Source organism: Luteimonas yindakuii (assembly GCF_004803715.2).
Taxonomy (GTDB): Bacteria; Pseudomonadota; Gammaproteobacteria; order Xanthomonadales; family Xanthomonadaceae; genus Luteimonas; species Luteimonas yindakuii.
In genome coordinates, this window is sequence record NZ_CP039383.2 from 2104165 (window position 1) to 2555174 (window position 451010).

The window sequence follows — 451010 nt, forward strand, 5'->3', positions numbered from 1 at the left end:
CGGTCGTGCACGTCAACGCGCACGCGAGTCCGCGGGCCTGCGCATGCGCGACCCGGGTCTGATACGTGCTTCGAACGTGCCGGTGGTGCCGGGCTTCGATCGTCCTGACCAAGTTGTCCCCTGTCCCTGTGATCGTCGCGGCTTTCCCCAAAGCGTGACGACCGCCCGATTGTTCAACCGGACGTGGGCGGAGTCAACGACGGGGCGCGGGCCGGCTTGATCGGGATGGCGCGAACACCATCCCCACCCAACCCTCCCCTTGAAGGGGAGGGCTTGAAAGCCGGACGCTGCAGGCGGACTTGCGCAGGGCCAGGCTGCGGATCCTGCCCGAGCGGACGGAAGAGAAGCCTGGCTTTTAGCCAGTCCGAAGGTGCTTCACACCGACGAAGGTGCCACTTCCCGCAACTTGCCTTCGTGCAGTTCCAGCACGCGATCCAGCCGACGGGCGAGGCTGCGGTCGTGGGTCACCAGCACCAGGCTGGTGCGCTGCGCGCGGTTGAGGTCGAGCATCAGGTCGAACACGGTGGCGGCAGTGCGGTCGTCGAGATTGCCGGTGGGCTCGTCCCCGAGGACGCAGGCCGGGCGGTTGACCAGCGCGCGCGCCACCGCGGCACGCTGGCGTTCGCCGCCTGAAAGTTCGCCGGGCTTGTGCTGCAGGCGATGGCCAAGGCCGACGGATTCCAGCAGTTCGCGCGCCTTCGGCTCCACTTCGGCCACGGTCGGCGGCTTGCCGCGCTTGTCGCCATCCACGGCCTGCCCGGTGAGCAGCGCCGGCAGCATCACGTTCTCCAGCGCGGTGAACTCGGGCAGCAGGTGGTGGAACTGGTAGACGAAGCCGAGCGCGCGGTTGCGCAGCGCGCCGCGGGCGCGGTCGGACAGCCTGCTCATGCGGTGGCCGTCGACATACACCTCGCCGGCGGTGGGCACGTCCAGCCCGCCCAGCAGGTGCAGCAGCGTGCTCTTGCCGGCGCCGGAGGCACCGATGATCGCCACCGTCTCGCCGGCGTACACGTCCAGGTGCAGGCCGTCGAACACCGGCGTGTTGAGCTTGCCTTCGCGGTAGGTCTTGCCGAGGCCCTCGGCGCGGATGACGGAGTCGCCCTGCGCTGCAACGGCCTCGTCGCGACGCGGCTTCAACGTGGCGGGCACGGGATCGTGATGCTCACTCATAACGCAGCGCCTCCGCCGGGGCGGTGCGCGATGCACGCCATGCCGGGTAGATCGTGGCAAGGAAGGCCATCGCCAGCGCCACCAGCGCAATGATGGTGACGTCGTCGGCGCGCAGCTCGGTGGGCAGGCCGGTGATGTAGTAGACGTCGGGCGGGATCAGTACCACGTCGAACGCGGATTCGATCGCGCGCAGGATGTGCTCGAGGTTGAGCGTGAGCAGCACGCCGCCGACCACGCCGAGCACGGTGCCGATCACGCCGATCAGCGTGCCCTGCACGATGAACACCCGCAGGATGCCACCGGGCGGCATGCCGAGCGTGCGCATGATCGCGATGTCGGCCTGCTTGTCGGTGACCAGCATCACCTGCGACGACACCAGGTTGAACGCGCCCATCGCGATGATCAGCGACAGCAGGATCGCGATCATGGTCTTCTCCAGCCGCAGCGCGCGGAACATGTTGGCGTTCTCGCGGCTCCAGTCGCTTACCCGGTACGGCCCCTGCAGGGCGATGGCGAGGTCGCGGGCTACATCCCACGCCTGGTTCATGTCGTGCAGGCGCAGGCGCACGCCGGTGACGCCCTCGCCGAGCCGCTGCACGCGCTGCAGGTCGGCCATGTTGACCAGCGCGAGGTTGCGGTCGAACTGCTGGTGGCCAGCCTCGAACAGGCCACTCACGGTGTAGCGCTTGAGCTGCGGCACCGCGCCCATCGGCGTGGTCTGGAAATCGGTGGTGACCACCACGCGGTCGCCCACGCGTACGCCCAGCCACAGCGCGAGCTCGCGGCCAAGGATGATGTTGAAGCTGCCGGGTTCGAGCGATGCAAACTCACCCTCGACCATCTTGTCGGCGATCACCGACACGTGCCTTTCCTGCTCCGGCAGCACGCCCTGCAGCAGCGCCGGCTGGCGGTTGGGGCCTGCGATCAGTGCCTCGCTCTGCACGTACGGGGCAGCACCGGCCACGCGTGCATCGCGTTCGGCGATGTCGACCGCGTAGCGCCAGTTCTCCATCGTCCCGCTGTCGGCGCTGACGGTGGCGTGCGCCGACATCTGCAGCAGGCGGTCGCGGATCTCGCGCTGGAAGCCGGTCATCACCGCGAGCGTGGTGATCAGCGCGGCGACGCCGATGGCGATGCCGAGGATGGAGGCGAGCGAGATAAAGGAAATGAAGCCGTTGCGTCGTTTGGCGCGCAGGTAGCGCAGGCCAATGGAGGCGGACAGGGGTCTGAACATCGGGGCTCGCGAGGGACGCCGGCGGTCTGCACCGGCACAAGAGCCTTATGGTGCCATCGACGGCGCCCTGCGCGCAGTGTGCGTGGCCGGTGCGGCCAGTCGGAGTTCACGGCGCGCGACGGGCGGCAGGGTGTCGGGCCACCAGGCGATGCGCTCCACGCGGCCATCGGCATCGCGCCAGCGCGCGAATGCCAGCGGCCCACGCCACTGCAGCGCGAAATCGTCGACGCCCTGCCCGTCCACCTCGACGCGGCCGTTGGCGGGGAAATGCAACGTGCGTGCCGGCCGGTTTGCTTCGCGTCGCACGACGCTGAGGCCGTACGCGCAAGCAAGCAACGCAAGTGGCCAGGCGGCGAGGCGTGGCATTTCCGAGGCGAGGATGGCGACCGGCGCGAGCGCGGTCAGCAGCAATAGCGCGGCCAGCAGCCAGCGCGAAGGCGCCCAGGCGACGGTGCTGCCGTCAGCGCTGTTCCTGGAGCGACCGCATGCGTTCGACGAGCCCTCTGAGGCTGGCATCCGGGACCTCCTCGTAGCCCATGAACCAGCGCCAGAGCCTATCGTCCTCGCAGTCCATCAGCTGTAGGAATACCCCGCGTTCCTCGTCGGACGCGGTTGGCCATGCACGGTCGAGCCAGGCGTTGAACAGCACGTCGAGCTCGCGCATGCCACGGCGGCAGCGCCAGCGCAGGCGCTTGAGTTCGGGGTCTTCGTGCGCGCTCATGCCTGTGCGAGCTGCCAGCCGAGGCGGATCCAGAACGCCAGCAGCACGGCGGTGCCGAGCAGGAACACCCGGAAGCGGTGCATCACCTTGTTGTAGCTGCACTGGATGGCGCTGTGCGCGATGCGCAGGACGACGAAGCCCCACGCCAGCCCCACCACCCACGGGTCGCGCACGCCGGTCGCCAATGTCACCGCGACGCCGAAGTAGAACAGCACCGGCAGTTCGAACAGGTTGCGGTAGTTGTCGGATGCGCGGCTGTCGCTCAATCGCTGTGCGAGCTGTCCCGACAGCGCGACGGACTGCGGATGGATGCGCTCGCGCACCATCTCGCCGATGCGGCGGCGGTACATCACCACGGTCACCGCGAAGGTCAGCGCGACCAGCGCGAGGCCGGGCCACAGGATCGGGTTGCTCGTCACCATCGTTGCCCCCAAACGAAACGCGCCGGCGGATGCCGGCGCGGAGTGATCAACCGTGGCGCGCCAGCATCAACTGCTTGATCTGGCCGATGGCCTTGGCGGGGTTCAGCCCCTTCGGGCAGGTCCGCGTGCAGTTCATGATGGTGTGGCAGCGGTAGAGCTTGAACGGATCTTCCAGATCGTCGAGGCGCGCGCCGGTGTCCTCGTCGCGGCTGTCGATGATCCAGCGATAGGCCTGCAGCAGGATCGCCGGGCCGAGGTAGCGGTCGCCGTTCCACCAGTAGCTGGGGCACGAGGTGCTGCAGCAGGCGCACAGGATGCACTCGTACAGGCCGTCGAGCTTGGCGCGGTCTTCCTTGGACTGCAGGCGCTCGCGGTCCGGCGGTGGCGCGCTCTGCGTGCGCAGCCATGGCTTGATCGACGCGTACTGGGCGTAGAAGTGCGTGAGGTCGGGCACGAGGTCCTTGACCACCGGCATATGCGGCAGCGGATACACCGGCACCTCGCCCTTGCCCTTGCCGCAGTCGTCGATGGCCTTGGTGCAGGCCAGCGTGTTGGTGCCGTCGATGTTCATCGCGCACGAGCCGCAGATACCTTCGCGGCAAGAGCGACGGAAGGTGAGCGTCGGGTCGACTTCGTTCTTGATCTTGATCAGCGCGTCGAGAACCATCGGGCCGCACCTGTCGAGGTCGACCTCGTAGGTGTCGACGCTCGGGTTGCGCCCGTCGTCCGGGTTCCAGCGGTAGACCTTGAAGGTCCGCACGCGCGTGGCGCCGGCCGCCGGGAAGTGGCGACCCTGCTGGATCTTCGAGTTCTGCGGAAGGGAGAATGCGGCCACGGTCAAATCTCGGTATTGGCGGGCGCCTTCGGCGCCAGCTGTGGGACTCGGACGGTACGGAGCGGCAGGTAGACGACCAGCGCGCCCAGAGGGGTCGCGAAGATCGTCAACAGCACCCAGAACAGGACTTGGGCGAGGTGGGCGTTGCGCGCGTAGAGCATCCGCAACACCAGCGCGCCGGCGATGACGCCGAGCGTCCAGAGCATCATGAACTGATCGCTGATGACCATACCGGACCCGCTCCTCGTTCGGCCACCCGGTCAGTAGACGCGGGCGACGGGTGGGACGACCTGGACCTCGTCGTCGAGCGTGTACATGTGCACCGGGCGGTAGTCGATGCTGGTGTTGCCGGCCTCGTCCACCCAGCACAGCGTGTGCTTCTGCCACTCGGTGTCGTTGCGGTCGGGGAAGTCCTCGCGGGCATGCGCGCCGCGCGACTCCTTGCGGTTCTCCGCCGAGACGATCGTCGCCAGCGCCTGGCCGAGCAGGTTCTGCAGCTCGAAGGTCTCGATCAGGTCGGAGTTCCACACCAGCGAACGGTCGCTGACCTTGACGTCGGCGAACGAGGCATGGATCTCGCGGATCTTCTGCACGCCTTCGGCCAGCGTCTCGCCGGTGCGGAACACCGCGGCATCGATCTGCATGGTGCGCTGCATGCGGTCGCGGATCTCCGCGGTCGGCGTGGTGCCGGTGGCGTGGCGCAGGGCGTCGAGGTTGGCCAGCGAACGGTCGCAGGCATCGTCGGCCAGACGCTTGTGCGGGGCGCCGCTCTTGATAGTCTCGGCGCAGCGGTTGGCCACCGCGCGGCCGAACACGACCAGGTCGAGCAGCGAGTTGGAGCCCAGGCGGTTGGCACCGTGCACCGACACGCAGGCGGCCTCGCCGATCGCGTACAGCCCCTGCACCACCGCATCCGGGTTGCCGTCCTTGAGCTGGACGACTTCGCCGCGGTAGTTGGTCGGGATGCCGCCCATGTTGTAGTGGACGGTGGGGATGACCGGGATCGGCTGCCGGGTCACGTCGACGCCCGCGAAGATCCGCGCGCTCTCGGCGATGCCGGGCAGCTTCTCGTGGATGTCGTTGGGATCGAGGTGGGTCAGGTCGAGATGGATGTGGTCCTTGTCGGCACCCACGCCGCGGCCTTCGCGGATCTCGATGGTCATCGAGCGGCTGACGACGTCGCGCGAGGCGAGGTCCTTGGCGTTGGGCGCATAGCGCTCCATGAAGCGCTCGCCCTGCGCGTTGCGCAGGATGCCGCCTTCGCCGCGCACGCCCTCGGTGATCAGGCAGCCCGCGCCGTAGATGCCGGTCGGATGGAACTGCACGAACTCCATGTCCTGCAGGCCCAGGCCCGCGCGCAGCGCCATGCCGCCGCCATCACCGGTGCAGGTGTGCGCGGAGGTCGCCGAGAAGTACGCGCGGCCGTAGCCGCCGGTCGCCAGCACCACGCCGTGGGCGCGGAACAGGTGCAGCGTGCCCTCGGCCATGTCGAGCGCGAGCACGCCGCGGCAGGCGCCGTCCTCGTCCATGATCAGGTCGAGCGCGAAGTACTCGATGAAGAAGCGCGCGTCATGCTTGAGCGACTGCTGGTACAGCGTGTGCAGCATGGCGTGGCCGGTGCGGTCGGCCGCAGCGCAGGTGCGCTGCGCGGTGCCCTTGCCGTAGTGCGTGGTCATGCCGCCGAACGGGCGCTGGTAGATCTTGCCTTCCTCGGTGCGCGAGAACGGCACGCCCTGGTGCTCGAGCTCGATGATCGCGGGGATGGCCTCGCGGCACATGTACTGGATGGCGTCCTGGTCGCCCAGCCAGTCCGAGCCCTTGATGGTGTCGTAGAAGTGGAAGCGCCAGTCGTCCTCGCCCATGTTGCCCAGCGCGGCGGAGATACCACCCTGCGCCGCCACGGTGTGCGAGCGCGTCGGGAACACCTTGGTCAGGCAGGCGGTCTGCAGCCCCTTGGCGGCGAGGCCGAAGGTGGCGCGCAGGCCGGCGCCGCCGGCGCCGACGACGACCATGTCGTACTTGTGTTCGGTGATCTTGTAGGTCGAGGTCATGCTGGGTCTCTGGTTGCGCGGGGCACCGCGTCAAGCGCCTGGCCCCTGCCCTCACCCCATCCCCTCTCCCGCTCGCGGGAGAGGGGCGATGGTGCCGGCGGGAATCGCATCCGGTCGTGCGCTGCGGATTACCGCTGCGCGGGCTCCGGATGCGATCGATTCATACGAGCGCGATGCGGGCGATCGCGTACAGCGAGGCCAGCGCGCCGAGCGTGCAGACCACGATCGCGAGGAACTGCAGCGCGATCTCGAGCGAACGCGTGTGGATGTAATCCTCGATGATCGTCTGCAGGCCCATCCGGGTGTGCCAGAACATGGCCACCGCGAACAGCGTCAGCAGGATGGCGTTCCACGGCCGCGCGATGGTCTCGCGCACGCTGTCGAGGTCGGCGCCGATCATCGACACCAGCAGGCCGACCAGCCATGGCACCAGCAAGGCCAGCACCACCGCGGTCACCCGGATCCACCAGAAATGCGAGGTGCCCGATTTGCCCGACCCGAGGCCGCGTGCGCGTGCCAGCGGCGTGCGGAGGTCGCGGCGCACCGGTGCGCCGTTCGCATTCGCCTTGACGTCGTTCATGCACCACCCCACAGCACGACGAACCAGATCGCTGCCGTCAGCACCACGGTCAGCACGACCACGGCGTAGCCGGAACGGTAGACCTCGGGAAGTTCAAAGCCCCAGCCTGCGTCCCACAGCAGATGGCGGATGCCGGCAAGCAGGTGGTAGACCATGCCCAGCGAGAACAGGAACAGCGCGACCATCCCGACCGGCGAGGCCAGGCACGCCGCCGCGCGCTCGTAGGCGTCACCGCCCTGCGCCACGGCCAGCAGCCACCACGCGAACACGAACGCGCCCACGGTGATGCCGATACCGGCGATGCGGAACAGGATGGACAGCAGCGACGTCAGCTGGAACCGGTACGTCTGTCCAAGCATGAAGGGTGACAAAGGGCGTTCGCGATTCGCCATCGCTGGCAATCTCCTCGCTGGCGGCGGTGCCGCGTGGCTGGAATCAGAAGTCGATACAGCGGCCGTTCTTTTCCCAGTCGCCGTATCGGGTGGGTTCGGGCCCGTCGCGTCCGCCGATTTCCACCGGCCTGGGCGTCGGTTCCGTGGCGGGCGTGGCCGCCGGATCCGGATCCGGGGTCGGGACGCTTTCGCCTATCATGGCCGGGTTATTCACCGCACGGATTCTAGTTCCCACGCCCATGCACGACAAGTCGGACGCCCTCCCTGGCGATTTCTTCGCCATCCCGGACATCCACGTGATCCGCATGCACGGACGCGACGCGATCGCGTTCGCGCAGGCGCAATTCATGAACGACGTGGCGGGCCTGGCGACGGGCCAGTGGCAGTGGAACGGCTGGCTGACGCCCAAGGGTCGCGTGGTCGCGCTGTTCGCCCTGGTGCGCGTGGACGACGGGACCCTGCGCCTGCTGCTGCTCGATGCCGATCCCACGGGATTCATCGCGGGCCTGCAGCGCTTCGTGTTCCGCAGCAAGGTCACGCTGACGCCCGAAACGGATGTGACCGTCGCCGGGGCGTTCGCAACACCCGCTACCGCCCGCGGCGCGTTGGCCGCGGTGGATGCGGAAGGCGCGACCGAACTCGATCTCGGCGGCACGGCCGATCCCCGCACCCTGCGCGTGGGCGGTGGCCCGGCCACCATCGACCCCGTCGCCCATGGCCGCTGGCGCGCACTGGACCTCGCCCACGGGCTGCCGCGGCTCGAGCCGTCCCAGCTGGAACAGTGGACGCCGCAACAGCTCTCACTCGACCGCCTGCGCGCCTTCAGCGTCAGGAAGGGCTGTTACCCGGGCCAGGAGATCGTCGCGCGCACGCATTTCCTCGGCCAGGTGAAGCGCGGCCTCGCCCGGCTGCATACCGGTGCCACGGTGGTCTCCGGGGGCGACGAGGTGACCGCTACAAGCGGCGGCGGTCGCATCGTCTGCAGCCAGGGCGCGGAGGCGCTGGCAGTGCTGCCGCTGGACCCGGCGCCGGCCGGATTGCAGGTGGGCGGCGCGACCGCCGAGGTCCTGCCGCTGCTGGACGGCCTGGCGCGCTGACCCCCCGCGCTTGATCCGGCGGGGCGGCGCGGCCCATATTCGCGCACGGTCATCGTTGTGGCGCCCGGACCGCAGGGGCATCGGGCAGGACGCCATAGCGGTTTCACGCAGTCGATGTATAGACACCGCATCCAACGGAAGGGGAACCACCATGCGCTTCGCACCGACCGCCGCCGCCGCGGCGCTTTCCACGCTGTTGCTCGCCGCCTGCGCCAGCCAGGCACCCGCACCCGAACCGGCGCCGGAACCCGTTCCGCACCTGCCATCCACGTTCCTCGAGCGCCTCTCGGCCGACGGGCTGTTCGCCTTCGGCCGCGCCAGCATCGATGACTTCAGCGCGGATGGCCGCGCCGCGCTCGATGACCTCGCAGTCCGGCTGGCGAGTCGTCCGCTCGAGATCGTCCACGTGATCGGCCACAGCGATCGCATCGGCAACGACCGCGCGAACGTGCGCCTGTCGGAGCAGCGCGCGAACGCGGTGCGCGAGTACCTGGTCGAACACGGCGTCCCGGCCGACCGCATCACCGCCGTGGGCCGTGGCAGCGTCGAACCGGTGGCCGAATGCGAAGGCGAACGCGGTGATGCGCTGCGCGACTGCCTGGCACCGAACCGCCGCGTGGAAGTGCGGGTGCAGTTCGCGGATTGAGTCTGACGAACCCTCTCCCGTGTGGAGAGAGTTCGCCGCCACGCAGGCGCCCTCATCCCGCTCTGCAGGCCACCTTCTCCCGCACGCGGGAGAAGGGTCTGGAAGCGCCCGAGCGGGGGCTGCTACTGCGCTGCCAGCTCCGCTGCAGCGGCGACGATATCGTCGTCCGACGGAATCACCAGGAACGCCGCGCCCGCCAGCGGTGTGAACGTATCCGCGCCGACCACGCGCCGCAGCGGCTTGTGGCCCAGCCCTGCTTCGGCGATCGCGGTGATGATCCCCTCGCCTACCCCGGCGCTGCGACGGCCCTCGTCGACCACCAGGATCCGTGCGCACTCGCCGGCATGACGGGCGATCGCCGCTTCGTTCAAGGGCAGCAGCCAGCGCAGGTCGACCACGCGCACCTTCCAGCCGTGCGCGGCTTCGATCGCGCGCGCGGCGCGCAGGCTCATCGGCACGCCGTTGCCGAAAGTGAAGACAACGAGATCGGCCGCATCGGCGTCGTACACGCGCTCCTCGCCCAGCGGCATCGCCTCGTCCGGTGACGGGTACGTCGTCAGCCAGCCGCCATCGCCCGGCTCGTGCAGGTCCTTGGCCATGTACAGCGCGATAGGTTCCAGCAGCGCGCAGACGCGGCCGTCCACCTTGGCCAGCGCCATCAACGTGCGCAGCATCGTCGCGGCATCGTCGCCGCGGCTCGGACAGCCGATGACGAGGCCGGGGATGTCGCGCAGCGCGGTGATCGAGTTGTCGTTGTGGAAATGCCCACCGAACCCGCGCTGGTAACCGAGCGAGGCGATGCGCATCACCATCGGGTTGCGGTACTGGCCGTTGGAGAAGAACTGCAGGCTCGCCGCTTCGCCACGGATCTGGTCGCAGGCGTTGTGGAAGTACGCCAGGTACTGGATCTCCGGCAGCGGCAGCAGGCCCATGTTGGCGTAGCCCTGGGCCATGCCGAGGATCGTGGTTTCGTCGAGCAGCGTGTTGAACACGCGGCGCGCGCCGAACGCCTTCTGCAGGCCCTTGGTGACGGTGTAGACGCCGCCCTTCTGCGCCACGTCCTCGCCGAACAGCAGTGCTTCCGGGTACTTGGCGAACAGGTCGTGCAGCGCGGCGTTGATCTGGATCGCCAGATGCTTGGGGCCGGCATTCTCCGGCAGCTTGGTCTCGCCACCGAACGCCTGCAGGCGGCGCTCGGCGTGGTCGACACGCGCGGCCTCGGCCTGCACGGCATCGGGGGTATACGGCGCCAGCGGGGCGACCACGTCCTCCAGCGTCGACAGGCGCGGGCGGCCGTCGGCGTCCTCGGCAGCGGCGAAGCAGCGCTCGCGCGTGGCCTCGTACAGCGCGAGCACGTCGTCCTTCGTCATCAACCCGGATTCAAGCGCGATAGCCGCCGAGCGCAGCAGCGGGTCGGTCGCCTCGACCGCGCAGAGCTCTTCGATGGAGCGCCACTCGATCTCGAAATCAGTACCGGCGTGGCCCATGATCCGCGTCGTGCGCAGGTGCAGGAAGGTCGGCCGGCGGGTGCGCCGGCAGTGCTCGACCGCGCGCTGCACGTCGCCGTAGCCCGCGGCGAGGTCGAGACCGTCGGCGGCGAAGTAGTCGAGGTCGGTGCGGTTGGCGAAGTTGCGCGCGATCCAGCCATCAGGCGTCTTCACCGAAATGCCGATGCCGTTGTCCTCGCAGACGAACAGCACCGGTGCCGGCAGCTTCTGGTAGGCCGTCCACGCCGCGGCGTTGAACGCGGTCTGCGCGGTGGCATGGTTGCTGGACGCGTCGCCGAACGAGCACACCACGATGCTGTCGTCGGGCACCGGCAGCGCGTGGCCGATGCGGCGGCCATGCTCGATCGCGATCGCGGTACCGAGCGCCTTGGGCAGGTGCGAGGCGATCGTGGAGGTCTGCGGCAGCACCCACAACGGCTTGCTGCCCCACACCTTGTGGCGCCCGCCCGAGGCCGGGTCGTCCTGGCTGGCGGCGAACGACAGCGCCGAATCCATCACCGGATCCATGCCGGGCAGCTTGCGGAAGCGCTCCGCCATGAAGCCGCCGCTGCGGTAGTGCAGGAACGCCGGATCGGTATGGCGCGTCAGCCGCGCGACCATCGCGTTGCCCTCATGGCCGCTGGAACCGATGGTGTAGAAGACCTTGTTCTGCACGCGCAGCACGCGTGCCATCAGGTCGAGGTGGCGGCTGATCAGCTGCGATTCGAACAGTTCGCGGAATCCCCGCGCATCCAGCGCGCTGCCGTCGAGGACAGCTTCGTCGGCGGACGGGCGCGCATCGGCGCGGCCATTCCAGCCACGCACGAACTCCTGGAAATTGACGTCGCAGATTTCCGCGCGGTTGAGCCCCTTCATGCGGGCGGGGATCGGACTGGGTACGGCTGCGAACATGTCGATGGAATGCCTGGTCGGGTGGTTGCGGATGCAGTGCGGTCAGCCGCGCTGCCTGCGGGTGTCCTGCCACTGCGTGCGGGTCTGGCCCCAGACCTCGCAGGGCGAATCCTGGTAGGGCGGCGGCAGCGTGGCCATGCCGAGGAAGGTCGAGCCGAGACGCGACGCGACCTTCTTCGAGGCGCTGTTCTCCGGCGCGATGCAGTGGACGAAGTCGTCCCAGCCGAGTGTGTCGAGGGCCCAGTCGATGGCCGCCGTGAGCGCTTCGGTCGCGTAGCCGCGGCCCCACGCATCGCGGTGGAGCATGTAGCCGATCTCGTTGCCAGGCCAGCCATCGGGCTTCCACGGACCGCCCTGCCCCAGCCACTGCCCGCTGTCGCGGTCGATGATGGAGAACATGCCGAAGCCCTGGATCATCCACGCGCCGGGCTGCTGCAGGAACTTGCGCCACGCCGCCGCACGCGGCAGATGGCCGCCGATCCAGCGCGCGGCGTCCTTGTCGCCGATCAGTTCGGCAAAGCGGTCGAAGTCCGTGGCCTGCGGCAGGCGCAGCACCAGGCGCGCGGTTTCGATACGGATATCCGGAAGCGACATGCCAGGTCCCCAGGGCTCGATTGCAACGAGGCGGAATCCCGCGACTGCAGCGGATGGCAGGCCCCGGCGGGCGCCGGGGCCCGGCACATCAGAACGCGTTGATCCCGGTCAGCTCGCGACCCACCACCAGCTGGTGCACCGTCTCGGTGCCCTCGTAGGTGATGACGGACTCGAGGTTGAGCGCATGGCGGATCGGCGAGTGCTCGGTGGTGATGCCGGCGCCGCCGAGCAGGTCACGCGCCTCGCGGGCGATGTCGATCGCCATGCGGCAGTTGTTCCATTTCGCAAGCGACACCTGCGTCGGCTGCATCTTGCCGGCGTCCTTGAGCCGGCCGAGCTGCAGGCTCAGCAGCTGCGCCGAGGTGATGCGTCGCGCCCAGTCGGCCATCTTGATCTGCGCGCTCTGGGTGGCGGCCACGGGGCGACCGAACAGCATGCGCTCCTTGGAATAGTTGAGCGCCTCGTCCAGGCAGGCGATGGCTGCACCGATCGGCCCCCAGGTGATGCCGTAGCGGGCCTGGGTGAGGCAGCCCAGCGGACCCTTGAGCCCCTTCACGTTCGGCAGCCGGTTGGCTTCCGGCACGCGCACGTTGTCGAAGAACAGCGCGCTGGTGACCGACGCGCGCAGGCTCATCTTGTGCTTGACCTCCTGCGCGCTGAAGCCGGCGAAGTCCTTCTCGATCACGAAGCCCTGGATGCCGTCGTCGGTCTGCGCCCAGACGATGGCGATGTCGGCGAGGTTGCCGTTGGTGATCCACATCTTGGACCCGTTGATCACCCAGTCCGCGCCGTCCTTCTTCGCGTGGGTCTTCATGTTGGCCGGGTCGGAACCGCCGTGCGCCTCGGTCAGGCCGAAGCAGCCGATGGTCTCGCCGCGCGCCATCGACGGCAGCCAGCGCATGCGCTGCTCTTCGGTGCCGTAGGCGTAGATCGGGTACATGCACAGCGAGGACTGCACGCTGGCGAAGCTGCGCAGGCCGGAATCACCGCGCTCGAGCTCCTGGCAGATCAGGCCGTAGCTGACGTAGTTGAGCTCCGCGCCACCGTACTGCGCTGGCAGCGTGGCACCGAGCAGGCCGAGGCCGGCGATCTCCGGGATCAGCTCCTTCGGGAAGCGGCCTTCGTCGAAGCACTCGCCGATGATCGGCAGCACGCGTTCGTCGGTGAAGCGCGCCACGGCGTCCTGGACGGCCTGTTCCTCCTCGGTGAAGAGGGAGCGGGTGTCATAGAGATCGTACGGATTGAGGGCCATGGCGTTCGCGCGTGCGGAAAGCCGCGATTGTATCGTTCCGGCTGCGCGGGGCCATGGCTGGCGGACCCGCGTCCGATTCTTCGTGGGCGCGTCAGGCTCCGCACGCAAAGGAAAGGGCCGGACATTGCCCGGCCCTTCCTGTCTCCTGGACCCGCCGGGCGCACCGGCGGATCGGCTTACTGCAGCCGCGCGTCGTCGACCGCAGCGGTCTGGGTCACGACCTGGCCATCCAGCACCGGCAGGCGCTCGCCGGCCGGGCGCTGCTCCATGCGCACGGTGCGCTCGCGACCGTCGAAGCGGTAGGTGACGTCATACGCCACCGGCACATCCTCGGCACCCAGGCGGATCTGCCCACCGGGCTTGCTGTCGGTGCGCAGCGTGCCGGTGCTGCCATCCGGGTTGCGATAGGTCACGTCATAGGCGACCACCCGCGACGACTGCGAGGAATCCTGCACCGTGCGGCACTGGCGATCGACACGCTCGACCACGCGGCCGCCGACATGGTTGCGGTCGACGCGGTTGCCGATCAGGCCACCCGCCGTCGCACCGGCAGCGGTCGCCAGCTTGCGGCCGTTGCCGCCGCCGACCTGGTTGCCGACCAGGCCACCGATCACCGCACCCGCCACGGTGCCGCCGACATTGCCATCGCGCTCGGGCAGGCGCTCCTGGACGACCACGTCGTCGCACACCTGTCGCGGCGTGCTGCTGGTGGTGGTCTCGTGGATCGGCGCGCTGCCGATCACGCTCGCGTACAGGTCGCGGCGTTCGGTGATCGGCTCCACGCGCACCACGTCGGCGTACTCCACGCGACCACCCACCGTGATTGCATCGGCGGCCAGCGCCTGTTCGCCATCGACCGTCTCGAACACGCCCGACGACGTACCGGTGGCCGGCACCTCGTCGCGATTGCTCTGGAAGGCTGCGACAGCGACACCGCCGACCAGCAGCGATGCCAGGGCGATGGCGAGCGTGTTGTTCTTCATGGTCTCTCTCCTTGCTTGCGTGTCGCGGGTGTCGCGAAGCGTCGACCCGGATTCGAGCATTTCCTTCCTGAACGGATGCCGTGAAGAAAACGCTTACTCCAGTCGCGCCCTGAACGCGGCGTTGAACCGTGCGTGATAGCGTGACCGCGAACCGCTTACGGCCGGCCCGACGGAGACCTCCATGCGCTACCTGCTGCTCGGCCCCATGCTGCGCTGGCTCGGACGCCTGAGCTATCCGCGCCTGTTCGCGGTGACCGCCGCGCTGTTCGCACTCACCCTGTTCGTGCCCGACCCGATCCCGCTGGTGGACGAACTGCTGCTCGGACTCGGCACGCTGTTGCTGGCCCGGGTGAAGCGCACGGATGCACCGTCGCCGGATGGCCGGCCGCCGATCGACGGCCAGGCACAACGCCGCCGCTGAGTACGGAACCCGATGCTGGTCGACACCCACTGCCATCTGGATGCCAGCGAGTTCGACGGTGATCGCGAGGCCGTCATCGCCCGCGCCCGCGATGCCGGCGTGACCCGACAGATCCTGCCCGGCACCCACGCGGACGAATGGCCACTGTTGCGCGACGCCTGCAGGCTCGATCCGGGCCTGCATGCGGCATACGGCATGCACCCGACCTTCCTCGAACACCATGCCCCGGAACATCTGGACCTGCTCGGCGAGTGGGTGCGGCGCGAACGGCCGCTGGCGATCGGCGAATGCGGCCTCGATTACTACGTCGAAGGCCTCGACCTCGATGCCCAGCAACGTTACTTCGATGGCCATCTCGAACTGGCACGCGAGACCGGCCTGCCGCTGATCGTGCATGCGCGACGCGCGGTGGACGCGGTGGTCCGGTCGATCCGGCGCTTCGGAAACGTGCGTGGCGTGGTGCACAGCTTTGCCGGCAGCGAAGAACAGGCGCGGCAGCTGCACCAGCTCGGCTTCCTGATCGGTATCGGCGGGCCGGTCACCTACGAGCGGGCGAAGCGCATGCACCGGGTGGTGGCCGCCGTACCGCTGGACCAGCTGCTGCTGGAGACCGACGCACCCGACCAGCCCGACAGCGGGCACCGTGGCCAGCGCAACGAGCCTGCGCGCCTGACCCGGGTCTGCGATGCGGTGGCGCAACTGCGCGGCATGTCGCCTGGAGCGCTGGCGGAAGCGACCACCCGCAACGCCTGCAGGCTGTTCAACCTTCCGCAGTAACTGGCGACCGGCCGACGCCGGTCACGGCCTCACGCCGCGGCGCGGGCTTTCTCCGCCTGCTTGAGCAGCATCTCGATCGCCTTGCCGGCAGCGGCGAAGGCGAACGTGCCGGTGATATGGGTGGCAGCGCCGAGGCCCGCACCGCAGTCGAGCTTCAGTGCGGCCTCGCCATCGACCTTCGGGCGCAGTCCACAGACAGTGCCGTCGGCCTGCGGGTAGCGCACGTTTTCCAGCGAGTAGACCGCCGGCACGCCGAAGTAGCGCTTCGGCCCCTTGGGGAAGTTGAACTCGCCACGCAGCTTCCTGCGCACCAGCGCCAGCATCGCGTCGTGCTCGGTGCGCGAGAGGTCGCGGATGCGCACCAGCGTCGGATCGATGCGACCGCCGGCCGAGCCGACCGTCAGGATCGGCTGCTTGCGGCGACGGCACCAGGCGATCGCCTCGACCTTGGCGCGGAAGCTGTCGAACGCATCCACCACCAGGTCATAGCCCGGACCGAGCAGCTGATCGAGGTTGCCGGGGGTCAGGTAACTGGCGACCGCGGTCACCTCGATCGCCGGGTTGATCGCGCGGCAGCGTTCGGCCATCGCCTCGGCCTTGCCACGGCCGTATTGCCCGGCGATCGCCGGCAGCTGGCGGTTGGTGTTCGAGACGCAGAGGTCGTCGGCATCGATCAGGGTCAACCTGCCCACGCCACTGCGCGCCAGCGCCTCCACCGTCCACGAACCCACCCCGCCCAGGCCGATCACGGCCACGTGCGTGCGTGCCAGTGCGGCAAGCGCGCCCTGGCCATAGAGGCGGTCGATGCCGCGGAATCGATCGGTCCAGTTGCTGTCCATGGCCGACATTCTAGGTCTGCGCGCCACGGTGCGTCGGCGAACGCATGCTATGTTCCGCCCCGCCCGCCACGGAGACCGCGATGTCCACGCCCGCCGACAAGCCCGCGCCACGCCAGCCGTCCCCGCGGGTCGCCGCCGCGCAGCGCTACCTGTTCCTCTTCGTGCTGGGCCTGGTGCTGGGCGTGGTGGCGACGGTGATGCTGATGCGCGCATTGCAGGCGCGCGCCGACCATTTCCCGGCGAGCGTCATGCACGTGCAGCAATGGCACCTCGACCAGCTGCGCGCCAAGGTCGAACAGAACCGCTGCGAAGCCACCGACACGCTGCCCCACCTGCGCGCATTGCGGGTGATGGCCGACGACCTCGAGCCCGCGTTCCCGGACCTGCGCGACGACCGGCGTTTCGCCGGAGCGGCGAGCCAGATGCGCCGCACGCTCGATGCCAACCTCGCGAGCCCGCCGCTCAACTGCGGCACGCTCGGCACCGCAGCGCGCGACATCGGCAATGCCTGCCGCGCCTGCCACCAGGATTTCCGCGGCTGAGGAATCTGCCGCGGATGAACGCCGACCGGTTCCGTTGAGGGCCGGCGGATGCCGACATGGCCGGGTTGTCGGCCTGTTCACAAGCCGGCTCCTACTTTCGGCTGCGTGCGCGCACCTGCCGCGCATCACCATCCGAAGCGGAGACATGCCATGAAGACCCCGTTGCTCCTCACCACGGCCGCTGCTGCAGCCCTCGCCCTGGCCGGCTGCGCCACCTCCCCCGGTTACGGCTCGGGCTATGGTTCCGGCAGCAGCTACGGCGGCTACAACAGCGCGAACTGCCGCGACTGCGGCACCGTGACCCGGATCGAGCGCCGCCCCGACAGCAGCCCCAACGTCGCCGGCCCGCTGATCGGCGGCATCGTGGGTGCGGCCGCCGGGCGCGAGATCGCCCGACGCAACTCCGACAGCGACGGTCGCCGCAACGTGGCCACCGGTGCGGGCGCCGTGGCCGGTGCGGTCGCCGGCAACGCCATCCAGAACCGCACGGGCGGCGGCAACTTCTATGACGTGCATGTACGCCTCAACGATGGCCGCACGGTCGTGATGGTGCAGGAGGATGTCAGTGGGCTGCGCGAGGGTTCGTCGGTGCAGGTCCGCGATGGACGTGCCTGGGCGCTGTAACCCGGCTGCACGGGCAAAGAAAAACCCGGCCGATGGCCGGGTTTTTTTGTCACGCTGGTGGCCGGTCAGGCTTCCTGCACCGCGTCCGCCTGCAGGCCCTTCTGGCCCTGGACGACGGTGAAGCTCACCCGCTGGCCTTCCTTGAGGCTCTTGAACCCCTGCATCTGGATCGCGCGGAAATGCACGAACACGTCCTCGCCAGTCTCACGGCTGATGAAGCCGAACCCCTTGGCGTCGTTGAACCACTTCACGGTACCCGTTTCACGATCTGACATTGCGCTTGCTCCCTCGAACGGAGTGCCTGGACCTCATTGATGGGTACGCCGTCGCCGGCGGCTGGTTGCAAGGGGGAAGCGCAGAGCGTTCGATGTAGCGGACCGGGTGGAACCACGCGGGTGCATCCAACACGAATCGACTGCATCCGGGCCACGTTTCACGTGACCTTGACAAACACAGCGCGGCCAACTTATCGCGGGTTCAGGGAGAATGCAATCCGGGCACGACGGTGCCGTGAACGTTCTCCGACCCCCACTTTTCCGGATTTTCCATGCAGACCGAACCGCTCCTCTACGCCCTCGCCATCCTGCTCGTCATGGTCGGCCTGCTGGGCACCGTGCTGCCCGCCATCCCCGGCATCCCGCTGATCTTTGCCGGCATGCTGCTGGCCGCATGGGCCGATGGCTTCGTGCATGTCGGCGGACTGACACTGGGCCTGCTCGCGCTGCTCACCGTGCTGTCGCTGCTGGTCGACTTCTGGGCCACGGCGATGGGCGCACGCCGCGTGGGCGCCAGCCGCAAGGCGCTGGCGGGCGCTGTCATCGGCACCTTCGCCGGGATCTTCTTCGGCATCCCGGGTATCTTCGTCGGCCCCTTCGCGGGCGCGATGGCCGGCGAACTGCTGCATCGGCGGCGCATCGGTGCCAGCGATCTGGGCGCGGCCACCCGCGTGGGCGTCGGCACGTGGATGGGAGTGGTCGTCGCGGTCGCATTGAAACTGATGCTGGCGTTCGCAATGATCGGCGTCTTCGCGCTGTCCTGGTGGACTACGCGCTGACCCGCGCCGCCGGCGCTCCGCGACCACCGACCACTTCGACGAAGCCCATGCCCAACATCCTCGCGCCGAGCCTCCTCGCCACCGCCACCGCCATTGCCCTGGTGCCCGCCCTGTCGGTGCGGGCGCAGGAGGCCGCGCAACCGGTCATCGCCGCGTGCGTGGCCGTGGAGAACGATGCACTCCGGTTGCAGTGTTACGACCGTGCCGCCGGCCGCGGCCAGCAGGGGCCCGCGCAGGCGGATGCCGCCGCCGCGGAGGCCCGGACCGTCGTCGCTGCCGAGCCTGAAGTCGTCGACACCCTGACCCCGCTTGGGGAGGTGTTCCAGGCCAGCGCCGACCGCCAGCAGCTCGACGCGATCGCCAATGTCGGCAAGGGCTCGCTGCTGGACACGCGCTGGGAACTGGCGAGGGACTCCAAGCTTGGCCTGTTCAACTTCCGCGTCTACAAGCCGCTGTACCTGCTCCCTGCGTTCTGGACCAGTGACGTCAACGACACGCCGTCCTCGCCCAACCCGGACAACACGGTGGACATGCCGCAGTCGCTCGACAGCCTGGAGACCAAGTTCCAGATCAGCTTCAAGACCAAGGCACTGGAAAACCTGTTCGGCGACAACGGCGACGTCTGGATGGGTTACACCCAGAGCTCTCGCTGGCAGGTCTACAACACGGACGAGTCCCGTCCGTTCCGCGAAACCAACTACGAACCCGAAGTGCTGCTGGTGTTCCGCAACGGCTACGGCCTGCCGGGCGGATGGCACGGCCGGATGAGCGCGATCGGCATCAACCACCAGTCCAACGGCCGCGGCGGCGAGCTCTCGCGCAGCTGGAACCGGGTGGTGTTCAACTTCGGATTCGACCGCGAGGATTGGGCGCTGGTGGCGCGGCCATGGGTGCACCTGAAGGACGGCAGCGACGACGACAACCCCGACATCGCCGACTACATGGGCCGCGGCGACCTCACCCTGATGCATGTGCGCGGCGACCATCGCCTGACGGTGATGGGTCGCCACTCGCTGCGCGGCGGCGACGAATCGCGCGGGGCGCTGCAGTTCGACTGGGGCTTCCCGATCCACCCGGGCTTCCGCAACTTCCGCGGCCACCTGCAGCTGTTCCACGGCTATGGCGAGAGCCTGATCGACTACAACCACAAGGCCACCTACATCGGCCTGGGCATCTCGCTGCAGGACTGGCTGTAGCCGTCAATCCGGCAACGCGCGCGCCAGCACGATGTCGGTGTCGTGCCCTGCCGGCAGGGTGCCCAGCGCGAGGCCATGGTCACCCGCCAGGCGGCTGCAGCAGAACATCCGCGCCAACGGGTTGCCTGCACCCAGCAGCACCGCCGCCTGCAGTTGCAGCGCGAGCCGTTCGACCAGCCGACGCGCGGTGAACTCGCGCGTCTGGGGGTCTGTCGATGCATCGATCTCCGCAAGGAGCGCCGCCAGCGCGATGTCGTAGCTGTCGTCGCGTCCCGCCCCGGCCTGCAGTTCCGCGCGCAATGCCGCGCCTGATGCGGGCTCGCGGGCGAGCGCGCGCAGCACGTCCAGGCACTGCACGTTGCCGCTGCCTTCCCAGATCGAGTTCAACGGCGCCTGCCGGTACAGCCGCGGCAGGATCGACTCCTCGATATAGCCGGCGCCACCCAGGCACTCCTGCGCCTCGTTGACCACCGCCGGTGCGCGACGGCAGATCCAGTACTTGCCGATCGCGGTGGCGATGCGCGCGAACGCGGCTTCGTCCGCGTCACGCGGCGCCGCATCGACGGCGCGCGCCACCCGCAGCGCCAGTGCCAGCGCCGCTTCCGCCTCCAGCACCAGGTCCGCCAGCACGTTGCGCATCAGCGGTTGTGCCACCAGTTCGCGGCCGAAGGCGTGGCGATGGCGCACATGGTGCACCGCATGCGCCAGTGCCATGCGCATCTGCGCCGCCGCGCCGAGCATGCAGTCCAGCCGCGTCAGCATGACCATCCCGAGGATCGTGGACACGCCACGCCCTTCGTCGCCGATGCGTACCGCCCAGGCATCATCGAACTCCACTTCGCTCGACGCGTTGGCCCAGTCGCCGAGCTTGTCCTTCAGGCGCATGAGGCGGAAGGCGTTGCGGATGCCATCCGGACGCCAGCGCGGCAGCAGGAAGCAGCTCAGCCCGCCGGGCGCCTGCGCCAGCACCAGGAAGCCATCCGACATCGGCGCGGAGAAGAACCATTTGTGCCCCTGCAACAGGTATTCGCCATCGGCCTGCAGCGGCATCGCCCGGGTGAGGTTGCTGCGCACGTCGCTGCCGCCCTGGCGCTCGGTCATGCCCATGCCGACGGTGAGCCCGCGCTTGTGCGTGGCGGGCACGTCGTCCGGGTCGTAGGCGCAGGCGCGGATGCCGTCGACCCAGGGCTGCAGTCGCGACTCGCGGGCCAGCACCGGCACCGCGGCGTGGGTCATCGTCAACGGGCAGCTGGTGCCGGCTTCGGCCTGGTGATGCAGATAGCTCAGTGCCGCGCGCGCGACATGCACGCCATTCGCGGGCTCGCGCCACGACAGCCCGGCGACACCGCGGCCGATCGACGCGTCCATCAGCGCGTGGTAATGCGGATGGAATTCGACCCGGTCGATACGATGGCCGAAACGGTCGTGCGTGCGCAGGCGCGGGCGGTCGCGGTTGGCGTCGAAGCCGAGCGCATAAAGACGATCGCCGGCAAGCGCGCCGTAGTCGGCCACGCTCGCCTGCCACGCACCGCCGCCCTCGCGCTGCAGAGCCTCGCGCAGGGCGACATCGTCGTGCCACAGGTCGCGCGGCGCGAACTCCGGCGGCTGGTTCCAGGCATCGGTATTCATGGCGGCCTCCATGTGGGCAATGGCGGGACAAGAGGTTCTTCTCCCAGTCTCCGGGGCAATGAACCACAACTGGAGCGTCCGCGGGCCCGCGAGCCGCTCTGTCGTGTTGCGTGCTGCCCGTCGCGCGCACCGGGGGGTGTGCTCCCCCGGCCGAAGTCCGCGTCCAGCTACCACGGCCGGCCGCCGGCCATCCATGGCCGGCTGTCCGCACGCCCCCCGGTGCACGCGACGGGCTCGGGCGTTCGACGGCTTCGGTGCGGAGATCAGGAGCGGCTGGCGCCAGACTCCGCTGCAACCGATCAGGTACACGCTCTTGCCGTGGACTTTGTCCTGTTCCAGACGCGACGACAGGTCGGAGCCCGCCGCGGTCGCAGGGGGATGTCCAGAGCCGGCCATGGAAGGCCGGCGGCCGGATGTGGTAGCAGGACGCGGAGATATCCGGCTGGGCATCCCCCTGTGGCCGCGGTGGGCCGCCCGGACTGGCCCGGGACTGTGCCCGGACCGCTCCCTCAAACGGGAGAACAACCACAAAAAAGCCCCGCACTGGGCGGGGCTCGAGGTCACCGTGGTCCGTGGCTCAGGCGACCGGCGCGACGCCCGTTGCCTGCGCGCCCTTCGGGCCCTGGGTCACTTCGTAGCTCACGCGCTGGCCTTCCTGCAGGCTCCGGAAGCCCTTCGAGTCGATGGCCGAATAGTGGACGAATACGTCCGACCCGCCGTCTTCGGGAGCGATGAAGCCGAAACCCTTGGCGTCGTTGAACCACTTCACTGTGCCGTATTGCATAACCCTTCCACCTTCGTCTGGATTCGATAGCGCGCGCCAGTCGGCGCACGGGGGCGAGTATCGAAGCAAACGGTCGCGGTTTGCAATCTCAGGACGTCAGGAAGCGACGCAGGATGGCGGGAATGGACGCGGACACGGCGGCGACGTTGTCCAGCACTTCCTGGAACGTGATCTCGGCCGCATCCGCACAGCCGGCGGCCCAGTTGGCGACGATCGCCAGGCATGCGTATTCCAGCCCGAGCTCACGCGCCAGACCGGCCTCGGGCATGCCGGTCATGCCGACGAGATCACAGCCGTCGCGGCGCAGGCGTGCAATCTCGGCTTTCGTTTCCAGGCGCGGGCCCTGGGTGGCCCCGTAGCAACCGCCATCGACCACGTCGACCCCGGCCGTGCGCGCCGCGGCCAGAAGCTGCGTCCGCAGCGCCGGGGTGTAGGGATCGCCGAAATCCACATGCAGGACCTCGCTGCCCTCCTCCTCGCAGAAGGTGGAAACGCGACCCCAGGTGTAGTCGATCAACTGGTCCGGGCAGGCGAGCACGCGCGGGCCGAAGCGTTCGGTGATGCCGCCGACGGTGTTGAGCGCGATCACCCGGCGCGCACCGAGCGCCTGCAGCGCGGCGAGGTTGGCGCGGTAGTTGATCCGGTGCGGCGGCACCGAATGGCCTTCGCCATGACGGGCCAGGAACGCGACGCGTCGACCTTCCAGCGTGCCGATGCGCACCGGCCCGGACAGCGCACCATGGCGCGTCGGCGGCTGGTGGGTTTCGACATCGTCGAGTTCGGCGATGCGGTAGAGGCCGGTGCCGCCGATGACGGCCAGGTCGATGTCGCTCATCACAGGTCCAGGGAAGGGGTCGGGGTCACTCGGCTAGCGCGTAGATCGCCGGCAGGTTGCGGCCCTGCTCGTGGTAATCCATGCCGTAGCCGAACACGTAACGGTCGGGCACCTCGACACCGATGTAGTCGGCGGTGATGCCTTCGACGCGGCGGTCGTGCAGCTTGTCGGCAAGCACCGCCACGCGCACGTCGGCGGCGTTCTGGTCCTCGCACCAGCGGGTGACCGCGTGCAGGGTGTGGCCTTCGTCGAGGATGTCGTCGACCAGCAGCACGCGGCGGTCGCGCATCGACGTCGCCGGCCGGTGCAGCCACGCCAGCCCGGAACCGCGGGTCTGCCCACGGTAACGGGTGGCATGGAGGTACTCGAACTCGACGTCCAGGCCGCGCTCGCCGAGTGCGAAGGCAAGCTGGGTCGCGAACGGCATGCCGCCATGCATGATGGTGACGAACAGCGGCGGCGTGGCATCACCGGCGTAATCGGCGTGGATCGCGTCGGCCATGCGCGAAATCACGGCGTCGATGGCCGCGCGGTCGTGCAGGCATTCCGCGCCCTGCAGCGCGTTGGCAAGTCTGGGCGTCATGCGATGAAGCCTCCGGGCATATCGCCGCGTACGGCGTTGTAACGCTGGTCCGCAAGCAGGCCATCCCAGCCGAGCGCACCGCGGCCGATCAGGCCGGTCAGCGCCATCGTGTTGAGCGCGCGGCCTTCCACCGCCGCCAGCGACTCGGGCACCAGCTCCGGATGGCAGACCAGCACCACGTCGCAGCCGGCATCGAGGTGGGCGTCTATCCGCGCCTTGACGCCGCCGACGCCGTGCGCGGCGGCCATGCCGATATCGTCGGAGAACACCACGCCACGGAAGTGCATCTCGTGGCGCAGGATGTCGTTGATCCAGCGGCTGGAATAGCCGGCGGGCTCCGGTGCCACCTGCGGATACACCACGTGCGCCAGCATCACCGCGTCGGCACCGGCGTCGATGCCGGCGACGAACGGCACCAGGTCCTGCGCACGGATCTCGTCCAGCGGCCGGTCGTCGATGGCGTTGTCGAAATGGGTGTCCTCGCGCACCGAACCGTGGCCGGGGAAGTGCTTGAGGGTGGCGGCCATGCCGGCATCGTGCATGCCTTCGACGTAGGCACGGGTGAGTGCCGCCACGACCTCGGGATCGGCATCGAACGCGCGGTCGCCGATGGCGAGGTTGCCGCGGTGCAGGTCGACGACCGGGGCGAAACTCAGGTCCACGCCGGTGGCCCGCACTTCGCTCGCCATCAGCCAGGCATGCTCGCGGGCGGCGGCCATCGCACCTTCGCGATCGCTGCGGTAACGCGCACCGAAGATCTCCAGCGGCGGCAGTGCCGCATAGCCCTCGCGGAAGCGCTGCACGCGTCCGCCTTCCTGGTCGACGCAGACCAGCTGCGGCCGCGGCGCGGCTTCACGGATCGCCTGCGACAGCTCGGCCACCTGCGCACGCGAGGCGAAGTTGCGGGTGAACAGGATCACGCCGGCGCAGGCATCGTGCTGCAGCCAGTCGCGCTCCTGGGCGGTGAGTTCGGTGCCGGCGACGCCGATCACGAGCATGCGGGAATCTCCAGGTGGCACGTCATCGTGCCCACGCGGCATTGTCGCAGAACCGCCATCGCGCGCACGGACACGTTCCGGCCGATGGCAACACCCGGCCGACGCGCCTCAATGCCCGACGCGTTCGTCCCTGCTCCAGTCGCGATACGGACGGTCGGCCAGCGCCAGGTTGTAGTAGCGCTGCAGTTGCGTGACCTCGTTGCCGAGCCAGTCCGGCCGCTCGAACAGCTCGTGCTCGTCACCGAGTTCGATTTCCGCGACCACCAGTCCGGCGTTGTCGCCTTCGAACTCGTCGATCTCCCACAGGTGCGCGCCATGGCGCACCAGGTGGCGGCGCTTTTCGATCCGGCCACCCACGCACAGTTCCAGCAGCGCACGCGCATCCTCGGTCGGCACTGGATATTCGAACTCCTGCCGGCTCAGGCCCACTTCGCGCGACTTGATGTTGAGGAACGCCACGTCGTCCTGCAACCGCACGCGCACCGACGCCCGCTGCTCGCCGCGGGCAAGCGCCGCCGCATCGTTGAGATAACCCTGCGCCATCGGCACCGAGCGGTGCACGGCATTGCGCCAGCTGTCATCGCGAAGCAGGAACTTGCGCTCGATCTCAACGGCCATGCGGTGCCTCCGGCAGTGCTGTGCTCAGGGTTCGAACAGCGCGATGGATTCCACGTGCGCGGTATGCGGGAACATGTCCATCACCCCTGCCGCACGCAGTTTCCAGCCGCGTTCGTTGACGAGATAGTCGGCATCGCGTGCCAGCGAGCCCGGATGGCAACTCACATAGACGATGCGCTTGAGGCCCTTCAACGACAGTTGCCTGAGCACGGCATCGGCACCGGAGCGCGGCGGATCCAGCAGCAGGCGATCGAAGCCCTGACCCGCCCACGGCTTGCCGTCGAGGGGCTGGGTGAGATCGGCGGCATGGAATTCCGCATTCGCGAGGCCATTGAGCGCGGCGTTCCCGCGCGCACGCGCCACCAGGCCGGCATCACCCTCGACGCCGATCACCTCCGCGTTGCCTCGCGCGAGTGGCAGGGTGAAGTTGCCCAGCCCGCAGAACAGGTCGAGCACGCGCTCACCCGGCCGCGTGTCGAGCAGCTCCAGAGCGAGCGCGATCATCTTCCCGTTGAGGCCCTTGTTGACCTGGATGAAGTCGAGCGGTCGGAACTTCAGCTCCACATCCCACTGCGGCAGGCGGAACGACAGCGGCGGATCCCCGGGCCACAACGCGTGCACCGAATCGATGCCGCCGGGCTGCAGGAAGATCGCGAAGCCGTGGTCCTGCGCGAAGGCCTGCAGGCGCTCGCGGTCGGCGGGCGACAGCGGCGCGAGATGGCGGAACACCAGTGCCACGGTGTCGTCGCCGGCGATGAATTCGATCTGCGGGATCTCGCGGCGCCCGTCCATCGCATCGACCAGTGCCGACAGCGCCGCGACACGCTCGCCGATGGCCGGGATCGCGGTGTAGCAGATCGACAGGTCGGCGACGAAACGCGGGTCGAGCTCGCGGAAGCCGACCAGGGTCCTGCCCTTTTTCTCCACCCGGCGCACCGAGAACCGGCCCTTGCGGCGGTAACCCCACTGGCGGTCGGTCAGCGGCGGCAGCACCTGCTCCGGCACGACGTGGCCGATGCGTTCGAAGTTCTCCAGCAGCACGCGCTGCTTGGCGAGGATCTGCTTCGACTCCTCCAGGTGCTGCAGCACACAGCCGCTGCACACGCCGAAATGCGGGCAGCGCGGCTGCACGCGATCGGGCGATGCGCGCTCGACATCCAGCGTGACCGCCTCGTCGAGGCTGCGCGAGCGCGCCGTCTGGCGCACCAGCACGCGTTCGCCCGGCAACGCACCGGTGACGGACACGGGCTTGCCGTCAGCGCGGCGGGCAACGCCGCGGCCGTCATGGCCGAGGTCGAGGATGTCGAGCTGGAACGGGGTCTGGTCGAGTCGAGCCACGTCGCGGAAATGGTGCGGGGGAAGCGCGCCATTGTCGCAGACCCCGCAGGGCGTCGCCCCGGCGAACGTGCCGGGGTCGGCTTTCGCTGCGCCCGCGAGCGCGCTGGCGCCGATTCACTGGCACCGGGTCGCAAGCGTCCAGGCGCGCGTGCTTCCGATCGAACGCGAGCAGGGCCCTACTTCTGCCGCCAGCCGCCGCCTGCGTCCTGGTACCACCAGCCGCCTTTCGCCCGCTGCACCCACTGCTCGGCGAACACCTGGCGGATGCGCGGCTCCCAGTCCGGCTGCCCGTTGGCCACCGCGATCTCGCGGTAGACCGCACGCGAATCGCGGTTCTGCTCGGCGACGGCCTGGTTGACCTGCGCACGCTGCGCCATCGGGATGCTGCCCGCATCGCGTATCGAGACTTCGCCGGTGTTGGTGAACCCCAGCGCGCCGGAATCGAAATGTGCCGACAGCGAGGACTGGAAACGACTGGCCATGCGCGCGCGGATCGCCTCGATCGCAGGCGTGCGGATGGTGATGTCCGGGGTCTGCGCATGCGCGGTGGAAATGCCCAGCAGCATCAGCGGATGGAAGCTGCCGCCGCGTGCCATGCCACCCGGCGGCGTCGTGCCTTCCGGCGCGGCCTCGCGGCCGATCACGTCGTCGACGAATTCGCGCGCGGCCTCGCGGGCTTCGGCGGCGGGGAAATACACGTTGATGGTGACGCAGGCGGTCAGCACCAGCGCGGTGGTGAAGATGGCGAACCAGCGGATCATGGAGGTCTCCTGACGGGGAAAAGGGCGCTCACTCCACCACCGGTGCGACGTCGCCACCGACCGCCGCCGCGACGCGCTCCACCAGCGTGGGCCAGTCGACGTTGCGGTTGTGGCCGACGACATCCAGCCGCGGCAGGCCGGAGCCTTCGACGATAGTAAAGGTGTTGCCCGCTGAACGCAGTCCGCCCATCTCGCAGACCTCGTTGCGCAGGCGGCAGCTGATGCCGATGCGGCGGTAACCGAAGTCGTCGAACAGGCCGATGAGCTGCGCCTGCAGCGAGCCGGCGAACGATGCATCGCCGACACTCGAGATGTCCTGCACCGCGCGCTGGCTGATGCGCTGGCGCACGCCACGCCGTGGTTCGGTATGCAGCTCGCCATCGAACGCCGCGAGCTGCCAGTCGACCAGCCGCAGGCCGTCGAAGCGGCCATGCAGACGCCCGTCGATCTGGCCGATGTCGAACACCTCGGTCAGCGTGGTGAGATCCAGATCCTCCAGCTCGATGTCGGCCGACAGCGACGGCGCCACCCCGAACGGCCGTTCCAGCGACAGCGAGCCGAAACGCACTTCGCCGTCGAATACATGCATGGCCAGTCCGCCGTCGAAATCGAGGCGGTGATCGGCATAGCGCATGCGCGGAATCTCGCCGCTGAGGGTGCCGGCGAACGCCGGCCAACCGAACGCGGCGGCGAGTTCGCCAAGATGCAGCGCCTCGACCGCCAGGCCCGACTCGATCCGCATGCCCTGGCCCTGCGCCGGCAGCAGCAGCGACAACCCGGAAAACCGCAGTTGACCGTCGAGCACGTCGATGGCGACGTCCTCGCGCAGGTCCAGTCGCCCGCGGGCACTGCGGAACGGCAGCCTCGCCGGGCCGAATTCCACCGCCTGCAGGCTGCCACCGCGCCAGGACAGCACACTGTCGACCGTCGCCCCTTCGGAAATGCGCAGCTCGCCGTCCAGCCCGGTGAACGCGAAACGATCGCGGCCATCGACGATGTCGACACCGCGCAGGCCGGCGTCGATGCCCGCGAGCGCGCCATCGGCCACCCGCACGTGTGCATCGAAGGTGCCCGCCAGCCTCAACCCGGAGAGACCGGCGACGCCGAGCCAGCCCGACAGGTAGCGCGACGGCAGCAGCGCGGCATCGTCGCTGTGCAGGCGCAGGTCCAGCGCGCGCAGCGATGCGTCCGCGCCCAGCGCCACCGCACCCTCCGCGCGCAGGGCGGCGCCGTCGTCCCAGCGCAGGTACGGAAACCGCCACCCGGCGCCCGGCCCCTCACTGATGGCATCGAGCGCCAGCGCGATCGGCGCGGTCGGCAGTTCGAGGTAGGCAGCGCCGAGCAGCAGGTTGGCCCCGCGCAGCGTCCCGCGCACCGCAAGCACGTTGGCCTCGCCCGGCTGCCGGTAGTCCACGTCGACCGCAAGGTCGATGTTCTCGCCCGCAAGCGCGCCATCGTCGGAGTCGAAGGCCAGCCCACGCCCGTGCAGCCCGGCCTCGATGCGCAGTGGTGCCGACTCGGCGATGTGCACGTCGACGCGGCCCTCGAGCGTGCCCTGCTGCGGCTGCAGCGTGGGCGCTGCCTGCTGGATCAGCGCGGTGGCCCAGGCCAGCGGCACCCGTGCGAGGTCGATCCGCACGAGGTCGGGCGAATCCGCAGCGCGATGCAGCGCCAGCGTCGAGCCGCCCCGCGCGAGTCGTGCCGAGACCACCGAGGCGTCCAGCACCACTGCCAGCGAGAACGGTGCATTACGTCCCGAACGCAGCGTGCCGGCGCAGTGCCATGCGCCCATATCGGGCCGACGCAGCGGGCAACGCCAGTCGAGGTCGCGGAAGCTGTAGCCCAGTGTTGGCGATTCCGCGCGTTCGGCCCGCAGGTGCAGCTCGCCGGCATCCGCACCTTCGGGCCAGTGCAGACGCACGCGCACGCCATGCAGCTCCGCCACTGCGGTCTCCACCCGCTCGATCGTCGCCTCCGCGGTACGCGCCATCGCGAACCCGGGCAGTGAGCACCCCGCGGCGACCAGGAGTAGGATGAGGAGGCGACCCATCCAGGAAGGATACCCATGGACCGTAGCGGCCCGAGCACGCCCCGTCTGCTGCTGGTCGAGGACGAACCCGCAAGCCGCCTGTTCCTGCAGGCCGCTGCCGCCGCGCTGCCGGCGCAGGTGGATACCGCGGCGCGGCTGTCCGAGGCCTACGCGCTGGCGCAGACACGCGACTACGCACTGTGGATGGTCGATGCCAACCTGCCCGATGGCGATGGTGGCGCCCTGCTGCGCCGCCTGCGCGAACATGGCCTGGACACGCCGGCCATCGCCCATACCGCGGCCTGCGACGAAGCCGAACGCCAGCGCCTGCTCGCGGAGGGCTTCGTCGACGTGGCGATCAAGCCGCTCAGCGCCGCCGCATGGCAGGACGCGATCCGTGCCGCGCTGGATGGCCGTGCAGCCGACGATGGCCGCGGCTTGCCACAGCCCGCCAGCGCCAGCGCGCCGGTGTGGGACGATCTCGCGGCGACGCGTGCGCTCGGCGGCAACCCGACCCACGTGACCGCCCTGCGCGACCTGTTCCTCGCCGAGTTGCCGGTGGTGCGTGAGCAGGTGGTGGCGGCGGCACGCATCCATGACCACGACCGTCTTCGCGGCGCGTTGCACAAGCTGCGTGCGAGTGCCGGCTTCGTCGGCGCTGCACGGGTCGACCGCGCGGTGCAGGCGTTGCAGGCGATGCCCGACGACGCCTCCGCGCTGCAGGGCTTCCTCGAAGCCACCGACCAGACCTTCGCCACGCCGCAATCGGCCCACACGGCCTGACCCGCCCACGGGCGCGCGCTCCCCCCGGGGCGGTCAGTCCGTTGCGGGGTGCGGCGGGTGCGGCGGACGCGCAGGCGCGTTGACCGGTCCGGCGAGCCGGCCGAGATCGGCCATCAGTTCCCATGACTTCAGCCCGCGCGGCCCGAGATGGTGCACGAGCACGTCGCGCAATACACGGCGCAGGCCCGGCAGGTCGTCGACCTCCGGCGTTTCGTCGGCCGCGAGCGCAAGCAGTGCACGCCCCGTCGCCGCCCGGCTGCGCTCGCCGTCGCGCTCGCTGAACACCCGGCGCGCGCCGTGCTCGGCGTCGAGCCGGTAACGCGCGGCGGGATCGATCGGCGCGCCGTCGCCGTCGGTATCCCAGCCCAGACCGAAGCCAAGCGCGTCGAGCAGGTCGCGCTCGAAACGCCGCAGCGTCCAGGCCAGGCCGGGCGCTGCGAGCCGTCCGCGAACCTCGGCATAGAGGTCGAAGAGCCCCGCATGCGGATCCTGTCGCGGGGCCAGCCGCAGCACCAGTTCGTTGACGTAGAAGCCGGCCAGCACCGCATCGCCGGTGAGCGCCGGCGCGCGGTCGACCGCTTCGGCACCGGTCAGTGTCGCCAGCTCGCCGCGCTGCACCGCATCGAAGCGGATGTGCTGCAGCGGCTGCAGTGCGGCACGCAGCGCATGGCGGCGTGGTGACTGCACGCCACGCGCCAGCAGGCCGAGCCGGCCCTGCGACAGGCTCAGCACCTCGACCAGCAGGCTGGTCTCGCGCCAGCGCCGCGTATGCAGGACGAAGGCGGGCTCGCCGGTGTATCGCATGGGCTGGGTTCCGGAAGGCGCGGACGCCGGCGGCGATCAGCGGTCCGGGCGGCCCGGATCCTCGTAGCCGAATGCACGCAGCGCGGCCTCGTCGTCGGACCAGCCCTCGCGCACGCGCACCCAGGTCTCGAGGAACACCTTGCGGTCGAACAGCCGTTCCATGCCCAGCCGCGCCTTGCCGCCGATCTCCTTCAGCCGCGTGCCGCCCTTGCCGATCACGATCGCCTTCTGGCCCTCGCGCTCGACCCAGATCACCGCGGAGATGCGCGCCATGCCGGCGTCGTCGACGAACTGCTCGATCTCCACCGTGGTGGCATACGGCAGCTCCGCGCCGAGCTGGCGCATCAGCTGTTCGCGCAGCAGTTCGGCGGCAAGGAAACGTTCGCTGCGATCGGTGATCGCGTCCTCTTCGTACAGCGCGGCCTGCTGTGGCAGCAGCGGCAGCACCGCAGCCACCAGCCCGTCCAGGCCCTTGCGCTTGAGCGCGGACACCGGATGCACGTTGGCGAACTCGCGGCCTTCGGACACCTTTGCGAGGTAGGGCAGCAGCGAACCCTTGTCCTTGATGCGATCGACCTGGTTCACGACCAGCAGCACCGGCACGCCGCTGGAGTGCAGCAGTTCGTAGGCGGCGGTGTCCTCGTCTTCCCACCGCCCGGCCTCGATCACCAGGAAGGCCGCGTCGACGCCCTCGACGGCACCGCGCGCGGCGCGGTTCATCCAACGATGCATCGCGGTGGCGCTGGCCTTGCCCTGCTCGCGGTGCAGGCCGGGGGTGTCCACCAGCACCAGCTGGCCCTCTGGCAGCGTGGCCACGCCGAGCAGGCGATGGCGCGTGGTCTGCGGCCGGTTGGAGACGATGCTGACCTTGGCGCCGACCAGGGCGTTGATCAGGGTGGATTTGCCCACGTTGGGGCGGCCGATCACGGCGACATGGCCGGCGCGGTAGGAGGTGTTTTCTGTCATTCGCGCATTGTATGCGTCGCTGCGGCAGCGGCGGGCGAAGACTCCGGTCCGCGTGGGAGCGCAGGCTATTTCCTGCCACGGATCCACGCGGATCGGGATGCGTGGGACCGTCGTCTCCCATCGAGCGCCTCGCGATCACGTGCTACCGACAGCGGCATCGATTTCGGGGTCAGGTCCCCGGCGCGTTTTGCGCCGGCTTGATCGGGACTCCAGGCGCGCTCCGGGGCCGCCCCGCCAGCTCCATTGACCCGCCTGATCCGCGTTGATCCGCGCGGATCCGCGGCAGAAAAACGGGAGCGCCGTCAGCGCGGCCCTTCCAGCTGCTCGAGGATTGCCGCCGCCGCGGCCTGCTCGGCGGCACGCCGCGAACCACCCTCGCCCTCGCTGGTCAGCGCCGGCTCGGTGATCCGGCACGCGACGACGAAGGTGCGCGCGTGCTCGTCGCCGCTCTCGCCCAGCAGCTCGTAAAGCGGCAACGGCCGCTGCCGCCCCTGCAGCCATTCCTGCAGGCGGGTCTTGGCGTCCTTGCCGACCTTGTTGATCTCGAAGCCCTCGAGCTCCGGTTCCAGCCAGGCCAGCACCGCGACGCGGCAGGCAGCGAAGCCGGCATCCAGATAGATCGCCGCGATCACCGCTTCCAGCGCATCCGAGAGGATCGAATCACGGCGATGGCCGCCGGACTTCATCTCACCCGGGCCCAGCATCAGCCGCGGGCCGACATCGAGCCGGCGGGCAATGCGCGCCAGCGTGGATTCGCGCACCAGTTCGGCGCGCGCGCGCGTCAGCGCACCTTCGTCGGCACGTGGGAAACGCTGGTACAGCGCCTCCGCGGCGACCAGGCCGAGCAGCGCATCGCCAAGGAACTCGAGCCGCTCGTTGTGTGGCGCGCCGGCACTGCGATGGGTCAGCGCCTGCGCGAGCAGGCCCTGGTCGGCAAAGCGGTGGCCGAAGGGGTCACCGCCGGCCATCGCGTGCACGCACCGGCATTATTCGCCGGCGCCCGAGCGTGTCAGCGCCTGCGAGGCGTTGAACTTGCCGACCACGTCGAGGTTGCCCACCAGCGGGCGGCGGATCTCGTAGTTCACGTCCATCTGCCAGCCATTGTCGATCCGGCGCAGCTTGACGTGTTCCTTCTTCACGTTTTCCGAGTAGCTGATGTACAGCCGGCGGAAGAACAGGTCCTGGATCCGCGCGGGATCCTGCGTGGCGATGCCGGGCTCCTGCGCCAGGCCCTTGAGCGCCTGGCGCACGCTGTAGTACTCCGAATACATCGGGAACAGCTTCATCAGGATGTAGGCGGCAAACCCCACCACCGACAACACGATGACGAACCCCAGCAGGGTCATCCCCTTCTGCTTCTGCTTCATTGCCCTTCTCCCCGAAAGGTGCATGTCCGGCTGCGATCCTAGCGGCAGGCCCGCCCCTTGGACAGAGCCGGATCGTGTGGTCAGCGGATGCTGCGGCCGATGCGGTCGAAGCCGACACCGCCGGCAGCACCGTCCCAGTTCATCCAGATCAGGAACGCCTTGCCGCGCAGCTGGCTCTCGGGCAGCTCGCCCCAGAAGCGGCTGTCGTCGCTGCGGTCGCGGTTGTCGCCCATCACGAAGTAGTGCCCCGGCCGTACCGTCCACTCGCCTTCGCCCGGGTCGCGGAACGGCAGGCCGGTGATCTCGAGCACTTCATGGCTGCGCCCGGGCATCTCCTCGCGCAGCAGCGTGGCACCGGTCATTTCCTGGCCACGGCCACGGCCCTCGTAGGCGCCGCCATCGCTGTAGTCGAAGGCCTCGCCGTTCACGTACACCGTGTTGTCGCGGTAGGCGATGGTGTCGCCGGGCAGGCCGATGACGCGCTTGATCCAGTCCTGGTCGGGATGGTGCGGCGGGCGGAACACCACCACGTCGCCGCGCTCGGGTTCGCCGATGGCGATGACCTTGTGGTTGTTGATCGGCAGCCGCAGGCCGTACGAGAACTTGTTGACCAGGATGAAGTCGCCGATCAGCAGCGTCGGCATCATCGAACTGGAGGGAATGCGGAACGGTTCGGCGATGAAACTGCGCAGGATCAGCACCGCCGCCAGGATCGGGAAGAAGCTGCGCGCGTAGTCCACGAGCACCGGCTCGCTTGCCTCCAGCAGGCCCGCCCGGCGCGCACGGCGCTTTGCGAAGACCAGGCGATCGAGCAGCCAGATCAGGCCGCTCAGGAGGGTCAGGCTGACCAGTCCGATTTCAAACCACTTCATTGGCGCTCCTTTGGAGCCGTGCTGCGCGATGGCAGGCGGGCGCAGGGCGACGCGCGCGGATGCGCGACGCCGGAGCCGTCGATGGGGCGTCCACCAGCGGGATCACGAATCGCGGCTGGTGTTGAGCACGGCGAGGAAAGCTTCCTGGGGAATTTCGACGCGTCCGACCTGCTTCATGCGCTTCTTGCCTTCCTTCTGCTTTTCCAGGAGCTTCTTCTTGCGCGAGATGTCGCCACCATAGCATTTGGCCAGCACGTTCTTGCGCAGTGCCTTGACCGTGGTGCGGGCGATGATCTGCGAACCGATCGCGGCCTGGATGGCGACGTCGAACTGCTGGCGCGGGATCAGGTCCTTCATCTTCTCGGTGAGCTCGCGACCACGCCGGTCGGCGTGGCTGCGGTGCACGATCACCGACAGCGCATCGACCTTGTCGCCGTTGATGAGGATGTCGACGCGCACGAACGGACCGGCGTCGAAGCGCACGAAGGTGTAGTCCAGCGAGGCGTAGCCGCGGCTGACCGACTTCAGCTTGTCGAAGAAATCCAGCACCACTTCGGCCATCGGCAGCTCGTAGGCGACCTGCACCTGGCTGCCCATGTAGGTGATGCCGATCTGGCTGCCGCGCTTTTCCTCGCACAGGGTGATCACCGCACCGACGTAGTCCGGCGGGGTGAGGATGTTGGCGCGGATGATCGGCTCGCGGATCTCCTCGATCAGGTTCACCGCCGGCAGCTGCGCGGGATTGTCCAGCGGCAGGATCCCGCCGTCGGTCCTGAGGATCTCGTAGATGACGGTCGGTGCGGTGCTGATCAGGTTGAGGTCGTATTCGCGCTCCAGGCGCTCCTGCACGATCTCCATGTGCAGCATGCCGAGGAAGCCGCAGCGGAAGCCGAAGCCCATCGCCTCGGAGCTCTCGGGCTCGAAGCGCAGCGCGGCGTCGTTGAGGCGCAGCTTGTCGAGCGCCTCGCGCAGGTCCGGGTAGTCCTCGGCATCGACCGGGAACAGGCCGGCGAACACGCGCGGCTGCATTTCCTGGAAGCCGGGCAGCGGCTCGGCCGCCGGGTCGGCCATCAGGGTCAGCGTGTCGCCGACCGGTGCGCCGTGCACGTCCTTGATGCTGGCGTTGATCCAGCCCACCTCGCCCGCGCGCAGTGACGGCATTTCCTTGCGCTTCGGCGTGAACACGCCGACCTTGTCGACCAGATGCCAGCGGCCGGTGGACATCACCTGGATCTTGTCGCCGGCCTTGATCTCGCCCTGCATGACGCGCACCAGCGACACCACGCCCAGATAGTTGTCGAACCACGAGTCGATGATCAGCGCCTGCAGCTTGTTGCTGCCGCGGTCGGCCGGCGGCGGGATGCGATGCACGATCGCCTCCAGCACGTCTTCCATGTTCAGGCCGGTCTTGGCACTGACCGCCACCGCATCGGAAGCGTCGATGCCGATCACCGCCTCGATCTCGCCCTTGGCACGGTCGATATCGGCGGTCGGCAGGTCGATCTTGTTGAGCACCGGCACCACTTCCAGGCCCTGCTCGATGGCGGTGTAGCAGTTCGCCACCGACTGCGCTTCCACGCCCTGGGCGGCGTCCACCACCAGCAGCGCGCCTTCGCAGGCGGCCAGCGAGCGGCTGACTTCATAGGAGAAGTCGACGTGGCCGGGGGTGTCGATGAAGTTGAGGAAGTAGGTCTCGCCGTTGCGCGCCGTGTACGGCACCGAGACCGACTGCGACTTGATGGTGATGCCGCGCTCGCGCTCGATCGGGTTGTTGTCGAGGACCTGCGCTTCCATCTCGCGCGCGGTGAGGCCACCGCACAGCTGGATGATGCGGTCGGCGAGCGTCGACTTGCCGTGGTCGACGTGGGCGATGATGGAGAAGTTGCGGATATTCCGCATCGAATGGGTCATGGAAGGCGCGTCGGCGTCGGGGGCGAAAAACACGCCATTGTCGCACAGGGGGCACAGCCCCCAGGTGCGCGCTTTGCAGGCGGATCGACGACCCGGGCCCGCTCCGGCTGCCCGCCGGCACCAGGCGACAGGCGGCTGCGGGCCGCGGCGTTGGCGGCAGCCCTGCGCCGGGTGGGGCGCAGGGGCCTGGCCGACGGGTTATTCCCCGTCGGCGCGCGGAGTGACCGCGATGAACTGGCTGCCGCGTGGGTTGCGCACCAGCAGCATCACCGTGTCGCCGGCCTTGACGTCGCGCAGCGCGCGATCGAGTTCCGCGGGAGTGTTGACTTCATCGCGGCCCACGCGCAGCACCACGTCGCCTGGCTGGATGCCCGCGCGGCGTGCAGCCACTCCTTCGACCCGGCCGATGCGTACGCCCTTGCCGGCATCCACGCCCAGCGGTCGACGCTCGGCGTCGGCCAGCGGCTGGCCGACCAGGCCCAGCGGGTTCGACGACGCCGATGGCGCTGCACCCGGCTGCGGGTCGGCGCTGCCCGGGCGCCCGCCGAGCAGGCTGCGATCGAGCGGTGCGAGGGTCAGCGTGTAGTCGCGCTCGCGGCCTTCGCGGAACACGGTCAGCTTGACCCGGGTGCCCGGCGCCTTGTTGCCGATCAGCGGCGGCAGGTCGCTGGGCTGGTAGATGCGGGTGCCATCGACCGCGCGGATCACGTCGCCGGGCTCGATGCCGGCCTTCTGCGCGGGGCTGTCGGGCGCCACTTCGTTGACCAGCGCGCCCAGCGTGTCGGGCAGGCCGAAGCCGCGCGCCTGCTCCTGCGTCATCGGCACGGCATTGAAGATCACCCCGACCTGGCCGCGCTGCACCGACCCGGTGTCCTTGATCTGGTCGGCGACGTTCATCGCCATGTCGATCGGGATCGCGAAACTCACGCCCTGGAAGCCACCGGTGTTGGAGAAGATCTGCGAGTTGATGCCGATGACCTCGCCGCGCGTGTTGAGCAGCGGGCCACCGGAGTTGCCGCGGTTGATCGCGACATCGGTCTGGATGAAGGGCACGTACTGCTGCCCCGCATACGGATTGGAGCGGCCGGTGGCACTGACGATGCCGGCGGTCACCGACTGCTCGAGCCCGAACGGCGAACCGATGGCCACCGCCCACTGGCCGGGCTTGACCAGGCTGGCGTTGCCGGCGCGCAGCGCGGTCAGGCCGCTGGCGTCGATCTTCAGCAATGCGACGTCGGATTCCTGGTCGCTGCCGACGATCTTCGCTTCGAACTGGCGGCGGTCCTGCAGGCGCACGGTGACCGTCTGCGCGTTCTCCACCACGTGGTGGTTGGTGAGCACGTAACCGTCGGCGGAGATCACGAAGCCGGTGCCGGTGGAGGTGCCGCGAGGCATCCCCGGATCGGCGTCCGGCGCACCCGGGGTCCCGGGGAACGGAAAGCCCGGGCCGAAGAAGCGACGGAAGATTTCCGGCAGCATCTCCTCGTCAGGCACCTGGCCCGGGCCGCCGCGCTGCGCGCGAGCCGCCGGCGCACCCACCAGCACCTCGATGCTGACCACGCCGGGCGCCACCTGCTCGACGAGACGGGTGAAATCCGGAAGCCCGGTGACCAGTTGCGGTGCGGCGGGCGCGGACTGCGCGGGCGCAGCGGCGGCCGCCTGCGGCTCGGCCGTGGCGACGGGCAACACGATGGCGGTGGTGGCCGCGGCGGTCATGGCGACCACGGCGACGATCGGCAGCACTTTCTTCATCGGGGGAACAATCCTCGACCGTTTCGGTGTGGGGTGTGCACGCGACTGCGTCGCGCGCCGGGTCATTCGGCGCCGGGCGTCGTCGGCGTACCGCCTGCATCCGGCAGCCCGGCCCCGAGGCTGCCGACCGGCGTCGGCCATACCAGCGTCGGGCGGGGACGTGGCCGCGCATCGATCTGCGGCTCGAACGGGTGGTAGGTGCGTACCTGCATGGTGTCCAGCCCGTAACCGGCAGCGAACGGGTTGTCGGTCCCGACCGCGGCACGCGGCCACGGGCGTGCGACACGCGCGTCACCGCCCAGCGCAGGCTCCACAGCGGCGATCGCCGGAAGCGGTGCAGGCACGTCCGGGACGACCGGTTGCGTGCGTGCCGGGGCGGCGACCGCAACCTGCACCTGCCGCTCGCGCCGGGTCGACGCCGGCGCACCCGACCTGCCGGTGCCGTTGCGCGCTTCCCGCTCGCCGCGACGCGGCACTTCCGCAACCGCCAGCGCCGCGGCGCTGGCCAGTGCGAGCGTGCTGGCGTCCATGCCGGTCGTGTCCGCGCCGGTTTCGCCAGCCAAGGGGGTCTCCGTGCCCGGCGCGGCGGCGGTCGCGGCGATGCGCGATGGCAGTTCCGTTTCGACCGGCGGCTGCATCTGGCGGCCGACGAAGAGCGCCGCCACCGCCACCGATGCCGCCAGCGCGGCACCACCGCCCCAACGCATCAGGCCGGCGCGGCGTGCCGCCGGAGCCGCCGGCGCGGTGGCCGCGTCTTCCGGCAGCCGCGCACCCGCATTGATCGCCAGCGCGATGCCGGCGGCGAAGTCCGCCGGCAGCGGCGCCTCGTGGCGGCCACGCAGCACGTCGCCGCAGACCTGCCAGCGCTCCCAGCAGCCGGCCAGCTCCGCATCGTGCTCGAGCCGGCGCAGCATGAAGCGGGCCTGGTCCGGCGACAGTTCGCCATCGAGCATCGCCGACAGTTGCTGGCGGTGATAGCGATAGAGCTTGTCGGGATCGGGCTGCAGCTGCAGCGCGTCGCTGTCGTCTGGAAGCATCATCGGATCGCGCGCTCCACGGGGGTTTCGTTGTCCATCAAGGGTCTCAGTTCCTGGTCGATCGCCTCGCGGGCCCGGAAGATGCGCGAGCGGACGGTTCCGATCGGGCAGCCCATGCGCGTGGCGATGTCCTCGTAGCTCAGGCCGTCGACCTCGCGCAGCGTGATCGCGACCCGGAGCTCCTCGGGCAGTGCTTCGACAGCGCGCATCACCGTTTGTTCCATCTGCTGTCGCATCAGTTCACGTTCGGGTGTGTCGCTGTCGCGCAGGCGGATGCCGGAATCGAACTGTTCGGCGTCGGAGACGTCGATGTCGTCGGTTGGCGGGCGCCGCTTGTGCGCGACCAGGTGGTTCTTCGCGGTGTTGACCGCGATGCGGTGCAGCCAGGTGTAGAACTGCGCATCGCCACGGAAGTTGCCGATCGCGCGGTAGGCACGGATGAAGGTTTCCTGCGCGACGTCCTGCACTTCGCTCCAGTCGGCGATGTAGCGGCCGATCAGCGCCGCGATGCGGTGCTGGTACTTGCGCACCAGCAGGTCGAAAGCGGCGGTATCGCCGCGCTGCACGCGGCTGACGAGTTCCTGGTCCAGCTGTTCGGTATCGATATCGGCCATCGGCCGGCAGCTCCTGTAGCCCGGCCGTGGTGGCTGGGCGGTGTGACCCGTGATCGGGCAGGAAGTTCCGTGGTCTGAACCCTTTGACGCATCTGGGGGCAGGCGTCGCGTGCCACAAGGCAGGTGCCGGCGAAGCGGCCTTGCAGAGGCGATAGGCGGCCGTCGCAACGCCGGCGGATTTGACGCAGGCGAAACAACCTCTGGATCATAAGGGCCTCTCCCGTACCCTATCGGATGGTGCCGCATGCTTGCAGGCCTCGACGGACTGCGCCTCAGTCATTGGAAAGCCGAGCAGCGCGATGACGGCGTGCTCGTGCTGGCCTTCGACCGCGCGGGCGAATCGGTCAACACGTTCGCGCAGGACGTGCTGATCGAACTCGATGCCGTGCTCGAGCGCCTGGCGCTGGAGCCGCCGAAGGCCGTGGTGGTGGCCTCGGGGAAAGCGAAGGGGTTCATCGCCGGTGCCGACATCCGCGAGTTCGCCGAGTTCGATGCGAAAGGCACGATCGGCGATTCGATCCGCCGCGGCCAGCAGGTGTTCCAGCGCCTGGCCGACCTGCCCTGCCCCACGGTTGCCGCCATCCACGGCTTCTGCATGGGCGGCGGCACCGAGATCGCGCTCGCCTGCGACTACCGCGTTGCCAGCAGCGATGGTTCCACCCGCATCGGCCTGCCGGAAGTGAAACTCGGCATCTATCCCGGCTGGGGCGGCAGCGTGCGCCTGCCGCGGCTGGTGGGTGCGCCGGCGGCGTTCGACATGATGCTGACCGGCCGCACGCTGTCGGCCAAGGCCGCGCGTGGCATCGGCCTGGTGGACAGGGTGGTGGAGCCGGCGCTGCTGCTCGATGCCGCGGCGTCGCTCGCGCTCAAGGGCACGCAGCGGCAGTTCAAGCAGCGCGCGCTGGGCTGGGTCACCAACACCTGGCCGGCGCGCCAGCTGCTGGCACCGCAGATGGTGAAGCAGGTGTCGCGCAAGGCGCGCAAGGAGCACTACCCCGCCCCGTACGCGCTGATCGAGACCTGGCGTCGCAGCGGTGGTTCGACCCAGCAGCGGCTGGCGGCCGAGCGCAAGTCGGTGGTCGGGCTCGCGGGCACGCCGACCGCGCGCAACCTCACCCGGGTGTTCTTCCTGCAGGAGCGCCTGAAGGCGCTCGGCGGCAAGCACCACGGCACCGGTCACGTGCACGTGGTGGGCGCCGGCGTGATGGGCGGCGACATTGCGGCGTGGTCGGCCTACAAGGGCTTCGAGGTGACCCTGCAGGACCGCGAACAGGCCTACATCGACAAGGCGCTGGCGCGCGCGCAGGAGCTGTTCCAGAAGAAGGTCAAGGACGAGGCGCAGCGGCCGGCGGTCTCGGCGCGGCTCCGTTCCGACCTCGCCGGCGAAGGCGTGGCCACCGCCGACCTGGTGATCGAGGCGATCATCGAGGACACCGATGCCAAGCGCGGCCTGTATGCACAGGTGGAGCCGCGGCTGAAGCCATCCACGCTGCTGACGACCAACACCTCGTCGATCCCGCTCGACGGGCTGGCGCAGGGCCTTGCCCGGCCTGCGCAGTTCGCCGGACTGCACTATTTCAACCCGGTGGCGATGATGCCGCTGGTGGAGATCGTTCTCCATCCGGGAATGGACGCAACCACGCAGCAGCGGCTGGCCGCGTTCTGCCGCGCCATCGACAAGCTGCCGGTGCCGGTGGCGGGCACGCCGGGGTTCCTGGTCAACCGGCTGCTGTTCCCCTACATGCTCGAAGCCGCGACCGCGTATGCCGAGGGCATTCCCGGGCCGGCGATCGACCGCGCCGCGGTCCGGTTCGGCATGCCGATGGGGCCGATCGAACTGATCGACACCGTCGGCCTGGATGTCGCCTCGGGCGTCGGTCGCGAGCTTGCGCCGTATCTCGGCCTGCAGATCCCGGCCACGCTGGCGATACCGCCGGAGGCCGGCCGGCGCGGCAAGAAGGACGGCCAGGGCCTGTACGCCTGGGAGGACGGCAAGCCGAAGAAGCCGGAGCTGCCGAAGGACTACAGGGCGCCGGACGACCTCGAGGACCGCCTGGTCCTGCCGCTGATCAACGAAGCGGTGGCCGCGCTGCACGAGGGCGTGGTGGCCGATGCCGACCTGCTGGATGCGGGGGTGATCTTCGGCACCGGCTTCGCGCCGTTCCGCGGCGGGCCGATCCAGTACGTGCGCGAGACCGGCGTCGACACCGTGCTGGCCCGGCTGCGCGCGTTGCAGGCGCGTCATGGCGACCGCTTCGCGCCGCGGCCCGGTTGGGACAACCCCGCACTGCGCGGCTGACCGCCGCCACGGATATCCCGCCGCGACCCGTGTCGGCGGGCGTGCCTGCCCGGCGGAACGGCCCATCGCGACGATGGGCCGCGACCACGCCACACGCGGCCGCACTTCAGAACCGCGACGCCGCCAGTTCCACGTCGGCATGCCGCCAGGCGGCGGCAAGATCACGCTGCACCGCGGCCGCTTCCCTGCGTTCGCCCTGCGCCTCGAGGCTCATCGCCAGACCGCGCAGCGACCAGCCGTTGCCGGGATTGCGGCGCAACTCCTCCCGGTACACCTGCTCGGCCTCGTCGGCATGGCCGGCGTCGAGCAGCACGGCACCGAGCGTATGCCGCACCGGCGCATGCCAGCCCGGTGGCTCGTCGTAGGGAATGCCATCCTCGATCGCGACCGCTTCGCGCAGGGCGGCGATCGCCGCGTCCGGCCGACCACGAGCCGCTTCGAATTCGGCCGCGAGCATGCGCTCGGCGATGCGCGCCGAATACGCCAGCGGGTAACGGTCCCAGACCATCAGCGTCTCCATCACCGGATCCGCTGCCAGCGGCCGCAACGCGGCGAGATGGCGCCCGGCGTCGTCGAGACGTCGCTGCCGGACCGCGGCGATGCCCTGCGCGTAATGCCAGATCGCGGTGACGTAGGGCAGGTCCGCCGCCGGGTTGGGCTCGCCTGCGATCTCGTCCCAGCGGCCGAAGCGCACGCGCTCGAACCACGGCGTCATCCAGTAATGCTGCAGTCCGGCGAAGCCGGGCTGGCGCATCAGCTCCGGAAGGTGGGTGCGTTCGGCGGTCAGCCGTGCCGCCTCGTGCGCGACCGCACTGTCGCCCTCCATGCTGGCGGCAAACCACAGGAAGTGGTGGTTGTGCGGCACGTAGCCCAGCGGATACACGCCCTGGGCGTTGCCGCGGCATATCGCCAGGTAGGCGTCGTCGGCCTCGATCGCGCGCTGGTTGGCGATCACCGCATCGTGCCAGCGCCCGACGCGGGCGTAGATATGCGCCGGCATGTGCACCAGGTGGCCGGAGCCTGGAATCAGTTCGCGCAAGCGGTCGGCGGCGACGGCACCACGTTGCGGGTCGGCCGAGGCTTCGACGGCGTGCACGTAGAGATGCAGCGCACCGGGGTGGTCAGGGTGGGCGGCGATCACCGACTCCAGCACCGAGACGATCTCGGCGGTATGGCCGACGGGCCGTAGTTCCGCGTCGTAGTACGCCCATGGCTGCAGGTCCATCAGGGCTTCGGCATGGAAGGCCGCGGCGTCGGGATCGCCTGGCAGTTCCTGCATCAGCCTGCGGGTGGCCACCGCATAGGCCTCATCCAGCGGCTGGCGCTCGGCGGGCGGATGTTCGGCATAGCGCGCAGACAACGCGCGGATAAAGGCCTGCTCGCGCGGCGTGGCCGAGGGCGCCAGCGTCACCGCGCGTTGCAGGCGCCCCCAGGCGCGGGCGTTGCTCGCCGGATCCATGCCGGCGTTGACGTGCGGCCCGAGCACCAGCGCGGCACCCCACCAGCACATGGCGCAGTCGGGGTCGAGTTCGGTGGCCTTGAGGAAGGCGCGTTCGGCGGCGTCGTGGTTGAAGCCGTAGGCGAGGATCAGGCCCTGGTCGAACCAGCGCTGGACCTCCGGATGGCGGCTGCTGACCGCGAAGTGGTGGTCGCCGAGGCCTTCGAGCAGGTTGGCGCCGAGCGCCATCTGCGGGGGCGACACCGCCGGGGTCGCCTGTTCGCTGCGCGGGACCGAACAGGCGACGGCCAGGGCGATGGGGATGCAGAGCGTCGCGATGCGTGCAGGGGATCTCATGGCCTTCTCCCGGAAAGCCCCCTGCGTCCCCGTCAACGCGGCGTGGTCCGGGTTGCGGCCACCGCGTCGCCGCGGCTTGCGGCCACATCGCCTTACATCGTGTGGGTCGACTTCTCGGAGTTGAGCGTCCCGGCCAGCAAGGTCTCGATCTTGCCCTTCACGTTCTCGCCTTCCTGGGTGTCGGCGAACTGCACGCCGATGCCGGCCATGCGGTTGCCCTGCGCGCCCGGCGGCGTCACCCAGATCACCTTGCCGGCGACCGGCAGGCGCTCGCTGGATTCCGGCAGCACCAGCAGCACGAACACTTCGTCGCCGATGAAATAGCGCTTGGCGGTCGGCACGAAAATGCCGCCCTGCTTCAGGTACGGCATGTAGGCGCTGTAGAGCTGGGCCTTGTCCTTCACCGTCAACGACAGGATGCCCTGCCGCGCGCCGCCACCGGTTGCCGCCATTCGCTATCTCCTCGTGCCGCGCCCGCCGGCGCTCCTGCTGTGTCCGGATTCGCCCATGGCCTCGCGCCAGGCCAGCAGCAGCTCCCCCACCGCGAGGTCCGCGCGCACGGTCGTGCGCAGCAGGTCCCGGGTGCGGTTCGCATGCGCGAACCAGGTGGTCAGCCTGCGGGTTCGCGTGGGGTCGGTCAAGCCGGTCGCGCGCGTCGCGGCGAGGTCGGCGGCGTGGCGCAGGCGCGCGTCGGCATCGTCATCGGCGGTCCAGCGCTTCGCCGCTTCCGACGGCGCCAGCGTGCCGGCCGCGACGGCATCCAGATCAGTGGCGACGCCGGCGCGCAGGGCCATCCCGCTTTCGCGCAGCCAGTGGTCGGCAATGCCGGGATGACCGCGGGCGGCATCGAGTGCCTCCGCGGCGGCGTGGCCCGCATGGCCCTGTGACTGCAGCCAGTCCAGTGCTTCCTCGCGCGGCGGCAGGCGGAACTCCAGGCGCTGGCAGCGGCTGCGGATGGTCGCCGGCAGGCGCATCGGATCGGCCGCCACCAGCCACAGGTAGCGCCCGGGCTGCGGCTCCTCGAGGGTCTTCAGCAGGGCGTTGGCGGCGGCGTGGTTGATCACGTCGGCAGGGTCGACGATCGCCACCCGCGCCTGTCCGTACTGCGCGGTAAGCGCGAGCTTGCCGGTCAGGGTGCGGATCTGCTCGATGACGATCTCGGTGCGCAGGCGCGTGCCTTCGCGGTTCGGCTCCAGGCCCACCGCGAGCAGGTCCGGATGGGTGCCGGCGGCGATAAGGCTGGCCGCGCGTGCGTCGTGGTCGGCACCCAGCAGGTGGGATGCCAACCGGTCCGCCACCGCGCGCTTGCCGAGCCGCGCCGGGCCGCACAACAGCATTGCGTGGCCCATGCGCCCACTGTCGAGCGCATCCACGGCGCGCTCGAAGGCGCGCTGCTGCCACGGCGCAAGCACCGGTGCGGGACTCACGCTGGGGCCCTCCAGCCACGCAGCGCCGCGACCGCGGCCGCCGCCACCTTCTCCGCGGGCGGCGCGGCGTCGATCACGCGGAAGCGTCCGGGGTTCGGCATGGGCACGCGCCAGGTAGGCCGCCCGCACGCGCTCGAAGAACTCGTCGCGCTCGCCCTCGATGCGGTCGGGCACCAGGTCACGCCCGCGGGTGCGTTCGCGGCCGCGGGCCACATCGATATCGAGCAGCAGCGTCAGCCCCGGGCGCAGGCCGACGAAGCCACGCTCCAGCAGTTCGATCCGCGCGGCATCGAGGCCGCGGCCACCGCCCTGGTAGGCATAGCTGGAATCGGTGTAGCGGTCGCACAGCACCCAGGCGCCGCGCGCCAGCGCGGGTTCGATCAGCTCGCGCACGTGCTGCACGCGGGCGGCGAACACCAGCAGCAGTTCCGCCTCGGCGATCGCGGGCGCGCCACCCGGGTCGAGTACGAGTTCGCGGATGCGCTCGGCCAGCGGCGTGCCGCCGGGTTCACGGGTCACCACGACCTCGGCGCCGTCTTCGGCCAGCGTCGTACGCAGGGCCGCGAGCACGGTGGTCTTGCCTGCGCCCTCCCCGCCTTCCAGCGAGACGAAGCGCGGATGCGTAGCCATATGCCCGGGCACGGCGGCGCCCGATGCCGACGACCCGGCAGGTGCCGTCGAACTGCCCATCACTGCGCCACGCGCGCGCGGTAACGGCGCACGTAATCGCGTACCGCCAAGTTGTGCTCGGCATAGGTGCGCGAGAACACGTGGCGCCCGCTGCCATCGCCCACGGCGACGAAATACAGCGCATCGCCGTCCGCGGGTCGGGTGGTCGCGCGCAAGGCGGCCATGCCGGGCATCGCGATCGGCGTCGGCGGCAGCCCGTCGCGGGTGTAGGTGTTGTAGGGGGTATCGGCCTGCAGATGGCTGCGGCGGATGTTGCCGTCGAAGTCCGCGCCGATGCCGTAGATGACGGTGGGATCGGTCTGCAGGCGCATGCCGATCTGCAGGCGACGCACGAACACGCCGGCGATCCGCGCACGTTCCTCCGCGATGCCGGTTTCCTTCTCGACAATCGAGGCCAGCACCAGCGCTTCCTCGGCGGTCTTCAGCGGCAGGCCGTCGGCGCGTTGCGCCCAGGCCTCGTCGAGCGCGCGTTCGAGCGCGCGGTTGGCACGACGCAACACGTCGAGATCGCTGTCGCCGCGGGTGTAGAGATAGGTTTCCGGCAGGAACCGGCCTTCCGGATGCACGCCGGGCCGTTCGATGGCGGCCATCAGCGCGGCGTCATCGAGCTCGGCACTGTCGGCGGTGAGATGTTCCGCACGCGCCAGCGCGGCGCGCAGTTCGCGGATGTTCCAGCCCTCGACGATGGTGAAGCGATGCCGCACCACCCGGCCATCGCGCATGTTGGCCAGCACGTCACGCGCGCTCATCCCGGGCTCGAGCGCGTATTCGCCCACCTGCAACCGCCCCGCGGCGCCCAGCTGGCGGGCCAGCAGCTGCCATTCGAGATCGCTGCCGTCGCGCACGCCGGCCTCGCGGATCTTCTGCAGCACGCGGGCATAGGAATCGCCGCGCTCGACGACATAACCATCACCGGCATCGATGCCGGCCAGTGGTTGATGCTGGAAGTCCTGCCAGCGGTCCCAGCCCCAGTACAAGGCGCCACCGGCGAGCAGAGCCAACAGGGCAAGAAAGGCGCCGATGCCGCGCCAGCGTCGGGATGCGGCCATCAACGCGCGCCGCGTGCGGGGTGGTGACAGGTCATCGCGCAAGGATAGCGTGGGCGCCGTCGTCGCGTGCCGGCGCAGGGTCGGCCGCGAGCGCCTGCAGCATGCCGCGCGCCTTCGCCCGGGTTTCGTCGAGTTCACGCTGCGGATCGGAGTCGGCGACGATGCCGGCACCGGTGCGGAAACAGACGCGATCGCCTGCCACCTCCGCGCTGCGGATAAGGATGTTGAGGTCCATGTCGCCGTCGCGGTTCAGCCAGCCCATCGCGCCGGTATAGGCGCCGCGACCGACGCCTTCGAGCTCGGCGATCACCTGCATGCAGCGCACCTTCGGGCAGCCGGTAATGGTGCCGCCGGGGTGGACCGCGGCGATGACGTCACCGGGTGTCGCGTCGGCGCGCAGCAGGCCGCGCACATTGCTGACGATGTGGTGGACGTGGGCGTAGCTTTCCACCGTCATCAGTTCGTCCACCTCGACGCTGCCCGGCCTGCAGACACGACCGAGGTCGTTGCGTTCGAGGTCGACCAGCATCACGTGCTCGGCGCGCTCCTTGGCGTGCCCGACCAGCTCGCGCACCCGTGCGGCGTCGTCGTCGCCCGGCAGGCGCGGACGGGTACCGGCGATGGGGCGGGTCTGCACCACGTCGCCGCGCACGTTGACCAGGCGCTCCGGCGAGGCGCTGACGACGGTGCCGCTGCCGCTGGCGAACAGGCCGGAGAACGGTGCCGGGCTCATCGTGCGCAGGCGCGCGTACAGCCGCGCCGGATCCAGCGCTGCGTCGAAACGTGCCTGCCAGCCCCGCGAGAGGTTGACCTGGAACACGTCGCCGGCGGCGAGGTAATCGAGGATGCGCCGGACGCCGTCGAGGAAGTCCTGTGGCGCGTCTTCGCCCAGCGCCGCCGGACCTGTCCACGGCGCCCATCGGGACGGCGCCGGGCCGGCGAGGTCGGCCTCGACACCTGCGATCAAGTCCGCGCGCCCGGCCTCCGCCACCACGATGCACTCCCCGGTCGCGTGGTCGCGCAGCAACGCCGCGGGACAACGCAGTGCCTGCGCGACGGGCAGTGCGCCACGCGCGCGTGGAAGTTCGAGCACCGGTTCGATCTGCGCGCCGAGTTCATAGCCCAGCAGCAGCGCCCAGCCGCCACGGAACGGCCAGCGCAGTTCCTCGCGCGGCTGCCGCAGCGCCTGCCAGCGCGCATCCAGCACGTCGAGGAAGCCGCCTTCCAGCGCCCCACCGTCGGTGTCGCGGACGATGCCATCGGCGTCGAGTGCGAAGCTGCCGGCGTCGTCGGCAACCAGCAACAGGTCCCAGCGCGACTGCGCGGTGCCGTGGGCGACCGATTCCAGCAGCACCGGGTAGCGCTGCGGCGATCGCCGGTGCAGGGCGAGGAAGTCGGTGTCGGTCGCGAGGGTCTGGGTGATCAGCACGGGGCTGCCTGCAGGTTCGTGGGGGTCGTGGCCACTGCCGCCGAATGACGAAGCCACGTCCATGGATAACGAGCCATTCGGCTGTCAGGAGCCCGCATTTGCGGGATCACGGCGTTCGGGCGCAACGCGCCATCCGCGCGTGCTGTGTCGGTCCAGGCCGCGCTGCCCCGTGAGGCAACGCGACCGAGCGGGCGTTCCGCGTCAGACCCGGGCGAACACCAGCGTGCCGTTGGTGCCGCCGAAGCCGAACGAGTTCGACAGCGCCACCTGGACCTGCGCCTCGCGCGCGGTGTGCGGGATGTAGTCGAGGTCGCAACCTTCCGACGGGTTGTCGAGGTTGATCGTCGGCGGCAGCACGCCGGTGTGCACCGCCATCGCCGAATACACCGCCTCGATGCCGCCGGCCGCACCCAGCAGGTGTCCGGTCATCGACTTGGTCGAGCTGACCGCCACCGTGCGTGCGTGATCGCCCAGCGCCCGCTTGACCGCCATCGTCTCGGCAAGATCGCCGGCCGGCGTGGAGGTGCCGTGCGCGTTGATGTAGCCGATGCGCGAGACGTCGATACCGGCGTCGTTGATCGCATTGCGCATGCAGCGCGCCGCGCCTTCGCCGTTCTCGCTCGGCGCGGTCATGTGGAAGGCATCGCCGCTCATGCCGAAGCCGATCAGCTCGGCATAGATGCGTGCGCCGCGTGCCTTGGCCCGCTCGTATTCCTCGAGGACCACGATGCCGGCACCGTCGCCCATGACGAAGCCGTCGCGGCCCTCGTTCCACGGGCGCGACGCGCGGGTCGGCTCCTCGTTGTGGGTGGACAGCGCCTTCATCGCGCAGAACCCGCCCAGGGAGGTCGGCGTGGTCGCGTATTCGGCACCGCCGGCGATCATCGCGTCGGCATCGCCGTACTGGATCATGCGCATCGCCAGGCCGATGTTGTGGGTCGCCGTCGTGCAGGCGGTGACCGCGGCCACGTTCGGGCCCTTGGCGCCGGTCATGATCGACACCTGCCCGGCGATCATGTTGATGATCGTGCTCGGCACGTAGAACGGCGACACCTTGCGCGGGCCACCTTCGTGGTACTTAATGGTGGTGTCCTCGATGCCCTTCAGGCCACCGATGCCGGCACCGATCGCCACGCCGATGCGCTCGGCATCCGCGGCGACGTCGATCCCGGCATCCTCGATCGCCATCATCGAGGCCGCCACGCCGTAGTGCACGAAGGTGTCCATCTTCTTGATGTCCTTCGGCGCGATCCAGCGGCTGGCGTCGAAGTCCTTGACCTCGCCGGCGATGCGGGTCGGGAAGGCGGAAGCGTCGAAATGGGTGATCGGGCCGATGCCCGAGCGACCGGCAATGATCGCTTCCCAGTTGGAGGCGAGGTCGTTGCCGACCGGTGACAGGATGCCCATCCCGGTGATCACCACGCGTCGCTTGGACATGGGAAATGCTCCTCAAACGGTTCTGGATCGCGGCGACACGTGTACGCCGCAAACGCACGAGGCCGCGTGAGCGGCCCCGGGCTGGTCATGAAGCGGCCGGATGCACGAACGGCCCCGGCCGCCAGGCGGTCAGCTCTTGACGTGCGCCTTGACGTAGTCGATCGCCTGCTGGACCGAGGTGATCTTCTCGGCGTCCTCGTCCGGGATCTCGCACTCGAACTCTTCTTCCAGCGCCATCACCAGCTCGACGGTATCGAGCGAGTCCGCGCCCAGGTCGTCCACGAACGAAGCGCTCGGGTTGACTTCCTCTTCCTTCACGCCGAGTTGCTCGACGACGATCTTCTTGACGCGCTCTTCGATGGTGCTCATGGATGTGCTCCGCTCAGGGCCCTGATTCGGCCGGTAGTGTAAGGGAAAGGCCGCCGGGCAGCGATGCGCGCCGGCAGCCGTGAAGCTGGGGGAGTGTCCCCCGGTTGGTGTCACGGCATGTACATGCCGCCGTTGATGTGCAGGGTCTCGCCGGTGATGTAGGCCGCGTGCGGCCCGGCCAGGAAGGCCACCGCATTGGCGATGTCGGCCGGCTCGCCGAGGCGGCCGAGCGCGATCTGCCCCAGCAGCGCGGTCTTCGCGTCCTCGGGCAGCGAACGCGTCATGTCGGTATCGATGAACCCGGGCGCGACCACGTTCACCGTCACCCCGCGTGAACCGATCTCCTTGGCCAGCGATTTCGAGAAACCGATCACCCCGGCCTTGGCCGCTGCGTAGTTCGCCTGGCCGGCGTTACCGGTCACACCGATCACCGACGCGATGTTGATGATGCGGCCCTTGCGGGCCTTCATCATGCCGCGCATCACCGCCTTCGACATCCGGTAGACGCTGCTGAGGTTGGTGTCGAGGATGGCCTGCCAGTCCTCGTCCTTCATCCGCATCAGCAGGTTGTCGCGGGTGATGCCGGCATTGTTGACCAGGATGGTGACCGCGCCGAATTCCTTCGACACGCCGTCGACCAGCGCCTCGACGGAAGCGGCGTCGGCCACGTCGAGCACGCGGCCGTGGCCGCCGGTTGCCTGCAGGCGGGTGCCGATCGCCTGCGCACCGGCGTCGCTGGTCGCGGTGCCGATCACCGTCGCGCCCTGCGCGGCCAGCGTGTCGGCAATGGCGGCACCGATGCCGCGGCTGGCGCCGGTGACGAGTGCGATCTCACCCTGCAATGGTTGCGTCATGGGGTCTTCTGCTCCGGAACAGCGTCCTTCGCCGCGGATTCTCGCGGATGGACGTGGATAAACCAACACGCCGGGGTCGCACGCGACCTGCCGCACTGACAGGCGCCGCGCGCCCGGTATCGATGACGCCTGCCTATCCGCGGGATCCCATGTCGACCCGGGACCGGCTCACGATTTCCACTCGGCCAGCGCGGCGTCGAAATCGTTCGGCGTGCCGAGCGCGCGTGCATCGAACGCCTTGTCGATGCGCTTCGCCAGCCCGGTCAGCACCTTGCCAGGGCCGCATTCGGCAAAGCGGCTCGCACCGCGCGCGCCCAGCGCCTGCATGCAGGCCGTCCAGCGCACCGGCAGGTACAGCTGTCGCACCAGCGCGTCGCGGATCGACTGGATGCCGTCATGCACTTCGCCATCCGCGTTCTGCACCACCGGCAGCGACGGTTCGCGCCACGCGGTACCGGCCATCGCCTCGCCAAGGCGGTTCGCCGCCTCGCGCATCAGTGGCGTGTGCGACGGCACGCTCACGGCCAGCTTGACCGCCTTGCGCACGCCGCGTTCCGACAGCAGGCCGAGCGCGCGGTCGACGCCTTCGGCTTCGCCACCGATGACGATCTGGCCGGGCGAGTTGTAGTTGGCCGGCACCACCACGACGTTGCCTGACAGCTCGCGGCAGACCTCTTCCACCAGCGCATCCTCGGCACCGAGGATCGCCGCCATCGCGCCCTTGCCCGCGGGCACGGCGGCCTGCATGAGCTGCCCGCGCAGGCGCACCAGGCGCGCGGCGTCGGCCAGGTCGATGGCGCCGGCTGCAACCAGAGCGCTGTACTCGCCGAGGCTGTGGCCTGCCAGCGCGGCCGGGCGTGCACCGGCTTCGGCCTGCCACAGCCGCCACACCGCGACGCTGGCCGCCAGCAGCGCGGGCTGGGTGAACTCGGTGGTATTGAGCTGCTCCTCGGGCCCCTGCTGGCTCACCGCCCACAGGTCGACGCCGGCGCCTTCGGACGCCTCGGCGAACGTGTCGCGGATCGACGCATGGCGCGCCGCGAGTTCACCCAGCATGCCGAGCGACTGCGAGCCCTGGCCGGGAAATACGAAAGCAAGCTGGGAATCGGTCACGCGCGGGTCCGGCTGCAAAACAAGCGCGGCATGATACGGGCTGTGTCGCCGGGTCGTCTGTACGACGGCGTATGTCGCACGTTCGGCGACGTTCGCGGATACGACAACGCCCCGGTGGCCGGGGCGTCGCGTGGTACGGCGTGACCGGGCCTGCGCCCGCTGCTCAGTAGCGCAGCAGCGCCGAGCCCCAGGTGAAGCCGCCGCCGAACGCTTCCAGTAACAGCAGCTGCCCGCGCTGCACGCGACCCGAGCGCACCGCCACGTCCAGCGCCAGCGGCACCGAACCCGACGAGGTGTTGCCATGCTGGTCGACGGTCACCACCACCCGCTCCATCGGCATGTCCAGCCGCTTGGCGGTGGCCTCGATGATGCGCAGGTTGGCCTGGTGCGGGATCAGCCAGTCGATGTCGTGGCGGTCCAGGCCATTGGCGGCGAGGGTTTCCTCGACCACCGAATCGAGCGCCCTGACCGCATGCTTGAACACCTCGTTGCCGGTCATGTTGATGCGCACGCCGGCATTCGGAGCGTTCTCGTCGAAGCCGACCGAGACGCCGACCGGGTTCCACAGCAGCTCCTTCTTGCCGCCATCGGCGTGCAGGTGGGTGCTGAGGATGCCGGTCTCGGTGTCGGCCTTGAGCACCACCGCGCCCGCGCCATCGCCGAACAGCACGCAGGTGGCGCGGTCGTTCCAGTCGATCATCCGGGTGAGGGTCTCGGCGCCGACCACCAGCACGGTGCGCGCCGAGCCGGCACGGATGAACTTCTCCGCGATCGACAGCGCGTAGATGAACCCCGAACAGGCGGCGTTGACATCGAACGCCCCACAGCCCGCAACGCCGAGCCGGTGCTGCAGCAGGCAGGCGGTGGAGGGAAAGATGATGTCCGGGGTGGTCGTGCCGAGCACGATCAGGTCGAGCTCGGAGGCATCGACGCCCGCGGCCTCGAGCGCACGCACGGAGGCGTGGTAGGCGAGGTCACAGGTGGTCTCGCCTTCGGCGGCCACGTGCCGGTTGCGGATTCCGGTGCGCGACGCGATCCACTCGTCGCTGGTGTCGACCCGCTTGGCGAGCTCGTCATTGCTGACGGCGTTCGCCGGCAGGTAGCTGCCGGTGCCGGCAATCCGCGCATACACGCGGGGCATCGCGCCCGTATCAGTCATCGTGTGCCGTCATCCTTGCAACCGCCGCCCGGGAAGCGGGCGGCCAGGACGCGCCACGCGACGGGGTAAGCCCTGCGGCCGCGAGGCGCTGGAAGCCGCCGCGCCCGGGGGCGCAACGGCACTCGCCGTCAATCTTCTTCGGCGACCTTGATCTTCGGCTGGATCACCTGCTTGCCGCGGTAGTAGCCGTCGGCGGTGATGTGGTGGCGGATGTGGGTCTCGCCGGTGGTCGGATCGGTCGACAGCTGCTTGGCCTGCAGCTTGTCGTGCGCGCGGCGCATGCCGCGGCGGGACGGGGTGACTCGGGATTTCTGCACAGCCATGGGATTGCTCCAGCAAACAGTTCTGAGATCTTTGGGAGTCCGGGCCGCCCGGGGGCGACTCAGGTGTTCTTTTTCAGCGCCTGCAGCGCGGCGAACGGATTGGCGCGTGTCTCTTCATCGGCCGATACCGGCCAGTCCCGCTCCACCGCTTCCGAACCCGGCGCCACCGGCACCAGCGGCACGGCAAGCAGGAGCTCGTCCTCGACCAGGTCCGCAGGCCGCAGGGTGCCGTCTTCGGGCACCAGCAGGGCTTCGTATCCGGGCGGAAGCGCGGCCTCGTCGGCCTCGTCGCGGATCACGCCGTAACGCTGTTCCAGCTGCACCGGCTCGCTGAACACCTGCAGGGTGCGCTGGCACTGCAACGGCAGCCCGGCTTCGACCCGCAACGCAACGAATGGCACCTGGAACGCGTCACGACCGAATTCCATGACGTAGTCCGCATCGCCTTGCGTCGACTGCAACACCTCGCCAAGACGGGGCATCGCCGACAACGGCAAGCGTCCTTCGAACACCCGCCGTGCGACGACAAGGCGCCAGACGTCGACGGTTTCGGGAAGATCGGCGGACATAAGAGGCGGAATGTTAGGGCTTCGCAAAGGTCGCTGTCAAATTGGAAGTCTGCGGAAAAGTCCAGTCGCCGCGGGGGATTTGCCGCCCGCGACCGCCCGCGGCAGACTGCCCCTCCCTTTCCGGGCGCCGCCGGCTTGATCCTGTCCGCAACCCTGTTCGCCGCCCTCCTTCTGTGCACCGCCTGCTGGTTGCTGTTGCGCCGTCGTGGCGGCCGCCGCCAGCAGGCGCTGGCCGCGGTCCTCGATGCCGCCGATGCCTTCGAGGACCGGCTGCGCGTGGCCCGCGCCGAGATCGAGGCGGTCGCCGGGAGCGACGAGAACCCGGTCCGCGAGGCCATGCAGGAAATGCTGCGCCAGCGCCTGTGGCTGCAGCAGCATGGCCATGCCGCCAACACCGAGCAGCTCGACCAGGTCCGCGCTTCGATCGACACCGCACGCGCGCGCATCGAACAGCAGCTCGAGCGTATCGAACAGGCGCGGACGACGTCGGCGTGAGCGGCCCGCTGATCCTCGCCTCGACCTCGCGCTACCGGCGCGAACTGCTCGAGCGCCTGCAACTGCCGTTCACCACCGGGCGGCCGGATGTCGACGAGACCCCGTTGCCAGGGGAAGCGCCGGCCGTGCTGGCCACGCGGCTGGCCGGGGCGAAGGCGCGTGAGGTCGCGCGCCTGCATCCGGGGGCGTGGGTGATCGGGTCGGACCAGGTCGCGACCTTCGATGGCCGTGCGCTGGGCAAACCCCGCACCCGCGACGCCGCGATCGCCCAGCTGGAATCGATGTCGGGTTCCAGCGTGCGGTTCCTCACCGCGGTCGCGCTGTGCCGTGGCGGCACGCTTGCCGGTGAGGGGCTGGACACCACCACGGTGAGGTTCCGTCGCCTCGAACGCGCGGCGATCGAACGCTATGTCGATGCCGAGCAACCGCTCGATTGCGCCGGCAGCTTCAAGAGCGAAGGGCTCGGGATCGCGCTGTTCGATGCGATCGAAACAAGCGATCCGACCGCGCTGGTCGGCCTGCCGCTGATTGCCACCGCACGCCTGTTGCGCGACGCCGGGTTCATCCTGCCCTGAGCCACGCGGCTCTCCACGCGCGCCTCAGCGCAGGTGGATCCGCCGCTCGCTCCAGACCTCGACGCTGCCGTCGGCGCCTTCGATCTCCATCCCCAGCCAGTAGTCGCCGGCCGGCAGCGCGGAGGCATCGACCTGCGCCGAAAACGCGACCGCCGGCTGCCCCGGGTCGTTGGAACGACCGTGCAGGAATTCGCCGACCCAGCTGTTTTCCTGGCCGTAGTCGGCGGTGGCGACCACCGTGCCGTCGAGCGTCAGCCGGACCTCGCGCACGCCGACGCCATCCTTCACCGCCCAGCCGTAGACGCGGAATTCGCGGTCGACCGCCGTGCCCGCGGCGGGTTCCTGCAGATGCGCCACCACGGGCGTCACGCAAGGCCCGCTTCCCCCGGGTGAGGGGCCATCGAAACGCAGCAGCAGGAACCGCCGGCCGCCGTGGTCGATGTTCACCGCCTCCGCATGCGGCAGCCGGCCAAAGCGGGCGCACAGGCTCTGGTAATGCGCGAGCAGTTCGCTGAACTTGACGTCGGTCGCGCCGACGACCAGCAGCACCGACCCCTGCGCCACCTCGCGCGCGCCTTGCGCTTCCAGGCCCCACAGCCGCAGTTGTGGGGCACGGCCATGGTCGCGGTTGAGCGGATGGTCGAGTACCGCGATGCGCGGGTTGCCGAGGGCGAAACCGAGTTCGGCGCCGATCTTGAAATTGTCGGCAACGATGCGGGTGCCGGCGGGCATCTGCGCATGCGCGTCGGCAACCGCGGCGGCCAGTTCGTCCCAGCCGGCGAAGTTGGACGGATACCACTTCGCCGCGGCCGCCTGCTCGCGTAGCGATGGCGCAGAGACCGCGGCGTAGTAACCCAGGAACGCGACCAGCCCGGCCGCGGCCAGCGACCAGGTGGCCGTGCGCAACCAGCGCGGCCAGGCATCCAGCAAGGCCGGCAGCAACGGGATCAGCGCGATATAGCCGGGCAACGGCCAGTGGAAGCTCACCCGCTCGACATCGGCAAAGAAACCGAGCAGGAAGAACCCTGCCACCAGCAGTCCGCCGAGCAGCGCGAACAAACGGCGTACCGGCTCGCGGCTGCGCACGCCGTGCCACGCCGCGACCAGCAACGCGACGAACAGCAACGGCGTCACCACGCCGGCCTGCACCGGCAGGAACAGCAGTCCCTCGCCATGCAGGGCCCACGGATGACGGTCGACCAGCTGGAAGCGCAGGCCGGCTTCGGCGTTGTCGAAGTTCCATGCCAGCAACGGTGCCCATGCCGCGGCACCGAAGGCGATCGCGATCCACGCGCGCGGATCACGCAACGCGCGCCGGCCACCCTGCAGGCACAGCAGCGCGACGAAGCCCACGCCGACCACGGCTGCGAAGCGGTAGTGGCTGAGCGCACCGACCGCCAGCCCGAAAGCAAGCAGGGTCGCGCCGCCGGCATCCACCTTGCGCACCAGTCGCGCGGCGGCGTCCACGCAGGCCAGCGTCGCCAACGCCATGGCCACGTCGGGCAACGCCAGCAGGCCCAGGGTGCCGGCCAGAGGCAGCAACAGGACCGCGATGCCGGCCACCCACGCGTGGCGCTCGTCGAGTTCGCGGCGCACCAGGTCCACCATCCACCACGGCAGCAGCGCGGCCATCAGCAGGAAGGGCGCGCGCACCGCCAGCACATGGTGGCCGCCGATCTCCACGCCTACGCGGATCAACCAGGCCGTCAGTCCCGGCAGGTCGGAATACGCCCACGCGGGATGCTGGCCTTCCTGCCAGTAGAAGGCCTCGTCGACGAACAGCGGAAGCCGCGCGGCGAGCACGATCTTGATCAGCGTCACCGCCACCCACAGCGCGATGAATACATGTCGCGGATTCCAGGCGCGCACGCCGGCACTCCGCATGTCGATGTCAGTCGGCATCCGTATGCGACCCAGTTACACTCGATTGATTGACGTTGGCGCCCGCAGAACGGGGAGACGCGGGCCATCGCGACACGCCATACCGCCCCGTTTCCGGAGACCCGCATGGCCGATTCGCCCACCCACGCCGACATGCTACCCGACGCGCTTTCACGATCGCTGGGCGCCGCTCAGGTCCAGGTGAATTCGCTGGTGCTGGGCAAGGCACACGAGGTGCGGCTGGCATTCGTCGCCCTGCTGTCGGGTGGCCACCTGCTGATCGAGGACCTGCCTGGCCTCGGCAAGACCACGCTTGCGCATGCGCTGGCGGCAACGCTCGGGCTGGAGTTCCAGCGCGTGCAGTTCACCTCCGACCTGCTGCCGTCGGACATCGTTGGCGTGTCGGTGTACGACGCGCAGGCGCGCAGTTTCGAATTCCACCCGGGGCCGGTGTTCACCCAGGTGCTGCTGGCCGACGAGATCAACCGCGCGCCGCCGCGCACGCAGAGCGCACTGCTGGAAGCGATGGCGGAGCGCCAGGTCAGCATCGACGGCGTCACCCATTCCCTGCCGGACCCTTTCTTCGTCATCGCCACCCAGAACCCGCTCGATCTTGCCGGCACCTATCCGTTGCCGGATTCGCAGCTAGACCGGTTCCTGATGCGCCTGAGCCTCGGTTATCCCGGCGCGGACGCCGAACGCGCGCTGCTGGCCGGCAGCGATCGCCGTGACCTGATCGCACGTGCGATGCCGGTGCTGGGTGCCGATGACGTGCTGCAGCTGCGCGAGGCCGTGCAGCGCGTACATGCCAGCGATGCACTGATCGACTACGTGCAGGCGCTGGTTGCGCGCAGTCGTCATCACGGCGGTGTGCGCATCGGCCTGTCGCCGCGTGCAGGCATCGCGCTGCTGCGCGCAGCGCGCGCGTATGCACTGCTGCTGGGCCGCCGCCACGTGGTGCCCGAGGACGTGCAGGCACTGTTCGTCGCCGTCGCGGGACACCGGCTGGTGCCCGCCAGCGACGGCGGCGATGCCGCGGCGCTGGCCAAGACCATCCTGCACGCGGTGGCGGTGGACTGAGCGAACAATGGCTGCGACCGTCCGCGCACCGGCGCGCATGTTCCAGCGCCTGCAGCAGCTGGCGCGCCCGCGTGCGCCCGAGCCGCTGCCCGCTCGTCTGGACCGCCGACGCATCTACGTGCTGCCGACCGCGTTCGGGTTGTTCTTCTTCGTGCTGCTGCTGACGATGGGCGTGGGCGCGCTCAACTACAACAACAATCCCGCACTGCTGCTGTGCCTGTTGCTGGCCGGCACCGCGCTGGCCAGCCTGCTGCACGCGCACCTGCAGCTGAGCGGACTGGCGGTGCAGGCCATCGATGCCGAGCCGGTGCCGGCCGGACACCCGCTCGCACTGCGCGTGCATGCGCGTGCGGACGTGGCTCGCCCGCGCCGCGGGCTCGAAGTGCGCGCGGGTGACACCTCGGCCGCATTGCACCTGGACGATGGCGCCGGCGAGGCCGTGCTGGAGCTGCCCACCGCGCAACGTGGCTGGCTCGACATCGGCCGCCTGCGGATCTCCACCACGCGCCCGCTGGGGCTCGCCCGTGCCTGGTCGTGGGTATGGCCGGACACCCCGCTGCTGGTCTATCCGGCACCCGAAGCGCATGGCCCGCCGTTGCCGGAGGGCGCCGGCGACAACGTCCAGGCGCGCCTGCATGCGGCCGGCGACGACGTGCACCACCTGCGCAACTGGCGTCGCGGCGATTCGCGTCGTGCGATCGCGTGGAAGCCTTCGGCACGACGCGACCAGTTGCTGGTGCGCGAATACGAGCAGCCGCAGGGCGCCGACGTGGTGATCGACTGGCGCGGCACCGCGGAGCTGCCGTACGAGGCGCGCATCCGCCGGCTCGCTCGCTGGGTGGACGAGGCCGAACGCGACCAGCGCCGCTACGTGCTGCGCCTGCCGGGGCAACCGGCGCTGGGCCCCGCGCGTGGGGCGCTGCATCGCCATGCCTGCCTGCGCGCACTGGCGCTGCTGCCGGAGGCGACGCATGGCTGAGGGCATCGCGACACACCCGCGCATGCGGAAGCCCGCGCGCGCTGCCGTCGTTGATCCACGCAGCCTCCCGGTCACGGCGCGTGCGTGGTGCCTCGCGGCCTCGTTCGCGTGCCAGTTGCCGCTGCTGTTGCAGCTGCCCGGATGGCTTGGGCTGGCGGTCGGTGCCCTTGCTGCCGTCGTGGCGGCGATCGCCTGGAAACGGCGACTGCCGGCGCCGTTGCGCGCCGCAGTGGCGCTGGCCGCCGTCGGCCTGGTGCTGGCCGGCAGCGGCTTCTCGTTGGGTCGCGACACCGGCTGCGCCCTGCTCGCCGCGATGCTGGCGATCAAGCCGGTCGAACTGTTCAGCTGGCGCGATGCGCGCAGCCTGCTCGGCTTCGCGCTGTTCGCGCCGTTCGCGACCTTCCTGCTCGACCAGGGGCCGCTGTCGCTGCTGCTCGGCCTCGCCGGTGCGCTGGTGGCACTGGCGGCGCTGTGGCGACTGGCGGAACTCGACGCGGCAGTGCCCACCAACCCGCTGCCTCCGGTGCACGCGGTGGGCCGGCGGTTGTGGCTGGTGGGCAGGCTGGCACTGGTGGGGCTGCCCCTGGCGCTGGCGGCATTCTGGTTGTTCCCGCGCATGGCATCACCGATGTGGGGCGTGCCCGAACGCGCCATCGCCAAGCCGGGGCTGTCCGGGGAAATGGGCCCGGGCGACTGGCTGGACCTGATGGGCGACGACTCGCCGGCCCTGCGCGCGCGCTTTTTCGGCCCGGTGCCGGAGCGCATGCAGCTGTACTGGCGCGGTCCGGTGCTGACCGACTACGACGGCCGCCGCTGGTCGCGCGCCGAGTGGACGCAGGGCCTGCCGCCGGCCGAGGTGCGCGTCGGTGGCCCGGTATGGGACTACGAACTCGAGCTCGAGCCCACGGACCGCCGTTTCGGGGTGACCCTCGACCTGCCGTTGGCCGAGCCCGACGGCACCCGCCTGGGCCACGACCACAGCACCACGTCCTGGCGCCCGCTGAGTTCGCTGCGACGCTGGCGGCTGCAGTCGGCGGCGCCTGCCGCCTATGAAACCGAACTGCGGCCGATGCTGCGCACGATGGCGCTGCGGCTGCCGGCGGGCTTCAATCCACGCACCATCGCACTGGCCCGGCAGTGGCGCGCCGAGGCCGGTCACGGCGTGGCCGCGGACGAAGCGGTTGTACAGCGCTTCAACGACTGGGTGCGCAGCGACTTCGCCTACACGCTCGCCACCAACCTGCCCGGCCGCCACGCCGTCGACGAGTTCCTGTTCGACGAGCAGGAGGGCTTCTGCGAACACTATGCGGGCGCGTTCGTGGTGTTCATGCGTGCCGCCGGCATCCCCGCGCGGGTGGTGACCGGCTACGTCGGCGGTTACTACAACCGGTTCGGCGACTACTGGCTGGTGCGCCGCGAGGACGCCCACGCCTGGGCCGAGGTCTGGTACGAGGGCCGCGGCTGGGTGCGTGCCGACCCGACCGCCGCGGTGGCGCCGGAACGCATCTACGACACCATCGCCAACCTGTCCGACGATGGCGGCGCCGGCCTGCGCGGGCTGGCCGACATGTGGGATGTCGGCGACTGGATGCGCCGCGGCTGGAACGATTTCGTGCTCGGTTTCGACGCCACCCGCCAGCGCCAGCTGCTGCAGCCGCTGGGCATCCGCGACCTCGAAATGCACCAGCTGATCGTGCTGTTCGCGGCACTGGCGGGCTTGGCGCTGGCGTGGATGCTGTGGCTGGTCGCGCGCGGCGAACGCGAGCGCGACCCGGTGCTGCGTGCCTGGCATGCGCTGGGCGCACGTTATGCGCGCCTGGGGCTGGCACCCGCACCGCACGAGCCGGCACGCGACTGGTCCGCGCGCGTGCTGGCCGCACGGCCGCAGGACACCACACTGGCGACACTCAGCGCGCGTTTCTCCGACTGGCGCTACGCTGCCCACCCGGCCAATCCGGCGGCCGCACGCACGCTGATTCTCGACCTGCACCGGTACCGACCCGCGGAGACCTCACGATGAAACGCGTCCATCTGCCCGCAGCCCTCGCCTGCACCCTGCTGGCCGCATGCGCCACCGCTCCGGCGCCGCTGCAGGGCAGTTACGCCACCGTGTCGCCCGACCAGGCCGCCACCGCCGCCGCCACCAACGGCACCGCGGTGCGCTGGGGCGGGCGCATCGTGGAAGTGACCCCGCAGGCCGACCGCACCTGCTTCCAGATGCTGTCGGCACCGCTCGATGCCAGTGGCCGGCCGAGCTTCAGCGGCAACCGGACCGGCGGTCGCTTCATCGCCTGCCGCACCGGCTTCTACGATCCGGCATTGTTCGCCACCGACCGCGATGTCACCTTTACCGGCCGGATCGCCGCGACCGAGCAGGTCCGTATCGGCGAGTACGACTACCGCCTGCCGCGCATCGACGCCGACGTGGTCTACCTGTGGCCGGAACGCGCCGACGTGCAGGTCATCCGCTACGAGCCGTATCCGTGGGGCTGGGGCCCGGGTTGGTGGTGGTAACCGGGTTTCAGGGCGTACCGAACCGCCCCAGCGGCGCGCCGGCCAGCAGGTGCAGGTGCATCTGGTAGACGGTCTGCCCGCCGTGGTCGTTGCAGTTCATCACGATGCGGTAGCCATCGGCGGCAAAACCTTCCCTGCGTGCGTAATCGGCCGCGGCCAGGGCCAGCCGGCCGATGGTCTCGGCCTGCGACGGGGTCGCCGCGTCCAGCGTGGGAATCGACTCCTTCGGCACGAACAGCACGTGCACCGGCGCCTGCGGCGCGATGTCGCGGAAGGCGATCAGGTGCTCGTCCTCGTGGACGATCTCGGCGGGAATCTCGCGACGGATGATCTTGTGGAAGATGGTGGGCATGGCGCGACCGGGCGATTGAGGTAGGCGGAGCCTAGCCTCGCACACGCTCGCGGCGCGCGGCGACGCCGCTTTCAGCCGGTGATGTCGCTGCGGCTGCCGAAGGCGTGCGAGAGCGTGCCGCGATCGACGTATTCGAGCTCGCCACCCAGTGGCAGGCCGTGTGCCGGCCTGCTCGGCCGCACGCCGTGCTGGCGCGCCAGCTGGGCGAGGTAATGCGCGGTGGCTTCGCCCTCCACCGTCGGGTTGGTGGCGACGATCAGCTCGCGCACCTCGCCCTCGGCCAGCCGGGTGCCGAGCCCGTCGAGTCCAAGCTCGCGCGGGCCGATGCCATCGAGCGGGCTGAGCCGCCCATGCAGGACGAAGTACAGGCCGCGGAAGTCGGTGGCCTGCTCGATCGCCAGGCGGTCGGCCGGCGTCTCCACCACGCACAGCACCTGCACGTCGCGCGATGCACTGGCGCAGACCGGGCACACCGGCGTCTCGCTGAAGTCGCGGCAACGCCCACAGTTGCCGATCCGCGACATCGCCGCCTCCAGCGCTTCCGACAGCCGCCGTCCGCCGTCGCGCTGGCGCTCCAGCAGGTGGTAGGCCATCCGCTGTGCCGACTTCTGGCCCACGCCCGGCAGCACCCGCAGGGCGTCGATCAGTTGTTCGAGTAGCGCTGACATCGAGACCTGCCCAGGTGCTTGCGGTTGCGGAGAGCCTGCAGCACCGTCCTCAGAACGGCAGCTTCATGCCCGGCGGTACCGGCATGCCGGCGGTGGCCGCGGACATGCGCGCCTGCGATTCGGTATTGACCTTGTTGACCGCGTCGTTGATGGCCGCGGCCACCAGGTCCTCGGTCATCTCCGCATCCGACATCACGCTGGGATCGATGCGCACCTTGCGGCATTCCATGCGCCCGCTGAGGGTGACGCTGACCATGCCGCCACCGGCGCTGCCGGTGACTTCCAGCCCGGCAAGCTCTTCCTGCGCGCGCTGCATGTTTTCCTGCATCTTCTGGGCCTGCTGCATCAGCTGGGCGATGTTTCCACGCATGTCGGTACTCCTGTTGGGGCCGCGCCGGCAGCGGCGCGGAGAAGGTTCAGCGGTCGTCGACCGGGCGGATCGAGTCGGGCACCAGGCGGGCGCCGTGCTGGGACATCATCCGCTTGACGTCCGGATCGTCGAGGAACGCGCGCTCGGCGGCCTGCTGGCGGGCATCGCGCTCACGCGCATGACGCTCGTGCAGGGTTTCGCCGCCGGCCGCCACCTCGAAGCGGAGCGTCGGCGCGGCACCAAGATGCGGTGCGAGCGCGGCGGCGAACTGGCCGACCAGCAGCGGGGTCTGCAGGTGGTCATCGCTGGCGGGCAGCGACAGCCGCAGCACGCCGTCGGCATAGCCGAGGAAGGCGGTATGTGCGGCGAGTTCGCGCACCGGGCCGCGCAGGCCCAGCCGCACCACCAGGTCCGGCCACCCGTCGGCGTCAACCTCGACCAGCGTGCGGACGTGGTCGGCGACATCGGCCGCGGCAACGACGGCTGCAGCCGTCGCCACGGCACGGTCCGGCGTCACCGCGGGCGGGACACGCCGGTCCTGCTGCAGGTCGTCCGCCCACGGGGCGCGGTCGACGTCCGTGGCGGGTGCCATCGCGGAACTCGGCGCGGCGGCCGTCGCGATCGCGGGGGCGGCGGCCGCTGCGGTCATGCGGATCTCTCCGGCTGCCGCAGCGGCCGGGGGCGCGGCGCGGCGCGGCGGGACTTCGTCCGACTCCAGCGCGGCGCGCGCCGCGGCGGCAGCATCGCGCCCGCCACGCGCTGGCGTACCTGCACCCTGCCCGCGTGCGGGCGCGGCTGCGCCTGCATCACCGGCGTCAGCCGTAACGCCATCGAGCGGACGGAACGCCAGCATCCGCAGCAGGCTCATCTCGAAGCCGGTACGCGGACTGGGCGCCAGCGGCAGTTCGCGACGGCCGTCGAGGGCCATCTGGTACCAGAGCTGGACCAGCTCCGGGCGCACGGCCGCGGCCAGTGCGTCGAGGTCGACGCCCTCGCCGTCCACACCGGCACCCGGCACCAGCTGGCGCACCTGGATGCGATGCAGCGCCTCCGCCAGCGCGTCGAGCACGCTGCCCCAGTCGGGCGAGAATTCCGCGAGCGTGCCGACTTCGTCCAGCAAGCGCTCGCCATCGGCCGACGCCAATGCTTCCAGCAGCGCGCCCACGCGGGTGCGGTCGACGGTGCCCAGCATCGCGGCAACGCCGGCATCCTCCAGTCGCCCCCCGGTGTAGGCGATCGCCTGGTCGAGCAGCGAGAGTCCGTCGCGCAGGCTGCCATCGGCCGCGCGCGCGATCTGGCGCACCGCGCCGTCGTCGAACGCGATCTCCTCGGCTTCGAGGATGCGACCGATCTGCCCTTCGATCTGGCCGAGGTCCAGCCGCTTGAGGTTGAACTGCAGGCAGCGCGACAGCACGGTGACCGGCAGCTTCTGCGGATCGGTGGTCGCCAGCAGGAACTTCACGTGCCCCGGCGGCTCCTCCAGCGTCTTCAGCAGCGCGTTGAACGCCGACTTCGACAGCATGTGCACCTCGTCGATGAGGTACACCTTCACCCGGCCCCGCGACGGCATGTACTGCGCGTTGTCGATCAGCTCGCGCACGTCGTCGACGCCGGTGTTGCTGGCGGCGTCGATCTCGAGCAGGTCGATGAAGCGCCCGGCATCGATCGAGCGGCAGGTCTCGCACTCGCCACAGGGATCCGACGAGGTTCCCGACTCGCAGTTGAGGCTCTTGGCGAAGATCCGCGCGATCGTGGTCTTGCCCACGCCGCGGGTGCCGGTGAACAGGAAGGCGTGGTGGACGCGGCCGGATTCCAGCGCATTGGTGAGCGCGCGGACCACGTGCTCCTGCCCGACCAGTTCGGCGAAACGCTTGGGGCGCCACTTGCGGGCGAGGACGAGATACGACATGCCGCCATTCTGCCACGCCGGTCGGCGTAGCCGCCCGCGGCGCGCGGTGTGCCGCGTCGCCCACGCCACGCAATCGGGCCGGCGAGATGTTTCTTGTCGGCACCGCGGCCGAAGGCTTAGAATCACGGCCCCCGTGCGGCCGCGCCAAGGCAGGCAAGGTGCGCGGGGGTCAGGTGCGGAGAGGTGTCCGAGTGGTTGAAGGAGCACGCCTGGAAAGTGTGTAAGCGTCTAAACCGCGCTTCGGGGGTTCGAATCCCCCTCTCTCCGCCAGTTCTGCCTGCTGCAACGGCAGGTGTACGTCTCCATGGTGGCCCCGTCGGCCCCTCGCGACGCTAGATCGAAAATCCCGCCAGGGCCGGAAGGCAGCAACGGTATCGGTTGATGCGGGCGACGAGGTCAGTCGGCGGGGCCATCGCCATTGGCGCCAGCCCCTTTCGTTCGCTGCTCAGTCCGCCGCATCGGGCAGGATCGCCAGCGCGTCGGGTTCATCGCCGGTGGTCCAGCGCCCGATCACTTCCCAGCGCGCGGTATCGACCACCGCGACCTCGTTGCCGCCGCTGATCGCGACATAGACGCGCGGGCGCTGCGGGTCGGCGATCACGCCGATCGGCAATGCCGCCCGTCCCAGCAGGGTCTGCCGGTACTCGCGTCCGGGCTGGGCCAGTGGCACGGTCGACACCGACTGCCGGCTGGCGGCATCGAACACCGACAGCGTCGCCGCGCGGGCATTGGTCACCAGCGCATGCCGGCCGTCGGGGGTGAACACCACCCGGATCGGAAATCCGCTGCTCGCCAGCGTGGCACGGATGGCCAGCGACTCCGGATCGTGCACGGTGACGGTGTCGGCGTCGCGGTTGGTCACCCAGACGTTGCCATCCGGCGCGACCTCGATCCCTTCCGCCCCCGCCCCTGCCGGGCGTTCGAGCACCCCGCCGCTGGTCAGATCGACGCGCACCACCGAGCCCGCACGGATCTTGCTGACGTACGCGACGGTGCCGTCGCGCGACAGCGCCACCATGTGGCCGACGCCATCGCCGATATCGAACGCACGTTCGAGCACGCCCGTGGCTGCATCCAGCATCAGCAGCGAGCCGCTGGCCTCGGTGGTGACCAGCAGGCGCTGTCCATCCGGACTGAAGCGCACCCCATGCGGCCGCGCGTGCGTGCCGAGATCGAATGTGCGGGTCTGCGCACCATCGCGGTCGATCACGGACAGGCTGTTGCCCGGTGCCTGGTGGCCGTAGTTGGTGACCACCGCCGTGCGGCCGCCCGGCGCCACCGCGATCTCGTGCGGCGCCGCACCGGTGGCGATCTCCGCACGCCGGGTGCCGTCGTCCAGCGAGATCCGCCACACCGTGTCGGCGGACTTGTTGCCGACCAGCAGCTCGCCCGACCATGCCGGCATCACCGCCAGCAAGGCGCCCGCCAGAACCAGTGTCCTGCCCATCACCGACCTCCTCTGCCTTCTTCGGGATGCAACCACGCGGCGCCGCCATCGGCGTAGCGTTCGCGCTTCCAGATCGGCACGTCCTGCTTGATGGCGTCGATGATCGCGCGACAGCCCTCGAACGCGGCGTCGCGATGGGCGGCGGACACCCCGACCCAGACCGCGACCTCGCCGATGTCCAGCGTGCCGACCCGATGCACGCACAACGCACGGTGCAGGCCATGGCGTTCGCGGATCGCATCGACGATGCGCCTGCCCTCGGCCTCCGCCAGGTCCGCATAGGCCTCGTACGCCAGCCCGAGCACGGCGCGGCCGGCGTGGTGGTTACGCACCCGGCCCTCGAAGACCACGCAGGCGCCCGCGGCCGGCTCATCCAGCCGGGCGTGCAATGCCGCGGTGTCGATCGCATCCGCCGACAGCCGGAAACCGGTGGTGTCGTGCATGCTCAACCTCCACTCACCGGCGGGATGAAGGCGACCTCGCTGCCGGCGCGCGGCACATCGGTCCAATTCGCAAACGCACCATCCACCGCCACCCGCAGGCGTTCGCGCGGCAGCAGGAAACCGTGGCGGGCACGCATCTCCCCGTACAGCGCGGCGAGGTCCGGCGCCAGCGTATCGACCGTTTCCTGCGCGCTGCCGGCAGCGTCACGCAGGCTGGCGAAATACAGCACCGTCAACCGGATCATGGCGACGCTCCGATATCACGCCTGCCACCGCGCTTGGCCATCAGGCGCGCCGGGCCGATCGTGATTGCGTGCGACAGCGCCTTGCACATGTCGTAGATGGTCAGGGCCGCCACGGTGGCACCGGTGAGCGCTTCCATCTCGACGCCGGTCCGGTGCACGGTGTGCACCGTGCATTCGATGCGCAGGGCGCGCTCGCCTTCCCAGTCGATCGCGATGCGGATGCCGTCGATCGGCAGCGGATGGCAGAACGGGATCAGCTCATGCGTGCGCTTGACCGCCATGGTGCCCGCGATCACCGCGGTGTCTACGATGCCGCCCTTGGCGCTGCGCAGGCCGGACGCATGCAGTTGCGCCGCCACCGCCGCTGGAAAGCGCACGTCGCAGCGCGCGGTCGCGCTGCGTGCGGTGGCCGGCTTGGCGGATACGTCGACCATCGCCGGTCGCCCCTCGGCGTCGAGGTGGGTAAGCGCCGGCGCCGCGGTGGGTGGTTTCGTGCGGGATCGGGAATCAGCCATGTCGGACCGGTTGAACGTCGCTGGATCCGACCGTGACGCGCCTGGCGCGCGGCGCGATCGGATGGGAAACGATGGTACCCGTGCCGCGGTGGATGCCAACGCTGACCGACGACGCATGGCGCCGTCGGCCGTCGCACTCACCCACCGACCAGGAACATCTCCACCCGCTGCCGCGGCGAATGCCCGGCGCTGCCGCGCAGTTCGCTGTAGCGGTCGGCGCGATGCATCCACAGCGCACGGATCTCGTCCATCAAGCGGTCCTCTCCGTGTGCGAGCAGCGGCCGCAACGGTCGGCCCGCGCCTGCAAACAGGCAGCCGTAGAACGCACCGTCGGCCGCCACCCGGGCGCGGTTGCAGTCGCCACAGAACGGCGCGCTCACTGAACTGACGAAGCCGATCTCGCCACCGCCATCGGCGAAGGCATGGCGTGCGGCGACTTCGCCGCGGTAGCGCGGCTCCAGTGCGCACAGTGGCCAGCGTGCGTGGATGCGTGCGCACAGCTCTGCCGACGGCACCACGCGATCCATGCGCCAGCCGTTGCAGGTGCCGACATCCATGTATTCGATGAAGCGCAGCACGTGGCCGCTGTGGCGGAAGCGCCCGACCAGCGGCAACACCTGGTCCTCGTTGACGCCACGCTGCACCACGCAGTTGAGCCTGAGCACGCCGAAGCCGGCCGCCTCCGCCGCTTCGATCCCCGCCAGCACGTCGGCGATCCGCCCACGCCCGCCCGACAGCGCGTGAAAGCGCGCCGGATCGAGTGCATCGAGACTGATGGTGATCCGATGCAGCCCTGCTGCGCGCAGCGCGCGCGCATGTCGCGCCAGCAGGCTGCCATTGGTGGTCAGCGCGAGGTCGTCGATGCCCGGGATGCGCGCCAGCCGCGCCACCAGCGTCGGGAGGTCGCGGCGCAGCAGCGGCTCGCCACCGGTCAGTCGCAGCTTGCGCACGCCCAGCCGTGCGAACGCACGCACCAGCGTTTCGATCTCGTCGAAATCCATTCGCCCCGCCGCGTCGAAGCCGTGCCCGTCCGGCACCCGGTCGGCGGGCATGCAGTAACCACAGCGGAAGTTGCAGGCCTCGATCACCGACAGCCGCAGGTCATGCAGTGGCCGGCCCAGGCGGTCCGACAGCGGCATGGGCGCGGGCTGCGGCACGTTCACCCCGCCAGCGCTCCCGGCAACGGATCGGCCAGCGCCAACACGTCGTCCTGGCGGGCGACGCGATGGCCCAGCGCGCGCAGCGCGTCGCCATCGGCCGCGCTTGCGTAGTGGTAGAGCACGCAGCGCGCCAGCAGTTCGGGCGGGTACTCGCGCACGAGGTCGTCGATGCCGCTGTGCGAGGGATTGCCGTGCAGCCCGCAGTCGTGGGCGATGAGTTCGCCTTCGCCGGCGTAATGCGCCAGCAGTTCCGGAATCGGTCGGGTGTCGCCGCTCCACAGCAGGCTGCCGGGCAGGCGCAGGCCGAACGCGGTGCCCGGCCAGTGGTGGCGCACGGCGAACGTTTCCAGGCGTACGCCGTCATGCCAGAACGCCCCGCCGACCGGCACCAGCTGGAAGGCATCCCAGAAGTTGGCGCCGCCCTCGGCGAGCACGTTGGGGTAGTCACCGACGCGCTGGTGCAGCAACGGCACCACCGGCGCGGGCACGTACACCGGCATCTGGCCACGTCGCGCCGCGTCGAAATACTCGGACACGAACAGGCGTTCGAAGCCGGCCACGTGGTCGAGGTGGGTGTGGGTGATGAACAGCGCGCGGGGCGGCCGGGCGTAGTGCGCAAGGCACGCGCTGAGTCCCTCGCCGCCGCAGTCGATGGTCAGCCACGGCGCACCATCGCGCTCGATCGTCGCCATCGACGACCCGAGTTCGATCGCCGATGCGTTGCCGACCCCGTGGAAGCGCAGGCTCCAGGCCATCAGGTCCCCTTCGCCCAGCGCGCGTCGTAGGCCGCGCGCAGTCGGGCGAAATCGGCGCGCACGTCCGCCTCGCTGCGTTGCGCGCGCAGCTTCAGCAGCGACCGTTCAAGCCGCGTCAGGTTGCGCGAACGCCAGCCGGTTTCCGGAACGCGCAGGCGTCCGCGGTCGAAATCGATCAGCCAGCCCTGGCCCGTGGCGTCGAACAGCACGTTGTGGGCGTTGAGGTCGGCATGGTCGAGCCCAGCCCGATGGAACCGGGCGATGAGGCGCCCCGTCTCCTCCCATGGTGCATCGACACCGGCCACCGCCATGCGGTCGGCCAGCGTGCGCACGCCGTCGATCCGACGCACCAGGATGGCAGCGCGGTAGGTCGGCCCCTGGCGCAGGTAGCGCGCCGCGATCGGTTCCGGCGCCGGAAGCGACTGCAGCCGCAGGTCGCGGGTCAGGCGGAACTCGGCGAAGCTGCGCGTGGCCGCGGCGCTGCGCCACCAGTAGCGATCGCGACTGAGCTGCGCGGCCAGCCCGCCGCGCAGGTACAGCCGCAACACGGCGTCGCCGAACGGACCACGCACGAACCAGGCACCACCCCGCCCGCCGCTATCGACCGGGCGCGCGCGCTCGCCCCACCAGGCGGGGTCGAACCAGCCCGGCTCCGCCTGCCTGATCCACGCGGAATCACCGAGGATCGCGCCGCGTCCGCCGGCATCGTCGCCGAACGGAACCAGGCTCTCGTTCGCATCGAATCGCACCATGCCGCGAGTGTAGCGGCCCGCGGCGACGCCGTCGGCAACGCATACACTCGCCGCCTGGTGCCATCGACCGAGTCCCGCAATGCCGTCTTCCGCCAGCCCCGTGCCCTCCGCGCCCACCTCGATCTGCCTGCTCAGGCTGTCCGCGCTTGGCGACGTCACCCATGTGTTGCCTCTGGTCCGCACCCTGCGCGCGGCGTGGCCGCAGGTGCAGCTGGACTGGGTCATCGGCCGCGGCGAACAGAAGCTGCTCGAGGGCTTGCCGGGCGTGGAATTCCACGTCTATGACAAGAAGAGCGGGGTCGCCGGCATGCGCGCATTGCGGCGCGGCTTCGACGGCCGCCGCTTCGACGTGCTGCTGCAGATGCAGGTGGCCGCGCGCGCGAACCTGCTGTCGGCGTTCATCCCCGCGAAGCGACGCATCGGCTACGACCGCGCGCGCTCCAAGGACCTGCACGGCCTGTTCGTCAACGAGCGCATACCCGACCGCCCGGGCATCCATGTGCTGGATGCGATCGGCAGCTTCTGCGAGCCGCTGGGGCTGCGGCAACGCGAGGTCGTGTGGGACATGCCGGTGCCGGCGGAGGCCCATGCGTGGGCGGCGGCGCAATGGCCGGAAGACGAGCGGCCGGCGCTGCTGATCTCGCCCTGTTCCAGCCATGTGCTGCGCAACTGGCGCGCCGAGCGTTACGCGGCAGTGGCCGACCACGCGCTGTCGCGCGGTTGGCGGGTGGTGCTGTGCGGCGGCCGCAGCGCGCTGGAGCGCGAGACCGCCGACGCCATCCTCGCCGCGATGCAGGGCCCCGCGCTCGACCTGGTCGGCAAGGACACCCTCAAGCAGCTGCCGGCGCTGCTGGCACGCGCTGCGCTGGTGATGACACCCGACTCCGGCCCGATGCACATCGCCAATGCGATGGGCGCGAAAGTGCTGGGCCTGCACGCGGCCAGCAACCCGGCACGCAGCGGCCCGTATTCCGACCGCCGCTACTGCGTGGACCGCTACGACGACGCCGCCCGGCGTTTCCGCGGCAGGCCCGCGGCCGCCCTCAAGTGGGGCACCAAGATCGAGCACGAGGGGGTCATGGACCTGGTCACCGTGGACGACGCGGTGGCCGCGTTCGAGCGCTATTGCGCCGATCATCCCGGCAGCGACAGCGGCGCTGGCCGATGAGTGCCCACGATCGCGTACGCGCGTTGATCCTCGGGGCCGGCGCCGTAGTGGCGCTGGCCACCCTGGGCATCGCCGACATGGACCGCCCCGATGCGGATCTCGGCCAGTGGCTGTTCCTGTTCGGCCTGGCGGTGTTCGCGTTCCTGCCCTACGCGGTGCTGGCACTGGCGGCACGCACCGGACCGGCGTGGGTGCCCCTGTTCGCGGCGCTGATCATGCTGGGCCTCGACCTCGGTGCCCGCATCCGCGTGCGCTGGTTTCCGCAGGACGCGCAGGACGGCCTGCTGCTGATGTTCCTGCCGCTGTGGCTGTTGCCGGCCAGCCTGCTGTTGTGGATCGCCCTGGTGGCACTGCGCGGATGGCGCGCACGCCAGCGCTGAGCGCACGGCCCGGGTGGCTCAGCCCGCGTCGGGCGCCGCGCCGCCGCGGTAATCGCGGTAGGACTTTTCCTCGACATAGCCCGAGCCGAGCAGCAGGTTGATCTCCTTCTTCACCCGCGCGCGTTCGTCGTTCTCGAGGTAGACACTGCGTGCGAGGCGGACGAAACCCGCGTCGAACTCGCCGGCCTTGTCTTTCAGGCGGATCGCGTCCTCGATGTCCCACAAGCGCTCGTTGACGGCCTTGAGCTCGGCACGAAGCGCCGGAAGGCCGGCGGCCCCGGCCTCGAAGCCGGGGGTCCGCGCGGGGGCCGGGTGCGCCATCCACGTCCGCTCCAGCGCGGACAGTTCCTGGCGCACGTTGGCCAGCTTGGCCGGATCGGAGATCCGCTCGGCCTTGATCTGCAGGATGGCGATCTTGTCGAGCAGTTCGCCGAACGAGACGGGGACCAGGATTTCGGACATCGGCACGCGCAAATGAGGACAGCGGACCGCAGTGTAACGCGGCGTCCCGGGAGCCATCGACCACGCTTGTCGGCCGCAGGGCGCGCCCGTATCATGTGCGGCCCGCGGCGCATGCCCCGGGCCACCGGAGAGGTGGCAGAGTGGTTGAATGTACCTGACTCGAAATCAGGCAGGCGTTTATAGCGCCTCGGGGGTTCGAATCCCCCCCTCTCCGCCAGATACGCAAAACGCCCCGCAAGGGGCGTTTTGCGTATCTGGCGAGAGGGGAAGTTTGATCCGAACCCCAGGTTCGACCCGGAGGCGCAAAGCGCCGCAGGGCGCGTGGCCAAGGCCACGCGATCCCCTGCCCCTGACGCAGCACTGTGACGCGTTTTGCGTATCCGCCCGTCAATGCCATCATCCGACCACGCCATACGCGACCCGACGGATTGCATGCCCGCTGACCTCACGCCGCCAGTCCCGCCGTTGTTCCCATCGGCCCCACCGGCAATCGCGGACCACGCATGATCGAGTTCGGGCATCTCACCCACGCCGGCCTGCGGCGCGAACTGAACGAAGACACCTACTACGGCGATGCCGAACTCGGGCTGTGGCTGGTGGCCGACGGCATGGGCGGCCACGAGTACGGTGAGGTCGCCAGCGCGCTGGCGCGCGAGACCATCGTCCGCGAGGTCCGCCAGGGCACGCCGTTGGCGCAGGCCATCCGCATCGCCGACGAGGAGATCATCCGCGCGTCGCGCCGTCGCCACGACGCCCTGCCGATGGGCACCACGGTGGTCGCGGCGCGGGTCGAGGGCCGGCGCTTCCAGGTGGCCTGGGTCGGCGACAGTCGCGCCTACCTGTGGCGCGACGGCAAGCTGGTGCAGCTGTCGCAGGACCACAGCTACGTGCAGGAGCTGATCTCGCAGGGCGCGATCAGCATCGACCAGGCCCGCCATCACCCCCACCGCAACGTCGTGACCCAGGCGCTGGGCGTGACCGAGCCGGAGGCCCTGAAAGTGGAGACGCTGTCCGGCGAGCTGCAGTCGGGCATGCAGCTGCTGCTTTGCAGCGACGGCCTCACCGAGGAAGTCGACGACCGCGGCATCGCCCGGGTGCTGGCGCACGACGAATGCAGTGCTCAGGAATGTGCGGACGGGCTGGTGGCCGCCGCGCTCGACAACGGCGGCTCGGACAACGTCACCGTGGTGCTGGTCCGCAGCCAATAACGCATCCCGTCCGGCGCGTAACCGCCGGCCGGGATGGGCCGAGCGGCAGACCGATCTCCGCGTGTGCGGAACCCGTCACGTCAGGCGGTGGTTTCCACGCCTGCCGACGATGCCGGCATCGTCTCCCACACGGTCCTGCCGCCGGCACGCCTGCCGATCGCATCCAGCCGCGCCGCGTGCGCCGCCAGCTCGTCCGCCAGCACCACCACCCGCGGACGCGGCCCCAGCCGCAGGCCGGCCAGTGCGATCGCCGCGCTCGCGGCTTCGGCCTCGTCCACCTGGCCGAAGCCGATCTCGCCCTGCCCCGCCGTCAGCGCGAGATAGACCTCGGCCAGCAGCTGCGCGTCGAGCAGCGCGCCATGCAACTGACGGTGGGCGTTGTCGACGCCGAGGCGCCGGCACAGCGCATCGAGCGAGTTGCGCTGGCCCGGGTAGCGCTGGCGGGCCATCTCCAGCGAATCCAGCACCCGCACCCGGTCGGCGAGCCTGCCCGCACCATCGCAGCGCGCGAATTCCGCCTCGAGAAAGCCCATGTCGAAGGCGGCGTTGTGGATCACCAGCTCGGCGCCGTCGACGAATTCGATGAACTCCTCGATGACGTCGGCAAACAGTGGCTTGTCGGCGAGGAACTCCAGCGTCAGCCCGGTGACCTCCTGCGCCCCGATCTCGAATTCGCGCTGCGGGTTGAGATAGCGATGGAAGGTGCGCCCGGTCGGGCGCCGCTCCACCATCTCGACGCAGCCGATCTCGACTACGCGGTTGCCCTTGCGCCACTCCAGGCCAGTGGTTTCGGTATCGAGAACGATCTGTCGCATGCGGAGTCGGTTGCCGTCTGCCATGGCCTAGCGCACCAGTGCCGCCGCGCGCTGGCGCACGGCTTCGTCGCGGGCGAGCACGTCCACGCGCTCGTTGTCGGGATCGCCGTTGTGGCCCTTCACCCAGCGCCAGTCGATCTCATGATGCCCGGCGGCCGCATGGAGGCGCTGCCACAGGTCCTGGTTCTTGACCGGCTCACCGCCCGCCGTGCGCCAGTTGCGCCGGATCCAGTTCGGCATCCATTCGGTGATGCCCTTGCGCACGTACTGGGAATCGGTCTGCAGCATCACCGTGCACGGTTCGGTCAGCGTTTCCAGGCCGCTGATCGCGGCCATCAGTTCCATGCGGTTGTTGGTGGTCAGCGGCTCGCCGCCGACCAGCTCGCGCTCCTTGCCGCGATAACGCAGCAGCGCGGCCCAGCCACCCGGACCGGGGTTGCCGAGGCAGGCGCCGTCGGTATGGATCTCCACAGCCTTGCGCGTCATGCCGCCGGCAACCCCCGCGGCAATGCCAACCGTGCGGCGGGCAACGGCGTCAGCGCAGCCACGCGCTTCTCCGCCCGCAGGGCGTAGGCCGCACGCAGGCCGGGGCCGGATTGCAGGACATCACTCGCTTCGAGCTTCCACTGCGGGCCGATGCCCTGCGAGACCGGCTCGGGTTCGAGGCCGGCGCGGCGCAGGCGCCGACGCCAGCCCAGCGGCTCGCCCGCGCGCAGGCCCTGGCCGCGCCAGCGCCAGCGATACGGTGAGAGGGGGTTGAGGGTGAACAGCCACAGGCGCCCACCCGGCTCGAGCACGCGCGCCGCCTCCTCGAGCAGGCCGTCGTCCTCGCCACCGGCGCGCACCACGTGCTGGAGGATGACGACGCCCATCGTGGCGCTCGGGAACGGCAGCGCCAGGCCGCAGCGCACCGCGCCCTCCCAGCCATGCCGGCCACGCCACAGCCCCAGGCCGCGTCCGCAGGCCGCGTCGAGTTCGGGCCGGGGCACCGGGCCCAGCCACAGCCAGGGCGGCGACGGACGTTCCGCCAGGGTCCGCTGCAGCATCGCGTCCTCGCCGTCGAGCAGGACCCGACCGGCGGGACTGGCGAACCAGGTGGTCACCCCAGGTTGACCGTTCAGGGAGGTGGAGGGCATGGTCACGCATTCTACAGACCCAAGGGGGCCGGCCGAGTGCACCTGCAGCCGATCCCGGCACTGTCGGACAACTACATCTGGTGCCTCGCCGACGACGACGGTGCGCACGCGCTGGTCGTCGACCCGGGCGTTGCCACGCCAGTGCTCGAAGCCCTGCGCGGGCCGCCGCTGGCGATCCTGCTGACCCATCACCACGGCGACCACATCGGCGGCGTCCCGGCGCTGCTGGAGCGCTGGCCGGGCACGCCGGTGATCGCTCCGGTCGATGAGCGCATCGCGCTGGCTACGTGCCGGGTCACCGATGGCGAGCAGGTCACCATCGGCCCCTGGTGCTTCGACGTGCTCGCGGTCCCCGGCCACACCCGCAGCCACCTGGCCTTCCACGGCCACGGGGTACTGTTCTGCGGCGATACCTTGTTCAGCCTCGGTTGCGGCCGGCTGTTCGAGGGTACGCCCGCCCAGATGCTGGCCTCCCTGGACCGCCTTGCCGCTCTGCCGGGCACGTCGCTGGTCTGCTGCGGCCACGAGTACACGCATTCCAACGCCCGCTTCGCGCGTGCGGTGGAACCGGACAACCCGGCGCTGGCGCGCCTCAGCGAGGAGCTGGACACCATGGACCAGACCGGCAAAGCGACCCTGCCCACCCGACTGGCCGACGAACTGGCCTGCAACCCGTTCCTGCGCATCGATGTGCCTGCCGTGCGTGCCGCCATCCGCTTGCGCGCACCGGTCGCGCCGGCGGCGGATGCCCCCCGCGACGCCTGGTTCGGCGCCCTGCGCGCCTGGAAGGACGGATTCGCCGCATGAGGGCGCGGCGCCCGGCGATGCGGCGGCTGGCCATCGTCCTCGCCTGCCTCCTGCCCGCGGCTGCGGTGGTCGCGGCCGACGCTCCGGTCGGCGCGACCGAGGCACGCACCGAGCGGCAGGGCCGGGAGATCTACCAGAGCTTCGTCGACGGCCTTGCCGATCGTGACTGCAGCGCCGATTCCAGCGAGCGCTGGCGCCGCCATTTCGCCCATGTCCCGGCTGATCTCGCCCGCACGCCGGACCGGCTGCTGCCGCTGTTCGGCTACGTGGTCGACCAGCTGCGCGCCCAGCACCTGCCCACCGAGTACGCGCTGATCCCGTTCGTCGAGAGCGGTTACCGCCCCGGCGCACGCAGCGCGTCCGGACCGGCCGGTCTGTGGCAGTTCATCGCGCTCACCGCACGCAACCACAAGGTGCCGATCCGCCCCGGGTATGACGGCCGGCTGTCGCCGGTGGATTCCACCCAGGCGGCGGTGCGCTACCTCAAGACCCTGCATGGGATGTTCGCCGGCGACTGGCGGCTGGCGGTGATGGGCTACAACGCCGGCGAATACCGGCTGTTCGGCGCGTTGCGCCAGGCCGGCCAGCGCGCCGCCGATGCGCGTCCCGAAGAACTGCCGATGCCGCAGACCACCCGTGCCTACGTGCGCAAGCTGCAGGCGCTGTCGTGCCTGCTGCTGGAGGCCGGCGAACGCGAGGAGTGGCTGCAGGCGATCGACCACAGCGTGCCGGTGCTGGTGCCGGCGCCGCTGCCGCGCGGTGCGAACCACCTCGACAGCTGGGCGGCCCGCGAGGGTCACGACCCGGAACAGATCCGCCGCTTCAACCCCGCGTTCCCGGACGGCCGCGTCGCCAGCGCCGACCGTGCCCTGCGGGTGCTCGCGCCCGCGCGTGCCGGCCGGGCCGGAAGCGACGCCGCGGCCATGACCGCGATTGCCGCGGTGCCGGCCACGGCTGCCGGTTCCGGCAGCGCGCCGCCCACAGCCGCCGTGGCCGTAACCACGGCCCGCGCGCCGGTGGAACCGGTGCATTACGCGCAGGCGGTCGAGCCGCCCCGCTCGCATGTCGTTGCGCGTGGCGAGTCGGTATGGCGCATCGCGCGCCGCTATGGCATCGGCGTGGCCCAGCTCCTCGCACGCAACGGCCTGAGCGGCAACAGCGTGCTGCGTCCGGGCATGACCCTGCTGATCGACGACGTGCTGCCGCAGACCGCGGGCGTGGACACTGCGCAGGGAAGCCCCTGAATGCCGCTCCACGAGGAGGGTGTTGACCGGCACTGCGATCGGCACTGCACGGGCGCGCCCGACCCTGGGAGCCGCCTGGACCAACACGCGAATGCGCGCCACGCCCCGGCCATAGAGAACGGGCGCAGACGTTGCCGCCCGCGCCCGCTTCGACCGTCCGCTACGCCGGTTACAGGCGTGCTTCGTTCACCGTGACCTTCATCCGGGCGCGCAGCGTGCGCACCAGCGTCTGCGCGGCCTCGCCGCCGGCGAGCATGGTCAGCTGCTGAATCAGCATCTGGCGCTCCTGTTCGCTGGCTTCCGCCGGATTGCCCGGGGTGACAGCGCTGACCGCATACACCACCACGCTGCCATCCTCGAGGGCGACATGACCCGGCGACACCGCTCCTTCGGCCGGCACCGGCGCACGGAAATAGGCTTCGACCGCAGTCGGGTGCGGCACCGGCGTACCACGTGGCACGCCCGGCACGTCCTGCACCGGCAGGTCGCGCTCGGCCGCGACCTCGGCCAGCGTCGCGCCGTCCGCCACCCGGCCGACCATCGCCTCCGCGGCGGCCGTATTGGCCCTGCGCGCACGGTCGGCACGCACCGCGGCGATCACCCGGTCACGCACCGCCTCCAGCGGCAGCGCACGTTCCGGGGAGTGCTCGATCACCCGCAACATCACGGACTGTTCCGGGCCGGTTTCGACCGGATCGCTGACCGTGCCGTCCTCCACCATGGCCGGACTGAACGCCATGCGTTGCACCGCCGGGTGCGCGAGTACGCCCGGGGCCCCGCCACGCGGGAACGGTCCGGCCTTCTGCACCTGCAGGCCGGCTTCCTCCGCCGCAGGCGCGAGTGATGTCGGGTTGCGGTAGGCGCGATCGACGACGCGGTTCACGAGTTCGCTGAAACCGCGCTCGCGCGCACCCTCGCCGAGCTCGCGCTGGAGCTGCTCGCGCACTTCCTCGAACGGGGTCTGCGTGCCGGCCTGCAATTCGCGCAGCTGCAGCACATGCCAGCCGAATTCGGTACGGGCGGTGCTGACGTCGCCGGGCTGCATCTGCGCGAGCGCGGCATCGAACGCGTCACCCATCGTGCCGGGCTCGACCCAGTCCAGGTCGCCACCGGCGTCACGCGAACCGGGATCCTCGGAATGCTCACGCGCCAGCGCGGCGAAATCCGCGCCCTGCTGCGCCTGCCGGGCGAGGTCCTTGGCCTTTTCCTCCGCTGCGCGCCGCGCAGACGCGTCGGCATCGGCGGGAACCTCGATCAGGATGTGCGAGATCAGCCGGCGGTCGGGCTCGGAGTAACGTGCGCGCTCCTTTTCGTAATGCGCGCGCAGCTGGGCCTCGTCCACCACCTCGTCCTGCAGCCCGCTGCCGTCGAGCACGATGTACTCCACCGTCACAATCTCCGGCGCGCGGTAGTCGGCCTGGTTGGCCTGGTACCAGGCCTGCAGGTCCGCGTCCGACACCGGCGCCTCGTCGGTCATCGGCGGCAGTACCGCGAACGACACGTCACGGCGCTCGCCGAGCAGCACCATCAGGCGATCGATCTGCGCCGGGGTCACGAAGGCCGACTGCGCGACGTGCGTGGGCAGCAGCGACTGCTGCATGCCTTCGCGGACGCGCTCGTCGAACTGCCGCGGCGTCATCGGTGGATTCTGCGACTGCAGCGCCAGCTGGTAGCGCTGCGGGTCGAAGCGGCCCTCGACCTGGAACGACGGGATCTGCTGGATCTCCGCCGCGACCTGCGCGTCGCCCACCGCGATGCCGCGATTGCGCGCGGCGAGGCGCAGCACCGCCTGGTCGATCAGCTGTTCGAGCACCTGCCGGCGGTTGTCCGCGCTCTCGAATGCGAGGCCGTCGAAAGCGTCGCCCTGCTCCTCGCGCTGGCGCTGCCGCTCCTGCTCGAATGCGAAGCGGAAGTCTTCCGGCGACACGTCCTCGTGCACCCATGCCAGTTTGCGAACAGGCCACCAGTCCGGCGCCGTGCGCCACCACGAGGGTGCGGACTCGACGCGCGCGACATGGTTGCCGCCGCCCTGGAACAGATACTGCTCCATGCCGAAGAAGGCGAACGGAATCGCCAGCAGGATCACGATCGCGACCGCGATCCAACCGCTGGTTTTCTCTCTCAGGGCTTGCAGCATGGCGACAACCGGGGTTCGACGTAGCCGCGCAGTTTACCCGGAATGCCGAAGGTCGACAGTCCGGCGCAGACGTACGCACGCAGCCCGCATCACAACGGCGGGCGCAGCCGGACGAACCACGTCGCACAAAAAACGAAGGGCGCCGTTACGGGCGCCCTTCGGAAACAAGATGGCGGAGCGGACGGGACTCGAACCCGCGACCTCCGGCGTGACAGGCCAGCATTCTAACCAACTGAACTACCGCTCCGCGTTTGAAACTGTTTCGTGTGCATCCGGGCGGGATTCGACATCCCCTACCCTTTGAAGAAAACAAGGGCGCCGAAGACGGCGCCCTTCGAGATCAATGGCGGAGCGGACGGGACTCGAACCCGCGACCTCCGGCGTGACAGGCCAGCATTCTAACCAACTGAACTACCGCTCCGCGTTGAAACTCTTAAAACCTTGGCGTGGTGGGTGCTGAGGGTTTCGAACCCCCGACCCTCGCCTTGTAAGGGCGACGCTCTACCGCTGAGCTAAGCACCCCCGAAGGAGCCGCTTAATTTACACCGTCCTTGAGCGCTTTGCCAGCCTTGAACGCAGGGTTCTTGGTGGCGGCGATCTGGATCTCTTCGCCGGTGCGCGGGTTGCGGCCGGTACGTGCAGCGCGCTCGCGGACCTCGAAGGTGCCGAAGCCGGCAATGGCGACGTCCTCGCCCTGCTTCAGGCCGTTGGTGATCGCCTCGAACACGGCGTCGACGGCGCAGGTGGCCTGGGCCTTGGTGAGGTCGCACTTGTCGGCGACGGTCGTGATCAGATCGGACTTCTTCATTTAGGAACGCTCCTGTGCGACTGCGAGGTCGCGATGATGACAACCGGCCCGCCTCGAGTATCGACGTGCTTGCCTGGCCGGTTCGGACGATGCGATGCGCGACGTGCGTCGCACATCGCGGACGCGGGTTTTATAACAGCGCCCCCGGTGCGACGCAAGGAAAAAGCCCACAACCACGCGGATTTACGCGCACTAACGCAGGCTGTGCGGGCGTGTCAATGCTTGACGCCGGCCTGCGTTCCCGACTTCTTCGAGCGCGGCTTGGCGATGACCGGCGCGACGTCCTTGCTCGGCTTCACCGGCTTGATCGGGTACTCCAGCGCGAGGTCGAGCACCTCGTCGATCCACTTCACCGGCACGATCTCCATCTGCTGCGTCACCGACTTCGGCAGGTCCGTCAGGTCCTTGCGGTTCTCCTCGGGGATGATCACGGTGCGGATGCCACCACGCATCGCGGCAAGCAGCTTCTCCTTGAGGCCGCCGATCGCGGTGACACGGCCACGCAGGGTGATCTCGCCGGTCATTGCCACGTCGGCGCGCACCGGGATCTTGGTCAGCGTCGACACCAGCGCGGTGGTCATCGCGATGCCTGCGCTCGGGCCATCCTTGGGCGTGGCGCCGTCTGGCACGTGCACGTGCACGTCGTGCTTCTGCAGGAAATCCATCGCAACGCCGAGCCGTTCGGTGCGCGAACGCACGATCGACAGCGCCGCCGACGCCGACTCCTTCATCACGTCGCCGAGCTGGCCAGTGAGGATCAGCTGGCCCTTGCCGGGCACCAGCGTCGACTCGATCTGCAGCAGGTCGCCGCCGACCTCGGTCCACGCAAGACCCGTGACCATGCCGATCTCGTTGTCCTCCTCGGCGCGGCCGAAGTCGTACCGGCGCACACCCAGGTACTTCTCGAGATTGCGCGCATTGACGGCCACGGTCTTCGTCGCCTTCTTCGCCTGCGGGCCGGCCAGCGCGATCTCCTTGACCACCTTGCGGCAGATCTTGGCGACTTCGCGCTCGAGGTTGCGCACGCCCGATTCGCGCGTGTAGTAGCGCACGATGTCGCGGATCGCGGCCTCGGCGATCTTCAACTCGCTGGCAGCAAGCCCGTTGGCCTTGAGCTGCTTCGGCACGAGATAGCGCATGGCGATGTTGAGCTTCTCTTCCTCGGTGTAACCCGGGATGCGGATCACCTCCATGCGGTCGAGCAGCGGGCCGGGGATGTTGAGCGAGTTCGAGGTGGCGACGAACATCACCTCGCTGAGGTCCAGGTCGACCTCGAGGTAGTGGTCGTTGAACGCGCTGTTCTGCTCGGGGTCGAGCACTTCCAGCAGCGCCGACGACGGATCGCCACGGAAGTCCATCGACATCTTGTCGATCTCGTCGAGCACGAACAGCGGGTTCTTGGTGCCGGCCTTGTTGAGGTTCTGCACGATCCGCCCCGGCATCGAGCCGACGTAGGTGCGGCGGTGGCCACGGATCTCGGCCTCGTCGCGCACGCCGCCCAGCGACATGCGCACGAACTTGCGGTTGGTGGCCTTGGCGATCGACTGGCCGAGCGAGGTCTTGCCGACGCCCGGCGGGCCGACCAGGCACAGGATGGGGCCGCGCAGCTGCTTCACCCGCGCCTGCACGGCGAGGTATTCGAGGATGCGCTCCTTCACCTTTTCCAGGCCGTAGTGGTCGGCGTCGAGCACGTCCTGCGCGACCTTGAGGTCCTTGCGCACCTTGCTGCGCTTCTTCCACGGCACGCCCAGCAGCCAGTCGAGGTAGTTGCGCACCACCGCGGCTTCGGCCGACATCGGCGACATCTGCTTGAGCTTGTTGAACTCGTTCTTCGCCTTGGTCTCCACCGCCTTCGGCATACCGGCCTCGGCGATCTTGCGCGCGAGTTCCTCGATGTCGTTCGGCGCGTCGTCCATCTCGCCGAGCTCCTTCTGGATCGCCTTCATCTGCTCGTTGAGGTAGTACTCGCGCTGCGACTTCTCCATCTGCGACTTCACCCGGCCGCGGATGCGCTTCTCCATCTGCTGCACGTCGATCTCGCCATCGACGAGGCCGACCAGGAGCTCCAGGCGGCTGCCGGTCTCGAAGGTCTCCAGCAGCTTCTGCTTGTCGGCCAGGCGCACGCCCAGATGCGCGGCGATGGTGTCGCCGAGGCGGCCGGGCTCGTCGATGCCGGCCAGGGTCTGCAGCAGTTCCGGCGGCAACTTGCGGCTGGTCTTGACGTACTGCTCGAACAGGCTCATCAGCGAGCGCGCGATCGCCTCGATCTCGCGTTCCTCGCGGCCGTCCTCCGGCTCGACTTCATGCCCGCGCGCCGCCAGCGTGCCGCCACGCTCCAGCACGGCGTCGACGCTGGCGCGCGCCACGCCCTCGACCAGCACCTTGATCGTGCCGTCGGGCAGCTTCAGCAACTGCAGCACCTGCGCCACGGTGCCGACCTTGTACAGGTCGTCCGCAGCGGGATCGTCGGTCTCGGCCGACTTCTGCGCCACCAGCAGGATCCGCTTGTCGGCCTCCATCGCCATGTCCAGCGCACGGATGGACTTCTCGCGCCCCACGAACAGCGGGATCACCATGTGCGGGAACACCACGACGTCACGCAGCGGCAGCACCGGCAGTTCGAAAGCGGCGGTTTCGGGGGTAGCGGTCATCGGGACTCCGGGGGAAACGGTCGGGCAGGATCGCCCGCAACTGGCTTCCAGTTATGGGGCTCGCGCGGGGTGCTTGCAAGCGGACGCTGCGTGCCATTGCGGCGGAGGTCATACACGCCGGCGAATCAGTGGCTTGCAACGAAAATGCCCGCGCCCAAGGGGAGCGCGGGCACTGGATCCGGCCGGCCGCGGCGGGGTTATTCCCCGGCGGCGACCTTCGGTGGCGCCGGCGGCGCCTGGTAGATCAGGTACGGCTCGGACTTGTGCTCGATCACCGATTCATCGACCACCACCTTGCTGACGTTCTCCAGCGACGGCAGGTCGTACATGGTGTCGAGCAGCACCGATTCGACGATGGTGCGCAGCCCGCGCGCGCCGGTCTTGCGCTTGATCGCCTTGCGCGCGATCGCGGCCAGCGCGTCCTCGCGGAACTCGAGCTCCACGCCCTCCATGTCGAACAGGCGCTTGAACTGCTTTGTGATGGCGTTCTTGGGCTCGGTGAGGATCTGCACCAGCGCCGGTTCGTCGAGCTCTTCGAGCGTGGCGACCACCGGCAGGCGACCCACGAACTCCGGGATCAGGCCGAACTTGATCAGGTCTTCAGGCTCGACGTCCGCCAGCACCTTGCCGGTATCGGCCTTGCGCTCGCTGCTCTTCACCTTGGCCGAGAAGCCGATGCCACCGCCATCGGCGCTGCGCTGCTGGATGATCTTCTCCAGCCCGGCGAACGCGCCACCGACGATAAACAGGATGTTGCTGGTGTCGACCTGCAGGAACTCCTGCTGCGGATGCTTGCGCCCGCCCTGCGGCGGCACGCTGGCCATCGTGCCTTCGATCAGCTTCAGCAGCGCCTGCTGCACGCCTTCGCCGGACACGTCGCGGGTGATCGACGGGTTCTCGCTCTTGCGCGAGATCTTGTCGATCTCGTCGATGTAGACGATGCCCTGCTGTGCCTTCTCGACGTCGTAGTCGCACTTCTGCAGGAGCTTCTGGATGATGTTCTCGACGTCCTCGCCCACGTAGCCGGCTTCGGTCAGCGTCGTGGCATCGGCCATGGTGAACGGCACGTTGAGCAGGCGCGCCAGCGTTTCCGCGAGCAGCGTCTTGCCCGAACCCGTCGGGCCGACGAGCAGGATATTGGACTTCGCCAGCTCGACGTCGTCGCTCTTCTGCCGGCTCTCGATGCGCTTGTAGTGGTTGTACACCGCCACTGCGAGCGTGCGCTTGGCGCGGTTCTGGCCGATGACGTACTGGTCCAGGACCTCGAGGATCTCCTTCGGCTTGGGCAGCGAACTGCGTGCCGACTGGGCCTTTTCCTCGAGTTCCTCGCGGATGATGTCGTTGCAGAGTTCGACGCATTCATCGCAGATGAACACGCTCGGGCCGGCAATCAGCTTGCGGACCTCATGCTGGCTTTTCCCGCAGAACGAGCAGTACAGGATCTTGTTGCTGTCGCCGGAACGGCCCTGGGCGTCTTTGCTCATGTGCTTCGGTTTACCAGATGAAACGGTCCGCCGGAGCGGAGAGACGGACCGAGAATAGCATAGCGGCCGCGGGGCGCGTTCGCGCCTTCCGCGGGGATGGAAACGCAAGCGGCGTCAGACAGTTACCGCATATGGCCGCGGTCGTGCCGCGGCTGCGTGGCGAATCGTTCAGGACGGCTGGATCGACTCGTCCGGGCGGCGCTGGAGCACCTCGTCGATCATTCCGTATTCCTTCGCGCCTTCTGCACTGAGGAAACGGTCGCGCTCCATGTCGCGCTCGATCTGCTCCAGCGGCTGGCCGGTGTGGTCGGCGTACAGCTGGTTCAGGCGCTGGCGCAGATACAGGATCTCGCGCGCGTGGATCTCGATGTCGGTGGCCTGGCCCTGCGTGCCGCCGGAGGGCTGGTGGATCATCACCCGCGAGTTCGGCAGCGCGTAGCGCTTGCCCTTGGCACCGGCCATCAGCAGCATCGAACCCGCACTGGCCGCCTGGCCGATGCACATGGTGCTGACGTCGGGCTTGATGAACTGCATGGTGTCGTAGATCGCCAGGCCCGCGGTCACCACGCCGCCGGGCGAGTTGATGTACAGGCTGATGTCCTTCTCGGGGTTCTCCGCCTCGAGGAACAGCATCTGCGCCACCACCACGTTGGCGACGTGGTCGTCGATCGGCCCGACCAGGAAGATGATCCGCTCCTTGAGCAGGCGCGAATAGATGTCGTAGGCGCGCTCGCCGCGGCTGGTCTGCTCGACCACCATCGGCACCAGGTTGAGGGCTTTGGTCACTTGGTTCACGCGCGGAACTCCTGCTGATGTGGCGCCCGCGCAGTGGTGCACGGGCATCCGTTACGTCGCATTGCCACCCGCGGCTGCGGGCCGGCCGGCTCAGGCCTGCTGCGAGATCGCATCCTGGAAGCCGATCGCCTGCTCGGTGTGCTGGGCGCGCTCGGCGATCCAGTCGATCACCTGCTCTTCCATCACCCGGTTCTGCAGTCCCGACATCAGCTGGGGGTCGTTGCGGTACAACTCAATGACCTGCTCCGGTTCCTCGTAGGTGGAAGCGATCAGGCGCAGCGTCTCGTTCAGGCGCTTGGGGTCGAGTTGCAGCTTGTTGATGCGCGCGACCTCGCCGACCAGCAGGCCCATCAGCACGCGCTTGCGCGCCGCGTCCATGTAGCTCTGGTGGGCATCGGCCGGCACGTCGCCGACGTTGCGGCCCTGGCGGCGCGCCTGTTCGACGGTCTGCGCAAGCATCGCGCGGGCCTCGTTCTCGACCAGCTTCGGCGGCAGTTCCACCTCGGCCCATGTCGTGGTGAGCTGCTCGCCCACTTCACGGCGCAGCCGGTTCATCAGCGCGCCCTTGAGCTCGCGCTCGAGGTTGGCGCGGATTTCCTTGCGGAACGCTTCTTCCGTACCGGCCTTGACGCCGAAGCTCTTGATGAAAGCGGCGTCGACCTCGGGCAGCACCGGCTCGGACACGCGCTCCACGGTGAGGTGCACCTGTGCCTTCTGCCCTGCCAGCTGCGGCACGCGCCAGTCGGCGGGAAACTCGACTTCGACGGTCTTGTCTTCGCCTTCCGACATGCCTTCCAGCGCGGCGTCGAGCGCCGGCAGCATGCCACCGGCGCCGAGCACGGCGGTGCCGTCCTCGCTGCCTTCGGCCGGCATGCGCTCCTCACCCACCTGCGACCAGGTCTTGAGATCGACCGCGTCGCCCGCCTGCGCCGGACGCGTCACCACCGTCCAGCTGCGGCGCTGCAGGCGCAGGTTCTCGATCATCCGCTCGATGTCCTCGTCGGTGACCTCGGCGGTGTGGCGCACGACGTTGAGGCGCGACATGTCGAGGTCGCCGAAGTCCGGCACCACCTCGAAGGTCGCGACGTAGGCGAACTCGTCGCCACCCTCGAACTGCGGCTCGATGCGCGGCTGGCCGGCGATGCGCAGTTCGTTCTCGCGCACCGCCTGGTCGAAGCCCTCGCGCAGCAGGCGGTCGAGCACCTCGGCGCGGACCTGCGGGCCAAAGCGCTGTTCGATCACTTTCGCCGGCACCTTGCCCGGGCGGAAGCCCTTGATGCGCGTGGTGCGCGCGATCTCGCGCAGGCGCCCACCGACGTTGCTTTCGAGGTTCTCTGCCGGGAGCCGGAAGGTCATCCGACGCTCGAGGTTGCCAACGGACTCGACCGAAACTTGCATATCCACTCCTGGGGTCGCGGCTGTGCCGCGAGCGATTCTCAAAGACGGTTGTAGGTGGCGACCCGGGCGCTGGCGCATCCGCGGATGCGGCGCCGGAGAGGCAGAACGCGACATTTTGGCGGATTCCGGGGGTGACCGCCAGCAGCACACGCCGTCCGGCAAGCGTAATCGCGGTCGCCCGGTGTGCCTGGGCGTGCAGCCTGCCCGCGCCACCGCCTGGCAGACGCCATGTCGAGGGCGGCACACGTGCGCGGCCGTCCTGCCGGACGCGGGGCCGGAAGCCATTCCCCACGGGGCTGGTGCGGAAGGGGGGACTCGAACCCCCACGCCTCGCGGCGTCAGAACCTAAATCTGGTGCGTCTACCAATTCCGCCACTTCCGCGCGGCGTCATTCTAGCGCGGCCTGCGGCGCTGTCCGCCGCCCCGCGGACGCCGTCCGCGCTTTCCACCGATGCGTGAAAAGCAGAACGCCCGGCAAGCCGGGCGTCTGGGACTTCATGGTGGGCCGTCAAGGATTCGAACCTTGGACCTACTGATTAAGAGTCAGCTGCTCTACCAACTGAGCTAACGGCCCGTGAAGCGGGCGCGCAGTGTACAGGCACTGTGCGCGGTGGGCAATCATCGTGATGCACGATCGCCGCGAAAGATGGGGTGGCTGAGGGGATTCGAACCCCCGACCACTGGAATCACAATCCAGTACTCTAACCAACTGAGCTACAGCCACCATTGGAACGCGGTCCTTCCTGGACGCTGCACCCATGCGGGTGCGTGGTTCTCCTCGACCGCCACCGGGCTGGCGCGCCCGGCAGGACTCGAACCTGCAACCACCGGCTTAGAAGGCCGGTGCTCTATCCGGTTGAGCTACGGGCGCTCGGACCGAAACCGCACGTCGCGTATTGCCGGATGGTCGGGGTAGAGGGATTCGAACCCCCGACATCCTGCTCCCAAAGCAGGCGCGCTACCAGACTGCGCTATACCCCGCCGACGTCGTACGGATTCGACCCATCACGCCTGCGGCGCGAGGGGCGGTCATTGTGGTTAGCGCGGGCGCCGGTGTCAATTCTCCATTGCGCTTTGCCTGCATGGCCACGCCGCCTCCACGGCAGGCTCAGGAAGAGGCCTGTTATCCTCGGCCCAGGCAATCAGACAGCACAGGGGACCACCATGCGCAGCGCCAATCCCGCCCTGAAGGAGTCGACCTTCCTCGACCTCGGCAGCGGCACCGTCGTCTCCCGCGACGGCGACACGATGTCGATCAACGGCACGGTCAACAAGACCGCCTTCCTCCTGGTGCTGACCGTGCTCACCGCCGCCTTCGCCTGGAGCCAGGCGGTTGGTGCCGACGGCCAGCCGGCGCCGGGCTTCGGCATCTACGCCTGGGGCGGGGCCATCGGCGGTTTCGTCATCGCCATGGTCACCATCTTCAAGAAGACCTGGGCACCGGTGACCGCGCCGCTGTACGCACTGGTGGAAGGCTTCTTCCTCGGTGCGATCTCGGCGCTGTTCAACGCCTACTACGAAGGCATCGTGATGCAGGCGGTGCTGCTGACCTTCGGCACCCTGTTCGCGATGCTGTTCGCCTACCGCAGCGGGCTGGTCCGGGCCACCGAGAACTTCAAGCTCGGCGTGGTGGCCGCGACCGGCGGCATCGCGCTGGTGTACCTGGCCACCATCGTGCTGGGCTTCTTCGGCATCCAGATTCCGATGATCCACGAGTCGGGCATCGTCGGCATCGGCTTCAGCCTGTTCGTGGTGGTGATCGCGGCGCTGAACCTGGTGCTGGATTTCGACTTCATCGAAAGCGGCGCCGAGCAGGGTGCGCCGAAGTACATGGAGTGGTACGGTGCGTTCGGCCTGATGGTGACGCTGGTGTGGCTGTACGTGGAGTTCCTGCGCCTGCTGGCGAAGCTGCAGGGTCGCGACTGACCGCAAGCCGCGAATGCAACGAAAAAGGGCGCTTCGGCGCCCTTTTTCGTGTCCCCGAACCGGCGGCTGCGCCCGATCCGCGTGACTCAGCGGGAAGACTGCCCTGCCCGCTCCGCCGACGCCGCCGTGCGCCGCGTCGGCCACAGGATGAAAGCCAGCGCCACCACGGCAAGGATCCAGCAGTAGTAAACGCTGCCGGCAAGCGCCAGCGGCGAGACCGCGGCCAGCGACGCCGCCAGCAGGATCTGCGCGCCGTAGGGAATCACGCCCTGGGCAACGCACGCGAAGATATCGAGCACGCTCGCCGAGCGGCGTGGGCTGATGCCATGCCGCTGGGCGATGTCGCGCGCGACGCTGCCGCTGACCAGGATCGCCACCGTGTTGTTGGCGGTGAACACATCCGCGGTCGCCGACAGCGCCGCGATGCTGAGCTCGCCGCTGCGCTTGCCGCGATGGCCACGCGCGAAGCGGGCGATCAACCGCGCCAGCCACTCCAGCCCACCGCCCGCCTGCATCAGCGCGCCGAGGCCGCCAATGAGCAGCGACAGCAGCAGGATCTCGGTCATGCCCTCGAAGCCGATCCAGACATCGCCCGCCAGCTGCACCAGGTCATAGCCCTCGCCGAGCACGAGGCCGAAGCCGCCGGCCAGCGCCAGGCCGATGCCGAGCACCAGCAGCACGTCGAGTCCGCACAGCGCCAGCACCAGCACCAGCACGTACGGCAACGCCAGCCATGGCGAGGCACCCTCGATGGACTCCACCGGTGCGGACTCGCCCAGCACCAGCAGCAGCGCGATCGTGGCCAGCGCCGCCGGCAGCGCGATCCTGAAGTTCTCGCGGAACTTGTCGCGCATCTGCGCGCCCTGCGTGCGGGTGGAGGCGATGGTGGTGTCCGAGATCATCGACAGGTTGTCGCCGAACATCGCCCCGCCGATGACGGTGCCGATCACCAGCGTGCGGTCGAGGCCCGCGGCGTCGGCGACGCCGATCGCGATCGGCACCACCGCCGCGATCGTGCCCATCGAGGTGCCGATGGCCAGCGAAATGAACGACGCCAGCACGAACAATCCCGGCAGCAGCAGCGCCGCCGGCAACGCACCGATGCCGAGCGCCACCACCGCATCGACCGCCCCGATCGCGCTCGACACGTGGGCGAAGGCACCGGCGAGCAGGAAGATCAGGCACATCAGCACGATGTTGGGATCGCCCATGCCGCGCAGCAGGATCGCACCCGGGCGCTGCCCGCCACGCCAGGCAAGCCAGGCCGCCAGGGCAACGGCGGGCAGGATCGCTACCGGTGCGCGCAGCTGGTAGAAGCCCATCGCCTCGCCCTGCGCGGTGAAATACAGCCCGGCGCCGAAGAACAGCGCGAGGAACAGCAGCAGCGGGGTCAGCGCGAGCGCACTGGGCTGGACGGGCGCCTCGGGGGCGTCCTGCACGGTTGAGGTCATGACGGGGGCTGCGGGGGCAATCCGCGATTCTGCGTCGCGGCCCCGGCCGCGTCACGCGTATGGCCGGGATGCTCGGATGCCGCAAACAGGACGCCCACCCGTTGCGGGGTGGGCGTCGATCGTCGCTGCGGTGCGGGCCGCAGCGGTGGCTGAGCGGTGGCTGATGCGCGCGACGTAGCGCCGCGCTGCAGTGACGGCTCAGAGCCGCGCGGCGATCGCCCTGGCAAACGCCATGGTGTTGCCGCTGCCACCGAGGTCCGGGGTCAGCGAATCGCCGGCGGCGAGCGTGGCGACGATCGCCTCGCGCAGGCGCGTGGCCTCGTCCGGCTTGCCGAGGTGGTCGAGCATCTGTGCCGCGCCCAGCAGCAGCGCGCAGGGGTTGGCCTTGCCCTGGCCGGCGATGTCCGGTGCGGTGCCGTGCACGGCTTCGAAGATCGCAACGTCCTTGCCGATGTTGGCACCCGGGGCCAGGCCGAGGCCGCCGACCAGGCCGGCACACAGGTCGGAGATGATGTCGCCGAACAGGTTGGTGGTCACGATGATGTCGAACTGCTCGGGACGCATCACCAGCTGCATGCAGCAGTTGTCCACGATCATCTCGTTGGCCTCGATGTCGGGATACTCCGCCGCCACCTCGCGCGCCACCTTCAGGAACAGGCCCGAAGTGCTCTTGAGGATGTTGGCCTTGTGGACGATCGTGACCTTCCTGCGGCCGGTCCGGCGCGCCAGCTCGAACGCGTAGCGCACGATGCGGTCCGAGCCCTTGCGGGTGATGCGGGTGATCGACACCGCGGTCTCGCCGTCGGCCGACACTTCCTGGCCTTCGCTGATGTACGAGCCTTCGGTGTTCTCGCGGATGGTGATCAGGTCCACGCCGTCCGGGAAACGCGAGCGGGTGTTCGGGAACGAGGTCGCCGGGCGCACGTTGGCGTACAGGTCGAACTTCCGGCGCAGCTCCACGTTGATCGAGCTGAAGCCACCGCCGACCGGCGTGGCCAGCGGGCTCTTGAGCGCGATGCGGTTGCGCTGGATCGATTCGAGCGTCGTGGCGGGCAGCAGTTCGCCATGCTTTTCCAGCGCCACGAGGCCGGCGTCGGCGTCCTCGTAGCGCAGGCCGAGGTTCATCGCGTCGAGGACGTGGAGCGTGGCATCCATGATCTCCGGGCCGATACCGTCGCCGCGGATGACCGTGATCGTCTGGGTCATGTGGGGGATTTCCATGCAAGCGGGCGCCGCGCGGAGGCGGCGCCGGGGGCTGAAGTAAGCGCGCCATTATGCCATGCCGGACCGTACGGCCCGGCAGGCAGGTCATCGCGCGGGTGAATCGCAGCGCCGCGCCGGCGTGCGATCCCGGGACAATCGCGACCGCGAACCGGTCCCCGTCAGCCGTGGTCGTGCGCGGCCGGGGCCGCTGCGTCGCCCTGTTCCAGCTGGTCGAGGAAGTCCACCGCCCGACGCAGGTGCGGGATCACGATCGACCCGCCGACCACCAGCCCGACCGAGAATGTCTCGAACATCTCGTCGCGCGACACCCCTGCCTCGCGGCATTGCGCCACGTGATAGCTGATGCAGTCGTCGCAGCGCAGCACCAGCGAGGCCACCAGGCCCAGCAGTTCCTTGGTCTTCACGTCGAGCGCGCCGGCCTGGTAGGTCTGCGTGTCGAGCGCGAAGAAGCGCCGCACCACCTGGTTGGGCTCGGCGAGGATGCGCTCGTTCATGCGCTTGCGGAACGCGGTGAAGGCCGCGATGCGATCGCCTTCGTCGGCACCTGCGCTCACGATGTCTCTCCGCCCAGCAGCGGCTCCAGCTTGCCGGCGCGGTGCAGCGCCATCATGTCGTCGTAGCCGCCGACGTGGGTCTGGCCGATGAAGATCTGCGGCACGCTGGTGCGGCGCGTGGTCTCGACCATGCGCTGGCGCGCATCCGGATCCAGGTCGATCCGGACCTCGGTCCACTCGAGCCCCTTGCTCTTGAGAAAGGTCTTCGCGGCAACGCAGTAGCCGCACATCGCGCTGGTATAGAGGGTGATCTCGGGCGAACTCACATCGGACTCCGGGAAACTTGCAGGCGCAAGGATGGTCACAGTGTGTGCGCGGGCACCGGGCTTTTCCAGCGCGCGTGCGCGCGGCCGACCGCGCATGGCCGGTTGTGATTAACCGCCGATTCACCCCCGCCGCGCACCCTCCTCCATGCCCCGGAAGCCCCGGTTACGATGCCACGCATGCGCAATGTCCTGACTGCACTCCTCGTTGTCCTTGGCCTCGCCGCGTCGCACGGCGCCGCACAGGAGCGCTTGCCCGACATCGGGTCGTCTGCCGGCACGGTGCTGAGCCCGTCGCGGCAGGCCGAATACGGGCAGATGCTGCTGGCACAGCTGCGCCACTACGACATGGTGCTGGAGGATCCGCAGGTCAACGACTGGCTGCGCACCACCGGCGCGCGGCTGGCGTCGGCCAGTGACCAGCCGCAACAGCCGTTCACCTTCTTCGTGATGCGCGACCGCGGCGTCAACGCGTTCGCGACGCTGGGCGGGCATATCGGCCTCAACGTCGGCCTGGTGCTGGCGGCGCAGACGGAGGACGAGGTGGCGGCGGTGCTGGCCCACGAGGTCGCCCATGTCACCCAGAACCACGTGCTGCGCGGCGTCGAGCGCGCACAGCGCGACAGCGTGCCGATCCTGCTGGCGATGCTGGGCGCGATCGCGGTCGCCGCGGGCTCGTCCAGCGATTCATCGGGCGAGGCCGCGATGGCCGCGCTGGCGGGTGCGCAGGGCTGGGCGATCCAGCGCCAGATCGACTACACCCGCTCCAACGAGTCCGAGGCCGACCGCCTCGGCATCCGCACCCTCGCCCGTGCCGGTTACGACCTCGAAGGCATGGCCAGCATGTTCGAGCGCATGCAGGCGATGTCACGCACCAACCAGGGTGGCGAACGCGAGCGCCTCCCCGACTACCTGCGCACCCACCCGGTCACCACCACGCGCATCAGCGAGGCACGCCAGCGCGCCGAGCAGATCGCGCGCGACTCCGGGGCCATCGTCGGCATCGCGACCACGCCGGAGGGCTCGCGCACCGACCGGATCATCGTCGGCAGCCCACTCGGCAACGTCGGCACCGGCACCCGGAATCCCCTGCTTCCCGCGGCGCTGCGCCTGCCTGCCGGCGCCGCGGCGCCGAGCGGTGGCGATCCGGTGGTGTTCGGCTGGACGCGCGAACGGATGCGCGTGCTCAGCGCGGAAACGCCCGCCGCCGCGATCCGCGAATACGAGGCCCTGCGCCGCAACGGCCTGCTGGGCGACGACCAGCGCTATGGCCTGGCCCTGGCCCGGTTGCTCAGTGGCGACTACGCGGTAGCAGCCACCCGGTTCGCCGAACTCCTCGAGGAATACCCCGGTGACCTGTGGCTGGGGGTCTCGCTGGCCGAGGCCGAAGTGCGGGCCGGCCGCGTGGCCGAAGGGGACCGCCGCTTCGAGGCGCTGCTCCAACGCATGCCCAACCATCGCGCCACGGTGCTGACCTACGCCGGCCTGCTGGCCGAACGCAACACGCCCGCGGCCGGACGCCGGGCACAGGAACTGCTGCGGCCACTGCTGCGCACCGCTGCCGACGACCCGACCTTCCAGCGCACCTTCGCCCGCGTCAGCGAGATCGCCGGCGACCCGGTCCGCGCCGGCGAAGCACACGCCGAAGCGGCGTTTCTCGGCGGCCGCGCCGAGCAGGCCCTGGTGCAGCTCAACACGCTGAAGAAGCGCGACGACCTCGACTACTACGCACGGGCGCGCATCGACGCACGCATCGCGGCGATCACCCCCACCGTGCTGGAACTGCGCCGCCAGGGCGTGCGCGACGAGGATCTGCGCCGGCGCTGAGCCCAGCAAGGGTGTCACGCCAATGTCATGAATCTGTCGTCTAATGCGGTAAATCCGGCGGGAACCCCACCGTGCAGAAACGCATCCTGATCGTTGACGACGAACCGGCCATCCGCGAGATGGTGGCCTTCGCATTGCGCAAGGGCGAGTTCGAACCGGCCCATGCCGGCGATGCGCGCGAGGCGCAGAGCGCCATCGCCGACCGCGTGCCCGACCTGATCCTGCTCGACTGGATGCTGCCGGGCACCAGCGGGCTGGAGCTCGCACGGCGCTGGCGGCGCGAGGAGCTCACCCGCGAGGTGCCGATCATCATGCTCACCGCCCGTGGCGAGGAGAACGATCGTGTCGGCGGGCTGGAAGCCGGCGTCGACGATTACGTGGTGAAGCCTTTTTCGGCGCGCGAACTGCTGGCACGCATCCGCGCGGTGATGCGCCGCTCGCGCGACGACGACGAGGACGGCAGCGTGCAGATCGGCGCGCTGCGCATAGACGGCGCCGCCCACCGCGTGTTCGCCGGCGACACGCCGGTCACCATCGGCCCCACCGAATACCGGCTGCTGCACTTCTTCATGACCCATGCCGAGCGCGTCTACTCGCGTGCGCAGCTGCTCGACCATGTCTGGGGCGGCAGCGTGTACGTGGAAGAGCGCACCGTCGACGTGCATATCCGCCGCCTGCGCAAGACCCTGGAGCCATTCCAGCTCGATGGCATGGTGCAGACCGTGCGCGGCGCCGGCTACCGCTTCTCGGCATCGATGTGACTGCGACGATGGCCGCCGTCCACCCCTGCCCGCCTGCGCACTGAGCGCATGCCACCGCGACTCGCCGCCGGCTGGGCCCGTACGCTCGGGCGCCAGGTCCTGGTCCTGGCGGCCGCGCTCGTCCTGGGGCTGATGGTCGACCAGGCCTGGGCGGCACTGGCGCTGGCCGCGCTGGGCATCGTGGCCTGGCAGCAACTGCGCCTGCGACGCCTGCTGCTGCGCCTGCAGTCACGCCGGCACCTGCCACTCGCACGCGGGGCGGGCGCATGGAACGAGCTCGACCGCCTGCTGCACCAGTACCAGGACGAAACCCGCAACCGCAAGCGCCGGCTGGTGGAGATGCTGCGCGCCTACCGCGCGGCCGCCGCGGCGCTGCCCGACGCGGTGGTGGTGCTGGACCGCAACAGCCAGCGCGTGCAGTGGTTCAACGAGGCGGCCAGCCATCTGCTCGGCCTGCAGTACCCGGCCGACCTCGACGCCCCGGTCGGCGAGCGCCTGCAACCGCTGCCCATCGCCCACTGGCTGGCCAGTGGCCGTTACGCCGAACCCCTGCTCGATGCGCCATCGCCGATGGATGCCGACGTCCGCCTGAGCCTGCGGTTGATTCCGTATTCGGACAGCCTGTGGCTGATGGTCGCGCGCGACGTGAGCAAGCTGATGCGGCTGGAACAGGTACGCCGCGATTTCGTCGCCAACGTGTCCCACGAACTGCGTACGCCGCTGACGGTCATCCATGGCTATCTCGACATGCTCGAGCCCGACGAGCAGCCCGACTGGGCGCCGATCCTGGCCGAGATGCGCACGCAGTCGCAGCGCATGACCCAGCTGGTGGAGGACCTGCTGACGCTGTCGCGGCTGGAGGCGCAGGAGGCGGTGTCCGACGAGAACGTGCCAATGGCATCGCTGCTCGCCACCCTGCGCCGCGAGGCCGAAGCACTGGGCAAGGGCCGCCACGAGATCCGCGTCGAGGACCGAGCGGGCGTGGACCTGTGGGGCTCGATCAAGGAGCTGCACAGCGCGTTCTCCAACCTCGTGTCGAACGCCGTGCGCTATACCCCCGCCGGCGGCCGCATCGACATCACGCTTGCACGCAGCGACGACGGTGGCGCCGTGCTGTCGGTGCGCGACAGCGGCTACGGCATCCCCGCCTCGCACCTGCCGCGCCTGACCGAACGCTTCTACCGGGTGTCCACCAGCCGCTCGCGCGAACTCGGCGGGACCGGCCTCGGGCTTGCCATCGTCAAACACGTGCTTCAGCTGCACCAGGCGCGGCTGGAAGTCGAAAGCGAGGTCGGCCGCGGCAGCATGTTCGCCTGCCATTTCCCCCCCGACCGCGTACATTCCCCGCGAGATCCCTTTATCGATGGAGCCCCGCGTGAACAAGCGCGCAACCCGGCCGACCGCGCACGCTGAGCGCCGGAGCATCGTGCGCGGACAACCGCTGGCGATGTCCGAAGGCGTGACCGCCGACGATCCGCTGGCCGACCCGTCGCTGTACTTCAACCGCGAACTGTCGCAGCTCGACTTCAATTTCCGCGTGCTGGCGCAGGCCCAGGACGAGTCGATCCCGCTGCTGGAGCGGCTGCGCTTCCTGTGCATCTCCTGCACCAACCTCGACGAATTCTTCGAGATCCGTGCCGCCACGGTGCGTCATGCACAGGACTACTCGGTGCAGACCGCGCCCGACGGGCTCGCACCGGCGACGGTGCTGCGCCGCATCCACGACCGCGCCGCTGAGCTGGTGACGGCGCAGTACGCGTGCTGGAACGACGTGCTGCGTCCGGCGCTCGGCGAGGCCGGCGTGCGCATCTTCGGCCGCGACAAATGGAATGCGCGGCAGAAGCGCTGGCTGCGGGCGTACTTCCGCAACGAGATCATGCCGGTGCTGTCGCCCCTCGGGCTGGATCCGGCGCACCCGTTCCCGAAGATCCTCAACAAGTCGCTCAACGTGGTGGTCGTGCTCAAGGGCAAGGACGCGTTCGGGCGCAGTGGCCACCTCGCCATCGTGCGCGCGCCACGCTCGCTGCCGCGCATCATCCAGTTACCGGAACGCGTGTCGGGCGGCGAATCGGACTTCGTGTTCCTGTCGGCGGTGCTGTCGGAATTCGTCGACGAACTGTTCCCGGGCATGGAGGTCAAGGGCGCGTACCAGTTCCGCGTCACCCGCAATTCCGAACTGCTGGTCGACGAGCAGGAAGTGGAGAACCTGGCGCTGGCGCTGCGCGACGAACTCGCCGGTCGCGGCTACCTGCGTGCGATGCGGCTGGAGATCGCCGGCAACTGCCCCAAGCCGATCGTTGCCACGCTACTGAAGAACTTCGACCTGCCCGACAACGCGGTGTACCGCATCGACGGCCCGGTCAACCTCAACCGCGTGATCCAGGTCTACGACCTGGTGCAGCGCCCCGAGCTCAAGTACCCGCCGTTCCAGCCGCGCCAGCTGCGTGGCATCGACGAGATCTTCCAGCGCGTCGACGACGGCGACATCCTGCTGCACCACCCGTTCGATGCGTTCACACCGGTGCTGGAGCTGATCAAGCAGGCCGCCGAAGACCCCAACGTGCTGGCGATCAAGCAGACGCTCTACCGCACCGGCAAGGACTCGGCCATCGTCGAGCACCTGGTGCAGGCCGCGCGCAACGGCAAGGACGTCACCGTGGTGGTGGAACTGCGCGCGCGCTTCGACGAGGACGCCAACCTCGGCGTCGCCGACCGCCTGCAGGAAGCCGGCGTGCAGGTGGTCTACGGCGTGGTGGGCTACAAGACCCACGCCAAGATGCTGCTCATCGTGCGCCGCGAGGGCCGCAAGCTGCGCCGCTACGTGCACCTGGGCACCGGCAACTACCATTCCGGCACCGCGCGTGGCTATACCGACCTCGGCCTGATCACCGCCGACCCGGCGATCGGTTCCGACGTCCACCAGATCTTCCAGCAGCTGTCGGGACTTGCACCGGCCATCCAGCTGCAGCATCTGCTGCAGTCGCCGTTCACCCTGCACCGGGGCGTCATCGAACGCATCGACCGCGAGGCCGACAACGCACGCGCCGGCCGGCCGGCGCGCATCGTGGCGAAGATGAATGCCATCAACGAGCCCGGCGTGATCCGCGCGCTCTACCGTGCCTCGCAGGCGGGGGTGCGCGTCGACCTGTTCGTGCGTGGCGCGTGCACGCTGCGCCCCGGCGTGGAGGGCGTGTCCGACAACATCCGCGTGATCTCCGTGGTCGGCCGCTTCCTCGAGCACCACCGCGTGTACTGGTTCGCCAACAACGGCAAACCGGAACTCTTCGGTGCTAGCGCGGACTGGCTGGAGCGCAACCTGCTGCATCGGGTGGAGACGTGCTTCCCGTTCCTCGATCCCGCGATCGCAGCGCGCGTGCGCGAGGAAGTCATCGACAACTACCTCGCCGACAACACCCAGGCCTGGGAACTGCAGGCCGACGGCTGCTACCGCCGGCTCGAACCCGATGACGACGCGATGCCGCATTCGGCGCAGGCATGGCTGCTGGCACGCATCAACGGCTGATCCACGCATGCATGCAGCGCGCGCTGCATGCATCGACGCCGGAAGCATTGGCCGGCCTGGCGTGGTGCGCGGGTTACACTGCGCGCCCCGCGGCATCGCAACTGCGCACAGCACGATGAGCCCAGCCCAGACGCTCGCCCTGGCGGAAACGCTGACACCGCCATTGGCCGACGGCGACATGCTTGCCGCAATTGACCTCGGCTCCAACAGCTACCACATGGTGGTTGCGCGTTACACGATGGGCCAGCTGCGCATCGTCGACCGCCTGCGCGAAACGGTGCGCATGGGCGAAGGCCTCGACGGCAAGGGCGGCCTGCGCGCGGACGTGCGCCAGCGCGCGCTGGAATGCCTGTCGCGATTCGGCCAGCGCATCCGCGACATCCCGCCCACCCGCGTGCGCGCGCTGGCCACCAACGCGGTGCGCCGGCTCTCGGCCCCGCACGCGTTCCTCGCGCCGGCCGAAGCCGCGTTGGGCCACGCGATCGAAGTGGTTTCCGGCCGCGAGGAAGCGCGCCTGATCTACCTCGGCGTCGCCCACGCGCAACCGCCGAAGCCCGGGCACCGGCGCCTGGTGATCGACATCGGCGGCGGCTCGACGGAGTTCATCATCGGCGAGGGCTTCGAGACCATCGAGCGCGAAAGCCTGCAGGTGGGCTGCATCTCGAGCACCCAGCGCTTCTTCCCGAACGGCCGACTGTCGCGACGCCGCTGGCGCGACGCGTTGACCGAGATCGAGGCGGAATTCCAGCAGTTCGCCAATGCCTACCGCGCACTGGGCTGGCACGAGGTGCTGGGCGCCTCCGGCACCAACAAGGCGATCGGCGAACTCTGCGCTGCGATGAAGCTGACCAAGGGCGCCGTACTCGCCGAAGCGCTGCCGCCGCTGCGCGACCGCCTGCTGCAGGCCTCGCATATCGACCAGATCGACCTCCCCGGCCTGTCCGACGACCGCCGGCCGATCATCGCCGGCGGGCTGCTGGTGCTGGAGGCCGCGTTCAACAGCCTGGGCCTCGGGCGCATGGCGGTGAGCAAGGCGGCGATGCGCGAAGGCGTGCTCTACGACATGCTCGGCCGCGGCGGCGATGACGATCCGCGCGAATTCTCGATCCGCAACATCATGCAGCGCTACGGCATCGACACCGGCCAGGCTCTGCGCGTGGAGCGCACCGCGGTGCAACTGTTCGACCAGGTCGCGCGCGACTGGCGCTTGTCCGGCGACGACCTGCTGATGCTGGCCTGGGCGGCGCGCCTGCACGAACTGGGGCTCACCATCGCGCACAGCGGCTATCACCTGCACGGCGCCTATGTCATCGAACATTCCGACATCGCGGGTTTTTCGCGCCAGGAGCAGCAGTTCCTCGCAGCGATGGTGCGCAGCCACCGGCGCAAGATCCCGCGCTCGGCGTTCGACGCCCTGCCCGACCGCCTGCTGGCCGCCGCACGCAGGTTGAGCCTGCTGTTGCGGGTGTCGGTGTTGCTGCACCGTGGCCACGAGAAGCAGACCATGCCGCGGCTGGAAGCGGTGGCCGCCGGCGACACGCTCACCCTCGTCCTCGACCGTGAATGGCTGGAGTCGCGCCCGCTGCTGCGTGCCGATCTGGATGGCGAGGAAGGCGATCTCCACGCACTCGGGCTGCGCCTGCAGGTGTCCACCGCCGACTAACCGGGCACGTCGCGGTGCTTGCTACCATCGGGCCCGGTGTTCCGTGGAGTCCGGCATGAAGCGTCTGCTCGTCCTGTCCGTCTGCCTGCTGTTCCTCATCGCCTGCGGTGGCGGCCAGGTGCGCCGCATCTCCGAACCCACTGCCAGCATCCAGCAGCTCACCGTGGCCGAGGATGGCGACTGGTCCGTCGTGCTGCGCCTGCAGAACTACAGCAGCATCCCAATGCGCTTCGACGGCCTGCGCCTCGACCTCGCCATCGGCGACACCGCTGCCGGCACGCTGGAGGCGGCGCCCGCGTTGCAGATCGGCGGCGAAAGCGTCGACATCACCACACTTGCGCTCGTTCCTTCGGTGCAGGCGCGCCTGCTGATTGCCGACGCGCTGGCCTCAGGGCGCGGTGTGTCCTACGTGCTCGAAGGCACGATCACCGCTGCGCCGGCGGACCGCGGTGGCGCACGTGAGTACCGCATCCGCCGCCCCGGTTCCCTCGGCCCCGCCCCCGGGTTGCCGGGCGTGTTGCGCTGACACCCCGGTTCTGCCCTACCGCACCCTTCCCGACGAGTCCCTCATGAGCCAATACCAGCCGCCGCTGTCCGACATCCGCTTCGCCCTGTACGACGTGCTCGGCGCCGAGCCCCTGCTCGCACGCCTGGGCTTCGCCGACGCCACCCGCGACATCGTCGACGCGGTGCTCGAGGAAGGCGCGCGGTTCACCGCCACCGTGCTCGCCCCGCTCAACCGGGTTGGCGACGAGATCGGCTGCAGCTACGACAAGGCCACCGGCGAGGTCGGCACGCCGCCGGGTTTCCGCGAGGCCTACAACCAGTACGTCGAGGGCGGCTGGCCCGCGCTGACCGCCGATCCGGCCTATGGCGGACAGGGCCTGCCGCACCTGCTGGGCGTACCGGTCAAGGAGATGATCGACGCCGCCAATCTCGCCTGGGGCAACTTCCCGCTGCTCTCCCACGGCGCCACCGAAGCCCTGCTGCACCACGGCGAGGACTGGCAGCGCGAGGCCTTCCTCAAGCCGCTGGTCGACGGACGCTGGACCGGCACGATGTGCCTGACCGAAGCCCATTGCGGCACCGACCTCGGGCTCATCCGCACGCGGGCGGTGCCGCGCGCTGACGGCAGCCATGCCATCAGCGGCACCAAGATCTTCATCACCGCTGGCGAGCACGACATGACCGAAAACATCGTGCATCTCGTGCTGGCCAAGCTGCCGGATGCGCCGGCGGGCAGCCGCGGCATCTCGCTGTTCGTGGTGCCGAAGATGCGGGTGTCGCGCGACGGCACCATGGGTGAGCGCAACGCGGTGCGCTGCGGCGCCATCGAGCACAAGATGGGCATCCATGGATCGGCCACCTGCGTCATCAATTTCGATGAAGCGGAGGGGTATCTGGTCGGCGAGCCCAACAAGGGGCTGATGGCGATGTTCACCATGATGAACACCGCGCGCCTTGCGGTCGGCCTGCAGGGGTTGGGCCTGTCGGACCGCGCGCTGCAGAACGCACAGCGCTATGCGCGCGAGCGCCTGCAGTCGCGTGCACCGGGCGGCGCACGACATCCGGAGAAGCCCGCCGATCCGATCGTGGTGCATCCCGACGTCCGACGCATGCTGCTGACCTGCCGCGCACTGGTCGAGGGCGGCCGCGTGCTCGGCTACCACGCCGCGTCGCTGGTCGACATCATCGGCAACGCCGCCGACGAGGCCGAGCGCCGCGATGCCGATGCGCTGCTCGGCTTCCTGACCCCGATCGTCAAGGCCTGCCTGACCGAGTGGGGCGTGGAATGCACCTATCACGCGCTGCAATGCTTCGGCGGCCATGGCTACATCCGCGAACACGGCATGGAACAGCTGGCCCGCGACGCGCGCATCACCACCCTCTACGAGGGCACCACCGGCATCCAGGCGCTGGACCTGGTGGGACGCAAGCTGCTGCAGCTGCAGGGCGAAGGGCTGCGCGTGTTCCTCGGCATGATCGAGTCGTTCTGCAACGAGCACGCCGCCAATCCGGCGCTGGACGCGTTCATTCCGCCGCTGCGCCAGCACGCACGGGACTGGGCGACGTTGAGCCGTGAGCTCGCCACGCGCGCGCAGGCCAACCCGGACGAGATCGGCGCGGCCAGCGTCGACTACCTGTTCTATTCGGGATATGTGGCGCTCGCCTACTGGTGGGCACGCAGCGTGGCCGCGGCGGAGGCCTCCACCCGGCCCGAGGACTTCAAGGCCGCCAAGCGCGAGACCGCGCGCTTCTACTACTCGCGGATCCTGCCGCGCACGCTGGCCCACCGCGCTGCGATCGAGGCCGGTGCCGAGACACTGATGGCCCTGCCGGACGAGGCGTTCTGACCTCCCCGTCGCCCGCACCCTGCCGTCCGGGGTGCCGGCGCCGCGTCGGCCCGCACGGACATATCCAATCCGTCATCCATCGGGTATAAGCTGTTTTTCCGATGAGGGACGACAGAGCACCGCTCCGTTTGATCCGCCCCGGCCAACGGCTGGAGTCGTCCGCGTCACCTTCCGATCTGCGCACCACGCCGTCCATCGCGCGGCTTGACCGGGTGCGTCTGCTGTCACTCGACGCGCATGGCCGCGTGCTCGACTGGATGAGCTGGCAGGACGCGACCTGCCTGTACGCGCGCGACGCGGTCGCCTGGACGCTCGGCGACCCCTGCCTGCAGGTGCATGGCGGCACCAACCGCCGCAGCGGCGAGCGCAGCATGCTCGAGCTGCACCCGATCATCGCCGCACGCGGCCATGCACGCACCAAGGCGCTCGACCCCACGCCGACGCTGACCAATGCCGCGCTGTTCGCGCGCGACCAGCACCTGTGCCTGTACTGCGGACAGGGCTTCACGCGCCCCGTCCTCACCCGCGACCACGTCAAGCCGCTTTCGCAGGGTGGGCGCGATGTCTGGGAGAACGTGGTCAGCGCCTGCTTCCCCTGCAATTCGCGCAAGGGTGGCCGCACGCCCGCGCAGGCCGGCATGCCATTGATCGCGGTGCCCTATCGGCCGAGCTGGATCGAACACCTGATCCTGTCGAACCGCAACATCCTCGCCGACCAGATGGCGTTCCTGCGCAACCACCTGCCACGAAAGCACGCCCGCGACAGCTGACAGCGCTGGCGAGGATGCCCGGCCGCCCGCCAAAGGCGGGCGTTCGTCGGGCCGCCAGCTCCCCCGGACGCTCGCAATCGCCCCCCCCTCACCCTCGCCGACCAGATGGCGTTCCTGCGCAACCACCTGCCGCGCAAGCACGCGCGCGACAACTGACAGCGCGCCGGGCGAGGATGCCGGTCCGCCGATGCCAGTTGTTCCGATGCGTCGCGGCGGGCTGGCGACGTGCAGGCAGAACCCTGGGCGGAACACGGCCCCGCTCGCGCTACACTCGCCGTCACCTGATTACGGCATCGACCCATGGCATTGACTGTTGGCCTCACCAGCATGGACAAGGCGACCGAAACCGCGTTGCGCGCGGCATTCGACGCCGCCAACAGCGAGCTGCAGGGACGCTTCCAACTGGTCGACGAGACCGCGGCCGATTACGTCGTGATCGACATGGACAGCATGTATGGCCCGATGGGCTGGCTGCGCCTGCACGCCGCGGGCAAGCAGGTCATCGGGCTGACCTCGGCACCGCGCACGCAGGCGGATTTCCGCCTCGGGCGGCCGTTCGACACGGTGGCGATGATCGGCATGTTGCGCGATGTCGCCACGCATGGCGGCGTGGACCTTGCCGCGCTGGCCGAATCTGTCCCACCCACGCGTGCCGGCACCGCGTCCGCGCCCGTGCCGCAGGTGTCGAACGTGGACGGGATCGGGACGCCAGCAGCCACCACCTCCGGGGCGGTCGACGCGCCATCGCCGCCTGCACCGCTGCCGCCGCCTGCGCCCATCCCCGCTCCGGCCCGCGCGACCGAGGCGGTGCCCGAACCGGTCACGCCCGAGGCCGTACCTGCGCCCGCGATGCCGGCAACGGCCGTCGTCGCCGAGCCCGAGTCCGCAGTGGGCAGCGTGGCCGCACGCCTGCAGCCCGCCGTGGAGGCGGCCAGCCATCGCAGCCTGTTCGAATGGCTCCTGGCCGACGGGCTGCGCGGCCGCGTACGCCTGCAGCGCGAAGGCAGTCCGGCGCTGTGGCTGGACATCGACGAACGTGTCTACGTTGGCCCGGCGCAACTGAAGCCGCTGGACGCCTGCTTCGCGGCGCAGCTGGAGCGCGAGGACTTCGAGGCGGTCGACCAGGCCGCGTGGAGCGCCGGCACCGCCGGCAGCGAAGCGCGGCCACTGTCGCGGCTCACCTGGTACGGCGGGCTGCTGGCCGGCAACGGCAGCCTGATCGCGGGCTTCGATCCCGCGGCACGCTACCAGCTGCTGAAATGGCCGCAGACCGAGCGCGAGTTCCCCCGCCACTTCCGCATCGCCACCGCCATGATGAAGGGCCCGGCAACACTTGCGGAGATCGCCGAGGGCAGCGGCACGCCGCTGTCGGAGGTGGTCGATTTCGTGAACGCCAACCTCGCTACCGGCTTCGCCGAACCGTGGGTGGAGCCACAGCCGGAAACGGCACCGCCGCCGCGCCAGGGCCTGTTCAGCCGCTTTATCCGCAAGTAGTCCGCACGGCACCGCGCGCCGCGCTTCCTTGCCCCTCACAGCAGGGGGGAGGACAATGTTGCGATGACTGATCCAACGCGCTTCCCGCGCCTGTCCCGCATCGATTCCCCAGCCGACCTGCGTCGTTTCGACGAGGCCGAACTGCCTGCCATCGCCGATGAACTGCGCGCCTACCTGATCGAGTCGGTGGGCCGCAGCGGTGGCCACTTCGGCGCCGGCCTGGGCGTGATCGAGCTGACCACGGCGCTGCACTACCTCTACGACACGCCGCACGACCGCATCGTCTGGGACGTCGGCCACCAGTGCTATCCGCACAAGATCCTGACCGGCCGTCGCGACAACATCCACACCGTCAAGCAGAGGGATGGCGTGGCGCCGTTCCCCAAGCGCGACGAGTCAGAGTACGACACCTTCGGCGTCGGACATTCCAGCACCTCGATCTCGGCCGCGCTGGGCATGGCGATCGCCAATGCGCGCGCCGGCAACGACCGTCGCGTGGTCGCGGTGATCGGCGACGGCGCGATGACCGCCGGCATGGCCTACGAGGCACTCAACCACGCCGGCGGCATGGAGCCCGAACCCGACCTGCTGGTGATCCTCAACGACAACCGGATGTCGATCTCGGAGAACGTCGGCGGCCTCACCCGCATGCTCGGCCGGCTGACCAGCAACAAGGCGCTCAACACCCTGCGCGAGGGCGGCAAGAAGCTGCTCGGCGACAAGAACAGCCCGCCGGCGAAGTTCGTGCGCCGTTGGGAGGAACACTGGAAGGGCATGTTCGTGCCGTCCACGCTGTTCGAGGAAATGGGCTTCCACTACACCGGGCCGATCGACGGCAACGATGTCGAACAACTGGTCGCGGCGCTGAAGACGCTCAAGGGCCTCAAGGGGCCACAGCTGCTGCACGTCATCACCACAAAGGGCAAGGGTTACGAGCTCGCCGAGGGCGACCAGATCGGCTACCACGCGGTGTCGCCGTTCGACCCCAGCAAGGGCCTGGTGGCCAAGGGCGGCGCGTCGAAGCCGACCTATACCGAGGTGTTCTCCGACTGGCTGTGCGATGCCGCAGCGACGGAGCCGAAGCTCATGGGTATCACGCCGGCGATGCGCGAAGGCTCCGGTCTGGTGCGTTTCAGCCGCGAGTATCCCGAGCGCTACTTCGACGTCGCCATCGCCGAGCAGCACGCGGTGACGCTTGCGGCCGGCATGGCGGTGGAAGGCGCGAAGCCGGTCGTGGCGATCTACTCCACCTTCCTGCAGCGCGGCTACGACCAGCTGGTGCACGATGTCGCCCTGCAGGAGCTCGACGTGCTGTTCGCGATCGACCGCGGTGGCGTGGTCGGTCCCGATGGCGCCACCCATGCCGGCAACCTCGACCTCAGCTTCCTGCGTTGTGTGCCGCACATGGTGGTGATGGCGCCGGCCGACGAACGCGAATGCCGGCAGATGCTGACGACCGGCCTGCGCCACCAAGGGCCGGCCGCGGTGCGCTATCCGCGCGGCAGCGGCACCGGCGTGGCGGCAGGCAACGATCTCGACACGCTGCCCATCGGCAAGGCCGAGCTGCGCCAGCAGGGTGCGCGCGTCGCCCTGCTTGCGTTCGGTGCGCTGGTTCCGGCGGCCGAGGCGGTGGGCCGGGAGCTCGGGCTGACGGTAGTCAACATGCGCTTCGTGAAGCCGCTCGACCGCGAGCTGGTGCTTGCACTCGCACGCGACCACGAGGGGTTCGTGACCCTCGAGGACAACGTGGTGATGGGTGGCGCCGGTTCCGGCGTGGCGGAACTGCTCAACGCCGAAGGCGTCGTGCGGCCGGTGCTGCACCTGGGCCTGCCAGATGCGTTCCAGCACCATGCAAGCCGCGAACAGCTGCTGGCCGAAGCCGGGCTCGACGTGGACGGTATCCGGTCCGCGGTGCTTGCCCGCTGGCCCGACCTTGCCGAGCCGCAGCGCCCGGTCGCGGCCGTCGGGGCCTGAGCACCAGCCCCATGCGCCGTTGCGCGCATGGGGCATCCATCGCGGGCGCTGGTCAGTACGGTTGCCCGGTAAGCGTGCTCGTCGCGCCGCCGCCCCGCGCCGGAGCGCGAGCGGCCTCGCAGAGGCTCAGATTTTCCGCTCGCGGGTGGGGCCCGCGGTCAGGCTGGGATCGTTGCCCTCGGCGCTGCGGTTGTTCTCGCGCCCGAACTCGTCGCCCTTGGACGCCTTGCGATCGTGCACCCCCTGCGCGCCGTCCTGGTTGAGGCTGGCGGCCGCTTCCGGGCGCGGATCGGCCCGCTCCGGCGGATCGTGCTTGTAAGGCGGAGCCTTGCCCACTTCGACGTCGGCATCCTGCCCGGGCTCGCGGATGGCGCCCTCGCTCTCGCCGGACGGCGCCCGCAGCGGAGGACTGCCGTCATCCGGATCCTCCTGCGGCGGGGGCGGCACTTCTCGACCTGTCGGCATTACCATGACGGACTCCTGGAAGGACATCCCGCCATCCTCCCCGCCGCGCCGTGAAGCGGGCGCAAGTGGCGATGAGCAGCTCGGCGCGGAGCCACGTCACGCGCCCGGGCCGCAGTCAGGGTGCCTCGATCGCATAGCCCTTGGCAGCCAGCCGCTCCAGCATGCCGCCATCGCCCAGCAGGTGCTGCATCGCCAGCATGCTGAAACTGGTCGGGTGCTGTGCGAGCGCCTGTTCCACGTTGTCCAGCCACGCCTGCGCCGCGCGTTCCTGAAGGTCGTCGAGCCCGAGCCTCCGCGCCAGCGCGCTGCCGGTCAGCGCGTCCATGCACGTTCTGTAGTGGTCCTCGTACGGCAGTGCGGCCAAGGCTTCGATATCGCCCACCGCCCATGCATTCGCGCGCGCGCGCATGTTGTCGAGATCGGTCTCGATCCGCGCCATGGTGCCTTCGAAGCATTCGCGGTCGGCGAGGTCGCTGCTGTTGAGCTCTTCCAGCACCCGCCTGGGATCCTCGACCGGCAGCCGCACCGTGGTATCGGTCACCGCTACCCCCGCCGACTTCGCGGCCGCGGTCACCACCGGCCAGATCACCCCGCTCATGCGCAGACCCGACCGGCGCAGCGCGGCCTCGTACAGCTCCTGCGCGGCCAGCAACGGGCGCCGGCGCTCGACGCCACGGTCGCGGCCGATGTAACGCGCCTTGAGCACTTCCCAGCGCGCGTACAGCTCGGGCGTGACCGCTTCCCGCAACGGACGCTTGCCCGGATTGTTGCGCGCGCGCAGCAGCGCGGGCACCAGCGTCATGCCACGGAAGAATCCGATATCGGTGCCCACCGAGATCATCGGCGGGGCGATCACCGCCTGCGAACGCGCCACCACGGCCTCGACTTCGGCGGATTCCCACTCCATCCGCCGCGGCAGTGGGGAGACCGTGCCCAGGATGTAGAGCGTGTTGTCGCCCCACGATACCTTCCACATGCCCGGGCCGGGCTGCGTCCCGGAGACCACCAGCGTCTCCAGGTCGACGACACGGTCGGCGGCTGTCTCCACCGGGGTGACCGGATCGACGGCGGCGGCGGTTCCGGATGCGAGGCCCAGCATCAGCAATGCGGCGAGCGTCCCTGCGTATGCAACGGCCATGCGTGCTCCATTCATGTGGAAATCGGAGAGCGTTCGAACGCGTTCCGGCCAGCAAGTTCCGCACCGCGGTCGATATCGCGGAGCCATCGTCGATCACATGAAGCGGCCACCGTCACCTGTCGGACGGATGCATGACAGACGACACGGACGCAGTACACCCCGGAAACAGAAAAACCCCGGAATTCCGGGGTTTCTCGTTGGGCCTGCCGCGCTGCCGCGGTGGCCGGATCTGGTCGGGGTAGCCGGATTCGAACCGACGACCACTTGTCCCCCAGACAAGTGCGCTACCAGGCTGCGCTATACCCCGATGGGTTCCGCCAGGGGCGGCCCGGCATTATAGCCACTTCACCTGCGGCCGTCGCGCATCCTGATGGCGACTGATGGAACCGCCGCCGCTCAGCGCTTGAGGACCTGCAGGATGTCCTCGAGTTCGGTGCGGACCTGCCGCACCACCTGGGTGGTGAGTGAGGAGTCCTGGCGCGCGGTGTCGCCTTCCAGCCGCAGGCGCGCGCCGCCGATGGTGTAGCCCTGTTCGTAGAGCAGGCCACGGATCTGCCGCACCATCAGCACGTCGTGGCGCTGGTAATAGCGACGGTTGCCGCGACGCTTGACCGGACTCAGGCCGGGGAATTCGGTTTCCCAGTAACGCAGCACATGCGGCTTGACGTCGCACAGCTCGCTGACCTCGCCAATGGTGAAGTAGCGCTTGGCGGGGATCGGCGGGAGTTCGCGGTTGCTGCCCGGATCAAGCATGACGGCCACCATAGGCTTCCACGCGTTCCTTGAGCTTCTGCCCCGGGCGGAACGTCACCACCGTGCGCGCGGAGATCGGGATCTCCTCGCCGGTCTTGGGGTTGCGGCCGGGACGCTCGTTCTTGCGGCGCAGGTCGAAATTGCCGAAGCCGGACAGCTTCACCTGGCGCCCACCCTGCAGGGCTTCGCGCAGGGCGTCGAAAAACGCGTCGACGAATTCCTTCGCCTCGCGCTTGTTCAGGCCGACTTCCTCATAGAGGCGTTCGGCCATTTCTGCCTTGGTCAGTGCCATGCCGTGCCCCGGTCAACTGCGAATACGCGCGCCGTGCGGTGCGAGTGCGGTGGTCACGCGGGCCACCACGTCGTCCACGTCGCGGTCTGTCAGGGTGCGCGAGTTGTCCTGCAGAATCAAGCCGGTAGCAAGGCTCTTGAATCCGGTTTCGACGCCCTTCCCCTGGTAACGGTCGAACAGACGCAGGTCGGCCAGCAACGGACCGGCTGCCTCGCGGATCGCGGCCTCCAGCGTGCCCCAGGGCATGTCCTCGGCCACCAGCAGCGCAAGGTCACGGCGTACCGAGGGGAAACGCGTCAGCGCGCCGGATCGCGGGAGCGCGCGCGCGCGCAGCGGCTCGAGTTCGATCTCGAAGGCCATCACGCGATGGTCGAGGTCGAGCCGGCGCAGCAGCGCCGGATGCAACTCGCCGATCCAGCCGATGCGCGTGCCGTCGCGGTACACATCGGCCGAGCGGCCCGGGTGACCGAACGCCGCCTGCGACGGGCGGAACTCGAGGTCGGCGCGGGCGAGCAGCGCCAGACTCCCGAGATCGCCCTTCAGATCGTGGAAATCGACGTCGCGCGCCGGTGCACCCCACTGCTCGGTACGCGCCGGACCGATCGCCACGGCAGCCAGCCGCGGGGTTTCCAGTGGCGACTCGCCGGCAGCAGCGGCGTGGTAGCTGCGCCCCAGTTCGAACAGGCGCACGCGCGGCTGCTGGCGGGCCGTATTGCGTGCAAGCGCATCGACCAGGCCCGGCAGCAGCGAGGTGCGCATCACCCCCAGCTCGGCGCTGAGCGGGTTGGCCAGCGGCACCGCACCCGCCTCGAGCTGCCATGACTGCAGCAGCCCGGCGTCGACGAAGGCGTAGTTGATGGCTTCCAGCCAGTCGCGCGCGACCAGATGGCGCCGCAGGTCCGCATCGGCCAGCCGGCCCTCGCCCGGCGCGCACAGGCGGGTGGCGCCGCCGGGCAGCGTGGTCGGGACGCGGTCGTAACCGTGGATGCGCGCCACCTCCTCGATGAGGTCTTCCTCGATGGCGAGATCGAAGCGGCGCGGCGGTGGCGTGACCGTCCAGCCATCGGCGGTCTCGACCACGGCCAGGCCGAGCGCGCCGAGGATGCGCGCAACCTCGGCATCGTCGATCGACAGGCCCAGCACGCGCGCCAGGCGCTGGCGGCGCAGGTGGATCGGCTGCGGCTGCGGCAGGTGTTCGGGCAACTCCGCGGCCACCACCGGTCCGGGTGCGCCGCCGGCATGGTCGAGGATCAGCCGGGTCGCGAGCTCGATCGCCTGCGCCGGAAGTTGCGGATCCACACCACGTTCGAAGCGGTGTGACGCATCGGTGTGGAGGCCGAACCTGCGCGCGCGGCCGATGATGGCGGCCGGGGCGAAATGCGCCGACTCCAGGAACACGTTGCGGGTCGCGTCGGTCACGCGGGTATCGTGGCCACCCATCACCCCGGCCAGCGCGACCGCACGGTCCGCGTCGGTGATCACCAGGAACTGCGCATCCAGCGTGACTTCGCGCTCGTCGAGCAGGGTCAGGGTCTCGCCGGCGCGTGCGTGGCGAACGCCGACGGGGCCCTGCAGCAGGTCGCGGTCGAACGCATGCATCGGCTGGCCGAGTTCCAGCATCACGTACTGGGTGACGTCGACCAGGAAGCTCAGCGGGCGGATGCCGCTGCGACGCAGGCGCTCGGCCATCCACACCGGCGTACGCACGCCGGCGTCGACGCCTTCGATCACCCGGCCGAGATAGCGCGGCGCGTCCGCACCGGCGTCCAGCGCGACGTCCAGCCGCGCATCGCAGGTCGCGGCGACGGGCGCGATTTCGTATGGCGTCACGGTGCTGCCGCAGGCAGCGGCCACGTCGAAGGCGATGCCGCGTATGCCGAAGCAGTCCGCGCGATTGGGGGTGAGCTTGAGCTCGAACGTGGCGTCCGGCAGGCCGAGATAGTCGGCGAGCGCGGTGCCGACCGGCGCGTCTTCGGGCAGCTCGAGCAGGCCCGAGGCGTCGGAGTCGAGCCCGAGCTCCTTTGCCGAGCACAGCATCCCGTTGGACTCGACGCCACGCAGCTTCGCCGCGCTGATCGTGAGCTCGCCCACCCGCGCACCCACCATCGCCAGCGGTGCGACCAGGCCTGCACGCGCATTGGGCGCGCCACAGACGATCTGCAGCGGCGCGCCGGTGCCGGCATCGACACTGCACACCTGCAGGCGGTCGGCTTCCGGATGCTTTTCGCAGGCGACGATGCGCGCCACGACGATGCCGTCGAGGCCCTCGCCCAGCACCGTGGTGTCCTCGACCTCGAGTCCGATGGCCGTCAGGGTGGCGGCAAGCCCGTCGCGGCTGGCGTCGGTCTGCACGTGCTGGCGGAGCCAGTTCTCGGAAAATTTCATGGATTGAAATCCGTGACTCGTGATTGGTGATTCGTGATTCGAAACAGCACCAGCACGCGACTGGAACTCGCGACGGCAACCCGCCTCTGCGAATCACCAGTCACGAATCACCAGTCACTGCCCTCAGGCGAACTGCCTGAGGAACCGGGTGTCGTTGTCGAAGAACGCGCGCAGGTCGTCGACGCCGTAACGCAGCATGGCGAAGCGCTCCACGCCCATGCCAAACGCGAAGCCGGTGTAACGCTCCGGATCGATGCCGACATTGCGCAGCACGTTGGGGTGCACCATGCCGCAGCCCAGCACTTCCAGCCAGCGCGTGCTGCCGTCGGCCTGCTGCCAGGCGATGTCCACCTCCGCCGACGGCTCGGTGAACGGGAAATAGCTGGGGCGGAAACGCATCTCGAAATCGCGTTCGAAGAACGCGCGCACGAACTCCGACAGCGTGCCCTTGAGGTCGGCGAAGCTCGCGTGCTCGTCCACCAGCAGGCCCTCGCACTGGTGGAACATCGGCGTATGGGTCTGGTCGGAGTCGGAGCGGTACACCTTGCCCAGCGCGATCATCCGCAGCGGCGGCTTCTGCTCGACCATGTAGCGCACCTGCACGCCCGAGGTGTGCGTGCGCAGCAGGCGCGGGACGCCACTGCCATCAGGGGACATGTAGAAGGTGTCGTGCATGGCGCGCGCCGGATGGTGCGGCGGGAAGTTCAGCGCCTCGAAGTTGTGCCAGTCGTCCTCGATCTCCGGCCCGTCGGCGAGCTCGTAACCGAGGCGGCCGAAGATCTCTGCGATGCGTTCCATCGTGCGGCTGACCGGATGCACGCCGCCCAGGCCCGCGTCGCGGCCGGGCAAGGTGATGTCGATGGCCTCCACCGCCAGGCGCGCGTCGAGCACGGCGGCATCCAGCGAGGCCTTGCGCGTGGCCAGCGCGGCGGTGATCGCATCACGCGCGCGGTTGATGCCCGCGCCCGCGGCCTTGCGTTCCTCCGCGGGCAATGCGCCCAGCGATTTCAGCTGCGCGGTCAGGCGCCCGCTCTTGCCAAGCAGCGCCACGCGCAGGGTTTCCAGCGCCTCGGGGGTCGCCGCCGCCTCGATGTCGGCCAGCGCCTGCGCGGAGAGGGTGTCGATGTCACTCATCGCGATGCCTCGTGGATGTTCCGGGACCGCAAAAGAACATGGGGAAGGACTTGCGCCCTTCCCCATGCGTGAACCGCCGGTACCCGGCCGGCATCACGCATTGCGCGAGCCGGTGGGACGGTTGTGTTACGCCGCCAGAGCGCCCTTCGCCTTCTCGGCCAGCGCCGCGAAGCCGGCCGCGTCGTGCACGGCGATATCCGCCAGCACCTTGCGGTCGAGGGTGATGCCGGCCTTCATCAGGCCGTTCATGAAGCGGCTGTAGCTCATGCCGTTGATGCGGGCCGCGGCGTTGATGCGCACGATCCACAGCGAACGGAAATTACGCTTCTTCTGCTTGCGGTGGATGTAGGCGTACTGCTGCGCCTTGATGACCGCCTGCTTGGCAACGCGGAACACCTTGTGGCGTGCGTTGTAGTAGCCCTTGGCGAGCTTGAGAACCTTCTTGTGACGGCGGCGCGCCTGCACGCCACGTTTGACTCGTGCCATTGTTCAGCCCTCCTCAGAGATACGGCAGCATGCGGTCCAGACGGCCTGCATCCTCGGCGCGGACGTGGTTCGTCTGCCGCAGGTTGCGCTTCCGCTTGGTCGCTTTCTTGGTGAGGATGTGGCTGCGGTTGGCATGACCCGCCTTGTACTTGCCGGAAGCGGTCTTCCGGAAGCGCTTGGCCGCCCCCCGATGGGTCTTGATCTTGATCTTGGACATTGCGAAGTCCCTTGTAGGATCTGTTTGCGACTGACACGGGCGGCGGCCGTCGAGGCCCGCGCTTTCCTTCCTGCCGATGCCGGTGGTTGAGCCATTGTCCCCTGGGGATCGTGGCCGGTCCTGAAGAACGGTAAAGCACCCGGACGAGCCGGCCGGCCATTATGCCGGGCGGGCGGTCGGCATGCAAACACGATCACTCCGTCCCCGGAGAACGGAAAAGGCGCCTTCCGGCGCCCTTTCCGTTCCGCAATCCGCGCGACTGCCGTCGCGCGCGCGGATCACTTCTTCTTGGGAGCGATCATCATCACCATCTGCCGACCTTCCAGGCGCGGACGCGATTCGATCACGATGTCCTCGCCGAGGTCGGCCTCGATGCGGGCGGCCATCTGCCGGCCCAGCTCCTGGTGGCTCATCTCACGGCCACGGAAGCGGATGTTGACCTTGATCTTGTCGCCTTCCTCGATGAAGCCGCGCATCTTCCGCAGCTTGATCTGGTAGTCGCCCTCGTCGGTGACCGGACGGAACTTCACTTCCTTGATCTCGACCTGCTTCGACTTCTTCTTGGCTTCGTTCGCGCGCTTCTGCAGGTCGAACTTGAACTTGCCGAAATCCATGACCTTGCAGACCGGCGGGTCCGCATTCGGCTGGATCTCGACGAGGTCGAGACCTTCTTCTTCGGCCATCTGCAGGGCTTCGTCCCGCGAGAGGACGCCGATCATCTCGCCGTCGGAGCCGATCACGCGCACGCGCGGGACACGGATCTCCTGGTTCCTGCGATTCTGCTTTTCCGGGGTGCTGATATTGCAATCTCCAAAGGATTTGAATGTCCGGCCCTCGACGGTGGGGCGCTACGGAAGGATCCGCACGCCCCGGCGGCTTCCTCAGCCACCGGGCCCGCGGGCGTGCCGGACCGTCCGGCGCACCCTGCGTTCAACCATCATGCTACTGCGCGCCGCCGGCGGCGAGACGTGAAGCGAAATCGGCGACCGGCATGCTGCCGAGGTCCTCTCCCGCGAGCGTCCGTACCGCGACTGCACCGTGCTCCTTCTCGCGGTCCCCCACCACGAGCAGGTACGGCACGCGCTGCAACGTGTGCTCGCGAATCTTACGGCCGATTTTCTCGTTCCGCAAATCCGCCTCGACCCGGAAGCCTTGATTGGCAAGGGTTTTCCGCACCTCTGCCACATGGTCCGCCTGGGCATCGGTGATGTTCATCACAACCGCCTGTACCGGGGCGAGCCAGGCCGGGAACTGGCCGGCGTGGTGCTCGATCAGGATGCCGATGAAACGCTCCATCGAACCGACGATGGCGCGGTGCAGCATGACCGGATGGCGACGCTGGCTGTTCTCGTCGACGTATTCGGCACCGAGGCGCTGCGGCATCATGAAATCCACCTGCATCGTGCCCAGCTGCCAGGTGCGGCCGATGGCGTCGCGGAGGTGGTACTCGATCTTCGGGCCGTAGAACGCGCCCTCGCCCGGCAGTTCCTGCCACTCCACGCCGGACGCACGCAGCGCGGAACGCAGGGCCTCTTCCGCCTTGTCCCAGGTCGCGTCGTCGCCGAGGCGCGATTCCGGGCGCAGCGCGATCTTGATCTGGATGTCCTCGAAACCGAAGTCCGCGTAGACCTTCAGCGCCTGGGCGTGGAAGTCGCGCACCTCGCCCTCCACCTGCGCCTCGGTGCAGAACACGTGGCCATCGTCCTGGGTGAAGCCGCGCACGCGCAGGATGCCGTGCAGCGCGCCCGACGGCTCGTTGCGGTGGCAGCTGCCGAACTCGCCGTAGCGGATCGGCAGGTCGCGGTAGCTGTGCAGGCCCTGGTTGAACACCTGCACATGGCCGGGGCAGTTCATGGGCTTCAGCGCATAGGTCCGCTTCTCGGACTCGGTGAAGAACATGTTTTCCTTGTAGTTGTCCCAGTGGCCGGACTTCTGCCACAGGCTCACGTCCAGGATCTGCGGACAACGCACTTCGCCGTAGCCGCTGTCGCGATACACGCGGCGCATGTACTGCTCGACCACCTGCCACAGCGCCCAGCCCCGGGGGTGCCAGAACACCAGGCCCGGCGCTTCTTCCTGCAGATGGAACAGCTGCTGCGCCTTGCCAATGCGGCGGTGGTCGCGCTTCTCGGCCTCCTCGATGCGCTGCACGTAGGCCTTGAGCTGCTTGTCGTCGGCCCACGCGGTGCCGTAGATGCGCTGCAGCTGCTCGTTGGCGGCATCGCCGCGCCAGTACGCACCGGAAATGCGCAACAGCTTGAACGCCTTCAGGAACCGCGTGTTCGGCACGTGCGGGCCGCGGCACATGTCGACGTATTCCTGGTGGTGGTACAGGCCCATCGCGGTGATGTCGCCGGGCATGTCCTCGATCAGCCGCAGCTTGTAGTCCTCGCCACGCGCGCGGAACACCTCGATCACCTCGTCGCGCGGGGTCATCTTCTTGACCACGTCGTAATCGAGCGCGATGAGCTCGCGCATGCGCTGCTCGATCGCCTCCATGTCCTCCGGCGTGAACGGGCGCTCGTTCCGGATGTCGTAGTAGAAGCCGTCGTCGATCACCGGACCGATGACCATCTTGGCGTCCGGGTACAGCTGCTTGACCGCGTGCCCGAGCAGGTGCGCGCAGGAGTGGCGGATGATCTCGACGCCCTCGGGATCCTTCGGCGTGAGGATCTGCAGGGTGGCGTCGTGTTCGATCAGGTCGCTCGCATCCACCTGGCGGCCATCGACCTTGCCGGCCACGGTGGCCTTGGCGAGACCCGGGCCGATCGACTGCGCGACCTGCATGACGGTGACGGGTGCGTCGAACTCGCGGTGGCTGCCGTCGGGGAGCGTGATGGTGATCATGGGGATGCCGGATTCGTCATTGATTGGAAGATGGAGGGTGCGAACCGCCTGCATTGCCACGCCAGGCCCCGCGCACAAAAAAGGCGCCACCAGGGCGCCGATCGGACCGGACCCCGGGTGCGCTAGCGTCGGCAGCGGGTAGTGCTCATGTCGCACGCTCGGCCGGCGTTGCCGCGGGCCACCCTCGTGTGATGTGGGGATCGGCCGGGATTCTAGCAGCGTTGCGATTCCCGGACAGCACGACGCCCGCGCGGGGCGGGCGTCTGCAGGAGGTCCGGCTCAGCTCTTGTAACTGAGCTTGCGGTTGATCGCGAGCGCCGCCGCCGTGGCCACCGCGCCGGACAGCAGGTACGCACCCAGCCATGCAAGCCCGAAGTTCGCGCACAGCCACAGCGCCACCAGCGGCGCGAACGCAGCACCGATCAGCCATGCGACATCCGAGGTCAGCGCCGCGCCGGTGTAGCGGTAGCGCCGGCCGAAGTTCGCGGTGACCGCGCCCGCGGCCTGCCCGTACGACAGGCCCAGCAGCACGAAGCCGATCAGCACGAACGCGGCCTGCCCGACCTCGCCACTGGCAAGGATGGTCGGCGCGAAGCCACTGAACATCGCGATCGCCAGCGCCAGGCCACCGAGGGTGCGTGCCCGGCCGACACGGTCGGCAATGAAGCCGGAGGCGACGATCGCACCGGCACACAGGAAGGCGCCGACGATCTGGATGACGAGGAAGCCGGGGATCGACTGCTCCGAGTACAGCAGGATCCACGACAGCGGGAAGATGGTGACGATGTGGAACAGCGCGTAGCTGCACAGCGCGGCGAACGCACCGATGAACACGTGCCGGCCCTTGGCCTGGAACAGCTCGCGCACCGGCGTGGGCTCGAGCTCGAGCTCGTCCATCTTGTTGCGGTACTCGTCGGCTACCGCAAGGCGCAGGCGGGCGAACAGCGCGACGACGTTGATCGCCAGCGCGACGAAGAACGGATAGCGCCAGCCCCAGGCCAGCAGGTCGTCCATGCTCAGGCTGGCATAGAGGAAGGCGAACACGCCGGCGGCGACGATGAAGCCCAGCGGCGCACCAAGCTGGCCGAGCATCGCGTACCAGCCGCGACGTTCCTTCGGCGCATTGAGTGCGAGCAGCGACGGCAGGCCATCCCACGAGCCGCCCAGCGCCACGCCCTGCAGCGTGCGGAAGAACGCCAGCAGCACGATGGCGAGCATGCCCAGGCTGCCGAAGGTGGGCAGGAAGGCGATGCCGGCGGTGGCGGTGCCCAGCAGGAACAGCGCGCTGGTGAGCTTCACACCCAGGCCCCAGCGCGACTGGATCTTCATGAAGAGGACGGTGCCGAACGGCCGCGCGATGAAGGCCAGCGCGAATACCGCGAACGCGGCGAGCGTGCCTTCCAGCCGGTCGAGGAACGGGAAGAAGATCGACGGGAAGATCAGCGCCGAGGCGATGCCGTAGACGAAGAAGTCGAAATATTCCGAGGCGCGGCCGATCACCACGCCGACCGCGATCTCGCCCGGGGCGATGTCGTGGCTGGCCTTGGTGCCGTGATCGTGGTCGGAAAGGGTTGCGTCGGGATGCATGGACATCGAACGTTCGACTCGCGGTATGAAGCGGGAAGTGCAGGCGAACCGGGGTGCAGTCCGGCCAGCGTTCGCAAGTTTCGCAGCCTTGGCCGCGGGACGCGATGGGACAAAACGTCCAATCGCCCGAACCGGGCGCCGGCACTAGAGTTGCCGCCATCGTGTCACCCGGCCGTAGAACCCCATGATCCGTCCCAGGTCCCTCCTGCGCTGTGTTGCCGCCCTCGGGCTGGCCGCGCTGCTTTCAGGCTGCAATTCCCTCCTGTTGCTCTCCCCTCCCGGCGACGTCGCTGCCCAGCAGGGCAACCTGATCGTCGTCGCCACGGTGTTGATGCTCATCGTCATCGTGCCGGTGATCATCCTGACCTTCGTGTTCGCGTGGCGCTACCGCGCCTCCAATCGCAAGGCCAAGTACACGCCGGACTGGGACCACTCCACCCAGCTCGAGCTGGTGATCTGGGGCGTGCCGCTGCTGATCATCATCGCGCTCGGCGCGATCACCTGGATCAGCACGCACCTGCTGGATCCGTACCGCCCGCTCGAGCGCCTGGATGCCAACCGCGCGGTGCCCGAAGGCGTCGAGCCGCTGGAAATCCAGGTGGTGGCGATGGACTGGAAGTGGCTGTTCATCTACCCGGAGTACGGCGTCGCCGTGGTCAACGAGGCCGCCGCACCGGTGGACCGCCCGATCCGCTTCAGCATCACCGCGTCCTCGGTCATGAACGCGTTCTACGTGCCGGCGCTGGCCGGCATGATCTACGGCATGCCGGGCATGGAAAGCACCCTGCACGCGGTGATGAACGAACCGGGCGACTACGCCGGGTTCTCGTCGAACTACAGCGGCGCCGGCTTCTCGCACATGCGCTTCCGCTTCCACGGCCTGGCCGATGCCGATTTCGACGGCTGGATCGCCAAGGCACGCGAGAGCGGCCAGGCGCTGTCGCGCACTGAATACCTTGCCCTGGAAAAGCCCAGCCAGCGCGAACCGGTGCGCTATTACGCCAACGTCGAGGACGGCATGTTCGACATGATCGTCAACCGCTGCGTCGACATCGACCGCCTGTGCATGGACCAGATGATGGCGCTCGACTCCGCCGGCGGCATGGGCCTGCGCGGGCTGGATGCGCTGGCGCTCCCGCTCCAGGGCGATGCCCGCAACGGTCCCTACATCTCGGCCGGCGTGTGCACGGTCGAGACCGTCGCCCCGCTGCTGTCGTCCGTCGTCGGCGGTCTGCAGGCGCCCTGACGCCTGCCCGCCGCTTCATCGATCTTCCGGAAACTCCTGATGTCCCCTGAACACGGCTTGCCCAATTCCCCCATCTTCGGTCGCATGACGTGGGAGTCGATTCCCATGCTGCACGACCCCATCGTCATGGCGGCGTTCGTCGGCACCGCCGTCGCCGGCATCGCGCTGCTCGCGGTCATCACCAAGTACCGCCTGTGGGGCACCTTGTGGAAGGACTGGTTCTGCACCATCGACCACAAGAAGATCGGCATCATGTACATGATGCTGGGCCTGGTGATGCTGCTGCGCGGCTTCGCCGATGCCCTGATGATGCGCCTGCAGCAGGCGATGGCCTTCGGTGACAACCTCGGCTACCTGCCCCCGCACCACTACGACCAGATCTTTACCGCCCACGGCGTGATCATGATCTTCTTCGTGGCGATGCCGATGGTCACCGGCCTGATGAACTACCTCGTGCCGCTGCAGATCGGCGCGCGCGATGTGGCCTTCCCGTTCCTCAACAACTTCTCGTTCTGGATGACCACCGCCGGCGCGATGCTGGTGATGGTGTCGCTGTTCCTGGGCGAGTTCGCCGCCACCGGCTGGCTGGCCTATCCGCCGCTGTCGGGCATCGGCTTCAGTCCCGGCGTTGGCGTGGACTACTACCTGTGGGCGTTGCAGATCGCGGGCGTAGGCACATTGCTGTCCGGCGTGAACCTGCTGGCGACCATCATCAAGATGCGCGCGCCCGGCATGGACATGATGAAGATGCCGGTGTTCACCTGGACCTCGCTGTGCACCAACGTGCTCATCGTGGTGTCGTTCCCGGTGCTCACCGCGGTCCTGGGCATGCTCACGCTGGACCGCTACCTCGGCACCAACTTCTTTACGTCCGACCTTGGCGGCAACGCCATGATGTACGTGAACCTGATCTGGATCTGGGGCCACCCGGAGGTCTACATCCTGATCCTGCCGCTGTTCGGCGTGTTCTCCGAGATCGTGTCGACCTACTCCGGCAAGCGCCTGTTCGGCTACTCGTCGATGGTCTACGCGACGGTCTGCATCACCGTGCTGTCGTACCTGGTGTGGCTGCACCACTTCTTCACCATGGGGTCGGGTGCGAGCGTCAACTCGTTCTTCGGCATCACCACGATGATCATCTCGATCCCGACGGGCGCGAAGATCTTCAACTGGTTGTTCACCATGTACCGCGGCCGCATCCGCTTCGAAGTGCCGATGCTGTGGACGATCGGCTTCATGGTGACGTTCGTGGTCGGCGGCATGACCGGCGTGCTGCTGGCGGTGCCGCCGGCGGACTTCGTGCTGCACAACTCGCTGTTCCTGGTGGCGCACTTCCACAACGTGATCATCGGCGGCGTGGTGTTCGGCCTGTTCGCGGCGATGACCCACTGGTTCCCGAAGGCGTTCGGTTTCAAGCTCGACGACTTCTGGGGCAAGCTGTCGTTCTGGTTCTGGCTGTCGGGCTACTGGGTCGCGTTCACCCCGATCTACATCCTCGGCCTGATGGGCGTGACCCGTCGCCTGAGCCACTTCGAGGATCCGTCGTACCAGATCTGGTTCCAGATCGCGCTGGTCGGCGCGGTGCTCATCGCCATCGGCATCGCCGCGTTCCTGATCTGCATCTACGTCAGCTTCCGCAAGCGCGATCAGCTGCGCGACGTCACCGGCGATCCGTGGGACGGCCGCACGCTGGAGTGGTCGACCTCGTCGCCGCCGCCGGACTACAACTTCGCGTTCACCCCGGTGGTGCATGACAACGACGCGTGGACCGACATGAAGGCGCGTGGCTTCAAGCGCCCGACCAGCGGCTTCACCCCGATCCACATGCCGAGGAACACCCCCGCCGGGGTGGTGCTGTCGCTGCTGGCCACGGCGTGCGGATTCGGCCTGATCTGGCACATGTGGTGGCTGGTGATCGCAAGCTTCGTCGGGCTGGTGGCCTATGCGGTCTGGCACAGCTTCAACTACGACCGCGACTACTACATTCCCGCCGACGAGGTCGCGGCGACCGAGCTGGCCCGCACCGAACAACTGAAGAACGTCCATGTCTGAATCCATCGCCCTGACCCGTGAGGACGGCTCGCCGGTCTTCCTCGACACCGGCAACAAGCACCACCCCGAGAACGGGACGCTGCTGGGTTTCTGGATCTACCTGCTCAGCGACCTGATGATCTTCGGCGCGCTGTTCGCCACCTACGGCGTGCTCGGCCGCTCCTACGCGGCCGGCCCGTCCGGTGCCGACCTGTTCGACCTCAAGCTGATCGCCATCAACACCGCGCTGCTGCTGGTGTCGTCGATCACCTACGGCTTCGCGATGATCTCGATGCAGCGCCGGCACGTGAAGGGCGTGATCGGCTGGCTGGCCGCCACCGGCCTGCTCGGCGTCGGCTTCCTCGCCATCGAGCTGTACGAGTTCTGGCACCTGATCTCGCTCGGCGCCGGCCCGCAACGCAGCGCGTTCCTGTCGTCGTTCTTCGCGCTCGTCGGCACCCACGGCCTGCACGTGCTGTTCGGCGTGATCTGGCTGGTGACGCTGTGCGTGCAGGTGAACAAGCACGGCCTGACCCGGGCCAATACCCGCCGCGTCGCCTGCCTGTCGTTGTTCTGGCATTTCCTCGACGTCGTCTGGATCGGCGTCTTCACCTTCGTCTACCTGATGGGAGTCCTGCCATGAGTGGCAAGAGCGGACACGCTGGAAGCGACCACGGCACCCTGGACCCGCCCGAGAACCACCTCGAGGACGGCATCCCCCACGTCACCGCCAGGGAGTACCTCACCGGCTTCGTGCTGGCGGTGATCCTCACCGCGATCCCGTTCTGGCTGGTGATGGGCGACGTGCTGCAGAACACCGCCGTCACCACCCTGGTGCTGCTGGGCTTCGCCGCGGTGCAGGTGGTGGTGCACATGATCTACTTCCTGCACATGAACCCGAAGTCCGAGGGCGGCTGGAACCTGCTGGCACTGATCTTCACCCTGGTGCTGCTGGTGATCGTGCTCGCGGGTTCGTTGTGGGTGATGCACCACCTCAACACCAACATGATGCCGGGGCCGCACGACATGGAAGAGATGCTGCGGAACCTGCAATGACCCCGCACCCGGCCGCCCCTGCCGCATCCGCGCGGCCGCGGCGGCCGGTGCTGCGCATCGTCTTCGCCGCCGCCCTCGTGGCGGCGTTCTGCTGTTTCATGGCGCTGGGCATCTGGCAGACGCAACGCATCGGCTGGAAGGATGCATTGATCGCCCGCGTCGAAGCGCGGCTGCATGCAGAGCCTGTGGACCCGCCCGCGCCTGCGCGCTGGAGTTCGATTACTGCCGAGGACGACGAATACCGCCGCGTGCGCCTGCGCGGCGAGTGGCTCGACGTCGCGCCCGCACGCACGCAGGCGGTGACCGAACTCGGTGCCGGCTGGTGGCTGCTGTCGCCCCTGCAGACAGGCTCCGGCGAGATCGTGCTGGTCAACCGCGGCTTCGTCCCCAGTGGTGCCGAACCGGTCGCGCTGCCGTCGGGACCCGCCGAAGTCGTGGGACTGCTTCGACTGCCGGAAGTAGGCGGCGGCTTCCTCCGCAACAACGATCCGGCCGCGGACCGCTGGCATTCGCGCGATGTCGGTGCGATCGCCGCCTCGCGCGGCCTGCCCGCCGGGCGCGTCGCCCCGTACTTCATCGATGCCGCGCACGATCCGGCGCGCGCCGGATGGCCGCGTGGCGGCCTCACCGTGGTGAAGTTCCGCGACCACCACCTGCAGTACGCACTGACCTGGTTCGGCATGGCGCTACTGACCCTCGTCGCGGGCGCCTGCCTGATCGTGCTGGAGCGCCGTTTCCGGCACCATCGCGGGCTGTCGTCCGAGGAGGCCTCCAATGACCAACCGCGTGTGGAACGGTGACGCGGTCGCGGACCTCCTGCCCCGCCCCACCGGCCTGACTGGCACCCCCGACCACGCCGGGCTGCGCAGCATGCAGCAGCTGATCCAGTTGCGCTGGATCGCCACCGTCGGCCAGGTCGCCGCCATCCTGGTCGTGCATTACGCGTACGGGATCACGCTGCCGCTGCAGGCGATGTTCGCGGTGCTCGGCGTGCTGGTGGTGTTCAACCTGCTGAGCCTGGCGTGGTGGCACGGCCGCAGCCGGATCACCGGCGTGGCGCTGCTGGTCGCCTTGCTGGTGGACGTGGCGTCGCTGACCGCGCAGCTCCATCTGAGCGGCGGCCTCAGCAACCCGTTCCTGTTCCTGTACCTGTTGCAGGTGGCGCTGGGCGCCGTGTTGCTGCGCTCGCCCTACACCTGGCTGGTGGCCGCCGCGACGGCGCTGGGCGTGGTGCTGCTGGTGATGTTTCCCGGGCCCACGCGAGTACCGGTGGATCCCGCCGACGGCCTCGCCGACCCGTACGTGCAGGGGCTGCTGGTGTGCTTCCTGCTGATGGCCGCACTGCTGGTGGTGTTCGTCGCCCGCATCGAGCGCATCCTGCGCGAGCGTGCGGCACGCCTGGCCGCGCTGCGCCAGCGCGCTGTCGAGGAAGAGCACATCGTCCGCATGGGCCTGCTGGCCACCGGCGCCGCCCACGAACTCGGCACCCCGCTGTCCACGCTGGCGGTGATCCTGCGCGACTGGCAACACCTGCCGCTGTTCGCCGCGGATCCGGAACTGCGCGAGGACGTGGCGGAAATGGAAGCGCAGGTGCTGCGATGCAAGGCCATCGTCACCAACATCCTGCTGTCGGCCGGCGAGATGCGCGGCGAGGCGCCACGCGAGACCACCCTGCACGCCTTCCTCGACGACCTGGCGGCGGAATGGCGAAGCTCGCGCCCGGTGCGCCGCTTCGAGTACCGCAACGGTTGCGAGCAGGATCCGCCGCTGGTCTCGGACCCGGGCCTGCGGCAGATGGTGTTCAACGTGCTCGACAACGCGCTCGAGGCTTCCCCGCAGCATGTCGCGCTCGACGTTGCCTGCCGCGACAGCGACCTGGTGATCGAGATCGCCGATTCCGGCGGTGGATTCGACGCCGCCATCCTCGAGCGCCTCGGGACACCCTACAACTCCAGCAAGGGTGAGCCCGGCCGCGGACTCGGCCTGTTCCTGTCGGTCAACGTGGCCCGTACACTCGGTGGGCGGCTGTCCGCCCGCAATCGTCCGCAGGGCGGCGCCGTGGTGACGATGGTGCTGCCGCTTTCGGCGCTGGCCCTCGAGGAACAGGACACCGATGACGAATGAAGCCCCGCGCAAGCTGCTGATCGTCGAGGACGACGCAGCATTCGCCCGCACCCTCACGCGTTCCTTCCAGCGTCGCGGCTACACCGTGCGCACCGCCGCCAGCCTCGACGACGTGCCGGGCGCGCTGCAGGAATTCGAGCCCACCCATGCGGTCGTCGACCTCAAGCTCGCCAACGGCAGCTCCGGCCTGGCCTGCGTGCAGGCGCTGCACGCGCACGACCCGGAGATGCTGATCGTGGTGTTGACCGGCTATGCCAGCATCGCCACCGCCGTCGAGGCGATCAAGCTCGGCGCCTGCCATTACCTGGCCAAGCCGTCGAACACCGACGATATCGAGGCGGCGTTCGACCGCGCACAGGGCACCGTCGACGTGGAGCTGACCGCACGCAAGTCGTCGATCAAGACGCTGGAGTGGGAACACATCCACAAGACCCTCGCCGAGACCGACTTCAACATCTCCGAAGCCGCGCGCCGGCTCGGGCTGCACCGTCGCACCCTTGCACGCAAGCTGGAGAAGCAGCGGGTCAAGTGAGGCACTGCAACCCGTCCCCCGCTTACCGGGGACGGTGGCCCGCAGGACCGGATGAGGGCCTTCTGCGTCAATCGATCCCGCGGAAGTCGCGCAGCACCTCCGCTGGCACGCCCACGCGACGACACGCGCGCGGCGCCACCCCATCCGGCAACGCCATGCGGAACAGCGGCGCCGCCGCGCGCAACGCGCGGGCGCAGGCGCGATGGCGCGCCCGTTGCAACGGCCCGATCTCCAGCAGGGACTCCGCCCACGGCGGCAGCAACGCCGCACCAGCACCGAGGAACAGCTCGCGCGACAGCGTGGCCCCCGGCACCGGCAGGCGCACGTCGCGCAGCACCCCGAGCACCTCGCGAGAGCGCGTGTCGTACCGCAGTTCCGGCCGCACGCGGGCGAAGAACGCCAGGACCTGCGCGCCGTCCGCCGGCACCTCGCGCGCGCCCAGCGCCTCGGCCACGCGCCGGGTCTCGTCGTAATAGCGATCCTCGAAGCCGGGGGGACCCGGCAGACCCGCATACGCGCGGAAGCCCTGCAGGAAGGCATAGGCCTCGGTGACATGGACCCACGCCAGCAATTCCGGGTCGTCGGCCGCGTACGCCACGCCATCGGCAGTCACGCCCCGCACGCGGGTGTGGATCGCGGACACGCGGCGGATCAACGGCTGTGCCTGTGCGGTGCCGGCGTAGGTGGTGCCGGCGACGAATGCCGTCGTGCGCCGCAACCGGCCGACGAGGTCGTTGCGGAAATCGGAATGGTCCCAGACGCCCGCCAGCGCGCGTGGATGCAGCGCCTGCAGCATCAGCGCGCACAGCCCGCCGGCGAGCATGCCGGGGAAGTCCGCATGCACGCGCCAGGTCACCGACCCGGGGCCGAACAGCCCGGGATCGCCCGGCGGATTGTCGTAGTCGATGCCGCTCTGTCCGCGCGGGAATACCCCCAGCACCCAGCGCCGGATGGCGGCAGCGGCAGGTGCGGCAAGCGGAAGCGACGGACGGGGCATGGGCCGATCCTAGCCGTGGGTGGCTGCCGTCGGCCGTGATCGCACGGAGGGCACCGCGTTCGCGGAGCCGCGAGGTGGATCAATGGCCCTGAAACCGAAAAACCCCGGCTTTCGCCAGGGTTTCGTCCAAAAACAACCTGCAACCTTTTGTTTTTGGTGGGCGGTACAGGGTTCGAACCTGTGACCCCTACCATGTCAAGGTAGTGCTCTACCGCTGAGCTAACCGCCCGATGCCTCGCCATCCGGCAAGGCCGCGAATTCTAGCCCGCGCCAGCGCAGCCGGCAAGCGGAATCGTCATCGCGCGGCGGCGGCTCCTCCCAGCGTGGCTTCCTTCAGTCGCCTGATCTGGTCGCGCACCTGCGCCGCGTCCTCGAACTCCAGGTCGCGTGCGTGCTGGTACATCTTCTGCTCGAGCTCGCGCAGCTTCGCCGCCGCCTGCGAGGCATCCAGGCGTGCGTAATCCTCGCCCTGCTCGGCCACCTTGCGACCTCGGCCCCGCCCTTTCTTCTCCAGCGCGGAATCGGCACGCGCGCCTTCCATGACGTCCATGATCGCGCGCTGCACCGACTTCGGGGTGATGCCATGCGCCTCGTTGTATTCGACCTGCTTCTGGCGACGGCGGTCGGTTTCGTCCAGCGCGGCCTGCATCGACCGCGTCACCCTGTCCGCGTACAGGATCGCCTTGCCCCGCAGGTTTCGCGCGGCACGGCCGATGGTCTGGATCAGCGAGCCCGCCGAACGCAGGAAGCCCTCCTTGTCGGCATCGAGGATGGCGACCAGCGAAACCTCGGGCATATCCAGGCCTTCGCGCAGCAGGTTGATGCCGACCAGCACGTCGAACAGCCCCAGGCGCAGGTCGCGGATGATCTCCACGCGCTCGACGGTGTCGATATCGGAATGCAGGTAGCGCACGCGCACGCCGTGCTCGCCGAGGTACTCGGTGAGGTTCTCGGCCATGCGCTTGGTCAGCGTGGTGATGAGGACCCGGTCGCCCATCGCGACACGCAGGTTGATCTCGCCGAGCACGTCGTCGACCTGGGTCGCGACGGGCCGGATCTCCACTTCCGGGTCGATGAGGCCGGTCGGGCGCACCACCAGCTCGACCACCTCGCCTTCCGATTTCTCCAGTTCGTACTTGCCGGGCGTGGCGGACACGAAGATCATCCGCGGCGCGCGCTCCTCCCACTCCTCGAAGCGCAGCGGCCGGTTGTCCAATGCCGATGGCAGACGGAAGCCGAAGTCGACCAGGGTCTCCTTGCGCGCGCGGTCACCGCGATACATGCCGCCGATCTGCGGCACGGTAACGTGCGATTCGTCGAGCACCAGCAGCGCATCCGGCGGCAGGTAGTCGAACAGCGTCGGCGGCGGTTCGCCCGGGCCGCGCCGGGTCATGTGCCGCGAATAGTTCTCGATGCCATTGCAGTAGCCCACCTCGGCCATCATCTCGAGATCGAACTGGGTGCGCTGCGCCAGGCGCTGCGCCTCGACGAGCTTGTTCTGCGCGTACAGCTCCTCCAGGCGCTCCTTGAGTTCGACCTTGATCGACTCGACCGCGGTCAGCACGCTCTCGCGCGTGCTGGCGTAGTGGGTCTTCGGGTACACGGTGAAGCGCGGGATTTTCCGCTGCACCTCGCCGGTCAGCGGATCGAACAGGCTGAGGTTCTCGATCTCGCCGTCGAACAGCTCGATGCGCAGCGCCTCCATCTCCGATTCCGCCGGGTGCACGTCGATCACTTCGCCGCGCACCCGATAGCTGCCGCGGCGCAGCTCGGTGTCGTTGCGGGTGTACTGCAGCTCGGTGAGGTGCCGGATCAGCGCGCGCTGCTCGATGCGCTCGCCGCGCGCCAGGATCAGCCGAAGCTTGAGGTAGTCCTCCGGGTCGCCGAGGCCGTAGATCGCCGACACCGTGGCCACGATCAACGCGTCCGGGCGCGACAGCAGCGCCTTGGTCGCCGAGAGCCGCATCTGCTCGATGTGCTCGTTGATCGAACTGTCCTTCTCGATGAAGGTGTCCGACGACGGCACGTAGGCCTCGGGCTGGTAGTAATCGTAGTAACTGACGAAGTACTCGACCGCGTTGTGCGGGAAGAACGACTTGAACTCGCCGTACAGCTGCGCCGCCAGCGTCTTGTTCGGCGCCATCACCAGCGTAGGCTTCTGCACCGCCTGGATCACGTTCGCGATCGTGTAGGTCTTGCCCGAGCCGGTCACGCCGAGCAGCGTCTGCCGCGCCAGCCCGGACTGGAAGCCATCGATCAGACGCGCAATCGCCTGCGGCTGATCACCAGCCGGCGAATACGGGGAGACCAGCTTGAAGGGTTCGCGGCTTGAGCTCATCGGGGGGGCGAGATCAGCGGAAACGGCCAGTTTAGTCCCCGCGCCCGGTGCGGACGTGACCGTGCCCGGAATGCCGGCAATGCGCGGCCACTTTTCCTACACCACATCACGCCGGCTGCCGATAGTCCATGCGCTCCCCTCACCACATCCTCCCCGCTCGACATGCGGCATGGAGGCCGGTGCGATGAAGCGCAGCAATGCGGGCGTGACCCTGATCGAAATGATGACCGTGCTGACGGTCCTCGCCGTTTCCCTGACCATCGGCCTGCCGGCCTTCGCCGACACTCTGACCCGGTTGCGTGTGCAGACCGCCATGCACCGCATCACTGCCGACCTCGCCGCAGCCCGCAGCACCGCCATCGCACGCCGCAGCCAACTGGTGGTCTGCCCACGCGACGCCGACCATCGCTGCCGCAACGACTCGGACTGGACCCAGGGCTGGATGTTCTTCCTCGACCCCGACGGCAACCGCCAGCCGGACGACACAGCGGACATCCTCGGCAGTCGCGAAGCCATGCCCCGCGGCCTGACCGTCACTACCACCCGCCGCTACCTGCGCTACCAGCACGACGGTCGCAGCGCCCACAGCAACCAGACCGTGCGGCTCTGCGCAGGCAGCGAGCTGGCCGGCACCGTCGTCGTCAACAACCTGGGCCGCGTGCGCAGCGCACGGCCTCCAAAGGCAACGGCGTGCCCGCAGTGATCCGCTGCGCAGGAACGCAGCAGCGGCAGCCGGACACGAGAACCGTCCGCATGCCGGCTCGCAGGCCTGAAGACGCACAAGCGCCCAGAACACCCAGTAGGACGGGCGGGGATCGGCGAGTGCCAGCCATCGGTCCTCGCATGCGCCGATGCCCCAAACGCGAAAGGCCGCGGAGATCCGCGGCCTTTCACATCATCTGGCGCCCGAAGTTGGACTCGAACCAACGACCCCCTGATTAACAGTCAAGTGCTCTAACCGGCTGAGCTATTCGGGCGGGGACGCGTATTGTAGTGGCTACGCAATGCCGGTCAAGCACCTAGGCCGGCTTAGATCAGTCCGATGGCGGGCCGACGATCCCGAACCCGCACTCCGCAGACTCCCCTCTTTCGTGGAAGCGCGCTCCAGTCGACAGCAGAGCCAGCGCACCGCACCGATCGGCAGCCTGCGCTGCGACGGGAGTGGCTGTCGCCGTATAGGTCCTCCCGCCATCGGCGATATCCAGCGCGACCGCATAAAACGAGGTCCCCGTACGGGGTGATCTATCGAATCCGGCAGGCAAGGAAAACCCGCTGTAGGTGCTGTTTACGGTCCGATAGCGTTCCGCGAGTTGGCCGACTTCCACCAGATCCGCTTTCGCCTGTCCCCTGCGACCTTTCCGCACCGAATCTTGGTAGGAGGGCAGTGCGATGGAGGCCAAGATCGCGATCACCGCAACCACCACCATCAACTCGATGAGTGTGAATCCCTTCGAACTTGGTCGCCTCATTTCAGTTGCCTCCACGACTGACGACCGCAGGGCCGCGGCAGCACAAAGCCGCCTGGATAGATGACCACCGAGCACTCTTCGAATGTGGGGCAGTCGACACCGGGGGTGCAATGCGCGCTGGTGATCTCCTTGAGCGTGTCGATGTTGCCAAGACCCATTGACGTGACCGGCGGGCGGGCACGGCTAGGATCCTCGGATCCAGGGCCGCCATCGTTGTTGTCGATCGACACTGCGCCGACGGCACAATCCGCCCCGGTGCAGATGGCGTTCCCGCCAGGCAATGTGCCGATATTGGAAAGCCCTCCTGCTCCTGACAAAAGATCCAGCCCGTAGACGAAATTCAGCCCACCCGGGTTGCAACTGTCTTCCATCGGTGTGTACGTGGTGAAGAACACCCGACCACTCTGGATCAACGGTGTTCCGATGAATCGCTCGCCCACGCCCCGGTAGCTAGGCGCGGCGGCGGTGCCTACGTTCACTGCCAGATCGATATACCAGCCGCGACGCGCTCCTCCTCCGAAATAACTGACCATATTGCGGCTCAGGCTTCGTATCAGCTGACCGTCTGTGGACGTGCTCTCACCCGTGATGGCCTGTCGTTCGAGCGCACCCCGCCCGCCGCTCACCGCAGTGCCATTATCGAAAATCCCGTAAAGCGAATGCACATCCGGGGTGGGCGGAACCGTATTATCGACGGTGAACACATAGCGCCCGGTGCCGAAATACACCATGACACCCGTACCGGGGCCGGCCGCGACCCGGATACCGCCGGTGATGGGCTGACGGATACTGTCCTTTTCCGCCACGAACAATGGCGTGCCGCTGTTGGCTACCGCCCAGTCCCAATCGTTTGACGAGCCCAGGTCGAACTTCCAGATGTTGCCCTGCAGATCGCCGCCATACACCGTATCGACGCGGCCATTGCCATTCTTGTCGATCGCCGTGACTTGGGCCATGCCATTGTACGGAGCTTCGCTGCGCGCGCAGAGAGAAGGCGCAACCCCACCGAAGAACCGGCAGATCCAGTTTTCCAGTGGCGTCCCCGGTGCCGTGGCGGGATTGCCATCATTCGCTGTGATCTTCCGAATGAGCTCGCCGGTGAAAGCGTCGAGGATATACAGGGACGGGTCGCTGTTGATGCCCCCGTAGCCATTGCCGACCACCACGCCCCAACTACCGTTCTCCAGCGGAACAATCATGGGCTTGCCGAAGATGTGCCCGATGTCGTAGTCAATCGTGCTGTTGCGCTCCCAGAGCACGTCGCCGGTACCAAATGACTGGGGGTTGGTGACGTCAAGTACGAACAGTGATCGACCACCCGCGCCGGTTGTTCCGGCCAGCAGGGTCTTCCATCCACTGCTGTGCCTTGCGTCGCTGACCGCGATCTGACCGTCCACGTAGTAGCGGTGGTTGTAGAGATCGTCAGGAAGCGGCAGTTCACCAAGACCGCCCAGCACACCGTGCGGGATGTAGGCGAACAATTCGTTGCCCGCGCTCGGCCCGGCACATGCCTGCTCCGGGTCGGCTGCACACGGCTGCGTCTTGGCATTGAACGCATGCAACATGCCATCGTTCGCGCCTACGAATACCGTGGACCTGTCAGCGGTCCGCTTGGCTGTCAGATACTCGGTGTAGTCCGCGAACATCGCATCCGAATAAAGGGAGTAGCCATAGTTCGCGCGCGGCGAGACCGCGACCGGCTCGGAGTTGATGATGCTGCCAAGCACATGGCTACGGTTACGCAGCGTGCCGCCACGTCCGTTCTCCCTGGACTGGTCTCCTTCAAGGTAGGAAATGATCTGATCGGAATTGTAGTTGGCACCGTAACGGGTGGCGACCTGTGCTGGATTGATCCCGAGACGACGCAACCTGTCGTCATTGTTACCCGGCAGCTCGCGCAGTCGACTCACCGTCTTCGAGGTACTTGTCAGGGTGTGTGTAGTGAAGATGTGGCTGCCACGCGTCGCATAACCCGGGATTCCCGCCTGTGCGTTCCACAGCGTCGAACCCAATGTGCCGTCCGCCCTGAATGAGATCGCTGTCAGATTACCCGTCCAGTCCTTGGCTTCACGATTGCGCTGGAAAGAGGGAACCAACGTGAATGACGAGGCGCCAATGCGCGCACCGCTGATGTTGGAGCTGCCCGCCGGCGGGCTCGCATTTTGCGCGCTGTCGAACGCCTTCGACAGCTGGGCTCTGAGATTTAGTGGGTTGGACACGAGGAAATAGTTCTCAGGTTCCCCATCGGAGCCCACGGCGACTCTGCCCGGCGTTCCATACTTCGCGGCATACCACAGGGGGTCGCGAAGCTGCTGACCGATGCCGGCCGAACCAACCGTGAACACGCGGCTTGACTCGAAGTCCAGACCTTGGCTACAAGGCGCACTCCCAGTCTGCCCGACGCATTCGCCGGCCCATCGGATGGGCGTTGTCATCGATGGTGTATTGAGTCCATACACCGAAGTGGACTTCTGCGAATCGGTATCACGCACCTCAAGATAGACGCCATCCTTTGTCGTTCCTGAAATCACATAACCGATGTTCTGGTTTGCCGAACCAGCAGCATACTCGGACCTCAACTTCACCGTGACGCTGTTAGTGCCTGCGGAGATCTCGTAACGCACGATCGCGTCCATGTCGTGATCGTTGCCTTGCTCGACGTCCTCGTAGTTGATGCGGAATACAGCGTGCGCACGCCCCTGATTCACCGTCGCCTGGAGCGGTTGTCCGGGGAAATTCGAAATACTTTCAACGAAGAAATCTACGATCGTATTGGTCGGCTTACGCGCGTTCTCACCGAATGTACCGCTCACGGTCTGCGCGAACGGCAGCAACTCCACCGTCCTGTCGCCAACGGGAATCAGCATACGCGGCAGTGGCGATGCCAGCGCTACCGAGTAGGTGGTGAGATACGGAGCGTTGGATAGACTGTTCAGGCGCCTGGAGGCCGCGTACCGCGCCACAGACGCAGAATAGTACGTACCTTCTTTGCTCGGCTCTTCCGGTGCCAGGCCTCGAATATTTCCGAAGCTGGACGCGGATTTGGCCGTCGGCGCCCAGTCGGTGTTTGCCCCCACCTGCCCAATGAATACGTTGCGCGAGCCGCCGCCGAACTCATCGGTCCAGATCGCCTGCCCCAGGCTGGCCGCATTGAAATCACCAAGGGTGGAGTCCGACGCCACGGTTTCGAACGCACTTCCAGGTAGATTGCCGTCATAACTGGGGTTGATATCACTGATCACGGTCATGACCGGCCGCGAGCAGCTTGCGTAACCTCCACCGCCGTTTTGCACGGACTTGTACGGGTCCTTCCACGCTGGCTCGGGCAGCGCGAGGTGATCATCCTCTTGCTTGCCGTAGGTGTTTGCCGTACTGATGAACGTCGCAGTTGGCTCAGAAGCACCGGCGAAATACCTGACCGCCTCGAACATCATTTCCGCGATGGGGTTACCCCACATACGGCACTCACCATTCGCGAGCGTGCGACCACCCTGTGAGACGCAGTTTCCACCCAAATTGTTTTCACGGTTGGCCCAATTCCAGTTCTTCTGACTGGAAGTGTTGTCACCGCCACCCGCGTAACCACCGCCAATCATCCGCAGGCGGTCGATGCTCTTGACGATGCCATTAACGTCGGTTCGGAACACGCCGGTCGATGCGTCGATCTCGTTGGCGAAATTATCGATGTTCCTACGCAACACACCGCCCTGCAGGTTGTTGCGCTGAGTGCCCGTCACGAGACCGAAGTACATCCGCTGGTTCTCGCCATACTCGTGCAGAATCCCGGTGGGCTTGTGGGACCCGGAAGGATACGTCTTGCACGAAGCATCACGCAGCGATTCCGTTGCAGGGCAGGCCTGCACCCTGACGAACCGATCACTGTCGAAGGAGCCGCCGGATTCTTTGACCAGTGAGTACACACTACGCTGCAGATCGAAGACCCCGCCCGAGCTGGAGCCGGGAACCACCGTCCAGTCCCCCCAGTTGTTGCTGTTGCCAGGAGCCGTCTGGTACCGCAGCACATAGTTGTCCGCGCCTGTGCCCTCCTCATGGCGGAACTTGATTGTGTAGGTCTGCCCACCTACCAGCGAAAGGATGCCGGTGTTATTGCTATCGCAATTGCAACGCCCGCCGGCCCCATATTTCCCAGCAGTTGCGACCACGACTCCGTTGGAATGCCGAATTTCGAAATCGACCGCGTCATCACCGTCAACTGAGATACGATATTGAGCTGTCCCGTTGGGGATCCGGATCCTGCCGGTGATGACCGTCATGTAATTGTCATTCTGCCCCGAGGCACCGCAGTTGCTACCGCATTCGATATTGGACGGCTTGTCCTGTCGCAACAGGTTGTCCGCGACTCCCCATGTGGTCTCGAGAGCGTCGAACTCGGCTCTATTCGACGGGTGCCCGGGATGGGCCGTGGTCGACCCGGTCACGCACAACGTGCCCTGCGTGCCGCAGCGATTGCCGGCAACCGGCCCCTCCATCGCCACCCAGTTCCAGATACGATGGGTGGTGTCTCGGAGAACCCGGAAGCGCGGTGCGTCGTAATTCGGGAATGAAGCAAAGTTTCCGGAGAACGTGGTTACGGCAAAGAGGTGGTACCGACCCTGGGCCGGCAGGCTGCCAATCGCGGTGTACTTGCGAATATCGTAGCCATCGCGAGCAATGCTCTGGTATTCCTTGCCCCAGCTGTGTGCATCCTGCGGGAAGAATGCGCCCTGCAACACCGTCTGCTCAGCCGTGTCAGTACGGCGCCAACCGCCATAAAGGACCCGTCGGAGCACGTCCATGCGGGACATGGTGGCGTAATTGAGGAAATCGCCGCTCCAGTTTCCATTGCAGGTTTTATCGTCGGTATGTCTCGCGGGAACGAACTTGTCGCCATCCCAGTCGTAGCAAACGTAGGAGTTGAAATATCCGTAATAGTCGATCTTGAACTTGGAACCCTCGGCCGGCACCGGATTCTTGCGCTCCCACCCCCGATAGCCAACGTCGACGATGCCATCCGCGTCGAGATCCGAAGCATCGTTGTACGCCTCGTAATAGATCTTGTGGTCCTTGCCCATGACCAGCATGTTCAAAGGTGGCACGGTATCCCGAATGTACAGCGGCACCTGGGAAATGGCAGGTGGGTTACCTGCAAAGAAAACCGTATCCGATTGGACCCCCGCGCTGCGCAGTGTCAACACCAGCGCGGCTGCAATGATCAGGCCGGAGCGAATGAGGAAAGTGGACGTCATTGTCTTGGTGTCCTTGGCGCCGATCAGGGAATAAAGACGGTGTCGACCACCGCTTCGGAACTGGCAAACAGGCCATCGCGGTCCTGTGCGAAGGAGGTGACCTGGTAGATCTGGTCGGTCCGCTCCGACTCGTCGCTGGGGTAATCCATGCCTCCCCACGAAAAACAAAGATCCAGCCGCCGCACGTGCGATGTATTGGAGTTCCATGCAGTCGCATCGTGGGATGCGGTGCAGTTCGTGGCGGCAATCTGGGTATCAGGCACCAGCCCTGCGGTCACCTCGGACTTCAATGCGCTTTCGGTATTCCTGGCAACGCCCTCGGCATTCTGGAACGCCATACTGCTTGCCTGGTAGTTGGCTGACATGCGTTCCTGCAGCCCCGCCACCTGCAACGCAACGATGCCGATCAGTGCCAGCAGGATCAGCAGGATCAGCGAAACATAGAGCGCAGCGCCGCGCTGATTCGGAGAGAAAGAGTTGCGCATGTGATGGGTGCTCAATTACCGAAAAGCCGGTTGCGCAATGCAACCGAGTCTTCGTAGACGGTGCGGTAGAAGCGATCACCAGGCGGAGTTACCCGGACGCCCACGATGGAAAGCGGCGCAACGCCCGTGTTATCGCTGGTGCTGCGTTGATCCACTGCTGCGGGTTCAGCACTACGCGCGACAAGGCCGACCTGGACCAGACCGACCCGCCTCCAGACATCGGCGTTGGCCACAGGGGAACCGCCGGTGAAAATGGGCGCCGAGGCGACGTGGCTGCGACCGATGTTTCCGGTGGGGCGGGCGAGCAGTCCGATCTCGCTGTCGACGCCGTACTGCAGCTGCATCGATTCGATGCCCTCCACGAGTTCCTCGTTGGCCGTCGTCAACGCGCCGATGCCGTTGAGGCCGAAGCGGGTGCGGTAGAGCGATGGAACACCCTGCTCGTTGACTCCCACGTAATAGACCAGGCTCTCGGCCCGGTACAGCATGGCTTGGCCGGTGACGAATGGCTGGTCGGTCAGGCTGCGCTGGCTGACACCCCCGGTCGCGACGGTAATCGTGCCGGTGTCCAGATCGCCTGCGGCTTCGAACACGGCGGCAGTCATGCAGTCGCCGATTCCTAGGAGACGCGGGCTGGTGACACCTTCGGTGAGCCGCGCAAGGTGCCCTGTATTGAATTGAATGGTGGCCGGAACGCCCGGAGTAAACGAAGTCACCTGTGCGCCTGCAGGCGCGAAATGCCGAAGGATCAGCACATCGCTTCCGCTGACCGGGCGAATCATCGCGGCCCGGACATCGGCCGGCAGTGCGGGAGTCCAACTGCTCCCATCCGGTGCCACCGCCGGAGTCGCCGCCAAGGTCAGGGTTTGACCCGACGCCGTGCCGTTCGCATCAAATCCCTGCACCATCTGGTCGAACCTGAGGGCAGATACCCCCACTGCACCGAAATTTCCATTGAATTGATCGGCGGCGCTGAGAAAGGTTGACACCAGGGCAGGGCGTGAGGGCGTGATGTTCTCCGGCAGGAATCGAGCCTGATCGTTGACACAGCCCATGTGACCGGCCACCCGCAGGTCGCGCTGCAACATGTCCATTGCGAAACGGCCGTTTTCCTGGGCACGTGCAAGACCCGAGGAGAGCTGATACGCCGTTCTCGATGCCGAGAACACCTGGACCAGGCCCATCACCAACAGCGTGCCGATCAGCAATGCAACCATCAATTCAATGAGCGAGACACCGCCCTGGCGTATCCGGCTCACAGAATGCTCTCCAGTTCGACGCGTCCGGCCTGATCAAGTGTCGGCAACCCGTCTTCTTCCCACGTGACCACCACCGTCGCCGTGGCGCCATTGAACGCAACCGTACCGCCTGCGCCCGGACCCAACGTTTCCACCACTTCACATATCCACCGGGTGCGGTTCTGGTTGACGCCGACCGCGTCCGGCGAGCCACATCCACTGGTCGCATCCACAGCCTGGAAGTCGTTGGCGGCTACCGTGTATGCCCCTGCCTGGCTACGGTTGCTGCGCATCATGTCCAGCATCGAACCCGCCAGATTGACGGCCTTGGTGCGTTGATCGGCACTCTTGGTGTAGCGCAAGTTCATGGTCTGCAGCAATGCAAGGCCGAGCAGGCCCACGGCCAGCACGACTAGCGCGATCAATACCTCGATGAGGGAGAAACCCTGTTCGGCCGCACGACCACCGCGACGCACACTTCCGAGCGGCTTCATTCGCATACTCCTTTCACCGTCTTGATCTGCCCTGCCAGCGTCATGCTGACCACCCGCACGTTTTCACTTCCCTGCGGACAATCCTCGGGCTGCACAGTGATCTGGACCGGCGAGGCCGCAGCAAGTGGACGGCCGCGCTGATCGAAACCGATTGCGTTGGCCATGCTTCCGGCCGTCGTGGCGCTCAGCTGCATCTGGCGATGCCCGTCGATGAAGCGCACCACCTCATCCACACCGGAGTTGAACTGTCCGGCATTGCCTCCCGGCCGATCAACCCATACCAGCCAGCCGTCGTCCCAAGTTCCGCTGCAGCTCAGGCCGTCATCGCTGGCGCACAAGCCCGCCCCGATAGTGCTTCTGGTTGCCTCACTGCGCACCAGCGACAGGCTCGCCAGGAGTTCGTTGGTCGTGGTGGCCAGGCGATTGCTCCGAAAAGACGCACGAAAACTCGGCAGCGCGATGGCTGCAAGGATTGCCACGATGGCAATCGTGACCATCAGCTCCACCAGCGTGAAACCCCTGTTGCGCATTACGCGCTCCCCTTGCCCGCATGGGCCCCCGGGTAGCCTAGCGGCGCGGTCGCCGGTCGCAAGCGGGGTGGGGATGAGCGGTCGGAATGGGGGGATGGGCGTCCGGAACAGGTGCGGGCGCGGGTTCAAGGCGTATGCCGCCTATGGGCTTGGACCAGTCGCCCCTCCCGGGGGTCTGCCCTCACCCGCCCCTTCGGGGCCCCCTCTCCCGCTGGCGGGAGAGGGGTTCAACAAGAACGACGTCGTCTTTCACCGGCAGACGGGTCTCTATAGCCCGGCTGGTGGCAGGGAATGCCTGTCAGACCACCACCTCGTAGCACGGCCGGTACTGGCCGGAGATCTTCATCCGGCGCTGGGCGACGAACGCCTGCAGAAGCGCATCGAGCGCCTGCATGAAGTCGGGGTCGCCGTGGATCTGGAACGGGCCGTGCTCCTCCACCCGGCGCATGCCGTCTTCCTTGACGTTGCCCGCGACGATGCCGGAGAACGCACGGCGCAGGTCGGCAGCGAGTTCGTGCGGCTTGCGGCCGCGGTGCAGGTTCAAGGACGCCATCGCCTCGTGGGTGGGCACGAACGGCTGCTGGAATTCCAGCGGGATCGTCATCGACCAGTTGAAGTAGAACGAATCCTTGTGCTCGATGCGATGCGAGCGCACGCGCTTGATGCCGGCGGCCATGCGACGCGCGACCTGCGCGGGATCGGCAACGATGATCTCGTAGCGCGATGTCGCCGCGTCGCCCAGCGTCAGGCGCAGGAACTGGTCGATCTGCTCGAAATACGGCGCCGACGCGGTCGGGCCGGTGAGGATCAGCGGGAACGGCACGTCCGCGTTCTCCTCGCGCATCAGCAGCCCCAGGAGATAGAGGATCTCCTCCGCGGTGCCCACGCCGCCGGGAAACACGATGATGCCGTGGCCGAGCCGGACGAACGATTCGAGGCGCTTCTCGATGTCCGGCATGATCACCAGGTGGTTGACGATCGGGTTCGGCGACTCCGCGGCGATGATGCCGGGCTCGGTGATGCCGATGTAGCGCGACTCGGTGCGGCGCTGCTTGGCATGCGCCACGTTGGCGCCCTTCATCGGCGCCTTCATCGCACCGGGGCCGCAGCCCGTGCAGATGTCCATGCCGCGCAGGCCGAGCTCGTAACCGACCAGTTTGGCGTACTCGTACTCGTCGCGATTGATCGAGTGGCCGCCCCAGCACACGACCAGGTTCGGGTCCGCCGGCTGCAGCAGGCGCGCGTTGCGCAGCAGGCCGAAGATCTCGTTGGTGATGCCTTCCGAATCCTGTTGCTCCTCTGCGCAATCGTCGAACTCGATCGCGCGATACGCGAGGTCGCGCACCACCGCGAACAGCAGTTCGGCGACGCCGCGGATGATCTCGCCATCGACGAAGGCCATCGCCGGCGCATCGATGAGCTCGATGCGTACGCCCCGGTCCTGCTGCAGCACCTGGATGTCGAATCCGGGATACAGCTCCTGCGCAGCGCGCGGGTCGTCACTGGCGCTGCCACTGGTCAGCACCGCCAGCGCGCAGCGACGCAGCAGGTCGTGCAGCCCGCCGCTCGAGGCATCCTTCAGCCGCGCGACCTCCTCGCGCGACAGCACGTCCAGGCTGCCGCTGGGATAGATCCGCGCATTCACCACCGGCATCGTCGATGCCTCGTTCCGTTCTGCCATGTCTCTCTTCTTGTCGTTTCGTCGTGTCAGCCGGCGAACTGTAGCGCAGCCCTGCGGCCAAACGGAAACGGCCGGGCAAGCCCGGCCGATCCGTATTGCAGCTATTGCGATGGATCAGAAGCGGTAGCGCAGGCCCAGCATGACCGACCAGCGCGACACGGCGGTATTGACACCGTCGTTGTTCACTTCCTGCAGGGACTCGTTGTCCGTCGAACCGGTGAAGTTGTAGACGTACTTGCCGGTGGCCGGATCGATACCCGCGTAGTTGGCCACGCGACGGGTGGCGAAGAAGCCGTAGTCGTTGATGTGGCCCCAGTCCTTGTTGAGCAGGTTGCCGAAATTCATGATGTCGAGCGACACCTCGGCTTTATGGCCGTCCATGAAGCCCGGGAATTCCTGGCTGATGCGGACGTCGAAGCTGTTGACCCAGCTGGCGCGGAACGCGTTTGCCGGGGCAACGCCGCCCTGGTAGCTCTTGAGCTCCGGGTTCTGGTTCAACCAGTCGAAGAACGACTGTTCCATGGCCGCACCGCCGGTGAACAGCACGTCGCCGTAGCCGTTGGGCACGTAGAACAGGTCGTTGGTCGTGGCGCTGTCGCCGTTGACGTCGTTGTAGAAGATGTAGCTGAACGGACGACCCGAGCGACCTTCATAGAACATCGAGACCGAGGTCTTGTTGTCGCCGAAGAACGCCTTCTGCCAGGTCAGCACGCCGGTGAAGCGGTCCTTGATCGCATAACGCGAGTTATAGGCCTCCGGCTGGTTGGTCTGGAAGACCAGGGTGTTGTTCCAGTTCGACGAGTTCTGCGAGCTGGTCGCCGGGCTGAAGTCGGTGGCGTGCGTGTAGGTATAGCCCACCGTCCACGACCAGTTTTCAACCATCGGCTTGTTCAGGCTCAGCGTGAACTGCTGGGCGCTGCCCTCTGAGTTGTTGCGCACTACGATCGCCTGGTTGACGTCGCTCGGCTTGTTGGCACGGTTGCTCACTGCGCCGCCGTGCTCGATGCCGAAGCGGCCGGCATTTGCCGGGTTTCGACCGGCTGCGTTCCAGTAGATCTGACGGCCGTCCTGGCCGATGGCGGTCGGTGCACCGACGTCCACGCGGTCGAACCACAGCGCATCATTGTTCTTGGTGAACAGCGCCTCTGCCGACGCCACGATGCCGTACCACGGCAGTTCGTGATCGAAAGCGAGGTTGGCCTTCCACACCGACGGCAGCTTAAGGCCCGGCTCCATGATGTCGGCAACCAGCAGGGCGCTGCCGCCCGGCGGGGTTGCCGGCGGAAGCGTCGGGTCGAACGCGGGAATCGCCGCGCCGCGCAGGTTGTACTCGACGAAGTTCAGGCCGGTGTTCTGGAACGCACCCGCCAGCCACACGTTCGGGCTCGCACCCTGGAACAGGCCCACGCCACCACGCAGCTGGGTGGGGCGGTCGCTGTCGAAGGTGTAGTTGAAGCCGAAGCGCGGCTGCAGGAGGCCATCATCGACGGTGTTGGAGTTGTCGAGACCGTACAGCTCCTGGATGCGCGGGTTGTAGATCGGACGGCCGCCGAACGACGGCTTGTCGTAGCGCAGGCCGAACATCAGGCTCAGGTTGTAGTTGACGAACCAGGTGTCCTGGAGGAAGAACGCGGTGTTCTTGATCTCGTAGTCCGCGGGGATGTCGGCCAGGCTGCCACCCGGACGCGGCGCACGCAGCTCGTACTGGTTCGGGCGACCCGCCTCGAAGTCGGCGAGGTTGTTGAAGGTCCACACGCCATTGAGGTTGCGGCCGTAGAAGTTCAGGACCTCGTTCTTCTCGTAATCGAAGCCGAACTTCACGGTGTGGTCGCCGATGTACCAGTTGGCCGCGCCGAAGGCGGTCAGCTGGTCGGTTTCGATGACGTTGACGTGGCGGTTCTGCTCGGTACCGAAGCGCAGGTTCGAGTTGTTGCCGAAGCCGTTGATGCGGAAGTACGGCAGGTTCGCATACGGGCTGGCAATCGAGTCGTACTGGCGGCGCGACACCTTGAGCTCGGTGGAGAAATTCTCCGACCAGTCGCTGAAGAGCTCACCGACCTGGCTCTCGAACGACTTCACCTGGTCGTACCAGTGGCTGCTCAGCGAGATGTTGCTGTTCTGGATGGCGGGGAACTTCGGCACCACCTCTTCCATCTTGCTGTAACGGAAGGTGGCGCGATGGTTGTCGTTGATATTCCAGTCGAACTTGACCGCGTATTCCTCGACGTCGGTCTTGTTGGCCGGACCAGTCAGGCCACCGGCGTCGAAGCCGTAGCGCTGGGCTGCAGCCTGCACGCGTGCGATGTCGGCATCGGTGATGTCGCCACGACCATAAGGCGTGCCGGCGTAGCTGGTGCCCGGCGCGCTGCGAGTGAACTTCTCGTAGTTGGCGAAGAAGAACAGACGGTCGCGGATCAGCGGACCACCGAGAGTCGCGCCCCAGGTCTCTTCCTTCTCGAAACCGGTGAAACCACCACCGCCGTTCTCGTCGAGGTCGTCGGCCACCCAGTCGGCATCGCGCATCGTGTAATACACGCTGCCGCCGAAGTCGTTGGTGCCCGACTTCGTCACGGCATTGACGACCGCGCCGGTACCACCAGCCACGGTTACGTCATAGTTCGCGAGGTCTACGCTGATTTCCTCGATGGCATCCATCGAGACGGGCTGGCGCGCAGTCGGCAGGTTGTTCGACTCCAGGCCGAACGGGTCGTTGGAGCTGATGCCGTCGATGCGGATCACGTTGTAGCGCGAGTTCTGGCCGCCGGCGGAGATCGAACCGTCGACCTTGTCGGTTTGCGCGATGCGCGGGTCGAGGCGGATGTAGTCCTGGATGTTGCGGTTGGCCGACGGCAGAGCCTCGATCATCTCGCGGGTCACGTTGCTGCCGGTGCCCATCTTGGTGGCGCTGAAGATCTCCGAGCCACCGGCGACGCCCACGGCGACAACGCGCTCAAGCGTGGTCATGTCACCACTGAGCTGTGCGTTGACCTGGTTGACCTGGTTGAGGTTGAGGTAGACGTTGTCTTCGGTCTTGGTGCCCTCGCCCGCCTTGTTGATCGTGATCGTGTACGGACCACCGACGCGCAGGCCGCGTGCGTTGTAACGACCGCTGGCATCGGTCGTGGCGCGGCTGACGGTGCCCGACTCGGTGTGGACGATGGTCACTTCCGCGCCGATGACCGGCTGCCCGTTCGGGCCCAGCACCTGGCCGCCTACACCGGCGGACGTGCTCTGTGCGAAAGCGGGCGCTGCGGCGAGGGCAACGAACAGACCGAGCGACAACCGGGACAGGCGGACGCGGTGCTTGGAACTCATGGTGTGGGCCTCGAGGGTACGTTGGGAAACGGAGCGGAGGTTGTGGCTGCGTACAGCCGACAGGGGAGTCCGGACGGGACCGAGACGGATGGAACAGATCCCCTGCAGTGCCCTGGGCTGGGAGCCCGTAGCGGTTAACAACAGATTAACATGCTAGTTGCGGAATGTGACAGTGCCGTGACCCGAAGGCGAGCTGCAAGTCGTTGACCCCGCACGCTTTTGCACTGGTGTCCCGTACCAGCCCATAGTGTTCGTCATGGTCCGTTCACCCGGCGGGACCAGCCACGCTGGTGAAATAACCGGCAATGCCGTCGAGCAGCATCTGAACCGAGATCGCGACCAGCAGCATGCCCATCAGGCGCTCGAGCGCGGTGAGCGCGCGGATGCCGAGCAGCTTGTAGAGCCAGGTCGACGAAAACAGGATGGCCGCCGTGGCGCCCCAGGCGATCAGCAGCGCCAGGCTCCACTCACCGAGCCGGTCCGGCTCGGTGCTGCCCATCAGCATGACCGCGGCCATGCCGGACGGGCCAGCCACCAGCGGGATCGCCATCGGCACGATGAAAGGCTCGCCGTCGGGGATCTCGCCCATCAGCCCCTGCGGGCTGGGGAAGATCATGCGGATGCCGATCAGGAACAGGATGATGCCGCCGGCAATGGAGACCGATTCCTGGCGCAGCCGCATCAGCTCCAGCGCGTACTTGCCACCCCACAGGAACAGCATCAGCACCGCGAGCGCGATCAGCATCTCGCGCGCCAGCACGATCCGCTGCCGCTGCGGCGGCAGGCGACGCAGCATGCTGAGGAAGACCGGGATGTTGCCCAGCGGGTCGAGGATCAGGAACAGCAGCAGTGCCGCCGACGCCACCGTCATCGCGACGGGCTCCATACCGTGCCGCGGTGTACGGCGCCCGCCGCCGACAGCAGCTCGACGCAGGACGGCGCGCAATCGGCCGGATCGCGCGCCAGGTGCTCGCCGTCGACATAGGCGCGCGCGCGCAACGGCGTGCGCATCGGGCCGGGGCGCAGACCACTGATGCGCACCGGACCGTTGGCGAGCTCGCGATGCAGCATCTCCACCATCGCCTCCTGGCCGCGCTGGGCGATGCCGTAGCCACCCCAGAACGCCTGGTTGCTGCTCTCCACGTCGTCCATCACGAACACCACGGCGCTGTCTTCGGCACGCCGCAACAGCGGCACGCAGGCCTGGGTGAGCCACCAGCGCGCGGTGAGGTTGACGTGCACCGCGCGCGCGAATGCGGCCGGATCGGCATGGTCGAGCGGCGTGAGCCCGCGGAATTCCGCGGCACAGTGCAGGACCCCATCGAGACGCCCGTAGGCGTCATCGACGCGCGCGGCGAGCTGGGCATAGTCATCGGCGCCGGCACCTTCCATGTCGAGCGGATAGAGCGAGGCGTCGCCGCCAGCCGCGACGATCGCATCGTGGACGCGGTTGAGCCGTGGCACCTTGCGGCCCAGCAGCACCACGCGCGCACCGGCATCGGCACACGCGCGCGCCGCGGCGGCGCCGAGCCCACCGGATGCGCCGGTGACCAGGACCACGCGATCGCGCAGCGGCAGGACCTGCGGCAGGGGCAACGGCGCGGGCGTGCTCACGCGCTGCGGACCTCGGCCACCATGCGCGCGAGCTCCCCCGATTCGTGCAGCTCGACGGTGATGTCGCAGCCACCGATGAGTTCGCCATGGATGAACAGCTGCGGGAACGTCGGCCAGTTCGAGAAGCGCGGCAGGTTGGCCCGGACGTCCGGGTCTTCCAGCACATTGACCACGTGCAGCTGCGCGTCATCGAGTCCGGCCGCACGCAGGGTCTCGACGGCGCGGCTCGAAAAGCCGCACATCGGATATTCGGGGGTGCCCTTCATGAAGAGCACGATGGGATGCGCCTCGACTGCGGACTGGATGCGCTGCATCACCGACATGACGGCTCCTGCGTCGCCTGGCACCGCGACGCGATCGCGGCGGCCACTGGCGGGGCGTGGATTAGAATCGCCCATTGTAAGCGCTGACGCCCACCGAGCACCCACGGCCGCCCCGGATGCCCATCGAACTCCCCGCCCTGCCCTACCCTCACACCGCGCTCGAGCCGCACCTGTCCGGGGAGACCGTCGAACAGCACCACGCCCATCACCAGCGCGCCGACATCGAGCGCGTCAATGCCCTGCTGGCCGGCAGTCCACTGGAAGACGCGACCATGGAGGACATCGTGCGCCGCGCCCAGGGCCGGTTGTTCGAGCATGCCGCGCAGGCCTGGAATACGGACTTCTACTGGCGCTGCATGGCACCGCCCACGGCTGGCGGCGGCGAACCACGCGGGCCGTTGGCATCGGCGATCGACGCTTCCTTCGGCAGCCTCGACGTACTCCGGCAGCAGTTCGATGCCGCGGCGCTGCGGGGGTTCGGTGCCGGCTGGGCGTGGCTGGTGCAGCGACGCGACGGGCGGCTGGGAATCGCCGCGACGCCCAATGCAGTCACGCCGCTGACCGGCCCCGACCGCCCGTTGCTCGCCTGCTGCCTGTGGCAACACGCGTACTACCTGGATTACCGCGACCAGCGCGAGCGCTACCTCGCCGCGTGGTGGCAACTGGTGAACTGGAATTTCGTCGCCTCGCGGATGGCGGTAGCCGGGTCCTAGGGCGGCCCAGGGCTCCGCGGCCGCTGGAGGAGTCCGCAGGTAGCGGGCTGACACACCCGCCGCCGCCCTGCGGACGTGCGCCACCTATCCGCGCAGCGTTTCGACCACCGGCTGCACCTGCGCCTCGCGCCCGAGCGCGGCACCGACACGGGCAAGCACCTCGGCCAGATCGGTGGCGCGATCGGTGCGCACCGTGGCATGGCCGACCTTGCGGCCATCGCGCGCCTGCTTGCCGTAGTCGTGCCAGTGCCCGCCGGCCTCCGCCAGCACGGGTCCGGCGTCGGGCATCGCACCGATCCAGTTCAGCATGCAGGCATGACCGCGCGCGGCCGTCGCACCCAGCGGCAGGCCGAGCACGGCACGCAGGTGATTCTCGAACTGCGAAGTCTCGGCGCCCTCGATGGTCCAGTGGCCCGAGTTGTGCACGCGGGGGGCCATCTCGTTGGCGAGCAGCTCGCCATCGCGACAGAACAACTCGAGCGCGAACACACCGACGTAGTCGAGCCGTTCGGCCAGCGCGCGGGCATGGGCCTGCGCCTGCGCCGTGAGCGCTGCCGGGACCTCCGCCGGCGCAAGGCTGGCCGACAGCACGCCGTCGACATGCCAGTTCGCGGTCAGCGGCCACGCGCGGAACTCGCCGTCGCGGCCGCGCACGGCGACCACCGAATACTCCTGGTCGAACGGCACGAACGCTTCGGCAATCAGGCCCACGCGCCGCGCCTGCCCGCCCAGCGCCTCCCACGCGCGGTCGAGATCGTCGGCGTCGCGGATGCGGAACTGTCCCTTGCCGTCGTAACCCAGCCGGCGGGTCTTGAGGATGCACGGCAGGCCGACCTCGGCCACCGCGACATCCAGCGCGTCACGTGAGTCGACGTCGGCAAACGCCGGCACCGGGATGCCGAGCTCGCGGAACAGCGACTTCTCCACCAGCCGGTCCTGCGCCATGGCCAGCGCCTCGGGACCGGGAAACACCGGCACGCGCGCTGCCAGCCTGCGCGCGCTGTCGGCGGGCACGTTCTCGAAGTCGAAAGTCGCCACGTCGATGCGGTTGGCGAACTCGGCCAGCGCGGCTTCATCGTCGTAGCCACCGACCAGCAGCGGCGCGCATTGCCCTGCGCAGGCATCGGCCGCCGGATCGAGCACCAGGAACCGCAGGCCCAGCGGTGCACCCGCCAGGACCAGCATGCGGGCGAGTTGGCCGCCACCCAGGATACCGACGGTCGTCATGCGAACCCGGTCGGTGGCGTGTCGATGCGTGGATCGTCATTGCGCGCGACCTCTTCGGTCTGGCGTGCGCGGAAGTCCGCCAGCGCCCGGGCGATATGCGGGTGGTCACCCAGCATCGCCGCGGCGAACAGTGCTGCATTGGCGGCTCCGGCCCTGCCGATGGCGAACGTCGCCACCGGGACGCCCGCGGGCATCTGCACGATCGACAGCAGCGAGTCGAGGCCGTTCAGCGCTTTGGACTGGACCGGAACGCCCAGCACCGGCACTGCGGTCTTGGCGGCCAGCATGCCCGGCAGGTGCGCGGCGCCGCCGGCGCCGGCGATGATCGCGCGCAGGCCACGCGCCTGCGCCTGTTCGGCATAGTCGAACATCGCGTCCGGGGTACGGTGCGCGGACACGACACGCACTTCGTGCGGCACGCCGAGTGCGGCGAGGCGCTCGGCGGCGGGCTGCATGGTGTCCCAGTCGGACCTCGAGCCCATCACGATGCCGACGAGCGGGCCGGGAGAATTGGCGGACATGGTGGATTCCGGACCGAAACGCGCATTCTAGGCGGTTCGCGTTGCGATGGAGACCCGCTCGCGATTGCAGCGCGGATCCACACGCGGCGCACCCGGCGGCCTTGTCCCGTCCAGCAACGCTCTGTGCGGAGAAAGCGCCGTCGCGGCAAGGTGTTACGCTTTTCGGCCTTCGATCACGCACCGGAATCGCCGCCCCATGGACCGCAAGCTGCTCGACATCCTCGTCTGCCCTGCCAGCCGCCAGCCACTTGCGCTGCTCGACAATGCGGGCCTGGACGCGCTCAACCGCGCGATCGCCACGGGCACGGTGCAACGTGATGACGGTGCAACACAGTCCACCCCGTTGCGGGCGGCACTGGTGACGCGCGACCACAAGCGCGTCTACCGGGTCGATGATGGCATCCCGGTGCTGCTGGTCGAGGAGGCCATCGCCACCGGCCAGGTCGAGGGTTTCCCGGCCGCACCCACACGATGAGCCTCCGGCTGCAACCGCCGGCAACGGCGGACGTCGATGCCGACGTCGCCCGTGCACTCGCGGAGGACATCGGCGACGGAGACGTCACCGCAGCGTTGCTTCCCGACGTGCCCGAGGTCGCCTATGTGCTGTGCAAGGAGGACGCGGTGGTCTGCGGCCGGCCGTGGTTCGATACCTGCCACCGCGCACTTGATCCGCAGGTCCGCATCGAATGGCGGATCGCGGAGGGTGACCACGTACGCGCGGGCACCGTGGTGGCCACGCTTGCCGGCCGCAGCCGCGCGCTGGTGACCGGCGAACGCAGCGGGCTCAACTTCCTGCAGACCCTCAGCGGCACCGCGACCACCACGGCCGCCTACGTGCGGGCGGTGTCAGGCACCGGGACGCGCATCCTCGATACCCGCAAGACCCTTCCCGGGCTGCGCCAGGCGCAGAAGTACGCAGTGCGTGCCGGAGGTGGCGACAACCACCGCATGGGGCTGTACGACACGGTGATGCTCAAGGAGAACCATGTCCGCGTGGCGGGTTCGGTGACCGCGGCCATCGCCGCCGCGCGCACGCAGTCACCCGGTCTTCCGCTGGTGGTGGAGGTGGAAACGCTGGCGCAGTTGCGCGAAGCGCTCGACGCCGGCTGCGAACGCATCCTGATCGACGATTTCGACACCCGCATGCGGCGCGAAGCCGTGCGGATCGCGCGCGGGGCACCCTACGAGGGCCGGATTCCGCTGGAAGTCTCGGGTGGCGTCGACCTCGACATGGTGCGCGCCATCGCCGCGGACGGCGTGGACGTCATCTCGATCGGCGCGCTGACCAAACACCTGCGCGCCATCGACCTCTCGATGAAGCTGGGGCCGCCGCCAGGCTGACGGGCATCGCCTGGCGCGTCTGCACGCTCCTCAGGCAACCGCCACGAGTGCAATGGCGGCCATGGCGACCAGCGCGGCAGCGGCAAGCACCCAGCGCACGCGGCCCACACGCGCGACCGGCGCGACTTCTTCTGCCAGCGCTTCGCTGCGGCCCGGCGCCAGCAGGCGGAAGCGCAGGCGGTCGAGGCCGATCTCGTCCCCATGGCGTGCAAGTGCCATCTGCACGCGTCGCCCGTTGACGTAGGTACCGTTGGTGGAACCGAGGTCCTGCACGCGCATGCCGTCCAGCAGCGGCTCCAGTCGCACATGCAGCCGCGAAAGGCCGTCCTCGTCGAAGCGCAGCGTGCATTCGGGCGCGCGCCCCACAACGGTGTCGCCAACGACCGGGAAGCTGCGACCGAACGTCCGTCCGGACACGCCACGCAACACATAGCGCGGCGTCGCCGGGCGTATCGCGGTGGCGGCGGGAGCGTCGTCGTTGGCTGGCATCGCGCCGGTCACCGCGGGCGCCGCACTGCCGGCAACCTCCAGCGATACCAGGCGCGCCTGCACCTCGTCGAAGCCGACCACATCGCCGGGCCGCAGCGCGATCAGTCCCTCGACCGGCCGCCCATTGACCTCCACCGCCACGCCGTCGGGCACGCGCAGCATCACGCCGTGCAGGTTGACCTGCAGTTCGCAATGTTCCGGGCGCACCCCGGGACGATCGATGACGATGCTGTTGTCGACGCTGGAGCCGATCCTGTTACGGCCAGGCGACAGCAGCACCTGCGGGTGCTCGCCGCCGGGGAAGACGAGTTTGAGGGCCTGGCTGCTCATGGATTGCGTGCCTGTCTTGCCGGCGTGCGCGGCGGTCGCCACATTAGCGGCATGTCCGATCTAATCTTCGTGATGATTGTGGGGGCCGCTGCGTTCGCCTGGTGGAGTGCCGCGCGTGCGGCGGCCGAACGTGCCGAGAGCATCGGCCGCGAAGCCTGCCGCCTGGCCGGCGTGCAATGGCTGGACCAGACCGTACATGCCAGCGGGCTGCGGCTGCGGCGTCGCGACGACGGCCGCCTGGGTTTCGAGCGCAGCTTCCGCTTCGAGTATTCGGAGGACGGAGTGGAGCGTTCGGTCGGCCGCCTGGTGCTGCGTGGCGACGAGCTGGTCGCCTTCGTCGGGCCGGTCGGCGGCGAGCAGGTGGTGCAGGCACTGCGCTGATCACCGGCTTGCCGTGGTCGCAGGCCGGCGCGCACGGCGCCGGTTACTTCACCACCCGCAGGTGACCACGCCGTGGCGGCGGATCGTCGTCCGGCGGCCCCGCCTCGCCATCGTCGGTGGGCGGGTCGGCGTCCTCCCCCGGCTCCGGGGGGTGGCCGGCGATGTCGTCGGGCAGCACCATGCCCTGCCCGGTCTCGCGCGCGTACACCGCCAACACCGCGGCGACGGGGACCAGCACCGACTGGCTCACGCCGCCAAAGCGCGCGGTGAAGCGCACGCTCTCGTTGTCCATCTCGAGCCGGGCGACGGCGCGCTCGGCGATGTTGAGCACCACACGGCCTTCGTTGACGGTATGCGGCGGCACCCGCACGCCCTGACCCGTGGCATCGACGAGGATGTGCGGTGTCATGCCGTTGTCCACGATCCACTCGTACAGCGCCCGCAACAGGTACGGACGATGGCTGGTCATGGCCGGCAACTGCGATTCGCTCATGGGTGCAAGTGTAGCGGCGAGCAGCCCGGATGTCGGCGCGACCCGGCACCCTGCGGCCCTCGATCGACGCACGCATCCGCGCGCAGCGCGCGCGCCACCCCTAGGCGGGCAGTTCGCGCAGGTTGCGTTCCTGTGGCGTCAGGCTGCGCGCGAATCCGGGGTTGCGGAAGATGCGGTTGCCGTAGTCCTCGATCGCCTTGCCATCCTTCGGCAGCGGCACGTCGAGCGCCTGCAGGCGCCAGATGATCGGTGCGATCGCGCAATCGGCCAGGCTCATCTCCGCGCTGAGGAAGAACTTGCTGGCCTTGAACAGCGGCACCGAGGCCGTCAGCAGCTCGCGCAGGCGTTTGCGGCCGGCATCGGCCTGCTGCTTGCTGCCGAACTGGATGGCCTGGATCTGCGGAACCCAGTCGTGCTCCAGCCGCAGCATCGCCAGGCGCAGGCGCGCGCGCGACAGCGGGTCGATCGGCATCAGCGGCGGGTGCGGGTAGCGCTCGTCGATGTACTCGCACACGACGGTCGCCGCGTACAGCACGAGGTCGCGCTCGACCAGCGTGGGCACCGAGTGGTACGGGTTCAGGTCGATCAGGTCTTCGGGCGGATCCTGTGGATCCACCGCGATCAGGTCGTAGGTGACGCCCTTGGCGGCGAGCACCAACCGGACGCGGTGGCACAGCACGTCGTCGACGGCGGAAAACAGGGTCAGTGCATGACGCATACGCAGGCTCGACGCCATCATCGTGTCTCCCAACGACCGGTATCCGCCGATCGCATCGACGCCATCCGCCCCGTGCGGAGGGTCGTCACGGTTACCGCGTCAGCCCGCTCCCCGCTCGGCTCACCCGGGCCCGCCCGCCATCGGCGGGCTGTCCGCAACCGCGCGTCAGTGGACGTCGCGCCAGTACTCCTTCTTCAGCAACCACGCGAGGAAGGTGAAGAACGCCAGGAAGAAGATCACCCAGACCCCGACGCCCTGGCGCTTGAGCGCGGCGGGCTCGGCGGCGTATTCGAGGAACGCGGTGATGTCGCGCACGGCGCGGTCGAACTCGACTTCCGACAGCCTGCCCGGCTGCGCCTGCTGCAGCGACTCCACCACCGGCTGGCCGATCGCATCCGGCGCACCGTAGACCGGGCGCTGGAGACCCTGCAGTTCCCACAACGCGTTGGGCATGGCGACGTTCGGGAACAGGCGGTTGTTCCAGCCCAGCACCGCCTCCTCGTCCTGGTAGAAGCTCTTGAGGAAGGTGTACACCCAGTCCGGGCCGCCGATCTTCGTACGCACCACCAGCGACAGGTCCGGCGGTGCCTTGCCGAACCAGCCATCGGCGTGGCTGGCCGGCATCGACGAGACGATGTGCTCGCCGAAGGCCGCGCCGCTGAAGTTGAGGTTCTCCATCACCTCTTCCTCGCTCAGGCCGAGGTCGTCGGCCATGCGCGAGTAGCGCAGGTACTTCAGCGAATGGCAGCCCGAACAGTAGTTCATGAACAACTGGGCGCCACGCTGCAGCGACCCGCGGTCGGTGATGTCGGTGCCCGACTGCTGCAGTGCGGTGCCGGGATCGGCCGCAAGCGCGCCGAGGGACAGCAGCATGCCGCCTGCAAGGACCGCGGCGCGGCGGAGGAAGGCGAGGGGCTGCTTAGTCATGCGTCGTCACCCGCTCCGGCACAGGCTTGGTCTTGTCCCATTTGGTCCACAACGGCATGGTGAGGAAGAACGCGAAGTAATAGAAGGTCAGGAAGCGGCCGATGATCGTCTCCACCGGATCGGTACCCGGGCCGGCGCCGATCTTGCCCAGCCACACGAAGGCGATCGCGAACAGGCCAAGCAGCACCTTCGACATCAGGCCGCGGTAGCGGTACGACTTCACCCGCGCACGGTCGAGCCAGGGCACGAAGAACAGGATCGCGATCGCGCCGAACATCACCAGCACGCCGGCGAGCTTGTCCGGGACCACGCGCAACATCGCGTAGTACGGGGTGTAGTACCAGACCGGCTTGATGTGCGCGGGCGTCACCAGCGGGTTGGCCTCGACGAAGTTGTCGTGCTCGAGGAACCAGCCGCCGAATTCCGGTGCGAAGAAGATGATGAAGGCGGCCAGCAACAGCAGGAAGCCGACGCCGACGATGTCCTTGACCGTGTAGTACGGATGGAACGGGATGGTGTCCGCCGGCGCGGTCTTCGACCAGCGGTTGCCCTTCGGCCCGTACTTCACGTCGACGCCATCGGGGTTGTTGGACCCGACCTCGTGCAGCGCTCCCAGATGCAGCACGACCAGCAGCAGCAGCACCAGCGGCAGCGCGATCACGTGCAGGGCGAAGAAGCGGTTGAGGGTGGCGTCGGAGGGCAGGTAGTCGCCCATGATCCACTCGGTCAGGCCGTTGCCGATCACCGGGAACGCACCGAACAGCGAGATGATCACCTTCGCGCCCCAGAACGACATCTGGCCCCAGGGCAGCACGTAACCCAGGAACGCCTCGGCCATCAGCACCAGGTAGATCAGCATGCCCAGGATCCACACCAGTTCACGCGGACGCTGGTAGCTGCCGTACATCAACCCGCGGAACATGTGCAGGTAGACCACGATGAAGAACAGCGATGCACCGGTGGAGTGCATGTAGCGGATCAGCCAGCCCCACTCCACGTCGCGCATGATGTACTCGACCGAGGAGAACGCCTCGGCCGCCGACGGCTTGTAGTGCATCGTGAGGAAGATGCCGGTCACGATCTGGTTGACCAGCACCAGCATCGCCAGCGAGCCGAAGTAGTACATGACGTTGAAGTTCTTCGGTGCGAAGTACTCCGTCATGTGCTTGCGGTAGGCCGGCATCAGGCCCGGCGTGCGGTCGTCGAACCACGCGCGGGCCGCCGCGATGACGGCGATGACCGGATTGTTGGGCGCGGAGGCCTTGTCGTCGACGTTGGCCATTTATGCGGCTCCCTGCGGATCGACGCCGATGACGATGGTGGTCTCGTCGGCGTAGTAATGCGGCGGCACGACCAGGTTGGTCGGCGCCGGCACGCCCTGGTAGACGCGGCCGGCCATGTCGAACTTCGACTTGTGGCAGGGGCAGAAGTAGCCGCCCTTCCAGTTGGCATCGAACGGTTCGGGGCGGATTTCGGCGGCCATCTCCGGCGAGCAGCCCAGATGGGTGCACAGCCCGACCAGCACCGAGATTTCCGGGCGCATCGAGCGCAGCGTCGGGTTCGCCGCGCGCACGTACTCCGGCTGCTGGTCGACGTTCTCCGAATTCGGGTCGCGCAGCTCGTCGTCGAGCGTGGGCAACGCTTCGAGGATCGCCTGCGAGCGCTTGACGATCCAGATCGGCTGCCCGCGCCATTCGAGGATCAGCCGCTGTCCTTCCTGCAATGCGCTGATGTCCACCGTGACCGGGGCACCCGCGAGCAGCGCGCGCGCGCTCGGGTTCCACGACTTGATGAAGGGCACTGCGACGCCGACGACGCCCACTGCGCCGACCACCGCCGTGGTGGCGGTCAGGAACCGGCGTCGGCCCGTATTGACTGATTCCTCGCCCGGGAGGGGCTGGATCACCGTTTCATTCGCCATCCGGTACTCCGCAAACCTGGATCGGTAGCTGTTGGGTCATTGGCTGCCGCGCGCGTTCGCCGCAACGGAACCGGTTGCATAAAGCCGCTGGAGTGTAGCGGAACGCTGAATCGGCCCACAACGCCTCCGACCGCTTCCGCATGCTCAGGGGGCACCTGCACTGGTGAGGTGGCCCCGGTAACGGTCGGACAGCACTGCGACGCGCTGCACGTAGCGCTGGGTTTCGCTGTAGGGCGGCACGCCGCCGTGGCGGTCGACCGCACCCTCGCCGGCGTTGTAACCCGCCGCAGCCAGCGTCAGGTCGCCATTGAAACGTTTCAGCAGCCAGGCCAGGTACCTCACCCCGCCGCGGATGTTCTGCGCGGGATCGAAGGCGTTGGAGACGCCGAACCGCTGCGCCGTCGCCGGCATCAACTGCATCAGCCCCTGGGCCCCGGCACGCGACAGCGCATTGGGATTGAACGCGGATTCGGCGTGCATGACCGCGCGCACGATCGCTTCCTCCACTCCGAACTCCTGCGCCGCGGCGCGGACCTCGCTGGCATAGGCATCGGTATTGAGGCGCACGGTGCCGAAGTTGACGCCCGGCCGCGCCGCGCAGGCGTGGCAGGTCTCCATGAAGCTGTACTGGATGGTCCGCATCGCCGTCGCGCCCGAACCACGCGCCGGTGGGCGGCTGGTGTAGTGACGCACGCCATCCTTGATGTAGGAGTACACCTGTCCCTGCACGAGGCGCGGCGTGGCCCTCGCCGTGGCGGGAGGTGCCGGGGCGGCGGTGGCGACGGTGGTAGGCGCGGACGCTGGCTGCGCCATGAAAGTCGCCGGGGCGCCGGCATTGATGGTGGCCGGCGAACCTTCCACCCGCCCCGCCTCGATCACCTTGCCGGCAGCGGCGGGCGCGGCCGTGGCCGCCGCGGGCCGGTTGCGCTCGGGCGCGTAACGGGTGACCACGCTGCACCGCGCGCCGGACACCCGCTTGCTGACGTATTGCGGCACGCCGTCGCCGGCGTCGCAACGGTACAGCGTGCCCGCAGCCACCGGAGCAGCCGCCAGCAGGCAGATGAATGCGAGTAACCCCTTGATCCCCATCGCGCGCAGTCTCGCCGCAAACACGCGGCTTGCCAAGGCCCCGTGAAATCCGGCGGCGTGCCGCGCTCGCCCGGTACACTGCGCGCCCGGCGACCGCCGGCATCGTCACCCGCCAATCCGGCCCGGACTCAGCGCCGCGCCCCCGGAACCGCCATGACCACGATCGAAGCCCGCCCCCAGGCCGCCATCGGCGACGTCCTGCCGCTCGCCACCCCGCGCCGCGCTCCGGCCGCGGGCGCCCCGGCCCCCAAGCGGCTCTACATCCAGACCCACGGCTGCCAGATGAACGTGTACGACTCGGACCGCATGGCCGACGTGCTCGCCGCCGCCGAGGGCATGGAGCTCACCGACCGCGCCGAGGACGCCGACGTGATCCTGGTCAATACCTGCTCGATCCGCGAGAAGGCGCAGGAGAAGGTGTTCAGCCAGCTCGGTCGCTGGAAGGCTCTGAAGGCCAACGGGCGCGACGTGATCATCGGCGTGGGCGGCTGCGTCGCTTCGCAGGAGGGCGAGGCGATCATCCGGCGCGCGCCGTTCGTCGACCTGGTGTTCGGCCCGCAGACCCTGCACCGGCTGCCGGAGCTGATCCGCGCACGCCGCGAGCAGGACCGGCCGCAGGTGGACATCAGCTTCCCGGAGATCGAGAAGTTCGACGCGATGCCGGAGCCGCGTGCCGAGGGCCCGACCGCGTTCGTCTCGATCATGGAGGGCTGCTCCAAGTACTGCTCGTTCTGCGTGGTGCCCTACACCCGCGGCGAGGAGGTCAGCCGGCCGTTCGAGGACGTGCTGGTCGAGGTGGTGCAGCTGGCCGCGCAGGGCGTGCGCGAGATCACCCTGCTCGGGCAGAACGTCAACGCCTACCGCGGGCCGATGGGCGCCGATGCGGTGGACGTCGCCGACCTAGGCCTGCTGATCCGCACCATCGCCGAGATCGACGGCATCGAGCGCATCCGCTTCACCACCTCGCATCCGCTGGAGTTCTCGGATTCGCTGATCGAGGCCTACCGCGACGTGCCACAGCTGGCCAATTTCCTGCACCTGCCGGTGCAGTCGGGCAGCGACCGCATCCTCGCGGCGATGAAGCGCGGCTACACCGCGCTGGAATTCAAGCAGAAGGTGCGCAAACTGCGCGCGGTGCGGCCCGACATCTGCCTGTCGTCGGATTTCATCGTCGGCTTCCCCGGCGAGACCGATGCCGACTTCGAGAAGACGATGAAGCTGATCGAGGAAGTGGGCTTCGACCAGAGCTTCTCCTTCATCTATTCGCGTCGCCCGGGCACGCCCGCGGCCGACCTCGAGGACGATACGCCTGACGCGGTCAAGCACGCGCGGCTGGAACGCCTGCAGGCGGCGATCAACGCCAACGCGCGGCGGATCAACGAGGCGATGGTGGGCAGCGTGCAGCGGGTGCTGGTGGAGGGCGTGTCGCGCAGGAGCGACAGCGAGCTCACCGGCCGCACCGAAAACATGCGCTTCGTGAACTTCCCGGCGCCGAAGCGGTTGATCGGCCAGTTCGTCGATGTGCTGGTCACCGAGGCGATGAGCAACTCGCTGCGTGGACGGGTGGCCCTACCGGTGGACGCGGCGACGCCCTGACCGGGGCGATCGGTCTCCCCACCGTCCCGTTCCCCGGCAGCGATCACGCACCCGACGCCCGCGCCGGTCATTGCACGGCGACCACATCGTCGGCTGTTATCTTCCCGCCATGCCAAGCCCAGCCCATTCCGATTTCGTCCTCGACCCTGCCGACAGCGAACGCCTCGCCAACCTGGCCGGACCTTTCGATGCCCACCTGCGCCTGATCGAACTGCGCCTCGGCGTGGAGATCGCCAACCGCGGCAACATCTTCCGCGTCAGCGGTCGCGATACCCGCACCGTCGAGCAGGTCGAACGCCTGCTGCGCGCGCTGTACGCGGAAACCGAGACCGAAACCCTCGACAACCAGGCGATCAACCTGCGCCTGTCCGACGCCAACGTGACCCGCTCGGCGGAGGAATACGTGCCGCAGGAAGTCGCGGTCAGGGTCAAGCGCGGCACGATCCGCGGCCGCGGTGCGAACCAGGCCAAGTACCTGCACGCCATCACCACCCACGACATCAACTTCGGCGTCGGCCCCGCCGGCACCGGCAAGACCTTCCTGGCGGTGGCGATGGCCGTCGAGGCGCTCAACGAGGCGCGCGTGCAGCGGCTGGTGCTGGTGCGCCCGGCGGTGGAAGCCGGCGAGAAGCTCGGCTTCCTGCCCGGCGACCTCAGCCAGAAGGTCGATCCGTACCTGCGCCCGCTGTACGACGCGCTGTACGAGATGCTCGGCGTGGAGAAGGTGCTCAAGCTGCTCGAGAAGAACGTCATCGAGATCGCGCCACTGGCGTACATGCGCGGGCGCACCCTCAACGATGCCTTCGTGATCCTCGACGAAGCGCAGAACACCACCATCGAACAGATGAAGATGTTCCTGACCCGGCTGGGCTTCGGCTCCACCGCGGTGGTCACCGGCGACCTCACCCAGATCGACCTGCCCAAGCACATGAAGTCGGGCCTGCGCGATGCCATCGACGTGCTGGAGGATGTGGAGGGCGTCAGCTTCACCTTCTTCGAGTCGCGCGATGTGGTGCGCCATCCGCTGGTGGCGCGCATCGTCACCGCCTACGACCGTCGCGATGCACGCAATGCGGAAACCGGCGCTGGCTGAGCGCGCTGGCGCCGCGGACGCGCCCGCCGGCTTGCGCCTACAATCGCGGCGATGACCAAGGGTCCTGTCCAGCTCGATATCGCCGTTGGCTATGCGGTACCACGCAAGGGGGTGCCGGCCGCGGCGAGCTTCCGCCGCTGGGCTGGCGCCGCGCTGGCGGGGCGCATCCTCCAGGCCGACCTCGCGATCCGCGTGGTCGATACCGCCGAAGGACAGGCGCTGAACCGCCATTACCGCGGCAAGGACTACGCGACCAACGTTCTCAGTTTCCCCGCGGACCTGCCCGAGGGCCTGCCGCCGGGGGTGCGGCTGCCGCTGCTGGGTGACCTCGTCATCTGTGCCCCGGTGGTGGAGCGCGAGGCGCGCGAACAGGGCAAGCCGCTCAACGCCCATTACGCCCACCTGACCGTCCACGGCGTCCTGCACCTGCTGGGTTGGGACCACGACAACGATGTCGAAGCCGACGCGATGGAGCAGCTCGAGCGCGAGATTCTCGCCGGCCTTGGCGTCGACGACCCCTACCGCGCGGATTCCTGACCGTTCATCCCGCTGCCAGAGGCAGTCGACCAGACCGCCGTGGATCGACCTGCCGCCCGGCAACGACACTTACAACGGTGCTTGGCCGGCCCCGGGGTACGGCGCCTGACGTCGCCAGCGCCGCACCGGCCGCGCCGCTGGACACCGCGCCAGACGGACGCGCTAGACTTCGCTTCGACGCCCTCCCCCCGGGCGCCCATGTCACCCCCCGAGATGTCAGAAGACGACAGTAGCAACGCCGCCGGCGAGTCCCAGGAAAAACGACGCAGCTGGCTGGATCGGATCAGTTCCGCGATCTCCGGCGAACCGACCACCCGCGAGGATCTGGTCGAGATCCTGCGCGATGCGCAGGCCGACGGCCTGATCGAATCCGACACCCTGCGCACGATGGAAGGCGCCATCAACGTCTCCGGCATGAGCGTGGCCGACGTGATGGTGCCGCGCTCGCAGATGGTCGCGCTGGCGCTGGATACCGACTTCACCGACATCATGCGCGAGGTCGTGGACTCCGGGCACTCGCGCTTCCCGGTGCATGGCGAGGACCGCGACGAGATCCTCGGCATCCTGCTCGCCAAGGACCTGCTGCGTGGCGTGGTGCCCGGCAGCCCGGCGGTGAACATCCGCGAGCTGCTGCGTCCGGCGGTGCTGATCCCCGAATCCAAGCGCCTGGACGTGCTGCTGCGCGAGTTCCGGCAGTCGCGCAACCACATGGCGATCGTCATCGACGAGTACGGCGGCGTGGCCGGCCTGATCACCATCGAGGACGTGCTCGAGGAGATCGTCGGCGAGATCGACGACGAGTACGACGAGGCCGAGGACCCGGGCGCGCTGATCGCCGCGCAGGCGGATGGCCAGTACCTGGTCAACGCGCTGACCCCGATCGGCGACTTCAACGAGCGCTTCGGCGCCGACTTCGACGATGACGAATACGACACCATCGGCGGCCTGGTCACCGCGGCCATCGGCCACCTGCCGGAAGCCGGCGAGGAACTGACGCTGGGGCGCTTCGGCTTCCGCGTGGCGCGCGCCGATTCGCGCCGTCTGCATGCGCTGCACGTGAGCGTGCACGCCGATCCGTTGCAGGACGCCTGACCGGGTGCGCGGCGCACCCCGCCTGGCGTCGCGACGCCTGCTGCAACTCGGCATGCTGCTGTTGCTGGCCTGCGCGTTCAGCGTGCAGGCGGCGCCGCGCATCGGCGTGGTGACGATGCAGCCCGGCGAGATCTTCTTCGAGCGCTTCGGCCACAACGCCATCGTGGTCGACGACCCGGCACTGCCGGCGCCGGTGTCGTACAACTTCGGCTACTTCGACCTCACGGAACCCGGTTTCGTCGGCAACTTCGTGCGCGGCGACATGGAATACATGCTGGTCGCGCTGCCGCTTGCGGAGGACCTGGCCTACTACCGTGATGTCGGCCGTGGCGTGTCGATCCAGTGGCTGGATCTCGACGCCGGCGAAGCCACCGCACTGGCCGCGCGCCTGGCGCAGAACGCACTGCCGGAAAACGCGCGCTACCGCTACGACTACTTCACAGACAACTGCTCCACCCGCGTGCGCGACGCACTCGACGGCGCGCTCGACGGCCTGTTGCAGCGGCATTTGCAGGGGCGGTCGCGCGGCAACACCTACCGCGGCGACGCGGTGCGGCTGGCATCGCCGGCCACTTGGATGTGGCTCGGTTTCGACATCGGCCTCGGCCCGCTGGCCGACCGGCCGAACGCGTTGTGGGAGGACGCCTTCGTGCCGATGCGACTGGCCGACGCGCTGCGCGGCCTGCGTCGCGACGACGGGCGGCCGCTGGTGGCGGAGGAGACGCAGCTGCTGCCGCATCGCCTCGCACCCGAACCTGCGGACGCGCCACGCAACTGGTGGCCCTGGGCGCTGGCCGGCCTTGCCGGTGCGATCGGCATCCACGCGCTCGCACGCCGGCGCCCGCGCGCGGCGGCCGCCACCGGGCTGGTGTTCTGGAGTCTCTGCACGGTGCTGGGCCTGGTGATGGCCTTCATCTGGCTGGGCACCTCCCACCGCTTCGGCTGGCACAACCAGAACCTGCTGCTGTTCAACCCGCTGTGCGTGCTGCTGCTGCCCGATGCCTGGCGGTTGCTGCGGGGCCGCGCGCCGTCGCGCCTGCTGCGGCCGCTGCTCGCGGTCATCGCCGCGCTGGCGGTGATCGCCCTGTTCCTGCACTGGCTGCCGGTGCAGCCGCAGCGCAACGTGCACTGGATCGCGCTGCTGTTGCCGCTGCACGCCGCGTGGTGGTGGGCACTGCCGGCACGGCCGGTACCGCCGGCGGTCTGATACCCGCCGGTCGTTGCCGGCGATCCGCAAGCGCAACGGGCCCGCGTCCGCTGTCGCGGCGCCGAGGCGCACGCGCGCTACGACCAAAGTCTATGGGGCTGCCTGCTCCGGCGTATTGACCCCCCGACGTGCGAGGCAGAGGCTGTCCGGGTCCATCCTGGAGACCGCCCCGCATGAAAGCCTTCTCGAAGCTGGCCTGGGCGGCGCTCGCCCTGCTCGGCGCATTCTGTCTCGGCACCGTTGCGCTGCGACGGGGCGAATCCATCAACGCGTTGTGGATCGTGGTCGCCGCGGTCTCGATCTACCTGGTCGCCTACCGTTTCTATGGCCTGTACATCGCCAGGCACGTGATGCAGCTCGACCCGACCCGGGCGACGCCGGCCCACGTCCACAACGACGGCCTGGATTACGTACCGACCAACAAGCACGTGCTGTTCGGCCACCACTTCGCGGCGATCGCAGGTGCCGGTCCGCTGGTGGGCCCGGTGCTGGCGATGCAGATGGGCTACCTGCCCGGCGTGCTGTGGCTGGTCGCCGGCGTGGTCCTCGCCGGTGCCGTGCAGGATTTCATGATCCTGTTCATTTCCTCGCGCCGCGATGGCCGTTCCCTCGGTGACCTGATCCGCGAGGAGATGGGGCCCGTCGCCGGCACGATCTCGCTGTTCGGCGCTTTCATGATCATGATCATCATCCTCGCGGTGCTGGCGATGATCGTGGTGAAGGCGCTGGCCGAAAGCCCGTGGGGCATGTTCACGGTGATCGCCACGGTGCCGATCGCGATCTTCATGGGCCTGTACATGCGTTACCTGCGCCCGGGCAGGATCGGCGAGATCTCGGTCATCGGCATTGCGCTGTTGCTGTTCACCATCTGGTTCGGCGGCAGGGTCGGCGCGCACGAATACTGGGGTCCGTTCTTCACCTTCACCGGCACCCAGATCACCTGGATGCTGATCGGCTACGGCTTCGTCGCGGCGGTGCTGCCGGTGTGGCTGCTGCTGGCACCGCGCGACTACCTGTCCACCTTCCTCAAGATCGGCGTGGTGGTGGCGCTGGCACTCGGTATCGTCATCGCCAGCCCCGAGGTCACCTCGCTGAAGATGCCGGCGCTGACCCAGTTCGCGGCCAGCGGCGAAGGCCCGGTGTGGCGTGGCCACATCTTCCCGTTCCTGTTCATCACCATCGCCTGCGGCGCGGTCTCGGGTTTCCACGCGCTGATCGCGTCGGGCACCACGCCGAAGCTGCTGGCCAACGAGCGCCACGCGCGCTACATCGGCTACGGCGGCATGCTGATGGAATCGTTCGTCGCCATCATGGCGCTGGTGGGCGCGGCGATCATCGAGCCGGGCATCTATTTCGCGATGAACAGCCCGGCGGCGGCGATCGGCACCGACCCGGCGCAGGTGGCGGCGACGATCAGCAGCTGGGGCTTCCACGTGACGCCGGAGATGCTGGCGAAGACCGCCGGGGATATCGGCGAGGCCTCGATCATCTCGCGCGCGGGCGGCGCGCCCACGCTGGCGGTCGGCATCGCGGTGATCCTGCATGACGCGCTTCCCGGCGGCGACGAGATGATGGCGTTCTGGTACCACTTCGCCATCCTCTTCGAGGCGCTCTTCATCCTCACCGCGGTGGATGCCGGCACCCGCGCCGGCCGCTTCATGCTGCAGGACCTGCTGGGCACGTTCGCACCGGCGCTGCGCAGGACCGAATCCTGGGGCGCCAACGTCGTCGGCACCGCGGGCTGCGTCGCCCTGTGGGGCTACTTCCTCTACCAGGGCGTGGTCGATCCGCTGGGTGGCATCAACACGTTGTGGCCGCTGTTCGGCATCGCCAACCAGATGCTCGCCGGCATCGCGCTGATGCTGTGCACGGTGGTGCTGTTCAAGATGAAGCGCGAGCGCTATGCGTGGGTGACCATCGTGCCGGCGGTCTGGCTGCTGATCTGCACCACCTACGCCGGCCTGCTGAAGATCTTCGACGACAACCCGGCGATGGGCTTCGTGGCGCAGGCCCGCCACTACCAGAACGCGATCGCCAATGGCGAACTGCTGGGTGCGGCGAAGACGATGGCGCAGATGCAGCAGGTCGTGATCAATGGGTACGTCAACGCCGGGCTGACCACGCTGTTCCTGTTCGTGGTGTTCAGCGTGCTGTTCTACTCGGTGCGCTCGATCATGAAGGCGCGCGGCATCGCGACGCGCACCGATCGCGAGACCGCGTACGTGGCACTGTCGGAAGAACAGCAGAAGGCGTGGCTGTGATGGGCACGCAACTGGTTCCGGTCTCGTTCTTCGCCACCCAGAAGCTGGTGTGGCGACGACTGGTGCAGACCGCGCGCCTGTGCTGCGGCATCCCCGACTACGACAACTACGTGCGCCACGTGCTGGCAAAGCACCCCGACCGCGAGCCGATGGACTACCCCACCTTCTTCCGCGAGCGGCAGGAGGCGCGGTACGGGGGGCGTGGCGGTTTCAGGTGCTGCTAGCCACGACCACGGCGGCGCACGTCGCCATGTGAGGCGGCCACCGACGGGCCGTTTCCGGCCCATCGCGCACCACGCAGGGACGCGCCTTTCCCGCCCTCATCCCGCGCTTTCGCCCACCTTCTCCCGCAAACGGGAGAAGGTGGCGCAGGTGGACCGCGCTACTGCCCGGCCATCATCCGCAGGATCTGCCCGGTGAAGTAGGCAATGATGGTGCCCGTCGCGTAGCCGACGGTGCCGAGCAGCACGCCCACCGGGGCCAGGTTGGGATGGAAGGCGGCGGCGATCACCGGGGCCGATGCCGCGGCACCGACGTTGCCCATCGAGCCCACGCCGGCATAGAAGATCGGCGCGCGCACCAGGCGCGCCGCGCCCCAGATCACCAGCACGTGCACCGCCATCCAGATCGCGCCGATGGCGATGAGCTCGAAACGTTCGAACAGGCGGGTGAAGTCCATCTGCATGCCGATGCAGGCGATCAGGAAGTACAGGCACACCGTGCCGACCTTGGAGGCGCCGGCGCTTTCCAGGTTGCGCACGCGGGTGAAGCTCAGCAGCAGCCCGGCCAGGGTGGACAGCAGCACCACCCACACGAAAGACGAGTCAAGGCTGAACTGCGCCGCGGATTCGACATTGGCCGAGAACCAGGCCGACAGCGGTTCGGCGATCGCATGCGCGAGGCCGACGAGCCCGAACGCGAGGCCGACGATGACCATCAGGTCCGTGAGCGTGGGAATGCGCGCGTTGGCCGCCTCGTACGCCGCCATCCGCTCCTTCATCTCGTCGAGCGCACGGGTGTCGGCCCCGCTGCGCGCGTCGATCTGCTCCGAGCGGTTTGCGATGAAGAGCAGCGTCGCCATCAGCGCGCTGGCCATGGCCACGTCGACCACGGCGAACTGGCCGAACAGCGTGGCGTCCACCTCATAGACTTCGCGCATCGCCACCATGTTGGCACCGCCGCCGATCCAGCTGCCGGCGAGTGCCGCCATGCCGCGCCAGGTGTCGCCGGCCACCGCAGGTGGATGGATCCACTCCATCACCTGGAACGACACGATCGCACCGAGGATGATGCCCACCGTGCCGGCGCAGAAGACGAACAGCAGCTTCGGGCCGAGCTTGAGGATGCCCTTCAGGTCGATGGAGAGCGTCAGCAGCACCAGCGCGGCGGGCAGCAGCACGCGGCTGCCCAACGGGTTGTACAGCGCGCTGTTCTCGCCGTCGATCAACCCGACCGTGTTGTAGAGCGCCGGCACGAAGTAGCACAGCAGCAGTGCCGGTATCCAGGCGAAGAATTTCTTCCAGAACGGCGTGGGCCCGCTGGCCAGCCAGAAGATGGCGCCAAGCGTGGCCGCGATCAGGCCGAAAACGACGATGTCATTGGTGATGAGGGCGCTATCGGTCTGGGGCATGCAGTCTGGGGCTGTGGGTCCGCGGAACCGCCTACCTTACTGCACCCGGCCGGCCCGTCGCCCATGTCTCAGGTCATCCGCCGGCGAGCTGGCGCAGCACCAGTCCGGTGACGTACGCCAGATAGGTGCCGGTGGCATAGCCGAGCGTGCCGAGCAGCACGCCGACCGGTGCCAGCGCCGGATGGAAGGCCGCCGCCACCACCGGCGCCGACGCCGGCCCGCCGATATTGCTCTGCGATGCGAGCGCGAAGTGGAAGAACGGCACCCGCAACAGCCGCGCTGCCAGCCACAGCAGCGCGATGTGGGTGGCGATCCAGATCAGCCCGAGCAGCAGCAACCACGGCCGGTCGAACAGTGCCGCGATGTCCATCTGCATGCCGATGCAGGCGATCAGCACGAACAGCAGCAGCGTGCCGAGCGTGGACGCACCCACGCCTTCGAGCCGGCGCAGCGGCGTGAAGCTCATTGCCAGTCCGGCGGCGGTCGCCAGCAACACCACCCATACGAATGACGACGTCAGGCTCAGGCGCGCCGCCCACGGCGCGTTGTCGCTGAACCAGCCGGCCAGGGGCGCACCCACCGCATGCGCCGCCGCGACCGTGCCGAATGCCAGCCCGACGATCACCATGAGGTCCGCCAGCGTGGGGATGCGCGCATGTTCCGCCTGGAAACCGGCGATGCTGTCGCGCAGGCGCTCGAGTGGCGCGGTGTCGGCGCCGCTGCGCGCATCGATCGCCGGCGCGCGGCCGGCAAGGAAGATCAGCACTGCCATCCACAGGTAGCCGATGCCCACGTCGACCACCACGAAGCGCGCGAACGTGGTGGCATCCACCGCGAACACCTCGCGCATCGCCAGCATGTTGGCGCTGCCGCCGATCCAGCTGCCGGCCAGCGCCGCCATGCCCGCCCATGTATCGCCGGCCACGGTCGCCGGATGGATGGCGCGCATCGCCACGAACGCCACCACCGCGCCGAGCATGATGCCGGCCGAGGCGATGGCGTACATCGCCAGCAGGCGCGGGCCCAGGCGCAGGATCGCGCGCAGGTCGATCGACAGGGTCAGCAGCACCAGCGCGGCCGGCAGCAGCGCGTCGCGTGCGATCGGGTCGTACAACTGCGAGTTGCGCCCGTCGATGAGCCCGATGCTGTTGTAGATGCCGGGCAGCAGGTAACACAGCAGCAACGCCGGCACCCAGGCGTGGAAGCCCTTCCAGAACCCGCGGGGGCGCGAGGACGTCCAGAACACGCCGGCCAGGGTGGCGGCGATCAGGCCGAACACGACGATGTCGTTCTGGATCAACGCGCTGCGTGGGGTCATGCCGACGGCCCGGGCGGGGAGCAACGCAACGCGCCGCCCGGAGGCGGCGCGCGAAGGTCCTGCTACTGGCCGAAGTGCTGCCGCAGCCAGGCGTTGACGGTGTCGTGCCAGAGCACGCTGTTGTGCGGCTTGAGCACCCAGTGGTTCTCGTCGGGGAAGTACAGCAGCTTCGACGGGATGCCCTGGCGCTGCAGCGCGGTGAACGCCGACAGGCTCTGGTCGATCGGCACGCGGAAATCGTTCTGTCCGGCCACCACCAGCATCGGCACTTTCCAGTCACCGACGTGGCGCGCCGGGTTGAAGCGCTCGTAGGCCTCGGGCTGGTCGTAGACGGTGCCGCCGTGCTCCCACTCGGTGAACCACAGCTCTTCGGTCACCAGCCCCATCGAACGGGTGTCGAACACGCCGTTGTGGTTGACGAAGCACTTCCACGGCCCGTTCCACTGGCTGGCGATCCAGTTGACCATGTAGCCGCCGTAGCTGGCGCCGAGCGCGCAGGCACGGTCGCCGTCGAGGAAGTCGTAGTCGCGCAGTGCCGCGGCCCAGCCCTTCTGCAGGTCCTCCAGCGGGCGGTCGCCCCAGTGCTGGCTGATGGCATCGGTGAACTCCTGGCCGTAGCCGGTGGAGCCGTGGAAGTCGATCATCACCACCGCCCAGCCCTGCCCCGCGTAGGTCTGCGGATTCCAGCGGTAGCTCCAGCCGTCGCCGAAGCTGCCCTGCGGGCCGCCGTGGATCAGGAACGCGACCGGGTATTCCTCGCCCTCGCGGTAGTTCCACGGCTTGACCACGTAGCCGTGCACGGTGTTGCCGTCCCAGCCGCGGAAGCTGAACTGCTCGTAGTCGCCGAAGCGCACGTCGGGCAGGCGCTCGGACGCGTCGGGGGTGATCGCGCGCAGCTGCTGCGCAGCGCTGTCACTGGTGTAGATGACGTCGCCGGTGCGCATGCTGTTGCGCGCCACCGCCAGCGTGTCGCCGGCGACATCGAACGACGACACCGAGCCGCCATCGACAAGGCGCGTCACCTCGCCACTGGCGATATCGACGCGGAACAGCGGGTACTGGCCGGTGTCCTGCGCGGTGGCGAACAGGCTGCGGCCGTCGGCGGAGACGGCGATCCGGCTCGGCGAGCGGTCCCAATCCGGCGCGATCTCCTGCACCTTCCCGCTGGCAAGATCGAGCGACATGATCGCGTAGCGGTCGGCTTCAAAACCCGGCCGCTTCATCGCGCGGTAGAACAGCGTGCCGCCATCGGCGCTGAACACCGGGCCGGCGTCCCAGGCGGGATTGTCGGCGGTGAGGTTGACCGGTTCGCCACGCCCGGACGGATCCAGCCGGTAGAGGTCGAAGTTGGTCGACCATGGCTCCTCACGACCGGCCACGCGCACGCTGGCGACCAGCGCGCTGCCATCGGGCGCCCAGGCGTAGTCCTCGGCGCCGCCGAATGGCCGCGAGGGCACGTCGCCGTCGAGTGCCTGGCTGACCACGGTGGCGGTGCGCACCGGCGCCGCGCCGTTGGCGGGCAATGCGGCGACGTGCAGGCGGTTGCGGCGGCCGTCGTTCCAGGTATCCCAGTGGCGCACGAACAGCTCGTCGTAGATCACGCCGCTGGTCCTGCCGGCCGTACGCGCATCCAGGCGCGTCTTGGTGCATGCGAACACGTCGCCATCGGAGGCCTGCGCGCAATCACCGAAGGTGGCCGCGCCGAAGGCGATCCGGCTGCCGTCGGGCGAGAGCCGGTAGCTGCCGATGTCGAGCGCGAAATCGGTGAGCTGGCGCGGCTCGCCGCCGCTGGCGGGCATCGCGTAGAGCTGCTGGTTGCCGTTCCTGCCGCTGAGGAAGTACAGCGTGCCGCCATCCGGCGAGAACGTCGGCGCACTGATGCTCCAGCCCTCGGGCGTGATCCGTTGTGGCGGACGCGCATCACGCGTGCGCAGGTCGCGCAGGTACAGCGCGGTGCCGGAGCCCTCGCCGTCGAGGTCGACCGTGCGCTCGACGAACACCAGCCGTCCCCCATCGGGTGACAGCGTGGGTGACGACACCCGCGTCAGCGCGACGAGGTCCTGCGGCTGCAGGCCGCGTTCGGCGAGCACCTCGCCCGCGGGCAACAGGGCGGCAAGGCAGAGGGGCAACAGGGCAGGACGGAACCTCATCGGACGATTCTCCACGGCAGATGGCATCGGCCGATGTTAGCCGATGCCATCCTGCCGCCGGAGGTGCCATCCGGCGTGTGCGCGGGGTCCGGACGCACCTGCCACCGCTGCTGCGGAGGCGGTGGTCAGGGTGCGGCCTGTTGCCCGCCGAGATGCCCGTGCAGGAAGCCCAGCAGGCGGCGATAGAACTCCAGCCGGTGCTCGGTGGTATGGAAGCCGTGGCCTTCGTTCGGGTAGTACAGCGTCTCCACCGGCACGCCTGCACGCCGCAGTGCGCGCTCCATCAGATGGGTGTGCTCGATCGGAGCGATGAGGTCCTCGCCGCCCGCGGCCAGGAACACCGGCACCGTGATCGCGGCCGCCAGCCGGTTGGGCGACGCGGCTGCCAGTGCCGTCACGTCGGTGCCGAGCCAGTCGCCGGTCCAGTTGCGCGCCCAGCGGCCCTGGCGACGGTTCTCCCCGGTCAGGCGCGGCAGGTCGTAGACGCCCACGTAGCCGACCGCACAGCGATAGAGCTCGGGCTCGCGCACCGTGCCCATCAGCGCCGCATACGCACCGTAACTCGCGCCATAGATGCAGATGCGCTGCGGATCGGCGATGCCCTGCGCGATCGCCCAGCGGGTCGCGTCGGTGACATCGTCCTGCATCGCCCCGCCCCACTCGCGGGCGCCGGCCATGCGGAACGCGCGACCGTAGTTGCCGGAGCCGCGGAAGTTCACCTGCAGCACCGCATAGCCGGCCGCGGCCAGCACCTGGGCATCGCGATCGAAGCCCCAGGCGTCGAAGACCCCGAAGGGGCCGCCATGCGGCATCACCACCAGCGGCAGCGCGCGCGCCTCGACGCCACGCGGCACGGTCAGGAAACCATGCAGTGGCAAGCCGTCCCGCGCGCGCAGTTCGACGCCGCGCATGGTGCCCATGCGTTCCGGATCGATCGCCTCGCTGCGCGCGAAAATGAAATCCGCGTTGTTGCGGGTGCTGTCGAACTCGAAGTAGCTGCCGGGGTCGACATCACTGCGCGCCTGGAACAACCGGCTCGTGCCGTCCGTCGTCGCCGAGGTCACCGACACCACCTGCCCCTCGAACACGGCCTCGAGGCTGCGCTGGAAGCGCGCCTCCGGCGAGGCCTCGTCGAAGAACGCGGTCCGCGTCTGCGCCCCGTGGAAGCGGACGCCAACCGGCACCCGTCCGGAGTCGTCGTAGACCGGCACCGGATCGACCACATCGTGGCGCAGCAGCTCACGGCGCTCGCCGCTGGCGATGTCGTAGGCGACGACGCTGTCCGGACCGTGGCGGTGCTCCATCCGCAGATAGGCGGTGGCGTTGTCGGGCGAGAAACCCAGCGGCACGACGATCCCGCCACTGGTGCGCTCGTCGTTGATCAGTTCCCACTCGCTGCGGTCATCCGCGCGCAGGTAGGTGCGCGACACGTTGTCCACGTTGGCGCCGTAGGCGAAGCGGACGGTGCCGCTGTTGTCGGTCACGTACTCGGCCGTGGAGACGGGTGCGCTTGTCACCCGGGTACGGCGGCCGGAATACACGTCCATGCGCTCGAGGCGAGTGATCGGATCGCGTGCCAGCGGGGCCACCCGGATCAGCACATGGCGGTCGTCCCCGGGCAACGTGTCGACCAGGCGCGCGGCCACCTGTTCCTCGCGCTTGCCTGTGGTCAGCCGGGTGCCGGTGTAGGAGCCGCGCACGCGCCAGCCGACCAGCAGGTCGCGCCGCGAACCGTCGGCGTTGATCGCGTACAGCTCCCCGGTGGGAAGCGGGTCGTCGCGGCTGCCGAAGGTTTCCGCGACCGCGATCAGCACGCGCTCGGGATTCACCCACCAGAAGTCGTGGATGTCGGTGCCCTTGGTGAAGCGGAACGACGCCGTGATCGCATGGTCGGAACGGCGCATGACCGCCAGCCCGTACTGCCCCTCCATCGGCACGGTTGCCGCGTAGTACTCGCCCGTCGGCGACAGCTTGAGGCTGCCGATCTTCTCCTCGGCAACGAACGGCGCCAGGTCCACCTGCGCGCGGGCGACGCCCGCGAACATGCAGGACGCCACGACCAGGCCGCTCACGGCCAGCCATCTGATTGGATGCATCGACTCCCCCCGGAGTTACAGGTCCCTGTAGCGTGCGTGGCCATCCCTGCCCTGCGCGCACTTTAACCGCCACTGCGCGGCCATTCCAGCGCAAGGCGCACACTTCACGTCGACGGTGCGCGGGGCCACCCAGACTGCGCGGCATGGCCAACGCCGATACCGCCCTGCTCATCATCGACATGATCAACCGCTTCGATTTCCCCGGCGGCGCAGCGCTTGCGCGCGCGTCGGAACCGGTATCGAAGCGGATCGCATGGCTGCGCAGCCGCTTCCAGGCCGCCGGTTGGCCGGTGGTGGTGGTCAACGACAACTTCATGGACTGGAAGGCGGACTTCCGCGAGATCTGCGCGGTGTGTTCGCACGACGGCATGCCCGGCGCCGCGATCGCGCGCCGGCTGATGCCGGTGCCGGGCGACTACTTCGTGCTCAAGCCGAAGCACTCGGCCTTCCATGCCAGCCCGCTCGATGCGCTGCTGTCGAGCCTCGAGGTGGACAGGCTGGTGATCACCGGCATCGCCGCCGACGCCTGCGTGCTCGCCACTGCGCTCGACGCGCACATGCGCGAATACGCGCTTGCGGTGCCGCGCGACTGCGTGGCCGCGATCAGCACCGCGCGGCGCGACCGGGCGCTGGCCCTGCTGCGCGAAAACTGCAAGGCCGACACCCGCGGATCACGCAGCATCGCACCCTGACGGGCGCTGCACGGTGCTGCACGAGGGCGCTGCGGCACAATGTCCGGCGGGCGGCGCATCGCCAGCGGTGACCGCGCATGCCATGCGACGACGCGCGCACGGCGTGCCACCCGCCATGCCTTCCACTGCGGCGCTGATGGCGCCGCGCACGTCTCCAGGATGACCCATGCTGCGCTGGTTCGAAAAACGCCTCGACCCGTTCCCGCCGATGCCGCCCGCGCAGCCACCGCGCGGGCTGGTGGCGTTCTGCCTGCACTACACCCGCGGTGCCGGCCCCTGGCTCGCGCTGATGGGAGTGCTGGGCGCACTGATCGCGATCGCCGAGCTGGGCCTCTACGTATACCTGGGCGCGCTGGTGGACCGCCTCGGCGAACACACCCCGGCGACCTTCCTCGCGGCCGAAGGCCCGCGCCTGGCGTGGATGGCCCTGCTGGTGGTGGTCGCGCTGCCGCTGCTGGTGCTGCTCGACAACATGGTGCAGATGCAGGTGCTGCTCGGGAACTTCCCGATGCGCATCCGCTGGAACGTGCACCGCTACCTGCTGCGGCAGTCCATGGGCTACTTCCAGGACGAGTTCGCCGGGCGCATCGCCACCAAGCTGATGCAGACCTCGCTGGCGGTGCGCGAGACCGTCATCAAGCTGCTCGACGTGGGCGTCTACGTCGGGGTGTACGTGGTCGGCGCGATGCTGGCCGCGGCCGCTGCGGACTGGCGCCTGATGCTGCCGTTCGCCGGCTGGCTGCTGGGGTACGCACTGCTCATGGTGTACTTCGTGCCGCGCATGGAGCGCGTCTCGCGCGAGCAGGCCGATGCGCGCTCGGACATGACCGGGCGCATCGTCGACAGCTACACCAACATCGCCACGGTGAAGCTGTTCTCGCATTCGCGCCGCGAGCAGGCCTATGCGCGCGAGGCGATGGATGGCTTCCTCGGCACCGTGTACCGGCAGATGCGCCTGGCCACGCGCGTAGGTGCGGGCAACTATGCCCTCAACATGGCGCTGGTGTTCGCCGTGGCCGGCATCGGCCTGTGGCTGTGGCTGGGCGGCATCATCGGCGCCGGCGCGGTGGCGGTGGGCATCGCACTGGCCTTGCGGCTTGTAGGCATGAGCCAGTGGATCATGTGGGAGCTGTCGGCGCTGTTCGAGAACGTGGGCACGGTGCAGGACGGCATCAATTCGATCTCGCTGCCGCCGACGGTGGACGACGCACCCGGTGCACCGGAACTGCCCGATGTCCGCGGCGACATCCGCTTCGAGGGCGTGGGCTTCCACTACGGCAAGGGCTCCGGCGTGATCGACCGCCTGGACCTGGACATCCGCGCAGGCGAACGCATCGGCGTGATCGGCCGCTCCGGCGCCGGCAAGTCGACGCTGGTGAACCTGCTGCTGCGCTTCCACGACGTCGAATCGGGGCGGATCCTGGTCGACGGCATCGACATCGCCAGCGTGCAGCAGGATTCGCTGCGCGCCCGTGTCGGCGTGGTCACCCAGGACACCTCGCTGCTGCACCGCTCGGTGCGCGAGAACATCCTCTATGGCCGCCCCGACGCCGGCGAGGCGGAGATGCTGGAAGCCGCGCGCCAGGCCGAGGCGCATGACTTCATCCGCGAACTGTCGGACTCGGCTGGCCGTCGCGGCTACGACGCCCATGTCGGCGAGCGCGGGGTCAAGCTGTCGGGTGGCCAGCGCCAGCGCATCGCGATCGCGCGGGTACTGCTCAAGGACGCGCCGATCCTGGTGCTCGACGAAGCCACCTCGGCGCTGGACTCGGAAGTGGAAGCCGCGATCCAGGGCAACCTCTACCGGTTGATGGAAGGCAAGACCGTTATCGCGATCGCGCACCGGCTCTCGACCATCGCCGCGATGGACCGGCTGATCGTCATGGACCAGGGCGCGATCGTCGAACAGGGCACCCATGCCGAGCTGGTAGCTGCCGGCGGCATCTACGCGCAGCTGTGGGCGCGCCAGTCGGGTGGCTTCATCGATCCGGGCGAGCAGACCGCGCCGGTCATCGCCGACGTCGAGCCCGCGCGCGGCTAGACCTCAGCCACCGCCACCCTGCCCGACCGCGTCGCTGCGCGTCGGGGGTGCCAGCACCAGGCCGGTGCCGACGTCGAATTCCGACAACGGGCTTTCCGCCGGACAGGTCTCGTCGGGGAACCCGAAGCGCTGGCGCAGGTCGAGGCCGCAGGCGTTGAGCGCATCGAGATCGGTGATCGGCGACTTGCACTGCAGGTCGAACGCGCGGGTGAACGAGTCGCGACGGGTGACGAAATCCTCGCCGCACTTGCGCATCAGCCGCAGGCGGTCGAGGTCGTCCTGCGCGGGATTCACGCCATCCAGGCCGAACAGCCGCAGCTCGTCGCCGGTAAGCAGGCGCAGGCTGCGGTTGGGCACGGCCATCATCGCGTCGGCCACCGCGACCGCGGCGCCGTTGCGCTCCAGATAGCTGCGGACACGGTCATAGACGGCGCGCAGTTCGGCATTGAGCTCGACGCGGGTGGTGGCGGTGGAACTCATGCGGATGATGCGGTGGATGCCGACCCGGCCGGTGATCAGGCGGGTGTCGCCGCCGGCAAGCACGAAAACACAGGCGCTGTGGCAGGACGAGCCTTCCCGCACCCAGATGGTCCAGCGCGACTCGGCGATGAGGTCACCAGCACGGATGGCTTCCTCGACCTGGCCGCCGATCGAGTTGATGTCGAGTACGCGCTTGCCGACGCCGCGCTCGTCGGCGACCGTGGCCACGCGCTCCACCAGCGCGGTGAAGTCGGGGGCGATGCGGCCGTCGTAGCGCAGGCGCATGACGCCGCGCTCCTCGCAGCTTTCGAGCGCCTGCTCGATGCTGGAGCGCGACAGGTCGGCCAGTGGCTCGCCGTCGCCGCGGGCAAGGTAGTCGAGTTCACAGCTGATCGACGCGGTGCCGGCCTCGAGCGGCAGCTCGCTCCAGTCGACGGCTGCCGGCGGCTCCGGCGCGGGTGGTGCATCCGCCTGCGGGGAGGTGTCTTCCTCCACCGGCGCCACGCTGAAGGCGCCACCGTCCTCAGGGCTTGCAACGGGCAATGTCTCCAGCAGTGGAGACGCATCGGGTTCGGAACGCAGGCAGGCTGCAAGGACCAGGGCGAGGGCCACGGTGGCGAGGCCGGCACCGACCCATCGGGAAACGACACGCATTCTGGGCAAGGCTCCGATAGGCGGCTCTGGCGCGCGCGGCAGGCGGCGACAACGTGCACCAGTCTAGGGCCGCCCGGGTTTCCCGATGGAACCGCGCGTGAACCGCGTGGAGCGACACCGCAACCGCGGGCGCGTGGCCTCGAGCCGCCACGCCCCGGCGGCACGGAACACTCCGCGCCGCGCGGTGCGCCAGGACCACGATGGGCGGCCGTCAGGCATTACGACCGGCCGCCGTCGCGAGCGCGGCATGGGCGCACCCCGCGGTGAGCGCGAGGCCCGACGGACTTCAGGCCAGCGGCCGTCGATAGACCGCCGCGTTGATGCAGGAGAACACGCTGACCACGAACCAGCCGAACGGCAACAGCGACAGGGTCAGCAGCCAGGTGATGACGAAGGCCACGCAGGCGGTGACGAACCAGCCGATGGCGGAGAGCACGCGGCCCTGCACGAGCTGGCCGAGTCCCGGAATGAAGAAACTGCAGATCGCGGCGATGACGTTGCCGGTCGAACCCTGTGCGCTCATCAAGCGTGCCCTCTACATATGTGAATGCGCAGAGTCTGGAGTCCCTTGCGCCATGTACATGTGAAGCGCCGCCAACTACTTGTCGTGGCCGCTGATGGACGAATGCGGCTCCCGTTGGCTCTGGCCGGACAGCTTGGGCAGCAGCGCCACCACGATGAACGCCACCAGGGTGGTGATGATCGCCACCCATTCCTGGCCCATGCCCGCGGCCATGCCGATCGCGGCGGTCATCCAGATGCCGGCGGCGGTGGTCAGGCCCTCGATGCGCTCGCCCTTGTCGAGTTTGAGGATCGCGCCCGCGCCAAGGAAGCCGATGCCCGACACGATGCCCTGCATCACGCGGGTCACTTCGTCAGCCGAGATTCCGTGGGTCAGCGGTGCCAGCACGAAGAGGGCGGACCCGATCGACACCAGGATATGGGTCTTGAGCCCCGCGGCGCGCCCCTTCTGCTCACGCTCCCAGCCGATGATGCCGCCCAGCACCGCGGCAACCACCAGGCGCGCGATCATGACCGTCATGTCGCCGGCATCGGGGATTGCGAACTCGTCGGCCAGCGCACGGCCGATCTCGTCGAACACGCTCATCGCGCAGTCTCCGGTGCCGACAACGCGAGGTTATCGGCCATGTGGACGAGGGTGATTGGTGGTCGTGGCATCGGCATCTTCATGCGGCGACGCTAGCGCCGGCGGAGTTGCCGCCAAGTGATGAATAGGCGCTGCCGGCTGTTCTGCGCGGACATGAAAATGCCCGCCTCGCGGCGGGCATTCCGTCTACGGACCGGTGCGATCAGCCGACCCGGAAGCGGTCCTGGTCGCGATCCTGATCGCCGCGATCGGCGGAGTACGAGCCATCGCTATAGCGGTCATGCGAGGTGAACGCGTCGCGCACGGCCGACTTGGCGCGCTCCCAGTCCAGCTTCGAGTTGCCGCGGCGGTTGCCCCAGTCACGCGACAGCTCCGATTCGAGGCTCTCGTCCCAGTCGCGGTCGGCGTACATGCTGCGCGCCTGCGTGCCGTAGCGGTAGGCGGGCTGGTAATCGTCGAAGCTGGCGTCCTGGTCGCGGTAGTCGACCTTGTCGAAGTTCTCCGCGAAGTAGGAATCGCTGCTGCGATAGGTCTGGTGGGTGCGGTCGGCACGATCCCAGGCATCGCGCACGGCCGGCTGCGCATCGTCCCAGGACAGGCGCGATTCGCCGCGAGCCTTGTCCCATTCGGTGCGCAGCGACGATTCCGATTCGTCCCAGCCACGCTCGAGGTTGGACTCGCGCGCCTGCAGGCCGAAGCCGTAGGCGGTGGAATAGTCGCGGTCGTAGTCGTAGTCGGACTTCACGTAGGGGCGATCCTTGTGCGCCTCGCGCCAGTAGGCTTCCTCGCCGGTCGGATCGATGCGTTCGGCAACGCGCTTGCCCACGGCAGCACCGGCGACGACGCCGATCGCCGCGCCGATCAACGTGCCGATCGGCCCCAGCACCGTACCGGCAGCTGCACCTGCGGCCATGCCACCAGCGGCCCCGCCAACACCAACGCCGACCGGGTGCGAGCCCGGTGCGCCGGTGATGGGATCGCGATTGGCGTCGCGGCCTGCGTGCTCAAGGCTGTCGTCGTGCTTCGAATTCATGGCGTGCTCCTGCAAGGGGGATGTCCGTCCACCCTGCGCCCGCCCGGGTTAAACCATCGTGTGCATCACGCCAACGCGCCTACGACGTTCAGCCGACGGCGCTGAATACGCGGCGGCTACGCCGCAACGGTCTCGCCGCGACCGAGCGGGTCCGCCAACGCATCGCCACTGCTCGCGAACGACAGCGACACCGAGTTGAGGCAATGACGCTCGTACGTCGGCGGCGGACCATCCGGAAACACATGGCCGAGATGGCTGTCGCAGCGCGCGCACACGACCTCGACGCGGACCATCCCGTGGCTGGTGTCACGCACGCGGGCGATATGCGCCTCGTCGTAGGGCGCGAAGAAGCTCGGCCAGCCGGTGCCGGAATCGAACTTGGTGCTGGAGCGGAACAGCGGCAACCCGCATAGCCGGCAGCAGTAGACGCCTTCGCGCTTGTTGTCGAGGAAGACCCCGCAGAACGGCGCTTCGGTGCCGTGCTGCAGGAGCACCCGGCGTTCGTCAGCGGAAAGGCCGGCGACCAGCGCGTCGCGCTGCTCGGCGGTGGGAGGCGTCAGGTCGAACTGGCTCATGGCGGCACCGGTGTCGGGAAGTGATTGCAACCTCCATATGGCGACGCCGGCGCGCAAGCACAACCGCCGTGCGGGGCCAGCGCCCGCTGCACGACGTCGCCGCCGTGGCGAGCCGACTCGGGCAACCTCAGTCCGCACCCGGCATCGGCAACTTCAGTCCCTGCTCGCGTGCGCATTGCCTGGCGATGTCATAGCCGGCATCGGCATGCCGCATCACGCCGGTGCCGGGATCGTTCCACAGCACGCGCTCGATACGGCGGTCCGCGGCCTCGCTGCCATCGCAGACGATCACCACGCCCGAATGCTGCGAATAGCCCATGCCGACCCCGCCACCGTGGTGCAGGCTCACCCATGTGGCGCCGCCGGCGACATTGAGCATCGCGTTCAACAGCGGCCAGTCGCTGACCGCATCGGAACCGTCGGCCATCGCCTCGGTCTCGCGATTGGGGCTGGCGACGCTGCCGCTGTCGAGATGGTCGCGGCCGATCACGATCGGTGCCTTCAGCTCGCCGTTGCGCACCATCTCGTTGAAGGCCAGCCCGAGTCTGTCACGCAGGCCCAGGCCCACCCAGCAGATGCGCGCCGGCAACCCCTGGTAGGCGATGCGCTCCGCGGCCATGTCGAGCCAGCGGTGCAGGTGCGGATCGTCGGGGATCAGCTCCTTGACCCTGGCATCGGTCTTCGCGATGTCTTCCGGATCGCCGGAGAGCGCCACCCAGCGGAACGGGCCGATGCCGCGGCAGAACAGCGGCCGCACGTAGGCGGGCACGAAGCCGGGGAAATCGAAGGCATTGGCGCAGCCTTCGTCCTTCGCCATCTGCCGGATGTTGTTGCCGTAGTCGACCGTCGGCACGCCCTGTGCATGGAAGGCGAGCATCGCGTCCACGTGCACGCGCATCGATTTCTTCGCCGCGTCGCGCACGCGCTCCGGGTTGGCCGTCTGCTCGGCCAGCCACTGTTCAACCGTCCAGCCGATCGGCAGGTAGCCGTGCACCGGGTCATGCGCGCTGGTCTGGTCGGTCACCGCATCCGGGCGTACCCCGCGCTTCACCAGTTCCGGCAGCACCTCGGCGGCATTGCCGAGCAACGCGATCGATTTCGCTTCGCCGGCGGCGGTGTATTTCGCGATGCGGGCCAGCGCATCGTCAAGGTCGTGCGCCTGCTCGTCGACATAGCGGGTCTTCAGGCGGAAATCGATGCGGCTCTGCTGGCACTCGACGGTGAGGCTGCAGGCACCGGCAAGCGACGCGGCGAGGGGCTGCGCGCCACCCATGCCGCCGAGCCCCGCGGTGAGGATCCAGCGACCCGTGAGGTCACCGCCGTAGTGCTGGCGGCCCATCTCGACAAAGGTCTCGTAGGTGCCCTGCACGATGCCCTGCGAACCGATGTAGATCCACGAACCCGCGGTCATCTGCCCGTACATCATCAGGCCCTTGCGGTCGAGCTCGTTGAAGTGCTCCCAGTTCGCCCACGCCGGCACCAGGTTGGAGTTGGCGATCAGCACCCGCGGCGCGTCGGCGTGGGTGCGGAACACGCCGACCGGCTTGCCCGACTGCACCAGCAGGGTCTCGTCGTCGCCCAGTGTCTTCAGCGTGTCGAGGATGGCGTCGAAGCAGGCCCAGTCACGCGCGGCGCGGCCGATGCCGCCGTAGACCACGAGATCCTCCGGGCGCTCGGCGACCTCGGGATCGAGGTTGTTCTGCAGCATGCGGAACGGCGCTTCGGTGAGCCAGGAACGGCAGCTCAGTGCGGTACCACGCGGCGCGCGCACCTGGCGGGAGGGATCGTGTCGGGAAGCTGCGGTCATGGTGGCCCTGCGGTGTCGCGGTGACCGGCGATTATCCACGATGCCCCGCGGCCCGAACGACGACGCCCGGCGCGATGGCCGGGCGTCGGGGAAAGCGGCTGGACCCGGATCAGCGGATCGACGGATCCAGCCGGCGCAGTGCATCGTGCAGGTCGACACCGCCGCTCTGCTCGATTTCCTGCCGCGTATAAACGCGGCCACCGGCATTGACGCAGGCGTCGCGCTCGCCGCGGCTGCGTGCCTCACGCGAAGCGGTGATACGCGAACCCGTCTCGCGGAGGCAGAACCGCTCATCAGCGGCGGCGCGTTCGGCGCGCGTCAGGCGCACCTCTTCCTCGGGCTCGGCCTGCTGCGCCGACGCACCGAAAGCCAGCCCGAGCAGGCCGGCGACAAGCATCAATCGCTTCATGGATCACCTCGCACGACATGTGTAGCCTCGACGATACGCGCCCGCGGGCAGGCACGCATGCGGATGCGGAAGCGGGTTCAGGAGGGCGTCACTGTGTGCATCCGCGGTCGATCATCGAAAGGCGCGGGCCTGCTCGCGTCGTTGCTGGCCCTGCTGACCGCCTTCGCCGCCGGCTGTGCTTCGGCGCCGCCCGTCGCACAGGCGAACGCACCGGAACCGCCACGGATGCTGGTGTTCACCCGCACCGGGGGTTACCGCCACGAGTCGATCGCCGATGCGGTGCGGACGCTGCGCGCCCTGGGCGCTGCCGAGGGACTGGCAGTCGAGCACACCGAAGATCCCCGGTTCTTCAACGCGGACACGCTGGCGCGCTACCGCGTGGTCGTGTTCGCCAACACCACCGGTCCCTTGCTCGATTCCAGCCAGCGCGTCGCCTTCGAACACTGGCTGCGCGAGGGCGGCGGCTTTCTCGGCCTGCACTCGGCTGCCGACACCGCGTACGACTGGCCGTTCTACGGCCAGCTGGTCGGCGCCTGGTTCGCCAGCCATCCACCGGGATTGCAGCGCGCGCGGGTCCGGTTCGAACACGCGGGCACCGACGCCACGCTGGGCCCGTGGTGGATCACCGACGAGCTCTACAATTTCCGCCGCAATCCGCGCCGCGACGTGACCGTGATCGCGACGCTGACGGCGCGCACGGACGGCGGCGGCATGGGTGACGACCACCCCATCGCCTGGTGCCACGACCGCTTGGGTGGCCGCGCCTGGTACACCGGCCTGGGCCACGATGCGGCGCTGTATCGCGACCCGGTCTTCCACGCGCTGCTGCGCAGCGGCCTGCGCTATGTACTGGGCGGCGATGCGCGCTGCGACGAAGTGTCATCGGCCCCGGCTACCATGGCGCGATGACGTTCCGATTCCTGTCTGCAGTCCTCGCCGCCTGCCTGCTGTCCGCCTGCTCCACTTCGCCGCGCACCACCCCGGGTGACGCCAGCGACGCGCCCACCCTGCTGCTGGTGTCGCTGGATGGCGTGCATCCAGACATGCTGGGCCATGGCGACACACCGCGTCTCGACCGCCTTGCACGCGAAGGGGTGTCGGGGTGGATGCGCCCGTCCTACCCCGCGCTGACCTTCCCCAACCACTACACGCTGGTCACCGGGCTGCGCCCGGATCGCCACGGTCTGATCCACAACTCGATGTACGACGAGGACCTCGGCCGGTTCGCGCTGAAGGACCGCGACGCCGTCGGTGACGGCCGCTGGTGGGGCGGCGAACCGCTGTGGGTCACCGCCGAGCGTGCGGGCCTGCCGACCGCGACGATGTTCTGGCCGGGCAGCGAGGCGCCCGTGCAGGGCGTGCGCCCGCGTCGCTGGTTCCCGTACGAGGAGGGCCTGGCACTGGAGGTCCGCATCGGGCGCGTGCTCGGCTGGCTGGCCGAGCCTGCCGCCACCCGTCCGCGGCTGGCCACGCTGTATTTCGAACATCCCGATCACGCCGGGCACGGCTACGGCCCCGACTCGCCGCAACTGCGCTCCGCACTGCGCGAGGTGGACGCCGCGATCGGTGATCTGCTCGATGGCATCGCGGCGGCGGGCCTGCAGGACCGGGTCAACCTGGTCATCGTGTCCGACCATGGGATGGCGCCGGTGCCGCCGGGGCAGGTGGTCGCGGTCGAGGACATGGTGGATCCCGCCGACGCCGAACCGGTCAGCACCGGGCAGGTGGTGGGCTTCCGCCCGCGCGCCGGGCGCGAGGCCGCCGCCGATGCGGCATTGCTGGGTGCGCATGAGCACTACGACTGCTGGCGGCGCGAAGCGCTGCCGGCACGCTGGCACTATGGCCGGCACCCGCGCGTGCCGCCGATCGTGTGCCAGATGCACGTGGGCTGGGATGCGCTGCCGCGGGCGCATATCGCCAGGCGCCCGGACCGCACCCGCGGTTCGCACGGCTACGATCCGGCGGCACCCGGAATGCGCGCGGTCTTCATCGCCCACGGCCCGGCGTTCGCACGCGGCGTGGAATTGCCGGGCTTCGACAACATCGACGTGTACCCGCTGCTCGCCCGCGTGCTGGGGGTGGCACCGGCCGAACACGATGGCGACGCGGCGACGCTGCTGCCGGCCTTGCACGACGGCGATTGAGTCCGCATCCATGTCCGGAAACGGCCAGTCGAGGCCGGGGCCCGGTGCTAGTCTGCGGCCATGTCGAATGCGCCCGCCCTTGCTCCGGATGTCTGCGAACGCGCACGACTGAGCCGCGATGCGCGCTTCGACGGGCTGTTCTTCACCGCGGTGCGCAGCACCGGGATCTACTGCCGGCCCGTCTGTCCGGCGCCACCGCCGAAGCCGCGAAACGTCGACTACTACCCGAGCGCCGCGGCGGCTGAATCCGCCGGCTTCCGCCCCTGCCTGCGTTGCCGGCCCGAGCTCGCCCCCGGCGCAGGCTCGTGGCGCCGTGGCGACGACACCCTCGCACGCGCGCTGCAGCTGATCGACGAGGGCGCACTGGCCGACGCATCGCTGGCGACGCTGGCCGCCCGCGTGCAACTGGGTGAGCGGCAGCTGCGACGCCTGTTCGTGGACCGCCTCGGCGCCGCGCCGGTGGCGGTGCACACCACGCGCCGGCTGCTGTTCGCCAAGCAGCTGCTCACCGAGACCGCACTGCCGGTGACCACCATCGCGATGGAATCGGGCTTCGGCAGCCTGCGGCGCTTCAATGCCGCCTTCCGCGACGCCTACGACCTCGCCCCGCGCGACCTGCGCCGCGAGCTTCCCGGCGTGTCCGCCGGCCCGCTGGTGTTGCGGCTGGGATACCGGCCGCCGTACGACTTTGCCGCGATGCTGGAGTTCTTCGCCGGTCGCGCACTGCCGGGGATCGAGCAGGTCGACGCGCACAGCTATGCGCGCGTCTTCGATGCCGGCGACGGCATGGGCCGACTACGCATCAGCCAGTGGCCGGCACCAGCGCGTGCGCCGGTGCATGCGCTGCGGCTGGAGCTGCACGGGGCGCCCGCCGGCAGCCTGCTTGCCATCGTGCAGCGCGTGCGGCGGATGTTCGACCTCGATGCCGATCCACGCGCGATCACCGCCGTGCTCGCCAACGACGCGCGGCTGGCCCCGCTGCTTGCGGCGCGACCCGGCCTGCGCATTCCCAGTGGCTGGGACGGTTTCGAGATCGCCGTACGCGCGGTGATCGGCCAGCAGGTGAGTGTGGCCGCCGCGCGCACGATCACCACCCGCCTCGCGATGCGCCACGGCAGGCCGGTTCCCATGGAGTCTGCCGCTGCCGGGTTCGCACACCTGTTCCCGGACGCGGCAACACTTGCCGGCGCCGATCTCGACGGCCTCGGCCTGACCGGTGCGCGAGCCACCGCGGTGCGTGCAGTCGCCACCGCGGTCCTCGACGGGCGCGTCGGCTTCAGCGTCGACGGCACGCTGGAGGATTTCATCTCGCGCTGGACCATGCTGCCCGGCATCGGGCCGTGGACGGCGCAGTACATCGCGCTGCGCGCACTCGGCCATCCGGATGCGTTCCCGGCCGGCGATCTCGTGCTGCAACGCGCGGTGACGGGCGACGGCAGTCGGCTTGCCGAAGCCGCCCTGCGTGCACGTGCGGACGCCTGGCGACCCTGGCGCGCCTATGCAGTGATCCAGCTCTGGCGTGCGGCCACCGATACGTCCGCCGCAACGCCCCCTTCCCTCCCCGCAGTACGCGGCGCACGCCGCAGGAGTGCGGCATGAACGTCCATTACACCCACGTCGACAGCCCCGTCGGCCTTCTGCTGCTGGCCGCATCCGATGCCGGCCTGCATGCGATCGGGTTCCCCGAGAACCGCCACCCGGTGCGGATGGGCGTCGACTGGCGCGAGGGCACGCATCCGCTGATCGAGGAGGCGCGGCGCCAGCTGGCCGCCTATTTCGCCGGCGAGCGCCGCTACTTCGACCTGCCGCTGGCGCCGCATGGCACACCGTTCCAGCGCAGCGTCTGGCAGGCACTGGCGGACATTCCCTACGGCGTGACCGCCAGCTATGCCGAATTGGCCACGCGCGTCGGCCGCCCCGGTGCCGCGCGCGCGGTGGGCGCGGCCAACGGTCGCAATCCGCTGCCGATCGTGCTGCCCTGCCATCGCGTCATCGGCGCCGGCGGCGACCTCACCGGTTTCGGCGGCGGGCTGCCGACCAAGCGCTACCTGCTGGCGCTGGAAGGTGCACTGCCACGCGCGCTGCTGTGATCGCGGCGCGCGCGGACCCGCCGCACTAGCGCCGTTCGCCACGCATGACATTGCCGCCCTGGTGCAGTTCCAATCCGACCACGGCACCGTCGGATGCGCGCTGGAAACGGATCTCGATGCCGAACGCGGGCGCGGCGAAGACGTCGGCCGCCGCCGTCGCCTCGAGCGCGAATTCGCCCTGGCCGGTGGCCTGTGCATACAGGCCGCCATCGCGTTCGCGCACGTCCAGCTCGAAGCCCGGCATCAGCGGATAGGTGCCTGCATATCCGCGCAGTACCTCCACGGCCGGCATCGGTTGCGACACGGCGTCCGGATCCAGCGGCCGCGCCCGCAGCGCGCCCCCGCCCTGCACCCAGACGAAGCCGTAGCGCCCGTCCGCGCCGCGCTGCGGGCGCAGCACCGCATCCACCTCGTGCAGGTGGAATTCGCCGGCGTCGTCGTAGCCCAGCGCCAGTTCCGGTTGCCCGGCTGCCTGCACCCGCAGCGTGTCGTCCCGCCGCGACAGCCGCAACGTTCCGGCGCCTTCGAGCAGGTAGTCGCCGGCCAGCGCATCCAGAAGTTCCGACGGCGGCTGTGCCGGACGCCGCGGGGTGCCGGGCGACGCCTCGACACCGAGCAGATGCATGCCGAGCTGCCTCAGGCCGCCCATGGTGTGCAGCGCTGTATCCGACAGCAGCACTACCGCCTGTCCGCCCTCGCGATCGAAGGCAACGAGCGAGGAGAAGCCGCCGGTGCCGCCCTCGTGACCGTGCACGCGGCGGTCGCCATGGTTGCCGATCATCCAGTTCATCGCGACGCCATCGCGCACCGGCTGCTGCGTGCGCGCCAGCGTTGCCGCGACCGGTCCATCGACCTGCCCGAGCTGTGCCTGCGCGTAGCGGACCATGTCATCGAGGGTGGCGCGCACGCCGCCGACGCCGGCCATGTCGACCGGGAACGTCCACCCCTTGGTGGGCTGCCTGCCCGGCAGGTGGCCCTGGACCGCCCGCACGCCATCGGGCACCTGCCGGATGTGCGCATCGCGCATCGCCAACGGTGCCAACAGCTCACGCTGCAGCAGCGATTCGAAATCGATCCCGGCCTGCCGTGCCAGCCCCCACGACAGCACCATCGAGGCGAAGTTGGAATACGCGAACTGCGTGCCCGGCGCCTGCGCCAGACGTACGTCCGCGAGCGAGCCGAGCAACGCGTCCTCATCCAGTGCGGCATAGGGATCGGCTGGATCGGTGACGCGCATCCGCGACGGCAGTGCCGGCAGGCCGGAGGTGTGGGTGACCACATGCCGCAGCAGGATCGGCTGGCCTTCGAAACCGGGCACCGCGGTGCCGGCCGGCAACAGGCTGGCCAAGGGATCGTCGAGCGACACCTCGCCGCGCTCGATCAGCGTCGCCAGCAGTGCAGCGGTCATGGTCTTGGTCACCGAGCCGATCTCGAAGGCCGCGCGGCCTTCGATGCGTGACCGCCGTGCGGGATCGGTGCACCCGTGCGCACGTACGACGCGCGGGCCGTCGATCACCGCAGCGGCAATGCACGCGCCGCTGCGATCGCCTTCCAGCCGCTGTGCAAGGGCACGCTCGAGACCGGCCTGGTCGATGGCGTGTGCGTTGGCACTGACCGTGATCAGCGCAAGTGCGAGCGAGGCATGTACATGGCGAAAGCGTTGCATCCGGGTTCCTCCTTGAATGGTCACGGTGACGGGCGCGATGTCGGGACCTGTTCCGCGTCGACGGCCAGTGTTTCGATCTGCTGTTGCAACTCGTCCGCATGGCGGCGGAAGCGGGTGCGGGCCACGCTGCGGCTCCACCAGGCGATGGCGACGCCGAGCGCCACGCAGATGCCTATATACCCCAGTGCGCCAGGCGTCGGCCCGGACGCCGCAAGCGTCATTCCGGCGAGGCCGACCATGGCGGGCGCGACGTACCACAGCCAGGCACGTTCCAGCATCCGTGCCTGCGCGAGGGCGAGGTCACGACGACACTGCAGGTGCTGCAGCAATGGCAGGCCTGGATCGGCCTGCAGCGAGGGCGCGCGGCCGCGACGCAGCCACACCGGGACCGAGATCGCCCACGCCACCAGCCACGCGGCGAACATCACCTCGAGCCAGGCACCGGCACGTACCGCGACCACACCGATCGCAGTGAACGCGAGGCCCACCACCACGGCCGCGACCGTCTCGATGCGGTCGCGGCTGCGCACCTGCCGTGCCAGCGCCTCGTCGCGATGGCGCAGGGCATCGATCGCGATCGCGCCCTGTTCCGCCGGCTGCTGCCGCCACTCGTTGCGGATCCGATCCCAGTCCATCTCAGTCCTCCAGGAAACGGGTTTCAAAGGCCTGCCGCAGCCGCGTCATGCGGATCGCCACCGCGTTGGGGGTCAGCCCGAGCACATCGGCGATCTGCTCGCGCGGCAGGCCCTCCAGGTCGAGCAGCAGCACGCTGCGCGCTAGCGGGTCGAGCCCGGCCAGGAAGGCATCCAGCACGTCCAGCGGGTCACCGGGCTGGCCGCTGTCACCGCGTTCGGCGATCTCCTCCAGCGGGCGGTGCGGTGGCCGCGGCCTGCGCACGTGGCTGAGCGCGGTGTTGAGCGCGACCCGGTACACCCAGGTCGATTGCTGCGCACGTCCATCGAAGCTGCCGAAGCTGCGCCACAGCTGCAGGCACATCTCCTGCAGCAGGTCCTGCCAGTCGTCGACGCCGGCATAGCGCCGCGCCAGCCGCACCAGTGCAGGGCGGCTTTGCTCCAGCATCCGCGGGAACCCGCTTTCGGGATCGGTGTGCACCAGCAGGCTGCTCTTCGATGGGCTCGAAAGGATTAGTTGCGCAGGCGGGCGGGAATTTTCAGGGCTTGCCGGAAAAAGCCGAGGCGTCGCTATCCGCACAGCGCGCCCGGGATGCCCCGCCTGGTCGGTTCATTGGCGTGGCTTCAACCGATACGGCAATCGAAGCACCGCCGTTCCCGTTTCAGGACCTTGCGGTGACCGACGCGACACGGCCCTAATCCGCCAGCAACGTCCGCATCGCGCGACGGTAGTCCTCGGCGATGGTTTCGGCCTGCAGATGGCGACCGTCGGCCACCAGGCGGCGATCGCCGATACGGGTCTCGCGCACCAGCGGGCGGTTGCCGCTGAAGATCCAGCGGTCGGCGAGATCATCGGCGTCCGCACCCGCCAGCACCGGGGCATCCGCGTCGAGCAGCAGCCATTCGTCGTCGGCATCGAACCCGGTGGCGCGATCGCCATCCAGCGCACCGGCCAGCAGGGTCTGGCCGACGCTGTCGAACGCACCGGTGGCGACGGTTCGACGACGGCCCGCAAGCCGCTGGCCGTATTCCAGCCAGCGCAACTCCTCCACCGGTGATACCGAGATATGCGAATCGGAGCCGATGCCCCAGCGTCCACCGGCATCCAGGTAGGCGCGCAGCGGGAACAGGCCGTCACCGAGGTTGGCCTCGGTGGTGGGGCACAACGCAACGGTCGCGCGGCTGCGCGCCAGACGCACGGTTTCGTCGGCGTCGAGATGGGTGGCATGGACTAGCGTCCAGTGCGCATCCACGGGTGCATTGGCCAGCAACCACTCCACCGGGCGCGCGCCGCGCACGGCCAGGCAATCCTCGACCTCGCCGACCTGCTCGGCGATATGGATATGCACCGGCGTGCGCGCCGGCAGCGCGGCCAGCACCTCGCGCATGGCGGCCTCGGGCACCGCGCGCAGGCTGTGCAGTGCGACGCCCACCTGCAGTTCATCGCAATCGCGCGCGCGCAGCGTCTCGAACAGGCGCAGGTATGCATCGACGTCATGGCCGAATCGCGCCTGCCGTGGCGACAGCGCGCGCCCGTCGAAGCCGCCGGTCATGTACAGCACCGGCAGCAGGGTCAGGCGGATGCCGGTCTCGCGCGCCGCCGCCACCAGCGCCAGCGACATCTCGGCGGGATCGTCGTAGGCCCTGCCGTCGGGGCGATGGTGGACATAGTGGAACTCGCACACGCGGGTGTAGCCGGCTTCCAGCATCTCGGCGTAGAGCTGCGCGGCCACTGCGTGCAGGGTGTCCGGCGTCATCCGCGCGGCGAAGCGGTACATCGTCTCGCGCCAGGTCCAGAACGAATCATGCGCGCCATCTCCGGTGCTGGTGCGACGCTCGGCCATGCCCGCCATCGCACGCTGGAACGCGTGCGAATGCAGGTTGGAAAGGCCGGGCACGCGCCAGCCGCCGGGCTCGCGGGAGATGTTCAGCGCTCGGGACATCGGCAGGCTCGCGGGGGCATCGGGAGAATGCGCTAGGCTACCTGCTCGTTCAGTTGTCCTGCATGCACATGGTCGAATCGCTGGTGGTCCTGGGTGCGCTGGTGCTCGGCCTCGCCGTCATCCTGCTCATCGCGCGCGAACGCCTGCGTGGCCCGGGCGCGCGTCGCAGCCGTCGCGGGGAAGCGCGGCAGTCGCCTGACGAAGCAACCGGCAACGATGAGCGAGGCACCGATGGGCGCTGACCGCTGGGACGGGCTGATCGTCGGCCCCACCCTGGTGACCCTGGCCGACGACACCGGTTACGGCCTGGTCGCCGACGGTGCGCTGGGCTGGAGAGACGGCGTGCTCACCTACGTCGGCCCCGCCAGCGGCTTGCCGGCCCCGCCGGAAACGCTGGCCCACGAAGTCACGGACGCCGACGGCTGCATCACCCCGGGCCTGGTCGATTGCCACACGCACCTGGTGTTTGCCGGCAACCGCGCGGGCGAGTTCGAACAGCGCCTGCAGGGCGCGAGTTACGAGGAGATCGCCCGCAGCGGCGGCGGCATCCTGTCCAGCGTGCGCGCCGTGCGCGAGGCCGACGGGGACACGCTGCTCGCGCAGTCGCTGCCGCGCGCGCGGGCGCTGGTCGCCGATGGCGTGAGCACGCTGGAGATCAAGTCCGGCTACGGGCTCGACCTCGACAACGAACGCAAGATGCTGCGCGTCGCGCGACGGCTCGGCGAAGCGCTCGGCATCAGCGTGCGCACCACCTACCTGGCGGCGCATGCGCTGCCGCCGGAATATGCCGGCCGCGCCGATGCCTATATCGACGCCACCATCGAGTGGCTGCCGCAACTCCACGCCGAGGGCCTGGTCGATGCGGTGGACGCGTTCGCGGAGCGCATCGGCTTCGACGCGACCCAGACGCGACGCCTGTTCGCATCCGCACGCGCACTCGGACTGCCGGTGAAGCTGCATGCCGACCAGCTCAGCGACGGCGATGGCGCAGCGCTGGTGGCGGAGTTCGGCGGGCTCTCCGCAGACCACGTCGAACACACCTCCGGCGCCGGCGTCGCCGCGATGGCCGCTGCCGGCACCGTGGCAGTGCTGCTGCCGGGCGCATTCCATGTGCTGCGCGAAACCCGGTTGCCGCCGCTGGACGCATTCCGCGCCGCCGGCGTGCCGATGGCGGTGGCTACCGACTGCAACCCGGGGACGTCGCCGCTGCTGTCGCTGGGCCAGGCGATGCAGCTGGCGTGCACGCATTTCCGCCTGACGCCCGAGGAAGCCCTGCGCGGCGCGACCGTCAACGCTGCACGTGCGCTCGGCCTCGATGACCGCGGCCGGCTGCGTGCCGGGCTGCGCGCCGACTTCGTGCACTGGGACGTGCGTGAGCCTGCAGAACTCTGTTACTGGCTCGGCGGCCGGCTCGCGCGCGCCGTGCATGCCGGCGGCCGGCCTGTCGCCACCCGCACCGACGATCCCGCACCCGCCCTGGAGGCTGTTCCATGATGCGTACCGCCCTGCTCCGCTCCGCCATCGTCCTGGCCCTGGCCTGCGCGGCAACCGCCGCCGCACAGCCTCCGGAAGCGGCACGCCGCCTGGCGCAGGACGCAGTGATCGTCGATACCCATATCGATGCGCCCGGCATCCTCGTCGGCGACTGGGCGGATCTTGGCCAGGCGGTGCCCGGACGCGAGTTCGACTATCCCCGCGCGCGCGAAGGCGGGCTGGATGTCGCCTTCATGGCGATCTACACCTCGGCCGCGCGCGACGAGGACGGCAGCGCACGACAGGTGGCGCATCAGCAGATCGACGCGGTCGAAGCGCTGGCCGCGCGCCATCCGGACAGGTTCGCGCTGCTCACCTCGCCCGGCGACGTCGAGCGCCTGCGCGCGGGCGGCCGCGTGCTGCTGGCGCTCGGCATGGAGAACGGCGGCCCGATCGGCGACGACCTCGCCGAGCTGGAGCGCTTCCACCAGCGTGGCGTGCGCTACATCACCCTCGCCCACAGCGGCAACAATCGCATCGCCGATTCGTCGTACACGCTGGAGAAGCGCTGGAACGGCCTGAGCCCGTTCGGCCGCGAGGTGATCGCGGAGATGAACCGGCTGGGCATCATGGTCGACGTCTCGCACATCTCGGACGCCGCCACCGCGCAGGCGGTGGAACTGAGCCGGGTGCCGGTGATCGCCAGCCACTCGGCGCTGCGCCACTTCACGCCGGACTTCGAGCGCAACCTCAGCGACGAGCTGGCGAAGGCGATCGCGGCGAAGGGCGGCGTCATCCAGATCCCGTTCGGCAACGCCTTCGTCAATCCGCAGGCGGCGGCGAACACGCAGGCCTACTTCCGCGCCATCGGCGAGTTCGACCGCCGCAACAACGAACGTGCCGCGGCCGGCGAGCCGCTGGAGGACCGCCGGGCGTTCGTTGCGAAGTGGGATGCGGAGCACCCGTCACCGCCGACCGCGATCGACGCGGTGCTCGACCAGATCGACCATGCGGTGAAGCTGGTGGGCATCGACCATGTCGGCATCGGCTCCGACTTCGACGGCGTCGACGGCAACCTGCCCGAAGGGCTGAAGAGCGTCGCCGACTTCCCGAACTTCATCGCCGGCCTGCAGGCGCGCGGCTATGCCGACACCGACATCCGCAAGATCCTCGGCGGCAATTTCCTGCGCGTGTGGGCGGAGATCGAGGCTGGCGCGGAGCGCTGAGCCGGGCACCGCGCAAGCGGCCTCTTTCGCGCACGGTCGAATCTGCTGAAGGAGTGCAGGAGTACCGTCGGTTTCCCGGCTGGCTTCGGTGGAATTCGCGCCGCCCGCCGCACGCCCCGGGGGATGTGCTCCCCCGGCCGGAGTCCGCGTCCAGCTACCACGGCCGGCCGCCGGCCATCCATGGCCGGCTGGGAGCACATCCCCCGAGGCGCGCGACTGGCTCAGGCGTCCGCAGGCTCCGGTACGAAGAGCACAGCCGGTGCCGCCGGGGTCGAACGCAACCGTTTTGGACGTTGATCTTCATCCCGACGCGACGACAGGTTGGTGCCCGCCGCGGCCGCAGGGGGATGTCCAGAGCCGGCCAGGGATGGCCGGTGGCCGGTGGCCGGATGTGGTAGCAGGAAGCGGAGATATCCGGCTGGGCATCCCGCTGCGGCCGCGGCGGGCGCCTTGGGCTTCGAAACCGCCTTACGACAACAGCCGGTCAGAGTCAGTAACCGCGTGGACGCAAACGCGGAAGACATCCGACTGACGTCCCCTTTCGTCCGCTGCGGACAGCGCGGACTCCGCAGATTCGCTCCCGGACCAGATCACCAGACACGAAAAAGCCCGCGCGATGGCGGGCTTCTCCACTCTGCCGCGGCGGCGGATATCACGCCTTGGCGACGGTCTTCTTGGCGACCTTCTTGGCCGGCGCCTTCACCACGGTCTTCTTCGCGACCGGCGCGGCGGCGGTGGCCGCGGCCCGGGTTGCCGCCTTGCGGGCGTTGCCGTAGCTGGAAATGTAGCGCTTGCCCTTGAGGGTCTTGCGATCGCCCTTGCCCATCGTCTAACTCCTGAATTCTGTGCCGGGATTGCGCGGCGCCGGTCGGCGCGCGGGACCGCAAATGCTATCACGCAGTGGTCGGCTGACTGCGCGCGTGGGTGAGCCGCAGGTTGACGAAGTGGGCAGCGGCAAGCAGCAGGCCACCGGTCGTCATCACCACCACGTGGGTCATCGAATGGTCGTGCAGGCGGGTGAATGCGCCGACCCACACCAGCGCCAGGCCGGGCACCAGCAGCAGCCATGCATGGAATGCGCGGTGGCGGCGCCAGCCCAGGGTCAGGGTGGTCGCGCCCAGCAGGGTGGCGAACACCACGAAGGCCTGGTCGAAGTCGATCCAGCCACCCACGCCGAGACCCAGCGCGGGCAGCAACGCGAGCACCAGCGGCAGCGCGGCGCAATGCACCGCGCACAGCAACGAGGCGGCGAAGCCCACCCGGTCGGCGCGGGCAAGGGTGGTGTCTGGTGCGGCCATGTCTTCCGGGGGGTGTGGCGACTTACGTAACATTATAACATTCCTGTCCCGTCGCCCAGTCTAACCCAGCCCCCGATGATCGATCCGTGCGCTTCGACCCCCTCCCGCGTTGCCCTCGCCATTGCCCTTGCCCTGTCCGCCGGCGCCGTGAACGCGCAGAACAGCGCCCATCCCACGACCACCACGCTCGACGCGGTGCAGGTCACGGCGGTGCCGCTGGGCGGTGATGCCGAAGACCTCGCCCATCCCATCGAAGTCCTGCATGGCGAGGCGTTGGACGACCGCAAGTCCGGCAGCCTGGGCGAAACGGTAGCCTCGCTGCCGGGCGTGCAGAACGGATCCTTCGGCGCAGGGGTCGGCCGGCCGATCATCCGCGGCCAGGAAGGCCCGCGCGTGCAGGTGCTGGCCGGCGGGATCGGCAACATGGACGCCTCCACGGTCAGCGCCGACCACGCGGTCGGCATCGAGCCGTTCCTTGCCGACCAGATCGAGGTGCTCAAGGGCCCGGCAAACCTTCTCTACGGCAGCGGCGCGATCGGCGGCGCGGTCAACGTGGTCGACGGCCGCATCGCGCGCGACGTCCCCGACCGTCCGTTGAGCGGACGCGCCGAACTGCGCGCTGCCAGCGGCAACGACGAACGCGCCGGCATGTTCCGCCTCGATGGCGTCAGCGGCGACAACCTGGTGCTGCATGTGGACGGCGTGATCCGCAACAGCGGCGACATCGACATTCCGGGCCACGCGCAGCGCACGCACGATCACGACGGCCATCGGCACGACGAGCATGAGTCGGCCTACGGCAGCCTGCCCAACAGTGCGATCCGCACCCGCGCCGGCGCGTTGGGTGCGACCTGGCTTGGCGAGCGCGGCCACCTCGGTGTCGCGCTCAGCACCTATCGCACCAACTACGGGTTGCCCGAAGGTGCGCACGTGCACGCCGGCGACGACGACGGTCATGGCCACGACGATCACGGCCACGATCATGAGCATGGCGGCCACGACCATGACGCCGGCCACGGCCACGACCATGGTCCGGTCCGCATCGACCTCGCGCAGAACCGTCTCGACCTCAAGGGCGGCATCTACAACCCGGCGCCGTTCCTGTCCGCACTCAACCTGCGCGCGGCCCGCAGCGACTACGAACACGTCGAGCTCGAGGATGGCCTGGCCGCCACGCGTTTCGTCAATCGCGGCACCGAGACGCGGCTGGAAGCGGTGCAGAACGCCGTCAACGGCTGGCACGGCGCGTTCGGCCTGCAGCTGGGACATGGGAACTTCGAAGCGCAGGGCGCGGAAGCGTTCGTGCCGCCGAGCGTGTCCGACACCGTCGGCCTGTTCGTCGTGCAGGAAAAGGAGTTCGGGCCAGTGAAGCTGGAACTCGGTGGCCGCCACGAACGCGTGCAGATCGACTCGGCCACCGGCGTCTCGCGCCGCTTCGATGCCAGCAGCCTGTCCGGCGCGGCGATCTGGCACCTGTCCGGGGTGTTCGATCTGCGCGTCGGCGCCGACGTCTCCGAGCGCGCGCCGACCAACGAGGAACTGTTTGCCAACGGCGCGCATATCGCCACCGCTTCGCTGGAAATCGGCGACGCGGATCTCGACACCGAGCGCGGCCAGCGGCTGGAACTCGGCCTGCATGCGCATACCGGGCGGATCGAGGCCAAGGCGGCCGTGTACCAGACCAGGTTCGACGACTACACGTACCTGGCGGCGACCGGGGTGGTCGAAGACGGCCTGCCGGTGCGGCTGTGGACGCAGGGCGATGCCACGTTCCGCGGCGCCGAGGTCGAGGCGAAGCTGCACCTGTCCGAATCCGACGCCGGTGATTTCGACCTGCGCGTGTTCGGCGACATCGTGCGCGCGACGCTCGACGGCAGCGGCACCCGCGAAGTGCACTTCGACGTACCGCACGGCGAACACGCCCACCACTACCACGCCGACATCGCGCTCGGCGGCAACCTGCCGCGCATCGCACCCTCGCGCCTCGGCGCCGACCTCAACTGGACATCCGGTGGCTGGCGCGCGCATGCCGGCGCCGTGCGTTACATGAAGCAGGACCGCGTCGCCGCGGGCGAAGCACCAAGCCCCGGCTACACCCTCGTCAATGCCGGCATCGCCTGGCGCGCGGACGACCTCGAAGGCACGCAGTGGGAACTGTTCCTCGACGGCCGCAACCTCACCGACCGCGAGGCGCGCCCGCATACGTCGCTGCTGCGCGATATCGCACCGCTGCCGGGGCGCTCGATCGCCGGTGGGATCCGCATGTTCTTCTGACCGCGCGATGCCAGAGCCGCGGCCCTTCCCCGGACCGGCGGTTCAGTCGCCGGCCGTTTCCGCGCAGGCCGCGCACAGCCCGTGCACTTCCAGCGTCTGCGCCTGCGGCACGAAGCCCAGCGCACGGGCGCGGCCGTCGAGGGCCGCGACGACGGCCTCGTCCTCCAGCTCCACCGCGGCATGGCAGCGGTCGCAGATCAGGAACGGCACCGAATGCTGCGCGGTGCTCGGGTGGTGGCAGGCGACGAACGCATTGACCGACTGCAGCTTGTGGATGAAGCCGTTGGCGAGCAGGAAATCCAGCGCGCGGTAGACCGTCGGCGGCGCCGCCGCGCCGGGGCCACCGCCGTCGCGCACCTGGTCGAGCAGGTCATAGGCCTTGAGCGGCCTGCCGGCGTTGGCGATGAGGCCGAGCACATGCGCGCGGATCGGCGTCAGCCGCAGCCCGCGCTCGCTGCAGGCACGTTCGACCGCGCGTACGAACGCCGCGGCGTCGTCGACATGGTGCTGCGGATCCGTGCAGGCGTGGATGTGGTTCATCACACGATGATGGCCGCGGCCCGCATGCGACTCAAGGCGACGCCCGGGACTCAGCCTTCCGCCGGCACCATCGCGAGTGCTGCATCGATACGCCGCAGTGCCTCCTCGCGGCCTGCCAGATACACGGTATGGCCGATATCCGGGCTGACCTGGGTGCCGGTGATCGCGACCCGCATCGGCTGCGCGATCCTGCCCATGCCCAGGCCGAGCGACTCCGCGGTGGCGTGCAGCGCGGCGTTGATCGCGTCGACGTTCCAGCTGTCGAGCGCGGCCAGGCGTGCACGTGCATCGTCGAGCGCGGCGCGCGCGTCCGGCTTCAGGTGCTTGGCCACTGCCTTGTCGTCGTAGTCGGTCAATGGCCGGTACCAGACCGCCGCGCGCTCGGCCATTTCCGCAAGCGTCTGCACGCGGTCGCGCAGCGCGAGCACCACGTCCGCCGGCGCCGGGCCGGCGGCGAGGTCGTAACCGGCGTTGCGCAGGTGCCATTCCAGGTGTGCGGCCACGGCGTCCGGTGTGTCGCTCTTGAGGTACTGCTGGTTGAGCCAGCCGAGCTTGGCCATGTCGAGGCGCGAGGCCTTGGCGTTGACGTCGGCGAGGTCGAACAGCGACTTCATCGCGTCGATCGAGAACACTTCCTGGTCGCCATGCGACCAGCCCAGCCGCACGAGATAATTGAGCAGCGCATGCGGCAGGTAGCCGGCATCGCGGTACTGCATGACGTCGGCGGCGCCGGTGCGCTTGGAGAGCTTGGCGCCCTGTTCGTCGAGGATCATCGGCAGGTGCGAGAACGCCGGCACCGCTGCACCCAGCGCGCGGTAGATGTTGATCTGGCGCGGGGTGTTGTTGACGTGGTCGTCGCCGCGCACCACGTCGGTGATGCCCATGTCGATGTCGTCGACGACGACGGCGAAGTTGTAGGTCGGGTAGCCGTCCGGACGGAAGATCACCAGGTCGTCGAGTTCGCTGTTGGCGATCTCGATGCGGCCCTTGACCTTGTCGTCCCAGGCGACCACGCCGTCCTGCGGGTTCTTCAGGCGGATGACGCGGTTGGGATCGTCGCGGTAGGCAGCACCCTGCTCGCGGTAGGCGCCGTTGTAGCGCGGCTTGTCGCCGGCGGCCATCGCCGCCTCGCGCATCGCATCGAGCTCTTCCTTCGACTCGTAGGCGTAGTAGGCATGGCCGCTGGCCACCAGCTGCTCGGCGACCTCGCGATAGCGCTCCACGCGTGCGGTCTGGTAGATCGGGCCTTCGTCGTAGTCGAGCCCCAGCCAGTCCATCGCCTCGAGGATCGCGTCGATGGCCGCCTGGGTGCTGCGCTCGCGGTCGGTGTCCTCGATGCGCAGCACGAACTGCCCGCCGGCGCGGCGTGCGGCCAGCCAGCAGTACAGCGCGGTGCGTGCGCCGCCGATATGCAGGTAGCCGGTGGGACTGGGGGCGAAGCGGGTGCGGACGGTCATTGGAGGCAGGCTGTGATCCGGGAATCGGGCATTTTAGGCCAGCGGGCGGGGCTCGGTCCGGATGCAACGTGCGCATGCCTGCAGGACTGGCGATTTACCGCCCCGGTATCATTCGCGCATGACCACCCTCTTCGTTTCCGACCTGCACCTCGACCCGGCGCGACCGGATATCACCCGCCTGTTCGCCGCGTTCCTCGACGACGAGGCGCGCGGTGCGGATGCGTTGTACATCCTCGGCGACCTGTTCGAATCCTGGGTCGGCGACGACGACCCGACGGAAGCCGGCGGCATCGTCGCCGACCGCCTGCAGGCGTTACCGGCCGCGGGGGTGCCGGTCTTCTTCATGCACGGCAACCGCGACTTCCTGCTGGGCAACGACTACGCCGGACGCGCCGGCATGCAGCTGCTGCCGGATCCTTCGGTGGTCGAGCTGTACGGACGCCGCGTGCTGCTCACCCATGGCGACCTGTTGTGCACCGACGACGTCGAGTACCAGGCGATCCGCGTGCAGACCCGCAACCCGGCCTGGCAGGCACAGATGCTTGCGCAGCCGCTCGCCGCACGGCTGGCGTTCGCCGCGCAGGCACGCGCCGCGAGCCAGGCGCGCCAGGGCGAGATGAAGTCCGCCGGCACGATGGAAACGATCACCGATGTCGCACCGGCCACGGTGGATGCGTTCTTCGCCGAACACGGTGTCGACACCATGATCCATGGCCACACCCATCGCCCGGCGATCCACGAGCTTGCCGGCGGCCGCCGCCGCATCGTGCTCGGCGACTGGTACGAACAGGGTTCGGTACTGCGCGCGGATCCGGACGGGCGCTTCGGGCTGTCGGCGCTGCGCTGACCAGCGGGTCCGTAGCCCGGATAGGCCGCCGCCGCATCCGGGGACTGCAGCGGCGCGGCGATGGCCGCCATTGCAATGACGCTCTCCCGTATGCGCTTCCCTTATCGGGGCGACAACCCGTCGGACCTATGCGCGCACCTGCGGATCCGACGCCGCCGCCTGCAACGCGGCAAGCTCGTCCGCGCTGAAACCCGCGGCCGCCCGTGCATCGACATTGAACGGACCGTGCAACACGGCGCGCGCGTATTCGGCCAGCAGTTCGCGAAAGCGCGGCTCCGGCGCAACGCCTGCACGCGTGCAATGCCAGCGGAACCAGTGGCTGCCGGCGGCGACATGCGAGACCTCTTCCTCGAGGATCACCTCGAGGATGTCGGCGGTCGCGTCGTCGCCCAGTGCGCGCAGCTTCACGATCATCCCGGGCGTCACGTCCAGCCCGCGGGCTTCCAGCACGCGCGGCACCAGCGCCATCCGCGCGAGCCCATCGTGCGCGGTCTTCTCGGCCATCTCCCACAGGCCGTTGTGCGCGTCGAAGTCGCCGTAATCGTGGCCGAGCGCCTGCAGGCGTCCGCGCAGCAGGGTGAAATGCCGCGCCTCGTCCTCGGCGATGCGCACCCAGTCGGCATGGAACTCCGGCGGCAGGCCACGGAAGCGGTAGGCCGCGTCCCACGCCAGGTCGATTGCGTTGAACTCGATATGCGCGATCGCGTGGATGAAGGCCGCGCGCCCGGCCGTGGTGCCCAGCCCGCGCCGCGGCAGGTCGCGTGGATGCACCAGCATCGGCCGTGGCGGCCGGCCCGGCATGCGGATCGGCTCCGGCGCCGGCGCGTCGGCCGGTAATGGCAATGTCCCGGCGGCGAACGCCCGCGCGTGCTCGAAGGTCAGCGCGAGCTTGTCGTCGATGGTCGTGGCGTCGAGACAGGCCCGCGCGGCCTCGAACAGCGTCGCGGCCATGCTCAGGTGCCGGCGCGGCGCTTGTTCTTGGCGTCGTCCGAGCGCAACTGCTGCAGGCGCTCGAAGTAGCCGGGTTCGATGCCGGTGACGTATTCGCCGCTGAAGCAGGAACTGTCGAATCGCTTGCCGGGGAACTTGTGCCCGGCCACCGCCGTTTCGAGGTCGGCGAGGTCCTGGTAGATCAGCCAGTCGCAGCCCAGCAGCTCCTGGATTTCCTGCTCGCTGCGGCCGTTGGCCACCAGTTCCTCCACCGACGGCATGTCGATGCCGTAGATGTTCGGATGCCGCACCGGCGGCGCCGCCGATGCGAGATAGACCTTGCGCGCACCGGCGTCGCGCGCCATCTGCACGATCTGCTTCGACGTGGTGCCACGCACGATCGAATCGTCGACCAGCAGCACCACGCGGTTGCGGAATTCCAGCGGGATCGGATTCAACTTGCGCTTGACCGACTTCGCGCGCTCGCCCTGCCCCGGCATGATGAAGGTGCGGCCGACATAGCGGTTCTTGATGAAGCCCTCGCGGTACTTCACCCCGAGCACGTGGGCGAGTTCCAGCGCGGAATCGCGTGAGGTGTCGGGGATCGGGATCACCACGTCGATGTCGTGGTCGGGGCGCTCGCGCAGGATCTTCTCGCCCAGGGTCACGCCCATGCGCATGCGCGCCTTGTGCACCGAGATGTTCTCGATCATCGAATCCGGGCGCGCGAAGTACACGTATTCGAAGATGCACGGCGCGCTGTCGCCGGGCTCGGCGCAGGCGCGGTGGTGCAGCTCGCCGTCGGCGGTGATCACCAGGCCTTCGCCCGGCGCGACATCGCGCAGGTGTTCGAAGCCGAGGATGTCGAGGGCGACCGATTCCGAGGCGACCGCGTACTCGACACCCGCCGCCGATTGGCGACGGCCCAGCACCAGCGGGCGGATGCCGTTGGGATCGCGGAACGCCACCAGGCCGAGGCCGAGCACCAGCGCCACCGCCGCGTAACCACCACGCGCGCGGCGGTGCAGGCCTTCCACCGCGGCCAGCGCGGCCTCCGGCGTCAGCGCGCGCTGGCGGTCGAGTTCGTGGGCGAAGACGTTGAGCAGCACCTCCGAGTCGGACTCGGTGTTGATGTTGCGGCGGTCGGTCTCGAACACCTCGCGGCGCAGCGCATCGGTGTTGATGAGGTTCCCGTTGTGCGCCAGGGCGATGCCGTAGGGCGAGTTGACGTAGAACGGCTGGGCCTCGTCGCTGCCCTCGCTGCCGGCGGTCGGGTAGCGGCAGTGGCCGATGCCGATGTTGCCGCCGAGCAGCTCCATTGCCGGCGCGTCGAACACCTCGCGCACCAGCCCGTTGCCCTTGTGCACGCGCAGCCGCGTGCCACTGGCGGTGGCGATGCCGGCCGCGTCCTGGCCGCGGTGCTGGAGGACGGTCAGGCCGTCGTAGAGGGCGGGCGCGACTTCCGAGGTCCCGACGATGCCGACGATGCCGCACATGGAGTTGTCACCTGTGTTGGAAGCGGAAACCCCTCCGCGCGCTCCGCGCGCATCCGGGCTGGATGGACCGTGTGGCACCGGTCCGGGGCGGGCCGCGCCGATGGCGTGGTCCCGTGCAGCACACCGTCCCCGGTGCCGGCGTCACGTGTCGCGTGGTGTCAGGGGTGCGGGCGCACGATGCCGTCGATGCCCGCGCGGCCCTGGATCTGGGTGCGCAGGCGGTCGGCTTCGGCACGGTCGATCACCGGCCCGGCCTTGACCCGGGTCAGCTGGCCACGATCGCTCTGCACGGTGTCGGTGAAGGCGCTGAAGCCCAGCCCGCGCAGGCGGTCGCGCATGGCATTGGCCTCGGCGGCATTGCGGAACGCGCCCAGCTGCACCACGAAGCCGGTGCCTGCCGCCGCGGCGGGCGCGGGCGTTGCGACGGGTGGCGCGGGCACGGGCTGCGCGGCCACGGCGGGTGGCGTGTCCTGGCGCGGTGCCGGCCGGTTGCGCGACGGCTGCGCCGCGGGCGCGGCAGGAGTCGCGGCCACGGCAGCACGCGGCGTACCGGCATCGGCATCGAGCGCGATCACCCGCGCATCGTTGGTGCCCACCTCGGCGGCGCCCACGCGGACGATTTCGGCCTCGGCGCGGGTCGCGTAGGGACCGATGCGCACCCGCCACACCGGCTTGCCGGCGGCGGCCGCTTCGCTGCTGGCGGCGGGAAACCCGGCCGCAACAAGACGGTTGACCACGGTATCGGCATTGACGCTGCTGCCGTAACTGCCGAAGTGCACGGCGTATGCACCGCCCGCGGCGGTGGCAGGCAACGCGGCGTCGGCGCGTGCAGGAGTCGGCGCGTCGCTGCGATCGACCGCGGCGGTGTCGACCGTGGGCAGTTCGCCATCGCCCGCTGCAGGCGTGGTCGGCTCGGCCACGGCCGCAGGCAGCACGGCGCTGTCATCGGCCGGCACAGGTGCCATCAACGGCAGGTCGCGGGTCACCACCGCGCCGGCGGGGGCGTCGGGCAGCTCAAGGGACAGCTCGGACCTGCCGCTTGCCGGGGCAGGTCCCTTCACCAGCATCGGCAGGAAGATCACTGCAAGCGCGACCAGCACCGCTGCGCCGATCAGGCGCTGCTTGACTCCGGAATCCATCGATATCTCGCGCAACGAGGGCGCGCGCATTATACGCGGGCGCCCGTGCGCCCTTCTGAGGCGCAGTTAACCTGCACCGAGCACGGCCAGCGCTTCCGCCGCGGTGTGGAAGGAGCCGAATACGACGATCCGGTCGCCGGGCGCAGCAGCGGCCAGCGCTGCGGCGAGCGCGTCGTCCACCGTGGCGGAGGGCGTGGCCTGCGCCGCAGCGGTGCCACGCAGGCGTTGCGCGAAGGCATCGACGGCAAGCGCACGACCACCGGCGCCGGCAAGACCGGCGATACGCCAGCCGTCGATGACATCGGCAAGCGCGGCCACCACGCCGGCAATGTCCTTGTCCGCCAGCGCGCCGTAGATCGCCAGCGTGCGCCCCTGCACCGGCTGGCCCGCCAGTTCCGCGGCCAGCGTACGCGCGGCCTGCGGGTTGTGCGCGACGTCGACCAGCACCTCGACACCCGACAGCGGTTCGAATCGCTGCAGACGGCCGTTGAGGCGCGCGGTGGCAACGCCTTCCCCGAATGCGGCTTCCGGCAGGTCCTCCGGCAGGGCGCGCAACGCGGCGATCGCCACCGCGGCGTTGCGCAGCTGGATCCCACCCGCCAGGCGCGGGCGTGGCAGGTCGAGGGCGAAGTTGAGTTCGCGCCAGCGCCAGTGCTCCGCGTCGACGGGATCGACGAAGAAGTCGCTGCCATGGACGATGGCCGGCGCACCGACGCGGTAGGCGTGGCCGATGACGCTCGACGGCGGCTGTGTCTCCCCCAGCACCAGCGGCTTCCACGGCCGCGCGATCCCGGCCTTTTCGGCGCCGATCGCCTCGCGGTCATCGCCCAGCCAGTCCTGGTGGTCGAGGTCGACGGTGGTGATCACGGCGACATCGGCGTCCACCAGGTTCACCGCATCCAGCCGCCCACCGAGTCCGACTTCAAGCACGGCGAGGTCAAGAGCCGCCGCGCCGAACAGCTGCAGTGCGGCGAGGGTGCCGAATTCGAAATACGTCAGCGCGACATCGCCGCGTGCGGCCTCGACCGCGGCGAAGGCTGCGACGAGGGCTTCGTCGGCGACCTCGACACCATCCACGCGCACGCGCTCGTTGTAGCGCAGCAGGTGCGGCGAGGTGTACACGCCCACGCGCCAGCCGGCGGCGCGCGCCATCGCCTCGATGAAGGCCACCGTCGAGCCCTTGCCGTTGGTGCCACCGACCGTGATCACCCGCCGTGCCGGCGCCGCCAGGCCCATGCGTGCAGCCACCGCGCGCACGCGCTCGAGGCCGAGTTCGATCGACCGCGGATGCTGGCGCTCGATGTAGTCGAGCCATTCGGGAAGGGTGTCGGGCATCGCGCAATTCTAGGCCGTGCGGCCGTCGATGCGTGGCGCGAGGCAGGCGCGGCGTCGCCGCCGCTACAGCGCCCGATGCACCGCTTCGCCGAACAGCGGCGTGTGGTGCGCGCAGTCATTGAGGCGCACCACGTCCAGGGTGTCCGGGGTGGCGCCCTCGAGCAGGTTCAGCGTGGTCGGGGCCTGGCGGAAGGTCCACAGCCGCGACAGCGGGATCCCGAGCACGCGGCACAGCAGCACGCGGTTGACCGCATCGTGGGCCACCACCAGCAGGGTGTCGTCGGCACCGAGCCCGTCCATTGCCCGAGCCAGCGCCGGCCACGCACGGTCGATCACATGCTGCAGCGACTCGCCTCCACCGGGCATCAAAACCGTGTCCGGCGCCTCGCGCCAGGCGCGCGACAGCTCCGGGTCGCGCTCGCGGATCTCGCCGGCCAACAGGCCTTCCCAGCTGCCGTGGCCGATCTCGCGCAGGCCGTCGTCGAGGGTGAGCATGCCGGCGCGCTCCGGCCCCAGCGCCAGTTCCGCCGTGCGTCGCGCCCGTTGCAGTGGCGACGCCACCGCGCGGTCGATGCGCACATCGGCAAGCCGGCGCCCGAGCGCCTGCGCCTGGCCGATCCCGACCGGCGACAGCGCGATGTCTTCCTGCCCCTGGTAGCGGCCTTCCGCGTTCCACGGCGTTTCGCCATGGCGGGCCAGCAGGATCCTCATGCGCGCGACGCCTTCAGGTGGTGGACGCCGCAGCGTAGCAAGCGCGCCAGGTTCACAGCCCCAGTTCCTCGAGCAGTGCCGGCGCCGGATACACCTCGCGCATGATCCAGCGCAGGTAGCGCTGGTCGAGCGAAATGGTGCGCGTCATCGCCGGGTCGAACACCCAGTTCGAGCTCACCGATTCCCAGTTCATGTCGAACAGCAGGCCGGTCAGGCGCCCCTGCGCATCGAGCACCGGCGAACCGGAGTTGCCGCCGGTGACGTCGAGATCGGAGAGGAAATTCACCGGCACCGTGCGCAGTCGGCGCTCGGCCAGCCCGGCATGACGACGCTCGGCGACCGCGTCGAGCAGCGCCTGCGGTGCATCGAACGGCTCCTGCCCGGTGGCCTTGGCCGGGATCTCGTCGATCGTGGTGAACGAGGCATGCTCGCGGCCGTCGAGCGCCTTGTAACCGGTGACATTGCCGAAAGTGATGCGCAGTGAGCCGTTGGCATCGGGATACACCGCCCCGCCCTGCGCGCGGCGCCAGTCGGCGACCGCGGCGAGATAGCGCGGGCGCGCCTGCAGCAGCTCACCGCCACGCGCCTTGCGTTCGATGTCCTGGCGCAGCATCGACGGGGTCACCGCGATGGCATAGCGGATCGCCGGATCCCGGCTGCGATCGAAAGCGTCGCGGTCGGCGGTCAGCCAGCGCATGCGCTCGTCGAGATCGCCCAGGCGGGTGCCGGCCAGCCGCTCGAGCGCGCGTTCGATCGCGGCGGCATCGTTGCCGCCCAGCCACTTGTCGATCGCGGCGTCGCGCTGATCGGCCGGCAGCTTGATGTACTCGCCCAGCCAGTAACGCTGCAGGATGCGGTCCATCTCCGGGTGGTAGCGACGCTCCATCTGCTGCAGCGAACCCTGGATGGTGGCCTGGTCGCGCTCCTGGTAACCCGGCTCGCGGTCGGCGTCGGGGTTGCTGCGTTCGATGGCATTGCGATACAGCGTCATCGCCACGCCCAGCGTGCCCAGCCGGTGCAGCTGGCCGGTGATCAGGTCGCGATCGCGGGTGGCGCTTGCCGCCTCGTTGACGCGTACCAGTTCCGCATGCGCATCCAGCGCCGCCCGCCCGGCCTCGCCCTGCTCGCGCAGCCATTCCAGCACTGCTTCCTCCTCGGTGAGCTTGCGCTGCGTGGCATCGATGCGGGCGAAGCCCTCCAGCTGGCCGTCGTAGTTCTTCGATGCGTTCTTCCAGCCGCCGACGGTGCTGGCGTAGCGCACCGCGATTTCCGGGTTGCGCGCACCCTCGGTCTCGACCAGCTCCAGCAGCCGCTTGTAGTGCGCCGACAGCGTCGGGTACATCCACTGCGCGGTCTGTTCGAACTCCGCGGCCAGCGCGTAGCGGTTGGTGCTGCCAGGGTAGCCCGCGGCCATCACGAAATCGCCGTCGCGCAGCGGGCGCTCGGCGAAGCGCAGCCAGCGCTTCGGCTGGTAGGGCACGTTGTCCGCGGCATGGTCCGCCGGCTGGCCATCCGGGCCGACATAGGCGCGGTAGAAGGCGAAGTCGCCCGTGTGGCGCGGCCAGGTCCAGTTGTCGACCTCGCCACCGAAGTTGCCGATGCCGCCCGGCGGCGCGTAGACCAGGCGCACGTCGCGGATCTCGAGGTTGCGGAACAGCCGCCAGGCGTTGCCGCCGTCGAAGGCGTACAGCCGGCAGCGGTAGCCCGGGCGGAACTCGCAGCTGGCGACGAGACGCTTCTCGATCGCTTCGAACGCACGCGTGCGGCCGATCGCATCCGGCGCGGCCGCCATGGCCTGCTGCACGTCGGCGGTGACGTCGCGGATCGAATCGAGCACGTAGATGCGCGCGTTCGGTCCCGCACTCAGCTCGCCTTCGCGCGCAGCGGCGTTGAAGCCGTCGCGCATCAGGTTGTTGTCGGGCGTCGAATTGAGCTGGATCGCGCCATAGGCACAGTGGTGGTTGGTCACCGCCAGCCCCTGCGGGGATACGAAGCCGGCGGTGCAACCGCCCAGCGAGACCACCGCGCCCATCGGGTCACCGGTGAGGTCGGCCAGCTGCGACGGCTGCAGGCGCAGGCCGGCACGCTTCAGGGCATTGCCGATCTCCGGCAGCTGCTGCGGAACCCACATGCCCTCGCCGGCGATGGCGGGCGCGGTGGCGGCGAGTGCGAGCAGCGCGGCGATCAGGCAACGGGTCATCAGGCAGGGCTCCGGTCATGCGGGGGGCCAAGTCTACCGGCCACGGCCGGGCACCATACCCCCGCGTCCGCGCTCACGCCGGCTGCCGTTGCCCGGCGGGACAGCCCCGGGACGTATAATTCCGCTTCTTTTCGCGACTCACGGACACCCCACATGCCCGACAGCAACCGGCCCACCACCATGCGCGCGCTGGTCAAGCGCGAAGCCAGCAAGGGCATCTGGATGGAAGAGGTGCCGGTGCCGGTGCCGGGTCCGAACGAGGTGCTGATCCGGGTCGAGAAGGCCGCGATCTGCGGCACCGACCTGCACATCTACCTGTGGGACGACTGGAGCCAGCGCACGATCACTCCGGGCCTGGTCATCGGCCACGAGTTCGTCGGCCGCATCGCCGAGCTCGGCCCCGGTGTCGAGGGCTACGTCATCGGCCAGCGCGTGTCGGCCGAGGGCCATATCGTCTGCGGCCATTGCCGCAACTGCCGCGCCGGCCGCCAGCACCTGTGCCCGAACACGAAGGGGATCGGCGTCAACCGCAATGGTGCCTTCGCCGACTACATCGTGATGCCGGCCACCAACCTGTGGCCGATCCCGGACCAGATCCCGTCGGAACTCGCCGCGTTCTTCGATCCCTACGGCAACGCCGCGCACTGCGCGCTGGAATTCGACGTGGTCGGCGAGGACGTGCTGATCACCGGCGCCGGCCCGATCGGCGTCATGGCCGCCGGCATCTGCAAGCACATCGGCGCGCGCAACGTGGTGGTCACCGACGTCAACGACTACCGCCTCAAGCTCGCCGCCGACATGGGCGCGACCCGGGTGGTCAACGTCGCCAACGCCTCGCTGCGCGACGTGATGGCCGACCTGCACCTGGAAGGCTTCGACGTCGGCCTGGAGATGAGCGGCAACCCGCGTGCCTTCAACGACATGCTCGACTGCATGTACCACGGCGGCAAGGTCGCCCTGCTCGGCATCCTGCCCAAGGGCGCCGGTGTCGACTGGGACCGCATCATCTTCAAGGGCCTCACGGTGCAGGGCATCTACGGCCGGAAGATGTACGAGACCTGGTACAAGATGACCCAGCTGGTGCTGTCCGGCTTCCCGCTGGGCAAGGTGCTGAGCCACCAGCTGCCTGCCAACGACTTCCAGAAGGGCTTCGACCTGATGGAGTCCGGCAAGTCCGGCAAGGTCGTGCTCGACTGGCATTGACCTCCGCGGCGCCGTTGCCTGCGCGACGGCGCGTGACCGGCATCAGGCGCGTCTGCGCCCCCACTTTTTGATGGAGACCCGCGCATGTCGCTGACCGAGCATTATTCCGCCACCCTCGAGGAGATCCGCGAGGCCGGGCTGTTCAAGGCCGAGCGCATCATCACCAGCCCGCAATCCGCCGAGATCACCCTGGCCGACGGCCGCTCGGTGCTGAACTTCTGCGCCAACAACTACCTGGGCTTGGCCGACCACCCCGATGTCATCGCCGCCGCCAAGGATGCGCTCGACAGCCACGGCTTCGGCATGGCCTCGGTGCGCTTCATCTGCGGCACCCAGGACCTGCACAAGCAGCTGGAGAAGACCATCGCGGACTTCTTCGGCACCGAGGACACCATCCTCTATGCCGCCTGCTTCGACGCCAACGGCGGTTTGTTCGAGCCGCTCCTGGGCGCCGAGGACGCGATCATTTCCGACGCGCTCAACCATGCTTCGATCATCGACGGCGTGCGCCTGTGCAAGGCGAAGCGCTACCGCTACGCCAACTGCGACATGGCGGACCTGGAAAAGCAGCTGCAGCAGGCCAGGGCCGACGGCGCGCGCACCATCATGATCACCACCGACGGCGTGTTCTCGATGGACGGCTTCGTCGCCCCGCTCGACGAGATCACCGCGCTGGCGTCGAAGTACGGCGCGCTGGTGCATATCGACGAATGCCACGCCACCGGCTTCCTCGGCGCCACCGGCCGCGGCTCCGCCGAGGTCAAGGGCGTGCTCGGGAAGATCGACATCTACACCGGCACCCTGGGCAAGGCCATGGGCGGCGCGCTCGGCGGCTTCACCACCGCCAGGCGCGAGGTGATCGAACTGCTGCGCCAGCGTTCGCGCCCGTACCTGTTCTCGAACTCGCTGCCGCCGCACGTGGTCGCCGCCGGCATCAAGGCGTTCGAGATGCTCGATGCTGCCGGCAGCCTGCGCGAGCAGTTGCGCACCAACACCGCCTACTTCCGCGAGCGGATGACCGCCGCCGGATTCGACCTCAAGCCCGGCGACCACCCGATCTGCCCGGTGATGCTCTACGAGGCGCCGCTGGCGCAGCGTTTCGCCGAGCGCCTGCTCGAGGAAGGCATCTACGCGATCGGTTTCTTCTTCCCGGTGGTGCCCGACGGCCAGGCGCGCATCCGCACGCAGATCTCGGCGGCGCACACCCGCGAGCATCTCGATCGCGCGATCGATGCGTTCACCCGCATCGGCCACGAGCTTGGGGTCATCGGCCGCTGAGCCACCCGCCCCCCTGCAACGCAGAAGGCCCGCTCGCGCGGGCCTTTTCGTTGAGCGGGCAGCGGTCAGTTGGTCGAGGTCGGCACCGGTGCGGGGCTCTCACCTTCGGCTGGCACCGGGTCGGCGGCCGGGACCGCAGCCGGCTGCACGCCACGCGCCACGCGCACGCCGCGGGCCTTCATCCACGCGTCGAACGCGTCGGCCGTCATCATCTTGCCCTCCTGCTGCATGTCGAAGCGCCAGGGGGTGTTGTCGAACTCGGTCTTGGGCTGGTAGACGGAAGGGTCGTTCGGGTCGACCGCCGTCGTCGAGGCGCTGAGGTTCGGGCAGCCTTCGAGCTGGATCCGCAGCAGGACCTGCTCCAACGACTGCGATGCATCGATGCCGGGGGCCAACACGCCGCCATGGGCGCCGGGGCGGTACGCAGGCGCCACCAGCTCCGGGGATACCGCGGTGAGGACCGTTGCCGGCAGCGGTGTCGCCGATGCCGGCAGGGAAATCGCGCAGTCCGACGCGAAGGACAGGACTGGGGCTGTCGCAAGCAGCAACGTGGCGATGGCCTTGTACATGGTGGATCCCCGACGAAAGTGCGGTGGAGTTTAATCAGCTTGAAGTAGGTGTCGCAAGTCTTTGTTCTGAAAAGACGTATTCAGCTGAGTGTGCCGGTGGGCGCGTCTCCAGCATCGCTGTATCGCCGCACCGCGCGCGGCCACTATGCTCCTTCCCACGCCGAAAAGCAGAAAGCCCGGCCAGGGCCGGGCTTTCTGGTTCAACTCGAGCGCGTCCTCAGTTCTGGACGTTCAGCTCGGTACGGCGGTTGCGCGCACGACCTTCCGGATTGTCCGAACCATCCGGGTTGGTGTTCGGCGCGATCGGGCGGCTCTCGCCGTAACCGGTCGGGCCCACCAGGCGGCTGGCAGCGATGCCGGCGCCGGTGATGTGGTCGTACACGGCGCGCGCGCGGCGCTCCGACAGGCTCTGGTTGTAGGCGTCGGTACCGACGGCGTCGGTGTGGCCGGCGACTTCAACACGGAGGTCCGGGTAACGGCGCAGGATTTCGATCGCCTCGTTGAGGATGGCGACGGCGTCCGGGCGCAGGGTGGAACGGTCGAAGTCAAAGTTCACGCCACGCAGGTCGATGGTGACCGGAACCGGGCAGCCATCCGGACCGACCGTGGTGCCTGCCGGGGTGTTCGGGCAGCGGTCGTCGCAGTCGTTGACGCCGTCACCGTCGGTGTCGCGGTCGGCGCAGTTGTCGACCGGAGCCGGCGGCGGAGCGACGATCGGAGCGACCGGCGGCGGGCCCAGCGGAATCACGACGCCGACCGAAGCCAGCAGGTCGGTGAAGTAGCTCTCCGACTGGTTGTGCGGGTAGCCCGCCCAGTCCTGCGAGCCGCTGGCGGCGTAGCTGCTGTCGTCGAAATCGCCACGCAGCGCGACTTCGGCACGGACCGCAACGCGGTTGGTGAAGGTGCCCTGCAGACCGAGGCCGACCTTGGCGGCAAAGTTGCCGTCTTCGCGCTCACCCGGCGAATCCGGGCTCGGGAAGTTGTCGAACTCTTCCTCGCTGCGCTGGTAGCCCACGCCGAACAGCGCGTAGGGGTTCCAGGTGCGGCCGTCCTGCAGCCAGTGGTAACGGAAGTCGAACGAGATGCCGTACTGGCTCCAGTTCAGATCCGGGTTCGAACCCTGGACCGAGCTGGCGCTGCGCAGGCCCGGGTTCTGGTAGTTGATCTCACCGTCGACCGACCAGTTCGGGCTGATGAACTTGCCCAGGCCGATGGTACCGAACGGGGCGTCGCTGGTGCGGCGGTCGTCGTCCTGGAAGTTGTAGCCGACGGAGCCAGTCAGATACCAGCGATCGTCGAACTCCTGCGCACTGGCAGAGTGCGCCAGGCCCAGGCCGCCGAGCAGCGCGGCACAGAGGAGTTTCTTATTCATTCGTTCAGCTCCTTGATCAAGGGGGAAAGCATTACGGCGTTTGTTGAGATTCCGTCGAGATCGCGTCAGGCAATCATCGCCGGCGTAGCCTAGAGTCAGGCCTGTGAAGACGCCGTTAACGCTAGCATAACAGTTGCCGAGTGCCAATCTGCGGCAACTCCGGACCCTCCCGCCACAGTCAGCGACGGAACACGGCAGACTTTTCACGCGCACGACGATGGAAGCGTGCAGGCAGTCGTGATGATGCGCGTTGTCGCGCGTTGCCATACGGGCGATTTGCCGTGACGGAACCTCGGCACGTGCGGTGCTCGACAAGTGCGCAGCACGGCAGACTGTCGACACCACTCCGTGTGCCGCAGCAGTCCCGAGGGAAACTCCGATGAGTGCAACGCTGCACCGCTATGTCGCCTTTGCCACGGATCCTGCAGGCGGCAATCCGGCGGGCGTGTGGTTCGGCGACACCTTGCCCACGGCAGCGACGATGCAACGCATCGCCAGCGAGGTCGGCTTCTCGGAGACCGTGTTCATCGCCGGCACCGGCCATGAGCGCATCGCGCGGTATTTCAGCCCCGAAGCGGAAGTTCCGTTCTGCGGCCACGCCACCATTGCCGCGGGCGCGGTGCTGGGCGAGACCTGCGGCGATGGCCGTTACCTGCTGGCGACGCCGGCGGGCGAGGTACCGGTCACGGTCGAAGTGCGCGATGGCGTGCGCATGGCCGCGCTGGTGTCCGTCACGCCCCGCCATGCAGCCGCTTCGGCGACACTCGTCGATGCCGCGCTCGCTGCGCTGGGATGGACGCACGCCGAACTCGACCCGGCCATCGCTCCCGCACGCGCCTATGCCGGCGCTTGGCATCTGGTGCTCGCGGTGCGCGAGGCGGCGCGGCTCGCATCGCTGGCATACGACTTCCAGCGACTGAAGGCACTCATGCTCGATGACGGCCTCACCACGCTGCAGCTGGTGTGGCGCGAGCGCGCGGACCTCTTCCATGCGCGCAACCCGTTCCCGGTTGGCGGCGTGGTGGAGGATCCGGCCACCGGCGCGGCCGCCGCGGCACTGGGCGGTTACCTGCGCGATGCCGGATTGATCGAGGCGCCGGTACGCATCCGTATCCGCCAGGGCGAGGCGATGGGTCGGCCGGGCCTTCTGGTCGTCGACATCCCGCACTCGGGCGGCATCATCGTGTCCGGCACCGCGGTGCCGTGGGCGCCGTGACCACGGCCGCCTGTCTTCCCACCCTTCGAGGAGTCGATGCCATGAAAGCCATCGTGACCACCGGGCCGCGTCCTGCCGACGATCCGCGCGCGCTCGAGGAGCGCGAGCTGCCGCTGCCCGCGCCGGGTCCGGGCGATCTGCGCGTGCGCGTCGAAGCGGTGTCGGTGAATCCGGTCGATACCAAGCTGCGGCGCGCCCCGCTGCCCGCCGGTGCCGACCATCGTGTGCTGGGCTATGACGCCGCCGGCGTCGTCGATGCGGTGGGCGGCGACGTGCGCGGCTTCGCTCCGGGCGACCGCGTCTACTACGCCGGCGACGTCACCCGCCCCGGCAGCAATGCCGAATACCAGCTGGTCGATGCGCGCATCGTCGCGCGCGCGCCCGCATCGATGGATGCGGCGCAGGCGGCCGCCCTGCCGCTGACTGCACTGACGGCGTGGGAGCTCATGTTCCAGCGCATGCCGTTCTCGATCGAGGGCGGCGGCACCGGCCGCACGTTGCTGGTGATCGGCGCCGCCGGCGGTGTCGGCTCGATGGCGATCCAGCTCGGCCGGCTCGCCGGATTCCGGGTCATCGCCACCGCGTCGCGGCCGGAGACCCAGGCCTGGTGCCACGAACTCGGCGCCCATCACGTGATCGATCATCGCCAGCCGCTGCAGTCCGGGCTGCAGGCGCTGGGCTTCGATGCGGTCGACGTCGCGCTCAACCTCGCCGATACCGATCGCTACTGGGACGCGCTGGGTGAGCTGCTCGCCCCCCAGGGACATGTGGGCCTGATCGTGGAACCCGCGGGACCGCTGCGCATCGGTGATCCCTACAAGGCGAAATGCATCGGCATCCATTGGGAATTCATGTTCGCGCGGTCGCGCTTCGGCACCCGCGATATCGCCGAACAGGGGCGCATCCTCGCGCGCGTTGCGGAACTGGTGGACGCAGGGCGCCTGCGCGGCACGCTGACGGAGACGCTGTCGCCGATCTCCGCGACCACCCTGTGCGAGGCGCATCAGCGGCTGGAGAGCGGGCGCAGCATCGGCAAGCTCGTCGTCGCCGGCTGGTAACCCGTCGCGTTGCGTCGCGGTGCGTGAACCGGCATCCTCGCCGATCCATACGCAAGCGTATCTCGCGATGCCCGCCCGCCAGGACGCCGCTGCCGCGGCACCGCACTACCCGCACCTGTTCGCTCCGCTCGACCTCGGCTTCACCACCCTGCGCAACCGGGTGCTGATGGGATCGATGCACACCGGGCTGGAGGATCGCGCACGCGATGCGCCGCGCCTTGCCGCGTATTTCGCCGAACGTGCCGCCGGCGGCGTCGGCCTGATCATCACCGGCGGCTACGCGCCGAACATCGAGGGCTGGCTGAAGCCGTTCGCCGGCAGCCTGGTCTGGCGCGGCCAGCTGCGCCGGCATCGCCTGGTCACCGATGCGGTGCATGCGGAGGACGCCAGGATCTGCCTGCAGCTGCTGCATGCCGGCCGCTACGCCTATCACCCGCTGCAGGTCGCGCCGTCGAAAGTGAAGGCGCCGATCAATCCGTTCACCCCACGCGCGCTGGGTGCCCGCGGCGTGGAGGGCACCATCCGCGCCTATGTGCGTGCCGCGCGGCTGGCGCGGGATGCCGGCTACGACGGCGTCGAGGTGATGGGCTCGGAAGGCTATCTGATCAACACCTTCGCCAGCGCGCGCACCAACCGCCGCGACGATGCCTGGGGTGGCGACCTGCGCCGGCGCCTGCGTCTGGCCACCGAGGTGGTGGCGCGGATCCGCGAAGCCTGCGGCCCGGACTTCATCCTGATCTACCGCTTGTCGATGCTCGAGCTGGTGCCGGATGGCTCGGCCTGGAACGAGATCGTCGAGCAGGCCCGTGCGATCGAGGCCGCCGGGGCGACCATCCTCAACACCGGCATCGGCTGGCACGAATCGCGGATTCCGACGATCGCCACTTCGGTGCCGCGCGCCGCGTTTGCAGGCGTCACCGCCAAGCTGCGTCCGCACGTGCAGCTGCCGCTGGTGGCAACCAACCGCATCAACACGCCGGACGTGGCCGAGGCCATCCTCGCCGCCGGTGGCGCCGACATGGTGTCGATGGCGCGGCCATTGCTGGCCGACCCGCAATGGGTGGACAAGGCCCGGAGCGGTCGCCCGCACGCGATCAATACCTGCATCGCCTGCAACCAGGCCTGCCTGGACCATGTGTTCGCCAATCGCACGGTGAGCTGTCTGGTGAACCCGCGTGCCTGCGCCGAAACGGAGCTCAACTGGGTGCCGACCACGACGGCGAAGCGCATCGCCGTGGTCGGCGCCGGACCCGCGGGCCTGGCCTGCGCCACGGTGGCGGCCGAGCGGGGTCATCACGTGACCCTGTTCGAGGCCGCGGACGCCATCGGCGGGCAGTTCAACCTCGCACGGCGCATTCCCGGCAAGGAGGAGTTCGACGAAACCGTGCGCTGGTTCGGGCATCGCATCGCGGAGACCGGTGTGGACCTGCGCCTGTCCACCGTCGCCGACCCCGGCACGCTCGACGGCTTCGACGAGGTGGTGCTGGCGACCGGGGTGCGGCCACGGGCAGTGGATTTCCCCGGCCACGACCACCCGAAGGTGGTCGGCTATGCCGACGTGATCCAGGGGCGGGTGGTGCCCGGGGCGCGGGTGGCGATCGTGGGCGCTGGTGGCATCGGCTTCGATGTGGCCGAGTTCCTCGCCCATGCCGGCGCGTCGGCCACCCTCGACCCGCAGCGCTGGATGCGCGAATGGGGCATCGATCCGACCTTCGAACGGCCCGGCGGGCTGCAACCGCCGCAGCCGCCAGCACCCGCCCGTGCGCTGTGGCTGCTGCAGCGCAGCCCCGGCAGGCCCGGTGCCCGCCTGGGAAAGACCACCGGCTGGATCCACCGTGCCGCGCTCAAGGCGTTGCAGGTGCGCATGCATGGCGGCGTCGAATACCTGCGTGTCGACGATGACGGCTTCCATGTCCGCATCGATGGCGTGGAGCAGCTGCTGCCGGTCGACCACGTGGTGGTCTGCGCGGGCCAGGAACCGCACCGCCCGCTGCAGAACACACTGGCCGGACGTACGGCCAGGGTGCATGTGATCGGGGGCGCGGACGTTGCCGCGGCGCTCGATGCAAAGCGGGCAATCGCACAGGGCACGCGGCTCGCGGCGACGCTGTGACCCGCATCCGCGCTGCCGCACAGGCATCACGCGCCTAGCTCGAAATACCTGAACAGGGCAACCCTAAAAGAAGTCGCCCATTCAGGAACGGTTGCGATTCGCGCTCTTACCGTGCGCCCACCTTCCGGAGCCATCCCGCCCCGGAACCGGCCCGGGTCGCGTTCGGCGACATCGGTGCCCGGGCAGAAGCGTGCCGCAGAGCCCGCTGCCCTTGTCGCGAATCCCTCGCGAGCGTCCCGGCTGATGCCGGACGTGCCTATCGCCATGCCGGAAACCGCTGCGACCGCCGTTCCCATCCGGGGATGACGCCGCCGGCCGGCGCAACGGAGCAAGGACCGGACATGCAACTGAGCTGGATTCTCTGGCTGGCCTCGATTCTTCCCCAGCCCGCCGCCGATTCGTTGTGCCTGAGCACGACCGTCTATCTGGAAGCCCGCAACCAGTCCGAGCGCGGCCAGAAGGCCGTGGCCGAGGTCGCCCTGCGGCGACAGGACAGCGGGCTGTGGGGCGAGTCGATGTGCGAGGTGGTCACCGCGCGCAAGCAGTTCGCCCCGACCATCGTGTCCCCGCGGACGCGGCTGAACAATGTCGAGGCCTGGTCGCAGGCGGTCACCATCGCCCTCGACGCGGAGCGCAACTGGTCGCTGCCGCCCGGCGAGCGCACCGAAATCGTGCCGGGTGCCAGCCATTTCATGGCGCATGCGATCGCCAGCCCGAGCTGGCGCAATGCCTACCAGGTGGCGCAGATCGGCGACCACACCTTCCTGCGCGTGCAACGGCTGACCCCGCGCCAGCGCGCGGGCGCCTCGGCCACCGCTGCCGCTGCGAAGGGCTGACGAGCCGCGTCCATCCGCGGCGCTCGGGTGTCCCGGTGAGTTAACGAAACAGGCCGCGCAATGCGCAGCCTGTCTGCGTTGATGTGTGTGCCCGGCTCAGCCGCGCCTGTCGAGCGGCACGAACTCGAGGTTCTCGGGGCCGGTGTAGTTCGCGCTCGGGCGGATGATCTTGCCGTCGATGCGCTGTTCGATCACGTGCGCGCTCCAGCCGCTGGTGCGGGCCATGACGAACAGCGGGGTGAACATCGCCGTCGGCACGCCCATCATGTGGTAGCTGACCGCGCTGAACCAGTCGAGGTTGGGGAACATCTTCTTGATGTCCCACATCACCGTCTCCAGGCGTTCGGCGATGTCGTACATCTTCATGCTGCCCTGCTCTTCCGACAGGTCCTTCGCCACCTTCTTGATGACGTCGTTGCGGGGGTCGCCGGTGGTGTAGACCGGATGGCCGAAGCCGATCACCACTTCCTTGCGCTCCACGCGCGCCTTGATGTCGGCTTCCGCCTCGTCGGGCGAGTCGTAGCGCTGCTGCACCTCGAACGCGACCTCGTTGGCGCCGCCGTGCTTGGGGCCGCGCAACGCGCCGATCGCACCGGCGATGCACGAATACATGTCGCTGCCGGTGCCGGCAATGACGCGCGCGGTGAACGTCGACGCGTTGAACTCGTGCTCGGCGTAGAGGATCAGCGAGGTGTGCATCGCGCGCACCCAGCTGGCCGGTGGCGGCTCGCCGTGCAACAGGTGCAGGAAGTGCCCGCCGATGGAGTCGTCGTCGGTCTCGACGTCGATGACCCGGCCATTGTGGCTCCAGTGGTACCAGTACAGCAGCATCGAACCCAGCGAGGCCATCAGCCTGTCGGCGATGTCGCGCGCTCCGGGGTGGTTGTGGTCGTCCTTCTCCGGCGTGACGCAGCCCAGCACCGACACGCCGGTGCGCATCACGTCCATCGGATGCGCCGAGGGCGGCAGTTCCTCCAGCGCGGCCTTGACCGCCGCCGGGATCCCGCGCAGCGACTTCAGCTTGGCCTTGTACGCGCGCAGCTCGGCGGCATTGGGCAGCTTGCCATGCACCAGCAGGTGGGCGATCTCCTCGAACTCGCTGGTGGTGGCGAAATCGAGGATGTCGTAGCCGCGGTAGTGCAGGTCGTTGCCGGTGCGGCCGACCGTGCACAGGGCGGTATTGCCGGCCGGTGTGCCGGACAGGGCCACGGACTTCTTCGGCTTGAAAGCCGGGGCAGGGGTCTCGCTCATGTCTGTTCTCCGTTCTAGAGCGTGTTGCCACGGATTCCCGCGGATCAACACGGATTAAAAGCTTCAGTCCGTTCTTGCCGATCCGCATCCATCAGCGGAATCCGCGGCGAGGATCATTTCTTCGACGCGAACTGCGCATCCAGCCGCTGCTCGAACGCGTGGTAGCCGATGCGATCGTAGAGTTCCTCGCGGGTCTGCATTGCATCCACAACCGACTGCTGGTGGCCGTCGCGGCGCACCGCGGTGTACACCGCTTCGGCGGCCTTGTTGGCGGCGCGGAACGCCGACAGCGGGAACAGCTGGATCGCCACGCCGGCGGCAGCCAGCTCGTCGCGGGTGAACAGCGGGGTCTTGCCGAACTCGGTGATGTTGGCCAGCACCGGTACCTTCACCGCGTCGACGAAGCGACGGTAGGTGTCGAGGTCGTACGCAGCCTCGGCGAAGATGCCGTCGGCGCCGGCCTCGACGCAGGCCAATGCGCGTTCGATCGCCGCATCCACGCCTTCCACCGCGATCGCATCGGTGCGCGCGATCAGGAAGAAGTCCGGATCGGTCTTCGCATCGGCGGCCGCCTTGACCCGGTCGGCCATCTCGCCCTGCGACACGATCTCCTTGCCGGGGCGATGGCCGCAGCGCTTGGCGCCGACCTGGTCCTCGATATGGCAGGCGGCGGCGCCCGCCTTGATCAGCGACTTCACCGTGCGTTCGATGTTGAACGCGCTGGCGCCGAAGCCGGTGTCGATATCGACCAGCAGCGGCAGCTCGCAGACATCGGTGATGCGGCGGGTGTCGATCAGCACGTCCTCGAGGGTGTTGATGCCGAGGTCGGGCAGGCCGAGCGAACCGGCGGCGACGCCGCCTCCGGACAGATAGATCGCGCGGAACCCGGCGCGCTGCGCCAGCAGGGCATGGTTGGCGTTGATCGCCCCGATTACCTGCAGCGGCGACTCGGCGGCAAGGGCGGCGCGGAACCGTGCACCCGGGGAAGCGGGGGCGCCGGCGGACGGATGGCTCATCGAAAACTCCAGTCGTGCCGGCGGTGCCGGCGGGAGTGGCGGGAGGCCCCGCCATGCACGCCACTCTTGCAGTTCCGGACCGGTTGATCAATCTTGATCAGGTTGATCAACCTGTCCAATGCCATGCCCACTGACGCCACTGACATACCGCCCGACCTGCTGACCGCGCGCGACGCCTGCGCGCTGCTCGGGATCAGCCAGGCCACGTTGTACGCCTATGTCAGCCGCGGGCTGCTGCGTTCGCGCCCCGGAGCCGACCATCGCAGCCGGGTCTACCTGCGGCAGGACGTCGAGCGCCTTGCCGGGCGCAAGCGCAGCGGTCGCGGTGCCGCGCAGGGTGCGGCGCAGAGCCTGGACCGCGGATTGCCGGTGCTGGAAACGCGGATCTCGCTGATCCGTGCCGACAGCCCCTACTACCGCGGGCATTCGGCAGTGGAAGCCGTGCGTGCGGGTGCGGCCCTCGAGGACATCGCGCGGCTGCTGTGGGACTGCGGTGCCGACGATCCGTTCGCGCGGCTGGCCACCGCGCCGTGGCCGGAGGATGCCGCGCAGCTCGCGCGCGCGACACAGCTGCCGCCGCTGGAACGCACGATGGCCGCGCTGCCCCTGCTCGCGCTCGATACCGTGGGCGCCTTCAGCGCCGCGCCGCGCGCGCGCCACGAGATCGCCGCCGGCCTGCTGCGCGATGTCTCCGCACTGCTGGTGGCCGCCGACCGGACCTCGGGCCCCGTGCACCAGCAACTCGCACAGGCCTGGCGACCCGGCGACGCCGCATTCGCGGAACTGGTGCGTGCCGCGCTGGTGCTGTGCGCCGACCACGAACTCAACGTGTCCGCGTTCGCCGCACGCGTGGTGGCGTCCACCGGCGCACACCTGCACGCCACTGCCTGTGCAGGACTGGCCGCGCTGTCCGGCCCGCGCCATGGCGGCGCGACCGCGCGTGCCTACGCTTTGATCGCCGAAGCCCGCGCCGCTGATCCGGTCGCGGTGATCGCCGGGCGCTGGCAGCGCGGCGACGACCTGCCCGGCTTCGGCCATGCGCTCTATCCGGAGGGCGATCCGCGCGCGGCCGAGCTGCTGCGGCTGCTGCGCGCGGGCGCCGCCGACACCACCGCGATGGGGGAACTCGACGCGATCATCGTCGCGGCCGAGGAGGTCAGCGGCGAGCGGCCGAACATCGACCTCCTGCTGGCGGCGATCTGCCATGTGCATGGGCTTCCGGCGACGCCGGCCCTGGTGCTGTTCGCCGCCGGGCGTGTCACCGGCTGGTTGGCACATGCGCTCGAACAGCAGGCCGACGGTCGCCTGATCCGCCCGCGCGCCCGCTATACCGGTGTCGAACCGGCGGTGGACGCCAGGGCCAACCCGTAGGCGCGGCCCATGGCCACGATCACGGCCGCGGCTGTTGCCCCGCTGACCTCCCACCGCACCACCTCGGGGCGATGCGCCGCTCCTACGCGGGATCGCTGCCGGCCAGCGCGCGCCGGACCTCGTCCAGCGCGCCCGGATCATCCAGCGTGGACAGGTCGCCCGGATCCTGGCCCTGCGCCAGCGCCTGCAGTGAGCGTCGCAGCAGCTTGCCCGAGCGCGTCTTCGGCAATGCATTGACGATGTAGACGCGTGACGGCCGCGCCACCGCGCCGAGCGATGCGTCCACTGCGCGCTGCATGTCGCGCGCGGCCTGGTCCCGCGCGCCGGCGTCCGCGGCCATGTCGCGCAGGGTGGCGAACACGATCGGCACCTGGCCCTTGAGTTCGTCGGCAACGCCGATCACCGCCGCCTCGGCCACCGCCGGGCACGACGACACCACTTCCTCGATCTCGCGCGTGCCCAGCCGGTGGCCCGCCACGTTGATGACGTCGTCGGTGCGCCCCAGGATGAAGGTGTAGCCGTCGTCGTCGCGGATCGCCCAGTCGAGCGAGCTGTAGAGCAGTTCGTTGAAATGGCTGAAGTAGCTGTCGATGAAGCGGCGGTCATCGCGCCAGATGGTGCTCATGCAGCCCGGCGGCAGCGGGGGCTCGATCACCAGCACGCCCTTCTGGTTGGGGCCGACGGTTTCGCCGGTGCCTTCGTCGATGACCTTCATCCGGTAGCCGAGGTTGGGAAACCCGGGCGAACCGAACCTGACCGGCCGCATGTCCAGGCCCGGCAATAGGGTGAGCGCCGGCCAGCCGGTTTCGGTCTGCCAGTAGTTGTCGATGACGGGCTTGCCGAGCGCCTCGCTGATCCACGTCGCCGTGGGCTCGTCCAGCGGTTCGCCGGCGAGGAACAGATAGGCGAGCTGCGACAGATTGTGGTCGCGGATGTGGCTGACGTCGTGCTTCTTCAGCACGCGGATCGCGGTCGGCGAGGAGAACAGCGTGCGCACGCCGTACTTCTCGCACAGCGACCACCAGATGCCCGGGTCGGGATTGACCGGAAGCCCCTCGTACAGCACCGAGGTGCAACCGCCGATCAGCGGTGCGTAGACGTTGTACGAATGCCCGACCGCCCAGCCGACATCGGAGGTGGAGAACATCACCTGGCCCGGTGCGCAGTCGAAGATCGTGCGCATCGATTGCGCCATCGCGACCGCGTAGCCGCCGACATCGCGCTGCACGCCCTTCGGCTTGCCGGTGGTGCCGGAGGTGTAGAGCAGGTAGCTGGGCTCGTTGGACTCGAGCCATTCGACCGGCACGTCGGCGTCGCCGACCTCCGCGCGCAGGGTCGCGTAGTCCACGTCTCGTCCATCGATGCGCGGCTGTGCGTCGTGCAGGCCACGCGAGACGATCAGCACGTTCGGCGGCGGCGATTTGGCGCGCGCGCAGGCCTCGTCGACCAGCGGCTTGTACGGGATCACCCGGCTGCCGCGACTGCCGGCATCCGCGGTGATCAGCAGTTGGGGTTCGGCATCGTCGATGCGCAGCGCAAGGTTGTGCGCGGCGAAACCACCGAAGACCACCGAATGCACGGCACCGATACGCGCGCAGGCGAGCATCGCGAATACGGCCTCGGCCATGTTCGGCATATAGATGACGACGCGGTCGCCACGCGCCACGTCAAGCCGCTGCAGCACGGCCGCGAACGCGTTCACTTCGCGATGCAGTTCGCGGTAGGTGATCTCGCGTGTGACGCCGGTTTCGGTGGACACCACCACCAGCGCAAGCTGGTCACCGCGTTCCTCGAGGTGGCGGTCGACGGCGTTGTAGCAGAGGTTGGTCCGGCCACCGACGAACCAGCGCCGGAATGGCGGGTTCGAGTAGTCGAGGATCTGCTGCGGCGGCACCTGCCAGTGGATGCGCTTCGCTTCCTCGGCCCAGAACGCTTCCGGCTCGTCAATGGAGCGGCGGTAGACCTCTTCGTAATCCATGGCGCGATCCGGCGGAGTTCGATTGCCGAGAATAGTCCGCCGCTACACGGTCCGTAGCTCGACCTTCGTCTTACTTCCCGGCATCCGAAGCTTGCGCGGGAGCCGGATGCGGATGACGTGTTCCAGCGCCCGTGAAGTGCGCTCCGTTGCGATGCGCGTTGCCCGTCGGGGGCGCAAGGGGATGCCCGGAGCCGGCCATGGATGACCGGCGACGGCCGTGGGAGCTGGACGCGGACTTCGGCCGGCTGGGCATTCCCCTGCGGCCGCGACAGGCCTTGGACTCCCATGGGGACCCGCCCGCGGCGAATACAAAAAAGGACAGCGGCATTCGCCGCTGTCCTCCTGTGCTCCGTCGCCGGCACCGAGCCGGCTGCTCCGGCATCAACCCAGCAGATGCGCCACGCCGCTGCGCTCTTCCTCGAGCTCGGCCAGCGTCCTGTCGATGTACGTCCGGCTGAAGTCGTCGATCGGCAGGTCACGGACGATCGTGTACTGGCCGTTCTCGGTGGTCACCGGGAAACCGAACATCACACCTTCCGGGATGCCGTAGCTGCCGTCGGAGGGCACGCCCATCGTCACCCACCTGCCGTTCGAGCCCAGCACCCAGTCGCGGACGTGGTCGATGGCGGCATTGGCGGCCGACGCGGCCGACGACAGCCCGCGCGCCTCGATGATCGCCGCGCCGCGCTTGCCGACCGTCGGCACGAAGGTGTTGGCATTCCACTCCTGGTCGTTGATCGCATCGGCGATCGACGCACCGTCGGCGGTGGCGAAGCGGTAGTCGGGATACATGGTCGGGCTGTGGTTGCCCCACACGACGAGCTTCTCGATGCCGCCGACCGGCTTGCCGAGCTTCGTGGCGAGCTGGCTCAGCGCGCGGTTGTGGTCGAGGCGCAGCATCGCGGTGAAGTTCTGCGGCTTCAGGTCCGGCGCCGATTTCATCGCGATGTAGGCGTTGGTATTGGCCGGATTGCCGACCACCAGCACCTTGACGTCGCGCGAGGCGACCTTGTTCAGCGCCGCGCCCTGCGCCGTGAAGATCTTCGCGTTCTCCAGCAGCAGGTCCTTGCGCTCCATGCCCGGGCCGCGCGGACGCGCGCCGACCAGCAGGGCGATGTCGGCATCCTTGAACGCGACTTCCGGATCATCGGTGCCGACCATGCCGGCCAGCAGCGGGAATGCGCAGTCCTCGAGTTCCATCATCACGCCCTTGAGTGCGGCCTGGGCCTTCTCCATGGGCAGTTCGAGCATCTGCAGGATGACCGGCTGATCCTTGCCCAGCATTTCGCCGGAGGCGATGCGGAACAGCAGTGCGTAGCCGATCTGGCCTGCGGCCCCGGTGACGGCGACTCGGACGGGGGTCTTCATTGCGTGGGAATCCTCTGGTTGCAGTGGGGAGTTGCAGTCGAAAAACGGGCGCGCGCGTCAGTACACGCGGTAGCCGAGTCGGGTGAGGCCGCGATCGAGCTCGGTGGTGTCGTAGCCGTGCACGACCTGCTGGCCGATGATGGTGGTCGGCACGCCGCGCACGCCCATCGCCTGCATCGCGCGGTCGCCTTCCGGCGTGTCGACGTCGAGCACGCGGTAGCGCACGCTGGCACGCTCGAAGTCACCCTGTTGCTTGCGGCAGTAGCCGCACCATTCGGCGGCCAACATCACGATGCGGTCGTCGCCGGTGGTGATGCGTGGATCATCAGGGTGCAATGCGGGTTCCGCATCGCCCTGGAAGTGGTGCCAGGCGCCGGCCGCGGCGAGCAACAGCAGCAGCACCGGCCAGCGCACCGATCAGCCCCGCAGCGGGCGCGCGGCCCGCGATGCGCCCGCACGTGCGTGGTGCGCACATGGGCGGGTGGCGATGGACGGAATCGGCTGCGGCATCGGGGGCCCTGGAAGCCAGCCGCGGCGGGTGCCGCGGGCCGGCGATTTTAACATCCGGCGGGGCGGGGACGCCCGGCCGGACCGGCGCACTCAGGCGGCGAGGATCTTGTTCCACTCGGCCACGCGGTCGGCCTTCGCCGCCAGCGCAGCGTCGGCATCGCCGTCGATCTTCACCGACTTGATGGCGTCGCCCTGCTTCACCGCATCGACCACGTCCAGGCCTTCCACGACCTTGCCGAACACGGTGTGCTTGCCGTCCAGCCAGTCGGTCTTGATGTGGGTGATGAAGAACTGGCTGCCGTTGGTGTTCGGGCCGGCATTCGCCATGGAAAGCACGCCGCGGTCGTGCTTCACGCCGTTGTCGGTCTCGTCCTCGAAACGGTAGCCGGGGCCACCGCGACCGCTGCCTTCGGGGCAACCGCCCTGGATCATGAAGTCGGCGATGACGCGGTGGAACGAGAGGCCATCGTAGAACCCGCGACGGACGAGGTTGACGAAGTTGGCGACGGTGAGCGGCGCCTTTTCAGGCAGCAGCTCGACCTTGATCTGGCCGCGGTCGGTATCGAACAGAGCGTGGAGGGACATGGGAGGATTCCTTCGGTGGGGTGGCGAGGGACGGCGGCGCTGGCCGCGCCCGGGTGAAAGATGAATGCCGCCATCGGGACGCCCTGCAGCATCGACGGCACTGCCGGTATATGATACCCGGCTTCCCTCCCACGAGCCCCGCGCCCTGCCCCGCAACGGCGCCCGCTCCACTGTGCCCGCCATATGTCCATCGAACGCTTGCGCAACATCGCCATCGTCGCCCACGTCGACCACGGCAAGACCACCCTCGTCGACCAGCTGCTGAAGTCGTCCGGAACCCTGGACGAGCGCGCGGTCGTTCCCGACCGGGTGATGGACAGCGGCGACATCGAGAAGGAGCGTGGCATCACCATCCTCTCGAAGAACACCGCGATCCGCTGGACCCATCCGCAGACCGGAGAAGTCTGGCGCATCAACATCGTCGACACCCCCGGCCACGCCGACTTCGGCGGCGAGGTCGAGCGCGTGCTGTCGATGGTCGACTCGGTGCTGGTGCTGGTCGATGCGATGGACGGGCCGATGCCGCAGACCCGCTTCGTGACCCAGAAGGCCTTCGCGATGGGCTTCAAGCCGATCGTGGTGGTCAACAAGGTCGACCGCCCGGGCGCGCGCCCGAGCTGGGTGCTTGACCAGACCTTCGACCTGTTCGACCGCCTCGGTGCCAACGACGACCAGCTCGACTTCCACACCGTCTACGCATCCGGCCTGCAGGGTTATGCGGGGCTGACCGAAGACGTGCGCAGCGGCGACATGACCCCGCTGTTCGAGGCCATCTGCGAGCACGTGCCGGTACCGCCCGTCGATCCGGACGGCCCGTTCCAGATGCGCGTGACCTCGCTGGACTACAACAACTACGTCGGCGTGATCGGCATCGGCCGCATCCAGCGCGGCAAGGTGAAGACCAACCAGCAGGTGACCGTGGTCGCCGCCGATGGCAGCCGCCGCAATGCCAAAGTGCTGCAGGTGCTCGGCTTCATGGGGCTGGAGCGCGTCGAGGTGGCCGAGGCGCAGGCCGGCGACATCATCGCGTTCTCGGGCATCGAGGGCCTGGGCATCTCCGACACCCTGTGCGATCCGTCCACGGTCGAACAGCTGCCGGTGCTCAAGGTCGACGAGCCCACCATCTCGATGACCTTCCAGGTCAACGACTCGCCCTTCGCCGGCGTCAAGGACCGCTCCGGCGGCAAGTTCCTCACCAGCCGCCAGCTGCGCGACCGCCTCACCCGCGAGACCGCGCACAACGTCGCGCTGAAGGTCGAGGACACCGCCGATGCCGACAAATTCAAGGTCAGCGGCCGCGGCGAGCTGCACCTGTCGATCCTGATCGAGAACATGCGGCGCGAAGGCTACGAGCTCGCGGTGTCACGTCCGGAAGTCATCGTCCGCGAGGTCGATGGCAGGATCGAAGAGCCCTACGAGGCGCTGGTCGTCGACATGGACGAGCAGTTCCAGGGCGGCGTCATGGGCCGCCTTGGCGAGCGCAAGGCGCTGCTGCAGAACATGGAACCCGACGGCAAGGGTCGCGTGCGCCTGGACTACATCATCCCGGCGCGCGGCCTGATCGGCTTCCAGACCGAGTTCAAGACGCTGACCGCCGGTACCGGCCTGCTCTTCCACGTGTTCGACCATTACGGCCCGAAGGCCGATGGCGACATCGGCCAGCGCAACAACGGCGTGCTGATCTCCAACGGCACCGGCCCGTCGCCTGCGTACGCGCAGATGGCGATGCAGGAACGCGGCCGGTTGTTCATCGAGCCGGGCGAGGAGATCTACGAGGGCCAGATCGTCGGCATCAACGCCAAGGACAACGACCTCACCGTCAATGCCCTGCGTGGCAAGCAGCTGACGAACTTCCGCGCCTCGGGCAAGGACGACGACGAAGGCCTGATCCCGGCGATCAAGTTCTCGCTGGAGCAGGCGCTCGAGTTCATCGACGACGACGAGCTGGTCGAAGTCACGCCGAAGGCGATCCGCCTGCGCAAGAAGCACCGCTCCGAGGTCGAGCGCAAGCGCGCCAGCCGCGCCGCCTGATCGCGGCGCCACGGCCGTGAGTGACTTCATCGCCTGGCTGCCGGATGCCGACACGCTCGATGCGCTGGAGGCACTGTGCGCGGCATTGCCCGGGGCGTTCCCGGCGATGCCGCCGCTGCAGGTGCGCCGGCGCGCGCAGCTGCACATGACGCTGCGCTACCTGGCCGAGGGTTTGCCGGAGGACCCGGCCCGGCTCTACGCCGCACTTGCCGCCGTGGCCGCGCGCGCGCCGCGGCAGGCACTCCAGCTGGAACGCGTTGAAATCTGGCCGGCGGCGGCGGTATTCGTGGCACGGCCCGCGCCGTCGCCCGCACTGGACACGCTGTTCGCCGACCTGGAGGCCGTTGCGGTGGCCTGCGGGCATGCGCCGGAACCGCGGCAGCCGATGCCGCACGTCACCCTGGCCTATTTCCCGCGCGGACAACACGACCAGGGCCTGCCGGAGGCGCCGGGCCTGCTGCCGTTGCCAATCGATGCCTGCCTGGGAAGCCTGTCGATCGCACGCACGGCGCACGGTGGCTACGACAACCTGCACTGGTGGCCGCTTGCGGAACCGCCCTGCCCGTATTCCGGACCGGAGGCATGATGGGTGCCGGATCGTCGGTGGAAGTGGGCGCTGGCACGACACCGGCATCGCCGGCGACGCAGTTGCGCGCGGTGGCGGTGTTCGAGGCCGGCAAGGGTGTGGTCGCCCTGCTCGCCGCCGGCGCGCTCGGCTGGTTCGGCGCGCCGCGGTTGCAACAGGGCGTGGAATCGGTGGCCGCGGGCATCGGCGCGCCACTGGACGGCGACCGCGTCGCCTGGCTCGCGCGCGCCCTCGACGGCGGCACCCTCGATCTGGTGCTGGCGGTACTGCTGGTCTACGCCGTGCTGCGCTTCATCGAAGCCTGGGGCCTGTGGCGTGCGCGGGGATGGGCGTCCTGGCTGGGCTGCATCGGCGCGGCGATGTACGTGCCGATCGAGGTGTGCGAGCTCTGGCGCCATCCCGGCTGGCTGCCGGCCATCGTGCTGGCGGTCAACCTCGCCGTGGTCTGGGTCCTTGGCCGCGACTGCCTGCGGCGCATGCGCGCCCTGCCCGGCTGACCATCCGCGCTAGGGCGCAGGCGACGCATGCGGCGAGCCTGCAGTGTCGTCGCCACCGGCCGCTCCCTCCTCCGCAGGCCCGTGGGCGTCCCGGTCGCTACGCGCCATCGCCAGTGAGCCGCCCAGCTCGGTGCGCCGCCGCGCCAGCGCCTGCGGGTGTTCGCGACGCAGGAACTCCATCATCCGTTCGCGCACCGCGGCGCGCAGGTCGTAGTCGTCGCCGGAATTGCGTGCGCTCACCAGCAGCCGCACCTTCATCGCATCCGGCAGCAGGTCGTCGACATGCACCACGCAGACGCGGCCGTCCCAGCGCGGGTCTGATTCGCAGATCCGCTGCAATTCATCGCGCACCGCCTGCAGCGGGGTGCCGTGGTCGAGCCAGACGAACACCGGCCCGAGGATCTCCGCGCTGGTGCGCGTCCAGTTCTGGAACGGGTTCTCGATGAACCACTGCAACGGCACCACCAGCCGGCGCTGGTCCCAGATCCGCACCACCACGTAGGCACTGGTGATTTCCTCGATGCGGCCCCACTCGCCTTCCACGATCACCACGTCGTCGAGGCGGATCGGCTGGGTGATGGCGATCTGCAGGCCGGCAATGAGGTTGCCGAACACCGGCCGCGCGGCGAAGCCCGCGACGACACCGAGCAGGCCGGCCGATGCCAGCAGGGCCCGCACCGACCTGGCGGATGGTCGGGAACGTCATCAGGATCAGCGCCAGGCCGACCAGCATGATGCCGATCTGCACCGCGCGGCCGATCACCCGGGTCTGGGTCTGGATGCGTCGGGCGTGCAGGTTGTCGGCCACGTCGACGGGGTGCCGCGCGACGATCCGGCGTTCGATGGCACCGACACCCCGCACCAGCGCCCAGGTCACGCAGGCCGCCCCTCCCACACCGAGCAGGTGCTGGATGCGCGCGATCCACTCGGCCGGCAACGGGGTCGCGGCGACGGCAAGGCTGAGGAACAGCAATGGCAACGCAAGGGCCGCCGGTGCCGCGATCGCGGCGAAGATGCGCGCCCATGCGCGGTCGGCACGCGCACGTGCCCGCCGCGCCGCGGCAAGCAGCAGCCGGCGCACGACCAGGCCGATCGCAAGCGCGACCACGACCGGCCATGCGGTCGCGGCAACAAGGTCCCAGTCGTAGTCAGGCATGCAGGATTCCGCGGCGGATCAACCGCGAATCATGCTTGCGCGTCCGTCGACGCAGGGTCGATGGCCCGGCGCAGCTGCGCGTCGCAGCCGGATTGACTCAGCGCACGATCGGCTGCGCCAGCGAGCCCTGCTTGCGCACGATGGCGATCGCGATTTCCAGCGCCTGCTCGTAGTTCAACCGCGGATCCACCGCTGAACGGTACGCACGGCCGAGGTCGACTTCGGTGAGCTCGCGCGCGCCACCGATGCATTCGGTAACGTCCTCGCCGGTCAACTCGAGATGGACACCACCCAATCGGGTGCCGGCGGCCGCGTGCAGGTCGAAGGCCTGCTCGAGCTCGTTGCGGATGCGTTCGAAGCGACGGGTCTTGTAGCCGTTGCTGGTCGATTCGGTATTGCCGTGCATCGCATCGCAGATCCACAGCACGCGCCGGCCCTCGCGCTTCACTGCATCCAGCAGCGGCGGCAGCTTGTCCGCGATCTCGCGATCGCCCATGCGATGGATCAGCCCCAGCCGGCCGGGTTCGTCATGCGGGTTGAGCACGTCGATCAGCCGCATCAGCTGGTCGGGGGTCACGGTTGGCCCGACCTTCACCGCGATCGGATTGCGGATGCCGCGGAAGTATTCGACGTGGGCACCATCAAGCGCGGCGGTGCGCATGCCGATCCATGGGAAGTGCGTGCTGAGGTTGAACCAGCCCCACTGCCGCGGCACCTGGCGGGTGAACGCTTCCTCGTACGGCAGCAACAGCGCTTCGTGCGAGGTGTAGAAGTCGACGCGATTGAGGTTGTGGACCTCGCTGCCCGACAGCGTCTCCATGAAGCGCACGGCGTCGCCGATGCTCGCGACCATGTGCTGGTATTCGGCGGCCAGCGGCGAATGCCCCATCCAGCCGAGGTTCCAGTATTCGGGGTGGTGCAGGTCGGCGAATCCGCCGTCGATCAGCGAGCGGGTGAAGTTCATCGTCAGCGCGGAGCGCGCGTGTGCCTTCACCATGCGCCGCGGATCGGGCGCGCGGTCCTGCGTGGTGAACGCCGGGCCGTTGATCATGTCGCCGCGATAGCTCGGCAGCGTCACCCCGTCGCGCGTTTCCGTATCGGTCGAGCGCGGCTTGGCGTACTGGCCGGCGAAGCGACCCACGCGCACCACCGGCAGGCGCAGGCCATGCACCAGCACCAGGCTCATCTGCAGCAGCACCTTGAGCCGGTTGGAGATGACCTCCGAGGTGCAGTCGGCGAAATTCTCCGCGCACTCGCCACCCTGCAGCAGGAAGCGCTTGCCGTCCTGGGCCTCGGCGATCTGCTGCTTGAGGGCGAGGATTTCCCACGACGTCACCAGTGGCGGCAGGGCGCGCAGCTCCTCCTGTACGACGGCGAGCGCCTCGGCATCGGCATAGCGGGGCATCTGCAGGCCCGGGCGCGCACGCCAGCTGTCGGGCTGCCAGTCGTCAGCCAGCTGCACCGGCATCAGGTTGCGTTCGGGGGGAGACATCGGAGGTCCGTCTTACATGGACACCCATGATGCCAGAGCGCGGCAGCGCGTCAATTTCGCCGGGAGCTGCGCCGCAAGGCGGCGTACAGCACCCACGCCGCCAGCAGGACGAACCACAGCAGGCTCCACGCCGGCATCGACAGGCCCAGGAAGGTCCAGTCGACGTTGCCGCAATCGCCGGTGCCGGTCATGACGCGGCGGATCAGGCTGGTGGTGGACAGGGTGTCGCGCAGGAACTCGAACGGCGGCCCGCAGGCGGGGATTTCCGGCGGATTGAGCTGCAGCCAGGTATGGCGGCCGGCGATTGCCGCGCCCACGGCAGCAGCGGCCACGGCGAGCACCGCCCAGACCCGGCGCCAGGCCGGACGCCGCGGCGCGGCCAGGCCACCCGCCAGCAGCACGATGCCGAGGGCGATGAAGGCGAACCGCTGGAAGATGCACAGTGGGCAGGGGTCCAGACCCCATTGCAGCTGCGAGAAGATCGCGAATCCGACCAGTGCAAAGCACACCGCGGATGCGGCGAGGAACTGGGCCCGGAACGACCAGGCGAAAGGATTGATGGCCATGGTTGCCCTGTTGGCGGGGACGCGCGTGCGCGGCGGAGGCCGCCAGCGAGGAAGCGCCGCACCATAACAAAAAACCCCGGTCGGGACCGGGGTTTTTCAGCAGTCAGCAGGCGGAGGCCTGCATCACTCCGCGTCGGCGACGGCACCCGCCTGCGGGCGGTCGACCAGTTCGACGTACGCCATCGGCGCGTTGTCACCGGCGCGGAAACCGCACTTCAGGATGCGCAGGTAACCGCCCGGACGGGCCTGGTAGCGCGGGCCCAGCTCGACGAACAGCTTGCCCACCGCTTCCTTGTCGCGCAGGCGCGCGAAGGCGAGGCGGCGGTTGGCAACGCCATCCACCTTGGCCATGGTGATCAGCGGCTCGGCGATGCGGCGCAGTTCCTTGGCCTTGGGCAGGGTGGTCTTGATCAGTTCGTTCTTGAACAGCGATGCCGCCATGTTCTTGAACATCGCCTCGCGATGGGCGCTGGTGCGGTTGAACTTGCGGCCGGCTTTCTGGTGGCGCATGGGTCGGATCCTTCAGGTCTGAATGTTGGGTCTGTGGGTTGCGTTGGCGCCGTCATGGCGTTGGAACCTGGACTGCGGATGGTCCGTGCCGGAACTCCGTCCCCGGCGGCGTCGCGTGCCTTGTGGCCGTCGACATGGTGTTGCGGTCTGTATCCGGCTGCGCCCGGAGGCACAGCCGCTGTTGCTTCGATGATCCAGCGGTGCCCGTGCCAGCACGGACGCCGCGTGCCCGGCCGATGCCCTGATCAGGCACCGGCTGGACGAGCCGATCAGCCGAGCATGCCGTGGCTGGCGACACCGGCCGGCGGCCAGTTCTCCAGCTTCATACCCAGCGAGAGGCCGCGCTGCGCCAGGACTTCCTTGATCTCGGTCAGCGACTTCTTGCCGAGGTTCGGGGTCTTGAGCAGTTCGACTTCGGTCTTCTGGATCAGGTCGCCGATGTAGTAGATGCTCTCGGCCTTGAGGCAGTTCGCCGAACGCACCGTCAGCTCGAGATCGTCGATCGGACGCAGCAACAGCGGATCGACGCCGGCGGTCTGCTGCTTCGCCGCACCGCGGTCGCGGTTGGTGAAGTCGCCGAACACCGAAAGCTGGTCGGTGAGGATGTCGGCGGCGGTGCGCACGGCTTCCTCGGCATCGATGGTGCCGTTGGTTTCGATGTCGAGCACCAGCTTGTCGAGGTCGGTGCGCTGTTCGACGCGGGCGGCCTCGACCTCGTACGCCACGCGGCGCACCGGCGAGAACGACGCGTCCAGCATCAGCCGGCCGATGGTGCGGGTCTCTTCGTCCGGACGACGACGGGCGGCGGCCGGCTGGTAGCCGAAGCCGCGCTCGATCTTCAGGCGCATGTTGATCGCTGCATCCTTGGTCAGGTTGCAGATCACGTGCTCGCCGTTGATGATCTCGACGTTGTGGTCGGTCTTGATGTCGGCAGCGGTGACGACACCGGCGCCGGACTTCGCCAGCGACAGCGTGGCGCTCTCGCCGGTGCCCATGCGGATGGCGACATCCTTGAGGTTCAACAGCACCTCGAGCACGTCTTCCTGCAGGCCTTCGATGGCGCTGTACTCGTGCAGCACGCCGTCGATCTCGACTTCGGTGATGGCGAAGCCGGGGATGGACGACAGCAGCACGCGACGCAGGGCGTTGCCGAGCGTATGGCCGTAGCCACGCTCCAGCGGTTCGATCACGACCTTGGCACGATTGCCGGCGAGACGCTCGATTTGCGGAGCGCGCGGGCGCAGGACCTGGTTGGCAGTAACCGTCATTAGATAGCTTCTCCTGCGGTGCCCGCGTCATTGCGACACGGACGAGGCTCTTGGAGCCCCCTTTCGACAAGGGGGCGGCCGGCGCCAAAGGCGCCGGCCGGGGGTGGGATTGCTTCGCGCCGGAGGAAGGCCACCGGCGCCGGTGGCGATACGCCCCGGGCTTACTTCGAGTAAAGCTCGACGATCAGCGCTTCGTTGATGTCGGCCGGCAGGTCGCCACGGGCCGGAACGGCCTTGAACACACCGGCGAACTTGCTGGAGTCGACCTCGACCCACGACGGCGACAGATCCATCTGCGAGGAGACCTCGAGGGCTTCCTTCACGCGAAGCTGCTTCTGGGCCTTCTCCGACAGCGCGATCGCGTCGCCGGCCTTGACCTGGTACGACGGCAGGTTCACCGGCTTGCCGTTCACCGTGACGCCGCGATGCGACACCAGCTGGCGCGCGGCCGGACGGGTCACCGCGAAGCCCATGCGGTAGACGACATTGTCCAGGCGGGTCTCGAGGAGCTGCAGCAGGTTCTCACCCGTGTTGCCCTTCTTGGTGGTCGCCTTCTTGTAGTAGTTGCGGAACTGACGCTCCAGCAGGCCGTAGATACGCTTGACCTTCTGCTTTTCACGCAGCTGGGTGGCGTAGTCGGACAGCTTGCCCTTGCGGGTGTTGGTCGCGCCGTGCTGGCCGGGCTTCTGCTCCAGCTTGCACTTGGAATCCAACGCACGCGTCGGGCTCTTGAGCGACAGGTCGGCGCCTTCGCGGCGCGCGAGCTTGCAGGTAGGACCGATATAACGAGCCATTTCTTATCGCTCCCTTAGACGCGACGCTTCTTCGGCGGACGGCACCCGTTGTGCGGGATTGGCGTCACGTCGATGATGTTGGTGATCTTGTAGCCGACGTTGTTCAGCGAACGCACGGCGGACTCGCGACCCGGGCCGGGGCCCTTGATGCGCACTTCCAGCGACTTCACGCCGTAGTCGAGCGCAGCGCGGCCAGCCTTTTCGGCGGCAACCTGGGCAGCGAACGGGGTCGACTTGCGGGAACCGCGGAAACCCGCGCCGCCCGAGGTCGCCCACGACAGCGCGTTGCCCTGGCGGTCGGTGATGGTGACGATGGTGTTGTTGAAAGAAGCGTGGACGTGGGCGACGCCATCGGTGATGACGCGCTTGATCTTCTTCTTGGTCTTGGTAGCAGCCGGCTTTGCCATGTCGATTCCTTACTTCCTGATGGCCTTGCGCGGTCCCTTGCGGGTCCGGGCATTGGTCCGGGTACGCTGGCCGCGCAGCGGCAGGCCGCGGCGGTGGCGCAGGCCACGATAGCTACCCAGGTCCATCAGGCGCTTGATCGCCATGCCCGTCTCGCGGCGCAGGTCACCCTCCACCACGTACTTGCCGATCTCCGAGCGCAGGCGCTCGACTTCCGGCTCGGTCAGGTCGACGATCCGGGTCGTCTGGTCGACACCCGCGGCGTCGCAGACCTTCTTGGAACGGGTACGGCCGATGCCGTAGATACTCTGAAGCCCGACCCAGACATGCTTCTGGGCAGGCAGGTTGACGCCCGCAATACGCGCCATGACGCGATCTCCAACTGGTTAGGCGGCCGGACCCATGCGGGCGCACGGCGCAGTGAACACGAAATTGTATCAAAGTCCCGGCTTGTCAGGAAGCCCAGGCCAACAGCGGCCAGGACTCCGGCATGGGGAGTGTGCCCATGCTCCGGCGAAGGCCCAGGACTGGTTGCCGGCGCAAGCGCCTGCGACCCTCCCTGCCACTCAAGCAGGGAACCGGCCCTGGACCACCCGTGCGCGGGACTGCCGCCGGGTCGCCCATCCGGACCGGGACGAAGCCCCGGTCCATGCAGGCCGCCGAAGCAGCCCGCGTGCGATCTGTGTTGCCGTCAGCGGGCGCTCAGCCCACCGCCGCGGCCACCCTTCAGGTTGGCCTTCTTCAACAGGCTCTCGTACTGGTGCGACATCAGGTGGGCCTGCAGCTGGGCGATGAAGTCCATCACCACCACCACCACGATGAGCAGCGAGGTGCCGCCGAAGTAGAACGAGGTGCCCAGCTCCGCCCGCAGAAACTCGGGCAGCAGGCAGACGATGACCAGGTAGGTCGCACCGGCGGCGGTGAGCCGCGTCAGCACGCCGTCGATGTAGTCGGCGGTGGCCTTGCCGGGGCGGATGCCCGGGATCAGCGCGCCCGACTTCTTCAGGTTGTCGGCGGTTTCCTGGCTGTTGAACACCAGTGCCGTGTAGAAGAACGCGAAGCCCGCGATCAGCCCGGCGTACAGCAGGATGTAGAGCGGCTCGCCCGGCGACAGCGCCTGCGCAGCACGCTGCAGCCAGTTGGCCGAGCCGGCCTGGCCGAACCAGGTCGACACCGTGGCCGGGAACATGATGATCGACGAGGCGAAGATCGCCGGGATCACGCCCGCCATGTTGAGCTTGAGCGGCAGGAACGAGCTCTGGTTCATGTACGCGTTGCGGCCACCCTGGCGGCGCGCGTAGTTGACCGTGATCCGGCGCTGGCCGCGCTCGACGAACACCACGAAGTAGACGAACAGCAGCACGATGGCCGCGATCAGGATCACCGCGATCGGGCTGATGTCGCCGTTGCGCGCCTGCTCGAAGGTGCTGATGATCGCGCCCGGGATACCGGCCACGATGCCCGCGAAGATGATCAGCGAGACGCCGTTGCCGATGCCGCGCTCGGTCACCTGCTCGCCCAGCCACACCAGGAACATGGTGCCGGCGGTCAGCGCGACGATGGCGGTGAGCACGAAGCCCATGCCCGGCTGGTAGACGACCTGGATGCCGCTGCCGGCGCCCTGCGACTGCAGCGCCATCGCGATGCCGGCCGACTGGAAGATCGCCAGCGGGATCGCGCCGATGCGCGACCACTGGGTGATCCGGCGGCGACCGGACTCGCCTTCTTTCTGGATCGCCTTCAGGCTGGGCACGATCTGCACCATCAGCTGCATGACGATCGATGCCGAGATGTACGGGATCACGTTCAGCGCGAACAGGCTGAAGCGCTCCAGCGCACCGCCCGAGAACATGTTGAACATGTCGACGATGGTGCCCTGCTGCTGCTCCATCAGGCGCAGCATGGCGTCCGGATTGACGCCCGGGACCGGGATGTAGCAGCCGATGCGATAGACCAGCAACGCACCGAGGACGAACAGAAGGCGCTGGCGCAGCTCGGTGAACTTGCCCATGCCCGCGCCGAGATTGCCCATTGCGCTACCGCTGCGTGACATCGAATGCTCCGTTGTGCCGATCTGACCGCACGTGACTGTGACTCGAAACTTGCATGCCCTCGGCCACGACGACGGCCGCCCTTACCGGGCGGCCGCGTTGCTGCGAGTGGCGCTGCCGGCTCAGGCCGACAGATCCTCGACCGTGCCGCCAGCGGCTTCGATCGCCGCGCGCGCACCGGCCGTGGCAAGCACGCCCTTGAGCACGAGCTTCTTCGAAAGCTCACCCTTCTTCACGATCTTGGCGCGCTTGGCCGTCGACGGCACCAGCTTCGCGGCGCGCAGCGCGGCGAAGTCGATCTCGCCTTCCAGGCGGTCGAGCTGGTACAGCATCACTTCGGCGGTGTCGCCCTTGGTGCGCGAGCGGAAGCCGACCTTCGGCAGGCGCATGTGCATCGGCATCTGGCCGCCTTCGAAGCCGGCCTTGATCTTGCCCTTGCCCGAACGCGCGAACGAACCCTTGTGGCCACGGCCGGCGGTCTTGCCGAGGCCGGAACCGATACCGCGGCCGACGCGCTTGCGGTCGGCACGGGCGCCCTCACCGGGCTTGAGTGTATTGAGCTTCATCTGGATTACTCCTCGACCCGGACCAGGTAGTGGACCTTGTTGATCAGGCCACGCACCTGGGGGCTGTCCTTGAGTTCGCGGACATCATTGAGCTTGTTCAGGCCGAGAGCCCGAACCGAGAGACGGTGCTTGGCCTGCGAGCCGCGCAGGCCCTTGACCAGGCGCACCTTGACGGTGCCGTTGCCGGCTTCGTTCTTAGCCATGGAAGATCTCCTCGACCTTCTTGCCGCGCTTGGCCGCGATCTTGCCCGGCGACTGCATCGACTCAAGGCCGCGGACCGTGGCACGCACGAGGTTGATCGGATTGCGCGAACCGACGGCCTTGGCCAGCACGTCCTTCACGCCAACGGCTTCGAGCACGGCGCGCATCGCGCCACCGGCGATCACGCCGGTACCCTCGGACGCCGGCTGCATGAACACGCGGGCAGCGCCGTGACCGGCCTTGACCGTGTGGAACAGCGTGCCGCCGTTGAGGTCGATGTTGCTCATGTTCTTGCGGGCGTATTCCATCGACTTCTGGATCGCGACCGGCACTTCGCGCGCCTTGCCGTAACCGAAGCCGACGCGGCCGTTGCCGTCGCCCACCACCGTCAGTGCGGTGAAGGTGAACTGGCGACCGCCCTTGACCGTCTTGCTGACACGGTTGACCGTGATCAGCTTCTCGATCATGCCGTCGTCCATCTCCTCGCGGTCGCGGCGGTCGCGGCCCCGGGATTCTCTTTCGTTTGCCATGTTCTATGTCCTGATTGGGGAATATGTACGGCTCGTGGCCGCTTATGGTTGTTGGGCTGGAGCGGTGCAGCACCTGTCCGTGCAGAAGACGGAGGGCGCCCGGCGTAGGACCACGCCGGCGGCGGTGGCCCGGGACAGGCCCGGGCCGGTGGATCAGAACTGCAGGCCACCCTCGCGGGCGGCATCGGCCAGTGCCTTGATGCGACCGTGGTAACGGTAGCCCGAGCGATCGAAGGCAATCTTCTCGACGCCGGCGGCACGCGCCTTCTCGGCGATCGCACGACCGACCTTGGCGGCGGCTTCGATGTTCTTGGCGCTGGTCAGGCCGTCGCGCACGTCGGCCTGGGTGGTGCTGGCCGCGGCCAGAACCTTCGAACCGTCGGCGCTGAACAGCTGTGCGTAGACGTGCTGGCCGGTGCGCAGCACCGACAGGCGCGGCATGCCGAGTTCGCGGATGCGCGAGCGGGTGCTCTTGGCGCGGCGCAGGCGGGCGTTCTTCTTGTCCATGGTGGTTTCTCTCTAGGAAGCGGATCGACGCGGCTTTTCCGTTGCAGGCCCGGCCTTGACAGGCGGGACGCTGCGCGGGAACCGGCTTATGCCTTCTTGGCTTCCTTGCGGATGACGGTCTCGTCGGAGTACTTCACGCCCTTGCCCTTGTAGGGCTCCGGCGGACGGAATCCGCGAATCTTGGCGGCAGCCTGGCCCACGGCCTGCTTGTCGGCGCCGCTGATCAGGATTTCGGTCTGGGTCGGGGTGGTGATCGACACGCCTTCCGGCGCCTGGAACACCACCGGATGCGAGAACCCCAGCGCCAGGCTCAGGTCCTTGCCCTGCATGGACGCGCGGTAACCCACGCCGACCAGCTCGAGCTTGCGCTCGAAGCCCTGCGACACGCCGTGCACCATGTTGGCGAGGATCGAGCGCAGGGTGCCGGTGATGGCCATGTGCGAAGACGGGTCGACCGGCGACAGCACGGCCTGGCCGTCCTCGACCCTGATCTCGACGCCTTCGGGCTTGGCGGTGGTCAGGGCGCCCTTCGGGCCCTTCACGCCGACGAAGTCGGCCTGGATATTGAGTTCGACGCCCTGCGGCAGGGCGATTGGCTTCTTGGCGACGCGAGACATGATCCGTTCTCCCTTATGCCACGAAGCACAGGACCTCGCCGCCGACGCCATGCTGGCGTGCCTGCGAGTCGGTCATGATGCCCTTCGAGGTGGAAATGATGGCGATGCCCATGCCGTTGAGGACCTTGGGCAGCTCGTCCTTGCCACGGTACTGGCGCAGGCCGGAGCGCGAGAAGCGCTGCATGCGCTCGATGACCGGACGGCCGGCGTAGTACTTCAGCTCGATCTGGAGATCGGCCTTCGCGCCGTTCTCGGTGACGCGGTAGTCGGCGATATAGCCTTCGTCCTTGAGGACCTTGGCGATTGCCGTCTTGATCTTCGACGACGGCATCTTCACCGTCGGCTTGCCGACCGCGGCCGCATTCTTCATGCGGACCAGCATGTCGGCGATGGGATCAGTCATGCTCATGAGTATTCACCTTTGAGTAGCACCGATATCCGCTTTCGCGAAATCTTGGGTTGTGCCCACCCCGTGCAACAGAGGCAGGGCCGGCCGCCTGCAAACGGCGGGTAGCCGGGCATTGTACAGCACGGAAACCGGTTGTGTACCGGCACCGTGCGATGACGCCAGTGCCGCCCGTCGCCGGACGGCCGTTGCGCTTTACCAGCTGGCCTTGCGCAGGCCGGGCACGTCGCCACGCATGGTCGCTTCGCGCAGCTTGTTGCGGCCGAGGCCGAACTTGCTGTAGACGGCGCGCGGACGGCCGGTCATGGCGCAGCGCGTGGTCTGGCGGGCCGGCGACGAGTCGCGCGGCAGCTTCTGCAGACGGGTGACCGCGTCCATCTTCTCTTCGTAGCTGGCCGTGTCGCCGGCGATGATCTTCTTCAGCTCATCGCGCTTGGCCGCGTACTTCTTCACCAGCTTGGCCCGCTTGACTTCGCGGTTGACCATGGAGGTCTTTGCCATAAGTGTTTCCTCAGTTCCGGAACGGGAAGCGGAAGGCCTCGAGCAGGGCCTTGGCCTCCGCATCGGTCTTCGCCGTGGTGGTGATGGCGATATCCATGCCGCGGATCGCGTCGACCTGGTCGAAGTCGATTTCCGGGAAGATGATCTGTTCCTTCACGCCCATGTTGTAGTTGCCGCGGCCATCGAACGAGCGGCCCGACACGCCACGGAAGTCGCGCACGCGGGGCAGCGAGACGTTCACCAGGCGGTCCAGGAACTCGTACATGTGGTTGCGGCGCAGGGTGACCTTGCAGCCGATCGGCCAGCCGTCGCGGATCTTGAACGATGCCACCGAGACGCGCGACTTGGTGACCAGCGGCTTCTGGCCGGAGATCTTCGCCATGTCGGCGGTCGCATTCTCGAGCACCTTCTTGTTCGCGGCAGCCTCGCCCACGCCCATGTTGAGCGTGATCTTGGTCAGCTTCGGGACTTCCATGATGTTGGCGTAGCCGAACTGCTCCATGAGCTTCGGCACCACCTCATCCTTGTAGAACTTTTCCAGACGCGTCGTCATTTCAACATTCCTCAGGCGTCAACCGCCTCACCGCTGGAGCGGAACACGCGAATGCGGCGTCCATCCTCCAGCACCTTGGTCCCGATGCGCTCGCCCTTGCCCGAGGCAGGATTGAACGGCATCACATTGGATACATGGATCGGCGCTTCGCGCTCGATCACGCCGCCTGGCTGGTTGGCCTGCGGGTTGGGCTTGGTATGGCGCTTGATGATGTTGACGTTGGACACGACGACCGTGTCGCCGATCACGCGCACCACGTCGCCTTTCTTGCCCTTGTCCTTGCCGGCGGTCACGATGACGTGGTCGCCCTTCTTGATACGGTTAGCCATTGTCTTGTCCTCCGCTCACAGCACTTCAGGTGCGAGCGAGACGATCTTCATGAACTTCTCGGAACGCAGCTCGCGCGTGACCGGCCCGAAGATGCGGGTGCCGATCGGCTCGTGCTTGTTGTTGAGCAGCACGGCGGCGTTGCCATCGAAGCGGATCAGCGAGCCGTCCGGACGGCGCACGCCCTTGCGGGTGCGGACGACGACGGCGTTGTACACCTCGCCCTTCTTCACCTTGCCGCGCGGGATGGCATCCTTGATGGACACCTTGATGACGTCGCCGATGCCGGCGTAACGGCGCTTGGAGCCACCGAGCACCTTGATGCACATCACTTCCTTGGCGCCGGAGTTGTCGGCCACGTCGAGGTGGCTTTGCATCTGGATCATGGTCAGCGCTCCTCGTTATTCCGCTGCGCGCGTGATGATTTCAACCACGCGCCAGTTCTTGGTCTTGGACATGGGCGCGATCTCCACCACGCGGACGGTGTCGCCCTCGTTGCAGGAATTGTCGGCGTCGTGGGCGTGCAGCTTGGTCGAACGGCGGATGTACTTGCCGTACAGCGCGTGCTTGACCTGCCGCTCGACCAGGACCGTCACGGTCTTGTCCATCTTGTTGCTGACGACACGGCCTTCGACCGTGCGCAGCTTCTTTTCGTTGTTGTCGGTCATCTCGGCCGTCCTCAGTTCTTCGCGCCAGCGTCGAGCTGGCCGATCACGGTGTGCACGCGGGCGATCTCGCGACGCACGCGACGGGCCTCGTGGCTCTTTGCAAGCTGGCCGGTGGCCTTCTGCATCCGCAGCGAGAACTGCTCCTTGTGCAGCTCGAGCAGGTGGGACTTGAGGTCGTCGACCGACTTCTCACGCAGTTCCTTGATCGTAGCCATCAGCGCACCGTCCGGGTCACGAATTGGGTGGTGACCGAAAGCTTGGCGGCGGCCAGGCGGAACGCTTCGCGCGCCGTCGCCTCGTCGATGCCCTCGATCTCGAAGATCATCCGGCCGGGCTGGATCTGGGCCACCCAGAACTCCACGCTGCCCTTGCCCGAGCCCATACGCACTTCGATGGGCTTCTTGGTGATCGGCTTGTCGGGATAGACGCGGATCCACATCTTGCCGCCGCGCTTGACGTGACGGCTGATGGTGCGGCGACCGGCTTCGATCTGGCGGGCGGTCAGCTGGCCGGTCTGCGTTGCACGCAGGCCGTACTCGCCGAAGCTCACGGCATTGCCGTTCCACGCCAGGCCGTCGTTGCGGCCCTTGTGCATCTTGCGGTATTTGGTTCGCTTGGGTTGCAACATGACTTAGTCCCTCGCCTCGCGGTCGCGGCGCGGGCCACGGCGGTCGCGGTCACCGCGATCACCACGCTCGCCACGCGGCGTGTCGTCCTGCTTCTCCTGGCCCACCTGGCTGAAATCGAAGATTTCGCCCTTGTAGATCCAGACCTTGATACCGATGACGCCGTAGGTGGTGTGCGCCTCGGCGAAACCGTAGTCGACGTCGGCGCGCAGCGTGTGCAGCGGCACGCGACCTTCGCGGTACCACTCCGAACGCGCGATCTCGGCGCCGTTGAGGCGGCCTGCGACGTTGACCTTGATGCCCAGCGCGCCGAGGCGCATCGCGTTGCCGACCGCGCGCTTCATCGCACGGCGGAACATGATGCGGCGCTCGAGCTGCTGCGCGATCGACTCCGCCACCAGCTGCGCGTCGAGTTCGGGCTTGCGCACTTCGGTGACGTTGATGTGCGCCGGGACGCCCATCATGTCGCTCACTTCCTTGCGCAGCTTCTCGATGTCCTCGCCACGCTTGCCGATCACCACGCCCGGGCGGGCGGTGTGGATCGTCACGCGCGCGGTCTTGGCCGGACGCTCGATCAGGATCTTGCTGATGCCGGCCTGGGCGAGCTTCTTGCGCAGCATTTCGCGGACCTTGAGGTCGGCGGCCAGGTAGTCGGCGTAATCCTTCTTGCCGGCGTACCACTTCGAGTTCCAGTCCTTGGAGATACCGAGGCGGATGCCGGTCGGATGAACTTTATGACCCATGTTACTTGCCCTCTCCGACGACGACGGTGATGTGGCTGGTCCGCTTCAGGATGCGGGTGCCGCGACCCTTCGCACGCGCCATGAAGCGCTTCAGCGTGGGACCCTCGTCGACCATGATGGTCTTGACCTTCAGCTCGTCGACATCGGCGCCCTGGTTGTTCTCGGCATTGGCGATCGCCGACTCCACCACCTTCTTGATCAGGTGGGCAGCCTTCTTGTCCGAGAACTTCAGCAGGTTGACGGCGCGCTCGGCCGGCAGGCCGCGCACCTGGTCGGCGACCAGGCGTGCCTTCTGGGCGGAGATGCGCGCACTGCGCAGGATTGCTTTCGCTTCCATTGTCATCTCCTTAACGCGACTTCTTGTCGCCGCCATGACCCTTGAAGGTCCTGGTCAGGGCGAACTCGCCGAGCTTGTGGCCAACCATGTTCTCGTTGACGAGCACCGGAATGTGGTTCTTGCCGTTGTGCACGGCGATGGTGAAACCCACCATCTCCGGCAGGATCATCGAACGACGCGACCAGGTCTTGATCGGCTTCTTGGTGTTGCTGCCCGCGGCTTCCACCTTCTTGACGAGGTGGTGGTCGACGAACGGGCCCTTCTTGAGTGAACGTGCCATGGCCGATTAGCTCCTGCGATCGCGCACGATGAACTGCTGCGTGCGCTTGTTATGGCGGGTCTTGTAGCCCTTGGTCGGAACGCCCCACGGGGTGACCGGGTGCGGGTTGCCCTGACCGGCCTTGGCTTCACCACCGCCGTGCGGATGGTCGACCGGGTTCATCGCCGCACCGCGCACGGTCGGCTTGACACCGCGCCAGCGCTTCGCGCCCGCCTTGCCCAGCTTCTCGAGGCTGTGCTCGTCGTTGCCGACTTCGCCGATGGTGGCGCGGCACTCGGCCGGCACCTTGCGCATCTCGCCCGAACGCAGGCGCAGCGTGGCGTAACCCTGCTCACGTGCGACCAGCTGCACGCCGGCACCGGCAGCGCGCGCGATCTGCGCACCCTTGCCCGGCTTCATCTCGATGCAGTGCACCGTCGAGCCGACCGGGATGTTGCGCAGCGGCAGCGTGTTGCCGACCTTGATCGGCGCATCACTGCCCGCGATCACCTGGTCGCCGGCCTTCAGGCCCTTGGGGGCGATGATGTAGCGGCGCTCACCGTCGACGTAGCACAGCAGCGCGATGTGCGCGGTGCGGTTCGGGTCGTACTCGATCCGCTCCACGCGCGCCGGAATGCCTTCCTTGTTGCGCTTGAAGTCGATGATGCGGTAGTGCTGCTTGTGGCCACCACCGATGTGGCGGGTGGTGATGCGACCGTGGTGGTTACGGCCACCGGTCTTGCTCTTCTTCTCGACCAGCGCAGCGTGCGGCGCACCCTTGTGCAGGTCGGGAGTCACCACACGGACCGCGGCGCGGCGGCCGGCGGAAGTGGGCTTGAATTTCATCAATGGCATGGGACTGGATCCTGTTTAGAGAAGTGCCGACGTATCGGACTTCGTCAGACCTTGGCCGTCATCACGTCGATCGACTGGCCTTCGGCCAGCGTCACGTACGCCTTGCGCCAGTCGCCGCGGCGGCCGGTACGAAAGCGGAAGGACTTGTTCTTGCCCTTCACGTTGACCACGTTGACCGCCTCGACCTTCACGTCGAAGAGCTTCTCGACAGCCGCCTTGATGTCGGCCTTGGTGGCGTCGACCGCGACCTCGAAGGCGTACTGGTTGGACACTTCCTGCAGTCGCGCGGTCTTCTCGGAGACGCGCGGCGCACGGATCACCTCATAGAGCTTGGCGTCGTTCATGCGAGCCACTCCTCGATCTTCTTGACCGCATCGGTCGTGATCAGCACCGTGTCCGCGCCGACCAGCGAGACCGGGTCCAGGCCCTGCACGTCGCGGACCTGCACGTACGGCAGGTTGCGCGCCGACAGGTACAGATGCTCCGACGCTTCCTCGGTGACGATCAGCGGGCGCTTGCCCAGATCGAAAGCCTTGAGCTTGGTGACCAGCGCGCTGGTCTTCGTCGCGTCGACGTCGAACGCATCAACGACCTTCAGACGGCCCTGGCGGTTGAGCTCGGACAGGATCGCCGACATCGCCGCGCGGTACATCTTGCGGTTGACCTTCTGCGCGAAGCTGCGCGGCTTGGCCGCGAAGGTCACGCCACCGCCGACGAAGATCGGCGCGGTCAGGGCGCCGTGGCGAGCGCCGCCGCCCTTCTGCTTCTTCGACTTCTTGGTGGTGCCGCGGACTTCGGAACGGGTCTTCTGGGCCTTGGTGCCCGAACGACCTGCGTTGCGGTAGGCGACCACAACCTGATGGACCAGGTCCTGGCTGAAGTCGCGTCCGAACACGTCGTCGGAGACCGACAGCTTCTCGTTGCTATTGGTGATGGTGAGTTCCATCGTCGTGACTCCTTAACCCTTGCTCGCAGGACGCACGATCACGTCGCCGCCTGGTGCACCAGGCACCGCGCCCTTGATCGCGATCAGGCCACGCTCGGCGTCGATCTTGATCACTTCAAGGTTCTGGGTGCTCTGGACGTCGGCGCCCATGTGGCCGGACATCTTCTTGCCCGGGAACACGCGACCCGGGGTCTGGCGCTGGCCCAGCGAACCGGGCGAACGGTGCGACAGCGAGTTACCGTGCGTCGCGTCGCCCATGCTGAAGTTCCAGCGCTTGATCGTGCCCTGGAAGCCCTTGCCCTTGGTGACGCCCTGGACGTCGACCAGCTGGCCGACCTCGAAGATGTCAGCCTTGATCTCGCCGCCAATGGCGAAGTCGGCGATGCGGTCGTCCTCGACGCGCAGCTCCCACAGGCCGCGGCCGGCTTCGACCTTGGCCTTGGCCAGGTGGCCGGCCTCGGGCTTGTTGATCAGCGACGCGCGCTTGTGGCCCACGGTCACCTGCACGGCGCTGTAGCCGTCGGTATCCGTGGTCTTGATCTGGGTGATCCGGTTCGGGGTTGCTTCGATCAGGGTCACCGGCACGGAGTTGCCGTCCTCGGTGAACACCCGGCTCATGCCGGCCTTGCGACCGACGATACCCAGCGAATATTTCTTCGCAGTCATCTCAGTGGCCTCAGGTCAGCTTGATCTGGACGTCGACGCCGGCCGCGAGCTCGAGCTTCATCAGCGCGTCAACGGTCTTGTCGTTCGGATCGACGATGTCCAGCACGCGCTTGTGCGTGCGGGTCTCGTACTGGTCGCGCGCGTCCTTGTCGACGTGCGGCGACGTGAGGATGGTGTAACGCTCGATCTTGGTCGGCAACGGAATCGGGCCGCGCACCTGGGCGCCGGTCCGCTTCGCGGTTTCGACGATCTCGCTGGCCGAGCGATCGATCAGGCGATGATCGAAAGCCTTGAGCCGGATCCGGATCTTCTGGTCCGTCATGACGGATTTTCCTCTGTTGGAAAGCACGCACCCTGGAATGCGGGCTTTTGCGAGGGGACTCGCAAATTTAAAGAGCGACGGGCTCCGCGGCTGGGTGCGCGGGACCCCATGTGATCGATGACGTGCCGGACCATTCACCCGCGACCCGGCAGTACCCCTGAACAAACAAAGCAGGCCGGTTACCCGGCCCGCCCAGACGAGAAACGCAGACGCGACAACTCGCTCTTCCCTGTGTGCTCCGGACATTTCCGGAACGGGGAGAGCACTGCCTCGCGACATGTCCCTGTCTGGCGAAGACGAGGCGCATCCTGCACCTCTTTTCGCTGTTTCCGGCTTGCTTGAAGCGGCCGCCGGAAGTGGTCGAACATTCTAGCGGCATCCGCACCCGACTTGCAAGTGCGGATATCGACCGGTTACGAACGCGAGTGCGCCTGCAACCAGCGTGCACCCGAAGGCGCACGCGTGGATCGTCAAGTTACTGGACCCCCGAGTGGAACACTCGGGGATGACGACCTGACAAAGCCGTGCGCCCTGGGGGCGCACGGGTCAGGGCGTCACTTGATGATCTTGGCGACGACGCCGGCGCCGACGGTGCGGCCGCCTTCGCGGATCGCGAAGCGCAGGCCTTCGTCCATCGCGATCGGGTTGATCAGCGAGACCACCATCTTCACGTTGTCGCCCGGCATCACCATCTCGGTGCCTTCCGGCAGCTCACAGGCACCGGTGATGTCGGTGGTGCGGAAGTAGAACTGCGGACGGTAGCCCTTGAAGAACGGCGTGTGGCGGCCACCCTCGTCCTTCGACAGCACGTAGACCTCGGCTTCGAAGTCGGTGTGCGGCTTGATCGAACCCGGCTTGCACAGCACCTGGCCGCGCTCGACGTCGTCACGCTTGGTGCCGCGCAGCAGCAGACCGGCGTTGTCGCCCGCCTGGCCCTGGTCGAGCAGCTTGCGGAACATCTCGACGCCGGTGACGGTCGTCTTCTGGGTGGCGCGGATACCGACAATCTCGATTTCCTCGCCCACCTTGATCACGCCGCGCTCGATGCGCCCGGTCACCACGGTGCCGCGGCCCGAGATCGAGAACACGTCCTCGACCGGCATCAGGAACGTCTTGTCGATGTCGCGCTCCGGCTCCGGGATCCAGGTGTCGAGCGCCTCGACCAGCTTGATGATCGCCGGCACGCCGATGTCGGACTGGTCGCCTTCCAGCGCCTTCAGTGCCGACCCGTGGATGATCGGGGTGTCGTCGCCGGGGAAGTCGTACTTCGACAGCAGCTCGCGCACTTCCATCTCGACCAGCTCGAGCAGCTCGGCGTCGTCGACCATGTCGGCCTTGTTCAGGAACACCACGATGTACGGCACGCCGACCTGGCGGGCGAGCAGGATGTGCTCGCGCGTCTGCGGCATCGGGCCGTCCGCGGCCGAGCACACCAGGATCGCACCGTCCATCTGCGCCGCGCCGGTGATCATGTTCTTGACGTAGTCGGCGTGGCCCGGGCAGTCGACGTGCGCGTAGTGGCGCGTCGGGCTCTCGTATTCCACGTGCGAGGTCGAGATCGTGATGCCGCGGGCCTTTTCCTCAGGCGCCTTGTCGATCGCGTCGTAGGCGTGGAACTCGCCGCCGAAACGCTCCGCGCCCACCTTCGTCAGCGCCGCCGTCAGCGTCGTCTTGCCGTGGTCGACGTGACCGATCGTGCCCACGTTCACGTGGGGCTTGGTGCGCTCGAACTTACCCTTTGCCATGTGTCTAACTCCGAAATTTGGGGTTGGGGAGGTACCGGGAATCCGGGGCGGCTGCCCCGGATCCACCGCGGATCCCTGCTCTTAGTTCTTCTTGACCACAGCTTCGGCGATGTTGGTCGGCGCCTCGGCGTAGTGGTCGAATTCCATCGTGTAGGTCGCGCGACCCTGGCTCATCGAGCGCAGCGTGGTGGCGTAGCCGAACATCTCGCCCAGCGGCACCATCGCGTTGATGACCTTGCCCGACAGCGTGTCATCCTGGCCCTGCAGGATGCCGCGGCGACGGCTCACGTCGCCCATCACGTCACCGAGGTAATCCTCGGGCGTCACGATCTCGACCTTCATGATCGGCTCGAGCAGCACCGGGCTGGCGCGGTTGAAGCCTTCCTTGAAGCCCATGGAGCCGGCGATCTTGAACGCCATTTCCGAGGAGTCGACCTCGTGGTACGAACCGTCGACCAGGCGGACCTTGACGTCGACGATCGGGTAGCCGGCCATGATGCCGTTGGCCAGCACTTCCTGGATGCCCTTGTCGACCGCCGGGATGTACTCCTTCGGCACGACACCGCCGACGATGGCGTTCTCGAACTCGTAACCGGTGCCCGGCTCCTGCGGCGAGATTTCCAGCCACACGTGACCGAACTGGCCCTTGCCGCCCGACTGGCGGACGAACTTGCCTTCCGACTTCACCGACTTGCGGATCGTCTCGCGGTAGGCCACCTGCGGCTTGCCGACGTTGGCCTCGACGTTGAACTCGCGCTTCATGCGGTCGACGATGATGTCGAGGTGCAGCTCGCCCATGCCGGCGATGATGGTCTGGCCGGATTCCTCGTCGGTACGCACGCGGAACGACGGATCCTCCTGGGCCAGGCGGCTCAGGGCGATACCCATCTTCTCCTGGTCGGACTTGGTCTTGGGTTCGACGGCCATCGAGATGACCGGCTCCGGGAAGACCATGCGCTCGAGAACGATCGGAGCGTCCTGGGCGCACAGGGTGTCACCGGTGGTGACGTCCTTCAGGCCCACGGCGGCGGCGATGTCGCCCGCCAGCACTTCCTTGATCTCTTCGCGGTTGTTGGAATGCATCTGCAGCAGGCGGCCGATGCGCTCCTTCTTGCCCTTGACCGAGTTCAGCACCTGATCGCCGGCGTTGAGCTTGCCCGAATAGACGCGGAAGAACGTCAGCGAACCGACGAAGGGATCGGTGATGATCTTGAACGCCAGCGCGGAGAACGGCGCGGTGTCGTTGGAGTCGCGCAGCAGCTCCTTCGATTCGTCGTCGATGTCGGTGCCGCGGACGGCCGGCACGTCGACCGGCGACGGCAGCAGCTGTACGACGCCGTCGAGCATCGCCTGGACACCCTTGTTCTTGAACGCGGTGCCGCAGAACATCGGCACGATCTCGGTAGCCAGCGTGCGCGCGCGCAGGCCGGCAACGATCTCTTCCTGCGAGAGCTCACCGCCCTCGAGGTACTTGTCCATCAACGCCTCGTTGGCCTCGGCGGCGGACTCGACCATGTAGGCGCGCGCCTCGGTGGCCTTCTCGAGGAGCTCGGCGGGGATCTCGCGATACTCGAAGGTCAGGCCCTGGCTGGCGGTATCCCAGTGGATCGCCTTCATCTTCAGCAGGTCGACCACGCCCTCGAAGCCGTCCTCGGCGCCGATCGGCACCTGCATCGGCACGGGGGCGGCGCCCAGACGCGACTTCAGCTGGTCACGGACCTTGAAGAAGTTCGCGCCGGTGCGGTCCATCTTGTTGACGAACGCGATGCGCGGCACCTTGTACTTGTTGGCCTGGCGCCACACGGTCTCGGACTGCGGCTGCACGCCGCCGACCGCGCACAGCACGAACACGGCGCCGTCGAGCACGCGCAGCGAACGCTCGACTTCGATGGTGAAGTCGACGTGGCCGGGGGTGTCGATGATGTTGAAGCGGTGCTCGGGCAGGGTCTTGTCCATGCCCTTCCAGAACGCGGTGGTGGCCGCGGACTGGATCGTGATGCCGCGCTCCTGCTCCTGTTCCATCCAGTCCATGGTGGCGGCGCCGTCATGCACCTCGCCGAGCTTGTGGCTCTTGCCGGTGTAGAACAGGATGCGCTCGGACGTGGTGGTCTTGCCGGCATCGATGTGGGCCATGATGCCGAAATTGCGGTAGCGGTCGATGGGAGTGGTGCGAGCCACGGTCGTCTCTCGTTTCTGGGCCCGACGCATGCGCCGAGCTGAAATGGCCGGACGCCGCCTTGCGGCGGCCTCCGGGTGCAGGATGCGGCGGCCGAGGGCAGCCGCGCCGGCGCCGACCCCTCAGGGTCCGGCTGTGCCGGGATGGGCACCCCGCGGGGCGCCCTGGGGAATCACCAGCGGTAGTGCGCGAACGCCTTGTTCGCCTCCGCCATGCGGTGGGTTTCCTCACGCTTCTTGATGGCGCCGCCACGGTTCTCGGAGGCGTCCATCAGCTCACCAGCCAGCTTGCGCGGCATGGAGTTCTCGCCACGCTTGCGCGCGGATTCGATCAGCCAGCGCATAGCCAGCGCACTGCGGCGCGACGCGCGGACTTCCACCGGCACCTGGTAGGTGGCGCCGCCGACGCGGCGGGACTTCACCTCGACCGACGGGGACACGTTGCCCAGCGCCTTCTCGACCAGCTCGAGCGCGTTGGGGTTCTTTTCGCCGATGACGTCCATGGCGCCGTACACGATCTTCTCGGCAATCGACTTCTTGCCGCTCTTCATGACCATGTTGATGAAGCGCGCGATGGTGTCGCTGCCGTGCTTCGGATCAGGCAGCACCGAACGCTGCGGAGTATTTCCCTTGCGTGACATGTCTTAGTCTCCTCAGCCCTTCGGACGCTTGGCGCCGTACTTCGAACGCGCCTGCTTGCGCTTGGCGACACCGGCGGCGTCGAGCGAGCCGCGCACGGTGTGGTAGCGAACGCCCGGCAGGTCCTTGACACGACCGCCGCGGATCAGCACCACGCTGTGCTCCTGCAGGTTGTGGCCTTCGCCGCCGATGTACGAGATGACCTCGTAGCCGTTGGTCAGGCGCACCTTCGCCACCTTGCGAAGCGCCGAGTTCGGCTTCTTCGGGGTGGTGGTGTACACGCGGGTGCACACGCCGCGACGCTGCGGGCAGTTCTCGAGCGCAGGCGACGCGCTTTTGTAGGTTTCCGGGCTGCGCGGCTTCCGCACCAGCTGGTTGATCGTTGCCATCGTGTCTTTGGTTTCTTTGGTTGGGGCTGGCGCCCGTGCGTGAAAACAAGGATAGGCCGCATGCGGCCTACCCAGACGGAAAAGTATAGCCCGCGCCGACGCAAAGCGTCAACGCGCACTATCCACCGGACGATCGCGCACTGCACGCCGCCGGAACTTCTGCGATCCCGCCCTTCCTGGGCCGAACACGAGGCGCGTCCGTGACGCCTCTTTTCGTGATCTGGGGCGACCCTGGGGTCGTCGAACTGCAAATTGTATCCCAACAGCGACCGGGAGGGGCGGCCGCGTGGCCGCACCTCCCGCGCCGCGGGCGATTACTCGCCCTGGCCGGCCTCCGGCGCGACCTCCGCCACGTCCTCGCGGACCTGGCTGGCGGCCGGCTCCACATCTGACGTGACGCTGCCCGACAGCGCTTCCATCTCCGACTCGGTGAGGCCCGAGGCGTCGCGACGGCGCTGGGTGTGGTACGCCAGGCCGGTACCCGCCGGAATCAGGCGGCCGACGATGACGTTCTCCTTCAGGCCACGCAGGCCGTCGCGGGTGCCGCGCACGGCAGCCTCGGTCAGCACGCGGGTGGTCTCCTGGAACGAGGCCGCCGAGATGAACGACTCGGTCGCCAGCGAGGCCTTGGTAATGCCCAGCAGCACCGGCTCGTACTTGGAGGTGAGCTCGTTGCGCTTGGCCAGCTTGGCGTTGTCCTCGATGGCGCGCTGCTTCTCCACCTGCTCGCCGACCAGGTAGCGGCTGTCGCCGGCGTCGGTGATCTCGACCTTGCGCAGCATCTGGCGAACGATCACCTCGATGTGCTTGTCGTTGATCTTGACGCCCTGCAGCCGGTAGACGTCCTGGATTTCCTTGGTCAGGTACGAGGCCAGCTCCTCCACGCCCTTCAGGCGCAGGATGTCCTGCGGGCTCGGCTCGCCGTCCACCACGGTCTCGCCCTTCTCCACGTGCTCGCCTTCGAACACGATGATCTGGCGGTACTTCGGGATCAGCTCCTCGTGCTCCTCGCCGTCCGGACCCTTGAGGATCAGGCGCTGCTTGCCCTTGGTGTCCTTGCCGAAGCTGACGATGCCCGAACGCTCGGCCAGCACCGCCGGGTCCTTCGGCTTGCGTGCCTCGAACAGGTCGGCCACGCGCGGCAGACCACCGGTGATGTCGCGGGTCTTGGACGCTTCCTGCGGGATCTTGGCCACCACGTCGCCCACGCCCACGGCCGCGCCATCCTGCAGGTTGACGATCGAACGCGGCGGCAGCAGGTACTGCGCCGGCAGGTCGGTACCCGGGATGTTGAGGTCGTTGCCCTTGCCGTCGACGATGCGCACGATCGGGCGCAGGTCCTTGGCGGCCGAGCCACGACGTTTCGGATCGGTGATCTCGCGCGACGCCAGGCCGGTCAGCTCGTCGGTCTTCTCGATGACGGTGACGCCGTCGACGAAGTCGATGAAGCGGATGAAGCCGGCAACTTCCGACACGATCGGATGGTTATGCGGATCCCAGTTGGCCACGGTCTGGCCGGCCTTGATCTCCGCACCGTCCTCGACACCGATGGTGGCGCCGTACGGCAGCTTGTAACGCTCGCGCTCGCGGCCGTGCGGATCGAGCACCGACAGCTCGCCCGAACGCGACACCGCAACGAAATGGCCGCTGGCATGGCGCACGTGCTTGAGATTGTTGAACTTGATCGAGCCGGTGGTCTTGACCGTCACGTTGTCGATGGCGGCCGCACGCGATGCCGCGCCACCGATGTGGAACGTCCGCATGGTGAGCTGGGTACCCGGCTCGCCGATCGACTGCGCGGCGACCACGCCGACCGCCTCGCCGTGGTTGACCAGGTGGCCGCGGCCGAGGTCACGGCCGTAGCACATGGCGCACACGCCGAACGGGCTTTCGCAGGTGATGGTCGAGCGGACGTTGATCGTCTGCACGCCGCCATCCTCGAGACGGCTCACCCACTGCTCGTCGAGAAGCGTGTTGCGGGTGACGATCGGATCCTCGTCGTTGCCCGGCAGGAACACGTCCTCGGCCACGACACGACCCAGCACGCGGTCGCGCAGCGGCTCGACCACGTCGCCGCCTTCCACGATCGGGGTCATGGTGAGGCCGGCCTGCGTGCCGCAGTCGGTCTCGGTGATCACCACGTCCTGCGCCACGTCGACCAGGCGACGGGTCAGGTAACCGGAGTTGGCAGTCTTCAGCGCGGTATCCGCGAGACCCTTTCGGGCACCGTGGGTCGAGATGAAGTACTGCAGGACGTTCAGGCCCTCGCGGAAGTTCGCGGTGATCGGCGTCTCGATGATCGAGCCGTCGGGCTTGGCCATCAGGCCACGCATACCGGCCAGCTGGCGGATCTGCGCCTGCGAACCACGCGCGCCGGAGTCGGCCATGATGTAGATCGAGTTCATCGACTTCTGCTCGACGGCGACGCCCTCGGCATTGGTGACGGTCTCGGTACCGATCGTGTCCATCATCGCCTTGGCGACGCGCTCGTTGGTGCGCGACCAGATGTCGACCACCTTGTTGTAGCGCTCGCCGGCAGTGACCAGGCCGGACTGGTACTGCTGCTGGATCTCCAGCACCTCGGTTTCGGCCTCGGCCAGGATGTCCTTCTTCTCGGCCGGGATGGTCATGTCGTCGATGCCGATCGACACGCCGGCGCGCGTTGCGAACGCGAAGCCGGTGTACATCAGCTTGTCGGCGAACACGACCGTGTCCTTCAGGCCCAGCTGGCGGTAGCAGGAGTTGATCAGCCGCGAGATGTTCTTCTTGCTGAGCTCGGTGTTGGCCAGCGCGAACGGCAGGCCGTCCGGCAGGATCTCGGCCAGCAGCGCGCGGCCCACCGTGGTGTCCACGATCGACGTGCGCTTCTCGCGGTTGCCTTCCTCGTCGATCACGGTCTCGGCGATGCGGACCTTGACCTTGGCGTGCAGCTCGACGACGCGGTTGTCGTAGGCGCGCTTGACCTCGGCGACGTTGGCGAACGCCATGCCTTCGCCCGCCTTGTTCTCCAGCGCGCGGGTCATGTAGTACAGGCCGAGCACCACGTCCTGCGACGGCACGATGATCGGCTCGCCGTTCGCCGGCGACAGGATGTTGTTGGTCGACATCATCAGCGCGCGCGCTTCCAGCTGGGCTTCCAGCGAGAGCGGCACGTGGACGGCCATCTGGTCGCCGTCGAAGTCGGCGTTGAACGCGGTGCAGACCAGCGGGTGCAGCTGGATGGCCTTGCCCTCGATCAGCACCGGCTCGAACGCCTGGATGCCCAGGCGGTGCAGGGTCGGCGCGCGGTTGAGCAGCACCGGGTGCTCGCGGATGACTTCTTCCAGGATGTCCCAGACTTCCGCCTCTTCGCGCTCGACCAGCTTCTTGGCGGCCTTGATCGTCGTGGCGAGGCCACGGCGCTGCAGCTTGGAGAAGATGAAGGGCTTGAACAGTTCCAGCGCCATCTTCTTCGGCAGGCCGCACTCGTGCAGGCGCAGCGTCGGGCCGACCACGATGACCGAACGGCCCGAGTAGTCGACGCGCTTGCCGAGCAGGTTCTGGCGGAAACGGCCCTGCTTGCCCTTGATCATGTCGGCCAGCGACTTCAGCGGGCGCTTGTTGGTGCCGGTGATGGCGCGGCCACGGCGGCCGTTGTCCATCAACGCATCGACCGATTCCTGCAGCATGCGCTTCTCGTTGCGCACGATGATGTCGGGCGCGTTGAGTTCGAGCAGGCGGCGCAGGCGGTTGTTGCGGTTGATGACGCGGCGGTACAGGTCGTTGAGGTCCGACGTGGCGAAGCGGCCACCGTCCAGCGGCACCAGCGGACGCAGGTCCGGCGGAAGCACCGGCAGCACCGTCATGATCATCCACTCGGGACGGTTGCCGGACTCGACGAACGCCTCCACCAGCTTGATGCGCTTGGTGAGGCGCTTGAGCTTGGTTTCCGAACCGGTGCTGGCGATGTCTTCCTTGAGCTTCACCATCTCGGCCTGCAGGTCGATCGTGCGCAGCAGGTCGTACACGGCCTCGGCGCCCATCGCGGCGTCGAAGTCGTCGCCGTGCTCCTGGCGCATCTGCAGGAACTGCTCTTCGTTGAGCAGCTGGCCGCGCTCGAGCGGGGTCAGGCCCGGCTCGGTGACCACGAACGCCTCGAAATAGAGGATGCGCTCGATGTCACGCAGCGTCATGTCCAGCATCAGGCCAATGCGCGACGGCAGCGACTTCAGGAACCAGATGTGCGCGGTCGGGCTGGCGAGGTCGATGTGGCCCATGCGCTCGCGGCGCACCTTGGCCAGCGTCACTTCCGTGCCGCACTTCTCGCACACCACGCCGCGGTGCTTCATGCGCTTGTACTTGCCGCACAGGCACTCGTAGTCCTTCACCGGGCCGAAGATGGACGCGCAGAACAGGCCGTCACGCTCGGGCTTGAAGGTGCGGTAGTTGATGGTCTCGGGCTTCTTCACTTCGCCGTAGGACCACGAACGGATCATGTCCGGCGATGCCAGCGCGATCTTGATCGCGTCGAAATCGAGCGCGGGGCGCTGCTGGTTGAACAGGTTCAGAAGGTCTTTCATGAGTTTCTCCGGGAACGGGAATCGGGGACGTGGCTTTGGTGCTCACCCGTGGCGGGCGCGTCGTGCGCGCCCTGCCCCGGGCTGCGTCCTCAGTTCTCTTCCAGCTCCATGTTGATCGCGAGCGAACGGATTTCCTTGACCAGCACGTTGAACGACTCGGGCATGCCGGCAACCATTTCGTGCTCGCCGTCGACGATGTTCTTGTACATCTGGTTGCGGCCCTGCACGTCGTCGGACTTCACCGTCAGCATTTCCTGCAGGGTGTAGGCCGCGCCGTAGGCTTCCAGCGCCCAGACTTCCATTTCGCCGAACCGCTGACCGCCGAACTGCGCCTTGCCGCCCAGCGGCTGCTGGGTGACGAGCGAGTACGGGCCGGTCGAACGCGCGTGCATCTTGTCGTCGACCAGGTGGTTGAGCTTGAGCATGTGCATGTAGCCCACGGTCACCTTGCGCTCGAACCCTTCGCCGGTACGGCCGTCGAACAGCTGGGTCTGGCCGCTCACCGGAAGGTCGGCGAGCTCGAGCATCTTCTTGATCTCGGTCTCGGCCGCACCGTCGAACACCGGCGTCGCCATCGGCACGCCGTCGGTGAGGTTCTTCGCCAGCGCCAGCAGCTCCTCGTCGCTGAACTGGGTCAGGTCGACGCGCTGACCGGTCAGCTCGTTGTCGTGGTTGTAGATCTGGTCGAGGAACGTGCGCAGGTCCTTCACCGCGGCCTGTGCGTCGAGCATGCGCTGGATCTTCTCGCCCAGCCCCTTGGCCGCCCACCCGAGGTGGACCTCCAGGATCTGGCCGATGTTCATGCGCGACGGCACGCCCAGCGGGTTCAGCACGATGTCCACGGTCTGGCCATCGGCCATGTACGGCATGTCCTGCACCGGCACGATGTTGGACACCACGCCCTTGTTGCCGTGGCGGCCGGCCATCTTGTCGCCCGGCTGGATGCGGCGCTTCACCGCCAGGAACACCTTGACCATCTTCAGCACGCCCGGGGCAAGGTCATCGCCCTGGGTGATCTTGCCGCGCTTGTCCTCGAACCGGCGGTCGAACTCCTTGCGGTGCGCATCGATCTGCATCTGCGCACGCTCGATCGCCTCGACTGCTTCGGCGTCCTTCATCCGCAGCGCGAACCAGTCGGTGCGCTTCAGGCCGTCGAGCACCGCCTCGGTGACGGTGTCGCCCTTCTTCAGGCCGGCGCCGCCGTTGGCGACCTTGCCGACCAGCTGCGACTTCAGGCGCGCGTAGATCGCACCCTCGAGGATGCGGAACTGGTCGTCGAAGTCCTTCTTGACGCGCTTGATCTCGCTCTCTTCGATCTGGCGCGCACGCTTGTCCTTCTCGATGCCGTCGCGGGTGAAGACCTGCACGTCGATGACGGTGCCGTCCATGCCCGGCGGCACGCGCAGCGAGCTGTCCTTCACGTCGGACGCCTTCTCGCCGAAGATCGCGCGCAGCAGCTTCTCTTCCGGGGTCAGCTGGCTCTCGCCCTTCGGCGTGACCTTGCCGACCATGATGTCGCCGGCGCGCACTTCCGCACCGATGTACACCACGCCCGACTCGTCGAGGCGGTTCAATGCCTGCTCGGAGACGTTGGGGATGTCGGCGGAGATTTCCTCCGGACCGAGCTTGGTGTCACGCGCGACCGCGGTCAGCTCTTCGATATGGATCGTCGTGTAGCGGTCTTCCTTGACGACGCGCTCCGACAGCAGGATCGAGTCCTCGAAGTTGTAGCCGTTCCACGGCATGAACGCGACCAGCATGTTCTGGCCCAGGGCCAGTTCGCCGATGTCGGTCGACGGGCCGTCGGCCAGCACGTCGCCGCGCGCGATCACGTCACCCACTACCACCAGCGGACGCTGGTTGATGCAGGTGTTCTGGTTGGAGCGCGTGTACTTGATCAGGTTGTAGATGTCGACGCCGGCATCGGTCTCGCCGGAGATCTCGCTCTCGTGCGCCTTGACCACGATGCGGCCCGCGTCGACCTGCTCGACCACGCCACCACGGCGCGCGTTGACGGTCACGCCCGAGTCGCGTGCCACCGCACGCTCGATGCCGGTGCCGACCAGCGGCTTCTGCGCACGCAGCGTCGGCACGGCCTGGCGCTGCATGTTGGCGCCCATCAGCGCGCGGTTGGCGTCGTCGTGCTCGAGGAACGGCACCAGCGCCGCCGCCACCGACACGGTCTGCATCGGCGACACGTCCATGAAGTGGACTTCCGCCGGCGGCTTGAGCAGCGACTCGCCCTGGTAGCGCACGTCGACGAACTGCTCGCTGAGGCGGCCATCATCGTCCTGCGGCGCGTTGGCCTGGGCGATGACGTACTCGTTCTCCTCGATCGCCGACAGGAACTCGATCTCGTCGGTGACCTTGCCTTCCACCACGCGGCGGTACGGCGTCTCGAGGAAGCCGTAGCGGTTGGTGCGGGCGAACACCGCCAGCGAGTTGATCAGGCCGATGTTCGGGCCTTCCGGGGTTTCGATGGTGCAGACGCGGCCGTAATGGGTCGGGTGCACGTCGCGCACCTCGAAGCCGGCACGCTCGCGGGTCAGGCCGCCCGGACCAAGCGCGGAGACGCGGCGCTTGTGGGTGACTTCCGACAGCGGGTTGTTCTGGTCCATGAACTGCGACAGCTGCGAGGAGCCGAAGAACTCCTTCACCGCGGCCGCGACCGGCTTGGCGTTGATGAGCTCCTGCGGGGTCAGGCCATCGGCCTCGGCCATCGTCAGGCGCTCGCGCACGGCGCGCTCGACGCGGACCCAGGCCCACGCGGAACACGTTCTCGGCCATTTCGCCGACCGAACGCACGCGGCGGTTACCCAGGTGGTCGATGTCGTCGACGCCGCCGCGGCCGTTGCGGATCTCGGTCAGCACGCGGATCACGTCGAGGATGTCGGAGCTGTCTCCGTTCGCCTCGCGCAGGCGCGCGGAATCCTCGTCCTTGCGGTCGGCAAAGTACTTGGCGTCGTACAGCACCGACGCGCCTTCGGTTTCCTTGCGGCCGAGGCGGCGGTTGAACTTCATCCGGCCCACGCCCGAAAGGTCGTAGCGCTCGAAGGTGAAGAACAGGTTGTGGAACAGGTTCTGCGCGGCATCCTTGGTCGGCGGCTCGCCGGGACGCATCATGCGGTAGATCTCGACCAGGGCCTCGAGCTGGGTCTTGGTCGGGTCGATGCGCAGGGTGTTGGACAGGTACGGGCCGCGGTCGAGGTCGTTGACCCACAGCGTGCCGATGGCGTCGATGCCGGCCTTGCGGAACGCGGCGAGCTGCTCGTCGGTGATCTCGTCGTTGGCGGTGGCCAGCAGCTCGCCGCTGGCGGCGTCGACCACGTCATGCGAGAGGATGCGGCCGAGCAGGTATTCGTCCGGCACCGCCAGCGCGGAGATGCCCGAGGCCTCGAGCTGGCGCACGTGGCGCGCGGTGATGCGGCGGCCCGCCTCGACGATGACGGTGTCGCCATCGGCCAGGTCGAAGTCCAGGGTCTCGCCACGCAGGCGCTCGGGCACGAGCTCGAGCTGCACGCCGTCGCCTTCCGGCAGGACGTGGAAGGTGTTGACCTCGAAGAACTCGTTGAGCATCTCCTCGTTGGAGTAGCCCAGCGCGCGCAGCAGGATCGACACCGGCAGCTTGCGGCGACGGTCGATACGGGTGAACAGCGCGTCCTTGGGATCGAACTCGAAGTCGAGCCACGAACCGCGGTAGGGAATGATGCGCGCCGAGTACAGCAGCTTGCCCGAGCTGTGGGTCTTGCCACGGTCGTGGTCGAAGAACACGCCCGGCGAGCGGTGCAGCTGGGAGACGATGACGCGCTCGGTGCCGTTGACGATGAAGGTGCCGTTGCCGGTCATGAGCGGGATCTCGCCCATGTAGACCTCCTGCTCCTTCACGTACTTGATGGCCTTCGACGACGACTCGCGGTCGTAGATCACCAGGCGCACGGTCACGCGCAGCGGGGCGCCGTAGCTGAGGCCGCGGTTGCGGCACTCACGCTCGTCGAACACCGGCTCGCCGAGCTTGTAGCCGACGTACTCCAGCGCGGCATAGCCGTTGTAGCTGACGATCGGGAACACAGACTTCAGCGCGGCGTGCAGGCCGCGGTCCTCGCGCTTGGCGGGGTCGATGTCTGCCTGCAGGAACTCGCGGTACGAGTCGACCTGGATCGCGAGCAGGAAGGGCACCTCGAGGATGCTCCGGCGCTTGCCGAAGTCCTTGCGGATCCGCTTCTTCTCGGTAAAGGAATACGTAGTCGTCATGAGGTATGACCGCCTTTGGCTCTACGGGCTGCGCGTCCGCAGCCCTGGGGACAGACCATCGCGTCGATGGCCCCGGGGGAAACCGCCAGTCGGAAGTTGCTGGTATTGCCGGCACCAGCACGCCTTCTCCCGCTACTTCCGAATGGCGACTTGCTTGAAAACCGTGACTCGGGATTCGTGATTGGTGATTCGCCAAAGCAGGGCCGCAGCCCCTCGAATCACCAATCACCAATCACCAATCAGCGCTATTGCAGCAACGGCCAAAGGCCGGGGGCTTTCGCCCCCGGCCTCGGTGGTCGCCTGAACGGGTCGGGCGACGCAAGGACCGCTTACTTCAGCTCGACGGCGGCGCCGGCGGCCTCGAGGTCCTTCTTCAGCTTCTCGGCTTCGTCCTTCGAGACGCCTTCCTTCACGTCCTTCGGGGCGCCTTCGACCAGGTCCTTGGCTTCCTTCAGGCCCAGGCCGGTGATGGCGCGGACGACCTTGATGACCTCGACCTTCTTCTCGCCGGCGGCCTTCAGGACGACGGTGAACTCGGTCTGCTCCTCAACGGCGGCAGCCGGGCCAGCGGCCGGGCCAGCGGCCACGGCGACCGGAGCGGCAGCGGACACGCCGAACTTCTCTTCGAACGCCTTGACCAGCTCCATCACCTCGACGAGGGACTTGCTGCCGATGGCTTCCAGGATTTCTTCGTTGGAAAGGGACATTGTGATTACCTTGATTGACTGGTTTCGAAACGGCTAGATGACTGGATGCGTACCGAATGCGGCATCCATCAGTGACTTCAGGCGGCCTTGGCCTGGCCGACCGCGTTGATCACGCGGGCGGTCGAGGCGGCGGGCTCGGCCAGGACGCGGGCAAGCATGGTGGCCGGCTGGGCCATCATGCCGACCAGCATGGCCAGTGCCTGTTCGCGGGTCGGCAGCGAAGCCAGGACATCCACATGGGTGCCCGGGTACTTCTGTCCACCAACCGCGACCAGGCGCGGCTTCAGCTTGTCAGCGGTCTTGGCGAAGTCCTTGATGAGGCGGCCGGCGGCACCGGGGTCTTCCTTCGAGAAGGCATACAGCAGCGGACCGGTCAGCTCGTCGGCGATGACGGCGTAATCGGTGTCGGCCACTGCACGCGAAACGAGGGTGTTCTTGACTACCTTGAGGTAGACCCCGTTCTCGCGCGCCTTCTTGCGCAGGTCGGTCAGCTGAGCGACCGTAAGACCCAGATACTCGGCGGCGACCAGCGAGTGCGCCGATGCGGCGACCTCGGCCAGTTCGGCAACGACTTCCTTCTTCTGGTTCAGATTGAGAGCCATTGCACTCCTCCGTACTTCAACTCCGCCTGCGGCTCCTGCCGCGGACGGTCCATGAGCGGCACCGGTCCATCGATGCCGGGACGGCCGAATGGCCTTCCGGGTGGCAGCCTTTTTCCGGATTCGAAACCAGCATGAATTCCAGAGGGTCGGCGACCATCTACGCAGGCCCGCGATGCTTGCGCATGCACAGGATTAAGCGGTCCGCGCTGCAGCGGCGGCGATTCCATTGCCAGTCGAGCGTCCATGCCCGTCGCCGTTGCATCGTCGACCGCGCCTGCGGTCTTTGACGGCGCCGCGCCGGGACCGGAGTCCGTTTGCGAAGCCCTCAAAATTGGTGGAACAGGCGGCGCCCGGAGGCGCCACCCCGGAACATCACTTCAGCGCGAGCGAACCCTGGTCCACGGCAACGCCGGGGCCCATCGTCGAGCTGACCGAGATCTTCTGCAGGTACTGGCCCTTGGACGTGGCCGGCTTGGCCTTGACCAGGTCCGCAAGCAGGGCCTGCAGGTTGGTCTTCAGGCGCTCGGCGTCGAAGTCGGCCTTGCCGATGGTGCAGTGGATGATGCCGGCCTTGTCGGTGCGGTAACGCACCTGGCCGCCCTTGGCGTTCTTCACCGCTTCGCCCGGGTTCGGGGACACGGTGCCGACCTTCGGGTTCGGCATCAGGCCGCGCGGGCCCAGCAGCGTGCCGAGCTTGCCGACGACGCGCATGGCGTCCGGGGTGGCGATGACCACGTCGTAGCTCAGGTCGCCGCCCTGCATCTTCTCGGCGAGATCATCCATGCCGACCGCATCGGCACCCGCGGCCAGGGCCTCGTCGGCCTTGGCGCCGGCCGGCGCGAACACCGCCACGCGCACGGTCTTGCCGGTGCCTTCCGGCAGCACGGTCGAACCACGGACCTGCTGGTCCGACTTGCGCGCGTCGACGCCGAGGCGCACCGCCACGTCGACTGCTTCGTTGAACTTCGCCGTGCTGAGATCCTTGACGATCTTCAGCGCGTCGTCGATGCCGTATGCCTTGCCCGGCTGGACCGCGGCGGCAACTGCCTTCTGGCGCTTGGTCTGCTTTGCCATGTCTTAGCCCTCCACCGTCAGGCCCATGCTGCGGGCCGAGCCCGCGATCGTGCGCACCGCCGCTTCCAGTTCGGCTGCCGTCAGGTCGGCTTCCTTGGTCTTGGCGATCTCCTCGAGCTGCTTGCGGGTGACCTTGCCCACCTTCTCGGTGTTCGGGCGCTTGGAGCCCGAGGTCACGCCAGCGGCCTTCTTGAGCAGCACGGCGGCAGGGGTGCTCTTGGTGATGAAGGTGAACGTACGGTCCGAATAGGCCGTGATGATCACCGGCACCGGCAGGCCCGGCTCCATCTTCTGCGTGGCGGCATTGAACGCCTTGCAGAATTCCATGATGTTCAGGCCGCGCTGGCCCAGCGCGGGGCCGACCGGCGGCGAGGGGTTGGCCTGACCGGCCTTCACCTGCAGCTTGATGTAACCGACGACTTTCTTTGCCATCTGACTGTTCTCTCCGGGTGCAAGCGCCTGTGAAGGCTCCCCATCGGGCCGGGATCATGTCGGTCAGGAGTGGCACGCGTCCCGGCGTCGCCGTGCCACTCACACGAAGGGCCACCTGCGGGGTGGCCAATACGGATGCCCGGCTCGACCGGACAGGGAGCCGCGCAGTATAGCAGGTTGCAAAGCCACCGCCAGTGCAGGCGGTGGCGCGGGTTCAGGCCTTCTCGACCTGGCCGAATTCGAGTTCCACCGGCGTCGAGCGGCCGAAGATCAGCACAGCGACGCGCAGGCGGCTCTTCTCGTAGTTGACTTCCTCGACCACGCCGTTGAAGTCGTTGAACGGCCCGTCGACCACGCGGACCATCTGGCCCGCCTCGAACAGCACCTTCGGACGCGGCTTCTCGACGCCGTCCTGCACGCGCTGCAGGATCGCATCGGCCTCGTCATCGCGGATCGGCAGCGGCTGCGCGGCGGTCCCGCCGATGAACCCCATCACCTTCGGGGTTTCCTTCACCAGGTGCCAGCTCTCGCTGTCGATGCGCGGGATGCCCGCCTCGTCATGGGTGGCGATCTGCACCAGCACGTAGCCCGGGAAGAACTTGCGCTCGGAACGGCGCTTCTGGCCGGAACGCATCTCGACGATCTCTTCGGTCGGCACCAGCACGTCGCCGAACTTTTCCTGCATCTCGGCACGGACGATGCGGTCGCGCAGCGCCTGCGCCACCGACTTCTCGAAGCCGGAATAGGCATGCACCACGTACCAACGCTTGTCGGCTTGGGTTTCCATCAGCTCGTCAACTCCTCAGTGCCCCAGAAACAGCCGCAGCAGCCACTGGATGACGGTATCGAAGCCCGCGAGCACCAGCGCGATGATGATCACTGCGATGATCACCACCCAGGTCATGCGCATGGCTTCCTGGCGGGTCGGCCAGACCACCTTGCGCAGCTCGAAGCGGGTCTCGGCCAGGAACTCGCGGGTTTGCGCGCCCCTGGTCGTGGACACCATGAAAACCGCGACACCGGCAGCGACGCCGGCGACCACGGCCAGGATCCGCGCAAAGGCCGGCCACTGCCCGGCGAACCAGTAGAACGCGAACAGGCCGGCCACCACCAGCAGGATCGACACCGCGTACTTGACGATGTCGGCGGCGGAAGCGGTCTTGGATTGTTCGACTCGGCTGTTCACTCGGGGCTTCGCTGCTGTGGTCGTGCCGACCCGGTGGGTCGGTCATGTGCGGGCGGATCCGCCTGTCTGGCACGCCAGGAGGGACTCGAACCCCCAACCTGCGGTTTTGGAGACCGCTGCTCTGCCAATTGAGCTACTGGCGTGTATCGGTTGAAACAGTGTCGCCGCACCGTCCTTAGACGACGAAGGCGGACCGGGGTTCCGGCCCGCCTCGCTGGCTGCGGCGAAGCGGTGGAATCGCCTGTGACGATTCCACCCCTGCAGCTTACTTGATGATCTTGGCGACGACGCCGGCGCCGACGGTGCGGCCGCCTTCGCGGATCGCGAAACGCAGGCCTTCGTCCATCGCGATCGGGTTGATCAGCGAGACCACCATCTTCACGTTGTCGCCCGGCATCACCATCTCGGTGCCTTCCGGCAGCTCACAGGCACCGGTGATGTCGGTGGTGCGGAAGTAGAACTGCGGACGGTAGCCCTTGAAGAACGGCGTGTGGCGGCCACCCTCGTCCTTCGACAGCACGTAGACCTCGGCTTCGAAGTCGGTGTGCGGCTTGATCGAACCCGGCTTGCACAGCACCTGGCCGCGCTCGACGTCGTCACGCTTGGTGCCGCGCAGCAGCAGACCGGCGTTGTCGCCCGCCTGGCCCTGGTCGAGCAGCTTGCGGAACATCTCGACGCCGGTGACGGTCGTCTTCTGGGTGGCGCGGATACCGACGATCTCGATTTCCTCGCCCACCTTGATCACGCCGCGCTCGATGCGCCCGGTCACCACCGTGCCGCGGCCCGAGATCGAGAACACGTCCTCGACCGGCATCAGGAACGTCTTGTCGATGTCGCGCTCCGGCTCCGGGATCCAGGTGTCGAGCGCCTCGACCAGCTTGATGATCGCCGGCACGCCGATGTCGGACTGGTCGCCTTCCAGCGCCTTCAGTGCCGACCCGTGGATGATCGGGGTGTCGTCGCCGGGGAAGTCGTACTTCGACAGCAGCTCGCGCACTTCCATCTCGACCAGCTCGAGCAGCTCGGCGTCGTCGACCATGTCGGCCTTGTTCAGGAACACCACGATGTACGGCACGCCGACCTGGCGCGCGAGCAGGATGTGCTCGCGCGTCTGCGGCATCGGGCCGTCCGCGGCCGAGCACACCAGGATCGCGCCGTCCATCTGCGCCGCACCGGTGATCATGTTCTTGACGTAGTCGGCGTGGCCCGGGCAGTCGACGTGCGCGTAGTGGCGCGTCGGGCTCTCGTATTCCACGTGCGAGGTCGAGATCGTGATGCCGCGGGCCTTTTCCTCAGGCGCCTTGTCGATCGCGTCGTAGGCGTGGAACTCGCCGCCGAAACGCTCCGCGCCCACCTTCGTCAGCGCCGCCGTCAGCGTCGTCTTGCCGTGGTCGACGTGACCGATCGTGCCCACGTTCACGTGGGGCTTGGTGCGCTCGAACTTGCCCTTGGCCATGATTGGAATCTCGATTGAACGGTTGAATTGATCGGTTGAAATCTGGGATTGCGAAAAGTGGTGCTCACGAAAGGAATCGAACCTTCGACCTCCTCCTTACCAAGGAGGTGCTCTACCGACTGAGCTACGTGAGCACGGGTTTCCCGCTCCTTCCTGCCCTGCGCGACGCTTCCGGCGCCGCCCCGGCGCTTCCTGCGCCTTGGTAAAACCCGATGGTGATGGCGCTGCTGCCGCGAAGCGTCAATGGAGCGGGAGACGGGAATCGAACCCGCACCATCAGCTTGGAAGGCTGAGGTTCTACCATTGAACTACTCCCGCCGACTGCGGAGCCACACACCCCGCACGCGATGGACTGCCTGCGGTTGAAACTGTCGCGGACCTTGCCACCGGACCGCCATCTGCAACGTGGTGGAGGGAGGTGGATTCGAACCACCGAAGGCGTAAGCCAGCAGATTTACAGTCTGCCCCCGTTGGCCGCTTGGGTATCCCTCCGGAACCGGCCCGAAGGCCAGAACAGAGCCCGCAATTCTGGACTGCCACCCCGGGGCTGTCAACGCCTGTACAGCCTGTCCGGACAAGTTTTTCGCCTCGGTGTCGATCGCGCGCATCGCGCCGGCGATGTCGTGCGGTACGCCGCGGGCACGAGACGCACGGCCCTGCGCGACACGACCGCACCCGGGCCGTTGGCCGGGGCCTCGTCAGACGTTGAAGCGGAAGTGCATGACGTCGCCGTCCTTGACGATGTACTCCTTGCCTTCCAGCCGCCACTTGCCCGCTTCCTTGGCGCCGGACTCGCCGTTGTAGCGGATGAAGTCGTCATAGCCGACCACTTCGGCGCGGATGAAGCCCTTTTCGAAATCGGTGTGGATCACCGCCGCGGCCTGCGGCGCGGTCGCGCCGATCTTCACCGTCCACGCGCGCACTTCCTTGACCCCGGCGGTGAAATACGTCTGCAGGTCGAGCAGGCCGTAGGCGGCACGGATCACCCGGTTGAGGCCCGGCTCGTCGAGGCCCAGGTCGGTCAGGAACGCATCGCGGTCGACATCCTCGAGCTGCGACAGCTCCTCCTCGATCGCCGCCGACACCGGCACGACCTCGGCGCCCTCGCCGGCCGCGCGTGCACGCACGGCGTCGAGGTGCGGATTGTTCTCGAAGCCGTCCTCGAGCACGTTGGCGATGTAGAGCACCGGCTTGGCGGTGAGCAGGAACAGGTCGCGGATCGCCGCGCGGTCGTCGTCGGACAGTGCCAGCGCGCGCACCGGCTGGCCGTCGGCCAGCCCCTTCTGCACGCGGCCGAGCACCTCGGCACGCGCCTTCGATTCCTTGTCGCCGGTCTTGGCCGAACGCTCGGCGCGCTGCAGCGCACGTTCGACCGAATCGAGATCGGCCAGCGCCAGCTCGGTGTCGATCGTCTCGATGTCGGCGATCGGATCCACCCGGTTGTTGACGTGGATGACGTCCGGGTTCTCGAAGCAGCGCACGACGTGGGTGATCGCGTCGACCTCGCGGATGTGGGCGAGGAACTTGTTGCCCAGGCCCTCGCCGCTTGCGGCTCCCGCAACCAGGCCGGCGATGTCGACGAACTCGACCGCGGTCGGCACCACCTTCTGCGGCTTGATGATGTCGGCCAGCGCATTGAGGCGCACGTCCGGCACCGGCACCACGCCCACGTTCGGTTCGATGGTGCAGAAGGGGAAATTGGCCGCGGCGATGCCGGCCTTGGTGAGCGCATTGAAGAGGGTCGACTTGCCGACGTTCGGCAGGCCGACGATGCCGCATTTGATGCCCATGGCGTTGAATCCGTGATTCGTAATTCGTGATTGGTGATTCGAAGAAGCCGCCGGCGTCGTGCTCTTACGAATCACCAATCACCAATCACCAATTACGGCCTGCCCGTATGCAACCGCGTCATCGCATCCATGTAATTGCCCTCTACCGCCAGCGGCAGTACGTCGAGCGCATCGTCGATCGCACGCGCGATCAGCACGTCGTCGTCGGCACTGGCGCGGCCGAGTACCCACGGCGTCACCCTGTCCTTGCTGCCCGGATGGCCGATGCCCACCCGCAACCGGTGGAAGCGTGCATGGCCGAGCAGGCGCGCGATATCGCGCAACCCGTTCTGCCCGCCGTGGCCGCCATCGAACTTCAGCCGCGCGGTGCCCGGCGGCAGGTCGAGCTCGTCATGCGCGACCAGGGTCTGCTCGGGCTCGATCTTCCAGAACTGCTGTGCGGCCAGCACCGACTTGCCGGAGAGGTTCATGAACGTGGCCGGCCGGAGCAGCCGGACCGTCTGTCCGCCAATCTCGACCCGCGTGGTCTCGCCGAACAGCTTGGCATCGACCGCAAAGCGCGCGCCGAAACGCTCGGCGACGGCATCGACGAAACGGAACCCGGCATTGTGCCGGGTCCGTTCGTAGTCGCGACCCGGATTGCCCAGGCCGACGATGAGACGCAATCCTTCCATCACGCAGGCTGCGGGCGCGGCATGCAGCCACGCCCGCGTGCCGGTCACTCGGCCTTGTCGCCTTCCGCGCCTTCCTCGGTCTCGTCGGCGACTTCCACGCGTGCGTGGCGGGCCACGGCGACAGCCGGGTTGTGCGACTCGTCGATGGCGGTGGCGGGCTGCACGCCCTCCGGGAACACCACGTCCGACATGTGCACGGTGTCACCGACGCTCATGTTGCCCAGGTCGACCTCGATGTTCTCCGGCAGCTTGCCCGGCAGGCACAGCACTTCGATCTCGTTGAGCTCCTGGGTCACCACCACGCCCGCGGTCTTGCCGGCCGGCGACGTGTCGACGTTGACCAGGTGCACCGGGACGCTGGCGCGGATCGTCTCGTTCTCGTTCACGCGCTGGAAGTCCAGGTGCATGATCAGCTGGCGGTACGGGTGGCGCTGCATGTCACGCAGCAGCACCTTCTGCACCTGGCCGTCGAGGCTGAGGTCGAGGATCGACGAGTAGAACCACTCGTTCTGGCTGGCCAGCCAGACCTTCTCGTGGTCGAGCTGGATATTGACGGGGTCGATGCCCCCGCCGTAGACGATGGCCGGGATCTTCGCGGCGTGGCGGAGGCGGCGGCTCGCACCCTTCCCCCCGTCCTCGCGGCGCTCGACCTTGATTTCATGCGTAGACATGTTGATTCACTACCCTGGTTGGAAGACCGCCTGGTGGCGGTCGGTGTTGGATGCCCCCGCGACCAGGGGCATCCGCGAATGCCGCGCACGCAAGCGTGCACGGCGGAAACGGGGGGGTCAGTCGACGTAGAGCGAGCTGACCGATTCGCCGAAGGCGACGCGCCGGATGGTCTCGGCCAGCAGCTCGGCGACGCTGAGCTGGCGGATCCGCCCACAGGCGCGCGCGGCTTCCGACAGCGGGATGGTGTCGGTCACCACCAGCTCGTCGAGTTCCGACTTCGAGATGTTCTCGATCGCCGCGCCCGACAGCACCGGATGCGTGCAGTAGGCCACGACCTTGGTCGCGCCGTTCACCTTCAGCGCGGAGGCGGCGGCGCACAGGGTGCCGGCGGTGTCGACGATGTCGTCGACCAGCACGCAGGTCTTGCCCTGCACGTCGCCGATGATGTTCATCACCGTGGCCACGTTGGCGCGCGGGCGGCGCTTGTCGATGATGGCGAGGTCGGCATCGTCGAGGCGCTTGGCGATCGCGCGGGCGCGCACCACGCCGCCCACGTCCGGGCTCACCACCACCATGTTGTCGGTGCCGTGCGCGCGCCAGATGTCGGCCAGCAGCAGCGGCGAGGCGTAGACGTTGTCGACCGGGATGTCGAAGAAGCCCTGGATCTGGTCGGCGTGCAGGTCGACGGTGAGCACGCGGTCGGTGCCGACCGAGCCGATCATCTTCGCCGCCACCTTGGCGGTGATCGGCACGCGCGAGGAGCGCATGCGGCGGTCCTGGCGGGCATAGCCGAAGTACGGGATCACCGCGGTGACGCTGGCTGCGCTGGCGCGCTTGAGCGCGTCGACGAGGACCGCCAGTTCGACCAGGTGCTCGGCGCTCGGCGCGCAGGTCGGCTGCAGGACGTAGACCTCCTGCCGGCGCACGTTCTCCTCGATCTCGACCTGCACTTCGCCGTCGGAGAACTTCGAGACCAGCGCCTTGCCCAGCCGCGTGCCGAGCTCGCGGCACACCGAGAGGGCGAGGGGCTTGTTGGCATTGCCGGAGAAGATCAGGAGGTTGCGATCTTCTTTCATGATGACGACTCCGCTCCGCTCTGACCGTGGCGGTGATGGGGGAAGAAACGCCGCGAACGGCGATGGCAGGGGCGGCAGGATTCGAACCTGCGTATGCCGGGATCAAAACCCGGTGCCTTAACCACTTGGCGACGCCCCTGTGGAACCGGGATGACCAGCCTCGCGGCTGATGGAAGGATCGGAACGGACCAACGGCGTCCTGGTCCCGACCCCGGAATCACTGTTCGAGCACGTCCAGCAGCGGCGAGCGCGCCGCACCCGCCACCACCCACGCCTTGAGGCCTGCGGGCAGCGCGGCGAGCGCGGCTTCAGCGTCCTCGCGGCTGGCGAATTCGACGAAGCAACCGCTGCCGGTGCCGGTCAGCCGCGCGCGGCCGATCTGCGACAGCGCGACGAGCGCGGCATCCACGGCCGGCTCGCGGCGACGCAGCACCGGCTCGAACACGTTGCCGAGCGAAGCACCCGAAGCGAAGTCCGGTATTGTCGCGGGCGCAGCATTTCGCGTCAATTCGGGGTCTCCGAACAGCGCCGCGGTCGGCACGGACACCCCCGGATCGACCAACAGGTACCAGGCCGGCGGCAGCTGGATCGGCGTCAGCCGCTCGCCCACGCCCTCCGCCCAGGCATTGTGGCCGTGGACGAACACCGGGACATCGGCACCCAGTTGCAGGCCAAGCGCGGCCAGGCGATCACGCGGCCAGCCCAGGCCCCACAGCCGGTTCAGCACCAGCAGTACGGTCGCCGCGTCGGATGAGCCGCCGCCGAATCCACCGCCTGCGGGTATCCGTTTTTCGACGTGGATATCCACGCCTTTGACGACGTTCGCGGATCTTTGCAGCAATTCTGCGGCGCGCAACAGCAGATCATCGCGCGCATCAAGACCCGGCAGGGTTTCGCCGGTGCGCTCCACCACGCCGTCGGCGCGGATGCGCAGGAACACCGTGTCGCCCCAGTCGAGCAGGCGGAACGCGGTCTGCAGCTCGTGGTAGCCGTCCGCACGCCTGCCGGTGATCCGCAGGAACAGGTTGAGCTTGGCCGGTGCCGGCCACGCGCTCCAGCCGGCATCGCGCCCACCGGTCGCCGTCATTGCGGCTCGGGCGCGTCGCCCAGCTGCCAGGCATCCACGATCAGGCGTACGCGCGCGTCGTCGCGCCGCGCATCGACCCGCGCAGGCAGGCCGCCGTCGACCCCGGCCACGTCGGACTGCCAGCCGAGATAGTCGATGGTCCAGCCGTCCTGGTGCAGGCGCAGCAGTTGGCCATTGGCGTCGTATTCGACCGCGGCGACACCGAAGCGGGCGGGATCGGCACGCATGCCCGCGGCCCAGTCCGCCAGCGCACCGACCGGAATTTCCAGCCCGGTCGCATCCCGCACCAGCAGCGCGGCATCGGCCCCTTCGCGCGGCCCGCCGTCGAGGCCGTCGATACGTGCACCGCCGTCGGCACCGCTCTCCAGGCTCCAGCTCTGCCGCGTCACCGGGGCGCTCAGGGTGACGCGATAGTCGCCACCCTGCTGGCGCCATTCGATACGCCCATTGCCGCCCTCGCGGCCCTTGGCCAGCGCGACGCGGCCGCTGAAGGCGATCGCCGGCTGCGCCCGCAGCGCCTGTTCGCGGGTTGCCAACCGCGACTGCGCGGCGTCCAGCTCGGCGCCTTCGAGCACCGCGGCCGCGGGCGCGGCGACCTGCCGCGTCGTGGCGCAGCCGGCCAGCACCAGCAGCATCAGTGCCATGGCGACGAAGCGCGCGCTCACGGTTCGGCCCCGGTGGACTCGAGCGCGCGGCGCAGCGAGCGGTTGTCGGGATCGAGTTCTTTCGCCTTGCGGAAGTATTCGCGCGCCTCGTCCTGGCGCCCCATCTCCCACAGCACCTGGGCGACGTGGGCGGCGACCTCCGGATCCCTCATCAGGGTCCACGCGCGGCGCAGCTCCACCAGCGCTTCGGCGTTGCGACCGAGGCGGTGCAGCACCCAGCCGTAGCTGTCGACGATCGCGGCATTGTCGGGTTCCGCCACGCGGGCGCGGTCGATCAGCTCCAGCGCCTCGCGGTAGCGGTCGGTGCGGTCGGCCAGGGTGTAGCCGAGTGCGTTGAGCGCGGCGACGTTTTCCGGCTCCATCACCAGGATGCGGCGCAGGTCGGCCTCGGCCCGCGGGATGTCGTCGCGGCGTTCCCACATCAGGGCGCGCGAATACAGCAGCGCGCCATCGTCGGGATGTGCGCCCAGTCCGCGCGCATAGGCGTCGGCCTCGGCGTCCAGGCGGTCATCGGCCTTGTGCAGCTCGGCCTCGAGCAGATAGGCGTCGCGACGCAGCTCGTCGTCCACCGCGGCATCCCCCTGCAGCGCGCGCAGCGCGGCGAAGGCATCGTCGTGGCGGCCGAGGTCGTGCAGCACCTTCGCGGTGCGCAGCCGCGCCACCCGCCGCGGTTCACCGCCGGGCACGCTGGCGTACCACTCCAGTGCGTCCTCGTGGCGCTCCAGGTATTCGGCGATCTGCCCCAGCATCAGGCGCCAGCCGGGGTCCGGCGACGCCGCCTGTTCGCGCAGTTCGGCGTACAGGGCTCCCAGCGCTTCGCGGTCCTCGGCCTTGACCAGCAGCGACGCCCGCAGGCCGTAGCTGCGCGTGTCCTGCGGGCCGATCGCCATCACCCGCGCCGATTCCGCCGGCGCGCCCAGGGCGTCGTACTCGGCGGCGATCGCCAATCGCAGTTCCGGCGACAGGCGCGCCTGGTCCTCCACCCGTGCCAGCGCCTCGCGCGCTCCTTCGAGATCGCCATCCGTGCGCAGCTTGGATGCGCGCAGCAGCGCCACCCTGGGCTCGTCAGGGAAGCGCTGCATGACTTCGGCGAGGATGCGCGCGGAAATGTCGCCGCCCAGCTGCTGCGACAGCCCGCCGAACGCGAGCCAGGCCTGCAGGTCGTCGGGAATCGCCCCCGCGTCCACCAGGCGCCGGACCAGCCGCGCCGCGCCTTCGGGTTCACGATGGCCGGCACTGATCGCGGCCAGCGCGTGGCGCCACCCGGCGGGATCCGGGTCGGCCAGCAGGGCCACGAGCTGGCGGCGGGCGACGCGCTCGCGCCCGGTGCGCAGCAGCCAGGTCGCCTCGATGCCGCGCATCGCCAGCGTCGATGGCCCACTCCGCTTCCACAGCGCCAGTGCCTCGCCAGCGCGCTCGTCATCGTTGGCCAGCAGCGCGATGCGGGTCGCGCGCTCGGACAGCGCCGGATCGTCGGGCGCGGCGCGGGCGGCACGCAGATAGGCGTCGGCGGCCTCGTCGAGACGGCCGGCCTGGAGTGCGAACTCGGCCGCCATGGTGGCGCCGAGCAGTTCGCCCGGCGCCGGCTCACGCGCGGCGGCCGGGCCCGCTGCCAGCGCAAAAGCGACGACCAGGGCGGCGGGGCGCAGGGCTGAACGGGACCAGTCAGGCATTGGCGGCGTGGTGACCGTAAAATACGGTGTTCGCCAGCAAGCTTATCGCAAGCCCCTGAACGCGCGGTCCCTGTTTCCATGAGTCTTCTCGCCCTCGGCATCAACCACCAGAGCGCGCCGGTTGCCCTGCGCGAACGGGTGGCGTTTGCCGATCACGTGCTGCCGGAAACGCTGCGATCGCTGCGCGCGTTGCCGCAGGTGCGGGAGGCCGCGCTGCTGTCCACCTGCAACCGCACCGAGCTGTATGCGGTGGCCGATGACGGCGGCCATGCGCTGGCGCAATGGCTGACGCTGCGACCCGACGCCGATCTCAGCGCCTACCTCTATGTCCACCAGGGCGGCGACGCCGCGCGGCACCTGTTCCGCGTCGCGACGGGGCTGGATTCACTGGTGCTGGGCGAGCCGCAGATCCTCGGCCAGGTGAAGCAGGCCTGGGCCGCCGCCCGCGAGGCGGGCACGCTCGGCAGCGAACTCGACCGGCTGTTCCAGCATGCGTTCGTGACCGCCAAGCGCGCGCGCAGCGAGACCCGCATCGGCAACAGCCCGGTCTCGGTGGCATCGCTGGCGGTGCGGTTGGCGCAGGAATCGTTCACCCGCCTGCCGGAATCGACCGTGCTGCTGATCGGCGCCGGCGAAACCATCGAACTCGCGGCCCGCCATCTCGTGCAGGCCAACGTGCAGCGCCTGCTGGTGGCCAACCGCACCCTCGCCCATGCGCAGGCGCTGGCCTCGCGCCACGGTGGCGTGGCGCTGCCACTGGAGGAACTGGATCGCCACCTGTCGCAGGCCGACCTGGTGTTCTCCGCCACCGCCAGCCGCGAGCCGATCCTGCACCGTGCCCAGGTCGACGCCGCCCTGCGTGCGCGCCGGCACAAGCCGATGCTGCTGATGGACCTGGCCGTGCCGCGCGACATCGCGCCCGACGTGGCCGAACTCAAGGACGCCTACCTCTACACCGTCGACGACCTCGAGCGCGCGGTGGAGGACAACCGTCGCAACCGCCGCGAGGCGGCCGACGCCGCCGAGGCGATCATCGACCTGCAGGTCACGCGCTACCACGAGGTGCTGGCCGCCAGCGCGTTCAATGCGCCGCTGCGGCTGCTGCGCGAACACGGCGAGCAGGCGCGCAGCGAAGCGCTGGCCCGCGCGCGCCAGCAGCTCGCCGCCGGCAGGGATCCGGAAGCGGTGCTGGAGCACCTGGCCCACAGCCTCACCAACCGCCTGCTGCACCTGCCCACCGCCGCGGTGCGCGAGACCGCGGCCAGCGGCAATCCCGAACTCGCACGCGCGATCGAACGCGCACTGCGCCCGGCGGATCCGTCCGCCACTGTCCCCGACTCCATAGCCGATGCTGCCGACCCTGCGCCGCAAGCTTGAGGCGCTGGCCGAGCGACGCGAGGAACTGGAACGGCTGCTGGCCGATCCCGGCATCGCGGGCGACCCGCAACGCTTCCGCGCCCTCTCGCGCGAGTTCTCGCAGCTCGAACCACTGTCCACCGCGCTCGCCGCCGAACAGCAGGCGCGTGCCGACCTCGACGGCGCGCTGGCGCTACGCGACGACCCCGAGCTTTCTGCGCTGGCCGACGAGGAGATCGCCGCCAGCCAGGCGCGGCTGGATGCGCTCGATGCCGAACTCATGGCGCTGCTGGTGCCGCGCGATGCACGCGACGAGGGCGGCCTGTACCTGGAGATCCGCGCCGGCACCGGTGGCGACGAGGCGGCGATCTTCGCCGGCGACCTGTTCCGCATGTACACGCGCTACGCCGAGCGCCAGGGCTGGCGTGTCGAGGTGGAGTCGGCAAGCCCGGGCGAACACGGCGGTTTCCGCGAGGTGGTCGCCCGCGTCGAGGGCGCAGGCGCGTATGCGCGGCTGAAGTTCGAATCCGGCACCCACCGCGTGCAGCGCGTGCCGGAGACCGAATCGCAGGGCCGCATCCATACCTCCGCGGCGACGGTGGCGATCATCCCGGTGGAAGAGGACGGCGAGCCGATCGAACTCAACCCCGCCGACCTCAAGGTCGACACCTTCCGCTCCTCGGGCGCCGGCGGCCAGCACGTCAACAAGACCGATTCCGCCATCCGCATCACCCACGTGCCCAGTGGGCTGGTGGTGGAGTCGCAGACCGAGCGCAGCCAGCACGCCAACCGCGACAAGGCCATGAAGCGCCTGCGCGCGATGCTGGCCGAGGCCGAGGCGGCACGGCGTGCGGCGGCCACCGCGGCCAGCCGCAAGCTGCAGGTCGGCAGCGGCGACCGCAGCCAGCGCATCCGCACCTACAACTATCCGCAGGGGCGGATCACCGACCACCGGGTCGAAGGGCTCACCCTGTACGACCTGCCCAACGTGCTCGAGGGCGCGCTCGAGCCGCTGGTGGATCGCCTGCTGCAGGAACACCAGACCGAGGAGCTGGCGCGGCTGGCCGACGCTGGCTGACGCTGTCGCGCGGGCGTGCGCGCGATGTGTCTGAAGCAGGAGTCGCACGTCGCCACGGGAGCGTGTGTTCGCGCACGCCTTGCGGTGCAGTGCGCGGATGCAGCGCCGCTGCCTGGCCGCGGCCTGGGTCCTCGGGTGACAGGCCAGCCGCGACACGCGAGCATGGCCGGCCCTTCCGGATCCGCGCCGCCAATGGCCCAGCAACGCCCCGACCCGCGCATCGAAGCCCGCCTCGCCGTGCAGCGCGCACCCGACGACGCGATGGCGTGGATCCTGCTGTCCGATGTCGAGCTTGGTGCCGGCGATGCCCGCAACGGGGCGGGCGCGGCACAGCGCGCGTTGCAGCTGGCGCCCGGCCACCCGGAAGCGCTGGCGCGACTCGGTCGCGGATTGTGGATGCTCGGCCGCCATCGCGAGGCGGCGCAGGCGCTGCGCGCCGCCGCGCAGAACGCGCCCGGCCACGCCGGGATCGCGGTCTGGCTCGGCCACGCGCTGGAGGACGCCGGCGAGGCGGAAGCCGCCAACGAGGCCTATGCACGCGCGCACGCACTGGCACCGGAACACCCGCAGATCGCCGCCTACCTGCTGGCCTGGCGGCGCCGCCTGTGCGACTGGCGCGGTATCGATGCGCTGTCGCGGCAGGTACGCACCGCGGTGGCCGCAGGCGATGCAGCGATCGAGCCGTTCGCCTTCCTCAGCGAGGACGCCGATGCCGCCGAACAACTCGCCTGCGCGAGGTTGCGCGCGGAGGCGGTGGCCGCGCACATCCCGCGCCTGCCACCCGCGCCGGTACGCAGCGACGCCAGGCTGCGCGTCGGCTTCATGTCGAACGGCTTCGGCGCGCATCCGACCGGCCTGCTGACTGCAGCGTTCTTCGAGGCGCTGCGTGCGCATGACCGCGTGGACATCCACCTGTTCGCGCTCAATGCCGATGACGGCAGCATCATCCGCCGCCGGCTGCAGGCCTCGGCGCATGCACTGCACGACGTCGCCGACCGCCCGCACGCGGAGATCGCCGGGCGTATCCGCGACGCCGACCTCGACGTGCTGTTCGACCTGCGCGGCTGGGGCGGTGGCGGGCGGCCGGAAGTGCTGGCGATGCGCCCGGCGCCGCTGCAGGTCAACTGGCTCGCCTACCCCGGCACCAGCGGTGCGCCCTGGATCGACTACGTGCTGGCCGACCGCGTCGTATTGCCCGCGGAGCTTGCCATCCACTCCGAGCAGCCGGCGTGGCTGCCGCGCTGCTTCCAGCCCTCGGACACGCGGCGCGAGGTGCCGCCGGCCCCGTCACGTGCCGGATGCGGACTGCCGGAGACCGGCATCGTGTTCTGCTGTTTCAACAACAGCTACAAGCTCAATCCCGCATCGTTCGCGCGGCTGATGGCGGTGCTGCGCCAGGTGCCGGGCAGCGTGCTGTGGCTGCTCTCGGGCCCCGGCGAGGCCGACCGCCGCCTGCGCGAGGCCGCCGAGGCCGACGGCATCGATCCGGACCGGCTGGTGTTCATGCCCAAGCAGCCGCAGGCCACCTACCTCGCCCGCCTGCAACTGGCCGACCTGTTCCTCGACTGCAATCCCTACAACGCGCACACCACCGCGTCGGATGCGCTGTGGGCGGGCTGCCCGGTGCTGACCCGGCCGGGCGCCACATTCGCCGCGCGCGTGGCGGCCAGCCTTAACCACCATCTCGGCATGGATGAGCTCAACGTCGATGACGATGCGGCCTTCGTCGCGCTGGCCACTGCGCTCGGCAACGACCCGCCGCGCCTGGCTGCACTGCGCCACCGCGTGGCGACCCTGCGTGAGCGCTCCGGCCTGTTCGACATGGGCGGCTTTGCGACCGACTTCGCAGGCATCGTGACGGCGATGGTCGAGCGCCAGCGGCGTGGCGATCCGCCGGCTCCGCTGTCGCTCGCTGCCGGCTGAAGCCCACCGCGCACGGCGCGCGTGCGCAACCGACCCTGATGCACGCCCTCACGTGCAGGCACATTCCGGCGATGGCCGCTTCCGTGCTCACACCCGCATGGCTACCCTGCGCGCATGAGTGCATCCGACGGATTCATCCCGCTGTCGATCTGCGTGCTGACGGTCTCCGACAGCCGCACGCCGACCGACGACCGTTCCGGGGATTACCTCGCCGGGGCGATCGCAGCCGCCGGCCATCGCCTCGCCGCACGTGAACTGTTGCCCGACGATCGCTACCGGTTGCGTGCGACGGTGTCGCAATGGATTGCCGATGCGGATATCGATGGCGTGCTGGTAACCGGCGGCACCGGGTTTACCGGTCGCGACTCCACCCCCGAAGCGTTGCTGCCGCTGCTCGACAAGCAGATGCCCGGCTTCGGCGAACTGTTCCGCGCGATCAGCTTCGACGAGATCGGCACCGCGTCACTGCAGTCGCGCGCCTTCGCCGGGCTCGCCAACGGCACTTTCGTGTTCTGCCTGCCCGGCTCCACCTCGGCCTGCCGCACCGCGTGGGAGCGGATCATCCGCGACCAGCTGGATGCGCGCACGCGACCCTGCAGCCTAGCGACCCTGCGCCCGCGCCTGCGCGAGTGACGGAGCCCGTATGAAGAAGCTGAAGCGCAAGGCCTACGACGCCGCCCTCGAGCCGATGCAGGTGGAGCTGGTCGACATGGCGCGCTGGGCGAAGGAATGCGGGCAGCGCGTACTGGTGATCTTCGAAGGTCGCGACACGGCGGGCAAGGGTGGCGTGATCAAGGCGATCGCGCAGCACCTCAACCCGCGCCAGTGCCATGTGGTCGCCCTGCCCGCGCCCAGCGATCGCGAACGCACGCAGTGGTATTTCCAGCGCTACGTGCCGCACCTGCCCGCCGCCGGCGAGATCGTGCTGTTCGACCGCAGCTGGTACAACCGCGCCGGCGTCGAACGGGTCATGGGCTACGCCAGCGACGCCGAGGTGGCGCGGTTCCTCGAGCAGGCGCCGGCATTCGAGAAGATGCTTACCGACGATGGCGTGCTGCTGTTCAAGTACTGGCTGGGCTGCGACCAGGCCGAACAGGAACGCCGCTTCGCCGAACGTCTGCACGATCCGCTCAAACGCTGGAAGCTCTCGCCGATCGATGTCGAGGCGCGCCTGCGTTACGACGACTACACGCGCGCCCGCGAAGCGATGCTGCGCGCCACGCATACCGGCCATGCCCCCTGGACCATGGTGGACTTCAACGACCAGCGCCGTGGGCGGCTGACCCTGATCCGCGACCTGCTCGACCGCATGCCCGACATCCACGTCGCCCCGGGGGCACTGGAATTCCCACCGCTTGCAGGCCCCCACCGATCGGAGTGCTACGACACCGTGGCGCCGCTGCCCCAGTTCAACGCCGAAGGCTGAGTCCGGCTTCCGGAAACAGGAACGGCCGCACGCGGCGGCCGTCCCGCGGACGCAGCGCGGTGCTCAGAAGCGGTATTCGACGCTTCCGGTCAGCGTTTCCAGCTTCACCCGCACGTCGCCCACCTTGGGTTCCTGGTAGTCGTAACGCACGCCCAGGCCGAAGTTCGGGCTGTAGTCGAAGCCCAGACCGACGCCGACATAGGGATTGGTATCGGTGTCGTCCCACGAGTCAACGCCACGCAGCGTCTCCTCGACGCGGTTGTGCGCGATGCCCGCACGACCACTGACGTAGAAGCCGGTGTAGGCCTCGGCGCCGAAGTTGGCCTTGCCGAACACGCCGACGCCGATGCCGTCCACCTCGGTGCGCCACGGGCCGCTGGTGTCGGCGCCATAACGGGTGACGAAGCCCTCGATGCCGAACTGCGGGCGGAAGTAGTAGCCACCGCGCAGGCCGGCAGCGGTGTCGTTGTCCTTGGCGCCCTCGACCGACAGGTCGCTGCGACCGGCTTCAATCGCCAGAAAACCGGTGCCGGGTCCGGCGATGGCTGGTGCGGCGGCAACAGTGACCGCAGTGGCGAGAAGCAATTCCCTGATCATGCTGAAACTCCTGTTTTCCTGTGATGGTCCACACCGCGCAGCATGCGCGGCGGCGCATTCTCGATGCGCACCCGCCATCCGTCAATTTTTCGTTAAGCGCAGGGCGGGTCACATTCCGCATCGTTGGTCCAACCGCCCGTCCCGGCGCCGGCACATGCCGCGGACTACAGTGAAGGCCAGCCTCCATGTGGAGTTCCACCATGATCGAGCTGGTCATCCCCTCGCGCCGCCGCGACCTCGGCGGGTTCGAAGTCGGCCGCGTGCTGCCGTTCGCCAAGCGCCGCATGATCGGGCCCTACATCTTCTTCGACCGGATGGGGCCGACGATGTTCGAGCCGGGCCTGCCACGCTCGGCCGACGTGCGCCCGCATCCTCACATCGGACTGTCGACGATCACCTACCTGTTCGAGGGCGAGATCATGCACCGCGACAGCGTCGGCTCCGAGCAGCCGATCCGCCCGGGCGAGGTCAACTGGATGACCTCGGGGCGCGGCATCACCCATTCCGAGCGCTTCGAGCAGGGCCGCGCGGTGGGTGGTCCCATGGACGGCATCCAGGCCTGGGTGGCGTTGCCGGACGCGTGCGAGGAAATGGATCCGGGTTTCTGGCACTACGACGCCAGCGAGCTGCCGACCTTCGATGAGGGCGGGGTCTGGGGACGGCTGATCGCCGGCGAGCTTGCCGGCATCCGATCACCGGCTGCGATCGATTCGCCGCAGTTCTACGTGCACTGGCAACTGCGTGCCGGCACGCGGGTGTCGCTGCCGCCGGAATACCCGGAACGCGCGGTCTACGTGGCCGATGGCGCGGTGGAGATCGACGGCCAGCGCATCGAGCCCGGCAGCATGGCGGTGCTGGCGCCCGGCGCCGCGGTGACCATCGCAGCGCTCGGCGATGCGGTGGTGATGGCACTGGGCGGCGAGCCGGTGGGCGAACGCTTCATCGACTGGAACTTCGTGTCGTCATCGAAGGAACGCATCCTGCAGGCGCGCGCCGACTGGGCGGCCGGGCGGATGAAGCTGCCCGACCTCGACGACCAGGAATTCATCCCGCTGCCGCCGGCGATTGGCGCCGCGCCGGAGCCGATGTCCTGACCCCCGGCGCACGCGCCGGCAACATCTGCCGACTCACGGTGCCGGCGCGAACGTGACCCGGGTGGAGATGGCGACCTCGTCGGGAATGATCGACACGTCGGCCCAGTCGCCAACGCCCACGCCGAATGCCAGGCGGCTGAGTTTTGCGCGACCAGCCAGCGTTGGCCGCGCGCCGTCGGTCAGGGTGAAGCTCAGGGTGACCGGCTTGCGCACGCCACGCAGCTCGAGGGTGCCGTCCGTGCTGTAGCTGCCGTCGCCCTGCGGGATGAAACCGCTGGCGGTGTAGCGCGCCTGGCCGAAGCGCGCGACGTCGAAGAAGTCCGCGGCCTTCAGCGTGGTGTCGCGATCCGTGTTGCCGGTGTTGGCGCCGGCCAGCGGGATCACCACGTCGAGGGTGGCGTCCTGCGGCGCGGCCGGATCGAAGCGCATCGTGGTGCGGAAGCCCGGGAAGCTGCCGACGAAGGTCTCGCCCTGGTACTGGCTGGCGAAGGTCAGCGCGCCGGAGGCCTGCACGTAGTCGGCAGCGGCAACGGGCGCCGCCACGGCGGAGGTTATTGCCAATGCAAGCGGCAGGAGGACAGTGCGCAGGATCATGTCAGTGCTCCATGCGCCGGCGCGGTGCCGGCGTGCGGGGACGTTTGCGGAAAATGGAAGGCAGCATGCGGCGCAGGGTGGCGTCGCGCTGCACGAAGTGGTGGTACAGGGCCGCGCCGGCGTGCATCGCCAGCAGCGCCAGCAGCAGCCAGACGCCGACCTCGTGCACCAGCCGCGCGGACTGCGCGAGCATGGCGTCCTGGCCCGCCAGCGTCGGCAGGTTGAACTGCCTGAACCACTGCAGTGGGTAGCCCGACGCGGAGTTGAACAGCCAGCCGCTGAGCGGGATCACGAACATCAGCACGTACATGCCGGCATGGGTGATGCCCGCGATGCGCGTCTGCCACCGCGGCGTGCCGGACAGCGCATGTGCCGCGCCTGCATACAGCCGCCAGGCCAGCCGCAGCGTCACCAGCGCGAGCAGGGTCAGGCCGAGCGACTTGTGCAGCGCATAGGCGTCGATCTTGGCGGGCGTCGTCGGCATGTCGACCATGGTCAGGCCGAGCCAGGCCAGCCAGCCGATCAGGACCACGATCGTCCAGTGCAACAGCTTGCTGACAGGGCCCCAGCGGTCGGGCGCATTGCGCAGTTGCATCGGCGGACCTCCAATCACTAAATTGCAGCTGCGGCAGATGGCGCGTCGGCGCTGCGCGATGTGTCCCGGCCGGACGCGTCCTTCGATGGCACCCCGCGTCCCGCTGCACGTGGCGAGCCCATGTTAGCCGCCCTCAGACCGTCCGGAACCCTGCTCCCACCGTTGCAACATCGGCCGCTTCCCGCCCCACCCTGTCCACGCGCGCCATCGGCGGGCCGTGCTGCAGCCAGGCCGCGAGTGCCTGGATGCCCGCGACATCCCCGGCGACCACGACCTCGACGCGGCCGTCGTCGAGATTGCGCGCGTGGCCGCGCAGGCCAAGCCGTTGCGCCTGCTCACCGGTGGCGGCGCGGAAGAACACACCCTGCACCCTGCCGCTGACGAGGAAGCGCGCGGCAGTCATGCGTCGGTCCCGGCTCCAGCGCCTTCCGTAGGCACCGCAGGGCCGCCGGCAGCCGCGATGTCGCGCTCGATGTCGTGGGCGGTGACGGGGCCGAGGTACTGCTCCGCCACGACGCCATCCGGATCGACCAGGTAGGTCATCGGCAGCCCACGCGGCGGATCGAAGCCGGCAGGTGGCGCGTACACGTCGACGATGGAGATCGGATACAGCACCGGATGCTTCTGCAGGAAGGCGCGCATCGCGTCGGGTTCGATCTCCTCGTAGGCGAGTCCGATGACCTCGATGTGCTCGCGCATGGCACCCAGTGCGGACAGCTCGGGCATTTCCTTGAGGCAGGGCGCGCACCAGGTCGCCCAGAAATTCACCACCACCCATTTGCCGCGCTGCGTGGCGAGGTCCCACTCCGTGCCGTCGAGGGTGGTGACGCGCAGCTCGAGCGGAACGTTTGCGTCAGCGGCTCCGGGCTCCCGCGCAGCCGGCGCTGGCGTCGGCTGGGCTTCGGGCGCGGGTGGCGCCTCGCGCTGGCACGCGGCCAGCAGGCAGGCGGTGAGGACGAGGGCCAGGGAACGGGTCATGGGGCAAGCTCCTTGCCGGATGGATAGATGTCGCCGACGCGGCGCCTGAGCAGGTCGCGCAGCGGCAGGCGCAGGTCATCGAGCGCCTCCTGGGCGGCGCGGCCGAGCGCATCGTCGCGGCAGGGCATGTGCGCCTCGCGCACCGGGATGCGCAGGTGGCAGGCTTCGTAGAGGTCGGCGAGCGTCACCCCGTCGAGATCACGCGCGAGCAGCCAGGCACCGTCCTCGGCACGCGCGAAGATGCCGGCGGTGTCGAGCTGGGCGAAGAACTGCTGTGCCAGCGCGTCGGTCAGGCAGGGCTCCAGCGCCATCAGCTCGTCGGTGTGCAGGCCGCGGCCTTCGCGCCGCGCTTCGACGAAGCGGCCGAGCATGCGCAGCAGGGCGAACAGTTCATAGCCCAGCGGCAGCCGCATCGCCGCCGGCTGGTAACGGAACGCCGACATGCTGGCGGCGAACGAGGCACCCAGCAGGATCGCCAGCCACGAGAAGTAGATCCACAGCAGCAGCACCGGGATGAAGGCGACCTGCCCGTAGATGCGCTCGTAGCCGTCGAAACCGCCCAGGTACAGCGCGATGGCACGCTTGGCCAGCTCCAGCATCATCGCCGACAGCAATGCGCCGCCGAGGGCATGTCGCCATTGCACCGTGCGATGCGGGATCACCCGGAAGATGGTCGCAATGGCGAGCAGCTCGATCGCCAGCGGCGCAAGCTGCAACAGGCTGCGCTGCAGCCACTGGCCGGACGCCGTGCTGTGGAAGATGTCGAGCGAGAGGAAGCGTGTGAACAACGCCAGGCTCGCCGAAGCCACCAGCGCGCCGAGCGTCAGCACGGTCCAGTACACGAGGAAGCGCGCGAGCTTCGGCCGGGTGGTGTTCACCCGCCAGATGCGGTTGAACGTGGCTTCGACCCCCTGCAGGGTGACCAGCACCGAAACGACCAGCGCGATGGTGCCCAGCGCGGTGAGCTGGCCGATGTTGCGCGAGAAGCCGAGCAGGTAGTCCTCGACCTGCCGCGCCGAGTCCGGAACGAAGTTGGAGAAGATGTAGTCGGTGAGTTGCGCGCTCCAGGCCTCGAACACCGGGAATGCCGACAGCACGCCGAACACCACCATGCTCAGCGGCACCAGCGCGAACACGGTGGTGAAGGCCAGCGCGCCGGCAGCCTCGAACAGCCGGTCGTCGAGGAAGCGGCGCCACAGGAAGCGCAGGAACGACCCGGAGCGCGCGCGATCGGTCAGGCGCGTGCTCCAGCGGGCGAAGGTGTGCTGCGGCGTCATCGACCGAAGCGTACCCGAACGATGGTGACCGGGCGGGTGGGCCCGTGCGCACCGCGCGGTATCCGCACTTCCCCTATCCTTGCCGGTCGCCCGAGCGGAACCTGCGCCATGCCCGACATCCTCGTCCTCTACTACAGCCGCGGCGGCTCGGTGGCGCGACTGGCCCGTCACATCGCGCGCGGCGTCGCTGAAGTCGATGGCATGCAGGCGCGCCTGCGTACGGTGCCGCCGGTGGCCGCGGTCACCCGGACCGCACAGCCGCCGGTGCCCGAGGATGGCGCGCCCTACGTCGAACGCGCCGATCTCGCCGAGTGCGCCGGACTGCTGCTGGGCAGCCCCACCCGCTTCGGCAACATGGCCGCGCCGCTGAAACACTTCATCGACGGTCTCGGCGCCGAGTGGGCCAGCGGAACGCTGGTGGGCAAGCCGGCGGCGGTGTTCACTTCCACCGCCAGCCTCCACGGCGGGCAGGAAGCCACCCTGCTGTCGATGATGGTTCCGCTGTTGCACCACGGCTGCGTGATCGCCGGCATTCCCTATACCGAGCCCCAGCTCAACACCACGACCGGCGGCGGCACGCCCTACGGCGCCAGCCATGTCGCCGGCGCCGACGACGATCCGCAGCCCACCGACGACGAGGCCGCCCTCGCCCGCGCGCTGGGTCGGCGCGTGGCGCAACTGGCCGCAAGGCTCGCATGAGGCGCGGTGCCGCGACCTGGGTGCTGGCGACGGCGCTCGCCGCGCTGGCTGCCGTGTACGGCGCATGGCTCGCACAGGGCGAGCACCTTGTTGCCGCCCTGTTCGTACTCGTGTTGCCGCCGCTGCTGCTGGCGGTTTTCGTGCTCGCGGGCAGCGCCCGGGCGCGCTTCTGGGCCGGCGTGTTCGGCCTGTTCTGGTTCTCGCACGCGGTGATGGAAGCCTGGAGCACGCCGGCAGCGCGCGGTCCGGCACTGGCGTTGCTCGCGCTCTCGCTGCTGGTGATCGGCAGCGCCAGCTGGCCCGGACTGCGGGCCCGCTTCGCCCGCGGCCGCGGATGATGCGGGTCGGCCGCGGAATCTGCGCGGCACTGTTGCTGGCACTCGCGTCGGCCTGCAGCACGGCTGTCGGGGCCGCGGGCGCGCAGGGCATCGATTGCGTGTCCACCGACGAGGCGACCAACCGCGATGGCTCGACGCTGCGCATCCGGCGCGACTGCAACGACGCGGTGGAAGTCGCCTGGGCTGCGCCCGGAAGCAGCAGGTTCCGGGTGGTGCTGCGCGACCCGTCGCCGGACCCGGAGGAACGCGCGCGCTCGGTGGCGTTTATCGACCTCGACGAGGACGGCATCCATGAAGTCGAAGCGACCGGCATGTGCGGCGCGGGACCCAACTGTGCCGGCATCGTCTACCGCCTCGACCCGGCGAGCGGTACGTTCCACGAGTTCTTCGCCGGCGGTTACGCCGAGCTCTCGATCCTGGACGGTCACGTCATCGAGGCGGGCCGTGCCAGCTGCTGCGCCTGGGAGTTCCATGCCTGGCCGATCCTTCCAGGCCCACCGCCACGCGCCGCCGACGTGATGGCCCTGCGTATCGTGGTCGGGATGGATGGCGAGCACGACACCGCCGACTGCACGTTTTCGCGGCCGCGGCAGAGCGGCGATGGCTTCGACGAGGAGCTCGTGTTGCCGCCCGGCGATGCGTGGCTGAAAATCTGCGAGCACTATGGCGCCGATTACCGTGTTTCCATGCCGGTCGACGCCGCCGCGCCCCCTCTCCCAACGGACACGAACCCCTGATGCAAGAGCTGCTGATCGTCACCACGGGTGGCACCATCGACAAGGTCTATTTCGACGACAAGTCGGACTTCCAGGTCGGTGCGCCACAGATCGGCCGGATCCTCGAGGAGCTGGGCGTGGCGTTCCGCTTCAGCGTCATTCCGATCCTGCGCAAGGATTCGCTGCACCTGACCGATGACGACCGCGAGCTGATCCGCGCGACCATCGCCGCGCAGCCGGCGCGACACGTGCTGATCACCCACGGTACCGACTCGATGGTGGACACCGCGCGCGCGCTGGCGTCGATCGGGGACCGCACCATCGTCCTCACCGGTGCGCTCAACCCGGCGCGGTTCCGTGGCTCCGACGCGGAATTCAACATCGGCACCGCGGTGGGTGCCGTGCAGTCGTTGCCGCCGGGCGTCTACATCGCGATGAACGGCCGCATCTGGGATCCGGCCACGGTGCGCAAGAACGTCGTGGCGAACCGCTTCGAAGCGGTCGGCTGACGCCCGACACCGACACGCCGGGGGTTCAGTCCCCGCGCGTGACCGGCCCGGCCGGTTCCGGCCCCGGACCGCGCTGCATCATGCCGTCGGGTTCGGCGTATTCGACATCGGGATCGTCGGCGAACAGCCGAAGCAGCCGTTGCGCGGCATCGTCGTCCAGCGGCGGATCGGCGATGACCAGGTCCGCGCCGACGCCGAGGCGGCGCTCCCAGCGCAGTGCCGGGCGCACGCCCTGCCGCTGCAGGCCTGCGTCCTTTGCGACGCGATCCAGCCGCGGCCGTACCGCATCGACGTCCTGCCCGGCATCGGTATGCGCGTGGTACTTGACGATGAAGCGTTGCCAGCGCTGCGCGGTCGGCACCCTGGTTTCGGCCATCGAAGTGCGCTCCTGTGCCGACGCCGGGATGCCGTGGCAGCACAGGGCCGCCAGGACCATGCACGCCGCGGATGCCAGACGCATGGCACGTCTCCCTTCTGGTGTGACGAACGCAGCATAGCGCCGGGAATCCGACACCGCGCAAGCCCGGCCCGGTCGCGGAGTCGGGCGCGGCGACCACCGGCTCTCCAAAAAACACCCCCTCCCGCGTGCGGGAAGGGGCTTCCGCCCGGGCCGGCCGGCTTTCCCGCGGGAGAGGTCACGGGAGTTCCGGCCGGCCCACTGCCGTCGTGGGGAAGGGCGAAGTGCAGCGATCAGTTGTGGCGGGCCTGCAGGGTGACGTTGGCGAACGCGGTCTCGCCGACCAGCTTGATGTAGTAGCTGCCCGCCTGCGGGTTGGCGATGCGCACGCTCTCGCTGTTACCCGGCCGCGCCGAACGCGCGTCGTGGTCGTCCTGCGTCGGCTCGGCCTCGTACGAGACGTACAGGCTGAGGTTGCCGCTGCCGCCGGAGGTCAGGATGCTCAGCGGGCCGCTGGCGCCTGCCGGCACGTCGATGCGGTACAGCAGCTCCTCGCCGGCAGCACCGGCCACGCCGCGCACGGGGGTCTGGTTGAGCAGCTCGATCGCCTCCGGACCGGTGTCGCCGACATCGACCGGCTGGCTGCGCGAATTGCTGTTGCCCTCGTCGTCGGTCACCGTCAGCGTGACCGTGTACACACCGGCCTCGTCGTAGGTCTTGACCGGATCGGCTTCGTCCGAGGTGGTGCCGTCGCCGAAGTCCCAGCTCCAGGCCACGATGTCGCCATCGTCGGTGGAGGTGTCGGTGAACGCCACCGTCAGCGTCGCGTCGTCCACCGTCCAGCTGAAGCCGGCCACCGGATTACCGGGTTGCCCCGCGCCGCCGATGCCGTCGATGAACTGCGCGCCAGTGCCGACCGGGTCGAGCCAGCTGCTCAGGCGCGTGGCATCGGTGCCGCCGCCGGCCCACGAGGTGTGGACGCGGCCGTACCAGTCCACGTGCTGGTCACCGGTGGTGCTGCACGACGCGTAGCCGCCATGCAGCTGGCCGATGACGCGCTTGTCGGGGCTGAACATCGGCGAGCCCGACGAACCGCCCTCGGTGGTGCCCTGCGGGTTCCACTGCACCTTGAGATGGCTGCTGCCGGCATTGCCGAGATAGCCCTGGATCAGCAGCGGGTTGTCGGAGTGGGTGATGCGCTTCTCGGCCACGCGCGGGTGGTGGATGCCGGTGGCGCCGTTGAAGGTGATGTCGCGACGGTCCCAGCCGTTCCAGCTCAGGTTGAACTCCGGGTTGGCCGGATCGTCGAGTTCGAGCAGGGTGAAGTCCGACGTCGCCCAGGTGGCCTTCACCGTGGCACCGGTCTGGTTCTGCGCCATGCTGCCGTCGCCGTTGGCGCCGCTGGCGGCGCTGCCCGGGGTGCGGCAGGTGGAGTTCTCGTAGTTCCAGTAGACGACGATCGATGCCGCTGCATCCGCGGTGCCCATGCCGCAGTGGTGCGCGGTGAGGAAGTACATCGAGCGGTCGTTGGCGGTGTTGTTGACCAGCGAGCCGGTGCAGTACAGCGTGCCGAAGCGCGAATACGCGCCGACCGCCGGAATCTGCTGCCGCCAGTCGTCCCCGGCCGGGCAGGCGACGTCGATGTTGCACGACCCGGACACGCCGGTGGCCTGTTCCAGCGAACCGGCACGGGCGAGCCGGCCGAAGCCGACGTAGTCGTGGTTGACGCTGCCGATGCGCAGCCGCAACTGGTCGGCCCGATCCTTCGGCACCACCACCTCGATCACCGCGTGGTCGCCCGGCACCACCGGGGTCCACAACGCGCCGTGCGGCTTGTTGTCGGCCGCAGTGAAGGTGCGGATCGCCGCAGGGTCCGCGCCCCTGGGCAGGCCGGCGGGATAGATCAGCATGTGCCCGCCTGCCGGCATCCGGTATTCGTCGAAACCGAAGTTCAGCGACAGCGCGCCCTTCGATTCCACCCGCAGCCGCCACACCAGGGTGTCGGCGTCGAGCTGGTCCCAGTCGCCGGCATCCACCGGGGTGATCGACACCCGGTGCGGGGTGGCGAAGCGCACCGGCGCGTCGCGGCGCGGCGCGCGGTCGCGCAGGTCCTCGGCAAGCAGCCGGGCGTTGTCCACGCGCGGCATCGTGCGCACTTCCACCGTGTGCTCGGCCGGCAGGCGGTGGTCGAACGCCGCAGGGCGCTCGCCGGCCACCGCATCGGCACCGGCTGCCGAGACCGAACCGGCCAGCAGCATCCCAATCCATCGTTTCATCGTCAGGTCCATCCTTTGTTGCGGAGTGGAGTGCGCCGTGCCGGCTGCCCGCGGCGCTCTATCGGTCCGGGCAGCAGGAGCCGCCCGGACCGGCATACGCCTCAGTTTCCGGTGTAGTTGCCCACCAGGCTGACGCCGGAATACGCGGAATAGCCGCGCACGGTGACGTGCCAGGTCCCGGACTGCGGACTCGCGAACGTGCAGCTTTCGTTGTTGCCGGTGCGATACGGACGGCAGTCGTAGACCGACGTGGTCGGTGCGGCGCCGCGGCGCACGTAGAGGTCGGCATCGCCGGTGCCACCGGACATCGCGAAGCTGAGGTTGCTGGCGCCCGCCGGCACGTTGAAAGTCCAGGTGCGGCTGCTGCTGGCGGCGCCGGACAGCCCGGTGACGGGCACCCCCTTCTGCAACTGGTTGCCGCCACCGCTGCCCGCATTGAAGCTGCCGGTCAGCGTGATGCCGGAGAACGCCGAGTAACCGCGCACCAGCACGTGGTAGGTGCCGGCCTGCGGTGCGGCGAAGGTGCAGGTCTCGGCATTGCCGCTGCGGTACGGGCGGCAGTCGTAGGCCGAGGTGGTCGGCTGCGAACCGAAGCGCACGTAGAGGTCGGCATCTCCGCTGCCGCCGGACATCGCGATGTTGAGGTTGGTGGCCCCGGCCGGCACGGTGATCGTCCAGTACTGGCTGCTGCCGGCGGCGCCGGCCACGCCGGTCACCGGCACGCCGTTCTGCAGTGCCCCGCCGCCCGGCGGATCGGGATCGGGCCCCGGGCCACCACCGCCGCCCGCAGCCGCATCCACGGCCGCCTTCGCATTGATGATGCCGGCGCCGCAGCCACCGGAGCACGCCCCCGGCAGCGGCCGCGCGGTGTCCTTGAGGATCTGCTCGATCTGCGCCGGCGTCAGCGGCGTGGACGCGGCCGACTGCATCAGCGCGACCACGCCAGCCACGTGCGGCGCCGCCATCGAGGTGCCGTTGTAGGAGGCGTAGCTTTCCGCGCCGGGACCCTGGCTGCCGCTGTTGAGGGTGGAGACGATGCCCACGCCGGGCGCCGATACATCGATGCCGGTGCCGTAGTTGGAGAAACTCGCCCGCGCGCCGTTCTGGTCGGTGGCGGCGACCGCGATCACGTTGGCGCAGTTGGCCGGAGTGAACCCGGACACGTTGGCGTTGCTGTTGCCGGCCGCCACCACCACCGTGGTTCCGCGCGACACCGCGCCGTTGATCGCATTCTGGGTGGTGCTGCCGCAGCTGCCGCTGCCGCCGAGGCTCAGATTGATGACCTCGGCCGGGTTCTGGTTGGCCGGCACGCCGGGCACCGAGCCGCCGGAGGCCCAGATGATGCCGTCGGCGATATCCGAGGTGTAGCCGCCGCCACGCCCCAGCACGCGCACGTGCGAGACCTTGGCGTTGAACGCCGTGCCGGCAACGCCGACGCCGTTGTTGGTGAGTGCGGCCACGGTGCCGGCGACATGGGTGCCGTGCCAGCTCGACGGATCGCCGCCGTAGTAGTCGCCGGGGTCGCCCGGGTCGGCATCACGCGCGTTGCCGTCGCCGCCGACGGTGGCGTCGCTGATCATGTCGTAGCCGGCGATGGTGTTGCCGTTGAGGTCGCTGTGGCTGGTGCTGCCGGTGTCGAGCACCGCGACCACCACGCCGGCGCCGGTGGCCACGTCCCAGGCCTGGTCGGCGCGGATGCCGCCGGTGGCGTTGAAGTAGCCCCACTGCTGGCTGTAACGCGGATCATTGGGCGACAGCGCGATCTGCAGCAGCTGGTCGACCTCGACGTACTCCACCGCCGGATCGGCGGCGATCTGCCGCATCAGCATCTCCGCCTCGGCGCGGTCGAGCTTGCGCCCGGTGGTCACGACCTCCGCGCCGGTGCCGGTGCGGCGCAGCGCGCGCACCGTGAGCGGCACGCCTTGCCTGGCCGGCACTGCGCGTGCGGCCGCCTGCAACTGGCGCTGCAAGGCCGCACTGCCCGACTGGGCATCGCTGCCTTCGCGGTACTTGACGATGAAACGGTCGTGCAGCGCGGACGATTGCAGGCCGCCCAGGTCGAGCCGCTCGGCGGCGAGAGCCGGCACGGCCAGCGTGGACAGAGCGGTTGCGGTAGCGATCACCAGCACCCGCATGCGGATGCGTTGATGGGATACGGACATCGGATACTCCCGGGGATGGGGAGACCGTGGCGGCCTCCGTGGGCGACTGCAGGCATCGGCTGTGGGCGTGGACGCAGCAGATAATTGGCGGTGGCTGACGCGACGCGGACACAAACTGACGCTAAGCGACGGTTCATGGTGAACGCAAGGCAACAACACGCCGGCCGTCATCGCATGAATGCGATAGCCATCACGTATCGGGAGATTGGGTGCCGGAATTCCGACGGATAGGTTGCCTGCCGGCAACGCGGACGCGCCCGACGGTCAGTACATGCCGGTTTCGAGCCGCGCCGCTTCCGACATCATGTTGCGGTTCCACGGCGGGTCGAACACCAGCTCGACGTCGGCCTCGGCGATGGTCGGAATCATCTCCAGCTTGCTGCGCACGTCGTCGACCAGGATGTCGCCCATCCCGCATCCGGGGGCGGTCAGCGTCATCTTGACCTCGACCGTCCGGGCGCCGGCCTCGGCGGGATGCACCACCGCCTCGTAGACCAGGCCCAGGTCGACCACGTTGATCGGGATCTCGGGATCGAAACAGGTGCGCAGCTGCTGCCAGACCAGTTGTTCCACCGCGGCATCGTCGGCGCCGTCGGGCAGCACCAGCGGCTCCGGCGGTTCCTTGCCGATCGCATCGGCATCGCGGCCGGCAATGCGGAACAGGTTGCCCTCGACGAACACGGTGTAGCTGCCGCCCAGCGCCTGGGTGATATAGCCCGCGCTTCCCGCGGGCAACGTCACCTCGTCGCCCTGCGGCACGAGGACGGCAGCGCAATCGCGCTCGAAACGGACGGGTTCGCTGCTACGGGAATACATGTGCCGGAGATGGGGGCGCGGGGCGCGGTGGGCAAGCCGTGCATTGTAACGGCCCGTTCCGCCGTCAGGATCCGGCATCCCGGAGCGGCTGCCGGCATGCTGCGTATCGCCCGCCACGCGAAGCCGCCCGGAACCCACCATCGGTCGGGCGCGCCGATCCCGGTATGCTGGCGCGCCCTGCCGCCCGTTGCTGATGACCGCCTCCGAGCCTGCGCGCAAGTCCGCCGCGTTCCGCGCCTTCGATCTCGCCGTGCTTGCAGTGGGCTGTGCCGGTTTCGCGGCGATCTGGGTACTGCTGGCGGGTGGCTTCGCGCGCCCGCTGCACGGACTGGCCGTGGTGGCGGCGCTGGACGCGGCATTGCTGCTGCGGCTGGTGCGCATGCGCCCGGGCGTCGCGCGTGCGCTGGCCGGCGTTGCGCTGACCTCCGTGATCATCGTGCTGGCGCAATGGGGCGTGATCGCCGGCCAGGTCGGCACGATGTTCGGCCTGTTGCCGTGGGAATCCGCGCTCAGGCTCGGTCCGTCGCTGGCCTGGACCATCGCCGGCCTGGCGCTGGATGCGGTGGCGCTGGCGTGGTTCGGTGCGGGGCTGGTGGTCGCCGCGGTGCTGTCACGCTGATCGGTCGAGCGCGCAGCGCCTGTCCGGACGCCGGCGTCGAGCGCGGATGCGTCGGCGCTCAATGCCCGCCGTCGAGTGCCTTGAGTTCCGACACCAGCGCGCCCGCCATCTCCGCGCCGTCGCCATAGAGCATGCGCGTGTTGTCGGCGTAGAACAGCGCGTTCTCGATGCCGGCGAAGCCGGTGCCCTTGCCGCGCTTGATGACGATGGTGTTCTTCGAGTCCACCACGTCGAGGATCGGCATGCCGTAGATCGGCGACGCGGGATCGGTCTTCGCCACCGGGTTGACCACGTCGTTGGCGCCGATCACCAGGCTGACGTCGGTGTTGGCGAATTCGGGATTGACGTCGTCCATGTCGGCGATGAGGTCATACGGCACGCCCGCCTCGGCCAGCAGGACGTTCATGTGCCCGGGCATGCGCCCGGCAACCGGGTGGATGGCGAACTTCACCTTGACGCCGCGCTCGATCAGGCGCTGCGCCAGTTCCCAGATCTTGTGCTGGGCCTGCGCCACCGCCATGCCGTAGCCGGGCACGATCACCACCCGCTCGGCGAACGCCATCATCGCGGCGACGTCGCCGGCCTCGATCGATTTCTGCGTGCCCTCGATGGCCTGCGCGGTGCCGCCACCGCCGAAGTTCGAGAACAGCACGCTGCGGATCGAGCGGTTCATCGCCTTGGCCATCAGTCGCGTCAGCAGCATGCCGGCCGCACCGACCATGGTGCCGGCGATGATCAGCGCCTCGTTGCCCAGCACATAGCCCTCGAACGCCACCGCAAGGCCGGTGAGCGCGTTGTAGAGCGAGATCACCACCGGCATGTCGGCGCCACCGATCGGCAGCGTCATCAGTACGCCCAGCAGCAGCGCGACGACGAAGAACGCCACCACCAGCGGCACCCCCAGCGAGTGCACCAGCATGCCGCCCAGCACCAGCGCGACGAGGAACACCGCCGCGTTGAACAGCTGCATGCCGGGAAAGCTGTAGCGCTTGTCCATGCGGCCGTCGAGCTTGGCCCAGGCGATGATCGAACCCGACAGCGCCACCGATCCGATCAACGCGCCCAGCAATGCCAGCACCAGCGCGATGCGCGATGGCGTCACGCCAGCGTCCGACCAGCGCAACAGCTCGACCGCGCCGATCGCCGCCGCCGAGCCGCCACCGAGGCCGTTGTAGAGCGCCACCATCTGCGGCATGTCGGTGATCGCCACGCGCTTGCCGGAGATCCACGCCAGCGCGGTGCCGATGACGATCGCCAGCACGATCAGCGCGATGTTGCCCAGCCCGGGCAGCAGGAACGTGGCGACGGTGGCCACCAGCATGCCGGCACCCGCCCAGCGGATGCCGCTGCGCGCGGTCAGCGGCGAGGCCATGCGCTGCAGGCCGAGCAGGAACAGCGTGGCCGCCACCAGGTAACTGGTTTTGACCGCGAGCATCAGCATCCCGCCGGCCTCGGGGCTCATGCGCTGCCCCCGGGCCGCCGGCTCGACCGGAACATGTCGAGCATCCGCTCGGTCACCACGTAGCCACCGGCGGCGTTGCCCGCGCCCATCAGCACGGCGACGAAGCCGATCACCTTCTCCGCCGTGGTTTCGGCGTGGCCGAGCACGATCATCGCGCCGATCAGTACGATGCCGTGGATGAAGTTGCTGCCCGACATCAGCGGCGTATGCAGGATCACCGGCACGCGGGCGATGATCACGTGGCCGGCGATCGCCGCCAGCATGAAGATATACAGCGCCACGAATCCATCGCCCATGTGCCCGCTCCCCTTGCCCGCCTCCGCCGGATCATACCCGGCCACGCCCGGCCCGCACGGCGTGCGTGTCAACCGGCCGCCGGCACGGACGTTGATACCCCCGAGCCCCGACCGAGGCCCGCCCCCACCGTGGATGGCAGCCTGTTTCCTTCCAGTGCCCGCATGCCCGTGAACGGCCCCGCCGACCACGCGGCAGGCGCTGCGCCGCTGCCCGCCACGCTGGACGCGTTCTTCGCCGGCGTGCGCACGCGTGCGTTCCGCTTCGCCGAGATCGGCCTGCGCCACCGCGAGGACGCGCTGGACGCGGTGCAGGATGCGATGACCCGGATGCTCGGCTACCGCGAGCGTCCGCCGGAGGAATGGACCGCGCTGTTCTGGACCATCCTGCGCAGCCGCATCGTCGATATCCAGCGGCGGCGGATCTTCCGTTTGGGCTGGATGACCGAGGCCGGCGAGAGCGCCGACACCACCCTCGACTGGGCCGACGACGGCCCCGACCCGTCGCGCGCACACGATTCGCGCGAGGCCTACGCCACCCTCGTCGCCGCATTGCGCAACCTGCCGCGACGGCAGCGCGAAGCCTTCACCCTGCGGGTCCTCGAAGAACTCGACGTGGCGACCACCGCGCGCGTGATGGGCTGCAGCGACGGCTCGGTCAAGACGCACCTTTCGCGCGCCCGCACGGCGCTGCAGCAGCAACTGGAGGATTTCCGATGACCGCCCCCCACGGTCCGCAGGACCGCTTCGACCACGCCGCGCGCCGCCTGCACGACGACGCCCTGCGGCAGATCACCCCGCGCACGCTGGCACGCCTGCGTCCACGCAGTCCTGCCGCGCCTGCCACGGCACTGCCGTCACGACGCCCGGCCTTCGCGCTGGCGGCAGCCTGCGTGCTCGCACTCGCCGCGCTGCTCGGCATGCAGCTGCTTCCGGAGGCGGATTCGCCAGCGCCCGCCAACGCAACGATGGTGGCCCGACAGTTGCCAGCGCCCCCACAGGTCAGCGACCCGCTGGCCACGCTGGAGGAAGACCCCGACATGTTCCTCTGGCTGGCCTCCATCGAGGCGCAGCCGGTGGCAATGGAGTGAACCGATGAAACCCATCCGCACCTGCATCATCGCCGGCCTGCTGGGCCTGGCGGCCTCGGCGATGGCCGAACCCCCCGCCGGCGAGGCCAGCCGCAGCACGCCTGTCCTGCCGGCCTGGGAGCAGCTCGACCAGGCCCAGCGCGACACCCTCATGCAACCGGTACGCGATCGCTGGAACGCCAGCCCCGAGGCGCGCCAGCGGATGCTGCGCCACGCCGAGCGCTGGCAGCAGATGACGCCCGAACAGCGCACCCGCGCCCGCCAGGGGATGAAGCGCTGGGAGGACATGTCGCCGGAGCGCCGGGCCGAGGCCCGCGTGCTCTACCAGCACATGCGCCAGTTGCCGGAGGGCGAGCGCGAGGCCCTGCGTGCGCGCTGGAAGACGATGTCGGCGGACGAGCGCCAGCGCTGGCTCGAGACTCACCGCCCGCGCGAGTAGGCCGTACCGCGCCACTATGCGGGCGCGGCGTCTACTCCCGCCGGCACGCCCGGCCATACCGTCCGTGCCAGCAGCTCGTCGTTCCAGTCGAAGGCGAGCCCGCCATCGGCCAGCAGCAGCTGCACGAAGTTGAGCACGTTGCGGGCGTACATCTCGCTGGCGTGCTGCGCGCCGAGGCTGGCCAGATCCAGCGGACCCGCCACGGTCACGCCGCTCACGTCGTGGGTGTGTCCGGGTCGCGTCGCCGCACAGTTGCCGCCGGTCTCGGCGGCGAGGTCGACGATCACGCTGCCGGGCTTCATGCCGGCCACCATCGCATCGGTGATGATCTTTGGCGCCGGCCGCCCCGGCACGGCGGCGGTACACACCACCACGTCGATTCCGCGCAGGTGTTCCGCGAGCCGGCGTTGCTGTTCGGCCCGCTCCTCGTCGGTCAGCGCGCGCGCGTACCCGCCCTCACCCGCTGCACTCACGCCGAGGTCGAGGAAGCGCGCGCCCAGCGATTCGATCTGCTCGCGCGTTTCCGGCCGTACGTCGAAGCCTTCCACCTGCGCCCCGAGGCGGCGCGCGGTCGCGATCGCCTGCAGTCCGGCCACGCCGGCGCCGATCACCAGCACCTTCGACGGGCGGATGGTGCCGGCGGCGGTGGTCAGCATCGGAAAGAAGCGCGGCGCCAGTTGCGCGCCGATCAGCACCGCCTTGTAGCCCGCCATGCCGGCCTGCGAACTCAGCACGTCCATCGATTGCGCGCGGGTGGTGCGCGGCAGCCGCTCCAGCGGGAAGGCATGCAGGCCGCGCGCGCGGATCGCCTCGCCGCGCTCCGGGTCGGCCTCGGGCTGCAGGATGCCGACCAGCACCGCGCCCGTCCTGAGAGTGTCGAACTGCGACAGCGCCGGCGCCTGCACGCAGAGCACGATGTCGGCACCGTCCAGTGCCGCGGTGCTGTCGTCCACCAGCTGCGCGCCGGCGGCGGCGTAATCGGCATCGGCGAAGTACGCGCCGTCCCCGCTGCCCCGCTCCAGCTGCACCCGTGCGCCGGCGGCAACCAGCTTGCGGCAGGTCTCCGGCGTGACGGCCACCCGCCGCTCGCCCTGCGCCCGCTCGCGCGCAACCCCGATGGTGATCGCCATGCGTCGTCCTCCGCTCGCCCTGCCCCGATCCTAGGAGCCGCGGCGGCGGAAGTCATCAGCGCGTCGTCGACGCCATGCAGCCAGGGTGGCCGCCGCCGCAACCGTCGCCTGCGCAGGACCGTGGAAACCGCGTCCCAACCCGCAGGGACGGCTCAGGGCGTCCCTTGCTCCAGGCGCCGCAGCGCGGCTGCCACCGGGCCCGGCGACGGACGCGGCAACAGCTCGCCACGCGCGATGGCATCCGCAAGCTCCGCACCGGTGCAGACACGCTCGCGCGCACCCTGCGGATTCACCAGCAGGTGGGCACCACTGATCGGGCTGCGCCAGGCCAGGCGCAGCATCCGCGGCGTGGCGCCCGGCCGCTGTTCGACCAGGCGCTGGCCGATATCGAGTGCGTCCGCATCCGGGGACGTGTCGGGTGCCACCACGTCCGCCCCGTCGCCTTCCGGCGCCAGCGGGGTCATCGCCTGCGTTGCGCGCGGCGCATCGGGCTGGGCCAGCTCGGTCACCAGCCCGGCCAGCAGGCGGGTGGCCGCATCGTCGTCGAGACCGCAGGCCGCGCAGCAGTCACGCAACGAGGGCTCGAGGGCGATCAGGGCGTCCGCCACCGCGCGGCCACCGCCGCTGCGCGCATCCGCGTCCAGCCGTTGCATGGCCACGCCGAGCGCGACCGCATCGCGGTAGCGGCGGGAGTCGGCGCCATCACGCAACCAGGTCTGGACCAGCAGCTGGCGCCAGGACTCGGCAAGGAATTCGCCGACGCTGGGCAGCAGCGGACCGCGGGCCAGCAGTGCGCGCAGGCGCATATCGGCATCACGGCGCGCGGCGGCAAGCCGCTCGCGCCCCTGGATCGCCTGCCACACGCGCTTTTCGGCCAGCTCCGCGCGGCGTTGCAACGGCTCGATGGCCTGCTCCATGCGCCGCTGCAGCTGCACGAACAGCTCGTTGTTGCCGTTGTAGTCGTCGATGACCGCCTGCGCGACGTGGTCGGCAAGCTGGTGCAGTTCCTGTTCGACGGGCAGCTCCGCGGGATTGGCGTCCCAGCATTCCACCAGGCGTGCCAGCACCTGCAGCGCCGGATGCACCGGCGACTCGTCGAAGAGGTAGGGGTCCTCCAGCGCCAGGCGCAGGAACGGCAGCGTCAGCCGCGCCAAGCGGTCGAGCGCAGCCGGCGCCAGCGCATGCCGCGACGCGAGTTCGTCGAACAGCCGTCCCACCAGCTCGATGGTGTCGTCCTGGAACTGCGCCGGCACCGCGGTGCCGTGCTGGATGCCGATGCGTTCGCCGACCTGGGCCAGGCAGCTGCGCAGCACGCGCCCGATTGAGGGCTGCCCGCGTACGGCATGCAGCGCATCAGCTTCGGCCTGCAGCAACGACAGCAGGGCCAGCAGTTCTTCCGGGCGCATTTCCCGCATGCCGTCGGCAAACCTTGCACGCCGCACCCGTTCGCGCAGCAGGTTGCCGCGCACCGCATCGGCAGGCGTACGCCGGGGCACGGGTGGCTGGCCTGCCTGCGGCCGCCAGGTCGACGCCTGCGGCGCCAATGCGTTGCCCTGCGACCACACCGTATCGCGCCCGGCACCGGTGCCCACCGCACCCAGCAGCATCGCTTCCTCGCTGCCCGACGCCATCGCATAGCCGGCATCCGCCAGCTCGCCGTTGAGCCATGTATACAGCTCGCCGAGGCGCTCTCCGGCCTGGCGTTCGTAGTGGCGCAACAGCGCGCCACGCACGCGCGAGTTGCAGTCATGCACGGTGACCGCGCGCAGGTAGGCCTGCACCAGCGCACGCGGGCCGAAGGGATTGCCCGGCCGCGACTGGCTGCCAAGGCGCGCCGCCAGCGAATACAGCCGGCGATCGATGGTGTCGAGGATGTCGGCATGCCGCCGCTCCAGCGCGCCGATCACCGGCTCGCCGATCAGCTGCGCCTGCAGCTCGTCGTCGCTGACCAGGGCGAAGGCATCGCCCTGCGCGCCCGGCCCTTCGGTGTGCGGCCAGCCCTGCGTGCCCTGCAGGAAACGCTCCTGCCATCGGCGCTCGTAGCTGGTGGACTGGCGCGTGAGCAGCAGCAGGTCGCTGCGATCCTCGAGCAGCCCCGGCGGCGGATCGTCCAGCATGAGGTTGTCGTATTCACGGCGGGCGGACGCGATCGCGGCGGGCAGCAATGGCGCCAGCCGCGTGCTCATGCCACGCCTGAGATCGTCGAAGACACGGGGCGGACCCGCTACCGTTGTGTCCATGTTGCCGTCGCGTCCCATCGACTCCGCCTGTCCACCCCCGACGGGCGGCCGCCGCTAGCCTAAGCGATACGGTGCCGGCGCATGTAGACGCCTGCGGGGACCCACGCTGCTATCGGCCGGCGGACAGGAATCTTGAGCGCGGCAGGACTGCGCGCCGTGGAGGGCGGCTCAGCCGCCGTTTGCCGCGGCCTTCAGCGGCGCCCGCGGCGCGTGGTTGAGGCGCTGCCACAACTGCTTCATCGCTTCGTCGAAAGGCGCATCCACCGAACGTACCACCGCACGGCCGGCGGCGACCATGGCGGCGAGCTCTTCCGGCGACACCACCAGCTTGCGTATCCCGCGGCGGTTGACCAGCAGGAAGCGCGAGGTCAGCGGGCTGATCCACGCGATGCGCGCGGCGGTCTCGTGCCCGGCGCGGTCGATCAGGCGCACGCCCTGGCCGACCTTGAGCCGGCGCATCCGCGCGGCGATGGCGGGGTCGAACTCCAGCGTGTCGGTTCCGCCCACCAGTCGCAGCGGCGGCAGGCTGTCGTCCTGCTCGAACTCGTCGACCTCGTCCGCCTGCGGCGTATGCACCTGGCGGGCGGTGTCGGGCATCGCCAGCGCGGCGATGATGCGCGCCATCGCTTCGCGGGCACTGGCCGCGTCCAGGCCACAGCTCGAATAGCATTCGCCCAGCGGTACCTGCAGCGCGAGCAACTGTGCCGCGACCGCTGCGCCACGCACCTGCGCGGCATCCGCGTCGACCTGCAGCATCGCGTCGCCGAGGCTCACCGCGAGGTGGTATCGCTCGGCCTCGGGGCCCTCGCGCAGCCAGGTCTGGGTGAGATGGTGGCGCCAGTGTTCGTCGAGGAAATGCGCGACCGCAGCCGTGACCGGACGATCCTGCAGGCGGGACGCGACGAGCTCTTCGGCCGCACGCCGGGCCAGCTGCAGCCGCTCGCGGCCATAGATCGATTCGGCGATGCGACGCTCAGCGATCTCGGCACGCTTGCGCTGCTGGTCGAGCTGGTCGCGCAGTTCGCTGGCCGCCAGTTCGAAGATCGCGGCGTCGTCCTGGAATTCGGCGACCACCCGGTCGACCGCGCGCTCGGCGTGGTCGAGCGTTTCCTGGTCGCGCGCGGTCTCGCCGCTGTTGCCGTCGCAGGCCTCGGTCAGCGCGTCGAGCAGCTTGCGCGCCGGATGCGAGCGGCGGTTGAACAGCGAGTCGTCGACCAGCGCGACCTTCAGGTAGGGCATCACCAGCTTGCCGTACATGGCGCGCGCGCGTTGCAGCAGGTCGTTGGCCTCGACCAGCGACTGGAACAGGATGCCGACCAGGTCGATGGCGTCCTCCTCGTCGGCGCTGAAGCGGACCTGCTCCGGGTCGAGCCCGAGCTGCCGCACGCTGCCGAGGATCTGGCTGCGCAGGACATCGCCGAGCGGGCGCTTGTCCTCACCCGCCAGCGCGCGTGCATAGGGCGCCGGGTCGTCGCCCTGCAGCAGCGAGGCGATGTTGAACATGTCCTCGGTGGCGAGGAACTGTCCGTCGACGGCCGGGGCACTGGATTCGGATCCGGACTCGGATTCGGGTGCCGGGTTGTAGTAGCCGCCCATGCGCCCGGCCAGCGTCGAGCCACCGTGCCGGCGCCACGCATGCAGCTGTTCGCGCACGATGTCGCGGTAACGCAGCGGCTGACCTTCGACATGGCCGGCAGGCGGGCCTGACGTGGCAGGCATCGCGTACCCGGTTGCGGCTTCGGCAACGCCGCCAGCGAACGTCGGCGAGCCGGCCCGGCCGTCCCCGCCGTCGAACCCCGGCGCGCCGGTGTCGCGGGCCTCGACCGTGCCACCCTCGGGCACCCACGCACCCGGGGTCGGCGCCGCCGGCTGCTGGCTGCGCGGGTGCTGCATCACCCGCGGCGCGGGCGCGGCGCCTGCGAACGCGGCTTCGGCCAACGTGGCGTTGGCCTTGGCATAGATATCGCCCAGGGTCTTCGGCAACCGCTTGTCGAACTGCTGGAACACCATCCGCCGCAGGCTGGGGGTCAGGTCCTCGGCGTCGAACAGCGCCACGAACGCAGTGACCGCAACCGCGGGGCGCAGCGGGTTCAGGCGCCTGCCCTGCAGGCCGAGCGCCTGCGCGAGCGCGTCCAGGCGTTCATCGAGTTCGGTCAACGGGTGCAGGAACTGGTGGTCCAGCAGCTCGGTGATCTGCTGGCCGGCAAGATGGATCTCGAGGTCGCCCTCCGACATCAGCTCCAGCGCGCCCTCGCGCTCCGGGTCGCGCGGCTCGGCCTCGCGCCAATGCGCGAAGGCGAGTTCAATGGCGGCGCGGTAGCGCGTGGCCAGTTCCAGCGCGCGCGGCGCCAGGGCCATGATGGCGACACGGTCCTCCTGCGCGGCACTGAAGTCGTGGCCGGCCAGTGCGGCAATCCGCACCTGCTCCTCGATCGTGCTCCAGAAGCCCGACATGACGCCGACGAGGTCGGTCACCGCATCGCGCTGCAGCGTCTCGAGCACACGCTCGGGGCCGCGCGCGCTTCCGCTACGCGCCTGGCGCCTGGCCACGAGGTCGTCGAGAGTGCTCATTAGGGGGACAATACACACTCGCCATCGAACGACGGCGGAATGTGCATACCATCCTGAATGGCGCGTGGAACGTCTGTGATGCCAATCCCAAATACCGCTGATGGCGGCGCCCTCCGGTTCCTGGACCAGCGCCGCTCGACTCCCGCCCGGCAACTCGACGCGCCCGGCCCCGACGACCCGACCCTGCTGCGCATCCTCGCCTCGGCGGTGCGCGTGCCCGACCACGGCAAGCGGGTGCCCTTCCGCTTCCTGCGCATCGCCGGCGACGCCCGCCAGGCACTGGGCGAGCGGGTCGCGACGATCGGCCAGCGGCACAGGCCGGATGCCGGCCCCGCGGCGGTGGACCGCCAGCGCTTCGCCCACGCGCCGCTGGTGCTGGCCGTCGTGGCGGTGCTGGATCCCGATGACACCGCCATTCCCGACACCGAGCGGCTGATGACCGCGGGGTGCGTGTGCTTTGCGGTACTGCAGGCCGCGCAGGCGCTGGGCTATGGCGGCACCTGGCTGACCGGCTGGCCCGCGTTCGATCCCGAAGTGATGGCTGAGCTCGGCCTCGGCGAGGACGAGCGCATCGCCGGCTTCATCCACCTCGGCACGCCGCGCCTGGACGTTCCGGAACGCGAGCGCCCGGATCCGGCGACACTGCTGCGCGACTGGACCCCGGCGTGAGTGCGGCATCGCCCGCGTCCGACATCAGCCACGGCCCCCGCGAGCAGGCGGTGCGCCCCGCGATCCACCTGGTCGACGCCAGCCTGTATGTGTTCCGTGCGTGGCATTCGATGCCGGACGAGTTCCGCGACGGCGAAGGCTGGCCGACCAACGCGGTGCACGGTTTCGCGCGCTTCCTGCTCGAACTGCTGGAGCGCGAACGCCCGCGGCATATCGCGGTGGCGTTCGACGAGGCGCTCGACAGCTGCTTCCGCAACGCGATCTACGCCGACTACAAGGCCAACCGCCCGCCGGCGCCGGACGAACTGCGGCGGCAGTTCGCGCACTGCAAGGCACTCACCCGCGCGCTCGGCCTGGTGGTGCTGGCCGATGCCCGCTACGAGGCCGACGACCTGATCGGCAGTGCGCTGGTGCAGGCGCGCACGCACGGACTGCGCGGAGTGGTCGTCTCCGCGGACAAGGACCTCTCGCAATTGCTGGCGGACGGCGACGAGCAGTGGGACTTCGCCCGCGGCCAGCGCTGGGGCATGGACGGCGTGCCGGCCCGCCACGGCGTACGCGCGGACCAGATTCCCTGCTACTTGGCGCTGTCGGGCGACGCGATCGACAACATTCCCGGCGTCCCCGGCATCGGTGCCAAGACGGCGGCCGCACTGCTGGCGCACTTCGGCGATCTGGAAACCCTGCTGGCGCGGGTGGAGGAAGTGCCCTACCTGCGCCTGCGCGGCGCCCGCCAGACCGCGGCGCGGCTGCGCGAGCATGCCGCGCAGGCACGCCTGTGCCGGCAGCTGACGACGATCGCGCTGGACGCGCCGTTGGGCGCCGCCATCGCGCCGTTCCCTCGCGGTGCGGCCAATGCCGCCGAGCTCGGCGCGCTGTGCGAGGGGCTGCGCTTCGGCCCGCTGACCCGCCGCCGCCTGCAGATGGCTGCGGGCCTCGAGGCGCTGCCGGGCACGCTCCCGGACACCGCCGCGTACTGAGGCCGCGGGTACGCGCACACACGCGGTCGCGCTAGCATCGGCGCATGACCAGCAACGCCGACAACGAAACCGAACTGCTGTACGAGGGCGCCTGGCTGCGGCTGGTCCGCCGCGGCACCTGGGAAGCCTGCGAACGCACCCACAGCGCCGAGGGCCTTGCCGTCATCGTGATCGCGGTGACTCCGGACGACGAGGTGCTGTTCGTCGAGCAGTACCGGGTCGCCCTGGGCGCGCCCACCATCGAGATGCCGGCCGGGCTGGTCGGCGACGACGATGAGGGCGACACCCTGGAGGCCGCGGCGACCCGGGAGCTGATCGAGGAAACCGGCTGGGAACCGGGGCGGGTGGAGATCCTGCTGACCGGGCCGACCTCGGCCGGCATGAGCAACGAGCGCATCGCCTTCGCCCGCGCGCGCGACCTGCGCAGGGTCGGCGACGGCGGCGGTGTCGGCGACGAGAACATCATCGTGCACAGCGTGCCGCGCGCCGAGGCACCGGCGTGGCTGATGCGCAAGCATCGCGAAGGCTACGAGCTCGACCTCAAGCTGTGGGCCGGGCTGTGGATGATCGAGCACAACCCGGACGGATCGCCCGCCGGGAGTTGAGCTGCGAAGGCATGCCGGCCTGGCTCCGGGTCAACGACCCGGGTCGGGGGACTGCGTGCCGGGACGGTGATTCGACCGATGCCACGAGCCCCCGAGGAGTCGCGCCCCAAGCCAGTGAGGCCCGGCACCGCCGGCGTGCCACCCCCCGGCAACGTCGGGCGCAGGCCCGACGCCCGGGCTCAGGCGTTGGCGAAGCGGTCGGTGGCCTGTACCAGCGCGTCGACGTTCTCCGCCTCGAACGCCGAATGGCCCGAGGCGGGAGTGATCACGAGCTCCGACTTCGGCCAGGCGCGGTGCAGGTCCCAGGCGTTCTGCACCGGGCACACCACGTCGTAGCGGCCGTGCACGATGACGCCGGGGATGTCGACGATGCGGTAGATGTCGCGCAGCAGCTGGTCGTCGACCTCGAAAAAGCCGCCGTTGACGAAGTAGTGGTTCTCGATGCGCGCGAACGCCAGCGCGAAGTGCGCGTCGTCGTGGCCGTGGACGAAATCCTGGTCCACGTGCAGGAACGAGGTGGCGCCTTCCCACACGCTCCACGCGCGCGCCGCGGCCAGGCGCGTGGCTTCGTCATCGCTGGTCAGGCGGGCATGGAAGGCGGCGATCATGTCGCCACGTTCGTGTTCCGGGATCGCCGCGACGTAGTGGTCCCAGGCTTCCGGGAACAGCCGTGATGCGCCTTCCTGGTAGAACCACTCCAGCTCCCAGCGGCGCAGCATGAAGATGCCGCGCAGCACCAGCTCGGTGACCCGGCGCGCATGCGCCTGCGCATAGGCCAGCGCCAGCGTCGAACCCCAGGAACCGCCGAACACCTGCCAGCGATCGATGCACAGGTGCTCGCGCAGTTTCTCGATGTCGGCGACGAGGTCCCAGGTGGTGTTGTCGACGAGGTCGGCGTAGGGCGTCGAACGACCGGCACCGCGCTGGTCGAACAGCACGATGCGGTATTTCGCCGGATCGTGGAAACGCCGCATCTTCGGGTTGCTGCCACCGCCCGGGCCGCCATGCAGCAGCACCACCGGCTTGCCTTTCGGGTTGCCGCTCTGCTCGTAGTAGAGGGTGTGGCGACCGTCGACCGCGAGGGTGCCGGTGTCGAACGGTTCGATCTCGGGATACAGCGTGCGCATGGGCGGGGGCTCCTGCGGAAACACGGCAGTCTACCAGCCGGCTCCGCTGCCCTCCGGCGCCGGCGCACCGCCAGCGAGGCGCCCGACGCCGACGCGGTCGCGCCCTTCGAGGTCGCGGGCGGTGTCCACATCGACGAAACCCGCGCTGCGCAGGAGGTCGCGGACGGCCTGGCCCTGGTCCTGGCCGTGTTCGAGCAACAGCCAGCCGCCCGGATGCAGGTGGGCGGGCGCGGTGGCGACGATGCGGCGGATGTCGTCGAGCCCGTCGGCGCCGGAGGCCAGCGCCGAGGCCGGTTCGAAGCGCAGGTCGCCCTCGGACAGGTGCGGGTCGCCGCTGCGGATATACGGCGGATTGCTGGCGATGAGGTCGAACCGGCGACCGGCCAGCGGCGCCAGCCAGTCGCCGTGCACGAATTCCACGTTTTCCAGGCCGGCACGGTCGGCATTCGCTGCCGCCACGGCCAGCGCGGCCGCGCTGCGATCGGTCGCCACCACCCAGGCCTGCGGGCGCTCGCGCGCGATGGCCAGGGCGATCGCGCCGCTGCCGGTGCCGAGGTCGGCCACCGACGACGGCGCGCCCGGGGGCAGGCGTTCCAGCGCGAGCTCGACCAGCCGCTCGGTGTCCTCACGCGGGATCAGGGTGTCCGGGGTGACCGCGAGGTCGAGCGTCCAGAAGCCCCGCCTGCCGGTGAGATAGGCCACCGGCTCGCCGGCTTCGCGCCGCGCCAGCAGGGTTTCGAACTCCCGCTGCCGGGCCGCGTCCAGGCGGTCATCGCCATGCGCATACAGCCAGCTGCGCGGCCGTTGCAGCACATGCAGCAGCAGCCACTCGGCATCGACCGCGTCAATGCGCGCGGCGGCGGCGCGCAGCACGGCATTGAGCCGGGGCGCACGGTCCTCGCTGGATGCAGGCATCGTCATCCGCACATCGTACGGGGCCGGGCCGGCGGGGTGGGACAAGGGGAAAACGCATTCGATAGGCGCGGTCTATTGAATCGATGGCATCTATCGATTTTACATATTGATAGCCCATCCCTATCCTCTGTGCGTTCCCGGTGCCCGCCGGACTTCTTCTTCCACCCCGCCAACGAGGACTTCAATGTCTCTGATCAACACCCAGGTCCAGCCCTTCAAGACCACCGCCTATCGCAATGGCGAGTTCTTCGAAGTCACCGACGCCGCCCTCAAGGGCAAGTGGTCGGTGCTGATCTTCATGCCGGCCGCATTCACCTTCAATTGCCCGACCGAGGTCGAGGACGCCGCCGAGCATTACGCCGAGTTCCAGAAGGCCAATGCGGAGGTCTACATCGTCACCACCGACACGCATTTCTCGCACAAGGTGTGGCACGAGACTTCCGCCGCCGTCGGCAAGGCGCAGTTCCCGCTGGTCGGTGACCCGACCCACCAGCTGACCCGCGCGTTCGGCGTGCACATCGAGGAAGAAGGCCTGGCCCTGCGTGGCACCTTCATCATCAACCCGGAAGGCGTGATCAAGACCGTCGAGATCCACGACAACGCGATCGCCCGTGACGTCACCGAGACCCTGCGCAAGCTCAAGGCTGCCCAGTACGTCGCTGCCAACCCGAACGAGGTCTGCCCGGCCAAGTGGAAGGAAGGCGAGAAGACCCTGAAGCCGTCGCTGGACCTGGTCGGCAAGATCTGACCAACGCCACTGCGCCGGCCTCCGGGCCGGCCGTGGCCTGCGCCCATCCCGCCATGCGCGGGATGGGCGTGCACCGGAGCTGGGGGCAAGCCAGCCGCCGCCCGCCGCGTCCGCCGGCTCCGGTGCACGCCCCTCCCCCATTTCATCGCGATGGCGCGCCGCGCCGGCGCGGCGCGTTATCGACTTTCGAGGACCCCCACATGCTTGAACAGGATCTCAAGACCCAGCTCGCCGCCTACCTCGAGCGCGTGGTGCGCCCGATCCACATCGTCGCCTCGCTCGACGATGGCGCGAAGTCGGCCGAGATGCGCGAGCTGCTGGAGGAAATCGCCAGCCTGAGCCCGCAGATCGAACTGGCGCTCGACGGCGATGACGCACGTCGGCCTTCGTTCGCGCTGGGCACCCCCGGCCATGACATCTCGCTGCGTTTTGCCGGGCTGCCGATGGGCCACGAGTTCACCTCGCTGGTGCTGGCGCTGCTGCAGGTCGGCGGGCATCCGTCGAAGGCCGCCGCCGAGACCCTCGAACAGGTCGCCGCACTGGAAGGCGACTACAACTTCGAAACCTACTATTCGCTGTCGTGCCAGAACTGCCCCGACGTGGTGCAGGCGCTGAACCTGGCGGCGGTGCTGAACCCCAACATCCGCCACGTCGCCATCGACGGCGCCCTGTTCCAGGACGAGGTCGAGGCGCGCGAGGTGATGTCGGTGCCGACCGTCTACCTCAACGGCCAGGTGTTCGACCAGGGCCGGATGACGCTCGAGCAGATCGTCGCCAAGCTCGACACCGGCGCCGCCGCCCGCGAGGCGGAAAAGATCGCCGCCAAGGCGCCGTTCGACGTGCTGGTGGTCGGCGGTGGGCCGGCCGGTGCCGCCGCCGCGGTGTATGCCGCGCGCAAGGGCATCCGCACCGGCGTCGCATCGGAGCGTTTCGGTGGCCAGGTGCTCGACACCATGTCGATCGAGAACTTCATTTCGGTGCCGCACACCGAAGGCCCGCGCATGGCCGCACAGCTGGAGCAGCACGTGCGCGAGTACGACGTCGACATCATGGACCTGCAGCGCGCGGAACAGCTGATCCCCGCCAGTGCCGATGGCCTGGTCGAGCTGAAGCTGGAGAACGGCGCGTCGCTGAAGTCGAAGGCGGTGATCCTCGCCACCGGTGCGCGCTGGCGGCAGATGAACGTCCCCGGCGAGAACGAGTACCGCAACAAGGGCGTGGCGTATTGCCCGCACTGTGACGGCCCGCTGTTCAAGGGCAAGCACGTGGCGGTGATCGGCGGTGGCAACTCCGGCGTGGAAGCCGCGATCGACCTCGCCGGCATCGTCGCCCACGTGACCCTGATCGAGTTCGACGCCAGCCTGCGCGCCGACCAGGTGCTGCAGCGCAAGCTGAAGAGCCTGCCCAACGTGACCGTCCTGACCAGCGCGCAGACCACCGAGGTGCTGGGCGATGGCGCAAAGGTGACCGGCCTGGTCTACCGCGACCGCGTGGGCGGCGACAGCCACCGTGTGGTGCTGGACGGCGTGTTCGTGCAGATCGGCCTGCTGCCCAACACCGAATGGCTGAAGGGCACCGTGGACCTGTCGCCGCGCGGCGAGATCATGATCGACGACCGCGGCCAGACCAGCGTGCCGGGCGTGTTCGCGGCCGGCGACTGCACCACGGTGCCGTACAAGCAGATCGTGGTCGCGATGGGCGAAGGTTCCAAGGCCGCGCTGGCCGCGTTCGACCACCTGATCCGCACCAGCGCACCGGCCGCCAGCAGCGCGGTCGCCGAAGCGGTGTAAGGCCCCTGCGCGATCCCCGACCGGCGGGTTGCGCGCACGCACTGGAGCATTGCCATGAACCTGCGTGACCTGCGCTACCTCGTCGCCCTCGCCGACCACCGCCACTTCGGCCGTGCGGCAGCGGCCTGCTTCGTCAGCCAGCCAACGCTGTCGACGCAGATCCGCAAGCTGGAGGAAGAGCTCGGCGTGGCGCTGGTGGAGCGCGCGCCGCGCAAGGTGATGCTGACCCCGGCCGGCCGCGAGGCCGCCGATCGGGCGCGCCGCATCCTCGACGAGGTCGAGCAACTGAAGGAGGCCGCGCGACGCGGGCAGGATCCGCAGGCCGGCACGGTGCGGCTGGGCATCTTCCCGACCCTCGGGCCATACCTGCTGCCGCATGTGATCCCGCGGATCCGCGCGCGCTTCCCGCAGCTGGAACTGCTGCTGTTCGAGGAGAAGAGCGACGTGCTGCTGTCGCGCCTGCGCGATGGCCGCCTCGACGCCGCGGTGCTGGCGCTGCCGGTCGAGGACGACCAGCTGCACACCGAACGGCTGTTCGCCGAACCGTTCGTGCTGGCGGTCCCCGACCGCCATCCGCTGGCCGGGCATGAGCCGCTCCAGCTCGACGACCTGGCCGACCAGCGGCTGCTGTTGCTGGAAGACGGGCACTGCCTGCGTGAACAGGCGCTCGACGTCTGCCAGCTGTCCGGCGCGCACGAGCGCAGCGAGTTCCGCGCCACCAGCCTGGAGACCCTGCGGCAGATGGTGGCGGCCAACGTCGGGATCACCCTGCTGCCGATGCTGGCGGTGCAACCCCCGGTCGCGCGGTCGGAGAACATCCAGCTGGTGCACTTCGCGGCGCCGGCGCCGCACCGCGACATCGCCATGGCCTGGCGGCGCAGCTCGGCGATGGACGGGTTCCTGCGCCAGCTGGCCGCCGAATTCCGTGCCCTGCCCGAGGGCCTGCTCGCGGCGCCGGGCAGCCCGGCCGCCCTGTCCGCGGGACACCGTCCGGCGGCTGCCGGCGCGATCGCCACCCGGATGGCTTGAACCGACCTGCCGAACGGGCTAGCTTGGACACCGTACGGGCGGCGCTGACGCGTCGCCCGTTTCCTTTGCTCCGGTTCCGGCCCCCGCGTGCCGACCGCACGAGCAACCAGACAACTTCACCGAGGAACCTGCCATGTCCACTCGCCACAGCGGCCTGCCGCCGTCACTGCTGGTGTCGGAAATCGACGCCGCCCGTCTCGACGCCCTGATCGAGAACCCCACCTGGCGCGGCCACCCCGCAGCCATCGCCCTGCAGGAAGAGCTGCTGCGCGCGCAGGTACTGCCGGTGGCGCAGATGCCGGCCGACGTGGTGCGCATGCACTCGCGCGTGGACTGCGTCGATGCCGACGGCACCCGCCGCACGCTGACCCTGGTCTACCCGCACGAGGCCGACAGCGCCAGCGGCCGGGTCTCGGTGCTGGCGCCGGTCGGCAGCGCCCTGCTCGGCCTGTCTGTGGGCCAGAGCATCGAATGGCCGCGCCCGGATGGCGCCACCCTAAGCCTGGAAGTCGCTTCGGTCGAGCCGCAGCCTGCCGCCTGACGACACCGCACGCGGCTGCGTGCCGGCGCCCTGCTCCGGGCTCATTCCACCGGCGTTGCCGCGCAGCGCACGCCGGTGCCGCCCAGGCCGCAGTAGCCGCCCGGGTTCTTCGCCAGATACTGCTGGTGCTCGTCCTCGGCGTAGAAGAACCCTGGCGCCGGGTGCACGATCTGCGTGGTGATGTCGCCCAGCCCCGCGGCATGCAGCCCGGCCTGGAAGCTGTCGCGGCTGCGCTGTGCGGCCTGCGCCTGTTCCGGCGTTGTGCAATGGATGACCGAGCGGTACTGGGTGCCGAGGTCGTTGCCCTGGCGCATGCCCTGGGTCGGGTCGTGGCTTTCCCAGAACGCCGCCAGCAGGCGCTCGAAGCCGATCCGCGCCGGGTCGTAGACCACCAGCACCACCTCGGCATGCCCGGTCTGCCCGCTGCAGACCTCGCGGTAGGTCGGGTTGGGCGTGGTGCCGCCCGCATAGCCGACCGCGGTGGTTTCCACGCCCGGCAACGACCAGAACACGCGCTCGGCGCCCCAGAAGCAGCCCATGCCGAATTGCACCTGCGACAGGCCTTCGAAGCCGTCGCGCAACGGGCGGCCATGCACGTGGTGGCGGTTGTGCAGCGGCAGCGGGGTGCCGCGGCCCGGCAGTGCGTCCTGCGGACGCGGCATCCGCTCTTTCCAGGCACCGATCCCGAACATCCGACTGCTCCCACGCACGCGGCGGGTTGCCGCACCCACTGTGTGGGGCGCGCGCGGGCCCGCTTCAAGTCAACGCTGGCGCAGCCCGGCCAGGAAGATGCCCGCCAGCGTCAGCGCCAGGCCCGTCCATTCGCGCGGCGTTGTCGCCCGCTCCAGCACCGCGAGGTCGAGCAGGAACGCACACACCGGCTGGGCGAGCAGCAGCAGGCCGACCAGTGCCACTGGCAGGCGCTGCATCGCCCGCGAGATCAGGATCCAGCTCAGGCAGTGGCCCACCGCGGCCAACAGCAGCAGCCAGCCGAGCGAGGCGAGGTCCGGGATCACGAAGGACACGCCCTCGGCCACGCCGGCCAGGCCCAGCAGCAGGGCGCACAGGGCGGAGACCACCGCGAGCATCTGCGCAATCGGCGCGCTGCGCCCGGGCGTCACGGCGGTGGCGGCGCGCTGCACCTGGCGCAGGCCGATGTTGTAGACCGCGTAGCACAGCCCGGTGGCCAGCCCCAACCACACGCCCCAGCGGTAATCGGCAGGCAGCCCTGCCCAGTCGCCGCCCAGCAGCAGCCACAGGCCAAGGAACGCCAGCGCGATGCCGGCCACGAAGCGCGCGCCGATGCGTTCGCCGAACAGCAGCACGCCGGCCAGCGCCATGAAGAACACCTGCGCGTTCGCCAGCAGCGTCGCCAGGCCCGGGCCGACCAGCAGGATGCTGCGATGCCACAGCCACAGGTCGGCGGCGAACGCCGCCGCCGGCAGCAGCGCCAGCCACCACACCGCGCGTGGCAACCGCCGCCAGTCGCCACGGGCGCTCACCAGCACGGCGAGCATCACCGCGGCGAACAGCATCCGGTAGAACGCCGAGACCGTCGGCGCGGTGTCGGCCAACCGCACCATCAGGCCGTTGCTGCCGATCAGCACGGCGCCGACCAGCATCGAGGCCAGTGCGGTGCTGCGCGAGGGGGAATCCTGCACGACGATCATCAGCCGCGGTGGGGCGCCGCAGCGTAGCAGCGGCCCGCGTGCGCGGGTCAGGTGAACACGGCGGGCGCCACCTGCACGCAGTTGCGGCCCAGCCGCTTGGCGGCGTACAGGGCCTTGTCGGCACGATCGACGGTGTCCTGCGGCGAGCGCTCGCCTTCGCGCCGCGTGGCCAGCCCCACGCTGACGGTGAGCCGCAGCGGCTTTTCTTCCCAGCGCACGTCCAGGTGCTCGACCGCGCTGCGCATGCGCTCGCCGGTCTCGCGCGCGGGCGCGGCGGCCACCCCCGGCAGGATGCCGATGAACTCCTCGCCACCATAGCGGCCGAACAGCGCGCCCTCGCCGACCGCCTTGCGCAGGGCCGCGGCCACGGTGCGCAGGCAGTGGTCGCCGGCGACATGGCCATGCTGGTCGTTGATCGACTTGAAGTGGTCGAGGTCGACCAGGATCACCGACAGCGGCTGGCCGTCGCGTTCGGCTTCGTTGAAGCAGCGCAGCAGCCACTGGTCGACCGAGCGCCGGTTCAGCGAGCCGGTCAGTGCGTCCATTTCCGCCGAGCGGCGCAGGTTGGCGGTGACCACCGCCTGCTCCACGTGCAGCTGCGCGAGCCGGGTGAACTCCATCGCCAGTGCCATCTCCTCGGCCGCGAAGCCCTCGCTGCCGTCGCGGCGCAGCAGCACCGCGCCCCAGCCGGGCGCGCGCACCTGCAACGGCAGCAACGCCTCGGTACGTGCGCGCTGGTCGTTGCCCAGCAGTTCCTGTCGCGGCAACCCGGCGGCGGCGGCACGTTTGAGTGGCAGCGCGCGGCGCTCGAGATCGGCCAGCGCCTCGTCGCGGCCCGAGGTCGGATGCACCACCAGCATTTCGGCACCGTGGAAGCCCTGCGCGACGGCCACCGCGGATTGCACGGGCAGCAGCGGCAGCAGGTGGTCGAACAGCAGCCGGAACGCGGTCCACTCGATGTCGCCGGGGCTGAGCGTGCGCAGCCCGGCCTGCAGGGCGTGCGCGAACGCGCCACGCGCGGCCTCGCGCGCCATCCGCCGCTCGCTGTCGAGCCGCGCCAGGCGGTCGCGGTCGCGCTGGTCCCGGAAGTCGGCGATGCGCGACACCAGCCCCACCGCGAACAGGGTCAGGGTGGTCACCATGCCGGCCTGGAAGGCGAACCGCGCAAGCAGCGGGTTGCTGCCGTTCCAGGCCGGCGAGAACTCGTGCGCCAGCAGGGCCGCATAGGTGAGTACATGCAGCACGAGCAGCGGCCAGGCCATCGCCAGCCGCCGCCGCACCGCCACCGTCATCCACCCGACCCCGGCGATTCCGGTGGTCACCCACAGCAACCGGGTCGCGGTGCCCAGGTAGGTGTTGAACGCCGGCAGGTTGGCCAGGCACAACGCGATCAGCACCAGCACCGTCCAGCGGAACGTGGAGAGCACGTTGCGTGCCCGCGCATCCAGCGTGGCGCCGGCATACACCTCCAGCAGCCGGGTCCAGGCCAGCAGGAACACCAGGATCAGCGCCTGCACGCCCTGCGTCCGCCAGGTGCCCAGGAACGACAGTCCGGCGAACCGGTACAGGTGCCCGTTGAGAGCCGCCAGCAGCAGCAGGGTGCACATCGCGCAGGCGAAGTAGCTGAGGAAGGCCGAATCCCGCGCCGCGGCGTATAGCGCCAGTGCGAGCAGCGCCAGCACCAGCAGGACGGCGTAGACCGCCGCGGACATCGCCGATGCACGTTGCTCGAGCATCACCGCGTGGTCTTCGCGCACCAGCAGCGGCAGCACGCCGAGACGCCCGGCCGCGACCAGATGGAGATCGAGTTCCAACGCCGATCCGGCCGGCTCCGGCGGCACCGAGCGGAAGCCGCCCGGAAACGCCTGCGCAGCCCGCGGGCGGAAGAAGTCGTGCTCCGGCCCGACCCAGCCGGTGCCGGAGAACTGCAGGCGGTCGACCGGCACCCGCGGCACCCAGACCACCCAGCGCGCGTCGCCTTCCATCCTGGGGGGGAGGTCCCAGTGCAGGCGCGCCCGCGCCACCTCGCCCGGGTGCCCCGGCAGCAGCACATACCCCGACGATGCCTGCGCGCCGTCGACGTGGAGCACGTCCGCAGCGCGCAGCGCATCCGCCGGATCGCGGCCCAGCCCCAGCAGGACGGAGGCGAGCAGCAGCAGCAGCGCGGCAAAGCCGAGGCCGGCGACCAGCTCCGGTGACAACGGGCGCATCCCGGCGCGATTCATCGCACCGTCCCTGCCGTCCTGGACTCCTGCACGGTGCCGCCCCCTGCGGTCGCCATGTTCACTTCCCGAATGTGGTCGGCCGATCGGGCCGGATCGCGGATGGTAGGGACCGGAATGTTATCAACGTCACAAAATGCCCGTCCGCCGGTCCCCACCACGACCGCTATCGGCATCCCGGCCACAAGCTTGAGCCGGTGTGGCGCGCAGGGCATTTGTCCCTTCGGCCCATGTCGTGCGCGGGCGGGGCCGGGTGCGGCGCGCTCGCCTACACTGTGCGATCCGCGACGGCCGCCATGCGCCGCGCCCCCGCATTCCCCTGTATTCGCCGATCCCCCAGATGACTGCCGCCCCAGACTCCGTACCTGCCGACACCGACGCGCCCGTGCGCCGCGACTTCATCCGCCAGATCGTCCGTGACGACCTCGCCAGCGGAAAGCACACCGCCATCCGCACCCGCTTCCCGCCGGAGCCCAACGGCTACCTGCACATCGGCCATGCCAAGGCGATCTGTCTGGACTTCGGCATCGCCCAGGAGTTCGACGGCCGCTGCAACCTGCGCTTCGACGACACCAACCCGGCGAAGGAGGATCCCGAGTTCGTCACCGCGATCCAGGACGACGTGCGCTGGCTGGGCTACGAGTGGGCGAGCCTGCGCCACGCCTCGGACTATTTCGAGGTGTATTACCTGGCCGCGGAAAAGCTCGTCGAGGACGGCCACGCCTTCGTCTGCGACCTGACCGCCGAACAGGTGCGCGAGTACCGCGGCAGCCTGACCGAGCCCGGCCGCAACTCGCCGTTCCGCGAGCGCAGCGTGGAGGAAAACCTCGACCTGTTGCGCCGCATGCGCGCCGGCGAGTTCCCCGATGGCGCGCGCACGCTGCGGGCGAAGATCGACATGGCCAGCGGCAACATCAACATGCGCGACCCGGCGCTGTACCGGATCAAGCACGTGCCGCACCAGAACACCGGCGATGCCTGGCCGATCTACCCGATGTACGACTTCGCCCACGCGCTGGGCGACGCCATCGAGGGCATCACCCACTCGCTGTGCACGCTGGAATTCGAGGACCACCGCCCGCTGTACGACTGGTGCGTGGACAACGTCGACCTCGCCGCGCATCCGCAGCTGCTGGCGCCGCTGGTCGCGCGCGGCCTGCCGATCGAGGCCGGCAAGCCGCGCCAGATCGAGTTCTCGCGGCTCAACATCAACTACACGGTGATGAGCAAGCGCAAGCTCACCACGCTGGTGACCGAAGGCCTGGTCGACGGCTGGGACGACCCGCGCATGTACACCCTGCAGGGCCTGCGCCGCCGCGGTTACACGCCGGCGTCGCTGCGGCTGCTGGTGGAGCGCGTGGGCATCAGCAAGCAGAACTCGGTGATCGACTTCTCGGTCCTGGAAGGCGCGCTGCGCGAGGATCTCGATGCGCATGCGCCGCGGCGCATGGCGGTGCTCGACCCGCTGAAGCTGGTGATCACCAACCTGCCGGCGGAGCACGAGGAAGCGCTGGCGTTCCCCAACCATCCCAAGGACGAGTCGCTGGGCGTACGCCAGGTGCCGTTCGCAAGCGAGCTGTGGATCGAGCGCGACGACTTCGCCGAGATCCCGCCGAAGGGCTGGAAGCGGCTGGTGCCCGGTGGCGAGGCACGCCTGCGCGGCGCCGGCATCGTGCGCATCGACGAGGTGGTCAAGGACGGCGCGGGCGACATCGTCGAACTGCGCGCCTCGCTGGATCCGGAATCGCGTCCGGGCATGGACGGCGCCAACCGCAAGGTCAAGGGCACCATCCACTGGGTCAGCGCGCGCCACGCGGTGGCTGCCGAAGTGCGGCTCTACGACCGCCTGTTCGTGGTCGAGAACCCCGACGACGAGACCGGCGGCAGGACCTACCGCGACCACATCAACCCCGACTCGAAGCGTTCGGTGCAGGGCTGGGTGGAGCCTGCCGCCGCGGGCGCCGGGGCCGAGCAGTCGTTGCAGTTCGAACGCCTCGGCTACTTCGTCGCCGACCGCCACGACCATCGCGCCGAACGGCCGGTGTTCAACCGCAGCGTGACCCTGCGTGACACCTGGGCCGCAAAGGCCTGAGGGGACCGACCATGACCTTCCGAACCTTCCGCCTGTTCGCCCTGCTGCTCGCGCTTTCTCTGGCCGCCTGCGCCGCGCCGACCGCATCCAGCCCCGATGCCGGACCGGAAACGCCGGTCGCGGCGCCAGCGCCGGTGTCCGACGACACGGCTGCCGGTGCCGGCCAGGTGCCCACCCTCGACACCAGCTGCAGGGTCGACAGCGACTGCACAGTCAAGGACGTCGGCAACTGCTGCGGCACCTTCCCGGCCTGCGTCAACGTCGACAGCCCGGCGGACCCGCAGGCGGTGATGGCCGAGTGCCAGCGCAGCGGCATGGCCTCGGTGTGCGGCTTCCGCGAGATCCAGGCCTGTGCCTGCGTCGCCAGCCGCTGCGAGGCGGTCGACGCCGCCGCCCCGGTGGTGCGCTGATGCTCTACGCCCAGGTCCACCTCACCCTGCCGTCCTGGGTCCACGATGCGGTGGATACCGGCCGCACCTATGCCAGTGACGACGAGCAGATCGCGCTCGCCATCGACCTCGCGCGCCGCAATGTCGAAGCCGCCAGTGGCGGGCCGTTCGGCGCCGTGGTGTTCGGCCCGGAGGGACGCATCGTCTCGGTCGGCGTCAACCGGGTGATGCCGACCAGCTGTTCGGTCGCGCATGCGGAAACCATGGCCTTCATGCTCGCCCAGCAGCGCCTGCAGACGCCGCGCCTCAATGCGCTGGGCGCGCCGTACACGCTTGCGACCTCCGCCCAGCCCTGCTGCCAGTGCTTCGGCGCGGCGGTGTGGGCCGGTATCGACCGCCTGCTGATCGGTGCGCGCGCGGAGGACGTCGAGGCGCTCACCGAGTTCGACGAGGGCCCGCTGCCGGCCGACTGGCCGGAGGAACTGCAGCGGCGCGGCATCGAGGTCGTGCGCGACCTGCGCCGCGACGAGGCACGCGCGGTGCTGCAGGCGTATGCGGCCACCGGCGGAGCACGCTACTGATGGCCGACGTCTCCGCCCCCGCACTGCTGTGCTATTGCCGCGCGGGCTTCGAACCCGAGCTTGCCGCCGAACTCACCGAGCGCGCCGCGCTGGCCGGCATCGGCGGCTGGGCACGCGCCGGTCGCGATGACGGCTACGTGCTGTTCCACGCCGCCGAGGCGGGCGCACCGCTGGTGCAGGCACTGCCGTTCCGCGAACTGGTCTTCGCCCGCCAGAAGGCGCTGCTGCTGGCCGAGCTGACCGGCCTCGATCCCAAGGACCGCCTGACCCCGGTGCTCGATGCCCTGCAGGGCGCCGGGCGCTATGGCGAGCTGTGGGTCGAGCATGCCGATTCGGATGCCGGCAAACCGCTTTCGGCGCTGGCGCGCGCGTTCGGCAACGCGTTGCGCCCGGCACTGCGCAAGCGCGGCTTCCTGACCAACGAAGCCGACCCCACGCGTTCGCGCCTGCACGTCTTCCTGCTGGCCGGCGACCACCTGCTGCTGGCACGCAGCCAGCCCGGCGACAGCGCACCGTGGGCGCAGGGCATCCCGCGCCTGCGCCTGCTGGGCGAGGCGCCGTCGCGCTCGGCGCTGAAGCTGGAGGAGGCGCTGATGGTGCTGCTGACGCCGCGGGAGCGCGAAACGCTGATCAAGCCCGGCATGCGCGCGACCGACCTCGGCGCCGCGCCGGGCGGCTGGACGTGGGTGCTGACCCGCGAACACCTGCGCGTGACCGCGATCGACAACGGCCCGCTGCACGCCGCCCTGCACGACACCGGCCTGGTCGACCACCAGCGCGCCGACGCCTTCCGCTGGCAGCCGGACACCCCGCAGGACTGGATGGTCTGCGACATGGTCGAGCAGCCGCGGCGGGTCGCCGAGCGCATGGCGACCTGGTTCCGCGAAGGCTGGTGCCGGCACGCGGTGTTCAACCTCAAGCTGCCGATGAAGAAGCGCTGGAACGAGACCCGCCTGAGCCTGGACCTGTTCACCGACCAGGCGCAGGTGCCGCTGACCCTGCGTGCGCGCCAGCTCTACCACGACCGCGAGGAGATCACGGTCTTCGCCAGCGCCGGCGGCGGCTAAAGGCGCCACACCACGGGCCGGATCGCGCTGACCGCGTGAAACCGCGACCGCCCGCACGTGCAGTCTCGGCCGCTGCAACCCGGCACTGGCATGCTGGCGTTCTCGCTGGAGGACGCCCGTATGCAACCGCTTGAACTCAACGACCCCGCGGCGTTCGGCCGCGAATTCCTGCGCCAGACGCAGCTGCAGGGCTTCGGCTCGCTGACCAAGCGCGACCTCGAGCTGCTGATGCTGGTGCTGCTCGAGCGCGACGGCGCGATCGACCGCGCGGCATCCAACCATGCCGCCGCGGCGCAACTGCGGGTCACCCCGGCACGATTGAAGGCCTTGCGCCGCGACGGCTACGCGCGCTGGCGGCAGCTTGCCGAAGAGGCCCCAGCCGATGCGCTGCCACGCATCCTCGCCACCGTGCTGACCGCGGAGAACCTGCGTGCCGGCGCGCGGCATGTCAGCGAACGGTCGCGGCGCGACGGTTTCCTCGCCGTGCGTGTCGAGCACCCCGACGACCTCGCCCGCTTCGAGCAGGCGATCCTCGACGTGGGTGCGCTGCCGGTCTACGAGCGCAACCGTGAAGTGGTGGCGGTGCGCTTCGACACCCTGCTGCGGCTGGCCGAGCAGCACGGCCACCTGCAACCCGATCCGCAGGCGGTGGCGCGCGAGTTGCAGAAGCTCGCCCCGGCCGCCGAAGAGGTTGCCGACCTGCTGCGCAAGGACATCGACCAGCTGCGCTGGGACGACGTGCGCAATGCGCTCAACGCACTCGGCGCGCGAGCGGTGGCGGGCACCCTGGAAGGCGGCGTGCACCGGCTGCTGGCGCTGGCGTTCCCGTTCCTCGGCCGCTGAACCGTCCAGGCGGTTGGCCAGTTCGACCGGGCGTGCATCGCCGGCCGTGCAGCCGCGTGCGCGCGCCTGCCAGGCGTGACGCCGGACCGCGGCGCGAACGCCGACCTGTCGCCGGCGGGACTGGCCGCGCGGGCCGGACCGCGGCGCCGCACGTATGATCGGGCGTCCGGTCATCACGCGGCGCCATGGAACGTTTCCTGCTCATCCTCGATTTCATCGGCACCTTCGCCTTCGCGATCAGTGGCGCCACCATCGGCGTGCGCCACCGGCTGGACCTGTTCGGCGTGCTGGTGCTGGCGTTCGCCACCGCCACCCTGGGCGGCATCGTGCGCGACGTGCTGATCGGCGCGGTGCCGGCGGCGCTGGCCAACTGGAACTACCTGGCGCTCGCCTGCGTCGCCGGCCTGGTGACCTTCTACCGCCATGGGCTGGTCGAACGCCTGCGCAACCCGGTGCAGCTGTTCGACGCGGCGGGACTGGCGCTGTTCGCGGTCGTCGGCGCGAGCAAGGCGCTGGCCTTCGGGCTGTCGCCGTTCGCGGCGGTGCTGCTGGGGATGCTCAGCGGCATCGGCGGCGGCATGGCGCGCGACGTGCTGGTGGCGCGGGTGCCGGTGGTGCTGCAGGCCGACCTGTACGCGGTCGCCGCGCTGGCGGCCGCCGCGGTGGTGGTGGTCGGTGACCGGCTCGACCTGTCGGAAGAGTGGACCCTGCCGGCTGGCATCCTGCTGTGCTTCGGCCTGCGCTACATGGCCATCCGGCACGGCTGGCGGCTGCCGGAAGCACGCCCGCACGACGTGGGCTGACGCCGTCGCAGTGACAGCTCGGCGCTAGACGCCGCTGGCGTGCCGCCACAGCGCGCGGGCCAGTGGCGGGATGCGCCCGGCCAGGCCCAGCGCGTGCCCGCGCAGCAGCGTCGGCAACAGGGCGTCGTTCGAGTACGCGCGGTTGATGCCGTCGAAACTCCAGGCCGCCAGCGTGTCCTCGCTGCGGCGCTGCCGCGCCCAGCGCTGCAGGCGGTGCGGCGACGCCCAGTCGACGCCACGCGCACGCGCGCCTGCCACCGCGTCCGCCAGCGCGGCCACGTCGCGCAGGCCGAGGTTCACGCCCTGCCCGGCCAGCGGATGCACGACATGCGCGGCATCGCCCACCAGCAGGATGCGCCCGGTGAGCAGGCTGTCCGCCAGTTGTCGCCGCAGCGGAAACGCCACGCGCCGTGTCAGCGGCCGCACCGCGCCCAGGCGCGCATCGAACGCGCGGGTGAGCGCATCGCCGAACGACGCGTCGTCGAGGGCCAGCATCTGCTCCGCCCCGTCATCCGGCAGGCTCCACACGATCGAACTGCTGCCATCGCCGCAGGGCAGGAACGCCAGCGGCCCGCCTGGGAGGAAGCGCTGCCATGCGGTGTCCTCGTGCGGATGTTCGGTGGCGACGTAGGCCACCACGCCGCGCTGGCGGTAGTCGTGGCGGGTGATGCCGATGCCGGCGAGCCGACGCAATGCCGAGGCCGCGCCATCGGCCGCGATCGCGATGCGTGCGGACACCCGGCCGCCATCGGCCAGACGCAGCTGCACCGATTCGTCGTCGTGGTCGAAGGCCTCGAGTTCCGCGGGACAGCGCACGTGGACGCCGGCGGCCGGTAGCGCCGCCCACAGCCGGTCGATCAGCAGGCCGTTCTCGATGATCCAGCCCAGCGACTCGCGCCCGTAGCGGTCGGCGTCGAAACGGAGCTCGTCGCCCGCGGCCGCGTCCCAGACCCGCATGCGGCGATAGGGGTGCGCGCGCGCGCCGCGAATCGCCTCCCACACGCCCAGCCGCTCGAACAGCGCGGCGTTGTCGGCCGCGAACGCGAACACGCGCAGGTCCGGCTGGTCGCGCTGCCACGCGGCCGGCGCACGCGCTTCCAGCAGCACCGTGTCGAGCCCGGCGCGGGCCAGCGCCAGTGCGCAGGCGGCGCCGACCACGCCACCGCCGACCACCGCCACGTCGTGGCGCTGCCGGCGGCTCATGGCAGGCTCCGCCGGCACAGCGCCGGGACGTCGCCGCGGTAGCCCATCGCGCCTCCGGCCAGCCGGGCCTGCAGGCCGCTGTCGCCATCGATCGCGAGCAGGCCGAGGCTGCGCAGCGGACGCGCCAGCGTGGACGGGTTGGAGGTCAGTCGTGCCAGTCCGTCGGAGAAGGCCAGCGTGCGTTCGCGGTCCTCCTGGCGCCGTTGCGCATAGGTTTCCAGCACCGACGGCGCACCGGCATCTCCGCGATGGGCGGCAATCGCCTCGGCCAGCACCAGCGCATCGCGCAGGCCGAGGTTGAAGCCCTGCGCGCCGATCGGATGCAGGGTCTGCGCGGCGTTGCCGACCAGCGCGGCGCGCGGGGCGACGGTCGCCCTGGCCACCACGCGCTGCAGCGGATAGGCGCTCCGCGCGCCGACCTCGAGCAGGCGCCCGGCACGCCAGCCGAGCACGTCCTGCACGCGCGCCAGGAAGGCGCGGTCGTCGAGCGCGAGCACCGCATCGGCCTCGTCGGCCGCCACGCCGTGAACCAGCCCGTAGTGGCCATCACCACGCGGCAGCAGCGCGGTCGGGCCGTGGTCGGTCAGGCGTTCCCACGCGGTCCCGTGCGGTGCCCGCGCGGCGCGCACGCGTGCAACCAGCAGGGTCTGCCGGTAATCGTGCTGGTCGACGCCGATGCCCAGTGCGTCGCGCACGCCGCTGCGGGTGCCGTCGGCGCCGACCAGCAGCCGCGCATGCAGCGTGCATTCGCCATCGTCGGCCTCGATGCGGACCGCACAGCCGTCGGCGTCGGCACGTGCGCCGAGGAACCGCGCCGGCCGGTAACGCTGCAGCCGCGGCAGCGTCGCCAGGCGGGCCTCCAGCGCCTCGCCGAAATCACGCGCCACCACCACCTGCCCGAACGCCTGCCGCCCGTAGTCACCGGCACGCATCCGCACGCGGCCGAAGTCGCCCTTGCGGCTTGCATGGATCTCGCGGATCGGCCCGGTCGGTGCGCGCAGGTGGCGCATCACGTCCAGCGCGGTGAGCGCGTTGACGGTGGCATCGGCGAGGCTGAGGTTACGCTGGTCGAACACCGCCGGCAGCGACCCGGGTGGTGCCAGTTCGACCAGGCCGACATCGAGATCGAGCCGGTCCAGGGCGATGGCGAGGCTGGCGCCGACCAGGCCGCCCCCCACCACCAGGACATCGTGGGATGCATTCATGCGCGGATGATACGGATTCGCCCGCGACCACGGCGACGCGAAGCCGCGGTCGCGCCTGCTCGGCTAGAATGCGCAGCTGAACCACGGGAGCCGCCGATGAACGTCACCACCCGCCCCATCCAGATCTTCGCCGTGCTCGCCCTCGCGCTGGCCGCCACCCGCGTCCACCACTTCGCGGCGGTACCCGATGCGTCGTGGGCGGTGTTCTTCCTTGGCGGCGTGTACCTGCGCGCGCAGGCACGCTGGGCGTTCCCGGTGCTGATGGCGCTGGCCATCGCGGTCGACGCCGCGGTCATCGCCGGCCAGGGCCTGAGCTTCTGGACCCATTACTGCGTGTCGCCGGCGTACTGGTGCCTGCTCGGCGCCTACTTCGTGCTGTGGACCGGTGGTGCCTGGGTCGCGCGCCGCCCGCTGCAGCTTGATCTGGCGACCGGTCGCCGCGTCGCGCTTGCGGTGATCGTCGCCGCCGCCGCGTGCCAGCTGGTCGCGCAGGGCAGCTTCTACTGGATCAGCGCCAGCGTCGCCGAGCCGACCCTGGCCGGCTGGTGGAAGAACTACAGCGACTGGCTGCCGGCCTACATGGGCACGATGGCCCTGTACGTGGCCATCGCCGCGGTCGTGCATGCGGTGGCCCTGCAGCTGGCGCCCGCCGCCTCGCTGCACGACGACCGCGCCGCCTGAGCCGGCCACGTCGATGGGCAACCGCCTTTCGAAGATCTACACCCGCACCGGTGACGACGGCACCACCGGGCTGGGCGATGGCAGCCGCACGCGCAAGGATTCGGCGCGCGTCAACGCCTACGGAACCGTCGACGAGGCCAATTCGGCGATCGGCCTGCTGCTGGCCTGCGAACTCCCCGAAGACGTGCGCGACCTGCTCACCGCGATCCAGCACCAACTGTTCGATCTCGGTGGCGAGCTGTGCATCCCCGGCCACGCGGCGATCGTCGACGACGACATCGCGCGGCTGGAAGCGCATCTGGATCACCACAACGCGGACCTGCCGGCGCTGAAGGATTTCATCCTCCCCGGTGGCGGCGAGCCGGCCGCGCGCTGCCATCTTGCGCGCACCATCGTGCGCCGCGCCGAGCGCGAGACGGTCACGCTGTCGTGTACCGAAGCCGTGCGCCCGCAGGCGGTGCGTTATCTCAACCGCCTGTCGGACCTGCTGTTCGTGCTCGCGCGCGTGCTCGCACGTGCCAGCGGCCACGGCGAAGTCCTGTGGCGGCACGAACGCCGCGCACGGTGAACCCGGCGGTCTTTACGCACGCCGCCTGCCTCGGCCACGACACCGGCCCGGGCCATCCCGAGTCATCGCAACGCCTGGGGGCGGTCGTCCAGGCATTGCGCGACGCGCTGCCCGACCTCGACTGGCGCGAAGCGCCCCGCGCCAGCCGTGGCCAGCTGCTGCGCGTGCATGACGAGCAGCTGCTGGAGGCGATCCTCGAACGGGCGCCGGCCACGCAGGTGCATCTGGACCCCGACACCGTACTGTCGCCTGTCTCCGGCGAGGCCGCGTTGCGCGCTGCCGGCGCCGGCGTGGCCGCGGTGGATGCGGTCATGCAGGGCAATGTGGTGACGGCGTTCTGCGCGGTGCGCCCGCCGGGCCACCATGCCACCGGCGGCCAGGCGATGGGGTTCTGCCTGTTCAACAACGTGGCGGTGGCCGCCGCGCATGCGATCGACCAGCACGGCCTCACGCGGGTGGCGATCGTCGACTTCGACGTCCACCACGGCAATGGCACCCAGGCCATCTTCGAGGCCGATGCGCGCGTGCTCTACATGAGTTCGCACCAGATCGGGCTGTTCCCGCACAGCGGTGGCCGGCGCGAGCGCGGCGTGGGCAACATCGTCAACATGCCGCTGCCACCCGGCACCGGCAGCCGGATGTTCCAGGAGGCGTGGGTGGAGCGCATGCTGCCCGAGCTGGAAGCGTTCCGCCCGCAACTGGTGCTGGTGTCGGCGGGCTTCGATGCGCACTGGCGTGATCCGCTGGCGCAGATGGAGCTTTCCGCCGATGACTTCGCCTGGCTGACCGGCGAACTCCGCGCGATCGCCAGCCAGCACGCCGCCGGGCGCGTGGTCTCGACGCTCGAGGGCGGCTACGACCTGCAGGCACTGCGCGAGTGCGCGGTCGCCCACGTGCGCGCCTTGCGCGACGTCCCACGCTGACACCACGTTCAGCTGCGTCGACGCGGCGCTGTGCGCCTTCCCACCCAGGATTGCTCGCGTTGCCGCTGCGCATGGGATGCGGCATTCTGGCGGCCGTTTGTCCCCCGGATTTCCCGCGTGCGCCCAGCCCTCCGACTGCTGCCCCTGCCGTTGTGCATCGCGTTCTCGCTCAGCGCCATGGCCGCCGAAGAGCGCCCCGAGGACTGGCGGCTGTGCCCGCTCGAGGATGCGGTACCGGTGTTCCCGGATGCACCGCCGCCGATCGGCAGTTCCGCCGACCGCGAGGACATGCCCACCGAGATCGGCGGCGACGCATTGTCGGGCGTGTACGGCGAGGAGACCCGGCTGCGCGGCAATGCGACGCTGCAACGTGGCGACCAGTTCCTGGCCACCGACAGCCTCGACTTCAACCAGGAGACCGGGCAGTACGTCGCCGAAGGCAGCGTGCGCTACCAGGATTCGGGCATGCGCATCGTCGCCGAGCGCCTGCACGGCAACCAGGGCACGGACACCCACGAGATCGAGAACGTCCGCTACCAGCTCATCGAGCGGCGCGGCAATGGCGGCGCCGACCGTGCCGAGCTGGTCGGCGACGTGGGCTCGCTGTACGGCTCGACCTATTCGACGTGCCCGCCGGGCGACCGCCACTGGGAGCTGCGCGCGCGGCAGATCGATGTCGACATCGAAAGCGGCTGGGGCACCGCGCGCGGCGCCTCGCTGCACCTGGGCCGGTTCCCGATCCTGTACATGCCGTACTTCAAGTTCCCGGTCGACGACCGCCGCCAGACCGGCCTGCTGTACCCGGCGATCGGTTACTCCGGCCGCAACGGCTTCGACTACGCACAGCCGATCTACCTCAACCTCGCGCCGAACTACGACATGACGCTGGAGCCGCGCTACATGGCGCGCCGCGGCGTCATGCTCGGCACCGAATTCCGCTACCTCACCCGGAACGGCGGCGGCCTGCTGAACGTCGAATACCTGCCGTCGGACAAGCTCACCGAGCGTGACCGCCAGCGCGAGATCGACGAGGGCATTCCGGAGGAGAACCGCCGCGAGGACGACCGCGGCATGTTCCACCACTCCAACAGCCACCGCTTCAACGGCACCTGGCACACCTCGACCAACCTCAACTGGATCAGCGACCCGCGCTACCTCGAGGACATGAGCAACAGCCTCACCTCGCAGTCGCCGGTGAACCTCACCAGCAGCACCGGCATCTTCGGCCGCGGGCGCTACTGGGACGCCGGCCTGATGGCCGACTACAACCTGCTGTCCGACTACACGCTGCCTGAGGCCGTCCTGCCCTACAACCGGCTGCCGCGCCTGTTCGGCAACTGGGAACAGCCGGTGATGCCGTGGCTGGTCGCCGGCCTCAGCACCGACGCCACGCGCTTCGAGCACACCAGCGATGGCCGACCCGGCGGCAGCCGCTTCGACGCGAAGCCCTTCGTGTCCGTGCCGCTCGAAGGCGCGGCGTGGTTCGTGCGGCCGACGCTTGCCTATCGCTACACGCGGTACCAGCTCGACCAGGAGCTCGCCGACCAGATCGGCGCACGCCTCGGCCAGCCGGCCGAGCGCGCGCCCAGCCGCAGCCTGCCCATCGCCAGCGTCGATGCCGGCCTGTTCTTCGACCGCCAGACGATGTTCCGTGGCGACAGCTATGTGCAGACGCTCGAGCCGCGGCTGTTCTACCTGCGCACGCCCTACCGCAACCAGGACAACCTGCCGGTCTTCGACACCGGCTCGATGACCTTCAGCTGGGGCCAGCTGTTCCGCGACAACCGCTTCTCCGGCGCCGACCGCCAGGCCGATGCCAACCAGATGACGGTGGCACTGACCACGCGCCTGATCCGCGAGTCCGACGGGCTGGAGAAGCTGTCGGCCAGCATCGGCCAGATCCGCTACTTCGACGACCTGCGGGTGTGGCTGGATCCGGGCACGCCGCCGGTGGAATCGGGCGAGTCGTCGTGGGTGGCCGAAGGTGCGTATGCCATCAACGACCGCTGGAACCTCAACGCGAGTTACCAGTGGGATCCGCGCGACCGCCGCGACGACCTGGTCAGCATCCGCTCGCGGTACCTGATCGGCGACGACGGCATCGTCAATCTCGGCTACCGCTACCGTCGCGACCTGCTCGAGCAGGCGGACTTTTCCTTCCTGTACCCGATCAACGCCTCCTGGAGCGTGGTCGGCCGCTATTACTACTCGCTGCAGGACCGCCAGCTGCTGGAAGGCATCGCCGGCCTGCAGTGGGACAGCTGCTGCGTGACCGTGCGCCTGGTGGGCCGTCGCTACGTGCGCAACCGCCTCGGCGAGATGAACGACGCCATCCAGCTGGAAGTTGAACTGAAGGGGCTGAGTTCGCTTGGCGCCAACACGGAGGACCGTTTACGCCGTGCTATTCTCGGCTATTACCGAGACGACCTCTATCTCGTCCCGCCGTCCGACCTGATCGGCGAGCCTGTCGAAACCGACCCCCTGCCATGAACAAGACCCTCCTGTCCCTGCTGGCGGCTGCACTGCTGGCTGCTTCCCCCATCCACGCGCAGGACATCGTGCCGCTCGAGCGCATCGCCGCCGTGGTGGACGAGGACGTCATCCTGCAGAGCGAACTCGACCGCGCGGTCGCCAACGTGCTCGCGCAGTACGCGGGCCGCAGCGACCAGCTGCCGCCGCGCGAGATCCTCGAGCGCCAGGTGCTGGAGCGGCTGGTGCTGGTGCGCCTGCAGACGGCCCGCGCCGGCCAGATGGGCGTGCGCGTCAGCGATGCCGAAGTGGACGGTGCGGTCGGCATGATCGCGCAGCAGAACGGCTTCACGCCCGACCAGTTGCGCCAGCAGCTCGCTGCCGACGGACTGTCGTTCGACGAGTTCCGCAGCTCGCTGCGCGAGGAACTGATGGTGCAGCGACTGCGCCAGCGCTTCGCGCAGACCCGCATCGTGGTCAGCGATGCCGAGGTCGACGCGGCGCTCGCCGGCGATGCGGTCAACCGCCAGTACCAGCTCGCGCACATCCTGGTCGCACTGCCCGATGGTGCGACGCCCGAGCAGATCACCACCGCCGAGGAAAAGATCGAGGGCATCAAGGCCCTCGTCGAGCGCGGCGAGATGGCGTTCCAGGCCGCGGCGGTCCGCTATTCCGACAGCCCCAACGCGCTCGAGGGCGGCAGCCTGGGCTGGCGCTCGCTCGACGAGATTCCCACCGCCTTCTCCGGCGCCGTGCAGTCGATGCAGCCCGGCGAGGTCCTCGGCCCGATGCGCGGCCCCAGCGGCTTCCAGCTGCTGCAGCTGGTGGAAGTGCGCGATGCGCAGAACGCCGGCAGCGTCACCCAGTACCAGGCGCGCCACATCCTGATCCGCAGCGGCGGTGACGTCAGCGACGAGCAGGCCCGCGCCCGCGCGCAGACCCTGCGTGCACGTGCTGCGGGTGGCGCCGACTTCGCCGAACTGGCCCGCGAGAACACCGACGATCCGTCCTCGCGCGAGCGTGGTGGCGACCTTGGCTGGTTCACCATCGACCAGTTCGGCCCGGACTTCGGCGCCCAGGTGGCCGGCATCGAGGACGGCGCGATCAGCGAGCCGTTCAAGACCCAGGCCGGCTGGCACATCGTGCAGCGCGTAGGCACCCGCCAGGCGGCGGCGGATAACGACAACCGTCGCGCCCAGGTGCGCGAGGCCATCGGCCAGCGCAAGCTGGAAGACGAGTGGAACCGCTTCCTGCGCGAGATCCGCGGCGAAGCCTATGTGGACGTGCGCAGCGCCGCCGCGCCGGCAGGCACCGGCGGCTGAGCATGCGACGTCCCCGGCTCGCGCTGGTCCCGGGTGAACCGGCCGGCGTCGGGCCGGAGCTGTGCATCGCGGCACTGGCCCGCGACTGGGATGCCGATCTTGTCGTCTATGGCGATGGCGATACCCTGCGCCGCGCGGCCGACACAACCGGCCAGCCGATTCCCCGCCTGATCCCCCACGACGCGCCGGCCGACGCTCCGGGCGTGCGCCTGGTCGAATGTCGCAATGCACGGCCCGCCCGCTTCGGCGAGCCCGATCCGGCCAACGCGACGGCGGTGATCGGCGCCCTGACCGCGGCGGCCGATGCCTGCCGGTCCGGCGCCTGCGACGGCCTCGTCACCGGTCCGGTGCACAAGGCGGCGATCAACGACGGCGGCATCCCCTATACCGGCACCACCGAACTGCTGGCGCGCCACGCCGGCTGCGACGTGGTGATGATGCTGGCCAACGACATCGTCCGCGTTGCGCTCGCCACCACCCACCTGCCGCTGCGTGACGTCGCCGACGCCATCGATGCGCCCTTGCTGGAACGCGTGCTGCGGACGCTGCACGACGCCCTGCGCAGGGACTTCGGCCATCCGCAACCGGTGATCGCGGTGCTGGGCCTGAACCCCCATGCCGGCGAGGACGGCCATCTCGGCCGCGAGGAACTCGACCTCATCGCGCCGCTGCTGGAACGCCTGCGCGCCGAGGACGGCTTCGACCTGCGTGGCCCGCTGCCGGCCGATACCGCCTTCCTGCCGGCGCGGCTGGCCCGGTTCGATGCGGTGCTCGCGATGTACCACGACCAGGGCCTGCCGGTGCTGAAGTACAGCGGCTTCGAGCAGGCGGTGAACCTCACCCTCGGCCTGCCCTATCCACGCGTCGCGGTCGATCACGGCACCGCGCTCGACCTTGCCGGTCGTGGCGTCGCCGATCCGTCGAGCCTGTTCGCGGCGATTACGACCTGCGCGCAGCTGGCCCGCCGCCGCACTGCGGACGCGCGCGCATGACGGAACCTGCAACGACGCCCACGATCGGCTGGGACGATTTCCAGCGCGTCGAGTTGCGCGTGGGCCGGGTCCTGTCCGCGCGCACCTTTCCCGAAGCGCGCAAGCCTGCCTATGTGCTGGAAGTCGATTTCGGCCCGGAGATCGGCGTGCGCCGATCCAGCGCGCAGATCACCGATCTCTACACGCCCGAATCACTGGTCGGACGTCTGGTCGTGGCGGTGGTTAACTTCCCGCCCAGGCAGATCGGCCCGCTGATGTCGCAATGCCTGGTCACCGGCTTCCACGACGCGCAGGGCCGGGTGGCGCTGTGCGTGCCGGATGCCGACGTCCCTCCCGGAACCCGACTGCTTTGAGCATCGATACAACCGACACCGGCTTCGGCCGCGCCAAGAAGGCGCTTGGCCAGCACTTCCTGCACGAGCGCGGGATCATCGACCGCATCGTGCACGCGATCGACCCGCGTCCTGGCCAACGCATCGTCGAGATCGGCCCCGGCCAGGGCGCGCTGACCTTCCCGTTGCTGCGCGCACACGGCGCGCTGACGGTGATCGAGTTCGACCGCGACCTGATTGCACCACTCACTGCCGCGGCTGCACCCCTGGGCGCGCTGGAGATCGTGCACCGCGACGTGCTGAAGGTCGACTTCGGCGAACTCGCCGGCAGCGGCGGCACGCTGCGCCTGGTCGGCAACCTGCCCTACAACATCTCCTCGCCGATCCTGTTCCATGCACTCGACCACGCCGACGCCATCGTCGACATGCACTTCATGCTGCAGAAGGAAGTGGTCGACCGCATGGCCGCGGGCCCGGGCAGCAAGGTGTACGGCAGGCTGAGCGTGATGCTGCAGGCCTGGTGCGACGTGACACCGCTGTTCACCGTCGCGCCGGGCGCCTTCCGCCCGCCACCGAAGGTCGATTCGGCGGTGGTGCGGCTGGTGCCGAAGGCACGGACGCAGGTCCCCATCGACGATCCGCTGCGGTTCGCGGCGGTGGTTCGCGCGGCCTTCGGCCAGCGTCGCAAGACCCTGCGCAACGCACTGGGTGCGCTGCTCGACGCCGATGCGATCGCCGCTGCGGGCATCGACCCGGGGCAACGCGCCGAACAGCTCGAGGTCGCCGACTTCATCGCCCTGTCGAAGGCACCGGCCGACGCATAGCCTGCGCCTTGCAGCAGCGCGTCACCCGCTCTTTGCGGTCGCGGACGATACACTGTGCGCATGGACGAACGACCGGACTACACGCTGGAAATCCAGATCGCGACGCGTTTCCTCGACGAGGAATCCGAGCCGGACCACGACCGCTACGTGTTCGCCTACACCATCCGCATCCGCAACCTCGGCCGCCGTGCCGCACAGCTGGTGTCGCGCCACTGGATCATCACCGACGGCAACGGCAAGGTCGACGAAGTGCATGGCGAAGGCGTGGTCGGCGAGCAGCCGCTGATCGAGCCGGGCGAACAGTTCGAGTACACCTCCGGCGCGGTGCTGGAAACCGCGGTCGGCAGCATGCAGGGCCGGTACGACATGGTCGGCGAGGACGGCACGCGCTTCGACGCACCGATCCCGCCGTTCACGCTGTCCGTCCCGCGCACGTTGCACTAGGCCGCACGCATGGCGGTCTGGGCAATCGGCGACCTGCAGGGCTGCTACGCACCTACGCAGCGTCTGCTCGAGAAACTGCGTTTCGACCCGGCGGTCGACCAGCTCTGGTTCTGCGGCGACCTGGTCAACCGCGGCGGCGAGTCGCTGGAGACGTTGCGGCTGGTGCATTCCCTGCGCGAATCCGCGCGCGTGGTGCTGGGCAACCACGACCTGTCGCTGCTGGCGATCGCCGAACGCGACGAGGCGCAGCAGCGCCGGGTCAATCCCGACCTGCAGCGCGTGCTGTTCGCGCCGGATCGCGACGAATTGCTGGGCTGGCTGCGTGGATGCCCGCTGCTGCATGTCGACCGCGCGCTGGGCTGGATGATGGTGCACGCGGGCCTGGCGCCGAAATGGACCACGCAGATGGCCGAGGCGCATGCGGCGGAAGTCGAGCAGCGCCTGCGTGGCGGCAACCGTCACAAGCTGCTGCGGAACATGTACGGCGACAAGCCGGCGTGGTCGCCCGGATTGCGCGGCGTCGACCGCGACCGCGCCATCATCAAACGTGTTCACCCGCATGCGTTACTGCACGCCGCGCGGGCGCATCGCCTTCGAGGAGAAGGGCGCGCCCGGCACCCAGGTCGCCGGGCTCTACCCCTGGTACGAAGTCCCCGGCCGCGCCGAGCGTGACCTGAAACTCGTCTGCGGCCACTGGTCCACGCTCGGTCTCTTCATCGGCCATGGCGTGCACGCGATCGACACCGGCGCGGTGTGGGGCGGCAAGCTCACCGCGTTGCAGCTCGATACCCGACGAGTTGCGCATCGTGCAGGTGCCGGGACGCCAGCTTGCCGAGGGCGAGCGCAGCCGCGGCTGAGCGGCGACACGGACGGCGACGACCTCAGCGTACGCGCCGGTAGTCGACGTAGGCGAACGCGAACGCATGCCGCGTATCGGCCGCATGGTGTTCGGCGGGGCCCGCCGCCCACTGCGATGCGTCCCAGGCCGGGAAGAACGCATCCGCGTCCTCGACCTCGGTATCGACGTGGGTGAGGTGGAGGGTGTCCGCCAGCGGCAGCGTCATCGCGTAGATCTCGCCGCCGCCGATGACGCACAGCTCCGGTACGTCGAGCGCCAGTGCGTCATCGAGCGAGGCGATGGCACGCATGCCGGCAAACGGCGCGCGCCCCGAGCGTGTCAGCACCAGGTTCTCGCGCCCGGGCAGCGTCCGGCCCAGTGACTCCGCGGTACGGCGGCCCATCAGCACCGGTTTGCCGAGCGTCAGCGCCTTGAAGCGCCTGAGGTCATCGGGCAGGTGCCACGGCAGGGCGTTGCCACGGCCGATCGCACGGTGGCGATCGAGTGCGGCGACAAGGCTCAGTCGCGTCATCGTTCAGACCGCGATCGGCGCCTTGATCGCCGGATGCGGTTCATAGCCGACGATCGCGATGTCGTCGTAGTCGAACGCGAACAGGTCGGTCACCTGCGGGTTGAGCTGCAGGGTCGGCAACGGCCGCGGCTCGCGGGCGAGCTGCTCGCGCGCCTGTTCGTAATGGTTCGAATACAGATGCGCGTCGCCGAGCGTGTGCACGAAGTCGCCCACGCCCAGGCCGGTCACCTGCGCCACCATCTGCGTGAGCAGCGCATAGCTTGCGATGTTGAACGGCACGCCGAGGAAGATGTCCCCACTGCGCTGGTACAGCTGGCAGCTGAGCCTGCCGTCGACCACGTAGAACTGGAACAGCGCGTGGCAGGGCTGCAGCGCCATCGCCGGCAGGTCGGCCACGTTCCAGGCGCTGACCACCAGCCGGCGCGAGTCCGGGTTGCGGCGGATCTCGTCGACCACCCAGCGGATCTGGTCGATCTCGCCACCGCGGCCATCGTCCCAGCGCCGCCACTGCTTGCCGTAGACCGGACCAAGCTCGCCATCGGCATCGGCCCATTCGTCCCAGATGCCGACCCTGTTGTCGCGCAGGTAGCCGATATTGGTCTCGCCCTTCAGGAACCACAGCAGCTCGTGGACGATCGAGCGCAGGTGCAGTTTCTTGGTGGTGACCAGCGGGAAGCCCGCGTTGAGGTCGAAGCGCATCTGCCAGCCGAACACGCTGCGCGTACCGGTCCCGGTGCGATCGGACTTCTCCGTCCCGTGCTCGAGCACATGCCGGAGCAGATCGAGATAGGCGCGCATGTCAGCGCGCGCCCGACGCCGCGGCTTGTGGCTCCAGCACCGGCGCCGCACGCGACTTCCAGAACAGGAACAGGCCAAGCGCGATCAACGGCAGGCTCAGCACCTGGCCCATGGTCAGCCAACCGAATGCAAGGTATCCGAGCTGTGCATCGGGTTCGCGGACGAACTCGACGATGAAGCGGAACACCCCGTAGCCGAGCGCAAAACTGCCGGAGACCGCGTAGCGACGGCGCGGCTTCATCGAGTAGATCCAGACGATCGCGAACAGCACCACGCCTTCGAGGAAGGCCTGGTAGAGCTGCGACGGATGTCGCGCATGGACGTCGAGCGCACCGCTGGCATGCAGCGTGCGCAACGAGTCGAGATCCATGCTCCAGAACGGCTGCGGCAATGCCTTGGGAAACACCACGCCCCAGCTGCCGTCGGTGGTACGACCCCAGAGTTCGCCGCCGATCCAGTTGCCGATGCGGCCCACGCCCAGCCCGAGCGGCACCAGCGGCGCACCGAAATCCATCACGTCGAAGAAGTGCAGCCGCTGCCGGCGCGCCCACAGCCATGCGGCCAGCAATACGCCGAGCAGGCCACCGTGGAAACTCATCCCGCCTTCCCAGGGCCGCAGCAGCATCGTCGGATCGGCGAGGAAGTCGCCGAAGGCATAGAACAGCACGTAGCCGACGCGCCCGCCGAGGATGACCCCGAACATGCAGTAGAACAGCAGGTCGCCGAACGCGTTGTAGTCCACGCCGGGCAGCCGGCCGGCGCGGATGCGCGTGCGGCCCAGCAACCAGGCGCTCGTGAACGCGACCAGGTACATCAGCCCGTACCAGTGCACCTGCGGATGGAACTGGCGGCCGAACAGTTCGAATGCCGGCAGCGAGAAGGCGACGGGATCGATCTGGTGCAGGATCGTCATCGGACTGCGGCTCCTCCGCTCATGCAGGCCCGACCAGCGACGCCGACCGGGAAATCATCGCCGCGGTCAACGCGGCATCGGATGCCGTGGCTCGTCCACCGGCGGCAGCACCTCGCCCTGGTTGCGCATCGTGTTGCGCTTGGCCCACAGGTTGAGGATCTCCACGAACGCGGAGAAGCCCATCGCGCCGTAGATATAGCCCTTCGGAATGTGCAGGCCGAACCCGTCCAGGGTGAGGTACACGCCGATCAGCACGATGAAGGCCAGCGCCAGCATCTTGACCGTCGGATTGGCGTCGATGAAGCGGCCCAGCGGCTGCGCGGCGAGCAGCATCACCGCCACTGCGATCAGGATCGCCGCCACCATCACCGGCACGTAGTCACCGGCCATGCCGACCGCGGCGATCACCGAATCCAGCGAGAACACGATATCGATCACCGCGATCTGCGCGATCACCGAGCCGAACGAGGCCGTAGCCGCGCCCGCGGTGCTGGTGTCGCCATGCTCGTCGCCCTTGAGCTGCTCGCGGATCTCCATCGCGCCCTTCACGATGAGGAACAGGCCGCCGAGGATCAGGATCAGGTCGCGCACCGACACGCCGCGGCCGAACAGTTCGAACAGCGGATCGGTCAGCCGCGCCAGCCACGCCAGCGTCAGCAGCAGGCCGACGCGGGTGATGCACGCCACCGCGATGCCGAACTTGCGCGCGAACTCGCGCCGCTCCAGCGGCAGCTTGCCCACCGCGATCGAAATGAACACCAGGTTGTCGATGCCGAGCACGATCTCGATCGCGGACAGCGTCACCAGCAGGATCCACACCTGCGGGTCGGTCAACAGTTCCATCATTGTCTTTGTCGCCCTTGTCGGATCCGGCCGTGGCCGGTCAGAGCCAGCGCGGGAGCAGGATCAGCCCCCACACCAGCAGTACGTTCAGCATCGCCACGAACACCGCGGCCGATCCCATGTCCTTTGCGCGCCCGGCCAGCTCATGCCACTCGCCGCCGAAACGCTCGATCACCGCCTCGATCGCGGAGTTGAGCAGTTCCACCGTGAGGACCAGCAGACAGCTGCCCAGGAGCAGCGCACGCTCGATACCGTTGCTGCCCAGCCACAGTGCCAGCGGCGCCAGCACGACCAGCAGGCAGACCTCCAGCCGGAACGAGGACTCGTGCAGCCACGCCGCACGCAGGCCCTGCAGTGACCACAGTGTCGCCTTCCACATCCTCGCCGGCCCGCGCGGCCAGTGTCCGGTGCCGTCCATCGTTCACGCGTTGTCCTGTCCGGCCGGCGCGGGGCCGGTAGGGACGGGTCGCACGCCGCGGAGCGCGGGCAATACGGAAAACACGGCGGTCATGGACATCGAGGCGCGGGCACTGTGACGGGCCGGAAGCCCGACATTCTGCCACAGCGGGCGCAGGCGCCGTCAGCGTGGCGCGCCCGGGTTTGCATCGCGCCAGTCGCCCTGCTTGACTGACGGACCACCCCGCCGCGCGATATCGATGCCGCTGTTTCCGCTCCGCCTGTTCCGCACCCTGCTGGCTGCCGCGTTGCTGTGGGCCGGCGTCGCCATTGCCAGCGTGCCGTCCACCGATGTCCCGCCGCTGGATCCGGTGTCGTCGCCGGGGTGGATCGAGGACATGGCGCGCTTCGCCGCCGAGGATGCGGCACGTCCGCCACCGCAGCGGCCTGTCGTGTTCACCGGCAGCTCCTCGGTACGGATGTGGCCCGACCTGGAACGCGCGTTCGGCGACCTGCCGGTGCTCAACCGCGGCTTCGGCGGCTCGCAGTTCCGCGACGCCGTGCATTACGCCGACGAGATCACCATCCGTTACCGCCCCGGCCGCGTGCTGATCTACTCCGGTGACAACGATCTGATGTCTGGCCGCAGCCCAGCGCAGGTGGCGGCGGACGCACGCCGCTTCGCCGAACGCGTCCATCGCGAGCTGCCCGGTACGCCGGTGGCCTTTATCGCCATCAAACCGAGTCCGCTCAATGCACACCTGATCGACGACCAGCGCGAGGCGAACGCACTGATCGCCGACTGGGCCCGTCGCCAGCCCGACATCGACTACATCGACGTATTCACGCCGATGCTCGATGCCGCGGGCCAACCGCGTGGCGAACTGTTCCTCGATGACGGCCTGCACCTCAATGCCCGGGGCTATGCACTGTGGCGCCAGGTCATCGGTGCCTACCTGGGTCGATGACGGCCCACACCAGGCGTGACCCGTTCGCTCAGCCGGGCACGCGCCCGCCGGCGATCGGCCACGACTTCCACCTGCTGACCTTCCCGACCGGAGCCTGCCATGTCCAACCCGTTCGCCCAGACCGCTCCCGTCGCGCTGCTACCCGACGATGCCGCGTACGCCGCCCTTGCTGCCGCCGCCATCGCGCCGGTGCGTGCGGCCGCCGACGACCGCGTGCGGGTGCGCATCGAGCGCATGGACACGCTGGGGACGTGGGCATTCGTGCAGGGTCGGCTCGAAGCGCCCGATGGCTCGCGACCGGACTACGCCGGGACCACGTTTGCCGAGCGCGCCGCGCAGGGTGGCATGTCCGATCTCCATGTGGCGCTGCTGCGCCACAAGGGCGACGCGTGGGTGCTTGTCGACCACGCGATCGGCCCGGCGGATGTCGCCTGGCTCACCTGGCCCACTAAGCACGCGGCGCCGCGCCAGCTTTTCGGGTTCTGAGCTGCGCGTCGGTGCTGCGTCCGGGGCGCTCGGGGCACGGGGCGGCGCCACGCCGGTCATCAGCAAACCGGGGGGATCGGTTCCAAGTACGCAAAAGGCCCGGTATGAAACCGGGCCTTTCACCTGCCGCGCTGCCGTCAACGTGGCGGCGTGATGATCTCGTAGCGCCCGGACGCGCCGCCCCAGCTGATGCTCTGGGTACCGTCATTGTTGACGTTGTTGGAGCCGATGAAGCGCGGCTGGCCGTTCTCGAAGCCGGCGAACAGCACCACGTGCGACTGCCCATCGCGCTGCATCAGCACCACGTCGCCGGGGCGGGCGTTCTGCAGCGACACCGTCTGCCAGCCGTCGCCCTTGAGGTTGCTCGCAAGCTGGTCCACCGAGGCGCTGCCCTGGCCGGCGTCGATCACCCCGGCCTGCTGCAGGCAGGCGGAGACGAAGTTGGCGCAGTTGACGTTGTCCGGCACCCAGGTCTGCATGGGCAGCTGGCCGCTGTGCTTGAGCTCGCCGACATGGGTGCCGAGGAACTGCTGCGCGATCGATGCCGCGTTGCCGCCCTGTGCGGCCACCTCCCGGCCGGAGACGCGTTGCGTGCCGACGGCCGTGGCGGTACCGCCGTCGGTGTCCGCCCCGCCCAATCGCAATGAGGCACCCGCATAGATCAGGTTCGCATCGCGGATATCCGGGTTCAGCGCCATCAGCGCGTCGACGGTGGAACCGGCCCGCTGGGCGATCTGCGACAGCGTGTCGCCCCAGGCAATGGTGTGGTTTCCGATCGCGGTCATCGTGTCGTCCGGCATGCAGCGTTGGAGGATGCATGCAGTCTCGGCGCCAGCCGGCCATACGGACAAGCCGGGGGCGACCCGGATGGGGTCGACCCGAGGTTGCGGTCGGCCGGGGTCATTCGTCGGCGAAGATCGCCACGCCACGGCGGCCGTCGGCGTCGATCCAGCCGCGGTACATGCCCGGGGTATTGAACGGCAGCGCGATGTTGCCCTGCGCATCCAGCGCGATCACCCCGCCATCGCCGCCCTGTGCCGGGATGACCTCGCCGATCACGTGGCCCGCCGCATCGGCCAGGCTGTCGCCGCGGTAGGCCACGCGCGCACAGATGTCGTGCGCGACCGCGTTGCGGATGAAGAACTCGCCCCAGCCGGTGGCCGACACGCCACAGCGATCGTCCGCCCAGGTGCCCGCGCCGATGATCGGCGCATCACCGACGCGGCCCCAGCGCTTGTTGGTCATGCCGCCGGTGGAAGTGGCCGCGGCGATGTGGCCATGGCGGTCGAGCGCCACCGCGCCCACGGTGCCGAAGTAGGCGTCGCGCGCAGCCGGGACGGCGTGGCCGGCCTGTCGCTGCGCCTCGTTGGCCTGCGCGCGTTCGAGCTGCTCGCGCCGCTGAGGGGTGTCGAACCATGCATTGGGGACGCGCTCGAGATCCGGATGGTCGTCGGCGAAGCGCTCGGCGCCATCGCCGATCAGCATCACGTGCGGCGACTGCTCCATCACCCGGCGCGCGAGACGCACCGGGCTGCGCACGGTCGACACCGCAGCCACCGCACCGGCGCGACGCGTATGGCCTTCCATCACCGACGCATCGAGCTCATGGCGACCTTCGGCATTGAATACCGCGCCCTTGCCGGCGTTGAAGCGTGGCGATTCCTCCAGCACCCGCACGCTGGCCTCGGCCGCATCGAGCGCGCTGCCGCCGCGTGCCAGTACGGCGTGGCCGGCATCGAGCGCCGCATCGAGCGCTGCACGTATCTCGCGTTCCGTCCCGGCAGGCATCGAGTCACGTTCGATGACGCCGGCACCACCATGGATCACCAGCGCGGTCGGTTGCGTCTGCGCCAACGCGACGTGCGCAGGCAGCAGAAGAAGCACGCAGCAAAGCAGGAAAGGACGCATATCGATCTCCCTGTAGACCGCCGAAGCATAGCAACGCGGACCGGCGCCGATTCCGCGCAATGCGGTGACGCAACGCGTCAAACGCGGTTCCGGCGACGGCCCTGCAAACGCTTGCATCGACGGGGAACGGGTCTACGACACAGTTCAGGTCTGTTGCGCATCGCAAACGGGGCAGCCCGTGTGCACCGGTGGTTGACAGCCGCCGGGCCGATCACTGCATCTCAATGGTGCATCCCGGGGGGATCGGACATCACGTTCTTCATTGGAGGAAGTCATGCTCAAGCAACGCGTGCTCGTACTCGCACTATCCGTCGCACTGTCCGGCACCGCGCTCGCCGCGGAACTGCGCCAGGCCGAACAACCGGTTCCCGGCCAGTACATCGTCGTCTTTCACGAGGACGGCGTCCGCACCAGGCTCGCCGACGCGCGTGAGGGCGGGATCGACGCGACGGCCAAGGCCGCGCGCGTGGCGGAAGTGGAGAACATGGTCGTCGAGATCGCCGCCCGCCATCCGGTCACCGTCGACGCGGTGTATTCGCATGCGCTGCAGGGGATGGCGGTACGTGCCGACCGCCGGGTCATCGAGAAGCTGCTGCACGACCCGCGGGTGGCCTATATCGAGGAGGACGGCTACGTCACCCTGTCGGCCACGCAGAACAACGCCACCTGGGGCCTGGATCGCGTCGACCAGCGCGACCGTCCGTTGAACGGCACCTACGTCTACACGCCGACCGCGTCCAACGTGCGCGCCTACGTCATCGATTCCGGCATCCGCACCGGCCATACCCAGTTCGGCAGCCGGCTGCTGTCCGGCTACTCGGCGATCAGCGACGGCCGTGGCACCAACGACTGCAACGGCCACGGCACCCACGTCGCCGGCACCATCGGCGGCTCCACCTGGGGCGTGGCGAAGCAGGTACGGCTGGTCCCGGTGCGCGTGTTCGGCTGCACCGGCGGCAGCACCAATTCCACGATCATCGCCGGCATCGACTGGGTGCGCGCCAACCGGGTGCTGCCGGCAGTCGCCAACATGAGCCTGGGTGGCGGAGCCTCCACCGCCACCGACAACGCCACTAACAACCTGATCAACAGCGGCGTCACCGTGGTGGTCGCGGCCGGCAACGACAACGCCAACGCCTGCAACTACTCGCCGGCACGCGTCACCAACGCGGTGACGGTGGGCTCGACCACGTCCACCGACGCACGCTCGTCGTTCTCCAACTTCGGCAGCTGCGTGAACATCTTCGCGCCCGGCTCGTCGATCACCTCGGCGTGGTCGACCAGCACCTCGGCCTCCAACACCATCAGCGGCACGTCGATGGCCTCACCGCACGTCGCGGGGGCGGCGGCGCTGTACCTGACCAACAATCCGTCGGCGTCGCCTGCCACGGTGCGCAACTGGCTCTACACCAACGCGACCACCAACCGCCTGACCGGCATCGGCAGCGGCTCGCCGAACCGCTTGCTGTACACCCGCTAGTCCGCGACGGCCCGCCACGTTTCCCTCGTCGGGCGGGGCATGCCGGCATCGCAGGGCCGCACTCACCGGTGCGGCCCTGTTTCCGTTACTGCCGCAGTGCTTCGATGGGATCGAGCTGCGAGGCCTTGCGCGCCGGGTAGTAACCGAAGAACAGCCCGGTGGCGACGGAGAAGCCCGCGGCCATGCCGATCACGTTGGCGTTCAGCGCCACCGGCAGCGAGCCCATGCGACCGACCAGCAACGCGCCGACCACGCCCAGCGCGATGCCGATGGCACCGCCGATCAGCGAGATCAGCATCGCCTCGGCGAGGAACTGCCGCCGCACGTCCGAGGGGCCGGCGCCGACCGCCATGCGCAGGCCGATCTCGCGGATCCGCTCGGTCACCGACACCAGCATGATGTTCATGATGCCGATGCCTCCCACCACCAGCGAGATGGTGGCCACCGCGCCCAGCAACAGCGACATCAGGCGGGTGGTGGCGGTGCGCGTGGCGACGATCTCGGCCATGTTGCGCACGGTGAAGTCGTCCTCGTCGCCCGGACCGATGCGGTGGCGCTGGCGCAGCAGCGCCTCCAGTTCGGACTGCACGTAGCCGAGGTCGTTGACGTCGTTGACGGTCAGCGCGATCTGCATCACCGCGCGCGGTGGCAGCCCCATCGCACCGAGCAGGCTGCGCCGGCCGGTCGCCATCGGCACCATGATCACGTCGTCCTGGTCCTGCCCGAAGCCGCCCTGGCCCTTCGGCGCCAGCGTGCCGGCGACGGTGAACGGCACCCGGCCGAGGCGGATGGTTTCGCCCACGCCGCTGGCATCGCCGAACAGTTGCCGGCGCACGGTCTCGCCGAGAATCGCCACCTTGCCGGCGCCGGTGTAGTCCTGCGGCTGGAAGCCGTCGCCATCGGCGAGCACCCAGCCGTTGATGGCGAAGAAATCCGGCTGCACGCCCTGCCAGCTCGCCGCCCAGTTGTTCTCCGCATACACCGTCTGGGTGTTGCCGCGCAGCGCGCCCGACACGTACTGCACCTCGGGGATTTCCTCGCGGATCGCCTCGACGTCGCCCTCGGTCAGGGTGAAGAAGCTCGACGATGCGCCGCGCGCGCCGCCCGGGCCGCGACGCGAACCGGGCGAGATGTCGAGGCGCTGCGAGCCGAGTCCGGACACCAGCTTGTCGAGTTCGGCCTGGGTGCCCTGGCCAACCGACACCATCACGATGACCGCGGCGATGCCGATGATCACGCCCAGCGAGGTCAGCGTGCTGCGCATCCAGTTGCCGCGCAGGGCGTGGATGGCGGTGCGCAGGATGTCGGAGAAGTTCATCGCACCTCCTCGTGCAGTTCGCCGTCGCGCATGACGAAGGTGCGGTCCGCGTGCGCCGCGACCTCGGCGTCATGGGTGATCAGCACCACGGTGTGGCCGTCGTCGCGCAGGCGCTTGAACAGCGCCAGGATTTCCTCGCCGGTCTTCGAATCCAGCGCGCCGGTCGGCTCGTCGGCGAGCAGCACCGGCGGCTGGTTGATCAGCGCGCGCGCGATCGCCACGCGCTGCTGCTGGCCACCCGAGAGTTCATTGGGCCGATGCCCGGAGCGCGCGCCAAGACCGACCGCCTCCAGCGCCGCCTGCGCACGCTCCACGCGCTCCGCAGGCGGCACGCGCGCATAGCCCATCGGCATTGCCACGTTCTCCAGCGCGGTCATCCGTGGCAGCAGGTGGAAGCCCTGGAACACGAAGCCGATCTTGTCGCGACGCAGCTCGGCCAGCGCCTCGGCGTCGAGCGTGGCCACGTCGATGCCATCGCAGAGGTATTGGCCGGCGGTCGGCGTATCCAGGCAACCGATCAGGTTCATCAGCGTCGACTTGCCGGAGCCCGACGGCCCCATGATGGCGACGAAATCGCCATGCGCGATGCGCAGGTCGACGTTGTCGAGCGCGACCACCTCCGCTTCGGTACCGGCCGAGTACACCTTGCCCAGGCCGCGGGTCTCGATCACAGGGACCGCTGCAGTCATGGCGCCGCGCGCTCGCCGGTGATTACCAGGTCGCCTTCCTGCACGGCGCCGGCGATCTCGGTGGCGCTGCCATCGCTGGCGCCCACGCGCACCATCACCGCCTGCGGCTGGCCGTCGACCAGCCGGTACAGCGGTGCACGACGCGCGCCCACCGTGGCGTTGAGCGCGCGATCCCACTGCGCGCGCTGGTTGTCGTCGAGGGTGGCGCGGAACGCGGCGAAATCCTGCTGGTAGCGCTGCAGCATGCGCTGGCGGATCTGCGCAGCCATGTCGCCACCGCCCGAGGTGACCACGCGCATGCCCGGCCCGCCGAACATGCCGCCGCCTGCACCCGGTGCCGGCGCGGCCGCCTGGCGCGCGGCCATGCGTTCGCGGATGGCAGCCAGCGCTTCATCGAACGCGGACTGCTGCTGCGCGGTGGGTTCCAGTGCCTGCGCGGCCTTGGCGAGGTCGTCGGCGACACCACTGCCACCGCCGGCGCGCGGGCCAGGGCCTTGCGACGCGGCCAGCTGCGCGTCACTGGGCTTGTAGCGCAGCGCGGCGTTGGAGACCTTGAGCACGCCGTCGCGGCGGCTGACTTCGATCTCGGCGTTGACCGTCAGCCCGGGCAGCAGCGTGCGGTCGCTGTTGTCGACGCTGACCACCACCGGGTAGGTGATGACGTTGTTGGTGTTGGTCGCCGACAGCCGTACCTGCGCGACCTCGCCGCGGAACTGGCGATCCGGAAATGCATCGACGCTGAAGGACACGCCTTGGCCGACCTCGACCTGGCCGATATCGGCCTCGTCGACTTCCAGCTGGATCTGCATCTTCGACAGATCCTCGGCGATGGTGAACAGCTCCGGCGCCTGCAGGCTGGCGGCCACGGTCTGGCCCGGCTCGATATTGCGCACCAGCACCACGCCATCGACCGGCGAGCGGATCACCGTGCGCTCCAGGTTGACCTGGCTGGTGCGGGTGGACGCGGTCTGCTGGGCGATCTGCGCACGCGCCGCGTCGCGCTGCGCGCGTGCCTGGTCGAGCGCGGCACGCGACAGGTCGACGTCGGCGCGTGCGACCAGCTGGGTGTTGCCGAGGTCGGACTTGCGGCGATGGTCGAGCTCGGCATTGCGCAGCGCGGCCTCGGCCTGCGCGAGCGAGGCGCGCGCGCTCAGCACCTGCGCGTTGCCCTGGTCGATCTGCGCCTGGTAGGTGCTCGGGTCGATGCGGGCGATGACCTGTCCCGCCTCCACCGTGTCGTTGAAGTCGACCAGCACGTCGGTGACCTGGCCGGAAATCTGCGAGCCCACGATGACGGTGCTGGTCGCGCTCAGCGTGCCGGTGGCGGAGATCGCCACGCGGATGTCGCCACGTTCCACCGGCGCGGTGCGCCAGGGTCCCTCGCCGGTCGAGGCACGGCTGCCCTGCCACCACCACGCGCCACCGGCGACCAGCGCCAGCGCGATCACGGCGAGCGCCGGCTTGAGGAAGCGCGGGGAACGGCGCGGACGGGTGGCACGGGAAGACGGGCTGGCTGGGCTCATGGCGTCGAAAAAGTGGAGATCAGGACAGGGAACGCGCGCGGGCCGCGCACGTTGACAGGCCTGCGGCGGGGACGCCAGCGCCATGACGGCGGCTGCACCGCCGTCACCATCGCTACCGGAGCCGCGCGACAACCACGGCGGGCCTGCTTCGCTCGTCGTCCCCGGTGACCTGCCGGCCTCAGCCGTAGCGGATGGTCGCCGTGGTGCCGCGGCCGGGCTGGCTCTCCAGGCTCACCGGCCAACCGAAGCGTTCGCCCAGCCGGCGCACGATCGACAGGCCCATGCCCTTGCCGGAGCGGAACGGATCGGCGCGGTAGAACGGGTCGTACACGCGTTGCAGCACTTCGGGCGACATGCCGATGCCGGTGTCGTGCACGTGCACGCGGTCATCGAGCACCTCCACCTCGATGCTGCCTTCCTCGGTGAAGATGCAGGCGTTGCTGAGCAGGTTGCCCAGCATCACCCCCAGCACGCGCGGCGGCGCATCCAGCCGCGGGCGGCTGTGACCGGTGACCCGCAGTTCGACCGGCTTGCCCTGCAGCAACGGCTGCACCTTCTCGACTTCTTCCACGACCACGTCATGGACGTCGAAATCCTCGCCCTGCACGGCGATGTCGTCCTCGCGGGCGAGGATCAGGAAGGCATCGATGACGGCCTCCATGTCGCGGGTTGCGCGATGGATGCGCTGCAGCGAGCGGTGCGAACGCTGCGGGATCGCGTCGTCGGCCAGCAGCATGTCACTGGCGACGCGGATCACCGTCAGCGGGGTGCGCAGTTCGTGGCTGGCATCGCGGGTGAAATCACGTTCGCGCTGCACGAAGGCCTGCACCCGCGACGACAGCGTGGTCAGCGCGCTGCTGAGCTGGTCGACCTCGCGCCCCACCTCGCCGGGGATGCGTTCGCGGATCAGGCTGCCCGGGTCGGCGGCATCGGGCTCCCAGCGCGAGACTTCCTCCGCCAGCCAGCTCACCGGCGCCACCAGCCGCCGCGTGGTGCGGTAGGTGAGCCAGCTGACCAGGTGGATGGCGGCGATGCCGCCGAGCATCAACAGCGCACCCATCATCCACAGCACCCGCCGCGCATGGCTGAAGTCCATGCTCAGCACCAGCACGCCGGGATCGCGCGCTTCCACCAGCACGTCGCGACCTTCGCCCGCCAGGTAGTGGCGGCCTGCGGTCAGCTTGCGCAGCGTCAGCGGCAGTGCGGCCGCGGCACCCTTGCGCAGGAAGTAGCCGTGGACCAGTTCCGTTTCCGGCAACAGCGGGCCGGCCGGGTTGCGTTCGATGATCGACCAGTACTCGTCGGCCTGCGCGCGCAGGCGTGCATCGATGAGCACCCGCAATGCGGACGAGAACGCGAACGTCACGCCCAGCACGATGACCAGGCTGCCGAGGGCAACCTGGACCATGAACGCATAGCGGACCTTCTTGGGGATTCCCTGGGGCATCGGTTGTTGCGGTCCGGCCTCAGGCCGGCGACTGCTCGATGTCCGCGATCCGGTATCCCGCGCTCTGCACCGTATGCAGCAGCGGCTTGTCGAAAGGCTTGTCGATGGTCTTGCGCAGGTTGTAGAGGTGACTGCGCAGGGTATCGGAATCCGGCAGGCTGTTGCCCCAGATCTCGCGCTCGATTTCCTGGCGGCTGACCACGCGTGGGGATTCGCGCATCAGGATCGTCAGCAGCTTCAGGCCGATCGGCGACAGCTGCAGTTCCTGGCCGGCGCGGGTGGCACGCAGGCTGGCGGGGTCGAGCACGAGGTCGGCGACCTTCAGTACTTCCGAACCGACCTGGCGGCGCTCGCGGCGGATCAACGCACGCAGGCGGGCTTCCAGCTCCTGGATCGCGAACGGCTTGGTCAGGTAGTCGTCGGCACCCGACCCGAGGCCGGTGAGCTTCTCGTCGAGCGTGTCGCGGGCGGTGAGCATCAGGACCGGGGTCGACTTGCGCGCTTCCTCGCGCAACCGCTTGCAGACCTCGATGCCATCGAGGCGCGGCAGCATCAGGTCGAGCACGATCACGTCGTAGCTGTTCTCCGATGCCAGCCGGTAGCCGTCGAGGCCATCGGAGGCGTAGTCGACCTCGAAACCCTTGCCCTCCAGATACTCGCCGATCATCTCCGAAATGTTGCGGTTGTCCTCGACGATCAGGACCAGACCGCCCGGCTCTTGGCTTGCACGCATGAACGGGACTCCAGACAGGGTTTTGGGGGGGTGCTTCAGGTTTGTGAAACTACCCGATTCCCCGGTGGACGCCCCGTGAAGACGCGCCGCGGCAGCCGTAAGCTGTGTGCCGGCCCTACCCCCGCAGATCGCCATGCCCGGCTTCGAACGCATCGCCCCGATCCTGTTGCTGCTGGCCTCGAACGTCTTCATGACCTTCGCCTGGTACGGCCATCTCAAGTACCGCTCCGCACCGCTGATGCTTGCCATCGTGGCCAGCTGGGGCATCGCCTTCTTCGAGTATTCGTTGATGGTGCCGGCCAACCGCATCGGCTACGCGGTGTATTCGGCGCCGCAACTCAAGGGCATGCAGGAGGTGATCACCCTGCTGGTGTTCGCGTGGTTCTCCAGCTGGTACCTGGGGCAGCCGCTGAAGTGGAACCACTGGGCCGGCTTCGCACTGATCGCGGTGGCGGCGTGGCTGATTTTCCTCGAGACCTGAGCGCAGGCCGCCCTCACCCCATCCCCCTACCGGCGGGCAGCAGAGGGGCAAAAGTGCTGGCAGGCGCGGCACTCGTTGATCGACCCGGCGCACGCGCCATGCGTGGGCGTGCCGCTTTTCCTCAGAAACGGATGCGGCCGACGAGGATGTCCTTGAACATCACCCAGTCGCCGAGGAACGAATACAGCGGATGCCGGAACGTGGCGGGGCGGTTCTTCTCGAAGAAGAAGTGCCCGACCCAGGCGAAACCGTAGCCGCACACCAGCGCCGCCAGCAGCCACCACGAATTGCGCTGCCACGCGGCGGTGGCCACCAGTACGAGCACGCCGCAGCTGCCGATGAAGTGCAGGCGCCGCGACACCGGGTGTGCGTGTTCGCCGAGATAGAACGGGTAGAACTCGCGGAAGCTGGCGAAGCGGGACATGACACCTCTCCGTGCGCGAAGGCCGTAACGGCGATGATGCCCAGCGGTCGGGTGTGGCACAACGCATCGTGTAATGCGGCCGCACAGGTGTCTCACGATGCCGGCGGCGCCGTCTTCGCGGACATCAGCCCGCGCCGGCGGCCTCCTGCGCCTTGACCCGGGTCCACAACGCTTCCTGCTCGTCCAGCGTGCGCTGGTCCAGCGGCCGGTTCTCCGCTGCAGCGATCGCTTCCATCGCGCGGAAGCGCCGTTCGAACTTCAGATTGGCCCCACGCAGCGCGCGGCCGACATCCACCCGTGCATGGCGCGCGAGGTTCGCGGCGACGAACAGCAGATCACCCAGTTCCGCCTCGAGTCGCGCCTGTGCCGCCATGTCGTCGTGGTCCGCGGCAACCGCGGCGAACTCCGCCTCGACCTCCCCCAGTTCCTCGCGCAACTTGGCGATGACGGGGGCCGGACCGGGCCAGTCGAAGCCGGTGCGTGCGGCGCGCTGCTGCAGCTTGGCGGCACGCATCCATTCAGGCAGGCCGCGCGAAGTACCGGCCAGCGCCGAATCGTCCTGCTCGCCGCGGCCGGCGCGCTCCTCGCGCTTGATCGCCTCCCAGCTGCGCGCGACCGCGTCGGCATCGTCGCGGTCGGCGTCGCCGAACACATGCGGGTGGCGGCGCACCATCTTGTCGCAGATCGCGCCCACCACGTCGGTGAAGGCGAAGGCACCGGCCTCCTCGGCCATCCGCGCGTGGAATACGACCTGCAGCAGCAGGTCGCCGAGTTCGTCCTTCAGGTCGTGCAGGTCGCCACGGGCGATGGCATCGGCCACCTCGTAGGCCTCCTCGACGGTGTACGGCGCGATGCTGGCGAAATCCTGCTCGAGATCCCACGGGCAACCGCCGTCGGGATCGCGCAGCCGCGCCATGATGTCGAGGAGGTCCCGGATATCGCGCGATTGGCTCACTGATCGCTCCTTGCGCGACTCACGCCGCCAGCCACGACCGCCACGGCAGGTCCGGATCGCCCAGGGCGATGAAGTCGCCATTGAGCAGGGTGTCGCGCTGGTTGTAGCGGAATGGCCGGCCCTGCGGATCCAGCACCAGGCCGCCGGCGCCTTCGAGAATCGCCTGACCAGCGGCGGTATCCCACTCGCTGGTGGGACCGAAGCGTGGATAGACGTCCATCCGGCCTTCGGCGAGCCGGCAGAACTTGAGCGAGGAGCCCAGCCCAACGGCTTCCGTGTTGCCGATATGCGCCATCAGCGCACTGGTGCGCGGGTCACGATGCGATCGGCTGGCGGCCACGCGCAGCGGCGCTACGGCCGGCCGGCGCACCGCGATCGCGCGCTCGCTGCGGCCCTCGCGCAGCCACGCACCGCGTCCGGGCGCGCCATGCCAGAGCGCACCGGTCACCGGCTGCTGGATCACGCCGAAGGTGGCGACGCCACTCTCGACCAGCGCGATGTTGACGGTGAACTCGCCATTGCGTTTGACGAATTCGCGGGTGCCGTCGAGCGGATCCACCAGCCAGTAGCGCGACCAGCCATGGCGCTGTGCGGTGGGCACGTCGTCGGCGCATTCCTCCGACAGCACCGGCACGTCCGGCGTCAGTGCCCGCAGGCCATCGACGATGCGATGGTGCGCGGCGAGGTCGGCGGCGGTCACCGGCGAGGCGTCGGCCTTGTGCTCGACCTCGAACGCACCGGCATACACGGCGAGGATCGCGTCGGCGGCCTCGTGCGCGATGGCGATCACCCCTTCGCGCAGCGCCTCATCCATGGCGGCGCAGGTACTCGCGGGCGATGAACAGTGCAGCGATGGAGCGGCCTTCCGAGCAGTCCTCGCGCACGACCAGTTCGTCGAGTGCGTCGAGCTTCCACGGCACCACGTCGAGTTCCTCCGGCTCGTCGCCGGGCAGGCGCTGCGGATAGAGGTCGCGCGCCAGCACCACATGGGTCTGGTGGCTCATGTAGGTGGGCGCCAGCGACAGCGTGCGCAGCACCTCCAGGCGCCGGGCGCCGTAACCGGCTTCCTCCTTCAACTCGCGATCGGCGGCCTGCAGCGGGGTCTCGCCGGCGTCGATGCGGCCCTTCACCAGTCCGAGTTCGTAGCGGTGCAGGCCGGCGGCGTATTCGCGCACCAGCAGCACGGTGTCGTCGTCGAGCATCGGCACCACTGCCACCGCGCCATGGCCGCGCCCGTGCAGGCGCTCGTAGCGCCGGCGTTCGCCGTTGGAGAACTCGAGATCGAGGCGCTCGAGCCGGTACGGGCCGGCGTCATGCTCGGTGATGTCATGGATGACCGGCAGGCGGCGCGTCATCGACGGCATCCAGCGATCGGGAAGGCGATAATGCGGGCATGTCCACGAAACATCACGATCCGGCCATTCTAGCCGAGGCCGATGCCTGGCGTTCCCGCGACCTCGCCGTGCTGTGGCACCCGTGCACGCAGATGCGCGAACACCCCCACACCCTGCCGTTGCTGCCGGTCGCCCGCGGCGACGGCGCCTGGCTCATCGGCCCCGACGGGCGGCGTACCCTGGATGCGGTCTCGAGCTGGTGGGTGAACCTGTTCGGCCACGCCGAACCGCGTATCGCAGGCGCGATCGCGCGCCAGGCGCACACCCTGGAGCAGGTGATCCTCGCCGGTTGTTCGCACATGCCCGCGGTGGAGCTCGCCGAACGCCTGCTGGCGCTGGCACCGCGCCAGTCCGGCCGCGCGCCGCTGGCCAAGGTGTTCTATGCCGACAACGGCTCCGCGGGTGTCGAGGTCGCGCTGAAGATGGCGTTCCAGTGGTTCGCCAACCGCGGCGACGAGCCGCGGCGCACGAAATTCGTTGCACTGGAGAACGGCTACCACGGCGAGACCGTCGGCGCGCTGTCGGTCGGCGACATCCCGCTGTACCGCCGCGTGTATGCGCCGCTGCTGATGGAAGCGGTCTTCGCGCCATCGCCGGATGCGTACCTTGCCGCCGACGGGCGCTCGGCGGCCGAACATGCCGAGGACGCCGCCGATGCGCTGGCGCGCATCCTCGACGAGCACGCCGGCGAGATCTGCGCGCTGGTGCTGGAGCCGCGGGTGCAGTGCGCCGGTGGCATGCGCATGCACGACCCGGTGTACCTGAAGCGCGTGCGCGAACTGTGCGACGTGCACGGGGTGTTCCTGATCGCCGACGAGATCGCGGTGGGCTTCGGCCGCACCGGCTCGATGTTCGCCTGCGAACAGGCCGGCGTGATGCCCGACCTGATGTGCCTGTCCAAGGGTCTCACCGGCGGTTTCCTGCCACTCGCCGCGGTGCTGGCCACGCAGGCGATCTACGACGGCTTCCTCGACGATTCACGCGAACGCGCCTTCCTGCATTCGCACAGCTACACCGGCAATCCGCTGGCCTGCGCGGCGGCGCTGGCGACGCTCGACATCTTCGAAGCCGACGACGTGCTCGCCCGCAACCGCCGCACCGCCGCGCGCATGGCCGAACTTGCCGCACCGCTGGCCGCGCATCCGCATGTGGCCGATGTGCGCCAGGCGGGGATGATCGTCGCGTTCGAGCTCAGCGACGGCGGGCGCAAGTCCACGCCGTTCGATGCCGCGCGCCGCGTCGGCCTGCGTGCCTATACGCACGCACTCGAGCGTGGCGTGCTGTTGCGTCCGCTGGGCGACATCCTGTACTGGATGCCGCCCTACTGCATCGACGACGACCAGCTCGACCTGCTGGCCGACGTCACCCGATCCGCGATCGAGGCGGCCACGGCGTGATGCGCTTTCCGCTACGGATTCACGCGATCCACGCGGACCAGGCGTGGAATGATGCGCGGCCGCGCCCGCACGAATGCGCACCGGCACGCCGTCGCGACACGGCCCATCGGGGAACTGTCATCCGCGTCCATCCACGTTCCTCCGTGGCAGGCATCCGATGCGCCTGACCCGCGCCCACGTCGACCTGCCGCTCACGCCCGGCACCACGGTCGCCCTGCCCGAGGATGTCGCTGCGCACCTGCTGCGCGTGCTGCGCCTGCGCGAGGGCGATGCCTGCGTGCTGTTCAATGGCGACGGGCATGACTATGACGCGCGCATCACCGCGGTCGGCAAGCGCGGCGGCGACGCGCAGGTGCTCGACCGCCGCGTGGTCGACAACGAATCACCGCTGCGCATCAGCCTGGTGCAGGGCATCGCCCGCGGCGAGAAGATGGACCTGGTCCTGCAGAAGGCCACCGAGCTTGGCATCGACGCGGTGGTACCGGTACACAGCGACCGCAGCGAGGTGAAGCTCGATGGCGAGCGCGCGCGCAAGCGGCTGGCGCACTGGACCAGCGTGGTGATTGCCGCCTGCGAGCAGAGCGGTCGTGCGCGGGTGCCGTCCGTGACACCCGCCGCACCGCTGCACGAGGCACTGGACGCGCTGCCCGCCGGCGGACTGCGCCTGCTGCTCGATCCGTTCGCGCATGCCAACACGCAGTCGCTGCCCGCGCCCGCGGACGGCCGGATCGTGCTGGCGGTCGGGCCCGAGGGCGGCTGGTCGCAACGCGACCGCACCGTGCTGGAAACCGCGGGTTTTGTCGGCATCCGCCTCGGTCCGCGGGTACTGCGCACCGAAACCGCCGGGCTCGCGGCGATCGCCGCCCTGCAGGCGCGTTTCGGCGACCTCGGCTGAGCGAGCGTCGCGTCAGGCGGCGACGTTCAGCGCATCCTCGATCAGCGCGGCCATCGCCTCGAGATCGGGAATCAGCGCCTCGTCCTGGTTCAGACGCACCCGGGCATGCACCGCGGTGGGCAGCTCACCGTCGCCCGCATCGACCAGCAGCGTGTCGGCGGACACGTTGACCAGGCGCGGGAAGCCCTGCGTCAGCAGGGCGAAGTACGGGAAACGGCCGTCGGTGCGCAGGTTCTTCAACACCGCCACCTTGCTGCCGAGGCCGCCCCGCTCGCTGCTGCTGAGACCCGCGGCGCGCGAGAACGCCACCAGCGGCACTTCCCAGCCGCGCCAGCGGGTGCGCCCGAGCAGCCACGCGGGCGCACCTTCGACCGGCTCCGGGTCGGCATAGGACAACACTTCCGAAATCGTCGTGTTGGGCAGCAGCAGCCGCGCGCCGTCGATCTGGATCAGCACGCCGCGGATGTCGTGCGGCGTGGCGTCGGCAGGAACGTCATTCATCGGAAGTCTCGAGTTCGATGCCGCCCGCGGTGGCGCCCGGCGCCCAGCGTTCGACCAGAAGGTTCGCCAGTTCCGTCGGCGCCGCAAGCGTGCCGCCCTGCTCGGCCACGCGGGCCGATGCCGCGGCGTCATAGCAGCCATCGAGCGACTGGCCGACCACCAGTGCACCGGACCAGTCCGCGCCCATCGCGTCGTTGACCAGCGCCGCATCGGCGCCGCTGAGAAACACCACCGCGCTGTCGTTGGCGGGCAGCGCGTCGGGAAGCCGGGTCGCGGCCGCCTCGTCGCTGGTGACGAAACAGAGCCGGCCGCGTTCGGCGGCCACGCCCAGCAGCGGCGGCAGGAAGTACACGTTGCCGCGCTCCACAGCCCCACCCTCTTCGGCGAGGGTCACCGGCAGCGTGGTCGCGCGTGCCATCTGCCGCACGAGGCGGTCGTAACGGTCGCCATCCAGGCGCAGGCGCACCAGCAGTGCGCGCGGGAAATCCTCCGGCAGCGCCGCCAGCAGCTGGCGCACCGGGTCGGGTCCACCGAGCCCGCCTTCCACCAGCACGGCACCCTGCAGTTCGCCGAAGCCGTAGCTGTCGACGTCCACCAGCGAGAGGCCGCCGATACGGCTGTCGAGGTCGACGAGCGCATCCTTCACCGGCGCCGCGGAGGGCACGACGACAGGCGTCTCCGGGTCTGCCAGCGACAGCCGTCCGGTGTCCGGCACGGCGGGGGCTGGCGCCTGTCCGGTCGGGGCGGCAGCGTCTTCGGAACGGGCCGGCTCCGCGTCCCAGGTGAGATCCACCGGCTCCAGGTACTCGCGCCCGGACGCGTGATCCGTGCGCGCACTGTCGAAGCCGCTGTCGTCGTCCAGCACCAGGTCGTCGAGGCTGACACCTTCGAGGGCCAGCGCGCCGAAGCCGCCGGATGCGCCGTCCACGTCCTCGGCTGTTGCAGGCGCCATGTCTTCAAGAGACAGGTCGCCCAGCGCGAGTTCGTCGAGCGGACCCGTCTCGACCAACGGCCCGTCGGACGCCAGCACTACTCCCTCGAATCCAGGCACGGCCGCGTCGAGCAGTACCACGTCGTCGCGCGGCACCTCGTCGGCGTGCGCGCGCATTTCCTCGGCCACCAGTTCGATGTCGCTGTGCGACACGTCGGGGTAGCCGGCGTCGAACGCCAGCGGCGTGTCGTCCAGCACCAGCCCGGTGTCCTGGCCGGCACCCGGCGGCAACACGTCGTCATGGCGGTGCAGCTTGGCGGCGAGGTGGCGGACCCAGCGCGCGGCATCCCAGCCGGTGCGCTGCGCCGCAAGTTCGGCTTCGTCGAACACCACCGTGATCGCCGGATCGGCCAGCAACGGCTGGAAGCCGTCCAGCGCGTCCTCCACCGCCGGCTCCAGCGCGACCACCACCGCCTGCGGGCCGATGCCGGCCACCGCCTCCACGGTCGCCGCCAGCGGATCGAACGCCCCCACCAGTTCGGCGCCGGCATTGCGTACGGCGTCCTGCAGGCGATCGCAGGCTTCGCCCGGACGCGCCAGCACGATCACGCGGGGCGAGGCATCAGGCACCGGTACGCTCCATCCCCAGCAGCTCGTAGACGTTGCGCATCAGCTCGTTCTCCTGGTAGGGCTTGCCGAGATAGCGCTCCACGCCGATCTCGAACGCGCGCTGGCGATGCTTGTCGCCGGTGCGCGACGTGATCATCACGATCGGCACCGAGCGCAGACGCCCGTCGGCCTTCATCTGGGTGGCGAGCTCGTAGCCGTCCATCCGCGGCATCTCGATGTCGAGCAGCATCAGGTCGGGCACGCGCTCGTCGAGGCGCTCGAGCGCGTCGACGCCGTCCTTCGCGGTCACCACTTCGAAGTTGTGGCGCTCGAGCACGCGCCCGGTGACCTTGCGCATCGTCACCGAGTCGTCGACCACCATCACCAGCGGTACCTGGCGGCGCTCCGGCACGGGGGCCGGCTCGGCCGCGCGTGGCAGCGCCGCCTGGCGACGCACCAGCGGGGCGACGTCGAGGATCACCCGTACGCTGCCGTCGCCCATGATGGTGGCGCCGAAGATGCCCGGGACCGAGGCGACCTGTGGACCGACCGGCTTCACCACGATCTCGCGGTTGCCGATGATCTGGTCGACGGCGACCGCGGCACGCAGCTCGCCCGCACCGACCAGCAGCAACGGCACCTGCAGCTGGCCCTCCGCACGTGCGCGTGGCTGGCCGACCAGCTGGCCGAGGTCGTGCAGGACGTACTCGTCGCCGCCGTAGGCGTAGACGGCGCCCGGCGCGGCGAGATCCTCGCGGCTGATCCGGCCCACGCCGCGCACCGATGCGATCGGGACCGCGAAGCTGGTTTCGCCGATGCGCACGAATACCGACTGGGTGACCGCAAGCGTCTGCGGCAGGCGCAGGGTGAACGTGGTGCCGGCGTGCTTGCGGGTCTCGATGTCGAGGCTGCCGCCGAGCTGGCGGACCTCGCTCGCGACCACGTCCATGCCGACGCCGCGGCCGGCCAGGCGGCTGACCTCGTCGGCGGTGGAGAAGCCCGGCTCGAAGATCATCGCGTCGAGCGCACTGTTGGCCAGCACGGCGTCGGCATGCACCAGGCCGCGTTCTTCGGCACGGCGGCGGATCGCGCCGCGATCGAGGCCACGGCCGTCGTCGGCCACTTCGAGCACGACTTCCGAGCCTTCGCGGCGCACCGCGATGCGCACCGTGCCCTCGTCGCCCTTCTTCGCCTTGCGACGCTGCTCGGGCGTTTCCAGCCCGTGCACCACCGCGTTGCGCAGCATGTGCTCCAGCGGTGCGGTCATGCGCTCGAGCACGTTGCGGTCGAGCTCGCCCTGCGCGCCGTCGAGCTTGAGCTGCACCTGCTTGCCGGTTTCCTGCGCGGCCTGGCGCACCACGCGGCGCAGGCGCGGCACCAGTGCATCGAACGGCACCATGCGCGTGCGCATGAGGCCTTCCTGCAGCTCGGAGCTGACGCGCGACTGCTGCGTCAGCAGGGTCTCGTACTGGCGGGTCAGGTCGTCGAGCGTGCCCTGCAGGCTGGACAGGTCGGCTGCGGATTCACCCAGCGCACGCGACAGCTGCTGCAGGTTGGAGAAGCGGTCGAGCTCCAGCGGATCGAACGCGGCGTCGCCGGTGTCACCTTCGCGCTGGAAGCGCGCGATGATCTGCGCTTCGGTCTCGATGTCGAGGCGGCGGAGCTGGTCGCGCAGACGCATGTTCGTCTGCTCCATCTCCCCCATCGCGCCGCGGAACGCGCCCAGCTGCTGCTCGAGGCGGGCGCGGTAGATCGCCACCTCGCCGGCGTAGTTGACCAGGCGGTCGAGCAGGTCGGCGCGGATGCGCACCTGTTCCTGCGGCGCGCGCACCTGCGGGTCGTCCTCGAACTCCGGCGCGTCGCCGATCGGTGCGGACAACGGTGCCAGATCGACCTTCGACGGCGAGGCGGGCGCGGCAGCCCCCTCGGTCGGCGACGCGGCGGTGCTGATGGTCTCGCCACGGGCACGCGCGTCGAACTCCTCGATCAGCCGTTCCGGCAGCCCGACCGCGCGACGCTCGCCGATGCGGCTGACCATCGCATGCAGCCGGTCGAAACCGCGCTCGAGCAGCGGTACGCCATCGCGGCCGAGCTCGCAACGCTGCTCGACCACCGATTCCAGCAGCGATTCCATCGCATGCCCGAGCTCGCCGATGGCCATGATCCCGGCCATCCGCGCACCGCCCTTGATGGTGTGCAGGTTGCGCTGCAGGCCGACCACCGGCTCGCGTTCACCGGGCTCCTCGCGCAGGCGCGCCAGCAGGCCATCGGAATGGTCGAGCAGGTCGCCACTTTCCTCGACGAAGATGTCGAGGAGCTCGGCGTCGAGCTCGCGCATATCGAGCGCGAGGTCCGGGTCGGCTTCGCCGGCCTGACTGACCACCGCGTCAAACGCAGGCGCACCGGCATCGGCATCGGCATCGGCATCGGCTTCGGCTTCGGCTTCGGCTTCGGCTTCGGCTTCGGCATCGACGTCCGCGGCTTCGGCTTCGAGCCTCGCCGATTCCATGCGCTCGGATTCGGCGCGCTCGGCGGCGGCGCGCTCGGATTCCAGGCGTTCGGATTCGTTCCGTTCGTCCTCAAGACGTTGGGCTTCAAGGCGCTCCGCTTCTGCACAGTCCGCCGCCTCGAGACGTTTCGCTTCAACACGCTCGCCCTCGAGACGCTCGGCTTCGAGACGTCCGCTTTCAAGCAGCGCGGCTTCAAGGCGTTCGATCTCGAGCCGTTCGGCCTCGGCACGTTCCGTGGCCAGCTGATCATCGATCGGCGCCGCCTCGGCCTGGTCCTCTTCGACGCCACCGGCTTCGATGCCGCCGGCGTCAAGACGCTCAGCCTCGAGACGCTCGGCTTCGACACGCTCGGCTTCGACACGCTCGGCTTCGAGACGTTCGGCTTCGACACGTTCGGCCTCGACACGTTCGGCCTCGAGACGTTCGGCCTCGAGACGTTCGGCCTCGAGACGTTCGGCCTCGAGACGCTCGGCTTCGACACGCTCGGCTTCGACACGTTCGGCTTCGAGACGTTCGGCTTCGAGACGTTCGGCTTCGAGACGTTCGGCTTCGAGACGTTCGGCCTCGACACGCTCGGCCTCGAGACGTTCGGCCTCGACACGCTCGGCTTCGACACGCTCGGCTTCGACACGTTCGGCTTCGACACGTTCGGCCTCGACACGTTCGGCTTCGAGACGTTCGGCTTCGAGACGTTCGGCTTCGAGACGTTCGGCTTCGAGACGTTTGGCCTCGACACGCTCGGCTTCGACACGCTCGGCTTCGAGACGTTCGGCTTCGAGACGTTCGGCTTCGAGACGCTCGGCTTCGAGACGCTCGGCTTCGAGACGCTCAGCCTCGAGACGTTCGGCTTCGAGACGTTCGGCTTCGAGACGTTCGGCCTCTAGACGTTCGGCCTCTAGACGTTCGGCCTGGACACGTTCGGCCTCGACACGCTCGGCCTCGACACGCTCGGCCTCGACACGCTCGGCCTCGAGACGCTCGGCTTCGAAGCCTTCATCGGTGTCGGCAGCGACAACAGTGGCGTCGTCGCCATCGGCACTGGCGCCGAGATACTCGGACAGATCCAGCACGGACAGCTCGCCGCCCGCACCCTCGCCATCGATGTCGATCGCCATGCCGGCGTCGTCATCCTCGTCGGCGCCCACTGCCATCGGCGGGGGCTCGGGCAACGCGTCGCGCAGCGCCACCAGGGTGGCGGCGAGACCGTCGCAACGGCGCACATGCGGATGCGGATCGTGCAGCCCGACAAGAGTGTCGCGCACCAGCGTCGACAGCTCGCGCATGGCTGCCACGCCGTCGACGCTGGCCGGCACGCCAGCCGCGTGCAGGCGGCGCGCATAGGCTTCCGCCGGCCACAGCGCCGCGGTCACCATCGGCACTTCGGCCATGGCGAAGGCGCCATTCATCGTATGCACGGCGCGCAGCAGGGCGTCGTCGACCTGCGGCACCTCGCGCCCGGTCCAGGCATCGAGCACGGCCAGATGGCCGTTGACCTCGGTATCGAGGATTTCCAGCAGCAGCGCATCCACGGCGGCCGGCACGCGTTCGCCTTCGCCATCGTGGCCGGACGTCGCCGGCACGACATCGGCCACCGGCTCCGGTGCTGCCGATGCAGGGCTCGTGGTGGCCAGGGCTTCTGGCGCCATGACCCGTGCGGCAACGGCGTCGTCCGCCTGCCAGTGTTCCTGCGCCGACGTGACCGCGGACGGCAGCGTGGCCGGTGCCGGCGGGGTCTCGTCGCCCGCGGCGATGCGCTCGGCGTCGGCCTGCAGGCGCTCGAGATCGACGCGGATCGCGCCCTGGCCACGCAACGCGGCCTGCAGCTGCGGCAACGCGTAGAACGCCTGGTCGACCATCGCCACGACCGCCGGACTGGCGGCGCGGGTGCCGTCGAGCACGCGGTTGAGCAGGGTCTCGACCTTCCAGCTGAACTCGCCCAGCGTACGCGCGCCCACCAGGCGGCCACTGCCCTTGAGCGTATGGAACACGCGGCGGATCGGCCGCAGGCGCTCCAGGTCGTCCGGCTGGTCGCGCCAGGGCGGCAGCAGCCGGTCGAGGTTGTCGATCTCCTCGGCGAATTCCTCGAGGAAGACCTCGCGGATCTCGTCGTCGATGTCGTCGTCGGTGACTTCGAAGCCACCGGCGCTGGCCGGCTGTACCGGCGCCGGCGTACTGGCGGCCGCTTGCGGAGCCGCAGGCTGTGCGACCGGCGCATAGCCGCGGTCGAGGAAGGCCGCGGTGGCGTCGAGCGTGGCCTCGTCGACCGGCGAAGCCGGTTCCACAGCCGCCGGCGCTTCCCCTGCCAGGTCCTCGGCAGGCAATGGCCAGTAACCCAGTGATTCGAGGCTGGCGCGCGCAATGGCGAGGATCTCGCCGCGATTGGGTCGCTGCTCGCGCAGGGCCTCGAGGTAGTACTCCAGGCTCGCCAGCGCGTCGGCGAAGGTGTCGAGCTGGCGGCCGTTGGGAACCCGGCGCCGCCCCAGCAGTTCGGTTTCGATGTAGCGACGGATGCCGGTGATGTAGTCGACCGGTTCCGACAGTTCCAGCATCTGCAGCGCGCCCGCGACTTCCTGCAACAGGCGCGGCACGTCGACCAGCTCGCCATGTTCCCAGCTGGTCTCGACGAAGGCGACGAAGGCCTGGCGCGCGTCGGCGAAGTTCGCCACCGCCTCGCGCACCACCACTTCCAGCACCTTGCGCGACTCGCTGGCCAGCGCATCGGTGTCGTGATCGGAATCGCGGGTACCCAGGCGGGCGACCTGGTCGTCCAGCGAGGCGTCGACGTAGAGCAGCGAGCCGGCGATGTCGAGCAACACGTCCTCGTCCGCGGCGCGGTCGCCACGCACGATCGCTGCCATCGCCTCGCGCTGCTGCTGCACCACGCCGCGGGCGACGCCCAGGCCGAGCATGCCCAGCGTGTCGGCCACCTGGCCCAGCGCGTCCACCTGCGGCACCAGCAGGGCGATGTCGGTCGCCTGCGTGCGCAGGTGCAGGTCGAGTGCATCCTTGACCCGCAGCAGGTCTTCCTTGACCGCGCCGGCCACGGTGTCGAGCAGGGCCCGGTTGCGCCCGCTGAGGCTGCCGCGCGCGTGCTCGACCTCGGCCTCGGTGGCGTCGTCGCCGTCGAGGCGGAATGCCTCGCGCAGTTCGCGCAGGGTCGGATGGTCGCCGGGCGCTGCCGACACCAGGTACAGCAGCTGGCGGGTGGGTTCGAGCGCGGTCTCCGGACTCGGCACGCCGAAACCGTCGTCGTGGAACTGGCGGCGGATCTCGCGCACCACGCCGACGAAGCCGTGGCGCAGCGCCGGCGACGGCGCCAGTGCGCCGGCGTCGAGCGCTTCGAGCACGCGCCCGGCGACCCACAACATGCGCCGCACGGGTTCTTCGGTGCTCAGCGGCAACAGCGCATCCATCGCCACGGCAAAGCCACGCGGATCGGCGGGTGCACCGTCTTCGGGCCAGGCCCCAAGGTGCGACGCGACGTCCGCGGCCTGCACGCCCGCGCTGCCCTTGCGCTCGGCCTCGGTGACGGTGGCGGCGGCCGGCAGTTCCACCGCCAGCGGCGCCTGCAGGTCCGGCGCGAACAGCACGCTTTCATTGAGCCCGGACGCGCCGCGCGCCGCGCGCAGCTCGTTCAGCAGCGGCAACAGGACGATCGGGATGTCCTTGTGCCCGCCCTGCAGCCGCTCCAGGTAATCCGGCAGCAGCACCACCGCGCGCATCAGCGTGGCGCAGGCGGTGTCGCGGTCGGTGGTGGCATCGCGCCCGAGCGCTTCGGCCAGTGCCTCCATCTCCTCGGCGACCATCGCCGGGGCGTACAGCTCGACCATGCGCAGGGTGCCCTGCACCTGGTGCAGGTAGCTCGCGCAGAAGCGCATGTGGCTGGTATCGGCGACGTCCTCGACGAACGCCTCGATCTCGAGCCGCGCCTGGCGCAGGGTTTCATCGAGTTCCGGTTTGACCCAGCCCAGCGTGGTGTAGTCGATCGCGTCGCGGAAGGCGGTGGTCATCGCGCACCTCCACGGGTGCGCGTACCGCCCATGCCGCCGTGATCCGCGAGCGGGTGGCCGGCCACGCGGAGGCCGCCGGGAAGGCCGGCCCCGGCGCACACCGATGCCGTCGTTTTCGCCACCATGCTCATCTCAACCCCGCGATCTGCTGCACGCACTGCACTGGTCTTCCGCCTGTCCGCCGGCTCGCTTCAAACCGGCAGCTTGAAGTCGGCGACCGAGCGACGCAGGTCGGCGGCGAGCTGGGCCAGATTGCCGATCGACTCGGCGGTCTGGCTGGCGCCCTGCGAGGTCTGCGCGGTGATCGACTGGATCGTGCCCATGGTCTGGGTGATGTTCGACGCCGCCGCCGACTGCTGCTGCGCGGCCTGGGAGATGCCCTGGATGAGGTCGGCGAGGCTGGTCGACACGCTTTCGATCTCGCCCAGCGCGGTCCCGGCGTCCTCGGCCAGGCGCGCACCGGCGACCACCTCGGACGTCGTCTGTTCCATCGAGCTGACCGCCTCGTTGGTATCGCTCTGGATCATCTGCACCAGCGATTCGATGCGCTTGGTCGCGTTCGACGAGCGTTCGGCGAGTCGCTGCACTTCGTCGGCCACGACCGCGAAGCCGCGACCGGCCTCGCCGGCGGACGCCGCCTGGATCGCCGCGTTCAGCGCCAGGATGTTGGTCTGCTCGGAGATGTCGTTGATCAGTTCGACGATCGAGCCGATTTCCTGCGAGCTCTCGCCCAGGCGCTTGATGCGCTTGGAGGTTTCCTGGATCTGGTCGCGGATCGAGTCCATGCCGGCGATCGTCTCGCGCACCACGCCCGCACCCTTGGTCGCGATCTGCACCGAGCGCTGCGCCACGTCGGCGGATTCCGCGGAGTTGCGCGACACCTGGTTGATGCTCTGCGCCATCTCGTTGATGCGGTCCGACGCGGAGGTGATCTCGCGGGCCTGGTGCTCGGCCGCCTCGGCCAGGTGCATCGCGGTGGCCTGGGTTTCCTGCGCGCTGGCCGAGACCTGCACCGAGGTGTCGTTGATCGTCTGCACCAGGTTGCGCAGCTGCTCGACGGCGAAGTTGATCGAGTCGGCGATCGCGCCGGTCATGTCCTCGGTGACCGTGGCCTTGACCGTGAGGTCGCCCTCTGCGAGCGAACCCATTTCGTCCAGCAGGCGCATGATCGCCTCCTGGTTGCGGTTGTTGAGTTCGAGCGAGGTGGCGTAGCGCTCGCGCTGGGCGCGGTTGAGCTCGTACAGCAGGCCGACGATGGCGAGGATCGTCACCAGGCCGAACACGATGCTGATCCAGATGTTGCCGAGCACGCTGCGGTCGGACATCGAACCGAACGTGGTGAAGGCCTGGAACAGGTGCTCGCTGTCGGCCAGCAGCTGGTCGGAGCCGGCAGTCAGCTGCGCCGCCGCGGACTGCGCGCCGAACACCGCCGGGGCGGCGGCGAGGATCGCGTCGAGGTCCTGCTTCATCTGCGTCCACAGCTCGGTGGACTGGCCGAGCGCGGCCACCGCGCCGGCGTTGGACAGCGCCTGCACGTTCATCGCCTCGTCGCCCGCGCGCAGGCCGTCGAGGACCTGCTCGAACACGCCGACGTCGCGCGCCAGCGCCTCGCCGGCGTTGGCGGCCCCGGGGCCACCGGCCTGGATCTCGGTCACCCGGCGCGCCATCGTCGAGGCCAGCACCACCTGGCGCAGCGCGATGTAGATCTGCGAGGCCGGCGAACCGCTGGTGGACATCGCGCGCACCAGCTCGTCGAGCTGGGCCTGCAGCTGCGGCACCCGCTGGGTGAAGCGGTTGGCGTTGCCGGCGAAGGCCAGCACCGCCTGCTCGCCCGCGATCACCTGCTGCGCGCTCTTCTCCAGCGGCGCCCAGGTGCGGGTGACCGTATCGATCGGCCCGGAGACGCCGGTGGTGCCGCCGAAGGTCGCGTTGAGGTTGGCGATGTCGCCATCGATCTGCGCCTTGGTCGCCTTGAAGGCGGCGTAGGCATCGCCTTCCCCGGCGACGCCCTCGCGGCCCTGGATCGCAAGCCGCTGCGAGTTCACCTGCAGGCTCGACGCCGCCGTGCTCGCGCCACCCAGGCGCGACGCCTTCCAGATCGCGAAGCCGGTGTTGGCGACGACGATCAGCAGCGCGACCGCCAGCAGCGCCAGCCAGAAGTTGGTGCCGAGCTTGCGCCCCGTGCCGGCGACATTGTCCATTGCAGTACTCATGGAATAACCCCTGGTGTGTAGCGGTGCGGCGGTCAGGCCGCGGCTTGTCTGAACTCCGGCGTGCGGGTCAGCCGGTCAAGGCTGAAGATCCCCCACTCGTGGTCGCCGAGGCGGAACGCGCGATCGACGAAATGCGCGTAGCGTCCCTGCGCCAGCGCTTCGGCCGGCACTTCGTTGGTTTCGTGGAAGCTGCGCTGCCCGAACAGTTCGTCGATGGTGACGGCAACGTCGCCGCCGGCCTGGCGCACCACCAGCATGCGCTGGCTCTCGTGCAGCACGGTGCGCTCGCCTTCGAGGAACTGCTTGAGGTCGACGATCGGCAGCAGGTTGCCGCGCACGTTGGCCACGCCGAGCATCCAGCCCTGTGCGCCGGGCACCGGGGTGATCTGCGGCAGCGGCAGGATCTCGATGACCTCGTCGAAGTTCGACGCCAGCCGGCGCGCACCGATGCGGTAACCGACGCCGCGCCACAGGCCCGGCGCATCCAGCCGCTCGGGCAGGCCGGCTTCATGGGCGAGGCTGCGCCGCTCGTAGTCGAGCAGCAGCGCGAAGGCATCAGCCGCCCCCGTGCGCTCCGTGGCGCTCATGCGTCGGCGCCGAGCAGCTCGTTGATCTGGGCGACCAGCGCCCCTTCTTCCGGCGGCTTGACGATGTAGCCCTTGGCGCCCTGGCGCATGCCCCAGGCCTTGTCGGTCTCCATGCCCTTGGTGCTGACGATCAGCACCGGGATGGCGCCGGTGGCGCTGTCGCGCGACAGCGCGCGCGTGGCCTGGAACCCGTTCATGCCGGGCAGCACCACGTCCATCAGCACCAGGTCGGGCAGCTCGCGGCGCGCGACCTCGATGCCTTCCTCGGCGCTCGATGCGGTGAGCACCTGGTGCCCGTGACGCTGGAGCAGCTGGGTGAGGACCGCCGTGTCGGTGGGCGAGTCCTCGATCAACAGAATGCGTGCCATGGTCCCTGTCCCCCCGGTCAGGTGTTGACGTGCTTGCGGATCGCGTCGAGGAGTTCCTCGCGCGTGAACGGCTTGGTGACGTACTGCTCGGAGCCGACGATGCGCCCGCGTGCCTTGTCGAACAGCCCGTCCTTGGATGACAGCATGATCACCGGCGTCTGCCGGAAGACCTGGTTGTTCTTGATCAGCGCGCAGGTCTGATACCCGTCGAGCCTGGGCATCATGATGTCGACGAAGATGATCTGCGGCTTGTGGTCGGCGATCTTGGCCAATGCCTCGAAGCCGTCGACCGCGGTCACCACCTCGGCACCTTCGCGCTTGAGCAGGGTCTCGGCGGTCCTGCGGATGGTTTTCGAGTCGTCGATCACCATCACCCGCAAGCCGTCCAGGCTCCCGGCGCGTTTCTCGTCCTGCGTCATGCTCTTGCTTCCCCTGGGCGCGGCGCGGAATGCGTTCCGATTCACCGCTGCGACGGGCTTTATACCCCAGCCGGCCAGCAGAGTGTCAAGCGAAGTTCGCAGGCTCTTTGCGCATGTCGCCGGTGAACAGGCACTGGCGACGCCGCGGTGCGGTGGATGCGCCTGTTACCATCGCGGGCCCGACCTCCGTACCGCATGCCATGCATTCCGAAGTCGTCGTCGTGATGGACCCGATCGGGTCGATCAGGATCGCCAAGGATTCGACCTTCGCGATGCTGCTGGAAGCGCAGCGGCGCGGTCTGCGCCTCTCGTATGTCGTGCCCGGCGGGCTGTCGGTTGCCAATGGCGTGGCGCAGGCGCGGCTGGCGCCGCTGACGGTGCGCGATGACCCCGCCGGCTGGTACGAACTGGGACCGGAGTCACATCGTGCGCTGGGTCCTGGCGATCTCGTGCTGATGCGCAAGGATCCGCCGGTCGACGCCGAGTTCCTGCATGACACGCACATCCTGTCGCTGGCGCAGCGCGCCGGTGCGCGCGTGGTCAACGATCCGCAGGGCCTGCGCGACATGAACGAGAAGCTCGCCGCGCTCGAGTTCCCGCAGTGCTGTCCGCCGAGCCTCGTGAGTCGCGAGGCACGCGCGCTCAAGGCGTTCGTGCACGAGCACGGCGAGGCCGTGGTGAAGCCGCTCGACGGCATGGGCGGACGGTCGATCTTCCGCACCCGCGCCGGTGACCCGAACCTCAACGTCATCCTCGAAACGCTGACCGGAGGCGACCAGTCGCTGGTGGTGGCGCAGCGCTACCTGCCGGAGATCGTCGACGGCGACAAGCGCATCCTCCTCGTGGACGGTGAACCGGTCGACTATTGCCTGGCGCGGATCCCGCAGGGCGACGAGTTCCGCGGCAACCTCGCCGCCGGTGGCCGCGGCGAAGGCCGGCCGCTGACCGCGCGCGACCGCTGGATCGCCGCCCAGGTCGGTCCGGAACTGAAACGGCGCGGCATGGTGTTCGTCGGCCTCGACGTGATCGGCGACTGGCTGACCGAGGTCAACGTCACCAGCCCCACCTGCATCCGCGAACTCGACGCGCAGTTCGGGCTCAACATCGCCGGCATGCTGTTCGACGCGCTGGAGCGCACTGCCGGACAGCCGCACGCCGGTACCCCGGACTGACGCCGGTGCGCGCCAAGCAGTGTCGAAAGGGGCGTACCTGCGCGCACGTAACGTGCGCACGGGCCAGTTCGTCCGACCGGCGCGCCACCGCGTGCACGCGTGCCGCACGGCATCCGCAATGAGCACGGTCGCCGCCCCGCCCCGCATCGGTGACCGCGACCGCCTCGGCGCGACGCTGGTGCTGTCGCTGCTGCTGCACGCGATGCTGGTGCTCGGCATCGGCTTCAGCCTCGACGATGCCGCGCCGGTGCTGCCGACGCTGGATGTCATCCTCACCGAAACCACCAGCCCGTTGACCCAGGCGCAGGCGGACTTCCTTGCCCAGGCCAGCAACCAGGGCGGCGGCGAGCACGACCAGCCGCAACGCCCGCGCGAATCCCAGCTCGGCACGGCGCCGCAGGACACCCCCGGCATCGCACCCGAGGCGCTGCGCGCGCAATCGCCCGACGAGCGCCCGCCGCCGCAGGCGCGCGTGGTGGCCAGCGCTCAAGGCGAACAGGCGGTCGCCACGCCGGACCCGACCCCGCAGGCCGATCCCAGCCTGCTGCCGCGTGGCGAGGACCGCATCGAGCGCGACATGGAGATGGCGCGGCTTGCAGCCGAGATCCACCTGCGCTCGGAAGCCTATGCCAAGCGCCCCAAGCGCAAGTTCGTCTCCGCCAGCACCCAGGAATACGCCTACGCCGCCTACCTGCGGCAATGGGTGGACCGGGTCGAGCGGATCGGCAACCTCAACTACCCGGACGAGGCGCGCCGGCGTGGCCTCGCCGGTGAGCTGGTGATCAGCGTCGCGATCCGTCGCGACGGCTCGGTCGAGGCGGCACGGGTGATCCGCTCATCCGGCGTCACCCTGCTCGACGAAGCGGCACTGCGCATCGCGCAGCTCGCCGAGCCCTACCCGCCATTGCCACAGACGGGCGAGGAGGTCGACATCCTCCATGTCACCCGCACCTGGCAGTTCTTGCCCGCCGGCACCCTCGTCGACAGCTGAAACCCGCGTTGCCGGTTGCGGAACGCGCGACCGCTTGCGGATGGAGAGGTCGCGGCGATGGCCGGGCGCCGCACGGCCCTCCGGCCCTTGTGGATCTACAGCCTGCGCCAGCCGAAACCATCGCCACGACGGTGATAGACCGCGACGGCGCGGCCATAGAACGCGTCCACCGGCACCAGGCCGAAGTAACGCCCGTCGAAGCTGGCGCCGCGGTGGTCGCCGAGCACCAGCACCTCGCCGTGCGGCACCCGCAGCGGTCCGAAATCCGCGCCGCCACCCTGCGCCAGGTCGAGGGTGATCCGGCGACTGCCCAGCTGCTCCTCCGCCGGCCTTCCGTGCATCGGCGGCCGTTGCCCATCGACCAGTAGGCGACCGCCGCGCACCTCGACCCGCTGCCCACCCACCGCGGCGACGCGCTTGATCAGGCGGGTGCCATCGACCGGCGAGTCGAACACCACCACCTCGCCCGGCGCGGGGTCCGCGACGGTGACGAGGTCGCGGGTGGTGAACGGCAGCCGCCAGCCATAAGCACGCATGTCGACCACCACCCGGTCACCAGGCTGCAACGCCGGCTGCATGGAGCCGCTGGGCACGTGATAGTGGTTGGCGAGCGAGGAGCGGGCTGCGGTCAGCAACAGGATCAGCACCAGCAGCGGCAGTGCTTCGCGTCGCAGCCAGCGCAGCACGCGGCGCTGGCGGGAGGCGATGGCGGGCTGGGTGTGCATCGGATGTTCCCGGTCGGATGTCGCGGCTGTGACCGCGGATGCGGGTGAAGGTTCAGCCGCGGCGCGCGGCCTGCTCCGCCAGCGTCAGCGCGACGTTGTTGCGCAGGTACGCCGGTTCGACACGCTCGGGAGCGACTGCGGCGCCGGCTGCGTGCAGCAGGACGGCCACGCGTGCGGTGTCGGCGGCATGCGGCAGCGCGGTGGCGTCGACACGCTGCAGGCGCCCCGCCAGCCGCTGCGCAAGCGCGCCATCGACCGCATCGAAACCGGTGCCGACGCCGATCCAGCCGGCGGCATCGGCGATGTCGACCTGGTCCGGCGCGCAGACGCGTTCGGCATCCAGCAACGCCGGGCCGTGTTCGCCGGCCGCGAAGGCGGCGGCATAGACCTCGCCCATGCGTGCATCGATGGCCGCCAGCACGCGCGCCTGCGGTGTGTCGCGCAACACCGGCGCGGCCAGCGTGGCCAGCGTGGAAACCGCCACCACCGGCACGTCGAGGGCCAGTGCAACGCCCTGCGCCAAGGCGATTCCGAGCCGCACGCCGGTGAACGCGCCGGGCCCGCGGCCGACCGCGATCGCGTCGAGCCGGCTGCGCGCGATCCCGGCTTCGGCCAGCAGCGCCTCGGCCCATGGCAATGCCAGCTCGGCATGCCGTCGCGGCGCGAGCTCGAACCGTTCGCGCACCTCGCCATTGGCGAACACGGCCACCGAACAGGCTTCGGTGGCGGTTTCGAAGGCAAGCAGGTACATGCGGCGGTCCACGGCGGCGGGGCGCACAAGGGTACCGGGTGCGACGCCGGTTGGCCGAGAAGCCGGGCGGACGAGCGGGGATCAGCGAGCGACGGCGGTGATCTCGCCGAACTCGACGCGGCCGGACGGGTCGACCTGGCACGGCGTGTTGAAGGTGCCGACCACATAGCGCGGCGGACTTTCGAAACCGGCATCCAGCGCGTACTGGTTGCCGACCGGATCGGTGGCGGCGAGGTTGATGCCGCCATTGTCCAGATGGCGATAACGGGTGATCTCCCATCCGGCATCCTGCCAGCGCGCGTGGGCGTCCTCGATCACCGCGACGATGTCGCCGCCGCGGGCGAGCCCGCGCAGGCCGATCCAGATCGTGTAGATGTCGTCGCGCTGCTCGCCTTCGCTGCCGGCGCAGCGGTTGGCGCGCACGGAGAATTTCTCGCGCTCCAGCCCCAGCGCATCCAGCAACGCCTCGACTTCCGGCACGAACGCCTGTGCCGCCTGGCGGCTGTCCTTGGTGATCATGGGGTCCTTGTGTAGCGGATCGTCGGCGGCACGGCAACCACCGAGCACCAGGGCGGATGCCAGCCCCATGGCGGCGATCACGACGCGCATCGCGGTTGGGTGATGGGTCGACACGGAGATCCGCGGATCAGCCGAAGCGGCGACCCACGGTATCCACCTGGTCGTAATGTCCGGTCACGATGTAGGCCTGGTTGCGCAGGGCTTCGGTGCCCGGATCCCAGTAGGCGGAATGGCCGGAGGCGCCTTCGGTGGTGATGCGCTGGCCGCCGAAGCTCCAGTCGACCGGGCTGTTGCCGTGCACCTCGGTGTAGCTCACCAGGTCGTCGCTGGCGGCACCGGCCCAGAAGTGGTCGGCATCGATGTGCATGTCGCTGACGTCGTCGACCAGCGCGCTGTCGAACCAGCCCTGCCGCTCGGCCGACTCGTAGCCCATGCCGGGGCTGCCCATCGCGATGATGTCGTCGGCGGCAAGGCCGCGCCCGGCCAGCGCATCGGCTGTTCCGACCACGGTGGAACCGTAGGAGTGGCCGATGACCGTCGTGCGTGCGTCGGGGTCCTGTCGCGTCTCGGCCAGGCCTTCGGTGAAGTCGCGCAGTGCCGGGGCGCCGTCGCGCGCCGGTCCGGCCAGGGTGGCTGCCGGGATATGGTCGGGGGCGTCGTAGCCCAGCCAGACGATCGTCGAGGTGGTGCCGGAGTTGGGCACCAGTTCGGCCTGCGCACGCAGGTCGTCCATGCGGTCGATGGAGCCGCCGATGTTCGACAGGTCGGTGCCGGTGCCGGGCACGTAAATGGCGACGTTGTCGGCGGTATCGGGGTTGCCGATGCTGGCGATGACCATTGCGTCGGGCGAGCCGTCGCGGCCTGGCGGCACGTAGCCGAGCAGATGGATGCGTTCGTTCTCCGGGCCCTGCTGCGAGGCTTCGACGCGTTCCAGCAGTGCGCCTGCGTTGTCGCGGTCATGGCCGTTTTCCGCGTCCGCGCGCAGCGTGGCCAGGTTGGCCTCGTGGCGGACCGGGGCCGGCAGGCCGTCCATCATGCCGAGGCTGGCGGGCTGGTACTGCAGGTAGGCCTGCTGCTCGACGGGCGACAGCCCGTTCCACCACGCGGCGTTGCTGCTGGCGGACTGTCCGGTCGGTGGCGGCGCCGGGCAGTACGACAGGGACGACAGCGTCTGGCTGTCGAAGTGGACCGAAGCGTTCATGCGGCAGGCCGGAGGCTGGACATACCCGGACCCTAACAAGCCACAGGCACGCCGTCACAGCTGGGGCGTGCCCCAGTGTGCGTCGGGGTGCAGGGCGGTCGCGCGCGGCACCGCCAGGCTCAGCGCTCGGCCTCGTGCTCGACTGCCGCGGCAAAGAACGCCTGCACGTCCGCCACGTCGCGGGTCACCGGGAACGGCGGCAGCGAGCCCAGGAACACGCGCCCGTACGGACGGTTGGTCAGCCGCGGATCGCACAGCACCAGCACGCCGCGGTCGCGTTCGCTGCGGATCAGGCGGCCGACGCCCTGCTTGAGCGCGATCACCGCCTGCGGCAGCTGTTCGTCGGCGAACGGGTTGCCGCCGGCGCGGCGGATCGCGTCCAGCCGCGCCTCGAACACCGGTTCGTCGGGCGCGGCGAACGGCAGCTTGTCGATCACCACCACGCTCAGCGCATCGCCGACCACGTCCACGCCCTCGCGGAAGCTGGCCGCGCCGAGCAGCACGCCGTTGCCGGACTCGCGGAAACGCTGCAGCAGCACGTGCCGCGGCGCTTCGCCCTGCACGAACAGCGGCCACGGGCCGCCCCGCAACAGCGCCGCGGTCTCGCGCAACGCACGGTGCGAGGCGAACAGCAGGAACGCGCGGCCATTGGATGCATGCAGCACCGGCAGTACCGCCTCCATCACCGCACTCGAATACGTCGGCGCCGACGGCGGCGGCAGCCGTGGTGGCAACAGGCACAGCGCCTGGCGCTGCCAGTCGAACGGGCTTGGCGCGAGCAGCGTGGTCGGCGCGTCGAGCCCGAGGCGGGTGGCGACGTGGTCGAAACAGCCGTCGATCGCCAGCGTCGCCGAGGTGAACACCCAGGCCGCGCCCGATGCCTCGCGATGCGTGCGCAACGGCCCGGACACATCCAGCGGCGTGCGCTGCAGGCGGAATCCGCGCGGCGACAGTTCGTACCAGCGCACGTCGCCGTCGTCTGTGGCGGCGACGTCGTGATCGGACGGTTCGTCGAACGCACCGGGCCCGCCAGCCACCTGCCAGCGCGACAGGCGGGTGATGAACTCGCGCGCACGGGCATGGACCGCATCCAGTCCCGGCGCGGCCTCGCGCAGTGGTGCCACCGCGTCGCCGAGTTCCTGCAATGCATCGCACAGCGCTTCCAGCGCGACCTGCACGCCGGCATCGTGCAGCGCGCGGTCGCGGGTGCCGCGCGGTGGCAGCGACTCCATCGCCGCACGCAGCGCGCGCACGGCGTGCTCCAGTGCCAGCGCGGCTGGCTGCAGCGCCGCCAGGGCGCCGTCGACGCCGGCGCATTCAGCGATCGCGTCACGCGCGAGCTCGACCAGCGGCCGCGCGCTCAGGCCCTCGCCGAAGAACTGCGCGGCAAGCTCCGGCAGCTGGTGCGCCTCGTCGACGATAAAGGCCTGCGCACCGGGCAGGATCTCGCCGAAGCCCTCCTGCTTCAGCGCGAGGTCGGCGAGCAGCAGGTGGTGGTTGACCACCACCAGGTCGGCGGCCTGCGCCCGCTGCCGCGCCTGCACCACGAAACAATCGCCATAGAACGGGCACTCGCTGCCCAGGCAGTTGTCGACGGTGGAGGTCACCATCGGGATCAGCGGCGAGTCCTCCGGCAGCGCCTCGATCTCGGCGAGATCGCCCATCCGCGTGCGTCCGCCCCAGGCGACGATGCGCTGGAACAGGGCGAGCTGCTCGCGCGCGGTGAAACGTGGCTCGCCCTTCGCACGCTCGAGGCGATACAGGCACAGGTAGTTGGCGCGTCCCTTGAGCAGGGCGGACTTCAGGCCGACGCCGAGCGCATCGCGCAGGCGCGGCAGGTCGCGATGGTAGAGCTGGTCCTGCAGCGCGCGGGTGCCGGTGGACACGATGGTGCGCAGCCCCGACAGCAGTGCCGGCACCAGGTAGGCGAAGGTCTTGCCGGTGCCGGTGCCGGCTTCGGCCAGCAGGGTGCTGCGGCTGCCGAGTGCATCGACGACCGCGGCCGCAAGCTGCTGCTGCGACGGCCGCGGGTGGAATTGCGGCAGCGCCTGCGCGAGCTCGCCGCCCTCGGCCAGTGCCGCGTGCACGCGGGTGGCCAGCGTGGCGTTCGCGCCGATGGGCGCCGCATCCACGATCACGTTCAGAACCGGTCGAGCACGCCGACCCGGCAGCCCCCGATCTGCGCGCGTGCCTGCGCGGCGCCCTCGGCATCGCCCTGCAGCAGGCGGATCTGTTCGAGCGTCGCCCAGTGGCGGCGGCAGGCCGGGCCGACCTGGGGGCCGAGCACGTAGGCGCGCTGCGACAGGCGTTCGGCTTCGGCCACGTCGCCTTGCAGCAGGGCGAGCTCGGCGCGTTCCTGCAGCAGTCCCGGGGCGTCGGGCACGACCGCCAGCGCGGCGTCCAGGCTGGTGATGGCCGCGGCGTAGTCGCCGGCGGCTTCCTCGCGTGCGGCACGTTCGCGCAGGTCCTCGATGCGGCCATCGCGCAGCGGCTGCACGGCGAGTTCGCCTTCGCCGTCGCCGGCGGCGTCGCGGATCGCAGCCACCATCTGTTGCGGCGAGGCATCGGTCAGCGCCGGCACGGTGGGCGCTGGCGGCGGCGCGCTCGCGCAGGCGGCGAGCGCCAGGCACAGCACGGCGGCTGCCCAGCGTCCCGGGCGGTGCACGGTGGAAAGCGTCATGGCAGCAGCTCTCCTGCGGGCGCAGGCGCGGGTTCCGGCGGCGGAGCGGCCGGCTCGCGGGCCGGATCCTGCCGGCCGCGACCGAAGAAGCGTCGCCAGCCGCTTTCCTGCGGCGCGGCCTCGTCGCTGTAACCGGGTTCGCCCGGCTGCGTGACCGGAACACCGTCCGCCGCGTACGGCGCGGGATAGGCGGCATAGCAGGGCTGGTAGGCCGGCGCGTAGCCCTGGAGGAAGGCGAAGCGGCGCGCGTCGGGGCATTCCGGATCGGTGGCCCCGCCCTGTGCGACCCATTGCCAGTCCAGCCCCTCGTCGGCGACTTCCAGCGGCGCGCTGGGGAGGCGCCGGAACAGGTCCGACCACACCCGCATCGCGCCGGTGGTGCCGTACAGGCCGGTCGCTTCGTTCTGGTCGTTGCCGATCCACACCACCGCGAGATGGTCGCCGGTCCAGCCCGCAAACCAGCTGTCGCGGCCGTCGTTGGTGGTGCCGGTCTTGCCGGCCGGCTGCAGGCGGGCAAGGCCGTCAGCGACCAGCTGGCGACCGGTGCCGGAGGTCACCGCGTGCTGCAGGGCCAGGGTGACCAGCCGCACGTACTGGGAATCCTGCGGGTAGGCGTCGGGCTGCGCGCCATCGTAGCGGCGCTGCACGCGCCCTTCGCTGTCGAGCACGCCGCGCACCATGCGCAGCGTCTGCCGTTCGCCACCGGAGGCGAGGAACTGGTACAGCTGCGCCATCGCATACGGGCTTTCGTCGACCGCGCCCAGGATCAGCGACGGGTTCGGCTCCGCGCGGATGCTGGCCAGCTTGTGCAGCAGGTCCGCCAGCGCGCGCGGGCCGACCTCCATGCCGACGCGCACCGTGGCCTGGTTGTAGGAACGCGCCAGCGCATCCATCAGCCGCACGCTGCCGTGGCTGCGACGGTCGGAGTTGGTCGGGTTCCAGCGCTGGCCGTTGGGCAGCACCATGTCCACCGGCGCATCGTTGACCCAGGTCGCCAGCGAGAACTCGTTCGGGCGGGTCAGCGCCAGCAGGTAGACGAAGGGCTTGAGCAGCGACCCCACCGGCCGCTTGGCCTCGATGGCGCGGTTGAAGCCGTGCTCGGTGGGATTGGCGCCACCCACCACCGCGATGACCTCGCCGGTATGCGAATCGGTAACCACCAGGCCGGCCTGCAGCGCCGGGCGCTTGTCGTTGCTGAGCGCCTCGATCGTGCGCCGCACCGCGCCCTCGGCGTAGCCCTGCGCGGCCGGCGACATCGCGGTCATCACGATCAGGCCCGCGCCCTGCAGCACTTCGGCAGGGTAGTCGGCGGCCAGCTGCCGCCGCACCAGGTCGACATAGGCCGGGAAGCGGTTCGCGGCCAGCGTGCCCGGCGTCGAGCTGATGCCCAGCGGCGCCGCCAGCGCACGCTTGTACTCGGTCTCGTCGATCAGCCCGTTCCCGAGCATCTTTCCGAGCGCGAAATCGCGTCGTTCCTTCGCGCGTTCCGGATGCCGGCGCGGGTCGTAATACGACGGGCCGCGGATGATGCCGACCAGCAGCGCGACGTGCTCCGTCGCCAGGTCCTCGAGCCTGCGCCCGAACCAGAACTCCGCGCCGGCGGCGACGCCGTGGATCGCCTGCGCACCGCGCTGGCCGAGGTAGACCTGGTTGAGGTAGGCCTCGAGGATCGTGCCCTTGTCGTAGCGGGCCTCGATCAGCATCGCGTAGAGGATTTCGTTGAACTTGCGCGTGTAGGTCTGTTCGCGGCCGATGCCGAGCAGGCCGGAGCGCGCCAGCTGCTGGGTGAGCGTGCTGCCGCCCTGGCGCGCCTCGCCGGCGCGCACGTTCACCCACGCCGCACGCAGCATGCCGCCGAGGTCGATGCCGTGGTGGTGGGCGAAGTCCTCGTCCTCGACCGCCTGCAGCGCGTCGGTGACCAGTACCGGCACGTCCTCCACCCGCACCAGCCGGCGTTCTTCCTGGCGCTGGCCATACAGGGTCGCGATGCGTGCGGGGTCGAGGTAGGCGCTGTCGATGCCGGCATCACCCCCGGCATCGCGCAGGCGGCTGATCCGCCCGCCCGACATCGAGACTTCCACGCGTCGTGGCGCCACCGCGCCACCGACATCCTGGAAGCCACGGCTGGCGATCGTCCAGCGGCCGTTCTCGGCCACCGACCAGGTGCCCGGGCTGCGGCCGTCGCCCTCGCGGTAGGCGGCCGACTCCAGCTCCAGCTTCAGCGTCTGCGCGTCCAGCGCCAGGCCGGGAGTGAGCTGCAGCGGTCGCGCGTAGACGCGCGTGGGCACCTGCCAGCGCAGTTCGCCGAAACGCTGGCTGACCTGCTGGTTGAGGTAGAGGGTATAGGGGATCAGGAACCCGAGCCCGAGCCCGACCAGGGCCAGTGCCCAGACGAGCGCACGTCGCGACCAGGTGCGGCGCGGGGAGTCGGGGATGTCGTGATCGTCCTCGTCACGGTCGATGCGGCGCATCGAGTCCTGGGGTTTTGGCATCTGCAACGAGGCTCATGGGGGATGCGACAATGGCTGCCCGCAGTCTAGCCCAGCCCGGTTTGCCGCCGGGCGAAGGCCTCCTGCACAGTCAGCTGGAGTTCCACCGGATGCCGTTCTCGCTGACCGACGCGCAGTTCCGGCTTGCCCGCGCGCTCGGTTTCTCACGCCGCGCCTGGAGCAGCCTGCGCACGCGCGGCTGGCAGTCGACCTGGCAGCGCGTCCTGCTGCGCCTGCAGCGCGCGCTGCGCCGCGCCCCGGTGGATGCCACGCCGCTGTGGCGCCCGGCGCCCGCTGGCGATGCCCTGCCCGCGTTCGCCGAACCGGACGTGGTGCCCGCCGCCAGCATCGTGATCCCGGTGCACAACCACGTCGGCCACACGCTGGAGTGCCTGCGCGCGCTGGCCGCGGCACCGCCCGCCGCCACGATGGAAATCATCGTGGTCGATGACGCCAGCAGCGATGCCAGCGCGACCCTGCTGCCGGGCATCACCGGCCTGCGCTACCACCGCCACGAGCGCAATGGCGGCTTCATCGCCGCGTGCAACACCGGCGCCGCCCTGGCACGCGGCGAGGTGCTGGTATTCCTCAACAACGACACCGTGCCGCAGCCGGGCTGGCTGGATGCACTGCTGGAGACCCTGCGCGAAGTACCACGCGCGGGCATCGTCGGCGCCCAGCTGGTCTACCCGGACGGCCGGCTGCAGGAAGCCGGCGGCGTGGTGTTCCGCGATGGACAGGCCTGGAACTACGGCCGCTTCGAATCCCCCGAGGACCCGCGCTACGGCTACCTGCGCGATGCGGACTACGTCAGCGGCGCCGCGCTGGCGATCCCGCGTGCGCTGTTCGACGCCGTCGGTGGCTTCGACACCCGCTATGCACCGGCCTATTACGAGGACACCGACCTCGCCTTCGCGGTCCGGGCAGCCGGACATCGCGTGCTGTACCAGCCCGCCGCACGCGTGCTGCACGACGAGGGCACCAGCGCCGGCACCGACCCGTCCACCGGCATGAAGGCGGCGCAGGTGCGCAATCGCGAGGTATTCGCGCGGCACCGCGCGGCGGAACTCGCCGGGTTCCCCGCGCCGTCCGAGCTGCCCACTCCGGGCACCCTGCACCGGGGCCAGCGCCGGATCCTGATCGTCGACGAATCCACGCCGCGCCCCGACCACGATTCCGGCTCGCTGCGACTGGTCGCGCTGATGAGGATGCTGCTCGACGACGGCGCGCATGTCGCCTTCGTGCCGGCCGACGGCCGCCATGCCGGCCGCCACACGCGCGCGCTGCGGGCGATGGGCGTGGAAACCTGGTCGGAGCCGTGGACCGGTGGCATCGCGCAGTGGCTGCGTCACCATGCCGGCCGCTTCGACGTGGCCATGCTGAGCCGGCATTTCGTCGCCGCGCCGCTGCTGCCGCTGCTGCGGCGCCATGCACCGGACGTGCGGATCCTGTTCGACAGCGTCGACCTGCACTACCTGCGCGAACGCCGCGCCGCCGAACTTGCCAACGACGCAACGATGCTGGCGATCGCACGGCGTACCCGCGCGCGCGAGTTGGCGGTGGTGGCCGCCGCCGATGCCACCCTGGTGGTCAGCGCCGCCGAGCGCGAGCTGCTCGCCGCCGATGCGCCTGGCGCCAAGGTGGAGCTGCTTTCGAACCTGCATCGGGTCACCGGGGAAGCCGCACCCTGGGAGCGTCGCCACGGGGTCGTGTTCGTAGGCGGCTTCCACCACCCGCCCAATGTCGATGCGCTGCGCTGGTTCCTCGCCGAGGTCTGGCCGCGCGTGCACGCGCAGGCACCTGGCCTGGCATTCCACTGCATCGGTAGCGACCCGCCGATCGAGATTGCCACCCGGCACGGCCACAGCGGCGTGCAGGTGCATGGCCATGTGGCGGACATCGCACCCTGGATGGACGGCTGCCGCGTCGCGGTGGCGCCGTTGCGGTTCGGCGCCGGGGTCAAGGGCAAGATCAACCTCAGCATGGCGCATGGCCAGCCAGTGGTCGCCACGCCCGTCGCGGCCGAAGGCATGCACCTGCACGATGGCCTCGATGTCCTGCTGGCCGACGATGCCGACGCGTTTGCCCACGCCGTGCTGCGTGCCCACGAGGATGCCGTTGTGTGGTCGCGGCTGTCGGCTGGCGGACGCGCCAACGTCGAGCGGCATTTCTCCATCGAGGCCGCGCGCGCGACCGTGCACCGGCTGTTTCTCGATCCGGCCGCCGGCTGAAACGGCCCGGCTGAAGCCTGCCTCAGCGTGACTCGCCGACCGAGCCCGCCGCGCGCAGGCGCTCAGCGAACGCGGCCAGCTCCGGCACCGTGGGATCGATCTCTCGCGCCGCGCCATGGGCGGCACGGGCGGCGGCGAGTTCGCCCGCGCCCAGGCGCTCGTCGCCCACCGCGAGCCAGCGCTGCGCCAGCCGGCGGCGTGCCGGCGCCAGCGTGTCCTCGTCTTCCGACAAGGCCGTGCGCGCGTCGAGGCAGCTACGGGCCCGTGCCAGGCGGTTGCCGCGCAGCTCGCGGTCGAAACAGGCGACCGCCGCCGGCAGCAGGCGTGCCGCGGCGCGGCGCACACCGTTGTCGTCGGGCGCGATCGCGCGTGCCGCGCGCAGGCGGTCATAGGCGCTCTCGCCCGGCGGCGTGAGCAGGTCGCCGCGCTGCTCGGCGGCATCCACCTGTTCCAGCAGCACGGGCAGGCGTTCGCGCCGCTGCGCCGGACTGCCGGCAGGACGCAGCCGTGCATGGGCGAGGCGCGCGCGTTCGACATGGCGCACTGCCGCGTCAACGGCCGCCGTCGCGCTGCCGCCCGGAGCGACGCGCGCCGCTTCGGCCAGCGCGGTGTCGGCATCGGAAAAACGGAAGTCGGCGGCCGCGCGCTCGGCCCGGCGTGCGTGTGCCAGCGCGAGCTGCTCCATGCCCTCGAGCGGCTCCGCCGCGTCCGGGTCGCTCTCCAGCAGTGCGCGATAGCGCGCTTCCGCGCGCTCCAGCCGGCCCGCGTCACGATCCGCGTGCGCCTGGCGCAGCAGTGCATCGCGCTCCTCGCCCAAGCGGGCCTGGGTATCGGGCAGGTCGATGTGGCCGGGATCGAACTCGCGGGCGACGGCGACCGCGCGCGCTGCTTCGGCATACCGGCCCTCGCGCAGGTCCTCGCGTGCCTGCTGCAACAGGTCGCCGAGGGCATCCTCGCGGCCGCGCAGTGCATCGGCGTCGTCGGGGCGCAGGCCGAGGATGCGCCGGTACAGCGGCAGCGCCGAGTTCTCGCTGCCATGCAGGTCGCCGCGTGCGTACGCGGCCCGCGCCCGCGCGCGCACGTCATCGAGACCGGCCTGCGCGGACAGCCGCTCGCGCAATGCGCTCTCCACCCTGTCGACCGCCGCGCGCGGCGCGGCCAGTTCGCGCGCCAGCGCCAGCGCGGCACGCGCATCGTCGAAACGCTCCTCTGCAAGCGCCGACTGCGCCTGCGCAAGCGCGGCGCGTGCCACCTGCGACAGGCCATCGCGGGCTTCGGGGCGGTCGGGATCCATCGCCAGCGCGGCCTCGTACAGCTCGCGTGCACCGGTGCCGTCCGCCGCGCTCAGCCGGCCCGATGCCAGCGCGGCGGCAGCTTCCGCGCGCAGCGCCTGCGCGCGCGTGTCCGGCCACAGCCGGTCCGCCAACGGCTGCCGCACCGCGATCAGCAGCACCATCGCCACGCCGACCGTCGCGGCGGCCATCGGCCACCAGCTGCGCCAGTCGCGCTGCACCACCCGGAAAAACATGCGTACGCGCGCCTCCAGGCGCCAGAGCCCGCCGGTGGGGCGACGCGCGGGCGTTGCGGCGATGGCGGGTCTGGATGCGGAAGGGCGGCGGATCACCGCGGCAGCATAGGTGCAAACCATGAACGCGACGTCAGTCACGCATGGCCGTGCGATTTCCACTGCGACGATTTTCGCGCGGATCAGCCGCGGCGCGCGCGCTCGACGCCGGGCACCGATTCCAGCCGGCCCAGCAGGCGTGCGAACTGCCCATGGTCCTGCACGCGCAGCTGCAGGCGCAGCCGCACGCGACCGACGCCGCCGCCATCCTCGCTGTGGATCGACAGCACGTGGGCGTCCTCCTGTGCGATCAGGTTGGTCAGGTCCTTGAGCAGGTGCCGGCGGTCGACGCCCTCGATGATCGCCTCCGCCTCGTGCACGCCGCCGGCGCGGCCCCACTCCACCGGCAGCACGCGTTGCGGATCGCGAGCGGCCATGCGCTGCAGCGCCGCGCATTCGGCGCGATGCACGCTGATCCCGCGGCTGCGGGTGAGGTAACCGGTGATCGCCTCCCCGGGCAACGGCCGGCAGCAACGGGCGATCTGTACCAGCAGGTTGTCGACGCCGACCACGCTGAACTCCGAACTGCCCTTCGGCAGGCGGCGCGGTGGCGTGTGCGCGAGGTTGGTGGCCTCGTCGACCGGCCTGCGCGCCTCGGCCTCGGCTTCGCCTAGCGCGCGCACCACCTGGTGCGGGCCGACGTCGCCCAGCGCCACCAGCACGTACAGGTCGTCGATGGTCGCGGCATGGAAGCGCTTGAGCGCCGGCGCCGGATCGGCACGTTGCAGGCCGAGGCGCTTGAGCTCGCGGTCGAGCAACTCGCGCCCGGCCTGCACGTTGCGCTCGCGATCGAGCGCGCGGAACCACGCACGCACCTTGTCGCGCGAACGCCCGCTGACGAGGTAGCCATTGGCCGGCAACAGCCAGTCACGGCGCGGCTCGGCGGTCTTGCCGGTCAGCACTTCCACGCGGTCGCCACTCTGCAGCCGGTGGTCGAGCGGCACGATGCGGCCATTGACCTTGGCGCCACGGCAGCGGTGGCCGACCATCGTGTGCACGTGGTAGGCGAAGTCGAGCGGCGTTGCGTCGCGCGGCAGGTCGATGACCTCGCCCATCGGCGTCAGCGTGTAGATGCGGTCCTCGACCAGCTCGGTGTCGAGCGCGCCGGCCAGGCCGCCTTCGTCGCCGCCGTCCTGGTGCGACTCCAGCAGCCGCCGCATCCACTCGATCTTGCGCTCCAGCGCGGAGTCGCCGGTGCCGCCTTCCTTGTAGCGCCAGTGCGCGGCCACGCCCAGCTCGGCCTGCTCGTGCATCTCCACCGTGCGGATCTGCACCTCCAGCGTCTTGCCCTCCGGGCCGACCACCGCCGTGTGCAGCGAGCGGTAGTCGTTGCGCTTGGGCCGCGCGATGTAGTCGTCGAACTCGCTCGGGATCGGCGTCCACAACGCATGCACGATGCCGAGTGCCGCGTAGCAGGCGCCGACGTCGTCCACCAGCACGCGCACCGCGCGCAGGTCGTAGAGCTCGCCGATCGGCACGCCCTTGCGCTGCATCTTCTTCCAGATGCTGTAGATGTGCTTGGGGCGGCCGACGACGTCGGCGTGCAGGCCCTGGGCGGCAAGTGCATCGCGCAGGGTCTGCGTCACCTCGTCGATGTAGCGCTCGCGCCCGGAGCGCTTGTCGTCGAGCAGCCCGGCGATGCGGCGGTAGGTGTCGGGATCGAGGTGGCGGAACGCGAGATCCTCGAGTTCCCATTTCAGCTGCCAGATGCCGAGCCGGTTGGCCAGCGGCGCATGGATGTCGCGGGTGAGCTGCGCCAGCGCGATGCGTTCCTCCGCGGGGCGCTGTGCCACCGCCCGCAGGTGGGCGAGTTGCCGCGCCAGCAGGATCGGCACCACCCGCAGGTCGCGCACGATCGCCAGCAGCAGGCGGCGCAGGCCTTCCTGCCCGCCACGGCCGACGCGCTCGGCATGCAGCGCCCACACCTGGCGCGCGGCGCGCTGTCCGTCGAGCAACGCGGCGACGCGCGGGTGCGCCCTGGCGAGGCGTGCAGCGGCCTCGGCAGGCGGTTCCGGCAGCACGTGCAGGATCGCCGCGGCGATGACGTCGGCATCGGCGTTGAGCGTGGCCAGCGACTGCAGCGTGTCGCCCAGCACCGGCCAGGGCTCGGCCGGCACCACCCACGCGCCGGACGCATCGCGCAACGCCGCGTCCACCACCTCGCGCAGGGCGGGCGTCAACGCCGCCGTGGCTGGGAGTGACAACAGGGTTCCGGCGCTGGCGTCGACAGCCGACACGGCATCACGACTCGGGTGGGGCGCTCTACACTAGCCGCCACCTGCCCCGAGGAACAGACCATGCGCAGCCTTTTCCATGCAGCACTGCTGAGCGCCGGCCTCCTGGCCAGCGACATCGCTCTGGCGCAGCAGGCACCGCCGCTGCAGGAACAGATGACGGCCGCGGAATTCCGTGCCGCCGGCCTCGACAAGCTCAGCGCCGACGAGCTCGCCGCGCTCAACCAGTGGCTGCAACGCCGGGTCGGCGAGGAAACGGCGGTGATCGCGGCGCAGGCACGCGAGGAAGGCCGGAAGGAAGTGGTGGAAAAGAACCGCGGCTTCTTCCACTTCGGTTCCGAGGAGCCCATCCAGAGCACCATCGCCGGCGAGTTCCGCGGCTTCGGCAAGGGCCGCCGCTACACCCTGGCCAACGGCCAGGTGTGGGAGCAGACCGATGGCGCCAGCCTCGCCGGCGTGCGCCGGCAGGACATCGGCGTGCGCATCCGCCCGGGCGCGATCGGCGGCTGGTGGATGCAGGTGGATGGCTACAACACGACTGCACGCGTGGAGCGGGTGGAGTAACCATTCTCGCGGAAGGCCGGATCGCATCGTCGCGCCACACCCCGACGATACGGCTCCCGCAGGGCCCTCACCCGGCCAACGCCCCGACCGCGCCGTCATCCGCCGCTTCGCGCCACCCCCAACCAGGGGGTCTCGGGGGCAGGCTTCTCCAGCAGGCGGGAGAAAGGCTGGAGGCATGCAGGCATCGGTGCCGCCAGCGCCTCCTAGCCGAGTAGCGCCTCCAGCCTGCGCGCCAGCTTCTTCGGCGACACGCCGCCGCGTGCACCGAGTTCCTGTGCATGCAGCGACACGCGCAGTTCCTCCAGGTCCTGGCGGAACGCGCGCCAGTCGGGGTCGTGGGCGATGCCGTCGGCCTCGGCTTCGACGAGTGCCTCGACGAAGGGCTTGAGTTCGAGCATCCGCTGCTGGTCGCGCAGGGGATCACGCAGTGCACGTTCGGCACGCAGCGACAGCGCCTGCAGGTAACGCGGCATCTGGTCGAGCAGCGCATCCGGCGTGATCGACAGGAAGCCCGGCGGCGCCAGGCTGTCGAGGTGCGCGCGCATGTCGTCGAGGTTGGCGCGCGCCCAGCCCATCAGCCCGCCCTCGAGGCGCCCGCGGATCTCGGCAACGCTGTCGAGCACGCGCTCGGCCAGATGCAGCCGGCGCATCGCCTCGCCGAACAGCTCGCGTCCGACCGCATCACGGCGGGTGGCGAACGCCGCCGCGTCGCGGATGCCACCCAGGCCATCGGCCGTGAGTGCGGTGAACGCGCCTTCGACCAAGTCGTCGCGCAACGGGTCGCCGCCTTCCGGACGCGTCGCGCGCGGCGCCGCGGCTTCGATCGCGGCATACAGCAGCGCGGTCTTCGGCTTGACCGTCAGCTGCTTGCGCGCCTGGCGCAACCTGGCATCCAGCGCGATGCGCAACAGCCGGCGCACGCCGCCCGGATGCCGGCGTGCGGCCTCGCCAGCATCGGCATACACCGCCAGCCGGGCGCTGTTGCCGGCGTCGTCGAGCGCGGGATATGCGGTGATGCCACCGGCACCGGGCACCGACAGCGGCACCGGTGTGTCCGGGAACGTGGTCAACCCGGCCTGCGCAAGGCCTTCGGCGGCACGCTCGGCGAAGGCGGCGTCGGCATCGGCGCCGAAGCGCGTCCGCAGCGCATCGAGATCACGCGACTCGGCCAGCACCTGGCGGCCGTCGCGCGCCAGCAACCGCAGGTTCATGCGCAGGTGCGGCTCCAGCGCGCCCTCGTTGAAATCGGTGGCGGCGAGTTCCACCCCGGTCAGCCGCTTGAGGAAGCGCGCCAGCACGCCGGTGAACGCATCCGCGTCCGGCTGCCGGTGCGCTTCGGCGAAGGCGCGGGCGAAGTCCGGCACCGGCACGAAATTGCGCCGCAGGGTCTTGGGCAACCCGCGGATCAGCGCCGCCGCCCGGTCCTCGACAAAGCCCGGCGCCAGCCACGACAGCCGCGCCGGATCCAGCGCGTTCAACAGGTGCAGCGGCACGCGCACGGTCATGCCGTCGTCCACCGCACCGGGCTCGAAGCGGTAGCTCACCTCCAAGCGTGCGTTGCCCACCGCCAGCACCTTGGGGAAGCGGTCGGCATCGGTCTCGTCGGCGACCAGCAGGTCGTCGCGCGTCCACGCAAGCGCATCGCGCTCGGCGGACGATGCCTTCTTCCACCAGGCATCGAGTGAACGCGCATCGACGATGCCGGCCGGAATGCGGTCGTGATACCACTGCTGCATCCATGATTCGTCGACCACCAGCCCGACACGGCGCTGCTTGGCCTCCTCCTCGCGCGCCTGCGCCAGCGTGGCCAGGTTGCGGGCAAGAAACGGCGCACGCAGGTTGATCTCGCCGGTCACCAGGCCATCGCGCAGGAACATGGCCCGTGCTTCATCGGGATACAGCCGTCCGTAATCGACCGGGCGCTTCGGCGCCAGCACCAGGCCGAACAGGCTGACCTGCTCGCTGCCGATCACCCGTCCCTGCGATCGCGACCAGTGCGGATCGTGGTGGCGACGCGCCAGCAGATGCGGCAGTTCGGCGATCGCCCAGTCAGGCTCTACCGTGGCGTTGGTCAGCGCCCACACCTTTTCGGTATCGAGCAGCGTCGCCGACAGCACCCACGGCGGCGGCTTGCGCGCCAATGCCGATCCCGGAAACAGCTGGAAGCGACGCCCGCGCGGGCCTTCGTACTGGCCACGGTCGCCGCGGTGGCCGAGCTGGGTCGGCAGGCCGGCCAGCAGCGCACGATGCAGCGCCGCGTAGCCGCGGGCGTCGAGAACGGGCGCGGGATCCCCACCGGCGACGGTGTCGCGCAACGGCGCTCGCCCCTGCTCCACCGCCCAGCCGATGTCGGCGCATTGCAGCTTCAGTTGCCGGTGCAGCTCGCGCCATTCGCGCAGGCGCAGGAAGCCGAGGAAGTGCTTCTCCGCCCAGCGCCGCAGCTGCGACTGGGTGAGGTCCTCGTGCGCGGCGCGATAGGCTTCCCACAGTTTCAGGATGCCGACGAACTCCGAGCGCGGATCGGCGAACAGCGCATGCGCATTGTCGGCGGCGGCGCGCTGGTCGGCCGGGCGCTCGCGCGGGTCCTGGATGCCGAGGAACGCGGCGATCGCCAGCATCGGCTCCAGGCAGCCATGCGCCTGCGCGGCCACCAGCATGCGCGCGAGCTTCACGTCCACCGGCAGCCGCGCCATGGTGCGGCCGGTCGCGGTCAACCTGCGCTCGCCGTCCACCGCGCCGAGTTCGGCCAGCTGCTGCCAGCCGTCGGCGACCGCACGCGGGTCCGGGGCCTCCAGGAACGGGAAATCCTCGATGACGCGGCTGTTGCCGACGGCGCGTTCCGGCGACGCCGGATCACGGTTCCCGATCCCGCCCAGGCCCAGCCACAGCATGCGCAGGATCACCCCGGCGAGCGCGGCGCGGCGGATCTCGGGATCGGTGTACTGCGGTCGCGAGAGGAAGTCGGCCTCCGAATACAGCCGCACGCAGGTGCCCGGCGCGATGCGCCCGCAGCGGCCCTTGCGCTGGTCGGCCGCGGCCTGCGACACCGGTTCGATATGCAGGCGGTCGAGCTTCTGCCGCGGACTGTAGCGCTTGACCCGGGCGAAGCCGGGATCGACCACGTAGTGGATGCGCGGCACGGTCAGCGAGGTTTCGGCGACGTTGGTGGCCAGCACGATGCGCCGCAGCGGGCCGGGGTTGAACACCCGGTCCTGGTCGCGCGTCGACAGCCGCGCGTACAACGGCAGCACTTCGGTGTGCCGGTACTTGCGCCGCTCCAGCGCCTGGTGGGCGTCGCGGATCTCGCGCTCGCCGGGCAGGAACACCAGCACGTCGCCAGTGCCGCGTTCGCGCATGATCTCGTCGCAGGCGGCCACGATGCCGTCGAGCACGGAGACGGTGTCGGCGCTGTCCTCGTCGCGCGGGCGGCGCGCGGACCCCGCCGTCGCAGGCGGCTCGTCCGCGGTTTCCACACGCTCACCCAGCGGCCGCCAGCGCACGTCGACCGGATAGCCGCGCCCTTCCACGCTGACCACCGGCGCGTCGCCGAAGTGTTTCGAGAACCGCTCGGTGTCGATCGTGGCCGACGTCACGATCACCTTGAGGTCGCGCCGCCGCTCGAGCAGCTGCCTGAGATAGCCGATCAGGAAGTCGATGTTGAGGCTGCGCTCGTGCGCCTCGTCGACGATGATCGTGTCGTAGGCCGACAGCCAGCGATCGGAAGCGATCTCCGCCAGCAGGATGCCGTCGGTCATGAACTTCACCGCGGTGCGCTCGCCGACCTGGTCGTTGAAGCGGACCTGGAAGCCGACCGCGCCCCCCAGCGGCACCTGCAGTTCCTCGGCCACCCGGCGCGCCACCGTGCGGGCGGCGATCCGCCGCGGCTGCGTGCAGCCGATCATGCCGGCGGCGCCGCGCCCGGCCTGCAGGCACAGCTTGGGCAGCTGGGTGGTCTTGCCGGATCCGGTTTCGCCGGCGATCACCACCACCTGGTGGTTGCGGATCAGCTCGACGATGCGCGCCGCCTCACCGGCGATCGGCAGCGACGGGTCCACCTCGGCACGCGGCAGCGCCGCCGCGCGGGCCTCGCGTATGGCGATGGACGCCGCAAGCGCCCGCTCGAACGCCTGCCGCGCCGCTTCATCGGCCGCGCGCGCGCGCCAGCGCGACCACAGGCCGTGCAGGCGCCCCCGATCGCTGGACAGAGCACCATCGATCGCCGCCCGCGCCGCCTGCAGGGCGGGATCCGGACGGCCGGGCGTGCGGGGACGACGGGGCTGGTTGGGTGCTTGCAAACGGATTTTCCAGGTCACACGGCGGCCACGACGGCCACGCTATTGTGGCTGCTTCCACCCAATGGAGCTTGCAATGGCCAGTAAACAGACCCCGAAGCCGAAGGCGTCCGCAAAGTCCGCGCCGCAGACCACCGCGTCGCCCGATTCGCAGTCCAAGGCCCCCGCCATCGATATCGGGATCCCGGAGGACGAGCGCCGCAAGATCGCACAGAGCCTGTCGGTGTTCCTGGCCGACGCCTACACGCTGTACCTCAAGACCCACAACTTCCACTGGAACGTGACCGGGCCGATGTTCAACGCCCTGCACAACATGTTCGAGGAGCAGTACACCGAGCAGTGGAACGCGCTTGACGACGTCGCCGAACGCATCCGCGCGCTGGGCTACAACGCCCCGGGCTCGTACGCGGAGTTCATCGAGCTGACCTCGATCAAGGAAGAGCCTGGCCTGGACAAGGCACCGGACTGGCGCGAGATGGTGCGCCAGCTGGTCGAGGGCAACGAGGCCGTGTGCCGCAGCGCGCGCCAGGCGCTCGAAGTGGCCGATGACGGCGACGACGACCCGACCGAGGACCTGCTGATCCAGCGCCTGCAGACCCACGAGAAGTACGCCTGGATGCTGCGCTCGCTGTTGCAGTGACCGGTTGGAATTTCCGGACTCCCGGGTCATGACAGACAGAGGGCTGCGAGTCCGTGCGAGTCCGCTCGCTGATCCTCGCGCCGACGCGACGACAGGTCGTAGCCCGCCGCGGACGCAGGGGATGCCCAGAGCCGGCCATGGATGGCCGGCGGCCGGATGTGGTAGCAGGACGCGGAGATATCCGGCTGGGCATTCCCCTGTGGCCGTGGCGGGCTGCCCACGTCCGCCCAGAGATGGGGTGTGCGTACGCTGTTGATCGTATCCGCGGCTATCCCCCAGTCACCGCCGCGATCCCGGCCACACCGCGCATGGCACCGCAGCCTGCGACAACCGCGCGGTATCCTGTGCCGATGTCACGCACCGCCCCCGCAGTACTGCAGAACGTCTTCGGCCATGCCGCCTTCCGCGGCGAACAGGCGGCGATCGTCGACCATGTCGCCTCCGGCAACGATGCCCTGGTGCTCATGCCCACCGGCGGCGGCAAGTCGCTGTGCTACCAGGTGCCGGCGCTGCTGCGCGACGGCTGCGCCATCGTCGTCTCGCCGCTGATCGCGCTGATGCAGGACCAGGTGGAGGCGCTGCGCCAGCTCGGCGTGCGCGCCGCCTACCTCAACTCCACCCTGGACGCCGCCGAAGCGCAGGCGGTGGAGCAGCAGCTGCGCGAAGGCAGCCTGGACCTGCTGTACGTCGCACCCGAGCGCCTGCTGACCGGGCGCTTCCTCTCACTGCTCGACCGCGCCGCGATCGCGTTGTTCGCGATCGACGAGGCGCACTGCGTGTCGCAGTGGGGGCACGACTTCCGCCCCGAATACCGCGAGCTGACCATCCTCCACGAGCGCTGGCCGGAAGTGCCGCGCATCGCGCTGACCGCCACCGCCGATCCGCCGACCCAGCGCGAGATCGCCGAGCGGCTGCAACTGGAGGACGCGCGCCGTTTCGTCAGCTCGTTCGACCGTCCCAATATCCGCTACCACGTGGTGCAGAAGGACGACGCCCGGCGCCAGCTGCTGGACTTCCTGCAGGCGCACCGCGGCAGCGCCGGCATCGTGTACTGCATGTCGCGGCGCAAGGTGGAGGACACCGCCGAATGGCTGGTCGCCCACGGCGTCGATGCATTGCCCTACCACGCCGGTCTCGATGCACGCCTGCGCGCCACCCACCAGCGCCGCTTCCTGCGCGAGGACGGCGTGGTGATGGTGGCGACGATCGCGTTCGGCATGGGCATCGACAAGCCCGACGTGCGCTTCGTCGCCCATACCGACCTGCCGAAGTCGATCGAGGGCTATTACCAGGAGACCGGCCGCGCCGGCCGCGACGGCGAGGCCGCCGATGCGTGGATGTGCTACGGCCTCGGCGACCTGGTGCTGCTGCGGCAGATGATCGAGCAGTCGGAATCCGGCGAGGAGCGCAAGCGGCTGGAACACCGCAAGCTCGACCAGCTGGTGGGTTATGCGGAAACCATGGCCTGCCGCCGCCGGGTGCTGCTGGCGAGCTTCGGCGAACGTTACCTGCCCGCGGCTGCCAGCGGCGACGGCGACCACGACTGCGGCAACTGTGACAACTGCCTGCAGCCGCCGGAAAGCTGGGATGCCACGGTCGCCGCGCAGAAGGCGCTGAGCGCGGTGTTCCGCAGCGGGCAGCGTTTCGGTGCGGCACACGTGATCGACATCCTGCGCGGCGCCGACACCGAGAAGGTGCGGCAGTTCGGCCATGAGCGCCTGAGCACCTATGGCGTCGGCAGCGAACTCGACGCGCGTGCCTGGCGCGGCGTGTTCCGCCAGTTGGTCGCGCATGGGCTGCTGGAAGTGGACGCACAGGGTCACGGCGCGTTGCGCCTCACCGGGCCCAGCCGCGCGGTGCTGCGTGGCGAGCAGGCGGTGCGCCTGCGCAAGCTGCCGCCGGCGCGAGCTGGCGGCGGAGGTGCACGTGCGACCAGCGCGGCGGCGGCGGTGCCGGCACCCGACCAGCCGCTGTTCGAAGCACTGCGCGCGATGCGCGGGCGTCTGGCGCGCGAGCAGAACGTCCCGGCCTACGTGATCTTCCACGACGCCACCCTGCGCGAGATCGCGGCGCAGCGCCCGAAAAGCCTGCCTGCATTGGGCGGCATCGGTGGCATCGGCGCCGGCAAGCTCGAGCGGTACGGCGAAGCGGTGCTGGACGTGGTGTTCGAGCACGATTGAGGCCGGTCGCCCGGTGGAGCGGCAGCGGCAAGGCCGCTCCGGCAGGGCGACACTTCGGTTCCGGGCTTCAGTTCCCGGCGCCGACACCCGACGTCATCGCTGCCCGTCGCCCACCGCCACCCCCACCGGCACGCCGGAATCCAGCGGCACCCGCCTCGGCACGACTTCGCGCAGCAACGCAGCGCGCGCTGCGGTCGCATCTTCCGGCGTAAGCGATGGATCCACGTCGATGCCGTCCCCGACACGCGTCGCCACCACGTGCCCGTCGCGCAGCACCAGCCGCGCACCGGGCTGGCGCGGCAGACGTTCGCCCGGCAGCACGGTGCCGGCGAGGTTGAGCGGATCGTGTGCGGACACGCAGACCAGTTCGCCGGTCGGCGGGCGGTTGCGGACCGCGCGCAGCGCGCCGATCGCCTCCGGCAGCGCGTACTGCTCGCCGGCAATCCCGGCCACGAAGCGCCCGCCGCGGATCTCTCCGCGCGCTTCCAGCCTTCGATAGACGCGCACCAGCTCGCGCCAGGGCGGCAACCAGTCCGGCTCGCGCTGCAACATGCGCCAGCCGACCACCCCGTAGCGACGCAGCAGTACGCGGGCGACGTATTCGAGGTCGTCGGCGTCGGCCGCCGCGTCGCTGCGCCGGGCCGGACTCCAGCGGCCCGCATCGGCGATGCCCGACAGCGGCACGCGACGTCCACGCCGACCGGCGGCCGGGCGCTTCGATGGCGGCACCAGCAATGCGCGCAGGCCGGCGAAGCTGTCGCAGTGCGCCAGGCCGGCCGCAACCAGTTCCGACAACGCATCTTCCAGCTCGGTGCGCAGCAGGCGCGCATCGTCCTGCAGCTCGTCGAAGAACGACGCGCCCTGGCGCTGCAGTACTTCATGCAGCCGACGCGCACGCGACGACAACGCATCCGTTTCCGGCGGCGCGGGCGCCAAGCGCGTCCAGCGCGCCGCCTCGCGCCGCGGCAGCAATGCCACCGGCGTGCCACGCAGGTTGCCTCCCCGGCCAGCCACTCCGTCAGTGGCCCGCGGCCGCAGGCGCAGCCACGTGATACGGCCGGCGGTGCACAGCTCGTCGAGCCAGGTGATCGCGTAATCGCGCACCCGCAATGCCAGCAGCTCGGTTTCCCATGCCGAAGCCGGCGCCTCGAAGCCTTCGAGCTGCGACAGCACCCCGGCCAGGGCCTCCGCGCCACCGCCGCGCGTGGCCACGGTCACACGCTGCCAGTCGCACAGGAAGCGCACGTAGTCGGCAACCGCGACCGGCTCGATCTCGCGCCGCAGCCGGCCCAGCGTTTCGCGGTGGATGCGCGCCAACAGGCCGCGTTCGCACCATTCCTCGCCGGCGCCGCCACTGAAATGGCCACGCATTGCGGTGCCTTCGTGCTCCAGCGCCATCAATGCACGCTCGACCGCTGCGACCTGCAGTCCCAACGGTCGCGCAAGCTCCCTCACCTCAACCGGGCCGAGCGCGCCGAGCCGCGCACGCACCAGTTCGACCACCGCGGCGTCGGCGTCCCAGTCGCGGCTGAACTCCGCCGGCACCGCCACGGCCGGGGCAATGCCGGCCTGGGGATGCAGCGCGCGCAGCAGTGGCAGGCGCTCGGTGGCGACATGCAGCGTGCCACCGTCCAGCACCATGCGTGTCGCGCGGCCGCTGGCCTGCAGCGGCTCGAGCAGCGCGGGCCAACCCGGCTCCCGTTGCAGTTCGGCTTCGTCCAGCGCCCCCAGCAGCATCAGCGCATCGTGCAGCTCGTCGGGGGTGGTCGCTTCCGGCCAGGCCTCGTCACGTACGCGCGCGATCGCGGCAGGATCGAGCCGACCAAGATCATCGGCACTGGCAGGATCGGCATAGCGACGGTGCTGCATCGCCTGGGTACGGCGTTCCTCCAGCGGCGCATCGTCGAGGAAGGCATACGGCCGTGCGTTGCAGGGCTCGGCGGCCAGTGGCGATGGCGCGGTCAGGTCGCGCGCGACGACCTCGATGTCGCCGGCCTCGATCGCGCGCAGCACGTCGAGCCAGCCGGGCGCATCCATCGCCTCCTGCAGGCAGTCGCGCAGGGTCTGCGCGACCAGCGGATGGTCCGGGATCTCGCGCTCGCCGACGATGTTCTCCAGGCACGCGACCTGGTCCGGGAACACCGCCGCCAGCAGGTCCTCGGCCCGCATCCGCTGCAGCTGCGGGGCGACTTTCCGGCCACCACTGAAGCGCGGCAACGCCAGCGCGGTGCTCGCGTTCCAGCGCCAGCGCACACCGAACAACGGCGCATCCAGCAGCGCCTGCACCAGCACGTCGAGCGCGCTGGCCGAGTGCAGGAAGCGCGACACGTCCGCCAGCGGGAAGCTGTGGCTGGTCGACAGCGACAGCACGATGGCGTCCTCGGTGGCCGCGGCCTGCAGCTCGAAATTGAAGGTGCGGCAGAAGCGCTTGCGCAGCGCCAGGCCCCAGGCGCGATTGATGCGGCTGCCGAACGGCGCATGGATGACCAGCTGGGTGCCGCCGCTGGCGTCGAAGAAACGCTCCAGCACCACGCACTGCTGCGTCGGCAGCACGCCAAGCGCAATCCGCGCAGCACCGAGGTAGTCGACGATCTGCCGCGCGGCTTCCGGCGACAGGCCGATCGCCTGTTGCAGCCAGTCGCGCGCGTCGGCGTGCAGGTTGTCGGGTTCGGTGGCCGGTGGCGCATCCAGCCGCTCCGCCACCGCGGCACGCAGGCGCGACACGCCCAGCGACAGTGCATCGGTGCGGCCGGGTGCCTCGCCCAGCCAGAACGGGATCGTCGGCGGCAGCCCGTGCGCGTCCTCCACCCGCAGCCGTCCGGCCTCCACGCGCAGGATCCGGTAACTGGCGTTGCCGAGCTGGAACACGTCGCCGGCCAGGCTCTCGACCGCGAAATCCTCGTTGACGCTGCCGATCCCGTGGCCGTCGGGCTCGAGCATCACTGCGTAGTCGCCGGTTTCCGGGATGGTGCCACCGGACATCGTCGCCACCAGCCGCGCGCCCTTGCGCGGCCGCAGGCGCCGATGCACGGCGTCACGGTGCACCCATGCCGCACGCGGGCCGTGGCGACCGACGTAGCCGTCGGCCAGCATGCGCACCACCGCATCGAAATCGTCGCGTGCAAGCGCGCGGTACGGCCAGGCGCGGCGGACGAGCTCGAACAGCGCGTCCTCATCCCAGTCCTGCGCGGCGGTCTCGGCGACGATCTGCTGCGCCAGCACGTCGAGCGCGGCCTGCGGGATGCGCAGCACGTCGAGCTCGCCGCGGCGCACGCAGTCCAGCAGTGCCGCGCACTCCACCAGTTCGTCGCGGCTGGTGGGGAACAGGCGCGCCTTCGGCACTCCGCCGACATGGTGGCGCGAGCGGCCGGCGCGTTGCAGGAAGGCGGAGATCGAACGCGGCGAGCCGATCTGGCAGACGAGGTCGACGTCGCCGATGTCGATGCCGAGTTCCAGCGAAGCAGTCGCCACCAGCACCTGCAGTTCGCCGCGCTTGAGGCGCTGCTCCGCGTCCAGCCGTGCCTCGCGGGCGAGGCTGCCGTGGTGGGCGGCGACATGCTCGCGCCCGAGGAGCTCACCCAGGTGGCGCGCGGCACGCTCGGCCATCCGTCGCGTGTTGACGAACACCAGCGTGGTGCGATGGGTCTGCGCCAGCTGCGCGATGCGCCGGTAGACCTGCTGCGCCTGGTCGCCCGAAAGCACCGCCGACAGCGGTGTCGGCGGCAGTTCGAGGGCGAGGTCGCGCGGGCGGTCGCTGCCGACGTCGACGATCACGCAATCGGGCGTCGCATCGTCGGCGACCCCGCCGACAAGGAAGCGCGCCACGGTGTCGATCGGCTTCTGCGTCGCCGACAGGCCGACGCGCACCAGCCGGCGTCCGGCGAGTGCATCCAGCCGCTCCAGGCTGAGCGCAAGGTGGCTGCCGCGCTTGTCGCCGGCGACGGCGTGGATCTCGTCGACGATCACCTTGCGCGCGGTCCGCAGGATGTCGCGCCCGGAAGCCGAACCCAGCATCACGTACAGCGACTCCGGCGTGGTCACCAGGATCTGCGGCGGACGACGGCGCATCCGCGCGCGCTCCGCCTGCGGGGTGTCGCCGGTGCGCACCGCGGCGCGGATCGGCACGTCGCCAAGGCCGAGGTCCGCGAGTTGCTGGCGGACACCGGCCAGCGGCACCTCCAGGTTGAGCTGCACGTCGTTGGACAGCGCCTTCAACGGCGACACGTAGACCACCACGGTTTCGTCGGGCAGGCCGCCGGGCGAGGCCAGGCCCTCGCGCACCAGCATGTCGATCGCGGTCAGGAACGCGGTCAGCGTCTTGCCCGAACCGGTCGGCGCCGACACCAGGACGTCGCGGGCCGCGCGGATCGCCGGCCACGCCCCCACCTGCGCCGGCGTCGGGCACGGGAACGCGCTGCGGAACCACTGCGCGACGGCGGGATGGAAGGGTTCGAGGGGCATGGGCCTGCTGGCGTCGGCGCGAGCGTGGCGCGTCGTGATGATCCGCCCGTGGGCGGCTGTGCCGCCAATCTGCGCCCGCCGCATGCGCGCTGCAACCGGGGTGCCCGGACGGTGGTGGGTCGTGATGGATTCGAACCATCGACCAGCGGATTAAAAGTCCGATGCTCTACCGACTGAGCTAACGACCCGGACGCGCGGCCCTCGTGGGCACGCGGCAAGACGCGGATTGTGCCATGCGCCGCGTGCGCCGGCCATCCCGGGGCGGCGAGGCGTTATCGCATGCTACAAAGCCCACCTGATTGATCTGGATCAACCCGCGGATCCGCTTCGCCGGGGACAATTCGCACGAACCAGGAGATATGCATGGATTCCACACGCTTCGAGCCGGACAGTGCCGGCACGGCGGCGGCTTCGGCCGTGCGGGACGAGTACTACAACGATCGCGTCGTCCTCCAGTTCGCCGTCGCCACGGTGGTCTGGGGCGTCGTCGGCATGCTGGTGGGCGTGATCATCGCCGCCCAGCTGTACTGGCCGACGATGACCGACGGCATTTCCTGGCTGAGCTACGGCCGGCTGCGACCGCTGCACACCAACGCGGTGATCTTCGCCTTCGGCGGCAGCGCGCTGATGGCGACCAGCCTGCACGTGGTGCAGCGCACCTGCCACGTGCGGCTGATCTCCGACCGGCTCGCCGCGTTCGTGTTCTGGGGCTGGCAGGCGGTGATCGTCGCCGCCGTGGTCACCCTGCCGCTGGGCATGACCCAGGGCAAGGAATACGCCGAGCTGGAATGGCCGATCGACATCCTGATCACCGCGGTGTGGGTGTCGTACGCGGTGCTGTTCTTCGGCACGATCGCCAAGCGCCGGATCAAGCATATCTACGTCGCCAACTGGTTCTACGGCGCCTTCATCATCGCCGTGGCGCTGCTTCACATCGTCAACAACATCTCCATCCCGGTCGGCCTGGCCAAGTCGTACCCGGTCTACTCCGGCGCGGTCGATGCGATGGTGCAGTGGTGGTACGGGCACAACGCGGTCGGCTTCTTCCTGACCGCCGGCTTCCTGGGGATGATGTACTACTACGTGCCCAAGCAGGCGGGGCGCCCGATCTACTCCTACCGGCTGTCGATCGTGCATTTCTGGGCGCTGATCGCGGTCTACATGTGGGCCGGCCCGCACCACCTGCACTACACCGCACTGCCCGACTGGGTGCAGTCGGTGGGCATGGTTTTCTCGCTGATCCTGCTGGCGCCCAGCTGGGGCGGCGCGATCAACGGGATCATGACCCTGTCGGGTGTGTGGCACAAACTGCGTACCGACCCGGTGCTGAAGTTCCTCATCGTGGCGATCAGCTTCTACATGATCGCGACCTTCGAGGGCCCGATGATGTCGATCAAGACGGTCAACTCGCTGTCGCACTACACCGACTGGACGGTCGGCCACGTGCACGCCGGTGCGCTCGGCTGGGTGGCGATGATCTCGATCGGCGCCATCTACTCGATGCTGCCGCGCGTGCTCGGGCTGGCGAACATGTACTCGGTGCGCTGGATGGACCTGCATTTCTGGGTCCACACCCTCGGCGTGGTGCTCTACATCGTCGCGATGTGGATCGCCGGCGTGATGCAGGGCCTGATGTGGCGGGCGACCAATGACGACGGGATGCTGACCTACAGCTTCGTCGAGTCGCTCAACGTGACCTATCCGTACTACTTCGTGCGCCTGCTCGGCGGCGTGCTGGTGGTCGCGGGGATGGTGCTGATGGCCGCCAACGTCTGGAAGACGTTCGCCATGGCCGCGGGCAACGGCCCGGTGCGCAACCCCGTGCTGGCGCCCGCCGCCGACCCCGCCTGATCCGGAGCGACCGATGAGCAACAACCCGCACGAAAAGATCGAGAAGAACGTCGGCCTGATGGCGGTCCTGATCGCGGTGGTGGTGTCGTTCGGCGGCCTCGCCGAGATCGTGCCGCTGATGTACCAGGCCGAGGCCGTGGAGCCGCTGCCCGGCGTGGAACCCTATCCGGCGCTGGAGCTGGCCGGGCGCGACGTCTACGTCCGCGAGGGCTGCTACAACTGCCACTCGCAGATGGTGCGCACGCTGCGCTTCGAGACCGAGCGCTACGGCCACTATTCGCTGGCCGGCGAGTCGGTCTACGACCGCCCGTTCCAGTGGGGCTCCAAGCGCACCGGGCCGGACCTCGCCCGCGTCGGCGGCCGTTACTCCGACGACTGGCACCGCGTGCACCTGATCAACCCGCGCGACGTGGTGCCCGAGTCCAACATGCCGGGCTATCCGTGGCTCGAGGACCGCCTGGTCAGCGCCGGCGACGTGACCCGCCGCATGCGCGCGCTGCAGACCCTGGGCGACCCCTATAGCGACGAGCAGATCGCCGCCGCGGCCGAAGACGTGCGTGGCCGCACCGAACTCGACGCCGTGGTCGCCTACCTGCAGGGCCTCGGCCGCCACGCACCGAAGGGGCGCTGAGATGGTGTCCGGCATCGTGACCGTGATCCTGCTGCTGCTGTTCGTGGGTGGCTGGATCTGGGCCTGGAGCCCGCGGCGCAAGCGTGATTTCGACGAGGCCGCGCGCCTGCCGCTGGCCGATGACACGACACCTGGCGCCGACGACGGTGCGGACGCGCAGGCCAGCAACGAAGACGGGGAGACGAAACGATGAGCAATGGATGGTCGTGGTACGTGATCGTCCTGGTCGCGCTCAACATCGCCGGGTGTGCCTGGCTGTTGTGGTGGACCGCGCGCCGCCGTCCCGGCGACCCGGCGCCGACCGACACCAGCCACGTCTGGGACGGCGACATCACCGAGTACAACAAGCCGTTGCCGCGGTGGTGGATCAACATGTTCTACCTCACCATCGTCTTCAGCATCGGCTACCTGTTCTGGTACGGCGGCTGGGGCACGTTCCCTGGCTACAGCGGCTGGAGTTCGCAGGGCGAGCACGACGAGCAGCTGGCGCGCAACGCCACCCGCATCGAGGAGACGTTCGCGATGTACGCCGGGCGCGCTCTGCCCGAGCTCGCCGCCGATCCCGCGGCGCTGGCGATCGGGCGTTCGGTGTTCACCAACACCTGCGCGACCTGCCACGGCTCCACCGGCCGCGGTGCGGTCGGCTACCCGGACCTCGCCGACGGGTCCTGGCAATGGGGTGGCGAGCCCGAGCAGATCCTGGCGACGATCCTCGATGGCCGCGAAGGCGTGATGCCGCCCTGGGGCCAGGTGCTGACGGGCATGGGCGGCGACACCGCGATGACCGCGATCGTGGCGTACACCCGCTCGCTGTCGCGGCCGGCCAACCGCAACGACTACTTCGCCGCACGCGGCAAGCAGCTCTACGACGGCGTGTGCGTGGCCTGCCATGGCGTCGACGGCACCGGCAACGCCGCGCTCGGCGCGCCCGACCTGACCGACGACAACTGGCTGTACGGCGGCAGCCCGCAGGCCGTGCACGAGAGCATCGCCAACGGTCGCCATGGCGTCATGCCGGCGCACCGCGACCTGCTCGGCGAAACGCGTGCGCGGCTGGTGGCGGCATACGTGTGGTCGCTGTCGAATCCGCCCGCCACGGCGGCCGCATCGGCAGGCGCGCAGTGACCGGGGCGCCCCCCGTCTTCGACCATCCACCGCGCCCGCTGGCGCAGAAGCTCGGCGCCATCCTCTGGCCGAGCTTCTTCGCCGCGGGAGTGGCGACCATGGTGTTCTTCGCCCATGTCGATCCGCTCGCGCTGCGCGACATGACCTTCCCCGGACTGGCTCTGACCCGCGGACTCGGCTACACGGCCGGGTTTTTCGCGTTCTGGGCGGCCACGGCCGCGTCGAGCCTGTTCACCTGGTGGCTGCTGCGCCCCGCCAGCCGCTTCAACCGCGCCCTGCCGCGGGACGATTGAGCAAGAGATGTCCAGCCGTATTCCCCTGAAGATGCTCGATGACGACGCGGGCAGTCTGTATGTCAGCGAACGCAAGATCTATCCGCGCGAAGTTTCCGGACCGCTGGACCGGATGCGCAAGGTCGCGGTGGTCTGGCTGCTGGGGATGTTCTACCTGTTCCCGTGGTTGCGCTGGGACGGCCGCCAGGCGGTGCTGTTCGACCTGCCGGCACGGCAGTTCCACGTCTTCGGCCTGACCTTCTGGCCGCAGGACTTCGTGTTCCTGGCGCTGCTGCTGATCATGGCGGCGCTGGCGCTGTTCTTCTTCACCGCGCTGGCCGGACGGCTGTGGTGCGGCTACGCCTGCCCGCAAACGGTGTGGACCGAGGTCTTCCTGTGGATGGAGCGCTGGACCGAGGGCGACCGCGCCAGGCGGATCAAGCTCGACGCCGCGCCGTGGACCGCGGGCAAGCTCGCGCGCAAGGGCGCCAAGCACACGCTGTGGCTGGTGTTCGCGCTGTGGACGGGCTTCACCTTCGTCGGCTTCTTCACCCCGATCAGCGACCTCGCCGCGCGCGCGGTGCCGTTCGCCTGGGGCGGCTGGGAGATTTTCTGGGTGCTGTTCTACGCGCTGGCCACCTGGGGCAACGCGGGCTTCCTGCGCGAGCAGGTGTGCAAGTACATGTGCCCGTATGCACGCTTCCAGGGCGCGATGTTCGACCGCAACACGCTGATCATCGCCTACGACCCGATGCGCGGCGAGCCGCGCGGCCCGCGCAAGCGTGGCCTGCCCAGCGTGCTCGAGCGCGCGCGTGGCCTGCTCGACAACCTCACCGCCTACGACTACGTGTTCCGTGCCAGCAAGCATCCGTCGGCGGCCACGGCGAGCGCACAGGCGCGCGGCACCATCACCTGGGACGGCGACCTCGGCGAGGTGCAGCCGCTGCCGAAGTTCCAGTTCGAGGAATTGGGCGACTGCATCGACTGCACCATGTGCGTGCAGGTGTGCCCCACCGGGATCGACATCCGCAACGGCCTGCAGTACGAGTGCATCGCCTGCGGCGCCTGCATCGACGCCTGCAACAGCGTGATGGACAGGATGGGCTATCCGCACGGGTTGATCCGCCACTCCACCCAGAACGCCATCGACGGCAAGCCGACCCGGGTGCTGCGCCCCCGCGTGCTGGTGTACGGCGCAATCCTGCTTGCGGTGATGGCCGCCTGGGCCTGGGGCGTGGGCACGCGCAGCCCGCTGATCGCCGAGGTGCTGCGCGACCGCAATGCGCTCTACCGCGAGACCGCCGCCGGCATCGAGAACGGCTACGTGCTCAAGCTCGTGAACAAGTCCAATGCGCAGGCGGCCTATCGTGTGCAGCTCGATGGCGACGTCGACGGCATGCGGCTGCACGGCGACGGCACGGCGGTGACGCTGCAGCCGCAGCAGGTGCTGTCGCTGCCGCTCACGGTGACCGCACCGGCGGGCACGGGCGGGCGCCATGACCTGCGCTTCGTGGTGGAGGCGGTGGAGGGCGAGACCCACGCCGTGGTGGACAGCAGTTTCTTTGGACCGACGCAATGACCGACAAGACCGCCTTCTGGCGCAACCCCGTGCTGATGCTGGTCTTCATCCTGCCGGCAGTGGCCATCATCGCCGGCGTCGGCCTGGTGGTGATCGCCGTGCGCAGCGGCGGCTCCGATTCGGTCACCGAGAACGTGCGCCGCACCGCGCAGATCCAGACCGCCGACCTCGGTCCGGATGCCGTGGCCCAGCGCGAACGCCTGAGCGCGGTGATGCGGGTCGACGTCGAACAGGGCCTGGTGGAGGTGCTGCCCGTCACCGGCCGCTACCAGCGTGGCGAGCCCCTGTCGCTGACCCTGGTGCACCCGGCACGCGCGGCGCAGGACATCAGCCTCGAGCTTGCCCCGAGCGAGACCGGCTGGCGCACCGAGGCCGAGGTCGACATCGCCCACGACTGGAACCTGCGACTGGCCCCGGCGGATGCCGGCTGGCGCCTGCAGGGCCGCCTGGTGGGCGGGCAGTTTGCCGCCCACCTGCACCCGGCGCTGCAGGACGCCCCGGACGCGCCATGAGCGCGACCCTGTCCGGCAGCCCCGAGTCCGGGGCCGCGCGGGCCGCCGACGGCACCTGCCACCACTGCAGCGAGCCGCTGCCCGCACAGCCGGCACGACTGGCCATCGATGGACAGGCACACGAATTCTGCTGCGAGGGATGTGCCGCTGCCGCGCGCTGGATCGGCGAAGCCCGCCTCGGCGACTACTACCGGCTGCGCACGGCGCCGGCCACCCGCATCGATCCCGATGGCGGCGACCTGTCGCTGTGGGACCGCGAGGAGGTGCTGGCCGAGCACGCACGCGCGGTGCCCCGTGGACGCGAGATCACCCTGCTCACCGACGGCATGCGCTGCGCGGCCTGCGCGTGGCTGATCGACCGCGTGCTGGCGCGCGAGCCCGGCATCATCGACAGCGGCGCAAACGCGGTCACCGGCCGCATCCGCCTGAGCTGGGACCCCGCGCGCACCACGCTGTCGACGCCACTGGCGCGGCTGGCCGCGCTCGGCTACCGGCCCTACCTCGCCACCGGCGAGGCACGCGAGCGCGAACGCCGGCGCCAGCGCAACCGCGACCTGCTGCGCATCGGCATCGCCGGGCTCGGCGCGATGCAGGCAATGATGATGGCCGAGGCGCTGTACCTCGACATCCACGCCAGCATGCTGCCGGTCACCCGCGACTTCTTCCGCTGGCTGACGTTCCTGCTGTCGACGCCGGTGGTGTTCTACGCCGGCTGGCTGTTCATCGCCGGCGCCTGGCGCGAGCTGTCGCAGCGTCGCCTCGGCATGGACGTGCTGATCGCAGGCTCCACCCTGCTCGCCTGGGCCGCCAGCGTGTTCGAGACCGTGCGCGGCGGCACCCACGTCTGGTACGACGCCGCGGTGATGTTCGTGTTCCTGTTGCTGCTGGCGCGGATGCTGGAGCAGCGCGCACGGGCGCGCGCCAGCGCCCAGGTCGATGCACTGGCGCGTGCGCGGCCGGCATTCGCCGAGCGCGAACGCGACGACGGCAGCCGCGAGACGGTGCCGGTGGCCGCACTCGCACGCGGCGACATCGCCTGCGTCGCGGTGGGCGGCGTGGTGCCTGCCGACGGCATCCTGCTCGAGCCGTCGCGCTTCGAGGAAGCACTGCTCACCGGCGAATGGACCGCGGTCGCCCGCGAGGCCGGTGAGCGCGTCTACGCCGGCACCCTGTGCCGCGAGCGCCCGGCGCGGCTGCGCGTCGACGAGACCGGCACCGCCACCCGCCTGTCGCAACTGACCGCTCTGGTCGAGGCCGCGCAGGCGCAACGGCCGCCGCTGGCGCTGGCCGGCGAACGCATCGCCCACCACTTCGTCGCCGCGCTGTTGGTCACCGCGGTCTGCGTCTACGTCGGATGGCGCATCCACGATCCGTCGCGCGCGCTGGAAGTGGTGCTGGCCCTGCTGGTGATCAGCTGCCCCTGCGCGCTGGCGCTGGCGGTGCCCACGGCACTCGCCACCGCGCATGGCGCGCTGGCGCGGATCGGCGTGCTGGCGCTGGGCGAGCGCGCGCTGGAACGCCTGGCGGCCGCCACCGACATCGTGTTCGACAAGACCGGCACGCTCAGCGACGGGCGGCCGGTGCTGGCCGGGATCGAGACCTTCGACGGCTTCGAACGCGACACCGCCCTGGCCATTGCCGCCGCCCTGGAACGCGACAGTGGCCATCCGCTGGCGCAGGCGTTTGCCGGCATCGACGGGCCGCAGGCGATGGCCGTGCAGGCGCATGCCGGCGCCGGCATCGAGGGCACGGTCGACGGCGTGCGCTGGCGGCTCGGCCACGCCGGCTTCGCTGCAGGTCAAGCGGATGACGAAGGCATCCGGCTCGGCGACGGCACCCGTGCGATCGCGCATTTCCGCATCGAGGAAGCCGCGCGCCGGGATGCCGCCGACACCGTGGCGCAGTTGCGTGCGCTCGGCCTGCGCGTGCACCTGTCCAGCGGCGATGCCGATGCCCCGGTGCACGCGTTCGCTGCGCGGCTGGGGATCGAACACGCCCATGCGCGGCAGCGGCCGGAGGACAAGCTCGGTTATGCGCGCGCCCTGCAGGCGCAGTCGCGGGTGGTGGCGATGGTCGGCGATGGCGTCAACGACGCGCCGGTGCTGGCCGGTGCCGATGTGTCGCTGGCGATGGCCGAGGGTGCGCCGCTCGCCCAGCAGTCGGCCGACCTGGTGCTGACCGGGCGCACCCTGCAGCGGGTGCCGCAGGCGATCGCGATCGCCCGGCGCACGCGGCAGGTGATCCGTCAGAACCTTGCCTGGGCCGCGGGCTACAACGTCATCGCGGTGCCGCTGGCCGCGGCCGGCTGGGTCACGCCATGGCTGGCGGCGCTGGGCATGGCGCTGTCATCGCTGCTGGTGGTCGGCAATGCGCTGCGGCTGGCACGCATGCCGGTGCAGGCAGGCGCGAAGTCCACCGCCCAGGATGCAGCGGGACCACGCGTGGCCGCGGCATCGGCTGCGCACACGCCGCACGGGACCGGCGGCGCGGCATGAACATCCTGCTGCTGCTGATCCCGCTCAGCCTGCTGCTGTTGCTTGCCGCGGTCGGTGCCTTCGTGTGGGCGGTGCGGCGCGGCCAGTTCGACGACCTCGACACGCCCGCCATCGACATCCTCGTCGACGAACCGCCGCAGGCGCGTGGGCCACGCGCGGATGCAGGCGCGCCGGCCGACACCGCGCCGCACGCGGACGCGCCGCAGTCCACGCGCTCCGGCCACGATGCCGATTGACTGGCTGACCCTCGGCGCCGCGCTGCTGGCCGGCCTGATGGGCGGTGCCCACTGCGCGGCGATGTGCGGCGGCATCGCCACCGGGTTCTCGGCGATGTCGCCCGGCGGCGGCTGGCGCCGGGCGCTGGAACCGAACCTCGGCCGCATTGGCGGCTACGTGATCGCAGGGGCGGTCGCCGGTGGCATCGGCCACGGCATCCTGCGCGTGGCGCGGCTGGACTGGCTGGCCTGGGGCCTGCGCGCGGCCGTCGGGCTGGTGCTGGTGGTGGTGGCGCTGCGCATGCTTGACACGCGCGGCCGGCTGGGACGGCTGTCGCGTCCGGCCAGCGGCCTGTGGACGTGGCTGCGTCCACTGCAGCAGCGCCTGCTGCCGGCCGATACCAGCGCCAGGCGCATCGGTCTCGGCGTGCTGTGGGGCTGGTTGCCCTGCGGGCTCAGCACCACCCTGCTGGCCGCGGCCTGGCTGCAGGCGGATGCGCGCAATGGCGCACTGACCATGCTCGCGTTCGGCCTGGGCACGCTGCCGCTGATGGTGCCGCTGACCTGGTCGGGTGCACGCATCGGCCGCTGGCTGCAGCAGCCGCGCTGGCGCAGGAGCGCCGGCCTGCTGGTATTCGCGGCCGGCCTGCTGACGCTCGCGGCGCCGTGGCTGATGCAGGTGCCGGCGCTGCACGGCGTTCTGGTCGCACTGGGTTGCGTACCGCCGCGGTTTTCCTGAACCATCGCCGACCTTTCCCGGCGCATCGAGGGTGGAACCGGCCCACGCCTGACCTGGATCAATTCCTCCCGTGCGGGTGCGGCCCACACTGTGCCCATCGAACCACCACGCCCCACTGGAGCACACGATGATCCGCCACCTCTCCGCCTCCGCCCTGCTCTGCGCGCTCGGTTTCGCCGCACTCGCGGTGTCCGCCCCGGCCCAGGCCTCGGGCTGCAGCGCCACCGTCGAAGGCAACGATGCGATGCAGTTCTCCACCCGCGCGCTGAACGTGCCGGCCTCGTGCAAGGAGTTCACCGTCACCCTCAAGCACACCGGCCAGCTGCCGGTGGTGGCGATGGGCCACAACATCGTGGTCGGCAAGACCGCCGACATCACCGGCATCAATGCCGACGGCATGGCCGCGGGCGCCGCGAACAACTACGTCAAGCCGGGCGATGCACGGGTGATCGCCGCCAGCTCGCTGGTCGGCGGCGGCCAGACCACCTCGTTCAAGATTCCGGTCAACCGGCTCCGTGCGGGCGAGGACTACACCTTCGTCTGCACCTTCCCCGGCCACGCCGCGATCATGCGCGGCAAGCTGACCCTGGCGCAGTAGGCCTGCGCTGCCCGCCGGGTTCCGGCCCGGGCGTGTCCCGGGCGGCACCGGCACGACCGGCGCCGCCCGCTGTCGTTTCCGGAGCACATGCCGCCATGACCGCCGATGACCTGCCCAGCCGCGACGATCTCGCACGGCTGGTCGACCGTTTCTACGACAAGGTGCGCGAGGACGACCGGATCGGTCCGGTGTTCAATGCCGCCATCGACGACTGGGACGCGCACAAGGCCACGCTGGTCGAGTTCTGGAGCTCGGTCATCCTCGGCAGCGGCAGCTACCGCGGCAATCCGATGGCCGTGCACCGCCCGCACCCGATCACCGCCGGGCACTTCGCCCACTGGCTCGCGTTGTGGCGCGAGACCGCGGCCGAGGTGCTCGCACCGCACCACGCGGCGCTGCTGCACGACCGCGCGCAACGCATCGCCACCAGCCTGCGCTACGGCCTCGGGCTGGATCCCGACCGCCCATTGCGGCGCAGCACCGCCTGCACGCATCTGCAGCGCGATTGATTCGGGTCAAGGCGAAGCCGCCGGTGCCGGCCTAGTCTGGCCGCATGCCTGATTCGCCCACCCACGACATCGACCTGCTGCGGCGCTACGACCGCCCCGGCCCGCGCTACACCTCCTATCCGACCGCGCCGCAGTTCGGCGCCGGCTTCGGCGAGGCGCAGCTGCGCGAAGCGGTGCTGGCCAGCAACGGCGACCCGGTGCCGCGCCGGCTGTCGCTGTACCTGCACGTGCCGTTCTGCATGAGCCCGTGCTTCTACTGCGGCTGCAACCGCATCATCACCCGCGACCTCGCGCGCGGCGAACACTACCTGGTGCGCCTGTACCGCGAGATCGCGGCGATGGCCGCGCTGTTCGACCGCGACCGCGAAGTCATCCAGGTGCACTTCGGCGGCGGCACGCCCAACTTCCTGTCACCGGCGCAACTGGCCGAGGTGCTGGACACGCTGCGCCACCAGTTCCTGTTCTCGTCGAGCGCCGAGCGCGACATCTCGATCGAGCTCGATCCACGTTTCGTCGCCCCCGCCGACATCGCCGACCTGGCCGCCGCCGGCTTCAACCGCGCCAGCCTCGGCGTGCAGGATTTCGATCCCGACGTGCAGGCCGCGGTGAACCGCATCCAGTCGGTGGAAGAGACCGTGGCGATCATCGAGGCGTGTCGCCAACACGGCTTCCGCTCGGTCAACGTCGACCTCATCTACGGCCTGCCGCGACAGACCCTGGAAGGCTTCGGCCGCACCCTCGACACCGTGGTGCAGGCGCGTCCCGACCGCCTGGCGGTGTATGGCTACGCGCACCTGCCCGAGCTGTTCCGTCCGCAGAAGCAGATCGACGCCGCCGAGCTGCCCGACGCCGCCACCCGCCTCGCGCTGCTGCAGCTGGCGATCAGCACGCTCACCGCCGCCGGCTACGTCTACATCGGCATGGACCACTTCGCGCTGCCCGACGACGACCTCGCCACCGCGCAGGCGCGCGGCGGCCTGCACCGCAACTTCATGGGCTACACCACCCATGCCGACACCGACCTGGTCGGGCTGGGCGTGAGTGCGATCAGCCATATCGGCGACACCTTCAGCCAGAACCCGCGCGACCTGCCGGGCTGGCAGATCGCGCTCGACGAAGGCCGGCTGCCGGTGTTCCGCGGCATGCGCCTGAGCGACGACGACCAGCTGCGCGCGGACCTGATCCAGGCCCTGATGTGCCAGGGCGCGATCCCCGTCGGGGCGCTGGAACGCCGCTACGACATCGAATTCGACCAGTATTTCGCCGCCGAACTCGAACGCCTGCAGCCGCTGGTCGACGACGGCCTGGTGCGGATCGGCCCCGGCTGGATCCGCGCCACCTCGCAGGGCCGGCTGCTGTTGCGTAACATCGCGATGTGCTTCGACCGATACCTGCACCAGCCAGTCATCCATCCCGGCAGCGGCAGTCCGCGGTTCTCGCGTGCCATCTGAGCACGCGGGCGTACGCGATTTGAACGCCACCACGTTCCCGCGCCAGGACGCGAGCACCCTCGCCGACGACGGCGACGCGCTGCATTTCTGCTCGACCTGCGCGTTCTCCCAGGCCTGCATGGCCGAGGGCATGGCGAAATCCGACCTGCTCGACCTGCACATGCTGGTGGAGCATGTCGGACCGCTGCGCGCCGGCGACCACGTGTTCCGCGCCGGCGATGCCTTCGAGGCGATCGCGGCGGTGCGTTCGGGCACCGTCAAGACCTACACCGTCGACCGCGATGGCCACGAGCACGTGCTCGGGTTCTATTTCCCGGGCGAGGTGATCGGCCTCGATGGCATCCATGACGACCGTTACCCGTGCAACGCGGTGGCGCTCGACACGGTGATGCTGTGCCGGTTCTCGTTCCCGAAGATCTCGGTGCTGGCGGCGCAGCTGCCGGGCCTGCAGAAGCACCTGTTCCGCCTGCTCAGCCGCGACATCGGCCGTGCCGCACTGCTGGCCGGCGACTGGACCGCCGACCAGCGCATGGCGGCGTTCCTGGTCGGGCTGTCGCGCCGGCTTGCGGCGCGCGGCTTCTCGCCCAGCCGCTTCCAGCTGACGATGCCGCGCACCGACATCGCCAACTACCTGCGCCTGGCGCCGGAAACGGTGAGCCGGGTGCTGCGGCGGTTCCAGGAGAACGGGCTGTTGCGGCTGGACCGTCGCGAGGTGGAACTGCTGCAACGTGCCGAGCTCGACGCCCTCGCCGAGCCGCTGCTGGGCTGAGCCGCACGGGAACGTGGCGGTTGCGCGTGGCAGTCGCCTGCCCCGACGTTGCCGGCTGCAACTTCAGCGTGACCTGGATCAAGGCACCTGCGCGGGTTACCGTCGATCCTGACGCCCATGGACCCGCATCCCGCTCCCCCACCGTCGCGCGTGTCGCCGCGCCTGCTCGGCGCCGCACCGCACCGGCTGATGTTCTTCATCGGCGCCGGCAACCTGCTGCTGGCGATGGCCTGGTGGGCGGCGTGGCTGGCGGCGGCCCGGTGGCCGCCGCTGTCGATGCCGCAACCGCAGCCGTACGCCGGCTGGCTGCATGCCTTCGTGATGCAGTACCAGGTGCTGCCCAGCTTCTTCTTCGGCTTCCTGCTCACCACCTTTCCGAAGTGGACCGGCCAGCCGGAGTTCGAACGCTGGCGCTACGTGCCGGTGGGTCTGGGCCTGATGGGCGGGCAGCTGTGCACCCTGCTGGGCGCGCTGGGCTGGGAGGCGGGCATCGTCGTCGGCCTGCTGATGACCGTCGCCGGCTGGACCGCGGGCCTCGCGACGCTGGCACCGCTGCTGTGGCGCGAGCAGGGCGTGACCTGGCATGCGCGTTCGTGCATCGCCGCACTGTCGCTGGGCCTGGTCGGCGTGCTGGCATGGACCGCGTTCGTGCTGGGCGCATCGCCGTTGTGGGCATTCGCCAGCATCAAGCTGGGGACGTTCGGCCTGCTGTTGCCGGTGTACGTTACCGTCGCCCACCGCATGTTTCCGTTCTTCGCCAGCCGGGTGACGCCGGGGTACCAGCCGTGGCGGCCGCTGTGGCTGCTGGCGCTGTTCTGGCCGCTGGTGCTCGCCCACCTGGTACTGGAGCTGTTCCACGCCTATGCGTGGCTGTGGCTGGTCGACCTGCCGCTGCTGGCGTTGACCGCGACGATGCTGTGGCGCTGGTGGCCACGTGCGCGGACGCCGGGGATCCTCGCGGTGCTGTTCATCGGCCTCTCGTGGCTGCCGCTCACCTTCGCGCTGTACGCCGGGCAGAGCGTCGCCTATGCACTGACCGGCGTGTACTGGCTCGGCCGCGGCCCGGCGCATGCGCTGTTCATCGGCTTCTTCGGCAGCGTGCTCATCGCCATGGTCACGCGCGTCACCCAGGGCCATTCCGGCCGGCCGCTGGCGATGTACACCGCGGCATGGTTCGCCTTCCTCGCGATCCAGCTGGTGGCGGTGATGCGGGTGGTGGCGGAGATCGTGCCGGATGCCATGGCCTGGCAGGTGGCCGCGGCGCTGGGCTGGCTGGTGGCCTTCGCGCCGTGGGTGGCGCGCATCGGCCGCATCTATCTCAGCCCGCGCGCCGACGGCCGGCCCGGCTGATCCATGCGCAAGGACAGGACCCAATGATCGAGTTCTACCCGCAGATCAGGCACGCCCATATCGGCCTGGCACTGGCCAGCGGCGCACTGTTCGCGCTGCGCGGTGGCGCGGCGTTGGCCGGCATGCACTGGCCGCACCGGCTGGCGGTGCGGCGGGCGAGCTGGGGCATCGATACCGCCCTGCTCGCCGCGGCGTTGCTGCTGCTCACTGTCCTGCCCGGTGCGATGTACGCCAACGGCTGGCTGGCGGTGAAGGTCTGCCTGATCGTGGTCTACGTGGTGCTGGGCATGTTCGCGATGCACCGCGGGCGCACGCGCGCGATGCGTGCGCTGTTCTATGTCGCCGCGCTGGCCACCTTCGCGATGGTCTACACCATCGCGCGCACCCATCACCCGCTGGGCGTCCTGTATGTCCATTTCCCCTGACCGCTCGGCACCGGCCGTCACCGGCGCGACGCACGACGGCGAGCGCGACTGGATCACACACGCGCTGGCGCTGCTGCGCCAGGAAGCCGCGCGCTCGGCCGATACCCACCTGCTGAAGCTCGCCTTCGCCGGTTTCCCCGGCATCGACTTCTACTTCAAGGACGAGGCCGCGCATCCCACCGGCAGCCTCAAGCACCGCCTGGCGCGTTCGCTGTATCTGTACGCGTTGTGCAATGGCCGCCTGCGTGCGGGGCAGCCGGTGGTGGACGCATCCTCGGGCAGCACAGCGATCTCCGAGGCCTGGTTCGCGAGCCTGCTCGGGCTGCGCTTCACCGCGGTAATGCCCGCCTGCACCGCACCGCGCAAGATCGCCGAAGTCGAGGCACTGGGCGCGCACTGCGACCTGGTGGACAACCCGGCCATGGTGCACGCGCGGGCCGCCTGGCATGCCGCCGCCGGGGCCTGCCACCTCGACCAGTTCGGGCTGGCCGAACGCGCCACCGACTGGCGTGGCAACAACAACATTGCCGAGTCGATCCTCGGCCAGCTCGCCGGCGAACCGCATCCCGAGCCGGCATGGATCGTCTGCGGTGTCGGCACCGGCGGCACCTCCGCCACCATCGGTCGCTACCTGCGCTATCGAGGGCTGCGCACGCGGCTATGCGCCGCCGAGCCCGCGGGCAGTGCGTTCGTGCATGGCTGGCGCGACCGCGACCGTGGTGCGGTATGCAGTCGCCCGACGGTGATCGAGGGCATCGGCCGACCGCGGGTGGAGCCGGGGTTCCTGTTCGAGATCGTCGATGACGTGGTCGAGGTCGCCGACGTCGATTCGATTGCCGCGATGCAGGTACTCGAGCGCCACCTCGGCCGTCGCTACGGCGGTTCGTCCGGCACCAACCTGGTGGCCTGCCTGCGGCTGGCCACGCGGATGCGTGCGCAGGGCGAACGCGGCAGCATCGTCAGCCTGCTCTGCGACCCCGGCGAGCGCTATGACGCGACGCTGGCGAACCCCGACTGGCTGCGTCGCCATGGTCTCGACCCGGCGCCTGTCGCGAACGCCCTGCACGCGACGATCGAGACCGGCCGCTGGCATCCGTCCGGCAGCGCGGCCTGATCATTCCGTGGCAATCGCGCAGCCGGCTCAATGCAGCGGATGCGCGGCCATGGGCCCCGGGAACCCCGGATCGTCGAACAGCCGCGGGTAGTCGGCGACGGCGTCGCGCATCGTGGCCAGCGGCGCCAGGTCTTCGGGGTCGTCGCGCAGCGCCTGCGTGCCGGCCATCACCCGTGCCAGCACGCCGTGCAGGGCGACGTCCGGCTCGGCCTCGAGCTCGCAGTGCTCGAACATGTAGGCCACCGCCGCATCCGCTTCCGACGCCAGCCGCAGCGCATGCTGCGCATCACCGGTGTTCGCGCCATCCAGCGCCGCATGCAGCCGCCGCATGCCGGCCATCAGCGGCGCATCCGGCGTCCACTTCACGTCCGGAGCGTCGAGCGGCGAGCGGTGCGTCGAGTGATTCGCGTGGTCCGCGTGCGTGGCGTGCGTGGCGTGCGTGGCGTGCGCGGCGTGTGCGGCGTCCGCGGCGTCCGCGGCGTCCGCCGCGTGGCCATGCCGGTCCGCATGCGACTGCGCCGTCGGCGCGGGGCTGTTGTGGTGGCCGGCATGCGAGTGCGCCGGTGGCGCCGCGTGTGCCAGCCCCGCGGACACGGCGAACGCCGCCGCCAGCAGCGTGAGCTTCAGCATGGCGGCCATCAGCTGCAGCCTCCGCAGCACTCGCTGCCCTCGCCGTGGACCGGCGCACGCAGCACGGCGAAGTCGATCACCACCTCGCCCGGCTGGCGTTGCACGTAGTCGACTGCGAGCTGGTCGCCATAGCGTTCGCGCAACTGCGCAAGCAGCGGCAGCGGGTCGTGGTCGTTGATGAAGCGCATGCCCTCGCCCGGCTGCAGCGTGTCGAGCGCGCCGAACAGCGCGTCATGGCGGAAGCGGCGGCCGACGCCGCGGGCATCGAACGGGTGGAGCTGGAGGTCGAGTTCGCTGATGGCGTTCATGGCGCACCTGGGTGTGTGGACACCTGCAGGATGCGGCCCGCACCCTGCGCGATCATTGACATGGATCAGGTGGCCGGCAGTCGCTGTCGGTTCCAGCGCTCAATAACTGACATTGAGCTTGACCCAGGCGGTGCGTCCCGGCTCGTTGATCCGCACCGCGTCCGCGGGATAGCCGAAGTCCGCGTTGCCGGCGAGGTTGAGGTGCTCGCTGTAGGCACGGTCGAACAGGTTGTCGATCCCCGCGCTCACACGCATCGTGCTGCCAAGCCGGTAACCGGCATTGACCGCGAGGGTCGCGAAACCCGGGCTGGTGCCGATGTCCTGGCCGACGACGTTGCCGTAGCCCGGTGCCACCCGCTCCTGCACGGCCACCGACCGCAGCAGCATGCCGGCCGACCAGCTGCCGTTATCCCAGGCTGCCGTCAGGCGTGCCTCCAGCGGCGGCATCTGCGGCAACGGCCGCCCGCTGTCGCGGTCCTCGCCGCGCGCATGGGCAAGGCTGCCGCCAAAGGTCCACTGCGTGTCCGGCCGGAACTCCGCGCCCAGCTCGGCGCCGTGGATCCGCGCGTCGATATTGTGGGCGGCGGAACTGCTCCGGCCCATGGCGCCCGCCACGTAGCGGAACTGGATGTAGTCCCCGATACGTCCGGCATAGGCCGAGGCCCAGGCATTGAAGCGCTTGCCGCGGTACTCGAACCCGACGTCGAGCTGGGTGGTCTTCTCCGTGGCGAGGCCGGCAAATGCATTCGTCGTGCCGATCGGGCCCATGTCGGGCGAGAACAGCTCCCAGTAGTCGGGCATGCGCGTGGTGTGGCCGAGCCCCGCGAACCAGCTCATCGGCTGGTCGGCGACATCGCGCTCGTAGCGGACGAAGGCCGCCGGCAGCGTTGCCGCACGCGTAACGCCGGCGGTGGGGTTCGGACGGACCATGCCCATCGTGCCGAGCGTCGCGCGCTCGTCGGTGGCTTCGGCGCGATCGACGCGTGCACCCGCGACGAGCCGGTTGCGGTCGTCGACATGCCAGGTGCCTTCGCCGAACACGCCGAGGTTGGCGAAGCGCGCATCGGTGCGCCACGGCTGGGCCAGGTAGGCATCGCGGCCGCTGGCGTTGCGGCGGCGGTGCCGGCCGTCCTGGCCGTCGATCCCGGCCACCAGCTCCCATGCATCGGCGCGCCAGGTCGCGGCTGCACGCCCGCCGCTGGTGCGGCGCTCGACGTTGGAGGCCATCGCCATCGGCATCATGCCGCCGGGCACCGGCGTGCGCAGGCTGTAGTTGTCCATCACGTGGTCGGCGCGGTTGCTGTAGATGCTGGCCTCCCATTCCGCGAGAGGGCCGTCGAGGTTGCGCTTGACGATCCGCAGCGCGAGGTTCTCGCGGTCGAACTGCGAACCGTCCATGCCGCGGGTGGCGTAGCGGGCCTCGCCATCGCCGACGCCGGCGGACAGTTCCACCAGTGTGTCGGCGTCAGGCGTCCAGCCCAGCGCAAGGTCGGCATTCCACTTCTTCCACGCCGAGGCGACGCGATGGCCGTCGCCATCGCTGTAGTCGTCGGCCTCGGAACGGTTCGCGCTGGCCCGCGCATAGCCGGGTCCGCTGCCCCAGGTCAGGTCGGCGACCTGGTCATTGCGGCCTGCGGACCCGCCGAGCAGGCTGCCGGCGAACTTCAGCGTCGGCGCGTCGAACACCTCGCGGTCGCGCTCGAAGCGCACGGTGCCGGCGGAGGCGCCCGGGCCCCACAGCACGGTCTGCGGGCCTTTCACCACCACCAGGCGGTCATAGGTTTCGGGTGCGATGTAGGACATCGCGTTGTCCATCCGCGACGGGCAGGCGCCGGGCATGGCGCCGTCGTTGGTGAGCAGGTTCAGCCGCGAGCCGAACATGCCACGCAGCACCGGATCGCCGTTGGTGCCGCCGTTGCGCACCACGGCGAAGCCGGGAATGGTCTTCAGATAGTCGGCACCGTCGCTGGCGGGTACCGGCTGGCGCGGGACGCGCGGATCGGTTTCGAAGGTCAGGGGCGAGACCGGCATCATCGCGGTGACCACCACCGCATCGAGATCGACCGGCACCATCGGATCGTGGACGTGGACATCGGCGGCAAGCGCCGCGGGGGCGAACAGGACCGCGAGGATGGCGATCGTCAGGCAAGCCTGTGGCGTCGCCGGACTTCTGCAAGTCGACATGGGGTGCTCCGGGGCATTCGTTGGACGCGCGGACTGCGCCGCGCACGCATGAGCTGTCGGGCTCAGGCGTACGGCGGACCGCGTGACCCCAGCCCGGTTGGATACCGACCGGCATCCCGTGCATCCGCACGCCGCAGCCCCGGTTTGTCCGGCGCCACCAGTGGCACCGCCACCAGTGCCCAGCGTGGCGCCGGCACCGCGCTTGCGAGCAGCGGGCAATAGCCACAGTCGGCGCTGGCGGTGTCCACGGGCAGCGACGGCTGCCGGGCACCATCGTCGGTGCCGGCGTGCGCCTGCCCGCCGGTCGCCACGCTCGCCATGTGCCCGGCATGTGCCGCGCCCGCACCGGCGATGCGACCGGCCGCCGGCAACAGCGCAAGCGACAACGCAGCACCGAGTGCGAGGTGACAGATCCAGCGGTGGACGCGGCGACGGCTCATCGTGGAGCGAGTCTGCGCGTGCGTCCGCGCCCCATTCACTGATCTGGGTCAAGCGCCGATGCGGGTGCGTACGGTGCAGCGTCCGGCTTGACGCAGGTCATGGTCGTGAATGGGCGCGATCCCCACGATGCATTCCAGGCACCACGAACCCCAAGAAGGAAGCATCGAAATGAAAGACCTGATCCTGCTGTTCGCCCTCGCGGCTGCCGCCGGCTTTACGCCGCAGGCGATCGCGGCGCGCGAGGCCGCCGCCGACGTGACCCCCGTCGCGGACATCACCTTCAGCATGCGCACCGAGATCTCCAACGGACAGCTGGTCTTCGTCGGCAATGCCGGCGCGATCAAGGACGTGGTGAACCCCGAACTCAGGGTGCCCGAAGGCGCGGTGGTGGCCATCACCGTGACCAACGGCGACGGCGCCATGCACGACATCGCGGTCCCGGATTTCGGCGTGCAGTCCGACCAGATCGTCGGCCAGGGCTCGTCGACCACCATCGTGTTCCGTGCCGCCAAGGCCGGCACCTTCGAATACGTCTGCACCATCCCCGGGCACCGCGCCGCCGGCATGTTCGGCAAGCTGATCGTCGGCGACGTCGAGGAAGTGGTGAGCACCGCGGTCGACATCGCCAAGAACCCGATGGAGGTCGACACGCCGGTTGGCGATCGCGCGCCGCAGCACATCAGCTACGACCTGCTGACCACCGAGGTCGAGGGCCGGCTGTCGGATGGCAGCACGTACCGCTACTGGACCTTCAACGACACCGTACCGGGGCCGTTCCTGCGTATCCGCACGGGCGATACGGTCACCATCAACCTCAAGAACGCCGACGACAGCGTCAACATCCACTCGGTCGACTTCCACGCCGTGACCGGCCCCGGCGGCGGTGCCGCGGTGACCCAGGTCGCCCCCGGCCAGACCAAGAGCTTCACCTTCAAGGCGCTCAACCCGGGCCTGTACGTCTACCACTGCGCCACGCCGATGATCGCCCACCACATCTCCAACGGGATGTACGGGATGATCCTGGTGGAGCCGGAAGGTGGCCTGCCCGCGGTCGACCGCGAGTTCTACATCATGCAGGGCGAGCTCTACACCGCGCAGAAACACGGCTCGCGCGGGCTGCAGGAGTTCTCGGTGGACAAGCTGCTCGACGAGAACCCCGAACACCTGATGTTCAACGGCTCGATGGAGGCGTTGACCAAGACCTACCGGATGGAAGCCAACGTCGGCGAGACCGTGCGCATGTACTTCGGCGTCGGCGGACCCAACCTGATCTCCAGCTTCCACGTGATCGGCGAGGTCTTCGACCGGGTGTTCGACCAGGCCTCGCTGACGAGCCCGCCACTGACCGACGTGCAGACCACGCTGGTGGCACCGGGTGGTGCGACAGTGGTGGAGTTCAAGGTCGACTACCCCGGCAAGTACATCCTGGTCGACCACGCGCTCTCGCGCGCGGAGAAGGGCCTGGCGGGTTTCCTCCACGTCAACGGCGCGGCGGATCCGACGATCTTCAACACCAGCGAAGCGATCGACCACGCCTCGGGACACTGAGGCAGCCGGACAACCGGGGCGCCTATGGGCGTCCCGGTTTTTGTGTGCTCAGGCGTAGCGGGTCGGGTCGGCCAGGCCGGCGCCCGCGAACCCCTCGGCACGCAGGCGGCAGGCATCGCAGTCGCCACACGCACGGCCCTGCGCATCGGCGCGGTAGCACGACACCGTGGCGGCGAAATCCACGCCCAGGCGCACGCCTTCGGCGGCGATCTGCGCCTTGCTCATCCGCAGCAGCGGCGCATGCACGCGGATACCGGCACCTTCCACGCCGGCACGGGTGGCGAGATTGGCCAGCCGTTCGAACGCCTCGATGAACTCCGGGCGGCAATCGGGGTAGCCGGAATAGTCGACGGCGTTGACCCCGCAGTAGATGTCGGCCGCGCCCAGTACCTCGGCCCAGCCCAGCGCGATCGACAGCATGATGGTGTTGCGCGCCGGCACGTAGGTCACCGGGATGCCGTCGCCACCGGCGGCGGGCACTTCGATGTCATCTGTCAGCGCGGAGCCGCCGATGCTGCGCAGGTCCACCGCGACCACCTTGTGCTCGACCGCGTCCGCGGCCATGCGCGCGGCGGCCTCCAGCTCCGAGGTATGGCGCTGGCCATAGGCGACGCTGAGCGCATGCACCGCATGGCCGCGCTCGCGGGCGATGGCGAGGACGACGGCGGAATCCATGCCACCGGAAACGAGGACGACGGCTTTTTTCATGGGACTCGGGAATCGGAACTGGGCGAGGGTGATGCGTGATGGGTGAAAACGTGATTGGTAATCGTGATTCGTGATTCGTGATTCGAAAGAGCGTACGGGCGGCGCAAGGCACACCGGGGGGGCGACGTCCGAATCACCAATCACCGATCACCAATCACTGCTTAGCCATCACCGCCCCGGCTCGTCATTCCACAACAGCTTGTGCAGTTGCAGCTGGAAGCGCACCGGCAGGCGGTCGGCGACGATCCAGTCGGCCAGCGCGCCCGGATCGACCTCGCTCTTGCTGGGCGAGAACCACACCTCGCAGCGTGCGGCCAGCGCGTGCTCATGGACGACGCCGCGCGCCCACTCGTAGTCGGCACGCGAGCAGATGACGAACTTCACCTGGTCGTGCGGGGTCAGCAGCGCGATGTTGGCCCAGTGGTTGCGGTGCACCTCGGCCGAGCCGGGGGTCTTGATGTCGAGCACGCGCGATACCCGCGGGTCGACCTCGCCGATGTCGAGCGCGCCGGAGGTTTCCAGCGACACCGTGTAGCCGGCATCGCACAACCGGCGCAGCAGCCCGATGCAGCGCTTCTGCGCCAGCGGCTCGCCGCCGGTCACGCAGACGTGGCGCACGCCGTGCGAGGCGACCTCGGCGAGGATCGCGTCGATCCCATGCCATTCGCCGCCATGGAAGGCGTAGGCGGTATCGCAGTACTGGCAGCGCAGCGGACAGCCGGTCAGGCGCACGAACACCGTCGGCCAGCCGGCATCGCGGGCCTCGCCCTGCAACGACAGGAAGATCTCGGTGATGCGCAGCCGGTCGGCCACCGGCGCGGCGGCTTCGGAGGCGGCGGGAATCATGGGCGGCATTGTAGCCGCCGGGCGTGCGCCGGGCCTGAAGCCCGGCTGCGTCAGCGCAGTCGGCTGAGCTGGATCGCGCGCAGGCGGTCGTCGGCGGTGCGCGCGGCGTCGGTGCCGGGATAGCGCTTGCCAACGTTGCCCAGGGTGGCTTCGGCGGCGTCGAGATCACGCAGGCCGTACTGCGACAGGCCGACCTTCAGCAGCGCGCCCGGCGCCTTGTCGCTGTCGGGAAAACGGCCGATCAGCGCCTGGAACTGCTGCTGGGCCAGTTCGTAGTTCTGGGTGGCGTAATAGCTCTCGCCCAGCCAGTACAGCGCGTTGGCCGCGTAGGCCCCATCCGGGTACTGGCCGAGGAAATCCTGGAACAGGTTGGCCGCGTCGGCATAACGGCCGCCGCGCAGGGCGTCGAATGCGCCCTCGTAGGCCGCACGTTCGTCGGCCGGGGCGGCCGCACGCGGTGAAGGAACGTTCCGCGGCGGAGGCGCGGGCAGCACGCCGCCGGCATTGCCGGCAGGCGCACCGGTGGATGCCTGCGGCGGATCGGGCAGGGTCGCGCCCGTGCCGCCAGTCCCGCTCTCGATGCGGTTGAGGCGTCCGTCGATATCGAGGTACTGCGCGCGCGAGGTCGACTTCAGCTGCTCGTTCTGCTGTTGCAGGTCCTCGAGTTGCGAACGCAACGCCTGCACCTCGCCACGCAACTGCGTGAGCTGGTTGAGCAGGTCCATGTTGCCCTGGTTGGCGGCGGCCTGCTGTTCAAGCACGGCCACGCGATCGGCCAGGCTTGCGCGCTGGCCGAATGCGGGCGCGGCCGCCACAAGGGCGGCCGCGACCAGGGTGGATACGATCAGTCCACGCATGCCGATCAACGGGCGGTGTACACGATCTCGACGCGACGGTTGCGGGCCCAGCAGTCTTCGCTGGTCTCGGTGCAGACCGGGCGCTCTTCGCCGTAGCTCACGACGGTCAGCTGGGTGCCCGAGCCACCGCTGGCCTGCAGGGCCGACGACACGGCGTTGCCGCGGCGCTCACCCAGGCCAAGGTTGTACTCACGGCTGCCGCGCTCGTCGGCATTGCCTTCCATCGTGATGCGGGCCGACGGGCGGTCGCGCAGGTACTTGGCGTGGCAGGCCATGGCCGCCTGGAACTCGGGACGCAGCGATTCCTGGTCGAAATCGAAGTAGACCACGCGCTGGCGCAGGCAGGCATCGGTATCAAGATCTTCCGGGCCATAGGCGCCGCTGGTCGGCTGCTGCGGCTGGGTCACGGTGCTGGTGCCGGGGGTGGTGGTCTGCGGCTCTTCCTTGACGCGCTTGGAGCAGCCGACAACGGCAACACACAATGCAGCGGCGAGCAGGACTCGGGTGGTGATGTTCATCTCGTCGTTCCCTAGGTGGTGGTTCAGGCGGTTCAGATTGATTGAGTGGATGTGCAGGCCGCGTCAGCGCTGTTCACGGTAAGGTCCCCATGCCGGTTCGCGGACGTCACCGTCCGCAAGCACCAGCCTTTGACGGACCCGTCCGTCTGCCGAAACGGCATACAGCACTCCCCGCCGCCCCTCGCGTGCCGCATACAGGATCATGCTGGCGTTCGGAGCGAAGCTCGGCGATTCGTCGAGCGACCCCGGCGACAGCGTGGACCAGCGAGGACTCCCCAGGCTGCGATCCAGCACGGCGATACGGTACACGTTACCTGAACCTTGTGCCACGGCGATCTTGTGGCCGTCGTACGACACGCTGGGATCGGCGTTGTAGTTGCCCTGGAACGTCACCCGCGTGGCGCTGCCTCCGCTTGCGGGCACCTGGTAGACCTGCGGGCGGCCGCCGCGATCGGAGGTGAAGTAGACGCTGCCGCCGTCGTGGCTCCAGGCCGGCGAGGTGTCGATGCCGAAGTGGTTGGTGAGCTGGGTCAGCGCCTTGCTGCCGAGGTCCATCACGTAGATCTCGGGGTTGCCGCTGCGCGACAGCGTCAGCGCCAGCCGTCGGCCGTCGGGCGAGAACGCCGGCCCGGAGTTGATGCCGCGGAAGCTGGACACCAGTTCGCGGCCGCCGGTGTTGATGTCCTGGATATAGATCGAGGAATTGCGGCGCTCGAAGCTGACATAGGCGAGCTTGCTGCCATCGGGACTCCACGAGGGCGACAGCAGCGGCTCGTTGGAGCGCACCACGGTCTGCGGGTTGTGCCCGTCCGAATCGGCGACGATCAGTGCATAGCGCGCGTTTTCGCCGACGCCGGTCTGGGTGACATAGGCGATCCGGGTCCAGAAGGCACCGCGCACGCCGAGGATCTTCTCGTAGACCGCATCGGCGATCTGGTGGGCAACGTCGCGCATCGAGCCCGAGCGCGCGGTCATCGCCATGCCGACCAGGCGCTCCTGCTTGGCGACGTCGAACAGCTCGTACTCGACGCGGTAGGCGCCGGCGCCGGCATCCAGCACGCGCCCGACTACCAGGAAGTCCTGCCGCAGCACGCGCCAGGTCGGGTACTGCACCTCGCTGCCGCGGGTCGGGCGTTCGACGATGTCGCGCTCGGGCAGGGTGCGGAACTGGCCGGAGCGGTCGAGGTCGGCGCGGATCACCGCGGCGATGTCGGTATCCGGCGCGCTGCCGGAGCCCTGGTAGGGCATCGGCACCACCGCGATCGGCAGCGCCGAGGCATGACCGCCGACGATGTCGATCTCGAGGCCCTGCTGCTGGGCCGCGGCGAGCGACGGCAGGAACAATGCGAGCAGGAGCAGCAGGCAACGTGTCATCGGTTTCATCTAGGCACCTGGTCTTGAAGGAAAGGCTTCGCATCCGCGTGCACGGAAGCGCTCGACAGCTTGGCCGCGCGACCCGAAGCGTCCGGTGAACACGCGACGGGTCATCGATCCTGGGCGGTGAAGTTGAGGTTGAGGCGGCGGTTGAACACCGATTCGAAGCCCGCGTACGGCAGCGGCGCGGCGCGGCGCACCGCGGCCTCGACCGAACGGCGGCCCAGCGCGTCGTACGGGCAGGCGGCGTCGAACTCGACGTTCATCACCTCGCCGCCGGGCAGCTGGGTGATGTAGATGCGGCAGCGCTGGCCGATCGCCACGTTGTCGGGCCGGGTCCATTCGCGGGCGATCGCCTCCTGCAGCGCGGCGGCGTACTTCGCCGCGAGGTCGCTGCTGCCGTCGGGACGCCCGGGCGGCGGACTCGCGGCCGGCGCCGATGCAGCTTCGGCGGCCTGGCGGGCGCGCGCGTCGGCGATCTGCTTGAGGCGTTGTTCGGCCTGCTCGGCCTCGCGGCGGATGCGCTCGCGCTCGGCCTGCAGCTTGCGCAGTTCCTCCTGGCGCTGCTGCTGGGCCAGCCGCCGACGCTGCTCGGCCTCTTCCTGGCGCTTGCGTTCGGTCAGGTCGAGCTGCTCCTGGCGACGACGTTCCTCCTGCTCGCGCTCCGCCCTGAGCTCGGACTCGGCCTCGCGGCGCGCGGCATCCTGGTCGACAGTGTCCGGTTCGGGCACGCGCTCCTGCGGACGCGGCTGTGGCGCGACCTCGGCATCCTCCGGCACCGGTGCCGGCAGCGGCTGCGGCGGCGGTGCGGCCTCCTCTTCCACCGGCTCGGATTCCGGTTCCGGCAGTGGCTCGGGCTGCGGCGGCGGATCCGGCAGCGGCGCGGGCTCGGCGGTCAGCGCCCGGCGCTGCGCGGCGGTCAGCGCATCGGGATCGATGATGTCGGCGGTCACCGGCGAGCCGAACGCGGGTTCGGCCCGGCGCTGGGTCCAGTCGAGGCCGAACACCAGTAGCAGGACCAGCAGGACATGCAGGCCCAGCGCGAGGACGACCGCCTGGACCGTATCGGCGCGCTGCTGCCGCATCAGCCCCCCGACTCGAGCGGGCGGCTCAGCAGGCTGACCCTGGTCACCCCGGCCTCGTTGATCGCGCTGATGGCATCCATGATCAGCTGGTAGCTGGCGGCGCCGTCACCGCGCACCAGGATGGTGGCTTCGGGGTTCTGCGAGTGGATCGCACGCAGCCGGGCCATCAGGTCGTCGCGGGTGAGCTCCTGGTTCTGCTGCTCGACCATCAGCGCGAGGCGGCCGTCGGGATACACGCTGACCACCACCGGATCCTTCGGCGCGCCCAGCGAGCGTGCGTTGGAATCCGGCAGGTTGACGTCGGTGCCGAGGTTCAACAGCGGCGTGGTGACCATGAAGATGATCAGCAGCACCAGCATCACGTCGATATACGGCACGACGTTGATTTCGTTCTTCAGCTTGCGGCGCTTGTGGCGGCGCATGGTCACGGACATGGGGGTGGTCCTCGCAATCGGGGCGGTTCAGCGCGCCGGCAGCCAACGTGCCGGCGGCGCGCGCGGGGTCAGGCCTCGCTCGACTGCCGCTCGAGGATCGACGAGAACTCTTCGGAGAACGCCTCGTACCGGCTGGCGATGCGCTCCACCCGGGTGGCGAAGCGGTTGTACGCCCACACCGCCGGGATCGCGGCGAACAGGCCCATCGCGGTGGCGATCAGCGCCTCGGAGATGCCGGGCGCGACGGTGGCAATGGTGGCCTCGCGCACATTGGCCAGGCCGTGGAACGAAATCATGATGCCCCACACCGTGCCGAGCAGGCCGACATAGGGCGCGATCGAGCCGACGTTGGCGAGGAACTCGAGGTTCTGTTCGAGGCCATCGATCTCGCGCGAACCGGCCACGCGCATGCCGCGCTGTGCGGCTTCCAGCCGCGAGCGGCTGTCGACGCTGCGGCGCGGGCGTGCGTACTCGCGGAAACCGGATTCGAAGATCGCTTCCAGGCCCTCGATCTCGCGGTTGCGTTCGGTGGCCGCGGCGTGCAGCTTGGTCAGCTCGGCGCCCGACCAGAAACGTTCCTCGAAGCGGTCGGCTTCCTTGGTGGCGCGGTCGAGCAGGCGCTTCTTGCGGAAGATGATCACCCACGAGGCGATCGACGCGAACAGCAGCAGCAGCATCACCAGCTGCACCGGGATCGAGGCGTGGAGGATGAGGCTCCAGACGTCCAGGTCGGTGGGCAGCGCGCCTGCGGCAGCGGCGGCATCGGCACCCGCGGGCAGCGCCTCGGCGGTGGCGGCCGCGTCTTCGGCCAGCGGCTCGACCTGGGTGGCCTGCAGCAACATCGTCAATGGGGTCATGCATCCACTCCGGTTTGATCGGTTCGACACACGGCGGCGCCGCGCATCCCTGTCTGTCGGGCCGTGCCGCGTCCTGCGGCATGACCGTGCTCACTCACCGCCGGCGCCCATCCTGGTCCGGCTGCGCTTCCCGCGCCTTCAGCTCCGCGTACAGCGGTTGCGGGATGGCACGCGGGCGGAAACCCGCCGCGTCCAGTGCCGCCACCCGTACCTCTGCGTCCAGCAACAACGCGTCACCACGGTGGATCGACTGCGCGATCACCAGGCTCGCGCGCCGGCACCCGGTCAACGCCACCGACACCTGCAGCGCGTCGTCGAGCCGCGCCGGCGCACGGAAATCGATCCTCATCGCCCGCACCGCGAACACCAGGTCGTGCCGGGTACGCAGCACGTCCTGCCCGTGCCCCAGCGCGCGCATCCATTCGCTGCGCGCGCGCTCGAGGAACGCGACGTACTGCGCGTGGTAGACCACGCCGCCGGCGTCGGTATCTTCCCAGTAAACACGGACCGGATGGCTGAACATTGCTTGAAACTACCGTGGCTGCACCGCACGCGGCGTGGAGAGCCGCGTCATGGCTCGAAGGGATCGGTGGCCTGCGTCTCGGCAAACAGGTCGGCGCGCGCGCGTGCCGGCAGGCCGAGGTGGCGGTAGGCCTTCTGGCTGGCCATGCGCCCGCGCGCACTGCGGACCAGATAGCCCTGCTGGATCAGGTACGGCTCGATCACGTCTTCCAGCGTGCCGCGCTCTTCCGACAGCGCCGCCGCCAGGGATTCCACGCCGACCGGGCCGCCGTCGAAGTTCTCGATGATCAGCCGCAGCAGGCGGCGGTCGAGGTCGTCGAAGCCCTCGGGGTCGACTTTCAGCATGTCCATTGCGGCACGCGCGACCTCGCGGTCGATATGCCCGTCCGCGCGCACCTGGGCGTAGTCGCGCACGCGCCGCAGCAGGCGGTTGGCGATGCGCGGGGTGCCACGCGCACGCCGTGCGATCTCGGCGGCGCCCTCGCCTTCGCAGGCGATGCCGAGGATGGTCGCCGAGCGCCGCACGATGCGGGTCAATTCCTCGGTGCTGTAGAACTCCAGCCGCTGGACGATGCCGAAACGGTCGCGCAGCGGCGCGGTCAGCAGGCCGGCGCGGGTGGTGGCGCCGATCAGGGTGAACGGCGGCAGGTCGAGCTTGATCGAACGCGCGGCCGGGCCTTCGCCGATCATGATGTCGATCTGGAAGTCCTCCATCGCCGGATACAGCACTTCCTCGACCACCGGCGACAGGCGATGGATCTCGTCGACGAACAGCACGTCGTGCGGCTGCAGGTTGGTCAGCAGCGCGGCGAGGTCACCGGCCTTCTCGATCACCGGCCCCGAGGTCACCCGCAGGTTGACCCCGAGTTCGTTGGCGATGACATGCGACAGCGTGGTCTTGCCGAGGCCGGGCGGGCCGAAGATCAGCACGTGGTCGAGCGCCTCGCCGCGCCGCTTCGCCGCCTCGATATAGATGCCCAGCTGCTCGCGTACCGGCTGCTGGCCGAGGTAATCGGCCAGGCGCTGCGGGCGGATGCTGGCGTCGACGGCGTCGTCTTCGCGGGTGGCGCCGGCAGCGATGATGCGGTTGTCGATCATCGCGCTATGGTCGCACGGCGCCGACGCGCGCGGCACCCTGCGACGGCCGCACCGCACGCCCGCGTCAGATCTCGACGCGGGTGCCCAGTTCGACCAGGCGGTTGCCCGGGATGCGGAAGAAGCCAGACGCGGGTGCCGCATTGCGATGCATCAGCGCGAACAGCCGCTCGCGCCACAGCATCATCCCGCGCCGCGCCGTGGCGATCACGGTTTCCCGGCTGGTGAAGTAGGTGGTTTCCATCGGATCCACGCAGAGGTCCGGGGTGACGTCGCTGCAGCCCATCAGCGCCAGCGGCACGTCGGGGATCTCCATGAAGCCGAACCGCACCCGCACGCGATGGAAGCCGTCGCCGATCGTGTCGACCTTCAGCCGGTCGCGCGCATACGGCATGGTCAGCGACTCCACCGTCAGGAACACGTTGCGCTCGTGCAGCACCTTGTTGTGCTTGAGGTTGTGCAGCAGCGCCTGCGGCACGATGCCGGGGTCACTGGTGAGGAACACCGCGGTGCCCGGCACCCGCATCGGCGGCGCCAGCATCAGCCCCGGGATGAAGCTGTCGGGCCGGATGCCCTGGCTGCGCACGTCCTCGTGCAGCAGCTGGCGGCCGCGGCGCCATGTGCGCAGCAGGGTGAACAGCACCATGCCCAGCACCAGCGGGAACCAGCCGCCCTGCAACACCTTGGCGAGGTTGGCGGTGACGAAGGCGACATCCATCACCAGGAACAGCACGCATAGCGGCAGCACCCAGCGTTGCCACTGCGGCCACAGCGTGCGCGCGACCACTGCCAGCAGCAGCGTATCGATCAGCATCGTCATCGACACCGAGATCCCGTAGGCGGTGGCCAGCGCCGACGACGTGCGGAAGCCCAGCACCAGGGCGATGACGATCACCATCATCATCCAGTTGATCGCCGGGATGTAGATCTGCCCGATGGTCTCGCTGGAGGTGTGGCGCACCTTCATCCGCGGGATGTAGCCCAGCTGCATGGCCTGGCGGGCGATCGAGAACCCGCCGGTGATGACCGCCTGCGAGGCGATCACCGTGGCGGCGGTGGCCAGCACGATCATCGGGATCCGCCCCCATTCCGGCACGCCGAAGTAGAAGGGATTGCGCACCGCCAGTGGATTCTCCAGCACCAGCGCGCCCTGGCCCAGGTAGTTGATCATCAGCGTCGGCAGCACGAACCAGTACCAGGCCAGGCGGATCGGCCGCGGGCCGAAGTGGCCCATGTCGGTATAGATGGCCTCGCCACCGGTCACGGCGAGGATCACCGCACCGAGGATGAACACCCCGCCGAAACTGTGGTCGGCGAAGAACCGCGCCGCCCACAGCGGGTTGAGCGCATGCAGCACCTCCGGTTCGTGGGCGATGTTGCCCACGCCCATGACCGCCAGCACCACGAACCACACCACCATCACCGGCCCGAACACCCGCCCGACCTTCGCGGTGCCGTAGCGCTGGGTGGCAAACAGGGTGACCAGCACCACCAGCGCGATCGGCACGATCCAGTCGTGCAGCTGCGGCGCGACGATCCCCAGGCCTTCCACGGCCGACAGCACCGAGATCGCCGGGGTGATCACGCCGTCGCCGAAGAACAGCGACGCGCCGAGGATGCCCAGCAGGCCCAGCACATAGGCCGACTTCGACCCGGCGGGCAGGCGGCGCTGGGCCAGCGCCATCAGAGCCATGATGCCGCCCTCGCCGTCGTTGTCGGCACGCATGATGATGGTCACGTACTTCAGCGTGACCACCAGCATCAGCGACCAGAAGATCATCGACAGCACGCCGAGCACGGTGTCGTGGTCGGCGACCAGGCCGTAATGCGGCGAGAAGGCCTCGCGGATGGTGTACAGCGGGCTGGTGCCGATGTCGCCGAAGACGACACCGATCGCGCCCATCACCAGCATGGCGAGGCCGGCCTTGCCGTGCTGGACATCGTGGCGGGGGTGGGCGCCCGCAGGAGTGGAACGTGTCATTTCCGGACGGGCGCCGTGGACGGGGTGGTCAGCGAAGCGCGGACTGTAGCGCCTTCCGGATGATGATTTCCGCGGTGTCGCCTTCACCTGCCGCGGCGCGCGCCATCCGTTGCGCTTCGGCCGGTTTGTAGCCGAGCTGCTGCAGCGCCACCGTGGCTTCCGACAGCGGATCGGCAGGCACCGGGCCGCTGCTGGACACCGCCGCGCCGACCGCCAGATCCGCGGCGCGGTCGCGCAGTTCGACCACCATCCGCTCGGCGGTCTTCTTGCCGATGCCGGGAATGCGGGTCAGCGCGGTGATGTCGCCGGTCTGCACCAGCCGGGCGAACTCGCCCACGCTCGCGCCCGACAGCACCGCCAGCGCGATCTTCGCGCCGATGCCGCTGACCTTCTGCACGTCGCGGAAGAGCCGGCGCTCGGGCTCGGTGAGGAAGCCGTACAGCGAAACGCTGTCTTCCTTCTGCGCGTAGTGGGTGAACAGCACCACCTCGCGGCCGACCTCGGGCAGGTCGTAGAAGGTGCTCATCGGCGCTTCCAGTTCATAACCGACGCCGTGGACGTCGACCACCAGCCATGGCGGCTGCTTGTGCGCGAGGATGCCTTTCAGGCGACCGATCATGGGAACTCCTGTGGTGCGTGACGGGGCGCTGCGGGCGTGGCGTGGGTGCGCCCCAAACCGGTCGCGATCCCCGGCCATCGGCAACCGCGCGGAGCAGTCATCGGTGATGACCGGCCTCACCGGCTCCAGGCGGTGCGCGTGCCGACGCCAAGCCGCGCGGCGCTGGCGCGCACATGGGCGTGGGTGATCGCGGCGGCCAGCGCATCGGCGGCGTCGGACTGCAGCTTGCCCTGCAGGTTGAGCAGGATACCCACCATGTGCTGCACCTGGGCCTTTTCCGCCTTGCCGCGGCCGACCACCGCCAGCTTGATCTCGGTGGCGGCGTACTCGTGCACCGGCAGGTCGCGCAGCACCACCGCGCAGATCGCCGCACCGCGCGCGTGGCCGAGCTTGAGCGCGGAGTCCGCATTGCGCGACATGAACACCTGTTCGATCGCGACCTCGTCGGGACGCCAGGTGTCGATCACCTCGCCCAGCTGGTCGAGCAGCCGCCGCAACCGCGCGGAGAAGTCACCCTCGCCCAGCAGCTGCAGCGGCGCGTGGTGGACATGGCGCAGGCGCCCGTCGGGCGCGATGTCGACGATGCCGACGCCGGTGCGCTGCGAGCCCGGGTCGATGCCGAGGATGCGGGTCATGCGGGCGGCGGGATCAGCCATGCGCTGCGCAACGGCCGTGGGTCGCACGCCGTGCATGGCACGCCACGGATAACGACCTGGCAGCGGCCGGGCACGCCAGGGCGCCGCAGCCGCGCATCAGGCCTGGTCCAGCGACGCCTGGTCGACGTTGGAGTAGACGTCCTGCACGTCGTCGATGTCCTCGAGCATGTCGAGCAGCTTGCGCACCTGCGGCGCAGTGTCGGCATCGGCGGCGACATCGGTGTCGGCGCGGAAGGTGAGCTCCGCATGCGCCGGGGCGATGCCGGCGGCGGTCATCGCGTCGCGCACGGCGAGGAATCCCTCGGGCGAGGTGATCACCTCGATCGCGCCGTCCTCCGGATACAGCACCACGTCGTCGGCGCCGGCCTCGATCGCCGCTTCCGTCACCCGGTCCTCGTCGGCACCGGCGGCGTAGCTCAGCACACCGAGGCGTTTGAACATGAAGGACACCGAGCCTTCCGTGCCCATGTTGCCGCCGCACTTGGAGAACGCGTGGCGGACATCGGCCACGGTGCGCACGCGGTTGTCGGTCAGGCAGTCGACGATCACCGCGATGCCGCCGGGCGCGTAGCCCTCGTAGCGCACTTCCTCGTATTCGACACCCTCGAGCTCGCCGGTGGCCTTCCTGATCGCGCGCTCGACCACGTCCTTCGACATGTTCTGCGCCATGCCCTTGTCGATGGCGGCACGCAGGCGCGGATTGTTGGCCGGGTCGCCGCCACCGGCGCGCGCGGCCACGCCGATCTCGCGGATGATCTTGGTGAAGATCTTGCCGCGCTTGGCGTCGGTGGCGTTCTTGCGCGCCTCGATCGAAGGTCCACGACCCATCGGAATGCCCGTTGTGTTGAACGAGCCGCGATTTTACACCGCGCCGGACGCTGCTCCCGCGTGGTCGAACGCGCCCTCGCGCAGGAAGCGGACGGCCTGCGCCACGGCATCCCCGCTGAACATCAGGCCGGTGTGGCTGGCCGGCAGCAGCAGATGGTCGGCCAGGCCCGGCGCCTGCGTCTCGCGCACCGCCACGGTGCCGTCATGCGGCTCGTCGAAACGCGCCACCAGCCCGCCAAGGCCGCGCGGCCGGGTGCCGGCGATCATGCCGACCTCGACCTGCGCCGGCCATTGCACGCAGCCCTGTTCGAGCAACGGGCCCGAGCGGCCCAGGTACGCGGCGGTCAGCGCGCGCGAGCGCAGGGTGCGCGCGGCATCGCTGCCGCACAGGGGACTGCCGATGCAGACGACCCGCCCGGCCGCAGGCGCGTCGCGACGGCGCAATGCCTCCAGCGCGATCACCCCGCCGAGGCTGTGGCCGACCAGATGCGCGGGACCGTCCTGCAGGACTTCGCGCAGTTCGTCGACCACGCGCGTGGCACCGTCGCGGATGCTGCGGTATCCCAGCGTGCCGGCATCGAAGCCCCGTGCGCGCAGCTGCGCGGCGAACCATGCCATCGACACCGCCGGCATCCACAGGCCGGGCAGCACGATGACGCGCTGGCCCGCTGGCTCAGGCATCGGCCGGGCCCGGGTCGGCGGGACGCCTGAGGATGTATTCGAGATCGCGCACGCGCCCCACCGGGAATACGTATTCGCCGGCGCGGGCGAAGCCGTAGCGCGCATAGAAACGCTGCGCGCCGAGATTTTCGGACCACGCGCCGACCCACAGGGTGCGCGGGCCGCTGCGCAGCAGCCACGCCATCGCCACGTCCATCATCCGCGCGCCGTGGCCGCCGCGCTGCCGGCCCTGCACCAGATACAGGCGCTTGATCTCGCCGTCGCCCGGCGCCACGTCCGCGTGCGGCAGGCCGCAGGGGCCGGCGGCGACATGGCCGACCGCTTCGCCATCGTCCTCCAGCAGCCACACCGCGTAATCGGCATGCGCCAGGATCGTGCGCTGGCGCCCGACCGCATAGGCCTCGGCCAGGAACGCGTCGAGATCCTCGCGCGGGTACAGATGGCCGAAGCTTTCGGTGAAGGTGCGCGCCGCCAGCGTCGACAGCACCTGCGCGTCATCGACGGTGGCGCGGCGCAGCGTCGGGCTCATGCGGGGGGCACCCGGCGGCCTCAGCCTTTCGGCCGTACCGCCACGTGGACCTCGGCCAGCTGCGCCTCGGCGATCGGCGACGGTGCGCCGGTCATCAGGCACTGCGCGCCGGTGGTCTTGGGGAAGGCGATGACGTCGCGGATCGATTCGGTCCCCGCCATCAGCGCGGCGATGCGGTCGATGCCGAAGGCGATACCACCATGCGGCGGCGCGCCGTACTTCAGCGCGTCGAGCAGGAAGCCGAACTTCGCCTGCGCCTCCTCCGCATCGATGCCGAGCAGTTCGAACACCGCGCTCTGCATCTCGGGGCGGTGGATGCGGATCGAACCACCGCCGATCTCGTTGCCGTTCAACACCATGTCGTAGCCACGCGAGACCGCCGTCTTCGCATTCGCGCGCAGGTCGTCGATGTCGTCGACCGCCGGTGCGGTGAACGGATGATGCAGGGCCACGTAGCGCTGCGCCTCGTCGTCGAACTCGAACATCGGGAAGTCGGTGACCCACAGCGGCTTCCAGGCGTCCTCGACGAGGCCGAAATCCTTGCCGGCCTTGAGTCGCAGCGCGCCCATGAAGTCGGACACGCGGTTGTAGCCACCGGCACCGAAGAACACGACGTCGCCGTTGCCCGCGCCCACGTGCGCGACCAGCGCGGCGAATGCGGCGTCGTCGAAGAACTTCCGGATCGGCGACGAGACTTCGCCGGCCGCGTCGATCTTGATGTAGGCCAGGCCCCTGGCGCCGAACTTGGCCGCATGCGCGGCGTACTCGTCGATCTGCTTGCGCGACAGCGTGGCGCCGCCCGGGACGCGCAGCGCGGCAACGCGGCCGTCGGGATCGTTGGCGGCATCGGCGAACACCGCGAAGCCGCTGTCCCTGACGAGATCGGCGACGTCCACCAGTTCCAGCGCGATGCGCAGGTCCGGCTTGTCGGAGCCGTAGCGGCGCATCGCTTCGGCCCAGGTCATGCGCGGGAACGGCGCGGCCAGGTCGACGTCGATGACCTCCTTGAACACCGTGCGCATCATGCCTTCGACGGCGTCCTGCACGTCGGGCTCGCGCACCCAGGCGAACTCCATGTCGAGCTGGGTGAACTCCAGCTGGCGGTCGGCGCGCAGCGCCTCGTCGCGGAAGCAGCGCGCGATCTGGTAGTAACGATCGAAGCCCGCGACCATCAGGATCTGCTTGAACAGCTGCGGGCTCTGCGGCAGCGCGTAGAACTCGCCGGCATGCATGCGCGCCGGTACCAGGAAATCGCGCGCGCCTTCCGGCGTGGCCTTGGTCAGGATCGGGGTCTCGATGTCCTGGAAGCCGCGCGCATCGAGCCAGCGCCGCAGGGCCTGCACCAGGCGGATGCGGGTGCGCTGCATGCGCTGCATCTCCGGGCGGCGCAGGTCCAGATAGCGGTAGCGCAGGCGGGTTTCCTCGCCCGGGTTCTCGTGGGCATGGAACGGCAGCGGCGCGGCCTTGTTGACCACCTCGATCGCGGTCGCGACCACTTCGACCTGGCCGGTGGCGATCTTCGTGTTCGGGTTGTGGCGCTGGCGCACCGTGCCGGTAATGCGCAGGCAGTCCTCGTAACCGATGGTCTCGGCGATCGCGACGACATCCGCGTTGCCTTCCGCCTCGCCCGGCTCGGCGACGATCTGCACGATGCCTTCGTGGTCGCGCAGGTCGATGAAGCAGACGCCGCCGAGGTTGCGGGCGACGTCGGCCCAGCCGCACAGGGTCACGGTCTGGCCGATCATTGCCTCGTCGATCAGGCCGCAGTAGTGGGTACGCATGGAAGCTCCGGGGGAATTCGACCCGGCGCCGCCGGGGAACCGGCTATTTTGCGGGGGCGCCCGCGGGGCGGCAAATGCGGGCCATCAGGCGGGCCGCCGCAGGTTTCAGGTCGCGGATGCCGCCGGCGCCGGATCCGCCTTCGCGGCGGGCTTCGCGTCCGCCGCGGGCTTGGCCTCGGTGCTGGATTCGGAAGGCTTGGCGGAATCGCCACCGTCAGCGAGGTTGCGCTTCCTGTCACCGTCCTTCTTGAAATCGGTCTCGTACCAGCCACCGCCGGCGAGCCGGAACGACGGCGCGGTGACCTGCCGACCGAGGGCGGCCACGCCGCAGGCGGGGCACTCGGTCGGATCGGGGTCGGAAAGCTTCTGCAGGCGGTCGAAGGAATGACCGCAGTCGGCGCAGCGGAAAGCGTAGATCGGCATGGCGTGATCGCTGAACGACAACGGGGAGCCGGCATTGTGGGGGCGGACCGCGCGCTTTCAAGTCCACGGCCTGCGGTCTAGGCTGGGCATCCGATCGTTGGAGACCCGCCCATGGCACAGCCGCCGAACTTCCGCACCGTCGTCGCCGCCCTGCTGATCGCGCTGGGGTTGCTGGGCGCGGGCTGGTTCGCGTCGCACGGCATGACCGGGCTGCGCACGGCCGACCGCTTCGTGACGGTGAAGGGGCTGGCCGAACGCACCGTCGATGCCGACCTCGTGGTCTGGCCGCTGTCGCAGACCGTGGGCGGCGATGACCTCGCCGCGGTGCAATCGCAACTCGACGCCAACACTGCGACCATCCGCGCGTTCCTGTCCGGCGCCGGGTTCCCCGACGACGAGGTGGTGGTGTCGCCGCCACGGCTGGAGGATCGCTGGGCCTATTCCTGGGGCGAGAGCCGTCCGCCGGAGCGCTACCGCTACTCCAACACGGTGACGCTGCGCACCGGTCGCGTCGCCGAAGCGATGGAAGCACTGCGTCGCAGCGGGCAGATGGTCGCCGGCGGGGTGATGCTCAATACCGACGAGGGCGGCGGGCCGCAGTTCGAGTTCACCCGCCTGAACGACATCAAGCCCGAACTGATCGCCGAGGCCACCGCGAATGCACGCGCCTCCGCCGAGCAGTTCGCCAACGATTCCGGCGCACGCATCGGCGGCATCCGCAGCGCCAACCAGGGCGTGATCTCGATCAGCGACCGCGACCGCGGCAGCCCGCACGTCAAGACCGTGCGCGTGGTGTCGACGGTGGAGTATTTCCTGAAGGATTGAGGTGGCTCACCGACAGCGCACGAGCCCGTACCAGCCGTTAGGGACAATGCGCGCCTACGCGGCAAAGGACCAGTGCGGTGGGGCCGATGCGGTATTGCAGGGCGGGACTCGCCGTGAATCCGTTTCTGAGGACAGTCCCACCCTTCCCGGCCGTCGAGTCCCGTTGAATGGTCAAGGGACGCTCGCTGGAATCCGGGACCGCCCACCGCGGCCACAGGGGGATGCCCAGCCGGATATCTCCGCGTCCTGCTACCAAATCCGGCCGCCGGCCATCCATGGCCGGCTCTGGACATCCCCCTGTGGCCGCGGCGGGCTCTGACCGGTTGTCGCGTCTGGGAGGACAACAGCGCGCAACAGACGACTGTGGCTCCGGAACCCCTCTCCTGCGTGCGGGAGAAGGGTTGTTGCAGCGACTTCAGCGGCCCATTTTCCGCTCTACGTGCCGAAGCCAACGCATGTCCGAGCCCGTCGCGTGCACCGGGGGGGTGTGGTCCCAGCCGGCCATGGATGGCCGGCGGCCGGCCGTGGTAGCTGGACGCGGACTTCGACCGGGGGAGCACACCCCCCGGTGCGCGCGGCGGGCAGCGCGCAACGCACCGGAGCGAACTCGCCGTCAGCTGGTCAGCGACTGGATGCAGAGATCGACGCGTGAGCACAGCACGAGCAGGACCTGATCGCTCCAGTCCCGACCCCAAGCGAATCGGAGCAGCGGGAGAACGCAGGCGTGTTTGTCACGAGAGCGCTATGACCAGCGCCTTCTGCGCCACACAACGTAAACGCCCTGCAAAGTAGTCGCGCCACGTCTCGACGACCGGGTTCGAGTCGCGCCTACTCATGCCCCCACGGCGTCGGCGGCAGTTCCACCGGACGGGTCAGGTCGAACTCGACCTGGAACATGCGGCCACCGGGGCGCGAGAGTTCGTAGACGAAACGCTGGTCGGGCTCGATCTCCATCGCCCAGGTGTTGGTGACCGACGCGTTGAGACCTTCGCGTTCGAAGGTGGCGATCGACTCCGCATCGACCGGGAATTCCTGCCGCTGCGCCGTGCCAGCGGAGGTGGTGTCACCACCGTACATCGTCACCGCGTCCTCGCTGCCGTCCTCGTGGCGATGGTCGTGCTTGAGGCGCACGCCGGTGTCGGTGCGGGTCAGCACCCAGGTGCGCGAATGGTCGTCGCCAACGTGGAACGGCACCTTGAGCTCGCGGGTCGGGTCGTCGCAGCCGCGCACATGCATCACCAGGCGCTGGCCCTCGAATGCGTCCGGCGTGGTCGGCGCGGGCTCGTTGGTGACGATGCGGCCTTCGAAAGCCTGCCCGCAGTGATGGGCGATCGCGGCCATGAACTCGTCGGCGGGCGCATTGGCGACGTCGATGCCTTCGGCCGGCGCGGTGTTGGCCGCGGAGGTCACCGGCGCATCGGTGGACGCGGTTTCACTGGAGGGAGAGCACGCGGCAAGTGCGAGTGCGACGGCGATCGAGGCGGAAAGTTTGAATGCGTTCATCCACGCACCCTACCCGCCGCCGCCGCGACGCTGCAAGCCGGGACTCCGTTACACCCCGGGCATTGCCATGCATGGTGCGCGGCTTCGGACAGCCGTTGCACCTCTCCCGCACACGGTCACGCTGTCTCGTACAACGCCAGCAGTTCGCCTTCGGCGCGCTCGAGATCGGCACGCAGTGCGGCCTGGCGCTGGCCCAGCTCGGCCGCCTTCGCGGCGTTGCTGTAGGTCGCGGGATCGGACAGGGCGGCGTCGATGTCCGCCAGGGCCTGTTCGAGCCCCGCCACGCGCGCCTCGGCCTTCTCAAGCTTGTGGGGATTGGCCTTCAGCGCGGCAGGTTTGGATACCACCGCGGGCGCGGGTGGCGCTGCAACGGCCGGCGCCTTCAGTTCGCCCACGTTGCCGCGCGCGCGCAGCCATGTCGCGTATTCGTCGAGGTCGCCATCGAACGGCTTGACCACGCCGTCGGCGACGCGCCAGAAGGTATCGCTGACCAGGCCGATCAGGTGGCGGTCGTGCGAGACCAGCACGATCGCCCCGGCGAAATCGGACAGCGCCTCGGCGAGCGCCTCGCGCATCTCGAGGTCGAGGTGGTTGGTGGGCTCGTCCAGCAGCAGCACGTTGGGCTGCAGCCAGGCCAGCAGCGCCAATGCCAGGCGGGCGCGCTCGCCGCCGGAGAAGCCGTCGATCGATTCGAATGCGCGGTCGCCGGGGAAACTCCACTTGCCGAGGAAATCGCGGAAGGCCTGGGTGGCGACGGTCGGCGAGAGTTCGCGCAGATGGTCGATCGGCGAGGTGCCGGCCACCAGCGATTCCACCGTGTGCTGGGCGAAGTAGCCGATGCGCAGGTCGGGATGCGCGTAGCGCTCGCCGGCCAGCAGCGGCAGGTCGCCGACCAGCGTCTTCACCAGCGTCGACTTGCCGGCGCCGTTGGGGCCGAGCAGGCCGATGCGGTCGCCGGCCTCCAGGCCGAAACCGACGTTGTCGAGAATGACGGCGTCGCCCGACGCCGTGGCATAGCCGCAGCGGCCATCGTTGATGCGCAGCAGCGCATGCGGCAGTTTCACCGGCGCCGGGAAGTCGATCCGCACCTCGCGCTCGGCGCGCACGGCTTCGGTGTCGGCCATCTTGGCCAGGCGCTTGACCCGCGACTGCGCCTGCTTGGCCTTGGCCGCGCTGGCCTTGAAGCGGTCGATGAACTTCTGCAGGTGCGCGCGTTCGGCCTGGGTCTTTTCGTGGGTGATCTGCTGCAGGCGCAGCTGCTCGGAGCGCTGGCGCTCGAACGAGGTGTAGTCGCCGGTATAGAGCTTCGCCTTGCCGCCGTGCAGGTGCAGGGTGTGGGTGCAGACGTTGTCGAGGAATTCGCGGTCATGCGAGATCAAGAGCAGCGTGCCCGGGTACTTCAGCAGCCACTGCTCCAGCCACAGCACCGCGTCGAGATCGAGATGGTTGGTCGGCTCGTCGAGCAGCAGCAGGTCGCTGGGGGTCATCAGCGCGCGCGCAAGGTTCAGGCGCACCCGCCAGCCGCCGGAGAACGTGGCCACCGCGCGCTGGTGGGTTTCGGCCGGAAAGCCCAGCCCGTGCAACAGCTTGCCGGCGCGCGCGCCGGCGTCGTAGGCGCCGACCTCGGCCATGCGCAGGTGCACGTTGGCGACGGCTTCCCAGTCCTCGGCAGCCAGCGCCTCGGCCTCGGTCTTGAGCACGGCGGCCACCGCGGCATCGCCGCCGAGCACGAAGTCGATCGCCGGGTCCGGCAGCGACGGCAGCTCCTGGGCGATGCTGGCCACCCGCACGCGATTGGGCAGGTCGAGGTCGCCACGATCGGCTTCGACCTCGCCACGCACCGCGGCGAACAGCGAGGATTTGCCGGTGCCGTTGCGGCCGACCACGCCCACCCGCCAGCCGGCGTGCAGGGCGAGGTCGACATCGGACAGCAGCAGGCGTTCGCCCCGCCTGAGGGCGAAATTCCGGAAAGAGATCATCCGCGCATTCTACCGGTCCGACCCCGGCGGCCGGTCGGCAGGTGCTCCGCCGGCCGGGTGACGCGCAGGCCGCATTCAGGACCCTGCTTCCGCCCGACACGGTTACCGCTGAAACATTTGCGCAGCGCAACAGGCGGTGCTACAGCCGGATGCAGCCCGCAAGGGCAACGTCATCCACCACCAGGGAGAGGTACCCGCATGACCCGTCGTCCGCTCGCAGTCGCCATCGTGTTCGCCCTCGCCAGCCCGTTCGCCCATGCCCAGCAGGCCACGCCGGCCCCGGGCGCCCCCACGCAACGCCCCACCACGCTCGACACCCTGATCGTCACCGGCACCCGCGTCACCGACCGCACGGTGGCCGAATCGACCGCGCCGATCGACATCATCACGCCCGAGGCACTGGCCGCTACCGGCACCGTCGAGCTGGCCACGGCGCTGTCGCGCGCGGTGCCCTCGCTGAACTTCCCGCGCGCGGCGATCAACGACGGCACCGACGCCATGCGCCCGGCGCAGCTGCGCGGCCTCGCCCCCGACCACACCCTGGTGCTGGTCAACGGCAAGCGCTACCACCCCGGCGCGCTGGTCAACGTCAACGGCAGCCAGGGCCGCAGCTCGTCGCCGGTCGACCTCAATTCGATCCCGATCGCGGCGATCGAGCGGGTGGAGGTGCTGCGCGATGGCGCGTCGGCGCAGTACGGCTCGGACGCCATCGCCGGGGTCATCAACATCGTGCTGAAGGGCTCCGGCGAGGGCGGCGCGGTCAGCCTGACCGGCGGCCAGTACAGCGCCGGCGACGGCCAGCAGGCGCAGCTGCTTGGCGACGTGGGCCTGAGGCTCGGCGATCGCGGCAAGGTGCACCTGGCCGCGCAGTTCGGCTACCAGGAGCAGACCGACCGCGCGCGCGCGTTCGCGGGCGCGCCGTCCGCGACCAATCCGCCGCTGGGCGAGGTGGTGCAGCGCTACGGCGACCCGGAAGTGGACAACGGTTCCGTGCTCTACAACGGCGAAGTCGACATCACCGACTACCTGCAGGTGTATTCCTACGGCCTGTACACCCGCCGCGAGACGCTCTCCAACGGCTTCTTCCGCCCCGCCGGCGACACCCGCAACATTCCGTCGATCTATCCGGATGGCTTCCTGCCGCAGATCTTCAACACCTCCTCCGACATCAGCGTGTCCACCGGCCTGCGCACCTCCACCGCCGGGGGCGCCGGGATCGACCTCAGCTACACCTACGGCAGCAACGAGCTGGAGTTCGACATCCTCAACACGCTCAACCGCAGCCTCGGGCCGTCGTCGCCGACGCGCTTCTACGCCGGTGCGCTGGAGCTCGACCAGCACGTGCTGAACCTCGACCTCAACCGCAAACTCGACTGGGGCCTGGCGTATCCGGTCACCCTGTCCTACGGCGCCGAATGGCGCGGCGAGGAATACACCATCGGCCCCGGCGAGCCGGCGTCCTACATCAACGGCGGCGTGCTGCTGCCGAACGGGCAGCCGGCGCCCTCAGGCGCGCAGGTGTTCCCGGGCTTCCGCGCATCCGACAGCGGCAGCTTCGACCGCCACAGCTATTCGTTCTACGCCGGGCTCGAGGGCGACATCACCGAGAAGTTCTCGGCCGGCATCGCCGCGCGCCACGAGTCCTACAGCGACTTCGGCGACACCACCACCGGCAAGGTCACCGCGCGCTATGCATTCAACGATGCGATCGCGCTGCGCGGCACGGTGTCCACCGGCTTCCATGCGCCATCGCTCGCGCAGCAGTACTACCAGACCACTTCGACCAACTTCATCGGCGGCATCCCGTTCGACCTGGTCACCTTCCGCGTCACCAACCCGGCCGGCATCGCGCTGGGTGCCGAACCGCTGCAGGCCGAAACCTCGGAGAACCTCAGCCTGGGCCTGGTGCTGACCCCGGCCGAGCGCCTGTACGTGACCATCGACGCCTACCGCATCAAGCTCGAGGACCGCATCACCCTGTCGGAAAACCTCAACAGCACCGCGGTGCGCAACTGGCTCAACACGAATGGCTTTCCGGATGTCGCCGGCGGCCGCTACTTCACCAATGCACTCGACACCACCACCACCGGCATCGACGTGGTCGGCACCTACGGCTGGGAGCTCGCCGCCAGCACGCTCGACCTGATGCTGGGCTACAACTACAACAAGACCGAGATCGACCGGGTGACACCGAACCCGGCGGCGCTGGAGGCGATCGACCCCACCGCGCTGCGTTTCGGGCGGGTCGAACTCGGCCGGTTCGAGGTGGGCGCGCCGCGTGACAAGGCCATGCTCAACAGCGTGTGGACGGTGGGCGGCCTGAGCCTGTCCGCGACCGCCACCCGCTATGGCGAATTCACCATCAACAACGCCTCGCCGGCACTCGACCAGACCTTCAGCGCGAAGTGGCTGCTCGACCTCGCGGCGACGTACCGCGTCGACAGCTGGGAATTCACCGTCGGCGGCGACAACGTGCTCAACGAGTATCCGGACCAGGTGCTGGCGGCCAACTCCACCTCGGGCCAGCTGATCTACCCTTCGCAGAGCCCGTTCGGCTTCAACGGCGCCTACGTCTACGGCCGTATCGCCTACCGCTGGTAATCACGCGCGGTGTAGCGCCAACGTCGCGGCACCCGGCGTCATCCGGGTGTCGCGACCGCTGTGCCAGACTCGCAATGCCTGCAGATGATCCGCTCGCGTGCGAATGCGCGCGAGGCGCGCCCGACCCGCCCGCGAACCGTATGACCGGGACGCCCACCGATGCCGCACGACATCTCGCTGATCTCGATCCTGTGCGTGGGGTTCGTACTGGCCTTCGTGCTGGGGCTGGCCGCGCAGCGGCTGCGGATGTCACCGATCGTGGGCTACCTGCTGGCCGGCATCATCGCCGGCCCGTTCACTCCCGGCTTCGTCGCCGACCAGGAACTCGCACCGCAGGTCGCCGAACTCGGGGTGATCCTGCTGATGTTCGGCGTCGGCCTGCATTTCTCGCTGCGTGAGCTGATGTCGGTGCGCGCCATCGCACTACCGGGCGCGGTGGTGCAGATCGCGGTGGCCACCGCGATGGGCTGGGGGCTGGCGCGGCTGCTCGGCTGGTCGCATGCGGCGGGCCTGGTGTTCGGGCTGGCGCTGTCGGTGGCGAGCACCGTGGTGCTGCTGCGCGCGCTGGAGGAACGGCGCCTGCTCGACACCGTGCGCGGCCATATCGCGGTGGGCTGGTTGATCGTCGAGGACCTGGCGATGGTGCTGGCGCTGGTGCTGTTGCCACCGGTGGCGGCGGCGCTGGAAGGCACCGCCAGCGGCCTCGGCGGGACCGGTGTCGGCATCAGCCTGCTGGTCACGTTGGGCAAGGTCGGCGCCTTCATCGCGGTGATGCTGCTGGTCGGCCGCCGGGTGATGCCCTGGGTGCTGGGCCGGGTGGCCGGCACCGGCTCGCGCGAGCTGTTCACCCTGTGCGTGCTGGCGGTGGCGATGGGGGTGGCGTTCGGCGCCTCCGAATTCTTCGGGGTGTCGTTCGCGCTGGGCGCGTTCTTCGCCGGCATGCTGCTCAACGAAAGCGAGTTCGGCCACAAGGCGGCCAACGATTCGCTGCCGATGCGCGATGCGTTCGCGGTGCTGTTCTTCGTGTCGGTGGGGATGCTGTTCGACCCGCGCATCGTCGTCGAGCAGCCGCTGGAGGTGCTGGCGACCTTCCTGATCATCGTGGTCGGCAAGTCGCTGGCGGCCTGGGGCATCGTGCGCGCGTTCGGCAAGCCGAACTCCACCGCGCTGACGATCTCCGCGAGCCTGGCGCAGATCGGCGAGTTCTCCTTCATCCTCGCCGGGCTCGGGCTGACGCTTGGCGTGCTGCCGCCGGGAGGACAGGACCTGATCCTCGCCGGCGCGCTGCTGTCGATCATGTGCAATCCGCTGGTGTTCGCCCTGCTCGACCGCTGGCAGGCGCGAGAGGATGCACGCGCCGCCGCGCTGGCGCCGAGCCCGGAACTACCACCCCCGCTGGTGATCGCCGATCACGCGATCCTGGTGGGGTTCGGCCGCGTCGGCAGCCATCTGGCCGGGCTGCTGCGCGAGCGCGGCGTACCGCTGGTGATCGTGGAAGAGGATGGTGAACTGGTCGCGCGTTCGCGCGATGCCGGCTTCCTCACCGTGCGCGGCAACGTTGCCGCCGAAGCGGTGCTGGCCGAAGCACGGCCCGAGCTGGCGAAGATGGCGATCTTCGCGATCCCGCATGTGCTCGAGGCCGGCGAGACCATCGCCCGCATGCGCCAGGCCAATCCGGCGCTGAGCATCCTGGCGCGCGCGCACAGCGAGGGCGAGGTCCGCCATCTGCTCGAACGCGGCGCCGATGCCGCGGTGCTGGCCGAGCGCGAGCTCGCGTATTCGCTGTCGGAAATGGTGATGGCGACACCGCCGTTCCGCGCGTTGCGCGACCAGCCGCGCGTCATCGCGCCGGCAACGGGTGACGCCAAGCCGGTGCCCGACCCGGACACCGCCTCGGCAGCCTGAGGGTCCAAGACGCACTCGCGAAGACCCGGTCCCGGGTGCGGACAGCTTTGCGACGTGCCGGTCAGGCCTGCTGGCGTGCAAACCCCGGACGCAACAACGCATCCAGCCGCGGATGGCGGAATTCGAAGCCGGTGTCCAGCAGCCGCCGCGGCAGCACGCGCTGGCCGTCGAGCAGCAGGGTCGACATCTCGCCCAGGGCCAGCCGCAGGACACCTGCCGGCACCGTGGCCCAGGCGGGGCGGTGCACGGCACCGGCGAGGACGCGGGTGAACTCGCGGTTGCTGACCGGCGCCGGCGCGGTCAGGTTCACCGGTCCCGCGAGTGCCGGACGGCCGGTCTGCTGGTCGAGGAGCTCCAGCACCGCACGCACCCAGTCCTCGCGGGAAATCCAGCTCAGCACCTGCTCGCCACTGCCGAGGCGGCCACCCGCACCGAGCCGGAACACCGGCAGCAACCGGCGCAACATGCCCCCGGCGGGATCGAGCACCACGCCAGTGCGCAGCAGCACCACCGGCACGTCCAGTGTCACCGCCTCCAGGGCGGCGCGCTCCCAGTGCGCGCACAGCGCGTGCACGAACTCCGGATGCGCAGCGCTGTCCTCCACCAGTTCGCGGTCCGCGGGCTGGCGCCCGTACCAGCCGACCGCGGAGCCACTGAGCAGCAGCCGGGGCCGCGTCCGTGCACGGCGGATCCAGTCGACCACGCTGCGCGTCGGCTCAAGACGGCTGTCGAACAGCACCTGCTTGCGTGCATCACTCCAGCGGCCATCGGCAATGCCGGCGCCGGCGAGGTTCACCACCACGTCGAAACAGTCGGATGCGTGCAATCCGTCATAGCCGCGCACGTCGACGCCTCCAGGTGCCACGACGGCGCGCGGATCGCGCGACAGCCATGTCGGCGCGGCACCCTGCCCAAGCAGCGCGCCGCTCAGCGCGCGGCCCAGGAAGCCGCTGCCTCCGGTGATGAGGATGCGCATCGAAACCTCTTGCTGCGGGGACCGACCTCGCGTCCATTCGCTTTGTGGTCCGTTCGCGCCCACTGCAACAAAGCGGCGATGAAATGCACGTCAGCGGCTGCTGACTGTTTCCACAACCACCCGCGTGGAGACCGCATGCGGCACGACGCGCGCGTGCCGCATGGATCGCATCAAGCGTGGCGGAACACCAGGCTGCCGCCCTCCGCATCGACCCTGATCGTGTCGCCGCCTGCGAACTCGCCGGCGAGGATCTTCTGCGCCAGCGGGTTCTCCAGCTGCTGCTGCACCGCGCGCTTGAGCGGGCGCGCGCCGTACACCGGATCGAAGCCGACGTTGCCGAGGAGGTCGAACGCAGCGTCGCCGATCTCCAGCCGCAGTCCGCGATCGGCCAGCCGCTGTTCGAGACCGCGCAGCTGGATCCGCGCGATCTGGCGGATCTGCGCCTTCTGCAACGGATGGAACACGATGATGTCGTCGAGGCGGTTGACGAATTCGGGGCGGAAATGCGCCTGCACCACGCCCATCACCGCCGCCTTCATCTGCGTGTAGGCGATCGCCGACTGCCCGTCGTCGCCACCCGTGCCGCCCTCCCCTGCAAGCTCCTGGATCATCTGCGAACCGAGGTTGGAGGTCATGATGATCACGGTGTTGCGGAAGTCGACGGTGCGGCCCTGGCCGTCGGTCAGCCGCCCGTCGTCGAGCACCTGCAGCAGGATGTTGAAGACGTCCGGATGCGCCTTCTCGACCTCGTCGAGCAGGATCACGCTGTACGGACGCCGGCGCACCGCTTCGGTGAGATAGCCGCCCTCCTCGTAGCCGACATAGCCGGGCGGTGCGCCGACCAGCCGCGACACCGCGTGCTTCTCCATGAACTCGCTCATGTCGATGCGCACCATCGCGTCGGCCGAGTCGAACAGGAACTCCGCCAGCGCCTTGCTGAGTTCGGTCTTGCCCACGCCGGTGGGGCCGAGGAACAGGAACGATCCCGATGGTCGGTTCGGGTCGGAAAGCCCGGCACGCGAGCGGCGCACCGCATCCGACACCACCTTGATCGCCTCGTCCTGGCCGACCACGCGTGCGTGCAGCATGTCCTCCATCTTCAGCAGCTTCTCGCGCTCGCCTTCCAGCATCCGGTTGACCGGGATGCCGGTCCAGCGCGCGACCACCTCGGCGATCTCCTCGGCGGTCACCTTGTCCTGCAGCAGGGTGAAGCCGGTGGTCTCGGCCTCCTGCGCGGCCTTGAGCTGCTTGTCCAGCTCCGGCAGACGGCCGTACTGGATCTCGCTCATCTTGGCGAAGTCCTGCCGGCGCTGCGCGGCCTCGAGTTCCAGCCGCGCGACCTCGATCTGCTCCTTGATCCGGGTCGCGCCCTGCACCGTGGCCTTCTCGGCCTTCCATACCTCTTCCAGATCGTTGTACTCGCGCTCGAGCGTGGCGATCTCGGCTTCGAGGTCGGCCAGGCGCTGTTTCGAGGCGTCGTCCTTCTCCTTCTTCAGCGCTTCGCGCTGGATCTTGAGCTGGATCAGCCGGCGCTCGCGACGGTCGAGTTCCTCCGGCTTGGAGTCGATCTCCATGCGGATGCGGCTGGCGGCCTCGTCCATCAGGTCGATGGCCTTGTCCGGCAGCTGGCGATCGGCGATGTAGCGGTTCGAGAGCGTCGCCGCGGCGACGATCGCCGGGTCGGTGATCTCGACACCGTGGTGCACCGCGTATTTTTCCTTCAGCCCGCGCAGGATCGCGATCGTGTCCTCCACCGAGGGCTCGCCCACGAACACCTTCTGGAATCTACGCTCCAGCGCCGCGTCCTTCTCCACGTATTTGCGGTATTCGTCGAGCGTGGTGGCGCCGATGCAATGCAGTTCGCCGCGTGCCAGCGCGGGCTTCAGCATGTTCCCGGCGTCCATCGAGCCTTCCGCCTTGCCGGCGCCGACCATCGTGTGCAGCTCGTCGATGAAGAGGATGATCTGGCCTTCGTTCTTGGCCAGGTCGTTGAGCACGGCCTTCAGCCGCTCCTCGAACTCGCCGCGGTACTTGGCGCCGGCGATCAGCGCGCCCATGTCGAGGCTCAGCACGCGCTTGCCACGCAGGCCTTCGGGCACTTCGTTGTTGATGATGCGCTGCGCGAGACCTTCGGCGATCGCGGTCTTGCCGACGCCGGGCTCGCCGATCAGCACCGGGTTGTTCTTGGTCCTGCGCTGCAGCACCTGAATGGTGCGGCGGATCTCCTCGTCGCGGCCGATCACCGGATCGAGCTTGCCGGACTCGGCGCGCGCGGTGAGGTCGATGGTGTACTTCTGCAACGCCTGTCGCGCGTCCTCGGCGTTCTCGTCCGATACCGCCTCGCCACCACGCATGGCATCGATCGCGGCTTCAAGGCGCGCCTTGTCCGCGCCGGCGGCCTTGAGCGCACGACCGGCGTCGCCACCGTCCTCCAGCGCGGCCAGCAGGAACAGCTCCGAGGCGATATAGGCATCGCCACGCTGCTGGGCGAGCTTGTCGGTATGGTTGAGCAGCCGCCCGAGGTCGTTGCCGACCGAGACCTGCCCGGCCTGGCCGGACACCTTCGGCAGACGTTCGAGTACTTCGCCGAGCCGCTCACGCAGCAGCGGCACGTTGACGCCGGCCTGGGAGAGCAGTGGGCGGGTACCGCCGCCCTGCTGGTCGACAAGCGCGACCAGCAGGTGCGCGGGTTCGATCAGGTTGTGGTCGCGGCCGACGGCCAGCGACTGGGCATCGGCAATGGCCTGCTGGAAGCGCGACGTGAGCTTGTCCATCCGCATGGGCGTGTCCTCGGGAATCGTGGCCGGCGGCTGGCCGGCGATATCCGTCAGATGCGGGCGGGTGGGGTTGATTCAAGCAGGCGACAACGGACGTCCAGGCGGATGCACTCCGGAGTCGGCGGCCGGGCCGGCGCGGTGTCGCAGGGCGGGACACGCCGTGAATCCGTCCATGGAGGCTTGTCGGCGCCATCCATGGCGCCGACAGTCCCGCCCCGCGACACCGCACCGTCCCTCGGGAGTTCGCGGGAGCTGCCCGAAGAGCGGAGATGCAGGAGCTCGATGAGCGTTGTCTGCGGAATCGTGGGCGACGGCCCGGTACGACATCACGGCGCGGAGACGCCGTTAATCCATGCATGACGCCAAGGCCTTGATCGCGTGCGTGGCTGATGGAGGCGCCTGCTAGCTGCGACAGAAGCACCTCTCATGTCTCAACTCGCTGCCCATCTGGAGGGGTCACCGGCTCCCCACGCACTTCCTCGCAGCCGCTGCGCTGCCGGCAGAGACGGTGCGGTGTCGAGCGGCGGGACTGTCGGCGCCATGGATGGCGCCGTCAAGCCTCCATGGACGGATTCACGGCGTGTCCCGACGGGCGATACCGCGCCGGCTCACTACGGAGCACCATTCGCCAGCTCCACCACGCCCGCCACCACTTGGAGCAAGAACCGTCCCTCTCCAATAAGCGGCCACAAATCCACGTGGAGTGTGGGCGGCAGTTCGTCGCCGATCAGCCCAGCGGCGTCGGCTGGATGATCTCCACCCAATATCCGTCCGGATCCTTGATGAAGGCGATCTCCCGCATGCGGCCGTCGGTGAGGCGCTTCTGGAACGCAACGCCGAGCTCCTCGAAGCGCGCGCAGGCCGCGACCACGTCCGGCACGCTCACGCAGATGTGACCGAAGCCGCGTGGATCGCTGTTGCCGTCGTGGTAGACCGCCCCGTCTTCGCTCTCGGTGCCGTGGTTGTGGGTGAGTTCGAGCACGCCGGGCTGCGCGGCCAGCCACTGCTTGCGCGCGACATCGTCGTCGGGGATCGCGCTCGCGTCGTCGGTCATAACGAGGAAATACAGGCTGAACTTCGCCTCGGCGAAGTCGATCCTGCGCACCAGGGTGAAGCCGAGCACGCCGGTGTAGAACTCCAGCGACGCCCGTGGATCCTTGATCCGCAGCATCGTGTGGTTGAACACGAAGCCGCGGGTGGCGGCATCGCGCTCGCTGGCGACACCGGACACCTGTGCCAGATCGGCACGCGTGGTTACGGTCATGGTGGGCTCCTGTCGTGAGGGGCCGGCCATTATCGGCGACGGCGCCTGCACCATTGCCTGCCGGGCCGTGCAAACAGACCCTCACGCCGCATCCGGCAGAATGTCGCGATGGCTGCCGAGTCCCCCACCCGACCGCCGCCGCCGTCGATCGACAGGGCCTGGGCACTGTTCCTCGACGTGGACGGCACGCTGCTTTCCTTTGCCACCGAACCGTCGGCGGTGGTTGTCGATCCCGCGTTGCGCGACAGCCTGGAGCACGCGCATCGGCACCTCGATGGCGCACTGGCATTGATCAGTGGACGCCCACTGGCGACGCTCGACAGGCTGTTTGCACCGCTGCAACTGCCCGCCGCCGGGTTGCACGGGCTGGAGCGACGCAATGGTGACCGGCAGTCCGCGCCGGCCGCTGCCCCGGATGCATTGCATCGCATCCGCACCGAGGCCGAAGCGCTGTCTGCACGGTTGCCGGGCACCGTGGTCGAGGACAAGGCCGTGGCGCTCGGCCTGCACTGGCGCGCGGCGCCACAGCACGGGCCGCAGCTGCGCGCCTTCGCGGAAGCGGCACTTCCGCGCCTGCCCGGCTACCGCCTGCAACCCGGCGATCATGTAGTCGAACTGCGCCCGACCGGCGCCGACAAGGGCGATGCCATCGCAGCCCTGCTCGAGCAGCCGCCATTCCGGGGACGCACGCCGGTGTTCGTCGGCGACGACCTCACCGACGAACACGGCTTCGCCGTCGTCAACGCGCGTCATGGGTTCAGCGTGCTGGTCGGCACGCGCGAGCCCAGCGCCGCCCATTACACATTGCCCGACGTCGCCGCCGTGCACGCCTGGCTGGAGGATGCCCTTCCCGCATGAACACCCCGTCCACCGCACCCTTTGCACCCGACACGGCTGCCACGCTCGACCTCGGCGTGATCGGCAACGGCAGCTTCGGCGCCCTGCTCGATTCGCGTGCGCGCGTGGTCTGGAGCTGCCTGCCGGCCTTCGATGGCGATCCCGCGTTCTGCGCACTGCTGTCGCCGCGCGAACATGACGGCGGCGATTTCGCCATCGAACTCGAGGATTTCGAACGCAGCGAGCAGGCCTACCTCGCCAACACCGCGATCCTGCGCACGGTGCTGTACGACCGCAACGGCGGTGCGGTGGAGATCGTCGATTTCGCGCCACGATGGCGCGAGCACGGGCGTCTTTACCGCCCGGTGACGATCATGCGCCGGATCACCCCGCTGTCCGGCAGCCCGCGCATCCGCGTGCGCCTGCGCCCGCTGACGCACTGGGGCGAACATCGCGCGGCGACGACCTGGGGCAGCAACCACATCCGCTACCTGCTGCCGGATTTCACCCTGCGCCTGACCACCGACATGCCGGTGCGTTTCGTCCGCGAGGGCACGCCGTTCGTCCTTGCCCACCGCGTGAACATGCTGCTCGGCGTCGACGAGACCCTGGCGCGGGCGCTGCCGGGCTTCATGGACGAGGCACTGGAACGCACCACCGGCTACTGGCGGGAATGGGTGCGCTACCTGTCGATTCCACTGGAATGGCAGGACGCGGTGATCCGCAGCGCGATCACGCTCAAGCTGTGCCAGTACGAGGACAGCGGCGCGATCATCGCCGCGATGACCACCTCCATCCCGGAAGCCGCGGGTTCCGCGCGCAACTGGGACTACCGCTACTGCTGGCTGCGCGACGCCGCCTTCGTGGTGCGCGCACTCAACCGCCTGGGTGCGACGCGCAGCATGGAGGAATTCCTGCGCTACATCTTCAACCTCGCCACCCATGACGACGGCCTGCAGCCGCTGTACGGCATCGATTTCGCCACCCGCCTGGACGAGCATGAAGTGGAGGCGCTGCAGGGTTACCGCGGCATGGGCCCGGTGCGGCGTGGCAACCTCGCCTGGGTGCAGCGGCAGCACGATGTCTATGGCAGCGTGGTGCTGGCCTCGACCCAGCTGTTCTTCGACCGCCGGCTCGCCGACCCCGGCAGCATCGCCGACTTCCAGCGCCTCGAGCCGCTGGGTGACCATGCGTTCGAACTCTACGAGGTGCCGGACGCCGGGCTCTGGGAATTCCGCGGTCGTACCGAGGTGCACACCTATACCGCGGTGATGTGCTGGGCCGCGTGCGACCGGCTGGCGAAGATCGCCGCGCACCTGGGGCTGGACGACCGCGCCACGCACTGGCGCGAACGCGCCGATGGCATGCGCGTGCGGATCCTCGAATGCGCCTGGCGCGCGGACGCCAATCACTTCAGCGCCTCGTTCCAGAGCGATTACCTGGATGCCTCGCTGCTGCTGCTGGCCGACGTCGGCTTCATCGCGCCGACCGACCCGCGCTTCGTGGCGACGGTGGACGCGATCGGACGTGACCTCAAGCGCGGCGACGGCGTGTTCCGCTACATCGCCCCGGATGACTTCGGCTCGCCCGAGACCAGCTTCACCATCTGCATCTTCTGGTACATCGACGCGCTGGCCGCGATCGGCCGTGTCGACGAGGCGCGCGAGATGTTCGAGCGCATCCTCGCCCGACGCAATCCGCTCGGCCTGCTCTCCGAAGACCTCGCGCTCGAGGACGGCGAGCTCTGGGGCAACTTCCCGCAGACCTATTCCCACGTCGGCCTGATCATGGCGGCGATGCGGCTTTCACGTTCGTGGGAGGAGGCGACATGAGCCGGCTGGTCGTCGTCTCCAACCGCGTGGCGGTGCCGGGCGAGAACCGTGCCGGCGGGCTCGCCGTGGCCCTGCACGCGGCACTGCAGGAGAACGGCGGGCTGTGGTTCGGCTGGAGCGGACGCGCGGTGCGCGGTGAAAGTGGCGCGGTCCACGAGCAGACGGAAGGCGACATCCGCTACGTCACCCTCGACATCAACCGCCGCGACTTCGACGCCTATTACAACGGCTTCGCCAACCGCACCCTGTGGCCGCTGCTGCACTTCCGCCTCGACCTGGTCGACTACGACCGCGACACCCGCGAGGGCTACGCGCGGGTCAACGCGCTGTTCGCCGACAAGCTGGCGCCGCAACTGCGCGACAGCGACACGCTGTGGATCCACGATTACCACCTGATCCCGCTGGCGGCGTTGCTGCGCGAGCGCGGCGTCGGCTGCCGGATGGGCTTCTTCCTGCATGTGCCGATGCCGTCGTCGGACCTGCTGGCGGCGATGCCCAACCACACCCGGCTGTTCTCGTCGCTGTACGCCTACGACCTGATCGGCATGCAGACCCAGCGCGATGTCGAACGTTTCCAGGACTACGTGCGCCTGTTCGGCGGCGGCCGCGTGCTCAACGATGGCTGGATGGAAGCGCCCGGCGGACGCAGGTTCCGCGCTGGCGCATATCCGATCAGCATCGATACCGAAACCATCGCCACGCAGGCGCGTGCAGCGGTCACCAAGACCGCCGTCAAGGACCTGCGCGCAAGCCTCGATGGTCGCGCGCTCGCCATCGGCGTGGACCGGCTGGACTATTCCAAGGGCCTGCCGGAACGCTTCCGCGGCTTCGAGCGCTATCTCGAAACCCGTCGCGAGCAGCGCGGCAAGCTCACCTACCTGCAGATCGCGCCGGTGTCGCGCGGCGAGGTCAGCGAGTACCAGCAGCTGCGCCAGGAGCTTGAGCAGATCGCCGGCCACGTCAATGGCGCCTACGCGGAGCCGGAGTGGACGCCGCTGCGCTACGTCAACCGCAACTTCGCCCACGCCACGTTGACCGGCTTCTACCGCAGCGCGCGGATCGGCCTGGTCACGCCGCTGCGCGACGGCATGAACCTGGTGGCCAAGGAATACATCGCCTCGCAGGATCCGGACGATCCCGGTGTCCTGGTGCTGTCGCTGCTGGCCGGCGCGGCCTATGAGCTCAAGGACGCGCTGCTGGTGAACCCGCACGATCTCGACGGCGTTGCCGACGCGATCGCGGTCGCGGCGACGATGCCGCGCGACCAGCGCATCGAACGCTGGCGATCGATGATGGACCACCTACGCAGGTACGACATCCACGCCTGGCGCCGCAGCTACCTCGAAGACCTGCGCGCGCTGTAGGGCGGGCGTCGCGACCTGCAGGAGCGCCCCAATGGGCGCGATCGGCGGGCCGTGGAGCCTTCGCGGCCAGCGGAGCATTCGCGGCCATGGGCCGCTCCTACGGGCGGTCTGATCTCCACACCAGCGTGGCCATGCGCCCGGTGCGCTGGTCACGACGGTGCGAATAGAAGCGCGCGGCATCGCTGATGGTGCACAGCCTGCCGCCGTGGATATCACCGGCGGCGATGCCCGTAGCGAGCAGCCGCTGCCGCGCCAGTGCGTACAGGTCGACCCGCCAGTGCCCCGGCCGCGTGGCGACGAAGGCGGTGGCTACCTGCGTGCCGCCGGCGACGAAGGCATCGTGCACTTCCCCGCCGACCTCGTAGGCATCCGGGCCGGCTGCGGGACCGAGCCACGCCAGCAACTGCGCCGGCGGCGTGGCCATTGCGGCCACCGTCGCTTCCAGCACGCCGCCGGCCAGCCCGCGCCAGCCGGCATGCGCGGCGCCGATCTCGCCGCCGTCCTTTGCGGCGAAGACGACCGGCAGGCAGTCGGCAGTGAGGATCGCCAGCACCACTCCGGGCACCGACGTCACCGAGGCGTCCGCTTCGGGAGGGTCGCCGGCAACGATGTCGTCAGCAGCGCTGCCGTCATCTGTGCGCCACTTTTCCCCAGGAACGGGAGAACGGTCGACGCGCGATCCGTCAAACCGCAGCACCCGAGAGCCATGCACCTGGCGCAACCATCGCGGTGCGGCCGGAGCACCCGCCAGCGCTACCAGCGCGTCACGGTTGCGCTGGACCACAGCGGGGTCGTCGCCGCTGCTGAGACCCAGGTTGAAACTGTCGAACGGTGCCTGCGACGCGCCCGCGCCATGGCGCAGCGTGGTGAGCGCGGTGACGCCGGGTGACACCGGCCAGTCGGCGGCGAGCCATGCGTCCGCACCGCCCATGTCAGCAGTCCTGTCCGTGCAAGTCGCTTTCCATCAAGCCAGCGCGACTACTCCTTGCGTCGCGCGGCGCCATGTCAGCGGCGGCCGTCGTCGGCGAAGGCGCGGGTGTCCTCGCGCAGCACCCGCAGCAGCGTGCGCATGTCCTCGGGGATCGGCGCGGTGGCCCGCACCGGTTCGCCGGTGCTCGGATGCACGAATTCCAGCGTTTCCGCATGCAGCGCCTGCCGGCGCAGCCCGCGCAGGGCGGCCGCGAGTTCCGGCGTCGCGGCCTTTGGCAGCTTCAGCGCGCCGCCGTACAGCGGGTCGCCGATGATCGGGTTGCGCAGGTGCTGCATGTGCACGCGGATCTGGTGGGTGCGACCCGTTTCCAGGCGGCATTCCAGCGCGGTGTGGGCGCGGAAACGCTCGCGCAGCCGGTAGTGGGTGACCGCCTCGCGGCCGCCCTCGCGTACTGCCATGCGCAGGCGGTCGCGCGGATGGCGGTCGATCGGCGCATCGGCGGTGCCGCCACTGACCAGCGCGCCCACCACGATCGCGAGGTACTGGCGGTGCACCGCGCGCGCCGACAGCTGCTCGACCAGCGCCGCGTGCGCCTGGACGGTGCGCGCGATCACCATGACGCCCGAGGTGTCCTTGTCCAGACGATGCACGATCCCCGCGCGCGGCAGCGTGGACAGCGACGGATCCCGGAACAGCAGGCCGTTGACGAGGGTGCCGGTGCGGTTGCCCGCACCCGGGTGCACCACCATGCCGGCCGGCTTGTCGATCACCAGCACGTCGGCATCCTCGTACAGCACCTCGAGCGGAATGTCCTCGGGCTCGTCGTGGGTCTGGTCCTCCAGCACCACGTCGAGCACGATCGTCTCGCCACCGGCCACCGGATCACGCGGGCGCACCTGGCGCCCGTCGAGCAGCGCATCACCGGACTTGATCCATTCGCTCAGGCGCGACCGCGAGAACTCCGGCAGCAGCTCGGCAAGCACCTGGTCGAAGCGGCGCCCGGCAAGCGCCGGGGGCACCACCACGGTGCGCGGTTCGAGCTCGTCGTCGGCGCGATCGGCGTCGCTGGCGTGGGGGTCGGTCATCATCGGGTCCGGTTCAGGGGGGACCGGACGGGCATCCGGCCGGGACTGCTATTATCGGCGCTTCGCGCTTTGAACGCCCAGCAGCCCATGACCCGAACCCCGTCCGTCTTCCGTGTCGCAGTAATCCTGTCGCTGCTGGCCATCTTCCTGGCGAGTGGATGCTCGCGTTTGCGTGGCGACCGCGAGGACGTCAACGAGGGGGTGCCGGTCGAGGAGCTGTACGACAAGGGCCACCAGTCGATGCGCTACGGCAACTGGAGCGCGGCGGCGACCACGTTCCGCCGCCTCGTCGCCCAGTATCCGTACGGGCCGCTCACCGAGCAGGCGCTGGTCGAAACCGCGTACGCGCAGTACAAGATGGGCAACAACGAGGAGGCGATTTCCAGCATCGACCGCTTCCTGCGCACCTATCCCACGCATCGCAACACCGCCTACATGTACTACCTGCGCGGGCTGGTGAACTCAAACCGCGACACCGTGTTCCTGCAGCGGGTGTGGAGCCTGGACGCCAGCCGGCGCGACCTCGCCACGCCGAACCAGGCGTACTCGGACTTCGGCATCGTCGCCGAGCGCTTCCCGAACAGCCGCTACGCCGAAGACGCGCGCCAGCGCATGGTCGCGCTGCGCAACATGTTCGCGCGGCACGAGGTGGACTCCGCCCTGTACTACCTGCGGCGCGGTGCCTGGGTGGCGGCCGTGAACCGCGCCACCTACGCGCTCGAGACCTATCCGCAGAGCGAATACCAGAACGACGCGGTCGCAGTGCTGGCCGAGGCCTACACCCAGCTCGGCAACGAGGCCCTGGCCGCCGACGCCCGCCGCGTGCTCGAGCTCAACGAGCCGTCGCATGCGTGGCTGCAGGGTCGCAACTGGCCGGACTACCCATGGGCGATCCGCAAGCTCAACCCGTTTGCCGGCGAGCGCTCGCCGCTGCAGAACGACTGAGGCCAGCGCAGGCCCGGAAAGAAGAAGCCGGCCCAGTGGCCGGCTTCTTCTTTTCTGCACCTAGTGTCCGCCGACCGCGTGGGATCCGGTTTCCAGCGGTGCACGTCGGTCCTGCACTAACCCGCCACGCCACGCGGCGCGATCACTCGCGGCGCGCGGGCCACACATAGCCGGACAGCTGCGCCAGTTCTTCGGGCGTCTTCAATCCGGGGTGGTGCAGTCCATGGATCACCCAGGTCGGGTACGCACCCACGCCGGCCCGCGCGCAGGCGCCGGCCACCGGGCCGCCACGCCCTTCCGGCGTGCATTCGACATACGGCAGCCGGCTGGCCGAGGCGCCGAACATCCGCGTCTGCTTCCGGCAGTTCGCACACCACGAGGCGCCGTAGTAGGTCGCACCGATCGCATCCAGATGGTCGACCAGGCCGGCCACCCGCGGGTCCTCGGGACGCCGGTCGAGTACGCCGCTGCCGCTGACCACAATCAGCGCCATGGCCGCAGCCGCGACCAGGCCGTTACCCAGCCACCAGCTGGTCCAGCCGGCGCGGCCCGGTGCACCCGCGGGACGACGGGCATGCACCCACGCGAACAGCGCAACCCACAGCAGCAACGACAGCAGGCACCAGACGCAGCTGGCACCGACATCGATCCAGCCCACCACCGTCAACAGCACGCTGATCGCAAGCCCCAGCAGCGACAGCCGCGACAACCAGCGCCAGCGCGCCAGCGCCGAACGCCCGGTCGCCGCAGCCAGCGCCACCAGCGCGTAGAGCCCGAAGCCCCACAGCGCGAGCGGCAGGCCCAACAGGGTCGACCAGGCACTGGACTGGATCGCGTCGCAACCACTGCCCGCCGTGCACAGCGCAGGCGCGGCGCCGCGCCAGGCCAGCGCGGTGAGATATCCGGTCAGCAAGAGGCCGGCTGCTGCAATCGCAAGTGCAACCAGATCCGGCCGCAAGCGCGGCCTCGCCACGCGTGCACCGCCAATACGTTCCGGACCTGCCACCGGCCGGCGTTTCTTCTTTGCCATGAGCGTCCCCTTGCAATCGCTCCGCATTCTAGTCGCGGCCTGCCAACGCTGCCGCTGATACGCGTAACTGCGGCATACATCACGCGATTGGCGAGGCAATTGCACGCACCAGCCACGTCATACAACGCCAGCTGACTGCGAAACCCCTGAAAACCCGCGTTTTTATCGGGGGTCCATGCGCGGTTGCCTACGGTAGGCGCATGGCACGTAGCGCGCGGGCGGCCTCAATACCCGCGCGAAGTCGACCGGAGACGTACATGGCCAGGCAGGAAGGCGCCGCAGGCTTCACGCTGATCGAACTGATGGTGGTGGTGGCGATCGTCGCGATCCTCGCCGCCATCGCGTTGCCGGCGTACGGCAACTATGTGCTGCGCGGCAAGATCCGCGTCGCCCAGGCGGACCTGCTGGCGTTGTCGGCGAACGTCGAGAACCACCGCCAGCGCACCCTGCTGTATCCGGCCAGTGCGCTCGGCAGCACGGCGACGTTGCGCGCGACCTTCAATGGCTGGTCACCGGCGTCGAATGCCGGCGACTTCTCCTTCGCCTACGCGCCGCAGAACGGCTACACGCTGACCGCCACTGGCAGCGGTGGCCGGCTGACGGGATGCACGCTGCGGCTCACCGCAGGCAACACGCGCACAAGCGAAGGCTGCCCCGACGTCGGCGGCACATCGTGGTGAACCCGATGACGCACACGGCGGTCGTGGCCTGCGCATGCACGCCCACCAGGGGCCTGCGCGTTCGCCGATGCATGCGCGGCGTCACCCTGATCGAACTGGTGATCACCCTGGCGATCGCCGCGATGCTGATGCTGGTCGGCGTGCCTTTGACTGCCGGCTGGATCGACGGTTCGCGGCAGATGCATGTGCGGGCGCAGGCAACCGAGGCGGTGGCGCAGGCGCGCGCGCTGGCCTTGCGCAATCCCGGCGCACTGCCGGCGGGCACCACCGGCGGGGTGGCACGCCTGGAGCTGGTCGTGGACGACGACCGTCGCCGATTGCAGGTGCGGGTGCGCAATGCCGATGGCAGCTGGCGCACGGCGCCCGAATGGCAGGCGGAACTGCCGGCCCATCGCGACATGGCGCTGAAGAGCACCGGCATCGGCGGCTTCGCCGATCTGGCGAGCTTCCGCGCCGATGGCAACCTGTTTTCGTGCGTGGCTTTCGACAGCCACGGCCATCGCACCGATGCCCCCGGGTGCGCACTCGTCACCCAGGAACGCATCGCGATCGGGGCCGGCAACCAGGCGCTGGAATATGTCGAGCTGCTCTAGGCCCGTGCGCAGGCACCAGCGCGGCGACGTGCTGCTGGAAGCCCTGGTCGGGGTGCTGATCACCGCGCTGCTCGGCGCGTCGATGGCGCATGTGGCGGGACGCATCGCCGCCGGACAGCACGAGGCACGGATCGCCAATCTCTCCGTCGAACAGCTGCGCAACACCCTGCAGATGGAAGGTGTATCGCTGTGCGATGCCGGTGGTACCACCATCGTCGCGCCGTGGACGGTGCAGGGTGAGCAGCCGGTCGCGGTGCAGTGCGCGCCGGGCCCGACGGTGTCGCTGGCGTTTGGAAGCGGCGCCAACGCGGCCGTGACCACGCCGCGCGAAGTGGCACTGCGCGTGCCAGTGCGTGCGCTCGAGGGCACCACGTCACAGGTGCCCGACGCAGCACCGCTGGTGGTCGGCACCCGGCAGGTGGCGCGATGACCACGCGCGCGCCACGCGGCCCGCGCCGGCAGCGCGGCCAGAGCCTGATCAGCATGATGGTCGGCGTATTGATCTCGCTGCTGACGATCGCGGCGATGGTGTCGATCTACCGCGTACTGATCGACGTGTCGGGCAATGCATCGCGCAGTGCGCAACGCGATGGCCAACTCGCGTCCGCCCTGCTGACCGTGCAGATGGAGCTGCAGCGGGCCGGGTTCGGCATCGCACCCGGCGAGCCCGGCGTGCTGGCGATCGTCGATGGCGGGCGACAGATCGTCTGGCGCTACAGCCTGCACCCGGATCCCGGGCATGCCTGCGCCGGATTGCGCATCGCCACCGCTGCGAACGCACCGGGACTGCGGGTAACGCCTGCCGATGCGGGCGCCGACCGCCGCGGCCTGTACTGGTTGCCGGGCCGCAGCTGCAGCGCTGCGGATGATCCGGCACTCGCCTGGACCGCGGCCGGCCCGCTGGCACCGCGCCGGCTGGTCTCGGCCACCGGTTTCTTCGTGCCGCAGGCGGCGGACGGCACCGCGCTTGGCGACGAGGCTGGTGTGCATGCACTGGCCGGCGCGCACTTCGAACGCGACGGCGCCTGCAGCCTGCCGTATGCCCAGCAGGCGGACCTGCTGCCGGTGTCGCAGCGGGTGTCGCTGAAGGTCGGCAGTGACGTGGTGTTCTCCACCTGCCTCGCCAACCTGCGCGCAAGCGGCGGAGGCATGGGGTGAGTACGGTCCGCATCCACCGCCGCAGTGCCGCACACCGCGAACGCGGCGTGGCGACGATCCTCGTGCTGCTGCTGCTCGGCCTGGTGGTCGGCACCACCGTGTTCACCATGACCGGTTCGCTGCGCGGCACCCAGCAGCGCCAGCTCACCGTGCATGCCGCCACGGCAGCCCAGGGTGCGGCCTGGCGCGGCGTCGAGACCATCCGCACCGCGCTGCTGGAACTGCCGGAGGACCGTTACGAGCGCTGGGCCAATGGCGAAGGCTGGAACCGCCGCGATGCCTTGCCCGCGACGCCTGCCGCCGCTGCCGCGGCAGCGGCCTCCACAGAGCCGTACGCCTGCCAAGGCACGCCGGTGCGCGGGGAGATCGCCATCACCGGCGCCGACGCCATCGCGGTGCCGCGGGCGACGATCAGCGAGGTCTGCCGGCTGTCGGGCGCGTCCACCTACCGCGTCACTGCGCAGGTCACCGGTCGCGCGTCCGAAGGCACTTCCGCCACCACCTCCACGGTGGAAGCGGTGTACGTCGTGGCGCTGCCGGGAGCTGCGGCACCGCCTGGTGGAGGTGCCGCAACGCTGGGCGCGATCAACATCTATCGCGATCTCGACATTTCCGGCGGCATCGCCTTCACCGGCGAGAACGCCGTCATCAACGTCGATGGCAACGTGCGCCTCGACAATGCATCGATCACCGGCATCGACACGCTGCGCGCCACCGGCAACGTCACCATCGGCAGCGGCATCCGGGTGAACACCGTGGAGAGCGACGGCGACGTGGTGCTGCGCGGCAGTTCCGGCGTGTCGCAGGTGCGTGCGAAGGGGAATGTGCGCGTCGAAGGCGGTGCCAGGCCGATGTCGATCCGCAGCGACGGCAGCGTCACCTTCGCCGGCGGCAACGGCGACGTGGTGGAGGCGAAGGGCGACGTGCTGGTGACCGCGGGCGGCGTCAACATCAGCGCGATCAGCACCGAAGGCAGCGTGCGCTGGACCGGCAGTGGCGGCGGTGCCGGCTCGATCCGCGCCAACGTCGACATCGATTACGGCGGCGCCAACCGCAACCCGACCACCCTGGTGGCAGGCCGCAACATCAGCATCGTCGCCGGCGCGACGTCGGCCCACGCCGGTGGCCGCGTGCAGCTGTCCGGCTGGGGCCACACCGGCCAGGTGCGCGCTGGGGGCGACGTGGTGCTGCTGGGCAGCGCCTCGGCGGGCAGCATCACCAGCCGAGGCAATGTGCGGCTCGAAGGCAGCGGCGCGGCGGATGCGGTGTTCGCCAGCGGCTCGCTGTACGTGTCCGGCTGGCAGGGCGTTGGCACGGGCACCATCGGCGGCACGTTGCAGCGCGGGCAGACCGGCAACAACGGCATCCGCGTGACCGTGCAGCGCGGCTATCAGGCCGGCGTCCAAACGCCGGCTGCGGTTGCCGTCCCCCTGCTCGCCGCGATCGACATCCCGCGCGTGCGGGTCGATGCCTACCCGCTGCGCGAGGCCGCCAACTACCGCTTCGAAATCATCAACGGGCGCATCCAGGTCACCGTCGCCCATGTGCAGGGCATACCTGCTGGCACCTATGTGCTCGGCGAACGGATGGCCAACAACACCCGCCAGCCCGACTGGCTGTGCCGGCCGCAGGACATGTCCGGCACCCTGTGCACCCGGCCCGTCGCCACAATCTGCCAGGGCTTCTCGCCACAGAACAGCTGCTTCGCCCACGCCAATGGCAAATGGACCGTCAACGGCGGTTCGATGGCGCGTGGCATCGCCTGGTTCGACGGCAACCTGGAAGTCGCCAACGGCACC

Annotated in this window: 422 protein-coding genes, 19 tRNA genes, 1 other RNA gene and 7 pseudogenes (1 of these 449 running past the window's edge); 155 read left to right on the forward strand and 294 right to left on the reverse strand. The window is 69.2% G+C overall.

Features of this window, described 5'->3' with window-relative positions; all coding sequences use genetic code 11:
• Positions 1–375: 375 nt before the first annotated feature.
• The 11 genes from lolD to E5843_RS14605 form a co-directional block, all read right to left on the reverse strand.
• Positions 376–1170 carry a lipoprotein-releasing ABC transporter ATP-binding protein LolD gene (lolD, locus tag E5843_RS09605; RefSeq protein WP_136412529.1) on the reverse strand — a complete coding sequence of 265 codons (795 nt, stop codon included), beginning with the start codon at positions 1168–1170 and terminating at the stop codon, positions 376–378.
• Complete coding sequence (locus E5843_RS09610) at positions 1163–2404, reverse strand: lipoprotein-releasing ABC transporter permease subunit (protein ID WP_134673763.1); 1242 nt, start codon at positions 2402–2404, stop codon at positions 1163–1165. Before E5843_RS09610 ends, lolD begins: the two co-directional genes overlap by 8 nt.
• 45 nt (positions 2405–2449) lie before the next feature.
• Positions 2450–2920 (reverse strand): hypothetical protein, encoded by a 471-nt coding sequence (locus E5843_RS09615; RefSeq protein WP_208002209.1) that lies wholly within the window; start codon positions 2918–2920, stop codon positions 2450–2452.
• Positions 2865–3125 (reverse strand): FAD assembly factor SdhE, encoded by a 261-nt coding sequence (locus tag E5843_RS09620; protein ID WP_134673764.1) that lies wholly within the window; start codon positions 3123–3125, stop codon positions 2865–2867. The genes E5843_RS09615 and E5843_RS09620 overlap by 56 nt, the downstream gene beginning before the upstream one ends.
• Positions 3122–3547 carry an MAPEG family protein gene (locus tag E5843_RS09625; RefSeq protein ID WP_134673765.1) on the reverse strand — a complete coding sequence of 142 codons (426 nt, stop codon included), beginning with the start codon at positions 3545–3547 and terminating at the stop codon, positions 3122–3124. Before E5843_RS09625 ends, E5843_RS09620 begins: the two co-directional genes overlap by 4 nt.
• 46 nt (positions 3548–3593) lie before the next feature.
• Positions 3594–4382 carry a succinate dehydrogenase iron-sulfur subunit gene (locus E5843_RS09630; protein ID WP_134673766.1) on the reverse strand — a complete coding sequence of 263 codons (789 nt, stop codon included), beginning with the start codon at positions 4380–4382 and terminating at the stop codon, positions 3594–3596.
• A 2-nt stretch (positions 4383–4384) separates the two neighbouring features.
• Positions 4385–4612: a hypothetical protein gene (locus E5843_RS09635; protein WP_141065956.1), complete on the reverse strand. Its 228-nt coding sequence runs from the start codon at positions 4610–4612 to the stop codon at positions 4385–4387.
• Between the two features lie 30 nt (positions 4613–4642).
• On the reverse strand, positions 4643–6433 hold the full coding sequence (sdhA, locus tag E5843_RS09640; RefSeq protein ID WP_134673768.1) for a succinate dehydrogenase flavoprotein subunit: 1791 nt from the start codon (positions 6431–6433) through the stop codon (positions 4643–4645).
• Positions 6434–6593: 160 nt separating this feature from the next.
• Positions 6594–7013 carry a succinate dehydrogenase, hydrophobic membrane anchor protein gene (gene sdhD, locus E5843_RS09645; protein WP_136412530.1) on the reverse strand — a complete coding sequence of 140 codons (420 nt, stop codon included), beginning with the start codon at positions 7011–7013 and terminating at the stop codon, positions 6594–6596.
• Positions 7010–7405, reverse strand: a complete 396-nt coding sequence (gene sdhC, locus E5843_RS09650; protein WP_134673770.1) for a succinate dehydrogenase, cytochrome b556 subunit — start codon at positions 7403–7405, stop codon at positions 7010–7012. Before sdhC ends, sdhD begins: the two co-directional genes overlap by 4 nt.
• Positions 7406–7448: 43 nt before the next feature.
• The gene (locus tag E5843_RS14605; RefSeq protein ID WP_425478389.1) at positions 7449–7754 is read right to left on the reverse strand and encodes a DUF1674 domain-containing protein; all 306 of its coding nucleotides are present in this window, start codon (positions 7752–7754) and stop codon (positions 7449–7451) included.
• On the opposite strand from E5843_RS14605, the gene ygfZ reads away from it, so the two are divergent.
• Together ygfZ and E5843_RS09665 are read left to right on the forward strand one after the other, a co-directional pair.
• Entirely contained in the window at positions 7645–8502 is an 858-nt protein-coding gene (gene ygfZ, locus E5843_RS09660; RefSeq protein ID WP_136412531.1) for a CAF17-like 4Fe-4S cluster assembly/insertion protein YgfZ, read from the forward strand. The two genes, E5843_RS14605 and ygfZ, sit on opposite strands and share 110 nt — an antisense overlap.
• Positions 8503–8653: 151 nt before the next feature.
• On the forward strand, positions 8654–9148 hold the full coding sequence (locus E5843_RS09665; RefSeq protein WP_134673772.1) for an OmpA family protein: 495 nt from the start codon (positions 8654–8656) through the stop codon (positions 9146–9148).
• Positions 9149–9270: 122 nt separating this feature from the next.
• On the opposite strand, the gene E5843_RS09670 is transcribed toward E5843_RS09665, so the two are convergent.
• From E5843_RS09670 to E5843_RS09685, 4 genes are all read right to left on the reverse strand, one after another.
• Positions 9271–11547 (reverse strand): thiamine pyrophosphate-dependent enzyme, encoded by a 2277-nt coding sequence (locus tag E5843_RS09670; RefSeq protein ID WP_134673773.1) that lies wholly within the window; start codon positions 11545–11547, stop codon positions 9271–9273.
• Positions 11548–11589: 42 nt separating this feature from the next.
• A complete protein-coding gene (locus E5843_RS09675; protein WP_134673774.1) occupies positions 11590–12141 on the reverse strand; it encodes a GNAT family N-acetyltransferase in 552 nt (183 codons plus the stop codon).
• Positions 12142–12229: 88 nt separating this feature from the next.
• Positions 12230–13393: an acyl-CoA dehydrogenase family protein gene (locus tag E5843_RS09680; RefSeq protein WP_136412532.1), complete on the reverse strand. Its 1164-nt coding sequence runs from the start codon at positions 13391–13393 to the stop codon at positions 12230–12232.
• 176 nt (positions 13394–13569) lie between these two features.
• Positions 13570–14376, reverse strand: coding sequence for a glycine zipper 2TM domain-containing protein (locus tag E5843_RS09685; RefSeq protein ID WP_136412533.1), 807 nt, complete (start codon positions 14374–14376; stop codon positions 13570–13572).
• A 181-nt stretch (positions 14377–14557) separates the two neighbouring features.
• Between E5843_RS09685 and E5843_RS09690 the strand changes: the two genes are divergently transcribed.
• Positions 14558–14797 (forward strand): DUF6116 family protein, encoded by a 240-nt coding sequence (locus tag E5843_RS09690; RefSeq protein WP_134673777.1) that lies wholly within the window; start codon positions 14558–14560, stop codon positions 14795–14797.
• A 12-nt stretch (positions 14798–14809) separates the two neighbouring features.
• Entirely contained in the window at positions 14810–15574 is a 765-nt protein-coding gene (locus E5843_RS09695) for a TatD family hydrolase (RefSeq protein WP_136412534.1), read from the forward strand.
• Positions 15575–15603: 29 nt separating this feature from the next.
• On the opposite strand, the gene E5843_RS09700 is transcribed toward E5843_RS09695, so the two are convergent.
• Entirely contained in the window at positions 15604–16413 is an 810-nt protein-coding gene (locus tag E5843_RS09700; RefSeq protein ID WP_141065957.1) for a tRNA threonylcarbamoyladenosine dehydratase, read from the reverse strand.
• Between the two features lie 80 nt (positions 16414–16493).
• Between E5843_RS09700 and E5843_RS09705 the strand changes: the two genes are divergently transcribed.
• Together E5843_RS09705 and E5843_RS09710 are read left to right on the forward strand one after the other, a co-directional pair.
• Positions 16494–16955 carry a hypothetical protein gene (locus E5843_RS09705; RefSeq protein ID WP_134673780.1) on the forward strand — a complete coding sequence of 154 codons (462 nt, stop codon included), beginning with the start codon at positions 16494–16496 and terminating at the stop codon, positions 16953–16955.
• 150 nt (positions 16956–17105) lie between these two features.
• On the forward strand, positions 17106–17579 hold the full coding sequence (locus tag E5843_RS09710; RefSeq protein ID WP_141065958.1) for a glycine zipper 2TM domain-containing protein: 474 nt from the start codon (positions 17106–17108) through the stop codon (positions 17577–17579).
• A 65-nt stretch (positions 17580–17644) separates the two neighbouring features.
• On the opposite strand, the gene E5843_RS09715 is transcribed toward E5843_RS09710, so the two are convergent.
• Entirely contained in the window at positions 17645–17854 is a 210-nt protein-coding gene (locus tag E5843_RS09715; protein ID WP_134673782.1) for a cold-shock protein, read from the reverse strand.
• Between the two features lie 272 nt (positions 17855–18126).
• Between E5843_RS09715 and E5843_RS09720 the strand changes: the two genes are divergently transcribed.
• The gene (locus E5843_RS09720; protein WP_136412537.1) at positions 18127–18633 is read left to right on the forward strand and encodes a DUF456 domain-containing protein; all 507 of its coding nucleotides are present in this window, start codon (positions 18127–18129) and stop codon (positions 18631–18633) included.
• Positions 18634–18680: 47 nt separating this feature from the next.
• A complete protein-coding gene (locus tag E5843_RS09725; RefSeq protein WP_136412538.1) occupies positions 18681–19829 on the forward strand; it encodes a phospholipase A in 1149 nt (382 codons plus the stop codon).
• Between the two features lie 3 nt (positions 19830–19832).
• Here the strand turns inward: E5843_RS09725 and E5843_RS09730 are convergent, their stop codons facing one another.
• The 9 genes from E5843_RS09730 to E5843_RS09770 all read right to left on the reverse strand — a co-directional run bounded on the left by E5843_RS09730 (position 19833) and on the right by E5843_RS09770 (position 29365).
• Positions 19833–21458, reverse strand: coding sequence for an acyl-CoA dehydrogenase family protein (locus E5843_RS09730; protein ID WP_244240762.1), 1626 nt, complete (start codon positions 21456–21458; stop codon positions 19833–19835).
• A 577-nt stretch (positions 21459–22035) separates the two neighbouring features.
• On the reverse strand, positions 22036–22242 hold the full coding sequence (locus E5843_RS09735; protein ID WP_100322260.1) for a cold-shock protein: 207 nt from the start codon (positions 22240–22242) through the stop codon (positions 22036–22038).
• Between the two features lie 88 nt (positions 22243–22330).
• Positions 22331–23077: an S-methyl-5'-thioinosine phosphorylase gene (locus tag E5843_RS09740; protein WP_136412539.1), complete on the reverse strand. Its 747-nt coding sequence runs from the start codon at positions 23075–23077 to the stop codon at positions 22331–22333.
• 25 nt (positions 23078–23102) lie between these two features.
• Positions 23103–23660, reverse strand: a complete 558-nt coding sequence (locus E5843_RS09745) for a hypoxanthine-guanine phosphoribosyltransferase (RefSeq protein WP_134673787.1) — start codon at positions 23658–23660, stop codon at positions 23103–23105.
• Positions 23657–24658, reverse strand: coding sequence for a beta-N-acetylhexosaminidase (gene nagZ / locus E5843_RS09750; RefSeq protein ID WP_136412540.1), 1002 nt, complete (start codon positions 24656–24658; stop codon positions 23657–23659). The genes E5843_RS09745 and nagZ overlap by 4 nt, the downstream gene beginning before the upstream one ends.
• A 108-nt stretch (positions 24659–24766) precedes the next feature.
• Complete coding sequence (locus E5843_RS09755) at positions 24767–25276, reverse strand: CYTH domain-containing protein (protein WP_136412541.1); 510 nt, start codon at positions 25274–25276, stop codon at positions 24767–24769.
• A 24-nt stretch (positions 25277–25300) separates the two neighbouring features.
• Positions 25301–26614, reverse strand: a complete 1314-nt coding sequence (gene rlmD, locus E5843_RS09760; RefSeq protein WP_166815972.1) for a 23S rRNA (uracil(1939)-C(5))-methyltransferase RlmD — start codon at positions 26612–26614, stop codon at positions 25301–25303.
• Between the two features lie 176 nt (positions 26615–26790).
• Positions 26791–27375 carry a YdbL family probable chaperone protein gene (locus E5843_RS09765; RefSeq protein WP_134673791.1) on the reverse strand — a complete coding sequence of 195 codons (585 nt, stop codon included), beginning with the start codon at positions 27373–27375 and terminating at the stop codon, positions 26791–26793.
• A gap of 28 nt (positions 27376–27403) precedes the next feature.
• Positions 27404–29365 carry a hypothetical protein gene (locus tag E5843_RS09770; protein ID WP_141065961.1) on the reverse strand — a complete coding sequence of 654 codons (1962 nt, stop codon included), beginning with the start codon at positions 29363–29365 and terminating at the stop codon, positions 27404–27406.
• Positions 29366–29440: 75 nt separating this feature from the next.
• Here E5843_RS09770 and E5843_RS09775 point away from each other — a divergent pair, with 75 nt between their 5' ends.
• Positions 29441–30187 (forward strand): response regulator, encoded by a 747-nt coding sequence (locus tag E5843_RS09775; protein WP_136412544.1) that lies wholly within the window; start codon positions 29441–29443, stop codon positions 30185–30187.
• A gap of 33 nt (positions 30188–30220) precedes the next feature.
• Here E5843_RS09775 and recO read toward each other — a convergent pair whose 3' ends face one another.
• The 9 genes from recO to rpoE form a co-directional block, all read right to left on the reverse strand.
• Positions 30221–30991, reverse strand: a complete 771-nt coding sequence (gene recO, locus E5843_RS09780; RefSeq protein ID WP_141065962.1) for a DNA repair protein RecO — start codon at positions 30989–30991, stop codon at positions 30221–30223.
• A gap of 36 nt (positions 30992–31027) precedes the next feature.
• Complete coding sequence (gene era / locus E5843_RS09785; RefSeq protein WP_136412545.1) at positions 31028–31957, reverse strand: GTPase Era; 930 nt, start codon at positions 31955–31957, stop codon at positions 31028–31030.
• A gap of 302 nt (positions 31958–32259) precedes the next feature.
• A complete protein-coding gene (rnc, locus tag E5843_RS09790) occupies positions 32260–32925 on the reverse strand; it encodes a ribonuclease III (protein ID WP_136413084.1) in 666 nt (221 codons plus the stop codon).
• 18 nt (positions 32926–32943) lie between these two features.
• Positions 32944–33324, reverse strand: a complete 381-nt coding sequence (locus E5843_RS09795) for a DUF4845 domain-containing protein (RefSeq protein ID WP_134673797.1) — start codon at positions 33322–33324, stop codon at positions 32944–32946.
• Between the two features lie 80 nt (positions 33325–33404).
• Positions 33405–34196, reverse strand: a complete 792-nt coding sequence (lepB, locus tag E5843_RS09800; protein WP_136412546.1) for a signal peptidase I — start codon at positions 34194–34196, stop codon at positions 33405–33407.
• Positions 34197–34298: 102 nt separating this feature from the next.
• Positions 34299–36095 carry a translation elongation factor 4 gene (gene lepA / locus E5843_RS09805; RefSeq protein WP_134674671.1) on the reverse strand — a complete coding sequence of 599 codons (1797 nt, stop codon included), beginning with the start codon at positions 36093–36095 and terminating at the stop codon, positions 34299–34301.
• A gap of 210 nt (positions 36096–36305) precedes the next feature.
• Positions 36306–37859 carry a Do family serine endopeptidase gene (locus E5843_RS09810; protein WP_134673799.1) on the reverse strand — a complete coding sequence of 518 codons (1554 nt, stop codon included), beginning with the start codon at positions 37857–37859 and terminating at the stop codon, positions 36306–36308.
• A 62-nt stretch (positions 37860–37921) separates the two neighbouring features.
• Positions 37922–38899 carry a sigma-E factor negative regulatory protein gene (locus E5843_RS09815; RefSeq protein ID WP_244240763.1) on the reverse strand — a complete coding sequence of 326 codons (978 nt, stop codon included), beginning with the start codon at positions 38897–38899 and terminating at the stop codon, positions 37922–37924.
• Positions 38896–39510, reverse strand: a complete 615-nt coding sequence (gene rpoE, locus E5843_RS09820; protein WP_136412547.1) for an RNA polymerase sigma factor RpoE — start codon at positions 39508–39510, stop codon at positions 38896–38898. The genes E5843_RS09815 and rpoE overlap by 4 nt, the downstream gene beginning before the upstream one ends.
• A gap of 244 nt (positions 39511–39754) precedes the next feature.
• Between rpoE and E5843_RS09825 the strand changes: the two genes are divergently transcribed.
• Positions 39755–41809, forward strand: a complete 2055-nt coding sequence (locus tag E5843_RS09825) for a 3-hydroxyacyl-CoA dehydrogenase NAD-binding domain-containing protein (RefSeq protein ID WP_136412548.1) — start codon at positions 39755–39757, stop codon at positions 41807–41809.
• A 106-nt stretch (positions 41810–41915) separates the two neighbouring features.
• Here the strand turns inward: E5843_RS09825 and E5843_RS09830 are convergent, their stop codons facing one another.
• From E5843_RS09830 to E5843_RS09890, 13 genes and pseudogenes are all read right to left on the reverse strand, one after another.
• Positions 41916–43604, reverse strand: a complete 1689-nt coding sequence (locus E5843_RS09830; RefSeq protein ID WP_141065963.1) for a tetratricopeptide repeat protein — start codon at positions 43602–43604, stop codon at positions 41916–41918.
• Positions 43605–43696: 92 nt separating this feature from the next.
• The gene (locus E5843_RS09835; RefSeq protein ID WP_134673803.1) at positions 43697–44056 is read right to left on the reverse strand and encodes a PilZ domain-containing protein; all 360 of its coding nucleotides are present in this window, start codon (positions 44054–44056) and stop codon (positions 43697–43699) included.
• A 3-nt stretch (positions 44057–44059) separates the two neighbouring features.
• Positions 44060–45016, reverse strand: a complete 957-nt coding sequence (locus tag E5843_RS09840; protein ID WP_141066162.1) for a DNA polymerase III subunit delta' — start codon at positions 45014–45016, stop codon at positions 44060–44062.
• Between the two features lie 11 nt (positions 45017–45027).
• Positions 45028–45661: pseudogene (tmk, locus tag E5843_RS09845) on the reverse strand (dTMP kinase).
• Between the two features lie 59 nt (positions 45662–45720).
• Complete coding sequence (mltG, locus tag E5843_RS09850; protein ID WP_141065964.1) at positions 45721–46770, reverse strand: endolytic transglycosylase MltG; 1050 nt, start codon at positions 46768–46770, stop codon at positions 45721–45723.
• Between the two features lie 31 nt (positions 46771–46801).
• On the reverse strand, positions 46802–48199 hold the full coding sequence (locus tag E5843_RS09855) for an aminodeoxychorismate synthase component I (RefSeq protein ID WP_141066163.1): 1398 nt from the start codon (positions 48197–48199) through the stop codon (positions 46802–46804).
• 201 nt (positions 48200–48400) lie between these two features.
• Positions 48401–49636 (reverse strand): beta-ketoacyl-ACP synthase II, encoded by a 1236-nt coding sequence (gene fabF / locus E5843_RS09860; RefSeq protein WP_134673806.1) that lies wholly within the window; start codon positions 49634–49636, stop codon positions 48401–48403.
• 129 nt (positions 49637–49765) lie between these two features.
• On the reverse strand, positions 49766–50005 hold the full coding sequence (gene acpP / locus E5843_RS09865) for an acyl carrier protein (RefSeq protein ID WP_129136340.1): 240 nt from the start codon (positions 50003–50005) through the stop codon (positions 49766–49768).
• Between the two features lie 110 nt (positions 50006–50115).
• Positions 50116–50859, reverse strand: a complete 744-nt coding sequence (fabG, locus tag E5843_RS09870) for a 3-oxoacyl-ACP reductase FabG (protein WP_136412552.1) — start codon at positions 50857–50859, stop codon at positions 50116–50118.
• Between the two features lie 168 nt (positions 50860–51027).
• The gene (gene fabD / locus E5843_RS09875) at positions 51028–51972 is read right to left on the reverse strand and encodes an ACP S-malonyltransferase (protein ID WP_141065965.1); all 945 of its coding nucleotides are present in this window, start codon (positions 51970–51972) and stop codon (positions 51028–51030) included.
• A 163-nt stretch (positions 51973–52135) separates the two neighbouring features.
• Positions 52136–53113 (reverse strand): beta-ketoacyl-ACP synthase III, encoded by a 978-nt coding sequence (locus E5843_RS09880; protein ID WP_134674675.1) that lies wholly within the window; start codon positions 53111–53113, stop codon positions 52136–52138.
• A gap of 146 nt (positions 53114–53259) precedes the next feature.
• The gene (gene rpmF / locus E5843_RS09885) at positions 53260–53454 is read right to left on the reverse strand and encodes a 50S ribosomal protein L32 (protein ID WP_134673809.1); all 195 of its coding nucleotides are present in this window, start codon (positions 53452–53454) and stop codon (positions 53260–53262) included.
• 59 nt (positions 53455–53513) lie between these two features.
• Positions 53514–54023 (reverse strand): YceD family protein, encoded by a 510-nt coding sequence (locus E5843_RS09890; protein ID WP_136412553.1) that lies wholly within the window; start codon positions 54021–54023, stop codon positions 53514–53516.
• Between the two features lie 135 nt (positions 54024–54158).
• On the opposite strand from E5843_RS09890, the gene E5843_RS14155 reads away from it, so the two are divergent.
• Positions 54159–54518 (forward strand): hypothetical protein, encoded by a 360-nt coding sequence (locus E5843_RS14155; RefSeq protein ID WP_136412554.1) that lies wholly within the window; start codon positions 54159–54161, stop codon positions 54516–54518.
• The gene (locus E5843_RS09900; RefSeq protein WP_136412555.1) at positions 54515–55093 is read left to right on the forward strand and encodes a Maf family protein; all 579 of its coding nucleotides are present in this window, start codon (positions 54515–54517) and stop codon (positions 55091–55093) included. Before E5843_RS14155 ends, E5843_RS09900 begins: the two co-directional genes overlap by 4 nt.
• A 24-nt stretch (positions 55094–55117) precedes the next feature.
• Here the strand turns inward: E5843_RS09900 and E5843_RS09905 are convergent, their stop codons facing one another.
• Positions 55118–56995 (reverse strand): glycosyltransferase family 39 protein, encoded by a 1878-nt coding sequence (locus E5843_RS09905; protein WP_244240764.1) that lies wholly within the window; start codon positions 56993–56995, stop codon positions 55118–55120.
• A 105-nt stretch (positions 56996–57100) separates the two neighbouring features.
• On the opposite strand from E5843_RS09905, the gene E5843_RS09910 reads away from it, so the two are divergent.
• Genes E5843_RS09910 through E5843_RS09925 form a run of 4 tightly spaced genes read left to right on the forward strand, consistent with a single transcriptional unit; the run spans position 57101 to position 61547 of the window.
• On the forward strand, positions 57101–58054 hold the full coding sequence (locus tag E5843_RS09910) for an AAA family ATPase (protein WP_141065966.1): 954 nt from the start codon (positions 57101–57103) through the stop codon (positions 58052–58054).
• Positions 58055–58061: 7 nt separating this feature from the next.
• Positions 58062–59033, forward strand: coding sequence for a DUF58 domain-containing protein (locus E5843_RS09915; protein WP_244240765.1), 972 nt, complete (start codon positions 58062–58064; stop codon positions 59031–59033).
• 22 nt (positions 59034–59055) lie between these two features.
• Entirely contained in the window at positions 59056–61053 is a 1998-nt protein-coding gene (locus tag E5843_RS09920) for a transglutaminase TgpA family protein (protein ID WP_141066166.1), read from the forward strand.
• Positions 61050–61547, forward strand: coding sequence for a Slp family lipoprotein (locus tag E5843_RS09925; protein ID WP_134673814.1), 498 nt, complete (start codon positions 61050–61052; stop codon positions 61545–61547). The genes E5843_RS09920 and E5843_RS09925 overlap by 4 nt, the downstream gene beginning before the upstream one ends.
• Before the next feature lie 7 nt (positions 61548–61554).
• On the opposite strand, the gene E5843_RS09930 is transcribed toward E5843_RS09925, so the two are convergent.
• From E5843_RS09930 to dnaX, 4 genes are all read right to left on the reverse strand, one after another.
• Positions 61555–61899 carry a histidine triad nucleotide-binding protein gene (locus E5843_RS09930; protein ID WP_134673815.1) on the reverse strand — a complete coding sequence of 115 codons (345 nt, stop codon included), beginning with the start codon at positions 61897–61899 and terminating at the stop codon, positions 61555–61557.
• A gap of 71 nt (positions 61900–61970) precedes the next feature.
• Complete coding sequence (gene recR, locus E5843_RS09935; protein ID WP_136412557.1) at positions 61971–62567, reverse strand: recombination mediator RecR; 597 nt, start codon at positions 62565–62567, stop codon at positions 61971–61973.
• Positions 62568–62616: 49 nt separating this feature from the next.
• Positions 62617–62937, reverse strand: a complete 321-nt coding sequence (locus E5843_RS09940) for a YbaB/EbfC family nucleoid-associated protein (RefSeq protein ID WP_134673817.1) — start codon at positions 62935–62937, stop codon at positions 62617–62619.
• Between the two features lie 46 nt (positions 62938–62983).
• Positions 62984–64846 (reverse strand): DNA polymerase III subunit gamma/tau, encoded by a 1863-nt coding sequence (dnaX, locus tag E5843_RS09945; protein ID WP_141065967.1) that lies wholly within the window; start codon positions 64844–64846, stop codon positions 62984–62986.
• Positions 64847–65023: 177 nt separating this feature from the next.
• Between dnaX and E5843_RS09950 the strand changes: the two genes are divergently transcribed.
• Positions 65024–65116 (forward strand) — tRNA-Ser (locus E5843_RS09950).
• Positions 65117–65159: 43 nt separating this feature from the next.
• Positions 65160–65256, forward strand: an RNA gene (ffs, locus tag E5843_RS09955) — signal recognition particle sRNA small type.
• A gap of 35 nt (positions 65257–65291) precedes the next feature.
• Here ffs and E5843_RS09960 read toward each other — a convergent pair.
• From E5843_RS09960 to E5843_RS09990, 7 genes are all read right to left on the reverse strand, one after another.
• Complete coding sequence (locus tag E5843_RS09960) at positions 65292–66293, reverse strand: Vgb family protein (RefSeq protein ID WP_134673819.1); 1002 nt, start codon at positions 66291–66293, stop codon at positions 65292–65294.
• Positions 66293–66736, reverse strand: coding sequence for a molybdenum cofactor biosynthesis protein MoaE (locus tag E5843_RS09965; RefSeq protein ID WP_134673820.1), 444 nt, complete (start codon positions 66734–66736; stop codon positions 66293–66295). Before E5843_RS09965 ends, E5843_RS09960 begins: the two co-directional genes overlap by 1 nt.
• 2 nt (positions 66737–66738) lie before the next feature.
• Positions 66739–66981 (reverse strand): MoaD/ThiS family protein, encoded by a 243-nt coding sequence (locus E5843_RS09970; protein ID WP_134673821.1) that lies wholly within the window; start codon positions 66979–66981, stop codon positions 66739–66741.
• Positions 66978–67496, reverse strand: coding sequence for a cyclic pyranopterin monophosphate synthase MoaC (gene moaC, locus E5843_RS09975; RefSeq protein ID WP_134673822.1), 519 nt, complete (start codon positions 67494–67496; stop codon positions 66978–66980). Before moaC ends, E5843_RS09970 begins: the two co-directional genes overlap by 4 nt.
• A gap of 137 nt (positions 67497–67633) precedes the next feature.
• Positions 67634–68635, reverse strand: a complete 1002-nt coding sequence (gene moaA, locus E5843_RS09980) for a GTP 3',8-cyclase MoaA (protein ID WP_136412559.1) — start codon at positions 68633–68635, stop codon at positions 67634–67636.
• Positions 68636–68655: 20 nt separating this feature from the next.
• A complete protein-coding gene (locus E5843_RS09985; protein ID WP_136412560.1) occupies positions 68656–69411 on the reverse strand; it encodes an MBL fold metallo-hydrolase in 756 nt (251 codons plus the stop codon).
• Positions 69411–70163: a 3-deoxy-D-manno-octulosonic acid kinase gene (locus E5843_RS09990; RefSeq protein ID WP_136412561.1), complete on the reverse strand. Its 753-nt coding sequence runs from the start codon at positions 70161–70163 to the stop codon at positions 69411–69413. The genes E5843_RS09985 and E5843_RS09990 overlap by 1 nt, the downstream gene beginning before the upstream one ends.
• A gap of 100 nt (positions 70164–70263) precedes the next feature.
• On the opposite strand from E5843_RS09990, the gene E5843_RS09995 reads away from it, so the two are divergent.
• Complete coding sequence (locus tag E5843_RS09995) at positions 70264–71331, forward strand: glycosyltransferase family 9 protein (protein ID WP_141066167.1); 1068 nt, start codon at positions 70264–70266, stop codon at positions 71329–71331.
• Positions 71328–71711, forward strand: a complete 384-nt coding sequence (locus E5843_RS10000; protein ID WP_136412562.1) for a hypothetical protein — start codon at positions 71328–71330, stop codon at positions 71709–71711. Before E5843_RS09995 ends, E5843_RS10000 begins: the two co-directional genes overlap by 4 nt.
• An 18-nt stretch (positions 71712–71729) precedes the next feature.
• On the opposite strand, the gene E5843_RS10005 is transcribed toward E5843_RS10000, so the two are convergent.
• The gene (locus E5843_RS10005) at positions 71730–72173 is read right to left on the reverse strand and encodes a hypothetical protein (RefSeq protein ID WP_134673827.1); all 444 of its coding nucleotides are present in this window, start codon (positions 72171–72173) and stop codon (positions 71730–71732) included.
• A 126-nt stretch (positions 72174–72299) separates the two neighbouring features.
• Here E5843_RS10005 and E5843_RS10010 point away from each other — a divergent pair.
• Together E5843_RS10010 and E5843_RS10015 are read left to right on the forward strand one after the other, a co-directional pair.
• Positions 72300–72390 (forward strand) — tRNA-Ser (locus tag E5843_RS10010).
• Between the two features lie 286 nt (positions 72391–72676).
• Positions 72677–73381, forward strand: a complete 705-nt coding sequence (locus E5843_RS10015) for a PP2C family protein-serine/threonine phosphatase (RefSeq protein ID WP_134673828.1) — start codon at positions 72677–72679, stop codon at positions 73379–73381.
• Between the two features lie 80 nt (positions 73382–73461).
• On the opposite strand, the gene dnaQ is transcribed toward E5843_RS10015, so the two are convergent.
• Genes dnaQ through E5843_RS10030 form a run of 3 tightly spaced genes read right to left on the reverse strand, consistent with a single transcriptional unit; the run spans position 73462 to position 75299 of the window.
• Positions 73462–74196 (reverse strand): DNA polymerase III subunit epsilon, encoded by a 735-nt coding sequence (dnaQ, locus tag E5843_RS10020; protein WP_134673829.1) that lies wholly within the window; start codon positions 74194–74196, stop codon positions 73462–73464.
• A gap of 27 nt (positions 74197–74223) precedes the next feature.
• Complete coding sequence (rnhA, locus tag E5843_RS10025) at positions 74224–74682, reverse strand: ribonuclease HI (protein ID WP_136412563.1); 459 nt, start codon at positions 74680–74682, stop codon at positions 74224–74226.
• The gene (locus tag E5843_RS10030) at positions 74679–75299 is read right to left on the reverse strand and encodes a class I SAM-dependent methyltransferase (RefSeq protein ID WP_166815978.1); all 621 of its coding nucleotides are present in this window, start codon (positions 75297–75299) and stop codon (positions 74679–74681) included. Before E5843_RS10030 ends, rnhA begins: the two co-directional genes overlap by 4 nt.
• 69 nt (positions 75300–75368) lie before the next feature.
• Here E5843_RS10030 and gloB point away from each other — a divergent pair, with 69 nt between their 5' ends.
• Entirely contained in the window at positions 75369–76139 is a 771-nt protein-coding gene (gene gloB, locus E5843_RS10035) for a hydroxyacylglutathione hydrolase (protein WP_136412565.1), read from the forward strand.
• A complete protein-coding gene (locus tag E5843_RS10040) occupies positions 76136–77383 on the forward strand; it encodes a lytic transglycosylase domain-containing protein (protein ID WP_425480714.1) in 1248 nt (415 codons plus the stop codon). The genes gloB and E5843_RS10040 overlap by 4 nt, the downstream gene beginning before the upstream one ends.
• A gap of 169 nt (positions 77384–77552) precedes the next feature.
• On the opposite strand, the gene E5843_RS10045 is transcribed toward E5843_RS10040, so the two are convergent.
• The 14 genes from E5843_RS10045 to E5843_RS10110 all read right to left on the reverse strand — a co-directional run bounded on the left by E5843_RS10045 (position 77553) and on the right by E5843_RS10110 (position 87637).
• Positions 77553–79520 carry a SurA N-terminal domain-containing protein gene (locus tag E5843_RS10045; RefSeq protein ID WP_136412566.1) on the reverse strand — a complete coding sequence of 656 codons (1968 nt, stop codon included), beginning with the start codon at positions 79518–79520 and terminating at the stop codon, positions 77553–77555.
• A gap of 170 nt (positions 79521–79690) precedes the next feature.
• Positions 79691–79767: transfer RNA gene (locus E5843_RS10050), tRNA-Asp, on the reverse strand.
• A gap of 97 nt (positions 79768–79864) precedes the next feature.
• Positions 79865–79941, reverse strand: a tRNA-Asp gene (locus E5843_RS10055).
• 26 nt (positions 79942–79967) lie between these two features.
• Positions 79968–80042, reverse strand: a tRNA-Val gene (locus E5843_RS10060).
• 13 nt (positions 80043–80055) lie between these two features.
• Positions 80056–80328 carry an HU family DNA-binding protein gene (locus E5843_RS10065; protein ID WP_134673833.1) on the reverse strand — a complete coding sequence of 91 codons (273 nt, stop codon included), beginning with the start codon at positions 80326–80328 and terminating at the stop codon, positions 80056–80058.
• Positions 80329–80543: 215 nt separating this feature from the next.
• A complete protein-coding gene (gene lon, locus E5843_RS10070) occupies positions 80544–82979 on the reverse strand; it encodes an endopeptidase La (RefSeq protein ID WP_136412567.1) in 2436 nt (811 codons plus the stop codon).
• A gap of 197 nt (positions 82980–83176) precedes the next feature.
• Positions 83177–84463 carry an ATP-dependent Clp protease ATP-binding subunit ClpX gene (gene clpX / locus E5843_RS10075; RefSeq protein ID WP_134673835.1) on the reverse strand — a complete coding sequence of 429 codons (1287 nt, stop codon included), beginning with the start codon at positions 84461–84463 and terminating at the stop codon, positions 83177–83179.
• 168 nt (positions 84464–84631) lie between these two features.
• Complete coding sequence (clpP, locus tag E5843_RS10080; RefSeq protein WP_134673836.1) at positions 84632–85258, reverse strand: ATP-dependent Clp endopeptidase proteolytic subunit ClpP; 627 nt, start codon at positions 85256–85258, stop codon at positions 84632–84634.
• 90 nt (positions 85259–85348) lie between these two features.
• Positions 85349–86656: a trigger factor gene (tig, locus tag E5843_RS10085; protein WP_141065968.1), complete on the reverse strand. Its 1308-nt coding sequence runs from the start codon at positions 86654–86656 to the stop codon at positions 85349–85351.
• Positions 86657–86953: 297 nt separating this feature from the next.
• Positions 86954–87038, reverse strand: a tRNA-Leu gene (locus tag E5843_RS10090).
• Positions 87039–87154: 116 nt separating this feature from the next.
• A tRNA-Lys gene (locus E5843_RS10095) sits at positions 87155–87230 on the reverse strand.
• Between the two features lie 73 nt (positions 87231–87303).
• A tRNA-His gene (locus tag E5843_RS10100) sits at positions 87304–87380 on the reverse strand.
• Between the two features lie 70 nt (positions 87381–87450).
• Positions 87451–87527, reverse strand: a tRNA-Arg gene (locus E5843_RS10105).
• A 33-nt stretch (positions 87528–87560) separates the two neighbouring features.
• Positions 87561–87637 (reverse strand) — tRNA-Pro (locus tag E5843_RS10110).
• Positions 87638–87820: 183 nt separating this feature from the next.
• Here E5843_RS10110 and E5843_RS10115 point away from each other — a divergent pair.
• Positions 87821–88582 carry a Bax inhibitor-1/YccA family protein gene (locus tag E5843_RS10115; RefSeq protein ID WP_134673838.1) on the forward strand — a complete coding sequence of 254 codons (762 nt, stop codon included), beginning with the start codon at positions 87821–87823 and terminating at the stop codon, positions 88580–88582.
• A gap of 86 nt (positions 88583–88668) precedes the next feature.
• Here the strand turns inward: E5843_RS10115 and E5843_RS10120 are convergent, their stop codons facing one another.
• The 4 genes from E5843_RS10120 to grxC all read right to left on the reverse strand — a co-directional run bounded on the left by E5843_RS10120 (position 88669) and on the right by grxC (position 92146).
• The gene (locus tag E5843_RS10120; RefSeq protein ID WP_136412568.1) at positions 88669–90033 is read right to left on the reverse strand and encodes a Na+/H+ antiporter NhaC family protein; all 1365 of its coding nucleotides are present in this window, start codon (positions 90031–90033) and stop codon (positions 88669–88671) included.
• Between the two features lie 198 nt (positions 90034–90231).
• A complete protein-coding gene (locus tag E5843_RS10125) occupies positions 90232–91239 on the reverse strand; it encodes an isocitrate dehydrogenase (RefSeq protein WP_136412569.1) in 1008 nt (335 codons plus the stop codon).
• 176 nt (positions 91240–91415) lie between these two features.
• Complete coding sequence (locus tag E5843_RS10130; protein WP_100322645.1) at positions 91416–91751, reverse strand: carboxymuconolactone decarboxylase family protein; 336 nt, start codon at positions 91749–91751, stop codon at positions 91416–91418.
• 56 nt (positions 91752–91807) lie between these two features.
• Entirely contained in the window at positions 91808–92146 is a 339-nt protein-coding gene (grxC, locus tag E5843_RS14405; protein ID WP_425478413.1) for a glutaredoxin 3, read from the reverse strand.
• A 108-nt stretch (positions 92147–92254) separates the two neighbouring features.
• Here grxC and E5843_RS10140 point away from each other — a divergent pair, with 108 nt between their 5' ends.
• From E5843_RS10140 to dxs, 10 genes are all read left to right on the forward strand, one after another.
• A complete protein-coding gene (locus E5843_RS10140; protein ID WP_244240766.1) occupies positions 92255–93901 on the forward strand; it encodes a M48 family metalloprotease in 1647 nt (548 codons plus the stop codon).
• A 71-nt stretch (positions 93902–93972) separates the two neighbouring features.
• Positions 93973–94662, forward strand: coding sequence for a phosphate regulon transcriptional regulator PhoB (gene phoB, locus E5843_RS10145; protein WP_134673843.1), 690 nt, complete (start codon positions 93973–93975; stop codon positions 94660–94662).
• 48 nt (positions 94663–94710) lie between these two features.
• Positions 94711–96075, forward strand: coding sequence for a phosphate regulon sensor histidine kinase PhoR (gene phoR / locus E5843_RS10150; protein WP_136412572.1), 1365 nt, complete (start codon positions 94711–94713; stop codon positions 96073–96075).
• Between the two features lie 34 nt (positions 96076–96109).
• Positions 96110–98185 carry a polyphosphate kinase 1 gene (gene ppk1, locus E5843_RS10155; protein ID WP_134674683.1) on the forward strand — a complete coding sequence of 692 codons (2076 nt, stop codon included), beginning with the start codon at positions 96110–96112 and terminating at the stop codon, positions 98183–98185.
• Between the two features lie 115 nt (positions 98186–98300).
• On the forward strand, positions 98301–99848 hold the full coding sequence (gene ppx, locus E5843_RS10160) for an exopolyphosphatase (RefSeq protein ID WP_136412573.1): 1548 nt from the start codon (positions 98301–98303) through the stop codon (positions 99846–99848).
• A gap of 55 nt (positions 99849–99903) precedes the next feature.
• Positions 99904–100374 carry an LEA/WHy family protein gene (locus tag E5843_RS10165; RefSeq protein WP_141065969.1) on the forward strand — a complete coding sequence of 157 codons (471 nt, stop codon included), beginning with the start codon at positions 99904–99906 and terminating at the stop codon, positions 100372–100374.
• A gap of 43 nt (positions 100375–100417) precedes the next feature.
• Entirely contained in the window at positions 100418–102202 is a 1785-nt protein-coding gene (locus E5843_RS10170) for an acyl-CoA dehydrogenase C-terminal domain-containing protein (protein ID WP_141065970.1), read from the forward strand.
• 128 nt (positions 102203–102330) lie between these two features.
• On the forward strand, positions 102331–102972 hold the full coding sequence (locus tag E5843_RS10175; protein WP_425480744.1) for an HNH endonuclease: 642 nt from the start codon (positions 102331–102333) through the stop codon (positions 102970–102972).
• A 300-nt stretch (positions 102973–103272) separates the two neighbouring features.
• The gene (locus E5843_RS14160; protein WP_136412575.1) at positions 103273–104466 is read left to right on the forward strand and encodes a hypothetical protein; all 1194 of its coding nucleotides are present in this window, start codon (positions 103273–103275) and stop codon (positions 104464–104466) included.
• Positions 104467–104529: 63 nt separating this feature from the next.
• The gene (gene dxs / locus E5843_RS10190) at positions 104530–106440 is read left to right on the forward strand and encodes a 1-deoxy-D-xylulose-5-phosphate synthase (protein WP_134673851.1); all 1911 of its coding nucleotides are present in this window, start codon (positions 104530–104532) and stop codon (positions 106438–106440) included.
• 126 nt (positions 106441–106566) lie between these two features.
• Here the strand turns inward: dxs and E5843_RS10195 are convergent, their stop codons facing one another.
• From E5843_RS10195 to E5843_RS10250, 12 genes are all read right to left on the reverse strand, one after another.
• Positions 106567–106932, reverse strand: a complete 366-nt coding sequence (locus tag E5843_RS10195; RefSeq protein WP_134673852.1) for a hypothetical protein — start codon at positions 106930–106932, stop codon at positions 106567–106569.
• An 88-nt stretch (positions 106933–107020) separates the two neighbouring features.
• Positions 107021–108043: a TraB/GumN family protein gene (locus E5843_RS10200; RefSeq protein WP_166815980.1), complete on the reverse strand. Its 1023-nt coding sequence runs from the start codon at positions 108041–108043 to the stop codon at positions 107021–107023.
• A gap of 230 nt (positions 108044–108273) precedes the next feature.
• Positions 108274–108350 (reverse strand) — tRNA-Pro (locus E5843_RS10205).
• A gap of 89 nt (positions 108351–108439) precedes the next feature.
• Positions 108440–108796, reverse strand: coding sequence for a MerR family transcriptional regulator (locus E5843_RS10210; RefSeq protein ID WP_134673854.1), 357 nt, complete (start codon positions 108794–108796; stop codon positions 108440–108442).
• Positions 108789–109088 carry an integration host factor subunit alpha gene (locus E5843_RS10215; RefSeq protein WP_058835239.1) on the reverse strand — a complete coding sequence of 100 codons (300 nt, stop codon included), beginning with the start codon at positions 109086–109088 and terminating at the stop codon, positions 108789–108791. Before E5843_RS10215 ends, E5843_RS10210 begins: the two co-directional genes overlap by 8 nt.
• Positions 109089–109100: 12 nt before the next feature.
• Positions 109101–111473 carry a phenylalanine--tRNA ligase subunit beta gene (pheT, locus tag E5843_RS10220; RefSeq protein ID WP_136412577.1) on the reverse strand — a complete coding sequence of 791 codons (2373 nt, stop codon included), beginning with the start codon at positions 111471–111473 and terminating at the stop codon, positions 109101–109103.
• 123 nt (positions 111474–111596) lie between these two features.
• Entirely contained in the window at positions 111597–112607 is a 1011-nt protein-coding gene (gene pheS, locus E5843_RS10225; protein WP_141065971.1) for a phenylalanine--tRNA ligase subunit alpha, read from the reverse strand.
• A 126-nt stretch (positions 112608–112733) separates the two neighbouring features.
• Positions 112734–113093: a 50S ribosomal protein L20 gene (rplT, locus tag E5843_RS10230; protein ID WP_134673857.1), complete on the reverse strand. Its 360-nt coding sequence runs from the start codon at positions 113091–113093 to the stop codon at positions 112734–112736.
• Between the two features lie 13 nt (positions 113094–113106).
• On the reverse strand, positions 113107–113310 hold the full coding sequence (rpmI, locus tag E5843_RS10235) for a 50S ribosomal protein L35 (protein ID WP_100322122.1): 204 nt from the start codon (positions 113308–113310) through the stop codon (positions 113107–113109).
• Positions 113311–113588: 278 nt separating this feature from the next.
• Positions 113589–114110 (reverse strand): translation initiation factor IF-3, encoded by a 522-nt coding sequence (gene infC, locus E5843_RS10240; RefSeq protein ID WP_134673858.1) that lies wholly within the window; start codon positions 114108–114110, stop codon positions 113589–113591.
• Positions 114111–114252: 142 nt separating this feature from the next.
• A complete protein-coding gene (gene thrS / locus E5843_RS10245; RefSeq protein ID WP_136412578.1) occupies positions 114253–116157 on the reverse strand; it encodes a threonine--tRNA ligase in 1905 nt (634 codons plus the stop codon).
• A gap of 279 nt (positions 116158–116436) precedes the next feature.
• Positions 116437–117750, reverse strand: a complete 1314-nt coding sequence (locus E5843_RS10250) for an MFS transporter (protein ID WP_134673860.1) — start codon at positions 117748–117750, stop codon at positions 116437–116439.
• 178 nt (positions 117751–117928) lie between these two features.
• On the opposite strand from E5843_RS10250, the gene cyoA reads away from it, so the two are divergent.
• The 7 genes from cyoA to E5843_RS10285 all read left to right on the forward strand — a co-directional run bounded on the left by cyoA (position 117929) and on the right by E5843_RS10285 (position 124733).
• Positions 117929–118990 (forward strand): ubiquinol oxidase subunit II, encoded by a 1062-nt coding sequence (gene cyoA, locus E5843_RS10255; protein ID WP_134673861.1) that lies wholly within the window; start codon positions 117929–117931, stop codon positions 118988–118990.
• Between the two features lie 72 nt (positions 118991–119062).
• The gene (cyoB, locus tag E5843_RS10260; protein WP_208542802.1) at positions 119063–121042 is read left to right on the forward strand and encodes a cytochrome o ubiquinol oxidase subunit I; all 1980 of its coding nucleotides are present in this window, start codon (positions 119063–119065) and stop codon (positions 121040–121042) included.
• On the forward strand, positions 121035–121664 hold the full coding sequence (gene cyoC, locus E5843_RS10265; RefSeq protein WP_136412579.1) for a cytochrome o ubiquinol oxidase subunit III: 630 nt from the start codon (positions 121035–121037) through the stop codon (positions 121662–121664). Before cyoB ends, cyoC begins: the two co-directional genes overlap by 8 nt.
• Positions 121661–122077: a cytochrome o ubiquinol oxidase subunit IV gene (cyoD, locus tag E5843_RS10270; protein ID WP_136412580.1), complete on the forward strand. Its 417-nt coding sequence runs from the start codon at positions 121661–121663 to the stop codon at positions 122075–122077. Before cyoC ends, cyoD begins: the two co-directional genes overlap by 4 nt.
• The gene (locus tag E5843_RS10275) at positions 122074–122877 is read left to right on the forward strand and encodes an SURF1 family protein (RefSeq protein WP_136412581.1); all 804 of its coding nucleotides are present in this window, start codon (positions 122074–122076) and stop codon (positions 122875–122877) included. The genes cyoD and E5843_RS10275 overlap by 4 nt, the downstream gene beginning before the upstream one ends.
• Positions 122852–124201, forward strand: coding sequence for an ATP-binding protein (locus E5843_RS10280; RefSeq protein ID WP_141065973.1), 1350 nt, complete (start codon positions 122852–122854; stop codon positions 124199–124201). The genes E5843_RS10275 and E5843_RS10280 overlap by 26 nt, the downstream gene beginning before the upstream one ends.
• Positions 124191–124733 carry a response regulator transcription factor gene (locus E5843_RS10285; RefSeq protein WP_134673867.1) on the forward strand — a complete coding sequence of 181 codons (543 nt, stop codon included), beginning with the start codon at positions 124191–124193 and terminating at the stop codon, positions 124731–124733. Before E5843_RS10280 ends, E5843_RS10285 begins: the two co-directional genes overlap by 11 nt.
• Before the next feature lie 67 nt (positions 124734–124800).
• Here E5843_RS10285 and E5843_RS10290 read toward each other — a convergent pair whose 3' ends face one another.
• The 3 genes from E5843_RS10290 to uvrB form a co-directional block, all read right to left on the reverse strand.
• Complete coding sequence (locus E5843_RS10290; protein WP_136412583.1) at positions 124801–125730, reverse strand: oxygenase MpaB family protein; 930 nt, start codon at positions 125728–125730, stop codon at positions 124801–124803.
• A gap of 154 nt (positions 125731–125884) precedes the next feature.
• Positions 125885–125959 (reverse strand) — tRNA-Val (locus E5843_RS10295).
• Positions 125960–126025: 66 nt separating this feature from the next.
• Entirely contained in the window at positions 126026–128068 is a 2043-nt protein-coding gene (gene uvrB / locus E5843_RS10300) for an excinuclease ABC subunit UvrB (protein WP_136412584.1), read from the reverse strand.
• 55 nt (positions 128069–128123) lie between these two features.
• Between uvrB and E5843_RS10305 the strand changes: the two genes are divergently transcribed.
• On the forward strand, positions 128124–128771 hold the full coding sequence (locus E5843_RS10305) for a GspH/FimT family pseudopilin (RefSeq protein WP_141065974.1): 648 nt from the start codon (positions 128124–128126) through the stop codon (positions 128769–128771).
• A 197-nt stretch (positions 128772–128968) separates the two neighbouring features.
• Here the strand turns inward: E5843_RS10305 and E5843_RS10310 are convergent.
• From E5843_RS10310 to grxD, 12 genes are all read right to left on the reverse strand, one after another.
• A tRNA-Asn gene (locus tag E5843_RS10310) sits at positions 128969–129045 on the reverse strand.
• 57 nt (positions 129046–129102) lie between these two features.
• Positions 129103–129537, reverse strand: a complete 435-nt coding sequence (locus E5843_RS10315; RefSeq protein ID WP_136412585.1) for a type IV pilin protein — start codon at positions 129535–129537, stop codon at positions 129103–129105.
• Complete coding sequence (locus E5843_RS10320) at positions 129534–134783, reverse strand: PilC/PilY family type IV pilus protein (protein ID WP_141065975.1); 5250 nt, start codon at positions 134781–134783, stop codon at positions 129534–129536. Before E5843_RS10320 ends, E5843_RS10315 begins: the two co-directional genes overlap by 4 nt.
• A 23-nt stretch (positions 134784–134806) precedes the next feature.
• Positions 134807–135268, reverse strand: a complete 462-nt coding sequence (locus tag E5843_RS10325) for a pilus assembly PilX family protein (protein WP_136412587.1) — start codon at positions 135266–135268, stop codon at positions 134807–134809.
• 11 nt (positions 135269–135279) lie between these two features.
• Positions 135280–136527: a PilW family protein gene (locus E5843_RS10330; protein WP_244240767.1), complete on the reverse strand. Its 1248-nt coding sequence runs from the start codon at positions 136525–136527 to the stop codon at positions 135280–135282.
• Complete coding sequence (pilV, locus tag E5843_RS10335) at positions 136524–137000, reverse strand: type IV pilus modification protein PilV (protein ID WP_166815982.1); 477 nt, start codon at positions 136998–137000, stop codon at positions 136524–136526. The genes E5843_RS10330 and pilV overlap by 4 nt, the downstream gene beginning before the upstream one ends.
• Positions 136997–137530: a GspH/FimT family pseudopilin gene (locus E5843_RS14410; RefSeq protein WP_136412589.1), complete on the reverse strand. Its 534-nt coding sequence runs from the start codon at positions 137528–137530 to the stop codon at positions 136997–136999. The genes pilV and E5843_RS14410 overlap by 4 nt, the downstream gene beginning before the upstream one ends.
• A gap of 298 nt (positions 137531–137828) precedes the next feature.
• The gene (ppnN, locus tag E5843_RS10345) at positions 137829–139211 is read right to left on the reverse strand and encodes a nucleotide 5'-monophosphate nucleosidase PpnN (RefSeq protein ID WP_136412590.1); all 1383 of its coding nucleotides are present in this window, start codon (positions 139209–139211) and stop codon (positions 137829–137831) included.
• Positions 139212–139325: 114 nt separating this feature from the next.
• Positions 139326–142526, reverse strand: coding sequence for a TonB-dependent receptor (locus E5843_RS10350; protein ID WP_141065977.1), 3201 nt, complete (start codon positions 142524–142526; stop codon positions 139326–139328).
• Between the two features lie 265 nt (positions 142527–142791).
• Complete coding sequence (locus tag E5843_RS10355) at positions 142792–143397, reverse strand: YhgN family NAAT transporter (protein WP_134673877.1); 606 nt, start codon at positions 143395–143397, stop codon at positions 142792–142794.
• On the reverse strand, positions 143394–144140 hold the full coding sequence (locus E5843_RS10360; protein ID WP_244240768.1) for an SDR family NAD(P)-dependent oxidoreductase: 747 nt from the start codon (positions 144138–144140) through the stop codon (positions 143394–143396). Before E5843_RS10360 ends, E5843_RS10355 begins: the two co-directional genes overlap by 4 nt.
• Entirely contained in the window at positions 144137–144463 is a 327-nt protein-coding gene (gene grxD, locus E5843_RS10365) for a Grx4 family monothiol glutaredoxin (RefSeq protein WP_134673878.1), read from the reverse strand. The genes E5843_RS10360 and grxD overlap by 4 nt, the downstream gene beginning before the upstream one ends.
• Before the next feature lie 116 nt (positions 144464–144579).
• On the opposite strand from grxD, the gene E5843_RS10370 reads away from it, so the two are divergent.
• Positions 144580–145176 (forward strand): superoxide dismutase, encoded by a 597-nt coding sequence (locus E5843_RS10370; RefSeq protein ID WP_136412592.1) that lies wholly within the window; start codon positions 144580–144582, stop codon positions 145174–145176.
• An 84-nt stretch (positions 145177–145260) separates the two neighbouring features.
• Here E5843_RS10370 and E5843_RS10375 read toward each other — a convergent pair whose 3' ends face one another.
• Both E5843_RS10375 and purE read right to left on the reverse strand, forming a co-directional pair.
• A complete protein-coding gene (locus E5843_RS10375) occupies positions 145261–146403 on the reverse strand; it encodes a 5-(carboxyamino)imidazole ribonucleotide synthase (RefSeq protein WP_136412593.1) in 1143 nt (380 codons plus the stop codon).
• A complete protein-coding gene (gene purE / locus E5843_RS10380) occupies positions 146400–146924 on the reverse strand; it encodes a 5-(carboxyamino)imidazole ribonucleotide mutase (protein ID WP_136412594.1) in 525 nt (174 codons plus the stop codon). The genes E5843_RS10375 and purE overlap by 4 nt, the downstream gene beginning before the upstream one ends.
• Positions 146925–147120: 196 nt before the next feature.
• Between purE and E5843_RS10385 the strand changes: the two genes are divergently transcribed.
• Complete coding sequence (locus tag E5843_RS10385) at positions 147121–147399, forward strand: Trm112 family protein (protein ID WP_136412595.1); 279 nt, start codon at positions 147121–147123, stop codon at positions 147397–147399.
• Positions 147396–148265, forward strand: coding sequence for a carboxylating nicotinate-nucleotide diphosphorylase (gene nadC / locus E5843_RS10390; RefSeq protein ID WP_136412596.1), 870 nt, complete (start codon positions 147396–147398; stop codon positions 148263–148265). Before E5843_RS10385 ends, nadC begins: the two co-directional genes overlap by 4 nt.
• A 30-nt stretch (positions 148266–148295) precedes the next feature.
• Here nadC and E5843_RS10395 read toward each other — a convergent pair whose 3' ends face one another.
• Entirely contained in the window at positions 148296–149084 is a 789-nt protein-coding gene (locus E5843_RS10395) for an FHA domain-containing protein (RefSeq protein ID WP_136412597.1), read from the reverse strand.
• A 51-nt stretch (positions 149085–149135) separates the two neighbouring features.
• Between E5843_RS10395 and E5843_RS10400 the strand changes: the two genes are divergently transcribed.
• Positions 149136–149465, forward strand: coding sequence for a DUF3301 domain-containing protein (locus tag E5843_RS10400; RefSeq protein ID WP_134673885.1), 330 nt, complete (start codon positions 149136–149138; stop codon positions 149463–149465).
• 43 nt (positions 149466–149508) lie between these two features.
• Here the strand turns inward: E5843_RS10400 and E5843_RS10405 are convergent, their stop codons facing one another.
• The 6 genes from E5843_RS10405 to E5843_RS10430 all read right to left on the reverse strand — a co-directional run bounded on the left by E5843_RS10405 (position 149509) and on the right by E5843_RS10430 (position 154613).
• Positions 149509–149958, reverse strand: a complete 450-nt coding sequence (locus E5843_RS10405; RefSeq protein ID WP_136412598.1) for a ClpXP protease specificity-enhancing factor — start codon at positions 149956–149958, stop codon at positions 149509–149511.
• A 100-nt stretch (positions 149959–150058) separates the two neighbouring features.
• Positions 150059–150694: a glutathione S-transferase N-terminal domain-containing protein gene (locus tag E5843_RS10410; protein ID WP_134673887.1), complete on the reverse strand. Its 636-nt coding sequence runs from the start codon at positions 150692–150694 to the stop codon at positions 150059–150061.
• Positions 150695–150841: 147 nt separating this feature from the next.
• Positions 150842–151603, reverse strand: coding sequence for a cytochrome c1 (locus E5843_RS10415; protein ID WP_134673888.1), 762 nt, complete (start codon positions 151601–151603; stop codon positions 150842–150844).
• The gene (locus E5843_RS10420) at positions 151596–152786 is read right to left on the reverse strand and encodes a cytochrome b (protein WP_243733118.1); all 1191 of its coding nucleotides are present in this window, start codon (positions 152784–152786) and stop codon (positions 151596–151598) included. Before E5843_RS10420 ends, E5843_RS10415 begins: the two co-directional genes overlap by 8 nt.
• A gap of 99 nt (positions 152787–152885) precedes the next feature.
• The gene (gene petA / locus E5843_RS10425; RefSeq protein WP_136412600.1) at positions 152886–153524 is read right to left on the reverse strand and encodes a ubiquinol-cytochrome c reductase iron-sulfur subunit; all 639 of its coding nucleotides are present in this window, start codon (positions 153522–153524) and stop codon (positions 152886–152888) included.
• A gap of 144 nt (positions 153525–153668) precedes the next feature.
• Entirely contained in the window at positions 153669–154613 is a 945-nt protein-coding gene (locus tag E5843_RS10430; RefSeq protein ID WP_136412601.1) for a lytic transglycosylase domain-containing protein, read from the reverse strand.
• Positions 154614–154766: 153 nt separating this feature from the next.
• On the opposite strand from E5843_RS10430, the gene miaB reads away from it, so the two are divergent.
• The 7 genes from miaB (at position 154767) to E5843_RS10465 (ending at position 162623) form a co-directional block, all read left to right on the forward strand.
• The gene (gene miaB, locus E5843_RS10435; protein ID WP_136412602.1) at positions 154767–156209 is read left to right on the forward strand and encodes a tRNA (N6-isopentenyl adenosine(37)-C2)-methylthiotransferase MiaB; all 1443 of its coding nucleotides are present in this window, start codon (positions 154767–154769) and stop codon (positions 156207–156209) included.
• 109 nt (positions 156210–156318) lie between these two features.
• On the forward strand, positions 156319–157302 hold the full coding sequence (locus tag E5843_RS10440; protein WP_136412603.1) for a PhoH family protein: 984 nt from the start codon (positions 156319–156321) through the stop codon (positions 157300–157302).
• Positions 157303–157353: 51 nt separating this feature from the next.
• A complete protein-coding gene (ybeY, locus tag E5843_RS10445) occupies positions 157354–157839 on the forward strand; it encodes an rRNA maturation RNase YbeY (protein ID WP_134673893.1) in 486 nt (161 codons plus the stop codon).
• A gap of 213 nt (positions 157840–158052) precedes the next feature.
• A complete protein-coding gene (locus E5843_RS10450) occupies positions 158053–158931 on the forward strand; it encodes a CorC family transporter (protein WP_134673894.1) in 879 nt (292 codons plus the stop codon).
• A gap of 52 nt (positions 158932–158983) precedes the next feature.
• The gene (locus E5843_RS10455; RefSeq protein ID WP_141066170.1) at positions 158984–160138 is read left to right on the forward strand and encodes a lipoprotein N-acyltransferase Lnb domain-containing protein; all 1155 of its coding nucleotides are present in this window, start codon (positions 158984–158986) and stop codon (positions 160136–160138) included.
• 173 nt (positions 160139–160311) lie between these two features.
• Positions 160312–162399 carry a carbon starvation CstA family protein gene (locus tag E5843_RS10460; protein ID WP_136412604.1) on the forward strand — a complete coding sequence of 696 codons (2088 nt, stop codon included), beginning with the start codon at positions 160312–160314 and terminating at the stop codon, positions 162397–162399.
• Complete coding sequence (locus tag E5843_RS10465; RefSeq protein WP_136412605.1) at positions 162399–162623, forward strand: YbdD/YjiX family protein; 225 nt, start codon at positions 162399–162401, stop codon at positions 162621–162623. Before E5843_RS10460 ends, E5843_RS10465 begins: the two co-directional genes overlap by 1 nt.
• A gap of 158 nt (positions 162624–162781) precedes the next feature.
• Here E5843_RS10465 and E5843_RS10470 read toward each other — a convergent pair whose 3' ends face one another.
• The 4 genes from E5843_RS10470 to E5843_RS10485 all read right to left on the reverse strand — a co-directional run bounded on the left by E5843_RS10470 (position 162782) and on the right by E5843_RS10485 (position 169593).
• Positions 162782–164029 carry a DUF819 family protein gene (locus tag E5843_RS10470; RefSeq protein WP_136412606.1) on the reverse strand — a complete coding sequence of 416 codons (1248 nt, stop codon included), beginning with the start codon at positions 164027–164029 and terminating at the stop codon, positions 162782–162784.
• 73 nt (positions 164030–164102) lie between these two features.
• Positions 164103–165347: a DUF819 family protein gene (locus tag E5843_RS10475; protein WP_134673898.1), complete on the reverse strand. Its 1245-nt coding sequence runs from the start codon at positions 165345–165347 to the stop codon at positions 164103–164105.
• A gap of 62 nt (positions 165348–165409) precedes the next feature.
• On the reverse strand, positions 165410–167497 hold the full coding sequence (locus tag E5843_RS10480) for a S9 family peptidase (RefSeq protein ID WP_136412607.1): 2088 nt from the start codon (positions 167495–167497) through the stop codon (positions 165410–165412).
• A gap of 125 nt (positions 167498–167622) precedes the next feature.
• Entirely contained in the window at positions 167623–169593 is a 1971-nt protein-coding gene (locus tag E5843_RS10485) for a S9 family peptidase (RefSeq protein WP_166815984.1), read from the reverse strand.
• A gap of 143 nt (positions 169594–169736) precedes the next feature.
• Between E5843_RS10485 and E5843_RS10490 the strand changes: the two genes are divergently transcribed.
• Together E5843_RS10490 and E5843_RS10495 are read left to right on the forward strand one after the other, a co-directional pair.
• Positions 169737–170285, forward strand: coding sequence for a cysteine hydrolase family protein (locus tag E5843_RS10490; protein WP_136412609.1), 549 nt, complete (start codon positions 169737–169739; stop codon positions 170283–170285).
• 166 nt (positions 170286–170451) lie between these two features.
• Positions 170452–172326 carry an ABC transporter ATP-binding protein gene (locus tag E5843_RS10495; RefSeq protein WP_134673901.1) on the forward strand — a complete coding sequence of 625 codons (1875 nt, stop codon included), beginning with the start codon at positions 170452–170454 and terminating at the stop codon, positions 172324–172326.
• 3 nt (positions 172327–172329) lie between these two features.
• Here E5843_RS10495 and E5843_RS10500 read toward each other — a convergent pair whose 3' ends face one another.
• From E5843_RS10500 to hutU, 6 genes are all read right to left on the reverse strand, one after another.
• Entirely contained in the window at positions 172330–173460 is a 1131-nt protein-coding gene (locus E5843_RS10500) for a COG3904 family protein (RefSeq protein ID WP_134673902.1), read from the reverse strand.
• 286 nt (positions 173461–173746) lie between these two features.
• Complete coding sequence (locus tag E5843_RS10505) at positions 173747–173986, reverse strand: hypothetical protein (protein WP_208002210.1); 240 nt, start codon at positions 173984–173986, stop codon at positions 173747–173749.
• A 72-nt stretch (positions 173987–174058) separates the two neighbouring features.
• A complete protein-coding gene (locus E5843_RS10510) occupies positions 174059–174568 on the reverse strand; it encodes an MgtC/SapB family protein (RefSeq protein WP_208002211.1) in 510 nt (169 codons plus the stop codon).
• A gap of 202 nt (positions 174569–174770) precedes the next feature.
• Positions 174771–175601 carry a hypothetical protein gene (locus E5843_RS10515; protein ID WP_134673904.1) on the reverse strand — a complete coding sequence of 277 codons (831 nt, stop codon included), beginning with the start codon at positions 175599–175601 and terminating at the stop codon, positions 174771–174773.
• A gap of 116 nt (positions 175602–175717) precedes the next feature.
• Positions 175718–176176, reverse strand: a complete 459-nt coding sequence (msrB, locus tag E5843_RS10520) for a peptide-methionine (R)-S-oxide reductase MsrB (protein WP_134673905.1) — start codon at positions 176174–176176, stop codon at positions 175718–175720.
• Between the two features lie 127 nt (positions 176177–176303).
• Positions 176304–177983 (reverse strand): urocanate hydratase, encoded by a 1680-nt coding sequence (gene hutU, locus E5843_RS10525; protein WP_134673906.1) that lies wholly within the window; start codon positions 177981–177983, stop codon positions 176304–176306.
• Between the two features lie 145 nt (positions 177984–178128).
• Between hutU and E5843_RS10530 the strand changes: the two genes are divergently transcribed.
• From E5843_RS10530 to E5843_RS10545, 4 genes are read left to right on the forward strand one after another with little or no spacing between them, the layout of a single operon-like run.
• The gene (locus E5843_RS10530; protein WP_243733048.1) at positions 178129–179301 is read left to right on the forward strand and encodes a ThuA domain-containing protein; all 1173 of its coding nucleotides are present in this window, start codon (positions 178129–178131) and stop codon (positions 179299–179301) included.
• A complete protein-coding gene (locus E5843_RS10535) occupies positions 179298–180536 on the forward strand; it encodes an alkaline phosphatase family protein (protein ID WP_134673907.1) in 1239 nt (412 codons plus the stop codon). The genes E5843_RS10530 and E5843_RS10535 overlap by 4 nt, the downstream gene beginning before the upstream one ends.
• Positions 180537–180596: 60 nt before the next feature.
• Positions 180597–182135, forward strand: coding sequence for an AlkA N-terminal domain-containing protein (locus tag E5843_RS10540; protein ID WP_141065978.1), 1539 nt, complete (start codon positions 180597–180599; stop codon positions 182133–182135).
• A complete protein-coding gene (locus tag E5843_RS10545) occupies positions 182132–182626 on the forward strand; it encodes a methylated-DNA--[protein]-cysteine S-methyltransferase (protein WP_136412612.1) in 495 nt (164 codons plus the stop codon). The genes E5843_RS10540 and E5843_RS10545 overlap by 4 nt, the downstream gene beginning before the upstream one ends.
• A gap of 25 nt (positions 182627–182651) precedes the next feature.
• Here the strand turns inward: E5843_RS10545 and E5843_RS10550 are convergent, their stop codons facing one another.
• The 4 genes from E5843_RS10550 to E5843_RS10565 form a co-directional block, all read right to left on the reverse strand.
• On the reverse strand, positions 182652–184292 hold the full coding sequence (locus E5843_RS10550) for a serine hydrolase (RefSeq protein WP_141065979.1): 1641 nt from the start codon (positions 184290–184292) through the stop codon (positions 182652–182654).
• A gap of 20 nt (positions 184293–184312) precedes the next feature.
• Positions 184313–184927 carry a hypothetical protein gene (locus E5843_RS10555; RefSeq protein ID WP_136412616.1) on the reverse strand — a complete coding sequence of 205 codons (615 nt, stop codon included), beginning with the start codon at positions 184925–184927 and terminating at the stop codon, positions 184313–184315.
• A gap of 1 nt (position 184928) precedes the next feature.
• Entirely contained in the window at positions 184929–185405 is a 477-nt protein-coding gene (locus E5843_RS10560) for an RNA polymerase sigma factor (RefSeq protein ID WP_136412617.1), read from the reverse strand.
• Positions 185406–185619: 214 nt separating this feature from the next.
• Entirely contained in the window at positions 185620–186867 is a 1248-nt protein-coding gene (locus tag E5843_RS10565) for a formimidoylglutamate deiminase (RefSeq protein ID WP_136412618.1), read from the reverse strand.
• Between the two features lie 62 nt (positions 186868–186929).
• Here E5843_RS10565 and E5843_RS10570 point away from each other — a divergent pair, with 62 nt between their 5' ends.
• The 3 genes from E5843_RS10570 to E5843_RS10580 are packed head-to-tail and all read left to right on the forward strand — an operon-like array spanning position 186930 to position 189566.
• On the forward strand, positions 186930–187109 hold the full coding sequence (locus tag E5843_RS10570; RefSeq protein WP_136412619.1) for a hypothetical protein: 180 nt from the start codon (positions 186930–186932) through the stop codon (positions 187107–187109).
• A complete protein-coding gene (gene hutI, locus E5843_RS10575; protein ID WP_425480745.1) occupies positions 187099–188361 on the forward strand; it encodes an imidazolonepropionase in 1263 nt (420 codons plus the stop codon). Before E5843_RS10570 ends, hutI begins: the two co-directional genes overlap by 11 nt.
• The gene (locus E5843_RS10580; protein WP_136412620.1) at positions 188358–189566 is read left to right on the forward strand and encodes a dipeptidase; all 1209 of its coding nucleotides are present in this window, start codon (positions 188358–188360) and stop codon (positions 189564–189566) included. Before hutI ends, E5843_RS10580 begins: the two co-directional genes overlap by 4 nt.
• Before the next feature lie 652 nt (positions 189567–190218).
• Here E5843_RS10580 and E5843_RS10585 read toward each other — a convergent pair.
• Together E5843_RS10585 and E5843_RS10590 are read right to left on the reverse strand one after the other, a co-directional pair.
• A complete protein-coding gene (locus E5843_RS10585; protein ID WP_100322062.1) occupies positions 190219–190392 on the reverse strand; it encodes a 30S ribosomal protein THX in 174 nt (57 codons plus the stop codon).
• A 67-nt stretch (positions 190393–190459) separates the two neighbouring features.
• Complete coding sequence (locus tag E5843_RS10590) at positions 190460–190864, reverse strand: MerC domain-containing protein (protein WP_134673923.1); 405 nt, start codon at positions 190862–190864, stop codon at positions 190460–190462.
• 75 nt (positions 190865–190939) lie between these two features.
• Between E5843_RS10590 and E5843_RS10595 the strand changes: the two genes are divergently transcribed.
• The gene (locus E5843_RS10595; protein ID WP_136412621.1) at positions 190940–193138 is read left to right on the forward strand and encodes a TonB-dependent receptor; all 2199 of its coding nucleotides are present in this window, start codon (positions 190940–190942) and stop codon (positions 193136–193138) included.
• 42 nt (positions 193139–193180) lie between these two features.
• Here E5843_RS10595 and E5843_RS10600 read toward each other — a convergent pair whose 3' ends face one another.
• Positions 193181–193678: a transcriptional repressor gene (locus tag E5843_RS10600; RefSeq protein ID WP_134673925.1), complete on the reverse strand. Its 498-nt coding sequence runs from the start codon at positions 193676–193678 to the stop codon at positions 193181–193183.
• A gap of 50 nt (positions 193679–193728) precedes the next feature.
• Complete coding sequence (gene gltX / locus E5843_RS10605; protein ID WP_134673926.1) at positions 193729–195135, reverse strand: glutamate--tRNA ligase; 1407 nt, start codon at positions 195133–195135, stop codon at positions 193729–193731.
• Between the two features lie 118 nt (positions 195136–195253).
• On the opposite strand from gltX, the gene lpxH reads away from it, so the two are divergent.
• Complete coding sequence (lpxH, locus tag E5843_RS10610) at positions 195254–195982, forward strand: UDP-2,3-diacylglucosamine diphosphatase (RefSeq protein WP_136412622.1); 729 nt, start codon at positions 195254–195256, stop codon at positions 195980–195982.
• A gap of 126 nt (positions 195983–196108) precedes the next feature.
• On the opposite strand, the gene E5843_RS10615 is transcribed toward lpxH, so the two are convergent.
• The 6 genes from E5843_RS10615 to E5843_RS10640 form a co-directional block, all read right to left on the reverse strand.
• Positions 196109–196933, reverse strand: a complete 825-nt coding sequence (locus E5843_RS10615; RefSeq protein ID WP_136412623.1) for a ferritin-like domain-containing protein — start codon at positions 196931–196933, stop codon at positions 196109–196111.
• A 2-nt stretch (positions 196934–196935) separates the two neighbouring features.
• On the reverse strand, positions 196936–198408 hold the full coding sequence (gene purF / locus E5843_RS10620) for an amidophosphoribosyltransferase (RefSeq protein WP_134673929.1): 1473 nt from the start codon (positions 198406–198408) through the stop codon (positions 196936–196938).
• Between the two features lie 158 nt (positions 198409–198566).
• Positions 198567–199547, reverse strand: a complete 981-nt coding sequence (locus E5843_RS10625) for an SPOR domain-containing protein (RefSeq protein WP_136412624.1) — start codon at positions 199545–199547, stop codon at positions 198567–198569.
• Positions 199548–199613: 66 nt separating this feature from the next.
• Positions 199614–200882, reverse strand: a complete 1269-nt coding sequence (folC, locus tag E5843_RS10630; protein WP_136412625.1) for a bifunctional tetrahydrofolate synthase/dihydrofolate synthase — start codon at positions 200880–200882, stop codon at positions 199614–199616.
• A gap of 63 nt (positions 200883–200945) precedes the next feature.
• Positions 200946–201593, reverse strand: a complete 648-nt coding sequence (locus tag E5843_RS10635) for a histidine phosphatase family protein (RefSeq protein ID WP_134673932.1) — start codon at positions 201591–201593, stop codon at positions 200946–200948.
• A gap of 52 nt (positions 201594–201645) precedes the next feature.
• On the reverse strand, positions 201646–203724 hold the full coding sequence (locus E5843_RS10640) for a S46 family peptidase (RefSeq protein WP_141066172.1): 2079 nt from the start codon (positions 203722–203724) through the stop codon (positions 201646–201648).
• Between the two features lie 249 nt (positions 203725–203973).
• On the opposite strand from E5843_RS10640, the gene tdh reads away from it, so the two are divergent.
• Positions 203974–204996, forward strand: a complete 1023-nt coding sequence (tdh, locus tag E5843_RS10645) for an L-threonine 3-dehydrogenase (protein ID WP_134674694.1) — start codon at positions 203974–203976, stop codon at positions 204994–204996.
• Positions 204997–205080: 84 nt separating this feature from the next.
• Positions 205081–206274: a glycine C-acetyltransferase gene (gene kbl / locus E5843_RS10650; RefSeq protein WP_141065981.1), complete on the forward strand. Its 1194-nt coding sequence runs from the start codon at positions 205081–205083 to the stop codon at positions 206272–206274.
• A 65-nt stretch (positions 206275–206339) separates the two neighbouring features.
• On the opposite strand, the gene E5843_RS10655 is transcribed toward kbl, so the two are convergent.
• The gene (locus tag E5843_RS10655; protein WP_134673934.1) at positions 206340–206843 is read right to left on the reverse strand and encodes a hypothetical protein; all 504 of its coding nucleotides are present in this window, start codon (positions 206841–206843) and stop codon (positions 206340–206342) included.
• Between the two features lie 217 nt (positions 206844–207060).
• Positions 207061–208215, reverse strand: a complete 1155-nt coding sequence (locus E5843_RS10660; protein ID WP_134673935.1) for an OmpA family protein — start codon at positions 208213–208215, stop codon at positions 207061–207063.
• 379 nt (positions 208216–208594) lie between these two features.
• Between E5843_RS10660 and E5843_RS10665 the strand changes: the two genes are divergently transcribed.
• The 4 genes from E5843_RS10665 to E5843_RS10680 all read left to right on the forward strand — a co-directional run bounded on the left by E5843_RS10665 (position 208595) and on the right by E5843_RS10680 (position 213438).
• On the forward strand, positions 208595–209431 hold the full coding sequence (locus tag E5843_RS10665; RefSeq protein WP_136412626.1) for a PhzF family phenazine biosynthesis protein: 837 nt from the start codon (positions 208595–208597) through the stop codon (positions 209429–209431).
• Between the two features lie 41 nt (positions 209432–209472).
• The gene (locus E5843_RS10670) at positions 209473–210489 is read left to right on the forward strand and encodes a zinc-binding alcohol dehydrogenase family protein (RefSeq protein WP_141065982.1); all 1017 of its coding nucleotides are present in this window, start codon (positions 209473–209475) and stop codon (positions 210487–210489) included.
• A 67-nt stretch (positions 210490–210556) separates the two neighbouring features.
• Positions 210557–212602 (forward strand): NADPH-dependent 2,4-dienoyl-CoA reductase, encoded by a 2046-nt coding sequence (locus E5843_RS10675; protein WP_141065983.1) that lies wholly within the window; start codon positions 210557–210559, stop codon positions 212600–212602.
• A 341-nt stretch (positions 212603–212943) separates the two neighbouring features.
• Positions 212944–213438, forward strand: coding sequence for a cell wall hydrolase (locus E5843_RS10680; RefSeq protein WP_136412627.1), 495 nt, complete (start codon positions 212944–212946; stop codon positions 213436–213438).
• A gap of 96 nt (positions 213439–213534) precedes the next feature.
• Here the strand turns inward: E5843_RS10680 and prpC are convergent, their stop codons facing one another.
• A complete protein-coding gene (gene prpC / locus E5843_RS10685) occupies positions 213535–214689 on the reverse strand; it encodes a bifunctional 2-methylcitrate synthase/citrate synthase (RefSeq protein ID WP_136412628.1) in 1155 nt (384 codons plus the stop codon).
• A 113-nt stretch (positions 214690–214802) separates the two neighbouring features.
• Positions 214803–215705, reverse strand: a complete 903-nt coding sequence (gene prpB, locus E5843_RS10690) for a methylisocitrate lyase (RefSeq protein WP_136412629.1) — start codon at positions 215703–215705, stop codon at positions 214803–214805.
• A gap of 123 nt (positions 215706–215828) precedes the next feature.
• Here prpB and E5843_RS10695 point away from each other — a divergent pair, with 123 nt between their 5' ends.
• The gene (locus E5843_RS10695; RefSeq protein ID WP_136412630.1) at positions 215829–217076 is read left to right on the forward strand and encodes a citrate synthase family protein; all 1248 of its coding nucleotides are present in this window, start codon (positions 215829–215831) and stop codon (positions 217074–217076) included.
• A gap of 82 nt (positions 217077–217158) precedes the next feature.
• Here E5843_RS10695 and prpE read toward each other — a convergent pair whose 3' ends face one another.
• The 4 genes from prpE to E5843_RS10715 all read right to left on the reverse strand — a co-directional run bounded on the left by prpE (position 217159) and on the right by E5843_RS10715 (position 221517).
• The gene (gene prpE / locus E5843_RS10700) at positions 217159–219054 is read right to left on the reverse strand and encodes a propionate--CoA ligase (protein WP_136412631.1); all 1896 of its coding nucleotides are present in this window, start codon (positions 219052–219054) and stop codon (positions 217159–217161) included.
• A 381-nt stretch (positions 219055–219435) separates the two neighbouring features.
• A complete protein-coding gene (locus E5843_RS10705) occupies positions 219436–220422 on the reverse strand; it encodes a malate dehydrogenase (RefSeq protein WP_134673944.1) in 987 nt (328 codons plus the stop codon).
• A 57-nt stretch (positions 220423–220479) separates the two neighbouring features.
• Positions 220480–220836, reverse strand: coding sequence for a glutaredoxin family protein (locus E5843_RS14415; RefSeq protein ID WP_243733049.1), 357 nt, complete (start codon positions 220834–220836; stop codon positions 220480–220482).
• Positions 220837–221022: 186 nt separating this feature from the next.
• Positions 221023–221517 (reverse strand): peptidylprolyl isomerase, encoded by a 495-nt coding sequence (locus E5843_RS10715; RefSeq protein ID WP_134673945.1) that lies wholly within the window; start codon positions 221515–221517, stop codon positions 221023–221025.
• Positions 221518–221700: 183 nt separating this feature from the next.
• Between E5843_RS10715 and typA the strand changes: the two genes are divergently transcribed.
• From typA to E5843_RS10730, 3 genes are read left to right on the forward strand one after another with little or no spacing between them, the layout of a single operon-like run.
• Positions 221701–223548: a translational GTPase TypA gene (gene typA, locus E5843_RS10720; protein WP_136412632.1), complete on the forward strand. Its 1848-nt coding sequence runs from the start codon at positions 221701–221703 to the stop codon at positions 223546–223548.
• A 16-nt stretch (positions 223549–223564) separates the two neighbouring features.
• Positions 223565–224134: a 2'-5' RNA ligase family protein gene (locus E5843_RS10725; RefSeq protein ID WP_141065984.1), complete on the forward strand. Its 570-nt coding sequence runs from the start codon at positions 223565–223567 to the stop codon at positions 224132–224134.
• Positions 224131–224631, forward strand: a complete 501-nt coding sequence (locus E5843_RS10730; RefSeq protein ID WP_141065985.1) for a DUF2127 domain-containing protein — start codon at positions 224131–224133, stop codon at positions 224629–224631. Before E5843_RS10725 ends, E5843_RS10730 begins: the two co-directional genes overlap by 4 nt.
• Positions 224632–224640: 9 nt before the next feature.
• Here the strand turns inward: E5843_RS10730 and E5843_RS10735 are convergent.
• From E5843_RS10735 to E5843_RS11005, 55 genes and pseudogenes are all read right to left on the reverse strand, one after another.
• A pseudogene (locus tag E5843_RS10735) lies at positions 224641–225787 on the reverse strand (mechanosensitive ion channel family protein).
• A 97-nt stretch (positions 225788–225884) separates the two neighbouring features.
• Positions 225885–227279 (reverse strand): class II 3-deoxy-7-phosphoheptulonate synthase, encoded by a 1395-nt coding sequence (locus tag E5843_RS10740; RefSeq protein ID WP_166432741.1) that lies wholly within the window; start codon positions 227277–227279, stop codon positions 225885–225887.
• Positions 227280–227329: 50 nt separating this feature from the next.
• A complete protein-coding gene (locus E5843_RS10745) occupies positions 227330–227839 on the reverse strand; it encodes a disulfide bond formation protein B (protein WP_136413090.1) in 510 nt (169 codons plus the stop codon).
• Positions 227840–227968: 129 nt separating this feature from the next.
• The gene (gene rplQ, locus E5843_RS10750; protein ID WP_134673950.1) at positions 227969–228355 is read right to left on the reverse strand and encodes a 50S ribosomal protein L17; all 387 of its coding nucleotides are present in this window, start codon (positions 228353–228355) and stop codon (positions 227969–227971) included.
• A gap of 269 nt (positions 228356–228624) precedes the next feature.
• Positions 228625–229623: a DNA-directed RNA polymerase subunit alpha gene (locus E5843_RS10755; protein WP_134673951.1), complete on the reverse strand. Its 999-nt coding sequence runs from the start codon at positions 229621–229623 to the stop codon at positions 228625–228627.
• A 161-nt stretch (positions 229624–229784) separates the two neighbouring features.
• Positions 229785–230417: a 30S ribosomal protein S4 gene (rpsD, locus tag E5843_RS10760; protein WP_134673952.1), complete on the reverse strand. Its 633-nt coding sequence runs from the start codon at positions 230415–230417 to the stop codon at positions 229785–229787.
• A 14-nt stretch (positions 230418–230431) separates the two neighbouring features.
• The gene (gene rpsK, locus E5843_RS10765; RefSeq protein WP_024891209.1) at positions 230432–230824 is read right to left on the reverse strand and encodes a 30S ribosomal protein S11; all 393 of its coding nucleotides are present in this window, start codon (positions 230822–230824) and stop codon (positions 230432–230434) included.
• A 9-nt stretch (positions 230825–230833) separates the two neighbouring features.
• Entirely contained in the window at positions 230834–231190 is a 357-nt protein-coding gene (gene rpsM / locus E5843_RS10770; protein WP_100322026.1) for a 30S ribosomal protein S13, read from the reverse strand.
• 323 nt (positions 231191–231513) lie between these two features.
• Complete coding sequence (gene secY, locus E5843_RS10775; protein WP_134673953.1) at positions 231514–232875, reverse strand: preprotein translocase subunit SecY; 1362 nt, start codon at positions 232873–232875, stop codon at positions 231514–231516.
• Between the two features lie 120 nt (positions 232876–232995).
• The gene (rplO, locus tag E5843_RS10780) at positions 232996–233439 is read right to left on the reverse strand and encodes a 50S ribosomal protein L15 (RefSeq protein WP_134673954.1); all 444 of its coding nucleotides are present in this window, start codon (positions 233437–233439) and stop codon (positions 232996–232998) included.
• Positions 233440–233444: 5 nt separating this feature from the next.
• Complete coding sequence (gene rpmD, locus E5843_RS10785; RefSeq protein WP_100322023.1) at positions 233445–233642, reverse strand: 50S ribosomal protein L30; 198 nt, start codon at positions 233640–233642, stop codon at positions 233445–233447.
• Positions 233635–234171 carry a 30S ribosomal protein S5 gene (rpsE, locus tag E5843_RS10790; RefSeq protein WP_134673955.1) on the reverse strand — a complete coding sequence of 179 codons (537 nt, stop codon included), beginning with the start codon at positions 234169–234171 and terminating at the stop codon, positions 233635–233637. The genes rpmD and rpsE overlap by 8 nt, the downstream gene beginning before the upstream one ends.
• 153 nt (positions 234172–234324) lie before the next feature.
• A complete protein-coding gene (gene rplR / locus E5843_RS10795) occupies positions 234325–234678 on the reverse strand; it encodes a 50S ribosomal protein L18 (protein ID WP_134673956.1) in 354 nt (117 codons plus the stop codon).
• A gap of 86 nt (positions 234679–234764) precedes the next feature.
• Positions 234765–235295, reverse strand: a complete 531-nt coding sequence (gene rplF, locus E5843_RS10800; RefSeq protein WP_136412636.1) for a 50S ribosomal protein L6 — start codon at positions 235293–235295, stop codon at positions 234765–234767.
• A 13-nt stretch (positions 235296–235308) separates the two neighbouring features.
• Complete coding sequence (rpsH, locus tag E5843_RS10805) at positions 235309–235704, reverse strand: 30S ribosomal protein S8 (protein WP_134673958.1); 396 nt, start codon at positions 235702–235704, stop codon at positions 235309–235311.
• 192 nt (positions 235705–235896) lie between these two features.
• On the reverse strand, positions 235897–236202 hold the full coding sequence (rpsN, locus tag E5843_RS10810) for a 30S ribosomal protein S14 (RefSeq protein WP_134673959.1): 306 nt from the start codon (positions 236200–236202) through the stop codon (positions 235897–235899).
• A 10-nt stretch (positions 236203–236212) separates the two neighbouring features.
• Positions 236213–236755: a 50S ribosomal protein L5 gene (rplE, locus tag E5843_RS10815; RefSeq protein WP_134673960.1), complete on the reverse strand. Its 543-nt coding sequence runs from the start codon at positions 236753–236755 to the stop codon at positions 236213–236215.
• 11 nt (positions 236756–236766) lie between these two features.
• Positions 236767–237084, reverse strand: coding sequence for a 50S ribosomal protein L24 (rplX, locus tag E5843_RS10820; protein WP_100322016.1), 318 nt, complete (start codon positions 237082–237084; stop codon positions 236767–236769).
• A 15-nt stretch (positions 237085–237099) separates the two neighbouring features.
• On the reverse strand, positions 237100–237468 hold the full coding sequence (rplN, locus tag E5843_RS10825) for a 50S ribosomal protein L14 (protein WP_134673961.1): 369 nt from the start codon (positions 237466–237468) through the stop codon (positions 237100–237102).
• A 15-nt stretch (positions 237469–237483) separates the two neighbouring features.
• Positions 237484–237750, reverse strand: coding sequence for a 30S ribosomal protein S17 (gene rpsQ, locus E5843_RS10830; protein ID WP_100322014.1), 267 nt, complete (start codon positions 237748–237750; stop codon positions 237484–237486).
• 11 nt (positions 237751–237761) lie between these two features.
• Positions 237762–237965, reverse strand: a complete 204-nt coding sequence (gene rpmC / locus E5843_RS10835; RefSeq protein WP_134673962.1) for a 50S ribosomal protein L29 — start codon at positions 237963–237965, stop codon at positions 237762–237764.
• Positions 237965–238378 (reverse strand): 50S ribosomal protein L16, encoded by a 414-nt coding sequence (rplP, locus tag E5843_RS10840; protein ID WP_100322012.1) that lies wholly within the window; start codon positions 238376–238378, stop codon positions 237965–237967. Before rplP ends, rpmC begins: the two co-directional genes overlap by 1 nt.
• 3 nt (positions 238379–238381) lie before the next feature.
• Positions 238382–239119 (reverse strand): 30S ribosomal protein S3, encoded by a 738-nt coding sequence (gene rpsC / locus E5843_RS10845; protein WP_134673963.1) that lies wholly within the window; start codon positions 239117–239119, stop codon positions 238382–238384.
• Between the two features lies 1 nt (position 239120).
• Positions 239121–239456 carry a 50S ribosomal protein L22 gene (rplV, locus tag E5843_RS10850; RefSeq protein WP_100322010.1) on the reverse strand — a complete coding sequence of 112 codons (336 nt, stop codon included), beginning with the start codon at positions 239454–239456 and terminating at the stop codon, positions 239121–239123.
• Between the two features lie 10 nt (positions 239457–239466).
• Positions 239467–239736 (reverse strand): 30S ribosomal protein S19, encoded by a 270-nt coding sequence (gene rpsS / locus E5843_RS10855; protein ID WP_100322009.1) that lies wholly within the window; start codon positions 239734–239736, stop codon positions 239467–239469.
• A gap of 6 nt (positions 239737–239742) precedes the next feature.
• Positions 239743–240570: a 50S ribosomal protein L2 gene (gene rplB / locus E5843_RS10860; protein WP_134673964.1), complete on the reverse strand. Its 828-nt coding sequence runs from the start codon at positions 240568–240570 to the stop codon at positions 239743–239745.
• A 44-nt stretch (positions 240571–240614) separates the two neighbouring features.
• The gene (gene rplW / locus E5843_RS10865; protein ID WP_100322007.1) at positions 240615–240914 is read right to left on the reverse strand and encodes a 50S ribosomal protein L23; all 300 of its coding nucleotides are present in this window, start codon (positions 240912–240914) and stop codon (positions 240615–240617) included.
• Positions 240911–241516, reverse strand: a complete 606-nt coding sequence (gene rplD / locus E5843_RS10870) for a 50S ribosomal protein L4 (RefSeq protein WP_136412638.1) — start codon at positions 241514–241516, stop codon at positions 240911–240913. The genes rplW and rplD overlap by 4 nt, the downstream gene beginning before the upstream one ends.
• 12 nt (positions 241517–241528) lie before the next feature.
• Complete coding sequence (gene rplC / locus E5843_RS10875; RefSeq protein ID WP_136412639.1) at positions 241529–242182, reverse strand: 50S ribosomal protein L3; 654 nt, start codon at positions 242180–242182, stop codon at positions 241529–241531.
• A gap of 10 nt (positions 242183–242192) precedes the next feature.
• The gene (gene rpsJ / locus E5843_RS10880; RefSeq protein ID WP_047137645.1) at positions 242193–242504 is read right to left on the reverse strand and encodes a 30S ribosomal protein S10; all 312 of its coding nucleotides are present in this window, start codon (positions 242502–242504) and stop codon (positions 242193–242195) included.
• A gap of 554 nt (positions 242505–243058) precedes the next feature.
• Positions 243059–244249: an elongation factor Tu gene (gene tuf / locus E5843_RS10885; RefSeq protein ID WP_134673967.1), complete on the reverse strand. Its 1191-nt coding sequence runs from the start codon at positions 244247–244249 to the stop codon at positions 243059–243061.
• Positions 244250–244330: 81 nt separating this feature from the next.
• The gene (gene fusA, locus E5843_RS10890; protein WP_134673968.1) at positions 244331–246427 is read right to left on the reverse strand and encodes an elongation factor G; all 2097 of its coding nucleotides are present in this window, start codon (positions 246425–246427) and stop codon (positions 244331–244333) included.
• A gap of 170 nt (positions 246428–246597) precedes the next feature.
• Positions 246598–247065, reverse strand: a complete 468-nt coding sequence (rpsG, locus tag E5843_RS10895) for a 30S ribosomal protein S7 (protein WP_134673969.1) — start codon at positions 247063–247065, stop codon at positions 246598–246600.
• Between the two features lie 12 nt (positions 247066–247077).
• Complete coding sequence (rpsL, locus tag E5843_RS10900) at positions 247078–247452, reverse strand: 30S ribosomal protein S12 (protein ID WP_100324556.1); 375 nt, start codon at positions 247450–247452, stop codon at positions 247078–247080.
• A gap of 314 nt (positions 247453–247766) precedes the next feature.
• Positions 247767–252011, reverse strand: coding sequence for a DNA-directed RNA polymerase subunit beta' (gene rpoC / locus E5843_RS10905; protein WP_134673970.1), 4245 nt, complete (start codon positions 252009–252011; stop codon positions 247767–247769).
• Positions 252012–252100: 89 nt separating this feature from the next.
• Positions 252101–256262 (reverse strand): annotated as a pseudogene (gene rpoB, locus E5843_RS10910) (DNA-directed RNA polymerase subunit beta).
• Positions 256263–256591: 329 nt separating this feature from the next.
• Positions 256592–256969, reverse strand: coding sequence for a 50S ribosomal protein L7/L12 (gene rplL / locus E5843_RS10915; protein ID WP_134673972.1), 378 nt, complete (start codon positions 256967–256969; stop codon positions 256592–256594).
• A 77-nt stretch (positions 256970–257046) separates the two neighbouring features.
• Positions 257047–257571 (reverse strand): 50S ribosomal protein L10, encoded by a 525-nt coding sequence (gene rplJ / locus E5843_RS10920; protein ID WP_134673973.1) that lies wholly within the window; start codon positions 257569–257571, stop codon positions 257047–257049.
• 372 nt (positions 257572–257943) lie between these two features.
• On the reverse strand, positions 257944–258645 hold the full coding sequence (rplA, locus tag E5843_RS10925) for a 50S ribosomal protein L1 (protein ID WP_134673974.1): 702 nt from the start codon (positions 258643–258645) through the stop codon (positions 257944–257946).
• A 3-nt stretch (positions 258646–258648) separates the two neighbouring features.
• Positions 258649–259077, reverse strand: a complete 429-nt coding sequence (gene rplK, locus E5843_RS10930) for a 50S ribosomal protein L11 (protein WP_100324550.1) — start codon at positions 259075–259077, stop codon at positions 258649–258651.
• A gap of 214 nt (positions 259078–259291) precedes the next feature.
• Positions 259292–259864, reverse strand: a complete 573-nt coding sequence (gene nusG, locus E5843_RS10935; RefSeq protein ID WP_134673975.1) for a transcription termination/antitermination protein NusG — start codon at positions 259862–259864, stop codon at positions 259292–259294.
• Positions 259865–259879: 15 nt separating this feature from the next.
• Positions 259880–260263 carry a preprotein translocase subunit SecE gene (gene secE, locus E5843_RS10940; RefSeq protein WP_134673976.1) on the reverse strand — a complete coding sequence of 128 codons (384 nt, stop codon included), beginning with the start codon at positions 260261–260263 and terminating at the stop codon, positions 259880–259882.
• Positions 260264–260330: 67 nt separating this feature from the next.
• A tRNA-Trp gene (locus tag E5843_RS10945) sits at positions 260331–260406 on the reverse strand.
• 122 nt (positions 260407–260528) lie between these two features.
• The gene (tuf, locus tag E5843_RS10950; RefSeq protein WP_134673967.1) at positions 260529–261719 is read right to left on the reverse strand and encodes an elongation factor Tu; all 1191 of its coding nucleotides are present in this window, start codon (positions 261717–261719) and stop codon (positions 260529–260531) included.
• Positions 261720–261777: 58 nt separating this feature from the next.
• Positions 261778–261853, reverse strand: a tRNA-Thr gene (locus E5843_RS10955).
• Between the two features lie 110 nt (positions 261854–261963).
• A tRNA-Gly gene (locus tag E5843_RS10960) sits at positions 261964–262037 on the reverse strand.
• Between the two features lie 88 nt (positions 262038–262125).
• A tRNA-Tyr gene (locus tag E5843_RS10965) sits at positions 262126–262211 on the reverse strand.
• Positions 262212–262417: 206 nt separating this feature from the next.
• Positions 262418–263509, reverse strand: a complete 1092-nt coding sequence (gene ychF, locus E5843_RS10970) for a redox-regulated ATPase YchF (protein ID WP_141065986.1) — start codon at positions 263507–263509, stop codon at positions 262418–262420.
• 92 nt (positions 263510–263601) lie between these two features.
• Complete coding sequence (gene pth / locus E5843_RS10975) at positions 263602–264183, reverse strand: aminoacyl-tRNA hydrolase (protein WP_136412640.1); 582 nt, start codon at positions 264181–264183, stop codon at positions 263602–263604.
• A 44-nt stretch (positions 264184–264227) separates the two neighbouring features.
• The gene (locus tag E5843_RS10980; protein ID WP_134673979.1) at positions 264228–264854 is read right to left on the reverse strand and encodes a 50S ribosomal protein L25/general stress protein Ctc; all 627 of its coding nucleotides are present in this window, start codon (positions 264852–264854) and stop codon (positions 264228–264230) included.
• A gap of 117 nt (positions 264855–264971) precedes the next feature.
• A complete protein-coding gene (locus E5843_RS10985) occupies positions 264972–265931 on the reverse strand; it encodes a ribose-phosphate diphosphokinase (protein ID WP_134673980.1) in 960 nt (319 codons plus the stop codon).
• 63 nt (positions 265932–265994) lie between these two features.
• Positions 265995–266070 (reverse strand) — tRNA-Gln (locus E5843_RS10990).
• A gap of 78 nt (positions 266071–266148) precedes the next feature.
• A complete protein-coding gene (gene ispE / locus E5843_RS10995; RefSeq protein ID WP_134673981.1) occupies positions 266149–267018 on the reverse strand; it encodes a 4-(cytidine 5'-diphospho)-2-C-methyl-D-erythritol kinase in 870 nt (289 codons plus the stop codon).
• Positions 267015–267683, reverse strand: coding sequence for a lipoprotein insertase outer membrane protein LolB (gene lolB / locus E5843_RS11000; RefSeq protein WP_136412641.1), 669 nt, complete (start codon positions 267681–267683; stop codon positions 267015–267017). The genes ispE and lolB overlap by 4 nt, the downstream gene beginning before the upstream one ends.
• Positions 267680–269356 (reverse strand): tetratricopeptide repeat protein, encoded by a 1677-nt coding sequence (locus E5843_RS11005; RefSeq protein WP_141065987.1) that lies wholly within the window; start codon positions 269354–269356, stop codon positions 267680–267682. The genes lolB and E5843_RS11005 overlap by 4 nt, the downstream gene beginning before the upstream one ends.
• A gap of 78 nt (positions 269357–269434) precedes the next feature.
• Here E5843_RS11005 and hemA point away from each other — a divergent pair, with 78 nt between their 5' ends.
• The 5 genes from hemA (at position 269435) to ppk2 (ending at position 275139) form a co-directional block, all read left to right on the forward strand.
• On the forward strand, positions 269435–270733 hold the full coding sequence (gene hemA, locus E5843_RS11010; RefSeq protein ID WP_141065988.1) for a glutamyl-tRNA reductase: 1299 nt from the start codon (positions 269435–269437) through the stop codon (positions 270731–270733).
• Positions 270705–271790 carry a peptide chain release factor 1 gene (prfA, locus tag E5843_RS11015; protein WP_136412642.1) on the forward strand — a complete coding sequence of 362 codons (1086 nt, stop codon included), beginning with the start codon at positions 270705–270707 and terminating at the stop codon, positions 271788–271790. Before hemA ends, prfA begins: the two co-directional genes overlap by 29 nt.
• 192 nt (positions 271791–271982) lie before the next feature.
• On the forward strand, positions 271983–273713 hold the full coding sequence (locus E5843_RS11020) for an O-linked N-acetylglucosamine transferase, SPINDLY family protein (RefSeq protein ID WP_136412643.1): 1731 nt from the start codon (positions 271983–271985) through the stop codon (positions 273711–273713).
• A 114-nt stretch (positions 273714–273827) separates the two neighbouring features.
• Positions 273828–274346 carry a molybdenum cofactor biosynthesis protein B gene (gene moaB, locus E5843_RS11025; RefSeq protein WP_136412644.1) on the forward strand — a complete coding sequence of 173 codons (519 nt, stop codon included), beginning with the start codon at positions 273828–273830 and terminating at the stop codon, positions 274344–274346.
• Positions 274347–274356: 10 nt separating this feature from the next.
• Positions 274357–275139: a polyphosphate kinase 2 gene (ppk2, locus tag E5843_RS11030; RefSeq protein WP_141065989.1), complete on the forward strand. Its 783-nt coding sequence runs from the start codon at positions 274357–274359 to the stop codon at positions 275137–275139.
• Positions 275140–275202: 63 nt separating this feature from the next.
• Here ppk2 and E5843_RS11035 read toward each other — a convergent pair whose 3' ends face one another.
• On the reverse strand, positions 275203–275736 hold the full coding sequence (locus E5843_RS11035) for a porin family protein (RefSeq protein WP_166815986.1): 534 nt from the start codon (positions 275734–275736) through the stop codon (positions 275203–275205).
• A gap of 200 nt (positions 275737–275936) precedes the next feature.
• On the opposite strand from E5843_RS11035, the gene E5843_RS11040 reads away from it, so the two are divergent.
• Entirely contained in the window at positions 275937–276830 is an 894-nt protein-coding gene (locus tag E5843_RS11040; RefSeq protein WP_136412647.1) for a pirin family protein, read from the forward strand.
• Positions 276831–276863: 33 nt separating this feature from the next.
• Here E5843_RS11040 and E5843_RS11045 read toward each other — a convergent pair whose 3' ends face one another.
• The 5 genes from E5843_RS11045 to E5843_RS11065 form a co-directional block, all read right to left on the reverse strand.
• Complete coding sequence (locus E5843_RS11045; RefSeq protein WP_136412648.1) at positions 276864–277424, reverse strand: YceI family protein; 561 nt, start codon at positions 277422–277424, stop codon at positions 276864–276866.
• A gap of 1 nt (position 277425) precedes the next feature.
• Entirely contained in the window at positions 277426–278019 is a 594-nt protein-coding gene (locus E5843_RS11050) for a cytochrome b (protein WP_136412649.1), read from the reverse strand.
• Positions 278020–278152: 133 nt separating this feature from the next.
• Entirely contained in the window at positions 278153–278422 is a 270-nt protein-coding gene (locus E5843_RS11055) for an acylphosphatase (protein WP_136412650.1), read from the reverse strand.
• Positions 278419–278997: a TlpA family protein disulfide reductase gene (locus tag E5843_RS11060; protein WP_136412651.1), complete on the reverse strand. Its 579-nt coding sequence runs from the start codon at positions 278995–278997 to the stop codon at positions 278419–278421. Before E5843_RS11060 ends, E5843_RS11055 begins: the two co-directional genes overlap by 4 nt.
• Complete coding sequence (locus E5843_RS11065) at positions 278994–280274, reverse strand: YihY family inner membrane protein (protein WP_134673994.1); 1281 nt, start codon at positions 280272–280274, stop codon at positions 278994–278996. Before E5843_RS11065 ends, E5843_RS11060 begins: the two co-directional genes overlap by 4 nt.
• 108 nt (positions 280275–280382) lie before the next feature.
• Here E5843_RS11065 and wrbA point away from each other — a divergent pair, with 108 nt between their 5' ends.
• From wrbA to E5843_RS11085, 4 genes are read left to right on the forward strand one after another with little or no spacing between them, the layout of a single operon-like run.
• A complete protein-coding gene (wrbA, locus tag E5843_RS11070) occupies positions 280383–280973 on the forward strand; it encodes an NAD(P)H:quinone oxidoreductase (RefSeq protein WP_134673995.1) in 591 nt (196 codons plus the stop codon).
• A complete protein-coding gene (locus E5843_RS11075) occupies positions 280970–281311 on the forward strand; it encodes a DUF2069 domain-containing protein (protein WP_136412652.1) in 342 nt (113 codons plus the stop codon). Before wrbA ends, E5843_RS11075 begins: the two co-directional genes overlap by 4 nt.
• Complete coding sequence (locus E5843_RS11080) at positions 281308–282048, forward strand: hypothetical protein (RefSeq protein WP_136412653.1); 741 nt, start codon at positions 281308–281310, stop codon at positions 282046–282048. Before E5843_RS11075 ends, E5843_RS11080 begins: the two co-directional genes overlap by 4 nt.
• The gene (locus E5843_RS11085; RefSeq protein WP_141065991.1) at positions 282048–282536 is read left to right on the forward strand and encodes an asparaginase domain-containing protein; all 489 of its coding nucleotides are present in this window, start codon (positions 282048–282050) and stop codon (positions 282534–282536) included. The genes E5843_RS11080 and E5843_RS11085 overlap by 1 nt, the downstream gene beginning before the upstream one ends.
• 25 nt (positions 282537–282561) lie before the next feature.
• On the opposite strand, the gene E5843_RS11090 is transcribed toward E5843_RS11085, so the two are convergent.
• From E5843_RS11090 to sufT, 4 genes are all read right to left on the reverse strand, one after another.
• Complete coding sequence (locus E5843_RS11090) at positions 282562–282996, reverse strand: hypothetical protein (RefSeq protein ID WP_141065992.1); 435 nt, start codon at positions 282994–282996, stop codon at positions 282562–282564.
• A 230-nt stretch (positions 282997–283226) separates the two neighbouring features.
• Positions 283227–285209, reverse strand: a complete 1983-nt coding sequence (locus E5843_RS11095) for a PKD domain-containing protein (protein WP_166815988.1) — start codon at positions 285207–285209, stop codon at positions 283227–283229.
• Between the two features lie 101 nt (positions 285210–285310).
• A complete protein-coding gene (locus tag E5843_RS11100; protein WP_134674001.1) occupies positions 285311–287371 on the reverse strand; it encodes a S8 family peptidase in 2061 nt (686 codons plus the stop codon).
• A gap of 264 nt (positions 287372–287635) precedes the next feature.
• Positions 287636–288187, reverse strand: a complete 552-nt coding sequence (sufT, locus tag E5843_RS11105; protein ID WP_134674002.1) for a putative Fe-S cluster assembly protein SufT — start codon at positions 288185–288187, stop codon at positions 287636–287638.
• 193 nt (positions 288188–288380) lie between these two features.
• Between sufT and E5843_RS11110 the strand changes: the two genes are divergently transcribed.
• Positions 288381–288806 carry a hypothetical protein gene (locus E5843_RS11110; RefSeq protein WP_134674003.1) on the forward strand — a complete coding sequence of 142 codons (426 nt, stop codon included), beginning with the start codon at positions 288381–288383 and terminating at the stop codon, positions 288804–288806.
• A gap of 58 nt (positions 288807–288864) precedes the next feature.
• Here the strand turns inward: E5843_RS11110 and E5843_RS11115 are convergent, their stop codons facing one another.
• A complete protein-coding gene (locus tag E5843_RS11115) occupies positions 288865–290268 on the reverse strand; it encodes an NAD(P)(+) transhydrogenase (Re/Si-specific) subunit beta (protein WP_141065993.1) in 1404 nt (467 codons plus the stop codon).
• Entirely contained in the window at positions 290265–290564 is a 300-nt protein-coding gene (locus tag E5843_RS11120) for an NAD(P) transhydrogenase subunit alpha part 2 (protein ID WP_136412655.1), read from the reverse strand. Before E5843_RS11120 ends, E5843_RS11115 begins: the two co-directional genes overlap by 4 nt.
• A gap of 162 nt (positions 290565–290726) precedes the next feature.
• On the opposite strand from E5843_RS11120, the gene E5843_RS11125 reads away from it, so the two are divergent.
• The 3 genes from E5843_RS11125 to E5843_RS11135 are packed head-to-tail and all read left to right on the forward strand — an operon-like array spanning position 290727 to position 292091.
• Positions 290727–291281 (forward strand): RNA polymerase sigma factor, encoded by a 555-nt coding sequence (locus E5843_RS11125; protein ID WP_244240769.1) that lies wholly within the window; start codon positions 290727–290729, stop codon positions 291279–291281.
• Positions 291278–291652, forward strand: coding sequence for a hypothetical protein (locus E5843_RS11130; protein ID WP_134674006.1), 375 nt, complete (start codon positions 291278–291280; stop codon positions 291650–291652). Before E5843_RS11125 ends, E5843_RS11130 begins: the two co-directional genes overlap by 4 nt.
• Positions 291653–291656: 4 nt before the next feature.
• Entirely contained in the window at positions 291657–292091 is a 435-nt protein-coding gene (locus E5843_RS11135; protein ID WP_134674007.1) for a DUF3106 domain-containing protein, read from the forward strand.
• Positions 292092–292105: 14 nt separating this feature from the next.
• On the opposite strand, the gene E5843_RS11140 is transcribed toward E5843_RS11135, so the two are convergent.
• The 3 genes from E5843_RS11140 to E5843_RS11150 form a co-directional block, all read right to left on the reverse strand.
• Positions 292106–293221 (reverse strand): NAD(P) transhydrogenase subunit alpha, encoded by a 1116-nt coding sequence (locus tag E5843_RS11140; protein WP_134674008.1) that lies wholly within the window; start codon positions 293219–293221, stop codon positions 292106–292108.
• 152 nt (positions 293222–293373) lie between these two features.
• Positions 293374–295407: a DUF1631 family protein gene (locus E5843_RS11145; protein WP_166815990.1), complete on the reverse strand. Its 2034-nt coding sequence runs from the start codon at positions 295405–295407 to the stop codon at positions 293374–293376.
• Between the two features lie 222 nt (positions 295408–295629).
• Positions 295630–298032 (reverse strand): DUF1631 family protein, encoded by a 2403-nt coding sequence (locus E5843_RS11150; protein WP_141065995.1) that lies wholly within the window; start codon positions 298030–298032, stop codon positions 295630–295632.
• A 78-nt stretch (positions 298033–298110) separates the two neighbouring features.
• On the opposite strand from E5843_RS11150, the gene E5843_RS11155 reads away from it, so the two are divergent.
• Genes E5843_RS11155 through E5843_RS11165 form a run of 3 tightly spaced genes read left to right on the forward strand, consistent with a single transcriptional unit; the run spans position 298111 to position 300286 of the window.
• Positions 298111–298701, forward strand: coding sequence for a nitroreductase family protein (locus E5843_RS11155; protein WP_136412659.1), 591 nt, complete (start codon positions 298111–298113; stop codon positions 298699–298701).
• Between the two features lie 23 nt (positions 298702–298724).
• Positions 298725–299681 carry a 5'-3' exonuclease gene (locus E5843_RS11160; RefSeq protein WP_244240876.1) on the forward strand — a complete coding sequence of 319 codons (957 nt, stop codon included), beginning with the start codon at positions 298725–298727 and terminating at the stop codon, positions 299679–299681.
• Between the two features lie 44 nt (positions 299682–299725).
• Positions 299726–300286 carry an NUDIX hydrolase gene (locus E5843_RS11165; RefSeq protein WP_136412660.1) on the forward strand — a complete coding sequence of 187 codons (561 nt, stop codon included), beginning with the start codon at positions 299726–299728 and terminating at the stop codon, positions 300284–300286.
• Positions 300287–300465: 179 nt separating this feature from the next.
• Here E5843_RS11165 and pip read toward each other — a convergent pair whose 3' ends face one another.
• Together pip and prmC are read right to left on the reverse strand one after the other, a co-directional pair.
• Positions 300466–301413 carry a prolyl aminopeptidase gene (pip, locus tag E5843_RS11170; RefSeq protein WP_134674014.1) on the reverse strand — a complete coding sequence of 316 codons (948 nt, stop codon included), beginning with the start codon at positions 301411–301413 and terminating at the stop codon, positions 300466–300468.
• 30 nt (positions 301414–301443) lie between these two features.
• On the reverse strand, positions 301444–302328 hold the full coding sequence (gene prmC / locus E5843_RS11175) for a peptide chain release factor N(5)-glutamine methyltransferase (RefSeq protein WP_136412662.1): 885 nt from the start codon (positions 302326–302328) through the stop codon (positions 301444–301446).
• A gap of 184 nt (positions 302329–302512) precedes the next feature.
• Here prmC and ahpC point away from each other — a divergent pair, with 184 nt between their 5' ends.
• The 4 genes from ahpC to rnk all read left to right on the forward strand — a co-directional run bounded on the left by ahpC (position 302513) and on the right by rnk (position 306436).
• On the forward strand, positions 302513–303076 hold the full coding sequence (gene ahpC / locus E5843_RS11180; protein WP_100321969.1) for an alkyl hydroperoxide reductase subunit C: 564 nt from the start codon (positions 302513–302515) through the stop codon (positions 303074–303076).
• Between the two features lie 200 nt (positions 303077–303276).
• Positions 303277–304866: an alkyl hydroperoxide reductase subunit F gene (ahpF, locus tag E5843_RS11185; RefSeq protein ID WP_141065996.1), complete on the forward strand. Its 1590-nt coding sequence runs from the start codon at positions 303277–303279 to the stop codon at positions 304864–304866.
• Positions 304867–304920: 54 nt separating this feature from the next.
• On the forward strand, positions 304921–305895 hold the full coding sequence (oxyR, locus tag E5843_RS11190) for a DNA-binding transcriptional regulator OxyR (protein WP_136412663.1): 975 nt from the start codon (positions 304921–304923) through the stop codon (positions 305893–305895).
• 133 nt (positions 305896–306028) lie between these two features.
• On the forward strand, positions 306029–306436 hold the full coding sequence (rnk, locus tag E5843_RS11195) for a nucleoside diphosphate kinase regulator (RefSeq protein ID WP_136412664.1): 408 nt from the start codon (positions 306029–306031) through the stop codon (positions 306434–306436).
• Positions 306437–306477: 41 nt separating this feature from the next.
• Here the strand turns inward: rnk and msrA are convergent, their stop codons facing one another.
• The 3 genes from msrA to E5843_RS11210 form a co-directional block, all read right to left on the reverse strand.
• Positions 306478–307128: a peptide-methionine (S)-S-oxide reductase MsrA gene (gene msrA / locus E5843_RS11200; RefSeq protein ID WP_134674019.1), complete on the reverse strand. Its 651-nt coding sequence runs from the start codon at positions 307126–307128 to the stop codon at positions 306478–306480.
• 69 nt (positions 307129–307197) lie between these two features.
• Positions 307198–308106, reverse strand: a complete 909-nt coding sequence (locus tag E5843_RS11205; protein WP_134674020.1) for a DMT family transporter — start codon at positions 308104–308106, stop codon at positions 307198–307200.
• 47 nt (positions 308107–308153) lie between these two features.
• Positions 308154–310331, reverse strand: coding sequence for a sensor domain-containing diguanylate cyclase (locus tag E5843_RS11210; RefSeq protein ID WP_136412666.1), 2178 nt, complete (start codon positions 310329–310331; stop codon positions 308154–308156).
• A 337-nt stretch (positions 310332–310668) separates the two neighbouring features.
• On the opposite strand from E5843_RS11210, the gene E5843_RS11215 reads away from it, so the two are divergent.
• The 6 genes from E5843_RS11215 (at position 310669) to E5843_RS11240 (ending at position 316103) form a co-directional block, all read left to right on the forward strand.
• Complete coding sequence (locus E5843_RS11215) at positions 310669–312420, forward strand: glutamine--tRNA ligase/YqeY domain fusion protein (protein WP_136412667.1); 1752 nt, start codon at positions 310669–310671, stop codon at positions 312418–312420.
• A gap of 11 nt (positions 312421–312431) precedes the next feature.
• A complete protein-coding gene (locus tag E5843_RS11220; protein ID WP_136412668.1) occupies positions 312432–312830 on the forward strand; it encodes a hypothetical protein in 399 nt (132 codons plus the stop codon).
• Positions 312830–313390 carry a nucleoside deaminase gene (locus E5843_RS11225; RefSeq protein WP_136412669.1) on the forward strand — a complete coding sequence of 187 codons (561 nt, stop codon included), beginning with the start codon at positions 312830–312832 and terminating at the stop codon, positions 313388–313390. Before E5843_RS11220 ends, E5843_RS11225 begins: the two co-directional genes overlap by 1 nt.
• Positions 313390–314457 carry a 23S rRNA (cytidine(2498)-2'-O)-methyltransferase RlmM gene (gene rlmM / locus E5843_RS11230; RefSeq protein ID WP_136412670.1) on the forward strand — a complete coding sequence of 356 codons (1068 nt, stop codon included), beginning with the start codon at positions 313390–313392 and terminating at the stop codon, positions 314455–314457. Before E5843_RS11225 ends, rlmM begins: the two co-directional genes overlap by 1 nt.
• Positions 314458–314577: 120 nt before the next feature.
• Complete coding sequence (locus tag E5843_RS11235; protein ID WP_134674708.1) at positions 314578–315300, forward strand: hypothetical protein; 723 nt, start codon at positions 314578–314580, stop codon at positions 315298–315300.
• Between the two features lie 185 nt (positions 315301–315485).
• Positions 315486–316103 (forward strand): trimeric intracellular cation channel family protein, encoded by a 618-nt coding sequence (locus E5843_RS11240; protein ID WP_134674025.1) that lies wholly within the window; start codon positions 315486–315488, stop codon positions 316101–316103.
• A 24-nt stretch (positions 316104–316127) separates the two neighbouring features.
• Here E5843_RS11240 and E5843_RS11245 read toward each other — a convergent pair whose 3' ends face one another.
• Together E5843_RS11245 and ubiH are read right to left on the reverse strand one after the other, a co-directional pair.
• Positions 316128–317306, reverse strand: coding sequence for a UbiH/UbiF family hydroxylase (locus tag E5843_RS11245; protein ID WP_136412671.1), 1179 nt, complete (start codon positions 317304–317306; stop codon positions 316128–316130).
• Positions 317303–318511 carry a 2-octaprenyl-6-methoxyphenyl hydroxylase gene (gene ubiH / locus E5843_RS11250; protein ID WP_134674027.1) on the reverse strand — a complete coding sequence of 403 codons (1209 nt, stop codon included), beginning with the start codon at positions 318509–318511 and terminating at the stop codon, positions 317303–317305. The genes E5843_RS11245 and ubiH overlap by 4 nt, the downstream gene beginning before the upstream one ends.
• A 96-nt stretch (positions 318512–318607) precedes the next feature.
• Between ubiH and E5843_RS11255 the strand changes: the two genes are divergently transcribed.
• The 10 genes and pseudogenes from E5843_RS11255 (at position 318608) to E5843_RS11300 (ending at position 327923) form a co-directional block, all read left to right on the forward strand.
• Positions 318608–319192, forward strand: a complete 585-nt coding sequence (locus E5843_RS11255) for a hypothetical protein (protein WP_141065997.1) — start codon at positions 318608–318610, stop codon at positions 319190–319192.
• Between the two features lie 13 nt (positions 319193–319205).
• Positions 319206–319760 (forward strand): cob(I)yrinic acid a,c-diamide adenosyltransferase, encoded by a 555-nt coding sequence (locus E5843_RS11260; protein ID WP_136412672.1) that lies wholly within the window; start codon positions 319206–319208, stop codon positions 319758–319760.
• Positions 319757–320683 carry a histone deacetylase family protein gene (locus E5843_RS11265; protein WP_141065998.1) on the forward strand — a complete coding sequence of 309 codons (927 nt, stop codon included), beginning with the start codon at positions 319757–319759 and terminating at the stop codon, positions 320681–320683. Before E5843_RS11260 ends, E5843_RS11265 begins: the two co-directional genes overlap by 4 nt.
• Positions 320684–320800: 117 nt before the next feature.
• Positions 320801–323173, forward strand: coding sequence for an LPS assembly protein LptD (lptD, locus tag E5843_RS11270; RefSeq protein ID WP_244240770.1), 2373 nt, complete (start codon positions 320801–320803; stop codon positions 323171–323173).
• Entirely contained in the window at positions 323170–324474 is a 1305-nt protein-coding gene (locus tag E5843_RS11275) for a peptidylprolyl isomerase (protein WP_134674031.1), read from the forward strand. The genes lptD and E5843_RS11275 overlap by 4 nt, the downstream gene beginning before the upstream one ends.
• A 2-nt stretch (positions 324475–324476) precedes the next feature.
• Complete coding sequence (gene pdxA / locus E5843_RS11280; protein ID WP_141065999.1) at positions 324477–325466, forward strand: 4-hydroxythreonine-4-phosphate dehydrogenase PdxA; 990 nt, start codon at positions 324477–324479, stop codon at positions 325464–325466.
• Positions 325463–325819, forward strand: coding sequence for a tRNA-binding protein (locus E5843_RS11285; RefSeq protein WP_136412675.1), 357 nt, complete (start codon positions 325463–325465; stop codon positions 325817–325819). Before pdxA ends, E5843_RS11285 begins: the two co-directional genes overlap by 4 nt.
• A gap of 2 nt (positions 325820–325821) precedes the next feature.
• Positions 325822–326622, forward strand: a complete 801-nt coding sequence (gene rsmA, locus E5843_RS11290; protein WP_244240877.1) for a 16S rRNA (adenine(1518)-N(6)/adenine(1519)-N(6))-dimethyltransferase RsmA — start codon at positions 325822–325824, stop codon at positions 326620–326622.
• Positions 326623–326682: 60 nt separating this feature from the next.
• A complete protein-coding gene (apaG, locus tag E5843_RS11295; protein WP_134674035.1) occupies positions 326683–327066 on the forward strand; it encodes a Co2+/Mg2+ efflux protein ApaG in 384 nt (127 codons plus the stop codon).
• Positions 327067–327075: 9 nt separating this feature from the next.
• Positions 327076–327923 (forward strand): annotated as a pseudogene (locus tag E5843_RS11300) (symmetrical bis(5'-nucleosyl)-tetraphosphatase).
• A 24-nt stretch (positions 327924–327947) separates the two neighbouring features.
• Here E5843_RS11300 and E5843_RS11305 read toward each other — a convergent pair.
• The 5 genes from E5843_RS11305 to E5843_RS11325 form a co-directional block, all read right to left on the reverse strand.
• Positions 327948–328436 carry a dihydrofolate reductase gene (locus E5843_RS11305; RefSeq protein WP_208542750.1) on the reverse strand — a complete coding sequence of 163 codons (489 nt, stop codon included), beginning with the start codon at positions 328434–328436 and terminating at the stop codon, positions 327948–327950.
• A 3-nt stretch (positions 328437–328439) separates the two neighbouring features.
• Positions 328440–329234, reverse strand: coding sequence for a thymidylate synthase (locus tag E5843_RS11310; RefSeq protein ID WP_141066000.1), 795 nt, complete (start codon positions 329232–329234; stop codon positions 328440–328442).
• A gap of 1 nt (position 329235) precedes the next feature.
• Positions 329236–330147: a prolipoprotein diacylglyceryl transferase gene (lgt, locus tag E5843_RS11315; RefSeq protein ID WP_141066001.1), complete on the reverse strand. Its 912-nt coding sequence runs from the start codon at positions 330145–330147 to the stop codon at positions 329236–329238.
• A gap of 66 nt (positions 330148–330213) precedes the next feature.
• A complete protein-coding gene (locus E5843_RS11320) occupies positions 330214–330993 on the reverse strand; it encodes a TerC family protein (RefSeq protein ID WP_141066002.1) in 780 nt (259 codons plus the stop codon).
• A gap of 37 nt (positions 330994–331030) precedes the next feature.
• Entirely contained in the window at positions 331031–331408 is a 378-nt protein-coding gene (locus tag E5843_RS11325) for a diacylglycerol kinase (RefSeq protein ID WP_134674041.1), read from the reverse strand.
• A 238-nt stretch (positions 331409–331646) separates the two neighbouring features.
• Between E5843_RS11325 and E5843_RS11330 the strand changes: the two genes are divergently transcribed.
• A complete protein-coding gene (locus tag E5843_RS11330; protein WP_136412680.1) occupies positions 331647–332354 on the forward strand; it encodes an SGNH/GDSL hydrolase family protein in 708 nt (235 codons plus the stop codon).
• Between the two features lie 99 nt (positions 332355–332453).
• Positions 332454–332840, forward strand: coding sequence for a hypothetical protein (locus E5843_RS11335; RefSeq protein WP_136412681.1), 387 nt, complete (start codon positions 332454–332456; stop codon positions 332838–332840).
• 137 nt (positions 332841–332977) lie between these two features.
• Here E5843_RS11335 and E5843_RS11340 read toward each other — a convergent pair whose 3' ends face one another.
• Positions 332978–333625: a C40 family peptidase gene (locus tag E5843_RS11340; protein ID WP_208542751.1), complete on the reverse strand. Its 648-nt coding sequence runs from the start codon at positions 333623–333625 to the stop codon at positions 332978–332980.
• 115 nt (positions 333626–333740) lie between these two features.
• Complete coding sequence (locus tag E5843_RS11345; RefSeq protein ID WP_136412683.1) at positions 333741–334748, reverse strand: isoaspartyl peptidase/L-asparaginase family protein; 1008 nt, start codon at positions 334746–334748, stop codon at positions 333741–333743.
• A 274-nt stretch (positions 334749–335022) separates the two neighbouring features.
• Between E5843_RS11345 and E5843_RS11350 the strand changes: the two genes are divergently transcribed.
• The gene (locus tag E5843_RS11350; protein WP_208002213.1) at positions 335023–336228 is read left to right on the forward strand and encodes a S8 family peptidase; all 1206 of its coding nucleotides are present in this window, start codon (positions 335023–335025) and stop codon (positions 336226–336228) included.
• 85 nt (positions 336229–336313) lie between these two features.
• On the opposite strand, the gene E5843_RS14610 is transcribed toward E5843_RS11350, so the two are convergent.
• From E5843_RS14610 to E5843_RS11375, 6 genes and pseudogenes are all read right to left on the reverse strand, one after another.
• Positions 336314–336736 (reverse strand): ABC transporter permease, encoded by a 423-nt coding sequence (locus E5843_RS14610; protein ID WP_425478415.1) that lies wholly within the window; start codon positions 336734–336736, stop codon positions 336314–336316.
• A gap of 69 nt (positions 336737–336805) precedes the next feature.
• Positions 336806–337546 (reverse strand): annotated as a pseudogene (locus E5843_RS14615) (ABC transporter permease); the annotation flags it as partial.
• Positions 337543–338235, reverse strand: a complete 693-nt coding sequence (locus E5843_RS11360; protein WP_141066003.1) for an ABC transporter ATP-binding protein — start codon at positions 338233–338235, stop codon at positions 337543–337545. The pseudogene E5843_RS14615 and the gene E5843_RS11360, both read right to left, overlap by 4 nt.
• Positions 338232–339758 (reverse strand): efflux RND transporter periplasmic adaptor subunit, encoded by a 1527-nt coding sequence (locus E5843_RS11365; protein WP_141066004.1) that lies wholly within the window; start codon positions 339756–339758, stop codon positions 338232–338234. Before E5843_RS11365 ends, E5843_RS11360 begins: the two co-directional genes overlap by 4 nt.
• A 178-nt stretch (positions 339759–339936) precedes the next feature.
• A complete protein-coding gene (locus E5843_RS11370) occupies positions 339937–341205 on the reverse strand; it encodes a sensor histidine kinase (RefSeq protein WP_136412686.1) in 1269 nt (422 codons plus the stop codon).
• A 19-nt stretch (positions 341206–341224) separates the two neighbouring features.
• Positions 341225–341938, reverse strand: a complete 714-nt coding sequence (locus E5843_RS11375) for a response regulator transcription factor (protein ID WP_129136608.1) — start codon at positions 341936–341938, stop codon at positions 341225–341227.
• A gap of 133 nt (positions 341939–342071) precedes the next feature.
• Here E5843_RS11375 and E5843_RS11380 point away from each other — a divergent pair, with 133 nt between their 5' ends.
• On the forward strand, positions 342072–342419 hold the full coding sequence (locus tag E5843_RS11380; RefSeq protein WP_136412687.1) for a DMT family protein: 348 nt from the start codon (positions 342072–342074) through the stop codon (positions 342417–342419).
• A gap of 121 nt (positions 342420–342540) precedes the next feature.
• Here E5843_RS11380 and E5843_RS11385 read toward each other — a convergent pair whose 3' ends face one another.
• From E5843_RS11385 to nudE, 4 genes are all read right to left on the reverse strand, one after another.
• Positions 342541–342843: an Mpo1-like protein gene (locus tag E5843_RS11385; RefSeq protein ID WP_141066005.1), complete on the reverse strand. Its 303-nt coding sequence runs from the start codon at positions 342841–342843 to the stop codon at positions 342541–342543.
• Between the two features lie 124 nt (positions 342844–342967).
• Positions 342968–343798, reverse strand: a complete 831-nt coding sequence (mazG, locus tag E5843_RS11390) for a nucleoside triphosphate pyrophosphohydrolase (RefSeq protein WP_279631912.1) — start codon at positions 343796–343798, stop codon at positions 342968–342970.
• Between the two features lie 19 nt (positions 343799–343817).
• Positions 343818–344612 carry a 3'(2'),5'-bisphosphate nucleotidase CysQ gene (gene cysQ / locus E5843_RS11395; RefSeq protein WP_136412689.1) on the reverse strand — a complete coding sequence of 265 codons (795 nt, stop codon included), beginning with the start codon at positions 344610–344612 and terminating at the stop codon, positions 343818–343820.
• On the reverse strand, positions 344605–345153 hold the full coding sequence (gene nudE, locus E5843_RS11400) for an ADP compounds hydrolase NudE (RefSeq protein WP_166815992.1): 549 nt from the start codon (positions 345151–345153) through the stop codon (positions 344605–344607). The genes cysQ and nudE overlap by 8 nt, the downstream gene beginning before the upstream one ends.
• A gap of 38 nt (positions 345154–345191) precedes the next feature.
• Here nudE and bioA point away from each other — a divergent pair, with 38 nt between their 5' ends.
• Both bioA and E5843_RS11410 read left to right on the forward strand, forming a co-directional pair.
• Complete coding sequence (bioA, locus tag E5843_RS11405) at positions 345192–346589, forward strand: adenosylmethionine--8-amino-7-oxononanoate transaminase (RefSeq protein ID WP_141066007.1); 1398 nt, start codon at positions 345192–345194, stop codon at positions 346587–346589.
• A 157-nt stretch (positions 346590–346746) separates the two neighbouring features.
• Positions 346747–347484, forward strand: coding sequence for a 16S rRNA (uracil(1498)-N(3))-methyltransferase (locus E5843_RS11410; RefSeq protein ID WP_136412691.1), 738 nt, complete (start codon positions 346747–346749; stop codon positions 347482–347484).
• 12 nt (positions 347485–347496) lie between these two features.
• Here E5843_RS11410 and E5843_RS11415 read toward each other — a convergent pair whose 3' ends face one another.
• Genes E5843_RS11415 through E5843_RS14620 form a run of 3 tightly spaced genes read right to left on the reverse strand, consistent with a single transcriptional unit; the run spans position 347497 to position 352034 of the window.
• Positions 347497–347985: a chemotaxis protein CheW gene (locus E5843_RS11415; RefSeq protein WP_136412692.1), complete on the reverse strand. Its 489-nt coding sequence runs from the start codon at positions 347983–347985 to the stop codon at positions 347497–347499.
• On the reverse strand, positions 347978–349546 hold the full coding sequence (locus E5843_RS11420; protein WP_136412693.1) for a chemotaxis protein CheB: 1569 nt from the start codon (positions 349544–349546) through the stop codon (positions 347978–347980). Before E5843_RS11420 ends, E5843_RS11415 begins: the two co-directional genes overlap by 8 nt.
• Complete coding sequence (locus E5843_RS14620) at positions 349539–352034, reverse strand: response regulator (protein ID WP_141066174.1); 2496 nt, start codon at positions 352032–352034, stop codon at positions 349539–349541. The genes E5843_RS11420 and E5843_RS14620 overlap by 8 nt, the downstream gene beginning before the upstream one ends.
• Before the next feature lie 101 nt (positions 352035–352135).
• Here E5843_RS14620 and E5843_RS14625 point away from each other — a divergent pair, with 101 nt between their 5' ends.
• A complete protein-coding gene (locus tag E5843_RS14625) occupies positions 352136–353527 on the forward strand; it encodes a pentapeptide repeat-containing protein (protein ID WP_425480746.1) in 1392 nt (463 codons plus the stop codon).
• 352 nt (positions 353528–353879) lie between these two features.
• On the opposite strand, the pseudogene E5843_RS14630 reads toward E5843_RS14625, so the two are convergent.
• The 5 genes and pseudogenes from E5843_RS14630 to pilG form a co-directional block, all read right to left on the reverse strand.
• A pseudogene (locus tag E5843_RS14630) lies at positions 353880–356045 on the reverse strand (Hpt domain-containing protein); the annotation flags it as partial.
• A gap of 191 nt (positions 356046–356236) precedes the next feature.
• Positions 356237–358258: a methyl-accepting chemotaxis protein gene (locus E5843_RS11455; RefSeq protein WP_134674060.1), complete on the reverse strand. Its 2022-nt coding sequence runs from the start codon at positions 358256–358258 to the stop codon at positions 356237–356239.
• A 32-nt stretch (positions 358259–358290) separates the two neighbouring features.
• A complete protein-coding gene (locus E5843_RS11460; protein ID WP_134674061.1) occupies positions 358291–358845 on the reverse strand; it encodes a chemotaxis protein CheW in 555 nt (184 codons plus the stop codon).
• Positions 358842–359213, reverse strand: a complete 372-nt coding sequence (locus tag E5843_RS11465) for a response regulator (RefSeq protein WP_134674062.1) — start codon at positions 359211–359213, stop codon at positions 358842–358844. The genes E5843_RS11460 and E5843_RS11465 overlap by 4 nt, the downstream gene beginning before the upstream one ends.
• 17 nt (positions 359214–359230) lie before the next feature.
• On the reverse strand, positions 359231–359632 hold the full coding sequence (gene pilG / locus E5843_RS11470) for a twitching motility response regulator PilG (RefSeq protein ID WP_129136621.1): 402 nt from the start codon (positions 359630–359632) through the stop codon (positions 359231–359233).
• A gap of 200 nt (positions 359633–359832) precedes the next feature.
• Between pilG and gshB the strand changes: the two genes are divergently transcribed.
• Both gshB and E5843_RS11480 read left to right on the forward strand, forming a co-directional pair.
• A complete protein-coding gene (gshB, locus tag E5843_RS11475) occupies positions 359833–360804 on the forward strand; it encodes a glutathione synthase (protein ID WP_136412694.1) in 972 nt (323 codons plus the stop codon).
• A 118-nt stretch (positions 360805–360922) separates the two neighbouring features.
• A complete protein-coding gene (locus tag E5843_RS11480) occupies positions 360923–361795 on the forward strand; it encodes an energy transducer TonB (RefSeq protein WP_141066008.1) in 873 nt (290 codons plus the stop codon).
• Between the two features lie 95 nt (positions 361796–361890).
• Here the strand turns inward: E5843_RS11480 and lepB (E5843_RS11485) are convergent, their stop codons facing one another.
• The 7 genes from lepB (E5843_RS11485) to mrcB all read right to left on the reverse strand — a co-directional run bounded on the left by lepB (E5843_RS11485) (position 361891) and on the right by mrcB (position 370163).
• Positions 361891–362520 (reverse strand): signal peptidase I, encoded by a 630-nt coding sequence (gene lepB / locus E5843_RS11485; protein ID WP_136412696.1) that lies wholly within the window; start codon positions 362518–362520, stop codon positions 361891–361893.
• A 52-nt stretch (positions 362521–362572) separates the two neighbouring features.
• Positions 362573–363271: a tRNA (adenosine(37)-N6)-threonylcarbamoyltransferase complex dimerization subunit type 1 TsaB gene (tsaB, locus tag E5843_RS11490; protein ID WP_136412697.1), complete on the reverse strand. Its 699-nt coding sequence runs from the start codon at positions 363269–363271 to the stop codon at positions 362573–362575.
• Positions 363272–363352: 81 nt separating this feature from the next.
• Positions 363353–363880: a hypothetical protein gene (locus tag E5843_RS11495; RefSeq protein WP_136412698.1), complete on the reverse strand. Its 528-nt coding sequence runs from the start codon at positions 363878–363880 to the stop codon at positions 363353–363355.
• A gap of 37 nt (positions 363881–363917) precedes the next feature.
• Positions 363918–364991 carry an alpha/beta hydrolase gene (locus tag E5843_RS11500; protein ID WP_136412699.1) on the reverse strand — a complete coding sequence of 358 codons (1074 nt, stop codon included), beginning with the start codon at positions 364989–364991 and terminating at the stop codon, positions 363918–363920.
• Between the two features lie 119 nt (positions 364992–365110).
• Positions 365111–367090, reverse strand: a complete 1980-nt coding sequence (gene yoaA / locus E5843_RS11505) for a DNA repair helicase YoaA (RefSeq protein WP_136413092.1) — start codon at positions 367088–367090, stop codon at positions 365111–365113.
• 41 nt (positions 367091–367131) lie between these two features.
• Positions 367132–367671 carry a hypothetical protein gene (locus E5843_RS11510; RefSeq protein ID WP_136412700.1) on the reverse strand — a complete coding sequence of 180 codons (540 nt, stop codon included), beginning with the start codon at positions 367669–367671 and terminating at the stop codon, positions 367132–367134.
• A complete protein-coding gene (gene mrcB, locus E5843_RS11515; RefSeq protein WP_141066010.1) occupies positions 367668–370163 on the reverse strand; it encodes a penicillin-binding protein 1B in 2496 nt (831 codons plus the stop codon). Before mrcB ends, E5843_RS11510 begins: the two co-directional genes overlap by 4 nt.
• A gap of 107 nt (positions 370164–370270) precedes the next feature.
• Here mrcB and E5843_RS11520 point away from each other — a divergent pair, with 107 nt between their 5' ends.
• A complete protein-coding gene (locus E5843_RS11520; RefSeq protein ID WP_141066175.1) occupies positions 370271–372391 on the forward strand; it encodes a glycosyltransferase in 2121 nt (706 codons plus the stop codon).
• A gap of 22 nt (positions 372392–372413) precedes the next feature.
• On the opposite strand, the gene E5843_RS11525 is transcribed toward E5843_RS11520, so the two are convergent.
• Together E5843_RS11525 and E5843_RS11530 are read right to left on the reverse strand one after the other, a co-directional pair.
• Positions 372414–373919 (reverse strand): hypothetical protein, encoded by a 1506-nt coding sequence (locus tag E5843_RS11525; RefSeq protein WP_141066011.1) that lies wholly within the window; start codon positions 373917–373919, stop codon positions 372414–372416.
• A 179-nt stretch (positions 373920–374098) separates the two neighbouring features.
• The gene (locus tag E5843_RS11530; RefSeq protein WP_425480715.1) at positions 374099–376219 is read right to left on the reverse strand and encodes a RelA/SpoT family protein; all 2121 of its coding nucleotides are present in this window, start codon (positions 376217–376219) and stop codon (positions 374099–374101) included.
• A gap of 93 nt (positions 376220–376312) precedes the next feature.
• Between E5843_RS11530 and E5843_RS11535 the strand changes: the two genes are divergently transcribed.
• Positions 376313–376813 (forward strand): hypothetical protein, encoded by a 501-nt coding sequence (locus E5843_RS11535; protein ID WP_136412705.1) that lies wholly within the window; start codon positions 376313–376315, stop codon positions 376811–376813.
• A 203-nt stretch (positions 376814–377016) separates the two neighbouring features.
• Here the strand turns inward: E5843_RS11535 and hrpA are convergent, their stop codons facing one another.
• Positions 377017–381108: an ATP-dependent RNA helicase HrpA gene (gene hrpA, locus E5843_RS11540; RefSeq protein WP_141066012.1), complete on the reverse strand. Its 4092-nt coding sequence runs from the start codon at positions 381106–381108 to the stop codon at positions 377017–377019.
• Positions 381109–381265: 157 nt separating this feature from the next.
• Here hrpA and E5843_RS11545 point away from each other — a divergent pair.
• Together E5843_RS11545 and recQ are read left to right on the forward strand one after the other, a co-directional pair.
• A pseudogene (locus E5843_RS11545) lies at positions 381266–381745 on the forward strand (Dps family protein); the annotation flags it as partial.
• A 350-nt stretch (positions 381746–382095) separates the two neighbouring features.
• Positions 382096–383925, forward strand: coding sequence for a DNA helicase RecQ (recQ, locus tag E5843_RS11550; protein WP_141066013.1), 1830 nt, complete (start codon positions 382096–382098; stop codon positions 383923–383925).
• 93 nt (positions 383926–384018) lie between these two features.
• On the opposite strand, the gene E5843_RS11555 is transcribed toward recQ, so the two are convergent.
• Together E5843_RS11555 and E5843_RS11560 are read right to left on the reverse strand one after the other, a co-directional pair.
• Entirely contained in the window at positions 384019–388386 is a 4368-nt protein-coding gene (locus E5843_RS11555; RefSeq protein WP_141066014.1) for a DEAD/DEAH box helicase, read from the reverse strand.
• Positions 388387–388498: 112 nt separating this feature from the next.
• Positions 388499–388574: transfer RNA gene (locus tag E5843_RS11560), tRNA-Lys, on the reverse strand.
• A 175-nt stretch (positions 388575–388749) separates the two neighbouring features.
• On the opposite strand from E5843_RS11560, the gene ccoN reads away from it, so the two are divergent.
• The 17 genes from ccoN to E5843_RS11645 all read left to right on the forward strand — a co-directional run bounded on the left by ccoN (position 388750) and on the right by E5843_RS11645 (position 404021).
• Positions 388750–390237 carry a cytochrome-c oxidase, cbb3-type subunit I gene (ccoN, locus tag E5843_RS11565; protein ID WP_136412706.1) on the forward strand — a complete coding sequence of 496 codons (1488 nt, stop codon included), beginning with the start codon at positions 388750–388752 and terminating at the stop codon, positions 390235–390237.
• A gap of 13 nt (positions 390238–390250) precedes the next feature.
• Positions 390251–390868, forward strand: a complete 618-nt coding sequence (gene ccoO / locus E5843_RS11570; protein WP_134674079.1) for a cytochrome-c oxidase, cbb3-type subunit II — start codon at positions 390251–390253, stop codon at positions 390866–390868.
• A 1-nt stretch (position 390869) separates the two neighbouring features.
• On the forward strand, positions 390870–391061 hold the full coding sequence (locus E5843_RS11575) for a cbb3-type cytochrome oxidase subunit 3 (protein WP_134674080.1): 192 nt from the start codon (positions 390870–390872) through the stop codon (positions 391059–391061).
• A complete protein-coding gene (ccoP, locus tag E5843_RS11580; protein WP_134674081.1) occupies positions 391058–391993 on the forward strand; it encodes a cytochrome-c oxidase, cbb3-type subunit III in 936 nt (311 codons plus the stop codon). Before E5843_RS11575 ends, ccoP begins: the two co-directional genes overlap by 4 nt.
• On the forward strand, positions 391990–392286 hold the full coding sequence (locus E5843_RS11585; RefSeq protein ID WP_134674082.1) for a hypothetical protein: 297 nt from the start codon (positions 391990–391992) through the stop codon (positions 392284–392286). Before ccoP ends, E5843_RS11585 begins: the two co-directional genes overlap by 4 nt.
• 7 nt (positions 392287–392293) lie before the next feature.
• Positions 392294–393844, forward strand: a complete 1551-nt coding sequence (locus E5843_RS11590) for a 4Fe-4S dicluster domain-containing protein (protein ID WP_136412707.1) — start codon at positions 392294–392296, stop codon at positions 393842–393844.
• A complete protein-coding gene (locus E5843_RS11595) occupies positions 393841–394356 on the forward strand; it encodes a FixH family protein (protein WP_134674084.1) in 516 nt (171 codons plus the stop codon). The genes E5843_RS11590 and E5843_RS11595 overlap by 4 nt, the downstream gene beginning before the upstream one ends.
• Positions 394353–396851, forward strand: a complete 2499-nt coding sequence (locus E5843_RS11600; RefSeq protein WP_136412708.1) for a heavy metal translocating P-type ATPase — start codon at positions 394353–394355, stop codon at positions 396849–396851. Before E5843_RS11595 ends, E5843_RS11600 begins: the two co-directional genes overlap by 4 nt.
• Positions 396848–397087 carry a cbb3-type cytochrome oxidase assembly protein CcoS gene (gene ccoS / locus E5843_RS11605; protein ID WP_134674086.1) on the forward strand — a complete coding sequence of 80 codons (240 nt, stop codon included), beginning with the start codon at positions 396848–396850 and terminating at the stop codon, positions 397085–397087. The genes E5843_RS11600 and ccoS overlap by 4 nt, the downstream gene beginning before the upstream one ends.
• Positions 397077–397805, forward strand: coding sequence for a sulfite exporter TauE/SafE family protein (locus tag E5843_RS11610; RefSeq protein ID WP_136412709.1), 729 nt, complete (start codon positions 397077–397079; stop codon positions 397803–397805). The genes ccoS and E5843_RS11610 overlap by 11 nt, the downstream gene beginning before the upstream one ends.
• Before the next feature lie 127 nt (positions 397806–397932).
• Positions 397933–398403, forward strand: a complete 471-nt coding sequence (azu, locus tag E5843_RS11615) for an azurin (RefSeq protein ID WP_136412710.1) — start codon at positions 397933–397935, stop codon at positions 398401–398403.
• 95 nt (positions 398404–398498) lie between these two features.
• A complete protein-coding gene (locus E5843_RS11620; RefSeq protein ID WP_136412711.1) occupies positions 398499–398912 on the forward strand; it encodes a group III truncated hemoglobin in 414 nt (137 codons plus the stop codon).
• A gap of 44 nt (positions 398913–398956) precedes the next feature.
• Positions 398957–400363, forward strand: coding sequence for an oxygen-independent coproporphyrinogen III oxidase (gene hemN, locus E5843_RS11625; protein WP_141066015.1), 1407 nt, complete (start codon positions 398957–398959; stop codon positions 400361–400363).
• A 19-nt stretch (positions 400364–400382) separates the two neighbouring features.
• Positions 400383–401132 (forward strand): helix-turn-helix domain-containing protein, encoded by a 750-nt coding sequence (locus tag E5843_RS11630; protein WP_244240773.1) that lies wholly within the window; start codon positions 400383–400385, stop codon positions 401130–401132.
• Positions 401133–401249: 117 nt separating this feature from the next.
• The gene (locus E5843_RS11635) at positions 401250–402482 is read left to right on the forward strand and encodes an NnrS family protein (protein WP_136412712.1); all 1233 of its coding nucleotides are present in this window, start codon (positions 401250–401252) and stop codon (positions 402480–402482) included.
• Between the two features lie 23 nt (positions 402483–402505).
• On the forward strand, positions 402506–402907 hold the full coding sequence (locus E5843_RS11640; RefSeq protein ID WP_136412713.1) for a SirB2 family protein: 402 nt from the start codon (positions 402506–402508) through the stop codon (positions 402905–402907).
• On the forward strand, positions 402891–404021 hold the full coding sequence (locus E5843_RS11645; RefSeq protein WP_136412714.1) for a PLP-dependent cysteine synthase family protein: 1131 nt from the start codon (positions 402891–402893) through the stop codon (positions 404019–404021). The genes E5843_RS11640 and E5843_RS11645 overlap by 17 nt, the downstream gene beginning before the upstream one ends.
• Before the next feature lie 27 nt (positions 404022–404048).
• On the opposite strand, the gene E5843_RS11650 is transcribed toward E5843_RS11645, so the two are convergent.
• From E5843_RS11650 to E5843_RS11665, 4 genes are all read right to left on the reverse strand, one after another.
• Complete coding sequence (locus tag E5843_RS11650; RefSeq protein ID WP_136412715.1) at positions 404049–404660, reverse strand: DnrO protein; 612 nt, start codon at positions 404658–404660, stop codon at positions 404049–404051.
• A complete protein-coding gene (locus tag E5843_RS11655; protein ID WP_136412716.1) occupies positions 404660–404959 on the reverse strand; it encodes a DUF2249 domain-containing protein in 300 nt (99 codons plus the stop codon). The genes E5843_RS11650 and E5843_RS11655 overlap by 1 nt, the downstream gene beginning before the upstream one ends.
• Before the next feature lie 99 nt (positions 404960–405058).
• Positions 405059–407143, reverse strand: a complete 2085-nt coding sequence (locus tag E5843_RS11660) for a TonB-dependent copper receptor (RefSeq protein ID WP_141066016.1) — start codon at positions 407141–407143, stop codon at positions 405059–405061.
• A gap of 62 nt (positions 407144–407205) precedes the next feature.
• Positions 407206–407583 (reverse strand): DUF2946 family protein, encoded by a 378-nt coding sequence (locus E5843_RS11665; protein WP_136412717.1) that lies wholly within the window; start codon positions 407581–407583, stop codon positions 407206–407208.
• A 169-nt stretch (positions 407584–407752) separates the two neighbouring features.
• Between E5843_RS11665 and nirK the strand changes: the two genes are divergently transcribed.
• Complete coding sequence (nirK, locus tag E5843_RS11670) at positions 407753–409132, forward strand: copper-containing nitrite reductase (RefSeq protein WP_136412718.1); 1380 nt, start codon at positions 407753–407755, stop codon at positions 409130–409132.
• A 48-nt stretch (positions 409133–409180) separates the two neighbouring features.
• Here nirK and queC read toward each other — a convergent pair whose 3' ends face one another.
• From queC to E5843_RS11760, 18 genes are all read right to left on the reverse strand, one after another.
• Positions 409181–409840 carry a 7-cyano-7-deazaguanine synthase QueC gene (gene queC / locus E5843_RS11675; RefSeq protein WP_136412719.1) on the reverse strand — a complete coding sequence of 220 codons (660 nt, stop codon included), beginning with the start codon at positions 409838–409840 and terminating at the stop codon, positions 409181–409183.
• Between the two features lie 168 nt (positions 409841–410008).
• On the reverse strand, positions 410009–410686 hold the full coding sequence (queE, locus tag E5843_RS11680; RefSeq protein WP_136412720.1) for a 7-carboxy-7-deazaguanine synthase QueE: 678 nt from the start codon (positions 410684–410686) through the stop codon (positions 410009–410011).
• Between the two features lie 50 nt (positions 410687–410736).
• Complete coding sequence (gene ybgF / locus E5843_RS11685; protein ID WP_134674100.1) at positions 410737–411543, reverse strand: tol-pal system protein YbgF; 807 nt, start codon at positions 411541–411543, stop codon at positions 410737–410739.
• Between the two features lie 5 nt (positions 411544–411548).
• Positions 411549–412061, reverse strand: a complete 513-nt coding sequence (gene pal, locus E5843_RS11690; protein WP_134674101.1) for a peptidoglycan-associated lipoprotein Pal — start codon at positions 412059–412061, stop codon at positions 411549–411551.
• Positions 412062–412124: 63 nt separating this feature from the next.
• Positions 412125–413444 (reverse strand): Tol-Pal system beta propeller repeat protein TolB, encoded by a 1320-nt coding sequence (gene tolB, locus E5843_RS11695; protein ID WP_136412721.1) that lies wholly within the window; start codon positions 413442–413444, stop codon positions 412125–412127.
• Between the two features lie 101 nt (positions 413445–413545).
• Entirely contained in the window at positions 413546–414520 is a 975-nt protein-coding gene (locus E5843_RS11700; protein WP_136412722.1) for a TonB C-terminal domain-containing protein, read from the reverse strand.
• Positions 414520–414954 carry a protein TolR gene (gene tolR, locus E5843_RS11705; protein WP_136412723.1) on the reverse strand — a complete coding sequence of 145 codons (435 nt, stop codon included), beginning with the start codon at positions 414952–414954 and terminating at the stop codon, positions 414520–414522. The genes E5843_RS11700 and tolR overlap by 1 nt, the downstream gene beginning before the upstream one ends.
• A 68-nt stretch (positions 414955–415022) precedes the next feature.
• Positions 415023–415811: a protein TolQ gene (gene tolQ, locus E5843_RS11710; protein ID WP_134674105.1), complete on the reverse strand. Its 789-nt coding sequence runs from the start codon at positions 415809–415811 to the stop codon at positions 415023–415025.
• Between the two features lie 94 nt (positions 415812–415905).
• The gene (gene ybgC / locus E5843_RS11715; RefSeq protein WP_136412724.1) at positions 415906–416334 is read right to left on the reverse strand and encodes a tol-pal system-associated acyl-CoA thioesterase; all 429 of its coding nucleotides are present in this window, start codon (positions 416332–416334) and stop codon (positions 415906–415908) included.
• Between the two features lie 47 nt (positions 416335–416381).
• On the reverse strand, positions 416382–417431 hold the full coding sequence (ruvB, locus tag E5843_RS11720; protein ID WP_136412725.1) for a Holliday junction branch migration DNA helicase RuvB: 1050 nt from the start codon (positions 417429–417431) through the stop codon (positions 416382–416384).
• A 64-nt stretch (positions 417432–417495) separates the two neighbouring features.
• Positions 417496–419409 (reverse strand): potassium transporter Kup, encoded by a 1914-nt coding sequence (locus E5843_RS11725; protein ID WP_141066017.1) that lies wholly within the window; start codon positions 419407–419409, stop codon positions 417496–417498.
• 28 nt (positions 419410–419437) lie between these two features.
• A complete protein-coding gene (gene ruvA / locus E5843_RS11730; protein WP_134674109.1) occupies positions 419438–420028 on the reverse strand; it encodes a Holliday junction branch migration protein RuvA in 591 nt (196 codons plus the stop codon).
• Positions 420029–420144: 116 nt separating this feature from the next.
• Positions 420145–420663, reverse strand: coding sequence for a crossover junction endodeoxyribonuclease RuvC (gene ruvC, locus E5843_RS11735; protein ID WP_134674721.1), 519 nt, complete (start codon positions 420661–420663; stop codon positions 420145–420147).
• A gap of 117 nt (positions 420664–420780) precedes the next feature.
• Entirely contained in the window at positions 420781–421512 is a 732-nt protein-coding gene (locus tag E5843_RS11740; protein WP_136412727.1) for a YebC/PmpR family DNA-binding transcriptional regulator, read from the reverse strand.
• 33 nt (positions 421513–421545) lie between these two features.
• Positions 421546–422193 carry an esterase/lipase family protein gene (locus tag E5843_RS11745; protein ID WP_166815996.1) on the reverse strand — a complete coding sequence of 216 codons (648 nt, stop codon included), beginning with the start codon at positions 422191–422193 and terminating at the stop codon, positions 421546–421548.
• Positions 422186–422722 carry a GNAT family N-acetyltransferase gene (locus tag E5843_RS11750; RefSeq protein WP_136412728.1) on the reverse strand — a complete coding sequence of 179 codons (537 nt, stop codon included), beginning with the start codon at positions 422720–422722 and terminating at the stop codon, positions 422186–422188. Before E5843_RS11750 ends, E5843_RS11745 begins: the two co-directional genes overlap by 8 nt.
• 20 nt (positions 422723–422742) lie before the next feature.
• Positions 422743–424503 (reverse strand): aspartate--tRNA ligase, encoded by a 1761-nt coding sequence (gene aspS, locus E5843_RS11755; protein WP_136412729.1) that lies wholly within the window; start codon positions 424501–424503, stop codon positions 422743–422745.
• A gap of 105 nt (positions 424504–424608) precedes the next feature.
• Positions 424609–424926: an FmdB family zinc ribbon protein gene (locus E5843_RS11760; RefSeq protein WP_134674113.1), complete on the reverse strand. Its 318-nt coding sequence runs from the start codon at positions 424924–424926 to the stop codon at positions 424609–424611.
• A gap of 111 nt (positions 424927–425037) precedes the next feature.
• On the opposite strand from E5843_RS11760, the gene E5843_RS11765 reads away from it, so the two are divergent.
• The gene (locus E5843_RS11765; RefSeq protein ID WP_136412730.1) at positions 425038–425751 is read left to right on the forward strand and encodes an SIMPL domain-containing protein; all 714 of its coding nucleotides are present in this window, start codon (positions 425038–425040) and stop codon (positions 425749–425751) included.
• A gap of 828 nt (positions 425752–426579) precedes the next feature.
• Here E5843_RS11765 and E5843_RS11770 read toward each other — a convergent pair.
• Together E5843_RS11770 and E5843_RS11775 are read right to left on the reverse strand one after the other, a co-directional pair.
• Complete coding sequence (locus E5843_RS11770) at positions 426580–427254, reverse strand: hypothetical protein (protein ID WP_136412731.1); 675 nt, start codon at positions 427252–427254, stop codon at positions 426580–426582.
• Between the two features lie 116 nt (positions 427255–427370).
• Positions 427371–429233, reverse strand: a complete 1863-nt coding sequence (locus E5843_RS11775; protein ID WP_141066018.1) for an ABC-F family ATP-binding cassette domain-containing protein — start codon at positions 429231–429233, stop codon at positions 427371–427373.
• A gap of 198 nt (positions 429234–429431) precedes the next feature.
• On the opposite strand from E5843_RS11775, the gene E5843_RS11780 reads away from it, so the two are divergent.
• Together E5843_RS11780 and ybaL are read left to right on the forward strand one after the other, a co-directional pair.
• Positions 429432–431834, forward strand: a complete 2403-nt coding sequence (locus E5843_RS11780; protein ID WP_136412732.1) for a TonB-dependent receptor plug domain-containing protein — start codon at positions 429432–429434, stop codon at positions 431832–431834.
• Positions 431835–431993: 159 nt separating this feature from the next.
• Positions 431994–433739: a YbaL family putative K(+) efflux transporter gene (gene ybaL / locus E5843_RS11785; protein WP_136412733.1), complete on the forward strand. Its 1746-nt coding sequence runs from the start codon at positions 431994–431996 to the stop codon at positions 433737–433739.
• Positions 433740–433800: 61 nt separating this feature from the next.
• Here the strand turns inward: ybaL and E5843_RS11790 are convergent, their stop codons facing one another.
• From E5843_RS11790 to gloA, 3 genes are all read right to left on the reverse strand, one after another.
• Entirely contained in the window at positions 433801–434715 is a 915-nt protein-coding gene (locus tag E5843_RS11790) for a TIGR01777 family oxidoreductase (protein WP_141066019.1), read from the reverse strand.
• Positions 434716–434885: 170 nt separating this feature from the next.
• Complete coding sequence (clpB, locus tag E5843_RS11795; protein WP_136412734.1) at positions 434886–437495, reverse strand: ATP-dependent chaperone ClpB; 2610 nt, start codon at positions 437493–437495, stop codon at positions 434886–434888.
• A 724-nt stretch (positions 437496–438219) separates the two neighbouring features.
• Positions 438220–438756, reverse strand: coding sequence for a lactoylglutathione lyase (gloA, locus tag E5843_RS11800; RefSeq protein WP_136412735.1), 537 nt, complete (start codon positions 438754–438756; stop codon positions 438220–438222).
• Positions 438757–438864: 108 nt separating this feature from the next.
• Between gloA and otsB the strand changes: the two genes are divergently transcribed.
• Genes otsB through otsA form a run of 3 tightly spaced genes read left to right on the forward strand, consistent with a single transcriptional unit; the run spans position 438865 to position 442789 of the window.
• Positions 438865–439614: a trehalose-phosphatase gene (gene otsB, locus E5843_RS11805; RefSeq protein ID WP_134674122.1), complete on the forward strand. Its 750-nt coding sequence runs from the start codon at positions 438865–438867 to the stop codon at positions 439612–439614.
• Positions 439611–441425, forward strand: coding sequence for a glycoside hydrolase family 15 protein (locus tag E5843_RS11810; protein WP_134674123.1), 1815 nt, complete (start codon positions 439611–439613; stop codon positions 441423–441425). The genes otsB and E5843_RS11810 overlap by 4 nt, the downstream gene beginning before the upstream one ends.
• Entirely contained in the window at positions 441422–442789 is a 1368-nt protein-coding gene (otsA, locus tag E5843_RS11815) for an alpha,alpha-trehalose-phosphate synthase (UDP-forming) (protein ID WP_136412736.1), read from the forward strand. The genes E5843_RS11810 and otsA overlap by 4 nt, the downstream gene beginning before the upstream one ends.
• Positions 442790–442886: 97 nt before the next feature.
• Here the strand turns inward: otsA and pgeF are convergent, their stop codons facing one another.
• On the reverse strand, positions 442887–443720 hold the full coding sequence (gene pgeF / locus E5843_RS11820; RefSeq protein WP_141066020.1) for a peptidoglycan editing factor PgeF: 834 nt from the start codon (positions 443718–443720) through the stop codon (positions 442887–442889).
• A 74-nt stretch (positions 443721–443794) separates the two neighbouring features.
• The gene (rluD, locus tag E5843_RS11825; RefSeq protein WP_134674126.1) at positions 443795–444805 is read right to left on the reverse strand and encodes a 23S rRNA pseudouridine(1911/1915/1917) synthase RluD; all 1011 of its coding nucleotides are present in this window, start codon (positions 444803–444805) and stop codon (positions 443795–443797) included.
• An 87-nt stretch (positions 444806–444892) separates the two neighbouring features.
• Here rluD and E5843_RS11830 point away from each other — a divergent pair, with 87 nt between their 5' ends.
• Positions 444893–445750, forward strand: a complete 858-nt coding sequence (locus E5843_RS11830) for an outer membrane protein assembly factor BamD (RefSeq protein WP_134674127.1) — start codon at positions 444893–444895, stop codon at positions 445748–445750.
• A gap of 142 nt (positions 445751–445892) precedes the next feature.
• Here E5843_RS11830 and E5843_RS11835 read toward each other — a convergent pair whose 3' ends face one another.
• Positions 445893–446807 (reverse strand): vitamin K epoxide reductase family protein, encoded by a 915-nt coding sequence (locus tag E5843_RS11835; protein WP_341777624.1) that lies wholly within the window; start codon positions 446805–446807, stop codon positions 445893–445895.
• A gap of 230 nt (positions 446808–447037) precedes the next feature.
• Here E5843_RS11835 and E5843_RS14430 point away from each other — a divergent pair, with 230 nt between their 5' ends.
• The 5 genes from E5843_RS14430 to E5843_RS11860 form a co-directional block, all read left to right on the forward strand.
• Entirely contained in the window at positions 447038–447460 is a 423-nt protein-coding gene (locus E5843_RS14430; RefSeq protein ID WP_134674128.1) for a type IV pilin protein, read from the forward strand.
• A 71-nt stretch (positions 447461–447531) separates the two neighbouring features.
• Positions 447532–448053 carry a type II secretion system protein gene (locus E5843_RS11845; RefSeq protein ID WP_166432748.1) on the forward strand — a complete coding sequence of 174 codons (522 nt, stop codon included), beginning with the start codon at positions 447532–447534 and terminating at the stop codon, positions 448051–448053.
• A 4-nt stretch (positions 448054–448057) separates the two neighbouring features.
• Positions 448058–448483: a hypothetical protein gene (locus E5843_RS11850; protein WP_136412739.1), complete on the forward strand. Its 426-nt coding sequence runs from the start codon at positions 448058–448060 to the stop codon at positions 448481–448483.
• The gene (locus E5843_RS11855; protein ID WP_141066021.1) at positions 448480–449211 is read left to right on the forward strand and encodes a PilW family protein; all 732 of its coding nucleotides are present in this window, start codon (positions 448480–448482) and stop codon (positions 449209–449211) included. The genes E5843_RS11850 and E5843_RS11855 overlap by 4 nt, the downstream gene beginning before the upstream one ends.
• Positions 449208–451010, forward strand: the 5' portion of a protein-coding gene (locus E5843_RS11860) for a DUF342 domain-containing protein (protein WP_136412741.1). It continues 540 nt past the right edge of the window; only the first 1803 of its 2343 coding nucleotides appear in the window; the start codon lies at positions 449208–449210; its stop codon lies off the right edge, out of view. Before E5843_RS11855 ends, E5843_RS11860 begins: the two co-directional genes overlap by 4 nt.

Excerpts from the sequence above, each read along its gene's own strand:
- lolD (WP_136412529.1), bottom strand. The coding sequence starts at position 1,170 with ATGAGTGAGCATCACGATCCCGTGCCCGCCACGTTGAAGCCGCGTCGC.
- E5843_RS09610 (WP_134673763.1), bottom strand. The coding sequence starts at position 2,404 with ATGTTCAGACCCCTGTCCGCCTCCATTGGCCTGCGCTACCTGCGCGCC.
- E5843_RS09615 (WP_208002209.1), bottom strand. The coding sequence starts at position 2,920 with ATGCCAGCCTCAGAGGGCTCGTCGAACGCATGCGGTCGCTCCAGGAAC.
- E5843_RS09620 (WP_134673764.1), bottom strand. The coding sequence starts at position 3,125 with ATGAGCGCGCACGAAGACCCCGAACTCAAGCGCCTGCGCTGGCGCTGC.
- E5843_RS09625 (WP_134673765.1), bottom strand. The coding sequence starts at position 3,547 with ATGGTGACGAGCAACCCGATCCTGTGGCCCGGCCTCGCGCTGGTCGCG.
- E5843_RS09635 (WP_141065956.1), bottom strand. The coding sequence starts at position 4,612 with ATGGTCATCAGCGATCAGTTCATGATGCTCTGGACGCTCGGCGTCATC.
- sdhA (WP_134673768.1), bottom strand. The coding sequence starts at position 6,433 with ATGACCTCGACCTACAAGATCACCGAACACAAGTACGACATGGTCGTC.
- sdhD (WP_136412530.1), bottom strand. The coding sequence starts at position 7,013 with ATGAACGACGTCAAGGCGAATGCGAACGGCGCACCGGTGCGCCGCGAC.
- sdhC (WP_134673770.1), bottom strand. The coding sequence starts at position 7,405 with ATGGCGAATCGCGAACGCCCTTTGTCACCCTTCATGCTTGGACAGACG.
- ygfZ (WP_136412531.1), top strand. The coding sequence starts at position 7,645 with ATGCACGACAAGTCGGACGCCCTCCCTGGCGATTTCTTCGCCATCCCG.
- E5843_RS14605 (WP_425478389.1), bottom strand. The coding sequence starts at position 7,754 with ATGAATTGCGCCTGCGCGAACGCGATCGCGTCGCGTCCGTGCATGCGG.
- E5843_RS09665 (WP_134673772.1), top strand. The coding sequence starts at position 8,654 with ATGCGCTTCGCACCGACCGCCGCCGCCGCGGCGCTTTCCACGCTGTTG.
- E5843_RS09670 (WP_134673773.1), bottom strand. The coding sequence starts at position 11,547 with ATGTTCGCAGCCGTACCCAGTCCGATCCCCGCCCGCATGAAGGGGCTC.
- E5843_RS09675 (WP_134673774.1), bottom strand. The coding sequence starts at position 12,141 with ATGTCGCTTCCGGATATCCGTATCGAAACCGCGCGCCTGGTGCTGCGC.
- E5843_RS09680 (WP_136412532.1), bottom strand. The coding sequence starts at position 13,393 with ATGGCCCTCAATCCGTACGATCTCTATGACACCCGCTCCCTCTTCACC.
- E5843_RS09685 (WP_136412533.1), bottom strand. The coding sequence starts at position 14,376 with ATGAAGAACAACACGCTCGCCATCGCCCTGGCATCGCTGCTGGTCGGC.
- E5843_RS09690 (WP_134673777.1), top strand. The coding sequence starts at position 14,558 with ATGCGCTACCTGCTGCTCGGCCCCATGCTGCGCTGGCTCGGACGCCTG.
- E5843_RS09695 (WP_136412534.1), top strand. The coding sequence starts at position 14,810 with ATGCTGGTCGACACCCACTGCCATCTGGATGCCAGCGAGTTCGACGGT.
- E5843_RS09700 (WP_141065957.1), bottom strand. The coding sequence starts at position 16,413 with ATGGACAGCAACTGGACCGATCGATTCCGCGGCATCGACCGCCTCTAT.
- E5843_RS09705 (WP_134673780.1), top strand. The coding sequence starts at position 16,494 with ATGTCCACGCCCGCCGACAAGCCCGCGCCACGCCAGCCGTCCCCGCGG.
- E5843_RS09710 (WP_141065958.1), top strand. The coding sequence starts at position 17,106 with ATGAAGACCCCGTTGCTCCTCACCACGGCCGCTGCTGCAGCCCTCGCC.
- E5843_RS09715 (WP_134673782.1), bottom strand. The coding sequence starts at position 17,854 with ATGTCAGATCGTGAAACGGGTACCGTGAAGTGGTTCAACGACGCCAAG.
- E5843_RS09720 (WP_136412537.1), top strand. The coding sequence starts at position 18,127 with ATGCAGACCGAACCGCTCCTCTACGCCCTCGCCATCCTGCTCGTCATG.
- E5843_RS09725 (WP_136412538.1), top strand. The coding sequence starts at position 18,681 with ATGCCCAACATCCTCGCGCCGAGCCTCCTCGCCACCGCCACCGCCATT.
- E5843_RS09730 (WP_244240762.1), bottom strand. The coding sequence starts at position 21,458 with ATGAATACCGATGCCTGGAACCAGCCGCCGGAGTTCGCGCCGCGCGAC.
- E5843_RS09735 (WP_100322260.1), bottom strand. The coding sequence starts at position 22,242 with ATGCAATACGGCACAGTGAAGTGGTTCAACGACGCCAAGGGTTTCGGC.
- E5843_RS09740 (WP_136412539.1), bottom strand. The coding sequence starts at position 23,077 with ATGAGCGACATCGACCTGGCCGTCATCGGCGGCACCGGCCTCTACCGC.
- E5843_RS09745 (WP_134673787.1), bottom strand. The coding sequence starts at position 23,660 with ATGACGCCCAGACTTGCCAACGCGCTGCAGGGCGCGGAATGCCTGCAC.
- nagZ (WP_136412540.1), bottom strand. The coding sequence starts at position 24,658 with ATGCTCGTGATCGGCGTCGCCGGCACCGAACTCACCGCCCAGGAGCGC.
- E5843_RS09755 (WP_136412541.1), bottom strand. The coding sequence starts at position 25,276 with ATGGCCGTTGAGATCGAGCGCAAGTTCCTGCTTCGCGATGACAGCTGG.
- E5843_RS09765 (WP_134673791.1), bottom strand. The coding sequence starts at position 27,375 with ATGATCCGCTGGTTCGCCATCTTCACCACCGCGCTGGTGCTGACCGCC.
- E5843_RS09770 (WP_141065961.1), bottom strand. The coding sequence starts at position 29,365 with ATGGCGCGTACCGCGGAGGCGACGATCGAGCGGGTGGAGACCGCAGTG.
- E5843_RS09775 (WP_136412544.1), top strand. The coding sequence starts at position 29,441 with ATGGACCGTAGCGGCCCGAGCACGCCCCGTCTGCTGCTGGTCGAGGAC.
- recO (WP_141065962.1), bottom strand. The coding sequence starts at position 30,991 with ATGCGATACACCGGCGAGCCCGCCTTCGTCCTGCATACGCGGCGCTGG.
- era (WP_136412545.1), bottom strand. The coding sequence starts at position 31,957 with ATGACAGAAAACACCTCCTACCGCGCCGGCCATGTCGCCGTGATCGGC.
- rnc (WP_136413084.1), bottom strand. The coding sequence starts at position 32,925 with ATGGCCGGCGGTGACCCCTTCGGCCACCGCTTTGCCGACCAGGGCCTG.
- E5843_RS09795 (WP_134673797.1), bottom strand. The coding sequence starts at position 33,324 with ATGAAGCAGAAGCAGAAGGGGATGACCCTGCTGGGGTTCGTCATCGTG.
- lepB (WP_136412546.1), bottom strand. The coding sequence starts at position 34,196 with ATGAAGTGGTTTGAAATCGGACTGGTCAGCCTGACCCTCCTGAGCGGC.
- lepA (WP_134674671.1), bottom strand. The coding sequence starts at position 36,095 with ATGCGGAATATCCGCAACTTCTCCATCATCGCCCACGTCGACCACGGC.
- E5843_RS09810 (WP_134673799.1), bottom strand. The coding sequence starts at position 37,859 with ATGAAGAAAGTGCTGCCGATCGTCGCCGTGGTCGCCATGACCGCCGCG.
- E5843_RS09815 (WP_244240763.1), bottom strand. The coding sequence starts at position 38,899 with ATGATGCTTCCAGACGACAGCGACGCGCTGCAGCTGCAGCCCGATCCC.
- rpoE (WP_136412547.1), bottom strand. The coding sequence starts at position 39,510 with ATGGCCGATATCGATACCGAACAGCTGGACCAGGAACTCGTCAGCCGC.
- E5843_RS09825 (WP_136412548.1), top strand. The coding sequence starts at position 39,755 with ATGCTTGCAGGCCTCGACGGACTGCGCCTCAGTCATTGGAAAGCCGAG.
- E5843_RS09830 (WP_141065963.1), bottom strand. The coding sequence starts at position 43,604 with ATGAGATCCCCTGCACGCATCGCGACGCTCTGCATCCCCATCGCCCTG.
- E5843_RS09835 (WP_134673803.1), bottom strand. The coding sequence starts at position 44,056 with ATGGCGGCAACCGGTGGCGGCGCGCGGCAGGGCATCCTGTCGTTGACG.
- mltG (WP_141065964.1), bottom strand. The coding sequence starts at position 46,770 with ATGGCCGCATCCCGACGCTGGCGCGGCATCGGCGCCTTTCTTGCCCTG.
- fabF (WP_134673806.1), bottom strand. The coding sequence starts at position 49,636 with ATGTCCAAGCGACGCGTGGTGATCACCGGGATGGGCATCCTGTCACCG.
- acpP (WP_129136340.1), bottom strand. The coding sequence starts at position 50,005 with ATGAGCACCATCGAAGAGCGCGTCAAGAAGATCGTCGTCGAGCAACTC.
- fabG (WP_136412552.1), bottom strand. The coding sequence starts at position 50,859 with ATGACGCAACCATTGCAGGGTGAGATCGCACTCGTCACCGGCGCCAGC.
- E5843_RS09880 (WP_134674675.1), bottom strand. The coding sequence starts at position 53,113 with ATGCCCCGCGTGTATGCGCGGATTGCCGGCACCGGCAGCTACCTGCCG.
- rpmF (WP_134673809.1), bottom strand. The coding sequence starts at position 53,454 with ATGGCTGTGCAGAAATCCCGAGTCACCCCGTCCCGCCGCGGCATGCGC.
- E5843_RS09890 (WP_136412553.1), bottom strand. The coding sequence starts at position 54,023 with ATGTCCGCCGATCTTCCCGAAACCGTCGACGTCTGGCGCCTTGTCGTC.
- E5843_RS09905 (WP_244240764.1), bottom strand. The coding sequence starts at position 56,995 with ATGCCGACTGACATCGACATGCGGAGTGCCGGCGTGCGCGCCTGGAAT.
- E5843_RS09910 (WP_141065966.1), top strand. The coding sequence starts at position 57,101 with ATGGCCGATTCGCCCACCCACGCCGACATGCTACCCGACGCGCTTTCA.
- E5843_RS09915 (WP_244240765.1), top strand. The coding sequence starts at position 58,062 with ATGGCTGCGACCGTCCGCGCACCGGCGCGCATGTTCCAGCGCCTGCAG.
- E5843_RS09920 (WP_141066166.1), top strand. The coding sequence starts at position 59,056 with ATGCGGAAGCCCGCGCGCGCTGCCGTCGTTGATCCACGCAGCCTCCCG.
- E5843_RS09925 (WP_134673814.1), top strand. The coding sequence starts at position 61,050 with ATGAAACGCGTCCATCTGCCCGCAGCCCTCGCCTGCACCCTGCTGGCC.
- E5843_RS09930 (WP_134673815.1), bottom strand. The coding sequence starts at position 61,899 with ATGCCCACCATCTTCCACAAGATCATCCGTCGCGAGATTCCCGCCGAG.
- recR (WP_136412557.1), bottom strand. The coding sequence starts at position 62,567 with ATGTCAGCGCTACTCGAACAACTGATCGACGCCCTGCGGGTGCTGCCG.
- E5843_RS09940 (WP_134673817.1), bottom strand. The coding sequence starts at position 62,937 with ATGCGTGGAAACATCGCCCAGCTGATGCAGCAGGCCCAGAAGATGCAG.
- dnaX (WP_141065967.1), bottom strand. The coding sequence starts at position 64,846 with ATGTCGTATCTCGTCCTCGCCCGCAAGTGGCGCCCCAAGCGTTTCGCC.
- E5843_RS09960 (WP_134673819.1), bottom strand. The coding sequence starts at position 66,293 with ATGGGCAGGACACTGGTTCTGGCGGGCGCCTTGCTGGCGGTGATGCCG.
- E5843_RS09965 (WP_134673820.1), bottom strand. The coding sequence starts at position 66,736 with ATGCACGACACCACCGGTTTCCGGCTGTCGGCGGATGCGATCGACACC.
- E5843_RS09970 (WP_134673821.1), bottom strand. The coding sequence starts at position 66,981 with ATGATCCGGTTGACGGTGCTGTATTTCGCCAGCCTGCGTGACGCTGCC.
- moaC (WP_134673822.1), bottom strand. The coding sequence starts at position 67,496 with ATGGCTGATTCCCGATCCCGCACGAAACCACCCACCGCGGCGCCGGCG.
- moaA (WP_136412559.1), bottom strand. The coding sequence starts at position 68,635 with ATGCCGCTGTCGGACCGCCTGGGCCGGCCACTGCATGACCTGCGGCTG.
- E5843_RS09985 (WP_136412560.1), bottom strand. The coding sequence starts at position 69,411 with ATGGCCTGGAGCCTGCGCTTCCACGGGGTCGGCAACGCATCGGCGATC.
- E5843_RS09990 (WP_136412561.1), bottom strand. The coding sequence starts at position 70,163 with ATGGTGCGATTCGATGCGAACGAGAGCCTGGTTCCGTTCGGCGACGAT.
- E5843_RS10000 (WP_136412562.1), top strand. The coding sequence starts at position 71,328 with ATGAGTGCCCACGATCGCGTACGCGCGTTGATCCTCGGGGCCGGCGCC.
- E5843_RS10005 (WP_134673827.1), bottom strand. The coding sequence starts at position 72,173 with ATGTCCGAAATCCTGGTCCCCGTCTCGTTCGGCGAACTGCTCGACAAG.
- E5843_RS10015 (WP_134673828.1), top strand. The coding sequence starts at position 72,677 with ATGATCGAGTTCGGGCATCTCACCCACGCCGGCCTGCGGCGCGAACTG.
- dnaQ (WP_134673829.1), bottom strand. The coding sequence starts at position 74,196 with ATGCGACAGATCGTTCTCGATACCGAAACCACTGGCCTGGAGTGGCGC.
- rnhA (WP_136412563.1), bottom strand. The coding sequence starts at position 74,682 with ATGACGCGCAAGGCTGTGGAGATCCATACCGACGGCGCCTGCCTCGGC.
- E5843_RS10040 (WP_425480714.1), top strand. The coding sequence starts at position 76,136 with ATGAGGGCGCGGCGCCCGGCGATGCGGCGGCTGGCCATCGTCCTCGCC.
- E5843_RS10045 (WP_136412566.1), bottom strand. The coding sequence starts at position 79,520 with ATGCTGCAAGCCCTGAGAGAGAAAACCAGCGGTTGGATCGCGGTCGCG.
- E5843_RS10065 (WP_134673833.1), bottom strand. The coding sequence starts at position 80,328 with ATGAAGAAGTCCGATCTGATCACGACCGTCGCCGACAAGTGCGACCTC.
- lon (WP_136412567.1), bottom strand. The coding sequence starts at position 82,979 with ATGACCGCTACCCCCGAAACCGCCGCTTTCGAACTGCCGGTGCTGCCG.
- clpX (WP_134673835.1), bottom strand. The coding sequence starts at position 84,463 with ATGAGCAAAGACGCCCAGGGCCGTTCCGGCGACAGCAACAAGATCCTG.
- tig (WP_141065968.1), bottom strand. The coding sequence starts at position 86,656 with ATGCAAGTTTCGGTCGAGTCCGTTGGCAACCTCGAGCGTCGGATGACC.
- E5843_RS10115 (WP_134673838.1), top strand. The coding sequence starts at position 87,821 with ATGCGCAGCGCCAATCCCGCCCTGAAGGAGTCGACCTTCCTCGACCTC.
- E5843_RS10120 (WP_136412568.1), bottom strand. The coding sequence starts at position 90,033 with ATGACCTCAACCGTGCAGGACGCCCCCGAGGCGCCCGTCCAGCCCAGT.
- E5843_RS10125 (WP_136412569.1), bottom strand. The coding sequence starts at position 91,239 with ATGACCCAGACGATCACGGTCATCCGCGGCGACGGTATCGGCCCGGAG.
- E5843_RS10130 (WP_100322645.1), bottom strand. The coding sequence starts at position 91,751 with ATGAACGAGCGCATCCTCGCCGAGCCCAACCAGGTGGTGCGGCGCTTC.
- E5843_RS10140 (WP_244240766.1), top strand. The coding sequence starts at position 92,255 with ATGCGCAATGTCCTGACTGCACTCCTCGTTGTCCTTGGCCTCGCCGCG.
- phoR (WP_136412572.1), top strand. The coding sequence starts at position 94,711 with ATGCCACCGCGACTCGCCGCCGGCTGGGCCCGTACGCTCGGGCGCCAG.
- ppk1 (WP_134674683.1), top strand. The coding sequence starts at position 96,110 with ATGTCCGAAGGCGTGACCGCCGACGATCCGCTGGCCGACCCGTCGCTG.
- ppx (WP_136412573.1), top strand. The coding sequence starts at position 98,301 with ATGAGCCCAGCCCAGACGCTCGCCCTGGCGGAAACGCTGACACCGCCA.
- E5843_RS10165 (WP_141065969.1), top strand. The coding sequence starts at position 99,904 with ATGAAGCGTCTGCTCGTCCTGTCCGTCTGCCTGCTGTTCCTCATCGCC.
- E5843_RS10170 (WP_141065970.1), top strand. The coding sequence starts at position 100,418 with ATGAGCCAATACCAGCCGCCGCTGTCCGACATCCGCTTCGCCCTGTAC.
- E5843_RS14160 (WP_136412575.1), top strand. The coding sequence starts at position 103,273 with ATGGCATTGACTGTTGGCCTCACCAGCATGGACAAGGCGACCGAAACC.
- dxs (WP_134673851.1), top strand. The coding sequence starts at position 104,530 with ATGACTGATCCAACGCGCTTCCCGCGCCTGTCCCGCATCGATTCCCCA.
- E5843_RS10195 (WP_134673852.1), bottom strand. The coding sequence starts at position 106,932 with ATGTCCTTCCAGGAGTCCGTCATGGTAATGCCGACAGGTCGAGAAGTG.
- E5843_RS10200 (WP_166815980.1), bottom strand. The coding sequence starts at position 108,043 with ATGGCCGTTGCATACGCAGGGACGCTCGCCGCATTGCTGATGCTGGGC.
- E5843_RS10210 (WP_134673854.1), bottom strand. The coding sequence starts at position 108,796 with ATGCTTGATCCGGGCAGCAACCGCGAACTCCCGCCGATCCCCGCCAAG.
- E5843_RS10215 (WP_058835239.1), bottom strand. The coding sequence starts at position 109,088 with ATGGCACTGACCAAGGCAGAAATGGCCGAACGCCTCTATGAGGAAGTC.
- pheT (WP_136412577.1), bottom strand. The coding sequence starts at position 111,473 with ATGAAATTTTCCGAGAACTGGCTCCGCCAGCACGTGCAGACCGACGCC.
- pheS (WP_141065971.1), bottom strand. The coding sequence starts at position 112,607 with ATGAGTGACATCGACACCCTCTCCGCGCAGGCGCTGGCCGACATCGAG.
- rplT (WP_134673857.1), bottom strand. The coding sequence starts at position 113,093 with ATGGCACGAGTCAAACGTGGCGTGCAGGCGCGCCGCCGTCACAAGAAG.
- rpmI (WP_100322122.1), bottom strand. The coding sequence starts at position 113,310 with ATGTCCAAGATCAAGATCAAGACCCATCGGGGGGCGGCCAAGCGCTTC.
- thrS (WP_136412578.1), bottom strand. The coding sequence starts at position 116,157 with ATGATCACCATCACGCTCCCCGACGGCAGCCACCGCGAGTTCGACGCA.
- E5843_RS10250 (WP_134673860.1), bottom strand. The coding sequence starts at position 117,750 with ATGTCCATGCATCCCGACGCAACCCTTTCCGACCACGATCACGGCACC.
- cyoA (WP_134673861.1), top strand. The coding sequence starts at position 117,929 with ATGATCCGTCCCAGGTCCCTCCTGCGCTGTGTTGCCGCCCTCGGGCTG.
- cyoC (WP_136412579.1), top strand. The coding sequence starts at position 121,035 with ATGTCTGAATCCATCGCCCTGACCCGTGAGGACGGCTCGCCGGTCTTC.
- cyoD (WP_136412580.1), top strand. The coding sequence starts at position 121,661 with ATGAGTGGCAAGAGCGGACACGCTGGAAGCGACCACGGCACCCTGGAC.
- E5843_RS10275 (WP_136412581.1), top strand. The coding sequence starts at position 122,074 with ATGACCCCGCACCCGGCCGCCCCTGCCGCATCCGCGCGGCCGCGGCGG.
- E5843_RS10280 (WP_141065973.1), top strand. The coding sequence starts at position 122,852 with ATGACCAACCGCGTGTGGAACGGTGACGCGGTCGCGGACCTCCTGCCC.
- E5843_RS10285 (WP_134673867.1), top strand. The coding sequence starts at position 124,191 with ATGACGAATGAAGCCCCGCGCAAGCTGCTGATCGTCGAGGACGACGCA.
- E5843_RS10290 (WP_136412583.1), bottom strand. The coding sequence starts at position 125,730 with ATGCCCCGTCCGTCGCTTCCGCTTGCCGCACCTGCCGCTGCCGCCATC.
- uvrB (WP_136412584.1), bottom strand. The coding sequence starts at position 128,068 with ATGAGCTCAAGCCGCGAACCCTTCAAGCTGGTCTCCCCGTATTCGCCG.
- E5843_RS10315 (WP_136412585.1), bottom strand. The coding sequence starts at position 129,537 with ATGAGGCGACCAAGTTCGAAGGGATTCACACTCATCGAGTTGATGGTG.
- E5843_RS10320 (WP_141065975.1), bottom strand. The coding sequence starts at position 134,783 with ATGACGTCCACTTTCCTCATTCGCTCCGGCCTGATCATTGCAGCCGCG.
- E5843_RS10325 (WP_136412587.1), bottom strand. The coding sequence starts at position 135,268 with ATGCGCAACTCTTTCTCTCCGAATCAGCGCGGCGCTGCGCTCTATGTT.
- pilV (WP_166815982.1), bottom strand. The coding sequence starts at position 137,000 with ATGAAGCCGCTCGGAAGTGTGCGTCGCGGTGGTCGTGCGGCCGAACAG.
- E5843_RS14410 (WP_136412589.1), bottom strand. The coding sequence starts at position 137,530 with ATGCGCAACAGGGGTTTCACGCTGGTGGAGCTGATGGTCACGATTGCC.
- ppnN (WP_136412590.1), bottom strand. The coding sequence starts at position 139,211 with ATGGCAGAACGGAACGAGGCATCGACGATGCCGGTGGTGAATGCGCGG.
- E5843_RS10350 (WP_141065977.1), bottom strand. The coding sequence starts at position 142,526 with ATGAGTTCCAAGCACCGCGTCCGCCTGTCCCGGTTGTCGCTCGGTCTG.
- E5843_RS10355 (WP_134673877.1), bottom strand. The coding sequence starts at position 143,397 with ATGACGGTGGCGTCGGCGGCACTGCTGCTGTTCCTGATCCTCGACCCG.
- grxD (WP_134673878.1), bottom strand. The coding sequence starts at position 144,463 with ATGTCGGTGATGCAGCGCATCCAGTCCGCAGTCGAGGCGCATCCCATC.
- E5843_RS10370 (WP_136412592.1), top strand. The coding sequence starts at position 144,580 with ATGCCCATCGAACTCCCCGCCCTGCCCTACCCTCACACCGCGCTCGAG.
- E5843_RS10375 (WP_136412593.1), bottom strand. The coding sequence starts at position 146,403 with ATGACGACCGTCGGTATCCTGGGTGGCGGCCAACTCGCCCGCATGCTG.
- purE (WP_136412594.1), bottom strand. The coding sequence starts at position 146,924 with ATGTCCGCCAATTCTCCCGGCCCGCTCGTCGGCATCGTGATGGGCTCG.
- E5843_RS10385 (WP_136412595.1), top strand. The coding sequence starts at position 147,121 with ATGGACCGCAAGCTGCTCGACATCCTCGTCTGCCCTGCCAGCCGCCAG.
- nadC (WP_136412596.1), top strand. The coding sequence starts at position 147,396 with ATGAGCCTCCGGCTGCAACCGCCGGCAACGGCGGACGTCGATGCCGAC.
- E5843_RS10395 (WP_136412597.1), bottom strand. The coding sequence starts at position 149,084 with ATGAGCAGCCAGGCCCTCAAACTCGTCTTCCCCGGCGGCGAGCACCCG.
- E5843_RS10400 (WP_134673885.1), top strand. The coding sequence starts at position 149,136 with ATGTCCGATCTAATCTTCGTGATGATTGTGGGGGCCGCTGCGTTCGCC.
- E5843_RS10405 (WP_136412598.1), bottom strand. The coding sequence starts at position 149,958 with ATGAGCGAATCGCAGTTGCCGGCCATGACCAGCCATCGTCCGTACCTG.
- E5843_RS10410 (WP_134673887.1), bottom strand. The coding sequence starts at position 150,694 with ATGGCGTCGAGCCTGCGTATGCGTCATGCACTGACCCTGTTTTCCGCC.
- E5843_RS10415 (WP_134673888.1), bottom strand. The coding sequence starts at position 151,603 with ATGACTAAGCAGCCCCTCGCCTTCCTCCGCCGCGCCGCGGTCCTTGCA.
- E5843_RS10420 (WP_243733118.1), bottom strand. The coding sequence starts at position 152,786 with ATGCCGGCCTACCGCAAGCACATGACGGAGTACTTCGCACCGAAGAAC.
- petA (WP_136412600.1), bottom strand. The coding sequence starts at position 153,524 with ATGGCGAATGAAACGGTGATCCAGCCCCTCCCGGGCGAGGAATCAGTC.
- E5843_RS10430 (WP_136412601.1), bottom strand. The coding sequence starts at position 154,613 with ATGGGGATCAAGGGGTTACTCGCATTCATCTGCCTGCTGGCGGCTGCT.
- miaB (WP_136412602.1), top strand. The coding sequence starts at position 154,767 with ATGACCACGATCGAAGCCCGCCCCCAGGCCGCCATCGGCGACGTCCTG.
- E5843_RS10440 (WP_136412603.1), top strand. The coding sequence starts at position 156,319 with ATGCCAAGCCCAGCCCATTCCGATTTCGTCCTCGACCCTGCCGACAGC.
- ybeY (WP_134673893.1), top strand. The coding sequence starts at position 157,354 with ATGACCAAGGGTCCTGTCCAGCTCGATATCGCCGTTGGCTATGCGGTA.
- E5843_RS10450 (WP_134673894.1), top strand. The coding sequence starts at position 158,053 with ATGTCAGAAGACGACAGTAGCAACGCCGCCGGCGAGTCCCAGGAAAAA.
- E5843_RS10455 (WP_141066170.1), top strand. The coding sequence starts at position 158,984 with ATGCTGCTGTTGCTGGCCTGCGCGTTCAGCGTGCAGGCGGCGCCGCGC.
- E5843_RS10460 (WP_136412604.1), top strand. The coding sequence starts at position 160,312 with ATGAAAGCCTTCTCGAAGCTGGCCTGGGCGGCGCTCGCCCTGCTCGGC.
- E5843_RS10465 (WP_136412605.1), top strand. The coding sequence starts at position 162,399 with ATGGGCACGCAACTGGTTCCGGTCTCGTTCTTCGCCACCCAGAAGCTG.
- E5843_RS10470 (WP_136412606.1), bottom strand. The coding sequence starts at position 164,029 with ATGCCCCAGACCGATAGCGCCCTCATCACCAATGACATCGTCGTTTTC.
- E5843_RS10475 (WP_134673898.1), bottom strand. The coding sequence starts at position 165,347 with ATGACCCCACGCAGCGCGTTGATCCAGAACGACATCGTCGTGTTCGGC.
- E5843_RS10480 (WP_136412607.1), bottom strand. The coding sequence starts at position 167,497 with ATGAGGTTCCGTCCTGCCCTGTTGCCCCTCTGCCTTGCCGCCCTGTTG.
- E5843_RS10485 (WP_166815984.1), bottom strand. The coding sequence starts at position 169,593 with ATGCATCCAATCAGATGGCTGGCCGTGAGCGGCCTGGTCGTGGCGTCC.
- E5843_RS10490 (WP_136412609.1), top strand. The coding sequence starts at position 169,737 with ATGGCCAACGCCGATACCGCCCTGCTCATCATCGACATGATCAACCGC.
- E5843_RS10495 (WP_134673901.1), top strand. The coding sequence starts at position 170,452 with ATGCTGCGCTGGTTCGAAAAACGCCTCGACCCGTTCCCGCCGATGCCG.
- E5843_RS10500 (WP_134673902.1), bottom strand. The coding sequence starts at position 173,460 with ATGCGTGTCGTTTCCCGATGGGTCGGTGCCGGCCTCGCCACCGTGGCC.
- E5843_RS10510 (WP_208002211.1), bottom strand. The coding sequence starts at position 174,568 with ATGAGCGTGTTCGACGAGATCGGCCGTGCGCTGGCCGACGAGTTCGCA.
- E5843_RS10515 (WP_134673904.1), bottom strand. The coding sequence starts at position 175,601 with ATGAATTCGAAGCACGACGACAGCCTTGAGCACGCAGGCCGCGACGCC.
- msrB (WP_134673905.1), bottom strand. The coding sequence starts at position 176,176 with ATGAGCCAGTTCGACCTGACGCCTCCCACCGCCGAGCAGCGCGACGCG.
- hutU (WP_134673906.1), bottom strand. The coding sequence starts at position 177,983 with ATGACCGCAGCTTCCCGACACGATCCCTCCCGCCAGGTGCGCGCGCCG.
- E5843_RS10535 (WP_134673907.1), top strand. The coding sequence starts at position 179,298 with ATGACGTTCCGATTCCTGTCTGCAGTCCTCGCCGCCTGCCTGCTGTCC.
- E5843_RS10540 (WP_141065978.1), top strand. The coding sequence starts at position 180,597 with ATGTCGAATGCGCCCGCCCTTGCTCCGGATGTCTGCGAACGCGCACGA.
- E5843_RS10545 (WP_136412612.1), top strand. The coding sequence starts at position 182,132 with ATGAACGTCCATTACACCCACGTCGACAGCCCCGTCGGCCTTCTGCTG.
- E5843_RS10550 (WP_141065979.1), bottom strand. The coding sequence starts at position 184,292 with ATGCAACGCTTTCGCCATGTACATGCCTCGCTCGCACTTGCGCTGATC.
- E5843_RS10555 (WP_136412616.1), bottom strand. The coding sequence starts at position 184,927 with ATGGACTGGGATCGGATCCGCAACGAGTGGCGGCAGCAGCCGGCGGAA.
- E5843_RS10565 (WP_136412618.1), bottom strand. The coding sequence starts at position 186,867 with ATGTCCCGAGCGCTGAACATCTCCCGCGAGCCCGGCGGCTGGCGCGTG.
- E5843_RS10570 (WP_136412619.1), top strand. The coding sequence starts at position 186,930 with ATGCACATGGTCGAATCGCTGGTGGTCCTGGGTGCGCTGGTGCTCGGC.
- hutI (WP_425480745.1), top strand. The coding sequence starts at position 187,099 with ATGGGCGCTGACCGCTGGGACGGGCTGATCGTCGGCCCCACCCTGGTG.
- E5843_RS10580 (WP_136412620.1), top strand. The coding sequence starts at position 188,358 with ATGATGCGTACCGCCCTGCTCCGCTCCGCCATCGTCCTGGCCCTGGCC.
- E5843_RS10585 (WP_100322062.1), bottom strand. The coding sequence starts at position 190,392 with ATGGGCAAGGGCGATCGCAAGACCCTCAAGGGCAAGCGCTACATTTCC.
- E5843_RS10590 (WP_134673923.1), bottom strand. The coding sequence starts at position 190,864 with ATGGCCGCACCAGACACCACCCTTGCCCGCGCCGACCGGGTGGGCTTC.
- E5843_RS10595 (WP_136412621.1), top strand. The coding sequence starts at position 190,940 with ATGATCGATCCGTGCGCTTCGACCCCCTCCCGCGTTGCCCTCGCCATT.
- E5843_RS10600 (WP_134673925.1), bottom strand. The coding sequence starts at position 193,678 with ATGAACCACATCCACGCCTGCACGGATCCGCAGCACCATGTCGACGAC.
- gltX (WP_134673926.1), bottom strand. The coding sequence starts at position 195,135 with ATGACCGTCCGCACCCGCTTCGCCCCCAGTCCCACCGGCTACCTGCAT.
- lpxH (WP_136412622.1), top strand. The coding sequence starts at position 195,254 with ATGACCACCCTCTTCGTTTCCGACCTGCACCTCGACCCGGCGCGACCG.
- E5843_RS10615 (WP_136412623.1), bottom strand. The coding sequence starts at position 196,933 with ATGGCCGCGACGCTGTTCGAGGCCGCGCGGGCCTGTCTCGACGCCACG.
- purF (WP_134673929.1), bottom strand. The coding sequence starts at position 198,408 with ATGTGCGGCATCGTCGGCATCGTCGGGACCTCGGAAGTCGCGCCCGCC.
- E5843_RS10625 (WP_136412624.1), bottom strand. The coding sequence starts at position 199,547 with ATGGATTCCGGAGTCAAGCAGCGCCTGATCGGCGCAGCGGTGCTGGTC.
- folC (WP_136412625.1), bottom strand. The coding sequence starts at position 200,882 with ATGCCCGACACCCTTCCCGAATGGCTCGACTACATCGAGCGCCAGCAT.
- E5843_RS10635 (WP_134673932.1), bottom strand. The coding sequence starts at position 201,593 with ATGAGGATCCTGCTGGCCCGCCATGGCGAAACGCCGTGGAACGCGGAA.
- E5843_RS10640 (WP_141066172.1), bottom strand. The coding sequence starts at position 203,724 with ATGTGGGTTCCGCAGCAGCTGCCGGAGATCGGCAATGCCCTGAAGCGT.
- tdh (WP_134674694.1), top strand. The coding sequence starts at position 203,974 with ATGCGCGCGCTGGTCAAGCGCGAAGCCAGCAAGGGCATCTGGATGGAA.
- kbl (WP_141065981.1), top strand. The coding sequence starts at position 205,081 with ATGTCGCTGACCGAGCATTATTCCGCCACCCTCGAGGAGATCCGCGAG.
- E5843_RS10655 (WP_134673934.1), bottom strand. The coding sequence starts at position 206,843 with ATGTACAAGGCCATCGCCACGTTGCTGCTTGCGACAGCCCCAGTCCTG.
- E5843_RS10660 (WP_134673935.1), bottom strand. The coding sequence starts at position 208,215 with ATGAATAAGAAACTCCTCTGTGCCGCGCTGCTCGGCGGCCTGGGCCTG.
- E5843_RS10665 (WP_136412626.1), top strand. The coding sequence starts at position 208,595 with ATGAGTGCAACGCTGCACCGCTATGTCGCCTTTGCCACGGATCCTGCA.
- E5843_RS10670 (WP_141065982.1), top strand. The coding sequence starts at position 209,473 with ATGAAAGCCATCGTGACCACCGGGCCGCGTCCTGCCGACGATCCGCGC.
- E5843_RS10675 (WP_141065983.1), top strand. The coding sequence starts at position 210,557 with ATGCCCGCCCGCCAGGACGCCGCTGCCGCGGCACCGCACTACCCGCAC.
- E5843_RS10680 (WP_136412627.1), top strand. The coding sequence starts at position 212,944 with ATGCAACTGAGCTGGATTCTCTGGCTGGCCTCGATTCTTCCCCAGCCC.
- prpC (WP_136412628.1), bottom strand. The coding sequence starts at position 214,689 with ATGAGCGAGACCCCTGCCCCGGCTTTCAAGCCGAAGAAGTCCGTGGCC.
- prpB (WP_136412629.1), bottom strand. The coding sequence starts at position 215,705 with ATGAGCCATCCGTCCGCCGGCGCCCCCGCTTCCCCGGGTGCACGGTTC.
- E5843_RS10695 (WP_136412630.1), top strand. The coding sequence starts at position 215,829 with ATGCCCACTGACGCCACTGACATACCGCCCGACCTGCTGACCGCGCGC.
- prpE (WP_136412631.1), bottom strand. The coding sequence starts at position 219,054 with ATGGATTACGAAGAGGTCTACCGCCGCTCCATTGACGAGCCGGAAGCG.
- E5843_RS10705 (WP_134673944.1), bottom strand. The coding sequence starts at position 220,422 with ATGAAGACCCCCGTCCGAGTCGCCGTCACCGGGGCCGCAGGCCAGATC.
- E5843_RS10715 (WP_134673945.1), bottom strand. The coding sequence starts at position 221,517 with ATGTCCCTCCACGCTCTGTTCGATACCGACCGCGGCCAGATCAAGGTC.
- typA (WP_136412632.1), top strand. The coding sequence starts at position 221,701 with ATGTCCATCGAACGCTTGCGCAACATCGCCATCGTCGCCCACGTCGAC.
- E5843_RS10730 (WP_141065985.1), top strand. The coding sequence starts at position 224,131 with ATGATGGGTGCCGGATCGTCGGTGGAAGTGGGCGCTGGCACGACACCG.
- E5843_RS10740 (WP_166432741.1), bottom strand. The coding sequence starts at position 227,279 with ATGTCTCCCCCCGAACGCAACCTGATGCCGGTGCAGCTGGCTGACGAC.
- rplQ (WP_134673950.1), bottom strand. The coding sequence starts at position 228,355 with ATGCGCCACCAGAAAGCCGGCCGCAAGTTCAACCGCACCAGCGCCCAT.
- E5843_RS10755 (WP_134673951.1), bottom strand. The coding sequence starts at position 229,623 with ATGACGGTTACTGCCAACCAGGTCCTGCGCCCGCGCGCTCCGCAAATC.
- rpsD (WP_134673952.1), bottom strand. The coding sequence starts at position 230,417 with ATGGCTCGTTATATCGGTCCTACCTGCAAGCTCGCGCGCCGCGAAGGC.
- rpsK (WP_024891209.1), bottom strand. The coding sequence starts at position 230,824 with ATGGCAAAGCCGGCTGCTACCAAGACCAAGAAGAAGATCAAGCGCGTC.
- rpsM (WP_100322026.1), bottom strand. The coding sequence starts at position 231,190 with ATGGCGCGTATTGCGGGCGTCAACCTGCCTGCCCAGAAGCATGTCTGG.
- secY (WP_134673953.1), bottom strand. The coding sequence starts at position 232,875 with ATGTCACGCAGCGGTAGCGCAATGGGCAATCTCGGCGCGGGCATGGGC.
- rplO (WP_134673954.1), bottom strand. The coding sequence starts at position 233,439 with ATGAAGCTCAATACACTCAAGCCCGGTGAGGGCGCCCGTGCCGACCGC.
- rpmD (WP_100322023.1), bottom strand. The coding sequence starts at position 233,642 with ATGGCTAAGAACGAAGCCGGCAACGGCACCGTCAAGGTGCGCCTGGTC.
- rpsE (WP_134673955.1), bottom strand. The coding sequence starts at position 234,171 with ATGGCAAACGAAAGAGAATCCCGGGGCCGCGACCGCCGCGACCGCGAG.
- rplR (WP_134673956.1), bottom strand. The coding sequence starts at position 234,678 with ATGGACAAGAAGAACGCCCGCCTGCGCCGCGCCAAGAGCACCCGCTCG.
- rplF (WP_136412636.1), bottom strand. The coding sequence starts at position 235,295 with ATGTCTCGCGTCGCCAAGAAGCCAATCGCCCTGCCGCAGGGCGTCGAA.
- rpsH (WP_134673958.1), bottom strand. The coding sequence starts at position 235,704 with ATGAGCATGACTGATCCCATCGCCGACATGCTGGTCCGCATGAAGAAT.
- rpsN (WP_134673959.1), bottom strand. The coding sequence starts at position 236,202 with ATGGCAAAGACCTCCATGGTCAACCGCGAAGTCAAGCGGGCCAAGCTG.
- rplE (WP_134673960.1), bottom strand. The coding sequence starts at position 236,755 with ATGACGACGCGTCTGGAAAAGTTCTACAAGGATGAGGTGGTGCCGAAG.
- rplX (WP_100322016.1), bottom strand. The coding sequence starts at position 237,084 with ATGGCTAACCGTATCAAGAAGGGCGACCACGTCATCGTGACCGCCGGC.
- rplN (WP_134673961.1), bottom strand. The coding sequence starts at position 237,468 with ATGATCCAGATGCAAAGCCACCTCGACGTGGCCGACAACTCCGGCGCC.
- rpsQ (WP_100322014.1), bottom strand. The coding sequence starts at position 237,750 with ATGACCGACAACAACGAAAAGAAGCTGCGCACGGTCGAAGGCCGTGTC.
- rpmC (WP_134673962.1), bottom strand. The coding sequence starts at position 237,965 with ATGGCTACGATCAAGGAACTGCGTGAGAAGTCGGTCGACGACCTCAAG.
- rplP (WP_100322012.1), bottom strand. The coding sequence starts at position 238,378 with ATGTTGCAACCCAAGCGAACCAAATACCGCAAGATGCACAAGGGCCGC.
- rpsC (WP_134673963.1), bottom strand. The coding sequence starts at position 239,119 with ATGGGTCATAAAGTTCATCCGACCGGCATCCGCCTCGGTATCTCCAAG.
- rplV (WP_100322010.1), bottom strand. The coding sequence starts at position 239,456 with ATGGAAGCGAAAGCAATCCTGCGCAGTGCGCGCATCTCCGCCCAGAAG.
- rpsS (WP_100322009.1), bottom strand. The coding sequence starts at position 239,736 with ATGGCACGTTCACTCAAGAAGGGCCCGTTCGTCGACCACCACCTCGTC.
- rplB (WP_134673964.1), bottom strand. The coding sequence starts at position 240,570 with ATGCCATTGATGAAATTCAAGCCCACTTCCGCCGGCCGCCGCGCCGCG.
- rplW (WP_100322007.1), bottom strand. The coding sequence starts at position 240,914 with ATGAACGACGCCAAGCTCTATGAGGTGATCCGTGCGCCGCGCGTCTCC.
- rplD (WP_136412638.1), bottom strand. The coding sequence starts at position 241,516 with ATGGAACTCACCATCACCAATAGCAACGAGAAGCTGTCGGTCTCCGAC.
- rplC (WP_136412639.1), bottom strand. The coding sequence starts at position 242,182 with ATGACTGCGAAGAAATATTCGCTGGGTATCGTCGGTCGCAAGGCCGGC.
- rpsJ (WP_047137645.1), bottom strand. The coding sequence starts at position 242,504 with ATGACGGACCAGAAGATCCGGATCCGGCTCAAGGCTTTCGATCATCGC.
- tuf (WP_134673967.1), bottom strand. The coding sequence starts at position 244,249 with ATGGCAAAGGGTAAGTTCGAGCGCACCAAGCCCCACGTGAACGTGGGC.
- rpsG (WP_134673969.1), bottom strand. The coding sequence starts at position 247,065 with ATGTCACGCAAGGGAAATACTCCGCAGCGTTCGGTGCTGCCTGATCCG.
- rpsL (WP_100324556.1), bottom strand. The coding sequence starts at position 247,452 with ATGGCAACGATCAACCAGCTGGTGCGGAAGCCGCGCAGCCCGGAAACC.
- rpoC (WP_134673970.1), bottom strand. The coding sequence starts at position 252,011 with ATGAAAGACCTTCTGAACCTGTTCAACCAGCAGCGCCCCGCGCTCGAT.
- rplL (WP_134673972.1), bottom strand. The coding sequence starts at position 256,969 with ATGTCCCTTTCCAACGAAGAAATCCTGGAAGCCATCGGCAGCAAGTCC.
- rplJ (WP_134673973.1), bottom strand. The coding sequence starts at position 257,571 with ATGGCTCTCAATCTGAACCAGAAGAAGGAAGTCGTTGCCGAACTGGCC.
- rplA (WP_134673974.1), bottom strand. The coding sequence starts at position 258,645 with ATGGCAAAGCAGACCAAGCGCCAGAAGGCAGTTGCCGCCGCGGTCCAG.
- rplK (WP_100324550.1), bottom strand. The coding sequence starts at position 259,077 with ATGGCAAAGAAAGTCGTCGGTTACATCAAGCTGCAGGTGAAGGCCGGT.
- nusG (WP_134673975.1), bottom strand. The coding sequence starts at position 259,864 with ATGGAAACCCAAGCCGACAAGCGTTGGTACGTGGTGCATGCCTATTCC.
- tuf (WP_134673967.1), bottom strand. The coding sequence starts at position 261,719 with ATGGCCAAGGGCAAGTTCGAGCGCACCAAGCCCCACGTGAACGTGGGC.
- ychF (WP_141065986.1), bottom strand. The coding sequence starts at position 263,509 with ATGGGCATCAAATGCGGCATCGTCGGCCTGCCGAACGTCGGCAAGTCG.
- pth (WP_136412640.1), bottom strand. The coding sequence starts at position 264,183 with ATGGAAGGATTGCGTCTCATCGTCGGCCTGGGCAATCCGGGTCGCGAC.
- E5843_RS10980 (WP_134673979.1), bottom strand. The coding sequence starts at position 264,854 with ATGTCTACGCATGAAATCAAGGTCGAGCGCCGCGAGGACGGGGGGAAG.
- E5843_RS10985 (WP_134673980.1), bottom strand. The coding sequence starts at position 265,931 with ATGAAAGAAGATCGCAACCTCCTGATCTTCTCCGGCAATGCCAACAAG.
- ispE (WP_134673981.1), bottom strand. The coding sequence starts at position 267,018 with ATGACGGCGACCGGTGGGCGCGATGCCGGCTGGAGCGCGTGGCCGGCA.
- E5843_RS11005 (WP_141065987.1), bottom strand. The coding sequence starts at position 269,356 with ATGCCTGACTGGTCCCGTTCAGCCCTGCGCCCCGCCGCCCTGGTCGTC.
- hemA (WP_141065988.1), top strand. The coding sequence starts at position 269,435 with ATGAGTCTTCTCGCCCTCGGCATCAACCACCAGAGCGCGCCGGTTGCC.
- prfA (WP_136412642.1), top strand. The coding sequence starts at position 270,705 with ATGCTGCCGACCCTGCGCCGCAAGCTTGAGGCGCTGGCCGAGCGACGC.
- E5843_RS11020 (WP_136412643.1), top strand. The coding sequence starts at position 271,983 with ATGGCCCAGCAACGCCCCGACCCGCGCATCGAAGCCCGCCTCGCCGTG.
- moaB (WP_136412644.1), top strand. The coding sequence starts at position 273,828 with ATGAGTGCATCCGACGGATTCATCCCGCTGTCGATCTGCGTGCTGACG.
- ppk2 (WP_141065989.1), top strand. The coding sequence starts at position 274,357 with ATGAAGAAGCTGAAGCGCAAGGCCTACGACGCCGCCCTCGAGCCGATG.
- E5843_RS11035 (WP_166815986.1), bottom strand. The coding sequence starts at position 275,736 with ATGATCAGGGAATTGCTTCTCGCCACTGCGGTCACTGTTGCCGCCGCA.
- E5843_RS11040 (WP_136412647.1), top strand. The coding sequence starts at position 275,937 with ATGATCGAGCTGGTCATCCCCTCGCGCCGCCGCGACCTCGGCGGGTTC.
- E5843_RS11045 (WP_136412648.1), bottom strand. The coding sequence starts at position 277,424 with ATGATCCTGCGCACTGTCCTCCTGCCGCTTGCATTGGCAATAACCTCC.
- E5843_RS11050 (WP_136412649.1), bottom strand. The coding sequence starts at position 278,019 with ATGCAACTGCGCAATGCGCCCGACCGCTGGGGCCCTGTCAGCAAGCTG.
- E5843_RS11055 (WP_136412650.1), bottom strand. The coding sequence starts at position 278,422 with ATGACTGCCGCGCGCTTCCTCGTCAGCGGCAGGGTGCAGGGTGTGTTC.
- E5843_RS11060 (WP_136412651.1), bottom strand. The coding sequence starts at position 278,997 with ATGACCCGTTCCCTGGCCCTCGTCCTCACCGCCTGCCTGCTGGCCGCG.
- E5843_RS11065 (WP_134673994.1), bottom strand. The coding sequence starts at position 280,274 with ATGACGCCGCAGCACACCTTCGCCCGCTGGAGCACGCGCCTGACCGAT.
- wrbA (WP_134673995.1), top strand. The coding sequence starts at position 280,383 with ATGCCCGACATCCTCGTCCTCTACTACAGCCGCGGCGGCTCGGTGGCG.
- E5843_RS11075 (WP_136412652.1), top strand. The coding sequence starts at position 280,970 with ATGAGGCGCGGTGCCGCGACCTGGGTGCTGGCGACGGCGCTCGCCGCG.
- E5843_RS11080 (WP_136412653.1), top strand. The coding sequence starts at position 281,308 with ATGATGCGGGTCGGCCGCGGAATCTGCGCGGCACTGTTGCTGGCACTC.
- E5843_RS11085 (WP_141065991.1), top strand. The coding sequence starts at position 282,048 with ATGCAAGAGCTGCTGATCGTCACCACGGGTGGCACCATCGACAAGGTC.
- E5843_RS11090 (WP_141065992.1), bottom strand. The coding sequence starts at position 282,996 with ATGCGTCTGGCATCCGCGGCGTGCATGGTCCTGGCGGCCCTGTGCTGC.
- E5843_RS11095 (WP_166815988.1), bottom strand. The coding sequence starts at position 285,209 with ATGAAACGATGGATTGGGATGCTGCTGGCCGGTTCGGTCTCGGCAGCC.
- E5843_RS11100 (WP_134674001.1), bottom strand. The coding sequence starts at position 287,371 with ATGTCCGTATCCCATCAACGCATCCGCATGCGGGTGCTGGTGATCGCT.
- sufT (WP_134674002.1), bottom strand. The coding sequence starts at position 288,187 with ATGTATTCCCGTAGCAGCGAACCCGTCCGTTTCGAGCGCGATTGCGCT.
- E5843_RS11110 (WP_134674003.1), top strand. The coding sequence starts at position 288,381 with ATGACCGCCTCCGAGCCTGCGCGCAAGTCCGCCGCGTTCCGCGCCTTC.
- E5843_RS11115 (WP_141065993.1), bottom strand. The coding sequence starts at position 290,268 with ATGAGCCCCGAGGCCGGCGGGATGCTGATGCTCGCGGTCAAAACCAGT.
- E5843_RS11120 (WP_136412655.1), bottom strand. The coding sequence starts at position 290,564 with ATGGGCGATGGATTCGTGGCGCTGTATATCTTCATGCTGGCGGCGATC.
- E5843_RS11125 (WP_244240769.1), top strand. The coding sequence starts at position 290,727 with ATGCCCGTGAACGGCCCCGCCGACCACGCGGCAGGCGCTGCGCCGCTG.
- E5843_RS11130 (WP_134674006.1), top strand. The coding sequence starts at position 291,278 with ATGACCGCCCCCCACGGTCCGCAGGACCGCTTCGACCACGCCGCGCGC.
- E5843_RS11135 (WP_134674007.1), top strand. The coding sequence starts at position 291,657 with ATGAAACCCATCCGCACCTGCATCATCGCCGGCCTGCTGGGCCTGGCG.
- E5843_RS11140 (WP_134674008.1), bottom strand. The coding sequence starts at position 293,221 with ATGGCGATCACCATCGGGGTTGCGCGCGAGCGGGCGCAGGGCGAGCGG.
- E5843_RS11145 (WP_166815990.1), bottom strand. The coding sequence starts at position 295,407 with ATGAGCACGCGGCTGGCGCCATTGCTGCCCGCCGCGATCGCGTCCGCC.
- E5843_RS11150 (WP_141065995.1), bottom strand. The coding sequence starts at position 298,032 with ATGAGCACTCTCGACGACCTCGTGGCCAGGCGCCAGGCGCGTAGCGGA.
- E5843_RS11155 (WP_136412659.1), top strand. The coding sequence starts at position 298,111 with ATGCCAATCCCAAATACCGCTGATGGCGGCGCCCTCCGGTTCCTGGAC.
- E5843_RS11165 (WP_136412660.1), top strand. The coding sequence starts at position 299,726 with ATGACCAGCAACGCCGACAACGAAACCGAACTGCTGTACGAGGGCGCC.
- pip (WP_134674014.1), bottom strand. The coding sequence starts at position 301,413 with ATGCGCACGCTGTATCCCGAGATCGAACCGTTCGACACCGGCACCCTC.
- prmC (WP_136412662.1), bottom strand. The coding sequence starts at position 302,328 with ATGCCTGCATCCAGCGAGGACCGTGCGCCCCGGCTCAATGCCGTGCTG.
- ahpC (WP_100321969.1), top strand. The coding sequence starts at position 302,513 with ATGTCTCTGATCAACACCCAGGTCCAGCCCTTCAAGACCACCGCCTAT.
- ahpF (WP_141065996.1), top strand. The coding sequence starts at position 303,277 with ATGCTTGAACAGGATCTCAAGACCCAGCTCGCCGCCTACCTCGAGCGC.
- oxyR (WP_136412663.1), top strand. The coding sequence starts at position 304,921 with ATGAACCTGCGTGACCTGCGCTACCTCGTCGCCCTCGCCGACCACCGC.
- rnk (WP_136412664.1), top strand. The coding sequence starts at position 306,029 with ATGTCCACTCGCCACAGCGGCCTGCCGCCGTCACTGCTGGTGTCGGAA.
- msrA (WP_134674019.1), bottom strand. The coding sequence starts at position 307,128 with ATGTTCGGGATCGGTGCCTGGAAAGAGCGGATGCCGCGTCCGCAGGAC.
- E5843_RS11205 (WP_134674020.1), bottom strand. The coding sequence starts at position 308,106 with ATGATCGTCGTGCAGGATTCCCCCTCGCGCAGCACCGCACTGGCCTCG.
- E5843_RS11210 (WP_136412666.1), bottom strand. The coding sequence starts at position 310,331 with ATGAATCGCGCCGGGATGCGCCCGTTGTCACCGGAGCTGGTCGCCGGC.
- E5843_RS11215 (WP_136412667.1), top strand. The coding sequence starts at position 310,669 with ATGACTGCCGCCCCAGACTCCGTACCTGCCGACACCGACGCGCCCGTG.
- E5843_RS11220 (WP_136412668.1), top strand. The coding sequence starts at position 312,432 with ATGACCTTCCGAACCTTCCGCCTGTTCGCCCTGCTGCTCGCGCTTTCT.
- E5843_RS11225 (WP_136412669.1), top strand. The coding sequence starts at position 312,830 with ATGCTCTACGCCCAGGTCCACCTCACCCTGCCGTCCTGGGTCCACGAT.
- rlmM (WP_136412670.1), top strand. The coding sequence starts at position 313,390 with ATGGCCGACGTCTCCGCCCCCGCACTGCTGTGCTATTGCCGCGCGGGC.
- E5843_RS11235 (WP_134674708.1), top strand. The coding sequence starts at position 314,578 with ATGCAACCGCTTGAACTCAACGACCCCGCGGCGTTCGGCCGCGAATTC.
- E5843_RS11240 (WP_134674025.1), top strand. The coding sequence starts at position 315,486 with ATGGAACGTTTCCTGCTCATCCTCGATTTCATCGGCACCTTCGCCTTC.
- E5843_RS11245 (WP_136412671.1), bottom strand. The coding sequence starts at position 317,306 with ATGAGCCGCCGGCAGCGCCACGACGTGGCGGTGGTCGGCGGTGGCGTG.
- ubiH (WP_134674027.1), bottom strand. The coding sequence starts at position 318,511 with ATGAATGCATCCCACGATGTCCTGGTGGTGGGGGGCGGCCTGGTCGGC.
- E5843_RS11255 (WP_141065997.1), top strand. The coding sequence starts at position 318,608 with ATGAACGTCACCACCCGCCCCATCCAGATCTTCGCCGTGCTCGCCCTC.
- E5843_RS11260 (WP_136412672.1), top strand. The coding sequence starts at position 319,206 with ATGGGCAACCGCCTTTCGAAGATCTACACCCGCACCGGTGACGACGGC.
- E5843_RS11275 (WP_134674031.1), top strand. The coding sequence starts at position 323,170 with ATGAACAAGACCCTCCTGTCCCTGCTGGCGGCTGCACTGCTGGCTGCT.
- pdxA (WP_141065999.1), top strand. The coding sequence starts at position 324,477 with ATGCGACGTCCCCGGCTCGCGCTGGTCCCGGGTGAACCGGCCGGCGTC.
- E5843_RS11285 (WP_136412675.1), top strand. The coding sequence starts at position 325,463 with ATGACGGAACCTGCAACGACGCCCACGATCGGCTGGGACGATTTCCAG.
- apaG (WP_134674035.1), top strand. The coding sequence starts at position 326,683 with ATGGACGAACGACCGGACTACACGCTGGAAATCCAGATCGCGACGCGT.
- E5843_RS11305 (WP_208542750.1), bottom strand. The coding sequence starts at position 328,436 with ATGACGCGACTGAGCCTTGTCGCCGCACTCGATCGCCACCGTGCGATC.
- E5843_RS11310 (WP_141066000.1), bottom strand. The coding sequence starts at position 329,234 with ATGCGCGCCTATCTCGATCTGCTCCGGCATGTGCTCGAGCACGGGACG.
- lgt (WP_141066001.1), bottom strand. The coding sequence starts at position 330,147 with ATGACGATCCTGCACCAGATCGATCCCGTCGCCTTCTCGCTGCCGGCA.
- E5843_RS11320 (WP_141066002.1), bottom strand. The coding sequence starts at position 330,993 with ATGATGGAACTGTTGACCGACCCGCAGGTGTGGATCCTGCTGGTGACG.
- E5843_RS11325 (WP_134674041.1), bottom strand. The coding sequence starts at position 331,408 with ATGGACGGCACCGGACACTGGCCGCGCGGGCCGGCGAGGATGTGGAAG.
- E5843_RS11330 (WP_136412680.1), top strand. The coding sequence starts at position 331,647 with ATGCCGCTGTTTCCGCTCCGCCTGTTCCGCACCCTGCTGGCTGCCGCG.
- E5843_RS11335 (WP_136412681.1), top strand. The coding sequence starts at position 332,454 with ATGTCCAACCCGTTCGCCCAGACCGCTCCCGTCGCGCTGCTACCCGAC.
- E5843_RS11340 (WP_208542751.1), bottom strand. The coding sequence starts at position 333,625 with ATGACCGCGATCGGAAACCACACCATTGCCTGGGGCGACACGCTGTCG.
- E5843_RS11345 (WP_136412683.1), bottom strand. The coding sequence starts at position 334,748 with ATGCGTCCTTTCCTGCTTTGCTGCGTGCTTCTTCTGCTGCCTGCGCAC.
- E5843_RS11350 (WP_208002213.1), top strand. The coding sequence starts at position 335,023 with ATGCTCAAGCAACGCGTGCTCGTACTCGCACTATCCGTCGCACTGTCC.
- E5843_RS14610 (WP_425478415.1), bottom strand. The coding sequence starts at position 336,736 with ATGGCCGAGATCGTCGCCACGCGCACCGCCACCACCCGCCTGATGTCG.
- E5843_RS11360 (WP_141066003.1), bottom strand. The coding sequence starts at position 338,235 with ATGACTGCAGCGGTCCCTGTGATCGAGACCCGCGGCCTGGGCAAGGTG.
- E5843_RS11365 (WP_141066004.1), bottom strand. The coding sequence starts at position 339,758 with ATGAGCCCAGCCAGCCCGTCTTCCCGTGCCACCCGTCCGCGCCGTTCC.
- E5843_RS11370 (WP_136412686.1), bottom strand. The coding sequence starts at position 341,205 with ATGCCCCAGGGAATCCCCAAGAAGGTCCGCTATGCGTTCATGGTCCAG.
- E5843_RS11375 (WP_129136608.1), bottom strand. The coding sequence starts at position 341,938 with ATGCGTGCAAGCCAAGAGCCGGGCGGTCTGGTCCTGATCGTCGAGGAC.
- E5843_RS11380 (WP_136412687.1), top strand. The coding sequence starts at position 342,072 with ATGCCCGGCTTCGAACGCATCGCCCCGATCCTGTTGCTGCTGGCCTCG.
- E5843_RS11385 (WP_141066005.1), bottom strand. The coding sequence starts at position 342,843 with ATGTCCCGCTTCGCCAGCTTCCGCGAGTTCTACCCGTTCTATCTCGGC.
- cysQ (WP_136412689.1), bottom strand. The coding sequence starts at position 344,612 with ATGGATGAGGCGCTGCGCGAAGGGGTGATCGCCATCGCGCACGAGGCC.
- nudE (WP_166815992.1), bottom strand. The coding sequence starts at position 345,153 with ATGACGCGCCGCCTGCCGGTCATCCATGACATCACCGAGCATGACGCC.
- bioA (WP_141066007.1), top strand. The coding sequence starts at position 345,192 with ATGTCCACGAAACATCACGATCCGGCCATTCTAGCCGAGGCCGATGCC.
- E5843_RS11410 (WP_136412691.1), top strand. The coding sequence starts at position 346,747 with ATGCGCCTGACCCGCGCCCACGTCGACCTGCCGCTCACGCCCGGCACC.
- E5843_RS11415 (WP_136412692.1), bottom strand. The coding sequence starts at position 347,985 with ATGAATGACGTTCCTGCCGACGCCACGCCGCACGACATCCGCGGCGTG.
- E5843_RS14620 (WP_141066174.1), bottom strand. The coding sequence starts at position 352,034 with ATGGAATCGGCGAGGCTCGAAGCCGAAGCCGCGGACGTCGATGCCGAA.
- E5843_RS11455 (WP_134674060.1), bottom strand. The coding sequence starts at position 358,258 with ATGAGTACTGCAATGGACAATGTCGCCGGCACGGGGCGCAAGCTCGGC.
- E5843_RS11460 (WP_134674061.1), bottom strand. The coding sequence starts at position 358,845 with ATGAGCGCCACGGAGCGCACGGGGGCGGCTGATGCCTTCGCGCTGCTG.
- E5843_RS11465 (WP_134674062.1), bottom strand. The coding sequence starts at position 359,213 with ATGGCACGCATTCTGTTGATCGAGGACTCGCCCACCGACACGGCGGTC.
- pilG (WP_129136621.1), bottom strand. The coding sequence starts at position 359,632 with ATGACGCAGGACGAGAAACGCGCCGGGAGCCTGGACGGCTTGCGGGTG.
- gshB (WP_136412694.1), top strand. The coding sequence starts at position 359,833 with ATGCATTCCGAAGTCGTCGTCGTGATGGACCCGATCGGGTCGATCAGG.
- E5843_RS11480 (WP_141066008.1), top strand. The coding sequence starts at position 360,923 with ATGAGCACGGTCGCCGCCCCGCCCCGCATCGGTGACCGCGACCGCCTC.
- lepB (WP_136412696.1), bottom strand. The coding sequence starts at position 362,520 with ATGCACACCCAGCCCGCCATCGCCTCCCGCCAGCGCCGCGTGCTGCGC.
- tsaB (WP_136412697.1), bottom strand. The coding sequence starts at position 363,271 with ATGTACCTGCTTGCCTTCGAAACCGCCACCGAAGCCTGTTCGGTGGCC.
- E5843_RS11495 (WP_136412698.1), bottom strand. The coding sequence starts at position 363,880 with ATGCGCGTCGTGATCGCCGCCATGGGGCTGGCATCCGCCCTGGTGCTC.
- E5843_RS11500 (WP_136412699.1), bottom strand. The coding sequence starts at position 364,991 with ATGAACGCTTCGGTCCACTTCGACAGCCAGACGCTGTCGTCCCTGTCG.
- E5843_RS11510 (WP_136412700.1), bottom strand. The coding sequence starts at position 367,671 with ATGACGCTTTCCACCGTGCACCGCCCGGGACGCTGGGCAGCCGCCGTG.
- mrcB (WP_141066010.1), bottom strand. The coding sequence starts at position 370,163 with ATGCCAAAACCCCAGGACTCGATGCGCCGCATCGACCGTGACGAGGAC.
- E5843_RS11520 (WP_141066175.1), top strand. The coding sequence starts at position 370,271 with ATGCCGTTCTCGCTGACCGACGCGCAGTTCCGGCTTGCCCGCGCGCTC.
- E5843_RS11525 (WP_141066011.1), bottom strand. The coding sequence starts at position 373,919 with ATGTTTTTCCGGGTGGTGCAGCGCGACTGGCGCAGCTGGTGGCCGATG.
- E5843_RS11535 (WP_136412705.1), top strand. The coding sequence starts at position 376,313 with ATGCGCAGCCTTTTCCATGCAGCACTGCTGAGCGCCGGCCTCCTGGCC.
- recQ (WP_141066013.1), top strand. The coding sequence starts at position 382,096 with ATGTCACGCACCGCCCCCGCAGTACTGCAGAACGTCTTCGGCCATGCC.
- E5843_RS11555 (WP_141066014.1), bottom strand. The coding sequence starts at position 388,386 with ATGCCCCTCGAACCCTTCCATCCCGCCGTCGCGCAGTGGTTCCGCAGC.
- ccoN (WP_136412706.1), top strand. The coding sequence starts at position 388,750 with ATGGATTCCACACGCTTCGAGCCGGACAGTGCCGGCACGGCGGCGGCT.
- ccoO (WP_134674079.1), top strand. The coding sequence starts at position 390,251 with ATGAGCAACAACCCGCACGAAAAGATCGAGAAGAACGTCGGCCTGATG.
- E5843_RS11575 (WP_134674080.1), top strand. The coding sequence starts at position 390,870 with ATGGTGTCCGGCATCGTGACCGTGATCCTGCTGCTGCTGTTCGTGGGT.
- ccoP (WP_134674081.1), top strand. The coding sequence starts at position 391,058 with ATGAGCAATGGATGGTCGTGGTACGTGATCGTCCTGGTCGCGCTCAAC.
- E5843_RS11590 (WP_136412707.1), top strand. The coding sequence starts at position 392,294 with ATGTCCAGCCGTATTCCCCTGAAGATGCTCGATGACGACGCGGGCAGT.
- E5843_RS11595 (WP_134674084.1), top strand. The coding sequence starts at position 393,841 with ATGACCGACAAGACCGCCTTCTGGCGCAACCCCGTGCTGATGCTGGTC.
- E5843_RS11600 (WP_136412708.1), top strand. The coding sequence starts at position 394,353 with ATGAGCGCGACCCTGTCCGGCAGCCCCGAGTCCGGGGCCGCGCGGGCC.
- ccoS (WP_134674086.1), top strand. The coding sequence starts at position 396,848 with ATGAACATCCTGCTGCTGCTGATCCCGCTCAGCCTGCTGCTGTTGCTT.
- E5843_RS11610 (WP_136412709.1), top strand. The coding sequence starts at position 397,077 with ATGCCGATTGACTGGCTGACCCTCGGCGCCGCGCTGCTGGCCGGCCTG.
- azu (WP_136412710.1), top strand. The coding sequence starts at position 397,933 with ATGATCCGCCACCTCTCCGCCTCCGCCCTGCTCTGCGCGCTCGGTTTC.
- E5843_RS11620 (WP_136412711.1), top strand. The coding sequence starts at position 398,499 with ATGACCGCCGATGACCTGCCCAGCCGCGACGATCTCGCACGGCTGGTC.
- hemN (WP_141066015.1), top strand. The coding sequence starts at position 398,957 with ATGCCTGATTCGCCCACCCACGACATCGACCTGCTGCGGCGCTACGAC.
- E5843_RS11635 (WP_136412712.1), top strand. The coding sequence starts at position 401,250 with ATGGACCCGCATCCCGCTCCCCCACCGTCGCGCGTGTCGCCGCGCCTG.
- E5843_RS11640 (WP_136412713.1), top strand. The coding sequence starts at position 402,506 with ATGATCGAGTTCTACCCGCAGATCAGGCACGCCCATATCGGCCTGGCA.
- E5843_RS11645 (WP_136412714.1), top strand. The coding sequence starts at position 402,891 with ATGTCCATTTCCCCTGACCGCTCGGCACCGGCCGTCACCGGCGCGACG.
- E5843_RS11650 (WP_136412715.1), bottom strand. The coding sequence starts at position 404,660 with ATGGCCGCCATGCTGAAGCTCACGCTGCTGGCGGCGGCGTTCGCCGTG.
- E5843_RS11655 (WP_136412716.1), bottom strand. The coding sequence starts at position 404,959 with ATGAACGCCATCAGCGAACTCGACCTCCAGCTCCACCCGTTCGATGCC.
- E5843_RS11660 (WP_141066016.1), bottom strand. The coding sequence starts at position 407,143 with ATGTCGACTTGCAGAAGTCCGGCGACGCCACAGGCTTGCCTGACGATC.
- E5843_RS11665 (WP_136412717.1), bottom strand. The coding sequence starts at position 407,583 with ATGAGCCGTCGCCGCGTCCACCGCTGGATCTGTCACCTCGCACTCGGT.
- nirK (WP_136412718.1), top strand. The coding sequence starts at position 407,753 with ATGAAAGACCTGATCCTGCTGTTCGCCCTCGCGGCTGCCGCCGGCTTT.
- queC (WP_136412719.1), bottom strand. The coding sequence starts at position 409,840 with ATGAAAAAAGCCGTCGTCCTCGTTTCCGGTGGCATGGATTCCGCCGTC.
- queE (WP_136412720.1), bottom strand. The coding sequence starts at position 410,686 with ATGATTCCCGCCGCCTCCGAAGCCGCCGCGCCGGTGGCCGACCGGCTG.
- ybgF (WP_134674100.1), bottom strand. The coding sequence starts at position 411,543 with ATGCGTGGACTGATCGTATCCACCCTGGTCGCGGCCGCCCTTGTGGCG.
- pal (WP_134674101.1), bottom strand. The coding sequence starts at position 412,061 with ATGAACATCACCACCCGAGTCCTGCTCGCCGCTGCATTGTGTGTTGCC.
- tolB (WP_136412721.1), bottom strand. The coding sequence starts at position 413,444 with ATGAAACCGATGACACGTTGCCTGCTGCTCCTGCTCGCATTGTTCCTG.
- E5843_RS11700 (WP_136412722.1), bottom strand. The coding sequence starts at position 414,520 with ATGCGGCAGCAGCGCGCCGATACGGTCCAGGCGGTCGTCCTCGCGCTG.
- tolR (WP_136412723.1), bottom strand. The coding sequence starts at position 414,954 with ATGTCCGTGACCATGCGCCGCCACAAGCGCCGCAAGCTGAAGAACGAA.
- tolQ (WP_134674105.1), bottom strand. The coding sequence starts at position 415,811 with ATGACCCCATTGACGATGTTGCTGCAGGCCACCCAGGTCGAGCCGCTG.
- ybgC (WP_136412724.1), bottom strand. The coding sequence starts at position 416,334 with ATGTTCAGCCATCCGGTCCGTGTTTACTGGGAAGATACCGACGCCGGC.
- ruvB (WP_136412725.1), bottom strand. The coding sequence starts at position 417,431 with ATGATCGACAACCGCATCATCGCTGCCGGCGCCACCCGCGAAGACGAC.
- E5843_RS11725 (WP_141066017.1), bottom strand. The coding sequence starts at position 419,409 with ATGACACGTTCCACTCCTGCGGGCGCCCACCCCCGCCACGATGTCCAG.
- ruvA (WP_134674109.1), bottom strand. The coding sequence starts at position 420,028 with ATGATCGGTCGCCTGAAAGGCATCCTCGCGCACAAGCAGCCGCCATGG.
- ruvC (WP_134674721.1), bottom strand. The coding sequence starts at position 420,663 with ATGACCCGCATCCTCGGCATCGACCCGGGCTCGCAGCGCACCGGCGTC.
- E5843_RS11740 (WP_136412727.1), bottom strand. The coding sequence starts at position 421,512 with ATGGGTCGTGGACCTTCGATCGAGGCGCGCAAGAACGCCACCGACGCC.
- E5843_RS11745 (WP_166815996.1), bottom strand. The coding sequence starts at position 422,193 with ATGCCTGAGCCAGCGGGCCAGCGCGTCATCGTGCTGCCCGGCCTGTGG.
- E5843_RS11750 (WP_136412728.1), bottom strand. The coding sequence starts at position 422,722 with ATGAGCCCGACGCTGCGCCGCGCCACCGTCGATGACGCGCAGGTGCTG.
- aspS (WP_136412729.1), bottom strand. The coding sequence starts at position 424,503 with ATGCGTACCCACTACTGCGGCCTGATCGACGAGGCAATGATCGGCCAG.
- E5843_RS11760 (WP_134674113.1), bottom strand. The coding sequence starts at position 424,926 with ATGCCGATCTACGCTTTCCGCTGCGCCGACTGCGGTCATTCCTTCGAC.
- E5843_RS11765 (WP_136412730.1), top strand. The coding sequence starts at position 425,038 with ATGGCACAGCCGCCGAACTTCCGCACCGTCGTCGCCGCCCTGCTGATC.
- E5843_RS11770 (WP_136412731.1), bottom strand. The coding sequence starts at position 427,254 with ATGAACGCATTCAAACTTTCCGCCTCGATCGCCGTCGCACTCGCACTT.
- E5843_RS11775 (WP_141066018.1), bottom strand. The coding sequence starts at position 429,233 with ATGATCTCTTTCCGGAATTTCGCCCTCAGGCGGGGCGAACGCCTGCTG.
- E5843_RS11780 (WP_136412732.1), top strand. The coding sequence starts at position 429,432 with ATGACCCGTCGTCCGCTCGCAGTCGCCATCGTGTTCGCCCTCGCCAGC.
- ybaL (WP_136412733.1), top strand. The coding sequence starts at position 431,994 with ATGCCGCACGACATCTCGCTGATCTCGATCCTGTGCGTGGGGTTCGTA.
- E5843_RS11790 (WP_141066019.1), bottom strand. The coding sequence starts at position 434,715 with ATGCGCATCCTCATCACCGGAGGCAGCGGCTTCCTGGGCCGCGCGCTG.
- clpB (WP_136412734.1), bottom strand. The coding sequence starts at position 437,495 with ATGCGGATGGACAAGCTCACGTCGCGCTTCCAGCAGGCCATTGCCGAT.
- gloA (WP_136412735.1), bottom strand. The coding sequence starts at position 438,756 with ATGACCGTAACCACGCGTGCCGATCTGGCACAGGTGTCCGGTGTCGCC.
- otsB (WP_134674122.1), top strand. The coding sequence starts at position 438,865 with ATGGCTGCCGAGTCCCCCACCCGACCGCCGCCGCCGTCGATCGACAGG.
- E5843_RS11810 (WP_134674123.1), top strand. The coding sequence starts at position 439,611 with ATGAACACCCCGTCCACCGCACCCTTTGCACCCGACACGGCTGCCACG.
- otsA (WP_136412736.1), top strand. The coding sequence starts at position 441,422 with ATGAGCCGGCTGGTCGTCGTCTCCAACCGCGTGGCGGTGCCGGGCGAG.
- pgeF (WP_141066020.1), bottom strand. The coding sequence starts at position 443,720 with ATGGGCGGTGCGGACGCATGGCTCGCCGCCGACTGGCCGGTGTCACCC.
- rluD (WP_134674126.1), bottom strand. The coding sequence starts at position 444,805 with ATGACCGACCCCCACGCCAGCGACGCCGATCGCGCCGACGACGAGCTC.
- E5843_RS11830 (WP_134674127.1), top strand. The coding sequence starts at position 444,893 with ATGACCCGAACCCCGTCCGTCTTCCGTGTCGCAGTAATCCTGTCGCTG.
- E5843_RS11835 (WP_341777624.1), bottom strand. The coding sequence starts at position 446,807 with ATGCGGAGCGATTGCAAGGGGACGCTCATGGCAAAGAAGAAACGCCGG.
- E5843_RS14430 (WP_134674128.1), top strand. The coding sequence starts at position 447,038 with ATGGCCAGGCAGGAAGGCGCCGCAGGCTTCACGCTGATCGAACTGATG.
- E5843_RS11845 (WP_166432748.1), top strand. The coding sequence starts at position 447,532 with ATGCGCGGCGTCACCCTGATCGAACTGGTGATCACCCTGGCGATCGCC.
- E5843_RS11855 (WP_141066021.1), top strand. The coding sequence starts at position 448,480 with ATGACCACGCGCGCGCCACGCGGCCCGCGCCGGCAGCGCGGCCAGAGC.